Below are 396,343 nucleotides of genomic sequence, written 5' to 3'. Positions count from 1 at the left end.
GCTCCTCCAGGTAAATATGAAGCCCATTGGGCGATTGAGTGGTTTTGATCAGGTCAAAATATTCGAGTATGCCGGCTGGCAAAAGAAGTTCGATGAGTTGTTTATAGTTCTGGTCCACGGAGATCATAGATATAGCATGCAAAACAAAGCATTTTTTACTCTTTCCCCCAACTTTTCAACTTGATCCTTGATCCCTTGATCCGTGATAACGCTAATCCTTTTCCAAAACAAAAAAGACAAATCAGCCTAAACCGATTTGTCTTTTTCTGGTGCCCAGAACTGGATTCGAACCAGCACACCCTTGCGAGCGCTGCGACCTGAACACAGTGCGTCTACCAATTTCGCCATCTGGGCATCCCTGGTTTTGTGTTCGGGATGGCAAAGGTAAATGATTCCCGGAACTTTCCAAATCCTTCTTCAAAAAAAAATTATCAAACCCGAAAACAGCCATACGCATTCTCGAAAGGAGAAAGGTCGCACTCCAGCGCGTGCCGGTCCCAATGTGCGGTATTGGCGGCGGCTTCGTAGGTGGATTGCAGAAAATCAAGCAGTGTTTTTTCCGGGTCGGAAGATTGTTGCACCACACTGTATGGTAAAATAAATTCGCCGAGATCATTGTCGAAATATGCACCGGCCGGTTGAACGGGTTGGGATGCAAAACCCTCCGGCGATGGATACGCATAACTATAAAAAGCCGCCTGCGGAAAGGAATCGTTGCCCGGCCAAAAACCGCAAGAGCTCACCTCCTTCGAATACGCCTCCTGCATCACCCGCGCCGGCATGTTCGGCGCGGAACCCGTGTGCTCCGGCGCATCGCGGCCGGAAAAACGCGTCACCGCCAGGTCGAACGCGCCCCAGAAAAAATGGACCGGGCTCACCTTCCCCGTGAACCCCGACCGGAACCGCATGAACACGGTATGGACCTGCACCATCGCCCGCCAGCATTCTTCCATCTTCTTTGCGTCGTACGAACGGTTGATGTAGTCCTCTTCAAATGGGATCGGGCTTTGCAGTTCGGCCGGCATGGTAAAGATCTCCACGTCCACCGATAACTGTTTCAACTTTTCGAACAAGGCATGATAAAAATCGGCGACCGCCATGGGCCGCAACTCCAGTTGTTCCTGCCGCCCCTCGCTCGTGCAGATGCGCAGCCGGTGATGCACGAAATCGAAATCGATCTGGAACAGCCCATTGCCGTATGGCACGCTTCCGGTCGTCAAACCCGTGGGGCTCACAAAGAGTGTCACATGCCAGGAATGGTTCAGCCAGGGCATCTTCCGCAGCCGGACCTTGCCCACCACCTGCGTCCAGCGGTGAACGGTGGCCAGGGTGTCTTTCCAGGAATCGTATTGCAATACGGGCCATTTCGTTTTCATATCGTCAAAGTTTGCCTATCTACAACAAACGGCGCGCCCTTTGGTTGCAGACCCATTAAAACGGCAACGCCCCGGAGGATTCCGGGGGCTGCCGCTGTCGTCTATGCTGAAGAGATATTCCCTAGATGGTAAATTTGAAATAGCACCAGCAGCTCCATGCGCAATACCGGTCGCCGATCTTGGCCCTTACGCGCCATCTGCCGGGCTGAGCGCCCACGAAATTGTAGTTGAAGCTCGTGCCCGTGATGCCATGGAACACCGCGAAGCTCCGGAAGCTCTGCGCCGCCCATTGCCCCGCGTTCACCGCACCGAAAGCGTCGATCTCGATGCTGTACGTTGCGCCGGGAATGTTCACGGGCAGCCATTTGAACGTCATCGTCCGCGGATAATGATTGAACACGCTGCCGTCTGCCGGCTCGATGGCGCGGGGAACGGCCCCCTTCCACCAGGTGAGCGTAGGATCGCCGAGGATGCTCATCCCGTAAAACCACTGGCGCTCGCCCAGGTCATGGTCGGTTCCGCGCGCTTTCCACCAGTCCACCATCGCATCGCCGATGCATTTGCCCTTGCCGATGGGGTCGTAGAAATCGGCGAAAAAGAGCATCGACCCGGTTTTGGTACTGCCTACGGCCGTGAGCCCGTAATTCGTTTCACCGCCGGCCTTGTCGAAAATATACCAGCCGCCCAGGTAGTCGTCTTGCGTGTAACGCGCCGTGCTGCAGCAGAACAGGTTGTAGAAGTGCGCATTCGGGGCGCGACTGTCCCGGAAATACGAACGGTCGATCCATTCGGTAGTGCCGGTCGCCGGAATGTGGAAGGAATGTACGTGCGGGGAAGAATGCGAGCACAGCTGCACGAACGAGCGCATTTTGTTCACCTCGTCCTTGTACAGGTCTGCGTCGGTAATGTTGGGATTGGTGAATTTGGTGATGAAAGGCGCCGGCGTCATAAGGTCCATTTCGCAATCGTCGAAACTCGTCCAGTCGTCTTCCACGTATGCAAGCGCGGAGCGACTATGCCCGAGGTTCCCGGTGCGGAAGAGGTGGTTCCTGTCGAAATAATTGTTAATGAGCGCGGCATCGTTCCCGCCGAGGGTGGGCGTCCACACACGGCCGATCCAGATTTCAGGGGTTACGTCGCCGGAAACGGCGTTGTACTTGCCGTCGGCATCGGTGTCTGTCCACGTCCCGTTGGTGTCCATGTAAAAAAGATCGCAAGGGAATTCGGAGCTGGAGCCGTTGAAATCGTCGCTCATCTCGAACCAGGCCACGGGAATGGCGCCTACCATCACCGCGCCAACCGGACTTTTACTGCGGATGTAATTACGGATGTAAGCCGGTTTGCCGCCGCTCACCACATGTACGGTAGCCCAGTAGCCATCACGGGCGAGGTCGAGCACGTAACGGTCGGTCCGTACTTTCGTGGCCGCATACACGTCTTTATGGACGAGGATGAGCACCTTGCCTTTGGGGAACCGTAACCAGGTGTAGGTGTTGAGGTAGCTTTCGGCGGCGGGTGCGGCCGGGCGCGGTTTTTCCTCGATCAGCGGTGTGAAATGGAGGATGCTTTTGTTCAGTTCGGCGTATTCGGCGAAAGAACTGAGGCGGATTTTGTTGGGGTCGGTGAGCCGGAGATTGCGTACGCTCTGGTAGGCCTGCGCCAGCTTGTAATTGCGGCCAACGGCCTGCATGTTGAACACGGTACGGTCTTGCAGGACCTGCGTGCGAACGGTGCTCAGATTCGACAGGCTTTGTTTTTCCCCGGCCACCGGGCCGCCTTTTTGGGGTTGATTTTCATTAGACATTTTGGATGTTTTTTTGAGGTTTAACAACGACCCAAAATTACATCCGGAGCCTGCCGGTGAACAGGTAGCAAATACGGGAGTTTTTAAGTATAACTACGCCTGCGGCTTTTGCGGGAACTACGGCTACGGCTGTTTTACGCTTTCCCACCAACGGGAAGCTGGCAGCGGCTGATGAAGGACGACCGCCTCTCCGATCATGGGCGTAGCCACGGGCATCCCGGTTTTCTGCGCTTCGGCGAGCACGCGGCGCACGGGCTCGTCCCAGGGATGGAAAGCGAGGGAGAATTTCGCCCAGTGGACGGGCAGGATGGCCTTCGCACGGAGGTCTGTACCAGCCTGTATGGCTTCTTCCGGCATCATGTGGATATTGGCCCAGTCGGTGTTGTATTGACCGGTTTCGAGGATGGCGAGGTCGAAGGGGCCGTTGGCGTCGCCGATGGTTTTGAAATGCGGGCCGTACCCGGAATCTCCACCGATATAGATTTTTTCCTGGCCGGACGCGAGGATATACGACGACCACAGCGACTGGTTCCTTTTCACCCCGCGGCCGGAAAAATGCCGGGCCGGTGCCGCGGTGAGCTGCAATCCGGCGGGGAGTTGCGCACATTGTCCCCAGTCCAGCTCAGTGATGATATCCGCGGGCAGGCCGTGGCGGATGAGGTCCGGCTTTACGCCAAGGCCCGTGCATACCGCGCCGACGCGGTGGCGCAAAGCGCGGATGGTACGGCTGTCGAGATGATCGTAGTGGTTATGGGTGATGATGAGGATGTCGATATCGGGCATGTCCGCCGGGCCATACACATTCGATCCGGCGAAGGCTTTTGCGAAAATCGGCACGGGCGAAGCGTGGCTGCTGAACACGGGGTCCACGAGGATGTTGAGCCCGTTCATCTGGACGAGGTAGGAGGAATGGCCGAACCAGGTGAGCCGGGTCTGCGGGCCGGGAGGGGTTTTGAGGTCGCGGCAGACGGAGGGGAGCGGGCCGGGCGGGTTGACCGACTTCGGTTTGCGCATGAATTTGATGAAGACTTTCAGCAGGGTGTTGTCGGCCGACATCAATTCAGTGGGCAGCTGGTTGTGAAAAGTGCCGTTCCTGAAGTTGGGAGAATTCCATTCCATGAAAACGAATGTACGAAGCCTGGGGGAATGTCGGATTTTTCCAATTCCGGTGTGCCCGGGGCACTTACATTTGTAATATGAACACGATCGCCACATTCAGGGAGCTTTGCCTGTCGATGCCGGAAACCACGGAAGTGAAGCATTTCGACCGGCAGGCGTTCCGCACGAAGCGCAAAATTTTTGCAACCTTGCTGGAAGCGGCCCACACGGCTAATTTCCCGTTTACGCCGGAAGAGCAGGCGGCCTGGTGCAAGCTGGCGCCCGGCGTGTTTTACCCGGTGCCCGGTGGCTGGGGGCTCCAGGGGTGGACGACCGTCGATTTGCGGAAAGTGAAGAAAAGCCAGTTGGTGGATGCTGTGCAAAGCGCCTGGTACGGTGCGGCGCCGGCGAAGCTGCAGGAGCAATACAGGATGCAGAATGGATTATAGCAAATGCTGTTTGACGAGCGAGTCGGAACGTCTGCGAAATTTGCAGCAATAGCGTCGTCCGCAAAAAAGACGATGCCCGCTGCTCAATCGCGGAAGCGGTATGGGGACAGCTTATAAAATCGTGAGATTCTTGGCGCGATAGGGCTGGATTTCCGGGCTGTCGGCCGGGATTTCGGTGATGAGGTAATGTACTTCCTGGAGATCGGCGATCTTCATTTTCATGGAAGTATTGAGTTTTTCGGCGATGGCGAGGATGGCGATCTTGTCCGCCGCTTTGATCATGGCCTTTTTTACCTGGATGGTTTCCCAATCGGAATCCGTGAGCCCGTTGGCGGGATCGATGGCGTTGGTGCCGATGATGCAAAGGTCTGCCTTGATGTTGGACAGGTATTCGAATACTTCGCCGCTCACCGTCATCTGGCTGTAGGCGGAAATCTGACCGCCGATGACGATCGTTTTGATCATGGGCTTATCGAGCAGTTCCACTGCGGAAAGCACGTTCACCGTGATGAAAGTGGCGCGGAGGGTGGGGGGGATTTTCTTGATGAACTCCCGGATGGTGGTGCCCCCGCCGATGAGCACGATCATATCGTCCCGCAATAATTGCAGCGTTTTTTCCGCAATAACGGCCTTGCTGTTCTGCGCATAGGTCTCCGATTCGTGGCCGTAATGATAGGCGATAGACATGGCGCCGCCCTTTATCTTGACAACTTCCCCATCGTCCGCCAGCTCGTTCACATCGCGGCGGATGGTATCCTCGGAAACATTGATAAGGCTCACGAGATCGCTGTAGGTGATCCGTGTATGAATGTTAACCTGCTTGATGATCAGTTCCTTCCTGGCTTTTTTGGTCAGGGAAACAGGGGGTAACTGGTCTTGCGATTGAATGTCCATAGTCATCTCTATTCTGCTTGCGATTTGAATGTTACTGAAAATTCCGGGTTTAAGCAAGGAATTCCGGGCAAATCAACCGTAAATATAATATTCCGCATCAAAATTTCGCATTTTTTGAATGTTGGGGGCTGATTTTGCGTTAATTTTTTTGAATCATTTCAGTGGATGGAAGTACTTATAATTGATAATCAATTTATTGATGAAAAATTAGTGCCGGGTTTGCGAATCGACAAGATAAGAATTTGCAATTATTGCTAGAATTTCCTGCAAATAATTTGCAAATGTTGCAGAAGTGCGTATTTTTAGTCGAGATTTTTGCATTATCCGAACTTATTTATCAACCAAACCACCGAGATGAAAAAATTCCAACTGGCCGCTATTCCACGACTGCTCGTTTTACTGTGCAGTTTGCTCCTGTGCCTGGATAGCTTCGCCCAATCCCTCAAAATTTCCGGTACGGTAACGGGTGCCGATGGACAAAAAATCCCCGGCGCCAGCGTCTCCCTCGCCAGCGCTCGCGGCACCGGCACCGTCACCGACGCCAACGGCCATTTCTCCCTGTCCGTTCCCGCATCCCATACACCCGTTACCCTCGTGGTATCCTTCATCGGCTACGACCCCGTCACCCTCACCCTTCAACCCGGCCAAACCTCCGCCAACATCACCCTCGCCGAAAGCACCCGCGCCCTCAACGAAGTAGTGGTAACCGCCCTCGGTATCAAAAAAGCCCGTAAAGCCGTTACTTACTCCGTTTCCGAAGTCAAAGGCGCAGACCTTACCCAGGCCCGCGAGATCAATGTGGTGGAAGGGCTCACTGGCAAAGTAGCCGGGGTTTCCGTTTCCGGCCTCGCCGCCGGCCCCGGCAGCTCCAGCCGCGTCATCATCCGCGGCAACGGCTCCTTCGGCAACAACCAGCCGCTTTATGTGATCAACGGCATGCCCATGGATAACTCCACGTCCAACGTACCCTCGTCAGACAATGCCTCCATCGGCCTCAACGCCGACCGTGGCGATGGCATCGGCGGCATCAATCCCGACGATATCGAGACCATCTCCATCCTCAAAGGCGCCACGGCCTCCGCGCTGTACGGCAGCCGCGCCGCAAACGGGGTAGTCATCATCACCACCAAAAGAGGCATCAAACAAAAAGGCATCGGCCTGGAATACAATTCCACCCTCACACTGGAAACGCCGGCCATCGTGCCCGACTGGCAATACGAATACGGCCAGGGCATCCGCACCGTTAAGCCCACCACCAAAAACGAAGCCATCAACTCCGGCCGCCTTTCCTGGGGCCCGAAACTCGATGGCTCCGATGTGATGCAGTTCGATGGGGTTGCCCGTCCGTATATGGCGCAAAAAGACAATATCAAAAACTTCTACCGTACCGGTTCCACTTTCACCAACACCGTGGCCGTGAACGGCGGCAGCGAGCTGGGCACCTACCGCCTCTCGATGTCAGACATGAACAACAAAGGCCTGCTGCGGAATGCAGAACTGAATAAGAAGATCTTCAGTCTGGCCGTGGTGGCCAATCTCCACAAACGCCTCACCGTGGAAGGCTACGCGCAATACAACAAGGAGAAAGCGAAAGGCCGCTCCAACGTGGCCGACGCCACGGGCAACCCGAACTGGGGCGTGTACATGCTCGCCAACTCGGTGGACGTGCGCAACCTCGCGCCAGGGTACGACCTCACCACGGGCGACGAAACCCAGTGGAACCCTTCCGGCTTCGCCACCAACCCTTATTTCGCGATCAACAAATTCATCAATAACGACGACCGCGACCGCTTCCTCGGCAACCTCAACGTCAAGTTCAACATCCTCGACAATCTGTTCGTCCGCGGCCGCGTAACGCACGACTTCACCAACATCAACTGGCTGGGCGTGGTGCCTTCCGGAACGGCTTACGAACCGCGCGGGTACTACCAGGAGCAAACGAACGGCATCACCGAAACCAACGCCGAACTGACGCTGAACTACCAGGGCCGCTTCGGGCGCGATTTCACGGTGGATGTACTGGCCGGCGGCAACCGCCAGCGTTACCGCTCGCAGAACAAAGTGCTGCTGGGCAACTATTTCGCGGAGCCCGGGTTTTATGACCCCTCCAACGTGAAAAGCCTCACCACCACCAACGTCCTGACCCGATCTGCGGTGAATTCCCTGTTCGCTTCGGCGGATTTCGGGTACCGCGATATGTTGTTCCTTACCGTAACCGGCCGCAACGACTGGTTCTCGACCCTCGATCCGGCGAACAACAATATTTTCTATCCCTCCATCGGCGGCAGCTTCATCCTCAGCGAAGCGGCCAACCTGCCGAAATCCATCACGTTCGCCAAGCTGCGCGCTTCCTGGGCGCAGGTAGGCGGCGGCGCGCCGCAGCCTTACGCGTTGAACCAGACGTATCACCTTGTGCCCGGTGGCGGCCATTTCGAACAGCCTTTGCAGACGCCCTCGCAGGTGAACGGCGCCGGTGGCGGAACGCTCATTGCGCCTAACAAATCGCTTCGCCCGTACACCAACACTACGCTGGAAGCGGGTTTCGAGGCGCGATTCCTCAATAACCGTTTATCGGCCGACTTTGCCGTGTACGATCGGCGCACGAAAGACGATATCGTGAACATCACCATCTCCCAATCGTCTGGCTACAATTTCACCAATATCAACATCGGCGAAATGAGTAATAAGGGCGTGGAATTGCTGCTGAGCGGCGTTCCGGTTCAGAAACCCCATTTCAGCTGGGAAGTGTCGCTGAACGCGGCGTACAACAAGAATGAAGTGGTGCGCCTGGCAGATGGTATTAATTCCATCGAGATAGGCCGCGCGGTGAACGGATATGCGACGATCTCCGCCGTTGTGGGCAAGCCTTTCAGCATGGTGAACGCAACGAAGGTCCTGCGGAACGCACAGGGGCAAGCGAAGTATACGGCTAACGGCTGGGAAATGGCCACCGTAGCGCCGGAGCAGATCGGCACCGGCGTTGCACCCTGGAACGGGGGGATCAATAATAACTTCAAATATAGGAACTGGAACCTCGGGTTTTTGGTGGACGGGCGTTTCGGCGGATATGTGTACTCGGGCACCAACCTCTACGGCACCCGCTTCGGCCTCACCAAAGTTACGCTGCCCGGCCGCGACGGCGGATTGACGGTAACCGGCGTGAACGACAAGGGCGAGCCTTTCAGCAAAACGCTGCAGCCCAGCGAAATGCAGGGCTATTACGATAACTGGAAAGCACAGTCGGAGCGGTTCGTGTACAAATCGGACTTTATCAAACTGCGGCAGGTAATTTTGGGGTACAAACTGCCGGTAGACAGGATCGGCGGGGTGAAATTCCAGTCGGCTTCCCTGTCGTTCGTAGCGCGGAACCTCCTCATCCTCCACAAGAAAACCCCGAACGTGGACCCCGAGTCTACTTTCAACAACTCCAACGCACAGGGTTTCGAGATGTTCGGCGTGCCCCGCACCCGGAGCTTCGGCCTCAACCTGATGGTTAAACTGTAACAACGCTAAAAAGAACGATCATGCAACGCATTACCAAATATACTTACGCGCTTTTGCTCGGCGCTTCCCTCGGCCTCGCTTCGTGCGACAAAGGTTTCGAGGAAATGAACACCAATCCCAACGCCTCTACGAAACCGAACGTCGATTACCTGTTCTCACAAAGCATTTTGCAGGGGAATTACGTGTACGACCGGGTGTACTTCTACACTTCCTACCTCACCTGCGGCGCGTTCGTACAGCATTTCGCCTTCGGGAAGGAAGTGACGCTGGCGGGCAGCGGTGATAAATACGGGCAGGTAGACAGCTACCAGGGCCAGTATTTCCGCTTCGCCTATACGAACGTGCTGACTACGCTGGGAGAACTGATCCGCACGGCAGACGCCAATCCCGACCTCGTCAATAAATCCGCTTCCGCCCGCATCTGGCGCGTACTGATCCAGCAAAGGATCACAGACCTGTACGGCGATATTCCGTATTCCGATGCTGGAAAAGCCGCGACAGACCGCGTGTACCAACCGAAATACGATGCGCAGTCGGCCGTGTACGACGGTATGCTCCGCGACCTGGAATCCGCTATCGGCGCGTTCAACGACGGAAAAATGAAATTCGGTGCGGCGGATTTCGTGTACAGGGGCGATATCGCCAAATGGAAGAAACTCGGTTATTCGCTCATGCTGCGCATTGCCATGCGGATGACGAAAGTTGCGCCGGACAAGGCACGCGAGTGGGCGCAGAAAGCCATTGCGGGAGGGGTCATCATGCAGGAAGCGGAACAGGCGGTGGTACTGTACGGCAGCGGTTCGCAGAATTATAACGTGAACCCGGTAGTGTTCGAGATCGTTGGGCAGGATATCAAGCCCGGTTCCAAAGGTGCGGACAATACCGAGAACGGCAAATTCAGCAAAACTTTTATCGATTTCCTCAAGGCTAAAAACGATCCGCGCCTGCCGGTGATCTCGGTGGTGTGGAAAGACGGGAAGCCCGATACGTCGGCAGCCATCCAGCGCGGGATGCCGAACGGAACAGACGGCCGGCCGGATGATTTCGTGACCTATTCAGAGCCCAATCCCGCCACCGTGCTGCAAAACTCCGCACCGCTGATCGTAGTGTCTGCCGCGGAAATGCGGTTCCTGCTCACGGAAGCCATCCTCCGCGCATGGACTACCGGGAATGCGGCGCAGACGTATAAGGAAGGGATCGAGATCGCGATGCGCAACTGGGCATTGTTCGGTGAAGGCGGAAGGATCGCTCCCGACAAGATCAACGCCTATACTACAGCGAACGCCCTGAATATGGCCGGTTCCTTCAACGACCAGATGAACCAGGTCCACAGCCAGTTCTGGATCGCATCGCTGTTCGACGAGCAGGAAGCGTACGCCAACTGGCGGAGGACGGGCTTCCCCGTACTGGTGCCGGTGAACGCGAAAGATAATATGACGAACGGTACCATCCCGCGCAGGTTGCCTTACAGCAGGACAGAGCAGGGCAGCAACCGTTCCAATTACGATGCCGCCCTGGCGCGCCAGGGAGCCGATTTACTGACAACCCGCATCTGGTGGGATAAATAATGCCGATGCGGACATTTATCCTGACTATTGTTTTACTGGCGGCCATGCCAACAACGAGGGCCCAACGGGCCGGTGCTTCCCCACACGGAGTGCCGGCCCCGCGGGCTTCCGCGGCCGCGAATCCCCTGATCCCCGCACCGGTAAGCATAAAGGCGTCATCCCGCCGGGCGAATACGGCGCTGGCGGCATCAGCATGCTGCTGGCCGACGAATTGATTATCGAATAAAACAGGATGATGGCTTTTGTGATCGTTGCAATCTGCATTGTTATACTGGTGATGTTGCTGACCTGGGGAAAGATGAACGCTTTCCTTGCATTCCTTCTTGTATCATTGATCGGCGGCGCGTGGCTGGGCCTCCCGCCGCCCAGGATCCCCGCTGCTTTGCAGAAAGGCATCGGCGATACGGTGGGCGGCCTGCTGTCTATCCTCGCGCTCGGCGCCATGCTGGGCAAACTGGTGGCCGAAAGCGGCGCCGCCCGGCAGATCGCGCAGGTACTGGTAGGGTTCTTCGGTCCGAAATATGTGCAATGGGCCTTGATGGTAGCGGGTTTCATTATCGGGATACCGCTGTACTACGGCGTGGGGTTCGTGCTTATGGTACCGCTCATCTTCTCCGTCATTTACCGGTATAAACTGCCCGCCGTGGCCACGGGGCTCCCGGCGCTGGCGGCGCTTTCCGTCACCCACGGCTTCCTGCCGCCGCATCCTTCGCCGGTGGCGCTGGTAAGTGCTTTTGGCGCGGATATGGGGAAAACGTTGGTGTACGGCCTCGCAGTCGCCATCCCGGCCATCGTCATCGCCGGACCGCTCTTTTCCATTTTCCTCCGCCGGATTCCCGCCGGTGGGTCCGCTCTCTTCCGCACAACGGAATCCGGACCCGCAGATGTGCCCATGCCCGGCAAAGCCGCCAGTTTCTTCACCGCGCTATTGCCGGTTTTACTGCTGATGGCCGGCGCGGCAGCACAGCACTTCTTTCCGGGAACGCCCGGGCTGCAATTCGCCGCAGACCCGGCAGTTGTGATGCTGTTTTGTATCTTCACCGCCACGGTAACGCTGGGGATCATGCAGGGCCGCGATATGACATCGGTCATGCGCACCTGCGGCGAAGCCGTGAAAGACATCGCCCCGGTATTGCTTGTGATCGCCGGGTCGGGGGCTTTGAAACAGGTGTTGACGGAAACGGGCGTCAGTGAAAGGATCGCGGGCGCCATGCAGTTGTGGCCCGTGCCGCCCTTAGTGCTCGGCTGGGTGATGGCGGCCATCATCCGCGCTTGCGTAGGTTCCGCCACCATCGCCGGGCTCACGGCCGCCGGCATGCTGGCGCCCATCGTGAATGCCGGTTTGGCAGACCCGAACCTCATGGTATTGTCTGTTGGCGCGGGAAGCCTCATGTTCTCGCACGTCAACGATGCGGGTTTCTGGATGTTCCGGGAATATTTTTCCCTCAGTATCAAAAGCACGCTGCTGTCGTGGTCCGTCATGGAAACGCTGGTTGGTGTGGCCGGACTGGCGGGCGTGTTGCTATTAAATTCGATCTTATAAAAACAGGATATCTTATGACTTACAATGCAGAAGAGCAGTTTGAGAAAACCGGGCTGGTATTGCCGCCGGCTCCCGCGCCGCTGGGCGTTTACAAGCCTTGTCTGGTAGACGGGAAGTACCTATATCTTTCCGGCCACGGGCCTGTGCAGAACGACAAATCCCTCATCATCGGCCGCATCGGGAAAGATATGGACATGGAAGCCGGCAAGCTCGCCGCGCGACAGGTGGGCCTTACCATGTTGTCGACCATCGTGACGCATCTCGGCAGCCTCAACCGTGTGAAAAGAGTGATCAAAGTACTGGGAATGGTGAACTGTACGCCGGAATTCGAACGGCATCCGTATGTGATCAATGGCTGCAGCGAGCTGTTCGCCGCGGTATGGGGCACGGAAAACGGGATCGGGGTGCGCAGCGCCGTAGGTTTCGGTTCGCTGCCCGACAATATCCCCGTGGAAATAGAAGCACTGTTCGAATTGCACGATGATTGAAAGCATTGATTACCGGGAAAAAAATTACATTGCCGGAAAATCACCGGGTATGCATCCTGCACTTGCCACTTTCGGGGAATTATTGCTGAGGCTGCACAGTGGCGGCGACAGCCGTTTCCTGCAATCCTCCGGGTATATTCCGTATTACGCCGGCGCGGAAGCGAACCTGTGCGTATTGCTGGCAAGACTGGGCATTCCCGCGCAGTATGTAACGCGGGTGCCGGAAAACGATCTCGCGTTGGCCGGCATCGCGCAATTGCGCGGGCATGGGGTAGGTGTGGAAAAAGTATTGTACGGCGGAAGGAAGCTCGGATTGTATTTCACCGAAACGGGCAATCACATCCGGCCTGTCCAGGTGATTTATGACCGCGCCGGCAGCGCGTTTTCCGAATTGCAACCGGGAATGGTGAACTGGGACGGCGTTTTAAAAGATCAATCCCATTTCCACTGGACGGGCATTTCGCCCGCACTTTCCGCTACGGTGGCGGATGTATGCGCAGAAGCGATCGATGCCGCGCGCAGCCGGAATCTCATCATCTCCGCCGATCTCAACTACCGCTCGCGCCTCTGGCAATATGGCAAACATCCGAAAGAAGTGATGCCCGCATTGTTGAAGCATTGCCACATCGCCATCGCCGATCTCGATGCCTGTCTTGTATATTTCGGCATGACGACCGACCCCTCGCTGCCCTGGACCCGCCGTTTCGAGATCGCGGCGCAGGAACTGCAAGCGCGCTTCATGCCCGAAACGCATACGCTGGCCATGAGTTTCCGCGTGCCCGAAAACGATCGCCTGCATTACACCGCCGCGCTCATGAGCGGCGGCAAAGCATATTTCAGCCGGTTGAAGATCACGCTTCCACAGGTGAAGGAAAGCATCGGGACGGGAGACGCCTTCGCGGGAGGGCTTCTCTATGGCACTATGACCGGCCTGCCGCCCCAGGAAACCATCGATTTCGCGACGGCCTGCGGCGTGCTGAAACAAAGCATTCCGGGAGATTGGCCCCTGTTCTCCAAATCCGAAGTGGAAGCCATGATGGCGCAGGGGATCAATACGCGGATTTCGCGGTAGCGAATTCGAAGCAGATAATTAATTTCAGGCAACTATGAAGTAATTGAATATTTTAAATACCCCTTCCCGCATTATTTAAAATGCAATCCCAACTCCCGTAACCGCTTCCTGTCCGTAATCGGCTGCACCGGCGACCCCGGCGTATACAATTTTGCCCAGATCGATGCAGGGTCGAAGACGTTCAGGCGCGATGTGTCGTTATGGAAGATCGTCAGGTAGCGGTCGCGGGCGTAGAAGAAAGTTTGTCCGCCGTTAGACATCCCGAACAGATCGTTCGATGTGAGCATCAGGCCTTTTTTCAGCGTAAGATTGCTATCCAGCACCAAAAGCCGGCTGTTTTGCGTGTATACCATTACATCTCCCGATGCCGCGTTGTAAAGTTGGTCTTTCACGCCTTCCGCTACTACAAACGACCGTGGTGGAGTTTTCTTTCGGAAATCGTACCTGAAAATGGTATCGGCCGCGTCGCTGGTGGCGCCCGGTTCGGAATGGGTGTTCCGCAACATGATGGCGTATCCTTTCCCCATATGGATCCCGATCGGGAAGCCGGGCAGCGATTCCGTGGCGCCGTTGTTGAAATTTGAAATATTCACCCCATTTACCTTACTGAACGCGAACACATTGATCGGGCTCGTTCCCAGCACCACGGCAAACATTTCCGTAGCCAGGTTGGCGTAGGCATAGTGAATGTCCCGGTTGAAAGGGGCGTCGTAAATGAGCGTATCGGCACCGTTCAGGATATTACAGATGCCGGGCGTGCCCCAAAGCGGGGAACCGTCGTCCGTGAAATCGGTGAAAGTGATCTCGCCGGAAATGCGGTGCAGTTCCACACCGGTTTCGCTGACAACATGCATTTCCGGGTAATATCCGAGATTGTATTCCAGGTACATGAATTTGCGGCGGTCGCGGGAAACGGTGACGGTAGACGAGGCCGCGAACCGCGCGAACACCTTTCCGTATTTGTTCAGCAGCATGATCCTGTCCCTGCCGTTTTCCACATATGGCACGATGAGGTTGCCGGAAGCCGTTGCCTGGATGTGATAGGATTCATGCGCGTCGTTCGCGTATTTCAGGATTTCGGAGACATCATGCAACTGCTGCCCCGTTTCCAGGGGGATACGGATGGTTTCATCTTTCGCGGGATCATAGAGGAACCCTTCATTCCGGAGCCAGTACATCGCCCGCATCCGGTTGCTGCGCGAATTGCCTTTGGTCGATATTCCGGTTGGTACCATTTCCTCGCGGATGGTGCGTTTGCTCACGGCCACCAGGTTCGATCCGTTTACGAAATAGGCATACGGGACGGAATCGAATTTCATGAGGTTGGCGCCCTGGATGGTGCTGATTTGATAGGATTTCAGGGAGTCCTGGGTTTCCTTGGGCAGCATGTTGTAGAGCACGAGCTTCCCGTCGTCAGACAAATCGATGTCCAGCGCGTCTACTTTCACGAACGGCATGGAGTAGGTGGATACGGCGAACAAAGCCTGCGATTTCTGAAGCTGCATGATTTCCTGCAGTTTCTCGTCCACCATTTTCGCATCTTCCCCATAGACTTTATCCCTGAATACCTTGAATAGCCCCAGCGCTTCCCTGGCGTCTTTGCCGGCGAGGTCGAACCCCATGTACACGAGGCTTTCGTTGCGGTTGAATTCCCGCTGCAGTTTGCGGACGTACCATATCGTGAACGTGATCCCCACGAGCAGCAGCACACCGATCACCCAGCTGTACCGCCACAGCCGCTGCCGGAACTTCTGGCGCTTTTCCTTCAGCAGGTCTGCATGCCTTTTATTTACGCTGGTCCTGTAAAACTCGATCACTTCTGCCGGAAGGCTCAGGCGTTTCATGTATGGCTCGTAGGAGGCGATCTCGCGGAGGCTCAGCAGCTCGCTGGTGTTATTCTTGTAACCTTCGTACCGGCTGATGATCTGCTTTTCGGTGAACCCCGTTTTTCGCTGTTCCTCCGTCCTCCGGTTGTCTATCAACCCCGCCAGGATATCGTGCGCCAGTTCATACGTCTGCCCGTCGCTCCGTAAAATTTTATTCTTCTCCAACTCCGTCAAACAACTCGTCATCAAGGCCGACGAACGCCCTTGCAAATATGGCGGAACCAGCCCGGTAAACCAGATGCCATCGTTCACACGGGCATACGGCAGCGGCCGCTTCGTGCCTTCGCTCGTCACAAAAGCGTCGAGCACATTGGCCACGAAATCGCCTTCGATATCCGGGAAATCCTTTTCCAGCTGCTCCTGGATCACATGGATCCGCTCGTGCATGAAACGGTCCAAAACACGCTGTAAACTCCCGAACTGCCGGATGATGGTGCTGTTCACCGTCAGCGGCGGCCAGGCGGAACCGGAAGGCTCGGGCTTGTCGGGCGTGTTCATGTAAACCGTCCGCCAGAGCTGGTCTAGGTAGATCTGCAAATAGGGGAGCGACACGGTTTGCCTTTCAGACAATACGGAGATGATCTCCTTGGCGTTATCCGCGCCCTGTTCCAGCCGGATGTTGAACCGTTCGCAACTTTTTACGATCACCTCTTCCACGTTCCGGTTGCTCATGGGCTCGATGCGCAGCCGCCGGTCGCAAAAATCAGGGATAGCGCGCTCGAACGGACTGAGTCCCGCGAAAAATTCTTCCCGCATGATGAGGAGGAAATTGCAGAACTGCAAATCCGGATCGCATAAAATATGATCGATGATCTCGATGATCGTTTTCTTTTCCTCTTCCGTTCCCATGATCAGCAATTCCTCGAACTGGTCGAAAATGAGGTAAACCGACCGGAGGTAGCGGAGATTGATGCCCTTGAGCGCCTCGTAAATCTTCTGCGCCGCGTCTCCTCCGCTGCGGCTGCGCAAAACGGACGACGCCTGTTTATACGCTTTTCCGCCAGACAGCGAATTGGACGGCATCTCCCCGGAGAAAGGATCGGCGGCGGATTGCGTGGCCGACAGCAAAGATTCCACCAGTTGATCGCCGCGGCGGATGAACAGGGGGAACCAGTCGGTATCGTCCATCCGGTTTTGCAGCCCGCACTGCACAATGCTCGTTTTGCCCGTGCCGCTGGTGCCGTACACGAGCACGAGGCGGTTTTTGTGGATGTGCTGGTACAGGGCATTCACTTCTTCGTCGCGGCCGAAAAAGATGTTGTAGTCTTCCCTGCCGTAAGGATCGAGGAATTTGAAGGGGCTATTGAGGATGCTGTTCATTACGGTGCCGGGGTTAATGCCTGCTGGGCGAATTGCCGGAAGGCGGTGAGTTGTTGGCAGATGGCTTCATACCGCCCCTGTTCCTGCTGTTCGTTCCGCGCAAAACGGCGGTTGATGTTGATGCGTACATGGTCGAGCGGCTCATCGGGTTTGGGGACCGTCCGGAAAACGTAGGTATCGTCTGCCGGTTGGTACTGCCCGAATATGACGAGGTTGGAGCGGTCAGACCGGCTTTCGAAGGTATTCACGTCTACCACGAGGGGTGAAAGATTGAGGAATTCCAGCGAATCGCCTTTGTACTGGCGCCTTTCCACGTTGAAGACGGGGAGCATCTGCTTGGTGAGCACCACGCCGCTGTTGTCCAGGTGATGGGCGAGCAGGTAATAATTGATTTCGTGGCTGGCATTGGAGTTCATGAGTTTGACGACCTGGTGGTCGAACACAGTGAAGGTATCGTGCCGGTATTTGTTGATACGGATATTCTGGATGCTGGTGAGCGTGTAACGATGAAGGAACCCCAGCCGCTCGAACACCGTGCTGAGCATGTCTTCCGCCCGGATGCAAAGTGCGGGCACTTCCGCCTCGGGGATCTGCTGGCCGCCCGCAGCCCCGAAACCCGAGTACGTGGCCGACCGGATGTATTGCAGGAACACGCAGGCCTCGCTAAAGGACTTGTTCAGCGGATCGTCGTCGCGCAGGGTGGACAGCTCGCTCACGAAATACTGCACATCGGCCAGCGAATCGATGTATTTGCGGATAGACCGGATCATTGCGGAATAATCGTACACGGAGCGGTCGGCGATGGAAAGACTGAAATATTTATCGAGCAGCTCCATCATTTCATCCGGCAGGTTTTCCACTTTCCGGGTGATTTTCAGTTCCCATAACTGCGAGATCATGATGATCCCCATGAACTCCGACGCGATGTGGAACGCCCGCCCGATCTGTTCGAGCCTTTTGATGCCGGGCTGCTTCAGCCCCTCGGCGCCATATTCGGCCGCGAACAGCGTTTTGAGCTGAATGGCGATGGGGTGGGGTAGCACGTCGAGGATCGTTTTCTGCAACATATTGTCTTCGATGATTTCCGTACGCCGCCGGTCGTCGATCTGTTTGGCAGGCAGATTACCGTCTTTCACGAGCGCGTTGAACAGTGCCTGGGTCAATTGCGCATTGGGTTCATACGGCGGCAGCGGCTTGTTCGGCTCGCTGGGCAGCGGGTTTACGTCTACCGCCGCGGCATTGTTGAAAAACAGCCCCCAAAACGGTTCGCGGGGTGTTTTGCCGGGCAGGTTGAGATCGCGGGCGGGCGGTGCGTCCACGCCCAACGGCACCTGCGACGCGAGTTGCGCCGATTTCAGCGCCGCGTCGAACGCCTGGCGGATGCTCATCCTTTTGGTACAGACGTTTTTGAAGAATTCCACGCCGAAAATCCGGGCCGACAAATCATTTACCGCAGCTGACGTGGCGATCACCGCCGGAACGCCCAATGCCAATAATTGGTCTACCTGCGCGCCCGTGGAGCAGCCGTTGAGGATCACCAGCCGGAGGGCGCCCGCATCCGCACTGGGTTTCAACAGGTAAGCGAGGCCTTGTCCGTTGGCGGCCTGGTCGGTAAACAGGAGGGATTGTTCGCCGGCATGACCGGCATAGTGGAAAATGGCGATCTCCGCGCCGTAAGTGGAAAATGCGTTGTTGATGTTGGAAACGGTGGCGAAAGACTCCCGGTGAACGCTGTAATCTCCCCGGTTGGCGGCGATCAGGGTATTATGGATGCCCTCGTCTTCCTCCGTCACCGATTGCAACGGGGCCTGCGGAAGATTTGCAAAGGCAATGATGATCTTTTTCATGACTGATATGGAATTGGGGTAAATAAAATCCTTGCTGCACGATGGAAATCTCGACTTTTGGAGTTAATTTGGAGTCACAATCTATTATCTAAGATACGATTTTTCAACGAATTAGTCAGGACGCGATAACCCCAGGAACAAACGAAGCGGTGTATTCGGTATAACCCCGGAATTCCTATTTAAATTGAAGCAGTATATATGCAAGATCGTCGATTTTATGCGGCTTTCGCCGGCATAAACGGGTACCCCGACAGTCCGCTCAGCGGCTGCATACAGGACGTGCTGAAAATGGACCGCCTCTTCCGCGATCAATGCGCGGCGCAGGAAGGCCTCAGCTATCATCCTGCCTATTATCTCCAGCCCAACGCCGCCGACCTCCGGCTGCTCGATAAATACGCCGCCACCCTTGATGCCCCCCTCACTTGGCTGCCGCCTACTTTCGATAACTTCACGCAAAAAATATTCACGCATTTCGCCGGCGCCAAAGCCGGTGATATCTGTGTTTTCTTTTACAGCGGACATGGTTCCCAAACGCCCGCGCCGCCCGAATTCCATCGGAACAATCCCAGCCGGAAGCTGCAGACGTTCGTTTGTGCAGACAGTCGCACCACGGCGCGCGACCTCACCAACAAGGAATTCGCTTACCTGCTCTGGAAAGCGTTCGGGAAAACGGAGGCGCATTGCCTCGTGATCACGGATTGCTGTCATGCCGGCGGCAATACCCGCGCCCTCGCGCCCGCGGACGCTGCGGGCGAATTCCGTCCCCGTTTTCAGTCGGATGGCGATACGGAACTGGCCTTTACCGATTTGCTGGGGCACGATGTGCCGGGGTTTTTCAAACTGGAAGACGGAGAGATGAAACCCGAAATCGCCGGGTATATTCATTTCGCGGCCTGCCGGGCCGATGAGCTGGCGCAGGAATCCTGGCGCGGAGGGCTCTTTACGGCGCGGCTGACCGATACGCTCCGGGCCAACGGCGGGGCCACCTCGTACCGCGATCTCATGTGGCGGCTGCAAACCGTCGTGAATACGGCTGCGGCCGATCAGCATCCGGTCGCTTTCGCGGCAAAAAATGCCGACCTCGACGGGAGGTTCCTGTCGGGCGCCATGTTGACCGTTGTGCCGCGGTACGAAGTCTTGTTCGATGTGAGCCTCCAGCGCTGGAAACTCTTCGCCGGCGCGCTGGAGGGCCTTTCGCCGGGTGCAGTGGTGGAGGTGCGGGACGGGGATTTCCGGAAGGAAGTGGAACTGCAGGAAGTGGAAGCCCTTTTTTCCCTCATGGATATCGCGGAGCTGGACACGGCTACCCAAACGGCCAGGGCATCCCTGGTGCGGGCGGCGGCTCCGCGGCTGACGATCGTTTCGGCGCCCGATCCGGCATTGGAAACGGCGTTGGGAAAAGAGCGGTACCCGTTGGTGGATGTGAAGTTCGGGAAGGATGAAAGCGCGGGCTATGAAGTGTTCCGGCCGGAAGACGGTTCCTATATATTATTGGAGAACGGCGACACGCTGCCGCTTTTCCGCAGAACGGCCAGCCCGGAAATGTTCCTGCGATACGCACAGCGCATTGGCGCCTGGATGGCCTCGCTCGACTGGAAGCGCCTCGATCCCCGGCTGGCCCGTGAACATTTCGAGCTGACGTGGAAAGTGGTGGAAGGGCGCAACCGCCAGGCGGTAACAACGCCGGCAACGGACGATCTCCTCGAACTGCATTACCGCGACGGGAATCCGCCCGCGTTTCGCCTCAGCATTGCATTGAAGGCCGACGCCCCGGTAGAAAAATGCTTCGTTCGCGTGCTGTATCTCGGCAGTAAATTCGATATCTACCCGAAACTCATTCACGACGGGGAAGGCCCGCTGACACGGGGCGGCGGGCCGATCGAGCTGGCTTATGTCGATAACGGCAGAACGGTGTACGATATCCCCGTTTCCATCGACGAACAATACAGGGCATACAACAAATACCGCATACACGATTACCTGAAGATCGTTGTTTCCACCGCCCATTTCGACGTAACGAAATTCGAGCAGGACGCGCTGGAGCTGGATGCCCCGGGCAGCCGGGGGCTGGGTAATTCGCGCGGGTCGGAGGAAGATGCGCGGGAAGGCGTGGCGTGGTCGGTGTTTACGGCCCGCATCGCCACGGCGTTCGATGGATTGGAAAAAACAATGGGCGCGGGAGAAAAAGCGAAGCTTGGTCCGCTGGAGATACATACGCCGGCGGGTTTATCAGGGAAATTTTCCCTCATTGCGGAAGGGGAAGTTGCGCCCGTGGAATCCTCCGCCTGGGGGACCGGTCCATCCGGCAACGCGCTGGACGGCGGTATGGCGGTGTTGCGGGTGGAAATGTCTGGAGACCTCCGGCCGGAGGAGCCTTTGAACGTTTTACTGCCGCGGCCCCTGGCAGAAGTCCGGCAATTGCCGCCGCATGCCATCGTTCCGTTCGTGGCGGATGCGGATGCTTACCGGCCCGCGGGGTTCCAGGGAAGTTCCGGCTTCGTGACGATCACCGACGTTCCGGCAACCGATCTCCGTTTCAGGCGCATCTTCCTCCCCGAAAAGAATTCCGGCCTGCGGATCTACTCCCGCGAAAACGGTCTCTGGCAACAACGCACCGGTTTCGACCCCGCAATACCCGCCGCACTGCTGCTCGACGGTGTTACCGGGGATTCGGAATGCATGTGGCAGGCGTTTTCCCTACGGCCCGATGCGCCGGCGCAGCTGCTCCGCTTCGATTTTTCGCCGGCAGTCGACCTGTCCGTCGTCGCGGAAAGCTTGCACGCCGCCATCGCGGGCCTCGGCGCGGGGAACGTGGCGGTCATCACCAACGGCATCGGCGGGCAACTGGCGCAAATGGCGGAAATCCTGCAAACGGGCACGCTCGTTTTTTCGGGGGATGAGCGCGAAGGCCGGACGTCGGGCGATTTGCTGCGCATGATGGCTTTCGCGGTGCGGGAAAACGGTGTCGTGAAAACAGCCATCCCGGCATTGGCAGCCACGCTTCAACAACACGCGAAACATACACCGGCCACGGTAGGCAACGGATTATATCCCGGTTATCTCCAGGACGAACAAATCATCTCATCGATCTTACATCAAATCATTCCACATTAAACTGATACGACATGTCTAAAGGCTATTCCCTGCACATCGGGGTGAACAAACTGGACAAGGCGCATTATTTCGACGTGCCCGAATTGAAAGCGGCCGTTGCCGATGCGAAATTCTGGAAAGCGTTCGCGGAGCAGAACGGCTATAAATCCAAAAAACTCCACAACGATGAAGCTACCGCTTCCGCCGTGCTGACCGCCCTGTCGGATTATGCACAGCAATTGCAGGCGGGAGATATTCTCCTGCTCACCTACGCCGGCCACGGCAGCCAGATCGGTAATGATAAAGTGACGGGGCTGGACAACGAGCGCAACGACCAGACCTGGTGCCTGTATGACCGGGAACTGCTGGACGACGAGCTGTTCGAAGCCTTCCGGAAATTCGGGGAGGGTACGCGCATTCTCATCGTGTCGGATAGTTGTCATTCGGGAACTATCGCCCGGGTGGCGAAATCCCCCCAAACCCTCAGCGAGCACCTCGCCGCCGGCCTGGAAAACGCGACGGAAATGCGGGGTCTCCGTTCCCGGAAACTGCCGCTGAAGCAGGAACAGGATATTATGGAGACCTATGGCCCCACGGTGTACGGTCCGCTGCAGGACAAGTTCCGCGCAACGGCCCAGGCGGCGAACGTGAAAGCGGCGGTGAAGCTGCTGGCCGCCTGCCAGGACGATCAGACTACTTTCGACGGTGAATCCAACGGCGTGTTCACCGAATCGTTCATCGAGCTGTTCCGTAAAGCGGCTACCCGCAGGAAAAACGCGCCGGAACTGATAGACGCCATCCGCGAAAGATATTATTATCCCCGCCCCAACTTCTTCGAATACGGCGCCATCATCCCGACTTTCGACGCCGCATTCCCCTTCCAGATCGAAATTCCCGATGCGGCGGTCGTAAAAGGTTCCCGCAAGCCGGACCTCAAACCTGCGCCCGCAGGCCGCAACCTGACAAAAGAAGAAGAGTGGGACGAAGTGAAGGTGAAAAGGAACGCGCAATTGCTCGTTACCTGGAAAGTGCCGCCGGCCAAAGACATCGATCCCGGGAAAGACATCGATATCCTTGAAAAAGGGGCGGATTACCTCGTGCTGGAAATGAAAACCACCCCGCACGAGCACAGCTGGAGCGCGGCGCATGCCCTTCGCCAGAGCCTCCTCGCCGCAGGGCTGGAAGCCGTCGTGGAACCGATCATGAGCGTGTCGCCCGCGCAGGACAAGCGCGCTACCCGCGAGGGAGACGCCAATAACCCGGACTATATCCGCGAATGGCCGCCCGCCATGGGGGAGGCCGCCATCGGCTGGCACCTCGGGGATGCGCATTCCCAGCTGGCCAAAGCCACGGCCGAAGTGCAGGCCATGCCCGGCGCCCACGTCCGCATCGCGCACCTGGATACCGGCTACATCGCCGGCCATCCCGCGCTTCCCGAAAACCTGGACCTCCAGCGCCAGCGCAGCTTCGTGAGCAAGGAGAATCCAAATTTGGCGCAGGATAAACCCGAATCCGGGCAAGACGGCCACGGGTTGGGCACGGTTGTTTTGCTGGCGGGCGGAAAAGTGACGAAGGCACAGACGTTCGGGGAATACGAAGGCTATATTGGCGGCGCCCCGGTAGCCACGGTGGTGCCCTGCAGGATTTCCGAATCGGTGGTCATCATGAACGACCGCACTTTCGCCGAAGCGATCGAATACGCGATCGGGGAGGGCTGCGAAGTGGTGTCGATGTCCATGGCCGGGAAACCCAGCCAGCGGATGGCGCGGGCCGTGAACCGGGCATACGAGGCCGGGATCGTGGTGGTGTCTGCCGCCAGTAACTGCTGGTACAAGGGCACCGGCGCCCTGTTGCCGAAATGCGTCCTTTTCCCGGCGGCTTTCGAGCGGGTGATCGCGGCCACCGGCGCCATGTACGATCATAAGCCCTACGATGTGGATTTCCTGCGCGAAGGCTCCGAGCGGGCCATCAGCACGCAATATATGCAGGGTTCCTGGGGCCCGGCGTCGCGGATGACGCGCGCCCTGGCCGGCTATACGCCGAATACGCCCTGGGCTTCTTCCGTCCACCCGTTCGTCAGGAGCGGCGGCGGCACCTCGTCGGCCACCCCGCAGGTGGCGGCCACGGCGGCGCTGTACATCGCCCGGCATCGCAACGAAATGGAGAAAAAAGGATATTATGACGAAGGAAAGAAATGGATGAAAGTGGAAGCCGTTCGCCATGCGCTTTTCACCAGCGCCGCGAAAGGGAATGTTTTCGCCGACTGGAAGAAATATTACGGGAACGGGATCATCCGCGCCTGGGACGCCCTGCAGGTGCCGGTAGCGGAACCATCCAGACTGGTGCAGTCGCCCTCGGCCGAAAGCAGCTGGTGGGGGATCGTGGAGATCGTGGGCTCGTTCTTCAAGCGCCGGAAACTCTTCCGCAGCGCAACGCCCGTGCCGCCGGAAGATGCCCTGGCGGCGGAGCTGCTGCACCTGTTGCAGACCGATCCCCAGTTCTACGAGCTGTTTTCCCGCATCGACCTGTCCAACCCCGTGGAGATCGAAGCGACCATCGGCCAGCCCGGTTTCCGGGACAAAGTGCAGGCTTCCCCCTATGCATCTTCCTGGCTGAAAGAGGCGATGATGATGTAACCGCTACGGCTGTTTCCCCGGGAGCGCTTACCAAAATCAGCCGGCATACTGACCGGCGTCAGTGGTGTTGTAAGCGTGCCGGCCGATATTTGCATTAAGATTTAAGCAATTTTAGTGTTTTTCATAGGATATGGTTTATAGCGCCACAGATTCTTCTGCGGCGCTTTTCTTATTTTTGCATTATATTTATTGTCCGTGATAATCAGAAGGAGTCCTGATTTGAAACTATGAACAAACCGCCCGTACCACAAAACGAAGCTGCACGCCTGCGTGCGCTGAGAAGCTACAACATCCTGGACACGTTCCGGGAAGAAGAGTATGAAAAGCTGACGGACCTTGCGTCCCGAATCTGCGGCATGCCGATTTCGCTCGTTACCCTCATCGATGAAAACCGGCAATGGATCAAAGCGAAAACCGGGCTCGATGTGGGGGAAACGCCACGAAGCGAATCCATCTGCCAATACACGATTTCCCATTCCGACCTGTTCGAAGTCAATGACGCTTCGAAAGACACGCGTTTTAAGGAATTGCCCGGTGTTTCCGGTGATGAGCATATCCGGTATTATGCCGGGTACCCGCTGATCGACCGCGAGGGTTTTGCGCTGGGGGCGCTGTGTGTGCTCGACCGCAAGCCCGGCGTCCTCAACCGGGAACAGAAGGAATCGCTTAAACTGCTGGCGGAAATGGTGGTGTCGCTCATCGTGGAACGGCGGAAAAATATTGAAAGGAGCTATTTCGAACAGCTGTTCGAACTGTCGCAAGACCTGATGTGCATCGTACAGGCAAATGGTTTTTACCGGAATGTGAACCCGGCTTTCACGAAAACCCTCGGTTGGGAGGAACGGGAACTCATGATGAACCCGATCCTGTATTTCGCCCATCCCGACGATGTGGAAATCGCGGAGAAAAACCTGACCAACATCCGCGGCGGAAAAGACAAAGTCAACTTCACCCGCCGTTTCCGCACCAAAACCGGTGCCTACCGGCTCATACAGTGGGCGGCCAATTCCGATCCCGATACCGGAGACATTTTCGCCATCGGGCGGGATATCACCGATGAACGGATAAGGGAAGAATTACTGGAACAAAGCCAGAAGAAACTGAGCGCCTTTTTCGAACACAGCCAGGGCCTCATGTGCACGCACGATTTGCGGGGAAAGATCATTTCCGTCAATTATGCCGGGGCTAACCTGCTCGGATATACGGTGGCGGAAATGTCGAAAATGAACCTGGCCGATCTGCTGCCCGAAACCCACCGCTTCGAATTCACCGCCTATTTACAGGAAATCCGCGATAAGGGAATGGCCGCCGGGCAAATGACGACGGTTCACCGCAACGGCACCCGGCGCATCTGGATGTTCAGCAATGTGCTGGAAACCGGACAGAACGAAGAACCTTACGTGATCGGCAACGCCATCGACATCACCGAACGATACCTGCTCGAAAAAGACCTCGCCCGCACCAAGGAAATGCTGGAACAGACCAATGCCGTTGCGCGGGTAGGGGCCTGGGTGGCGGAAGTACCGAAAAACAAACTGTACTGGGCAGACATGACGCGCGAGCTGCACGGCGTTCCGCACGACTTTGAGCCCGACCTGCAGGCCGCGATCGGCTTTTTCAAGAAAGGCGAGCATCAGAACAAAGTGATCCGCGCCGTGAACCGCGCCATCCGCACCGGCCGCTCGTTCGACCTCGAAGTGCTGATCGTCACCTGGCAGGGCGAAGAACGCTGGGTGCGCACGCAAGGGCATGCCGATTTCGAAAACGGTGTCTGCAAAAGGCTGTACGGCGCCTTCCAGGACATCAACGATAAAAAGAAAGCAGAGCTCGAAATATCCAGCTCCCGGAAACTGTTGCAGGAAGTGCTGCAATCGGCCTCCGAAGTGAGCATCATCGCTACAGACAAAACAGGGGTGGTCACCCTCTTCAACCGGGGCGCGGAAAGGCTGCTCGGCTATACTTCCGAGGAAATGATCGGGAAAGTGATGGCGCATGTCATCCACGATAAGGAAGAAGTGGAAGCCCGGGCGAGGGAATTGTCGGAAGAAACCGGCGAAAACGTAACACCCATGCGCGCCTTCATCTATAAAACGGAGCGCGAAGGGTCGGAACAACGGGAATGGATATATGTAAAGAAAGACGGTTCCCGCTGTATCGTATCGCTCGTGATGACGCCCATCCGCGATATCCGTAACCAGGTGACCGGCTACCTCGGCATCGCCACCGACATCACCAAGCGCAAGCGCATGGAACAGGCCCTCATCGCCTCCAAACAGCAGGCGGAACAGATGAGCAGCGCCAAATCGGAATTCCTCGCCAATATGAGCCACGAGATCCGAACGCCGCTCAACGGCATCATCGGGTTTACGGACCTGATCATGAAAACGAAGCTCAACGGCCAGCAGCAACAATATCTCAACATCGTGCACCAAAGCGCCAACGTATTGCTAAGCATTATCAACGATATCCTCGACCTGTCGAAGATCGAAGCCGGGAAACTGGAACTGCACAACGAGAAGGTAAAACTGTACGGCCTCGGACAGGAAGCCATCGACATCATAACCTACCAGGGCCGCGAAAAAGGGCTCGACATCCGGTTGTGCATCTCGCCGCAATTACCTGCCTACATCCATACAGACGCGCTGCGCCTCAAACAGGTGCTCGTCAACCTCCTCGGCAACGCCGTCAAGTTCACGGAAAAAGGGATGGTGGAACTGCGGATCAGCTCCATCGCCGTGGCGCGAAATGGCGACACCACGTTCAAATTCGAAGTGCGCGATACCGGCATCGGCATCAAACCCGACAAGCAGGAACGGATTTTCGAAGCCTTCGCGCAGGAAGACGCATCCACCACCAAAAAATACGGCGGCACCGGCATCGGTCTTGCCATCTCCAATAAAATCCTGGCCCTCATGGGCAGCAAACTGCAACTCATCAGCTACCCCGGATCCGGCAGTATTTTCTATTTCTACGTGACGTTGCCCGTGGAGCAGGGCGATGCGGCAGACGATGCAACGGCGGGCCGCGACGAAGGACAGCCCGAGGTTTCGCTGGAACACCGGCAGGTTACCGTGCTGGTGGTGGAAGACAATACCGTGAACATGCTGCTCACCAAAACGATCATCCACAAACTCATGCCATCCGCCGCCATCATCGAAGCAGGCAACGGGCTGGATGCGGTCAGGATTTTCCGGGATACGCAGCCGGACCTTATCCTGATGGACATACAAATCCCCGAACTGAACGGCTACGAAGCCACCTACAAAATCCGCGCGATGGAATCCGATGGCCGCGTGCCCATCATTGCCCTGACAGCCGGCAATATCAGCGGGGAACGGGAGAAAAGCTTTTCCGCAGGGATGGACGACTTCCTTCCGAAGCCCATCGTGGAGGAGACCCTTGCCGCCATTCTCCGGAAATGGTTGCCGGATGAACAGTCTGCCGATGCGGAGGCGCGGAATGACGCGGCAGCGGACATTTCCGCCAACCAGCATTTCGATATCAGCGTACTGAAAAGCTACCTGGGCGACGATGACGATGTGTCGAAAGACATTCTCCTGCTCACGGCCTCGGAATTGGATAAATCGCTCGAAGCGTTGGAACAGTTCGTAGAGGAAGGGAATCTGAAAGGCGTTAAATCTATCGGGCATAAGCTGTATGGAACGTCGGCCAGTGTGGGCATGCGGGAACTGGCGCGCCTGGCGCGCGTGCTCGACATGCTGACAGAATTCGAACCTGGCCAGGTAAAGGCGCTGTGGCAGGAAACCCGTGACGAAATCGCCCTGGTGAAGGAGTTGCTGAAGAAAGAAATTGAAAGATAATTATGATTGTAAAATTGCCGAAGTTGCATGAGTGGATACCTGCATTTAACAGGTTTCTCCTATTGTCTTTATTACTATTCCTATTGATTTTGGTGCTCCGCGCCATCGATCTTTTTATGATCGGGACGTTCCCGGTGCCGTTGCAGACGATCATTGGCCGGGCGCTCTGGGCGGATGTGCTCACGTTCCTGTCCGTCATCCGCTGGATCGTGCTGCCGTTCCTGCTGCTCTACATGCTGGTGAGCCCCCGGGCCGGCAACGCTTTTTACATTTCGCTGATCGTCCTGTATGTGATAGTCAGCTTTTCCCTGAACCTGTATTTCCACCAAACGAGCGTGCCTTTGGGCGCCGACCTGTTCGGATATAATATGCACGACATCAAGCAAACCGTGGGGGCTGCCGCAGGCTCCGTGCCAACGGCCACGCTGACGGGCCTCGGGGTAGCCGTGGCCGTGTCTGCCGTGGCGATCGTGCTGTTCGTGAGAGGCCGCATCCGGGGCGACCGGCGCGGGTTCTGGTTCGTACTGGCCTGTATTTTGCTTTTCTGGATACCTGTTTCGCGGTCGCTCACCCGTAGCGGGTTGCGGTCCGAATATGCAGGGAATATCGTCCTCAATAAAACCGGTTTCTTCCTCGCCAAATCGGCCGATTACTTTTTCCCCGGCGATGCCGCCTATGGCGTAGCGGGGGAGGATTTGAAGGGTGACCCGCTGTTTACGAATAAATATTTGAAGCCGGACGCGTTCCCTTTCCTGCACGCGCAACCGGCGGGGAACAACCTCCAGCCGTACTTCCGTGCCGATTCCGTGAAGCCCAATGTAGTGATCATTTTAGTGGAAGGGCTGGGGCGTGCCTTTTCGGGCAACAACGCTTACCTGGGGAGTTTCACGCCTTTCCTGGATTCCCTCGGGCGAAGGAGCCTCTACTTCGAAAACATGCTTTCCGGCGGTGGACGGACGTTCGCCGTGCTGCCCACCATGCTGGGATCGCTGCCTTTCGGCAAAAACGGTTTCGCGGAAATGGCACCCGGTTTGCCCAATTCCCTCACGCTCATGAACCTCGCCCGGCATAACGGCTATGGTGCCAGGTTCCTCTATGCGGGAGACGCCAGCTTCGATAAAATGGACCTTTTCGTCCGTAACCAGGGCGTGGATTCCATTATCGATAAATCGTCGTTCGGCGATGGTTACCACCTGCTGCCGGCCAACAGCGGCGGGTTTACCTGGGGGTATGGCGACGACGAGCTGTTCCGTAAATACTTCGATGCCACGCCCGATTCCGGTGCGCCGCGGCTGGATGTCATGCTGACCGTTTCCACGCACTCGCCGTTCAAGATCCCCGACCAGGCACATTACAACGCCCTGGCGGAGCAACGGATCAAATCATTGAAATTAACGGCGGAGGAAACTGCGGCGCATATGCAGTACCTGAACGTGTATGCGTCGGTGATGTATATGGATGCGTCCATACGGGGCTTCTTTCGCCAGCTGCAATCCAGAAAAGACTATGCGAACACGATCGTGCTCATCACGGGCGACCACCGGCTGCCCGAGATCCCCATGCGCTCGAAGATCGACCGGTACCATACGCTGCTGCTCGTACATTCGCCGCTGCTGAACCAGCATACCCGGTTCTCGTCCGTTTCTTCGCATTTCGACGTGGCGCCTTCCTTTACGCGGCTGCTCGCCGGCCAATACGGCTGGGATATCCCGCAGGAGGCCACCTGGGTGGGCACGGGCCTCGATACCACCCGCGCTTTCCGCAATGTGCATCATTATCCGCTCATGCAAACAAAAAACGACCTGGCAGATTACGTGGCCGGACCGTACTTCATGAATTCCGGATCGTTGTACCGCATCCTCCCGAATTTGGACCTCGAGCCGGAAGACGACGAGGATACCGCCGGGAAACTGGAAGCCGGGTTTGCTGCATACCGCAAACGGAACGACCGTATGGTACAAACCCGCCAATTGCTGCCGGATTCGCTCTATAGCCGGTATGTGCGGAAGTGAGTTGAAAACTGATTAATCTTTCGACATTAAAACAAGAAGGTGCCTCGTCCGAGGCACCTTCTTGTTTTAATATGTTCGGACTCCCGGTGATTCGTCGTCCAGTCCGGGGCAAGCTTTCACCGCGGTATATTTTTGATGCGGTTAGAAGCGGCGCATGAGGCTCACGCCCAGGTTGATCTGGTTGCCATAGGTGCTGGGCCGGAATTCTTCGTAATACCAGGTGCCGTAAAGGCCGATGATGTTCTGGCGGAGGAAGGTTTTTTGCCATCCGAGGTTCAATTTGTACGACATCAGGCTGTTATTGATCTCGTAGTTGATATTGTTTCGCTGGTCGTCTGGCGAAATCCCCGTTCCGATGCCGAAGAGCCAGAAATCGTCGGCCCCTGCGGTATAATAGCGTGCGTTAAGGTTGAAGGATTTGGAAAGGTTGTCTTCTCCCGGCGTGAGGTAAGTCCGGAAGTTGAACCACCAGCTGCGCCAGTATTTACCTAGCGAGGCGGTGTATACCCAGGTGGAACTGCTGAAATACAGGTACCGGAAGCCCAGTTCCGCTTCGAAGCTCTTGGGCAGGTTGGCGTAAAGGGAGAAGCCGGCACGGTATTTCGGGAAGATGGAACTGTTGGAATAACCGGCGCCAACGTAAGAATAAAAGGTGTTGGAGAAGCGGGGATAAGCCTCCACTTCGCCCTGCACGCCGTCGTCTCCAAACTTCTTTGCGTAATTGACCCGTGCAAAAACCGACCCGATCGGGGTTTGCCGGCCGTAGGCGAGGCTCAGCATATGCCAGGGGTCATCGAACCTTTTGTCGAAATACGTATAATCGTAGCTGAGGTCGAGCTTGTTTTTGCGCACCTGGTCGCGGATACCGCTGAGGAGCGATCGGGCGGCGGCGTTATTGGGATTGATGGCCAATACTTTATTGGCGTAAAGGGCGGCTTCCTGCAGGTTTTTCTGGAACCCCAGCACACGGGCTTTGCGAAGCAACAGCTCCTCGGACCGGGGATGGTACTCCAGTCCTTTATTGATGTGCTGCATGGCTTCTGCGGGACGGTCGTTCCAGTATTCCAGATCGGCGATGGCCACGTAGGCGTCTTCGTACGCTGGTTTACGCTGGAGGATATACTGGAACTCGGCGCGGGCGCTGTCGGTTTTGTCGCTCCAGGTGTAGATACGTCCGAGGAAAACACGGATATCGGCGTAGTCGGGGCTTTGGGTGAGGGCCTGGCGGCAAAGACGGATCGCTTCTGGATAATCTTTCCGGTCGAAAGCGGCTTTCCGGGCCAGCTGGAAGAGCTCATCGGAATCCTGCGCCAACGCAACAATCGATATCATGGCGGCGATAACGGTCAGAAGGATATGCCTCATATTTGTCGGTGTTCGGTTTTTATTGCCTGATAAAGATATAACTTCTTCCAGACCAGCGAAATATTATCTATTTTTGTACTCGTGTTAACACGTATATTCCATGAAGATTCTAATTGCGGAAGATGATAACCTCATCCGAAAAACCATCGAGATAAAACTGGCAAAAGACGGCTATGAAATCATATCCTGTTCCGAGGGCAACCAGGCGCTGGAAAGCATCCGCTCCGAAAAGCCCGACATCGTGCTTACGGATATTATGCTGCCGTCCGTTTCCGGTCTCGAGATCGTAAGTGCCATCAAGCAGGAAGGGAGCCCCATCAAAGTGATCGTATTGTCGACCATGGGGCAGGAAAATATCGTGGAAGAAGCCTTCCGCCTCGGCGCCGACGATTACATGACCAAGCCTTTCAGCCTGACGGAATTATCGATCCGCGTGAAAAAACTGATTCAGTCCCGTTAAACCTTAAACCGAACATCTTGCTGGAACCGAGCACCATACCCGAGGCAACCCTGTATGCATATACGGTCCTGTTTACGGCGATCATGATCATAGTCCTGTTCATGACCGCCGCCGTGCTCCGCCGCCGCCGCAAACGGTACCAGACGGAGAAGCGCGTGCAGGAATATTTCGATCAGTGGCTGGGAGACCTCCTGCTGGGAGAGATCAACGAAAACAGCGATATCGAAATTCCGGAAGAGCTGCTCGACCGCCCGCATAACCGCCTCGCGCGCGAGTTCGCCATCAATCAACTCATCAATACCAAAAAGAACCTCATCGGCCAGGCCTCCCGTAATGTGATACAGCTGTACAGACTGCTGGAGCTGCGGAAAACATCGTGGGACAAATTCTCCAGCCGCTTCTGGTACCGCAAGGCCCGCGGTATTTACGAACTGTATATGATGGAGCAGCGGGATGCCGGCGGCGCCATCGGCAAACATACCGACCACCGCAACGCATACGTGCGCGCCGAAGCCCAAACCGCCCTGCTGGCGTTCGAAGGGTTCGACGGGCTCCGGTTCCTCGGCGGCCTCACCCAGCCCATGAACAACTGGCAACAGCTCAAACTGCTCGAACAGTTGCACGCACTCGACCCCGGGAACTTCGAAGGCCTGCCGCAGTGGCTCGGTTCGGCGAACGACAGCGTGGTGATATTTGCCCTGAAGCTCGCCGATATCTACCAGCAGCTGCAAGTCAGGGAAGAGACCATCCGCTGCCTCCGGCATCCCAATTCCCATGTGCGCGAACAGGCCGTGAAAACGCTGGTACATTTCGGGGACGAAGAAGCGGGCAACCTGCTCGCCGAGCAATACCCGACGGAAACGGAGCACAACCGCAAAGCGATCCTCGAAGGCCTCGAACAGGTGGCAACCGACGCGCAGCGCGGGTTTCTCGAAACCACGCTCGCCAGCGACGATCCCGCCGTTCAACTGCAATCGGCCCGCATCATTTCCCGCTGCCTGAAAGGCGGGGAAGCCATCATCGCCGCCAAAGCCCTGGCCCAGCCGGAACCCTACCGGCAAATATTGCTTCACATTCAAAGCGAATCCGTACGATGAAAATACTGGCCGATATCCTCGTTTACCTGCTGGTGACCGGCATCTTCGTATATTCCGTCACCCTCATCATCTCGTACATCGTTATCGGCATCAATTCCGTGAACGAAACACGGGAATACCTGCATAAGAACGAAGCCACCGACTACCGCCTGCTGGCCGCGTCGCCGCATGCGCCCACCGTCAGCATCCTGGCGCCGGCGTACAACGAAGGCGCTACCATCGTGGATAACGTGCGGTCGCTGCTGTCGCTATACTACAACAAACTCGAACTGGTCGTCATCAACGACGGGTCGAAAGACGATAGCCTCCAGAAGCTCATCGACGCGTACCAGTTGGAAAAAGTGGATTTCTTCGTCAACTACCGCATCCCGACGAAAGAAGTGAAGGCCGTTTACAAAACGAAACACCCTGCCTACAACAAGCTCGTGGTGGTGGATAAAGTGAACGGCGGAAAGGCGGATGCGCTGAACGTGGGTATCAATATCGCTACGAACGATTATATCGTTTGCATCGACGCGGATTGTATCCTGGAGCACGACGCCATTCTCAAAATGGTAAAACCGTTCCTGGAAGAAGGGGAGAAGAAAGTGATCGCGTCGGGCGGGGTGATCCGCATCGCGAATTCCTGCGAGGTCACCAATGGCCGGCTCACGCGGGTGCATCTTCCTGACAACTATTGGGCCCGCATGCAGGCGCTGGAATACATCCGCGCATTTTTGCTGGGGCGCATGGCCTGGGCGCGGCTCGACGGGCTGCTGCTCATCTCCGGGGCATTCGGCGCGTTCGACAAGGAGATCGCTATCCGCTGCGGCGGTTACAATACCAATACGGTAGGGGAAGATATGGAGCTGGTGGTGAGGATGCGGCGATATATGCATGAGCAGGACGTGCCGTATAAAGTGACCTACATTCCCGATCCGCTTTGCTGGACGGAAGCTCCCGAAACCGGGACCATCCTCACCCGCCAGCGTAACCGGTGGACGCGCGGCACGATCGAAACGCTGCGCTTTCACAAGAAAATATTCCTGAACCCGCGGTACGATCTGCTGGGGGCATTGAGCTATCCCTACTGGCTGCTGTTCGAAATGCTGGCACCGCTGATCGAGTTCGCGGGGTTCGTGGTGTTTTTGTTCCTGGCTTTCTTCGGGCTCATCAACTGGCACATGTTCTTCGCGTTTTTGATATTCATCGTATCTTTCGGGTACCTCAACAGCGTTTTCGCCATTTACATGGAAGTATATACCTTTAACCAGTACCGCCGCCGCAAGGAGATCCTCAAGCTGGTGCTGGCGGCATTGACGGAGCCGTTCATATTCCATCCGTTCGTGGTGTGGGCGGGCGTTCGCGGGTATTTCGATTTCTTCCGGAAGTCGAAAAGCTGGGGAGAAATGACGCGCCGGGGATTCGGGAAACCCCAGCCCAAAAACGGCTGATTTCAATATTCATGCATCCTTTATTCCGCCCCGCCGGATTAATATCGTAAATTCGTTCCGCAATATTCGGTCACAATGCGCAAAGTTATGAATAACGCAGATTTCGGATTCGACGTATTATTCAAATATGCGACACTAGGCATACTGGTGGCCGATACGGCCGGCAATATCGTGATGTCCAACCCGTTCCTGCTCCGGCAGTTCGGATATACGGCCGAGGAACTGGAAGGCCAGAAGGTGGAAAAACTCATTCCAGACCGGTACGCCGGCCGTCACGAAAGCCATCGCGACCGTTTCAGCCATCATCCCCATAACCGGCCCATGGGCATGGGAATGGATCTTTTCGCGCGGCGGAAAGACGGGACGGAATTCCCGGTGGAGATCAGTCTCGGTGTTTATGAAGCGCCCACCGGCCGCATGGTGGTGGCCTTCGTGAGCGATATTTCCCTGCGCAAGCAGTCGGAAGACGCACTTCGCGAACTGAACGCGGAACTGGAGCAGAAGGTGGCAGACCGTACGGAATCGTTGTCGAAGCTCGTGAAGCAGATGGAAATGCAGATGAAGGAGATCGAGCGGAAAGACAATGAGTTACGGATGGCCCTGCAGAAGGAAAAGGATTTGAACGAACTGAAAAGCCGCTTCGTTTCCATGGCTTCCCACGAATTCCGGACGCCCCTCAGCACCGTGCTCTCCTCCTCCTACCTCATTTCCCGCTATACGGCGGGAGAGGAACAGCCGCAGCGCGAAAAGCACATCCAGCGGATCGTTTCCTCCGTCAACCTCCTGACCGATATTCTCAATGATTTCCTCAGCGTAGGCAAGATCGAGGAAGGAAGGATCCATGTGCGGCCGGCCACGGTTAACGTGGAATCGATCATCGGCGCCACCGTGCAGGAGCTCTTCGAGCTCAACAAAAAGAACCAGCGCATTTCGTACGTGCATACCGGTGATCCGGAAGCGCTACTCGATCCCGCGCTGCTCAAACATATCATCCTCAACCTGTTGTCCAACGCCATCAAATTCTCGCCGGAAGGCAGCGCCATCGCCGTTGCTTCCGGAAGGGAAGCGGCGCAACTGGTGATCCGCGTGGCCGACCAGGGCCGCGGCATCAGCGAAGACGACCAGGCCCACCTTTTCGAACGCTTCTTCCGCGGCAACAATGTGTCGGACATCCAGGGCACCGGCCTCGGACTGCATATCGTAGCCAAGTATACCGAACTGATGGACGGCAACATCCAATGCCGCAGCGAGGTAGGAAACGGCACCGAATTTATCTTGACTTTTCAAATCCCGCCCAACATATGAGCACGATTCTCCTGATCGAAGACAATGCCGACATCCGCGAAAATACCGCGGAAATCCTCACCATGGCCAATTACAAGGTGCTGACCGCAGCCGATGGCATGCAAGGCGTGCAGATGACTTTCGAGCATCACCCGGATCTGATCATTTGCGATATTTCCATGCCCGTGCTCGACGGCTACGGCGTGCTGCACATGCTGCACAAACGCAACGCCCTCCAGCATACGCCTTTCATCTTCCTCACCGCCCGCACCGAAAGAACGGATATGCGCAAAGGCATGGAAATGGGGGCAGACGATTTCATTACCAAACCTTTCGACGCCATGGAACTGCTCCAGGCCATCGAAATCCGGCTGCAGAAAGCCAGCAGACTGAAGGAAGACATCGCCCAGGGCCCCGGCGCCATTTCGGCGCTGCTGTCTGTATCCGGAGGGGGAGACCAGCTGGAGGCGCTGAAGAACGAGCGTAATACGCAGCTGTTCAAAAAGAAACAGGCCGTGTATTCCGAAGGCAAACACGCCACCAACCTGTTTTACATTATCAAAGGGAAGGTCAAGTCCAGCAAGCGGCACGATAACGGGAAAGAGCTCATCACCGGGCTTTACAACGAAGGCGATTACTTCGGATATACACCGCTGCTGAGCGGCGGATTGTACCAGGACAGCGCCGAAGCGATGGAAGACGCAGAGATCGCCATGATCCCGAAAGCGGATTTCGAATCGCTTATGAACAGCAACCCCGCCGTGCAGCGCCGTCTCATCCAGATGCTGGCCAACAACATGGCCGAAAAGGAAGAGCAGCTGCTGGGCATCGCTTACAACTCCCTGCGCCGAAAAGTGGCCGACGCGCTGCTGGCGCTGGATAAAAAATATAACGCGGCCGGAAGTATGCAATTCAGCATCGACATCAGCCGCGATAACCTGGCCGCCGTTGCCGGTGTAGCCAAGGAATCCCTCATCCGGACGCTGGGAGATTTTCGCGACGAAAAGCTCATCAGCATCCGGGAGGGTGAGATTATCCTGGAAGACCGTAAGAAGCTGGCGCGCCTCCTGAATTAGGGAGGTCTGCGCACTGCATCCGCAGGTGCCCGATTTCTTCTTTCATTTTGCCCAGGTCGGATTCCAGCCCTTCCCGTTGCAACAAATACGATTTGCCATCCGAATGTTTCTGGTACAACATCACCAGGTCGTGGTGCATCAGCGCGAGCGCCTGGTCGTTCTGCAGGAATTGCTGCTGCAGGGATTCCGCCCGTTCCAGGAACTGGCGCGACGAGTCCAGTTGCAAAGCCTCCATCAGCCGTTGTTTCAGCAGGATGTTCTCCTGTTTGAGGAACTCCAGCATCCGCAATAATTCAAATTTCTTCTCCCGGCTCATTTTTACTTGTTATGTGCGATGAATAAGGCGCAGGGCACTGCTTTCATGAGCAGATCGGCCATGCTGGCCTTGAACCAGCGGCTCACGGTGCTGCGCTGGTAGGCGCCGAGCACCACGAGGGTTTTGCTGTCTGCCTTCAGCAGGTGGTCGAGGATAGCGTTTTCCGCATCGCCCTGCAATACTTCGTACGCGGCGTTAGGATTGTGCCTTTTCATGAACTCCTTCATCAGGTGGTTTTCCGGAACGTGATGGTTATCGTCTCCGCGAACGGTGATCACGGTGGCCGGCAGTTTGTTCGTTTCCGGCAGGATGGCGGAGAACATTTTGATGGCGAACACGGACGAAGGCGCACCATCGTACAACATCACCGTTTTCTCCACGGGTTGCCATTTCAGTGGCGCTATCAGCACGGGGCATTGCACTTCCGACAGCAAATCGCGGACAAATCGCGTGGGCGCCGCTTCGGAGAAACGGGTGAAAGTTTCGTCGGCGCCGACGATCAGCAGATCGGCGTATATGCTTTCCCGTAACAGATCGGGGAGGGCGAACGATTTATCGCGGCGAACGGTGAAATTGATGCCGCCGGCCTGGCAGGCGGTTTCGAATTCCTTGACGGCATTGTCCCGGATCTGTTTATCCTTTGCTATCCGGGCTTCGAGGTCGTCGGTTTCCATGGCGCTAGCGATGGAAAAGCTGTTGTGGGTGAAATCGTCGAGGAAAACGCCGACGAGGTGGGCTTTTTCCCGGGCGGTGACAGCTATGGCCGTTTGCATGCTGGATTCCGAAAGTTTGAGGCCATCAAGGGCAACAATGATCTTTTTCATGATATAAAATTCAGTTAATATGAGTGAAGCAGGAATGATATCGGTCAACGGAGCCGTTGATCGTGGTCGGGGCGGATCAGCCGGGCGTAAAATAGCCGCGCCCCCGCCTTTTTTTACAACAAAAAGCGGGGGCGCGGGTTCTTGTGCGGTATTTTATTTATCGTAGTGGACAGGCGGTAATTTCGTAGCGGGTACGCCTTCGCGGGTGATGATCACGGGCTTGATAAGGCCGTTTTCGTCGAATTCCAGTTTTTCGATGCAGGTTTCCCGGGAATTGGCGTCTTTTTCACCAATGGGGCGGCGGTGATAGACGATGAAGTATTTTTCCGTTCCGGGAATATGAATGACGGAATGATGACCCGCGCCGCTAGCGATGGCAGGGTCCTGGTCCAGGATTTTACCGATCCGCCGGAACGGGCCGGCAGGGGAATCGGCGATGGCATAGGCCACGCTGTAGTCGGGGCCCGTCCAGCCGCCTTCCGACCACATGAAATAATATTTCCCGTTTTTGATGAACATGAACGGCCCTTCCACATACTTTTCCGGCGTGATCTCGCGGAAAACCGCCCCGTCTTCAAACGGTTCGAATCCCGTAAAATCATCTTTCAGCCGCGCGATGTTGCAATGGCGCCAGCCGCCGTAAATAAGATAATGCTTCCCGTCCTTGTCACGGAAAACGAACTGGTCGATGGGTTGGGCGCCGTTGTGGAACTTGTCTATGAGCGGTTTGCCGAGATGATCGCGGTAGGGGCCTTCCGGCTTATCGGCCACAGCCACCCCGATGCCGCCGTATTCCTGGTCGTTCTGAATATCGTTGGCCCCGAAAAACAGCCAGTATTTTCCATGGTGCTGGATGACGGAAGGCGCCCACATGGCGCGTTTCGCCCATTTGACGGCCGCCGTGTCGAGAATTCGGGCGTGTTTCTTCCATTTCACGAGGTCGGCCGAGGAAAAGGCATCGAAGAACACCTGTTTTTCGTACGGGGCGGAGAAAGTGGGGAATATCCAGTAATTCCGGCCGTAGATGATGGCTTCCGGGTCGGCATACCAGCCCGGGAAAACGGGGTTGCCGGACATTTTGCGTTTGGACTTTTGCTGTGCGGAGGCTGGGAAGAACGCCGCAGCGGCGCAGCAGAGGAGGATCAGGCGCTTCATATCCGAAATATAGAAAAAACAATCGGGGCTTCCGCCAACAGGCGCGTTCTTATTCATTGCGCCAGACTATTCGCCGTACTGCAATGGCACCATCCTGCCGGTAGGGTGCGGTGTGCCGGCGGGCTGATCATTTTTCCGCGAAATAATTGTGAATAAAGGAGAACCCCGATATCTCGAATTCCCCGGCGCCCTTGGCTACCAGGAAAAGGTCGTGGATGCCAAAGGCGTGCCGTAACTGGCCGGTAAGTTTCACGTTGAAAGTGGTATCCGCCGTGTCGGGGATGCGGATGGAACCGAGTTTTTTGCTCCGCTTGCCGTTGGGCCTGTCTATCCGGAATTCCAGCCTGGGGGCGGATTTCCCTTTCAGGTTGCTGCTGATCACCACTTCGAACCCGATTTCCCCCATGCTCAGGTTCACCTGTCTGAACCCGAGGTACGAGCCCTGCTTCATCATGTACTTCGTTGTGTCCGACGCCGGCGTGCGCAATGCACCCTGACCGCTTGCCCGCATTGACAAGCAGCACAGCAAGGCCGCTGTTACGAGGATCGCAAGTGGTTTCATAGGTACGGTTCGATCTCGGGTTTTTTCTTCCCGGCAAATTACATAAAATATTAGAATAAAATATTATGAATCAATTTTTACCGGCTGCGGTTTACCGGCGGGGAGCACGAGCGAGAACTGCGTTCCCTGGCCGGGAATGCTCTGTACATTCAGCTGGCCTTTGTTCTGGGCGGTGAATTCCTGGCAAAGCAGCAAACCCAGCCCGCTGCCCCGTTCGCCTTTGGTGCCGTAGCCGGGCGCGGATTTGAAAGTGAAGAGTTGCGGAATTTTTTCGGAGGCGATGCCGGTGCCCTGGTCGTGCACGCGAAAAGTAACCTGGCCTTCGACATTCATGGCCGATAGGCGGATTTCCCCGCCGGGGTAGCTGAATTTCACGGCATTGGAAATGAGGTTGCGGAGGATGACGGACACCTGGTCCCGGTCGGCATACACCCAGCAATCGGCCGGTACATCCACCTGGAGATGGATTTCCTTTTCCCGGATGGCGTTTTCGAACAGCGCCACGATCTCTTCGGTGAGGTTGGCCAGGGACGCGTGGACCGGTTTCACCCGGATGCCTTTCATCTGGCCCATGCTCCAGCGCAGCATATTATCCATCGTGCCGGCCAGGCGGTTCACTTTTTTATACAGTTCGTCGGCCGCGTCTTTCATGTCTTCTTCGGGGTATTCGCCCTTGCGGAACATGTCCAGCAACATTTCCAGCGTGGCGAGCGGCCCGCGGATGTCGTGCGCGATGATGCTGAACAGTTTTTCCTTGTCGCGGTTCAGCGCCACCAGCGCCTGGCGCTGCACTTCCTTCTCTTCTTCGTAATCGTCGTGCACCCGCTTGAAATAGGAGAGGGCCATGATGATGAAAGATAGTCCCCACGCCACGTTGAAGATGATCCGGTCGTGCGGGACGGGCCTTTCGGGGATGAAGTTGACCCAGGAAAAGCGTATCGCGAGAAAGGAGGCGATCATCACGAAGGAGAGCGACATGATGAGCCACTTATTGTCGTATACCAGTACGGTCACGATCAAAATGTTCAGGAGGAAATATTCCACCCCGTTCCGGTAGATAAGGGCGGTAACGGTGTAAATGATGATGCTGGAAATAATGATGAAGAGCCTGGCGCTGAGGTACCGCTGTTTCCAGGTGAGGATAACGGTGCCAACGCTGCATGCCACGTTGAGGCAATTGAAGAACGACAGGAGGTACCGCTCCTGGATACAGTTGGTGATCGCGAAAAATACCAGTCCGGGGATCCAGGGTACGGTCAACAGGTTGAGGAGCCGCGTGCGGCGGGCCTCAATGAAGGGCATATCCGGTGTGATGCCTATGTTGAGCAGTCGGAATAGGAATGATCTGGCCGATAATTCGGAAAATGGCATGGTGCAAAGATAGAAAACCTTCGGCATCGTGGTAGCCCCCTGAACACCATCGCTTTACGGTTGAAAAACGTATTTTTGCCGTTCAAAATCCTAATATATGGCTGCCAGGTTCTATTCCCGCGATCATTTTTTTCAGCGAATGCCCCAGGAAATCGTACTGGCGGCAGACGTTTACCGGCGTATGCTCGAAAATGGCTGGAAGGAATTTGCCCTGGCGGAATTTGAGATTTATTTCGTGTCGGACGACCGCCAGAAGCTGGAAAAGCTGGGATATTTCCTGCAAGACGTTTATAAAATGAAAGTGGCGGGCACGCGGCAGTCGGGCGGCGGGATCATCGAAATGGGGTGCCTCACCGTTCCCATCCCCGTGAGCGAGGAAAATCTCCTGTATTTCGTGATGGATATGTGCCTCAAGGGGTTTGAGCACGATTGCCGGATGGATGGCTACTCCACGGCCCCCGCGCCCGCGGAGCTGCAATATCCCGACGAAGCGCCCGAAAAACTGGCGGAAATCTTCGACCGGGGGCTGGCTTCCTACGCCAACCGCAACTTCAGCGACTGCGCCATCCAGTTCACTTCCGCCATCCGCATCTTCCCGGAAAACCCCAACGCCTGGTATTCCCGCGCCATCGCCAAAGACGAACTGCTCCTCAACGCCAAAGCCCGGGAAGATTATGATGAAGCCCTGCGGCTCTCTCCCGGATTCAAGGAAGCCTGGATCAACCGGGCCGTCAACAAAGACGAAGCGGGCGATTATGCCGGCGCGCTGGCGGATTACGACCAGGCCATCCTCCTGGATGCCCTCAATCCTGCCGTGTACTTCAACCGTGGCAACACCAAACAACGCCTGGGCGACCAGGCCGGCGCCTGCCGCGATTGGACCAAGGCCCGCGACCTCGGTGGCGATTATGCCGACGAAAGCCTCCGGGCGTATTGCGGCCAGCAAAAATGAGTTTCCTAAATCCTGATCCTGTTCCGCCAGGGCTGCACCCTGCTGCGGGGCTCCCTGCCGAGGAACGCATATAACTGCCGGAGCCAGTACCTGAAACTGTGCATGGGATTGATTTTGCCGAAAGATAGAACCGCCCGGCGCAGCTTCCCGCGCAAGTCGACGAACTGCGCGGCAGGGCGACGAACAGCGTAATCTCCCGACGAACCTTTCCCTAGTAAATCAGCTTTTTCAGGTTATCCACGTAATTGCGGCCGATGCTAAGCTCCGTCCCGTTTTCCATGACGAGGAACATCTTGCTGATATCGCGGTACACTTCGCGGATGTGGAGGATGTTGACGATATGGGAGCGGTGGATGCGGATGAACTTTTCGGGATCGAGGCGCTTTTCGATGATGCCGATGCCCTGTGAACTGAGGTAAGATTGGTCGTGGGTGTGGATTTGCGTGTAGTCTTTTTCCGCTTTGAGATAGATGATCTCGTCGACGGCGATGCTTTTGAGCCGGTTGCCTTTTTCGACGAGGATGCGCCTGGGGAAATTGACCGTTTGCGCTTCTGCGAGGAAGTGCAGGTTCTGGGCATGACCGCCCCGGTGGATGCGTTCCATCGCTTTGCTGAAACGCTCACGGGTGTAGGGTTTGAGGAGATAGTCGAGCGCATTCATCTCGAAGGCCTGCAACGCGAACTGGTCGTAGGCCGTGGTGAAAATGATGAGCGGGATATGGGTGATTTCTTCCAGCACCCGGAAGCCGTTCATAGCCGGCATCTGGATGTCGAGGAAAATGAGGTCGGGCTGAAGGGCGTTGATGTCGCGCACGGCCTCCAGCCCATTGCGGCATTCACCTGCCACGGTGATGTCCGGGAAATCCGCGAGGTACTGGCGGATGAGGAAACGGGATGCTTCTTCGTCGTCTATGATCAGGGCGGTTTTTCGGCTCATGAAGGTCGATTGGTATGTGTGTAAAATATGAAACGAAGGCCAGACGGCTGGTTGCGATGGATGAGCAGGCTTTCCGAAAACAGGAGCTCCAGTCTTTGCCGGATGTTGCGCAGGCCCACGCCCGTGCTTCTCCCGATTTCCGCCAGTTCTCCGCTGTACCCTACGCCGGTGTCGCTGATCTCGATCCGCAATTTGTCGGATTCCCGGGCGATGTCGATATGGATCTTCCCGCCATGGATGCTCGGCGCGATCCCGTGCCGGATGGCGTTTTCCACGACCGGTTGCAGCAGCATGGAAGGGATCATGATGTTTTCGGCGCCGTTCAGCGGACTGATACTGAATTCCAGTCTTTCCCGGAAACGGCTGTGCTCCAGTTCCAGCATGGTGCGGATGTAGCGGATCTCCTCCTGCAACGGTACCCATTCATGTTCCGTACAATATAGCGAATAGCGGAATGTATCCGCCAGCCGGGCGATCAGTTCGCGGGTCGGTTCCTGCTCGATGGGCACGCTGGCGCTGATGGAATTAAGCGTGTTGAAAAGGAAATGCGGCTGGATCTGCGCCTTGAGTGCGTTGATTTCGCTGCGGAACGCCGCGTCCGCCAATTCCTTTTCCTTTTTCAGCTGCGCTTCCCGCTCCAGGAAAAAATGATATACATGCAGCAGGCTGAAACACTGCAGATAATATACGATTACGGGGAAAACCGACCGCAGGATGTTGATCCCCTGCATGGTCGGCTGGCCCACAATAATATTATAGAGCTGCGTCCCTCCCAGCCAGGCGCCCCAGAAAAGAGGGATGAGCATCAAATGCAGGCGGAACCGGAAGCGGAGCGGACGGTCGCGGAACTTCCGGAAAACCAGGAACCAGCAAGGCACGCTCACCGTCAGCAAGATCACCGAATCCCAGCAGATCATCCGCAGGTAAGCCGCGTCTACCCGGCCCAGCAATACTTCCGGAATATAGAGGACGAAATCCTGCACCACGAACAACAGGCAATAACCCGCCACTTCGCCCCAGGTGATATTGCTGTATGCGCTCTTTTTCAGTGCAGCTGCTATTTTTCCCATAAATGACTTGCTCATAACCGTCCAAGTTGGCGGGAAGTTACGGCAATTTCAGGAGAGATCCCCGGCCGGGAGACCATCCGGTCTTATTGTTAAAACCTAATGCTGTATTGCGTTTGGCGGATTTTTGCCGGTTGAAGTGTTGCATCTTTTCCCTGAAATGCCGGATCGTACCGCTGAAATAACGGCTTAAACGAAACCGGCCTAACGTTTGTTGATCTTTCATAAAACTATTCTATATGACTACCGCCCAAATCGCCTCCCGCCTCGAAACGCTCTGTCGCGCGGGAGATTTCCACACGGCCGTGGACGAACTTTATGCCGACGCCGCCGTGAGCATCGAGCCCTACGAAACGCCTGATTTCCAGAAGGAAACGCGTGGCAAAACCAATATCCTCCGGAAAGGGGAGAAATTCGGATCCATGGTAGACAACATGCATGCGCTCACCGTCCGCGATACCGTTACCACCGGCAACGTTATTGCCATGGTCATGGGGATGGACGTGACCATGAAAGGCAGGCCCCGCGCAAATTTCGAAGAGCTGTGCGTGTACCATGTGAAAGACGGGAAGATCGTTTCCGAACAGTTCTTCATGTAGCCTGCACGGGCTTTTAATGCATCACCTGCACGAGGACTTTCCATCCCGCCGGCGAATGCCCCCAGATTCGGAGGTAATGCGCCTTCCGGCCCACGTACAACACGTCGCCATAGACATAAGCGAGGTCTTTGGCGGCGGAAAGAAACGATCCCACAGGACGGAACTCGGGGGCTACCGGCATCCGCCCGATAAGTTCAAGGAACCTGTCCGCTTTTGATACAGGTACGTGGCGTTCCAGGTTCAACCAGGAATGTTCGTCCAGCACTCCCTCGTAGGCTGCCTTGCCTGCCGTGCGGTAATTTTGGAGAAACGTCTCTTCTGCCTTGTTTGGCGTAGCCTGGGGATCGGGCGTGAGGGAAACGGTAATGGGGTTGGGGGGCGGATCGGCATATAACCGCTTGGGAAACCGGATACCGAAATCGATGAGGTATTTCCAGTCGCCGGAAAGGCCGCGCACCCAGAAGGTAGTGTATTGCCCGGCGAGAAGGAGCGTGTCCGTCCCGGGGTGTTTCATGTAATACGGCCCGGTCGTGAAACCGGAAGCGCCGTCGCCCGAGGCGCCGGCATATTGCGGGCCCCAAATCAGCTGGATGTCGCTTTCCGGCCGCTGGCGCCATTGCGCCAGGGCGTTCTCGTACTGGCCGTTGTCCATGGCAACGGCGGTACTGTCGGTATACGCCAGGAAGGCCGACCGCACACCATGTTGCACGGCGTGCGCGGCAAAGCTCCGTTCTGCCCGGATAACGGAAGATACGTCCTGCGCAGCGGCTCTTATCGACAGAAAAGCAAATACAAAAGCAGTCAGATAGGAATGTTGCATGTAAGGTGGTTGATCAAATTACAGTAATCTACGAAATCCCGCATACCTGGAAATGACGTAAATTCCGGGATGACTTCTCAACAGGATAACGATAAGAAACTCGCCGCTGAAACGGCGGTTTCGATGCTCCGAAGCGGTATGACGGTCGGTTTGGGGACAGGGTCCACCGCCGCATATGCCCTGCATGCCATTGCGGAGCAGCGATTGGACATCAAAGGGGTTCCCACATCCCGGCAAACCGCCGAACTGGCGCGGTCGCTCGGTATTCCGCTGGTGGATATCAATGATGTGCCGTATATCGATATCACGCTCGACGGGGCCGACGAGTTCACGCCGTCCCTCGATCTCATCAAGGGCGGCGGTGCGGCGTTGCTGCACGAGAAAATCGTGGCGGTGCGGTCGCGGCAGTTGGTGATCATGACGGATGCTTCGAAACGGGTGGGGCAACTGGGCAAATTCCGCGTGCCGGTAGAAACGGTCCCATTCGCCGTGCGCTATGTGCAGGACCGGCTGGCTGCGATGGGCGCCAGCAGCAGCGTCCGCCACGGGGTGTTGACGGATGAGGGGAATGTCGTGATAGATGCGGATTTTGGTCTGATAGCCGACCCTGCTGCATTGGGCGCGCGGTTGAAATCCGTTACGGGCGTGGTGGAACATGGGATTTTCGCGGGGATGGCCGCGCTGGTGCTCATGGGCGATAATGGTGCGGTGGAGCGATTTCCGCAAGTTTCGGGTGGCTGAACCAACTGGCTGCGTTAACTTTGCGGCCATGTCTGCCCGAACTTTCATCATTCCCGCATCCGACCCTTTCAGTTTCGACGAATGCCTTTGGTTTTTGGACCGGGGGTTCGACGAATGTATGCATACCATCCTGCCCGCCCGCGTCAGAAAGCTCGTGCCTTTGCCGGGAAACCCTGTGCTGGTGGACCTTCGCGCACATTCCGAAGGTATTGCGGCCGAGTTGCTGGAGGGCGACGTTCACCCGGGCACGGAAGCGGCCTTGCGGGCGTACATCCAGGAATGGCTCGCGCCGCAGCAGGACATCCTTCCCTTTTACGAAAAGCTCGCCCGTATACCAGCGATGGCATATATGCCCGAAGCGTTCAAAGGCCTTCGCCTGATCGGTATTCCCGATCTTTTCGAGGCGTTGGCCTGGAGCATCATCGGCCAGCAGATCAACCTGCCCTTTGCCTACCGGCTGAAACGAAGGATGGTGGAGCGTTGGGGAGAAAGTTACGATTTCGGGGGAACGGCGTATCACCTGTTCCCGGCGCCTTCCGTGATGGCGGCGGCCGATCCTGCGGAACTGCGTGCCATGCAATTCACCGGCCGGAAAGCGGAATACATTACCGGCGTGGCCAAACAATTCGCGGAAGGCCATGTGAGCAAAGCGGCGCTGCTGGCGCTCCCGGGGCTGGAGGCGCGCCGCAAGGCGCTGACAGACCTGCGCGGCATCGGCATCTGGTCTGCCAACTACGCGCTCATGAAAAGCCTGCGCGATGCTACCTGCATTCCGCATGGCGATGCTGGATTGCTCAACGCACTGTTATCCCATCAACTCATTTCCGATAAATCCGATCTGGCCGCCATGGAAAAACTCTACCGCAAGTTCAAAGGCTGGGAAAGCTATATGGTGGCCTATTTGTGGAGGAGCCTCGCGGTAAAAAGCTGATATGAGGATATGCATATCTGTTATGGCTTCATTACAAACCCATAACCGGTTATCGGCAGCGGCATTTCCCATAACCAGAAACGGGACTGTCTCGAAAGTAATTTTTACCCGTTTTTATTCGGGTACCATGATGGAGAGATTTTTCGTTTACGCGATTCTCAAGCCCGTCAAATTACTGTTGAGACAGCCCCGTTAATATTCCATCACGTCGATGCATCGTGGAAGATAATCCCCAACGTATGCCGGTGCCCCGAGCGGAGCGCACTCACGCCGTGTTTCATATGCGCCCGGTAGAACCCGCGACTGCCTTTCAGCGGCCGGAACTGCGTGGTGAATAAAAGGATATCGCCTTTGCCGGGCTGCAGCACGATGGCTTTCGATTGCGCGCGGGGCACCTGTTCCGTGAGCACGAATTCCCCGCCGGTGTAGTCTTTCCCGGCTTCGTCCAGGAAAAGGACGGCCTGGATGGGGAAGTACACATCGCCATACAAATCCTGGTGCAGGGTATTAAAGCCTCCTGTTCCGTATTGAAGGATCAGCACGGCCGGCAGCTCCTGGCCGTTGGCGCGGCAGCGCTCAAGGAAAGCAGCATGATCGGCGGGGTACGAAATCCCCGTTTCCAGCTGTTCCATCCACTTATTCGCCACCGGCGCGATCTGCGCGTACAGCGTTTCCCGCAGCGATTGCAGCAGCGGCGGAAGCGGGTACCGGAAGTACTTGTATTCGCCCAGCCCGAAGCGGTAACGGGCCATCACGATGGTTTTCCGGTAAAAAGAAGATTCGTGGTAGGCGGAGGAGAGGGTTTGGCTATCGGTGTTGGTGAGCGCTTTCGGGATGATAACGTACCCGTTTTCCTGGAGCTGCCGGGCAATGAGCGGCCAGTCCCTCTGCAGGAGGGCGTTTGCGGTTGGATGCATGTTGCTGGTTTAATGTAAGAAAGGAATTCAGGAGACTTTCGCCGCTTCCCAGCCGATCATGGCGGATTTGCGGTTGCTGCCCCAATGGTACTGGCCCACGTCTCCGGAAGCGCGGATCACGCGGTGGCAGGGGATGAGGAAAGCTACGGGATTGGCCGCCACGGCGGTGCCTACGGCTCTCGACGCACCGGTGTGGCCCGCTTGTTCCGCCAGTCCCGAATAGGTGACCAGTCCGCCCATCGGCACGTTCAGCAAGGTTTCCCAAACGCGGATCTGGAAAGGCGAACCTTTCAGGTGCAGCTTGATCTCGGGTAGCTTTTTCCAGTCCTGCCCGAAAATAAACAGCGCGTTTTGCTGGTTCACGTCCACGAACTGGCGGTACGCGGCCTGGGGGAATTTTTCCTGCAAGTCGCGCAGGGCTTCGGCCTCGCCGGCGTCGGCAAACGCCATGTGGCAAACGCCCTTTTCGGTGGAAGCTACGATCAGCGAGCCGAACGGACTTTCCGCGAAACTATAATTGATTTGCAATCCGGCGCCGCCGTTCCGGAATTCACCGGGCGTCATGCCTTCTATTTTGACGAAGAGATCGTGCAGGCGGCTGGTGCCCGACAGGCCGGTTTCGAAAGCTGCGTCCGACAGCGTGTCTCCTTGAACGAGGCGGCCTTTGGCGTGGCCGAGACTAAGGTATTGCAGGAACTGTTTCGGGCTTACCCCGGCCCAATCCTGGAACATCCGCTGGAAGTGGAAAGGGGAGAGGTGCACATGTCCTGCGGCGGCTTCCAGGTCCGGCTGGTCCTTGAAGTGCTGCCGGAGGAAGGCGATGGCGGATGCGATCCTGTTAAAATCGATTTGTTGTTGCGTTTCCATGTTTCTCCATTTTATACCACAAAATTATCGCGGCTTCACTTCTCCCGAAACCCGCTTCTTGCGCAATCCAATTTAAACGATGATACGAAAGGTAATGTTGATGCGGGGTTCCGTAACCCGCGCCGTTTTCGGGACGCCATGGTACCAGTTTTCCTGGGTATGGCCGCGCATGAGCAGGAAGCTCCCGTGCGTCAGCACCACTTGCTGGCGCAGGGCTTTTTCTTTCGCGTGTTTGAGTTGAAAATACCTCGCCGCCCCGAAGCTTACGGAACCGATGACGGGCTGCGGGCCGAGGGAACGTTCGTTGTCGCGGTGCCAGCCCATACTGTCGTTGCCGTTGCGGTAAAAATTCAGCAGCGCACTGTTGAAAGTCACGCTCGCCACGGGCTCTATTTTCGATTTGATGTACAGCAGCTCATCCGTCCACGGTAGCGGCTGCATGGTGACGCCGGAGTAGGTGTACGCCTTTCCTTCGTTGCCATACCAGGCCGTGAGGCGTGGCTGCAAGACGGGGCGGCCCATGATGACGATGGGTTCCTGCTTCCAGGGAATGTTTTCCGTTAACGCATGCAGGAGCCGGTCGCTATCTTCGGGAGGGAAGAATTGCGGGAACAGGCGCACGTCGCCGTCTTTGGGCAGGAGGTTCATATGTTGTTCGTGGCTTTCCATTGTTTGTATTTGTTGGGGAGGCAATGGCCGCAGGGGCGGAACCCCTGCGCCAGGGCTTCTTCTTCACTGGCGAAAAACACGCGGTTCCGGTCCAGCATCCGTTTCCCGCTGGCGCAACGCAAGGTGCCGTAAATCCGGCCCTTGCGGTATCCGCCGAAGGCGATCTTCCCTTTCCGGAACAATTCCCGGAACCGGGCGCTTCTTTCGGCGGCGGTGCTTCCCATATGCAGGTGCTCGATCATGGGGCAATTTACGGTTTCCGCAGCAGCCATCCAGCCCGATTCTTGCGGTCTGCACCAAAAGAAAAGGACCGCCATGCGGCGGTCCCTTCGGGGTATTGCTGTTCTGTTCGGAATGACTAGAAGCTGTAGCGGGCGCCGAACTGTACCTGCCAGGGCGTGCCACCGGGGCTTACCACACCGGTGTTGGCGCCTACGCGGTATACCATTTCGTTCTTCGCTTTGTCGAAGCCTGTTGTGGTATAGATGTTCTGTTTGCCGAGGGATTTGTTGGTGCCCCAATCCTTGTTCAGCATGTTGGCGATATTGAAGCCGTCTACCGACAATTCGATCCCATGTTTTTTCGCGAAGCTGAATTTCTTGGCGATCCGGAGGTCCCAGATGCCGAAGAAGCCGTTTTCGCCGCCATTGCGCTCTGCTACCTTGCCCATGCTTTTGCGGATGTAGGATTTCAGGCTGTTGCTGGCATTGGGATTGTTCAGGATGCCGTTGATGCCATCTCTGTACACCTGCGAAACGTTCGGATCGTTCACGTTGAAGATATAAGCCAGGTCGTTGGACGTAACGAAGTCGCCGTTCACGTTGCCGTTCACCGCCAGCGAATAGCGGGTGCCGCCAAGGCCGGAGTAGCGGACGCCTACGCTGAAGCCTTTCCAGGAAGGCAAGGTGCCGTAGAACACTACTTTGTGGCGGAACTGGTTGTCGGAATACGTCATGCGGCTCAGGTTGCGCGGGTTGTCTTTCACCATGAGGCCGAGCGTAGCGGTATTGGCCACGTCTCCGTTGTAGGAGGTATTGTCTTTGGAATCGTTCCAGGTGTAGCTGCCGGTTATTTCACCGTCTTTCCAGTAACGCCAGGTAGCGTCGAGCACCATGGCGAACTGGTCCACTTTACCGCCGCTGTTCAGCTCGAGCACACGGCCCACGTTGGTGGTCTTGCGGCCCTGCTGCCAGTCCATGATCCCCTTGTCAGAAATGGTGGATGCGGGCACGTAAACGCCGCGGCCGCCTTCGTTGGCGAGGGTGAAGTAGGGATTGTCCACCATGTTGCGGTCTACGTACATATAGTTGTGGCGGGCGATGGTGGTAAAAAAGGTAATGCCGGCTTTGAGGCGGTCGGTGAAGAAGTGGTTATAGGAAATGTTCGCCTTGTACACTACGGGGATGCGGGCGTCTTTCCCGTTCATGTTGATGGTGCCGGTCCGGGGCAGGTTTTTCTCTGCGATGTACGCTTCGCCCGGCGCGGTATTGGGGTTCTTGCGGTAACCGATGAAGTCGGGAACGGGCAGCAGCGCCGGATCGTTCACGTCGATGGAAATTACTTTCGTACCGTCGAACAGCTGGTTGTTGATCATCGCATAGTTATTGATGTCTGACCCGAAGACACCGGCGCCGAAACGCAGGTAATCGGTATGCTTTTCGCCGATGTCCCAGTTGAACTGGATACGCGGCTGGAGGATGAAGGAGTTCAGCCCGATCTGCGTGTTCAGGCCCAGTTCTGTGGAAACGGTCTGGTTGAAGTTGGGCTTGTTCATGTAGGTGGTATAATCCGCACGGAGACCGGCGATCATTTCCAGGCCTTTCGCCAGTTTGGTCTGCATCTGCGCGTACAGGCCGGCGTTGAGCACGTTCTGGTTCAGCGCAGGGTTGCCGCCGATGGCTACCTCGCGGGCATAACGGTAGGGCGTGTTGTTATTGAACGCGTCCATCCCGCGATAGTAAAAACGGCCATTCATTTCACTGCCGTAAAGGGAGTTGAGATGGCTGTACATGATGTCGGTACCGAAAGTGAAATTCGCCTTGTCGGTGCTGAAATATACGTTATCCACGAGCTGGACGATGTTGTTGTAGAAATGCTCGGGAGAATAACGTTGTCCGCCCAGCTGGATATTCGTATTCACGGTTTTGCCGTTTACGGTGGAAGTAATGTTTTCCACGATGGCGCGCGGGATGTTTTCGCGGGGCAGCTGTTTATTGGGTACGCTTTCCTCGAAGGTATAGAGGTGCTGGAGCTTCAGCTCGTTGGTCACTTTCGGGTTGAGCACCGTACGGAGGGTAGCGAGGAAGCTGTTGTTGTATACGTTGGCGTCGCCGTAAGACTCGAACATGTTGATGGACGTGTTGTCGCCGCGCCCCTGGTAGTTGCGGTCGTTGATGTAGTTGTTGCGAATGGTGAGGAGGTTCTTCTCGTTCAGTTGCCAGTCTACCCGGGCGAAGATGGCGTCTGTTCCGCGTTTTTTATCGAAGTTGCCGAACTGCGGGGAATTGGCGACGCCGTATTTGGTCCGCGCGATGTGCTGGAACTGGTCGAGGGTGTTTTGGGTGATATTGAGGCGGACTTCATCTTCCGGGCTTTTGATTTCGGCGATGAGGAGCGGACGGGCATCTGCCTGGTGGTCCCAGGTCACGAAGAAGTGCGCTTTATCCTTTACGATGGGGCCGCCCATGGCGAAGCCGTACTGGTAAGTGGAGAATTCGCTGTTACGTTTGGCGCCGCGGATGTCGTACCGGCTGGAAGCCCAGTCTGTACGGCCGAACATGAATGCGCTGCCGGTGAATTCGTTGGTGCCGGATTTGGTTACGGTGCTGATGGTACCGCCGCCGCTGCGGCCGTAGGTGACGTCGTACTGGTTCGTTACCACCTTGAACTCGCGGATCGCTTCCATCGAAATGATGTAGGGCGCGCCGGTGCGGCTGTTCGAGCCACCGCCGGAGGTGGGGTTACGGGCCGAGGTTCCGTCGATGGTGAAGTTCACCGAGGAGGCCAGCTGGCCGGAGAGGTTGCTGCCGCGGCTGAGGGGCGACAGGTCTACCAGCGACGTGAAGTTCCTGCCGTTCACGGGTAGTTTGGCGATATCGCGGGCGGTAACCGTGGTGGCGGCGCCGAAGTTCTCGCGCTTGTTGCGCAGGGCGTTGCCGACCACTTTTACCTCACCGATGTTCACGCTGGAGGATTTGAGAACGATGTTCTGGCGGGATACGTCGCCCTGGTTAAGGTTGCCGCCGTTTTGCTCGGTAGTGGCATAGCCGACGTAAGTTACCGTAATGATGTACGGGCCGCCCAGCGGCAGCTCACGGAAGTTGTATTCTCCGTGATTGTTGGTGACCGTTCGGGTGGTAAAGCCGGTGGAACTGTTCTTTACCATCACCGAAGCACCGGGGATGAGTTGTTTGTTTTCGTCCGATACGACCCCGAAAATCGAGGCCTGCGTGGTTTGGGCGCGGAGCCCTGGCACGGCCAGACAGCTCAGGCAAAGCAAAAGAGAGAGGATGTGTTTCATGCAGCAAGCATTTTTATTCGAGGTGTAAAAATATATAAGGTATATAGTAATCCGATGTATTAACGCAAGGGTAACAGAAAGTTCATATTCAAGGAGATAAGCAACGGAATGCTGCTTATATTTGGATAATGAACCCGCAACTTGGCAAACAACTCATCATGATCGGCCTGCTGATCGTTGCCCTTGGAATAATGCTGTATTTCTTCTCCGACAAACTGCGATGGTTCGGCAGGTTGCCCGGCGATATCCGGATAGAGAAGGAGAATGTGCGGTTTTACTTTCCTGTCACCAGCATGCTCATTGTCAGCCTGGTGATTTCATTGTTACTATATGGTTTTAGAAAATTGTTTTGAATGTTAGGCGTATGTTCATGTTCAATAAAACGTGGTCGTACAGTTTTTCAGTTCATGGAATTAAATCGATTGTAAAGATAGAAGAAACCTTCATTCCGCAAAATGGATTTTTCGGATACTATATATTATATGATATATTTATAATTATTGACAAAATGATGGCTGTGAACGCGCTCCATCGAAGAAGGTTACGCGCCCGGTAAAGCCGCGGAAATGCAGAAAGGCTTCACCGCAGGGATTCCCCTCGGCCGGTATGCAGGGCCTATCGAAATCGCGAAACTGGTGCTGTTCCCCGGGTCAGACGACAGCCAGTTCATCACCGGCGCGTAATATGTGATAGACGGTGGTTCCAGCGCCAAATAGCAAATGCCCGCACTTATTCAGAAAGCGGCTCCGGTTGTTTCCACGGCTGCTTTTTTATCTTGATGGCGTATCGATAAATACAATTTGACTGTGTGGTGTAAAAAGGTACATTTGATGGAAATTTTTCGACATGACACAAGTATCCCCCGAAAAGGAAATCTGGTCGGCCTGGGCGCAACTGCTCGACCGCGATCTGAAGAAACTCCGCGAAGAGATCGCAGCATTCAAAAGTGAAGAAAACGTTTGGAAAACGATCGGTACCATTATTAACCCGGCCGGAACGCTTTGCCTGCACCTCACCGGTTCGCTGAACCATTTCGTGGGCAACACCATGGGAAATACGGGTTTCGTGCGCGACCGCGAAGGCGAATTCGCCAACAGGAACATTCCTCGCCAGGATATGCTCCGCAACCTCGACGCCTGCCGGGAAATGGTGGTGAAAACGCTCAATGCGCAACCGGAAGGGACGCTCACGGCCACATTTCCCCGCAAATTCATGGAGCAGGACGTTACGTATGCCTGGTTCCTGAGCCACATCCTTACGCACGTGAGCTATCACCTCGGCCAGGTCAATTACCTCCGCCGGGCGTTGGAGTAGCAGGATACGGGAAATATACAGTTTGAGTAACCCGGTGACATTGTTATCGCTAAGTTTTATATCTATGAAATCCATCTCTTTCAACCGGCCTGTATTTCAGCGCACCATGCGTATGTATATAGTCGCCACATTGGTGATGCTGGTGCTGAGCGTGCTTTTGCGGCTTATTTCCGTTTTTAGTGAAATGTTCGTATCGGTGGTGTTGTTCCTCGTTTTACCGGTAAGCCTGGTATGGGGGATGGGGAAGTTCCGGCCGGTGACGTTGCTATTGATCCCGGTGGCGGTGGCCTTGTTCCTGTTTAATTCTTTCGGACTGCCGGGGATCGTTATGAGCCTCACCCATGTGCGCTGGGTATATCCGCTGGCGGCATCGCTGTTGACGGCTACGGTATTTACCTTATTGGTGAACCGCTGGCACCGGGTGGAATTCCGGTGGCAGACGATCCTGGGTACGACGGTGGGGATGGCCTTGGCGTATGCATTGCAGGATTCCGGAGTACTCCTGCGGGCTGATTTGGGAATGTTTGACAATTTCTCGGTATTCCTGATTTTTCATACGCTCATCATCCTTCCGCTGGCGCTGGGAATGGCGGCGGGGAAGAAGGAAATAAAGGCTGGATGAGTGCGTCTCGCTGCCGGGCGGCCGGTTTATAAACGATGCAACGAGATGGGTTTTCTCCTGGGCGGCTTGAGCCGGGATGGCGCTGGGACCATCGCAACCGGTCCGGCGGAGGCGCTGGCATAAAAAGGGCCCACCGTTCCGGTGAGCCCCGTTTTCAATATCGTATCCTTGTTAGTGTAACGGCATTTCCGTAGCCGCCTGTGTGCGGTCGAGAACTTCCCGGGTGCCGGGATGTTGCTTTTCCCGGACAAATATCCGATTGATAAGTACAATGCTAAGTCCCATGAAAACAGCGCCCAGTATAAAATGAATGCCCGGGAAATGGAAGGGGGCTTTAGCGGAGGTGAAATAAGCAAAAGACTCCGTCATGATGAACGGCCCGAAAACCGTAGTGAGGCTCATGAGGCTGGTTAACGCCCCCTGTAACTCACCCTGTTGATTTGAGGCAACATGCCCGGAAATTACAGCCTGCAACGACGGTCCGCAAATACCGCCCAGGCAATAAGGGACCAAAAAGGCGAACATCATCCAGCTTTGGGACGCAAAAGCGAAAAGGATCAGCCCCAGCGTATAAAGTCCCAATCCAGCGTAAATGCTCCGTTCGTTACCGATTTTTGGTACGATGACACGGGTAAGGCCCGCCTGTACGCCTCCTACCAATACACCAACTACCGCCAAAGACCAACCTACCATGCTGTCGCTCCAGTTGAACCGGTATTGGGTAAAGAAGTTCCAGTTGCTTTGAACCGACTGGGCGCCGAGGTATACCAGGAAAAAAGCGACGCTCAGCCCTGCGATTTCAGGATGACGATTGAAAAACATCAGCGAACCGATCGGGTTGGCGCGTTTCCAATCAAATGGCCGCCTGTTTTCTTTCGCGAGCGATTCCGGCAGGAGGAAGAATCCGTACAGGCAGTTGAGCAGGCATAATGCGGCGGCGGCATAAAACGGCGCCCGAAGCCCAAATGTAGCCAATGCTCCTCCCAATGCGGGGCCCAGCACAAATCCCAGACCGAAGGCAGCTCCGATCATCCCGAAATTCTTGGCACGGGAGGTCTCGTCTGTGCTGATATCTGCGATATAGGCAGACGCAGTGGTAAAACTGGCCCCGGTAATGCCGGCAATGATCCTGCCCACAAACAGCCAGCCGTAGGATGGCGCCAACGCCAATACGATGTAATCGATCCCGAAGCCAAGCAACGCCAGCAACAGGATAGGCCGGCGCCCGAACCGGTCGCTGAGGTTGCCGACCAGCGGCGCGCAAAGGAATTGCATCGCGGCAAAGACGATCAACAGGTAGCCGCCATAGGGGCTTGCCTCGTTGATGGGAATTCCTTTCAGCTCGGAAATCAGGCGGGCCATTACCGGGATAATAAGCCCCCATCCCATGATGTCGATCAGTAGTGTTACGAAAATAAAGGCCAACGCCCCTTTCTTGTTTGATTGCATATAGTGGTTTTACAGATTCCAAAAATAATCCCGGCAAATCAGATTGAAGGGGCGCAAACGCGACAATTTTAGGGTATTTTAAAACTTCCCTGAAAAGTACAACCGCGGCTTCCCTTCGTCTGTTCAAGACAAAGTTAAACCGCGGTTTTGACAGCCTTATGTCAGTAGTATTTTTCTACGCAGCCGAATTTTCCATCACGGGTTCCTGCGTACTTTTTCCGATGGTAGCCATGAACCGGTCGTATTCGATCGATTCCCTGTTCATCTTGTCGTACCAGTTCTTTTTCAGGATCAGGGTGGTAATGCCCAGTACGAGGATGGTGCTCAGGAGCGGCAGTTTGTATTGCAGCACGATGTACATCGGCAGGAGGGTCAGGGAGCATTGCCAAACGATCCCTACGCCGATATTCACCATGTCCCGCCGGAAGTTCCTGTTCGGTTGCAGGCCGGGGTAGCGCGCCATGGCCTTGGCCGCCACCGGCCCCCAGAAGCCCCAGGGCCTTACGCGCACATAAAACTCCACGAGCGTTTCCTCGTCCACCGGCGGCGAACTGTACGTGCCGATCAGGCAACCTGCCAGCGATACTACGAGCATCAGGGGGAAATAATATAACGGCAAGGTATTCGGGAACAGCAGGGGGACGAACATCGCCGCAATGATCCCTGCCGCCATGCCCCAGAAGAACCCGAACCCGTTAAATCGCCACCAATGCCACTTGAGGACGTTCGCCGCAATATAGCCGCCATACAGCGCCGAAACGATCCATTGCAGGATGGTATTGATGTTTTGCAGGTAAAAACCGATACAGGTGCTGAATATCACCACCGCCGCGGAAATGATATAACTGGCCCGGATCTGCGTCTTCACCGGCGCTTTGGGATTGATGTACCTCAGGTAAATATCGTTGATCAGGTATGCCGGCGCAGCATTGACGGTAGAGGCGAAGGTGGAGATGAAGGCCGCCAGCAAACTGGCCAGCAGCAATCCCGTCAGGCCCGCATACGAAAACTGGCTGATCGCCCGGGGAAGGATGGTCTCGAAGTCGATGGCGCTGCCCATCGCCCGGAAGTCGTCACTGAAAAATACGACCGCCAGCACGGTGAAACCCATGATCATCAGGTATCTCGGGAACAGGAGGAACACCGAGACCGACGCGCTCATGAGCGAAGCCTCGCGCGGGTTGCGGCAAGCCAGGACCTTCTGCATGTCATAACTGGGCGCAGGCCCGGCCATACTGAAGAATATCCCCTTGAAGAGCATCATCATCACGAATATGGCAAACAATCCGTACTGGTCGCCGCTGATCTTGTCCATGATCGCCGGGATGTGGCGACTCCAGTCCAGCCCGAGTTCCCAGCCGAAGAAAGGCGTATCCCATCCGGCCGGCACTTTCGCTGCCAGCACTTCCGGGCTTACGGCGCTGATGGCCGTTACGGCGATGGTAATGCCGGAAATCGTCATGATGGTGAATTGCACGGCATCTGCCCATACGATCCCTTCCATCCCGCCCATGATCACATATAAAGTGGCGATGCTGGTAAAGAAAATCCCGTACAGATGGGGCACGTACTCCGGGGCTACATAAAAAGGAACATAGTTGGAAACGATGTCCCACGGCAGAAAAACCTCGATGAACTTACCTACGCCGATAAACCCGTAGCAGAGGAACCCCACCACGCCGATCACGGCGTAACAGACCACCACGCCGTGCGCCAGCCCCGCGCCGTTGCCGAACCCGAAGCGCGTCCGGATCCATCCGGCGCCGGTCCGCGCATTGCTGCGCCGCAGCCACATGGAGAGGTACACCATCATGAAGATCTGGTTGAAAACCGGCCACAGCCAGGGTACCCACAGGCTTTTCAGGCCGTACACGAAAGCCAGGTATACCATCCACATCGTTCCCGAAATGTCGAACATCCCGGAGGCGTCAGACAGGCCCAGCATATACCAGGGCAGTTTTTTGCCGCCGAGGAAATAGCCGTCGAGATTCCTGGCGGCCCGTTTTTTCACGATGAGGCCGATCACCACCATGGCGGCGAGATATACGGCGATTATGATCAAGTCGATTAATGCGATCTTCATTGTATGGTGTTCCTTGTAACGTGGTAAAAGGCGGTAAAATTAGATGAATTTCGGACTGGCGGAAGACTTTTCCGTTTGCTGCTCGAAAGCGAGGTTCCGGTCGATCAGCTCGTTGATCCGCTGAACGGACGAAGCCGACCGCAAGCCGTCTTCCGGCGTGTGAAGGCAGTAATCCAGCAGTTTGTCGACGGTAGAGGTGGCCACATGCATCCGCGTGTCGCTGGAAGCGTAATAGATATACACCGTCCCGTCGTCGTCGCAAATCCAGCCGTTGGAGAAGAGCACGTTGGATACGTCTCCCACGCGCTCGGTGTCTTCGGGGGCCATGAGGTACCCCGCCGGCTCCGCGATCTGGCGCGAAGGCGCGTCGAGCGCCGTGAGGTAGAGGTACAGCACGTACCGGAGCCCCGCCGCGCAGGCGCGCACGCCATGGGCGAGGTGCAGCCATCCTTTGGAAGTCTTGATGGGATGGGGGCCTTCGCCGTTCTTCAGTTCCTTGATGGTATGGTAATATCTGCGGTTGATGATCGATTCCTGCTCCACAACGGGGTGGAGGATGTCTTTGACCAGCGCCCAGCCGATGCCGCCGCCGCGCCCGGCCATAATGAAATCGTCTTGCGGACGGGTATAAAACGCATAACAGCCGTCCACCAGCTCGGGATGCAGCACCACGTTGCGCTGCTGGCTGGCGGAGCGGAGGTTGGGCAGGCGCTCCCAGGCCCGGAAGTCTTTCGTCCGCACGATGCCCGCGCTGGCCATGGCGGTAGACAGGTCGCCGGGCGCCGCGTCCGGGTGATGGCGCTCGCTGCAGAATACGCCGTAGACCCAGCCGTCTTCATGCGCGGTGAGGCGGATGTCGTACACGTTGGTTTCGTGGGGATCGGTGTCGGGCAATTCCACGGGCCGCGGCCAGAAACGGAACTGGTCGATACCGTTCGGACTTTCCGCGATGGCGAAAAAGGATTTCCTGTCTACCCCTTCCACGCGCACCATCATGAGGTATTTTCCGTTCCATTTGATGGCGCCGGCGTTCATGGTGGTGTTGACGCCGATGCGTTCGATACAGTGCGGGTTCGACTGCGGGTTCTGGTCGTACCGCCAGTTAAGCGGGATGTGTTCGCGGGTGACAACCGGGTTGCGGTATCGCTGCACGACGCCGTTGTGGTACGAAGCGGGAGAGTTAGGCTGGGCCAGCAGGGCCTCCTGTCGCTGAACGAGGGTTTCCCAGCGTTGCTGAAACTGGTCTTTCATGTGTTTTCCTTTCTTCTGCAATTGTTAAAAGTCCAAAAAATCTGTTGTCTAATAGGTGTCGGGGTAAAGGGATAAACGGGTAACTCTGTGGAAGGCGGTGCCGCTGGGCGCGGTGATCTCCATCTCGAAAATCACTTCCTTCGTGGCCGGGTCCACTTCCACCACACGGCCGCCGAATCCTTTGGCAGTGGGTACGCCCATCCCGGGGAAGAACATGACATGCCCGGTCTGTTTCAAATACTGAACGCCCGAAAGCGCCTGTGAAAACGCGGCGGCACCGCGGTTTTTGCCGTAAGACCATACCTGCTGCACGGTGCCTTTCGCTTCATCAATCTTATATTCTACGGCGCGACTGTAATTCTGCGTCTGCGAATTGGGCGTAAACTGGCGGTCGTATCCGTTGTCGAACACGAGGATATTGCCGTTGGGCAGGCTCACGGGCGTGTGCGGGCCCCAGGCCCAGTCGAACCCCGGCGCCGCAGCCGCTCCATTCACAACGGCAACGTCCGTCACCGCGTTGCCGGCTTCATCCACCGGTTTGAGCAGGAACCGCCGGAATTTATCGCCCCAGTTTTTATGCGGCGAAATGATCCATTTCAGCGAACCGCCGGCCGTATAGGAAAAAACACCCTGGTAGCGGCAGGTGATGAGCAGGTTGCCGAGGTGCTCGGCTACGGAATTGTTATGCGCCCAGTTGCCGGGCGATTGTGCGAAGGGGCCGGGCGTGGAGCCGTCGGTCAACTTCGGATAGCGCGAAGTGTCGAGCATCGTAGCCAGGTCCCACTCATGGGCGATGGTGCCGTTGACAGGGTCTAGCTCGATGATGAAGTCGTTGATGCGGGGCTTGCCGTTGGCGAGCCGGGCGGAAGATTTGCTCACGGTCACGAGGAAGTTCCCGTTTTGGGCTTCCGCCACTTCGTGGTGGAAGGTATAGCCAAGTGCGGCGAGGTCCCATTTGCGAAGGAGCTTCCCGAACATATCCATCTCCACGATCCGGTGCTGTTGCCCGTCTCCGGAGATGAAAGTCCCTTTCTTGGTGCGTTTCAGGCCGATGGAGGCGCCGAACCGCTGGAAGTCCGGGGCGTTTTTCAGGAGCAGTATCCACCTGATCTCGCCTTCCGCATCCACCATGTAAGGCGCGGAAACGTCGATCTCGCTTTCACCGGGATAGTTCACCAGGTTGAGGCCCGGTTCCATTTTGGCCGTTTGGGCCACGATGGTTTGGGGAATGGCGAAGCCCTGCACGGGCAGGGGGGCCGTCTGGATGCGGAGCTGCGTGGTGCCGCGTTCCTTCCCGTCTTTATCGGTATAGGTGAGGGTGATGGTGTTGTTATAGTTGGCGTACAGGCCGAGGATGGGCACATCCTGCCTGACGAGCGTGGATTGCAGCAGGTGGGTGATGGTGCCGGAAGTGCCTTCCTTCCCTGCAACCGTTACGCGGATGCGGCCCGCCGCGGGCAACCGGAGCTCGGCCAGGGCGGCGAGGGGATTGCAGCCCGAGGGGTTCAGCGTCACGCCTTCCACCATAAAATCGAGGTTGCCGCCTTTCGTAGGCACGGTTACCACCTTGCCGCCGCGAAGCGTTACGAGTGTTTTCCATTTGTCTTGCTGGTCCTGCACCTGCGTGATCTCTTCCGCGGGAATGCGGATTTCTTCCGTTTCGAAGCGGAAAGTATAAACGCCGCCGGAAAGGGAGTAGCTATTGAGCAGGCTGCCGATGTCGGCGAGGCGTTCGAATGTCTTTTGAATAGCGGGGTCTGGCGTATCGTTGCCCCGATTTTTGCGGCAGGAGATCAGCGACGCGATGAGGAGGATGGGAAAAATGGTCCGGGTAAGCCCGTGCATCAGGTTGTTCACTTTCATAAACGCGAGAGGATAAATGGCCGGGAACGATGTCCGTTCCCGGCCGGTGATTCACATTTTACATATTACCAAAGCGGGTGCTGCCTGATAGCCGTGTTCGTGTTCAGCTCATTCTGCGGAATGGGCAGGTAGTAATGTTTCTGCTGGAAGTTTTCGGCGCCCTGTTTCTTGTTGTTTACCAGGATCTGCTTCATGTCTGCATAGTTGTACCAGCGTTTCAGGTCGAAGAAGCGGTGCCCTTCGAAGAAGAACTCCAGTTCGTTCTGGTGAACGATCTCCTGCATGAGCGCGTCTGCGGAGCCCCATGTTTTCGCGGCAAGCCCGGCGCGGTTACGGATGCGGGTGAGGTCTGCGGCGGCATCGCCGAGTTTGTTAGTTTTGGCGCAGGCTTCCGCATGCAGCAGGAGCACTTCCGCGAAGCGCATCACGCGCAGGTTGTTGTTCTGGTTCGCCTGGTTGTAATGGCTGTTGGCGTCTTTGACGTTCTTGTAGTAGTTGGTGAACTTCTTGATGAGGAAGCGCCCTTTCTTGCCGTCGATCGTCGGGTAATCGGGCTGGCCGCGGAGGCGTTTGGATGCGGAGGCTTCCCAGATTTCGTCGAAGGTCATATTCCCGAACCACGCGCCATCGGGTACATTGTCAGTGAAGTCGGAATGTTTCCAGAAGAAGCTGGTGTACATGCGTTTGTCGAAACGCGTGTCGGAGCCTGCGGGCCTTTGTTCCCTGATGAAATCGGAAACGATGGAAGCGGTGGGCATCCATTTGAACCAGCCGCCGGTGCCCTGGGGCCCTGCGAAGTTCGGGATCACGAAGCCCTGCGTGTCGTTGGGGCCTTCCGAGCCCCAAGCGCCCTGTCCGAAGCTGCCGTCGTACTGGATCTCGAAAATGGATTCTTTGTTGTTTTCCGTGTATTCGGTGAAGTTATCCCCGAATTCGGCCGTGAGGTCGTACGTGTAAGGCGCGCTCAGCAGCAGGCGTAGTTCCGTTTCGGCTTCCGCGTATTGTTTGGTATAGCATAAAGCTTTACCAAGGTGGGCGATGGCGGCGCCTTTGGTCACGCGGCCGGATTCTTTTGCGGGGCGGGTCACGGGGAGGAATTCCTTCGCCGTTTTGAAGTCGGCGATCACCTGTTTCCAGATATCGGCCTCGGGCGAGGACGCTTTCATCACTTCAGCCTGATCGTCCAGCGCCGGGATGAGGCGCAGGGGCACATCGCCGAAGTTGGATACAAGGAGGAAGTAAGTAAATCCGCGGAGGAAGGCGGCTTCGCCGTACAGTTCGTTTTTCTTCGCATCGCTCATCGGCACGTTCCGCACGTTCTTCATCACCACGTTGGCGCGGTTGATGGCCTGGTACAGCCGGGCAAAATCGCTTTCGGCGGTGTTGGGCGTATTGGTATAAGTAGCGGGCTCCCAGTTGTGCATTTCCTCGTTGAGGATGAACCACACATCGTCTGCGCGGTTCATGGTATGCCAGCCTGTATAGCCGCCCCAGTAACCGTACATCTGCCCGCGAAGGGGAGAGTAGACGGTGGCCATGGCCGATTGGGCGTTGGCTTCCGACGTCCAGAAGGTTTTATCTACGGCCTGGTTGGGATTCGTCAGGTTGAGGAATTCCGATTCGTTGCAGGCTGCGAACGTGCACGCCAGGAAGGCGGCGAATGAAGTTCTTTTTATAGTGGAAAAGTTCATTTTTTTCATTTTTCGGTCGATGTTGTGGATAACAGTCTTAGAAGTTCACCTGGAGGCCTACCATGATCGTTCTCGCGAGGGGGAAACGGCCGTGGTCGGTGCCTCTTGTCATGGTGCCGCCGCCGCCACCGTTCTGCTCGTTGTTCTGGCCGAGGTCGGGCGAGTAGCCTTTATACCTGGTGATGGTGAATGCGTTATCCATGGCGGCATACACCCTGGCGTCGCGGAAACGGGCTTTCTGCACGAGCGTGTTGGGCAGGGAATAGCCGAGCTCCAGCGTTTTGAGGCGGAGGAAACTGCCGCTTTCCAGCCAGCGGTCGCTTACGCGGCGGGCGTTCTTGTTTTTGTCTTCCTGCGTGAAGCGGGGCATGTCGGTGTCGCGGTTCTGCTCCGTCCAGGCGTCCAGGGCGCGGATGCCGAAGTTGGTATATTCGTTCATGGATTCCATCCGGGCGCGGGTGTAGTTGTAGATTTTGTTGCCGGTCATACCGTCGAAGAAGAACCCGAAATCGATCCCCTTATATTCCAGCGACCCGCGGATGCCGTACATGAAGCTGGGGAAGGGGCTGCCTGCGAACTGGCGGTCGTCGTCGCCGATCTTGCCGTCGCCGTTGAAGTCGATATAACGGACATCGCCGGGCTTCGCATCGGGCTGGATGAGTTTACCGTCTTTCCCTGCGTGTGCATTCACTTCATCCTGGCTCTGGAACAGGCCGTCGGTTTTGGTTACGAAGAACGAACCGATAGGGTAGCCCACTTTCGCCCAGGTTACCGTGCCTTCTCCCTGCGGGTTGTAGCCGCCGAATTCCTGGATGGTGCTGCTTACGGTGATGGCTTTCACTTTGTTTTTCGCGGCGGAGCCGTTCACGCCGATGCTGTAGTTCACCTGGCCGATATGGTTCCGGTAATTCACGAGCACTTCATACCCGGTGTTGCGGATGATGCCTGCGTTCATCGGAGGACTGCCTTTGATGCCGGTGGAGCCGGGCTGGCCGATGTTCAGTAGTACGCCGTCGGTTTCCTTGACGAAGTAATCAGCGTTCAGCGTCAGCTTGCCTTTCAGGAAGCTCGCGTCCAGGCCGATGTTGCTGGTTTTGGTTTCTTCCCAGGTCAGCTGCGGAAGGGCTACCCATTCCACACCGGTGTTGGCTCCCATCCACCAGGTGCCGCCCTGGATGTAGTTGATGCCGCTGGTACTGATGCTCTGCGTGGTATAGTTGCCGATTTCCTGGTTGCCGAGTACGCCATAACTGGCGCGCAGTTTCAGCTCGTCAATGGAGTTTTTCAGCGGGGCGAAGAAGTTTTCGTTCATCACGTTCCAGCCTACGGAAACGGACGGGAATACGCCGAACTGGTGGCCCGGGGCGAACCTGGACGATCCGTCGCGGCGAACGGACGCGGAAAACAGGTACTTCGAATCGTAGCTGTACATCACCCGGCCGAACATGGACACCAGGGCGTTTTCCTGCAGCGAACCGTTGGTGGATTGTTGTGTGGTAGGCCCTGCGTTGATGGCATCTGTACCGAACGGGATATCGAGACGGGATGCGCCGAAGCCGCGGTTGGCGTTTTTCTGTGCAGCATAACCCACCACTGCATTGATGTTATGGGCGCCGATTTCGTTGTCGTAATGCAGCGTGTTTTCTGCCAGCCACTGGTTGTTGAAGAAGGCTCCTTCGGCGAGGCGCGACTGGTACGAACCGGACCCGAAATCATACGGTACGTTCGCGTTGTAGTTGCGGCCGTTGTTGCGATTGATACCCAGGTTGAATTTGTATTTCAACCCTTTCACGAACAGGTCAACTTCCGCATAACCGTTCACGAGCAGTTCGTTCACATGTTGCTGTTCGTTGAACAGCATGGAACGGCCAACGGGGTTATCCATGTTCTTCATCCAGGGCGAGATGCCGGTGTAGCCGCCAAGCTGGTTGGGGTTGTACACGGTCATCAGCGGGTTCTGGCGGAGCGCATCGGTAATGGTCATCGAGTTGATCTGCTTGTTGGAATTGCGCAGCAAAATGGTGCTTCCCAGGCGCACATGGTCGTTCAGGAAGTTGAAGGTGTTTTTTGCGCGGATGTTGTAGGATTTGAACCCGGAATTGAGGATAACACCTTTCTGGTGGATGTAACCTGCGGAGAGGTTGTAGGTGGAACGTGCGGTGCCGCCGGCCACGCTGAGGTTCAGCTTGGAGATGGGGGCGGAGCGGTATACTTCGTCCTGCCAGTTGGTGCCTTCGCCCTGGAAGTCTACGGCTTCCTGGGGCAGGTAGCCGGATTGTTTCATGACGGTTTTCCACTGCTGGGCGTCGAGCACGCCCAGTTTGCGGGTCACGTTCTGTACGCCGGTGAGGGCGTTGATGTTCACGGTCGGCGCCATGTCTTTCCGGCCGCCTTTCGTGGTAACGAGCACCACGCCGTTGGCGGCGCGGGCACCGTAGATCGCCGCTGCAGATGCGTCTTTCAGTACTTCGATGCTGGCGATGTCTGCGGGGTCTACCATGTTCATGTCGCCATACACCCCGTCTATCACGTACAGCGGCGTGTTGGAGCCGAGGGAGCTGAGGCCGCGGATGTTGATGCTCATGCCGGCGCCGGGCTGGCCGCCGCTGTTGGAGACGGTTACGCCGGCGATGCGGCCCTGGAGGGCGGATGCGGCGCTCCTGGCGATGTCTGCCTGGAGGTCTTTACCGGTCACGGATGCCACCGCGCCCGTGAGGTCTTTTCTTTTCACACGGCCGTAACCGACAACGATCACCTCTTCGAGCCTGCTGTCAGACTCCAGTGTGATGGCCACGCTGGCCGATTCGCCGACTTTGATTTCGATCTTTTGCATGCCCACGGAAGAGAATTCCAGGGTCTGGCCCTTTTCGACGTCCAGCGAGAAATTGCCGTTGGCGTCTGTTGTAGTGCCTTTGTTAGTGCCCTTGATGCGGACAGTGGCGCCGGGGATCCGGTTGTTTTCCCTGTCGGTCACCGTGCCCTTGAGCGGGTGCGCCTGCTGCGCCCATGCGTTGAGGCTGAATACTCCAAATAGCAGTATGAATGCGATTTTTTTCATACGTAGAAGCGGATTTTTAAAGTGTATTGAAGAAAGGTGTTATGTCTGATGGGCCCGCTGCGGGGCGCGATTGCTTATCATTTTGGTTGCTGTCCCTTTTTTTGTCCGATGGTAAAGCTAGAAGATTGGATTGGGGGAGGATTGACCGTATTGCTCAATTTGATTGAACAATCGGTTCAATTTTGCAGGCCGCTGGAAAGGAAAAGGGGATAACGGATGCTGAATGTCCGGCTGCGGGCGCAAATGCCCGTAGTGGCCGTTCAGGGAAGATTAAATGTCGGATTGACGCGCTGATGGATCGGGATCGGGGAGGTGGGGGAAGTTAACTTGTGGGAAGGTTTTTTTGTACGATTTGTTCAATCGGGTTGAACTTCTGCGTCAGCCGGTTTCACGGCAATCAGATGATGGTTTGATGTTTCCGGGACATGTCGCGGTACTCCGCCGGCGTGATGCCTTTTGCCTTTTTGAAGACGCGGTAGAAGTAGGAAACGCTGTTGAACCCGCACCTGGCCACCACGTCGGGAATGGGCTCGCCGGCCTTCAGCTCCTGGATGGCCAGGTTGATGCGCACGTCCAGCAAATAATCCGTGAAATTCATACCGGTATGCAGTTTGAGGAACCGTGCGAAGGTAGACCGGCTCATATTCAGCACCGCCGCGGCGCCGGTCATCCCGATGTCTCCCGACACCTGGCGGTTGATGAACGTCCGCAGCTGCTGCAACTGCCGCTCGGCGCTGTTGATCTCCGGTGTGGCGGTGCTCGACAGCTCGCGGTAATCGTCTCCTTTCGACAGTTCATGCAGCAGCATCAAAAACCGCATCACGGAATAAAAACCGTCGGTTTCCATGGTGAGGATGCGCAGGAGCGGCTGCACCCTGTCTATGGTAGCCGTCCCGAAACTCACGCCCCTGGCCGCCCGCGAAAAAAGCTGGCGAATGCTGCGGAACTGGTTCTTGTCGAGATATTGCTCGATGAGCGAAGAATGGAACTGGATCGTGATCTCATGGATATTGCTGGAAGTACAGGCCCCGTCTTTCCAGGCATGCTTCAGCTCCGGGTTGGCGATCAGCACGAGGTCCCGCTCGCCGATGGTCTCCACCGAATCGCCGATGACCCTTTCCGCCCCGGGCGCCCCTTCCACGAAATTCAACTCGAATTCAGGATGCACGTGCACGGGAAAAGTGAACGACGACTTCCTTCTGTCGAACACTACAAAGCAATCTTTCTCCGATAAGGGTGATTTCTCGCGGTAAATCTCGGGCGTAGTCATAATCTCGGCGGTCTAAAAACGTGTTATGCGCCTTAAATGTAACGATTTAGCGGAAATTTGGCAGGAAACGGAAAAAGGGGCCGCCGCTGCCGGCAAGCCCCTTCGGACAAACAAATGAAAGTTCGGTCAGAATTTATAGGCCACGCCGAACGTGAAGTTGACGGGCTTTTGCGGATTTACCGACCAGTATCCGGTATACCATTTTTCGTTGGTCAGGTTGTTGACGTTGAGGTTCACGCGCACGCGGGGGCCGTTGTAAAACACGCCCGCATTCACCGTCAGGTACGAAGGCAGGTAGAAAACGCCGGTCAGGCTGTTGTCGATCACCTTGTACTCGCTCCCGTAATTGCCGCCTGTACCGGCGCCGAAATTGCGGAGCGCCCCTTCCTGCACCGTGTACGATACCCAAAGGTTGGCGAGATTGCCGGGCCCCTGGCCGCCGTAAGCCCTGCCGGGTTCCTGGTAAAAATCGCCGTCGAGCCCCTCGATCGTTTTGCCGTAATTATAGGAATACCCGGCAATGAGGGTGAGACCGGCCACTGGGCGCGCGTTCAGGTCGAACTCGAATCCCTGGCTTTTCACTTTCCCGCCCTGGAAATAATTCCCGTTGCCTTTGTCTACTACCCGGTCGCTCACACGGATATCGTACACAGACGCGGTAGCCGTGAGCCGGTTATTCAGCAGGTCCACTTTCACGCCGCCTTCCACCTGGTTGGCTTTTTCGGGTTTGAAAGAGATGGAGCCGCCGTTGTTGGGGAGCGACCGCGGATCCACGTTGATAAAGGCATTCATGTAATTGGCGAAGATCGACACTTTGTCAAGCAAAGGCTGGTAAACGATCCCGAGTTTGGGAGACACGGCAAACTGGTCGTAGCCGTCGGTTTTATCCTTTTTATCGCCCCAGGATTTGAAGTAATCGGCGCGGATGCTCGCCATCACCATGATCCCCGGAGTAATATTGAAAAGGTCGGAAGCATAGGCGCTGTAGGTGCTGTTGCGGATATCGCCGTTATTGTTGGCGCCGGAAGTGGCAAGCAGGTTTTCGATAGCCTGGCGGTTGAATTGCAGCGGCTGCCCGTCTGTCCCGTTAACCGGGTACGAGAATTCGCCCTGCGGCGTTACGCGTCGGGCGATGGCCCAGGGGCCGCCGTTATCGATGAGATTGCGGTTGAAGTAATCGAGGCCTACCAGCAGGCGGTTACGGAGATTCCCGATCTTGAAATCGCCATTGAAATTCTGCTGGATGTCTGTGGTGGAAATGGTCTGGTTCTCGTTGTGGAACCACTGGTCGAACGTATTGTCGTGCTGGCCGGCGTCTTCATCCCAGATATAGGTGTAAATACCATTGGCTTTCACGTTCCCGCGAGACACCACGGTCTGGGAGGTCCATTGCGGCGAGAGTTTATAGGTCATCTGCGCCTGGAACAGGGATCGCGGGTTGCGGATGGTCATTTCGTTGCTGGTGAACGAAAGTTCGTTGTCGAGGTTGAGTTCGCCTACGTTCCTGTATTCCAGCGGCGCCGCGCGGTTGTTGTGGAAAAATACGGGCGGCACGGCTCTTTCTTCCTGCAGGACTTCCGCCAGGAACGTGAAGGAAAGCCGGTCGCTGGCCTGGTAAGACAGCGTGGGCTGGATGTAGAATGCCTTGCGGAACCCTGCGTCCTGGAAGGAGTTTTCGGTGGTATAAGCTGTATTGAGGCGGAACAGGACATTGTTTTCCTTGTTGAGCACGGCATTCACATCGGCCGTGATGCGGTTGAGGCCGAAGCTGCCCATCTGGTAGCTCAGTTCGCCGCCGAAGCCTTCGTACGGTTTTTTGGTGATGGTATTGATGAAACCGCCGTATGCGTAAAAGGCGCCACCGAACAGGGTGCCCGACGGGCCCTTGATCACCTGTATCTCCTGTACGCCCGCGGGGTCGAGGGTGCCGGTGGTGATGCCCGGAAGACCGTTGATCAGCAAAGGCTGCGCATCAAAACCACGCAGTGCGTAGTAAGCCGCCCCGTCGCCAGCGCGCCCGGTAGATTCCCAGGTACGGGTAATGCCGGGCACATTGCGGAGGGCATCGTCATAATTGGTAAGGCCCTGCTGCTTCATGATCTCGGCCGAAACGCTGTTGTAGACCTGCGGGTTCTCCAGGTTTTTGATCGGCATCTTGGCCACGGTTTGCCCGGATTTGCCTACTTCCCGGCCGGAAATGGTCACCTCGTGCAGTTGCGCCGCGTTCTCGCGAAGGGTAAAATCCGCGCGCACGGTTTCGCCGGCGGAAAGGGTGACGGTTTTATCCTGCCCGGCTGCAGACACCGCCGTTACCACGATGCGCCAGGTGCCCGGCCGCACGTTGCGGATAGTATATTCACCGTTTTCATTGCTGATGGCGCCGCGGTTGGTCTGGTCGATGCGGATGGTGATGTTGGCCGCCGGTTGTCCGTCGGCCGTAGTAAGGGTCCCCCTGATGGTACCGTTATGTTCGCGGGCCTGCTGTGCAAAGCCGGTTAAGACCTGGATCAGGGCCACGCAAAGGAGGGTAAAGTGTTTTTTCATGGGTGTGTTATAGGTTTGGTTGCACCTTTCGGCCGTGCAAAGTTCCTTCGCCAGCGTGGCCGCCGTTTACGCGATGCGGAAATTGATTTGCGCGATGCGGAATTCCTGCGGAAGCATAGTCAAATCCTATAATTGCCGTGCCTGTTTTCCTGCCGGTGATTTTGAACGTCGACTGAACAGGCTGGGAATCTATTAAAGGGCTGGAGGTAAAGCGGGATCAGTAGTTACCGGGCTTTTTTCCGCGGCCGCTTCCCCGATATCCGGCAATACCCCGCCAGGCTGATCGCCAACAGAATTAACGCAGCTTTATGAATTGGTTTGCATCCACTGTTTCGGATTTTCCCTACCTTTTCGTTCCATGAATAGAATCGTTTATTGCCTCCTGCTCCTGATCACCGGGAACACATTCGCCCAAAGCCCCCTCACGCGCGCACAGGCCGTTTCCGACATCGATTATTATGTGCGAACGATGAAAGCTTCCCATTATTCGCCTTTCGCGGAGATGTCGGAAAAGGAATTCGACCGGCGGATCGGGGAGATCAAAAACGCAATCGGCGACTCCATCGGCATCCCGGAATTTTTGTGGAAGATGTACGAAGTAACCGCCCTCATCGGTGATGCCCACGCTACCCCGCAACTCGGCCAGCCGGCTTTCCGTGAAGATTTCCAACGACCGCTGTTCTTCCCGTACCGGTTGTTGCAAGACAAGAATGGTGTGTACGTTCCCCGCATGATGGCTATCGTCCACGGCCTGGAGCCGGGCGAACCCATCGTCAGCATCAACGGCGTAAAACTGGATGCGCTGCGCAAGGAGCTGGACACGCACCTGGCCGGTCTTCCCGCCTTCCGCCGGGAAGCAGGCATACGGCTTTTTTCGTACTTCCTGTACCTGAAAGGCGTACGTCCGCCGTTTACCGTAACGTTCCGGGAGAAGGGATCGCCACACACCGTCGTTCAACAGTGCGTTCCGTTGAAAGCGGCGCTGGCGGTTAGTATGCCCCATATCACGGAGCCGTTCGTTTTTGACGTGCGCGACGGGAAAGTGGGGTACCTGGATGTGAGGACGCTCAGCGCCAGTCCTGCCCAATTCTCCGCCTTCCTCGATTCCGCTTTCGCCGCTTTCCGTAACGCGAACGTACATACGCTGGCGGTAGACCTGCGGAACAACAGCGGTGGCAACACCGATCTGGCCGACATTCTTCTCAGTTATATTTCCCGCAAACCCTACACCTGGGGCCTCAAAAGCTGGAAAATCAGCCAGCCGTACAAGGATGCGCTCATCGCCAACGGCGACACGGCCGCTTCCTACCTGCGCCGGGAAAACGGTACGATTTGGAATACCAACGATCCCCTCGCGCAGAAAGTACCCTCCCGGCACACAGACTCCCTGTTCAACGGAAAAGTATTTTTCATCACCGGCCCCTTCACTTTCTCCAGCGCCATGGCGCTCGCCGATGTCGTGAAAACGGCGAAACTGGGTACGATCGTGGGCGAGCCCACCGGCGAAAGGACCAGGGACTACGGCGAAGCCTTCACCATTGAGTTGCCTTCCAGCAAAATCCGCATCCAGTCTACGTCTTCGCTCAGCCATGGGGCAAACGGCACCCGTGCTGGGAATATGCCCGTAATGCCCGACGTGCCCATTCAACCGAAAGTTTCCGACGACCGGCGAGGCATCGATCGCGCCATGGCTTACATCCTCCGGCAAGCGAAATAAAATATTGTTGACAGGCTACTGACATAAGGTTGTCAATCCCGCGGAATAAATTTGAATTACAAACCCATTCAAATGTTGAAACAGGACGCACCCACCTTTACGCCCGACAGCCGCGCCGCGTGGCGCCAGTGGCTCAAACAGCACCATCGGTCCGAAAAATCGGTCTGGCTGGTCATGTACAAACAGCAATCCGGCAAACCCGTCATCAACTGGAGCGACGCGGTAGACGAAGCGCTGTGCTTCGGGTGGATAGACAGTACCCGCAAAACGCTCGACGAGCATACCTTCATGCAGTTTTTCAGCCGCCGGAAACCCAGGAGCAACTGGTCGAAGATCAATAAAGAGAAAGTCGAAAGACTGATCGCCGCCAGGAAGATGGCCAAGGCCGGGCTGCAATGTATCGAGATCGCGAAGCAGAACGGTTCCTGGGGGATCCTGGATGAAGTGGAAGCGTACGTCATTCCCAAAGACCTGCAAAAGGCGTTCAAATCTTTCCCCGGGGCCCAAACGTGGTTTACGGCACAAGCCAAATCCATTCAAAAACTCATGCTGACCTGGATCGCCACGGCGCGCCGGCCGGAAACCCGGGAAAAGCGGATCGCTGCCGTCGCCGAAGCGGCAGGTCGGAAAGAGCGGGCGTTGTAGCGCCGCTTCAGTTCGAATATAATCTTACCATTTCCGCCAGTTCGATGACGTTGGAGATGTTAAGTTTCTCGAAAATCCGGCTTTTGTAGGTGCTCACCGTGGTTACCTGCAGGTTCAGCGCGCGGGAGATGTTCATGACGCTTATTCCCTTCGCCAGCAGCAGCAGCACCTCTTTTTCGCGGCCCGAAAGCCCGAGCAACGGGTTGACGGGCTGGCGGGAACCGTGGCCATGATGCGCGGCATGGTCCATGAGCCGGGTACGGATGCCGGGTGTGAGGTATTTGCCGTTTTCGGCCATGGTAACGATCGCGCGGCGGATCTCCTCCTCCGGAGCGTGTTTTTCCAGGTAGCCGTCTGCTCCCGCCTGAATATAATTAATGCCGAACATCTGCTCGTCGTACCCCGAAAAAATCAGGATCCGGATATTGGGCTGGCGCAGGCGTACGGCGCTGATCATCTGGAGATTGTTGCCGCCGGGGATATTGATATCGAGAATGAGCAAATCGAAGGGCTGTTCCGTTAAATGCCGGACGGTTTCATCGAAATCGGCGGCTTCCACCACCTTCACCGGTTCTAGCAGGTCCTTGATGATGGTCGTGATACCGAACCGTACGATGGCATGGTCTTCCGATACGAGTACAGATTTCATGGAATGGTGATATGCCCGCAAATCTAGGGATTTTGGCCTGTTCCGTGGGGAATGTTTCTGGAATGTCGAACTATTACTACAAACCGTGGCGGAGAGACGGTTTATCTTTGTGCCGCGTTTGGAAACCTACCGGTAGACGCGGCCAGCAGGCCGTCCCGGTTTTGCTTTTGTTGTGGAAATAACCCGTCCACGCCTGTTTCCCTTCCGCTGCTATCCAATTTTTTCAATACGATCACTATCCGTCCGCCTGTTCGTGACCAACAGGATGGAAGGCCGGCATATGGGAAATACTTTGGTTTTTCAAAGGATATGGTTATAAAAGAAAGGGTTGTTATTCCTGGCGACCCTTTTTCCTTTTCACGATAACGCATAAACGAAGTTGTCATGTAGTGGTACTTTTCATGGTAAAATGCGGGAAGTTTTGATTTCGGGATATGGAGTGCTAAATTTGTGTGCTAAAACGGATACGACAAGACCTGAGACCCAATTATTACATATTTGCACTGTTATTCCTGTACCTGGGTGCGAAAGCGCAAGCAGGGAAGGATACTTCCCGTTATCTACTGCGGCACTTCGACAACAGCAGCGGGCTTCCGCAAAACAGCGTGAACGCCATCGCGCCTGACCCCGAAGGGTATATCTGGCTGGCCACCGAAAACGGGCTGGTGCGGTACGACGGGTTTCATTTCAGGCTGATGACCAGTGAAAACCCGCCGCTCAGGAACAATCGCTATTACAATATATTCTACGATGAACGGGGCCGCCTCTGCGCCATGAACTACCACGATGAGGCTGTTACGATCGAGCATGGGCGGTTGGTCCGCGATTCCTTGACGCCGCTGTCCACGCGCGATTTCGTGCGCTGGCAGCTCCCTCCCGATACCCTCGACAGCGGCATTTCCTACCACATCCGCCTACCGCTCCGCCCTATGGGCTGGGGCGCTGCGCTCGACGGCCTGAAATGGCGGACGGGCAAAGACCGCTATGTGCATTATGTGAATGGCATGATGACCAGCTACCGCAATGGGAAGCCCGAATACCGGCATCCGTTCCGCCACCATGGCAGCTGGAATTTTTTCCTGCTCGACGGGATTTTGTATTTCCTGGAAAAGGACGGGCGCTCCGTCCGCTTCGGGCCGCAGCTCCAGTCCGCCAGGCTCCGTGGCGACATTGCCCGTGATCCCGGATTTTTACGGCAACCCTCGGCGCTGAAGATTTTCTGGAGCCGGTTGTACCCCGGGCATGTATTGCTGTACATCAACCAGGCGTTTTACCTCGCACATAGCGACGGGGAGGGGCTCCAAACCCGGAAACTGTTCTCCGGTTTCGACGTGAAGGCTAACAATATCACGACGGCTTACTACGATACCGCCGCCGCCAGCCTTTACCTGGGAAGCAGCACGCACGGCCTTTTCATCCTTTCCCCGCAATCTTTTTCCAGCAACGGCGTACCGGACGGCAATAACAGCCACTACGGAATTTTGCCGTATGGCCGCGACCGTGTGCTTTCGCTCGGGTTCATCCTGGGCCAGCCCGGGACCAGGTCCGTTCATTCCGGTTGGGATAAACCGGGCAACGAACACTACAGCCTGGCCCCTGACGGCCTGGGCAACGTATGGACGAAAGGGCATAATCAATTGTTGCGCTACGGTTTGAAGGTGCCTTTCAGGAACCTGGGCATCTGGGAACTGCCCGCCAAGATCACCATGATTTACATGGACTCCCGCCATCAAATCTGGATCGGGCTGAACAACCATAAGGGAGTCTGGACCATCGACGGCCGGAATCCCGGCCCCGCCGCAAGGAAAGTCTTCGACATTTCGTTGGACCCTACCTGTTTTGCGGAAGACGGGAACACGATCTACATTGGCGCGAACCGTGGCTTTTTTGCCTATGACAGGGTCACCCGGCGCATCGATACCGTGCATGGGCTTACCGGGAAATTCGTACGCAGCGCGAAAGTGATGCAACCGGGCGAGGTGTGGATCACCACCTACGAACATGGTGTTTTCCTCTATAAGAACGGCCGGCTGACGGCGTTCCCGGCAGATAACGATCGGTACCTGCTGAATGCGCACTGCATTTACGCAGACCAAAACGGGTACCTGTGGGTCCCGACCAATAAAGGGCTATTCCAGGCAAGGCGGACGGACCTGCTGGCTTACGCGGCCGATTCTGCCATTTCGCCGTACTATCATTATTATGACAGGAACGACGGCTTCGCGACAAACGAGTTTAACGGCGGCTGCCAGCCCTGTGTGGCGGAAATGGGGAACGGATACGTAGCGCTGCCTTCGTTGAACGGCGTGGTATTTTTCCATCCCGATTCTGTAAAGCCCCTGCTGCCTTCGGCGCCGGTTTCGCTGGACAGGACGTTGCTGGACAAGGAGCCGCTGGCGGCCGACAGTTTGATCGATCTGCCGGAACAATTCAATTCCCTCCAGCTGGAATTCAGCAGCCCATACCTGGGCAACCGCAAGAACCTGCAATTGAATTATGCATTGGTGCGGCCTGGTGAAACGGATACGGTCTGGATACCCTTGCCCGCCGATGGCCGTGTCACGCTTTCCGCACTTCCCTCCGGCGAATATGCGATGGTGGTCAGGAAACTGAACGGTTTCGGCGCCAGGAACGCGTCCGACAAGATTTTGCGCCTGCATGTGAAGACACCCTGGTACGAAACGCGCCTGTTCTACTTCGCGCTGCTGGTAATGGGGGTGGGTATCACGTTGCTGGTTACACGCTTGCGAACGGTATATATCAACCGGAAGAACGCATTGCTGGAGGAGCTGGTGGCGGCGAAAACGCGGGAACTGCAGGTGAAGTCGGCTTTGCAGGAAAAGATCATTCAGTCCGTATCCCACAACATTCTCACACCGCTGAAATACCAGCAGCTGTTGTCGCAGAAGATATTCGAAACGGTGGAAAAGGAAACCGCCCCGCTGAGCGATATGTCGCGCATCCTGAACGATCATACCCATTACCTCTATCATATGGTGGCCAACCTCCTGCGGTACCTGAAAAGCCAGATCGCGGAGCGGGAAGTGACGGAAAGTATGTTTTTTCCTGCGGGAACGGCAGACGAAGTGTTGAAGATATTTGCCGACATCGCCCGGGAAAAGGGGACGCAGCTCGTCAATGAAATTCCGGCGGGGCTGGCGTTGTATGGCGATGAAGTATTATTGTCCGTGATCCTGCACAACCTGGCAGACAATGCCGTGAAAGTAACGCGCAGCGGGCGTATCGTGATGTCGGCGAACATCGTGGGCGGCGGTACGGCGCTGGTGATATCGGATACGGGACCGGGGGTGCGGGCCGATCTTATACAATGGTTCAACCACGGTGGTTCCCGCGATTATCCGCTGGCGGGTGGCGGGATCGGGCTCCTGATCGTGAAGGAGCTGGCGCAGACGATGGGGCTCCATATGGCGGTAACGGCCACTAACGGTAAAGGGACCGAATTTACGATCTGGTTTCCGGGCGAGCCGGGAATGCACTGACTTTATCCGCCAGTTCGATCACATTGTTAACGCCCATCTTCCGGAAAATTTTCATTTTAAACGTGCTGAGGGTAGACGACTGGATGTTGAGGGCAGCCTTGATTTCCGGGTTTCCTGCGCCTTTGACCATCATCTGCATCACTTCGAACTCCCGCGGCGAAAGCTGGGAAGAATCCGGCATATTGTTTTTCGGGAAATGGCCCAGCAGGCGCGTCTGCATGGGCGCACTGATCCAGGGCGAGCCGCCGAGCACGGTGCTGATGGCTTCCTGTACGGTTGCTGGCGGGGCAGTTTTCTGTAGGTATCCGATGGCGCCGGCTTTCAGGTAGCTCATGGCATGGGTTTCCTCATCGAAATTGGAAAATACCAGGATGGGCGTGGCCGGCCGTATGCCCTGTACTTCCGCGATCATCCGCGGATGGCCGCCGCCAGGCAACTGAATGTCCAGCAACAACAAATCGCAGGGCGCTTCCCGTAATAAATCCAAAACCTGGTAAAAGGAGTCCGCTTCGCGGATTAAGGCTGCAGGATATCGCTCGCCGATGATGATTTTAACTCCCATTCTAAGTACGCTGTGGTCTTCGGCAATGATGATCGATGGCATAAGGTTTCCGTATTCGTAGAATTATTTCTATGGTTAGAATAGCTCGTACTATAAAAATAGAAAACGAATGACACACCAACAAATTTGTGACCGGTAATTTTGCATATCGTGGGAGCTTATTGATTTGAAGTGATAATGATAACCATTCCTAAACCAATAAAAGTTAGCATACCTATGGATTGACCTTTACGTAGCCCTGTTCATACTGCACCTCATTTGACTGTCGCGTCCGGACATCCGGAGGCGCCTTACCGATAACCATTTGCATACACCGATCCTCATGAAGAAGATTCTTTCCCTTTTCGTATTGCTATTCCTGACCCTGCCGATGATGGCCGCCGATTATTACTGGGTGGTTGGATCGGGTACCTGGAGTAACCTGAACAACTGGCGGCTGGGCAGCCCCACAGGAGCGATCCCGACGTTTGTGCCCGGCTCTGCCGATAACGTGATCTTCGGGCCGCCAGCAGGAGCTGCGGGCCTCTGGATCGTGACGGTAGATGCGAATGTGTATTGTAACAACTTCACCTGGATGCCGGGGCTGCCGGGAACGCCGAGGATGGACAGGTCCAACAACAACTTCGTTATTTCCGTTTCGGGCAATGTGTCTATCCAGCCAAACGTCGCTTATTCCGCACTGGCGATAGACATGGTGGGCAGTACGAATACGACGGTAATGGCCAACGGCCCGGCGAACGTGAATATGACTTATAATATCCGGAAAACGGGTGGTGCGGTTGTGACGTTCGCAGATGATTATGTGGCTAACAACAACACCTTTAACCGTAACGTGATTACGCTTTTTACGGGCGGATTGAATGTGGCCGGCCGCAAGATCAGCATGTATGCTTTCGGGACAGACCAGCCGGGGGCGCGTACGATGGATATTACCAATGCTACCCTCGACCTTTCCTATAATTATAGCGGGGTAGGAGCAGGATTGGTGCTTTCCGCGGCAGGAAGCAGGATCAGTACCAACCGGTTTTATTCGGATGGCGGAACTTATAATGAAGTGGAGATCCGGAACAGGTACGCCACCGAACATACGGTGTCGGGCAGCACGTTCAGGAAACTGGAGTTTACAACGGTTTTGCTGAATTCGGAAGCCCGGATCGCTGACAATAATACGATCGATACGCTGATTTTTCATGGCTGGGGATCGATACGTACTTCCTCGAACGATGTGAAGTATGTGTTGTTTAAACTTGGCGGATTTATGGGCGGGTTGAATAACAAGGTGCAATATGCCCAGGTGAACGGGCCTTTCGGTACCGTTGACGGCGCTACCGCCACTTTTGACACCCTGATCACGATGCCCAATAAGAATATTACGGTATCGGGCGCTGTTACCGTCAATAAATTGTTCAGGGCGGGCGGGGCACCATGCAACGGGTTTACAGAAATTTCAGGCAGCGGAGGTGTGGGTACGCTTCAGTTTACTGCCGGCGCAGCTGTGGAAATCGACAACGTACTGCTTACGAATATGACCGCACAGGGGCCGATGACGCCCATCACCGTAAATGGTATCGATAATGAAGGAAATACCGGGTGGAATATCGTACAACCTGCCACTCCCGGCACCACCCTTTACTGGGTGGGCGGAGCTGGCGACTGGAACGATAATGCGCACTGGAGCACCAGCAGCGGCGGCCCGGGAGGTGCATGTATCCCCTTTATCAATGATAACGTAATCTTCAATGCCGCAAGCGGATTCGCTGCGGGCAATAATGTGGTAACCACCACGGGAAATACTTACTGCAAGGATATGACCTGGACCGGGGTGGCCGCGAGCCCTGTTTTCAGCGAGAGCCCTACCTATAACTTGCAGGTTTACGGCTCTGTTGTGCTCGACCCGACGGTTACCATGAACGCGATCCTTTTCATGCCGGGTGAAGCGGATGCTACGATCACTACAAATGGTGCAACGAGCGGCGCCCTCGGGTTCATCATCCGGAAATACAGGGCGGGATTCGGGGCGAAGGTTACGCTTGCAGACAACTGGACCAATCCCCTGAGCGCGATCTCCCTGCAAAGAGGCGGTGTCGACATGACCGGGCGTACGGTCAACATCAACGGATTCGCATCTGGCGGAAACCTCGGCCGGAATGTGTATATCGACAACGCCATTATCCTCGTCAATAATTGGGAGTTTGGCGGTTCCGGGCATACGATGTCGGCCGCGAATTCCTATCTCCGTGTCGGCAGTTCCATCTATACGCGCGGCCTGGTATATAATGACGTGGAGGTGCTTTCTGCCGGTGAAATCGTCTATGATATCGCCAACACCACGTTTGGATGGCTGACGATGAGCAATACATCGCTGACGAGCGGAGCGCGGATCCTTGGCGGCAACGTGATCCGCCGGCTCGAGTTCAAAGGCCGGGGCCAGATAAGGGCTAACGGGAACAACATCGACTCCCTGATTTTGGCGCCGAACAGGAACTTTACTTTCTTCCTGGCTTCCAATACCAATATCAACAAATATTTCAGCGCGGTACATCCTTCGTGCAGCGGCCTGGGAGAGATCCGGAGCGGTTCGGCGGCCATCAGCACGCTTAATTTCGGGGCGAATGCCACCGTGCAGATCGATAACGTGTATATGGAAAATATCGCCGCCGCAGGTGGCGGCGGTTCGTTGACGCTGCCGATCCCATTCAGTGGTGCCGATGCCGGCGGCAACAGCGGCTGGACCATTAATTCTACAGCAGGCGGCGCCCGTTACTGGGTTGGCGGTGCCGGCGACTGGAACGATGCCGCCCATTGGAGCAATTCGAGCGGCGGCCCTGGTGGCGCCTGTATCCCCACGGCGGGCAACGACGTATTTTTCGACGCTAACTCCGGGTTTACGGCAGCTTCCAAAACTGTGACCATTGCTACCGGCAACGCCTATTTCCATAACATGGACTGGACCGGCGCTGCCAACAATCCTTTACTGGATAAAAACAGCGCCTGGGTCGCGGAATGCTGGGGGAACCTGGTGCTGAACCCGACAGGTTTTATCAACGGACAGATCAGGATGATGGGTACTGAAATTGTGACGATCTCCGGAAGTACGCTGGGTAATTTTGACCTGGACATCAGCAAGATAAGCGGTGGTGGCGTAACCATGCTCAGCGACTACTCGAACCTGAATACCGATATCAAGCTGACAACAGGGAAATTCAGCATCGCGGGAAGGAATATTACCCTCGCCAATCTCAGTAACGTAGGTATCGACAATAATATTCAGTTGGATATCTCGGATGCCAATCTTACCGGCTTTTTACAATATAACGGCACTTTCGTCAACAGAACGGTCAATGCCGCCAATTCCCGTATAACCGGTATCGTGGCCCTTAACGGAGGTGCATACAATGTTATCAACATTTCCGGAACGCAGAGCAATCACGCGGTCATATCCAATATCACGGCGGATTCGCTGGTCTTCACCAATCCGCACCAGGCATCCGTGGCGGGTATCAACGGCAATAACAATACAATTAACTATGTAGAATATAAAGGGAGCGGCGGGCTTTATGGAACGAACAATACCTTGGGAAAACTGGTGTTTTTCCCCGGTAGCATTTACCGGATCAACGGCGGTTCGACCAACACCATTACCGGCGAATGGTTCGGTAGCGGCACGCCTTGCCGGTTAACGGAGATCCGCAGTTCCAATACCACGCCCGCAACGATCGTGAAAACGGGCGGACAGGTGATTTTCGACTACGTGCGCCTCGAGCGGCAGACCGCTACCGGTGGCGCTACTTTCCAGACGAAGGAACATAGCGATAACCTCGGTGGTAACACCGGATGGGTAATTGCGCCGAAAGACGACGCCGCCCCGATCCTGGGCCTGGGACCCGACCAGGAACTATGCGCAAGCGCATTCCCCGTTACCCTGAATACCTCCGGCTTCTTCGGTGCGCCAGGATCCGTGTATACCTGGAGCGACGGCAGCTCGGGCGAAACATTAAACGTGACGGCGCCCGGCACCTACCGCGTGAGCGTTACTTTCCCCGATGGCTGTAATGTAAAGGATACGATCAAGATCACCCAGGCCGTGGTGCCCGTTGACCCCATCGCGGGCGACGCAGTCATTTGCGCCGGTGAAACCAAAACATTGACCAATGCCACGCCCGGCGGCGTCTGGACCACCAGCGACCCGGCACTGGCTACAATAGACGCATCCGGTGTTGTGACCGGCGTTGCGGCAGGGAATGTCACTTTAACTTATACTGTTACCTCCGGCGCGGGTTGCGTAAACGCGGTAACCCACGCCATGACGGTGAACGCATTGCCGGTGGTAGCCGCCATCACGGGCACGCCCGGCGTGTGCGTGACGGAAACCACACCATTGGCGAACGCTACTCCCGGCGGTACCTGGAAAAGCGGGAACACGGCCGTAGCCACCATCAGTGCTGCCGGCGTTGTGACCGGTGTATCCGCAGGTACGGCCGTTATTACTTATGAAGTAACCAACCCGGCAGGATGCAAATCCAGCCAGACGATCAATATTACCGTCAACGACCTCCCGGTGATGACGGCCATCACAGGCTCCACTTCCGTTTGCGTAGGCGGTAGCACCATGCTGTCGAACCCCACGGCGGGCGGTGTCTGGTCATCTTCCAACATCGGCATTGCTGCCGTAGACCCCCTAACCGGTGAAGTAACGGGCATGGGTGTGGGTACCGCAGACATTACTTATGTGGTGATGAACCCCGCAGGATGCTCGGCCAGCAAAATTGCCACCGTTACCGTGAGCCTGCCGCCGGCTATTGCACCGGTTACCGGTACCATGACCGTTTGTATCGGAGGCTCCACCGCTTTAACCAGCACAACGCCGGGAGGCACCTGGTCTTCTTCCGGCACCACCATTGCGACGGTTGACGGAAGTGGCGTTGTGACAGGCGTAGCAGCCGGTACGGCCACCATTACCTATACGGTAACCTATCCCGGCGGCTGTGTTTCGACGCAGTCGGCTATCGTTACGGTCAGCGCACCGCCGACCGTGGGTGTTATTACAGGGACTACTACCGTTTGCCTGGGAGAGGTAACCGCTTTGTCCAGCGCAACTCCGGGCGGCGTTTGGTCTTCCCTCAACACATCCATAGCCACTGTAGACCTCAATGGCAATGTAACGGGCGTTGCGGCCGGTACGGCCACCATTCATTATACGATCACCAACGGAACGGGTTGCGCCGCAACGCAGCCGGCCGTTGTGACGGTGAGCGCGAAAACGGCGGTGGCGGCTATTTCCGGCACCAACTCCATCTGCGACGGAGACTTTACCTATTTGACCAATGCCACGCCTGGCGGGACCTGGTCTTCCAGCAACACCGGCGTTGCCGCGATTGATCCGTTGGGGCTGGTGACAGCGATTTCCCCCGGAACGGCCATTATTTCCTACACCGTAACCAACGCGAACGGCTGCGCAACGGTGCGTACGACGCCGTTTACCGTGAACACCCCGCTCATCGTAGCCCCGATCTCGGGCAGCAATACGGTTTGCACGGGCGGCACCATCACACTGTCCAGCCAGACAACGGGCGGCACCTGGTCTTCCGGAAACACGGGAGTGGCAACAATTAATGCTGTAACCGGGGAACTGACGGGATTTACCCCTGGCACTACCCAGATCACCTATCTCGTATCCAACAGCGCCAGCTGCAATGCATCGGTGACATTTAACGTAACGGTGCAATCGCCGATCGCGATGGCTCCCATCACCGGTATCACCAATGCCTGCATTGGTACGCACGCCCTTTTGGCGAATGCTACGCCCGGAGGTGTTTGGTCTTCTTCCAATACCGCCGTGGCTACGATTGATCTGTCGGGCGATGTGACGGGCGTATCAGCAGGAACAACAACTATTTCCTATACGGTAACGGAGGCGTCTGGCTGTATCTCTGTACAGTCGGTTTCGTTTACCGTGCACCCTTCGCCCGTGGTGGACCCGATTGCGGGCATCGCGGATATATGCGTCGGAAAGAATATTACCCTGACCGGTACTCCGTCAGGAGGCGGCTGGTCGGTGTTGGACCCCGGCATCGCCACTGTCGATGCGTTTGGTGTGGTGACGGGCATCGCTGCCGGCACAACGTCCATCACTTATACATACGTGGGCGCTACCGGATGTGTTTCCTCACAAACGGAGAGCATTACGGTGAATGCTTTGCCTGCAGTGGCGCCGGTTACCGGCACTACCGACGTGTGTGTGAACGGCACCACTTCCCTGCAGAGCGCTACGCCGGGCGGTACCTGGTCATCTTCCAATACCGCTGTGGCAACGATAGACCTTAACGGGGAAGTAACGGCCATATCTGCCGGTACCACTTCCATTACTTATACGGTTGCCAACGGATCGGGTTGTGAATTCGCCCAATCTACTACGGTAACGGTGAACGCATTGCCGGTGGTGGACCCGATTGCGGGCCTTTCCGCTATTTGCGCGGGATCCGGTACTACATTGACCAATACTACGGCCAATGGCATCTGGTCGTCTTCCAATACTGCCGTAGCAACGATCGACGCGGCAGGAGAAGTGACGGGCGTAGCTGCTGGTACAACAACGATTACTTATACATTTACCGATCCTGCAGGTTGCGTGGGGACGCGGTCGACTACCTTCACCGTGAATGCCGAGACGGCAGTGAGTCCGATCCTGGGTGTGACCAGCGTCTGCATCGGTGGCACGACTACTTTGTCGAATACAACGGCAGCGGGCGTATGGTCTTCTTCCGATCCTGCCATTGCGACGATTGATGGATCAGGGGAGGTGACAGGCGTATCTGCAGGGACGGCGATAATTTCCTATACGGTGACCAACGCGGCAGGATGTGTTTCTGTGAGAACGGCAACCGTTACGGTGAATGCGCTGCCGGCTGTAAACCCGATTTCGGGGATTACGGTGATGTGTGCGGGATCCGGGACGACATTGGTGAACACTACACCGAACGGAACGTGGTCGTCTTCCAGTACGGTAGTGGCTACGATCAATGCGATGGGTGAAGTGCAGGGCGTTGCTGCCGGTACGGCTATAATTACCTATACTGTTACGAACGGGGTAGGATGCGAGGCTTCGGAGTCGGTTACGGTTACCGTGCATGCATTGCCGGTGGTAGCGCCGATCAGCGGTATTACCGATGTATGTGTGACGGGTACCACCGATTTGTCGAGCGCTACGCCGGCCGGTGTATGGTCTTCGTCTGACGTTGCCGTGGCTGCGATCGATGGGTCAGGAAAGGTGACGGGCGTATCTCCGGGAACGGCTATTATTACTTATACGGTCACGAATGGTTTGGGTTGTGAAGATTTCCAGACTACGACGGTGACGGTGAAGGCATTGCCGTTGGTGGATCCGATCACGGGTGCGAATGCTGTGTGTGAGGGATCGACGATCACGATGGCCAACACCACTTCCGGTGGAGTATGGTCGTCTTCCGATCCGGCTGTGGCAACGATTGATGCATTTGGTGTAGTGACCGGGGTGGCCGCAGGAACGGCGATAATTTCTTATTCATTGACGGATGGAACTGGCTGCGTAGCTACCGAATCGGTTACGGTTACAGTGAATGCACTGCCGGTTGTGCCGTCGATATCGGGAACGGCCGATGTCTGTGTGGGACTGACGACTGATTTGGATAACGCGACGCCGGGTGGCGTTTGGACATCGTTCAATCCTGCTGTCGCGACGATTGACGCAAATGGTATTGTGACAGGCGTTACAGCGGGAACGACTACCGTAACTTATACGGTGACCAGCGCGGCGGGTTGTGAAACCACCGAATCCGTTACGATAACGGTGAATGCACTGCCCAATGCCGGTACAATCACCGGTACAACCGATGTTTGCGTGGGGCTGACGACTGATTTGGATAACGCGGTTGCTGGTGGGGTTTGGACTTCGTCCAATCCTGCTGTGGCTACTATTGACGCGAATGGTGTCGTGACGGGCCTTACTGCAGGGGTGACGACGATTTCTTACACGGTGACCAGTGTAGTTGGATGTGTGGCTACTGAAACGGCTACTGTAACTGTGAATGCGCTGCCGAATGCAGGTACGATCACTGGTACTGTCGATGTATGTGTCGGTCTGACGACTGATCTGGATAACGCGATTGCTGGTGGGGTTTGGACTTCGTCCAATTCCGCTGTGGCTACGATAGATGCAGGTGGTGTTGTAACAGGGCTCACCGCCGGTACAATCACCATCACCTACACTGTAACTAGTGCATCCGGTTGTATTTCTACAGCAACTACGACTATAACTGTGAACGCACTGCCGAATGCCGGTACGATCACGGGTACGACCGATGTATGTATAGGTCTGACGACTGATTTGGATAACGCGGTTGCTGGTGGGGTTTGGACTTCGTCCAATTCCGCTGTGGCTACTATTGATGCAGGTGGTGTTGTAACCGGTCTCACTTCCGGTACGACCACCATCACCTACACTGTAACTGGCGCATCCGGTTGTATTTCTACAGCAACTACGATTATAACAGTGAATGCCCTGCCGAATGCCGGTACGATCACGGGTACTTTCGATGTATGTGTAGGTCTGACGACTGATTTGGATAACGCGATTGCTGGTGGGGTTTGGACTTCGTCGAATCCGGCTGTGGCTACTATTGATGCAGGTGGTATCGTAACAGGCCTCACCGCCGGTACAACCACCATCACTTACACCGTAACCAGCACATCCGGTTGCGTTGCAACGGCTACTACTATTGTAACTGTAAATGCACTGCCGAATGCCGGCACAATTACCGGCTCAACCAATGTTTGTGTGGGTCTGATGAATAATTTGGATAACGCGATTGCTGGTGGGGTTTGGACTTCGTCCAATCCCGCTGTGGCTACGATAGATGCAGGTGGTGTTGTTACTGGCCTCACTGCCGGTACAACCACCATCACTTACACCGTAACCAGCGCATCCGGTTGTATTTCTACAGCAACTACGATTATAACAGTGAATGCCCTGCCGAATGCCGGTACGATCACGGGTGCTTTCGATGTATGTGTGGGTCTGACGACTGATTTGGATAACGCGATTGCTGGTGGGGTTTGGACTTCGTCCAATTCCGCTGTGGCTACTATTGATGCAGGGGGTATTGTAACTGGCCTCGCCGCCGGTACAACCACCATCACCTACACCGTAACCAGCGCATCCGGTTGTATTGCAACTACAACAACTACTATAACTGTAAACGCACTGCCCAGTGCAGGTACAATCACTGGTACTGCTGATGTATGTGTGGGTCTGACGACTGATTTGGATAACGCGGTTGCTGGTGGGGTTTGGACTTCGTCCAATCCCGCTGTGGCTACTATTGATGCAGGTGGTGTTGTAACCGGTCTCACCGCCGGTACAACCACCATCACCTACACCGTAACCAGCACATCCGGTTGCGTTGCAACGGCAACTACCAATGTAACGGTGAATGCGCTGCCGAATGCAGGTACGATCACTGGTACTAATGATGTATGTGTGGGTCTGATGACTGATTTGGATAACGCGATTGCTGGTGGGGTTTGGACTTCGTCCAATCCGGCTGTGGCTACTATTGATGCAGGTGGTGTTGTGACCGGTCTTGCCGCCGGCACAACCACCATTACCTACACCGTAACCAGCACTTCTGGTTGCGTTGCAACTGCAACAACTACTTTGACTGTAAACGCACTGCCCAATGCCGGCACAATAACCGGCATCTCGGATGTTTGTGTGGGTCAGACGAATGATCTGGACAACGCGATTGCTGGTGGGGTTTGGACTTCGTCCAATTCCGCTGTGGCTACGATAGATGCAGGTGGTGTTGTAACAGGGCTCACCGCCGGTACAACCACCATTACCTACACCGTGACCAGTACATCCGGTTGCGTTGCAACGGCTACAACGACTATATCGGTAAATGCACTGCCGAATGCCGGTGTGATCACGGGTACGACCGATGTATGTGTGGGTCTGACGACTGATTTGGATAACGCGATTGCTGGTGGGGTTTGGACTTCGTCCAATCCGGCTGTGGCTACTATTGATGCAGGTGGTGTTGTAACCGGTCTCACTTCCGGTACAACCACCATCACTTACACCGTAACCAGCGCATCCGGTTGTATTTCTACAGCAACTACGATTATAACAGTGAATGCCCTGCCGAATGCCGGAACAATCACTGGTACTGTCGATGTATGTGTGGGTCTGACGACTGATTTGGACAACGCGATTGCTGGTGGGGTTTGGACTTCGTCGAATCCGGCTGTGGCTACTATTGATGCAGGTGGTGTTGTAACTGGTCTCACTGCCGGTACAACTACCATCACTTACACCATAACCAGCACTTCCGGTTGTATCGCAACGGCAACTACGACTGTAACTGTGAACGCACTGCCCAGTGCAGGTACGATTACGGGTACTACTGATGTATGTGTGGGTCTGACGACTGATCTGGAAAACGCAGTGGCCAACGGCACTTGGGCATCCTCCAACACCACCGTGGCTACGATAGATGCAGATGGTATCGTAACCGGTCTCACCGCCGGTACAACCACCATTACCTACACCGTAACCAACCCATCCGGTTGCGTTGCAACTACAACAACTACTATAACGGTAAACGCACTGCCCATAGCCGGCATAATTACCGGCACGACCAATGTTTGCGTGGGTCTGACGACTGATCTGGATAACGCAGTGGCCAACGGCACTTGGGCATCCTCCAACACCACCGTGGCTACGATAGATGCAGATGGTATCGTAACCGGTCTCACCGCCGGTACAACCACCATCACCTACACCGTAACCAACACATCCGGTTGTATTTCAACTACAACAACTACTATAACGGTAAACGCACTGCCCAATGCCGGCACAATAACCGGCATCACGGATGTTTGTGTGGGTCAGTCGAATGATCTGGACAACGCGATTGCTGGTGGGGTTTGGACATCCTCCAACACTACTGTGGCTACAATAGATGCAGGTGGTATCGTAACAGGCCTCACCGCCGGTACAACCACCATTACTTACACCGTAACCAGCGCATCCGGTTGTATTTCTACAGCAACTACGACTGTAACTGTGAATGCGCTGCCGAATGCCGGCACTATCACTGGCACGACCAATGTTTGCGTGGGTCTGACGACTGATCTGGATAACGCAGCGGCCAACGGCACCTGGGCATCCTCCAACACCACCGTGGCTACTATTGATGCAGGTGGTATCGTAACAGGCCTCACCGACGGTACAACTACCATCACCTACACCGTAACCAGCACATCCGGTTGTATTTCTACGGCAACTACGATTATAACGGTGAATGCGCTGCCGAATGCCGGTACGATCACTGGTACGGTCGATGTATGTATGGGTCTGACGACTGATTTGGACAATGCGATTGCTGGTGGGGTTTGGACTTCGTCCGATCCTGCTGTGGCTACGATAGATGCAGATGGTATCGCAACAGGCCTCACCGCCGGTACAACCACCATCACTTACACCGTAACCAGCACATCCGGTTGCGTTGCAACGGCAACTACCAATGTAACGGTGAATGCGCTGCCGAATGCCGGCACTATCACTGGTACGGTCGATGTATGTGTGGGTTTGACGACTGATTTGGATAACGCGATTGCTGGTGGGGATTGGACGAAGTCCAATCCGGCTGTGGCTACTATTGATGCAGGTGGTGTTGTGACCGGTCTTGCCGCCGGCACAACCACCATCACCTACACCGTAACCAGCACTTCCGGTTGCGTTGCAACAGCTACAACTACTGTAACTGTGAATGCGCTGCCCAATGCCGGTACGATTACGGGTACGACCGATGTATGTGTGGGTCTGACGACTGATCTGGATAACGCGATTGCTGGTGGGGTTTGGACTTCGTCCAATCCGGCTGTGGCTACTATTGATGCAGGTGGTGTTGTATCCGGTCTTACTGCCGGTACAACTACCATCACTTACACCATAACCAGCACTTCCGGTTGTATTGCAACGGCAACTACGACTGTAACTGTGAACGCACTGCCCAGTGCAGGTACGATTACGGGTACGACCGATGTATGTGTGGGTCTGACGACTGATTTGGATAACGCGATTGCTGGTGGGGTTTGGACTTCGTCCAATCCGGCTGTGGCTACTATTGATGCAGGTGGTGTTGTAACCGGTCTCACTTCCGGTACAACCACCATCACTTACACCGTAACCAGCACTTCCGGTTGTATTTCTACGGCAACTACGATTATAACGGTGAATGCGCTGCCGAATGCCGGTACGATCACTGGTACGGTCGATGTATGTGTGGGTCTGATGACTGATTTGGACAATGCGATTGCTGGTGGGGTTTGGACTTCGTCCGATCCTGCTGTGGCTACTATTGATGCAGGTGGTATCGTAATAGGCCTCACCGCCGGTACAACCACCATCACCTACACCGTAACCAACACATCTGGTTGTACTGCAACTACAACAACTACTATAACGGTAAACGCACTGCCCAATGCGGGTACAATCACCGGCACGACCAATGTTTGCGTGGGTCTGACGACTGATCTGGATAACGCAGCGGCCAACGGCACCTGGACATCCTCCAACACCACCGTGGCTACAATTGATGCGAATGGTATCATTACAGGCCTCACCGCCGGTACAACCACCATCACCTACACCGTAACCAACACATCCGGTTGTATTGCAACTACAACAACTACTATAACGGTAAACGCACTGCCAAGTGCGGGTACAATCACCGGCACGACCGATGTTTGCGTGGGTCAGACGACTGATCTGGACAACGCGATGGCCAATGGCACCTGGACATCCTCCAACACCACCGTGGCTACTATCGATGCAGATGGTATCGTAACAGGCCTCACCGCCGGTACAACCACCATCACCTACACCGTTACCAACACAACAGGTTGCACAACATCGCAATCCACCACCGTAACCGTGAACGCAGCGCCGAACGTTGGCCCGATCTCCGGAAACACCAACCTCTGCGTAAACACATCTGCAACTCTCACAAACGCCACCCCCAACGGCACCTGGACATCCTCCAACTCCACCGTGGCCACCATCGATGTTAATGGTGTGGTTACCGCCCTCACCACCGGTACAACCACCATCACCTACACCGTGAACACCACCGCCGGTTGCACCGCCAGCCAGTCCATCACCATCAACGTGAAAACCTGCACACCGCAAGTTCCTCCCGTTGCCATAGACGACCAGGCCCGCACCTACCAGGCGCAACCGGTCAATATCAATGTAGTGGCAAACGATACGCAGGATAATGGCGCCATCGACCTTGCAACCGTCGCCATTCAGGCGCAACCCGCCAACGGCACCGTATCCGTTGCATCCAACGGAACCGTTCGGTACTCACCGGCCCCCGGCTTTGCAGGTACGGACCGGTTCACCTACATCGTCCACAACACCGGTAACCTCCCGTCCAATACCGCCACCGTTACCATCAGCGTAGACGTCCTGCCCCTGGCCGTGAATGATACGCTCAACATCCGGCCCGACCAGCGCGTACAGATCCCTGTGCTCACAAACGACAAAGGCGCCATCGATCCGGCTTCACTCGTCATCTCGCGCCAGCCGGCAAGAGGCTCCGTCACCATCAACCCCGACGGCACCGTCACCTTCTCTCCGCTGCCAGGTTTCAAAGGCGCGGAAGAATTCAGGTACCGGATGCGCGATGTACACGGAACATTGTCGAACGAAGCCGTGGTAAGGATATATGTGGGCGAAGAGGAATTCTTCATCCCCAACGCCATCACGCCGAACGGCGACGGGCTTAACGACCGCTTCGTGATCCCCGATCTGCACAAATTCCAGCGGGTTTCGCTCACCGTCTTCAACAGATGGGGGAACGAAGTATACCACAAAGCCCTGTACGACAATAAATGGGATGGCGACGGCCTCTCTGGCGGTACTTACTATTATATCCTGAAAGTCGACATGCCGCAAGGTCCGAAAGTCATCAAAGGCTGGATCCAGCTGCTTAAATAACCGAATCCTGAACGACCAAAAAAACGATGCTCATGCGCAACAAAATAATAGGGATGATCTTCCTCGCAACGGCGGCCGCCTTTCCGGCCGCCGCCCAGCAGGAAGTGCAATTCAGCCAGTATGTGTTCAACGGACTGGCCGTTAACCCCGCCTACGCCGGTTACCGGGGCGATGGTTACCTCAACGCCACCTTCCGGAAGCAATGGGCCGATTTTCCCGGCGCCCCCACCACGGGGATCATCTCTTTCGACGGACTGCCCGCCTGGGCCGATAATGAAAAGGTCGGCCTCGGCATCCAGGCGCTCTGGGATAAATCGGGCCCGCAGGAATACATGTCCGTTTCCGGTTCCTACGCCTACCGCATTCCGCTCAACGAATCGGGCTCCCGCCGCCTGAACCTCGGGCTGGCCGTCAGCGTTGCACAGTACAGCGTTACCGGGAATTCCCTCCAACTGACCGATCCCAACGATCCCTATGCGCCCACGGGAAAAATCAGCGCCTTCAAGCCGGACGCCAGTTTCGGGATGTACTATTACACACCGGATTTCTACGCGGGCGCCTCCGTGCTGCAGCTCTTTTCCCAAACACTCGACAACTCCGTGCATATCGGCGGCTCGCAAACGGAATACCTCGTCATCAAACGGACCCGCCACGTCTACTTCACCACCGGTTGCATGATCGATCTCGATGCAGATGTCAAACTGAAACCTTCCATCATGATCAAGGAAGATTTTCACGGCCCCACCAGCTTCGATCTCAACCTGTTCGCACTCGTGTCGGAAAAACTCTGGATCGGCGGATCGTACCGCTCGTCCGTTCCGCTGCTCAATAAAAAAACGTTGCAGGACGGGCTCCGCAGGGCCAACGCAGCCAGCGCCATGGTGGAATATTTCGCGGGAGACAGGATCAGGATCGGCTATTCGTACGACTTCGCACTGAGCGGCATCGCCAGTTACCAGACGGGATCGCATGAGATTTCGATCGGTATCCTCTTTCCCCGGAAACAAAATGGAGAACGGATCATCAGTCCACGGTATTTCTAATCTAACAGCTTGAAATCTATGAACATACGTGCGATACGGCAACTGTCAGTCCTCCTGTGCATCGGGGCAGGCATCGCGGCCCATCCTGCATCAGCGCAGGAACAGCGGACTGCCAGAGACAGGGCGGAGGTACATTATCTCCGGTACGAATACCGGAAAGCCGCCGTTTTCTTCGAAGAAGCGGCAAATAGGAAATTTTTCAAAACCCAACAGCTGCGGATGCTCGCCGATTGTTACCGCCAGCTCGATGAATACGATAAAGCAGCCGAATGCTACCGCAAAATCACGGAAAGCAAAGACGCCCTTCCTGCCGACTTTCTCCATTACGGCGATGCCCTGAAAAGCACCGGCGATTATACAGCGGCGAAGGAAATGTATGCCCGTTACCGGGAAAAGGGAGGGATGGAAGCGGACGCGCGCATCGCCGGCTGCGATTCCGCCATCGCATGGATGGCCGACACGCCGCCGGTTATCTCGAACCTCCGGGACCTTAATACCGCCGCGGCCGATTGGGGCGCAACCTGGAACGGGGACGGGCAGCTCGTTTTTACCTCCGACAGCCTCCGCGCCACCATGCTCGATCCCCGGCAGAAGGCCTCCCTGCAGCAATACCGCCGCACCGGCAACGCCTTCCAGAAATTGTACACGGTAGACACCATCCACCGCAACCCCGACGCCACCGCGGTCCGCGGGTTCGACAACGTGCTGAACGATTTCCGGTATCACGTTGGCCCGGTAGCGTTTTCGCCGGGAGGCGATACGGCGTTCATCACCGTCACGAGCCCGGGGAAACCCGTAGCCCAAAAGGAAGGCCGGCATGAAAAATACCGCACCCGCAGACTGGAATTGTTCGTGAGCGTCAGGGGCCGGAACGGCTGGCAAGCGCCCGCGCCCTTCGCTTACAACAATCCGCAATATTCCATCGGCCATGCCGCCGTTTCGGCCGACGGGAAAACTTTGTATTTCACGGCAGACATGCCCGGTGGACAAGGCCAGACCGACATCTGGTTTTGCGAACAGCAGGCAGACGGCGCCTGGAGCGCGCCAAAGAACTGCGGCGGCGCCATCAACACGCCGGAGGAAGAAGCCTTCCCGACAGTGAACGAAGAAGGCTGGCTGTACTTCTCCAGCAAAGGGCATCCGGGCATGGGCGGGTTCGACCTGTTCGTAGCCGAAGGCGCAGGTCAGAATTGGGGCCATCCCATCAACCTGAAATCCGGCTACAACTCACCGGGCGACGATTTCCACCTGAAGAGCGGCCCAACCGGGATCGAGCTCTTCGCATCCAACCGGAAAGGGGGAATGGGCGGGGATGATCTGTATGGATTGATTCCCGAAACGCTCTCGAAACCGGCGATAACAACCGGCAGAAAAATATTCATACTGGAAACCAGTGTCTTCGAACAGGGATCAGAACAACCAGCCGCCGGGGCCACAGTGATGTTGACGGACGAGAACCGCAACGACAGCTGGACGTTGCATACGCAGGATGATGGAAAAGCATACATGGTGCTCACGGACGGTCACCGGTATGTTGTATCGGCGTCGGGCCCCGGCAATGGCTGGTCTGCATCCAAAAGTTTCACCGCCGGAAGGGAAGACACCGTGAAGATCGGTTTGCATTTGCAGGCCGGCGTTCCCCGGCCGGGAGACGTCATGCACCTGGTGCGCATTTACTTCGACCGGGATGGTTACCGCCTCCGCCCCGAAAGCCTCACCGCACTGGATTCCCTGGCGGAAATCATGGACCGCTTCCCGGGGCTGTTGGTGGAACTGGGCGCGCATACCGACAGCCGGCATACGCATGCCTACAACATCACGCTGTCTGAACGCCGCGCCGCAGCCGCCGCAGATTACCTGGTAAACAAAGGTATAGGCCGGGAAAGGCTCAAAACCGTGGGCTACGGCGAAAGCCGCCTCACGAACAACTGTGCGGACGGCGTGGAATGTACCGAAGCGGCTCATCAGCAAAACCGCCGCCTGGAAGCGCGGATACTCAAACGATAATCCATGGGGGATTTCAACAGGACGAATACACCACAAAAAAGCGCCGGGCCCTGTGCCCGGCGCTTACATTTTTATCGGAACGGCCGTTTATCGTTTGTTTGGTAACGGGATGGCATACACGGTACCGTCGGTAGACGCAACAAACACCGTGTTCCCGGCGATCAGCGGCGCTGCGGTGATGGGGCCGAGGGCATAGAGTTTGTCTATCACAAGGAGGGTAGTGCTATATTTTTCCGGGATCGCGCCTTTGGCGAGGAACAGGAAGTCGATCTGGTCGCGGTCGAGCAGGGATGTGCCGTGGGCCTTGCGGCCCGGGGTGTCGAAGGTGCGGAAAACGTCCAGGGAATCTTTGTTGAGCAGGTACATCCTGCCGGTGAAATCGCCATAAGCGACAAGGTCTTTGCTCACTGCCGGCGCGCCGAAAATATAACCGCCGCCTTTGTTGCGAAAGATCTCTTTCCCGGTTTCTGCATCGAGTTTCAGCAGGAGGTAGGAGTCCGAAGTGCCCACGTACACATGATCCCCGTCTATTTCCGCTGTTCCCGATATCCAGGCGTTGCCGCCGTCGTACGTCCAGATGAGCTTACCGGTAGCCAGGTCGATCGCACGGAACTTCGCATCCCGCGCGCCTACGAACACCCGGCCGCCTGCGATGGCCGGCCGCGCCTGGATGCCTTCGAGCACGCCGCCGTACAGGGTGTCTGTCCCGGTTTTGAATTTCCATTTGAGTTGGCCGGTTTTGGCGTCGAGCGCGTAAACATAAGTGTCCCAGCTGCCGATCACGACTGTGTTGTTACTATACGCCGCGCCGCCGTGAACGGGTGCGCTGGTACGGAATTTCCAGCGGAGGTTGCCCGTGGCGGCGTCGAGCGCGTAGATGGAACTGTCGCTGCTGCCGAAGAACACGCTTTTGCCATCGGTAGCGGGAGCGGAGAGGAAGAAGTCGTACGGGTCTTCCATGTAATCGGTGGCGGGTTGCATGGACCAGAGCCCTTTGCCGCCGTTCTTCCGTTCCCCGCCGGTTTTGAATGTCCAGACGGCCAGTCCGTTCTTGATGTTCACGCCATAATAATTCCCGTCGTAACTCCCGACCACGGCCGTGTTGCCGGCGATGCAGGGTTGGGTGGCGATTTCCTTTCCTGCGGAGAATTTCCATCGCTGTTGACCGGATTGTACATCGATCGCGTACAGATGGCCTGCGGAACTGCCCGCCAAAATCGAGTTGCCTGCAAGTGTGGGCGCACTGAAGAACCGGCCTTCGCCTTTGAACTGCCAGGATTGTGCGTGCGTGGAAAGAGGGATGGCAACCAGGGAAGCCAGAAGGGAAATGTTTTTGAGTCGTTGGATGAAGGGAGGGGGCATAAGGCTAAATGGTTTTGTGGATCAGTAAGCTAATCAATTCCATGCAATTAATATATGCTTAATACCATGGCGTCTTTTACAACGCGGTGTAGCGTCGCGGCCGGCATCATACTATTACCCCATCCGTTTCGACGTTTCCTTCAATAATCTGTAAAACTCCGTCACCGCTTTCTTTTCATACGATTCCCGCAATGAAATGATCATCGCTTTTCGGCGCATGTTTTTCCCGGTGATGGGGACTGCCGTTACGCCATCTTCCTGCCGGATGGAGGTGCGGATGAGGATGGAGTACCATTCGCCCGAGCGCACCACTTCCAGGAGCATGTGGATATCGTTGATCTCGAGGGAGATGTTGGGGGAGAGGTTTTTCAGGGACAGTACTTCGGAGATGAAGGCCCTCGTGCTGTAGCCCTGTGCGGGCAGGGCGAGCGGCAGGCGGGCGGCTTCTTCCAGGCTCACGCTTTTCTTTTTCGCCAGCGGCATGCCGGGCGCCATGACGAGCGTCATGGGCGATTCGAAAAGCAGCTGGTAGCGGAGGTCTTTTTCTTTTTCGGCTTCATGGAACGTAAGCACGAAGTCGAATTCGAAATGCTGGAGTTTTTCGATCATTTCTGCAGACGTGCCCAACACCACCTGCACCCGGATGTTGGGGTGTGTTTCCATGAACCGGATGAGGGCAGGGGCGAGCACGGGGCGGAGGCCGTACGTGAGGCCGATCCGGATTTCGCCGGTTTCGAGATTGTTGAGGTCGCGCAGCACCTGGAGCCCGCTTTCCGCCTTGTGGACGCTTTGCAGGGCGTAATCGGAAAACAGTTGCCCGGCTTCGGTGATCACCACGCGTTTGCCCACCCGGTTAAACAATGGAACGCCCAGCTCTTCTTCCAACTGCTTGATCTGCTGCGAAAGTGTGCTCTGGCTGATATGCAGCAATCTCGCCGCTTCCGTGAAATTCCCCATTTCCTTCGCCTTCAGAAAATACCGCAATTGCCGCAGTTCCATTATTAATCGGTTTTATCGATGGATGTGATAGAAAAATACCGTTTTTCAAATTTAGGCATTGTTGGGAACTTCGCCATGAAATAAACCGTCTTACCCGATGGATGCCGTTCAACAGACCCTTTCGCCTTCCCGGAGCCTTGGCCTCGTTTTGGGACTGACGCAAATACTTTTATGGGGTGGTTCCTTCTTCCTTATGGCCATCGTAGGCGAGCCCATCGTGCAGGACACAGGCTGGCCGCACGAGCTGGTATACGGCGCTTTATCGCTGGCCTTGCTGATATCCGGGATCATGGCGCCCTTCATCGGCCGGGTGATCGGGAAGCCGCACGGCGAGCGGATCATGCGGTTCAGCGGGTTCGTTATCGCCGGTGGACTGGCCATTGCCGCCATTGCCCCGCATGTTGCCGTGTTTTTCCTGGGATGGGCCGTTGTCGGCGTGGGCATGGCCCTTGGCTTGTATGATGCGCTGTTCGCCGCGCTGGGCAAGCGTTATGGCGCCACAGCCGGGAAGGCGTTTACCTACATCACACTTATCTCCGGTTTTTGCACTACCATTATCTGGCCGCTGCTTACGCTGTTGCTGGGGCAATTCGGCTGGCGGGGCATGTTGCTCATTTACGCAGCGGCTTTGCTGGTGATCATTTTTCCCGTATACACATACATCTTCCCTAAAAATGCAGGTACGGCCGCGCCGCCAGCTCCACGGCCCCACCGCGACGTTGCGCCCATAGTTGCCGGCGAGCCGAAAGTCTACTACCTGGTAATGGTGCACCTCACCATCGGCGCCGTGCTGATGACGGGCATGTCTGTCCACATGATCGATATTTTGCGGAACAACAGGCTGTCGCTCCCCGCGGCCGTGGGTGTCGGCACGCTGCTGGGCCCGAGCCAGGTGGGCGTGCGGTTCCTGGACCTTTTCTGGCCGAAGAAGTCGCAATTGACGGCTACGGCGATTTCGTCCGCAGGCGTCCTGACCGGGATGGGTTTGCTGCTGGGGAGCCCTGCGCTGGCTGCGATGGGCATCGTTTCGTATGGCGTGGGGAACGGGATGCGGACGATCCTGAGAGGTACGCTGCCGCTGCATCTGTTCGGGGCAGACGGTTATGCGGCGCTCATGGGCAAACTGGCGCGCCCGCAGCTCATCGCGCAGGCGGCTACGCCGTTCGTGGGCGGATGGGTGATCCAGTCGATGGGCGTGGCGGCATTTGTGTGGGTACTGGCGGTGTTAGCCGCGGTCAACCTCCTCGTTTCGCTGCTCATCCGCAAAACCGCCGTGGTACATACGCTGGCGGGACCCGTGGCCATTCGCAAAGCTTCTTAAAAAGAAAAACCCGCTCGGTGGAGCGGGCTTTCCATATGGACGAGGAATCTTATTTCGAAGGTTGCACGATCACTTCATCGATCTTTTTTCCCGCCAGATCGAACACTTCGATCTGCAATTGTTTCGCATCCGCTTTGGCTTTCACGATGGAGGTGTTGGAATTCACCAGCACCGGGAAATTCCAGGCGCCGGCTTCGGGCATCCTTTTCACGTTGCGGTGTAAATGGCCGGACAGCATCACCTGCGCGCCGGCCTGGTTCAGCAGCGGCACGAATTTTTCCGCTACTTCCTTTTCCCCATGCCAGCCGCCAAACGGCGGAATGTGGGCGATCACCACTTTATACGGCGCTTCGGTGTACTCCGGCCGTTTCAATGCTGCTTTCAGCCAGGCGGCCTGCTGCGTGCGGTAGGTGTCGTAATCCGCGATGCCGGTGTATTCGATGTCGGAATCGGGTTTGTCTTCGCCGGTATCCAGCACCACGAAGCACACGGGGCCCGTGCGGAAAATATAGTACAGCTGGCCGTTGGCCGTAGGGAAATACCGGGGGAACGCACTGGCGAACTCGCCCCGCGTTTCGTGGTTACCGCGGGCGTAGTACATGGGCACGCGGTCGGCGAAAAGACTGATCGCCGTATCCATGAACGAACTGAATATCTGTGCTTCGTTGCGGGAATTGTTCTGCATGTCGCCGTTGAAGAACACCAACTGGTGTTGTTTCCAGTCTACCTGTGAGAGCAGTTTCTTCAACACGTCGCTTTGCTGGTGGATGTCGTTCACCATGGCGAAGCCGGTTTCCGTTGCACGGGGATCGAGCGTGGTGAAAGTAGGCAGCTCGGCCCGGTAAGCGGCGCTGGCGGCGATGTTGCCGTATTTGACGATGTAGCTTTCGTGGCTGAGGATTTCCTGCGAATAGATGCGGTAACGGTATTTGGTGGCGGGTTGCAATCCTTCGATGCGCACGTTGTGCACGGTGCCTTCCGTTTTCTGTCCGTGTGCGGCGGCGAAGTACTTCGGCCGTTCTTTCGCGTAGAAGTGGGAATCGTCTGCCGGCGCCAGTTCCACCCAGGCGATGGAATTTTTGCTGGTCGTCCACACGATGTTGACGCCGGTTTCCCCGAGCGCCTGCAAATACGGGCCATGCGTGATCTTGAAAGCTTCCTGGCTGAATACGAACAGCGGGGCCACGACAAAGGCGCCCAGTAGCAATAGGTAATTTTTCATCAATTAAGGATTAAGATAGCCGGTTTCCTGCGGCGCAAACAAGATAGGGGGATTTCAGCAGGAATTTCTATCCTGAAATCGATTTCAGCGGAATTCGGTCCGTACTTACGGATTCCGGACCGCTTCCTTCCATCCGCCGCCACCACCTTTCGTCCAGAATTTAGCCGGTTGGGCCGGAAGGGGTGGAAATGGCTGAAATGCCCGTTGGTAAGGGGTTTTGGCGGTCCGGAGCCGTTCACTAAGCGTACGAAGTACACAATCCATGGAAAAAATTTCCTTCCGGAAAATTTATTGATTACTTTGAGCGGCTCATTTGATAAGCATTTTAACCGTACGCTCTTAAACAGCACATAACACGATGATCAAAACTTCGCTTGCCCTGCTCTGCACCGCATCGGTACTGGCTGGCGCAAACTTCTACATGGGAGACAAGAAATTCAAATTGTCCGATCCCCCGGAATTGACCATTTCCCGTTTTGCCGGCCCGGATATTACCCCCAGCCCGGCCTGCCTTGCGGTAGCGCCCAATGGCGACGTATTCGTAGGGGTAGACATGATCGGCTCGCTCGGGAAAGACCCCGGAAAAGGCCGTATCCTGCGGCTGACAGACAGCGATAACGACGGCAAAATGGACGCGCACACCGAATTCGCCGTGGTAGACAACCCCCGCGGCATCCTCGTGATCGGCAAAAAAGTGTACGTCCTCCACACCACCTTCTCCGCAGAAACCGGGAAAGCCACGGGCATGTCGCTCGTGCTGTTCGAAGACAATGACGGAGACGGCAAGGCGGACGGGGCTCCCCAGCCGCTGGTGACCGACCTCAGCAACACCAAATACATCCAGGAGCGCGGCACCGACCACGCTACCAACGGTATCCGCATGGGTATCGACGGATGGATCTATATTTCCGTGGGCGACTTCGGGTTCCACAACGCCACCGACCGTTCCGGCAAGAAAATGACCATGCTCGGCGGCGGCATCGTACGTGTACGGCCCGACGGTACGGAGATGGAAGTCTTCACCCACGGTACCCGTAACGTGTACGACGTGGCCATCGACCCGTTCATGAACGTGTTCACCCGTGAAAACACCAACGACGGCGGTGGCTGGAACGTGCGTTTCTCGCACCACATCCAGTCGGGCGAATATGGCTACCCCGTATTGTTCCAGCACTTCACCGACGAGATCCTGCCCGCGCTGGTAGACGTTGGCGGCGGTTCTGGAACGGGCGCGCTGTACATGTCCGAACCCAACTGGCCGGAGAAATTCACCAACGTGCCCATGATGGCGGATTGGGGCAGGAGCATGCTCTACATTCACCGCGTAACGGCCGATGGTGCCACCTTCACGCAGAAAGAAGAAGAGTTCCTCGGTATTCCGCAGATCACCGACCTCGATGTGGACGGTTCCGGCCGGCTGTACCTTTCCGCATGGGACGGCGCCGGCTATTCCGGCAGCCCCGATAAAGGATACATCATCCGGGCAGTTCCCAAAGACTGGACATATACCGCATTCCCCGATATCACGAAATCTTCCGTTGCAGAACTGGCGGCGATGCTGAAATCCCCCAGTTCGGTAGCGCGCCTGGCCGCTTCCCAGGAGCTCGTTTCCCGGCAGGATAAACAGGCGGCTTCCGCGGCGGCGCTCGCCGTGGCGGTAGATATGGAAGCGCCTTTGTACGCCCGGGTTGCAGGTATTTATACCTACGCCCAGGTGGCTGGCCATGATGGTATCGCCGGACTGACCGGTCTTACCAAAGACGCCACTGTCCGCGAGCACGCACTGCGTGCCCTGGCAGACCGCAAGGGCCTGGTAGCCGACGTTTCCATCGATCCGTTCCTGGAAGGCATTAAAGACCCCTCGCCCCGCGTAGCCGCAGCGGCCATCGTAGGCCTCGGCCGCTTGGGCCGTCCGGAAGCAGCGGCAGCCCTGTTGCAGACGAAGGTGCCTGCAACGTTCGTGGCGCCGGCGAAAGGCACCGAAGGTCCGCACGCAACCCCCAACGCCGCGATCGTATTGCCGCACCTGGCGGTGCAGTCGCTGGTGAAACTGCATGCGGTAGACGCTGCCGTGGCGGCCATCAATGGCCCCAACGGTGCGCTGGCGCTGTGGTCGCTCCGTTACATGCACGACACCAAAGCGGTGAACGGACTGCTGGCGGCGTATCCGCTGGCCAAAACCCTGAAACAAAAGGACCAGATCATTACCACGCTGGCCCGTCTTTACAAGAAGGAAGCCGATTACGACGCCTCCTGGTGGTGGGGCACCCGTCCGGATTCTCACGGCCCGTACTATAAAGCGGTGACCTGGGAAGGTTCGGCGGCCATCGAGAAGTTCCTGAAGCGTGAAGCGTTGAAAGCGCCCGCCCGCAAGCAGTTCTTCACCGACCTCGACGAGCGCAACCGTATGGAGATCGCCGCATTCGCACCGGCGAAGAAAGCAGTCGCGGTAGCCAAAAACGAACCGAAAGTAGACCTCGAAAAGATCAAGAATAAAAAAGGACAGGTAGGCAAATCGTCTATCGAAGACGTGCTGATCGCCGTGAACAACATCAAGGGAGACCCTGCGAAAGGGAAACTGCTCTTCACCGCCCAGGGTTGCGTGGCCTGCCATAGCATCAACAAGGGCGAGAAGATGAAAGGTCCGTTCATGGGCCAGATCGGCTCGATCATGAACCGCGAACAGATCGCCGAGTCCATCCTCAAACCGAATGCTTCCATTTCCCAGGGTTTTGCGACCGTGATGATCACCACGAAAGACAAAAAATCCTACATGGGCTTCGTGACCGAAGAAACCGCTTCCAAAGTGGTGCTGCGCGACATCGGCGGCAACGTGACCACGCTGAAGGCTTCCGACATCGCATCCCGCAAGGAAATGAAGAATTCCATGATGCCGGCCGGCCTGGCGAACGCCCTTTCTTACCAGGAACTGGCTTCGCTGGTGACTTTCCTGTCGCAACAGAAGAAATAACGACTTTGCAAATATTTGATAAAGCGCCGCAGCCACGGGTTGCGGCGCTTTTTTTATGCAAACGGTAATGATATGGTACAGCTTTAGTATAGATACCGTACAGGAACCGTACTACAACAGTACTGCCTTAACAATTTCGCGCATCCCGGCGGCTTGCCATCCTCTGTTCTGTAACAGGAAAAGTCGGATTTGGACAAGGAATTCCCGTCAGGATTAGCCATTTTTGACCCAAAACCGCGCTACGAATGAAGATTTTGACCTGCACCACGCCCCGAGAGCTGATTTACGGCGAAGCATCGCAACCCGAACTGAAGAAAGACCACGCGATCATCCGCATCCGCCGGATCGGCATTTGCGGTACGGATCTGCATGCTTTCGAAGGCACGCAGCCTTTTTTCAGTTACCCGCGGGTGTTGGGGCACGAGCTTTCCGGCGAACTGGTAGCTGCGGATGGTGCGCCGGGGTTCGAAGTGGGGGAGGCGGTCACATTCATTCCCTATTTCAATTGCGGGAAATGCATCGCCTGCCGGACAGGGAAACCCAATTGTTGTGTGAACATCGCCGTGTGCGGGGTGCATGTGGACGGCGGGATGGTGGAATACCTGCAGGTGCCGTCGGCCTCATTGCTGCATGGCGAAGGGCTTTCTTTCGACGCGCTGGCGCTCGTGGAGCCCCTGGCCATCGGTGCCCACGGCGTGCGCCGGGCGGGCGTGATGCCGGGAGAATTCGTGGCAGTGATCGGTGCGGGCCCCATCGGACTGGGGATCATGGAATTTGCCCGGATCGCCGGGGCGGAGGTGATCGCGGTAGACATCAATTCCCGGCGCCTCCAGTTCTGTAAAGACAAGCTCAGCATCAGGCATACCATCAACGCGGCCGCCGAAAACCCCGAAGCCGCACTCCAAACCATCACCCATGGCGATTTTCCGACAGTGGTGATAGACGCTACCGGTAGCCAGCGCGCCATCAACGACGGCTTCCGGTACCTCGCACACGGCGGGCGTTACGTGCTTGTGGGGCTCCAGCGCGGGGAGATTACCGTCGCACATCCCGAATTCCACAAACGCGAAGCTACCCTCATGAGCAGCCGCAACGCCACGAAGGAGGATTTCCGGCATGTCATGGACGCCATGCGCAAAGGGCTCGTGGATCCTACACATTACATCACCCATACCGTCAAATTCGATGCAGTGGCCCGGGAGTTCGCGTCCTGGCTCGATCCGGCCAATGGCGTGGTAAAGGCCATGGTGCAGTTGTGACGGTTGCCGCCGCCTTTCCTTATGGATGACGACGATCATTTGCCCGAAAACGCGTGGTTTCGTATTTTCAGGACCATGAAAATGTTATTCTTCTCCGCTAAACCATACGACAGGCAGTTTTTCCATCAGGCGAACGAAAAACACGGCTTCGAGCTGGAATTCCTTGAAACCCATCTCGGCCCGCATATCGTGAATGCCGTGGCCGACGGAACGCCGGTTGTTTGCACCTTCGTGAACGACAAGCTGACCGGGGAAGTGATTGGCGTATTGGCCACCAAAGGCGTGAAAGTGCTGGCACTGCGCTGCGCCGGATTCAACAACGTGCAGCTGGATGCGGCCCGCAAACACGGCATCCGCGTGTGCCGCGTTCCGGCATATTCCCCCGAAGCCGTGGCGGAACATGCCGTGGCCATGTTGCTGACGCTCGTCCGTAAAACCCACAAGGCGTACAACCGCGTGCGGGAGCAGAACTTCGCGCTGAACGGACTGCTGGGCTTCAATATACACGGCAAAGCGGTGGGCGTTGTCGGCACCGGCAAGATCGGCAAGGCTTTTTGCAAGATCATGGCGGGTTTCGGCTGCCGGGTGATCGCTACAGACCCGTTCCCCGACGCGGAATTGCAGGCGGCCGGTGTGGAATATTTACCATTGGAGGAGCTGATGGCCGCGTCCGACGTTATTTCCCTGCATTGCCCGCTCGTCCCCGAAAACAAATACCTTATCAACCGCGAAACCCTCCGGAAGATGAAACGCGGTATTACCATCATCAACACCAGCCGCGGCGGACTGCTCCACACCACGGATGTGATCGACAGCCTTAAATCGGGCCACATCGCCTATCTCGGCATCGATGTATACGAACAGGAGGAAAAACTGTTTTTCAAAGACCTGTCTGGCAGCATCATCGAAGACGATACCATCCAGCGGCTCATGAGTTTCCCGAACGTACTGGTGACCGGCCACCAGGCCTTTTTCACGGAAGAAGCCCTGCGGCAGATCGCGGAGGTCACGTTGCGGAGTGTGGGGCAGTTGATGAATGGGGAGGCGGTGGATGAGAAAGTAATTCTCGTATAAAATATTCCCCCGGTATACGAAAGCCCGCCAGGAAGGCGGGTTTTCTCGCAATGCCTTGCAGCGTGGTGCCTGCGATGGCGATCCACGGGCCGTTTGCCTTCTGCGTACACGATGATCCGCAAGGTGTCGGGCAAAGCGTTCAGGCGCCCGCATTGCCGCAGGTGTAATTCGGAGATATAAAGAAAATAATGCCTACCTTTATGTCTTGTGAAAAAATTGCTCGCACTGATATTGTTCGTGGTCTACACGATCTCCAGCACCGAACTCCGGGAGATCGCGAAGCTGCCCGTGCTGATCCAGCACTTCAACGAGCACCGGCAATTGAACAAAGACATCACTTTTTCACAGTTCCTCACCGATCATTACAATAACGTTCCCCATACTGACCACGATGAAGAGCGCGACAACCAGTTGCCGTTCAAACGGGTAGATACCAACCTGATGTTCAGTCCCGTCATCCCCGCACCCAGTCCGCTGGCGCTCAAAAAGCCGGTGATGCCCCTTGCGGCCGATGCATTGTTTCCCCGCTACGCCGACTTCATCCCTTCCGAAGGCGTCAGCAAAATCTGGCAACCGCCCAGGTCCGGAGCGTCCTTTTTTGTATAAGGCCTGGCCATAGCCGGGTCTGTCCAATTTTTGTTTCCGGATAGATCAAATCAGAATTTCATGTTGAATCGAATTATCGGGTTTTCCGTGAGGAATAAACTCGTTGTTGCGCTGTTTACCATCGCGCTCATCATCTATGGTATTTTCGAACTGTTCAAACTCCCCGTGGATGCGGTTCCGGATATTACCAACAACCAGGTCCAGATCATCACCGTTGCGCCTTCGTACGGCGCTACCGACATCGAGCGGCTCGTCACTTTCCCCGTGGAGCAGGCCAGCAGCAATATTGCGGGCATCAGCGAGATCAGGAGCTTCAGCCGCTTCGGGCTTTCGCTTGTGACATTGGTGTTCGACGACGGGGTGGATATCTACTGGGCCCGCCAGCAGGTATCCGAACGCCTGGCGGCGATCCAGGCCTCCATCCCCGACGGGATCGGCAAACCCGAAATGGGGCCTATCTCCACCGGACTGGGAGAAATTTACCAATACGTCGTCCGCCCGAAAAAAGGGTTCGCGTCCCGGTACGATATTACCGAACTGCGCACCATCCAGGACTGGATCGTTCGCCGGCAATTGCTGGGTGTGAAGGGCGTGGCGGAAGTGAGCAGTTTCGGCGGAAAGCTGAAGCAATACCACGTGGCCGTGAACCCCGCCAGGTTGCAGGCGTACGGCGTCACTATTGCCGACGTGTTCAACGCTCTTGAAAACAATAACGAAAATACCGGCGGCGCCTACATCGAAAAACAGGCGACCGTGCTGTACATCCGGAGCGAAGGGCTCATCGGCAGCCGGGAAGACATCGGGAACATCGTGGTGCGGAATGGTACCGCCGGTGCGCCGCTGCTTATCCGCGATGTGGCGGATGTGCGGATCGGGTCGGCTACGCGGTACGGGGCGTTGACATACAATAACGAAGGCGAAGTGTCCGGCGCCGTCGTCATGATGCTGAAAGGCGCCAACAGCAATGTGGTGATCGAAAATATCAAAGCTAAAATCGCGGAAATACAAAAAACATTGCCGGAAGGCGTGGTGATAGAGCCTTTCCTCGACCGTACCAACATGGTGTCTAACGCTATCAAAACGGTGGAGGTCAATTTGATGGAAGGTGCGCTGATCGTCGTGTTCGTGCTCGTGATCTTTTTGGGGAACCTGCGCGCGGGGCTGCTCGTGGCGTCGGTCATCCCGCTGTCGATGCTTTTTGCCGTGATCATGATGAATTTTTTCGGCGTGAGCGGCAACCTCATGAGCCTCGGTGCGCTGGATTTCGGGCTGATCATAGATGGCGCCGTTATCATCGTGGAGGCGGTCATGCACCAGTTGAGCCACAGCAAAAAAATTGCGGGCGTGTTGCAGTTGTCGAAAGGGGAGATGGACGGCGAAGTGAAGAGCGCCTCTTCCAAAATGATGAACAGCGCCGTTTTCGGGCAGATCATCATTCTCATTGTGTATTTGCCCATTTTTACGTTGCAGGGGATCGAGGGCAAGATGTTCAAGCCCATGGCGCAAACGGTGGCTTTCGCGCTGCTGGGGGCGTTTCTTTTATCGCTGACGTACATCCCGATGATGAGCGCCGTGGTGCTCAGCCGGAAAGTCAAAACGAAGCCCAACCTGTCAGACAGGGCCATGGAGCGGATCGAAAATGGATATAAAGGATGGCTGATGAAGGCGCTGGCCATTCCCAAAACCATCGTGGGCATCGTGGTGGTAATGTTCATAGCGGCCATTTTCATCCTGACGCGGCTTGGCGGGGAATTCATCCCGTCGATCGAGGAAGGGGATTTTGCGGTGGAAACGCGCGTCCTGTCGGGCAGTAACCTCCAAACTACCATCGCTCATGTGCAGAAAGTGGCGGGGATCCTGAAGAGCCGGTTCCCGGAAGTGCGCAACATCGTCACCAAGATCGGCAGCAGCGAAGTGCCCACAGACCCCATGCCAATGGATATAGGCGATATGATCATCAACCTCAAACCCAAATCGGAATGGACATCTGCCCGCACGTTCGACGAGCTGTCCGAAAAAATGGGGGCCGCGGCATCGGAAGTGCCGGGCGTCACCACCAGCTTCCAGTTCCCCGTGCAGATGCGCTTCAACGAACTGATGACGGGCGCACGGCAGGACGTGGTCTGCAAGATATTCGGTGAAGACCTCGACACGCTGGGCGTCTACGCCAAACGGCTCGCCGGTATCGTGCGCACGGTCAAAGGCGCTACGGAACTGTATGTAGAGCAGATCACGGGCACGCAGCAAATCGTCATTACATACGATCGCGCGGCCATCGCGCAATACGGCCTGAACATCGCCGATATCAACCGGAACGTGAACGCCGCGTTCGCCGGCCAGAGCGCAGGGCTCGTGTTCGAAGGGGAAAAGCGCTTCGGGCTGGTAGTGCGTTTGCAGAACGACCAGCGGGCAGACATCCGCCACGTGCAGAACCTCCTCATCCCAACCCCTGCCGGCACGCAGGTCCCGCTGTACCAGGTGGCGTCGGTGAAGCTGATCGACAGTCCCAGCCAGATCCAGCGGGAAAACACCCGCCGCCGGATCCTCGTAGGTTTCAACGTGAGCGGCCGCGATGTGGAAAGCATCGTGGAGGAATTACAGGGGAAGGTAGCCAGGGCCGTCAAACTGCCTGCCGGATATTCGATCGGTTACGGCGGTTCTTTCGAGAACCTTAACGAAGCAAAGGCGCGCCTGTCTGTAGCCGTGCCGGTTTCGCTGGTCCTCATCTTCCTGTTGCTGTATTTCGCTTTCCATTCCATCAAATACGGCCTGCTGATCTACACGGCCATTCCCTTATCCGCCATCGGCGGCATTTTCCTCCTCGCCCTGCGCGGTATGCCTTTCAGTATCAGTGCGGGCGTGGGTTTTATCGCGCTGTTCGGGATTGCGGTGCTGAACGGGATCGTGCTGGTGGCGGAATTTAACCGCATCAAGGAATCAGGAGAAACCGATATGCGGAAAATTGTGACCCGCGGCACCGTTACGCGGTTGCGCCCCGTGCTGATGACGGCTTTCGTGGCATCGCTGGGTTTTTTGCCCATGGCGCTCAGTAACGGTGCGGGTGCCTCTGTTCAGCGGCCGCTGGCTACGGTGGTGATCGGCGGCCTGATGATCGCCACGCTGCTGACGCTGTTCGTACTGCCGGTCCTGTATGTGGCTTTCGAAAAAGGGGGGAACTTGAATATAGAAAAGAAGAAGCTCGCGGCCGGTGTGGTACTGCTTTTGGCAGCTATGCCCTCGTTCGCGCAGCAACCTATCCGCCTCGATGCCGCGCTGGAATCCGCCGTTCGCAATAACCTCCTGGTGCAGAACCGGCGCTTGCGGGCGGAACAGGCGAAGGAATTGATGAAGACGGCGGTAGATCTGCCGAAAATGGCCGTGGGAGCCGAGTATGGGAAGTTTAACAGTCCGTTGGCGGACAACAGGATCTCCGTGACCCAAAGCTTCAGTCTTCCCTCGCTGTACAACCGGCAAAAGCGGCAGTTGGCCGAAGAATGGAAATCCGCGCTCCTGGAAACGGAATTGCAGGAAGTGGAAATCCGCAGGCTGACGACCGGTATTTTCTACGAATTGCTGCTCATGACCGAGCGCGAAAAGCTCCTCCTGCAAATGGATTCCACCTACAGCGCGTTTCTCCGCGTAGCCGCGCTGCGGCTGAAGGCGGGTGAAACGAACATCCTCGAGAAAGCCAGTGCCGAGAACCAACTCCTCCAGCTGCGGATGCTCCGGAAAACCGTAGGGCAGGAGCGGGCGCTGTTGCAGAACCAGTTCATGCTGCTCCTCCATTCCAGGGAGCCCCGCATGCCCGAATCGGCCGCCTTCAAGCTTGAAATGCCGTTGCCGGATACCGCCGGCCTGGCAGATCATCCGTTGCTGAAATGGCGCCGCCAGCAGGAAGCCGCGGCCGGTGCGGCCGTGCAGGTACAAAAAGCGAAGCTGCTGCCCGATCTCAGCGCGGGGGTCAATAACCACAGCATCCGCGACGGTGTGCGATACGGGTGGGGCGACCGGTTCAATTCGTTCCAGTTGGGTGTGGCCGTTCCCGTGTTCACAGGTTCGCAGCGCGCAAGGATCAAATCCGCCAAAACCGGTCTTCGCATCGCGCAAAACGAAACCGAATACCAGGCGGCCGCGCTGGAAGCGGAGCTTGCCGGGGCAATGGTGCGGGTGAAGCAGTTCCGCGACATCGTGAACGATTTCGAAACGGGCGCTTTGAAAAACGCGCGGGAAATCACCGCCACGCTGAACCGGCAACTGCAGGAAGGGGAAATCAATTATCTCGAGTGGACCGTCCTCAACCAGCAATCCCTCGGCACGCAGCTCGACTACTTCGATGCCGTTAACAATCTCAACAACAGCATTATCCAATTGCAATACCTGTTAGCTGATTAATTATGAAACACAATATCATTTTCAATAATGCCTTCGCAGCGGCGCTTTGCCTGCTGCTCGCCGCCTGCGGAAATGCCCCGGAAGCGCCTGGAGACGCGCCGGTGGCAGCGGATACCGATGTGGTGACCCTCACGGCGGAACAACGCAAACACGTAGACCTTCAGACCGGCCGCCTGTCCGAACAAAGCGTGAGCGGCATCCTGCGGCTCAGCGGACATGTAGACGTTCCTCCGCAAAACATGATCTCCGTGAGCACGCCGCTCGGCGGCTACCTGAAATCTACCGGCATGATGCCCGGTACGCTCGTCAGAAAAGGGCAATTGCTCGGCGTGATGGAAGACCCCCAGTTCATCCAGCTGCAACAGGATTACCTCATGTCGAAAAACCGGCTGGAGTTTGCCCGGAAGGAATTCGAACGGCAGAAAGAGCTCAACAGCAGCAAAGCCAGCAGCGATAAAGTCATGCAACAGGCCGAAAGCGAATACCGCAACATGCGCATCTCCACCCGCGCGCTCGCCGCCAAACTGGCGCTGATCGGCATCGATGCAGACCGGCTCACGGAAAATAATATCTCGCGGACGGTCAATATCCTGTCGCCCATTAACGGCTACGTCAACAAAGTGAATGTCAACATCGGGAAATACGTGACCCCGTCCGACGTGATTTTCGATCTTGTAAATCCGGAAGATATTCACCTGAACCTGACCGTTTACGAAAAAGACCTCGCCAAACTGTCTATCGGCCAACCTGCGTTAGCGTACACCAACGCCAGGCCCGATCAGAAGTACGAAGCGGAAATTATCCTGATCAGTCATTCCCTGAACGAGAACCGCAGCGCCGAGGTGCATTGCCATTTCCGGAAGTACGACAAAAGCCTTGTGCCGGGGATGTACATGAATGCCGAGGTGCGGTTGAATGGCATGGTAGAGAAAGTGTTGCCCACGGCGGCTTTCGTGAATTTCGAGAACCAGGATTATGTGTTCGTGCAGGAAGGCGAGCGCTCTTTCCGGCTAACGCCCGTCACCAAAGGGCAGGAGGGCGAAGGGGTTACCGTGGTGGCATCGCCCGGACTGGAAGGGAAAACCATTGTGACGGCCGGCGCGTATTCCCTGCTGATGCAGTTGAAGAACACGGCAGAGTGAGGGTGGGAACGAAATCAGAAACCCCGGGGGCCCAGGCCCCCGGGGTTTCTGATTGGTAGAAGCAGCCCCAGGAAGGGGCCGCGGCTGTATGAACCAGATATGTCGCATCAATACGACAATCGAACGATCCTGTTGTTTTGTTGCAGGTCAACCTTGAAAAAGTTGCCCACTGGCATACTGGTGAACGGATCGATGTTAAGGATATCGGAGACCGGCCTGGAGTTGAATAATACTAAGCAAGAGTTTAGTGTTGAATTGACGGAAACTGGTGCGATTATATCAACCCACCCGTTTCCCCAGTATCTTCAATCCCACTTCTTTCCCATCGAGCTCCGCGATGTCGGGCAGCGTGCCCCAATCTTCGAAACCCAATGAATGGAATAGCCGCAAACTGGGAATGTTGTGCGCGAAAATAAATCCCAGCAAGGTTTTTACACCGAAGGAGGATGCGTGTTGGATGGCGTATTTCAGCATTTCCCTGCCGAAACCTTTCCCGCGGAAATTTTCGTCGAGGTAAATACTGATTTCGACGGTGGCGTCATAGGCGGGCCGGCCGTAGAACGACTGGAAGCTGATCCATCCCACCATGTCTTTTTCTTCGTTTTCCACCACCCACAACGGCCGCCGCTCCGGCGTATGGATATCGAACCAGTGTTGCCGGCTTTCGGTGGGCACGGGATCCGTATCCGCCGTCACCATCCGCGATGCGATGGTGGAATTGTAGATGGCGACGATGCGCGGGAGGTCTGCCTGCAAGGCGTTTCTATAGGTCAATATGTGCATGCTGCCGTTTTTTCAGGTGGATTTGCGAACGATGAGCTCGGTTTTCAAAACTTTGGGGATGGATTTCCAGCCGGCCACCGCCTCGCACCACTTCATCCGCGAACACGATGCGGATGCCTTTGCGCCGGAAGATCTTCAAATGGTCGTAGTTCCGTGTTTCGCGGGTGATGGAGACGAGCATCCCGGCTACCTGGTTAGCCGGCATCACGCGGGTGTTCGCCACTTCGGTTTCATCGCTTTCGTCGGACTGGCAGATGACCGTGGCGTATCCCGCATTGCCCGCCATGTTCCGCTGATCATCCAGCTTCTCCGCCAGTTCCGGCACAGCCTGCCGCGTGTATGGTTTCACGCTCCTGTGGCCCGTCAAAGCCCGCGAAACCGTGGATTTGGACAGGTTCAGCTCCCCGGCGATATCAATGAAGGTTACCTGGTGCCTTGTCATGACGCTAAGAAACGAATTATTTCAATTGGTGGGAAAAGTCATTTAACTAAACAAGCCCGTCAACACGGAAAAACTCCTGATAGCATTGGCGCACCGTTCAACAAATGTGCCCGCCGCCATATGCGCGGTACGGTGTTACGCATAGCTGCGCAACCCTGTTAAAACGCATAAATCCCGCTACATGAGCGGGATTCGTGCGTAATTACCCTACAGTTTTTTAACATGCCGGAAGGGCGCTCGTGCAACCGGATCGTTTTGGTGCATGATGGCGTTATTGTCCTTGCGAATTCGGGATAAAGGATCCCCTGAGCCGGTGAATCCCCAAAAGAAAATAAATGGTTGGTTTTTGAATTACGGTTGTTTTTCGGTTGATCTGCTGCCCTGTCTGCCGGCGTATTATTTCCATACTAAATTGAAAAATCTTTTCTAATTTTTGCATGATGGCCGAATAAACCGTAAATTTTCCGGTGAAAAGCCTGGTTTTGGCATTTTTGCCGGATGGGCCGGGCCGGCGGTGGCCGGAAAGCCGAACTTCTTCCGGTTCCATATTTTCAACTTTTTGCCATGCAAGACATAGATCAGACGGATCTGGAGATTTTGCGCCTCCTCCAGCGCAACGCAGAGCTGACGAACAGGGAGATTTCCGGCAAGCTGCACAAGTCGGTAGCCGCCGTCCACGAACGGATCAGGCGCCTCAAGCAGCAGGGCTTCATCCGCAGGATCGTGGCCATCCTCGACCGCAAAAAGGTCAACCGCGGCCTCATCGCCTTCAGCCATGTATTATTGAAAGACCATTCCGCCCACACCCTCAGCTCTTTCGAGAACGAAGTGGTAAAATTCCCGGAAGTGATGGAATGCTTCCAGATGACGGGCACTTTCGATTTCATCCTGCGCATCGCCACCGAAGACATGGACGCTTACCACGTTTTCTACCGCAAACTCGCCACCCTGCCCAATATCACGACGGTGCAGAGCTTTTTCGTGCTGTCCGAAACCAAAAGCGATACGGCCTACCCGCTGTAATCGCCGGTACAACCATTGCATTTCCGGGGGATTTTGGCGAGGTTTGCGGCACTTTATTTCATCACCAATTGCGTTTCCTTGAACGACGACGGTCAACTTACTGACGCTCCTGCGCTTTTCAGCCGGATCGCCTCCGGCGACGAAGCCGCGTTCCGCGAACTGTTCGGGCTGTACGTACCCCGGCTGCAGGCCATGGCTTTGCGCATCACGGGGTCGGCGGCGGTGGCGGACGACCTCGTGCAGGAAACCTTCCTCAAAGTATGGGTCGCGCGGGACCAGCTTACCGGGCTGGAGCAGCCGGGCGCCTGGGTGCGGAAGATCTGCTTTTTCCTGGCCGTGAACCACGTGCGCCGGCAAGCCCTCCGCGATAAAGTCATGGACCACATCGCCCACGAAAAGGACGCCTCCGGCAAATCGTTACCCGTGGCGGAAATGGTGGAATTCAGGCAGTTGCTTTCCCTGGTGGGCGACGCTGTTGACCGCCTGCCGGAGAAACAACGCCGCATTTACCGCCTCAGCCGGGAAGAGGCGCTCACGATTGCCGAAATCGCCGATCGCATGGGCCTCGCATCCAGCACCGTGAAAAACCTCATGGTGATGGCGCTCAAAAATATCCGCGTTTCCCTTCAAAATGCCGGGTATCCATTGTCTGTCCTCGTTTTGATCGATATTCTCCTCTGATTGTATCCCCGGACGAAAAAAACTTTGATTTTTTTCGGTACTACCTGTCTGCCCGATTGTCTGGTATAGATAAGGGGAACTAAAACATCATCGTTTACCTGATCCCGAAATGCATGGAAAAGCACAACCGCTTACAATATTTGCTGGAACGCATGGCCAGTGGCGCCGCTTCGGATGCCGAGCTCGGGGAACTGCAAGCCCTCGTCGACCACGGCGATTCCGCTATCGGCGAAGCCGAAAGCTGGCTGGAAGCTGCCCGGCCCGAAACGGCCCCGCCTTTCGACCGCCAGCACTGGATGCAGGTGGCCGACCGGATCCTGGCGGCAGACAAACGCCCGGCCGATGAAGCCGCCCCGCCGAAACTGCGCGTGCATTTCCTGCACCGGTGGTGGTCGGCCGCGGCGGCGGTATTGTTCGTGGCCGCAGGGGTTTGGTATTTCAACCGCCATCAGCCCGTACCCCAACCGATGGTGTCGGTGAACGCCCCGCCAGACGTGGCGCCTGGCAAAAACGGCGCCATCCTCACGCTTTCCGACGGCTCGCAGCTGGAGCTGGACAGCGCCGGCAACGGCCTCATTTCCCGCCAGAGCGGGACGGCCGTGGTGTTGGGCAGCGACGGATTGCAGTATACACCGGAAGACCCCGGGGCAGGGGAGCTGAAATATAATACCATCGCCACTTCCAAGGGGCGGCAGTTTACGGTGACCTTGCCGGACGGGTCGAAAGTGTGGCTGAACGCGGCCAGTTCGTTGCGGTTCCCGGTGGCGTTCAACGGGGGCGAGCGTGCCGTGGAACTTTCAGGGGAAGGATATTTCGAAGTGGCGAAAGATGCCGCGAAGCCTTTCCGGGTGAAGGTGCCGGGGAAGTTGGACCTCGAAGTGCTGGGCACTTCCTTTAACGTGAACGCCTATGCCAACGAACGGAACAGCTATACAACATTGGTGACGGGCGCCGTGAGGATCGCGCAGGCAGGGAATGCCGCGGGCGCTATGGTGCTGAGGCCTGGAGAGCAATTGCAGGCCGGCGGGAACGGAATGGAGGTGATCCCCGGCGCAAACCTGGATAAAGCCGTCGCCTGGAAAAACGGGCTGTTTAACTTCGACGGGGCCGGGCTGCGCGACATGATGCGCCAGCTGGAACGATGGTACGACCTGGAAGTAGTGTATGAAGGAAATGTGCCCGATGTGGTGTTTTTCGGGGAAATGAGCCGGAAACTGAAGCTGTCTGACGTGTTGAGCGGCCTGGAGCGGTCGGATGTGCATTTCAGGCTGGAGGAAGGACGGCGGCTGGTCGTGATGCCTTAGTAACTATTTATCCCTATATCATAAATCAGAAAAATCATACATGGACTAGTAAATATCAACTAAGATCGGTCAGCCGGAAATAAAAAACGGAAGTGCTGCGAACACTCCCGTAAAAGTTTGCCGGGTGATAAAAAACGGGTTACGAGACCTCCATTTCTAACAACCAAACGTTGCAAATCTATGCAAAAAACTGCTTACTGGAGCCGTTGGGAATTGCCATGCCGGTTCCCAGCCAAAATCCTCCGGATCATGAAAATTACCAGTGTTCTCCTTCTCGCCATTTGTTTACATGTATCAGCCAGCACGTATTCCCAGTCTGTTACTTTCTCCGGAAGGGAAGTACCGATGAAAAAGGTTTTTGCGGCCATCAAGCGGCAAACCGGGTACGTGGTTTGGGGTAAGTCCGACCTGCTGCGCCAGGCAGGCACCATTTCCGCATCCGTGCAGAACATGCCTTTGCTGAGTTTCCTGGACCTCATCGTCAAAGACCAGCCGTTCCAATACAGGATCGCCGACAACACGATTTTCCTGTACGGGAAGTTCGATCCCGTTCCCGCAGAAGAGGAGCAGGCCGTAAAGGAAACCCCCATCACCGGGCGCATCATCGACAGCACCGGTGTTCCGCTCATCGGCGCCACGATCGTGGCAACCGGCGGCGGCCGCTCCGCCATCACGGATGCAGACGGCAAATTCACCATTCCGGTGAATGAAGGGAGCGTGGTGCGCATCAGCTTCATCGGTTTCAAAACCAGGGACGTGACCATTTCGGCACGTATGCTGGAAAGCGGCACCATGGGCAATTTGGTCCTTTCCATGATTTCGTCCAACCTCACCGAACTGAACGTTACCGCCAATACCGGTTACCAGTCGATCCCCAAAGAGCGCGCCACCGGTGCATTCAGCGTGATCACCGAAGAAACGCTGGGCGCCCGTATGCAAACGAGCCTCATCAGCCGGCTGGAAGGCGCGGTGCCGGGACTTTTCCTGCAGAACGGAGCGGTGAACCTGCGGGGGATTTCTACGCTGTACGGTACCCAAAGCCCGCTGTTCGTTGTGGATGGTTTCCCCTATGAAGGAGACCTCAACTACCTCAACCCCAACGATATCGTGAACGTCACCGTCTTGAAGGATGCCGCCGCCACCTCCATCTACGGCACCCGCGCCGCCAACGGCGTCATCTCCATCACCACCCGCCACGGCAGCGCCCGGAAACTGACGGTCAATTTCAGCAGCACCGCCTTCCTCACGCCCAAATCCGACGCGGGTTACCTGAACTTTATGAATTCGAAGGAAATGGTAGACATGGAAGTAGAACTCTTCCACAAATGGCATCCTTCCTTCAACGACAGGCTCCAGCGCTCCGGCAAAAGCAAAGTGAAAGAGGCGCTCTACGATCACGAACAGGGCAATATCACGAAATCCCAGCTCGACGATATCCTCGATAAGCTCCGCAGTTACGACGGTCAAAGCCAGGTGGAAGACCTCTACATGCGCAACCAATTCAAACACCGCGAGAGCTTTTCCGTCAACGGTGGTACCGACGCCCATCAATACAATATTTTCATGAATTACACCGGCAGTTCCGGCTATGGATTGCGCGATCGCGACGAAGCCGTGAACGTGGGATTGAACGATCGCGTGAAAGTCTTCAAATGGCTGGATGCGGAAATCGGTATGATGACCAATATCAGTAATGGAAAATTCACCCGCGAAGGCCCTACGCAATACTATACCAACCTGCCGTATGAGATCATGCGGTACCCAGACGGCAGTCCGGCGCCCTTCACCAAACTGAAATCGCCGTTCGAAAACAAACGCCTGGTGGAAGTTGGTTTATATGATGAAACGTATTATCCGCTGGAAGAAATGGATAGGGCCAGGATATCGAGCTGGTCGAACCACGTGCGGATCCAGGGCGGTTTTACGGCAAGAATCATCCGTGGGCTGACGCTCGATCTGAAATACCAGACGGAAAGAGGCTCCAGCTACGGCAAATCCTACTACACCCCCACGTCTTATTACACCAGGCGCATGATCAACGATGCGGCGCAGATAGACAACAACGGGGACCTCATCAAAAATATTCCCGACGGCGGGCAGATTTTCGAAACCAGGGCCTCGGCCAAATCCTATACCGCCCGCGGCCAGCTGAACTTCGACCGGGAAGTGGCGCCCCGTCACCGTTTGACCGCTATCGCCGGTACGGAATGGCGCGCCATCTCGAACAGCGCCACGAAGCTGTCTAAAATGGGGTATAATGATAATAACCTCCAGTTCCAGCCCATCAACGAGGTGCAGCTCGGCAGCCTTAAAAATACGCAGTCGCTCGATGGCACCTTCTTCTGGGGCTTCAACGACGATACTTACTATCGCTACGGAGAAAACCGCTACGTATCGTTTTACGGTAACTTCGGGTATACGTTCGACGGCAAGTATAACCTGACGGGCAGTGCACGTGTCGATGATTCCAACCTTTTCGGCGTGGCCACCCGCGACCGCCGTTTGCCGGTATGGCACCTGGGCGCCAGCTGGCGTTTGACGGAAGAGGACTTCATGAAAAACATCAACTGGTTGAACAACCTGGCCCTCCGCACCACTTACGGCCTGGGCGGTAACGTGGCGCAGACGGCCGGGCCGTACCTGCAGGCTTCGTCGAGCTTCTTCAACGATGCCCGCGCCAACGCCACAGACATCCTTTATCCGCCGAACGGCAACCTCCGTTGGGAAAAAACGGCGAGCACCAATATCGGGATCGATTTTGCCGTGTTGAACAACCGGATCTACGGTTCGGTGGATTATTACATCCGCAAAACGACCGACCTGCTGGGCGAAAAACTGACGGACCCCACGAACGCGTTCCCTTTCGCCCTCATCAACTACGGCAGCATGAACAACAAAGGGCTGGAAATCGCGCTCAACACCCGCAATTTCGAAAGCCGGGATTTCAACTGGAACACGATGCTGAACCTGACTTTCAACAAAAGCCGGATGACGGATATCAACCTGCGCAACCCCGACTACCGGACGCTTACGCAGGGCTGGGGCGTTAACCGCATCGGTTACCCCATGGATGCGGTGTTCAGCTTCCGCTATGCCGGCCTCGACCCCACCAACGGTACCGTGATGGTATACGATGCAGACGGGAAAGTGGTGAAGAACTACGACCAGTCGGGCACCGTGGTGGCGAACATGCAAGACGTCAACGGCCTGGTGTACAGTGGTACGCTCCGGCCCAAATGGACCTCCGGTTTTACCAATACCTTCAATTACAAACAACTTACCCTCCGCGTGATGATGATCGCCAACGGGGGGCATGTGCTTCGCGACGTAGCGAGCCCCATCCAGAACAATTTCGGCAGCCGGAACGAAGACAAAAGGCTGATGAATTTCTGGCGCAAGCCCGGCGACGAGCGGAACCCCAATACCATGCCCGCTCCCGATCTGAACGCAGATGGCCGCGAATATTACACGCTGATCTGGTTTGCGGCAGACCGGAATGTGCTGAAGGGAGACTATCTCAAAGTGAGAGACATCTCATTGTCGTACGATTTCGCGAAAATGCTGCAATCCGTCACCAAACTCTCCTCCGCCAAATTTACCCTGCAGGTGCAGAACCCCTTCTCCTTGTTCCGTAACGATCAGGGGATAGACCCGGAGGCATACCAGTTGGCGAGCCAATATGCCAACAGGACGCTTTGGGTTTCACGCGTTTATATGGCCGGAATCGACATCACTTTCTAAAACCTGGGACCATGAAGAAATTACATCTGTATATCATCAGCATAATGGCACTGTCTGGGTGCGACAAATTCCTGGACATCAAGCCGAAAGATAAATTCATCCCCACCACGGTCACCGATTACGAGAATATGCTCAATTCCGGTACCATGGTGAATTACGGGGACATGTACTGGGACCTCCTGTCTGACGACGCTTTCCTGCCGGAAGGGGAACCCGGCAACCTGTATTCGGCCCGGCAGGTTTTTGCCCGGCTTATTTACAAGTTCAACCCTTCGCCGTACGACCAGGGAAATAACGATTATACCTGGAGCGAAGGGTACAAGCGTATCTTTTATTGCAACAGTGTCATCAACAATATCATGGACGCTACGGAAGGTACCGATGCGAGCCGGCGCAGTATCCGCGCCGAGGCGTACCTGGGCCGCGCCATGGAGCACCTGTTGCTGGTGAACACCTATGCGCAGCATTACGACGGCGCTACCGCGGCCACTACGCCCGGCATCCCCATCGCGCTGATCGCCGACATCAGTGCCAAATTCAGCCGGAACTCCGTGCAGGAAGTGTACCAGCAGATCCTCAGCGATCTGAATACCGCAGTGGCCGACCTTCCCCTGAAGAACAGACCTACGAAGTTCAGGGCCACCAAAGCAGGAGGGTACGCCGCGCTGGCCCGTACCTACCTTTTCATGGGCGATTATGCCAACGCCAGGAAGAACGCCGACCTGGCGCTGGGCCTGCAAAGCGAACTGAAGGACATGAATACCTATCAGATCATTGCGCCGGGGCCTTTCCCCAACGTGCCCGGTGCTCCCGTGGGCTGGACGAACATCCCCGATGCGCAACTGAACACGGAAACCATCGTGGCCAGGCACTTCCTGCGGCCGATGGGCCTCGGGCAATATGTGTGCGCTTCTCCTGATCTGACGGCCCTGTTCACCAACGACGATAAGCGCTGGACGCTGTACTATGCAGACGGCTGGCCGCCGGCGCCGCCGTTCAATTACATGGACCGCTATGGCGTGAAGATTTTTCTCCGTGGTGATTATTACAACAATTTCCTCGGGGTTCCGGAAATGTACCTCGTGCGCGCGGAATGCCTGGCGCGCGAAGGGAAGCAGGCCGATGCGCTGGCAGACATCAACAAGCTGCGCCTGCACCGCATTACGCCGGCGGCGTACAAAGCCTTTACCCCGGCCGATTTCGGGAGCGATGCGGAACGCGTGCTGCGCTTTGTGCTGGAAGAAAGACGCCGGGAGCTCGCCTTCACGGGCATCCGCGTGATCGATCTGAAACGCCTGAACAAAGAGCCCCGATTCGCCAAAACCATCAAACATACCGCGGAAGGCATGGTCTACGAACTGCTGCCCAACAGCAAGGAATACCTGCGCCAGCTGTGGCCCAACGCCACCGTGTTCAACCCGGACTGGCCGCTCAACCCGTAATCTCCAAACCAGCCACATACCTTGATCGGCGCCGGTGAATGCCGGCGCCATCATCCTCCCTTTGCGAAAAATAACGAACATGCAAGACAACATCGTTAAGATAGAAGGGCTATCCCACCGCTACAGCAAAGACTGGGCGGTGCAGGATATCAGCTTCGACATCAACCGGAACGGCATCGTGGGGCTGCTCGGCTCCAACGGCGCCGGAAAATCCACCACCATGAACATCCTCTGCGGTGTGCTCAGTCAAACCCGCGGCCGCGTGCTCATCGATGGCATCGACATGCGGGAACATCCGGAAGACGCTAAAAAGCGGATCGGGTTCCTACCGCAGAACGCGCCGCTATATCTTGAGCAGACCGTAGACGAATACCTGACCTATTGCGCCCATCTCCGCCTCATCGACAAGCGGAAGATCAAGGCGGCGGTGGATGTGGTGAAGGAACGCTGCGGTGTGGCGCACTTCAGCAACCGGCTCATCGGCAACCTCTCCGGCGGCTACCGCCAAAGGGTCGGCATCGCCCAGGCCATCATCCACCGGCCGCTGCTGGTGGTGCTCGACGAGCCTACCAACGGCCTAGATCCCAACCAGATCCTGGAAGTAAGGCAACTCATCAGGGAAATCGCGGCAGACAGGGCGGTGATCTTCTCCTCCCACATCCTCTCCGAAATCCAGGCCACCTGCCAGGATATCATCATGATCGAAGGCGGGAAGATCGTGTTCAAAGACACGATGGATACGTTCAACAACTACATCGAGCCGGACAGCCTGGTGGCTACGATGGAAAACCCGCCCTCCGCCGGGGAACTGCGGTCTATTGCAGGCATTAAGGAAGTACAGTTCCTGTCTGACAAGACCGTCAGGCTGCGGTTTGAGCCGACGGCAGACATTGCGGAGCATATCGTGGAAACGAGCGTGCTGCGGAAGTGGCGCCTCCGGGAGATCGCGCTGGAGAAAAGCTCGCTCGACGCCATTTTCGCCCAGTTATCCAACAAAACATTTAAATCCGCCGTACCATCATGAAAGTCATAACCAGAATAGCCCGCCAGGAGCTGAGCCTCCTGTTCCATTCGCCGGTGGCCTGGCTCATCCTGATCGTTTTTCCCATCCAGATCGGGGTCAATTTCATTTATTACCTGCAAATGATCGGAAGGGCGCAACGGATGGGCAACCATTTCAACGACGTCACCTCCATGGTATTCTCCGGCCTTCAGGAAGGGTTTTATCCCGGCGTGAAAGGCACGCTGTACTTCTACATCCCGCTGCTCACGATGGGGCTCATCAGCCGGGAGATGCACAGCGGTTCCATCAAGCTGCTGCTGTCGTCGCCCATTAAAGTGAAAGACATCGTGCTCGGGAAATATATGGCGATGATGGGATACGGCGCCCTGTTGCTGCTTATCATCTGCGCTTACGCCGTGGCCGGATCGTTTTTCATCACGAATATCGACTGGTCTTTGCTCGTGTCCGGCGCCATCGGCCTGTACCTGCTGATCTGCGCCTATTCCGCCATCGGGCTGTTCATGTCGTCGCTCACAACCTACCAGGTGGTGGCGGCCATCAGTACCCTGGCGGTGCTGGCTGGGCTTAACTTCGTCGGCGGGCTTTTCCAGGGCAACGATACCGTAAGGCATATCACGTATTTTATGTCGATCGCGGGGAGAACGGAAAAATTCATTTTCGGGTTGATCAGCACGCAGGACATCGTGTATTTCTGCATCGTCATCGGGTTCTTCCTGGCCATCACGGGCATGCGGCTGCAAGACCAGCGGGAGGCAAGGCCTGCCATGGCCCGCGCCGCGAGGTACCTCGGGCTGGTGTGCATTTGCTTTGTAACCGGCTATCTCAGCAGCCTGCCGGCGTTGACGGGGTATCTGGACATGACGGCCACCAAAAACCACACCCTCGGGCCGCAAAGCCGTGAACTGATCGCGCAGATGGAACATCCGCTGAAGATCACCACCTACGTCAACATCCTCGATCAGAATTATTACCTCGGCGCACCGGAAAAGAAAAGCGAAGACGAACGTATCCTCACGCCTTACCGCCGGTTCATGCCCGATATGCAAATGGAGTACGTGTATTATTACGATTTCTCCAACAACGAAGGACTGTATAAAAACTACCCCGGCGAAAGCGATGCCGCCATCGCCAAAAAAGTGGCCGATATCCAGGACCTGGATTATAAAAAAGTGATGAAGCCGGAAGATGTGAAGAAGGTGGTGGATTTGAAATCCGAAGAAAACCGCCTTGTGCGGTCGCTGCAATACGGCGACAAACAAACCTTCCTCCGCTTCTACAACGATCTCCGCATTTACCCCGGCGAGCAGGAATTCACCGCTGCGCTGAAGCGCCTGGTGACGCCGGAAGAGATCCCCGTGGTCACGTTCCTTCGCGGCAATGGCGAGCGCAGCATCACCAAAGCCGGCGACGGGGCGTTCCGCACCTTCGTGAATGAGCTTACGTTCCGTGGCGCGCTCGTGAACCAGGGCTTCAACGTGGATACGGTAGACCTCACGAAGCAGGATATCGCCGCTACCACGGATGTGCTGGTGGTCGCCGATCCCCAAAGCGCGTTTGCACCCGAAGTGCAGCGGAAGCTGGACGCCTACCTGGCCAGCGGCCGGAACCTCCTCGTGATCGCGGAGCCCGGTTCCCGGGAAGTGCTCAGGCCCCTGTTGCGGCAGCTCGATGTGCACCCCGGCGATTCCGCCGTACTGGAAGAAAGCCGCGACTATGCCCCTGATTTCTTGCTGGCGCGGTTTGCAGACAGCGCAGGCGCCATAGCGCCGCAGTTGGGAGGTTTTCAGGCGAGCGGTGGCATCGTATCCATGGCGGGCACCTTGCCGCTGCGGTTCGGTTCCGCAACGGGTTTCCGTACCATTCCACTGCTGAAAGCGAAAAACAACGAAGCGCTGGCCGTAGCCGCCCAAAGAACGGTGAACGGAAAAGCCCAGCGCATCATCGTAACGGGCGACGCGGATTTCATGAGCTCCGGCGAACTGGGGCGCCGCAAACCCATGGTGTGGAACCAGCCGCTCGTAACCGAAATGTTCCGCTGGTTCACCTACGGCGATTTCCCCGTCAACACCGGCGCCATCCGGTCGAAAGACGCGATCGATACCACAGATAAAGGTATCATCACCATGAGAATAGTTTTCTTTGGCCTCATCCCCGGATCGCTCCTGGTATTCGCGGCGTTCTTGCTGCTGTACAGGAAGCGGAGGTAGTATTGCAGTGGATATAAAACACGCAGCTGCAGGCCGTATGCTTGCAGCTGTTTATCGAAAAGGAAGCAAAGCCCGCTCAGTTCGAGCGGGCTTTTTGTATGGGGCAGTTGTGTTAAAAAATGGAACGCCTACTCGTCTTTCAGGCAATGCAAAGGGTTGGCCCTGGCCGCTTTCGCCGTCTGAACGCCGATCGTGGACCATGCCGCCAGCAGCGCAATGATGGCCGCGCCCAGAAAGTAAAGCGGCGTAAGCGCAATGCGGTATGCGAACCCGTTGAGCCAGTTTTTCGTGAGGAAATAACTGATGGGGATGGATACTGCGATGGAAATGAGGACCACCTTCGTAAAACCGGCCGACAACACATAGAAAATATTCCCGTTGCTGGCGCCCAGCACTTTGCGGATACCGATCTCCTTCACCCGCCGCTCCACGCTGAACGCCGCCAGCCCCAGGAGCCCCAGGCAGGAAATGACGATCGCCAGTACGGTAAAGTACCTCGACAGCGTGGCCACCAGCTTTTCCAGGGTGTACTGTTGCTGGTAAGCCGTATCCAGGTAATTAAGATTGAGCGTATAGCCGGGATTGAAACGACCATAAAATTCGCTCATCCTGCTGATGGTGGCAGGCTGATCATGTTCCTTCACCCGTACCATCACCAGCGCCGTAGCCTGCGGTTGCAGCGAGAACAGGAACGGCTGGATCTTTTCGTGCATCGAGTTGTAATGGAAGTCTTTTGTGACGCCGATGATCGTTCTCGGGTTATTGTCGAGGTAGATCGTTTTGCCGACGGGGTCCGCGATGCCCATCATTTTGATGGCGGCCTGGTTGAGGATCACACCGGCGGAATCCGTTCCGAAGTTTTTGCTGAACGTTCTGCCCTGGGCCATCTGGATGCCGAGGGTTTCCAGCGCGTCGTAATTGACGGGCATTTTGTGGAAACGGATACGGTCGTCGGCGTTCTTACCGTTCCACCGCACTCCCGGCCCCGGCAGGAACGCGGGCATGATGATATTCTGCTGCACTGTGCTGGCGTTCACCACGCCGGGAATGGTTTTCAGCTCGCTGAGGAACGCGCCTGTCCGCTCGGCCACCCGTCCTTCCATCTCGAAATACATGATATTGTCCTTATCGAAACCAGGCTGTTTGTTTTGCACGAACTGCAGTTGCTGATACAGGACCATGGCCCCAACGATGAAAATGATGGAGACGGTGAACTGGAACGCGACCAATCCTTTCCGCACCCACGATTCCCCTGATCCACCGCCGGATCTGGCGCGGAGGGTCGACGCCACGCTGAACCGCGAGAGGTAAAATGCCGGATAGCTGCCCGCTACAACCCCCACTGCCATGGTGATCCCGAAAACCGCCAGCACCAGTTGCCAGCTGAATTGAATGGCTACGGCCCGGCCCGCGATGCGGTCGAACTGCGGGAGGAACAGCGCCACGAGCAATAATGCGATGAAAAGCGCCGCGAAGCTCATGACGAGCGATTCGCCGATGAACTGGAAGATGAGTTTATGCCGGCCGGCGCCCATGGCCTTTTTGATGCCGATCTCCTTCATCCGCCGCGAGGCTTTTGCGGTGGAAAGGTTCATGAAATTGATGCAGGCGATCAGGAGGATGAATGCCGCGATGATGGAAAACAGCCGGACATATTCGATCCTTCCGCCCGATTGTACCCCGTTTTCATAATTCCCGTAGAGATAGCCGTCCGAATACTTGCTGAGGAACAGCCGGGAAGGGAAGGGGGTGTTTTTATCTTTTTGCGCGATGAAATTTTCGATCTTTTGCTGGAACTCCGGGAGGTGGGTTCCCGGCTTCAGGACAACGAACGTCTGGAACGGTCCCGACCGGAAATCTGCCGTGGCCGGCACGAAATCCTTCCAGGCATCCAGCGGGAGCACGAAGTCGAATTGCTGGGTAGACGATTCGGGCTGATCGGCATACACGCCCGATACGGTGCAGGTCTTCATGAAAGTCAGCCATTTCCATTCCAGCGTTTTCCCCATGGCGTTATCGGCGGATTGGAAGAGTTGTTCCGCCAGGCGTTTCGACAGCGCTACCGAATTCTTATCCGCCAGCACGCTGGCCGCGTTTCCGTGGATGAGGGGGAAGCTGAATATCCGGAAGTAATCCTTTCCCGCGAAATTCCCGCTCGCGCCCATCACTACATTGTTCCGGCCGATATTGAATTTTTTGAACCATTCCGGCGGCGTCATGGTCACGGCATATTCGACTTCCGGCATGTCGGACCGCAGCGCATCGCCCAATCCGCCGCCGGTTCCGGTAACAGTGTTGATGCGGCCGTCCTGTTCGCGGTTGACCCTTACCTGGTACAGCCGGCTGCCGTTTTCGTGGAAACCGTCTACCCGCAACTCCCCGGAAATCCAGAGGTAGATCAGCAGCGCCACGGCCAGTCCGGTGGAAAGCCCCACCAGGTTGATGATGAACGTGGTTTTGAAGCGCCTGAAATTGCGGAGGGTGATCTGGAGGTAGTGTCTGAACATGGATAGAACGTTTATGGATATCTGAACGATGGAATTTCCCGGTTCAGGGAAGATGCAGGAGCGGGGATTTTCCATAAACTTTTTTTCCGGGAGGTGAGCGGCAGGAAAAGCAAAGCCCCTTCGGGAGGAAACCCCTTCGGTTTGTTATTTACTGAACAAATATAATCGCCCGTCACTGCATTTTCTACCCGGCCCGCTGAACAAACCCCATGAACTTTTGAACAAAGCAAATTCGGCCCGCAGAACAAAGTGACCCGGCGGCGGCTGTTCTACTTTTGTTTCAACAAACAAAAACGAAATGATCATGAAACAGTACAACAACCAGGGCGCCCTGCAGCACCCGCTCCGCTCGGGCTTCAACGCACAATCCACCGCGGCAGACGTGATCGCCGGTATGGACCTTTCCGGGAAAATCGCGATCGTAACGGGCGGAAATGCCGGTATCGGCGTAGAAACCACCAGAACGCTGGCGGCAGCCGGGGCTACGGTCATTGTTCCGGCGCGCGACGTGCAGAAAGCCCGTAAAAACCTCGAAGGCATCCCGCAGGTGGAAATCGAAGCCATGGATTTTATGGACCCCGCTTCCATAGACGCTTTCACTGAAAAATTCCTGGCTTCGGAAAGGCCGCTGCACCTGCTGATCAACAACGCCGGCATCATGTGGGTGCCGTTGCGCAGGGATGCACGCGGGATCGAATCGCAACTGGCCACCAATTACGTCGGGCAGTTCCACCTCACGGCAAGGCTTTGGCCCGCGCTGAAGGCGGCGAACGGGGCGAGGGTGGTGAATGTTTCGTCGCTGGGGCACCAGATGGGCGGCATCGATTTCGACGATCCTAATTTCGGGCACCGGCCGTATGAAACCCTCCAGGCTTACGGACAATCGAAAACCGCCAGCAACCTTTTTACGCTGGAGCTCGACAACCGGGCGGCCCGCTTCCGGGTTCGGGCGTATGCCGTGCATCCGGGCTCGATCGGCGGTACGGAACTGGGCCGTGAAGCGCCGCTGGAGCTTTTCCAGCAGATGGGTTTCGTAGATGAGCAGGGGAATATGCGCCCGGAAGTACTGGCTTCCCTCAAAACCATCCCGCAGGGCGCGGCTACCACCGTGTGGGCCGCTACGAGCCCGCTGCTCTGCGAAATCGGCGGGGTTTACTGCGAAGACGGTGATGTGGCCGAGCTCCTGGACCCCAATTCCGACAATCTCCATCAAAACGGTGTATTGCCCGCCTCGCTGGATGCGGACAGCGCCCGGCGCCTCTGGTCGCTCACCGAATCCATGACCGGTATCGAATTCGATATCCGCTGATCCACCCGGTTTTTCATCCCCTAAAATCAATTCCCATGCGCCCCTTCATCCTTCCGAAAGGAAATCCCGTACATCGCATTCATGGAACGCAAGCCCGCAAAGGCCTCGTGTTCATCCCCGATATGAGCGGGTTTACAACGCTCGTTCGCAGTACGGACCTCATGGCCGGACAAATCATCACCTGCGAACTGCTGGCCGTTATCCTGCAACATAACATGCTCGGGATGGAGGTCGCAGAAATTGAAGGGGATGCCGTTTTTTTCTACAAGTGGGAAGAGATCCCCGACATGGAAGCGCTGTACGCACAGTTTGAAGCGATGAAAACGGCGTTCGACGGCAAGCTCCGCGAGCTGGAAGCGCAGTTCGGGCTGCAGCTCGACCTGCACCTCAAAGCCATCGCGCATTACGGGGATATGGCGGAATTCTCGGTAGGGGCGTATAATAAACTGTACGGAGAAGTGGTGGTGGAAGCGCACCGCCTGCTGAAGAACAATGTGCCGGCTCGGTCGTACCTGCTGGTGACGGATGCGCTGCAACCCGCGCTGACCGGGAACCTCCCCATAGCCGGGCGCTCCAGCCAGCTGTGCGAGCTATACGGCGGACTGCGGAACCTTTGCTTCACGTACATCCTTTTTGAATGCCTGCAGCCGGCAGCGCAGCATTTCTGTTAACAACGAAAAACGAATCCAAATGCAAACTTTAATCGACAAAACAGCCCTGGTAACGGGCGGCAACAGCGGGATCGGGTATGCCGCGGCAAAAGCGCTGGCCGGAAGCGGCGCGCGGGTGATCATCACGGGTAGAAGGAAGCCGGCGGTAGACAAGGCGGCGTCCGAACTGGGGGCCGTGGGCATGATCGCCGACCAGGCCAATGTAACGGACATAACGGCGCTCGCGCAAGGCATTGCCATGCAATATGGACAGATAGACGTGCTGGTGGTGAATGCGGGCGTATCCAGGTTAACTGCCATCGCAGACGCTTCGGAAGAACTGTTCGATGAAGTGATGGACGTGAATTTGAAAGGCGCGTACTTTACCCTGAGCCGGTTCATTCCCTTGCTGCGCGACGGCGCCTCGGTGATCCTGGTTTCATCTTCCTCCGCCGTCACCGCCAAACCGCAGACTTCGATCTACACGGCCAGCAAAGCTGCCATCAATGCACTGGTGAAAGTAGCGGCGGTGGAGCTGGCGCCCCGGGGCATCCGCGTAAATACGGTGAGCCCCGGGCCTTTCAGCACGGCCATCATGGAGAAAGCGGGATTGGACCATCCGGATACGCAGCATTTCATCTTAGCCGGCGTGCCGCTCGCAAGGCTCGGCGTTCCGGAAGAAGCCGGAAACCTCATCCGGTTCCTCGCCGGCAACGATGCGGCATACATCACCGGCGCGGATTTCCTCATAGACGGCGGGCAATCCCTGAACAAGTAAATCATAATTCCCGAAGTTCCGGTTGCGGCCGATTATGCGTATTTTTATGCAATAGGCCGCCGCGGAACCTAAAAATCAGCACATGGAATACCAGGCAAAATATATTACGGAAGATATCAAGCTGTCTTGCTACCAGGACAAATTCTTCAAATCAGACATCCTGTTCGAACATCACATGCTCATCTGGTTCATTTCCGGTGAAACGAAGATCGTGCAGTCGGAAGGGACGTACACATTCCAGCAGGGTGATATTTTCCTTATCCCGCGCAACCAGCTGGCTACGATCATCAATTATCCGAAAGACGGGCAGCCCCATCAAACGGTAGTCATGCATCTCACCACGCCCTGGCTGCGGGATTTTTATGAAAGGCTTGGCGTGAACCCGAAACCCGCGGCAGAGCAGAAGATCCGCCATTTCAGGGACCATCCGCTGCTGCAAAGCTGCCTGTCGTCTTTGGTGCCGTACTTCGATATGAAGGAATTGCCGAAGGACATCGCGCATCTGAAAATCACGGAGGCTGTCACCATCCTGCGTTCCCTCGATCCGGAGATAGACGGTATGCTCGCCAGCTTTGAGGAGCCGGGGAAAATCGACCTGGCGGATTACATGGAGAAAAACTTCATGTTCAACATGCCCATGGAAAAGTTCGGTTATCTTACGGGCCGGAGCCTCACTACGTTCAAGCGCGACTTCAAAAAAACATTCGACACCACGCCGCAGAAGTGGCTCACCCAAAAGCGGCTGGAACTGGCGCATTACCAGTTCGTGGAGAAAAAGAAAAAACCCATCGATGTTTGCTATGAAGTGGGGTTTGAGAACCTGTCGCATTTTTCTTTCGCTTTCAAGAAGCATTTCGGCTATGCGCCCACTTCGCTGCTGGCCGCCCGGGAGTAAGGGTGTCACTTGTTTTTGTGCCGCATGCCGTTGCAAAGGAGAAAAGCAGCACCAATAACAGCCTTGGAAGGTTACCGGATAAGCGTCACCGTTCCCGTAAACGATTCGATGCGGTCGTCGTCCAGCAGTACCTGGACGAAATAAACATAGGTGGCCGCACTGGCCGGGCCTTTGATCCCGGTTCCGTCCCAGCCGAATTGCCGGTCGTTGGCCGGGATGTTATGTCTTTCGAAGAACGATCTGCCCCATCGGTCATAAATGATAAAATCCTTGACGGTTTTGATGTTCAGGCTGCCGATCACGTAGAACACATCATTCACGCCGTCTTTGTTGGGTGAGAATGCGGTGGGCATTTCGACGGTTTTGCGGATGAAGGTTTTGAGGTCGAAAACAGCGGTGGAAGTACAGAAAAATTCGTTGGTGGCGGTAACGCGGTATTGCATGGATGAGCCTGTCCGGTGGACGATGGGTTGTTCGCATGTTGTGCAAGACAGTCCCGGCGCGGGTTCCCACTGCCAATTACGTGCGGGGCCGCCGGTGAGAATGGGTTGCAGGCGAAGCGGGCCAGCCGGCCTGGGCGATACCAACGAGCCGGGTTCCGGGAATTTGACGGTAAATGGCAAGGGTTTCGCGGCATGTACATTATTGGTAAAATCCGATTCGATGAGCGGAGATGCCGTGGTTTGCCCCGGATCGTTTATCCGCGCCACCACTTCGCCGGAAGCCGGTGTCGGAATGATGAATTGTGCAATGACGCAATTGGCGGTTTGAGACGCAGGAACGAACGTAGTGGCCAATGCACGGGCGGCCGGTCCATCATAAAACGTAACCGGGATGCCGCCATACACCACGTCGTAGCCGTTTTGCATGCACACCTGGAACTTGACGTAAGTGCGGTTGTTGTCGTAACATTTTACGTCGCGGATGCTGATGGTGAGATCGGCCGGGAATTGCTGCGATTTGGCGGTAGCAGTTGTGGTGCAGCCGAACGGGTTCGTGAGCACCAGCTTCACGACAGACGTGTCCAGTACCCTGATATCCGGCGCCGGACAGGTTTGGCAGCTCAATTCGGAACTACCGTTGTCGACACTCCAGCGGTAGCTGACAGGAGAGAAATGTTCCGTGGTGAAACGTAAGGGATAGCTGTGCTTGCGGATAACGGTCGTGTCTTCGGGATGGATGGTAGCGACCGGTGCCTGGTACTGCGCTGAATGCAGGTTGTTGTTGGGCCCCGTTTCCGCCACGGGACCGCCGGGGTTCACGATCGCGAAGAGCTTGCCTGTTGCCGTTCCGGGGATCACCCGGTCGAAAGTTTCACAGGCGCCGCCGCTGAACTGCCCGGTCTTGAAAGCGGTCCCCAGTTGATTCGCCCCCGGCTGCGCCGGGTCCCCGTCATAAAATACGACTTCCAGGCCCGGGGGAACGTTGCCCTTCGCGTACTGGTTGCAGATCGTGAAATCCACGTGTACCTGGCCGCCGGCCGCGCATTCCGAACCATCGATCTTCACCGTGTAATCGTCCACGATAGGGAGGTTCAGGGTAACGGTGGCCGTATCATAACATTTGTATTTGCTCTCCGCAACGAATGTTTTGATGAGTTGCGTTCCTTTCCGGTAGGGCGCGGTGAAAACGGGTCCGATGCAATCGCTGCAACTGAGATCATCCGGCAGGCTCCATTTGCCGGCGGCGATGTTGCCGCCGCGGTCGGGTTCCGGGGCAAAGGTCACCTGCTCGCCGGGCTGCAATGTGAATTCGTCCGTAACGATCTTCACCCTGAACCGGAAGTTTTTGGTAAAATTGAAGTTGTTGCCGTAGTTGGATTCATCGATCCCGGTATTGGGGAACGTCAGCGGCACGATGCTGCCCGTATCGTTGAGCACCGCTACCACCGTGTCGAAATCCGAACGGCCTGCGGCGATGATCGTGGTTTCGAGGTAGGAGGGGCATTTGCCTTTCAGGGCGTAGGGGATGAGGTAGGGGCTCCCCAGCAGCCGGGCTCCCGGCAGCCGCGGGTCGCGGTCGTAGAAGGAAACGGGCGTTTTGGCCGGGATTTCCTTGTAGCCGAAGTTGTAGAAATACAGGGATACGCGGATTTTGTCCTTTTCGTAACAATCCACCGAGCGGACGTAAATGGCGCCATCGGCCGTGGGATCATCTACCGTAAAAGTGAACGCATTCGTGGTGTCGGTACAGCTGCCGTCGGTTGCTTCCAGCCGTAGGGTATAGGTGCCGGGCACTTTGAAAATATACTTGAGGTCTTTGTCTGTGCTCACCGATTGTTCCATCATCCCCTTGTCATTCTGCATCAACCACCGGAAAGCCGTCGCGTTTTCGGAACGGTTGGTAAAAAGGATGCTATCCAGTTCCACCTGTTCCTTCGAGGCGATTTTCCTTTTATCCGGGTAAAAACGCGCCACCACCCCGCAGCTTACCTGCACCGTTTGATGAAAAGTAGCGAAACATCCCGTGGTAGCGGTATAGGCCCGCAGCGCTACATGGTAGTTTTGTTTTTTATCTGTAAGCAGGCTGAAATCCGTTGTGGTGGCTTGGAGCTGACCATTCACCCACCATTCGTACCGCGTTGCGCCGGCGGAAGTATTGGTGAATTGAACGGTGTTCCCCGTTACCGGGAAATCGATATCGCGCGTAAATGCAGCCGCCACCGCGTCTGCACAGGGCTCGCTGCACAAGGTGCTGCCGATCATCCCGGGAAGCGAGGTGGCAATGAAGTTGCGCATCCGCTCGGCCTGTCCTTCGGTGAAAGAAGACACGCAACCGCTGCCGCCGCCGTAATCCATAAAGTTGTCGGGAAGGTCGGGTACGTCTGTCGTGAAACCGGACAGAGTATCGGTATGACAACTGTTCTCCGGATCGCTGCAGGCGAAACCGCCGTTGATGGACTTATCCGGGGGCGTATCGCACACCATATCGCCATCCGTTGCACAATCGTTATTCTTGCAGTCCATCGCTGCGAAAGTGTGCAGCAAACTGAGGTAATGCCCCATTTCGTGGGCCAGCACGCCCACACCGAGCCCCGCCACTACGATATCTCCGCCTGCGCTGGCATATCCGCCCATTTTCAGCCGCCGCCATTTCCCGCATTCGAAGTTTTGCATGAATTCGGACTTGATGTCTTCTACCACCCAGATATTGACGTACCGGCTGCCGTCCCAGCGGCCCATGGCGGTAACGTCTCCGCCTTCCATATCGGCGTCGAAATCGCCCAGGTAGGTTTTGGCGCGGAGGATGCCGGTGGTTTTACCGCCGTCGGGATCGGTTTTGGCGAGGCAGAACTGAATGCGGGTGTTGGTCCTGGCCCCGGCGAAAGCGCCCGTTTGGCCGTAGGCGTCGTTCAGTTGCTGGAGTGCCGCCGCCACATCGGCGTCCGTAATAGCGGCAGGGTCGGCGTTGAGGATATGAAAAACGACTGGCAACACATAATCCGTGGCGGCTTTGCTTTGCGGGCCGGCCGCGAATTGGCGGATGCGTTGGTTCATACCTGTTTCGCGGATCCGGAAAGAAGGGTTGTCGCGCAGTTTGGCCAGGAGGATGTCTGAACCGCAGGTGAAGACCGGTTGCGTCGATTGTGCGTGTAAAGAGGCGATGCCGAATATATGCAGGAAACCGGTGAACAGGGTCTTCCGGATCGAAAATTTGCTCATAGGACGTTGTGCTTCAAATAGTACGGTTAAATTGCTTACAACAAAGAGACTCGTTAATGTGTGCTCATGCCTTGTTCACTGATCTGTGTTTCGCCGGGCAAGTTAGGGATTCTTTACGGTTTTCGGACAGGTTTTCCGGAGGACAGCAGTCTGCCTGCGCAACATTCGATTGCATATTCAGTGGGCGGCTCCGTCAAAAAAACATGTAAATTGGTCAAAATGCATCTGGCGGATTTGGCAGGTGCGTAGGTACATTTGGAGAGACTGATAAACGTATGATGTTGAAAAATTCCCGGGATGATATTTGAGCGGTTAATACTTGGCACTGCCGGCATCGGCGGGATCTGGGGACCGGTGGAGCCCGCGGCGTCCGTTGAAACGGTGCTGCAGGCGATGGAACTGGGCATCGGGGCGATAGATACCGCACCCGCCTACGGGCAGGCCGAGCGGTTCGTCGGTGAAGCGCTCCGGCAATGGCGGCGCCCGTTGCCGGCCATCAGCTCCAAGGCAGGCCGGTTGCCTGGGACCACGGCGTACGACGGCCATTACGATTACAGCCGAGACGCCATGTTCCGCAGCGTGGCGGCTTCGCTGGAAAAACTGGGTATCCCGGAGCTGGACGTTCTCTTCCTCCACGATCCCGCACAAATCCCGCAACACGAATTCGAAAGGGTGGTGGAAGTGATGGTGGAACTGAAAGACCGCGGATACGCCCGACAGATCGGGATCGGCGGCAATCCGCCCCTGTACGCCTGGCCGTGGTTGGTAGACGATACCTTCAGCGTGCTGATGGAATACAACCGCCTCAACGCCTGCCACACCCCGGCGCTGGAAACCTCCCTGCCCGCGGCCCTCGCTGCCGGCATGCGCTACTTTGCCGCCAGTCCGCTGAACATGGGCGCCCTCGGCCGCCCGTTCGCCGAATTCTCCCGCAATCCGCCCGTATGGCTGCCCGAAAGTGACATCGCCGCCGCCCGGAGCCTCCACCAGCTGGCCGAAAGCGAAGGGCTCGAACTGCGCGCCATGGCACATCGCTTCCTGCTGTCCTTTCCACCGGAATTCAACATCGTCATCGGCCCGTCTAACCCGGAAGAACTGCGGGCAACCCTCGGCGACTTCGCCGCCGGGCCTTTGCCAGCTATCCTTTCCCAAAAAATTCTACAATCGAGCAAGGAGAAATCACTGACATGAACAAGATCAACGACCAGATTTTCAATATTACCCGCGTAAAAGTTACCGTGTTGGAGCCCGTGCCGGCCGTTACGCCTTTCCAGGACGCTACCATGGGCCCTTTCCTCACGTTTGGCCTGGCGGTGATCTCGCTGGAAGACGAACATGGCATCGTCGGCGAAGCGCCGGTTTTCAGCAGCTATACCAATATCCTGGAATCCTGCTTCCTGCCGATCCTGCTGCATGGGGCAGGTATTCCCTACGAAGAATTATACCATAAGCTATATTGGTCGATCCGCAACGAAGGGTTCCGCGGCGCCGCGGCCGCGATGCTGGGGCAAATCGATTTTGCCCTGCACGATCTCGCCGCAAGGCGCGCCGGCCAGCCATTGCACCGCTATCTCGGTGCGGATAAAGACGATGTAAAGATCTACGGCAGTGGCGGCGGCACCAATTATACTTACGCCCAACTGGAAACGGAAGTCAATTTCTTCCTCGGGAAAGGCGTAGATTGCTATAAAATGAAGATCGGCAAGGATTTCGGCGGGCGGCCGCAGGAAGATGCGGAGCGCGTCCGGTTCGTACGCAGCTTGCTGGGCCCCGATGTGCAATTGGCCGTAGACGTAAACCAGGTCTGGCATGCAGACCAGGCGCTCCGTTTCCTCGACGAAACCGCCGCCTGCAACATCGCCTGGATCGAGGAACCTGTGCATTCCGCCGGCATGGAACACATCCATCGCGTATGCGCTGGCTCGCCGGTGAAAGTGGCATTCGGTGAATCGGAACGTACTTCGCGGATGTTCCCCACGCTGCTGAAAGCCGGCGTCAAACACCTCCAGCCCGTGCCCACCCAGATCGGCGGCGTGCGCGAATGGGCGGAAGTGCGCGACATGGCCATTCGCAACGGGGCCGACTTTTCCTCCGGCGGATATTCCCTGTACACGGCAGGCCTCATGGCCACGGCGCCCGATTCCTGCCGCGTGGAATACCTGTACCCGATCATGTCCGGACTGGAGAAATATTTCAGCGTCCGGCCGGAATGGCGCGCCGGCGGCTGGTCGCTCCCGGATATCGAAGGGTCGCCGGTGCGCATCGACTGGGATCACTGGTCACACGCCGGGAAAATCACCCGTTCCGTAACATGGGACGCGGCGGATATGGCCGCCTATCGACCGAATGTCATTTTGTAAATCATAAATGGATAATATTTGAAAATCTCCCTGGCATCTTCCGATTATGCAGTGCTGCTGCTCTACGTAGTTGCATTGCTGGCCACCGGATTTTATCTGAACAGCCGGAACAAGGCAGCCGGCAAGGATATTTTCCTCGGAGGCCGGTCGCTGTCGTGGTGGCAGATCGGATTTTCGCTGTTCAGCGCCAACGCCGGCCCGTCGATGCTGGTGGGCTTCGCGAGCATCGGTTTCACGCAGGGGATGGTGGGCAGCAACTTCGAATGGCTGGCATGGTTCTTCATCTTCCTCATGTCGATGTTCTTCCTGCCGCATTACATTTCCACGAAAGTCTACACCATGCCGCAATTCCTGCTGGCAAGGTTCGGGAAGCCTTCGTACAATTTCCTCGTGGGGTACAGTCTCATTTCCATTTTGATCGTCTGGCTGGGATGCGCGCTGTATGCCGGCGGACTGATCATCTCGCAGATATTCGATATACCGCTCATGCAGGCCGTGGCCGTAGTGGCGCTTATTGCGGCGAGTTTTACGGCGGTGGGTGGATTGAAGGCGGTGGTGCGGACGGGTATTTTCCAGTCGGTGATCATCATCCTGTCTTCCATTATCCTCGTTTACCTCGCGCTGCGCAAGGCCGGGGGCGTGCAGGCGCTCGTGGAAGCCGCGCCGGGAAGTTACTGGCAGCTTTTCCGCCCCGCGTCCGACCCGGAATATTCCTGGGTGGCGATGGTGCTGGGGTACCCGGTCGTCGGGATATATTACTGGTGTACCGACCAAACGATCGTGCAGAAGGTGCTGGCAGGCAGGAGTATGAAGGAAGGCCAGTACGGTGCCATTTTCATTTCCGCGCTGAAAATCCTCATGCCGTTCATTTTCATACTTCCGGGGATTATTTGTTACGTGTTGTATAAAGACATCGCGCAGCCAGATAATGCCTATATCACGCTCGTGAGCCAGGTGATGCCGCACGGGTTCCTGGGCCTGTGCATCGCCGCGCTCATCGCGGCTTTGATCGATACGGTATCTTCGGGCCTCAACTCGTTCAGCACCGTGCTTACGCTCGATGTGCTGGCCCGTTTCCGGGAAATGGATGAAACGGCGAAACGCACTACCGGTCGGTGGGCGACCCTGCTGGCCGCGGTGCTGGCGGTTGGTGTGGCCTGGGTTTTTTCCCGGTCGGGGAAAGGCTTTTTTGAATTGAGCCAGGGCATGGTATCGATCCTGGCGCCACCGTTGTCGGTCGTTTTCGTGGGCGGCATCGCCTGGAAAAGGGTGAACCGCCAGGCCGCGGAAACGGTGTTGTACGGCGGCGGACTGGTTTGCCTGCTGGTGGGCGTTTGCCATGTGCTGAGCTTCCCTTCGAAGGAATTCTGGCCGCATTTCATGCTGCTTTCATTTTATCTTTTCGTGGCCATGTCGGTGGTGTTGGTGGCGGTTACGCTGATGACCAAGCCTCCGGCCGTGCAGGCCCTGCCGTCGATTTCGGAATCATGGCGCCGGGGAGGCCGTACCAGTATGGGTGTGTGGGTGATGTGGGGATTGCTGGCCCTTGTGATGTTCCTTATTTACCTTTATTTCGCCTGATCAAAAACTATTTCTATGCGTTGGATGATTGTATTGCTGTCCGTTTTCGTGTTCGCCGCCTGCGGAACGAAGGAGCGCCTGGCCGAGAAAGTCTTCGTGGTCAACATCACGCCCGGTGCCGATTCGCTGCGGCAATACCTCCAATACCACGAATCCGTGTGGCCGGAAGTGGAGCAGGGGTTTAAGAAAGCGGGCTATCGCCAGATCCGCATGTTCCGCAGCCAGCACACGCTGGTCATGGTGATCACCGTGCCCGAGGGCGCCGATCTCAATGAAATGGGAAAGAAAGCCGAAGCATCCGACCCGCGCTGCGCGGAATGGAACCGGCTGATGGCGGGGTACCAGAGAGGGGTGGAAGGAACATTGCCCGGACAGACGTGGACGGAAGCATTGCCTTTCTATGATTTTGAAAATAAATGATCAACGGCCGCCGGAGTTGTCGTATTGCCGCATGAAATCCCTCGGCGAGAGGCCCTTTACTTCCTTGAAATGCTTGTTGAAATTGGATAGATTGTTGTACCCGCTCATGTAACAGGCCTCCGTTACATTGTGCTTCTTTTCCAGCAACAGCTTGGCCGCATGGCCAATGCGCACTTCCTTCACGAAATCGATCAGCGTACGGTTGGTCCGCGCTTTGAAATACCGGCAGAACGCGGCGGGCGACAAGGGCAAAATATCCGCCACTGCCTTCAGTGAAATCTCTTCCCTGAAATGCTGGAAAATATAATCGAACACTTTATTGATCTTTTGCGCCTCGCCCGATGAAGCCACGGAATTATAGAACGGGGAAGAAAGTACCCGCGCCTGTTCCGCATTGGCCAGTGTGTCCAGCAAACTGAGCATGAGCGCCACGCGCGCCATCCCGCTAGAAAACAGCATCTGTTGCATGATGAGCTTGGCCGTCTGGATGGTATATCCCGAGAACGAAACCCCTTTCGCCGCGCGCGCAAACAACTCGTTGATCTGCTTGGATTCGGGCTTTTCCAGGAATTGCTGCCCGAGGAAGTCGGGGAAGAAATGGATCACCGTTGCCTGTGGCGGGATCATGGGGTCGAGCGTGGTGTAATACTGCCAGCAATGCGGCAGGTAACTCCCGAGCAACACGAGCTCCGTTCCCTCGAAATCTTCGATATGATCACCGATGAAACGCTTGCCACTGCAGTTCTCCAGCAACGCGATCTCGAAGTTGACATGCGATTTCAGCGCAGTGTATTTCTTTATTTCCAGTATCTCCGACCGTACGGTAAACGATTGGTCGGGCGGAAAAGTGAAATTCTCATAAATGTATTGCATAAATACCGGTCCTGGAATGTTTCTCTGTTGGTTTGTGGAATGTATCTTATTCAAATATACTGATTTGTGCTGGTTTTTCAGCATATTAAATGTCTGACCGACAATTTATCACCATCCTGCAAAAAAAGCATAGCTAATGGTCAAATTTAGGGTGGCGGAACGGGCGGCAGAGTTGGAATTTTATGCCATCGCCTGGATATAGGATCGCCTTGCCATGAAACAGGGCTGTCGGTAATTTTTCTACCTATACAATTCACTTTATGAATCAATCAAAATTTAAGCGCTGGATGCTGGGTTTGTTGTGCCTGGTTTTCTATTCCACGAGTATGTATGCGCAAAACAACATGCAAGTTAAAGGCGTAGTCACCGACTCCACGGGTGCGCCGTTGCCGGGGGCTACCATCAGCCAGACCGGCGGAGAAAAGAAAAGCATGGCGGCCGACGAAGAGGGCCGGTTCTCCTTAAGCGTTCCCCTGAACGCCAAACTCCGGATTTCCATGACGGGCTTCGAAAGCAAGGTCGTGACGGTTTCCGGGCCAACGCTTCGCGTAATACTGAAAAGCACCGCCACTACCATGAAAGATTTTGTGGTGACGGGGTACGGCACGCAGCGCAAAGACCTCGTGACCGGCTCGGTGGCCACCATGAAGATGGATGAAGACCGTCGGAATTTCCCGACCACGTCTGTCGGCAACCTGCTGGCCGGACAGTTCCCCGGCGTTTTCGTATCCACGCCATCGGGCATTCCCGGATCGGCGCCATCGATCCGCGTGCGCGTAGGTACTTCGTTCAACAACCAGGCCGCGCTATTCGTAATCGACGGTATTATTTCCACAGCAGACGATTTTAACAACCTATCGGCTATCGATATCGATAACATTTCGGTGCTGAAAGATGCGGCGGCGGCTGCCGTGTACGGTGCCCGCGCGGCCGGCGGTGTTATCGTCATAACGACCCGCCGCGGCGCTTTGGGGCTGGCGAGCATCAATTATTCCTACAACACCGGTTTCTCCAAAAGAGGGAAAAACGCCGAGCGCACCAGCGCCATCGAGACCGGTGAAATTTACAACCGCCTTAATCCCGGTTCCAGCTCCATGTGGTCGCAGTCCGATTTCGACTATTTCAAAAAGATCAATAACGGATGGGGCTATGATCAGTTGAACGAAGTGTACAACGATCCCAACATTTCGTCGCACAACCTCAGCGTGAGCGGCGGCAGCGAGAAGATCAAATACTTCATTTCCGGCGCCTACGTGAAGGAAGATGCCATGATGAAGAACCTGACGTACGACCGTTACAATTTTCGCGCAAACATTACGGCCGATATTACACCGAGGCTGCAGGCATTTACCAGCGTACAAATGTACAACGGTCTTACTTACGGTCCGCCGAATACCGCCGTGGCGGCCAATCCTAACGATCTCTACCGTAAACAGCTCCTGTGGCAGCCCGAGCAGCCGATCTGGACAGACGGCGGTAACCCGATCGATTATGGCTGGATCGCCAACGTAGGCGCGGAAACCCGTGGCGACGGCGGCTATATCAAACGTAACTGGCTTTCACCCACGATCAACGTGCGCTTGCAATACAAGGTGCCGGGCATCCCCGGATTGTCGGCCAGCGGCCAGTTTTTCAAGTCGTATTTCAACACCCGCGGAAAGGCTTTCGAAACACTGTACGACATGTGGGTGATGAAAACCACCGGCGTAAGGCAGATCAGTACCAACGATGCGGACCGCATTGCACTCAAGAAGTCTTCGCAGATCGGGAAATCCTACCTGCAGGAAAACTATTCCTGGATGACGTCTCACACGTTGAACTTCGCCCTGAATTACGACAGCACTTTCGGGCTTCACCACGTGAAGGCGATGTTGCTGTATGAAAAATCGGATTGGTCGGCCGGTGGCATCACGTCCTCGCGCGACAATTTCCCGGTGATCGTGAAAGACCAGTGGTGGGCTACCAGCGGTGACCGGCTGGATTCCTACAACGGTGGCAGTACCGAGCAGAACAACGGCCGCCGTTCCTGGGTGGGGCAGTTGAGCTATGATTTCGACGGCAAATACATCGCGGCGTTCAGCTACCGGTACGACGGTTCGATGCAGTTCGCTCCGGAACGGCGCTGGGGCTTCTTTCCCTCCGTTTCCGCCGGCTGGATCATTTCTAAGGAGAAGTTCTTCTCGGGCGTGAACGGCATCCAGTTCCTGAAACTGCGCGCGTCCACAGGCCTGACGGGGAACGACCTCGTGGGCGGATGGCAGTGGCAGCAGTCTTACGCAAACGGCAGCTCCGCCTTTTTCGGGACGAATCCCAAGACCAATGTGGGCGTAACTTACGGGCCGATCGTGAACAAAGACCTGACCTGGGAAAAATCGCGAAGCTACAACGCCGCCCTGGAAGCCAACTTCCTCGACCACTACAACGCCTCGCTCGAATTCTATAAAGTAAAAACCTACGATATCCTCGGGAAACGCCTGGCTTCGGTGCCGCCTACATTCAGCCGTAACCTGCCCGATGCCAACTATGGCGAAATGGAATCGAAAGGGGTGGAGCTGACCCTCGGTATGAACCGCAACATCGGTAATTTCAAATATTATGTGAACGCCAACGCGGGATATGGTGTGGCCAAATACAATATCCGCGACGAGAACATTTCTTACCCCTGGCAGAAAACCGTTGGCAACAACGTAAGCCGGGTGGTAACGCGTGTGGTGACGGGCATGCTGCGCACACAGGCCGACGTGGACGCGTTCGTGTCCAAGAACCCGGGCTATAAATACTACGGTATCGCGCCGCAACCGGGGCAATTGACTTACAAAGACATCAGCGGGCCCAACAATACACCCGACGGCAAGATCGACGACTGGGATTTTGAAGTGGTGAAAGCCAACAGCAACCCCGTTACCGTAGGCCTGAACCTGGGTGCGGAATGGAAAGGGTTCGGGCTGCAGGCTTCGTTCGGCGGCAACTTCAGACAGTACCGGATGGTCAACAATCTGGTAGACGGCAACGTGGAATGGAACCGTATGTGGCGCGATTGGTACACCGACGGCTGGACACCCGAGAACCCCAATGCCGGACTGCCCCGCCGCTATTCCGCCAACGACGGCACCCGCAGGGTTACCAACGATGCGAGCACCTTCTGGAGCAAGGAAGCCAGCTTCCTGCGGCTCCGTTTCCTGGCGGCTTCCTACAGTTTGCCTTCGTCACTCACCAGTAAGGCAGGCATCCGCGGACTGAGGTTCTTCTTTAACGGCAGCAACCTGTTCGTCATCAGCAAATTCGGGAAGCAATACTACGATCCCGAAATGGCGGACGGTTTCACCTATCCCATCATGAAAGCGTTCAACTTCGGCGCGGTTCTTTCCCTGTAATCACCAAATTCCGCAATTATGAAATTCAGCAATAAACTATTTACGATCATGCTCGCAGGCGCGGCGGCGCTCGGCGGCCAGGCCTGCAAGAAAGGGCTCGATTACGAAAATAATAACAACCTGAACCCCGAAACCGTCTGGAAGGATTCGGCGATGATCAAGGCCTTCCTCAGCGACATCTACGGGCGCATGATGCCTTCATGGCCCTTCAACGGCAACAGTTCGGACGAGGGGATGAGCAACGTACGCAGCATGCCCGATTACAACCGCGGCATCATCTCCGTATCGTCTACCACTTCCGGGCTCAACTACGAGCAGATCGACCGGATCAATTTCTTCCTCGACCACCTGGCGGAAGCTCCGGCATCTGTTATTTCCCCCGTCACCAATCAGCGATTGCAGGGTGAAGCGAAGTTCTGGCGCGCCTGGGCGTATTACGGTATGGTAAACAACGTGGGCGGTGTACCCCTCATTCTCAAAACGCAGGACGAAACGAATGTGGAAGGGCTGTTCGTAGCCCGCAACAAAACGTCGGAATGCATCGCACAGATCGTAAAAGACCTGGATGACGCAATTGCAGCGCTCCCGGGTGTATATCCCAACGCAGCGCAAGACTATGGCCGCATCACGAAGGTGGCGGCGATGGCGTTCAAGGGGAAGGTATTGATGCAATGGGCCAGCCCGCTTTTCAATCCCACCAACGACCAGGCGCGCTGGCAGGCCGCATATACGGCCACCAAAGCAGCGATGGACGAAGCCGTAGCACAGGGGCACGCACTGCACCCGAATTTCAGAACGATCTGGTCGGAGGAAAGGAACAAGGAAGTGATCATGGTCAACCAGTTCCTCTATCCCAACCATCCCAACAATTTTAACGGCATCCGGCCCGAACCGCTGACCAAAGACGCGTCTAACAACAACCAGCCCATCCTGTCGCTGTTGCTCGCTTTCCCGAAGCGCGACGGCTCGCCCATGCTGCTGGATAAGGCACAGCTGGACAATGATGCCTACAACGCCCAGTTCCTCACCGATTTCTATACCAACCGCGACGACCGGTTCTACACTACGGTGTTCTGCGGTGGAACGCCGTATCCCACACCCGATGAAGTGGCGCCGATCTACGTGAAAGGTAATAGCTTCTGGAACGTCTGGAAATATGATGCCGGCCAGGCCAAATTCGTGAATATGCTCAACGTGATCCACCCCTCCATGCCCGGGAACCCCAGCATCACAGGGTTCTTCCAGCGGAAAGGGCTGGATACTACGGTAACGGCGGGCCTCGGCGGACAGGCGCAGACCGACTGGGTGGAGATCCGGTTCGCGGAAGTAATGATGAACTATGCCGAATGCGCCAACGAAACCGGCCGTATGGCAGAAGCCATCCAGGTGATGAAAGACATCCGCAAGCGCGCCGGCATCGCGGCAGGAGCGGGCGATACATATGGTATCACGGCCACTACGCAGGGGCAGGTCCGCGAAGCACTCATCCAGGAACGATTCGCGGAATTCGCCTACGAAAACAAACGCTTCAACGATCTCCGCCGCTGGAAACGGTATGATATCCTCAATAACCAGGGCTTCCGCCATGGGTTGTACATCACCATCAAAGACGGCCAGATGGTGACACCGGCCGATAATATCATGACGGCATCCGTCCGCGCGAAATTCTCCGCCAAATACATCGACAATCTCGATAACGACGATAATTACAAGTTCAACCTCGACCTGAACCACTGGTTCTACGCACTGCCGGAAAGCCAGTTGTCGCAGTCGAAGGGTGTGCTGAAGCAGAACAAGGAATGGGGCGGACCCTTCGATCCCTTGCAATAACGGTAATTCATGTAGACTGATAAAGCCGGCAAAAGCAGGAAGAAGCATATCACAAATGAAATAGGAATCACTTGCCGGCCGGGCACGGCGCTGACGGATTTTTCCGTCGGCGCCGGCGCTTTCGGTAAACACCTGGAATAAAAAGATAATGCCACGTTTACAGTAAATGTAAAGACTCTCTGGTTGAATTAAACTGGTTAAGTCCACCGGGCGGATCAGTTGGTAGCTGACACTGAACGCCCGAAGAAAAATGGTACTGCCGTTCCCGGCAGTATATTATTCACAGATTAACAAGAAACGATGATACGCAAAGTGAAATGGACAAGTGTGTGGTTGATGGCGGGCTGGACGGGAATCGCCTGTGGGCAGCAGGCAGTACCTCCGGCCGCCATCGGCCCATTGAACAGCGGGCTGAAGGTCAGCCTGCAACAATACGAAGGCACTGTGGTGCAGCGTTCGCTGCCGTTCAAAAACGGGAATGTGCTGATAGACGGCACCAATGTCTGGCAGCTCGACTGGAAAATGAAACCCGCGGCAAACGGTGGGGCCGAAGTGGCGCTCGGTTGCAGGCTGCTGAAGGGAAAAGCGACAACTACCGCGCTGGTGGTGGATTTCGTTTTCGGGGACTGGCGGGATGATAATTACGTTTTGGTGCCAGGCATCGTTTACAACGGCAACCGTTACCGCGCCATCGGCAACGGGTATAATCCGCAGTACCCGAAAGATATGTACTTCAATCCCGGTGTGCCTTTGACGATCTCCAACAACCCGCGCCTTGCATTACCCGGGGCGGATACTTCGTTCCTCGAGCTGCAGTCTGCCAACACCGCAGCTCCCGGCATGAGTTTTTACGCGCCCGGCAAGGGCCAGAGCTGGTTCGTGCTCACCGGGCAGCAGACCCGGTTCGGCAATAACGGGTTATCGATTTTCGAAAATCAGCGGCGCGACACCTGTACTTTCCGGATCACAGCCCCTGCCATGCGCACGCGCGCCGCGGGGTTCGGGGATTTTCACGCCAGCGGCGACAAAGCGCCGGATTGGTCGGCCGGCGATGAAGTAGTGTTGCGTTTTAAAATATTTGGAAAGAAATCGGAAGGGATTTCCGGTCATTTCCGGCATTTCATGGAGATCCGGAAATCGGTGACGGGGCCGAATACGCCGAGAAATCTCGTGCCCATGAGTAAGGTGGCGCAATTGGGGACAGCTATCTGCCGCGGTAATTTCATGGAAACGAAAGCCGGGAAATATTACCTGCCGGAAAACAGCCGGCATTTCCAGTTGGGATGGGTGAGCGGCATGATCAATACCTTCCCCATGCTGGCGCTGAATGATTCACTGGAAAGATACAGGGTGGCGGAAGAGCTGGATTTCATCGTATCGAAGATGCAGGGCGGAAGTGGATATTTTTATGGGTTTATTTCGGAAGAAGGGGAACTGGGGACGGAGAAAGCCCATCCTGATTTCCCGGCGCTCCAGGCGATGGTGCGCAAAAACGGCGATGTGCTGTTCTGGCTCATGAAACACCTCCTGCTGCTGAAAGCCCAGGGGCATGGGAACATCATCAACCCGAAATGGGAAACGGCCGCGCAACGATTGGCCGCCGCTTTCGTGACAACCTGGAAAGCCCATGGCGAATTCGGCCAGTACATTGTTCCGGAAACGGGCGCCGTGGCGGTTTTTAATTCGTCGGCCGGGGCCATCGTGCCGGCGGGCCTCGCACTGGCCGCCGATTATTTCCGCCGGCCGGAGTGGCTGACAGTGGCCGGCGATGCCGCGGAGTTTTATTACCGGCGAGATATGGAGCAGCGCGGTTTTACCGGCGGCGCCTGCGGCGATATTTCGCAGGACGCGGATTCCGAAACAGCCTTCGGGTTCATGGAATCGCTCATGGCGATGTACCGGTACACCGGCAAAACGATCTGGCTGGAGCGCGCCAAAGCGCAAGCCGCCCTCTGCGCGTCGTGGACATTGGCCTACGACCCTGTCTTCCCGCCTGGAAGCACCATCGCGAAGCTGGGCGGACGGATGGCTGGCGCCGTTTGGGCCAGCAGCCAGAATAAACACGCGGCTCCGGGCGTTTGTACTACATCCTCCGATCATCTTTTCAAACTATTCCGCGCCACCGGCAACCGCCACTACGCCGATCTCCTCCGCGACATCCAGCACGCCCATACAGAAGCCGTGAACATGCCGGGGCACATCACAACCAATTATCTCATCGGCAGCAGCATGGAACGCATCCAGCCCAGCGATGCGGAAGGCGCCGGCGCCATCGGCAACTTCATCCATACCCGCAACTCGTGGACCGAAACCAACGGCATTCTCATGGCCATGGAAATTCCCGGGATATATGTGCGCCCCGGCGAAGGCTTGATGTACGTATTCGACCATGTGAATGCGGAAAAGCTGACAGAAGACAAATCCTCCGTCACCCTGCGCCTCACCAACTCAACGCCCTACGACGCGGCCGTTTCGGTTTTCGCTGAAAACGCCCGTCAGTCCCGCAAGCCAATGGGGTACACGCAATTTGTACAGTGGCCGAAAGTGGCGGTACCCTCCGGCGGGGCAACGAACGTGAAGATCCATAACAACGGCGAAATCGAAATTCAGGTTGCCGGACGATAAATAATAATTGTTGACATGAACGATAGCAAAGGAAATATGATGAAATACCTCTCGCTGGCCGCATCCACCATGTTGGTCTGTATGACGGCCGCCGCCCAGCAGGCCCCTGCCTTCCAGTACAATATGGGACGGGCGGGTGCCGTTACCTATGCCACCGCGCCCGATTCGCTCTGGCCGATGGGCGGTACGGGAAATGCGTTGAAGCGCAAAGGGCAGCCCTTGTTTTTTGCCGATGCTCCTGCTGATAAAAAGCTGGCAGGAGAGGGCGCTGTACTCTTTCGTGAAGGTGCAGGATATGCCGCAACAGGCGCTGCCGGTATGGCGAAAGGTGATTTCGTGCTGGAAATCTGGTTGCAAGCCAACGCCCGGCAGGGCGCTGCCGACCGCCTGCCTGCCAAAACCTCCGTACTCGCGCTTGGCAGCAAGAAATCCGGTTACGCCGTGTACCGCGAAAACAACCAATGGACGCTGTATGCCAACGGTGTGGCGGCCCGCGGGCCCATCGGCGACGTTGCCCCCGGCGAGTGGGCGCACATCGCTATCATTGTGACGAAACAGAAAGCCACCGTATTCCTGAACGGGAAGAAATCCGCCGCGGAAACTGCGGCTTTGCCGTTGCAGGCAGATACGCTTTTTCTCGGAAGCGTTGCACGGATGGAGGCTTTCAGTGGACTGATCTATGACGTCAGGATGACACCGCTTGTAAGTGGGAAGTTCAATCCCGCCAAAGACCTGCATTTTAACCAGCAAGCCGTTGCACGTAACCGCCAGCAGGCCGAAACCCGACAGCGCGCCATCATTTCCGCCATATCCGCCAACCGGCAGATCGGCCGGGCAAACGCGGCGGGCGAAACAGCGGCGCCGAAGGACTGGCTGGTCCACCGCATCCTGCAGGCTTCGGCACTGACTTTCGCGCCTGCGGCCGATGGATTGAGCGGAAGACTGCAATTGTCGAACGGGTTGATCAGCCGCGAGTTTTATATCGGCGATAACCTGGCGGGCGTGAGCTTCAAGAACCTTTCCAGCGGTGCGCAATACCTCCGGGCCGTGAAACCCGAGGCGCGCATCAAATTCGACAGCACCTGGTACGATATCGGCGGGCTTTCGGGCCAGCCGGAAAAATCCTATCTGCTCGATGCCTGGTTGAAAGATATGGTGACCGACCCGTCGGCTTTCCAGTTCGCCGGCCTGGAGGTGCGCCAGCCGCAACCCCGCTATCCCTGGCAGCAGAAATACAATGCACAGCATGCCGACTGGCCCCCGAAGGGCCTTCATGTGGTTATGCATTACGAAGCACCCGCATCGAAACCGGAATGGAAAGGCGCGATGAAAGTGTCTGTTCATTACGAGATGTACGACGGCATCCCGGTAGTTTCCAAATGGATCACGGTCAGGAACGGCACCGGCCGGCCGGTGCTGGTGAACGAAACGGAATGCGAAGTGCTGGCCGTAACGCAGGACCAGGAAAAGCGGCTGCACGTGGAAAGCGATTATTCGTTTGCGCTGGCAAATGCCGACCCCGAAGGCAGCGCACTGATGCACTACGCCGGCATCCCACCGGCATACCAGGCGGGCGGGTCTACCACGAAGTGGCTGGTAGATAAAGACTATAATACCTGGGCCTCGCATAACCAGGCTGAAGACAAGTTCCTCGGCTTCCCGCACCATTCGCTGCTCGTAAGCCGGTTGCCAATGGGCCCCGCGGAGATCCTGGCGCCGGGAAAGGATTTCACGTCCTTCACTACTTTCGAATTGTTGCATGACAGCGATGACCGTGAGCGGCAAAGCCTCGCCCATCGCCGGTTTTATCGGACACTGGCGCCACAGGTCACGGAGTCGCTCATCACCGGTGGCATCACTTCCCATGACAGGAAAGAATTGAAAAACTTCATCACGCAAATGGGCGAACTGGGCTTTGAAAGGCTCGATATCATGGCCTGGCCCGGCATTTCGCACGATAAACTGGATACGGGGTATGTGGCGCTGTGGAAGGAAATTGCCGCATTCGCGAAAGACAGGAACATTGTGATGGGCGGATACGAATTGCAGGTGGCATCGCGCGGGAGAGGGAAGGATGTGGACTGCATCGACCCGAAAACCGGCAAGCCCGGAAGCCTTTTCGGCCAGAGCGTTTGCATCGCCAGCAAATGGAAAGACACCTATTACCCGGCCATGTGGCAGTTTTTCGACAAAACCGGCCTTATGACCTACAATATGGACGGCCCTTATCACGGCGACGTTTGCGCCGCCACCGATCACCCCCATCACAACGGGCTGCACGATTCGCAATGGAAACAGTGGCAGTCGCAAGTGGAAGTGCTGCATGAACTGCAGCGGCGGAACATGTACGTTCCCATTCCCGACTGGTATTTCCTGAACGGGCAATCGGCCACGGGGATGGGCTATCGCGAAGCCAGCGCCAACCTTACACCTCAGCAGCAACTGTTGCTCGGCCGGCAGTACATATACGACGGCACCTGGCATAAAACCCCGACGATGGGCTGGATGAGCCTGCAGCTGGTAGGCTTTTACACCAACGATCCCCGGGTAGGCCTGGAACCCCTGGCCGATAATCTCGCCCGATATGAAACCGGCCTCTTCCAGCACCTGGCCAGCGGCTGCCAGTTCACCCTTCGCGGGAAACGCCTGTACGACACTCCCGAAACCAAAGCCATGGTCGCCAAATGGGTGGACTGGTTCCGGAAATACCGCGAGATCCTCACTTCAGATATCATCCACCTCGGCCGGCCCGATGGCCGCGACATCGACCTCATGCTGCATGCCAATCCGTTCCTGGAAGACAAAGGTATGCTCATCGCTTTCAATCCTACGGACCATGATATCGTGAAAACCGTCAGCGTTCCGTTGTATTATACAGGTGTCAAATCTAAAGCCGGTATTACCGGCAGCGATGGCAGGCAGTGGAATGTAGCTTTGCGGGACGGCGCCGTTGCGGATATAAAACTGAGCATTCCGGCGGGAGGGTTTGGCTGGTATCTGATCCGCGAAAGCAAGTAGCAGGATGTTACCTATAACTGATATGAAAGACCGCAACGGAGTTTGCGGTCTTTCACGTATTTTGTAATGCGCATGTTTGCCGACGGGCGAAGGCCATTATACCATCATCACCATGAAGAAAAAATTGCTGTCCATCACCTGCGCGATGCTTTGCATCTGCCAGGCCATCGCCCAAACGAAGCCGACCGCTGCGCATGTCACGGATGTCTGGATCGTCGTGAAAAGTCATTTCGACCTGGGCTTTACCGACCTGGCGGAAAACGTATTTCATCGATACCGGACGGAAATGATGGACAATGCGCTGAAAGTGATCGATCAAAACCGTGATCTGCCGGCATCCCACCGGTTCGTATGGACCGTTCCGGGATGGCCTTTGCAGGCGCAGATGCTCGGTCAGCAACAGGATCCTGCGCGGAGGGAGAAGATCGAAAAGGCGGTGAAGGAAGGTTATATCGCCGTGCATGCGCTGCCTTTCACGACGCATACGGAATCGCAGGACCTGGCCGACCTCGTGCATGGCCTTTCGATCGCGGCCAACGTCAGCCGGCAATTCAACCGGCCGTTGCCCATCGCCGCAAAAATGACGGACGTGCCTTCGCATAGCTGGGTGATGCCTGTTTTGCTGCATCATGCCGGTGTTAAATTCCTGCATATCGGCGTCAACCCCGCCAGCCAGTACCCACGCGTGCCGCAGCTGTTCTGGTGGGAAGGGCCCGATGGCTCGCGCGTGCTTTGCGGATACACCGTAGATTATGGCAGCAGTTTCCTGCCGCCGCAAGACTGGCCCTGCCGGAATTACCTTTCCATGATCATGGCGGGCGACAATCATGGCCCGCCATCACCGGAAGAAGTCGGCAAATGGCGAAAGGAATATGAAGAAAAGATGCCCGGCGTGCGGGTACATTTCGGTACGCTCGACGATTTCGCAAAAGCGGTATTGTCGGAAAATCCGCAGGTGCCGGTGGTGAAAGGAGATATGCCCGACACCTGGATTCACGGGCTTATGTCCATGCCGCAGGCCACCAAAACCGCACGCAACCTGCGCCCGCTGGAGCCCGCACTGGAAAGCCTCGATACGCACCTCCGCGCCTGGGGGCTGACTACCGGCCCATTGCAGGATGCATTGAACAAGGCTTACGAAAACAGCCTCCTGTACAGCGAGCACACCTGGGGCATGAACGCGGAATATGGCCCGCGCCGGCTGTACGGTAACGCGTGGAAACAATGGCTGGCCGACCTGGAAAAGGAACCCCTTCCTGAAAACGGCGACTACGCGAAACTGCCGCGCGGCAGCAAGAGGAAATGGATGCAATCGTATGAAGACCATCGTAACTATGCCCGCAGCGCTGCACAGACCGTTACCGCCGAACTGGATAAACGGATGGCGCAGCTGGCCGGAGCCGTACCTTCCAAAGGGAAAAGCATCGTCGTCTACAATGCCCTTCCCTGGCGGCGATCGGGGATGGTGACGGTAGACGGTAATCCGGTTTGGGTGGATGACGTGCCCGCCAACGGCTATAAAACGGTCCCGAATGCGCAGGCGCTTGCGCAGAAGCAAAAAGGCAATACCCGCCTGGAAACCCGGTATTTCGTCGCTACGTTCGATTTGGAAAGGGGCGGCATCCGTTCCCTCGTCGATAAAGCCTCTGGTAAGGAAATGATAGACACCGCGTCGGGGTACGTTGCGGGGCAGTTCCTTCATGAAAGGTTCAGCAGCCACGAAGTGTACGACCGGTTCTTTAATCAATATTCCCGCATTCAGACGGGTTGGGGGCTCAACGATATCGGCAAGCCCGGAATGCCCGATGCTGCTGATGTGCCATACAAGGCCACCACTATCATCGGCTGGGAGCTGGCGCAGGAGCGGTCGCCGGCGGAAGACCGTATCGTGCTGACGGCTGCCGGGGGCAAAGGTCTCGCGAAGGGCTATGCCATCACTTTCACATTTCCCCGGAGCCGTCCGTACATCGATATCGAATGGCAGGTAAAGGATAAAACGCCCGACAAGCATCCCGAAGGCGGCTGGCTGTGTTTTCCGTTCAACATCCGGCAGCCGGAATTCGTGGTGGGGAGATTGGGTGCGCCCATCCATCCGGCTACAGACATCATACCCGGTACCAACCGTCATCTGCTGGCAGTGACGACGGGTGTGGAGATCCGCGGAGCGGGCGTGGGAGCGGGCGTTTGTCCCATCGATGCGCCGCTGGTTTCGCTCGGCGAGCCGGGGCTTTGGCGGTGGACGATGGATGGAGTGCCGGCAAAACCCTACGTTTTCGTGAATCTCTACAACAACATGTGGAATACGAATTTCCCGTTATGGCAGGATGGGAGCTGGAGCGAGCGGGTGCGCATCTGGCCGGTATCCGGCAATGGACAGCCGGCGGCAAACCTGGCCGTTCAATCCTGGGAAGCCCGTTTACCGCTTCTGGCCGCTGTTGCCGGCAATCAGCAAGGGACGCTGCCGGCCACGAAAGAAGGATTGCATCTTTCCCGCAAAGGCACGCTTGTTACTGCGTTCGGGCCAGGCGCCAATGGCCGGGAAGGCACGCTGCTCACCGTTTGGGAACAGGCGGGATTGTCGGGGATGATAACGGTCCGTTTGCCGGAAGGGAAAACGTGGAGGAAAGCCGTTCCCGTAGATCTGAGGGGAGAAAAATTATCGCGGGAAGCGATACCGGTAAAGGCCCGGCAGTTTTCTTTCAGCCTGAACAAATATGCGCCGGCCAGTTTTATCCTGGAATGATCCGGCGTACCTGATTACAACGTATAGGCGAGCTCGTCTTTCACTTCCGCCATCACGAAACTGCTTTGCACCGTGAGCACATTCGGCAATTTGGCGAGTTTTTCGGTGATGAATTTGTGATACGCGTTCATATCGGCCACCACGATCTTCAGGTGGTAATCGTAGGTGCCGGTCATATGGTGGCAGGACATAACCTCTTCGAACCGGGAAACGGATTGCTGGAACGCATGCAGCAGATCTTCGGCATGCTCCTTCAATTGTACGCTGGTGAATGCCATAAGGGAACGGTTGATGAGATGCCGGTCTACGATAGCCATATATTTTTTGATGTATCCGCTTTCTTCCAGTTTCTTCCTGCGCAGCAGCACGGGCGTTACGGATTTGCCGAGCTTGTCGGCCAGCTCTTTGTTGCTGAGGCGGGCGTCGTGTTGCAGGAGCGTGAGTAACCGCAGGTCGGTTTTGTCTAATTGCATGATGGAGGTAGTTGATAATTGCTTTGGATGGACCAAAAATAGTCAAAAAGACTATTTCACCGTCCGCAGCGCCGCTATTTAGCTATTTTATACTGCCGGGCCCGCTGCATCTTGTTTTCCCATCCGCCAGTCGCCAGCTTTGCAGGAAAACGACCCAATGATAAAATCTCCCGAAACCGCGATGATGGGGCATGGCTACAAACCCGAGCTCAGTGAAGGCGCCGTAAAACCGCCGGTATTCCTCACCTCCACGTTCGTATTCCACACGGCCGAAGAAGGCAAGGATTTCTTTACCATGGCGCATGGCCATACGCCCGCGCAGGAACGGGAAATGGGCCTCATCTACAGCCGGATCAACAATCCCAACATCGAAATCCTGGAGGAGCGCATCCGGTTGTGGGACGGCGGGGCAGACGCGGCCGCCTTTTCCAGCGGCATGAGCGCCATTTCCACCACCATGATGGCTTTCCTTAAACCGGGCGATTTCATCCTCTTCAGCAATCCCCTCTACGGCGGCACCCATAAATTCATCCAGCATTTTCTCAAAGAACTGGGGATCGGTACGATCGGTTTCAGCGCGGGAGACAGCTTTGAAAGCATCATCCGCCAGGTGGAAGCGGCCGGCGCCGCCGGGAAACTGAAGATGATATTCGTGGAAACGCCCGCCAATCCTACGGGAGAAGTGATAGACGTCAGGATGTGCAGCCAGTTGGCCAAACATTTTTCGACGGAAGAGAAGACCGTGCTGCTGGCGGTCGATAATACCTACATGGGGCCGTTATGGTCGCGCCCGTTGCAGTTCGGGGCAGACATCGTGCTGTATTCCGCCACCAAGTACATCGGCGGCCACAGCGACGTGATCGCGGGGGCTGCGGTAGGCAGCAAATCCATTATCCAGTCCATCAAAGCGGCCAGAACGTTTTTCGGCACCATCATCGATCCCCATCCGGCCTGGATGCTCCTGCGCAGCCTGGAAACCCTCAAGCTCCGGATGGACGCGGCCGCGCAAAACGCCGCGCACATCGCCGCGTTCCTGCAAAATTACCCGGGCGTGGAAAAAGTGTACTATCCCGGATTACGGACGGGGATGTCTGAAAGGCAGCAGCAGATTTATGCGGAACAATACACCAGCTACGGTGCCATGGTCAGCTTCGATGTGGCGGGCGGGGAGCCGGCGGCATTCCGCTTCCTCAACGCGCTGCGGCATATCAAACTGGCCGTGAGCCTCGGCGGCACGGAAAGCCTCGCGCAGCACCCCTGGTCCATGACGCATTCGGGCGTGCCGGAATCGGAAAAACTGCAATACGGAATTACGGAGGGGATGGTACGGCTGAGCGTCGGGATCGAGCACCCTGCAGATTTGATCCGCGACATGGAACAGGCGCTGCAGGCTGCGGGAAGGTAAACTTACTTCCTGAGGATCTTTTCCATGGCTTTGCCCTTCGCCAGTTCGTCGATCAGTTTGTCGAGATACCGGGCCAGTTGCATCGTTCTGTCTTCGATGTCTTCCACCCGGTATCCGCAAATCATACCTTTGATCTGGGACGCGTTCGGATGGATGCGGGCCTGACCGTAGAAATCCTCGAAACTGGTTTTATTGTCGAGATGTTGCTGAAACGTTTTTTCATCATATCCCGTCAGCCAGAAAATTATTTCGTCCACCTCGGCCTTCGACCGCCCTTTCCTCTCCGCTTTCGTGATGTAATGCGGATAGACGCTGGCGAACGACATTTTTTTGACCCTTTCGGTGTTGTCTTTCATTTTGATACGCTTTTAAACGGTGAAGCCGCCGTCAATTTACAAAATATATCAAAACCCGATCGCCCTTCCCGTTCCACCGGAAGGGCGTTTTCATGCCCAGGCCGTCCGGCATTTACATTTTAGCCTTTCTGGCGGAACGGGACCGCTTTTTCCGGCCCCTAATATCTAACTTGCAGATATTATCGTATATATATCGATGGCAATTTATTGGGAGCGGATAAAAGAATTTTCCCGGCTTGCGAAAATGGAGTAATTTATAAGTAAATCTCCTGCAATCCTGCGTTCCCCGCAAAGTTGCAGCTAGCCCCAGGCAGAACTTCCCTTCATCCGTTTCAACCTAGAAAGATCGACCATCTTCTAAACCATGAATGCATGTTAGCAAAACTGTATCGCTTCAACGACGGCCAGGTTTTCCCGTCGGACGGCGGCCCCGACATGGACCCGGCGTCCTGTAACCTCGTACTGTGCTTCGCCGATAAGCAATACCTGGAAACCGATTCTTTGCACAATGCGCTGCGTGGTTATTTTCCTGCGGCGGAAATCGTGCTCTGTTCCACTTCCGGGGAAATCAGCGGTCCGGCGGTGACAGAGGGTGACGTATCCATCGCTGCGCTCCGGTTCGATCATACTGCCCTGCTGGCGCAATGCGTTAACATTTCTGCGTATACAGACAGTTTCGACGCCGGCCGCGGCCTGGCAGATTCCTGCCTGCGCGATGGCGTTCCGCCGAAATACCTGCTCGTGGTGAGCGATGGCAGCTTCGTAAACGGGACAGACCTGCTCAACGGCATTCATGCCGCGCCGGGATGGGAACAGGTGCTGGTGACAGGGGGGCTCGCGGGCGACGGCCTCCGCTTTTCCGCTACGCTCGTTGGCCTCAACTCCCCGGCGCAGCAGGGCAACATCGTCGGCATCGGGTTTTTCGGCGATAAATTGCTGGTCGGCCATGGCTCCAAGGGCGGATGGGACACTTTCGGGCTGGAAAAGGTGGTGACACGGTCGGACCATAACATTTTGTACGAGCTCGACGGCGTCAATGCGCTGTCAGTCTACAAACGCTACCTCGGCCCCGATGCTTCCGGGCTGCCGGGTGCGGCGCTGCTCTTCCCGCTGGCGGTAGTACTGCCCGATACGGGGGAGGCCGTGGTGCGGACGATTTTGTCGGTAGATGAGGAAGCCGGTACCATGACCTTCGCGGGCGATATTCCCATGGATTCCCGCGCCCGCTTCATGCGCGCCAATTTCGACCGGCTCATCAACGCCTCGCATGGCGCCGCCCTGAACGCCACCTTGCCCAACGGCGCCGGCGGGCCGCAATACGCCCTCCTTATCTCCTGCGTGGGCCGGAAAGTGATCCTGAGAGACCGTATCGAAGAGGAAGTAGACGCGGTGATCGATCAGTTCGGCGGGCAATGCGTCATGTCGGGCTTCTATTCCTATGGCGAGCTGTCGCCCAACGTGCCGGGAGGCAAATGCCAGTTGCACAATCAAACGATGACCATAACCACCTTCTATGAAATGGAGTAAACTGCTGGAAAGGCAATTGTCCAAATACGCACCGCCGCATGTCATGGACGAGCCTGGCTGCGAACGTTTCCTGCATGCGGTCAACGATTCCTACCTGGCATACGAGCGGGATCTGGAACTCTCCGAAAGGGCCTTCCGCATCAGCGAAGAAGAATATCAAACCCTCAACGGCCGGCTCTCCCGCGAGCTCGACAATAAGCAACTGTCGATCGTACAGCTCAAAGACGCCGTTGTTCAGCTCACCGGTTCGGAACTGGCCGCAGGGAAAGACGAGCTGCTCGATATCCTGGACGTGCTGAAAACGGAAATGATCAAACGCCGCAAAGTGGAAGCGGAACTGGCGGATACCGCTAACCGGCTCGCCCTGCTGATCGCCAACCTGCAGGCGGGCGTGCTGGTGGAAGACGAGCATCGTGCCGCCGTGCTGGCCAATGCCAGCTTCTGCAAGATGTTCAATATTCCCGAAACACCGCTTGAGTTGGCCGGCAGGGATTGCGAAAAAGCCACGGAGGAGAGCAGTTCGCTGTTTAAAGACCCCGCGGCAATGGTGGCCCGGATCCACCAGCTCATCCGGCAACAGGTGCCGGTCGTGAACGATGAACTGGAACTGGCAGACGGCCGGGTGTACGAGCGCGATTACATTCCCCTGTTCATGGACGGCGTGTACCGCGGGCACCTGTGGCAGTACCGCGACGTGACGATGCGCGTTGAAGCGGCGAATGCCGTGAAGAAGAATGAGGAAAAATACCGCAATATCATCGATAACATGAACCTGGGCCTGGTGGAAGTTGACACGCTCGGTATCATCCAATTTACCAACCAGTGCTTTTGCGATATGTCGGGCTACCAGGCAGACGAGCTGATAGGCCAGGACCCGTCCCGGCTTTTTTACGACGAAGCACAGGCGCGGCTGCTGGCCGAAAAGGGCCGGTTACGCGAAAACGGCGTGTCGGACGTATATGAGCTCGAAGTGAGGAATAAACGCGGGGAGCCGAAATGGTGGCTCATCAGCGGGGCGCCGAACTACGACGACGGCGGCAGGTTCACCGGTTCCGTCGGTATTCATCTCGACATCACGGAGCACAAGCGACTGGAATACGAATTGAGCCAGGCGCGCATCGCGGCGGAAGAGTCTTCGCGGGTTAAGGAAGCCTTCCTGGCCAATATGAGCCACGAAATGCGGACACCCATGAACGCCATCATCAACATGTGCCGGCAGCTGGCCCGCACGCAGCTCGATAACCGCCAGCGTATCCTGCTCGATACCATCGACACCGCCTCGGAACACCTGCTGGTCGTCATCAACGACATCCTCGATATCTCGAAGATAGAAGCCGGGAAACTGGAGCTCGAAACCATTCCCTTCCGGATTTACGATATGCTGAAAAACGTGCTGCTTGTTGTGCAGCCGAAGGCCGACGAAAAAGGCCTGCTGCTGAAACTCGAAGTTTCTTCCCGGATACATCCCGTACTGACCGGTGATCCGCACCGCATCAGCCAGGTGTTGCTCAACCTCCTTAGCAACAGTATCAAATTCACCGACCGCGGCACCGTCACCTTGCAGGTAACACCCAGCGAAATGAAAGACGGCCGGCAGACCATCGTATTTTCCGTGAGGGACACCGGCGCGGGAATGGACGCAGCATTCCTGAAAAAGATCTTCGACAAATTTTCCCAGCAATACCGCGATACCGCGCGCAAATCCGGCGGCACGGGTCTGGGAATGGCCATCTGCAAACAGCTGGTAGAGCTGATGGAAGGCCAGATCAGTATTCATAGCGAACTGGGAACCGGCACGGAAGTAACCTTCTGGCTGTCCCTCGAAACCTCGACCGATGAGGCCGTGTATACGATCGATACCGAAGTGCCCGACAAAGATGCGCTCAAAGGCAGCCGCATTCTCATGGCCGAAGACAATGTCATGAACCGGTTGGTGGTGCGCACCATCCTGGAAGCATACCAGGTGGAGCTGACGGAGGTGGAGAACGGTTACGAAGCCGTTCGGCAGTTGAAGGTTGCGGAATATGACGTGGTGTTGATGGACGTGCAGATGCCCGTCATGAACGGTTATGAAGCTACGGCACTCATTCGCAGGGAGTTGAAGCTGGATGTGCCCATCATCGCCCTCACCGCCAATGCCATCAAAGGGGAGAGCGATCGCTGCATCGAAGCGGGTATGACGGGATTTGTGTCCAAACCTTTCGAAGAAAACGCCCTGATCCGGGAAATTGCTATCAGCCTGCAAAAATACCCGCCACGCCGTCCTGCTATCCACATCAGCGGTTCTCCCGCCGCCGCTGCCGGTACGCTGTACGATCTCGGGAAGCTGCGGAAAATCAACGATAACACAGGTTTTATCACGCAAATGGTCCGGATGTTCCGCCAGCAGGCCGCAGCGTCGGTACCACTTATCCGGCAGGCCGCCGACGCCGGTGACTGGCCCGGGGTTCGCGCCGCCATCCACAAAATCCGGCCCTCGGTAGACGCCATGGGGATCGCGGTGCTGGAAGCGGACCTGCTCGATCTGGAGCTTCATGCGGCAGATAACGACGCCTCGCGGCGGAAGTTGTACCAGGTGCTGGATGTGCTGCAGCTGGCCGCGGAGCAATTGCGCAGCCAGGAAGGATCGCTGGCGGGTTGAAAAAGACAGCTTGGTAAAACAGCAACGTCCGCCCCGGAAATACGAATGCCCTTCCATATTGCAGGAAGGGCATTCGCGTCAAATTCAGGCATGGGAAGGGGATGCTACATCTTCCCAAAAACTTCCGCGAGTTTTTTATCCATCGCATCGTCGTCTTCACCGCCACCGCCGTACCGGCCAATGATCATGCCGTCGGGACCGATGAGGATTTTGGTGGGCAGGGAATGAATGCCGTAATAATCGCTGATATCTTCGGGATTCGGTTGGTGCTTTTCCCGCTTTTTCATGTCCAGGCCGCGGAGCACATGTTTCCACATACCGATCCCGTCCTGTTCCACGGCCTTTTTCCAGGCTTCGGGCTTACTGTCGTCGTCAGAAATGCCGATGATCTCGAAACCTTTGTCTTTGTATTGCGCGTACAGTTGCTTCAGGTGCGGGTTGCCTTTGCGGCAGGGGCCGCACCAGCTGGCCCAGAAGTCGATGAGCACGTATTTCCCTCTGTAGTCGCCAAGGCTGAGGGTGTTCCCGTTGATGTCGCTCTTGGTGAAAACGTGGGCCATGCTGCCGGGGGAGCCGCCGCGCAGCCCGTCCAGTTCTTTCCTGATCTCTTTTCCGAAGGAAGTCTGTTGTAATGCTGCGGGGATGCGGTTGTAGATGTTTTCTCCTTCCTGCAGGCTCATCTGGCTGATGCGGAACCGTAGCATGAAAAGACTGGCGAAGGAAACGGGGTTCTTTTCGATGAACGCTTTGTCTATCACTTCCATTTGAGCATAGTAGGGCTCCATCTTTTCTTTCAATTCCTCCAACTTTTCAAGCATACCAGCGAGGGAAGCGCTATCTTTCTTCGCCCTGCGCGCGGCGATGTATTCGTTGTTGAGTTTGCCGTATTCGTCAGACAGCGGGTTGAGGTGCTTCAGTACCGGTTTGTGCGCCTCGTCGAGCTTGTACATATCGTCCTGCGCACGGGAACCATTCAACTTGGTGTCGCGGAGGGCTGCTTTTTTCACGATTACCGTCATATCGGTCGGTTCGATGAACAAACTCACGTATTTGGCGTCGTAAGACGTGGGAGACGGTCTTTCCAGCGAGAGGTTGCTCAAGGTAGGGCCGTTTATCCGGCCTTTGATCGTGAATCGTCCGTTTTCCAGCTTTGCGCTGTCGGTTTTATAGTTCGCTTCGCCGGCCGGGTAACCGAGATAGATATACCCGGTTTTTTGTCCATCAACGGTTCCGCTGAGGGTGAACGATTGGGCATGCAGGTTCGAAATTGCCAGGCTCGCTGCGATCAGCATCGGTATTTGTTTCATGATGCGGGAAGTTAATTGGATTTTTTGAGATCAATTCAACAGTTCAGCCAGTTTTTTATGCAAAGCCGCACCACGGAGGTCTTTGGCCACAATGATCCCTTCGGGGCTCACCAGGAAGGTGGACGGGATCGCCTGTATGCCGTATTCCTGCGCCACGGAGTTCTTGAAGCCTTTAAGGTCCGACAGCTGGATCCAGGGCATGCCGTCGTCGGCGATGGCCTTTTTCCATTTCTCGCCGTCATCGTCCAGCGAAACGCCGACCACGGTGAAGTTTTTATCTTTATAAGCGTTGAAAGCCTTCAGCACGTTGGGATTTTCCGCCCGGCAGGGCCCGCACCAGCTGGCCCAGAAATCGAGCAACACGTACTTGCCTTTGAAATCGGAAAGTTTCACGGGTTTGCCGCTCACGTCGGGCTGCGTGAAATCGATCATCGGTTCGCCGATGGCACTTTTCTTCAGGATGGCGATGCGTTCGGCGAGGCGGGTGCCGGTCCCGGTTTTCTGCGCGGCGGGGTCGAGCAGCTGGTAAAGGCTGTCGAGCGTTTTGTATTCGCCCATCACGGCCATATCCTGCAGGAGTGATACGCTCACGGGGCTTTTGGGATGCTCCGCGATGTAGCGTTTCATGATGGCGCGGCGCTGCGTCCGCAGATCGGTGGCTTTTACCTCGAGCACGGCCATGGCCGAATCGTTATCCTTGATTTCGTTATAGTTGGCGTACAATGCCTCTTCCTGGTCGGTGACCGGTTTCAGGGATTTGCGGTAGGCCATGTACTCATCATGACTGGCGGAGCCGGTAACACGGACGTCGGCCAGGGAATCGGCATGCCCGGAGAGCCTGATGTCGGCCCGTTCCAGGAACAGTTCCACATACCGTGTCGGAAACATGAGGTATACTTTTTCCGGTTCGGATACGTCGCCAGACCAGCTGAATTTGCCGTCTACCACGCGCATGGTGTCTGTCCGCGCCGAATCGGCCACGGGTACGGAAAGGTAGACCACGGAATCCTTGAGGCCGGTGATCTCGGCGGTGATGGTTGCCTTGGGTTTGTCTGCGGTACCGCAAGCGTAAGCCGCGGCGGCCAGTAAACAGGGGAGGATGCGTTTCATATGTGTTCGATTGGTTTAGCTTGACTTAATTTTTAGGCAGTTCCAGCACAACTTTCGGGTCGGTGGGCTGAATGGTGAGGGCGGTCCCGTTGAAATCCGCGGCGATCCGTGTCATGGGGAGGCCGTTGCGGAAATAATCGAAGCTGTTATGCCCTTCGAAAGCCAGTTCGATCCTTCTTTCCTTCAGCACGGCGGCCATGAGGTTTTGTGCGGTCAGGTTGTCGATATCGGCAGCGGGCAGTCCTGCGCGGGTATGGATGGTTTTCAGGTCTGCTTTCGCCTGGGCGGTATTGCCGAGCTTGGCGTTGGCTTCCGCGCGGTTCAGGTACAGTTCGGCCAGCCGGAAATAGGCATATGGTGCGCGGGTGAGCCAGGCTTCGGGCAAAACCAGATACTTCGTTGTTTCTACAAAGCCGGAATTGGGATTGAGGAGGATGAAATTGCTCCGCAGGTCACCCGGCAGCAGGAGGCTTTTAAATTCCGAAGAGGGCAGGAAAGTGGCGCCCACGCCGTAGATCGGGTCGAAGTGGTACATATCGCCCATCGAGCTGCCGCGGGTGGAATTGTCGTAGGCGAAGATGAATTCCTTGTTGGTGGCACCTTTCACGCGATCGTTCTCGCCGAATTCGTCGCCGGCGAACATCTTCACGTAAGCGTCTCCCTGTAGCAGGGCGTATTTGGTGCCGGTATGGCTGATCACGCTGTCGGCGTACTTGATGGCCAGTTCGTTGGCGGCCGCGTCCGGACTGGCGATGCTGCCGCCTTTGTAGAGGTACACGCGGGACAGGAGGGCCCATGCGGCGGCGGTGCTGGCAAATCCGTTGTTTTTCGTTACCGGTGCTTTCATGAGCTGGGCGGCCATGGCGAGGTCGGCCACGATGAGGTCGTACGTCTGCTGCACGGTGCTCCGGGCCGGAATATCCTTGATGTCGCTGCTGGTTTTGAGGATGAGGCCGGGGCTTTGCGCGGCTTGCTGGTAGTAGGGTTTGCCGTAGACGCGCACCAGGTTGAAGTAAATGAGGGCGCGGATGAAATGGTTTTCACCTTTCGCATAGAGGAACCGGTTTTTCTCCGCTTCGGTGAGCGATGCGAACGAGGATTGCTCCAAGTCGGCGATCCCTTCCAGCGTGGTGTTGACGCTCACGATGATCTGGTAGGCGTTGCGGTAGAAATCGGCGCTGTTGCCCTGGGTGGGGCTGGCGCTGTTGCGGTAGAAGAAGGCGTCGGTTTGTTTGGAAGGGAGGCCCCAGGTCTGAAGTGTCACGTTATTGCCGCGGCTTTCCGCGAAATCGTGCATGGGCACATCGTAATCGTTGAACCCGCTGCCCTGCATGAGCACGTAGTTGCCGATGGTCGTTTCTTCGATCCCAACCAGCGAAGCCAGTTCGCCTTCCTTGTCGATCTTCGTCAATGGCCGAACGCTGTCGATCTGCTTGTTGCAGGCCGTGGCCAGCAATCCGGTAATTATAAGGGTGGTAATGTGTTTCATGTTCAATAGTTGATGCCCGAAAAATTAAAATCCAAGTTGCAATCCGAAAACGTATCTGCGCGGAACGCCGATCGATGAACCGATGGAGCCGCCGAAATCCTGCGCCATACCTACCGAAGGCCCCTCCGGATCGGAAGAGATGAGTTGCTTCGAATAGAGCGTGTACAGGTTATCGCCGCTCACATAGAAATTGGCCTGTGCCAGGCGCAGCTTTCTCAGCAGTGATTGCGGCAGTTCGTACCCGAGGCGAACGCTGCGCAGGCGCGCGTGGCTGCCGTCGTGCATGTATTTGCTGGAACCGAAGTAGCTGGTGTTGGCGTGGGTGTACAGTTCAGGCTCGGTGGCGTCCGTTTGTCCGGGGTGCGTCCACTGCCGCTGGGAGCTGCGGAGCGCGATCTGGTTGTAGCTGGTGAGATTGGCGCCCTGCATTTGCTCGGCCAGGTCGTCGTTGATGACGTACCCATAAGCGAAAGTGATGAGCACGTCCAGCGAAAACTGCTGGTACGAGAAGCTGTTGGTGAGGCCGCCGAAAGCTTTGGGCTGGAAGTTGCCGATATGCTGGAATTGGCGCGGGTCGGCGGAAGCGCCCACTTCGTCCATGGAATTTACGTAGGTGATGCCCGTCACGTTCCCTTTGTCGTCGAAAACCCGTTTTTCGAACCGGGGTTTGCCGGTTTCGGGGTCTACGCCGGCATAGGGAACGGCTTTGAGCGAGTTGATATCGTCGCCGGGGAAGAGGTAGAACGCGTTGGCGTTATAGAAACCCTGGCGCAGCGAATCGTTGGCGACGCTGATGATCCTGTTCTTGTTGAAGCTGATGTTGAAGGAAGTATTCCAGCGGAACTTCCCGCCGGTGATGTTATCGGAATTGACGAGGATTTCCAGGCCGCGGTTCTGCACGGTGGCCACGTTTTTCCATTGGGTGGGGAATCCGGCTACGGATTCAAGGGTCACTTTCTGGAGGAGGTCTTCCGATCTGCGGCTGTAGAAATCCACACTGGCGGTTAACCGGTTGAACAGGCCCAGGTCAACGCCGGCGCTGAAGGTTTTGGTGATCTCCCATTTCAGGTCGGGATTGGCGAGCACGGCCACGATGGCGCCGCCCTGGCCTTGGTAGGTATAGGTAGGGTCGTAGAGGGTCCGGGTAAGGAAGTTGTCGCCCAGCTGGGAACCGCTGGTGCCGTAGTTGGTGCGCAGTTTGAGATTGCTGAGCCAGGGCATCCCGGCCGCAAACTGCTCCTTGCTTACCACCCATGCGCCGCCTACGGAATAGAACGTTCCGTAGCGTTTGTCGGTACCAAAGCTGCTGGAAGCGTCTGTACGCAGGGAGGCGCTCAGGCTGAAGCGTTCGTCGTACGTATACCCCGCTTCGCCGAAGGCGGAAAACACGGCGCGGTCTTCCTTTCCACCTTCGATGTTGCCGTTTTTGGTAGTGGGGATGCCGTAGATGGAATAGTCATATCGTCCGCCCACCAGCCGGCCCAGCGAGATCACGGGGTAACCGGCGCGAACGTTGTTCACGTTCACGAGCATGTTCTCCATTTTGGTGCGGCCGTACTCCGTAGCGGCGAGGGCGCGCAGGCTGTGCAGCCCGAACGATTTCCGGAAATTCAGCTGGTTCGATGTGAGGAAGGAAAAAAGCTGGTTGGTGGTAGTGCCCAGGAACCCTTTCGAAGAGGTGCTGGTGCCGGAGCCCGCATAGCTGCGCGCATCGATGTAACGCTCGTCTTTGGTATAGTTGAGGTTGGCGGAATTGGTGCTGGAAATGCTCAGCCAGTCGGTGATCCTGTAATCCGCCCGGATAGACCCCACGAGCCTTTGGGCTTTGGGATGTATGAAATTATATTGGTTCTCGAAGATAGGATTTTCCGCCGTGCGCATCCTGCCGTTCATTTTGTATTGCAGGCTGGGTTTCAGCGTTCCGTTGGCGTTGTAAGGGTTTACCCAGGGCACCATGCTGTAAAGGAAGGTGCCGGAGTTCATGTTTTCCCGTTCGCCGCTGTCGAAAATACCGTTGACGGAAATATTGGTGGTAAGGCGGGAGGAGAGGCGGTTTTCGAGGTTGATGCGGAAGTTGCCGCGTTTCAGGCCGTTGTTCACACCGGTCGACTGTTCGTCGTAATACGATCCGCCGATGTAATACCTTGCGGCTTCGGTACCGCCGCGGGCCGAGAGGTTCACTTCCTTGGTATTGCTGTTGAGGAAGGCGTAACGCTCCCAGTTGTACCCGTTCTGCACGTCGGAAAGGGCGGGGAGGCGATTGTCGAGATAAGCCTGCAGGGTAGGGTACTGCGGCGCGAGGGTGCCGTTGTTCACCCGGTAATCTTCGGTATAGTAGCGTGTCTGAAGGTCGTACAGTTCCTGGCTGGACAGGAACCGGATATCGCCGCGGTTGGGTTTGTTGATCCCGTATTTCACTTCGGCGCGGAGCTGCGGTTTGCCGGTCTGGCCTTTTTTCGTGTTGACAACGAGCACGCCCGCCGCTGCGCGGGAGCCGTAGATGGCGGTGGCGGCCGCGTCTTTCAGAATGGTAATGTTATCGATGTCTTGTGCGTTCACGAGCTCCTTGAGGTTCTGGTTCGGCATGATCACACCGTCCAGCACCAATAGTGGGCCGTAATTCTGGGTGGGCATCACGAATTCGTTGACACGGTCTACACCCACACCCACGATGCTGCTCTGGCCGCGCACGAAGATTTGTCCGCCGGCACTGGTGGGGTCCCCCGCGCCCTGTTCGGAGATGTACAACCCGGTGGCGCGCCCTTTCAACAGGGAAACGGGGTCGGAGGTGGTAATGCCTTTGCGCAGCTGGTCGCCGCTGATCTTTTGCACCGCGCCGGTGAGCTCGCCGGTTTTTTTGGCAGAGTAACCGGTGATGATGAGCTCGTCCAGTTTGGAGGAGGCGGCAGACAGTAAAATGGTGACCGCGCGGCCCGCGGTGGCTTTCACTTTGCGGGGCTCGTACCCTACGAACGTAATTTCAAGCGTCACGTCCGCATTGTCGGTTTCCAGTTCGAATTCGCCTTCACCGTTGGTAACGGTGGCTTTGGACGAACCGCTGATCTGCACGGTAGCGCCGGGCATGGGCGTGTTGGTGGCCGCATCGCGGACGGTGCCGCGGACTTTCTGCGGCGGTTGCGGTTGCGCGGTGGCGGGGGCGGACTTGCGCAGCACGATCGTTTTGCTGACGATAGTCCAGGCCAGTTGCCGCCCTTTCAGGCAGGCGTCGAGCGCTTCTTCCAGGGAAGCGTTCTTCACGGCGATAGACACGATGGCGCCGGTGGGCAAGGTACCTTCTTCGTACCAAACCTGGTACCCGCTTTGTCTTTCGATCTCATCGAGCACGCGCTCGATCGGTGCATTTTCCCGCAGGATGGAGATCTTTTGCGCGGTGGCGGCGGCACTGACGTGCATGGCGCCTAACAGGACGAAAATGATGGAGAGCTTCACGGTGAATAAACTTTTTGTGAACGGGCTTCGCCCGGATTTGGTTGATAGCGGGCATAGTCTGCCCAGCTCCTTTCGGCTAAAGGACGTCGCGAACATAATAATGGTTGATTAAAGTTTTAAAAATGTTCCTTGTAATTGGTGTACGACTTTGGCTTTCCTGGCTGCGTCTTTGTTTTTTAAGTTTACAATGAATGGTTTGGCGTGAATGATTGGTGGAATGCTTCATGCCGGGAAGCCGCCTGCTCGTTGTTTATACCTGTTTTACGTTTATGGCAATACGATGATCTTTTTCCCTTCCTGCCTGAAATGCAGGTTGCTGGCCAGCAGTACGGACAGGGTTTCGGAGAGGCTGTATTCCCGCGACACCTTCCCGGTAAACCGCCGGTGGGAAACAGGCCCTTCGTACACGATATCTACATCGTACCATCGCCCGATCTCCCGGAGGATGGCCGACAGGTCGGCGTTCCGGAAAACGAAAAGGCCGTCTTTCCAGGCCACGTTCTGCGCGGCGTCTGCGTCCTGCAGTACGGAGATGTCTGTTCCTTCGCCGACCGTTGCCACTTCACCGGGGCGCATGACCCTGCTTTTCCCGCTACCAGCCACGATCCGCACGCTGCCTTCCAGCAGGGCGGCCTGGATGCCGGGCTCGCCGGGATACGCTTTCACGTTGAAGTGCGTCCCCAATACCTCGATCCTCGGCCCTGCGGTTTGTACCACAAAAGGTTGCGCGGCGTTGGCGGCCACTTCGAAGTATCCTTCCCCATGCAGCTCCACGAGCCGCTGTTCTCCCGCAAAAGCCGAAGGGAATTGCAGTTCGCTGGCGGCGTTCAGCCAAACCCTGGTGCCGTCGGGCAATATTAACCGGTACTGTTCCCCTTTCGGTACGTTCAGTTTGTTGATCACCGGCGCTTCGCCCGACTTTTCGGCGCCATATACGAGCAGCGATTCCTCTTTGCTGACGGTGGAGCCGCCCTGGTGGGCGAGGTACCCGTCTGCGCTGGAATCCAGCTCCACCACCTGGCCATTGCCCAGCGTGAGCGTCACGCCCTTGCTATTGTTCGCCGGTGCGGCGGGCGTGAGCTTCGCAGCCTGCTCGCCGGCAGGTTTTCCCTGCGGGCGCAGGAGGTAAGTCCCTGCGGCCACGAGCAGCAGTGCGGCGGCCGCGGCGGCGGGTAGCCATTTCCGGCGCAGGGGCCGGATGGTGGCGGGCGGGTGCATTTGTTCCTGCATGCGCCGGAGCATGCGCGCCCGCGTGTCTTCCAACGAAGTTTCCTGTTCCGTGGTCACGATTTCCGTATCGCCCGCGTTTACCTGGTCGTACCAGTCGTGCAACGCCTCCGCCTCTTCGGGGGTGGCGGTGCCGTCCAGGTATTTTGCGGCCAGGATCTTAACCTGTGCTGTATCCATTTCGTGTAGTTAATCCAGAGCGAGGGCCCCTTGTAGATATAGAGCATCGCCAAATACTTTTGTACGCAAAAAAGGGGAAAATAATTTTCCGGGGTTATTTCAGGAGGAAAATGAGCAGCGCCATGGCGAGGGATTCCCTTCGCTTCCGCATGAGCTGCATCACATGGGTAACATAACCTTCGGCTGTCCGCAGAGACACGCCCAGTTCGCTGGCCACCTCGTCCAGCGGCCGGTCCAGCAACTTATGCTGCAAAAACACGATGCGGTGTTTGGCCGGCAGCCCGTCGGCGAATTTGTTCAGGATGTCTATCAATTGCCGGTTGTCGATATCGAATGCCGGCGCCATTTCGGGCACTACGGCCTGCAGCATCCGCCCGCTGGCGCGCTGTTCATTGGCGAAATGCCGGTAAACGGCGTAGCGTACCATGGCGGAGAGATAAAAAGGCAGGGACTGAATGGAGAGCGAAGCGCGCTTGTGCCAGAGGGTGAGGAACACCTGTTGCACGATCTCTTCCGCGTCTTGCGCGGATTGCAGCCTTTTGTGCGCCATGAAATACAGCCGCTCCCAATACTGGTTATAGATTTCCGTAAACGCAGTTTCATCCCCGTCTTTCAGTAAGTCCAATAAAGCTATATCGTTGATTTCGCTCATATCTAAGGCAGCAGCTCGTATAAATTTACAAAAAGGGCGCAAAAGATCTCGAATGATCGGCTTTTTTTTCAACGGGCCGGAATTTGCACGGCCATATAACCCATGTTGTGCCGGATGACATATCGGGTACAATAATAAGAGCAGGAGCCGCTGCGCGGGGGGCTTTTGTCATTCCAGTGAAAGAGTGTTGTGATGACAATCGTTTCCTTTCCGGATTTCCGAAAAAAAATAAAAAAATCAAAAAAATCTAATAACTTGATCCACCATCGTACTGATATTGTCGTCCCTCAATTAAATCGCTGTCATTGGAAAATACACAGTTGTCTGAAATATCCAAACGGATCGAAAACGACGATGAAATTGCATTCCGGGAGATCTACGATCTGTTCTATTTTGACCTGGTAGCATTTTCACGGCAGATCGTTCTGGACGATCCTGCTGCGGAAGACGCCGTGGAAAACGTGTTCATCCGGCTTTGGCAGAACCGGAAAACGCTGGGCAATATCAATAACCTTTCCGCTTACCTTTACACCGCTACCAAATACGCTTCCATCAATTACCTCAAAGCGAGGAAAAATGTGAGCGACGTTTCTATCGAGGATCTCGACGATCAAAGCCTGTATTCCTTCTCCACGCCTGAAACTTCCATGATCGGGAAGGAAGAAGTCCTCACCATCGAAAAGGCCATCAACCAGCTGCCGCCCAAGTCGAAGCTCGTTTTTTACCTGGTGAAGGAAAAAGGGCTCAATTGCCGGGAAGTCGCCAAAATCCTCAATTCCTCCGTTCGTACGGTAGAAACCCAGCTCTACCATTCCCTCAAGAAAATCGCCGCCATCCTGGAAGAAAGCCAGGTGATCCTCCCCAGGCGAAGCAGCCGGTAGGCCGGTCCGAAAAATTTTTTTTGCGAACGAATACGTAATTCCACCGTTTCCGTTGTCTTATAGTAGAAGAATTTATCGTCAATTCCATGCATAGAAGCCGTTTAATTGAATTGCTCGCAAAAAAGAAAGCAGGGGGCATTTCGCTCAAAGAACAGTTCGAGCTGTCTAAATGGCTGCAGGAGAATGAAGACGACCGGAACCTGGCCAGCCAGGTAGACGAGTTGTTCGGCATGGAATACGGACCGCGGCGGACGGACGACGACCGGAAAAACAGCGGCAAGAGCTGGGACCGGATCATGAAATCCATCCATTCGGAAGCGGACGAAGCGCCCGCCCAGCCGAAGCAGCTGCGGATATTCACGTGGCGCCGCATCATCCCGCTGTCTGTAGCGTCGGTGGTCTTGCTCTGCGTGGCCGGCACGGGTACCTGGTACTGGCTGTCTGCCAGGATGGAAGCCGAAGCGCAGCAGAACATCGTTGGCACCGAAAAGGGATCGCGCTCCAAGCTGACGCTGCCCGACGGGTCAAGAGTGTGGCTGAACGGCGACAGCCGGATCACTTACGGCGCGAGCTTCGGGAAAAACGACCGCGAACTGACGCTGATCGGGGAAGCGTATTTCGACGTGGAGAAAGATCCCGGTCACCCGATGATCATCAAGACGGCCACCGTTACCATCAAGGTGCTGGGGACCGCCTTCAACGTCCGTGCCTACCCGGATGAGAGCACGACAGCCACCACGCTGGTGCAGGGGAAAGTCCAGGTATCGGTCAACCACAAAAAAGAACTGAACTATTTGCTGTCGCCGGATGAAAAACTCATCGTGAAAAACGACACCGGCCTGCCAGAAGAAATAAAACAAATACACACTGAAGCGGGAAAACTCCCGGAAGTAATAACCAAGATCAGGATAGTAAAAACAGATTCTATTCCTCCGGAAGCGCAATGGACCAGGAACAAGCTGGTATTCACCAATCAACCGCTTAACGAAGTGGCAGATATTCTATCGCGGTGGTATGGGGTGAATGTGGTCCTGCGTGGAGATGAAGACATGAAAGCCCGGCAGTATACGGGGATATTTGAAAACCAAAGTCTCCAAAGCGTTATGGAATCATTACAGGTAGCCGGCGGTTTTAGTTACAAAATGAAGAACGATACAATTTTTATAGCGCCTTAAACCAAATTCGAATCGCATATGATAAGTTAACGTCCCTGGTTTTTCCACGAAAACCGGCCGGGCCTCCACGTGCCCTGCTGTAAACAACGGTCAAAATCCAGTCGCAAAGGAGCGGCTGATTTACAATTGAATTATTTAAGCTATGATTAACACGTACTGCTATAGCCGCGGCTATATGTATAAGCATCTCATTGCCATGAAAATTATCATGTTTCTTGCGCTCTTCACCGGGTCGTCTTTGCTGGCCAACGACCTGGCAGGGCAAGACAAGATCACGCTGAACTTCAGTCGCGCCCCCATCGAAAGCGTTTTGCGGACGATCCAGGCGCAAAGCAAGTATTCCTTCGTGTACCAGTCTGAAGTGATCCCGCAGGGCATCCAGATCAACATCAGCACCAAAAACGCCACCATCGATACGGTAATGAACAAGTTGCTGCGGAACACGCCGCTGTCTTACAAAAAGATGGAAAACAACGTGATCGTCATCCTGAACAAAACCACTCCGGAAGTGCGCGCCGCCTCTTCGCAGCCGCCGGTCACGGTACGGGGTTCGGTGAAAGACAAGGCGGGCGGGATGATGCCGCATGTATCCGTTTATGTCAAAGGCACCCAGCATGGTACCATGACCAACGAAAAGGGCGAGTTCACGCTCGAGGCTAATTTGTACGATAGCCTCGTTTTTTCTTTCGTGGGTTATAAGCAGCAGACGGTTTTTATCGCAGACAGCCGGCCCATCATCATCGTTCTGGAAGCGCAGGAGGGGAGCCTCAACGAAGTAGCCGTGGTGGGCTACTCGCGGCAGAAAAAGTCCAGCATGGTAGCGTCTGTGACCACCATCAAGCCGGGCGAGCTGCGCATTCCCAGCAGTAACCTCACCAATGCCCTCGCGGGCCGCCTGGCGGGCGTTGTGGCCTACCAGCGAAGCGGGGAGCCCGGGCAAGACAATACCTCCTTCTTCATCCGCGGGATCACCTCGTTCGGCGCCTCCGCCAAAAAGGACCCGCTCATCCTTATCGACGGGATCGAGCTGAACACGAGCGACCTTGCGCGGCTGAACCCCGACGATATCGCCAGCTTCAGCATCATGAAAGACGCCCTCGCAACGGCGCTCTACGGCGCCCGCGGTGCCAACGGCGTTATCCTCGTCACCACCAAGGAAGGGAAGGAAGGGAAGATGAATGTGGACGTGCGCGTCGAAAATTCGTTTTCCATGCCCACCGAAACGATCAAGACGGCCGACCCGGTCAAATACATGAGAATGCAGAACGAGGCGATCAAAACCCGCAACCCCGAAGCAAATACGTATTACTACGACGAGCAGATCACCTTCACCGAACGAGGCGAACATAAAGATATCTTCCCTGCTACCAACTGGCGGGAAGCGATGTTCAAGGATATGACCATCAACAACCGCCTGAACCTCAGTTTTACCGGCGGGGGGACCGTGGCCAGGTATTATGTGGCAGGCGCCGTGACAAGAGACCGCGGGAACTTGCGCGTCGACCGCCGGAACAATTTCAACTCGAACATCGATCTCTACAAATATTCCGTCCGTTCCAACGTCAATATCAACCTGACCAAAACCACGGAATTATCGACCCGCTTCGTGGCGAACTTCGACGATTACACCGGCCCGATAGACGGAGGTTCCTCCATGTACCGTAAGGTGATGCAGGCCAATCCCGTCCGCTTCAAGCCCTACTACGAGCCGGATTCCGTTTTCAACTATGCCAAGCACATCCTGTTCGGGAACTTCGAAACGGGCGATTACCTGAACCCTTACGCCGAGGTGCTCCGTGGTTACAAGGATTACAGCTCCAGCAATATGCTGACTACCATAGAACTGAAACAGAACCTCGATAAATTCGTGAAAGGCCTTATGCTGCGGGGACTTGTGAATTTCGACCGCCGGTCGTATTACCAGATCACCCGCGCTTACAATCCCTTTTACTACAAGATCACCGGGTACGATCTGAAAAACGACGCTTACAAGCTGGCGCGCCTGAATCCCACTACGGGCACAGAAACGCTTAGCTACGGCGAAGGCAGCGGCCGTGATGTTTCTAACAGCGTTTACTTTGAAGGTGCAGCCCAGTACAACAGCAACTTCGGCAAGCACAGTATTAGTGGCCTGGGCGTATTTACCGCACGGCAATTCAAGGAAGGGGCAGCCCCCAGCCTCCAGCTTTCGCTGCCTACCCGCAACGTAAGCTTGTCTGGCAGGTTTTCCTATAACTACGATTCCCGTTATCTCGCAGAATTTGCTTTCGGTTACAACGCATCGGAACGTTTCGCGAGGAATAACCGCTGGGGCTTTTTCCCCTCGTTCGGTGCGGGATGGGTTATATCCAACGAAGCGTTTTTCCAGCCGCTTACTTCCATCTTCCGCCAGCTGAAGCTCCGCGGTTCGTACGGTATCGCCGGTAACGAGGCGATCGGGAGCAGGGACGAGCGCTTCTTCTATCTCTCGGATGTGGACCTGAATGCGAATTACAATGTGAACTGGGGTTTGAATATGGACAAGAACCCGGGCGGCATCAACGTTCGCCGGTACGCGAACGACCAGATAGGATGGGAACGTTCCTATAAATCCAACCTGGTGCTCGAATTCAACATGGTCAACGGCCTTTCATCCATTATCGAGGTTTATAAGGAAAGAAGGAAAGATATCCTTCAGCAGCGTATCATCCCGGCTACTACCGGTATCATCCCGTCTGTAAAAGCCAACCTCGGGGAAGCGGAAGGAAAGGGTATCGATATCGAACTGAATTACGACAAGAGCTTCGGGAAAAACTGGCAGGTTACCGGCAGGGGCACCTTCACTTACAGCACCAGCAAAGTCATCAAATGGGAAGAGCCCGACTACAGCAGAAGCCCCTGGCTCTCGCGCGTGGGCAGGAGCCTCGGTCAGAACTACGGTTTCATCGCTGAAAGGCTTTTCGTAGACGCCGCCGAAGTGAAAAACTCTCCCGTGCAGGAGTATGGGGATTATTCGGGCGGAGATATCAAGTTCCGCGATGTTAACGGCGACGGAAAGGTAAATGACCTCGACAAGGTGCCCATCGGCCATCCCCTTACACCGGAAATCGTGTACGGCTTCGGGTTGTCTGTTTCCTATAAAAGGTTCGATGTCAACTTCTTCTTCCAGGGCCTGGGCCGCGAATCATTCTGGCTCAACATGCAGAACGTGACACCGTTCGTGGATGGCGACGGAAATGATGGCCGGATTGGACAGAATGCCGTGCTGCAGGCCATTGCAGACGACTACTGGTCAGAGTCCAACCGTAACGCATACGCTTTCTGGCCCCGCCTGGCCAACTATGTGTCTACCAACAACGCACAGTCCAGCACCTGGTTCATGCAGAACGGCTCGTTCCTGCGGTTGAAATCCGCCGACATCGGGTATACCTTCCCCCGGGAATGGCTGAAAAGATATAAAGTGGAAAACCTGCGGATCTATGCCAGCGGCACCAACCTGGCCGTATGGAGCGCGTTCAAGCTCTGGGACCCCGAAATGGCGGGCTCCGGGTTCGATTACCCCCTTCAGAAAGTGTATAACGTAGGTATTAACATTGGCCTGTAAATGATTTTATATGAAGAAAGTGATTATTAAAATAGCTGCCTTTTGCAGCGTTTTGACAGGAACGGTTTCCTGCAACAAGTATCTCGACGTGGTACCCGACAATATCGCTACGATCGAACACGCATTTTCTGACCGGTACCAGGCCGCCAAATTCCTGGCCACCTGTTACTGGGGCATTCCCAAATCTGCCGGATGGAACGAAAATCCGGCGATGCTCGGTGCCATGGAGCTCATCTTTAACCGCGAAAAACGTACGCAGGACGGTATGCGCTTCGCGCTCGGGGAAAACAGCTCGTCGCTTGCCATCACCAATTACTGGAGCAGCACCGGCAACATGGTGCGCTCGCTGTACGCCGGCCAGCGCGATTGCAATACCTTCCTGGAAAATATCGACGGCGTCCGCGATATCAACAAGTACGAGAAGGAAAGGATGAAAGCCGAAGTGAAACTCATCAAGGCGTACCTCAATTTTTACCTGATCCAGTACTACGGGCCCATTACGCCGCTGCGGAAAAATACTTCGCTCACGGAGTCGACCGAAGGGATCCGCGTGTACCGCGAAAAGATCGACGATTGTTTCGCATACGTACTGCAGCTGATCAATGAAGTGATCGCATCGGAAGCGTTGCCGCTCACGATTGAAAGCAAGGGCGCCGAACTGGGCCGTTTTACCCAGCCGGTGGCTTATTTCCTCAAAGCCAAGGTGCTGACGTACTGGGCCAGCCCCCTCTTCAACGGGAATTCCGATTACAGCGGGTTTGTGAACCACGAGGGCGTTTCGTTCTTCAACCAGAAGTATGAAGCGTCGCGGTGGGACAGTGCCGCCAATGCCTGCAAAAAAGCGATCGAAATCTGCGCTGCTGCCGGCCACCGCTTGTACAAGGTTGCCGACTATGAGGCCGTGAACGCCAAATCGCTTTCAGACACTACCATGCTCATCAATACGCTCCGCAGCTCGGTAACGCAGCGCTGGAATCCCGAAATCATCTGGGCCAACTCTTCCTATCCGGCCAACTGGAACTATCAGATCACCGCCCTTGCGCGGGTGGAAGGCGGCACTTCCACGCCTTCCGGCAATACGGGGATACTGAGCGTGCCTTTATCTACCGTGGAACAGTTCTACTCCGACAAGGGCGTTCCCATCAACGAAGACGTTTCGTTCCCTTACGCCACCCGGTATAACATCCGCACGGGCGACGCGGCGCACAACCTGTTCATCGCCCAGAACGAGAAATCGGCATCGCTGAACTTCGACCGGGAAATGCGTTACTATTCCACGCTCGGTTTCGACCGTGGCCGCTGGTACGGCAACACCCATCTCGTTACCACGGAAGCAAATACCCCGTTCCCCAAAAACCGTTTCGGTGAATTTTCGTCGGTGTTCAATCCCGGAGAATACAACGCCACCGGGTACTGGCCTAAAAAACTCGTGTCGATGAATACCACCTGGCGCGATGAAAACAGCGTGACGGAAGAAAGCTATCCTTACCCTGAAATGCGTTTTGCTGACCTGTTGCTGCTGTGCGCAGAGGCGCTGAACGAAGCGAAATCCGCGCCCGACGCAGAAGTATACCGCTACATCGATTCCGTTCGTGCGCGCGCCGGCCTAAAAGGAGTGGTGGAAAGCTGGTCGCAATATTCCAACCAGCCCAACAAACCATTGTCCAAAGCAGGGATGCGCCAGATCATCCAGCAGGAAAGGAAGATCGAACTGGCGGGCGAAGGCGTTTATTTCTGGGACAGCAACCGCTGGAAAACCGCTGTTCGCGACCGGAACCGCCCCATCCAGGGATGGAACGTCAACGGCCGCGAGGCGGAAGAATACTATTCCGTGACCACCATTTATTTCCAGCGATTCACCTACAGGGATTATTTTTCTCCCATCCCGCAGTCTGAACTCATTAACAATCCCCTGCTCGTCCAGAATCCCGGATGGTAAGGTTAAAATATTATCGTTATGAAGAAACTGATTTTACTGAATATCGTTTTCCTGGGCGCTTTGCAGGCCTGCACCAAAAAGGAGAATAAACCGATTTCGCCGGCAACCGGTAAACCCGGCGTGGTGTCGGAAGTAGCCGTCACCAACCTGCCCGGCGGCGCCAAAATCACCTACCGTATTCCCAACGATGCGGAAGTGCTCACCGTGAAAGCCGTCTATACGCTCTCTAACGGCAAGCAGTCGGAAGCTGCGGCTTCCATGTACGGGAATGAGCTGGAGGTAATTGGCTTTAACGATGAAAAGGAACATGAAGTAACGCTGTACACCATCAACCGTGCGCAGGAAATTTCCGACCCGGTCAAATGTACCATCAAACCGCTTAAATCGCCCATCAGGCTTACGAGCGAAACGGTGGCCATTCAGAGCGACTTCGGCGGCGCGCGCTTTTCCTGGATGAACGATTTGAAGAAGCCGCTGGCTTTCGAGCTCTATACACCCGACTCCCTCGGCCGTATGGCGCTGGCCCGTGTTATCACCTCTTCGCTGGCCAAAGACGTGCAGGCGATGCGGGGATATGCGCCGGTGCCGCGGGAATTCGCCATGGTGGTGAAAGACAACTATGGCAACCGCTCCGATACGATCTTTCCCCCCGGCCGCAAACTCGTGCCCCTGTTCGAGGAACGCCTGCCCAAAGGGAAAATGAAGATCATGAAGCTGGCCAACGACCAGAACTTCACCAACTGGGAAGGCTCCGACCAGAAGATCATCGACGACGACGTGACCTCTTTCGGCCACTCCCCCTCATCGTCGCTGCCCGCACCGTTTACGCTCGATCTGGGCGTATTGGCCAAAGTGAGCCGTATCGTACTGTTCCAGCGGAATTTCGGCAACAGCTACTATAACTGGGGAAATCCCAAAGATTTCGATGTCTACGTAAAAGTGACCACGCCTTCGCAAAGCGGCGACTGGAGCGAGTGGAAGAAGATCATGGAAACAGCGATCGTAAAACCCTCCGGCAACGGCAGCAACGTTACAGACGAAGATATCAATGCCGCTGTTAACGGGCACGAGTTCACCTTCGACCTCGGCCAGGAACCCGTAAGGTACATCCGCATCGTGGTGAAATCCACCTGGGGCAGCACCACCTTCACCCACCCTGCGGAAATAGACGTTTACGGAGAGCAGAAATAATCATCAACTTTAACCGACAAGCACATGAAATATATACTCCACGTTTTCTCGTTTTTATGTATCCTGACTTCGCTCGCTTCCTGCGACAAGTTCACGGACATTCACGAGGAATTCATAAAGGGCGGCGAGATCATTTATGCCGTAAAGCCCGATTCCGTGGCCTTCATCGCCGGAAAGGAAAGGCTGATGATGCGGCTGTGGATGATAAACGGCCAGAATATCAAAAACATCATCGTATCGTGGAACGGCCGGCAGGATTCCATGGTACTGGCCGCGAAACTGAAACCGGGCCGCGACAGCATCGAAGTGCTGATCAACGGACTGGCGGAAAAGAACTACTCTTTCGACATATATGCCATAGATAATTTCGGCCACCGTTCACTTACCTACACCACCTTCGGCGCTACTTACGGCGCTGAGTACGCAACGCTTCTCCAGAACCGCCGTATCAAGAATATGGCGCTTTCCGAGGCCGCAGCTTCCATCGACTGGTTTGCACCGGCGGAAAACATGATCATCAACGAAGTGAAATTCAAAAACCGCCGTGGAACAGACACGGTGGTGCGCTTCCCTTCCGCTGATTTTTCAGTCAACATCGACGCGGCCGGCAGCACCCCGTTCCAGTACCGCTCGCTGTATATTCCGGAAGACGAAGCGATCGATACTTTCGCTACCGCCTGGACATCGGATGTATTGCCGGAATTCTTCACATTCGACCGCGCTGCCTGGGAAGTGCTCGCCGTGTCTGATGAAACAGCGTCAGACGGCGGTGGAAAGGCGACGCTGATAGACGGGAACCTCGGTACTTACTGGCATTCCCAATGGGGGCCTGACATCCCGTTGCCCCACTGGGCCATTATCGACATGAAATCAGTGAAGAACATTTCCTATTTCACCATCTATCGCCGCAACAACAATACCAACACGAAGTCCGTGCAACTGTACGTCGGCAACAGCAGCGATCCCGATGGAACGTGGGCGCTGGCGGCCTCGGGCACCTTCGCGTCCGGTAACCAGATGACGATCAACAACACCACTGGTGCCACGGGGCGCTACGTGAAAATGTTGCTACCCGACAGTAACAACCCGCCGTTCACCAGCGTGGCGGAAATCTACATGTATGGAAAGTAATTGAAACGGACAACCGGCTTCAGAAAAGGCAGCGCTTCGGTGCTGCCTTTTTTCGTTTCCGGCAACCCGCCATGTAATTTGCTGACGCTAAAGCATTTCCAGGAGATCGGATTTGGACATTTGCTGCAGCATCGTACCGTCTGTTTTCACCAAATCCAGCGCCAGTTGGCTTTTACGCTGTTGCAATATCCTGATCTTTTCCTCGATCGTCCCGGAACAGATGAGCCGCACCGCCACTACGTTCCGGTGTTGCCCGATGCGGTGGCTTCGGTCGATGGCCTGGTTTTCCGCGGCCGGGTTCCACCAGGGGTCTACCAGGTATACGTAATCGGCTTCGGTGAGATTGAGGCCCACGCCGCCGGCTTTCAAACTGATGAGGAACACGCGGACCGCATCGTTGGTCTGGAAGTTGGTCACTTTGGCGCCGCGGTCTTTCGTTTGCCCCGTTAAATACTCGAAGGGGATTTTCCGGGTTTCGAGTTCAGTTCTGATGAGGTCCAGCATACTGGTGAACTGGGAAAAGACGAGGATTTTATGCTCGCGGGATTTGTTTTCGATCTGCTCGGTGAGCACTTCTATTTTGACGGAGTTTTCGCCGGAATGGCCTTCTTTCAGCAACACAGGTGAATTACAAATTTGCCGCAGCCTGGTGAGGCCGGTCAGCACATGCATGCTGTTGCGGTGGATTTCGTCGTCGGTTTTGCTGGCGATGTAATCGCGCAGTTCCTGTTCGTACGCATCGTATATTTTCCGCTGTTCGGCGTTCATTTCGCAATAGATGGTCATCTCCGTTTTCTCCGGCAGTTCCCGCGCCACCTGCTTCTTCGTTCTGCGCAGGATGAAGGGTTTGACTTTCTCCTGTAATTCCATCGCCCGCTTCGAGAAACCGAAACGGTCGATGGGGATGGAATAGATTTCCCGGAAATATTGCTTGCTGCCCAGCAGGCCCGGGCATGCGAACGACAGCTGGCCGTACAGGTCCACCGTATTATTTTCTACCGGCGTGCCCGTCAACACGATCCTGTTGCGGGATTGGAGAAGCCGTGCGGCTTTGTACCTTTCCGAATTCGGGTTCTTGATGGCCTGCGATTCGTCGAGGAAAACATAACCGAACCGGAACGTTTTGAGGAAACCGATATCGGAAATGAGCGTCCCGTAGCTGGTGAGCACCACATCGAATTCACTCGCATTCTCTGCGGATTTCAGGCGATTGGCACCATATTGCAATTGTACGGAAAGGGAAGGCGCGAATCGCCGCAACTCCTCCTGCCAGTTGAACAGGAGGGAAGTAGGCGCCACCACGAGATGGGTGGCATGCCCGTGTTTTTCTTTCTGGGACAGGATGAACGCGATGATCTGCACGGTTTTTCCCAGTCCCATATCGTCTGCCAGGCATCCGCCGAAATTAAATCCATCGAGATAATTCAGCCAGTTCAACCCCTCGCGCTGATATGCCCGCAACTCCGCCTGCAAGCCGGCGGGAACGGGCGTTTCGGGGATTTCTTTCACTGGCGTGAAAGCCTGTCCCAGTTGCGCGATCTCGACCTGCGTTTCCTGGCTCAGTACTTCCTTGTCGAACATCGCCGAAATCTCGGAAAAATTGATCTTCGGGAATTTCAGCATCCCGGCGTCGATCTCGCCGGCCTGGAAGTATTTTTCAAGACTGCGTATCCATTCATCCGGCAGGAGCCCGCAGGTGCCGTCGCCCAGCTCCACGAACCTGCTTTTGTTGCGGATGGCCTTGTGCAGCTGCTTCAGCGAAACCGGCTTATTCCCGAAACTGACTTTCAAATGGGCGTTGAACCAATCGATCCCGCTGTTCACCTCGATCTGTATGCGGGCTTTATGCGGGTTCCTTCTGTTGCCCGGCAGTTCGTTGAACCCCAGGATGGTAATGCCTTCTTTCCGCCAGGTCTCGAACGCATCGAGGAACCAGTCTTCGTCGAGGAATTTATTTTTATGGAGATAGAAGTATTCGTACTCGCGGATCTGGTCGTTGAAATCCGGGTGCTGGTGCATGACGATGGTGGTGAGCGCCACTTCGGCCTCATTATTACGCCGGATCTTGAATTCGTTGCCGTTACGGTCGGTATCCGTAAGCTGCTTGCGCGAATACACCGGCACTTCCACACCGCCGTATTTCATGACGGGCGTGATGTAGATGTAGTTGTCGCGCTGCTGGAGGTAAATCAGCCGTTCCGTCGTGTATTTCCTTTCCGCCAGTTGTGCGGGAGACGCTTGCTGGATGTAGCTGTAGTCGATCTGGATGAGATCTTCCAGCGATCGCAGCACGGTTTGCAGGAAAGCTTCGTATTTCGAAGCGTGGACGAGCAGGATTTCGTTGTGCTTTTTGAAGAAACGGATCACGCGGAGCATGTCCGGGTTATTGACGAGGTAATAGGTTTGGCGGTAGAATATGAAGCATTGATGGCGCAGCACGAGCTTGTCGAACGGGATGGCCGAATCGTTCATGAGCAACTTTCCCGTGATCTCGAAGAACGGGAATTTTTTGAAGACGGACAGGGAAATTTCGGCCTGGAGGATTTGCAGGTGAACGGGCTTGAGCGACCGCGCAGACACGGATTCAGACACGGAGCGGTCGTGATGGTATACGCTCAGCTGCATGGGATTTTCGAAAATGAGCCGCAAAGCGTTATTGTCCGCGGGTTGTTCGAATTCGATTTCCTTTTGGGAAAAGGCCGAAATGGCGGTGAGGAATTTGATGACCGCGGGGTCCTGGCTTTCCCATATGCGTTGCAGGGGATCGATTTTGTCGATCGGGTTTTTGAGTTTCCCCGTCAGCGTGGTATCGGCCTGCATGAGTTGAAAGGCGGGCTGGTTGTATAAGCGGTGCTTGTCGATCACGAGGATGGTGCGTTTCTCCGTGTCTGCCGTTTCCGGCGGTTTGGGCGTGGTGGCGCGCAGGGGGAGGAGCTCGTCGCGGAAGCGCTTGTCGTTGATCTGAAGGAGCTCTTTGACGAGGGGTTCGGGATGGATATCGTCGCCCTTGATGCTGATCCGGAAATATTCGTCCAGGTCGGGTTCTTCTTCCAGTCCGTATTCCTTCGCAGTGTTGAGGAGTGTTTTGTGGCGGAGGGGCTTGTCGAAGAAGACGCGGAGCTGCTTTCTTTCCATGATGGCGTACAGCACTTCCGCCTGGTGCTCGCAAAGCCCTGCTTCGCTGCCGCCGCAGGCGCAGGAGGTAACGATGGAATTCCCGGTCTGGCAGACGGATACGGTCGGGAAATGGACGGCCGCTTTTCGTTTGGTGAACACGCCTTCGTTCAGTTCCAGCGAAACGGGGAAGATGTCTCCCAGTTCCCGGGACTCCAGGAAGCTCCCGTTCCGGGTATATTGCAACAGGCCGTACCCGGAAAGCGTCGCGATCCCCGAAGCCGGTATCCTGCATTCTTTCGAAAAATCCATATCCGCAAATATAGGCAAGCAGCCCGGGATGCTGATCAAAACAACGCCGCCGCCCCCCAACGGAAAATATTTGAATATTTTGTATTATTACGGGAATGAAGGACGAATCGAACATCTCCGCCTCCCTGGCCAACGACGCGCTGCGTAACCGGGATGTAACGGTCTTCCAGGAATTATATACGACCTACAGCGAACCCCTTTACCTGCTGGCATTCCGGTGGGTGAAAGACAGCAGCCTGGCCAAGGATATCGTCCATAATCTTTTCGCCCATTTGTGGGACCGGGGAGGGGATATCGTTATTACCGGGCAGGTCCGCAGTTACCTGTACCGCGCCGTCACCAACCTGTGCATCAACGAGCTGAAGCGGCGCAAGCGCCACATCGGGGAGGAGATACTCCGGTTCCAGGCGGATGACCATTCTTTCTTCGAGATATCCGATTATATCCTGTTCCAGCAGGAGCTGACGCAGCACCTCGGCACCCTGGCGCCCCGCTGCCGCGAAATCCTCCTCCTCAGCCGCGTCCATGGCCTGGAGCCAGCCGAGATCGCGGGAAAACTGGGGATTTCCGTCAATACCGTTTACTTTCAGCTCTCCGTAGCCCTCAAATCCCTCCGTGGCCGGCTCGGCCCGAAAAAAAATTCCTGAAGGCATCAAAGTATCCCCTTTCTGAATTGTCTTAATACTATAAGCATATGGAAAACGACCTGTCCCAATTCATAATCGACTTCCTGGCCGACAGCGGCAACCCGGAAAAACAGCGGCGGATGAACGACTGGCTGAATGCCGGGGAGGAGAACCGCCGCCGGTTCGACGAGGTCCGCCAGGCCTGGGAGGCTTCCGGGCAACTGCCCGAGCCATTCGATATGCAGGCCGGTTGGCGTAAATTGCGCGACCATATGGCGAACGCGCCCCAAACCGCAACGGTGCGGCCGATGCCCGCGCGGCGTAACTGGTGGCGTGCCGCCGCCGTGCTGCTGCCGGTGGTGGTATTGGCCGGTTACTGGTGGATGAAGGGGACGGGTGGCGGATGGACTTCCTATACCGCGCAACATGCCGTGAAAGACAGTCTCCGCCTGCCCGACGGTTCCGATGTTTTCCTGCGCCCCGGTGCCACGGTACAATATAAGATAGACAACGGCGAAAGATCGGTGCGGCTCAGGGCCGGGGAAGCCTTCTTCCGCATCAGCCCCGATGCGCACCGGCAATTCAGCGTACAGGTGGAGAAAGGGCTCGTAAGGGTGTTGGGGACTTCATTCAACATCAATGCCACCAAAGGTTTCAGCGATGTAGCCGTGTGGGATGGCAAAGTGAGCGTGGAAGGCAACGGGAAGAAAGTGATCCTCACCGCCGGTAATATGGCGGTAGTAGATGCGAAAACAGGGGATGTGGAACAGCCGGAAGGCAATTACGCGTACCGCTGCGGATGGGGCAACAGCGACCTGTCGTTCAGCAACCAGTCGCTCCAGGTAGTGCTGGAAACGCTGGGCTCCTATTACGGTGTTTCGCTGGACGTGAAAGACGCGCAGCTGCTTGGCAGCAGGATCACCGTCCGCTTTAACAACATGCCATTGGACGAGTCGCTGACCGTGCTCTCCGAAATGCTCGACCTCCGTGTTAACCGCCGTTCAGAGAAAGACTATGAATTGATACGCAAATAAATCCGTAACAGCGAAACTTAAAACCAGAATCAAAACAAAGTAAAGCTTACCGTAGTTCCCATTTTATCACCGGTGCCTGCCGGTTGGGAGATGTATTGCCCGCCTTTGGGGGATTAGCCGGCTGATCCTGAAGGGAGCGTTATGTCTGCCAACATCGCCGGCGGCAGATCACATCTTAAAACAAAAAGATGAAAAAAATTCCCTGTATTACACTGATCATAGCAATGGTCTGCGCGTCGTTCACCGCCATCGCGCAGCGCCAGCCCGATGCCCTGTCGAAAAAACTGACGGTGGCCATCGAAGACAAGCCGGCCGAAGCAATCCTTTCGCTGCTCGAAAAGCAGGCCGGCGTATCTTTCGCTTACCCTACCGGCGTGCTGGCCAATCGCCCTACATATTCCATCAGCCGGAAAGACGCTACGCTGCAGCATTTGCTGGAATTGATCTTTCCCCGGGCCCAATATTCCATCAAAGCCATCGGCAACCAGATCATCATCAAACAGGCGGCCGCCAGCCCGGCCGCTCCTGCCGATACCAATGCACCGCAACGGGTGATCGATATGAATACCGTGGTGGTTACGGCGCTGGGGATCGGGCGGCAGCAACGCTCGCTCGGCTATGCGTTCACCGACGTGAAAGGAAGCGACCTCACCCGCGCCCGCGAAACCAATCCCATCCAGGCGCTCACCGGCCGCGTGGCCGGGCTCGACGTCAACGCCACCAACAGCGGCGTAGGCGGCTCCGTGAAAGTGACCCTCCGCGGCGTGAAAGTGATCGGCGGCAACAACCAGCCCCTGTATGTGATAGACGGCATCCCGGCGGATAATTCCTCGCCCGGGCAGGCAGACCGGTACGGCGGATACGACCTCGGCGACGGTTCCTCCATCATCAACCCCGACGAGGTGGCCAGCATTTCCGTACTGAAAGGCGGCGCCGCCACGGCGCTCTATGGCAGCCGCGCCGCCAACGGCGTGATCCTCATCACCACCAAGAAAGGCAGCCGGCAGGGGCTGGAAGTGGAAGTGACCTCCAACTCCGTGCTCGAGAAACTCAACGCCAGCTACGAATTTCAGGATATCTACGGCAACGGCCGCGATGGCTTGCTTCCGCGCGATGTGGCCACCGCCCGCGGCTACTCCCAGGCAAGCTGGGGCCCGAAAATGACGGCCGATAGCCTCACCTGGCTCTGGAACGGTAAACAGGTGCCCTACAGCAAAGCCCGCAATCCCATCCCGAACTTCTTCCGCACCGGCCTCACGCTGACCAACTCGGTATCCGTGTCTACCGGCAGCGATAAAGCCCAGCTCCGGTTCACCTACACCAACGTCAACAACAAAGATATCGTTCCCGAAAGCGGCCTGAACCGGCATAACTTTTCCCTGCGCGGTACTTCGCAGCTGACGTCCAAACTTACCATGGACGCCAAGATCACCTATCTCAACGAAAAAGTGAACAACCGTCCGGCCCTGTCAGACAATCCGAACAACATCGGTTACGTGCTGAGCGGGATCGCACCCAACATCGACATCAACTGGCTCAAGGAATATAAAGACCCCGTCACCGGGAACTACATCAACTGGAACAACCAGCAATACCAGGTAAACCCTTACTGGGCCATTTATGAACAGCCGAACGACAGCCGGCAGGACCGCCTCAACGGTTTCGTGCAATTCAAATACCAGCTGCTCCCCGAACTGTCTGTCCAGGCCAGGACCGGTACGGATAACTCCCGCTTCGGGTTCCGGGAGTTCATGGAAGTGTCGACGCCGTTCAACCAGAGCGGGATGATCAACCTGAAAGACCGCGTTTTCCGCGAAACCAATACCGAATTGATGCTGAACTATGGCAAACAGGTGAAACGTTTCTGGATCGGCGGCAACTTCGGCGCCAACCGCATGGATTACCGCGAAAACCTCCTCAATACGACCGGCCGGGACATGAGCGTGCGCGGCGTGCGGAGCATCAATAACTTCAAAACGAAACTGAGCAATGAACAGATACTACGCAAACGCATCAACTCCGTGTATGGCGCCGTGAATTTGGCGTATGAGAATTTCCTTTATCTCGATCTGACGGGCAGGAACGACTGGTCGTCGACGCTTGCCATGGGCCGGAATTCCTTCTTCTATCCTTCGGCGTCGTTCAGTTTCGTGTTTACGGAGCTGCTACCGAAAAGCGGGGCGCTGACCTTCGGGAAACTGCGCTTCTCCGCGGCGCAAACGGGAACGGACGCGGTTGAACCGTATCAGTTGAAACTGACATACGGCAGCAATCCCGATGTGCCGATCGTGGGTGGATATGCGATCGGCGGGGTGGCGGTGGACAAGGTGCCTTTCAGCGACCTGAAGCCCAGCATCAGCAAATCGTACGAAGCCGGCGCCAATCTCGTTTTCTTCAACAACCGCCTGAACCTGGATGTAACCTGGTACCAGTCCAACACCCGGAACCAGATCCTCAACGCGCCGATCTCCTCGTCCAGCGGGTATACCAGCGCCGTGATCAACTCCGGGAATGTGCGCAACCGCGGCATCGAGGTGACCTTGCTCGGCAAACCCGTCACCACCAAGCATTTCAGCTGGGATGTGAATATGAACTTCGCGCGGAACCGGAATAAGATCCTCGAACTGAGCCCGCTCGTGTCCGGATTTTATACCCTGGCGCAGGCGCGCTGGGCCAATGCCTCGATCGTGGCGGAAGAAGGGGAGGAATTCGGGATCATCGTGGGAAGGAAGTTCCTGCGCAGCCCGCAAGGCAAGATCGTGCTGGATGCCAACGACCTGCCCCTGTACGACCCAACGGATACGCAGATCGGCAGCGGGCAGTACGAATGGATCGGCGGTGTCAACAACCGGTTCACCTATAAAAACATTTCGCTCGGCGTTTTGCTGGACATCAAGCAGGGCGGCCACATCTATTCCATGACCAATCTCCTCGCGCATGCCAACGGCCGGCATAAAGCTACGCTGGAAGGCCGTGAAGGCTGGGCGGAATCTGAAAGGGCACGCCTGGCGGCAGGGCAAACGCCCGGCAACTGGAAACCGACCGGCGGCCGTTCCGTGAGTGGCGTTCGCCAGACGGGGACCGATGCCGACGGGAAGCCCATTTACGAAGACGTTTCCGCATTCGTGAGCCCCCAGGCTTGGTGGCAACGCGTGACCGACAATATTCCCGAGCAGTTCATCTACGACGCCTCGTTCGTGAAAATCCGGCAGTTGAATATCGATTACACCTTCCCGAAATCGATCCTGGGGAACGGGATTTTCAGGGAACTGGCGATATCGCTCATCGGGCGGAACCTGTTCACCATCAGCAAGCACGTACCGAACGTAGACCCCGAATCCAGCTACAACAACAGCAACGGCCAGGGTTTTGAATACGGATCGTTGCCCACGCGCAGAACCTATGGCATCAACCTTTATGCAAAATTCTAAAACGGTCAACATGAAAATCGTTCCATATATACTGATCAGTTGCCTCGCTCTCGTGGGTGCGGGCAGTTGCACGAAAGATTTCGATTCCATCAATACAGACCCGACGCGCGGTGCCGGGATCGCCCCGGGGCAGCAGTTGACCGCCGCGGCCTATTACCTGAGCGGCGGCAGGGAAACGGGATATCCCATCATGTATTACTTCCTGCCGCGGTCGCAGTACGTGAGCGGCGCGTGGGGCATGCGCTTTGGCGGGAAATACATCCGCAACGATTTTTACGGCGAGCGCATGTGGGAGATCTTCTTCGGAAGAAGCCTCAAACAGCTCATCGATATGATCGAACGCTCGAAGAACGACCCGGACCTGGTGAACTACATCGCCGCCGGCCGCATCCTGAAAGCGTACATTTTTTCGCTGCTGACAGACGCCTACGGCGATGTACCCTATTCCCAGGCCGGCATCGCCTATTACGGCAAGATCTATACGCCGAAGTACGACCTTCAGCAGGATATCTACAAAGACCTGTTCAGGGAACTGACCGAGGCAACGGCCCAGTTCGACGCCGGTAAGCAGGCGCTGATGAACGATATCGTTTTCAACGGGAATGTAGACCGCTGGAAGAAACTGGCGGGTTCCCTCCGGTTGCGGCTGGGCATGCGCCTGTCCAAAATAGACGCCAACATGGCCGCGCGGGAAGTGAAAGCGGCGGTGGATGCGGGCGTGATGGCGAGCGCCGACGATAATTTCAAGATCATCCACGAAAATTTCGGTTTCCCCGACCTCCGCGGCAACGGCCTCTCACAGGCCTTCCAGGAAGAATCCTCCTTCCTGTATACGATCGGGACCAACACCTTCGTACAATATCTCAAGTATCACAGCGACCCCCGGCTGCCGCGCTTTTTCATCAACCGCGACCCTGCCGGAGAAGATATCACCGCATTAACGGGTTATATCTCCGTTCAGTCCGGCCTTTACTGGTGGGATAACTGGGGCGATTTTACCGCGCCCGGCGGCCGCGTGATCCCTCATGCCAACAAATTCTGTGTCATCAACCGGCCTTTCGTCCAATTACAAGCCTCCTTCCTGCACATGGGGTATGCCGAAGTACAGTTCCTGCTGGCGGAAGCGGCCGCGCGGGGCTGGGCCGGCGCCAACCCGCAACAGTTCTACCACAACGGTATCCGCGCCGCCATGAAGCAACTGGAAATGTACCCCGGCATGGACCCCGTTCCGCAACCGGAGGTAGACGATTTCGTGACGGCGCATCCGCTCACCGGGCTGCCGGCAGACACGGTGCTCAAGCATATCCATATGCAAAAATGGGTAGCGCTCTTCCCCAACGGCTACGAATCGTTCGCCAACCAGCGCCGCACCGGATATCCCGTGCTGGAAGAGATCGAAGATGTGGGTACCGAATCGGAAACGAGTAAAGTTCCCTTCCTGCGGTTGTTCTATCCCGGAACGGAAGCGTTCAACAACACGGCCAACTACCAGGAAGCGCTGAAGCGGATCGGCGGGAAAAACGACTGGCTCAAGCCGGTTTGGTGGGACAAGCGATGATTCCCTGTCAATATCGCAGCGATGCACCCGCAGGAAGCCGGTAACCAGCTATGGGCGGGGTTTTTCGAGAGCAAAGCAACCGTTCCCGCATCCTGTAGGAACAAAAAAATGCCCCCCGGTCCCGGGAGGCATTTTTTGTTCTGTGTAATGTATTTACCTGTTGACCGGAACCGATATTACCATGTATCCGCCGGGGCGGCAGAGCACTATCCGCCTGTTTTCGCCATCCCGGTTTTTCAGGGTGAATTTGTATTGTTTTCCCGGTTCCATAACGGGCAGCAGGAGCTTTTCTCCCGCGCCGGATGCGCTGGAAACATGCGCCGTATATCCATGTAAGGTGTACGACGGCATACCGCCCGGAATCGTGATGGTGACGGTGATATTTGCATGGTCGGCGGAAGTTTGCATGCTGGTCACGATGATCGGGCTGAAGAGGTTTTTCAGCATGTGATAGGAGGGTTTCAACTCACCGTCGAGCGAGATCATGCCATGTACCCTTTGCCGGCGTTTGCCTGTTCCTTCCTCGCCGATGAACGTGCGGTAATCGTTCAGGGAAAAGTAGATGGCGCCGGCTACGAAGGGCCGTGTTTCATACAGGGCCGTATGGCTGATCATGTGCGCGATCCGGCGGGGATCGCCGCCGCTGAACGCCGGCTCGCAAAGCCCGTATTCCGAAACGACGATGGGTTTTTCCGGATGATATTTGTGGATGCTGTCCAGCATAGCCGGGGCGTCCGTCATTTTACCGCCGAACCAGGTCTCGTAGTACTCGTTCCACATAATGACGTCCCCGAAAACGGTAGCGTCCAGTTTCGGGTTGAACTGGATGGTGTTGCTGACGTAGTTGACGAGGCGGCTGCTATCCATCGCCTTGATGTAACTGTACATATGTTTCACGTAGTCGTGCGTAGGCTTATGTTGCCCGGAATGCTCGTTGCCCACGCCCCAGGCAATGACAGACGGGTGGTTGAAATGCCGGAGCACCATTTCATCGGCCTGCATCATGGCAACGGATTTGATGGAATCGAGCACGGTAGCGCCGCCCCAGAGCGGTATTTCTTCCTGGACGAGCAGTCCGTTGCGGTCGCACCAGTCCAGCAGCGCCTCGTCCTGCTGCCAATGGAACCGGGTGAAAACGGCGTTCAGTTTTTTCAGGTGTTCCAGGTTACCGTATAGGATAGCCGCGGGTTCGGCCATGCCATAACCCGGGTGGGAGCCGGGCATCCATTCCAGGGCGGAAAGTCTTACCGGCTCGCCGTTCAGGAAGATCTTCCCGTTGCTGGCTTCGATGCTGCGGAAGCCGACGGTGACGGTTTTAGTGGCGATAACGGTGTTTTTGTCCATCACATCCACCTGTACCTGGTAGCGGTTCGGGTGATCGAAATGCCAAAGCTGTACTTCGGGGATTTGTACCGTAGTTTTCAGTTTGCCGTCTTGCGGCGTGCCGTTTTGCGTTTGTGTGAATATGGTTTTTTGCGCCGAATCGATCACGGATACGCGGGTGCGCAGCGGTTTTTGGGATTTCCTGTCGAGCAGTACGGTCTGCACATGCAACTGGCCCGCTCTTGATCCGGGAACGGGTCTTGCATCGGCCAATATATAATCGATGCCAGACGGGTGGGAAATGTGGAGAGATACGCTTCGCGTGATACCGCCGTCGTTAGCCCAGTCGAACGATTGGCCGTAGGGGAGTGCGGTGTTGGAGAATTGATTGTTCACGGAAACGGTCAGCAGGTTTTTCCCTTTCCGGGCTGCTTTCGATGCGTCTATATAAAAAGCGGTGTAGCCGGAGCCGTGGTGTTGGCCGATCTGCCGGCCGTTGAGGTAGATGACGGCGTCGCGGTACACGGCGTTGAATTTCAGGCGAACGATCCGGCCTTTGGTTTCCTGCGGGATATTTATTTCCCGCTGGTACCAGGCGGTGCCGTAGTATTCTTCGGTGCCGGGGTCTACATTCCAGGTGTGCGGCACTTTCACCGTTCTGGAGAGGTGGGTGGGGAGTGAAGCGGCGAACCAGCGCCCAGGGGCCCCTATGCCCAGCGAGTCTGTACAAAACAGCCAATTCCCGTTCAGTGAAACCGTTTCCTGCTGCGGCGATGCCGTGTGTTGGGCGAAGGCCCGGCAATGAAACAGCAGTATCGCGGCGGTGAGGAATGTGAATGTCCATCTCATGATGTGGAAAGTTTACAATCGATTGGGTGAAAAGTGGAATCCGTACATGCGTTATGCATGCCGGAACAAGATACGTCCGATTCGTAAAGACTGCTTACGGATCATAAGATTGTCCATTCTATCAGTTAGTTAGTCCATTGGCCGGGCTATGGATTACGCCTAGTTTTGTAGCGTTACAACCAATTTTTGACAAATGTGTCGGCATTGCGTTGCACATAAGTGAGCGATACTCGATTTTGTATGATTTAACAGTGAATTATTATCCGGGAAAGGGCAGTAGGTATTGATCCGCGTGAAAAAATGAAGCGCCCCGTTCCTTCCGGACATTGTTGTACCCGGTATGATAAGCAAAACAGGCAGATTTAAATAAGACCTGAATATACCGCGGAACCATTAGCCTGGCCAATGAATGCTGAAAGATGAACACGGATCCGGCAAGGATGCGGACGGTAACCGTATGTTTGCGGCCGGTGCGTGACGAACGAGCGGTAAATTATGATGAATCCGGTGCCGGATGAAATTGGATAGGCGCCACATTCCATCGTCTTAATAGTTATGAAAAGCGACCGTTAGCATTAAACCATTTAAATTTTTGAAGGAACAGTAATTCCGTCCCGCAGCCTGAAGCATGCAATATGTATAGGCATTTAACAGATGAGCCCAATATCATCGATCTGCTTCCTGTTGGGGAATATGTTCAGGTATACTAAACTAAAACTAGCATCTAATGAAATTTGGTAAACACCACCACGTTATTCCTTTGATCAGTGGACTATTGATCCTGCTATCCGTATTCGTGTATCTGCCTGGTTTTTCGCAAACTGCGCGGAAGGTCATGGGAACGGTCGTCAATGAGCAGGGGCAACCTTTACCGGGAGCCACGATCTCCATCAAGGGGCGTCCGGCGAATGCGATTACGGACGATAATGGTAAATTCTCCATCAGTATTTCGGGAGAAAATGTGGTGCTCGTGGCCACGCACATGGCTTCGTCGCCCATGGAGATCGCGGTCGGTGATCAGACCGATATCCGGTTCGTGCTCAAGGCGATCGACAAAAAGCTGGATGAAGTGATCGTGGTGGGGTATGGCACGCAGAAGCGTACCTCGCTCACGGCGGCTGTATCCAGTATCAAGGGTGCCGAAGTGGCGAGCCTGCCGGTGGCCAACCTCAGCAATGCGCTGGGCGGGCGTGTGCCGGGCGTGATTTTCAAGCAGGGAAGCGGAGAGCCCGGCTATGATGGGTCTTCCATCCTCATCCGGGGTTTCAGCACCACGGGCAATACCGCCCCGCTGGTGATCGTGGACGGCGTTCCGCGCAGCTTCCAGCAGTTAGACCCCAATAGCGTGGCCAGTTTTACCATCCTGAAAGACGCCGCGGCCGTAGCGCCATACGGTGTAGCAGGCGCCAACGGCGTTATCCTCGTGACCACGAAAAAAGGTTCCGCCGGCAAACCGCAACTTTCTTACAACGGCTATTACGGCTGGCAAAACCCCACCGTATTGCCTAAAATGGTGACCTCTTACGAATATGCCACCATGCGCAATGCGGCCGCTGCCAACGCGGGCACGGCGCCGGTGTACGACGATAACGCGCTCCAGAAATATAAAGACGGTTCCGATCCCGACCTGTTCCCCGTGAACGATCCGCTGCGGACGCTCATCAACCGGAACGCGCCCATGATGGGGCATAACCTGTCCGTATCGGGCGGCTCGGAGAAAGTGAAATACTTCGGCGCGCTGGGGTTCCTGTCGCAAGACGGGATGTGGGGCCCCACCAATTTCAAACGCTATAATCTCACATCGAACGTAGAAGCCCAGGTAACGAACACCACCAGGTTCAGCATTTCGCTGAGTGGCAGGGTGGAAGACAGGCGCTATCCCGCCCGTTCCGCCGGCAGCATATTCGACCAGCTGTACCGCACGCCCCCAGTGGCGCCGGTGCTTTTCAGCAACGGTTTATGGGGTTCCTACATCGGCCGCTCGGCTTACGGGAACATTCATAAAAGCGGTTATTCCAACGACCTGCGGCAGATATTGCTGAGCCAGGTCAGCCTGGAGCAAAAGTTACCCATCAAGGGGCTGACCGCCAAAGCCGTATTCAGCTACGACTTCAACGACCCCAACGGCGGCACCGTGAAAACCTGGGCCACCCCCATTCCGTATTATGCGGTAACGGATGCCACCACTTCGCCTTACACCATCACACAGATCGGGTCGGACGGGCCGGCGAAACCGACTTACAATGTTTCCTACGGTCAAAGCCAGGCCTTCACTTACCAGGGTTTTCTGACCTATGCCAACAGTTTCGGTAAAAGCGACGTAGGCGCCACGCTGGTACTGGAGTCCCGCAACACCAAATCCACCAGCTTCGGGGCCGGACGGGTAAACTATAACGTGGGGATTCCCGAGTTGAACAACGGCAGCTCCAATGCCAACGATTTGTCGAACAGCGGCTCCTCCAGCGAGCTGAAACAAAGGGGCATGATCTTCCGCCTTACCTATGCGTACGACGGGAAGTATCTGTTCGAAGCTTCCGGCAGGTACGACGGACATTATGTGTTCGCTCCTGGCCAGCGGTACCAGCTCTTCCCGGCATTTTCTGTGGGATGGCGCATTTCGGAGGAAAAGTTCATGGAAAACATTTCCTGGCTGGATAACCTGAAGGTCCGTGGGTCTTACGGCGAGAGCGGCGCCCTGCCTTACATCGGCGGCGTGCTCGCACCGTTCCAGTACCTGAGCGCATTTTCGCTGCTGAGCAACAATGCCGTGTTCGGCGGCGCCAGCTCGCAGGGGCTTCGTGAAACCGCACCCGGCAACCTGGCCATCACCTGGGAAAAAGCGAAGAAAACGAACGTCGGATTCGAATTATCGGTGAAGAATGGCCTGTTCACCATGGAAGCGGATTATTTCATCGAAAAAAGGAACGACATTCTGATCGCCAACCAGAATAAAGTACCGGCGGAATACGGCATCGGGCTGCCCCAGTCGAACTCCGCAGCGGTCAGCAACCGCGGCTTCGATTTCAGCATCGGTTCTTCCTATAACGTGACCAGGGACCTGCGCGTGAGCTTTACCGCCAACGCCACCTACGCGAAGAATAAATACGTACAGATCTTCGAGCTGCCGGCAACGTTCAATAATCCTAACAGGAAACAGACCGGCCGCCCCATCGGTACGCAGTTCGGCTACCACGCCATCCGCCTGTTCCAGCAAAGCGACGACAAGAACGGTAACGGCATCATCGAAACCGGCGAATACGACGTTGCGCAATTCGGTACCCTCCGCCCGGGAGATATCATGTATGAAGACGTGAACGGCGACAAGAAGATCGACGCCAACGACCAGAAAGTCATCGGCAACCCTTCCACGCCCCAGCTGATCTATGGTTTTTCGCCCACCGTTACCTACAAAGGGATCGATCTGAACCTGCTGTTCCAGGGCGCCGGTGCCGGCAGTTTCCTGCTGAACGGTCAGGCCGCCTATCCTTTCTTCAACAGCGGTTCCGCATTAGCCACCACGCTCGATTACTGGACGCCCACCAATACCGGGGCACTGTATCCGCGCGTATTGCCGCAACCCAGCCAGAATTCCACGCAGGTGTCTGACTGGTGGATGCGGAAAGTAAACTACCTCCGCATGAAATCCGCCGAACTGGGATATACGCTGCCGGCCGCCATCGCCGCCAAAGCACATCTGCAAACCGTTCGCGCTTACGTTTCCGGGCAGAACCTGTTCACCTGGGCCAAAGACATGAAGGATTTCGACCCGGAAGCGAGCGCCAGCAACGGAAACTATTATCCGCAACAAAAAGTGATCACCGTGGGCTTAAACGTTAATTTCTAAAATTTTGACCGAGATGATGAAAAAGAATATTTCGATAATCGGATGCTGTTTGTTGATGGGTGCGGCTTCGCTGACATCCTGTTCAGATAAACAACTGGATGTGGAACCGCGCGACAGGCTGACAGATGCCAACGTATGGACAGATCCGGGAGCTTCCGACCTATTCCTGAACGACATCTACCGCAGTCTTCCCGATGGCAACAACTGGTACGACCCGGTAGAGAACTGGTCAGACAATGCCATTTGCGGATTTGCCTGGCCCACTTCCCGGACGCTCATCCAGCAGGCGATTTATTCTCCTGCCAACGCCGGCCTGTCGGGCGAAGTGAGCAGCATGTACGACTGGGCCACCAATTATACCAATATCCGGAAATGCAACGTGTTCATCAAGAATGTCACTGCATCCGCTTCTCTTTCCGCCGACTATAAAAAACTGAAACTGGCCGAAGCCCGGTTCCTGCGTGCCTATTTCTATCACAACCTCTGGATGGCCTTCGGGGGCGTACCTTTGATCACCGATGTGCTCGATGTGGAAACCCAGGGCGACGACGTGTTCCGGGCACGCAATACGGCCGATGAAACGTTCAAATTCATCACCGACGAATGTGCCGCGATATATGCAGACCTGCCGCCCAAGCCAAATTCCGGTAAAATCGGGAAAGGTGCCGCCATGGCGCTGAAAGGCTGGTGCGAGCTGTTTGCCGGGAAATGGGCCGCTGCCGCAGCGAGCAACAAAAAAATCATGGACGAGCTGGATTATGACCTCGATCCTGATTATGCAGCGCTGTTCCTGAGCAAAGGCAACAGCAGCAAGGAGTCTATCCTCTACCGGGAATATGCGCCCCCGGGCTCCGGAAAAGGCGGCGCCCTCGACGGCTACATCGGCCCCACATTCACCAAAGGCGGTGCTGAAACTTCCTGGGGTGGCATGAATCCCACGCAGGAACTGGTAGACGATTACGCGATGGACAATGGCAAGGTCATCACCGACCCCACCTCCGGATATAATCCGCAAAAACCTTACGAAAACCGCGAAAAACGATTCTATCAGTCTATCGTCCACGACGGGTCCTGGTTCTATAACGACACCATCTTTACCCGCCAGGGGATCGGCAGCAAAAACGAGATCGATCTCACCGATCGCGACGATGCCGGGCAAACCGGTTACTATCCCCGCAAGCGTATGGCCACCGATATCACGCTCGGCGCCGCCAACTGGGATGGTGCCACCAGCTATCAGAATTACATCATTTTCCGCTACGCGGAAATATTGCTCAACTACGCCGAAGCCCAGAACGAAGCTGCCGGTCCGGATGGTACCGTGTATGCGGCGGTAGACCTGGTAAGAGACCGGTCTGACCTGGCCGGGCTGCCGGCAGGCCTCAGCAAAGACCAGATGCGGACGGCCATCCGGCGGGAAAGAAGGGTTGAATTGGCGTTCGAAGACAAGCGTTACTGGGACCTCATCCGTTGGAAGGTAGCCGAAGTAAACCTGAACAGGCCGCTGCATGGGATCTCCATCAAGGCCGGCCCGGGCGGTGTGCTGCAATACGCTCCCGTGGAAGCCAGGGGTGGCGATCGCAAGTTCTTTGCCAATAAGAACTACTTATTCCCCATACCGCAAAGCGTGATAGAAAAGAATCCGAAATTACAAGGGAAGCAGAATCCCGGATATTAATTGGTTATACCAATCTTGATTTGATAAGTAAAACTCTCTGATTTTCTAGTCAGGGAGTTTTTACATACACGTTTTACAGGATGAATTAAACATAAACCGTATGCGCAGATTCAGGATTAATAATATTTGCTGGCTGGCAGGTTATATCGCCATCGGCTGCGCTGCCTGCGGCGGTCCGGAAAAAGACCGCCCTGCGGCCCCGGTACTCTTCGATCTCCTCCCGGCTTCAGAAACCGGCGTCGCGTTCAATGATTCGCTTACGGAAGGGCTGAATACCAATGTACTGATGTATGAATACTTCTACAATGGAGGCGGCGTTGCCGTGGGAGATGTGGATAACGACGGGTTGCAGGATATCTATTTCACGGGGAATATGGTTGATAACCGCCTTTACCGCAACAACGGGCACATGCGGTTCGAAGATATTACGGGATCTGCGGGCGTAGCGGGGAGGCCCGGCCCCTGGAAAACCGGCGCCGTCATGGCCGACGTTAACGGCGATAACCGGCTCGATATTTATGTCTGCTACTCCGGGAAAGTCAACGGCATGAAAAGGATCCCCCAACTGTTCATCAACAAAGGCCCCGATCAAAGCGGCAAACCGGTATTCCGGGACGAAGCGGCGCTTTTCGGGCTGGCAGACTCCGTGTTCGGTACCCAGGCTTATTTTTTCGATTATGATAAAGACGGAGACCTGGATCTCCTGCAGGCCAATCACAACCCGCGGCGCCTCGATAACCTCGACGATGCCAGCATTGCCGCGATCCTCCGGCAACAGGATCCCGCATCCGGCACCCGCCTCCTCCGCAACGATAACGGCCGGTTCACCGATGCAACGGCCCGGTCCGGCATCGCCAGTTCGCCTCTCAGCTACAACCTGGGCGCCGGCATCGCAGACGTGAACGGCGACGGATGGCCGGATATATACCTTTCCAACGACTATCTCGTACCGGATTACCTGTACCTCAACAATGGTGACGGCACTTTCACGGACCAACTCGCATCCCGCATCGGACATACTTCGCAATTCTCCATGGGCAACGATATCGCCGACGTCAACAACGACGGCTGGCCGGATATCATCACCCTCGATATGCTGCCCGAAGACAACCTCCGCCAGAAACTCCTCTTCGCACCGGATAACTACGAAGAGTTCGACATGCTCGTACGCGCGGGATTCCATCGCCAGTATATGCGGAATATGCTCCAGCTCAATAACGGGAACGGCTCCTTCAGTGAAACGGGCCAACTGGCCGGGATTTCCAATACCGACTGGAGCTGGGCCCCGCTGCTGGCCGATTATGACAACGATGGCTGGAAAGACCTGTTCGTGACCAACGGCTACGTCCGCGACTACACCAACATGGATTTTCTCAAGTACATGACCGACTTTCTTCAACAAAAACGCAAACAGGTATATCGGGAAGATCTGTTCAAACTCGTGAAAGAAATCCCCGCGTCCAACGTGGTTAACTACATTTTCCGGAACAATGGCGATGCTACTTTTACCAATATGCAGCAGCAATGGGGCTGCAACGTTCCATCCAATAGCAACGGCGCGGCTTATGCCGACCTGGATAACGATGGCGATCTCGACCTGGTGGTCAACAACATCAACCAGCCTGCCTTTATTTACCGTAATAATGCTGAAAAACAGGCCAATGGCTGGTTGCAGGTAAAGCTGGAAGGGGCGGCCGGCAATACGCAAGGCGTCGGCACCAAGGTAGCGGTCTGCACCGGGGACCAATGGCAATACCTCGAACAGATGCCCGCAAGAGGATTTCAGTCTTCCGTTTCTCCCGTCCTTCATTTCGGACTGGGAAAGGCGACAGGCGCGGATAGCCTTTGGGTGCGCTGGCCGGATGGCAGGATGCAGTTTTTCGGCGCGGTGAAATCCGGGCAGATACTGGTACTAAAACAGTCGGCCGCCCGGGAAACCCCCGCCACGGCTGTTGCGGAGCCCCGGACGATCTTCCGGGAAGACGTTTCTCCGATCGCCTATGAAGCGGCACTAAACAACATCAATGATTTTAAACGGCAGCCCCTGCTCATCAATCCGCTGTCGTTCTTCGGCCCGTGCATGACGAAGGGCGACGTGAACGGCGATGGGCGCGAAGATATTTTCATCGGCGGCGGCGGCGGGAAAGCGGGGGCCCTGTTCCTGCAAAATCCGGATGGCAGTTTCCTGCGGCGACCGCAACCCGCCCTGGAGGCAGATAACCGCTACGAAGACGCCGGCGCCGTTTGCTTCGATGCAGATGGCAACGGCACGGCAGACCTGTACATTGCCAGCGGCGGGTACCATAATTTCCTGCCGGAAGACACATTGTTGCAGGATCGGTTGTACCTGAACGACGGCAAAGGGAATTTCAGGAAGGCGGCCGGCGCCCTGCCGGAAATGCTTGCCGCAACAGGTTGCGTGCAAACGGCAGATGTCAATGGCGATGGCTTTCCCGATATCTTCGCGGGCGGCCGGAACGTTCCCGGGCGATACCCGGAAATTCCCGAAAGCTTCCTGCTCGTTAACGACGGGAAAGGACATTTCTCCAACCAGACAGCCACGCTCGCCGCACCGTTGCAACGCGCCGGCATGGTAACCGATGCCGCGTTCACCGACCTCAATAACGACCATCGGCCCGATCTCGTGATCGTGGGGGAATGGATGCCGGTTTCCGTATACATTAACCAGAACGGCCGGTTGGAAGTCCGTACGGAACAATACTTCGGAAAGAAGTTCACCGGCTGGTGGAATCGCCTGTCGGTCGCGGATTACAATGGAGACGGCCGTCAGGACATCATCGTGGGTAATATGGGATTGAACTCCCAATGCCGCGCGGATGAAACCCATCCCGCGGAACTGTACAGCAAAGATTATGACGACAACGGTTCGGTAGACCCCGTATTCTGTTTTTACCTCCAGGGGAAATCCTGGCCGTTTATTACCCGGGACGAGCTGTTCGACCAATTGAGCATCATGCGTACGCGGTTCGGAACGTACAGGGCTTATGCGGAAGCAGGCTATAACGATATCTTCCGGCCGGAGGAAAGGACCGGCGCGGCAAAACTCACGGCTAACTACCTGGAAACGGTGTATTTCGAAAGCACCGCCAACGGCACTTTCGCGCAGAAGCGGCTGCCGTTGCAGGCCCAGTATTCGCCCGTGTTCACGATCACGGACCTCGATTTCGACCAGGACGGCGATCCCGATATTCTGCTCTGCGGAAATATTAACCAGGCCCGGTTGCGCCTGGGGAGCAGCGATGCCAGTTATGGAATGTTGTTGGAGAACGACGGGAAAGGCAATTTCACCTATGTGCCGCAGGCCAAATCCGGATTGCGGGTCCGTGGCGATGTCAGGAGCGTGCTCCGGCTGAACGACCGGCTGTTCTTCGGTATCAACCAGCAACCGGTAATATCCTGTAAAATAAATGGAAAATGATGAATTGGCGATATATATTAATGGCATGCTGCCTGCTGGCCGCCGGCTGTAAAGCCCGTCAGGAGCGGGTTGTGTTCGGTAGCGGCGAAATCGGGAGCGTGTTGTCGAAAATGACGGAGGTAATGGTGCATGATGTGACGAACCCGCCGCTGGCCGCCCGTTTTTTTGCTTATGCGAGCCTGGCCGGGTATGAGATAGTTTCCCGGCACGATTCGGCGGCAGGGACGATGAAAGGCGTACTGAACGGGTATCCGGACATAGCTTTCGCGCCTCCGGCAGGATACGATTACCAGCTGGCGGCCCTGCTGGCGATGACCCGTACGGCGGCGCGGATGCAACCCTCGGGCGGCGAGATCAGGGCGTTTGAAAAACAGCTGCTGGACTCGTTGCGGAATGCAGGTGTATCCCCGGAAATGATCGGTGCGTCGGGCGAATATGCAGACAGTGTTGTAGCCGCCATCCTCCGGTATGCGAAGGCAGACGGCTATAACAGGATCAGCAATTACCCGCGGTACGAACCCCGGCAGGCGGAAGGGCAGTGGTATCCTACGCCACCGGCTTACATGGCCGCGGTGGAGCCTTATTTTAACCGAGTGAGGCCCTTTACGCTAGACTCGGCGCAGCAATTCAAGTCTGAAGCTCCCATCCCGTTTTCGGCGGACCCGCATTCCGCTTTCTTTCAACTGATGGAATTGAATTATAAAGATTCGCTCACCGCGGAAACCGGGGCCATCGCCGAGTTCTGGGATTGCAACCCCTTCGCCGTGGAAAACCGCGGGCACCTGATGTCTGCCGTGAAAAAGATCTCTCCGGGTGCGCATTGGCTGGGCATTACCGCCATCGCCTGCAAGCAGGCCGGGAAAGGTTTCGACGAATCGATGAAAATATTTACCGGCGTTTCCGTTACGATGACCGACGCCTTCATCAGCTGCTGGGACGAAAAGTTCCGTAGCAACCGCATCAGGCCGGAAACCGCCATCCGCAAGTACATCGATCCCGGATGGCAACCCCTGTTGCAAACACCCCCGTTCCCGGAATATACCAGCGGCCATTCCGTAGTTTCCGCTGCCGTGGCAACGGTACTGACCGGTTATTTCGGCGAAGGCTTCGCTTACACGGATGATGTGGAAGTGCCCTACGGACTGCCGGCACGGAAGTATGCATCTTTCGCCCATGCCATGGACGAAGCGGCCATTTCCCGTTTCTATGGCGGTATCCACTTCATGGACGCCATCGAAAACGGCAAGCGGCAGGGAAGCCGTATCGGCATTTGGGCGATGGGGAAACTTAAGTAACCAGTGGCAAATCGTTCATTGATTGTAACCCATATTTTTGATTATCAAACAGAAACAGCTTATGACACGAAGCGCCAATGAATGGATTTTAGGGTCGCTGCTGACCGCAGGCATCGCCATGGCTTTGCCATCGAAGGCACAGGAGCGGATGTCGCTCGCAGGGAAATGGGCGGTGCAGTTGGATGCAGACAGCGCATTCTTCAACCGGAATATGCCTCCGCAGACTTTTCAACATTCCCTGCAATTGCCCGGGACCACCGACCAGGCGAAGCTGGGCCAGAAAACGACGGGCTCCGATTACGGCATTCTCACCCGGGCCTACAAGCATGTTGGCCCCGCCTGGTATCGCCGGGAGATTACCGTGCCTGCAGGTTGGGCCGGGAAGGAGGTGAGCCTGTTCCTGGAGCGGGTACTGTGGGAAAGCAGGGTGTTCATCGACGGAAAGGAAATCTCCCGCCAGTCGCCCCTCTACGTTCCCCACCGCCATTCCCTCGGGAAGCTGGCGCCAGGCACCCATACACTCGATATCTGCGTGAACAACGATCTCATCCATAACATCGGTGATAAAGGGCACGGATATACGGAATACACGCAAAGTATCTGGAACGGCATCGTAGGCCGGCTGGAGCTGCAGGCCACACCGGCTTTTTCCATTGAAAGGGCGAAATTTTACCCGGATGCGGATAAAATGGAAATGCGGGTGGAAGTATGGGTGAAAAGCGATGTTGCCACGAATGTGGAAGCATCGGTTGTGGTGAACGATCCGAAAACGGGGAAAGTGGTGAAGAATACATCCAGCAAAATCCACATTCCTGCCGGCGATACCCTGTTGGCGTTTTCGCCCTTGGGGTGGGACCATGTCCGGCTATGGGACGAGTTCGATCCTAACCTGTACGACGTGAAAGTTGAACTGAGACAAGGAAAAAATACCTGTACGTGGAATGATAAAATCGGCTTCCGGAAGGTGTCTACCTCCCGGAATAAAATTCTCGTGAACGGCAGGGCGACGTTCGTCCGCGGGAACCTCGACTGCGTGCATTTCCCGCTCACCGGCTATCCTTCCTGCGACGTGAAGGAATGGGAGCGGATATTCAAAAAGTACCAGGAATTCGGGCTGAACACCGTCCGCTTCCATTCCTGGACGCCGCCGCGCGCGGCTTTCGAAGCGGCAGACAAACTGGGGATTTACATCCAGACCGAAATCATCTGGCTGGATTGGTGGATGGCCGGCGAACAGAAAGACCGGCCGGAGATGAACACGAAAAACTACCCGCAGGGGTTAGGGAAGAACCCCGGCGCCGACGCTTTCGTACAGGCGGAAATGAAGCGCGTGATCGACGAATACGGCAATCATCCTTCGTTTCTCTTTTTCTGCATCGGCAACGAACTGGGCAATTCCGATTTCGACGTGATGCAAAAATGGATAGAGAAAGCCAAAGCCGGCGATCCGCGTCGGCTTTATTCCGTGTCTACGGCGCGGAAGATCATGCCGGTGGATGATTATATGGTGACGCACAACATCCCCAACGTAGGCGGTACCTACGGATACAGTATGAACAAAACCGACGCGGGGCTGGAAGCGAACTACAGCCGGGCGAACATTCCCATTATCGCGCATGAGGTAGGTCAGGCGCCCGTACATCCGCTGTGGAGCGAGACCGGTAAATACACCGGTGTGCTGAAAGCCCGCAACCTAGAGGGTTTCCGGGATATGGCGCAGAAAAACGGCGTGGCTTCGCAGGATAAGGATTTTCACAGCTCCACAGGCCAATTGCAGCAATTGCTCTATAAAAACCTCATCGAAAACATACAGCTGGCGCCCTCCAGCGCCGGGTTCCAGCTCCTGAGCCTGCAGGATTACCAGGGCCAGGGCGAGGCGCTCGTAGGGTGGCTGGATTGTTTCTGGGACGATAAAGGCACTACTTCCGCCAGGGATTTCCGCGGATACAGCAATGCCGTAGTGCCGCTGGTCCGCACGCCCACGTTCACCTACACCCACGCCGATACGCTGCGCATGGGGATGGAAGTGGCGAACTATTTCAAAACTGATGTGAATGGGCCGCTGCTTTGGGAAATCACCGATGCCGCCGGGAAAAAGCTGCATGGCGGAAAAGCCCGCCAGGCGGTATTTCCACAAGGAGCGCTCACGAAAGCCGACAGCCTCAACCTGCCATTGACGGACTTCCCCGACCTGGCAGGCCGGTACACTTTCAGGTTGTATTTCGCGGACAACCGTTACAGCAACAGCTGGCAGTTCTTCGTGTTCCCGCCGGCGGGAAAACTTGCTGTCAATACCGGCGGGATTTATATAAGCGAGGTCTGGAACGGTTCGGTAGACAGTGTGCTGGCGAAGGGAGGGAAGGTGTTGTTGCTGGCAGACAAGCTCGGCAGCAAGCGCACTTCGGCGCCGGTGAGCTTTGCACCGCTTTTCTGGAGCGCCAGTTTCTTCCCGGGGCAGAGCAACGAAACGCTGGGCTCGCGCATCGATACCAGCAGCGAAGCGTTCCGCCATTTCCCGACCAGCGATTTTACCAACTGGCAATGGTTCAGGATCACGCCCGGTGCGAGGTATTTCAAGCTGAGTGATATGCCGGCGGCATATACACCCATCGCGCAGCCCGTTTCCGATTTCCATTTCAACGAAAAACTGGGCAGTATTTTCGAAACGCGCATCGGCGCCGGGAAGTTGCTGGTATGCGGATACAACCTCCGTCAACCTGCGAACGCTTACGCCAACCAGTTGTACTACAGCCTCGTGCAATACATGAACAGCGCGGCTTTCCGCCCAAAAATGGCATTACCGGAATCGCGGTTGAAAGAAATCCTGGCCCAAACCGAAGTAGCGGCACCCACTTCGCCGCTGCCCAACGCGTTCAACGGCGCGGCATTGTTCATCAGCGCGGGGCGGAATGCTTCCGCTTCCAAAGACTGGGCTGTGGAAGATGATGCCGTGATGGCCAACAAAGGCTACAAATACAGCGCCAGCGGTCTGCGGACCATCCGCCGCGACAGCGTCAGCGCCTGGGCTGGGAGGGATTTTTCCATCCAGCTCCAACCGCCCGCCGGTGTAAAAGGGTATGTATACCTGCATTTCCTGAGCACCCGCAATGGCAAAGCCTCCGGCCTCGTCACCATCGAAGGCAGGGAGCTGAAAACCGGCGACATCCCGGCAACCGGAAAATGGATCAAGGTTTTCATGATGCGGGAAGACACCAACGATGGTAAGGTAACCATTCAGTTCGCCGCAGACAATAACGGCGGGCTGGTCGTGGATCAGCTCGTGGTGATGGAAGAAGAATAGGCATGCTACTCTCTATTGTTTAAAAAGGGTTTGGTGAATGCAATTTCATCAAACCTTTTTTTAGCCATCTTTTGTACGAGTTATCTTTTTTTGTTTAGTAATATTAAAATGCAGGTTGTGCCTGGCTGGCTGGTGCGATACATTCGCGGTGAAGGTGCTGAAAATGTTAGGGCCGCTGCAAATTGAACGCTTGTTTGGTTGATGGATTTCGTTGCAGTAAAGTCCGTAAGATAGTCCATCTCACTGCACGATTGTCTATTGTTTAGGCTTGCTAAATAGGTAATTTCACACTACAGTTTTTTCAACCAAATACAAATACGTTATGACGATCCGCTACTCGCCGTTCAGGGGTGGGAGGGCCTCCCTATTCCCGCAACCGACGGTCCGTTGGCAGCATCTACTGTTATGCTGCTTTTTAGTATGTATGTCCTGGATACCTGGTTATGCACAACAATCCAACGCTAAAAAAATCACCGTCACGGGTACGGTCAAAGACAGTACGGGCATGCTCCTTCCCGGTATCAGCATCGGGGTGATGGGCAGCCAGGGCGTGGGTACATCTACAGACATGAACGGTAAATTCGTGCTCGATGTAGCCGCCGGTGGCGCGCTGCAGGTGTCTGCCATCGGGTATGTTCCCCAAACCATCCAGGTGAATGGCCGCGCGGTGATAGACATTGTGCTGGAGATCGCCACCAGCAAGTTGCAGGATGTGGTGGTAACGGCTTTCGGGCGAAAGCAGCGCCGCGAGGCAACCGTGGGTTCGGTCACCTCCATCAACCCCCAGCAACTGAAAATCCCTTCCAGCAACCTCACCACCGCGCTGGCCGGTCAGCTGGCGGGCATCGTGGCGTACCAGCGCAGCGGGCAGCCGGGAGCGGACAACGCCAATTTCTTCATCCGCGGGGTTACGACTTTCGGATATAAAAACGATCCGCTCATCCTGGTAGACAACGTGGAGCTGACGGCCACCGACCTCGCGCGTTTGCAGGTAGACGATATCGCCAGTTTTTCCATCCTCAAGGATGCAAGCGCCACGGCGTTGTATGGCGCACGCGGCGCCAACGGCGTCATCCTCGTTACCACCAAGGAAGGAAAGGAAGGAAAGGCCATGATCAATTTCAGGCTGGAGAACAAAATCTCGCAACCCACGAAGGAAATCAGCCTCGCCGATCCCTTCACCTACATGCGCCTCTACAACGAAGCCAACTACAATTCCGGTATCCTGGAACCGCGCTACAACGAAAAGGAAATCCGCATGCGGCAGGATCCCAACCGCAATCCGTATGTGTACCCGGTGGTGGACTGGATGAAGGAAATCACCCGCCGCAGCACCTTCAACCAATCCGGGAACTTCAGCGTGAGCGGAGGCGGAAAGGTGGCACGGTACTACATCTCCGGCGCCGCGAACCGCGACAACGGGACGCTGAAAGTGGACAAGATGAACAGCTTTAACAGTAATGCAAAGTTGAACAACTACCAGCTCCGCTCCAATGTGAACGTGAATATCACGAAAACCACGGAAGCGGTGGTGCGCCTGTCCGGTAACTTCGACGAATACACGGGGCCCATCGCACCGGCGGGCTCCATCGCAACGGATATGTATTACCAGGTGCTGCATACGAGCCCGGTGGATTTTCCGGCCTACTACGCCCCGGATTCCGCCAACCAGACCACCCGCCACATCCTCTTTGGCGGTACGCCGGAATACGGGTTCACGAATCCTTACGCCAGCATCATGAAAGGCTATCAGAATTTTTCGCAGTCGCGCATGTCTGCCCAGTTCGAACTGACGCAGAAACTGCCGTTCGTGACGGAGGGGCTTACGTTCCGGGGGCTCATTTCCACCAACCGGTTTTCCTTCTTCGACGTGGTGCGGCAGTACAAGCCATTCTACTACTATGTGGACCCGGTGACGGGGTACGACAAGCTGACCGATAAATACAACCTTACCTGGCTGAACCCCGATCCCGGTGCGGCAACGGAATATATCGACTACGTGGCTACGCCCGGCAACCGGAAGATCTCCTCTTTCCTGTACATGCAGGGCGTGCTGGATTACGACCGCCAGTTCGGGGCGAGCAACGTGAGCGGATCGCTGGTAGCTACGCGGCAGCAGACGCTCAATGCGCAGGCTACCGATCTGCAGTCGTCGTTGCCATTCCGCAACATCGGGCTGGCAGGGCGCGCCACATATGCCTACAAGAGCCGGTATTTCGCGGAGTTCAACTTCGGGTACAATGGCTCGGAGCGTTTTGCGGAGAAGAACCGGTTCGGGTTCTTCCCGACGTTCGGTGTGTCGTGGGTACCGTCTAACGAGGAATTCTGGCGGAACGGCGGGATCGCCGATTTCGTGCAGCGGATGAAGATCCGTGCCAGTTACGGGCTGGTGGGGAACGATGCGATCGCCGGCACAAGGTTCTACTATCTGTCCAACCTGAACCTCAACGGCGGCAATAGGTCGGTTTTCGGGATCAACAATAACTATATCCGTAATGGCGTGCGCATCCTCAGTTACGAAAACAACGACGTAACCTGGGAAGTGGCCCGCACTACCAATATCGCCGTGGAGCTGGAAATGTTCCGCGGGTTCAACATCACGGCGGAAATCTACCGGCAGCAACGGGATAAAATCCTCCAGGCCCGCAGCGCCATCCCTACCAGCATGGGCCTCGAAGCCACGGTGAGCGCCAACCTGGGCAAGGCCGAAGCACGCGGGCTCGACCTGCAGGCGGATTACAAACGGAATTTCGCGGGGGAAAAAGGATGGGTGCAGGCCCGGGGGAATTTCACCTTCGCGCAGAATGAATACGTAGCATATGAAGAGCCCCTGTGGGACGAGCCCTGGCGCCGCGCCGTGGGCAAAAAGCTCAACCAGGCAAAAGGGTTCATCGCGGAAAGATTGTTCGTGGACGATAAGGAAGTGGCCGCTTCGCCGGTGCAGAACTTCAACGGCGTGCCCACCCGTGGCGGCGATATCAAGTACCGCGACCTCAATGGCGACGGCGTCATCACCGAGCGCGACGAAACCTATATCGGTTACCCCACCACGCCCGAGATCGTATATGGCTTCGGCTTGTCGGCCGGGTACAAGGCCTTCGATATTTCCGTGTTCTTCCAGGGGGTAGACAGGGTGTCTTTCTTCATCGACCCCAACGCCACCGCGCCTTTCGTGGGCAATACGCAACTGCTCAAAGCGTATGCGGACGATCACTGGTCGGAAGAAAATCAGGACCTCATGGCCACCTGGCCCCGCCTCACGGCGAATGCCAATCCCAACAACACTTTCCGGCCCAGCACCTGGTTCATGCGGAACGGCGCGTTTTTACGGTTGAAGTCGGTGGAAGTGGGGTACACTTTACCCAAGCGCATCGCAAAAAGAGCGTTCATGGAGAATTGCCGGATTTACGCCAGCGGGCTGAACCTCCTGACCTGGAGCGCTTTCAAAATGTGGGACCCCGAGCTGGCGGGTTCGGGCATGAACTATCCCGTGCAGCGGGTTTTCAACCTGGCCCTCAACGTTAATTTTTAACTAACAACACCGCAATGCATGAAAAGATTCGTGATACTGACCTTGCTGGCCGCAACGGCGGCGGGTTTCAATGCCTGTAAAGAATACCTGAACGTGGTGCCCGACAACGCCGCCACGATCGATTACGCCTTCCGCAACCGGCTGGAAGCGGAAAATTATCTCTTCACCTGTTACAATACCCTGCAGCAACTGGGCAATGTGGTCCAGCATCCGGCATTCACCACATCGGGGGAAATTGCCCTGCCGCTGAACACCCCGCGCCGGGAATTCCTCAACGATATCGGGTTCACCATCATCACCGGCGGACAAAACATTACCGAACCGATCCTGAACTATTGGGACGGCGCCAACAGCGGCCGGTCGATGTTCATCGCCATTCGCCAGTGCAACATCATGCTGGATAATATCCACAAACCGATCGATCTTTCCGAAACCGAGCGCAACCGGTGGACGGGCGAAGTGAAGTTCCTGAAAGCCTACTATCATTACTGGCTCCTCCGGATGTACGGGCCTATTCCCCTCATCCGCAAAAACGCGGAGATCGACGCTACCACCGAAGAAGTACGCGTGCGCCGCGAACATGTGGATACCGCGTTCAATTACATCGTGTCGCTGCTGGACGAAGCCATTCCCAACCTGCCGGAAAAGATCGCGGTGGAAGGGAGCGAGATGGGCCGCATCACCAAAAACATCGCGCGGGCGGTGAAGGCGGAAGTGCGGGTCACGCAGGCGAGCCCGCTGTACAACGGCAACCCGGATTATGCCCGGGTGAAGAATAAAGACGGCCAGCCCCTGTTTTCCACCGCTGCCGATCCGAAGAAATGGGAAATCGCCGCCACGGCCTGCCGCGAAGCCATCACGGCCGCGGAAGCCGCCAATTACCGGCTGTACAGCTTCGTGCCGCCGGGGAACCTCGGCACCGTGAGCGAACAGACGAAGCGCGTGCTCGCCATACAGGGCGCCGTTACGTTCAAATGGAACGAAGAAATGATCTGGGCGCTGAACATTCCGTTCTCCTACCAGCAATATGCCGCGGCCCGGCTGCCGGCTACCGCGCAGGACAACTACCAGCTCATCTCCCGGCTCCCCTCCAACATCAACACCGCCGAACTTTTCTATACCGATAACGGCGTGCCAATCGATGAAGACCGGAACTGGGACTATGCCCGCCGCTTCAATCCCACCAGCGGGAATGCAGACAATAAATTCTACATCCGCGAAGGGTATACCACCGCCGGTTTGAACCTGTACCGCGAGCCCCGCTACTATGCCAACCTCGGCTTCGACGGCGGCATCTGGTTCGGGAACGGCGTACTGACGGATGCGAGCGCTTTGCACGTGGAAGCAAAACTCGGGCAGACCGCCGGTGTGATGGACGGGTTCCGGTATAACGCCACGGGTTACTGGCCCAAGAAGCTCGTGCATTACAAATCCGTGTACGACAAGGGGGTAAGCATCACCGAAGATTATCCCTGGCCCATGTTCCGCCTGGCGGCATTGTACCTGCTGTACGCCGAGGCGCTGAACGAAGCTGCAGGCCCGTCGGAAGAAGCGTACGATTACATCAACCGCGTGCGGGTACGCGCCGGACTGAAAACCGTACAGGAATCCTGGTCGCAATATTCCCGTTTCCCCAACAAATTCACCACGCAGGCGGGGCTTCGCGCCATCATCCAGCAGGAACGGCGGATCGAATTGTGTTTCGAAGGCCAGGCGGGATGGGACCTCCGCCGCTGGAAAACCCTCGCCAACGTCATGTCCAAGCCCATCCGCGGTTGGGATATCAACAAGGAAACGGCATCGGGGTACTACCGGCCGCAATCCATCATCACGCCCGTATTCCAGACGAAGGATTACTTCTGGCCCCTGCGCGACAGGAGCCTGTCCGTCAACCCCAACCTCGTTCAAAACGCTTACTGGTGATCTTCAATAAAACAGCCACATCATGAAACAATTCAGATACATTTCCGGCATGCTGCTGCTGGCAGGAACGATCCTGGCCGGGTGCAACAAATCGGACAACTACAAGGGTTTCCCTTCCGAAGACAATACAAAACCCGGCGCGGTGAGCAATGTGCGCGTGGTGCCGTTCAACGGCGGCGCGGAGATCAGTTACGATCTGCCCAAAAGCCCCAACCTGCTGTACGTGCTCGCGGAATACCGGATCAACGACCAGCAGACCCGCCAGGCCAAAGCTTCCTATTATGACAACAAGCTCATCGTGGAAGGTTTTAAAGACGCCAAACCGTACGATGTAACGCTCACGGTGGTGACGCGCAGCGAAGCCAAATCCGATCCCGTGAAAGTGACCGTTACGCCGAAAACGCCCATCTATAAGCTCGTTCGCCAGGAAGTGAAAGTGCAGCCCGATTTCGGGGGGATTTACGTGTCGGCGCTGAACCCGGAAAAGAAAAACCTCGGTGTCATCATCCTTGCCAAAGACCAGTACAATGAATGGGAGGTGATCGAACAGCTGTTCACTTCGCTGGACAGTATCCGCATCAAAGTGCGCGGATACCCGTCGGTGGAGCGTGAATTCAGGGTGTTCGTAACGGACAAATGGAACAATCTCTCCGACACGCTGTCGGTCACGCTGACGCCGATATTCGAAAAGGCGCTGGATAAAACCAAATTCAAGCAATACCAGCTCCCGACCGATCAGCGCGACGATTACGGATGGATCATGCCTTACCTCTGGGATGACCGGGTGGCCGAGCCATATGGGTTCCACACGCCCGACGGGTCCAACATGCCGCAGCATTTCACGTTCGACATGGGCGTGGAAGCGAAGTTGAGCCGGTTCAAGATCTGGCCGCGCACGGGCCCTTACGTATGGAGCCACGGCAACCCGAAACGCTTCAGGGTGTGGGGTTCCAGGGCGCCCAATCCCGACGGCAGTATGGACGGCACCTGGGAGCTGCTGGGCGAATACGACTGCAAAAAACCTTCCGGCTCGCCGCTTGGCACCAATACCCAGGACGATATCAACGCCGCCGTGGCCGGGTTCGATTACGACTTCCCCAGCGCCGCCGGGAAAGTGCGGTACATCCGCTTCGAAACGCTGGAAACGATGTCGGAAGACTTCATGCACCTCATGGAAATGACCATCTGGGGCGCGGAATAATCACTTCAAAATCATCAAGATGAAATTATTTCAAACGAACATAACCGCTGCACTGATGCTCGCCGCCGTGCTCGCCTGCGGATGCAAAAAGGAAGCGGACGAATTCAAATCCATGCTGGACGGGAAGGAGGTGATCTATCCCGGCCGTATGCAACAGGCGGCCATCGAAACCGGCAATAAACGCGTGGAACTCTCGTGGTTGCCCAGCACAGACCCGTCTATCCGCAAGCACCGGGTTTTCTGGAATAACGGGCAGGATTCGCTGGACACGGAATCCAAGGTCACCGACCCCTCGCAACGCCAGCGGATCGTCATCAACGGGGTGAACGAAGGCACGCAGACCTTCGCCGTCTATTCGTTCGACGAGCTCGGCAACCGCTCTACCCGGATGGAACTGGCCAACATCCGCGTGTATGGCGATGTTTACCGGTCAGAACTGTCCAATCGCGCCAGCAACGGCACTTCGCTCAACGGCGGGAAACTCGTTACCCACTGGTTTACGCCAGACACGGTCAACGTAAAGACCGACGTGATGTACACCAGCGCCACCGGCGCAGCGCGCACGCTGGAACTTGGGCCGGATGAAGAAACGCTCGAATTGCCCGACTGGAAACCAGGCACCATGGTATATTACCGATCGTTCTACCGGCCGTATTCGGCATCCATCGATACTTTCGGCGTAACCTACCTCGATTCGCTGGAATACATATATCCGTATGAAGGCAATTACACGGCCGTCGGCACCCGCTACAATTATAGTGCAGACGGAACGCTGGCGGGCTCGGTGGCGATCAACCTTTCCAAACAGCTTGGAAAAACGAATACGCGCATGGCATATGAATCGGACGATATCGCCAACCTCGCCAATTACGCCAACAGCAAGATGACGCTGACCATCCACCCGGAAAACAATACCATCGATGTGTCTGGTTATATCAGCGGAACGAACCCGCTCGCAGACCATCCCACGGCCGGGAAGAGCTATTTCGACCCGGCAACGGGACAACTCGTTTTGCGGTATAAGTACACCAATGCCGATGGGACTTTCCGCCTTATAGAAGAAGTTTGGACGAAGTAAACAGCCTTAACAGTGAACGATAGATGAACGAAAGCCTGAAGTTCGCATGCCATGCGGGCTTCAGGCTTTATGGAAACCAACGATTAACCCATTCAGTTACAACAACGTGTCCGATTCACCCACGCCATACCGACCAGATATGAAGAAGCACGACGGATTTCAGGGACAAAAAGCAGTGATCATTCCAAGGCACATCTATCAGCGTGCCTGCCGGGACCAGCCCGCCATTTCCGGGCTTTTCATCACCGATATCGGGTATTATCCCAATGCCCATTACCATTTCCGCGAACGGGCCGCCGGTGCGGAGCAGCACATCCTCATTTATTGCAAGGAAGGCCGCGGGAAAGTGCAGTTGGCCGATGCCGCGTACACCGTGGAACCGGGGGAATGTTTCCTCATCCCCAGGGGCGTTCCGCATGCCTACGCCGCCAACGAAGTGCAACCCTGGACGATTTACTGGCTCCATTTTGCCGGCAGCGCCGCAGATGCCCTCGTGGAAGGATTGCGGCAGGGTAGCGCGCTCATCAAGAAGTTCATCCATTTTTCCAACGAGCGCGAAGCGTTTTTCAACCAACTGTACGGCCGCCTCGAGCGGGGCTTCAGCACCGATAACCTCCTGTTCGCCAACCTGCACCTGCCGGGCTTCCTGGCAGATTGCCTTTTCGAGGAAGTGCCGGCCGCCTACAGCGAGGAATTTTCCGCGAACATGATCAACACCGCCATCGATCATATGCAGAAACGCCTCGCCGGAAAGTGCCGCCTGGCCGACCTGGCGACGGTCCTCAACGTGTCTGTGTCCCATCTCTGCTATCTTTTCAAGCAGAAAACGGGTTTTTCGCCCATCGAATATTTCAATCACCTGAAAATCCAGCAGGCTTGTCAATACCTGCTGTTCACGGATCTGCGGGTAAATGAAGTAGGCGTGCGGCTGGGGATGGAAGATGCGTATTACTTTTCGCGGTTCTTCAAACGGCAGATCGGGATGTCGCCGCAGGCGTACCGGAGCCGGCGGAAGAAGGAAGCGGGGTAGGGGGGATGCGGCAGGCAGGGTGATTTGAATCAGCTTCGCTGCGACAGCGGTCATTTTCCATACGCGGGAATTCCGTGAACTTGTTGTCGTTGATTATATCATGGTTCACTTTAAACCACCACATGCAACCAGTCCGCAATACAGATAATCTGGCCAGAAGCCTGGTGCCCGTACTGGCGGGCGGGGCATTGCTTTATTTCGGGAAGCCGCTTTTCGTACCGCTGTTTATGGGTTTGTTGGTAGCGATGATCATGTACCCGGTTTGTACGGCCCTCGAGCGGCGGGGCGCTTCCAGAACGGTTGGGGTGACGGTTTGCCTTGTCATCGTCATTGCCCTGTTTGCAGCGCTGGTGGCGCTGCTTGTCTGGCAACTCCGGTCGTTCCTGGGCGATTGGCCTATGCTGGCGAGTAAGCTGGAAAGATCGCTGATGGATATGAAACAATGGTTGGCATTGAACTTCCGGGTCACGCTCGAAGTGCAGGAGAACTGGCTGCACGACCAGGCGGGCCAGGTCATGGGGTTCGTAGGCCCTGTGCTGAGAGGTACGGTCAATGTCACGGCGAATACATTATTTATGTTGTTCATGACGCCCGTTTTTGCGGCGTTGTTTTTATTCCACCGGCGGGTTTTCGTATCGTTCCTGGAAAAGATGGCGGGCGAACGTTACGCGCATAAACTGGAATCGATCCTGCGGCAGGTGATCCGGACCTATTTCCAATATGTAAAAGGAATGATACTCGTTTACCTGATCGTAGGTATCCTCAATGCCATCGGTCTGTACCTCCTCGGTGTGCCCCATGCCTTCCTTTTCGGTATGCTTACGGCCATTATGACCATCATTCCCTATTTCGGGATCATTCTGAGCGCATTGTTGCCGATCTCTGCAGCCTGGACCGTCCATGAATCCATCTGGTACCCGATCGGGGTGATCGGGGTTTTCAGTTTCGTGCAATACCTGGAAGCCAACATCATCTTCCCGAAAGTAGTGGCCGCGCAATTGAATGTGAGCACCTGGGCAACGCTGGTAGCAATTCTTGCCGGAGGGATCGTTTGGGGAGTTGGCGGCATGGTCCTGTTCATTCCGTTCGTGGCCATGGCCAAAATAGCGGCAGACCACCTGGAGGAATGGGCGCATTGGCGGTTGTTGCTGGCCCGCGGGGAATCCGGGAAAGACCGCTAAACCGCTTTCCCTTGCCGGTCTGGGGAAATTCCCATCCGCCGTTTAGTAATTGAATGGTCTGCATCCTCCTGCGGGCTGCGGGTACCAGCGGGCGCCCGATAAGGCAAGCCGCCCGTATCATAAACATGCGGCCGGCCGGGATATGCCGTTTTTGCCCCCTATGACGGAACGCAGGCACGGAAAGCGGAACGGATGATATAGATCAGGCTGCCGCCGTATTTGCGTCATTCTTTGGCGGGATATTCCGGGTTATTTTCAATCATGAAAATTTCATCTCATCACTTATAAATCTGAAGTATCATGAAAACGCTTTCTTTAAAGCCCGACACGATGTTCCCGGCCCTGTGGGACGACTTCTTTTCCGGATGGCTCGATATGAACGGGAAGAAAAACAAGCCGTTTCTGACCGTCCCGGCGGTGAACATCAGTGAAGAAAAAAACGCATTCAAAATCGCCATGGCGGTGCCTGGTATGAAAAAGGAAGATTTCAGGATCGATGTGTCGGAAGGGTTGCTGACCGTTAGTTCCCAACAGGAATCGAAGCAAGAGGAGGAAAAGGACAACTACTGGAAACAGGAGTACAATTACAGCAGCTTCACGCGCTCTTTCGAGATCCCGGATTCGGTGATCGCCAGTAAAATCGAAGCGAAATATACCGATGGCGTCCTCGAGATCGCATTGCCGAAAAAAGAAGAAACAAAATCATCTCCCACCGTCAACGTAGCGGTAAAGTAAGGCGCTTGCCGCACCTGCTGCCCCGCCGGTCAGGCGGGGCTTTTTTTGTCTTTATGTGTGCGATGGTGCTGACGATTGTTGCAGAGTACGCCGGCTTCTTCCAGCACCCTGCCTGCCTTTCCGGACGGAACGGCCACTTCGTTCAGGGCATCGGGCCGCCCGAGAAGATCACTGCAAAGCACGACGCCCAGGTGCAGCAACCTGGATTTTTCGTAATGACTCAGGGTGGTAAGGCAAGTCACCGGGTACAATTGCTCCTGGTCGATGATGTCGCGAAGGCCCTTGCCGGAAGGGTAGTCCCATGACAATAACTGTAATCCCACACAGTTGCTGTACTGGAGCGCGTCTGACGAAAAACGGGAATTGGTGATGAGCCAGCCCGACAGGTTGCCGGGACCGGATTTTTCGAAAAAGCGGGCAATGTCCTGGAACCGGGCATGAACGTAGAGCGCCACTTTCACATCGCATTTGATGCCAGCCTGGTGGTACTTGCATTCGATGAAGTTTTTCTCGCCGGCTGTTGTGGCCAGTACGTCAACTTCGTGCCTGACGCAGTGGCCGGTGATGAACTGGTTGGTTTGTACGGAATAGCCCCTGCGGCGGAACAGTTCCCCGATAAACTGTTCGAACGGGAATCCCGACGGTCCCAGTTCCAGGATGGCCCTTTTCAGATGGTAGCGCGCTGCGGCGGGGCGCATCATATCTTTCAGCATGCCGAAGGCCTGGTCGTATATCTCCCGCGTGGAAATACCCGGGTAGAGCCTGGGCCGCAGGGAAGCGATGATCCCGTCTGCCGTTTCGTCCGTAGCACCGGAGCGGGTCAGCGACCGGCGCAGTTTCTTTTCCGAGAATGTCGCCAGTCCGCCGTCCGATTTCCGGACGTACTGTATCGCCTGTTTTTCTTCCATATGCAGCGTTTTTACCAAAGTACGAAGTTGCCGGGTCAAAGGTATTGACGGGCGACCGCCTGTATATTGATCCTTATCAGCGGGAGGGGCGGAATTACGCACAAAGGTCATCCGGACCCTGTATTTACATCATTTACCTGGCGCAGGCGCTGTGTTAGCTTTGAGTAATAAACCACGTACCATGGCGCTCCTTGCAACGATACGATGCCTCGTCCTCGCGGGAATACTGGTTTCCTGTACGGAACGTGCGGAAATGATACGGCAATTTGGCCGGGAACATATGGATACGGTCCCTGGCGGCATCCGGATCGCGCCTGATTCATTGCCGCCGGATACCGCCGCCTGGCGCCAGGCCCTCCGGCATCTGGCGCACGGAGCCCCCCTGACCTGGTGGGCCGCCGCCGAAGACGGGCCGCCGCTGCCGGGGGCTTTGTTGCCGTATAAAAGGATCGTGGCCTATTACGGCAATCTTTATTCTCCCGCCATGGGCATTCTGGGGGCCCTTCCGGAAGACGCCCTCATGGAAAAGCTCTCGGGCGAAATGCGGCTATGGGAAGCTGCCGATTCGTTGATCCCCACGGTATCTGCCCTGCATTACGTTGCCGTGACCGCCCAGCGCGCACCGGGAAGAGACGGGATGTACCGCCTCCGGATGCCGCACACGGAAATCGACAGGATCGTCGGTATGGCGCGCCGCCACCAGGCGATCGTTTTCCTCGATATTCAGACCGGGCACAGCGATGCGCTCACGGAAACCAAAGCGCTCGCCGGATACCTGGCCATGCCCGACGTGCACCTGGGCCTCGACCCGGAATACAACATGACCGGCGGACAAATCCCGTGTTCCGCCATCGGCACTATGGACGCGGCTACGATCAATGCCGTTTCCGGCTACCTGGCGGAGCTGGTCCGGGAAAACGGTTTGCCGCCCAAAATACTCGTCGTTCACCGCTTTACCCAGGCGATGGTCACCGATGCCCAGTCGATCACCCGGCGGCCGGAAGTGCAGTTCGTGATGAATATGGACGGCTTCGGCTCGCCCGCGAAGAAAAAGGATACCTACCGGGCTTACATCGGGAAAAAGCCGCCGCAGTTTACGGGGTTCAAGTTGTTTTACAAGGTGGACCCCGCTACCGGCGGCCGCCTCATGTTGCCGGCCGAAGTGCTGCTCCTGCAGCCTTCCCCGGTTTATATCCAATATCAATAAACTAAACATTAGCCATATGAAAAAGGTCGTACTTGCCTTTGACGGCACCAATTATTCCGAAGGTTCGCTGGCTTTCGCTGCGGGCCTTAACAAACAGGCGCCGATCCTGCTGGCAGGCTCTTTTTTGCCGCAGATCGACCTGTCGTCTACCTGGAGTTATGCCCTGGGCAGCCCCGGACTGTTCAACCCCATGCTGGAAGAATTCAACGGGGAAGTGATAGAGGAGCATATCCGCCGGTTCGAGAAAACCTGCCATTCGGAAGGGATCGAATGGCGGGTGCACAAATACCCTTTTGATATGGCCATGCCCGAAATCCGCAAGGAATCCCGGTTCGCCGACCTGCTGGTGCTGGGCGGGGAAACATTTTATGACCATTTCGGCACCGAACGGCCAAACGAATACCTGAAAATGGCTTTGCAGGAAGCGGAATGCCCCGTGGTGGTGGTCCCCGAATCCTTCGATTTTCCTTCCCGCATCGTGCTGGCGTACGACGGGAGTGAAGATTCCGTTTACGCCATCCGCCAATTCGCGCTCCTGTTCCCGGAAATGGCCAAATGGCCGGCCACGCTCGTGCACACCACTGCTAAGGAACATGGCGGCCTGCCGGAAAAGGACTACATCCTGGAGCTCTGTACGCGACATTACCCGGACCTGACGGTGAAAATGCTGGAATCCACTACCCGGAAGCATTTCCACGAATGGCTGAACGAACATCCGGCATCCATGCTGGTCTGCGGGGCTTATGGCCGGTCAGACCTGTCCATGATGTTCAGGCGGAGCTTCGCTGCGGGCGCTATCAATGACCATACCTACCCCGTATTCATCGCGCACCGCTCCTGAAACGATGACCACGATCATCGCCTCCGCGTCCGCCATCATTCTTCCGCCAGGCCGGAAGGCCTAACTTTCATTAAAATACTCACCATGAAAAAGATCCTTGCAACCGTAGACGCACTGCATTTCTCGGAACATGAGCTGAGAAGTTACAAGTACATCGCCGACAAAGCCCGCGGCGCACTAACCATCCTCTTCCTCGAAAATATCGCCGGCGAAACCGTGCAATATGCGTCGCTGGATTCCGGTACGCTCGATTACCAGGCGATTATCTCGGAAAGCATGAAGGAAAGGCGGGAAAAATCTTTGGAAAACAAAAAACGACTGCAGGAATATTACCGGGATAACGGGATGGACGTGACCGTCCGCGAAATCCCCGGCGTGCCCATGGTGGAAGCGGTCGCGGAAAGCCGCTTCGCCGACCTCCTGCTCGTGCGCAACGATACTTCCTTTTCCGTGGTCACCGATTCCAACCCCACGCAATTCGTGAAAGATATGCTCGTGCATGCGCAATGCCCGGTGATGGTGATGCCGGAAACGGTCCATTATTTCCGGGAGCTCATTTTCTCCTATAACGGTACGTTCTCCTCAACGTTCGCCATCCGCCAGTTCACTCAACTGTTCGACACCTTGAGCGAAGTGCCGGTCAAAGTCATTTACATCGCTGAAAACGACGAACGGAAAATCCCTTCCGGCAAACTCATCAAAGAATACCTCAATCATCATTACGAAGACGTCACTTACCAGTCGCTCGAAGGCAAACCCGCCGCAGAACTGCTTGCCGCCACGCTGCACAGCACCCATGGCCTCATTACCCTGGGCGCATACGGCCGGAGCGCCACTTCCCGGTTCTTCCGCCACAGCGATGCCGATGTGATCCTGCGGACGGCCAATATTCCCGTATTCATTACTCATCCCTAAAATCCAAATTGTATGAAAGGTTTAGTCGTTTATAAGGGAAAGTATGGAGCAACGATGCAATACGGCATCTGGCTCGGTGCGGCATTGAATTGGCCTGTCGTTAAATCGGATTTCGTACGGCCGGAACAGATCACCCAGGCGGAATGCATCCTGATCGGCACCAGCGTTTACATCGGCCGGTTGCAGGTGAAACAGTGGCTTCAGGCGAATTTGCCCTTGCTGGAAGGTAAAAGGCTCATCTTTTTCGTTGTTGCCGGCGGCGTACCCGATAACCTCGACGAAGTCAAAACCTACGTCGAAAAAGGCGTGCCGGATGCATTACAGCCGGGCGCGGAATGCTTTTATCTGCCGGGCCGGTTGCATTTCGGCCTGCTGTCGCTGAAAGACAAAATATTGCTGCGGATAGGCGCCTGGTTCGCGGCCAGGAAAGGAAAGAAGATAAAGGTTACGGATTACGATCACGTGTCCAGGGAGCATATCGCCCCGGTGATCGAAGCCACCTTGCTAATGGGCACCGCCGCCATGGCCCCGCAAAATAACGCCTTATGAAAATGTTCATCACGGAAGAATTTCTCGTCCGCTCGATCCAGGACGAATTCCACATCCGCTACCCGCACCTGAAGCTGGAATTCTTCCGCCAGCCACATGGCCTCCACGAAGGCAGCCGGCGGGAAGATAAAGTACATCCAGACACGCATATCGATGAAATCCGCGACATCCACTCCGCCGCGTGGATCGATTTCGGCGGATATATCACGGTGGCTGAACTGGAGGATCAATTCATGCATCAGCTGGGCCTGAGCGCCCAGGTTTTCCGGAAATCGGGGAGCGTATGGCTGGAAACCACCGAAACCGATGACCTGACACTGGGCGAACTGGAGGAAAAAGCGGGGTTCGAAGCGCCCGCGGCCGAAATCCCGGACAATGACCTAAACGAACAAACATGAAGCGCATCCTGATCTATATCGCCGCTATGGCCATGCTTTCCGCCTGTTATTCCACACAGCTTACCCGGATTCGGCAGCCGGCTACTGCATCGCCGGTGGCCTGCAAAAAGATACTCGTGCTGGGCATGATGCCTGACAGCGCATTGCGGCAGCGGATGGAATCGCATGTTGCGGGAGACCTGACAGACGCAGGCTTTACTGCGGTAACATCGTTCCAGGGGTTCGATGCGTTCGAGTTCCTGCAGTCGGAAGACAAAGTGCCGACACAGCAATTCGCCGACCGGGGGATCGATGCCGTGCTGACCATTTCATTGATCAATAAAACGACGGAAGGCGTCTTCCTTCCTGTTAGCCTCTATCACCTGCTGACCGACCAATACGCATCGGAGTACTATTGGTTGCTGGCGCCCGAGCTGCGAAGGGAAGAAACCCGGTACGCCTGGGAAAGCGGCCTGTACGACGTGGCAGACGGCCTGCGGAAGTTTGCCGTACAATCCGTTTCGTTCGCGCCTTCCTCGCAGGAGCGAATGGCGCACGAATATGGCAAGGTGCTGACGCGGGAACTGATCCGCCGAAAAGCGATCTCCCGGCCCAAATGAGCCGGGAGTTTTTATTTAGTGATGGCTGATGAACAAGGCCTTCGATACGAATTTCGCGAGCGGTTCGGCATGGCTGGAAGACACGAACGTAGACCAGCCGCTTCTGCCATAGGCGCCCATCACGATCAGCAGTCTATCCTTCTCCAGTACGTATTCCAGCAACGCGATCTTACTGTCGTCTCCCGCATTCACGAATGTCACTTCTCGGAAATTTCCCCGCAGCCAATCGCCCATCAATTGCAATTCGTTTTTGCTGATCCAGGTTTCGCCGCGGGCAGTGAGCACCGTCAGCTTCCTGTCCGTCAATCGGGGGAAAAGGGCGCAGAACTGTTTGATGGCGAATACGGAAGAAGGGCTGCCATCGTAGGCGAACACGATTTCTTCGAGCCCGTCGAACCTTTCGGGAACGAGGATGACCGGGCATTCCGACTGTGAAAGGATATTGCGCGTCATTGAAGGCGAATGGCCGGGATTAGATACCGACAATCCCAGGGCGGGATCTATCAGCAACAGGTCCGCATACCGGCATTCCGTCACCACTGTATCGGCGATGTGATCGCTGATCAGCAGCGCCTTCGCGTTGAAGCCGACTTCGTCGCAGGTATTTCTGAACAACGAGAGGTTCCTTTGTACACATGCGTCCTTGAGTATCTCCATGGGCGTATCCCGGTTGCCTTCCCCGCCACTGCAGATCATCTCTTCCCGCAGCGCCTTTTCCGAAGCGGGATCGTGCGCGGCCAGTTCCACGAACAGTCCGGTCAGCGGTGCATGCAGCAACTGGCAAACGAAACCAGCGAAATCCAGCGGGTGGCGGTCGATCTTGTAAGCATCCGCCAGGTAGAGTACCTTTTTCATGGTGGAAAGTTTACTGAAAGTTACCGGCATCCGCATCGCCAGACAATGATGCCCGTCACGGGAAATGATGACGGAAAGCCGCTCCGGGCCGCACGATATCACTGGTGTGGTCACTCGCCCAAAACGATGAATTTCCTGAATATTTTTTTCCGTTTTGCCTGGTATTTGAGGAGGGCTGTTTGCTGGAGGTGGACGATCGCTTCGGTGATGTCGTCCGTCATCAGGAACAGCTCCAGGTCGGCGGGTGCGATCATTTGTTCTTCCAGCATCCGGTCGAGCATGGTTTTGACCGGCTCCCAATAACGGCTGCCGAAGAGCACCACCGGGAAATTGAGGATCTTTTTGGTCTGGATCAGGGTCAATGCTTCGAAAAGCTCGTCCAGCGTACCGATCCCGCCGGGCATGATGACGTATCCGTAGGAATATTTGAACATGAGCACTTTCCGTACGAAAAAGTACCTGGAGGTGAAATATTTGTTCAGGAAGGGGTTCGGTCGTTGTTCTTTTGGCAACCGGATATTGCAACCCAGGGCAACGCCGCCGCTTTCGCGTGCGCCGCGGCTGGCGGCTTCCATGATGCCTGGGCCGCCGCCTGTCATGACGGCGAATCCGAGCCCCGCGATACCGCTGCCCATTTTTACGGCGGTGTCGTAATGCGGGGTGCCGGGTGCTACGCGGGCGGAGCCGAAAACGGCGATACAGGGCGGGGAGAAGTGGAAGATACGGAACCCGCGGATGAATTCCCACAGGATGTCCAGCAGGAAGAACAGCTCGCGGATGCGCGACCGTGGCCCTTCCAGCCAGTACCGCTCTGTTTTGATATCCGCCTCCCGTTTCGCCGGATCGGGCTGGCCGTTGAGTTGTGCGTTCATGATTACATTTTCCGGAAAATTAGCAGATCTGCCTTCTTTGGCCAATATCGGCCATCATGGAGGTGATTGACGGATATCAACGGTTCAGTTCACCATTCTTTCCAGTTTGCGGATATCCTTGATATAGAGCGCGCCATTTTGGATGTCGATACTGCCTTCGTCCCGGAAATCGCCCAGGGTGCGGATCAGCGATTCCTTGGCCACTCCGGCGATGGCGGCGATATTGTCGCGCCCGATGTCGAGCCCGGGATTGGTGACGCCCTGGCCGCTGCACCGGCGGAAAAGGTACAGGAGCGCATCGGCCACGCGCTTGCGCAGCGAATTGTAGGCCATTCCCAGCAAATGCTGCTGGTTTTCGGACAGGTTGGTGGTGAGCAGCTGGATGAACTTGCGGACAACGTCCATATTGCTATAGGCCAGCGATTCGAAATCGCAGCGCGGGATCAGCGCCAGTTCAGTGGGCTCGATGGCTTCTGCCTCGTCGTCGTACACCTTGTTTTCCAGGAGGGATTTGTAGCCGAGGAATTCTCCCGGCCCGTAGACCCGCGTAATGATCTCCTTTCCTTCTTCGTTATGGAGGCTCGTCTTGACGCGGCCCTGGTTGATATAGTACAGATAGGCCGGATGGTTGCCGGCGGAATAGATCAGTTGCTTCTTTTTGTAAGTGTTGCAATTCCTGCCTTCCCGCAGTTCATCGAGCAGGGAAGCGCCGTTGACTACGTTCAGCAATGATTGCAGGCCGGTCATGTCCGGCGTGAACGAAGAGCGCAGTTTTTTACTTTTGCTTAGCCGGACCTCCACCGCGTGCAGCAGCTCCAGCGAATCGAACGGCTTCACGAGGTAATCGTCTGCGCCAAGTTCCATGCCCTTGCGTATCTCCGATTTGCCGGACAGGGCGCTGAGGAAAATGAATGGCGTGCTCCAGACCTCTTCGCGTTTTTGCAGCATATGCAAAACGCCGTAGCCATCCAGCAACGGCATGCAAATGTCGCAGATAATGAGATCGGGTTTTTTTTCGGTGGCAACCCTGACGCCCTCCAGACCGTCTTTTGCATTCAGCACATCGTAGTTGTCCATCTCGAGTATCTCCGTAATGTTGGCCAATACGTCGGGGCTGTCTTCGATGACAAGAATTGTAGGCATGGGGCAAAACATTTGTCAGAATAACATACGATCAACACTATGAATTTACTGAATAAACAATTATGCTGACAAAGTGTTCTGCTTATAATATGTTGAAATTATCCATGCGATTTTACCGCATGCTGTTTCCTGTTGATTTTGAACAGGATGACCAGACAGGCGGCGGATAGAATGACCGGGGCGGGGAAAACGGCCCCTGCGCCGAAGGGGGAGATGGCCCAGAAAAAGATCAGCGCGCAAAAAAGCGCCGCCATCCGGAGGTTCCCCGATCCGAACAATCCCAGTCCGATCAATAGCTGCGCCAGTGAAATGGAAATGACCACCGCCTGCATATGTACCTGGAACGATTCATGGATCGTTCGCACATACCATTCGTACACCGCCACCGCCTCCAGGTCCAGGTACGTTTCCGGCCATGCCACGAGCACGACGATGTTGATGAAGGCCGTAAGGAAAAATATGAGCCCGACCGCTTTGGCGGCCTGGGCCGGCCGCCGGAACGCGAATATGAGGATCAGCAGGCATATCCCGTTTATCACGAAAAACGCGGGTGAAAAAATATTTGCCATAACGAAAGATTTAGTGAAAAGCTACTCCAAATCCCGGTCCCGGCCGATGATCCGGCAACGGTGAAGCCTATGATTTCGGTCAGCCGTAACGCGGCCTCCCGTCATTGAAATGGCAACCGGAAATTCCTAGTTTTAATTATAAAACTTACTTTTATGGCACACGCAATTTCTCACGCACCCGCTTATCCGAGACCATTGGGAAGAACGGGCGTACTTACTTCGCAGGAGCTTTCCTGGGGTATTATTTTGCTGCTGGCGTGGCTGGGATGGCCCATTGCACGGGATTTCCTCACCTGGGTACTGCTGAAGGCATATGACCTGTATGTTACCTATGTTCATTGATGCGCTGTAATATATCGTCTTATGAAAACGGAAAATTATACCATCAATATCCAGTTCGGCGGCAAACAGTGGGAAGTGCCCGTTCAGGTCGTTTCCAGTGGCCTCGGGAGGAAAATAACGGTATTGCTGGAAGGTGCCGAGATATGCTATGAGCGCGACGAACATGACGGCCTGCGGGCCATTAACCATTTGGAGGATTTCAGCCCCGATCTGCTGTACCAGATCGGTAAAGGTATTCAGGAACAGTGTATCTGACCAATATTGAACTTATGTACCCGATCATTACCGTTACGCTCAATCCGGCTGTAGACGTCAGTACCTCCGTACCGTCGTTGCAACCGGAAAAGAAACTCCGCTGCGCCGTGCCCGGTATAGAACCCGGTGGCGGCGGCATAAATGTGGCCCGTGTGCTGCACAGGTTCGGAGAAAAAGTACTGCCGGTATACTTTGCCGGAGGTTGCAACGGAGGCCTGCTGACGGCGCAGCTCACGTCTGCAGGAATGGCCGTGGCGCCGGTCGGGATGCTGGCTGAAACGCGCGAGAACCTGCATGTGACCGACATTTCCAATGGCCGGCAGTACCGTTTCGTCATGCCTGGGCCTTCCGTTTCGCATGCGGAGAACATCGCCCTGTTGAACAAACTGGCGGAGGTGATGCCCGGTGCGCAATACGTTGTGGTCAGCGGCAGCCTGCCCAGGGGAACGGGGCCCGACTTTATGGAAAAACTCGTTGCCCTGGCGGATATTCACGATTGCCTCGTGATCGCGGACCTCAGCGGCGACGGGCTCCGGCAGGCTACGTTGGCCGGCGTTTACCTCGTAAAGCCCAATCTCGGGGAACTGGCGGCGCTGGCCGACCGCAAAGAGCTGAACGAGCGCGGGGCGATCGAAGCGGCCAAAAGGATCATTGCTGCGGGCGGGGCTGCCGTGGTCGTTATTTCGATGGGAGCGGCGGGAGCGATATTGGTGACTGGCGACCTCGAAGAACGCATCCCGGCCCCGGTCGTTAAACCGGAAAGCACGGTGGGAGCAGGAGATAGCATGGTGGCGGGGATCGTTCACGGATTGATGAACGGGTCGGATATTTTGGCCGCCACCCGGTACGGCGTCGCCTGCGGAACGGCGGCAACGTTGGCGAAGGGGACGGGGCTCTGCCAGAAAACCGATGCCGACAGGCTGTTCCGGCAGATCGTTCCGGGGAACGGACAGCCGTAAATCCTTAGCGAAAGCATCGCCGAAAAATGCCGTCAGCATATCTCGGGCCGGAATTGCGGCAGACCCGTCAGTAAGACGGTAAAGTCCGGGCTGCAAATTTTCCATCGAAGTTGGATAATATTGACGAAAACCCACTGGCGGATTTGGGAGAGTTTTGGGACACGGAGCAGCATTATCTCCGGTAACGATCAGTTAAACCAAACATCCCGGCTCTCCTCATGACGAAAGAAAAAAACGGATACCTCGCCGCTACGGCGCTTTTTGTACTGGCATTCTGCCTGCCGGCATCAGGGCAGGACATCCGGCTGAATACCGCCCATGCCAGCCTGCGGATCAGCGCCAATGGCTGCATCACCAGCATCCAGGATAAAAAAACGAAAAAGGAATACCATCCCAAAGGGACCATTTCACCCATCCTCGCACTCCAGAAAGATAAAAAAGCCATCCTGCCCGATGGCGCAAAATGGCTGAAAGCCGCCGGGGAATTGCAGTTGCATTATCCCAACGGCTCGGTAGCCCGGCTGAAAGCGGAACAAAAGGGCGATTACTTCCGGTTCCAGCTGCTGTCGCTCGCGCCGCGCAATGGCGTAGACAATGTGGTTTGGGGGCCTTATAATACCACCATTTCCAAATATATCGGTGAGATCATTTCCGTTGTCCGCAACGACGATTTCGCCATCGGCATGCTGGGGCTCGATGATAATACGACGAGCGGTCCTGCAGTCGACGGCGGCATGTCGCAGGGTTTTTACATCATCCATTCGCCCGATCCTGTTAAATACCCGCTGCCCGACAGTCTTTACGAAGGCCAGCGGTTCCGCATCGGGGGAGACGGGATCAACGATGTGGCGTTCTATTCCCACCCGGAAGAATATTTCCGGTATATGAATGGCAACGGCGTGAAGCTGGAACCTGCGTTCGGCGCGGCCATCACCATGCATTCCCGCGACCGCCGCAAGCCGGCCACCATTTTCTACCCGCTCTTCAACGATTTTCCCGGCATCAAATCGCCGCGGCACATGGAATTGACGCCCGTGGACGTGGATTTCATCGGTTCGTCCATTGCCCTGTACGCCTGCCCGGATACGCTGGGATTGAAAGTGATAGAAAAGATCGTGAAAAACGAAGGATTGCCTTACATCACCCGGAACGGTAAATGGGTGAAAGATCCGGAGAATTTCGAAATAGATATGGCCTGGTCTGGCCGGCACGACAGTCTCGTGAGCTACGCGAACCAGCTTGGGCTGAAAGCCGTGCAGGACGAAGGGATGGGCGAATATTACACCAACCCGGCAGACCGCTGGGCCGGCAAGCGCGTGAGCCTCAATGGCGAAAAACAGCCCATCACCGCGCTCACCGCCGAAACCAACAAACACGGCATCGCATACGGTTTGCATACACTTTGTACTTTCATCCAACCCCATAGCAGCGACGTGCATCCCGTTCCCAACAGCGGGTTATGCACCGTGCTGAAAACGAATATCGCCGGCGCGGTATCGGCCACGGATACCCTGATCACGGTGGCCGACACTTCATACCTGAACGAGAGCGGCGGTTGGGACGATAACCGTACCAATGTGCTCCGCATCGGCAGCGAGCTGATCAAATACCGCGGCGTAACCACGCAGCAGCCATATACGCTCACCGGCGTGGTGCGCGGGGCCTACAAGACGGTAGCGGCGGCGCACCGTGCCGGGGATACCTTGTCCAAATTGCAGGTCAACTGTTATTCGGGCTTTATCCCGGATGTCCGGCTCGGCGACGAATACGCCCTTTTCTATGCCCGGCTCCTCCACGAAGGCGGTATGAACTTTATCGATTTCGACGGGTTCGAGAGCTTTACTTACCAGGGCCATGGCCAGTATCCGTTCAAACGCTTCCTGCGCGTCATGTTCGGGGAATTGCAGCGGCTGGGCGTTCCGTACCTGCGGGTGATGGGCTCCTGCGTGTTCGAAGGGAACTGGCATTACATGAGCGTCTGCAACGTGGGCGGCGGCAACCATATGTTCGACCCCGTCCGCAATAAATGGGGGATCGAAGGGAAAGACATCCGCTATTCCTTTAACAGCAACTATTTCCCCTGTACTTTCGGTATTCAGAACATCCAGAAAAACTGGACCGTGCAAACGATCGAGAACCTGCAGGCGAAATCCATCGCCTGGGACGCTACCTATATGCTGGGGCTCAGCGAAAAAAGCGTGGAACAGCGGCAGGATAAGCAGCAACTGTTCAGTGCGTTCCGGATTTGGCAGGATGCGCGCAGTGCCGGGGTTTTCGACAGGCAGCTGAAGGAAGAGATGAAGGAGGAAAACCGGCAGTATCACCTGGAACGGTCCGGTCCCGACACCTGGACATTACATCTGGTTCAGGCTGACGGAAGACCCGGCCAGCCCCGTATCCTTCATCGCCGTAAATCATCCTGATCCTAACAATGCACATGCGAAAAAATATACTGATTACACTGATGGTGGCCGGTGTGGCCATGACGCTCTACCGCTGCGGCGCACCCCGCAAATCCGCCGATCCGGGAAAAGAATCCATTCAAAAGCAATTGCCGCGGGATTCGGCCGGCCGGATCATTGTCCGCACGAACCCGGACGGCGCATATTTGTCGCCCGAAGAAAGCCTCGCTTCCATTTACCTCCCCAAAGGTTACCGGCTGCAACTCGTGGCCAGCGAGCCGATGATCAAGGAACCTGTAGCGATCGCGTGGGACGGTAACGGCCGGATGTTCGTCACCGAAATGCGCACCTATATGCAGGATGTGGACGGGACGGATGAAAATGCCCCTGTTTCCCGGGTGTCGCTCCTGGAAGATACGGATGGCGACGGTACGATGGACAAAAGCACCGTGTATATCGATAGCCTTTTGCTGCCCAGGATGATCCTTTGCGTAGGCCGTAAACTCCTCGTCAGTGAAACCTATACCAACAACATCTGGGCTTATGAAGACCGGAACAACGACGGCGTAGCCGATCACAAAACGCAGGTGTTCGGTAACAGCACCCCGCATACCGGGAACCTCGAGCACCAGCGCAGCGGCTTCATCTGGAACATCGACAACCGCATCTACACGACTTACGAGAACCTCCGCTACCGATACGTCAACGGAAAACTGGCGGCAGATACCATGTTCACCGGCAGCGGACAGTGGGGCCTGGGGAACGACGACTACGGCAGGCTGTATTTTTCCTCCGCCGGCGGCGAAACGCCTGCATACGGATTCCAGATCAACCCGTTTTACGGGAAATATGACGTGAAAGAGCAGCTGGACGGCGATTTCAATGCCGTATGGCCCGTGATCGCCACGCCAGACGTACAGGGCGGACCGGGCAGGTTGCGGCCAGACAGTACCCTGAACCATTTTACGGGTTGCTGCGGACAGTCAGTTTACCGTGGGAATGCCTTGCCGGAAGACCTGAAGGGCGACCTGGTAATTTGCGAACCGGTGGGCCGCCTCATCCGCCGGGCAAAAGTCGCGGAAAGGAACGGCATCCGCGTGTTGCGGAATGCTTACGACCGCGAAGAATTCATCGTTTCCACCGATATGAATTTCCGCCCCGTCAACACCGCCAACGGTCCCGACGGCTGCCTGTATATCGTAGACATGCACCGCGGCATCATCCAGGAAGGCAACTGGACGCGGAAAGGAAGTTACCTGCGCCCGGAAATCCTGAAACGCGCACTGGATAAAAATATAGGGCATGGAAGGATTTACCGGCTGGTATATGACGGCTTCAAACCCGGCGCCCGGCCGGATCTGCTGGACCGCAGCAGCAACGAACTGACGCAGTTGCTGACGCACAACGACGGATGGTGGAGAGATAATGCGCAGAAAGAACTGATCGTTCGCGGAGACAAATCCGTTATCCCAGCCCTTCAAACCCTCCTGCGCACGCACCCCAGGGAACTGGCGCGCCTCCACGCCCTCTGGACGCTCGATGGGCTGGATGCAGCAGACACCTCCATCGTTGGCGCTGCATTGCGCGATGCCAGCCCGCAGCTCCGAAAAGCCGCGGTAATTATCAGTGAACGTTATCTCCGTAACGGCGACGGGCTACTGTTCCAACGACTGGCGAACCTCGCCGATCCGGATGCCGACGTGCAAATGCAGCTCGCGGCTACGCTTTCGCTGTATGGCACTTCAGGTGCCAAAGCTTACCTGGCGAAACTGTCCCCGGCGGAAAATTCCCGCCATCTCAAAGAAGTCGCCGCGCTCGTGGAAAGGAATAAAAACCAGAAGACATATGGTATGGACGTATCCAATCTGCCCGTTGCAGACCGGGCGGTGGTACTCCGTGGCCGGCAAACCTTCCAGCAGGTATGCGCTACCTGTCATGGCGACAATGGAAAAGGCGTGTCGATAGGCGGCGCTCCCATGGCCGCACCGCCGCTCGCCAATTCGAAAAGGGCCGCTAACCGGGACGCGCTCGTAGCCGTGTTGCTGCATGGCCTGACTGGCCCCATCGACGGTAAAACCTACCCCGATGTCATGGCGCCGCTGGGCGTTGCCAACAGTGATGCCTGGGTGGCGGATGTACTGAGCTATGTACATTACCGCTTCCGTCCGTCGGGTAGCGGGTTTGCGATGATCAGTCCGGACGATGTGAAAAAGATCCGCGCCGCTACGGAAGGCCGCTCGTCGATGTTCACCCTTCCGGAACTGGATACGTTCAATGTACCGGCAACGATAGCAGGCAAAAAAGCGGTAGCTGCTGCGAAGCCGGCCGTAAAACCCGCTGCACCGGTGAAAGCGAAGGAAGACAAGCAACGCCTTTTCGCCGCGGAAAGAAAACTGCTGGCGGGGCTCGACTGTCATGCCTGCCATCAGCCTGCCACCAAACTCGTAGGGCCATCGTACAAAGACATCGCGCTGAAATACAAGCGTACGGAATCCAACATCGGCAAGCTGGCGGCCAAAGTGATTTCGGGCGGGTCAGGAGTGTGGGGCGCAACGCCCATGACGCCGCATCCTGCATTGGCGGCGGCCGATGCGAAGAAGATCGTCAATTATATCCTTTCATTGTAAAATAGCATTGCATTCCCCTCGTGTTCAAATGTAAATGATGACACTTTGTTTAGTTTGTTAAGTAGTAAACCCGCCTCTCCAGGCGGGTTTTACGTTTATCTTATGCTTTGTTTTACTTCCGGGTTTGAAACGGATGTTTTTGCAAAAATCGGCTTACGATCTGCCAAATAGGGTAAACTTGAAAATACCATGTATTACTGCGGTGATTGAAACTGGGGCCGAAGGCTTTAGCCGATTCGTTCACAGCGGCAGATCAGTTGTCGGAATAAAAAAAGGACAAACCAGGAAATATTCCCGGTTTGTCCATGTATCGGGTAGGTAGCATCAATTATAACCCTGCTTCTGTTTCAATTGGGGGTTCTTGTCGATCTCTCCCTGTGGGAAAGGCAGTACATTGTTCTTCTCCCCATAGCTCAATTGCGCGCCGGCGGGGTTTTTCACGAGGGCCAGGCGCTCCGCCATCTGGTTCCATCTTTTCAGATCGAAATACCGAAGGCCTTCACAAGCCAGCTCGATGCGGCGCTCGTGGCGGATGTATTGCCGGAGGGCCTCTTTGCTGGCGTATTTCACGCGGTCTACGGGCGGCATGCCCACCTCGGTGCGGCCGCGGACCTGGTCGATCGCGTTATAAACGGACGCATCGGGGCCGGTGGCTTCATTTTTCGCTTCTGCATACATCAGCAGGATGTCTGCGAACCGGATATGGATAATATTTTGATCGGTGGAAATGGATGCGCCGCCCCGTGTGAAGGGCAAATGGCTCAGGTCGAGGTACTTTTGCATGAGGTAGGGCGTCAGCACGGGGTCGGAATGCTGGAATTCCGTACCATCGGGATTGATGTACTTTTCTCCCGGCAGTTTGAGCGTAATATCCATCCGCGGGTCCCTGTTCGCATACGGCGTTGCAGGATTGTAGAGGGGCGACTCGGTGATGGATTTGCCGTCGGTACATTCATAGTCGTCCCCGAGATTCGCGTACACCCCGATCGAGCCGTACCAGCCCACTTCGGTTTCCAATCCTTCACCACCCGCATGTACATTGTTGGGCGCGAGGTAACGGGTCGAAAACAATATCTCGGGATTGTTCTGCTGGCTCGAAGTAATGAACAGTCCGCTGTAACTGGGGGACAGGCTGAATGTGCCGCCGCTGATGATCTGCTGCGCCAGGCCCGCCGCCTCGCTCCATTTTTCCTGCAACATGAATGCTTTTACTTTCAGGCCCATGGCGCTTCCCTTCACGGCATGGCCGTCGTACTTCGTGTCCGGCAATGTGGCGATGGCGTTGTCGAGGTCTTCATGAATAAAAGCCAGCACTTCACTCCTGGGCGCCGCGGGGATCTTGGCCGCGTCTACCGTGGCGGGCGCTTTTTTGTACAGTACCACGTCCCCGAAAGCCTGTACCAGCTCCATGTAGAAATGCGCGCGGAGGAATTGCACTTCCGCTTTGTAGATTTTCTTCGTGGCATCGCCGATCGGTGCTTTATCTACATTCTCCAGGAAAAAGTTGCAAGCCGCAATGCCCTGGTACGGCGGATTGTAGAAGGTGCCGGGTACGTTGGTGGGGTTCACGACGCCGGTGGTCATATTGTTGAAACCGAAATAACCGAACCGGTCGTAGGCGTTGTCGGAATACCCATCCAGGTACACTTTGTTGTAGCTGGAAAAACCGGTCTGCAGGCGGGAATACACGCCGGCGAGCGCCAGTTTCACGTCGTTCTCGTTTTTCCAGAACGTTTCCCCGGAGATGGCGTTCAGCGGGTTTTTTGTGAGGAAATCCTTTTTGCAGGAAGTGGCCATTGTGCCCGAAAGGCCCAGCAGCAGCGCGGTGTATATGGAAAGTCGAATGCTCATGATGTTAAGTTTTTCAGGTGCTAAAATTTCACGTTCAGGCCAAGTGTCCAGGTTTTCAGTTGCGGGAACTGCGAGAAATTGCCGCCGCCGGCGCGTTCGGGATCTGCGCCTTCATATTTGGTGGCGGTGAGGAGGTTGTCGCCGGAAACATAGACCGTCAGGCCCTTCGAGCTGATCCTGTCCAGCAGGTGCTGCGGCAGGCTGTAGGAGAGGTACACGTTTTTCAACCGGAAATAAGACGCGTCCTGCATGAAGAAAGTGGAATTGTATCCCGTAACGCCGGGGTAATTGGCGCGGTCGAGGTAAATGGCGGGAAGGGTTTGGCTGGGGTTCTCCGGCGTCCAGGCGTTGAGCCATTTTTTAGGTGGCGGCGCGCCCTGGCCGAAGGGTTCGATGCCCCAGCCGCGTACCAGCAGTTTGCGGCCCTGCACGCCTTGTAAGAACACCGTGAGGTTGAACCCTTTCCAGTTGGCGAACATGTTGAGGGAATAGGTGTATCCGGGATAAGGGCTCACACGGATGCGGTCTTCAGGCCCCACCGTGCCGTTCCCGTTCTGGTCTTTGATCTTCAGGTCGCCCGGACGGAGCACGCCGGAATTGGGTTGCTTCGCCCATTTGTCGATCTCTTCCTGGCTTTGGAAAACGCCCGCCCAGTCGTACAGGTAATAGGAATTATACGGCACGCCAACTTCCAGGGTCCCCGGTGTTTGCACGACCACTTTCTTCACCTGGTTCTTGTATGCGGAATACAGGGCGCTCACGCCGTAGGAAACTTCCCCGATCCGGTTGTTGTGCCGCAATTCGAGCTCCCAGCCTTTATTTTCCATGGCGCCGGCGTTGAAAGTAGGTGCGGTTAGGCCTACGCTGCCGGGCACGTCTGTCCGCTGCGCGAGAATGCCGCTGGTGTATTTGTTGTACCAGCCTGCAGAACCGCCGATCAGCCCGTTCAGGAAATCGAATTCGAGACCGATGTCGGTAATACGGGTAGATTCCCATTTCAGGGATTTATCGACCAGCCGCGTGAGCACCGCGCCCTGGTTGAGCGTGGGGCCGAACGGATATTGGGTGGCCGTCAGGATGTCCTGGTACGGATAATTGGCGATCTCCTGGTTCCCGAGGTTGCCGATGCCGCCCCTGATTTTCAGGTTGCTGATCCAGGGCATTTTTTCCTTGATGAAGTTCTCTTCGGAAATGCGCCACCCGGCGGAAACGCCGCCGAACAGGCCCCAGCGCGTGTCGGGCGCCACACGGGAAGTGCCGTCGTAGCGGATGTTGCCCGTGAAGAAATATTTGCTTTTATAGTCGTAGTTGATCCTTCCGAAGAGCGATTGCAGCGCCCATTCGGTCGTATTGCCGGTAGCGGTCTGACCGGTGGCGGAACCGGCGCCCAGCTCGTTGAGGTCGTTGCTGGGGAAACCGCGGCGGGTGCCGGAAAGCGATGGGCTCTGGTTGCTCTGTTGTTCATAACCGCCCAGCGCCTGGATGTTGTGCCCGTTAGCGATGGTAGTGGTATAGGACAGCGTATTGTAGAAGGTCTGCGTAATGCTTTGGGAGAACGTCTGGTTCAATCCTTCGAACGTAGGCGAGCCGTTGTCGGACAGCTGGTAAACGCCGTTCGCGTCTGGCTGGTAGTAATAGGAAGGCGTGGGGAATTGCCGGTTGCGGTAATCCTCGTTGAAGTAAGAAAACGCCCCCTTGGCCTCATACACCCATCCTTTCGCGATGTCTACCGTGGCAAAGGCCTGCGCATTCACGTTGTAGCGTTTTGTGAATTGTCCGCCGCTGGCCAGCACCGCGGGATAGCTCCGCTGCCCCTGCGATTCGCCGGGATAGGCGTTCGATGCGATCCTGCCGCTGCCGTCGGGGAGGTAGGGGCCGAAAGTAGGGGCGGAGTGATAAAGGATGAGCACCAGCCCGTCGTTCGTTTGCCAGGGCTCGGTGATCAGCTGGTGGGAGAAGTTCACGTTGGCGCCTACTTTCACACGCTTATGCACCTGGGTCGTGAAATCCAGCAGGGCGTTGTAGCGTTTGTAGTCGTTCTTCTCCAGCACGCCGTCCTGCTTCAGGTAGTTGAGGGAGAAGTTGTACGTCGATTTTTCGGTGCCGCCCGAGAATCCCAGCCGGTGGTTCTGTGTAGTGGCGGGATTGAAGGCATAATCCATCCAGTTGAAATCGGGATATTTCGTTTTGTCGGTCGCGTTTTTATAAGCGTCGATTTTGTCTTGCGAATAGAAGGCCGGTTGCCCTACGCGGATGCTTGCCTTGTTGCGCAGCTCCATGTATTGCGCGGAATTATACACCAGATCGGGCAGCCGGGTGGCGGTGCTGCGCCCGACGTTGAAGCTGTATTCCAGTACCGACTGGCCTTTCCTGCCTTTTTTGGTGGTGACGAGGATCACGCCGTTGGCGGCCCGGGCGCCGTAGATCGCGGCGGAAGAGGCGTCTTTCAACACGGTAACGTCGGCAATGTCTTCCGGTGCGAGGTTGGAGATGCTGCCGATCACCCCGTCTACCAGCACCAGCGGGGCAGACGAGGAACCGAACGATCCCACGCCGCGGATGAGGATGCTGGCATTGTCGCGGCCGGGCTGGCCGGTGCCCTGCACGATGTCGAGCCCCGCTACGCGCCCCTGCAGCAGGTTCTGCACGTTGGGTGCCGGGCGCTTGTTCAGTTCCTGGCCGGAAACGGTGGCCAATGATCCGGTCTGGCTCACCTTTTTCTGCATGCCATATCCCACCACCACGAGGTCGTCGAGCTTATTGGGCGATTTTTCCAGGACGATGGTCAATGTCCTCGCTTCGCCGACTTTGATCGTCTGCGTCACGAACCCAACATAGGAAACGATAAGCGTTTGCCCGGGTTCCGCGTCCAGCGAAAATTCCCCGGTTTCGCCGGTGGCTACGCCCTTGCGGGTTTCTTTCACCGACACGGAAGCCCCCACGAGCGGGTTCCCTTCCGCATCCTTGATGATGCCCGTAATTTTGACGAACTGTTGCAGTACGGCGGGCAGCCAGGCGGTTTTGTCGGACTGGGGTTTCACGACGATCCGGCCCTGCTGGATGGTATACACGAAGGGTTTGTCTTTCAGACAAATGTCGAGCACATGCTCCACGGGCAGATCGCTCACATCGATACTGATCCTTCCGGCTTTTTCGAGGAACGATTCATCGAGAAATACATCGAGCCCGGTTTGTTGCTGGATCTTTCGGAAAACTTCTTTCAAAGTGGCATTTTTCACGCGCAGCGTCACGTTTTGCCCCGCAACGCTGGCTGCCGTGGCTTGCAGGCAGACGGTGAGGATGAGGATGGCTGATAATTTCATTACCCTGCAGATTTTGGTAATACGGTACCATCCGGCCGGGCGGCCGGTAGGGACTGATAAAGTTAATTTCATAACTTTGGAATGTTTGGTGAACTAATAAATGGTGCTTTCAGGTGCGTTTATGGCCAACTAAACATCGCCGCTTCGTCTAGACCACGAAGCGGTTCCTTTTTGGTTGAGCGTTGGTGTTACTTGTTTTATTTAGCTGTTACAGTCAGGTGTTTTCCTTCTATCTTGAAACTGATATCATTGTCTTTCAATATTTCCAGTACTTGTTGCAGGGTGTTGTTACGGCGAACGATACCGAAAAACTTCCGCTCTTCCGAGGGTTTTCCATCATACGTCACTTCAATATCGTACCACCGTGCAAACTGCCGCAGCACCGTTTCCAGGCTGGCGTTCTCGAAATGGAACAGCCCGTCTTTCCACGCGGCAATTTCATCGATGTTCACCGTTTCCGCTTCCGCGAGCTGGCCGTTTTCCAGGAGCTTCGTTTGCTGGCCGGGTGAAAGGAAGACAGGACCGGCCTGTTTATCGGCCGTGGTCACTTTCACCCGTCCGGTTACCAGCGTGGCGGTAGGTTGGGGCTCGTCGGGGTAGCTGTTCAGGTTGAAAGCGGTGCCCAGCGCCCGTACTTCCACGCCGTTCATCTCCGCGATAAAAGGCTGCTGCGGATTTTGCGCCACGTCTACAAAAACTTCGCCCGTTACTACGATGCGGCGCTCCTTCCCGCGGAAAGCGGCGGGGGCCTGCACCGTTGATGCGGAATTCAGCCACACCGTAGAGCCGTCGGGCAGTTTGAACGAGAATGTTTCGCCCTTGTTCGTGGAAATGGTGTTCAGCCCTTCTGTGCCGGGGTCGTACACGAGGCTGCCGTCTGCCGCTATCTGAACGGCGCCGGAATTGGAGTGGGTGGATGAAAGGCTGTCCAGTACAATGACCTGTCCGTTTGCGAGGGTGAGCTTGGCTTTGTAGGTGCCGGGCTGGGCGTCTTGCAAGGTGGTTTGCGAGACGGGCGCTTTGGTATTGTTTTTCCGGAAGGATGCGGCCCACCAGGCGGCCGTTCCCATGGCCAGAATGATGGACGCCGCGGCGGCGGTCCGGTAGATGGTGCGGATGCGTGCCTTAGGTTTTTGAGCCGGCTGGATTTTTTCCTGGAGCCAGGCGTGCAGGGCGCTTCGCGCGGCGGCATTATCGTCTCCGAGGAAACGGTCGTTCATAAAATCCTCCTGCATGCGCATTTCCAGCTCGCCGGCATGCGCTTTTTGTGCGAGCATGGCTGCCAGTTGCGCTTTTCCTTCCGGGGAAATCGTGCCAGTCAGGTATTGGTCCAGTAAATCACTGAGTGTAGGTTGCTCCATTTTCGGCTGATTACAATTAAAGACGCGGTAAAAAGAAAGGGAGGGTGGTTCCTGTCAGAAAAAAATGGAAAAAAGGATCATGAGGGCTACAAAATGCCCTTCGGTCTGGAGATGCTGCCGTAAATAGTTGAGTGATTTAACGATGTGTTCCTTCACCGTGTTCCGCGAAATATCCAATTGCGCGGCGATCTCTTCATAACTCAACCCATCCAGCCGGCTCAGCTTGAAAACCTTTCTCCGCACGGGCGGTAGCTGTTCGATGACTTCCAGTACCTGTTGATAGGCTTCCTTGTACCGCAGCTGATGGTCGGGCTGGATGACCTCTTCGTAAAAATCAGACCCGTCTGGCACGATGCTCGCCTGCAGATTCCTGCGCATGGCGGATATGATCTGGTTTTTCCCGACGATGAAAAGAAAGTTTTTGAAATTGGCGACTTCGGCGAGATGATCGCGCTTGTTCCAGATATGGAGGAAAATATCCTGTGTGATTTCCTGCGCCTGTGCGGGGCGTTTGGTGTAGGCCAGGGCATGACTGTACACCTTGTTCCAGTACATGTCCACCAGCCCGGCAAATGCCTGCTGATCGCCCTTCGCTGTTTTGCCGAGCAAATCCTGTTCTGACTGTAAAACGTGAATGGTCAAGTACTGCTGTGGATATGTAGCTAAAATAGGGAAATAAAGTTGGCTACGGCAAGCACAGGCGCAAATACTATCAGGAATTGCGATTTCAGGCCAATTGTGCGAATCCGCTATCGGTTCCGGCGAATATTTCGTCAGTCGGAACTTAATGGCAGCGGCATAGCTTTACGCTACCATTTTTTCGTTCATTCCCGCTACGCCTTATTTTTTGCATGAAAGCAAGGCCCGCCTGTAAAAAGGCGGGCTTTTGCTTGATATGGCCGCCCGATTCAGGACCAAACGCGCGGAATTCAGGAAACGGCCGTGCGTAACCATCCCGAATCCACACCTTTGCCGCATGAAATCAAATCCCTCCATCATGCGGCGAATCATTTCCCTGTTATCCCTCGCTATTATAACAAACCTGCAAGCCTCCGCGCAGCAATTTACGCTGAATGGCCAGGCAGACACGTCTTTCAACGGCCAATACATCCATTTTTACGGGATCGACTGGTCGGACATGAACCCGAAATTCAATGACTCCGTACTGGTAACCAACGGGCGCTTCACCTTCAAAAGTAAACTCGTAACGGAAGGACTCCTTTTTTCGGTGTTTGCCATGAGCGACAGGCGGTCTTTCACCCAACTCTATTTCCAGAATACCGACATGAAGTTGGTCCTCAAGGGCAAGCAATGGTATCTCCCGGGAAATGCACAATTGACCGGCTCTCCGGCCAACGATCATTGGCAGGAGCTGCGGGCGCTCACCGGCAAAATGGATTCGGAACGTTACCATTTGCTGCGCCGGGCAGACAGTATAGCCAGGGTTGATCCCTCCCGCGACCTGGCTTCCATGAAAGATTCCGCCGCAGCGTTGAAGCGGAAGTCGGTAAAATTGACGCAGGATTGGGTGCAGCGGCATCCCGATGCTTATATTTCACTCGCGACGATGGCCTATTCCATTTTTCACGACCTGGACACGAAAACGCTGAGCGCGGATTTCGATCGACTGTCCCGCCAATTAAAGCAAACCGCCGAAGGCAAGGCCCTCCGCTTCCGGATAGACCGTCGGGGAGCCATCCAGCCGGGGAAGCCAGCTCCGGAACTGGCAGCACGCGATACTTCCGGGAACGCCGTGCGGTTAAAGGATTTCAAAGGGCAATATGTGCTGCTGGATTTCTGGGCATCGTGGTGCGGCCCCTGCATCGCACAGGTACCTGGGCTGAAGAAATTCTATACTGCGCATCAGGACAAGGCGTTAACGGTTATCGGCATTTCGCTGGATGATAATGCTGAGAAATGGAAGGAGGCGATCCGAAAGCACGGGCTGGACTGGGTACATGCGTCCGATCTGCAAGGCTGGAAAGGGGAAACCGGCAAAAACTATAATATCCACGGCATTCCGCAAAACGTGCTGGTAGGGCCGGATGGCCGGATCGTAGCCATAGACATCGATTTCGAAAAGTATACTTTGCCACCTCAATAGGAATTTCCTTAATTTTCAAGCTGATGCAGATATTTCGCCGCTTATACATTGTCATGCTGCTGGTTTCGGTAACGGTCGTTGCTGCGTTCGGGCAAAAGACACCGCGGAGCCATCGATTCGTTTATAACGATTCCACCGTCATCCAGATCGCCAACAACTATTCCCGTAATCTCGACGTCGATTATCAACCATACGATATCCGGCTTCCCTTCAAAGACCAACATTACCTTGTGTATGGAAAGCGGCTGGCCATTTCGGTGTTCCGTATGAAGGAGTTGCTGGACAATGGCGGATATTCCGTCGGCGGTTCCTTCCGCGACACATTGCCGGAAGACGCCCATGTCTTCGAAACGGCCACCATGTACTACCAGGCTGTCCGCAACGGAAAGGAAGAGACGGGCTGGCTGCCGGTTTCGGAGGGGCGGCCGTATACAGATTCTTTCTACGCCAACCTGAACAGGCCTTATAAACACTGGCCGCAACGGGGCCTGATGCTATACGATGCGCTGCTGGAAAACGGGGATAGCCTGGTGTTTCGCTTCCGCCAGCGGCAGGATGCGCCTTTCCTGACCATGCATTTCAGGAAGGCAGATGCGATGCAATCGCCGCCGTTTTTGATGTACGGGATGGATAATCACAATCCATCCATGGCCCTGCCCGATTTTGTCCGCGATGTGTTCGAAAAGCAACATGCGATAACCGGTAATGCTGGCGAAGCGGAACTTTTTTATGAAGATTGGCCGGGCCGCCGCGAACCGGAATCGACACCGCCCGCCAAGCTATTCCCCGATACGAAATCGGCGCTGATTTTCCGGCCGCGGCACGATGTGCCGAACGACTCCGCATTCGAATATCGCCTTTTGATAAACGGTGATACCCGTGCCGCCTGGCGGAAATCCAACAACATCATCATCGTGGCAGACTTGCAGTCGGGCAGCAAATACCGCCTGGAGGTCCGTTATGCCGATAAGCCCAACTATGTTTTCGTGAAACGGTTCTACGTGCCGGGCCGCTGGTACCAGGAGCCCTGGTTCTTGATCGTGTCGGTTTTAGGCCTGTTGCTGCTGGCCGGCCTGTTGTTCTACCGGTTCCGCAACCGCTGGCGGAAGCGCCAGCAGGAAGCGCAGCGCATGCGGATCAGGGCGCTGTATACCCAGCTCAATCCGCATTTCCTGTTCAACGCGCTGGGCTCCATCCAGGGCTTGCTCAACGAAGGCGAAGTGGAAAAAGCGAACCATTACTTGTCGGGTTTCGGGGGATTGTTGCGCAACACCCTGCAAAACGGGGACCGGGATAGCATTTCGTTGGACCAGGAATTGAAGCACCTGCAAAGCTACATCCGCCTGGAGCAGCTTCGCCAGCCCTTCGATTTTACGCTGGATGTGGCGCCGGGCGTGAATCTGGCGGCCATAGACATGTTGCCCCTGCTCTTCCAGCCCATCGTGGAAAATGCCGTGAAGCATGGGTTCCGGGGCAAAGGGGAAATGCTGGCCCTGCGGATATCCGTCCGTCAACAAGGCGCCGATCTGCTGGTGGAAATCGCAGACAACGGAAAGGGGTTCGACACCAGTCGCCCGGCGGCAGGCAAAGGCCTGCAGCTCACGGCCGACCGGATCGCGCTGTTCAACCAGGCGGAGCGGGGCAAGAAGGTCCGTTTGCAGCTGGAAAGCGCCCAATCCGGCACAACGGCGTATTTTACATTCAAAAACTGGCTGGATGATTAAAGCGTTGATCATAGAAGATGAACCGCATAACCGCAACAACCTCCGCGCACTGCTGGAGAAATATTGCACGCAGGTGGAAGTGGCGGGCCTGGCGGCGGATGCGTTCGAAGCGCGGGAAATGATCGGCCGGCTGCAACCGAAACTCGTTTTCCTGGATGTGCAATTGCCGGGGAAAGACGGGTTCGAAATGTTGCAGGAGCTCGGAACCTACGATTTCGAAGTGATCTTCGTGACCGCTTTCAGCGAATACGGCATCCGCGCGATCCGGTTTTCCGCCATCGATTACCTCATGAAACCGCTCGACATCCCCGAGCTCGTGGCCGCTGTGGCCCGCGCGGCAGACAGGATCGCGCAGAAACAGGAAAACCACAATCTCCGCAATCTCCTCTTCAACCTGCAGCATACCCAAAACCGGAACGATCACCGCATCGCCATCTCATCCCTCAAAGAAATGCGGATGGTAGCCGTGCAGGATATCGTGCGCTGCCAGAGTGAGAATTCTTATACTTTTTTCTATTTATCCAACGGGGAAAAAGTCCTTTCCACCACGCCCATCGCCGATTATGAAGAACTGCTGGCAGGGTATGGATTCATCCGGTGCCACCAGTCGCACCTCGTCAACCGCAAATTCGTCCGCAGTTTGCAGCGCAGCGACGGCCTCGCGCTGCAAATGGAAGATAACAGCACGGTGCCCGTTTCCCGGCAGAAGAAAGACTGGGTGAAAACGGAACTGCTGCGGAATTGAATACCTGTCACCGTATAAAGTAATGCCTGCCCCATTTCGGGCAGGCTTTGTTTTGTTGATAATTTGAGCGTAGGGGTTTCCATCCGGATGAAAACGGCCGTGTCATTGTAAATCAGCACGCCGGGACCGTAAACGGAAGCGGTGGGAGGTGTTTGGGACCAGCCGCCTGCGGGTTGCAGGGTAGCCGGCGTTTCCAGTATTGGGTCCAGCTGGAAGTAAGGCTGGTTTTCCGGAACATACGCATAGATATGCCTACCCCGCAATATCTCGGATTTCACGATAACGGCGAGACTGTCTGCCATCACCACCACCGCCGCGTTCACGGTAACGGGCTTCGATCCGTCTGGCGGCGGGAGCGGACATTTTTCAGTATCTTATGGTATATTGCATTTACATATGACCGGGGCTCCCGGGCTTATGTAACACGCAGCCATTCCAAAACACTGAATTTAACAGATATGATACTTATTGCAGTTCTCCTCCCGGCTTTATCCTTTCTACTCAGGGGCATGATCTTTCATGCGATCCTTTGCCTGGTGCTGCAGATCACCCTCATCGGGTGGCTTCCTGCCGCTATTTGGGCCGTTGTGTCGCTGAACAACGCTCGGGCGGAAAGGCGGACAGACCGTATCGTAAGAGCGATGCGGAATTCCAGGTAATCCGATCCAGCCTGGTCGATGCCAGGTGCAGGGTCCATTGCATTGAAAACATTACAGCAAGAAAAAGGCCTCCCGAAGGAGGCCTTTTTCGTATGGCAAATGATCGAATACTGTATCCGGATCACGGCGCTTGTTCCATCAGTTTCTTCAGACCCGCCTCGTAATTGGCGATTTCCGCGACGAGGGTGTCGGTCAGGGCCTTTTTGGCGGATTTGTTGCCTTCCATGATGATAGACCAGCGAACGACCGAAGTGCCGATACTATCCGGAATCGATTCTACCAGCGCGGTAACGATCGCTTTGGAAACGCCGGACGGCAGCGGAGCAGCGACACGGAACACGAAGAATTTGTAAGTATCGTGGACCTGTTCTATTTCATCGGTGCGCTTGCGGCCGTCTGCGAACACGAGGTCACGGAACTGCGTTCCGCCAACGGTACGGATGTTTACTTCCGTGATCGCGCCATTGGAGTAATCCTTTACTTTCGGCAGGTCGCGGATGGTTTGCCAGATCGTGGGAGGGTCGCTTTTGATCCGGGTTTCGTGGAGATATTCCGGGTTTATTTTTCGGGCTGCTTCCATCTGTGCCATCACCGTTCCGCTCCAGCAAACCAGGATTAATAACAAGTATTTTTTCATCATTCCAGTTGGTTTTCGGAAAAAATAGGAGTTCCGGCCGGAATGGTCGTTGTTTTCTATACAAACCGGTCAAATGCAGGTACGAACAGGGGGGATGGCGGTGCCTAGCCCTTGAAGAACGTCCCGAAAACGCGGTCCCACAATGAAGTGCTGACCCCGAACCCTCTTTCCTCGCTCTTATAGTGATGTAGGTGGTGATTCCGCCACAGGGGTTTGGCCCAGGGGAAGGGCGGTCGCCAGGCGTGGATCGCGTAGTGGATGGTGCCGTACAACAGGTAGCCGAGCATAAACCCGGGAAAGAACGGGAACGCCGCCACGCCCAATGCCAGCCGCATCGCGCCGAAGATGGCCGAGGCGATGATCAGGCTGGGAACGGGCGGCATGAAGAGGCGCTGCTTGTCGCGCGGGTATTCATGATGATTGCCGTGAAGGGTATAATTGATGCGCCGCAGCCGGGGGCGCTCCGTCACGAAGTGAAAAACGAAACGGTGCATGATGTACTCGAAAAGCGTCCACCCCGAAATCCCCAGGCAAAAGACGCCCGCCGCCTGCGGCATTCCCCACCCCGCCTGCGCTACGCTGTAATACAGCAAATACCCGATCACGGGCAGGTACATCCCCCAGATCACCAGCGGATGCGTTTTGGTCAGCATTTCAAGATACTGGTTCTCGAAAAGCCGCGCCTGTCCCTTGTTCTTGATTTTATCCGGTTGCATGCAGGCAAATTGCCCCCGCGCGCCCGCGATCCCCGCGATTTTTCCATCAACCGCGGAATCAGGACCACGAACCGCCGTATAAATCCCTCGAACCGGGATGTGATCGATCTCCCGGACCGGAAAATCGCGTTGCGGCGCAGTGTGAAAATTGGCAGCAGCAAATCGTACCGGAACGCGCTGGTTGCGATGGACATGCCGGGAAGCCGCCGGAAGCGGCAGGGATTTGCCTTTGCCTGCCTGATGGTGAGCGCCGGCGCCATCGCGGCCGGATCCAACACCACCCTGCCCGTTGAAAAGAAAGCGAACGTAAACGTGATCACCAACAATGCCGGCATCAAGGTGGGGGCATTCAAACAGGAGGAAAACAAGTACCGTATCCAGAAATCGTTCCAGATGTGGGATGCCTGCGGCCAGATGATCACGGTTTGGGTATCTGCCCCGAACGGTACGGCGTGGGATACGATGTATAGCGTAGCGATCCACCATGTGATGGATTGTCTGAATTCGAACGGATGCTACCAGCAGTAAGCGGGTGTTGATGGAATGACATCAATTCGGAAGTTTTGTTACTTATTTGGGCAATCTACGGGATTGCCCTTTTTTATGGAACGGCCCCTGCACCCGGGGTATCCGGCTGCCGGGAGGCAGTACCGGGCCCAGGTGTTTCGCCTGTTGAATAGCGTCTGTTTCATTATCGGATCGCGCCGGTAATCTTGTACACTTGCGGAAGTATAGCTGCTTGTACCGGTTGTACGTCTAAAGTCAGTCCGGCGGATGCCTGCCTGAACCGTACCTGACGCTTGCTGCCCAGCAACTGAACGGAAGTAATGTTGCCGGCACCGTATTTCCCGCCCGAACCAAGCGAGGGGATCATGAGTTCGCCGGCTGCGGGGTTCAGTACGAAAACGTAGAGCGATTTACCTTTCGCTGTAAATCTCACTTCGTTGTGCGGAAAGAGGGGTGCGGCGATGGTGCGCTCGTTGAAGTCGTGGCTTTTGGTTTGTTTTTTTGCCGCATCCAGGTCGGCTTCGCTCATGTTTTTGACGATGGCGGTTCCGCCGAGGTTGTCGCCGTAAATTTTCCAGGGTTTGCTGCCATAGATGGCGTCTGCATTCCGGTTGATCCATGAGCCGACCGTATCCAGGATCAGCTTGTGGGCCTGGGGGATGCGCCCGTCCGGCAATAATTCCACGTTTAGCAGCAGGTTCCCGTTTTTACTGTTCATATCGATCAGGCTTTCGATGACGGTGCGGGCGTTGTGGCGGATGGGCCGATCCGATTTGTAAAACCAGCTGTCGAAAGTAAGCGTGCCCTGCCAGGGGTGCGGCTGGATTTCTTCCGCGCCGCCGCGCTCCACGTCTTCGGCGATAGCAGGTTCTTTCCCGTGGAATTTCCCCGAGATCACGGCGTTGATCTTGCCATGCCTTTTAAGCTTGTCGTTGAAAAACGCGGTACAGGCTTCCTTGCCGAATTCTCCGTACGGAAATCCGTATCCGTCGAACCAGAGCATGTCCACGTCGTACTTGGTTACCAGTTCCACATGCCGCTGCACCCAGTTTTTCTTCACGCCGGCAATCCATTCCGCAGTGCGTTTTTCTGGGGGCAGACCGTACAGGTCGGCGGGGTCGAGGCCAGCCCACCATGTATTTTTGCCGTCGGCTTTCGTCATGCGGCCATCGTAAGGAACGCCTTTTTTGGGGCCGGCCGAATCTGCACCGAACGCAGGCAGCCACCAGGAAAGATAGCGGTCGTCATGAGAGCTCACGCCGAAAGGGATGCCGTATTTGGCGGCCGATTTCCGGAACAGGCCGATGAGATCTTTTCCGGGCCCCACGTTCACCGAGTTCCAGGGGTGATAGGTGGATGCGAAGTTGTCGAAATGATCATGGTGGTTGGCCAGCGCCACGAAATACTTTGCGCCGATACTTTTAAAATACCGCAACAGGCCGTCGGTATCGAGTTTGTCCGCTTTCCACGTATGGATCACGTCTTTGAAACCCTTTTCAGAAGGATGGCCATAGGTGCGCACATGGTAAGGATAGGCATTGGCGCCCCAGGTTTCGCGGCCTACGTTCTGCATGTACATATGACGGGCGTACCAACCGCCGCCGCTATCGGGCTGGGATTGCGCGCCCCAATGTACCCAGATGCCGAACCGCGCGCTGGTATACCACTCCGGGAACTTGTATTCCCTTGTCAGTTCTTCCCAGTTCAAAGTGGGGGCTTGTGCCCGGGCGAATAACGATGACATCAAGATCGCAGCAAGAAGGAAAATACGCATAGCCTGAAAGAGATTTGGTTTATCGGTTAGGTAAAATAAGCATTCCCGGGACATGTGGTCAGAAAACCGCCGCGTTCTCCGCGACGGCTTTGAACGGCTGGTTTTGGGCCAGGTCCCACCAGGGCTACTGCGCGGAAAGAGCGCCAACGCTGGTGGATGCGCCGCCCGGGTAGAGCGCTTTGCCGCTGTACCCTGCACGGCTGCTGCACCGTTGATTTCCGGCAGAAACACGTTGGTCGTAACACATGTGCCGCCGCGGAGATGGAGTTGGCCTGACAACGTGCCATGGCCGCACTACCCAACCATGCGGAGACTGCCCGCAAGGCGTTGAGCGGAAACCAACGGACCGGGTGAACGGCCTTTCAATGCGGGAATTTCTAAATTTAGTTAAATTAAAAATAAATTTAGTGTAACTATACTAAAATCACTATTTTTAATCAGGGATCGGTTGTTAAGGAAGTGTTCAATTAACTATTGCTATTATCAACCAAGCATGAATACCGCATTAGACATCATTGAAGCTTTACAATGTGGTGATACTTTCGTTTTCAGAGAGGTTTTTGAAACCTATCACCGGAAGTTATATCAGAACATTTTTAGTAAAACCCGGTCTGCCTACCTGGCCGAAGAAGTCGTGCAGCTTACGTTCATCAAATTTTGGGAATACCGTAGCCGGATTTCGCAGGAATATGCGCTGTCGACACAGTTGTACCGCATCGCCGCCACTACGTTGGTCGACATGCTGCGAAAGCAATATGCGGACGATAAAAAACTCAAGGCCCGCATCGCTGCGGGGGTGCCGATATCGGAGGCGGCGGGGAAAATGGTGGACGAAAAAGATTTCCAGGCCACGCTGCGGCGGGCGATGGAGGTGTTGCCGGGCGTGCGCCGCCGGGCGTTCGAGATGAATAAACTGGAGGGGATGACTTACCGGGAGATCGCGGCGGCATTGTCAATTTCCGAAAAAGCCGTCGAGAACCATATTTATAAGGCGACCCGCCAGGTGCGGGCGCTCCTTGCTAACGATTATTTCCCCTTTTTCGTCGTGTTTTCCATTTTATGTTGCGGAAGGGGAGGGTAACCGGCGGCCGGAAACGTATAATACGATACGGGAACATATATCGAGGCTATTCAACCAGCCATTTTTTTAAAAGATGACGCAGGAACAACTTAATAAATATTTCAGGGGGGAATGTACGGAGGAGGAAGCCGAAGCGGCCGATATCTTTCTTACGGCAGAGCCCGGGCGGGCCGTCGCCTTTCTCGAGGAAGATGATGGCACCACGCCTGTAGCCGTTTCTGCCGCGCAATCTGCCCGGATGTGGGAGGGGATAAGCCGGCACGTGCATCGGCCGGCAATACTGCGCAGGATAGTGCGTAATGTTTGTGTGGCCGCTTCCATTGCGGTGCTGCTGGGCTTGGGCATGTATTACTGGCATGGTACGGGGCGCCTGCCCGCCGGAAAGGACGAAACGGCCCCTGCGCTGGCGTACACCATTATCGGGAATACGGATAAGGAGATGAAGGCCTTCCAGTTGCCGGACGGGTCTACAGGGAAACTGGCGCCCGGAAGCTCGCTGCGCTATGCAGAAGATTTCGGAAGCGCCGGCCGTATTCTCGAGCTGACTGGTACGGCCCGGTTCCAGGTTGCCAAAGATACCGCACGACCGTTCACGGTTATGGCCGGCGAACTGGCGGTTACGGCACTGGGCACCATATTCGATGTAAATGCCCCCCAGGGCGCAAATAAAATCTACGTACGTTTACTGGAAGGCAAAATATCCGTTCGCCGGCATGCAGACAGGCACGCGGCTCCGCAGTTGCTGCTGCCGGGCGACCGGCTGGTGTATGACAAGGCGGCGCGTAGCATGACGTTGACGCACATGGAAAAGAAAACCGGATCGAAAGGCAAACCGGCGGCAGACGACGTGTTCAGCGCCTTCGGTGAGGAAAACTGGTACATGTTCAACAACCAGGCGTTGCCCGAAGTGCTGGACCAGCTGGAAAGCTTGTATCATGTGCGGATAGATTTTGACCGGGCGGCTTTGCGGAACATGTCGTTCATCGGCCGGCTCGACGGGACGGATTCGCTGCAGAACGTGCTACGGGCCATCGCGGTACTCAACGATTTGAAACTTTCGAAAACCACCCGCGGCTACTTGCTGAAACAATGAATGTAGCAGTTGCAAATTGATTTGTGGCGCTGTGGGGTGTTGAAAAAAATATTCGTCGGGAAGGGAGGGTTTATGCTTCCGGGATTCGTATAAAACTGTACACGTCAACTAAACAAGTTTTATGGAATTCCAGCAGATTATGAAGACATCCCTCCAGCTGTTACTCGTGGCATGGCTCACGTGTTTTACAGGCAGCGCATCACTTGCGCAATCAACCAATGTCCTGAAAGGGCTTGTGAACGATGAAGCCGGCGCGCCCGTCATAGGCGCTTCCGTAACGGTCATCAATGCCGGCACGAATTTTACGGCCGGTACAAAAACAGACTCCCTTGGCGTGTTCCGGTTCGCGAACCTCCCGCCCGGCGGCCCGTATTCCGTCATTATTACCTCTATCGGTTTCCAGGGGCAAACGCTTGCCGGGTACATGATAAAACCCGACGCCAACATTTCGCTCCTTGCCAAATTGAAGATCAGCGCCGCAGACATCGATGAAGTGGTGGTGGTGGGATACGGTTCCCAGAAAAAGGTAAACCTGAGCGGCGCGGTACAATCCGTTTCCGGCGACGCATTGCAAAACCGTTCCATCAGCAACGTCAACAGCGGCATGCAGGGGCTGATCCCCAACCTGGAAATCAACCCCGGCAGCGGCCGTGCTACAGACGCCGCTACCTTCAACGTTCGCGGGGTGGCGAGCATCAGCGGCGCGAGCGCTCCGCTGATCCTGGTAGACAATGTGCCGATCACTTCCGAAGAACTGTCGCTGATCAGCCCGGCCGACATCGAGAACATGACCGTGCTCAAAGACGCCGGTGCTGCCGCGATCTATGGCGCCAGGGCGGCTTTCGGCGTAGTGCTGATCACCACCAAATCGGCAAAGAACAGCAAGCTGCAAATGGCCGCCAACTTCAATTATGGCATTAAGCAGAATACCGATGCGCCGAAAATTGTCACAGAGCCGCTCACGGTCATGCAATACAAGCGGGCCGCTGGCACTCCCCTCTACAGCCTTTTCCCGGATGCCGAACAGGCCTATGCGAAAGAGCTGCGCAACAACCCCGATCTGCCGCGCGTTTTCCAGGTGCCCGGCAGCCGCTTCTGGACGTATTACGGCAGCACCGACTGGCTGGCGGAGATCTACAACAAATACGCGCCCGCTTATACGGGAGACGTCAGCGTCTCCAAAAAGGACAACAAAATGGCGTATTACTTGTCTGCAGGATATTACCGGCAGGAAGGCTCCCTGAAATACGGGAACGATATCATGGACCGGTACAATCTCCGTGCGAAGGCGACATTTACGCCTACCAAATGGCTCTCCTTCGGCTCCAATACGTCTTACATCTATCGTACCTACGATTCGCCTACGTTCCTGGACGGATACCTGTTCTGGAGCGCCGCACGCACCAGTTCACTGTCAGTCCCGAAGAATCCCGACGGCAGCTGGACGCGCGACGGTGCCGCATTGCTCGGCTCGCTCCAGGGAGGCGGCCGTACGTCTAACGACATCAACGATTTCCAGACCACCTTCAACACGAAAATCAATCTCCTGTCTTCGAAGTGGACGTTCTATGCGGACGCAACATTCCGCCGCAGCAACGACAACTCCCGCATTTTCAACCGGCAGGTTTATTACCGCACGGGCCCGGACGAACCGCTGCTGGCCCTGTTGCCGCAATCGCCCCTTGCCATTTCCACCAGCAGTTACGCTTCCAACAGCGCCAACCGGATGCGGATGAACGTGTATAACGTGTATACCGATTTTCAGCAAACCTTCGCTAAAAAACACTACGTGAAAGCATTGGTGGGCTTCAACCAGGAATACCGTTATTTCAACGACTTCAGTTCCACCCGCCTGGGCCTGATCACACCCGACCTTCCTTCCCCGCAGCTGGCGACGGGAGTGATCCAGCCGCCGACAGACCTCGTCACCGAATATGCCCTGCGCGGCTTTTTCTACCGGCTCAATTACATCTACAACAATAAGTACATCGTTGAATTGAACGCGCGCAACGATGGTACCTCTCGCTTCCGGGAAGACGATCGCTGGGGCTTCTTTCCTTCCGCCTCCGCATCCTGGGTAGCTTCGAGAGAACGCTTCCTGGATCCGCTATTCAGCGCGGCGAAGATCAGCCTGTTCAAACTCCGGGCTTCTTACGGCACACTCGGCAACCAGGTGCTCAGTAGCAATCCCCGTGTGAACAATTATCCGTACTACACCACCATGCCTGCCGGCCCCGTTTCATATATTCTCGACGGTGGCAGGCCGCCGGGCGTATCTGCACCGAGGTACATTCTCCCCGAGCAAACCTGGGAAGAAGCTACGTCCCTGAACCTGGGGGCAGACGTTTCCTTCTTCAAAGACAAGCTGCAGGTAAATTTCGATGCGTATACACGGCGGACGACGGGCATGCTCGTAAAAAGCAAAACACTGCCTGCCATTTTCGGCACCGCCGAGCCCCGCACCAATGCGGCCGACCTGAAGACGAAAGGATGGGAGCTGTCCGTAGCATGGCGCGACGGGTTCGACGTAGCAGGAAAGAGAATGAATGTCAGCGCCCGCCTCTCACTTTCCAACAGCAAGGCTTTTATTACCCGGTACGACAATCCTGCCGGCATCCTGACCGATTATTATGTCGGCCAGCAGATAGGGGAAATGTGGGGAATGATATCGGACGGGTTCTTTCAAACGCAGGAAGAACTGGCGGCACTTGACCAGTCGGCCGTAGGCGCCGCCAATCAGCAGTCCAAATTCTATGTCGGGGACCTGCGGTTCAAAGACCTGAATGGTGACAAGCGGATCGATATGGGGAACAATACCCTGTATTCCAAAGGCGACCTGGTGATAATCGGCAACAACCGCCCGCAGTTTCCCTATAGCCTCGACCTTAATTCCAACTGGAACGGGATCGATCTCCGGTTGTATATCCAGGGGGTCGGCAAAAGAGACTGGTATCCGCCCGGCAACCACATTTATTACTGGGGCATATACGCGCAGCCCTGGACGAATGTGCTGGAAAGCTCGCTCGACCACTGGACCCCCGAAAACCGGGACGCGTATTATCCCAGGGTAAAGGGATATATCGCGGAGCGCAACAACCAGGAACTGGCCATGCCGCAGACGAAATATCTTGAAGACGCTTCCTATTGCAGGCTGAAGAACGTAACGATCGGGTATTCGCTCCCCAGGAGCCTCATGACGAAGTGGGGTTTGTCGGCAGTGAGGGTGTACGTCAGCGGCGAAAACCTCTATACATACAAGAAAATGCGGTCTAACCTCGATCCCGAAGCCATCAACTATGGCGGAGGCGCGGGTTATCCCTTGCAGAAAACGTATTCCTGCGGCATCAACCTGAATTTCTGATCACGTATTCAATCTCAACCATATGACAATTAAATCCTGGTCAACCATATACATCAGCGTGGCGGCACTGGCGCTCGGCGCCTGTAATAAAGACTTCCTGCAAAGGGCGCCACAAACCGAGGTCACGCCCGAATATTTCTTTAAGACGGCGGGAGATCTCGAAACATACAGTAATACCTTCTATCCGCAGTTCAACGATTATTACGGGTACGACGGGTTCGGGTACGAAGACGTGAATTCCGACAACGTCGCCACCTTCAGTAACAGCAGTGAGTTGCAAAGCATGCTGAACGGCACGCTGTCGCCTGCCACGGTGGCGGCCAACACCTGGGACGCCAATAACTGGGGCACGCTCCGGAACATCAATTACATGCTGGAAAACTATAGCGGTGCGGTGGGAGATCCGGTTGCGATCCGGCACTACGTGGGTATCGCGCGGTTTTTCAGGGCAAGGTATTATTTCGCGAAACTGCGGCGTTTTTCGGATGTGCCCTGGGTGTCTCACACACTTGCACATGAAGCGGAGGAACTTTATAAGCCTGCGGACCCGCGTGCGCTGGTGGCCGATTCCATCCTTAACGACCTTCAGTTCGCAGTAGATAATATGAAATCCATTTCCGGCGATGGTACGCGCGTGTCGAAAGAAGCGGCGCTGGTGCTGATGAGCCGGTACTGCCTGTACGAGGGCACCTTCCGGAAATACCACCCGGAACTGGGCCTGCAGGGCGATCATACCCGTTTCCTGGAAAAGGCGGAATGGGCCGCGGCACAATTGATGAGCGGGAACAAATTCACACTCACCCAGGGCGGCGCGGAAGGTTTCCGGGCGATGTTTGGCAGCGGGTCGCTCACCGGCAACAAGGAAATGATCCTGTGGCGGGCGGCGAACAAGGAACAGGGCATTGCCAACAATAGCGGCAATACCGTATATAATTACCTGTGGGCATTAAGCAGGAGCTTGCAGGAAACCTTCCTGATGAAAGACGGCAGCCGATTCACCGACCAGCCCGGCTATGCGCAGAAAACATTACTGGAGGTATTCGTCGACCGCGATCCGCGCATGGCTGAAACTATCGCCCCGCCAGGGTTTGCCGAACTCCCGAACCCGGCCCTCGGAGGATATAACCAGGTTAAGTTCTATCCGCGGGAAGCAGCGTTGCGGGGAGGTTGGTTACTTACTTATACTGCGCTTCCTATTTATCGCTATGCCGAAGTATTGCTCAATTACATCGAAGCCAGGGCAGAATTGGGAACGGCGACGCAGGCGGACGTCGATAATACCATCAATAAAATCCGCGCCCGCGTCGGCATGCCGGGGATAGACCTGGCGGCTGCGAACGCCAATGTCGATCCGGTACTGGCGGCTTATTATCCGAACGTGACCGGCACCAACCAAGGCCTCATCCTGGAAGTACGGCGGGAAAGAAGGGTGGAACTGGCATGTGAGGGTTTCCGTTATGACGACCTGCAGCGCTGGTACGCCGGCAAACGGCTGGCAGACGCGCAACAGGGCATTTACGTACCGGCGATTGGAGCCATGGATATGACGGGAGACGGTACGCTGGACCTGGCCATCCTTCCTTCACCGAAAGACACGCTTTCCATCAAAGACCTCCCTGCCGACGTCCGCAAAAAGCTGGCCCGCTTCTACCTCAAGAATTCTGATGGAACGCTGTCCAAATTTTACCTGACGGAAGGTACGTCTGGCTATATCGCGTTCTGGGGCGACAAGACCAAGGGCCCCTTCCTGGAGCCGAAATTTTATTACCGGCCCATCCCGCAGCAGCAGACCGTACTGAACCCGAAACTGAAGCAACCGTTTGGCTGGTAAGCCAGGCGCCCACGATAAAGACGGATACAAAAATCATTTGAGTTAGCTATTTCCGTATCATTTTTACATTCGAATTGGTTGAAATAAAAAGGAAAGGAGTGTAAAAACCCAGATGTGATGATAAAAAAGCACCGGCAACATTCCTGTTGCCGGTTCCTTCCCTCACATGCAGGCGCAGGCAAATTGGCTGCGGCAACAGGCAGGAACGATAAAAGTCAGCCCGGTGAACAACGACCGGTCGGGACTATTGAAAGATGTAGCAAACCGGCGATGCACATTCCGCCGGACCGATGCGCGTATGATGATCCGGAATGGGATGCGGTGTATGATAAGCGACCCGATTTTCCGCTATCCCCTGAACGAGAAAACCTTTAATTCTATAAAATCTTCACCATGAAAAAAATCTACACCGCGTTATGCGTTGCGGGGCCCCTGTTTCTATTTGGGATGCTTTCCTGCATACATGCCTTTTCCCAAACGATGTCCCGGTACGACAAACTGATCATCCAGAAAGGGATAAACATACAGTCCTGGTCGCGCAACGACCATCCGCATGAGGGCGCTTTTGTCAAACCTGTCGAAAGTATTCAGGTTGGGCGTACCGGCCGGTACGTCAGGGTGCAGATGTCCAACACGGAACCTTTATACCTGGCGGAAGTACAGGTGTTCAGTAACGGAACGAACATCGCTTTGGGAAATCCCGTAACGCAGTCTACCACTGCGGCTGCCGGTTCAAAAGCGGTAGACGGCAATACCGATGGGAATTATGCCAATGGCTCGGTTGCCAGCACGGCGCAGGGCAGGGTGGAAATGGAGGCCTGGTGGTCGCTCGATCTTGGCAGTGTTTCCCAGATCGATTCTATTTTGATATTCAGTAGAACAGACATCATCCCTAACCACATCAAAGGCTTCTACCTGTTCGTGTCCGATAATCCATATAGTGGCAATACACTGCAGCTCACCTTATCCCAGGCAGGCGTTTCCAGCTATCGCCAAACGTATCCCTGGCCTTTATTGCCGCCTCCCGCGAGTGAGTATTTTTACGCCGGCCTTTCCCCGCAATACCATGATATGCCCGGGTTTCATTACGACAGGCATGCAGGCGCGCCGACCCTAAAATGGGGGATCGCCAAAGTAGGGCGCCCGGCGGCAAATTCCATCGACCATATCGTAAGGTATCCGTCGGCTTTCGAAAAGAGCAATGGCTTCCTCAACTCCATGCAATTGGCTCACCTCGACAAACTGCAATCCATCTGCGTGGGCGACGAGGAAGATTATCCCGTATCGCAACTGCCCATCTATAAAGAATGGTTCCAGATCATCCGCGAAAAGTACCCCGATGTATTGTTCCATACCAACCAGCGTCGCAACGAAATGTCAGAAACTCAGGAAAGGTTTTTTCTGCAGGATGGCAAACCCGACATGCTGACCTTCGACTATTATTATTTTGATTCCCAGAACACTACTTATAAGACGGATGATATTTACATATTCATGGCGCATAACCGCAGGATGGCCCTGGGCGGGCACGATGGAACGGGCACCACACCCATCATCTTTGGTGGTTACCTGCAGTCTTACAGAGGTAGGGACCCCCTCGGGTCCGAGCTTTACATGCCGGCAGAGTCGGAAATCAACCTGAACATTTTCGCTTTTCTGGGCATGGGCGTAAAATGGATGAGCTATTTTCATCAGCGTTCCAGTATGATTTTTAAGAGTGGAGCGCTCACGCCGCAATATTATCAGATTGCCCGGGCGGTACAACAGGCCAACAACCTCACACCGCACCTTTCCCGGTTGCGGACCAGCGACCTGCGTTTCATCCCCGGGAAAAAACTCGTAAACGGTGTTGTTACCAATAACGCATCGGTCCCGGACGCTCCCGCCTGGAGCGCCACCGCTGATCCCTATGTAAAAAGTATCACGGCCACCAACCTGGTTCCCGCAACAAACAATGGTTTGCCCGGTAGCTTGCTTATCGGCTATTTCAAACCGGTTCCGGGGCTTAACAATACGCCGGGCATTACCATGGCCCCGGTCCTCGATACGTTTACCCGCTACTTTATGATCGTGAACGGCCTTTATACCAAAAATGGCTGCTGCTACAACGATGTTGCCGATACGCTGCTGGGCAAAGCGAACCTGTCTAAGCAGAAAATCACGTTAAGCATCGATTTCGGTACCAGCGCGGTAGATACCCTGTACAGGGTGAGCAGGGCAACCGGCGCGTCGGAAATAGTACCACTGACCCACGTAAGCGGTTCCCAGTTTACCGTGAGCGATACGCTCGACGGTGGCCTGGGAGACCTGTTTTTCTGGAAGAACGCGGGCTCTCCCAATCCGCCCTCGCCACATAACGCAGTGTCCCTGGCAGGTGGCAGCATTTCGGCGGGTAATGTGACGCAGTTGAACGGCGCATCGAAATTCACGATTGAAACCTGGGCGAAGTTCAATAGCACCAGCGGATGGAACCACGTATTCTATAAAGGCGTCAGCACCACCCAGCGCATGGCACTGCAATCCGACCCCACGGGGAGATTATACGCCAATGTGAGCAATGGTGCCAATTCCTATGGGGCAACGGCGCCAGGTACCGTTGTGGCAGGCCAGTGGTATCATTTTGCGATGGTATACGATGGCACGCAATCCACCAGCAGCAACCGGCTGAAACTGTATATCAACGGGGCGCCGGCAACACTTGTCTATGGCGTGATCCCTGCTTCCTCCAGCAACAACGCCGCCTCCCTGGATTTCGGATTTGGTGGATTTGACGGCACGATAGACGAGGTGCGGGTTTGGAACACCGATCTTGCTGCAACGACCGTCTCGGGCTGGAAAGACAAGGTACTGGGCAGTTGTCACCCCAATGCGGGCAGCCTGGTGGCCTACTGGCGGCTGAACAATAATGCCGGCAACACGGTAGCGACAGCTTCGCTGGGAACGGCTTATGCGGGTGCCATCACCAACGGTACCTATATTACCAGCACCCAGGCGACCGGCGTAAGCGGCTGCCCCGGCGGGCCGGAATCCATTGCCGCTGTTGCAGCCGGACCGTCGTCTTACAAGTTGCAACCCGGCAACACGGGAATGATCTATCCCAACCCCTTAACAGGTGATGTTTTATATATCGGCAAGCTGCCGGGGGGGAAAGCGGAAGTGGAAATTACCGTGGTGAACATGGATGGTAAAGTGTGTAAATCGCAACGCATGGCTGCAGGTTCGGCGGGCCCGGTAGCATTCAATACCGGTAAACTGCCTCCGGGGATGTATTTGCTGCGGATCACCAGCCGGCAAGGGAAAGTATTGAAAACCGATAAGTTCATCAAATTGTAATGTTTGTAACTACCGGGTGCTATTGGGCGCCCGGTAGTTTTTTACGCTACCGGAAGAAATCATTGGATTGGCAGGCCAGGCGGTCAGGAAACACAGCCCCCACGTTGCATAAGCTTTATTTTTCTTAACCATAAGAACGCTTACGCTTTATGAAAAAAACAGTTTCCGCGGAATTTACAGGTCTGCACGGTGCTGCCGCAAGTTCTTTACAGATTAACCCGGATTTTCCTGTAATTCCCACTAAAGGTTAGTTATTCCCCTATTTAATACTATCCATCCTAAAATCAATGATCATGAAACCAATGTTTTTGATTTCAATCCCGGCGTTGCTGGGAGTTTGTGCCCTTTTTACGGCTTGCCAGAAACCTGCCAGTCCCATGGAAAAAGCCTCCGGCCATAAACCGGGCGCTACATTAAGCAATGTGGCCGCCCGGTCAGTAGCTGCCAACCCGAATTACCAGTTGATCTGGGCCGATGAGTTCAATGCAACCGGTGCATTCGATCCCAATAATTGGGAGCATTCTCCCAGGGGTGGTTCTGCATGGAATACTTACCTGACCTCGACGGCAGACTACGCCTATCTTGATGGGCAGAACCTGGTCGTAAAAATGGATAATGCAGTGATCCCCGGCGACAATGTGCCTTATCATGCAGGAGCGGTGAGATCCATGAACAAAGTAAATTTTCGGTATGGCAAGTTGGAAGTGCGTGCAAAGATGAAGGAAGGACAGGGTTCCTGGCCTGCCATATGGCTGATGCCTGAGCCGGCCTTTCAGTATGCCAGCTGGCCGGGTTGCGGCGAAATCGACTTGATGGAACATGTAAACTTCGCCAACTCGGTAAAACACCGTACACACCGGCAGAACGGCAATTTACCCAATGTCAGCTCTCCGTATGTCAAAAACGATTATAACTTATATACGTTGGAATGGACGCCGGATGATGTGAAGATGTTTGTTAACGGGGCACATCGTTTTACCTATTCCAGGGTTGCCGGCGGCGGTTGGCAGCAGTGGCCGTTTGATGTGCCGTTTTATATTATCCTCAATCAATCCGGGGGCGTGGGCTGGCCCGGGCCTGTTACCAATTCGCATCTTCCTTTTTATATGCATGTTGATTATGTGCGGCTGTACAAATTATCAGTAGCTACCAATGGCGGATTTGAAAGCGGGAGCCTGTCGCAATGGGACGCCTGGCCATCTTCGGGCAGTAGTGCCGGCGTAGTGAGCAATAACGCACATTCAGGAATGTATGCAGTGCAGTTACAAGGGGGCGTTGCCTCTGTAGAGCAAACGATTACCGGCCTCATTCCCAACACGACCTATATTTTGGGCGCTTATGCAAAACTGGCGAATGCCGGTGGCGGCGCTAGCGTAGGTGTGAAGAATTATGGCGGCAGTGCTATTGGCAGTCTGGTGACGGATGTCACTTATAAAATGAAGCAGGTAACTTTTACCACGGGTGCTACCAATACATCGGCAACGATTTATTTTTATAAGAACGGAGTCACTAATACTGCTTATGCAGATGATTTTTATCTGGAAAAACAGTAATGTGTAAACCTGCTGGAGCGGGTATGCAGGTTGCCGGTGATCCGGAATTGGCTGGTACCGCTTTCGGCGCAGGCATTGCCGGCTCCGGTGCTGCTGGTACATGCGGTTGACCCGGAGGTCGCAATCCATGGCATGGACAAGAGCCGGATTGTCTGCTAAAATACAACCCGACAACATGGAAATAATCTATCCTAACCCGTTAACTGGCGATATTTTATACATCGGCAAATTGCCGGAAGGTGTAACGAAGGTAAATGTATCTATAGTAACCCCCGATGGCCAGATTTGCAGAATGGAAAGCATGACGAACTATTCATCGGGGCCGGTAACGTTCCATACCGGTAAACTGGCGCCGGGCATGTATTGGCTGCGGATCGCCGGCAAGGGGGGCAAACTGTTGAAAACCTACAAGTTCATCAAATTATAATGGCTGCAACTACCAGGAGAACGCCCGATCGCCCGGTAATTCGATGTTTATTTTTCCGCCGCAAATGCAGCAGGTGAAATCGCTATCTGTTTGTCTTAATGGCCGCGGGTTTGGTGGTATCCTGCGCGATGGCAGGGCCACATGTGGGGCACGGTGGTTATTGTTATTGTTCACACTTCAGGCTTGTTGCTGCTTTGCGCGGCCTTGATTCCTTATTGCTCATTTAAGAAAAATTAACACCCATGAAAAAAATCCTTCTTTTTACCCTGTTTAGTTTTATCATATTTTCTCCCGGCATTAATATGTCTCCATCCAATGCCGCCGAGGCGAAAGCATTTAGCTATATCTACGGTTTCAAATCCTGGGACGATTACCCGCATTCTCCCGCACCGGCAAGCTATACCGTTGAACTGAATAACGGCGGTACTGCCACGATGGCGGTGTACGGAGATCCACTGGATCCCGACTATATTATGGTAAACGGCTATTACATGGACGTTACCAGCTCCAGTCATTTCTACGATGGCTTGGAAACGATCGAAGAAAGGCATGGTACAGTGCTCGGCACGCCCATACACTATGAGGCCAGGAAGATTTATAACTTCCTTTTAATCCAGGGCTGGTACGGTAGTTTGTAATCAGCGCCCGGCCGGCAAAGCAGCGCCCATATACAGGCAAAACGGGCACCGTTCGCAACGGTGCCCGTTTTCTGTTATGTACGGTTTTTGATTTTGTGACCATGTGTTTTTCAAAAAGAACGCGGTTTTGCTGGATTACGGAGAGGTTTGCGATCGCGTATATTTTTGCGTCAAAGGCCTGGTCACTTCATTGGAAAATGAATCCGGCAGGGAGCTGAATTGCAGGTGCATGTCGGAAGGCGACGTGATGATCGCGATCGAGGGCTGTTCCTGAATGCGCAGGATGCCGTCCCGGAACCGGTACCCTTTAATAAACAAATATAAACTGAAAACAAAAACGGAAATCCCGGGTTTAAAGCGGTAGCGGAATATTTCGATGCTATTGAAACATATATCATTAATTTGTGGCCGGCAGTGTAACTCCCGGCAGCGCTGCTTTACGGAACTATGCACAAAATTATCTCCATCCCTGAATGAAGAATATTTTCGCTTTCCTCATGTTGATGCTGCTGTCTTCCGGCGGTTTTAGCATCGTCCGCACGATCGATGCAGACACTTCGATCCTTACATCCGACGGGGTGAGACTGTACATGAAATCCGGTGGAACAGAGATCCCTAGCATCTTTATCCATGGCGGGCCCGGCGCATGGAGCAAGTCTTATGAAGTGCGCGGCGGAAATTCCCTGGAAGGCACGCTGTAAATGTACTACTTCGACCAACGCGGATCGGGACCGTTCGACCATTCCGGAAAATGGCCACTTCAGTCTCGCCCGGATGGTGGAAGACATCGAAAACGTCCGGCAGGCCACCGGATCTGAGCAGGTATACCTGATAGCACATTCCTTTGGAGGAATATTGGCCTTTAATTTCGCCCTCCGTTATCAAGGAGATCTGTTACCAAATGTTGTCGGACAACGAAGCGAACGTACCGGCTCGATAGGTGTAGACAACTGGGCGGGGCGGAACTATGCTTTCGGAGCAGAAGGGGAGTGTACCGCTGATAGGCGACGATCTGCCCGGGCAGGAACAGTTCCACAAATCCAGCAATCATAAAAGTTTTTACCGGGGGGACAGTATGGAGTCGCAAAATTTCAGAAAGGGAGAGCAGCGTATATAAAAAAGAAAACCCGCTCTTAGAGCGGGTTTTCTTTTTTTGGTGCCCAGAACTGGATTCGAACCAGCACACCGTTGCCGGCGCTGCGACCTGAACACAGTGCGTCTACCAATTTCGCCATCTGGGCATTCCTTTTTGTGTCAGGGAGTGCAAATGTACGCACTTTCTCATTATTTCCAAATTCTGGCAAGAAAAAATTTGACAAAAAATGAAAAAGCCGCGACCAGCGCGGCTTTTCAATAGATATCTTACTGCCGTTACACGGCAACGTTGAATTCGCGCAGGGTATCGTTCAGGCTCGTTTTGAGGTCGGTGCTCGCTTTACGCTGACCGATGATGAGCGCACAGGGCACCTGGAACTCCCCGGCAGGGAATTTCTTGGTGTAAGAACCCGGGATCACTACGCTGCGGGCCGGAACGCGGCCTTTGTATTCAACAGGCTCCGCACCGGTTACGTCGATGATCTTGGTAGACTGGGTCAGCACCACGTTGGCGCCCAGTACCGCTTCCTTCTCCACGCGAACGCCTTCTACCACGATGCAGCGGCTGCCTACGAACACGCCGTCTTCAATGATCACGGGACTGGCCTGCAAAGGCTCCAGCACTCCGCCGATGCCCACACCGCCGCTCAAATGCACATGCTTGCCGATCTGTGCGCACGAACCCACCGTAGCCCAGGTATCCACCATCGTTCCCTCGTCCACATATGCGCCGATATTAACATACGAAGGCATCAGGATGGCACCCTTGGCGATGAACGCTCCGTAACGCGCCACGGCATGCGGCACCACGCGAACGCCCAGCTCCTTATAGTTCGTTTTCAGCTTCATTTTGTCGTAGAACTCGAACGGAGGCAGCGTCATCGTTTCCATCGGCTGGATCGAGAAATACATCAGGATCGCCTGTTTTACCCACTCATTCACCTTCCAGCCATCTTCCGCCGGCTCCGCCACGCGAAGCTTTCCCTTGTCAACGGCTTCGATCACCGAACGCACCGCGTCTGAATATTGCGTTTGCTGCAAAAGACTGCGGTCGTTCCATGCAGCCTGGATTTGTTGCTGTATATCCATTGGATTATGCTTGTTTTCCGCAAAAATAATATAATCAGGCACAGTTGGGTGATAAAACGTATTTTTATCCGACTGGCTAACATTATTCATGGGGGATACGGGCGCATATAAGGACCAGGGCGACGCGGAACTGCTGCGATCGCTGAAAAACGGCAGCATAGAAGCTTTTAATGCGCTCTATCAACGCTACTGGCAACCCGTTTACAATGCCGCCTTCAAACGCTTGAACGACGGCGCCGCCGCGCAAGACATCACCCAGGATTTCTTCCTCCAGCTCTGGAACCGCCGGGCAGACCTCCACATCCTCCACCTCCCCGCATATATCCATACGGCCGTCCGCAACCGCGTGCTGAACCTGCTGGAAATACAGCAACGCTTCCTGCCCATGGCCGACCTCCTGGCCGAACAAACCGCCAACGGTGAAAGTGCCGACGCCCTGGCCCGGCGCAACGAATGGCTGAAATTATACCACGACCTTGTCAACGCCCTGCCCCCAGGCCGGCAGGAAATTTTCCGGATGCGCTACAACGAAGGCGCCAGCCCCGACGAGATCGCCCGGCAGCTCAACATCTCCCGCAAAACCGTCCAGAACCAGCTGGGCAAAGCCCTGGCAAGGCTCCGTGCCACGCTGGGTTCCCTGTTCTGCTGGTAACGCCTGCTTACGGTCTTTCCGGAACAGGCCTCCGCGCAGGGCGTTCCCTTCCATCCCCCAAAATTATTTTTCCGGCGGATGGGGCAAATGCTTTTCCGGCTGTCTTATCGATATGGACCACTCGTATTTCATCGAAATACTGCAAAAATACCGGGAAGGCAAGGCCTCTCCCGATGAAGAGCGTTTCCTCCTCGCCAGCTACGACGCCTTCGCGTCGCAACCCGACGTTACGGACCTGCTCACGCCCGAAGAACGGGAACGCCTCGGCAGCCGGATGCACGGTAACATCCTCCGCCAAATCGCCGGACAGGCGTTGCCCGACCGCCGTAAACCCGTATTCGCCATGTGGAAAGCGGCAGCGGCCGTACTGGTACTTGCCGGAGCGGCCACAATAGCGTTCCTGGTAATGCAACCCGGCCCCAAAACGCCTGCTGTGGCGGCCGCCGATCAATCCGTTCAACCCGTCCAGGAAAACAACCTCATCGCCCTGCCAGACGGGAGCACCGTGCTGGTAAGCGCCGGCAGCCGCTTACGATATCCTTCCGATTTCGGTCAGCGGAACAAAAGGGAAGTATTCCTCGAAGGAAAAGCGCTTTTCACCGTAGAACAGCAGGCCCGACAGCCCTTCGTGGTCCATGCCGGGGGATTACAGACCACCGTACTGGGCACCACTTTCGAAGTAGCGGCGCCGCAGGATGGAGACGTAACGGTAACGGTTTTCAAAGGGAAAGTGCGGGTGGATAAGGAAGCGACGCCACTCGGGGAATTGACCGCCAACCAGCAGATCGTCTATAATGCAGACGACGGCCAATCGCGCCAGCAGGCCGCATCGCAGCCCGCCGAATGGCAGCAGGGAGACCTGCTCTTCGACGATGTTACCCTCCAGCAGGCCGCCACCTTGCTCGAAGACCGTTTCGGCTACAGGATCTCCATCCCCGACGAAACCCTGCGCAGCCAGCGTTTCTCCACAACATTCGGCAGCAACGAGCCGCTGGAACAGGCGCTGAAAAGCATTTGCGCGTTCCTGCAGGCGGCATACACCATAGACAAAGAGAAAAAGAGCATTATTATTTACATGCCGTAATTGCCCGGCACAACCAGAATCATGCGTATGAACGTCAACATCCAACCGCCGTAAACAGAAAAAACCTCTGCCGAAGCAGAGGCTCGCGGCCTTGCACAACGGGAATTGTGCAGCGGCCCCAGATTTTAAAAGCCCGCGTCAACGGGCATTTTATTCACCTGCAATCACTAAAGTATGAATTTTTCCGCACTCGCAGCGGGAAGCGTCCGCGCTTTCCCAAAACTGCCCAGCGCGATTTTCCTGTATCGATGTATGCGAATTTCGTTATTGTCTTTTATGCTGATCGCCATAACCGCACAGGTTATCGTAGCCGCCTCCGCCAAAGCGCAGCGGCTCAACGGGCAGATCGTGCGCATGGCGTTGAAAGACGCCTCAATCCTGGAGGCTTTCAAACAAATCGAAAGCCAGACGGATTTCCGTTTCATGTACCGTAAGTCGGACGTGGGGCATATCCGCCATCTGAGCCTTCCCGAAGGCCGGCGCAACCTTGCCGCCCTGCTCGATCAGCTCCTGCAACCGCATTCCCTTTCCTTCCGCCAGATGGACAACAAGATCCTCATCCAGCCCCGCCTTGCGGAAACGCCGTTGGCAGACACCGCCTACATCGTTTCCGGCAGGGTAACGGGGGATGACGGGAACCCGGTGATCGGTGCCACCGTCATCGTAAAAGGCACCGGAAAGGGCGCTATCTCCAATGAAGACGGGCAGTTCAGCGTTTCCGTGACCGGGGGTGCCGTACTGGTCGTAACCTCGTTGGGCTACCGGCAGATGGAATTTCCCGTGAAAGACCGCGGCCCGCTGGCACTCCAGCTGCCACTGCAAACCGGCGGCTCGCGGTTGAACGAAGTGATCGTGGTGGGATACGGCACCCGGCAGAAACGTGTGCTGTCCGGCTCCATCGGGAAAGTCGGGGCGCTGAAACCGGAAGAGAACATGGTCAACAACCCCATATCCGCCCTGCAGGGGCGCGTGGCCGGACTGTCTGTCTCGAACACCGGCGCCACACCGGGTTCCATGCCCAACTTCACCATCCGTGGAGTGCAAACCATTCAAAATAATGTGACCGGATCCGGCTCCAACCCGCTGATCGTGGTAGACGGACTGGTGATCGACGCGGCGCCCTCGGGCGCCAACGCCAACTTCAGCATGTTCAACCTCAATCCGCAGGATATCGCGTCTATCGAAGTACTGAAAGACGCCGCGTCTTCGGCGATGTACGGTGCAAGAGGCGCGCAGGGCGTGATCCTCATTACGACGAAGAAAGGTTCCTTCGGCGCCAGGCCCGTCGTTAACATCAACGCCTACACGGGCTTCAACATGTCGTCTTTCTCTTACCGCCCGCTCAACAGCGGCGAATACGCCATGATGTTCAGGGAAGCGCGCCAGAACCGGATCGGGGATATCGACAGGCGCCTCGCTGGCGGCGTTACGCCCGGGGAGGAAGCCAATCTCCGCGAGGAAAAGGACATCCTCAACCTCCAGATGAACGAACTGAAAATGGGGCCGGACGATTTCAACTGGCTCGATAAAGTGAAGCCCTCCAGCGCACCGCTCTCCAACATCCAGCTGAGCATCGCCGGCGGCAGCAACCAGACCAGTTATTATTTTTCTTTCGGGAAATACGGTGAAGCCAATGCCGTGGGAGATGGCCGCCTCGACCGCTATTCCGGCAAACTGGCCCTCACCCAGAAAGTGAACCGCTGGCTGAAAGCAGGCATGGACGTGAGCATTTCGAAAGTCCGCTACGACGGCCTGGCCGAAGCCATCAACTCCGCCATCGCCGCACGGCCGGATACGCCCGATTCCATCAAAACCAATCCCGACGGCACCTGGGACTACTGGAACGGTTTCCAGGAGCACCCCTACGGCATCCTCCGCTATTTCTATGACAACAGGAAAGACAACTGGAACTACACCGGTAATTTCTTTGCGGAAGCCACGCTGAACAAGAACTTCAGCTTCCGTTCCATGATCGCCGGATCGCGGAGCGAAAGCAACCTGGTGGAGTTTATGTCGCCCCACAGCTACGGCGGCCTCGGCACCAAAGGAGATTACCAGGAAACGGAGAACAAAGGGATGCGATATACGCTCAACAACGTATTGACTTACCGTTTCAGCTACAGCAAACTCAAAGGCGATGCTTTGCTGGGCCAGGAGTTCACAGGGAACCAGTACCGGATCAACAGGAAGAACCTGCAAGGTTTTCCCATGATCGAGGGCCTTTGGAAACCGGCCAACGCTTCCATTTCCACGAACTACTATAATAGCGAAAACCGCCTCTACGAAGAATATTCGGAATCGTATTTCGTGCGCTCCAACATGAGCTGGAACGGCAAATATCTCCTCAGTATGAGCCTGCGCCGCGATGGCACGAGCAAGCTGAAGAAATACCGCCAGGCCTGGTTCCCGGCCATTTCGGGCGGCTGGATCGTGTCCGACGAAAACTTCCTCCGCGGCAACAATACCCTTAGCTACCTGAAGGTGAGAAGCAGCTTCGGGATCACGGGGAACATCCGGCCGGTGGGGCATTACGATACGCAAGACCTCGTCAACAGCCTGCTCTATCTCAACGAGCCCGCCCTTCGCCTCAATACCCTGCTCGGCAATCCCAACCTTAAATGGGAACGCACGCGCCAGCACGACATCGGCCTGGAAACGCGCTTTTTCAACGACCGCCTTTCCATCACCGCAGAATATTACGTGAAAAAAACCGACGGATTGCTCACCAGCCGGCAGATTCCCTGGTCGAGCGGCGGGTTTACCTCGCAGCGCGTGAACCTCGGTGCCATGACCAACCGCGGGCTCGACCTCGCCGTATCCGTTACCGGCAAACCCGGCGCGTTCCATTGGGAAGTGAGCGCCGTGGCCAATATCAACCGCAACCGCGTTACCGAACTGAGAGACAGCACCATGGCCTTCGGCGTGTATTTCCCGGGAAGCCCCATGGGATCCGTGCGCATCGGCCAGCCGCTGGGATTGTTGCAGTTGTACCAGTCGGAAGGCGTGGACCCGCAAACGGGCGACCTCGTCTATACCGATATGAACAAAGACGGGAAGATCAACCAGCAGGATATGGTGTATATACCCGTGGCCCTGCCGAAAGTGAACGGCGGCTTAACGGTGGACCTGGGCTGGAAGGGTTTCAGCCTCAACACCCAGCTGGCATTCAATTTCGGGAACAGCATCTACAACTTCAGTGAACAGTTCTACCGCAACTATGACTTCGATATCTGGACCGGCGTAGTGAACAACAAACCGACCTGGGTGCTGGACCGATGGCAGAAGCCCGGCGACGCCGCCCGCTATCCCCGCGCGATCGTGGGTGAGCATGGCGCCGGAAGGACCAACGACTGGAACCTCATGCCCTCCACCCATTACATCTACAGCGGCTCGTTCGTGCGCTGCCGCAACGTGACGCTGGCATACAACCTGCCCAATAGCCTCATACAGCGAGCGGGATTCCAGCAGGTGCGGGTGTACGCGGCCACGCAGAACCTGTTCACGATAAAGGACCAACGATTGAATGCGGACGATCCCGAACAGGGCCTGGAATCCGGGTTGCAGCGAGACGTAGCGCCGCTGCCACGCGCCGTTTCCTTCGGTATCGATCTTCGTTTCTGACATCATTAAAACAAACACATCATGTTTCTTAACTATAAAAAATACTTAATCGTGGCAGGTGTGGCGACACTCGTCTCCTGCGGCAAATACCTCGACAGGCCTGCGCCAGACCAGGCGATCGGGAAAGATCAGCTCACCGACAACGACATCGCGCTCCTGCTGAAAGGCACTTACATGAGCATGGCGGGCAGCTGGCCGCCGCAGTCGTACCCCATGACGGACATTTACAGCGACGATATCATTTCCCTGCAGGGCGGCAATCCTGCGCTCTTTAACCCGCAAGCCTACGAAGCCTGCAACCCCAGTTCCGCCGATGGTTTCGGGATCGGGCGGTTGTACATCGCCGCATATACCGCCATCGGGAACGCGAATTTCGTGATCGGCAAAATCGGGAATCCGGCAACGCCGGCGATGCGGCAACTGCTGGGCGAAGCCCTCGTCATCCGCGCGCATTCCTACAACCAGCTGGCCGAAGTGTTTGGCGGCGTGGTGCTCATCGCTTCCGTGGAAACGGATATCGACCAGATCCGCAAACCGAAAAGCACCGAAACCGAAGTGCTCGACCAGGTGGAGAATGACCTCGAAGCCGCCATTCCCTTACTGGGCGATTTCAAATCCCCCAAAGCCGCGTCGAAGCAAGCCGCACAGCTGCTCCTGGCGCGGGTGAGCCTGCAGCGTGGCAAACACGCCCGGGCGAAGGAACTGGCGGAAGCCGTGATCGGCTCGGGGAAGAGAAGCCTGTCGGCCGGCTCGTTCTCGCCGATTTTCCGGTACAACAGCCCCGCCGGCGAGATGGTCTGGCAGATGTCTGACGGCCCGATGCCCAGCGCCTACGAACGCTATGGCCTGTTCAGCTTCTACAGTCCCGCGCCGCCGTTCCTCGGCAATGGCACGGGCCTCACGTCGATGGACGATGTGCTGGCGGATTCATACGAACCGGGAGATACCCGCCGCGAAATCATCCGCAAAGCGAAACAGAACGCTACCGGAAGGGATGTGAATTATTTGCTGAAATACTCGACCGATACGCTGCAATCCGCCGCCGCCGTGTATGTCATGTATCCGCTCGTGCGTATCAGCGAAGCGTATCTGATTTCGGCGGAAGCGGCCGCGCGGCAAAACGTGGTCGATGTAACCCGCTACAACCAATTGCGCACGGCGCGGAACGCCAGCCCGAAAAACGCCGGGGATTTCGCGAACGCCACCGCTTTCCTCGCCGAACTGGAAAAGGAACGCCGCCGCGAGCTGGTGGGCGAAGGCCGGCGCTGGATGGATATGAAGCGTTTCGGAAAAGCGGAAGCTTTCCTTACTTCGAAAGGCCGGAACGCCACGCGCCTCTGGTTCCCGTTCACCGACGCGGAACTGTTGCGCAACCCGAAGCTGAAACAGAACGAAGGTTACTAGTGCAAATTGATGGATATATCGAAAGCAGCCCTGCATTTGCGGGGCTGTTCCTTTTTGGGGCGAGCCGTTTTTTTTGAAAGGGATTCAGGGGATGAGGGACTTTCTCCTTTCCGCCGTTCCGGCCAGCACCGCCGCCAGTTGCCGGGAAATGGCGGCGTCGCAAAGTTTGTCCAGCCAGAAAAACTCGCCGGCCGCATTGAGCTCCAGGAAGTAGTATTTCCCTGCTGGCGTGAGGATAAGATCGATGGCGCCGTAGTTAAGGCCGTATCGGTCCATCAACCGCGACAATCCCGCTGCTACGGAAGCCGGGAGTTCATAAGGCCGCCATTGCACGGCGAGCGCGGCGCCTTCCTTCCGCCAGTCCGTTTCCGCCCCGGGCTGTTGCGCGGAATCGATGCTGAACGCGAACATTTCCTTTCCTACCATATTCACCCGCAATTCCAGCGCCTTCGGCAGTTTTTCCTGGAAAGTCATGGGGCAGAAGCGAAGTTGCGGCAATTGTTCGAGATGGTCTGCCCTGATCTCGCTCGTAAACACGACCTGTTCCTGCCCGTCTTGCTGGATGGCGAATGCGCTTTGCATCTTCGCCACGATGGGGCCGTTCACTTCTTTCATGAATTGCCCCAGCCGCTCAGGGCTGTTCGTGATGCAGGTGGCCGGCGTCAGCAGTCCGCATTCGGTGGCGAGGCGCAGCTGTTCTTCCTTGCTGTCCAGCCGCCGGTACACGCTGTACCGTTCCATTTGGAAACAGGGAAGGGATTCGAGCATCCCGAAAAGTGTACGCCTGATCTCACCGGCAGCGGGGGAGAGATAGGGTTTTTCCAGCACCTGGTCGAGCCCGTCGGCGATATGGTAACTGCGGCGGTACCAGACGGCATCCAGATCCTCGAGCTGCTGGGAGCGCTGCCCGTCGTCCAGCCAAAGCCGGCGGCCATGGCCATTGTATTCGGAAGTAAGTCGGGTAACGAGGGGATAGCGGTCTACATTGAACCTGACCGGTGTGGCGCCGGCGGCTTCGAGGTGTCCCATAACGGATGTAACGGCTTCATTGTCTGCTGAATGTGTGATAATCAGAATTTTACCCATACTGTTCGATTCGGTTGACTAATTTTTCGGCGATGGTGGCGGCAATGGGGAAACCGAGGTATTTCTCCAGCATGCCCCATTCGCCCTGGGGGTTCACTTCGAGGAAAACATGTTCGCCGTCTGGCCGCACGATCATGTCTATGGCGCCGAAAGGCAAGCCCAGTAAAGTCATCATGTCGTGTATCTTCTCTTCTACGTCTGCCGGCAGCTCCCAGGTTTCCCAGGAAACGAGGGTGGTATTGGCCGTCCGCCAGTCGGTCAGCTCCGGGGCGCGAAGGCTCCCGGTATAAAAATCCCCGTCGATATAAATTACGCGTAATTCCCGGTCTTTCGGGATGTATTCCTGTAAGATCATGGGGCAGGCAGACAGGGATTCCAGCATGGGAACGTCCTCCTTCCGCAGGCGGGTGGTGGGGAAGAAGTTGCTTTTCCCGTCCATGGATTTGGACAGCGCCCCGTGCAGTTTAACGACCACATTGCCGCCATGATCGTCGTAAAAGCGGATGGCGTCTTCTGCATGGTTGCTGAAAAGGGTCTGCGGCACCTGGAGCCCTACAGACCGGGCGGCGGTGAGCTGCATGAGCTTGTTGGCGCCCACGGCATGGTCGAGGTCCATCCGGTTGATCCAGGGCACGTCCAGCGATTCGAGGAAGATATTGAGCGAGGTGCGGTATTCTTTGAGGAACGCCGGTACGTAGGCGGGGTCGAGGGAAGGAGGGACCTGGAGGTCCCACATCTTCCGGTACCATACGCCGCGGATCTCCCGGGCGTCGATCACCCGGTTGCCGCACCGGAGCTCGTATTGCGGGCCGTTGGTATGTAAACGGTAACGAAGGCGGTATCTGGTGCCGAACTCGTCGGTATTGAACCGGAAACCCTCATATCCGAGTGATTCCAGCCGTTGCTGAACACGTTCTATCGTAAATGTATCCTGGGAATGCGTAAGGCAGAGTATCATGGAGAAGTTGGCGAATAACAAAAGGGCAACAGCCGCCGGGCCGTTGCCTAAGAAAATCGTCGTTGAAAATCAGGGATTACAGCAACCACCATTCCTCATCACCGTCTGACGGGTATTTCTGGGTCTGGTCAGGCACATCGGCCAGTTTGCTGGTCCAGTGAGAATTTTCTGCAGTTTGAGGGCTCGTGTTTAGCTGTTGCTGCGACTCCAGCAGCTGCGCGAAAAACGGCTTCATGAGTTTTTCATTGGGTTTCATGTCAGGAAAAAAATTGGGTGGTGAACAATGACTTTTGCTTTCCTTTCCTTTTTATATGGTTCTGCGGAACTTGTCCGTTCCGATCATTAAATGAGACATTTAAGTTAAAATTTTTGCGGGAAAGAAAAAAATCAAATTCAGTATTTTGCCGTCTGATCAAATTAAAAGCATTGAGAATCGGTTTCGACGCCAAAAGGGCCTTTCAGAACCGCACGGGATTGGGGAATTACAGCCGTACGCTGGTTTCCTCCCTGGCGGAATATCACCCCGAACACGAATATGTGCTCTTCGCCCCCAAGGTGAAGCCGCTGTACCGCCCCCCCGGTGCCGTAACAACCGTTGTTCCCCGGCAATTCCTCCACCGCCTCCTCAAACCCGTCTGGAGAAGCCGCTGGGTGTCCGACGAGCTGAAAAGCCACGGGATCGACGTTTTCCATGGCCTCAGCGCCGAACTGCCTTTCGGGATCCACCGCACCGGGGTGCCCAGCACCGTCACCATGCACGATCTCATTTTTGAACGGTACCCCCGGCAATACAATCCCATCGACGTCAACACGTACCGCAAAAAAGCCAAATACGCCTGCCAGGCGGCCGCCCAGGTAATCGCCATCAGCCTGCAGACGAAAGCCGACCTTATCGAATTCTACGGCGTTCCGGAAGAAAAAATCCCCGTCTGCTACCAGGCCTGCGACCCCTCGTTCCAGGTCCCGCCCGACCCGCAAAAGGTCCGCCAGATGCTGGTCCGGTACAACCTCCCCTCGGAATATTTCCTCTACGTAGGCTCCGTCATCGAACGGAAAAACCTCGCCCGCATCGCCGAAGCCATGTTCCGGCTCAAAGACCGCCTCAATGTGCCGCTGGTGGTATTGGGGGACGGCGGTTCCTACAAAAAGAAAGTCGAAGCCTACCTGGCCGGAAAAGGCCTCACCAGCCGGGTGATCTTCCTGAACGACGTCACAAAATTCGCCTTCCCCGACCTGCCCGCGCTCTACCAGGGCGCCCTGGCGCTGCTATACCCTTCCACTTTCGAAGGATTCGGCATCCCCATCCTCGAAGCCCTCTGGAGCCATACCCCCGTGGTAACGGCTTCCGGCTCCTGCTTCGCGGAAACCGGCGGCAACGCCGCCCTGTACGTAGACCCTTTCAGCGTGGACAGCATCGCCGACGGCATGCTCCGCGTAGCCGGCGAGCCCGCACTGCGACAGGAAATGGTGGAAAAAGGCATCATCCACGCCCAAAACTTCACGCCGGAAAAATGCGCCGGCGCCGTGATGAACGTGTATCAAAACATCCTGAAATGACCGATTTCGAAAACGATATCCTCCGCTCGCTCGAAGTCCTCCGCAACGGAGGCACCATTCTCTATCCCACAGACACCATCTGGGGATTGGGCTGCGACGCCACCGACGAAGCCGCCGTACGCAAAATCTACGCCCTGAAACGACGCGATGAAGCCAAAAGCCTCGTAGTGCTCATGGCCGACGTCAAAGACCTCCTGAAGTACCTCGCCTCGCCACCGCACGATATAGCCGGGGTGCTGGCCGGGTTCGACCGCCCCACGACCGTAATCTACGAAGGCGCCCTCCATCTCGCCCCCAACGTCATCAATCACGACGGTTCCATCGCCATCCGGCTTGTGCAGGACCCTTTCTGCCGCCATTTGGTGAAAAGACTGCGCAAACCCCTGGTTTCCACGTCTGCCAACATCTCCGGAGCACCGTCGCCCGCGAATTTCAAGGACGTTTCCCCCGAAATCCGGAACGGAGTGGATTATGTGGTAGAGCACCGGCAGCAGGACGAAACGCCGGCCCGCCCCTCCAGGATCGTGCGCATCGGGAAAGACGGAAGGCTGGAAATCATCCGGGATTAAATTACTTTTGCGCCTTAAAACGGTAGATACATGATGGAAATTCCCTGTACGAAACGGGAAATGGATTTGTTTGAACGCGTCGCGGAATCGGCCCGGCAGATCGGCGTACCCGCTTATCTGATCGGCGGGTTCGTGCGCGACAAACTGCTGGACAGGCCTACGAAAGACATGGATATCGTTTGCGTGGGAGATGGCATCGCGCTGGCGCACCAGGTGGCCCGGTTGCTCGATCCGTCCCTGAAAGTCAATTTCTTCAAAACATACGGTACCGCCCAGATCAAATTCGACGATACGGAGATCGAATTCGTGGGCGCCCGCCGCGAAAGCTACCGGGATCATTCCCGGAACCCCGAAGTAGAGCCCGGAACGCTGGAAGACGATCAGCTGCGCCGCGATTTTACCATCAACGCATTGGCGATCAGCCTCAACGAAGCCGATTATGGTAAACTGATCGATCCTTTCAACGGGCTGAAAGACCTGGAAGACAAACTCATCCGCACACCGCTGGAACCGGGGCAGACCTTCAGCGACGATCCGCTGCGCATGATGCGCGCCATCCGGTTCGCGTCGCAACTCAACTTCACCATCCTTCCCGAAACGTTCCAGGCCATCGTCGACAACGCCAGCCGGATAAAAATCATTTCCCAGGAAAGGATCACCGACGAGCTGAACAAGATCATGCTCAGTGCCAAACCTTCCGTAGGCCTCGATCTGCTGTATAAATCAGGCATCCTGAAAATCATTTTCCCGCAGATGGTAGACCTCGTGGGCGTGGAAATGCTGGAAGGGAAGGGGCATAAAGATAATTTTTACCACACCCTCCAGGTGATCGATAATATTTCCCGCCATACCCGCGACCTCTGGCTGCGCTGGGCGGCATTGCTGCACGATATCGGGAAGCCCGCTACGAAACGATTCGAAGCCGGCCATGGGTGGACGTTCCACGGCCATGATGCCGTGGGCGGGAAAATGGTGCCGAGAATTTTTACAAGGCTGAAACTGCCGTTGAACGAAAAGATGCGGCTCGTGAAAAAGCTCGTGGAACTGCATTTGCGGCCCATCAGCCTCACAAAGGAGAATATCACCGATTCGGCTATACGCAGACTGCTGTTCGACGCCGGCGAAGACCTGGAAGCACTCATGATGCTGTGCGAAGCCGATATCACCTCCAAGAACCGCGCGAAAGTGCGCCGCTACCTGGAGAATTTCGAGCTGGTGCGCGAGCGGTTGAAGGAAGTGGAGGAAAGTGACCGCATCCGCAACTGGCAGCCGCCGGTAACGGGCGAGCTCATCATGGAAACGTTCGGACTGAAGCCCGGAAAGCTCGTGGGCGACCTGAAAAGTGCCATCCGCGAAGCCATTCTCGACGGTGAGATCACCAATAATTATGACGCTGCGTATGCGTTCATGCTGAAAAAGGCAGCTGAACTAAACTTGACCCCTGTTAAATAATTTGGTATTTTTGTTCATACAACATTGTAAATCATATGCCGGTATTAAAATTCAGAGTTTATTGGGAAGAAGACGAAAGTGTCTACAGGGATATCGTTGTAAAGCCCAGTCAGAATTTTGTGCAATTTCATCAGGCCATCTTGACAGCATATGAGTTTGATTCCAAGCACAAGGCAACCTTTTACCGCAGTAACGACAACTGGCAGCGTGGCCGGGAGATTTTGCTGGAAAAAGATGGCGTGGCCCGGAAAGCGGAACCGCTGCTGATGGTAGATACGCCGATCGGCGCAATGGTCAGGGACCCGAACCAGAAATTCATTTACCTCTACGATTTCGCTAAAAACTGGACGTTTTTGGTGGAACTGATCGGTGTTGCCAAAGATGAGAACGCCAAACTGAGCTATCCCGCCATCGTCCGCAAGGAAGGGCTGGCCCCCAGCCAGTATGGCACCAAAGGGCTCATCGGCGATAAACTGGTAGAAATGGAAGAGAAGTACGACCTCAACCGCGAAGGCATGTCTGAAGACGGTTTCGGGGAAGAAGGAGAGGAGACGGAAGGTGAGGATGATGGCATGGAAGAAAGCGGTTCCGAAGACGAAAACATGTTTTAGCAAGCCCCGTCCGGCGCGTTCTGCGCCGGGCATTCATTATATGAACAAGACGGTTATCCTGGTTGCCGGCCCTACAGCGGTAGGTAAAACGGCCACCGCCATTCGCATCGCGCAGATGCTGGGCACCGAGATCATTTCGGCGGATTCACGGCAATGTTACCGGGAAATTTCCATTGGAACGGCCAAGCCCTCCGCGGAAGAACTGGCGACTGTACGGCATTATTTCATTGATTCCCATTCGATTACAGAAGAAGTCAATGCCGCTGCGTACGAGTCCCTGGCGATGGGGTACGCACAGGATATCTTTTCCCGGCACGATACGCTCGTTGTAACCGGCGGTACCGGGCTGTATATCAAGGCTTTTCTGGAAGGGATGGACGATATGCCCCCCGTTCCCGCGGCCGTCCGCGATGCGGTGCGCGCGGGGTACGTGGCGAAAGGGATTTCCTGGCTCCAGGAACAATTACAGGCGAAAGACCCGGAATTCTTCGCAACGGCCGAGACCCGGAACCCGCATCGCCTCATCCGTGCGCTGGAAATATTCGAAGCCACTGGCCAATCCATCAATGCATTCCGCACGCAAACCGCCCGCCGGCGCGACTTCGATGTCATCAAGACAGGGCTCGGACTGCCGAAGGAGCTTCTTCACGCCAATATCCATAAACGGGTAGACCAAATGATGGCCCGGGGCCTCGTGGAAGAAGTGCGCAGTGTGCTTCCCTACCGCCTCCACAACGCGCTCCAGACCGTTGGCTACACCGAAATCTTCGAATATCTCGATGGCAATTCGTCCCTCGAATCTGCCGTAGAAGGTATTAAAACCCATACGCGCCAATACGCCAAGCGTCAGATGACCTGGTTCCGCCGAGATCCCGACCTGACCTGGTTCGACGCGCGATCTCCGGAAGCCGTGGAAATCTTCGTTCGCGGACGTTTGGGGATTTCCTGAAATTGCCCTGGCAGCGGCTTTCGTTCAACGAAGCATCGTCGCCACAGCATTGTGCAATTCCTGCATTCCTGAATTGAAACCTATGTTTGGGTAATGGCATAAAAAAAAGGAAGCGTTCGCACGCTTCCTTTTTTTTGTATCCGGAATTTATATTGTCTAGAACTTGAGGCCCACCGTCAAAACTATGTTTCCACCCGTCAGGCTGTGCTCGGCGGTAGGAGCTGCGGGCAGGCCGGGTGAGTCGTTCAGGACGTAAGGGTTGTACGCTGATTTGGAATTCAGTGTATGCACGTACGTAAGGTCGGTGAAGAAGCCCCTGTTACGGTAACCGAGGCCGCCGCTCACGCGTTTTACACTCGCGTCGATGTCCGAGAAATCGCTGTTGTAGGGGCTTCCATAATAGGAGAACCCTGCGCGAACGGCCAGCACATTGAATTTCAGCTCACCACCCACCCGTACGTTCACGGCGCCGGCGTAAGAATCCTCGATCGTGCGGTTAAGGGCTTTGGCCCTTTCACGGTCTTGCGGAGCGCCTTTGTTGAACTTGTATTTGGTAGCGGCGTAATCGACATATTCCACGTCTGCAGTAATGAAGCCGTGCTGCTGTTTGATATCTGCATTGGTACCGAAGATGTAGGAAACGCTGCCACCGGCGCGCCAGGGCGTGCGCAGCGTGTAGTCGTATTCGATGGGGAAGCCGTCGTAGAGGTCTTCCGTGCTCGAGAAATGGTTGCCAAGTTCTTCCATCCAGGAATCGACCCTTGCCGAATAGGTGTCGTGCATGCTGAACCAGGTAGGGGTGTGGAAATTGGCGCCGATGCGGAGTGCCGGCATGGGCGCGTAAATGATGCCCAGCTTGGTATTAAAACCGGTGGCGTCGGTATTTAATACTTCGTTGAACTGGTATTGATCAAAGTCGTTGGTGACGTTATTCTCGTTGGGATCGGTTTCCGTGAAAGTGCGGTTGCGTTCGTAATCGATCCGCGGGAAGTTCAGGGAAAGGCCGAAATACAGCTGTTCGCTGTAATTGGCGCCGAAGCCCACGGAGAATTCGTTGATGCCGCCGCGTTCCCTGATATCGTCGCTCTGAAGGATGCCGCCTGCCGCGGTGGGATTGATCACCGAGAAATATTTTTCAACGCCGCCGTTGTTGTCGGGATCGTAACCGATGACATACGTCCGGAAACCAAGGCTGGGACCTTCAGCGTATACGTCGTTAGCGTCGTTGAACGGTACCGGATTGCCGTTGGGCATAAGTTTTTCCACCCAGGTATCGGAGAAGCTGGTGAGGGTGTTCTTGCCGCCGAGGAAGCTGCGGTTGTTGAAATCGGCCGTTCGGGCGTAGTCGATAGACACGGCGAAGTTGCGGAATTTGCCGCCGGCGTTTCGGTTGGGGATGCCGAACACTACGCCTACGTTGCCCAGCATCATATTGCTTTTGCTGTCGGACGTGGTAGGGTTCGCATTACTGCCGGTACCGCTGGTGAACCGCATATCGTTATTCTTGAAATAGAACCCGGGCGTGATGTTGACTTCACTGGTTTTGAAGAAGCCGAGACCGGCCGGGTTGATATGGGTGGCGGAAATATCGCCGCCGAGGGAGCCGGCTGCACCGCCGATGGCTTGTGTGCGGGCTGTTCCGCCGAACATCAGGCGGCTGTATCGTAATGCGTCGTGCTCGTCTTGTGCCAGGGCCGTGGAGGATACACCAAGGGCTATCAAAAGAAATGCTGTTCTTTTATTCATCGTGTAAGTGCTGGTGAACAAATCTGTTGTGGGATAAAAACACGAATTACCAGCCGGACGCCCTTTGTGAGCTTCTCCTTACTGGTAATTCGCATTTATTAAGTTAGCGGCCGCGGGGACGGTAAGATCTCGTCGGCGCGGGTGAGCTGTTGCCCGGGTTGCTGTTGCTGGGCGGAGTGTAGCTCCGCTGCGGTGCGCTGCTGCGTTCGGGCGTATACGAAGGCTGAGACTGCTGACGGGGAGGAGCCGAGTTGCTCCGGTCATAGTTCCGTTCGTACGTTCTGCTGGAACGTTCGCGCTGCGGTGCCGGCTGGTTGGCCGGACGTTCGCCGGGCGCCCTTTCAAACGTTCTGCGGTTGCTGGGTTGTGTCACCGGGCGGCCGTTATTGCTGTCATATACCCGGCGCGTTGCGGAACCATTCGGGTTTACCGGACGGTAGTTGTTATTGCGGTTGCCGTCATATACACGGCTGTTGCTGGACCCGCGGGGCCTGTAGGATTCCGAAGGCCTGGGTTTTACGTAGTAGCCACCATGGCCGCCGTACCAGGGGTATCCCCCGCCACCGTACCATCCGTGACCGCCGCCGTACCAACCGCCGCCGCCATACCAGCCATGGCCCCAGCCACCGCCGTACCAGTTATTATACCAGGGGTTGTACCAGTTGTTGTAATATCCACCCCAGGGGCGGCCAAAACCGAAACCGATACTCAACGAAGGGCCGTACCAGGAATTCCACCCGAAACGGTTCCAGCTGTTGAAGCCATAGTAATTGTTAATGTACATGTTGCTGCCGAAGTCGTCGAAATAATAACCATCCCAGTAGCTGCCGGAATAAGGGCGGCTGAACCGGTCGATCCGGCGGGCATAGTCATAACGGTCTTCATCTTCGTCCGCATAAGTAACGTAGTTGCCTTCGTCCTCATCGAAAGTTTCTTCAACTTCCTGGGCGCTGGCCTGACTGGCACGCTGATTGCCGGAAGCATACCCTCGCTGGTCACGGACGGGTGAGTGGTACACATCATCCGGCGTCTGGGCGGTCTGATAAGTGGTAGAACAGCTGCCGAAAACAAGCAGGGCCGCTACCGCACTATATATCATAGGTCTCATTCTGCTGTGATTTTATGAACAATGTAAATTTACTCAATTTAAACGAATTTTATCGTTGATGGGTTACACGCACCGGCCGTTTTATTATCTTCGCACACCCGGGAACCGGTTTGACATTTCCTGCGAGGTCTGTGGCGTTTCCGTATTATCATTAGAACAAATATTACGCCAGTTTATTGTGTGGGGAGGCCCTTTTCAAACCCTTTTGGGGCGAATGGCACCCCGGCAGGACGAACGGCGGTGAGCTTGAGGCAAACGACTGACTATCAATGGTTTTTATCAATATCTTTCCGGGGGAAACGGAAAAAGAAAAAATATAATATGAGTAAAGAGATTACTGCCCGATCACAGGATTACGCGCAATGGTACAACGACCTGGTGCTGAAAGGCGGACTGGCGGATTACTCCGCCGTTCGTGGCTGCATGGTCATCAAGCCCTACGGCTTCGCGCTTTGGGAAAACATGCGGGACGTTTTGGACCGTATGTTCAAGGAAACCGGCCATCAGAACGCGTATTTCCCGCTTTTTATCCCCAAATCCTTCCTCAGTAAAGAAGCCGCCCACGTGGAAGGCTTCGCCAAGGAATGCGCCGTGGTCACCCATTACCGCCTGAAGAACGACCCCGTGAACGGCGGCGTGATCGTTGACCCGGAAGCCAAACTGGAAGAAGAACTGATCGTGCGCCCCACTTCCGAAACCATCATCTGGAACACATATAAAGACTGGATCCAGTCGTACCGCGACCTCCCCATCCTCGTCAACCAATGGGCCAACGTGGTTCGCTGGGAAATGCGCACCCGCCTGTTCCTGCGTACCGCCGAATTCCTCTGGCAGGAAGGGCACACCGCCCACGCCACCGCCGAAGAAGCCGTGGCAGAAACCCGCCAGATGCTCGACGTTTATGCCGATTTCGTGGAGAATTACATGGCCGTTCCCGTTATCAAAGGCGTGAAATCCCCCTCGGAACGCTTCGCCGGCGCAGTAGACACCTATTGCATCGAAGCCCTCATGCAGGACGGTAAAGCCCTCCAGGCCGGTACGTCCCACTTCCTCGGGCAAAACTTCGCCAAAGCGTTCGACGTGCAGTTCTCCAACAAGGAAAACAAACTTGAATACGTTTGGGCAACGTCCTGGGGCGTGTCTACCCGCCTCGTAGGCGCGCTCGTCATGGCGCACAGCGACGACGACGGCCTCATCCTCCCCCCCCGCATCGCCCCCCTCCAGGTCGTGATCGTGCCTATTTATAAAGGCGCCGACCAGAAAGCCGGGATCGACGCGAAAGTGGAAGGCATCGTAAAAGAGCTCAAAGCCCTCGGCATCCGCGTGAAATACGACGATTCCGATAACAATCGCCCCGGATGGAAATTCGCCGAGTACGAAATGAAAGGCGTACCCGTGCGCATCGCCATCGGCGCCCGCGATATCGAGAACAACGTTGCCGAAGTGGCCCGCCGCGATACGAAGACCAAATCCTCCGAATCCCTCGACGGCCTCGCCCGGCACATCTCCGCTCTTCTCACCGAGATCCAGGACGGCATGTTCAAAAAGGCGCTGGATTACCGCGAATCCCATATCACCAAAGCGGATACCTGGGAAGAATTCGAGCAACTGCTCGATGAAAAAACCGGGTTCATCTCTGCACATTGGGATGGTACCGCCGAAACGGAAGCCGCCATCAAGGAGCGCACCAAAGCCACGATCCGTTGTATTCCGCTGAACAATCCCCAGGAAGCAGGTACCTGCATCCTCACCGGAAAACCCTCCAAAGAAAGGGTATTGTTCGCAAGAGCGTATTAATCAAGGAAAAAGCCGATAATTGCCGTTGATGCAAGCCATCCGTTACATAATATTGCTGTTGGCCTGCCTGGCCGGCCCCCTCGTGGGGTCCGCGCAGGGCCTGGTCATCCGTAATTATAATGTGAAGGATGGGCTTGCCAACGCTACGGTATACAGCGCCGTACAGGACCTCGAAGGTTTTATCTGGTTCGCCACGCCTACCGGCGTCAGTAAATTCGACGGCAAACGCTTCCGCAACTATACCAAAAAGGACGGTCTCACCGATAACGACGTCGGGAAGCTCGCAGCAGACAGCCGCGGCCGCATCTGGTTCTTCACCAGCAACGGGAAACTCTCGTTCTTCCAGAACCACGTTGTCCACAACGAAGACACCGATTCCACCCTCCGCTACAACAGCCGCAGCCATTTCGTGCAATACGCGTTCGAAGACCGCGCCCGCACCATCTGGTTCCTCAATTCCGCCGGCCGCATTATCCAGTACAACGGCCGCAAAACGGTGTACGACAAGCTCGGCGCCAGCTCCATGGACGTTATGAGCATCCTCGGCAAGGACAGCGTCTTCTACCCCCTGCAACGGTATTTCAACCTTGCGGGCGTGAAAGACAGCAACAACGTCCAGCAGAAAATATTTATCGCTCCGCCATATTCACTTGGTAACCAAAGGTTTGTGGAGCGCATCCGGAGCAATCCCGTCATCATCACCGGAAATATCCTCTATTCCTACACCCCGCAAGACATTATGCCCTTCTTTTCCGGTTCGGAATGGGGCATCCGCGAAGAGATCAGCAGCATGAGCATCAACGGAGACAACCTCTGGATCGGCACTCCGCGCGCATTGTACCTCATCCGCGACTTTTTCAGAGGCGAACGCAAGATCAGCAAACTGCTGAACAATCACTTCATTACATCTATCCTCCACGACCGCGACGGCAATACCTGGATCACCACTTTCGGCGACGGCGTGTACCATATCCCGTTCAAGCATTTTTATTTCGCTTACCTCGACAATACCAACGGCTTATATTCCCATTCCGTGTACAGTGTGTTCAAAGACAAGCGGAACGGTCTGCTCTATATCGGCGAAAACGCGGGTATGCTGAACGTGATGACGCCAGACGGGAGCATCCGCAGGTACGAGCTGGATTCTACCGGCGGCCGCAATTCCGTGCTGGGCATCTTGGCGCAACCGGGTTCGAGCGAACTGGTGATCGCGACGGATAATATCGTCTTTAATTACGCGCCCGGCGGTTCTGCTCCGAAACCGGCGCTGCGGATGCGCGATATCAAAGACATGGATTTTGCGCCGGATGGGAAACTCCGCGTGGTGAGCCGCAACCGGCTCGCTTTCGGGACAGACGGGCGGGGCCTCGACCTTTCGCCGCTGGAAACCCAGGTCAATTCCATCGCTTCCGTGAGCGATAGCAGCTATTACCTGGGAACGAGCTCCGGGCTGTTTTTTGGCAGGAACATGGCATTTCCCGTGCCGGTGCAGGACGATCCGCGGCTCAGCCAAAGCATTAAGGACCTCCAATGGATCAATGGTTATTTGTGGGTGGGGACGAGCGACCAGGGCATATTTGTGCTGAAGGATAATGAAGTGGTGCGCCATTTCCGGACTTCCGATCATTTGGTGAGCGACATCTGCCAGCAGCTGTATTATGACGGGAACGGAAGGCTGTATGTGGCTACCAATAAGGGCTTGTCGATCATCGATACCCGCACCCGCACGCTGCTGCGCAATCTGACGTCGAACGACGGGCTCATGAGCGACGACATCCGCGGGATCAGTCATGCCGGCGATACGCTGTACGTGGCCACGTCTAACGGGCTTTGTTATTTCTCGCGGGACCATATCCCGGTGGATACCGTTCCGCCGACGGTGTACCTCAATTCGATCCGATATGGGGACAGCGTGTGGATCCCGGGACCGTATTTCCAGCATTTGTACGAATGGAGCAGCACTTTTGAAGTGGAATTCGGCGCGATCGCGTATGATTTGCCCGATCTGGTGGAATATCAATACAATTTTTCGAACGATACGACTTCCGGTTGGGTGACGACGATGAGCAACATCGTGCCCTATCCCAAGTTGCAACCGGGTGATTACACGCTGTTGATCCGGGCGCGGAAATACAAGAGCGGGTGGAGCAGGCCCGTGGTGCTGCGCATATCCATTTTGCCGCGCTGGTACCAGGAATGGTGGGCGAGGGGTGTGCTGGTGTTATTGGGCATTATGGCTATATTACTCGTGCTGCGGTACATTGTGGCGCGGATCAAGGGGGGCGAGCGGCGGAAAACGGAGTACAACCGGCGTATAGCCGAGCTCGAGGCCAAGGCCCTTACCAACCAGATGAACCCGCATTTCATCTTCAATTCGCTCAATTCCGTGCAGCACCTCATTTTGGAGAAGGAAGAGAAGCAGGCGCTGAACTTCCTGGCCGATTTCGCGACGCTCATGCGGCAAATGCTCAATAATTCCCGCAAATCCTATATTTCGCTGGAAGACGAGATCGCTTTCCTGACGCGGTACATCGAGCTGGAGAAAATCCGTTTCGCCAATTCTTTCGAATATAAATTCGACATGAGCCAGGAGCTGAAGGAATACACGATCTATATCCCGCCCATGCTCATACAGCCTATCCTGGAGAACGCCATCAAGCACGGGCTGGCGCCGAAGAACGGGAGCGGGCACCTGCTGGTGCGGCTGGAACTGCAGGGAGATCTGCTGTATTGCGCGGTGGATGATGATGGGATCGGGTGGGAACGTGCCAACAGCATTAAGACCGGAAAGCTCGCTAAACACGAATCCACGGCGTTGAGCGTGATCCGTGAAAGGCTGCAGATTATCAAATCTTTTAATGGAAGCGTTGGAAAGTTGGAAATAATTGATAAATTTAACTCTGGATTCGGCAACAAGGCAGGTACCTTGGTCGAAATCCTCATTCCCATTGTAAAGATGTTATGAGTATAATTAAAGCTGCCATTGTAGACGACGAGGTCCGCAACATTCATATCCTGCGTAATATTTTGGAAAACTATTGCAAGGATGTAAAAGTTATTGGCGAAGCACAAAATATCCATGAAGCCGCGGAGATGATCAAGAACAACCCCATCGACGTTCTCTTCCTGGATATTGAAATGCCCCCTCATAACGGTTTTCAGCTGCTGGAAATGTTCCCTGTACTCAATTTTGAAGTGATATTTATCACGGCATTCCAGGAGTACGCACTGCAAGCCATCAAGTTCGCCGCCCTCGACTATCTCCTCAAACCTATCAAGGTGAGTGAGGTGGAAGACGCATTGGAAAAAGTGAAGCGCAGCAAAAAGGGACGGCTCAACGAACTGGCGTCCATCCTCAAAGATTACGTCAAGAATAACGATAACGCCTTCTCGAAGATCGTGATCCCTGTGAACGACGGGTACAACGTCATCGATCTGAAAGACATTATTTACTGCGAAGCGTTCGACAGCTATACGAAGATCCAGCTGATCAACAACGTCAGCCATCTCATTTCCAAATCCCTCAAGGAGTACGAAGAGATGTTGTCTGACAAGGGGTTCTATCGTGTCCATAAATCCTTCCTGATCAACATTCACCACATCGTGAAGATCATCAAGGGCCTGGGCACGGCCGTTATCATGAGCGACCAGAAGAACATCCCGATCTCTTCCCGCAAAAAAGACGAGTTTTTCACCCAGCTCAAAGGAGTGATCAACCTCTGAAACGCCGCCCCTGCAAAGGGGCTTCTTTTTTTCACCGATGCTTTACGGCCGTTGCCGAACCCGTTTCCAGCGTTTACCAAACGTAACGGTGCCTGTATGATTTATAGTCCTACATTCGGTGTAGGGTTTTCATAGGATATATGGTCATGTTTGTAAGCTCTTTACCAGCACGGCCATCAAAAAGCTCTCCGTTTCCGGAGGGCTTTTTCTATTTAATTTATTGCCAACCAGTTGGTAAGACATATTAAAATGTAATACATTAAAAGCTTACTATTCGTAACAAATTAGTAAACAAAATGTATGAAAAAGGCCTCCCGAAAACGGGAAGCCTTTAATCCTAACCTATAAAACCTATATGAAAACACGTAAAATATTCTCCTAAAACGATGTACCTCCGGAAAGGTCCAGGTCGTAATAATATATATTGGCGTAGCGGTCGCGAAAATAGAAACCTTCCAGTCTCACAGCCTTCTTTCCATCCAGGGCGCGTTTCAGATCGTCCGTAGACCTGATGGCTGTGTTGCCTGCCTTCAGGATAACGAATTCAGGTTTCATATTCGTCTGTTTCTTGATAAGCCCGCTGCCGATATTTGTTACCACCAGCCCGCCGTCGATACCCAATTTGCTGGCCGCTTCCCTGGTCAAAGGAGCCACATCCGCCCCCAGGTGGTCGATCACACTGAGTTTCACGATGTCGGTATTGCCTTCCAGGTTTTTGAGGATGGCATTGGCAGTCAATTCTTTATCGTTCCGTTGATAACTGACCGTCACCTTATCGCCGGGTTTGTAGCGGCTCAGTTGCTCCATCAGTTCGGGGATGGAAGCCGTGGACACGCCGTTGATCTTCGTGATCACGTCTCCCGTCCTGATCCCTGCCGCCGCTGCGGCACCGCCCTGCGGAACGCCCAGCACCTTGATGCCGGCCATATCGCGCGTCATGCCGCGGTCTTTCAGTTGTTCGTCGGTCAACCGGTTCGGATCGTCGTATTCGATGCCCAGGTAGGCGCGTTGCACGTTCCCGAACTTCATGATATCGTTCACTACTTTTTTCACCAGGTTCACCGGGATGGCGTAGGAGTACCCTGCGTAAGCCCCGGTGGGCGACGCGATGGCCGAGTTGATACCGATCAGTTCGCCGGCGGTATTGATCAGCGCGCCGCCGGAGTTGCCCTGGTTCACGGGCGCATCCGTCTGGATGAACGACTCGATGGCGTTGCGGCTGTTCCGCCGGTTGATCCCGATGCTGCGGCTTTTCGCGCTCACGATACCGGCCGTAACGGTGGTTTCGAGGTTGAGCGGATAGCCCACGGCCAGCACCCAGTGGCCCACCTGCACGTCGTCGGAATTGCCGTACAGCAGGTAGGGAAGGCCTGTCGCGCTTATTTTTATCACGGCCAGGTCGGTACTGGGGTCCGTCCCCACCACTTTGGCGGTAAATGTCTTGTTGTTGCTCAGTGTCACGGAGATTTCGTCTGCATCGTCTACCACGTGATTGTTGGTCACGATGTACCCATCGTCCGAGATGAGCACGCCGGAACCGGACGCCATTTGCGGCGGTGAATAGTACTGACGGCTATTGTCTTCGAACTGTTCGCCGAAGAATTCTTCCAGCAGGCTGCGCCTTTTTTGCAGGTTGTTACCCAGCTGCCGGGGATTGATCTTCGTTTTGATATGTACTACGCCGGGTGTTCCGATACGCGCCGCCTGCGTAAAATCCGTCGGCGGCGTGATGGCACTGCTGCCCGCGGAGCCCGGTCTGTAATCCACGTAATTGGCCGGCACGGTGTCCGACCCGTTTTGGTACAGCCCCATGCTTTTCGGCTGGAAGTATTTGCTGTACACATATATACTGGCAATTGCAGTCGCCGCGCTGATAAGAACGGTCCCTGCGACATGCGAAAATTTCATACAGGTACTGGTTTTAAGGGTTAAAATGTGGGTATTTCCTATGGCTGTACCCCATCAATTTACATGCCTCGTTGTACAAATGTAACGGCAGATGGCCGTTGAATGTTATAACACGGAAGTATTTAACAGTTTTTTAGGTCAAACGTTAAAACCTGCCGGCGGGAATGGAAACAGGCACTGCCATAGGTGGAACAGTGCCTGTCAAATTAACAATAAGATGTGACAATTTGTTAACCGCTCATGTAAGTGCAGGGCTTACAATGCGGCGAAGAAAGCGGCGGTATCCACGCCATCTGCATAATCCGTGAGCCGGGGCGCCTGGGCCTGTCCGAAAGCGATGCGGTCTGCAGCTACAATGCACTGCAGGTCAGGGTTTTCGGCCAGCTGGGCTTCCAGTTCTCCGCGGTTTCGGTACATGCCGTAATGGAGCACGCTGAGCGGCGAGAAAACGGATTCGTTCTCGTGCAGCAACAGGTTGTCGTTCGTTTTGAACGGCGCGTTGTTGAGGAGCAGCAGCGCCAGGTTATAATCGTAATTGTTCTTGTATTTGTGATTGTCCATGAGCCAGTCGTATTTTTTGAACGCGGTCATGAGCGGCTCGAAATCGTACCCTTCCGGCACGAGCACTTTGGTGACGTTGCGGCATCCCAGCCCGAAATACAGGAGGGCGTCGTCTGCCAGGGCTTCCAGCTCCGCGGGCGTTTCGGCGCCGGTGAGCACGGCTACCGACGTGCGGTTGCGGCGGATGATGTGGGGGAATCTTGAGAAATAGTACTCGAAATAGCGGGCAGAATTGTTGCTGCCGGTGGCGATGTAGGCGTCGCAGTCTTTGAGGACGTCCTGGACGGAGGTGAGCTCGCCGGCTTCGGGAGACCATTCCGCGATCTTCCCGATGAGGTGGGGGAGCAGCACGGCGTCTTTGGAAGACAGTTTTAGTTTGATGCGATGGCCGGAGAGGAAGCCGGTGAGCCAGTCGTGGAACCCTACGAGCGGGATATTCCCTGCGGCCACGATGCCCACGGTTTTGGGGGCTTCCGGTTCGCCGAAGCCCGGGTATTGCGCCACCCAGGCTTCCAGCAGGGGGCGCCGGAGGAAATTGTCCGCGATCTGGCCAACAGCCAGGTCCACGAATTCCGGGATGAACCACCCGTTTTGCCGAAACGCTTTTTCCTTGACCAAACGGAGTTCCTCGCGCTCTTCGTCCGTCCCCTGTCCGTTCAGATAAGCACCGAGGCGCTCCAATAGGGTGATTTTATTTGTTACATTCATCTCCGGGAAAATAAATTGAGTATTTGATTTGAAGATATTTTATTTTTGGAGCAAAATTAATGGCTTACATCCTAAACAAAAAGTTTACAATATGGCAATTAAGATAACGGATGAATGTATCAACTGCGGAGCTTGTGAACCCGAATGCCCGAATAACGCTATTTACGAAGGCGGCGTGGAATGGGCGCTTGCTGACGGTACCACGGTAAAAGGAAGCTATACTTTGATGGACGGCACCGAAATGGACGCCGACCAGCGGAATGCACCGATTTCGGTAGACACGTATTTTATCGTTCCCAATAAATGCACCGAGTGCCAGGGCTTCCACGAAGAGCCCCAGTGCGCTGCAGTTTGCCCGGTAGATTGCTGCGTGCCCGACGAAATGTACCAGGAAACGGTGGACGAGCTCATGGCCAAGAAAGCCAAGCTGCACCTGTAGTTTCCCCGTCAAACCGATATATTTCATTGAAATAATCTTGAGAAAGGAAGGATCAGCGTATGTTGGGCCTTCCTTTTTTGTTATTTTGCCGAACTATGAAGAAAAACATCGCCCTCGTTGCGGGCGGCTATTCCGGAGAATATGTGATCTCCGTCCAAAGCGCCGCCGTGATCGAACGCAACATCGATCCCGCCCTTTACAACGTTTATAAAATCATCATCACCCGCGACGGGTGGACATATACCGCTCCCGACGGCACCATCGTGGAAGTCGACAAAAACGATTTTTCGCTCCGCACTGCCGGAGGCCATATCAAGTTCGACGCCGTGTTTATCGGCATCCACGGAACGCCTGGTGAAGACGGCCGCCTCCAGGGCTACTTCGAAATGCTCGGCATCCCCTTCACCAGCTGCGGCATGGTCACGTCTGCGCTCACCTTCAATAAAAGCTATTGCAACAAAGTGGTGGCCGCGCTCGGCGTGGTGAAAGTGAGCAAGTCGTACCATATTTTCCGCGATCAGCCCTATTTTCCCGCCGCCATCCTCAGCTACCTGCGCCTGCCCGTGTTCGTGAAACCGGCGGAAGGGGGCAGCAGCATCGGGATGAGCAAGGTGAACCATGCGGAAGACCTGGACGAAGCCATCCGGAAAGCATTCCGGGAAGATAGCCAGGTGCTCATCGAAGAATTCATCAAAGGCACGGAAGTGACGTGCGGCGTATTCCGGAAAAACGGCGAGCTGCAGGTGCTCCCGCTCACGGAAATCCGCTCCGGCAAAGAGTTTTTCGATTACGAAGCCAAATATACGCCCGGGGTGACGAATGAAGTGACGCCGGCCGAAATCCCCGAAGAAGCCGCCGCCCACATCCGCCAGGTGGCGCAGGAACTGTACAACCGCCTCAACTGCAAAGGCATCGCCCGTGCAGACTTCATCCTCGAAGAAGGGACGAACGACGTGTACTTCCTGGAAGTGAATACCATGCCCGGCCAGAGCGAAAACAGCCTCGTGCCCCAGCAGGTGCGCGCCGCAGGCATGACTTTGCGCGAGTTTTACGGCATACTTATTGAAGAGTGCCTTGCTGCTGTTAATAAATAAGCATACTTTGCTAATATGAAAATGTTCGATAATATAACGAGACGTTCGTTCTGGTTCAATCTGCTGGTTATCGGCGGCTTGATCATCCTACTGGGCGTGATTTTCTTCCTATCCCTCGGTTTCCTCACCCGCCACGGCGAAGAAGTGACCGTTCCCGACGTTCGGGGCAAAAGCATCGAAGACGCCACCAAGGCGTTGGAAGCCCTCGGCTTCGGCGTGGAAGTGCGCGACTCCATATATATCGATACCATGCGGGCGTTGCTCGTGTATGAGCAGACCCCCGAGCGGGGAGACGTCGTGAAAAGCCACCGCACCATTTACCTCACGGTGAATAAAGTGGTGCCGCCCATGGTGCCGATGCCGGATCTCGAAGGTTTGACTTACCGCAGCGCCGAAATGACGCTCCGCGCCCGCAGGCTCAACATCGGCGATACCATCTATCGCCCCGACTTCGCTACCAACACCGTACTGGAACAGCTCCTGCACGGCAAGCCCATCAAACCGGGCACCGAGATCCCCGAGGGCAGCAATATCACCCTCGTGCTTTCCAGCGGTACCGGCAGCATGGAGAACCCCGTGCCTGAAACCGTGGGCTTGACGTATATGGAAGCCCGCGAAGTGCTCGCCGCCAGCAACCTGATCATCGGTACCGTGCTCATCGACGGTGCCGTGACGGATACCCTCGGTGCATTCGTGTACCGCCAGTCGCCAGCGCGGCGCAATGGCCTGGGAGAGATGAACCTCATCCGTGCGGGCGAAAGCGTGGACCTGTGGCTGTCTGTCACCAAACCCGTGACGGATTCAACGGCCGTACTGGCGCCGGCACAGCCTGCATCCGAAGATTAATTAACTTTGTAAAAAACCAACAATGGAAAATATTACTGCAGAAGACCTGAAAAAACGTATCGACAGCGGCGAAAAGCTGAACCTGGTAGACGTGCGCGAACCGCATGAGAACGCCGAGTTCAACATTGGCGGCACCCTCGTTCCCCTCGGCGATATCCGCGCGATGCAGGTAGACGAGATCGAACCGCTGAAAAACGAAGAAGTGATCGTGTATTGCCGCAGCGGCAACCGTAGCGGGCAGGCAGCCATGATCCTCGAAACCATGGGCTTCTCCAACGTGAAAAACCTGGTAGGCGGAATGCTGAAATGGCAGGAAACTTTCGGGGCCTAAGAGATTCCGGGCACACATGCCCACGGCCGGATGCGTTGCGCATCCGGTTTTTTTATGCCCGGATGCGGTCATTTCACGGGAACGATGGCCGTAGCCTCGATTTCGACGAGGAGGTCGGGGTGGATGAGGGCTTTCACTTCCACCATGGTCGTAACCGGCCGGATGCCGCCGAAAAATTCCCCGTGCGCGCGGCCGATCTCTTCCCATTTCGATATATCGGTCACGAACATGCGCGTACGCACTACATCGTGCAGTGAAGCACCTGCTTTCACGAGCGCGGCTTCTATCTTGGCCAGCGCATGCTTGGCCTGTTCGTAAGGATCGCCGAGGCCAATGACTTTATCCCCGTCCTGCGAAACCGTCCCTGAAACCTCCACCACATTACCGATCCGGACTGCGCGGGAATAGCCGACTTTGGCCTCCCAGGGAGCGCCGGAACTGATGTTGAGTCGTTGCATATCGTTGTTTTTAGTATTCGAAGAAAGCACTGCTTCCACCTACCCAATCCTGCGAATCGTTGAAGCTCACACCGATCATCTTGCCTTTGCTCAGCCTGGCCAGGTTATGGGCGAGGATGGGAGCGGGCGCGTCTTCCGGCCAGCAATACATGAGCCTGATCTCGCATTTGGCCGGACCTGTGGGCGTTTCCACCGCCGGAGCGTACGCCACTTTTTCCTGCAGAATCCAGTTGCCGGGATCGGCGATCTTTTCCACGTCCTCAGGTGTGGGGTCGATGATGACGCCCTGGCCGGCGAAGGAAAACAGGGGTTTGAGCACAAACTGGTCCAACTGCTGCGGCAACACGGGGATTTCGTCCAGAAACCAGGCCCGCGGGGCAAATGGGCCGCTGATGTGCGGCAACAGGTATTTACTGATGCGGTAATACCAGTTGGGATGGGGCGCCCATTCCACGTCGAAATCCTGCCGCAGGTCAACGGGGTTGCCCAGCTGCGGCCGCATCTTTTCGAGGTCTTCGAAAATGACGCGGTTGTAGATCCGGCTGATGGGGCGTTTCTGTCCCCCGCGCTCGAAATACAGCTCGCGGCCCGACTGCTTCAGTTCCGAAACGCAGACCACGGGAATGCCGAGCATCGCTTCGGTTATCGCGAAATCGATGAGGGTTTTCTGTTGCAGGGGCAGCACTTCCAGCAGAATCGTTTCCCCGGCCGGCCGGTTTCCGACGATGGTGCGCCGGAGCAGGTCGTGGTAGGAGGCAGGATTGAGCCCATTGCCCAGGTTCTCCAGTCCTGAAGGTACGTTCAGATGGCGCCGGTACGCGGCAGCGAGTTGTTCCTGGAATCCGAACAGGCTCGGGAACCCCTGCAGCTCGATGAGTTTCGGCGTGAGGGAGCCGTCGTCTGCCCGTGTTACGGCGAAATCGATGATGATGAATTGCGGCCGCGCATTTTCGCCGGGCACGTTATATGCTTTCGGGATAGCCCCGGCCGTGAGGGTTTTGATATCCGGCCGCGTGATCACTTTCAACACGGCGTCTCCTGCGTCGAGGAGGCGTTCGGTCAGCTGGCGCGGCACAAAAACCGGGGTTTCCGCGATGCGGAACGCTGGTTTCACGCCCGAGGAAGCCGCGAGGTCCGACAGCAGCGCCTGGTATCGGGCCGGTGAAAACGATTGGTTATAGGCGAGGCGGATATCGGGGATCATGATGATTCGTTTTAGGTATGCTGGTATTGCAGCGCCGCTTCGAGGAAGTTGGGCAGCAGGGTATCGTGCGTGCGCAGGATCTTGTCTGGCTGTTGCAACAGTTCCAGCATGTTTTCGTATTTCTCTTCACCATGGTCGCCCACAACGCGTTTGCGGCAGGCGGGCTGGCGGAGGTATTTGTGCATCCCTTCGGCATCGGCCTCGGGGTGGAATTGCGTCCCGATCATATACGGATTGAAGCGAATAGCCATGGTGGCCCTTTCCAGGGGAACATGCGGCCTTTCCTTTTCGATGGCGAGCACTTCGGCGCCCATGGCCGCAAGGTTGGCTTCGTTCGGCTGGATCACTTGCCAGTGGCGGCTGTCAACGATGTGAAAAGGATCTTCCAATCCGCTAAAGGTAGGTTCTTTTTCGCCTGCATGGGTGAGATGGACGGGGAACACGCCAAAAGCCGGGCTCTTCCGCCGGCAAACCTCTCCCAACTGAAAATGGCGGCATACGATCTGGAACGAATGGCAAATGAGGAAAACGTGCTTCCTGGGGCGCCCTTCCTTCCGGTTCCAGTCCAGCACGGCGTTCAGCCAACCGAAATAACTGGCTTCCCAAGCGCTGCCGGCACTGTCTACCGGACTTCCCGGCCCGCCGGAACTGATGTAAACGTCGTACCCCAGGTCGGGAACCATGCCCTGTCCGCGAACGTCGAACTCATTGATTTGCAAAGGTATCTGGCGCGCTTCGGCAAATTGCAGGAGCATTTCCCGGATACAGCGCATCCCCTCGTTGGGAACGCCTTCATACAGGTCTAAGACAGCTACTTTCATTACTGCAAAATTACGCCAGAAAGCGGGATTGTATGTAATCGACTACAGCATTGAAGTCGTTACCGGATTCTTCGAATACTTTCAGTTGTTTATCCGCCCCGGTTCCGCCGGAAAGAATCTCCTCCGTTCCCTTCGTGATCACATCGCGGGTACCGAGGTCGTTCACTACATCGTCCACGAAATCAAGGAGTTCGTAAATGAGGGCACGGGTATTCACTTCCATTTCCTTCCCGAAATCGATCAGGTTGCCATCCAGCCCGTACCGCGATGCGCGCCATTTGTTTTCGTTGATAAGGGCGCGATTGTAGAGGATAAAGTTGAGATTCTGTGCGCGGAGCTTGAATATCTTGACGCAAACCGCCTGGAAAAGCGCGGCCAGCGTGATGGTTTCGCGGACGGTGAGCGGCACGTCGCAAATGCGGAATTCGACGGTGTTGAAGAAAGGATGCACGCGGAGGTCCCACCAGACTTTCTTCGCATTGTCGATGCAATTGGTTTTGACGAGCAGCTTGATGTAGTTGTCGTATTCTTCGATACTGGCGAAATAGTCCGGGATGCCGGTGCGGGGGAATTTGTCGAACACCTTCGTCCTGAACGACTTAAACCCGGTATTCCGTCCTTCCCAGAACGGCGAGTTCGTACTCAGCGCAAACACGTGGGGGAGGAAGTAGCGGACGCTGTTGGCGATGTGGATAGCCATTTCGCGGTTCTCCATGCCTACGTGTACATGCAAACCGTAGATGAGGTTAGACCGGGCGGCGTCCTGCATTTCATTGACCAGTTCGAAATAGCGGGGGTGATCGGTGATGAGCTGTTTTTCCCATTTGGAGAACGGGTGGGTGCCGGAAGCGCCGATGCTGAAGCCGAGGTTCCCGGCGATTTCGTGGATCGTTTTGCGCAGGAGGTAAACATCGCTCCAGGCTTCGTCGATATTGGCGCAGATCTGTGTGCCCACTTCCACGACGGCCTGGTGCATTTCAGCCTTTACTTTGTCTTTGATGACCTTCTGCGCCTGTTCCACGATTTTCTGTTCATGGGAGCGCAGTTCCCGGGTTTCGGGGTCCATGACCATGTATTCTTCTTCTATTCCGAGCGTAAAAGCGGCAAAGTTCATGTGTAACGATTGGTTAACCGGAGGTGAAGTTCGTAAATTATTCGGGATTGCGCGCCGCGGCGCCGGTAACGAAAATGCCCCATCGGAGGTTCATTTCGTCTTCACGAGCCGCCATGGCCCTTTCCAGCGCGTATATGGCCGAGTGTTCCAGGAACCATTCGAAGTTTTTCGGGCCTACCGATTGGGGCGCCGCGTCCGGTGCGGGATTGCAGAAATCGATGGCGTAAGGGACACCGTCCTGCACGGCAAATTCCACGGTATTGAAATCATATCCCAGCATCCTGTTGAGCGAGATGGTGAATTCCCTGATAAGCGCCGCCAGCGCGGGAGATGGACGGAAATTCGCATTGTACCGCTCCGCTTGGGGCAACCCCGGATGGTACGGCATGATGTGAACATGTTTGGCGCCGATGCAAAAGCAGCGGTAATATTCCTCCCATTTCACTTCCGCCTGCAACATCATGGTTTCCTGGCCGGTTTGCTGATGGATGTCAAAAAATTCCTCGCGGGATTTAATGTAGTGCACATCGCGCCAGCCGCCGCCAGCGTAGGGTTTCATATAAGCGGGGAACCCCACGTACTTGAAAATCCCTTCCCAGTCCATAGGGAACGCCAGGTTGCGGAACGACCGTGCGCTGGTATTGTCCGGCTGCACGAAAGCAGGGAGCAAGGCCGTGTTGGGCACGGGGATGTCTAAACTGAGCGCGAGGGCGTTGTTGAAGTATTTTTCATCGGCCGACCACCAGAACGGGTTGTTCAGCACCGCCGTACCCCGGAGCGCGGCGTCTTTGAGCCAGGCGCGGTAAAAGGGAACGTCGTGCGAGATGCGGTCTACGATGACGGTGTATTCCGCAACGCCGCCCTGGACGGCCTTGTCGATCATGACAGATTCGGCCAGCACGTCTGGTCCGCAGATGCGGTTCACCCGGTCGATGAACGCCTGCGGGAAAGTGTTTTCCTGGCCGTAAAGGATCCCGATTTTCTTCATCCGTCAATGTTTTAACAGCGAGAGATAATGCGGCAGCATTTCTTTCCAGGCGGGCCAGTCGTGGTGCGAATTCGGCCTTACGTCGAGCCAATGCTGGATATTCTTTTGCTGCAGGATACCGGAGAACTGTTCGTTCTGCGCCCTGGAGATATCGTGTTCCGCCGCGCCCAGCACGATCCCCATTCGCCAGAGGTCCGGGTGGCTGTTGTCGGGCACGAAGTCCATGGGGTTATGATAGTAGATATTATCGTCGTAATGCCCTTCCGCCCGCGCGCGGATGTCGAACAAACCGCTGAGCGAAAACAGGTACGCTACCGATTCCGGGTGCCGGAAGGCGAAATTGGCCGCATGATATCCCCCGAAACTGCAACCGCCTACCGCAACGCGGTCGTGGCCGGTTTCCTGGCGGATGCGGGGGAGGAGCTCGTCCATGAGCAACCCGTCGTACATCGCGTGGTTGCGCGCCCGCTCGGAGGGGTGGATCTGGCGGTTGAACCAGCTCAAGGCGTCGATACTGTCCGGGCAATAAATCCGTACCCGGCCATTTTGTACGAACCAGGTTACGGACGCTATCAGCCCGCGGTCCTTGTTTTCGTAATACCGCCCCATGGATGTGGGGAAGAGGATCAGCGGGTAGCCTGCATGGCCGAAAACGAGCATTTCAAATTCGCGGCCCAACGAGGGGGATTGCCATTTGTAATAGTTTTCTGTCAATGCTTCGGGTTTTACGGATAAACGTTTTTCAGGTAAAGGAATGGTAAATGTTGGCATGCGCCGTTCGGTTTTTCACAGGTTAAAGGATACAGGTCCAGCTTACTTTCCGGCGGTTTCCAGCAGCGAGAGATACGCTTTCCATCCGGGATCGGGCCGGATGCTCACCAAGTGCGGATAGGCGCCGTAGTTGTCTTTATAGAAAATATTCATGACCGAACGCAGGTCCAGCGTATCGGAAACGTAATAGTAATCGGTGCGTTTGCAGCCTTCGGATTTGAAACCTGCTTCCACGTTGGTGGTGAGCAGTTGCATCTGGCGCGATGCGGATTCGGCGATGGATGCATGGGTTTCTTCCTGTTCGGCGGTTTGCCCGGCGCCCTTGCAGCCCGGGAGCGTCAGTTCCGTCACCACCAGAAAAGGGTACGCGCCATCGGGCGCCTGGCCTTTGATGAGGATGTTGGGAACGGATTTATCGGTACCCGGTAAGGCCTGTTGCGCCCAGACAGCCTGCGAGATCAGCATCACGAGTGGCAGCAGGAAGGGTTTGAATGGCATTTTTCCTCTTTTCACAACTGTAAAATAACATTTCTGCGGCGCATTTCTGGCGCCAATTTGTTAAATTACAGAAGAACCCAACCCGCCCGCTATGCTTCCCAGAAAAGAATCCTTCGGCCAGTATTCGATCTTCCTCCAGCGGGAAGTGACATTCGATTGCTTTTTACCTGCGTCCCCGCGCGAAACGCCGCACCTGCTGCTGTTGAACGACGGCCAGGAGCTGGACGCGATGGGGTTCCCCGCCATGCTGGAACATTTGCAAAACCACAGTCATCCTTCGTTGTGGGTGGCGGCTATCCATGCCGGCCCGCAGCGTAACCAGGAATATGGAACGGAAAAACACGTAGGGGCGAAGGGGGAAGGATGCAAAGCCTCGCTATATGCGCGCTTCGTGCTGCGGGAGCTGCTCCCGTTCCTCCGGAACCGCTACCACCAGGCCTTTCCGGACATCACTTTCGCGGGATTCTCACTGGGCGGGCTTTCCGCGCTCGATATCGTCTGGAACCATCCCGACCAGTTCCGGAAAGCCGGTGTGTTCTCGGGATCGCTCTGGTGGCGCTCATCGGCCGACGGAGGCCCGCGCATCATGCACCGCCAGGTGGAAGAAGGGATTTTCAAGCCTGAACTGAAATTCTTTTTCGAAGCCGGAACGGAAGATGAACTGGCAGACCGCGATGCCAACGGTGTTATCGACGCGGTAGACGATACGGAAGACCTCGTGCGTATCCTCGAAACGAAAGGCTATGAAAAAGGCCGGCATATTCAATACGAGCTGGTGCCCGGCGGCCGCCACAATACCGAAACCTGGGCCGGGGTGATGCCCGATTTCCTCGAATGGGTCGTTAAAACCGGTTGAGTCCCATCCACCGAAAATAAAAAGGAAAGCTGCCCGATTTCCCCGATCGGGTCGTAATGAGGGTTATATCCCTTTCCACCGAAAACAAAAAAAGAAAGCCGCCCACCCTACGCGGAACGGCTATCTCGTCAGCCATTGTCCTCTGTAATTCGATAGAAAAGTCGTCCCGGAGCGCATGTCTTTTTACCTGGGAGCGTTCATTCTGCTTCGTACGCCCGGCACCGGGAGGCCTGTTCTCCTTATACTAACGCAGCAGGATATCTGCCGGATGTAATTTTTGTGTTAATGGATGAGTTTTACCGTCAATAAAGAAGCCGCACCGGATGCACCGGGCGGCTTTTATCGTTTTACAGGTGAGGATTAATTGTTGAAAATATACCGTACGCCCACTTGCATCTGCCAGCGCGAGGCAATGCCGGTATTTGTACGGAAAGGGCCGCTCAGCTTGTCGAACGAGAAGCGCGGTTGCCCGCCGGCCCCGTTGTAATCGCGGAAAGCGAGGAAGCTGCTCGTGTTGGACGTTTGCGTTACGCCCCATTTGCTGTTCAGCAGGTTGCCCACGTTGATGATGTCCCAGGTCAGTTGCAACTTGCTTTTCGATTTCGGTGCGATCTTGCTGAAATCGATATCCTGAACGAGGCGGAAGTCGAAACGGTTGTACCAGGGGAATTCCAGTCCGTTCCTTTCCGCGTATTGTCCGCGGCGCTTGTCGAGATAGGGATTGCTACGGATATAATTGTCGAGATCGTCCCAGATCTGTGCAGGCGTGCGGGTATCGGGCGGCTGGTTGAAGCCGGCGCGGCTGGGGATGAGGATGATTTCGCCGGAATTGCGCGGAATATAAACCAGGTCGTTGCTCGTACCGTTGTCGTTGTTCGCGTTGCCGCCGTATACGTAGCTTACGCGGGAATTGTCGAACCCGTCGTTATACGGTTGTCCTTCGTAAATGAGGGACAGCGTGGTACCGAGGAGTTTGGCGTATTTGATGTTGTAGGAAAGCGTACCGATCACACGGTTGCGGACCAGGAAGTTGGTGCGCGCCAGCACGGGGATGTTCGGGTCGCCGACGATCTGGTTGCCGTTAAAGGCGCTGGCCGCCTGGGAACCAGGGCTGGAAGTCACGTCTTTCGCATCGGTATACGTGTAAGCGACCATGCCGCTGAGACCGAAGTCGAAGGTTTTTTGCAACTGCGCGGTGAGCGCGTAGGAATAACCTTTCGATGAATTATCCAGCACGATGGCGTTGGTGAGGCTGCTGTTGATGCGGTTGGCGCTGCCGCCGGGGAAAAGCGGTCGCTTGTCCGGGCCGGGAAGCGTGCCTGTCGGGTATTTCAGGTTCGCGTCGCGATGGAAGACCGCATTGATGTCTTTGGTATAAATACCTTCCAGGGTCAGGATCACGTCTGCCGGCAGGCGGATGTCCGCCGCGAGGTTCGAGCGCCATACCTGCGGGTACTTGAAGTCGGGGTCCATGACGTTGATGGCAAATGTGGGCGATGCGGCCGGATTGGCGGGGATGTAGGCGCTGGGGTCGTCTGTGAACGGGCGGTTGGTCGGGTTCATGGTGAACTCGTTACCGAAAAGCAGACCGTTCTGACCGGCCTGGTTCACGGCCCACACGAAGGGAATGCGGCCGGTGAAGATGCCGGTCCCGCCACGGATCTGGTAAGTGTTATTGTCTGCCACGTCCCAGTTGAAGCCCAGTCTGGGCGACCAGAGGATCTGCGCTTTGGGGAGTTTGGCCACGTCCAGTTTCTCGCCGTCGCGGAAGGTCATGTCATTGACTTTCGGATTGGTAGCGAGATCGTTGGGGTACCAGGGCACGTCGATGCGGACGCCGTACGTCAACCGGAAATTATTCGCGACCTGGAATTCGTCCTGCACATACGCTGCGATCGCCGCCGTGTTCAGCTTGGCGATGGGGGAGGGATTGCCGGGTTGGGCGGAGAAAGTGCGCTGGTATAAAGTCGGCATCACGGTATTGTCGTCGGTAGCGTCGAAGAAATCGTTCACGCTGGCGTAACGGAATTGACCGTAAACAAACTGGGCGAACCCGTTGCTGAATTTGTAGTATTCGCCGCTCACGCCGAACAGCAGCGTGTGTTTGCCCATGTACCAGTTGAAGTTGTTGGTGATCTGCCAAAGGTCTTGCCCGGAGTTGTTGAGGCCGGAGAAGGGCTCGGAGCCGAAGGAAATATAGTTCCTGCCGCCGGCTTCGAGGTCAACTACGGGGAATGGCCGCCCGAAGATCTCGCGGTGGTCGCGGAAGCGGGAGTAAGTGGCGGTGAAGTTATTGGCGAAGCGGTTGCTGATGTTGTTGTTCCATTCCAGTACGAACGAGTTGAGCTTATTGTACTGGCGGTATTTCATGTTCTCGAAATACAGCGAAGTGCTGCTCTGGCCGCGGCCGCTGTTGGAGTTGGACGCGCTGGGGCCGATGTCGCGGTAAGCGTTGAGCCAGCTGTAGCGGAAGGTCAGTTTGTTTTTGTCGTTAATGTTCCAGTCGAAGCGGGCCGTTACCTTATCGTTGTGCGTCGGCAGCGAGAAATTTTCATATCGGCCCGGATCGTAACCATATTTACTGATGAGCAGGTTGCGGACGGAATCGAGGGCGGATGCGTTCACGAAAGCCACGCCGGCGGGAACGTCGTTCACGGATTTGGCGTTGGGATCGCGGTTGGCGCGGAAGTTACTGGCGGGCGATTCCTGGCGTTCCAGTTCGCCGCTGATGAAGAAGAAGAGTTTATTCTTGACGATGGGCCCGCCCACGCGGAAGCCATACTGGTTCTGCTTGAAATCGTCTTTTTGCACGGACTTTCCGTCTATCTTGCTGCCGGTGAGGCCTTTGGAACGGATAAAGGTATAGACCGAGCCGGTGAATTCGTTGGTGCCGCCGCGGGTTACGGCGTTAATGCCGGCACCGGTGAAGCCGCTGAGTTTCACGTCGTAGGGAGCGAGGTTCACCTGTAATTGCTCGATGGCGTCGAGGCTGATGGGCTGGGCGTTGGTTTGTCCGCCCGGGAGCTCGGTGATGCCGAAGGCATTATTAAAGGTGGAGCCGTCGATGGTAAAGCTGTTATATAAGCCGTTCCGGCCGGCGAAGTTGAGTTTTTTACCGGATTGGGGGGTGAGTTTCGTGAAATCGGCAACGCCGCGGCTGAGGGAAGGCAGGTTGGCCAGCTGTTCGCGGCCGATGGCGGTGGAGGCGCCGGTGCGGCCTGCGTTGAAGGTTTTATCCTGCCGGCCGGTGATCACCACTTCCTGTAGGCCGGTGGAGGCCGGCTGGAGGGCGAAGTCGAGCCGGAAGATCTGACCGAGTGGAATGGCCACGTTTTCGATCTTTTCTTCTTTGTAGCTCACGTAGGTGACGGTGATGGTGTACGGACCGCCAACGCGCATGTTCGGAATGTTGTAGCGGCCGTTTTCCATGGTGGTGGTGCCGTAAATGGTGCCGGTGGGCACGTGAACGGCCTTCACGGTGGCGCCGATAAGCATTTCATTGGAGCTGGCATCTTTAATGTTTCCCGTGATGCCGCCGGTGGTAACCTGTGCATATGCGCAGGTCAATCCCAGCACAAACACAATACATGTGATGAGTAACTTTTTTAATCCCATAACAACCGATTTGATGATGATGGTGCAAAGATGACGAAATATGCCGGGTAAAATTTAACTTGACTTTAACAAATTGTTACATGTTGAATATTCGCCAACAATTGAGCCCTTAGATTTTGATTTCTACCTTTTATAACTGAAAACGGGTGCGATTTGTTTAAATGCCTTCCGGACAGATTTTTATTTTTTCAAATTAATTATAGTTTAATATGTGAAGGGCGGATGAGCAGGGAAGGATGGGGCCGGGGGCGCGTCAAACGTCGATTTTATATCCTAACTTTGCACATTCATTTCACAATAGAAGAATCATTATGCTGGATACTATCGAATCCGCCATTGAGGATATAAAGCAGGGGAAACTGGTCATTGTAGTGGATGACGAAGACCGTGAGAACGAAGGGGATTTCATTACGGCTGCGCGTAACGTGACGCCGGAAGTGATCAATTTTATGAGTATGTACGGCCGTGGACTGATCTGCGCGCCGCTTGTGGAGGAGCGCTGTGAGGAGCTGGGGCTCGATCTGATGGTGCGGGACAATACCGCATTGCACCAGACGCCCTTTACCGTGTCTGTCGACCTCCTTGGCCACGGCTGCACCACCGGCATTTCCGCCTCCGACCGCGCCAAAACCGTTCAGGCGCTCATCGATCCCGGTACCCGGCCCGAAGAGCTGGGCAAACCCGGGCACATTTTCCCCCTGCGGGCTAAAAAAGGCGGGGTGCTTCGCAGAACGGGGCATACCGAAGCTACGATCGACCTGGCGCGCCTGGCCGGCTTCGAGCCAGCGGGCGTACTGGTGGAGATCATGAACGAAGACGGAACCATGGCCCGCCTTCCAGAGCTCCGCGAGATCGCCAAAAAATTCGACCTCAAGCTCATTTCCATCAAGGACCTGATCGAATACCGCCTCCGTACCGAATCGCTCATCGAGGAAGAAGTACGGGTGCAGATGCCCACCAAATACGGCAATTTCGAACTGGTAGCTTTCAAACAGCTCAATTCCGGCGACATGCACATGGCGCTCAAAAAGGGCGACTGGAACCAGGGAGACCCCGTGATGGTGCGCGTGCATTCCAGCTGCTTTACGGGCGACATCCTGCATTCTCTCCGCTGCGATTGCGGCGAACAGCTGCAGGCGGCCATGCAAATGGTGGAGAAAGAAGGCAGAGGCCTTATCCTGTACATGAACCAGGAAGGCCGCGGCATCGGGCTCATGAACAAACTCAAAGCCTACAAGCTCCAGGAAGAAGGTAAAGATACCGTAGAAGCGAACCTGGAACTGGGCTTCGGGATGGACGAGCGCGATTACGGCGTAGGCGCACAAATCCTCCGCCACATGAACGTAACGAAAATGCGCCTCATCACGAACAATCCCCGCAAGCGCGCGGGCCTCAAAGGCTACGGCCTCGAGATCGTAGAGAACGTGGCTATCGAAATTCATCCCAATCCCCACAACGAGTTCTATCTCAAAACGAAACGCGATAAGCTCGGTCACGAGATTTTGAAAGGGTAAGCCGCCGGCAGGGTAATCGGGCCATTGCGATCAGGCAAGCGGACCCTGCGCCAGGGCGCAGGGTCCGCTGTTTTGGACAGTTTGGAATCTTTCGCCAGTTGAGAGGCTCCGTGGTTCAAGATCGGGTTGACGAACTTTAGCGTATCATGGCAGACATCTCGGCCCACCTTCCCGTTCGTGTTACTTGAATTGCCATTTGCATTTTCTCCAATTTTGAAGAAAACGCAGCCATCCATCGAATACGAAAATTTTTTAGCAGCCTTTCATTCCGTTCATTTTGTGAACGTGGTAGGTATACCATTTCAGGGTCTGTCCACCGAGTCTTTTTCATGCTCGTTGTCATCGAGGCGCAAACTGTCTTCCTGCATCCTGCGCAGCATCGCCGCCCTTGCGATGCTATCCTGGATCCGCCGCATCCGCCGGTCGCTGAAGAGCTCCCCGAACCGGTTGAAATCCCGTACGTAAGACATCCCCACGCCACTCCGGATCCTGTTATCCAGCAACCATGCATCATAATCCATCTTGCTGAACGCATTCAAACGGACGCGCCCGTCAGGCGTCAGCAAATACTCGATGCGGAAGTCGCCCGCGAAGTTTTGTGTGGACGAGCTCGCTGAAACCCTTCCCCAGTCATAATTCCCGCCAACGTATAAACGTATCCGGTTGTTCAGGAACGATTTGGTAATACCCGTGCTCACCAGGTTCCTGTCATACGAACTGCTGGCGCTGTTATTGAAGTTATAGGCGGTATAGTTTACATTGAAACCGATCCCTGCATTCTTGAGGAAAGTATTGGAGAAGTTGTTCAGGATCGCCGATGCCTGTGCGCTCAAAGCCTGCCCCACACTGTTCTTGCCCGTAATTGCCACGTTGGCGCTGCCGTCTGGCGGCTGGAACTGGCCCGTTGCCAGCAGGTACGAAATCTGGTACAACGCCTGGTTCTGGTTGGAGTTGATCTCCTTCAACCGCGACGCCACCCCGCTCTCATACGCCATGGAACCCACGTCCGGCAAAGTAATCTCGTAAGTGATGGTCGGCTGCGTGAGCGACTGCCGCAGGTACAGCAAGATATCCACCCGCTCCGAACGGTTCATCAGCTTGTCGTCTGTAGCCGATGCGCCCGCCGCGCCCGAGGCGGCGGCGGTACTCAGATTGTACAAACTCACCTTGGGAATGCTGTATTTCGCCGTAATGTTCACCAAAGCCTCGCCGGGATCGCCGTTCCAGGAAATCGTACTGTTCTTGTCGATATCGAACTTCCAGCTGGCGAGCCGCTGGAAACTGAAATTATAAGTACCGGTATTGATCGTATAATTGCCGTACATCGTGAAATCCCCTTCCAGGTTCACGTTGATGGCCAGGTTGCCCGTTCCGTTGGCGGAAATCACATCGTTCGTGGAGGCATTCAGGATCACGTCGATCTGCGCGTCCGGGTTGGCGGCAATGTCCATCTTCACGTTCAGCTTGATGTCGCTTTTCTTCTTTTGCTCTTCCACCACCTTTCCGTATTGCTTGAACCGGATGTATTCGTGCTTGCCGATATCCTTGCTGTCGCTCAATGGCAGGTAGAAATGCGTCCCTTTCAGCGGGCGCGCCAGCACGCGAAGCTCAAGGTTTTCGAGCGGACCGTTAAAATATACCCTTCCCTGCGAGAGCACCGTTCCATAATACAGATCATTATCCGCCGGCCCCGTATCCAGGAACAGGAATTTGTCTGACTGCACGTCAAACTCGAACACCATATCGTAAAAGTTCTGATGCTGGATAAACCCGTTCACCACCGCCTTGTTGTTGAACTTGTCGATCAGCGTGAACGGCTTCATTTCGATGAGGTTATCGTCCATATGATGCACATGGAGCAGGGGGATTTTGTACCGTGTTCCGAGATAATTCACTTTCATCCCGATATCCTGCACTTTTACAGATCCCCGGAACGACGGTTTGTCGGTGGTGCCGGTCACGTCGAGGTGGCCGGTGGCCGAACCGGTCAGTTCGCTCACGTAATCTCCCAAATATTTATCGAGCAGGCTGATGGAAGTGTTGTTGAGGTCGGTGGACGCGTTTACCACGCGGTTGCTGTCGCTGAGGCCCACGGTGCCTTTGGCCGTAAAGCTGGCCAGGGAATTGTCGGCCGACACGTCGAAGGAAAGCTGCCCGATCGAATGGTCGTAATTTCCTTTCCAGTTGACGAGCCCGATGGAGTCGTTGTCCACCCGCAGCTGGCTCGTCCGCACGTCAGCGTCCACGCTCAGCCGCCCGAAAGGATCGTGAACATCGATATCGCCATTGGCCATGCCTTCGATGAGGTTGTTGGTAAGGCCCTGGGGGATGATATCGGCGAGGTTCAGGTCTTTCAGGTTGATCATGAACCGCGACTCGTCCGGGTTGAATTCGTTGGTGCTGATGGTAATGGCCTGGTCGTTGCGCGTGATTTTCAGGTTATGGACGGTCAGAAAGTCGGTGCTCCAGTACACTTCGTTCCCGGACATCATGTTCCAGGGCTTGCCGTTGACGGTGAAGGAGCTGTTGAGGAAGTGGATCTTCACGCCATCGCCCACCGTTACCAGCCGCGCGTAGAATCCATTGAGGGAGGTCGTGTCTTCAACCTGCAGATCAAGCTTGATGAGCGAGGTGTCTTTCCCTGAGCTGGCCAGGATGAGCGGATTGCGGAAGATGACGCTGTCCCGGAACAATACCTCGCCGAGGCTCGTACTGACGTTGATACGGCTGAAATCGCCGTTGGATTTGAGTAGGAGGTTCCTCACCCCGAAATCCCGGAAAGCCGCTTCCGGTACCACCGCATTGAGCGACACGTTCCCCGTCAGGGTATTGAGCGCCCCCTCGATCCGTGTGCCGTCGAAACCGCTCACGTCGTTGGTAAATGCGGCGATGAGCTTGTCGACCTGCCCGAATTCCAGGGCAAAGGTGAAGTCCTGCCCGGCATTGATCATGGGCGGTGATTTGAAGAAACTGGGGTAATATTTATTGAGGAACAGTTTGAACGCATTGGGCAATTCCATGAAACTGTAGCTTCCCTGCACGAACCCGTTTATCTCGTTCCCCCGTACCCGTAAGGTCTTTAGCCCGTTTTCGGTGCCGGTGTAGACGGAAAGACTGTCGAATTCCACGCGGTTCCGGTTTTTGAACAGGGAAAGGTCGTACAGCCGGGCGGTGCCGTCGAAGTTATCGATGTTGCTGCCGGCGAAATTGAGGTCGGCTTTCGCCTGGAGGGTGATGGAATCTTCCGTGAGGTGGAGCGCCTTGAGGTCGCTGTTGCGTATTTCCGAATAGAAATTGAATATGGGCAGCCGGCTGTTGAAATCGATCGTTCCCGTGAAATCCATGTCCAGGTTGGGATCGTTCACGGTCAGTGCGCCGTTGAAGAATTTCCGGTTCATTTCGCCTTCGGTCTTCAGGTTCCGATATTGATAGCCATACAGGCCGATCTGTTGGATATCCGCGTCTACTGCGGCTTTCAGGTTTTTGAAATTAAAACCTTCGCCTTTCACCTCGGCTTTCATCGTCAACCGGTCCACGATGGTGTTGCCGAGGAGCTCGCCGAGTTGGAAGTCGTATGTGGTAAGGCTTCCCGAGTAAACGGGCACATCTTTGCTTGTCTTGAAGTTGATGTCGGAATCGAGGTTGCCGAGGTTGGTCTGGAATTTCCCGTAGGCCACGAAGTCGTTCACGAACCCGGTAAAGCTCCCCTGGAAGGCGAGCCGCTGGATGAGCTCGGTGCGGACGGCCGTGATGTCTTTGAGCATGGGGAAGAGCTGGCGGACGTCGGCGCCGCTGGTCGTCAGTTCCCGCGCGTTGAAATCGATGAAGGTTTCGTTGATGTAGGGAAGTCCCCTCATGCTGAAGTTCCCCCGGAGCCGCGTCGCCTTTCCGCCCTGCAGCTGCATGCTGTCTGCGGAAAGGTTGCTCACCGGTCCTTCCACCGATCCATTCACCCGGATTTCCGTATCCCAGGCCGAAAGCGGCGGCGCGAAAAACGCGATATCGTCGGATGACAGGCGGGTTTCGCGAAAATTGGCTTTCATGGTCACGAGGTCTACATAGTCGCCCAGGTCGGCCATGTCCTCGTATTGCATCGTATAATAATCCTTGATGTGGCTGTTGTTGGTCACCAGGTCGAGGTCGTTAAATTCCATTTCGACGGGCGACATTTTGAATTTCGCCTTCAGCGATTTCACTTCGAACCCGCTGCGCTCGCGGGTGCTGAGCGCCAGGTCCGCGAAAATGCTGTCTTTCACGAGCCGGCTGTTGGAGATAGATAGGTTGATTTGGGCGAACCGGATGCGTGAGGGGTCGAATTGCCCGGCAGTGGAAGGCACCGAATCGCTGAGGTTGTTGACGCCGAAGGCGCCGTCTTTGATCGTGAGGGATTTGACGATCAGTTTCCAGTTGTCGGCATTCCATCGCAAAGGTACGATGGCGGCGGAGTCCGGCACGGGCTTGGGTGCGGCGGGCGACGGGGCGCGGCGCTTTCGCAGGGGGCTGGCCGGGTAGCTGGAAACTATGAAAGAGGGCTGATCGAGCAGGAGCTCGTTGATTTTGATGTTGCGGTTCAGGAGATCGAGCTGTTCGGCGTCGAGGTAAATTCGGCCGGCGGAAGCGTTCATGTCTTCGCCCACCCATTTGTCGACCAGGTTGAACCGTACGCGGCGGAAATCCACTTTTTTCAGGTCGAGCGAAATGCCCGTTTTCTGTTTTTTGGCCGGTTGAACGGGGGCGCCGCCGAATTCGTCTATAATAAATTGATAGTTCCAGAGGGAGTCGTTCCGGGGGCGGATGAGGTTGACCTGCGCATCTTCGAGCCCTACGAACTTGAGCACCGGTTTTTCCTGGATGAAAAACCAGTCGGTGATGCGGACGTGGAGGGCTTCTGCGTAAAGGAGGGTATCTTTGTTCCGGTCTTCCACCAGCGTGCCTTCCAGGCGCATGCTGTTGAACAGGCGGAAGTTGACGTGGCGGATTTCGACACGGGTGTTCAGCTGTTTGGACAGGCGCGCCGTAACTTCCTGGACCAGGAGGTTCTGAACGTAGGGAATATTGACGAGGATACTGACGAGGAGTAACAGGCCCAGCAGGCTCAGCAGGGCGATGGTCAATATTTTGCGAACTTTTTTCAGGGAACTCCGATTTATTCCGGCAAAAATAGTCATTACCAAAATGTTTGCCAATTGAATCTGCTACATATAAATTTGAATAAAACCCATCCCATGCGCTTTATACTCATTTTTTGCCTCCTGGTGCAAACCGGTTGGGCGGCGGCCCAGGAAAAATACGTGCTCGTCATCCACGGCGGGGCCGGCACGATTTTGAAGACGCAATTAACGCCGGAAAAGGAAACGGCCTATCGCGATGCACTGAAAGCTGCGCTGACGGCGGGTTATGATGTGCTGAGCAAGGGCGGTTCGAGCCTGGACGCGGTGGAGGCGGCGGTGCGGTCGATGGAGGATTGCCCGCTTTTCAATGCTGGCAAGGGCGCGGTGTTCACTGCCGAGGGGAAGAATGAGCTGGATGCGGCGATCATGAACGGTAAAACGCTGGAAGCCGGCGCGGTGGCGGGCGTTACCGTGTTGAGGAACCCGGTATCCGCCGCCAGGGCGGTGATGGAGAAAAGTAAGCATGTGATGATGACCGGGAAAGGGGCGGAGACGTTCGCGAAGGAAGCGGGCCTGGAGATCGTGGACCCTGCATACTTCCGGACGGAGGAACGATGGCAGGGGCTGCTGCGTGCCCGGCAGCTGGATAGTACCCGCCAGCAGCCGGACCATGCGGACACGGCGGCTTCCGCGCGGCTGGGGGCGGAGATGCGCGACTATAAATTCGGGACGGTGGGGGCGGTGGCGCTCGACCGGCAGGGGAACCTGGCGGCGGCCACGTCTACCGGGGGCATGACCAACAAGCGGTACGGCCGGGTGGGGGATGCGCCGGTGATCGGAGCGGGGACGTACGCCGATAACGCGACCTGCGCCGTTTCGTGTACGGGTTGGGGTGAGTATTTCATCCGGCTGGTGGTGGCGAAGACGGTTTGTGATCTTATCGAATATAAAGGAATGAGCGTCCTGGATGCGGCGAACGAATTGATAATGAGGAAAGTACCTGCGCTGGGGGGCGACGGTGGCCTTATCGCGATCGATACCCGCGGCCGGATCGCGATGTCATTTAACACGGCGGGCATGTATCGGGCGGCAATTACTGAAAATGGGAAGATGGAGGTGAGGATCTTTAAATAGTGTTTGTCATCATACTGTCACGCAATCGTGTATGTTTTGATGGTATTTTATACAATACTGATAGTAAATTGATTTACGAAAAAGTCGTAATGATATCTATGAATTTATCAAGTGCGTATAGCATTGATAATCAAATATATAAATCAACTAATTTTTACGTTTTAAGTCAGACATATTTTTTGATCGATGAAATGTAATGGCATTATCATGATTTGATGGTGGGATATTTAACAAAATTTTAAACATTCTATTTTTCGGTTGAACGATTTGCAAAGGAAGTTCTACTTCATTGCAATACGTTTAGCATCATTACCAGTTTTATCAATCAAGATTTGTATGACCAAGAAGCTACTCTTTTTGTTGGTCCTGCTAGGGGCAGCATATGCTGTTGCCCTGGCTCAGGACCGAAAGGTGTCCGGTACAGTGACGGATGCCAAAGGTGAGGCCCTGCCCGGGGTATCTATCCGGGAAGTGGGGACCTCCAACGGTACGGCATCCCTGGCCGACGGAAAATTTACCCTGACTTTAAAATCTGCCAGTCCGGCGCTGGAATTCTCCTTCATGGGGTACACCCGCATTACCATTAACGTCGACAAACGGACGGAGTACAAGGTGGTGATGCAGTCAGACGCCCAGCAGCTGAAAGACGTGGTGATCACCGGGTACGAGCAGAAGAAGCGCAAAACGCTCACTACTTCCGTGACCCGGCTGGAAGGCGATGAAATCCAGAACATCCCTGCCGCATCCGTGGTGAACCTGTTGCAGGGCCGTGTGGCCGGTCTGGCCGTGATCAACAGCTCGGGCGCCCCGGGCATCGGCGCCCCGGTATTCATCCGCGGTAACGCCAGCGTGGCATCCAGCTTCAACGACGATCGCATCTATTCCGACCCGCTGTATGTGGTAGACGGGATCCAGGTTCCGGCAGACCGCGCGGGCTCGAAAAGTTTTTCCGCCAACGATTTCGCCACCGGCAACAGCCCCATTTCCTGGCTGAACCCTAACGACATCGAATCTATCGACGTACTGAAAGACGCTGCCGCGGCTGCTGTGTACGGTTCACGAGGTGCTAACGGCGTTATCATCATCAAAACCAAAACCGCTAAATCCGGCAAGCCCAAGATCGATGTTCGCGCTTACAACGGCGTTAACTTCGCACCCCAACTTTTCCCCGTTCTCGGCGGTAAATCTGAGCGCGAGGCGAAAGTCGACATCTGGCAGCGATTTGCTCCCTACAACTCCCTGATGTCGGGCATGCCCATCCAGATGACGGACAGCCTCAACCCGTATTTCAACAACTCTACCGACTGGCAGAGCATGTACTTCCGCACAGGGCACATCCAGAACTACGATGCGAGCGTGTCTTCCGGTAACGAAATGGGCAACTTCCGCCTGGGTGGAGGGTATTTCAACGAACAGGGGATCGTCCTCAACACCGGTTTCAAGCGGTATACCGTGAATTTCACCGGCCGCCTGTTGCCGAACAAGAAGACTACCATCCAGATGCAATCTTATCTGGGCCGGACCGATCGTTCACGCGGCAACAGCCGTAATGGACAGGGTATCAGCTCCCGCGGGATCTGGAGCATTCCGTCTTCCGTTTACATGGTGCCCGACAAGAGCCCCTATGGTGGCGGGATGCTGGACGCATACACGCGCAACCGCGATCTGAACTTCACCAATACGGCCAACACCAGCCTGCAGATCATGTACCAGTTCACGCCCGACCTGCTGTTCACCTCCACCGGGTCTGTCAGCTACGCGTCTGACAAACGTGACTATTTCTTTGCCGGCGTAGCCAACAATGGCATCTCTGACGCAGGCCAGTATAGCGGCATCAGTAACGCCTATACGATCACTAACCAGTTATCGTACAACCATACTACCAGAAACAACGATCATAACTACGGTGCGTTTCTTGTGCAGGAGTTCAACAAGAACACGATGGAAACCACAACCATCATCGCTACCGGCGGTGCGTCCGATTACGTACAGGTGGTAAACGGCTTCTCCCGGAAAAACACGAATACCATTACCGGGTACGGCGCCAATGCCACATCTTCCGTGCTGGGTAAAGTGAACTACGGTTTCCGCGAAAAATACCTGTTTGACGCATCGTTGCGCGCGGATGGTTCCTCCAAACTTTCACCTGACCGCCGCTGGGGTTACTTCCCCACCTTCTCGGCCGGTTGGCGCATCGCGGAAGAGCCTTTCGTGAAAAACAACCTTCCCTGGATCGACGAAGCCAAAGTGCGTTATAGCTGGGGTAAAACCGCCAACCAGTTCGTGCAGAACTTCGCGAGCATCAGCAGCCTGCTGCCTGTTGCCGGCGGATTCGGCGAGCCCGGAGAATCTTACGTTTCTACCTACGGCGGTACACAGGCAGCCGTGCAGAACTTCTCGCAGATGCGGAACCCGGACCTGGACTGGGAATATTCCGACCAATCGAACCTCGGGATCGAGCTCTCCGTACTGAAAAACAGGATCAGCCTCATCGCCGATATCTATCAACGCTATACCGAAGGTGGTACCTACGCCGAAACGTTGCCCACCAGCTCCGGGTATTCGATGATCAACCGTAACGGTGTAGACCTGCTGAACAAAGGTTTCGAACTGACGCTCTCCGGTAAAGTGTTCCAATCCAAAAAAGCCGGCGGTTTCAACTGGACCACGCGTCTGGCCCTGGCCCGCAATACCACGAAAGTGGCGAAACTGCCCAATAACAACCAGCCCTGGTACCTCGATCAGCTGACGATGGTGAAAGTAGGTTCCGCACCCTATGGCTACATGTTCATGGTGAGCGATGGTGTTTGGCAAAGCAACGAGGAGGTTCCCGTTGACCCCTTCACCGGTAGAAAACTTTATTTCGACTACGGCTACCTGCCATACCGTGTTGGATCGCCCCGCTTCCTCGATCTGAACGGTGACTACAAAATCAACGACCTGAACGGCGATGGTGGACGTGAAGTGAACGACCGTATGTGGGTAGGCGATCCCAGCATCAAAGTTGAAGGTGGCTGGACGAATAATTTCACCTATAAGAATTTCACGGTAGACATGCTGTTCAACTTCCGTTTGGGGGTCAAAGTGGTGAACTCCGCGCTGCAACGCTACTGGAACTCAACCAAAGTGGTGGGCGGTTATAATCCGAACTACAAGACTTTCGATTATTTCAACGGTAACTCCCTCGACTGGGGTGGCATTCCCCCGCTGGGAGAATACGATATCTACGGTTTTGCCCCCGGCAGCCGCGGTGGTGAAGACGCTCGTTTCCCCACGCTCGACTACTGGACCGGTTCGGTACAGACTTTCTGGAACATTTACGACTACAAGAGCGCATTCGTGGAAGACGCTTCGTTCATGCGCCTGAAAAACCTCATGATCAGCTACAATGTGCCCTCCAAAACGGTGAAGCGCATCGGGCTCGACAGGGTACTGGTGTACGGCAATACCGAAAACGTATTCATCCTGACCAAATATTCCGGCAGAGATCCGGAAGGCATCGAGTTCCCCTCCGGGTACGACCGCGGCCGTAACTATCCGCTGTCCCGCAAAATTACCCTGGGCTTAAACTTGACTTTCTAATCCAAACAACTAGCATCGTATGAAAAGAGGAATATATTTTGTGTTGATGGGGATGGTGGGATTGACGGCCCTGTCCTGCAATAAACAACTGGACATAGACACGATCCAGGCCATTCCGGACGGCAAGTTCTGGGCCAACGAACGCGACCTCGACGCCGCGGTGGCCGGTGCTTACGCGCTGCTGCGCTCCACATTCGTGGAAAGCCCGATGAACAACAACGATCCTAACGCCTACCAGCCGCGTTTTTATATGTATGGAGACAGAAGGGGGCTGAGCCTTTCTTCCTATACGACCAAAGATCCAATCCGTGATAATACGGATGCGGCGCTGCGCAAGAACAGGTTGCGGAGCGAATGGGGGACCACAAATGGTTGGGACGGAATTCTGTTCAACTGGGCTCCGTTTTACCAGGTGATTGAGCAGTGCAACATCGTGTTGGAAAATGCCGGTCGCGTACCGGAGAACCAGTTCATCACTTACACCCGCGGGCATTATATCGCGGAAGCACGCTTCGTGCGCGCCTTCACGTACTTCTACATGGTACGCGTTTGGGGGAATGTACCTCTGGTGACGGCGCCTCGTACTACCGAGAAACTCGGCCGTACCGATTATAACAAGGTGCTCGATTTCGTGGAGTCGGAACTGAAGGCGGTCGAGGAACTGCTGCCGCTGCAATATTCCATTGCTTCGAAGAACGCCATCCGCGCTACGAAAGGCATGGCGCAGGCTACCCTGGCTCATGCGCTGGCCTGGCGCCATAAAGACGCGGAAGCCGTGCAATACGCTACCAAAGTTATCACCAGCGGCGTTTATAGCCTGATCGAGGATCGCAAACCTACTTCCACTTCGCCGGTATACTACCAGTACCCGACAATTTTCCGTGGCAACACTTCAGAAGGGATCATGGAAATTGACTTCAATCCCTCTACCGGCGAAGTTGGCCGCAACTCCTCGCTCGCCAACCTCATGTTGTTCGGACCGAACCTGGCCAACCGCAATGAACCGTTGTGGGGGATCAACTATCTCAAGATCAACGATTCAACCAACGCTGCCGGCTCCCGCGTATTCTCGCGCATCACCGACCCGAAGATCGTTTATCCCGATTCAACGGACGATCAGCGTTTTGTGGCATTCTTCCCGAAATCGGGCAGCTCCACCAAACCCGGAGAATTCGTGTACACCAAATACGCTTGGGTAGTAGACCCCTTACGTTTCATTTACCATGCCAACATCGTCGTGTTCCGCCTCGCAGACATCATGCTGCTCCGCGCCGAATGCAACGCACGCCTGGGCAATTTCACAGACGCACGTGCTGATCTCAACACCATCCGCAAAAGAGTTTGGCTGGGTGACTGGACCGGTGCCGACGCCGACCTTTCCCTCGAAATCTTCAACGAGCGCCGCCGCGAACTGCTGGGAGAAGGCCATTACTACTACGACCTCGTACGCACCGGCTACATCACTTCCCCCGATTATATCAAAGTGCCCACCCGCCCGGATATGACAACGGAAGAATTCAACGATGGCGCCTGGACATGGCCCGTTTCCAACCGCGCATTCACCGAAAACCCGAACATGGAACAAATGCGTTACTGGCAACGCTACTAACCAACAAAACTGAAATCATGAAAAAATATCTCTTGCAATATTGGGTCCTGCTGGTGGCTTTGGTGATGACCGCCTCCTGCCAAAAGGAACACTTTTTCGACGGCGGCGTGCACACCGGCAAGCTCGACATGAATATCTACGACTTCCTGAAAAGCCGTCCGCTGGAATTCGACACCATCGTTTGGATCCTCGATAAAACCGGCCTGGCGGAAGAAGTGAAGAAAAACAACATCACGTTCATCGCTCCCAAAGATCTTTGCGTGGTTAACTACCTCAAACAGATGGGCGGCGCAAAGCTCGACACGGTGAACGTGGTAACGCTGCGCAACGCCATGCAGAAATACATCCTCCCCAATGTGCGGGTTTGGCGGGAAGAAGTTCCCTTCGAATACGATGCCGCCAGGGGCGGTGGCCAATTCATCAAAACACTTGCCGGAGACTCCGTGTTCCTGGACTCCCCCCGCCGCGACGACTACAACGGTGTGAAGGAAGCAGGCCCGAAGTTCTTCCGTGTATGGTACCACAACGGCTATGGACAGTTCGCCAACCGCCGTTTCACGGCCGCCAATACCTGGCCCGAAACCGAAGTGGGCGGCAAACGCTGGAACCCCTGGGTCAGCAGCGGTATCGTTATCACCACCGACCTGCAGGCTACCAACGGGAACATCCAGGTGCTCAACGGCTCGCATACCTTCAATTTCCCCTTTAAATAAGGGATATTAAAAAACTTGCAATCATGAAGACGAAGACTATAAATAAAATATTGTTCGGGGCGGCCATCATCGGAGGCTTCGCATACGGTTGCCGGAAAGTGGACCTGCAAGACGGGTATTTCGGTAATAATATCCGTTATAAAGACAAGATCATGACCCTCGAAACCGGGCGCGACATCATGAAAGGCGATCTGCTGCTCGACCGCACCACCGGCCCCATTACTGTGGAACTGGCCGCCATCCGCAAATGGAACGGTCAGCCCGCCCCTGAAATGCTGCAACAGGTAGACGCCGTGGAATGGATCGACGAATTCACCGGCCAGGAAAAAACCCTGGAAGAGCTGGAGAAAAAGAAGAAGAAAGTGAAACGCCCCGTGTTCGAGATCAACAAGAACGATGGCCGCATCATCTTCCGCAAGGAAAGCTACGAAATGGATTCCTGCACCTATTTCATCGACGTGAAAGTCACCAACGGCGCCGGCTCCCGGGTCATCACCAACGCACTCGAAGTGAAAGTGGTGAAAGGGGCAGACTTTGAGTACCGTAACGACTATGCCTGGATCGTTTGCGCAGACTACGATTGGGACAACTGTGCGCCTTACTTCGACTCTATCAATATCCAGTTCCAGAAGGTGGAATACCTGGGCGAAGGCAGCACTATCACCTTCAAGTTCATTTCTCCGGAAGGGCAGGTGCTCAATCCGAAACTGTTCCCCGAAGGCAGCAAACAGAAAGGCAAGCGCATGGAGGATTTTACGTTCGCTTACCGCAAATTCGACGACCGCCTGGAATACGATGTATCGTATCCCTTCAACACCCAGGACCGTGAGTTCGAATGGTGGGTGCCCGGCGCTACATTCGGCAAAGACGATCACTACGATATGTTCGCCGCCGTGCGTTTCAAAATATTCCGGCCCGGCAACTGGAGGATTACCTGGAAAGCATTCTATCCCTGATCTAAACCCTGACCTTCAACCATAGACGAAACGGGCGGTAGCGATACCGCCCGTTCTTTTTTTGAAAGGGCCCAGTCCGCAATGCGTTCATAAAAAATTACCTTTGCCCCCATGCTCGAATACTTCCTCGTTATCCTCGCCCTGGGCGCCGGCGCCGCGGCTGCTTTCCGCCTCGGGAAACTGACCCCGCCTGCCACGGTCGCAGCCTGGTTCACGGGGATCATCGTATTCACCGGCGCCGGTTACCTGGGCCTGGCCATGCTGATCGCTTTCTTCGCCATGGGCACCCTCGCCACCGCGCACGGCAAATCCCGCAAAGCACTCACCGGCGATGCGCAGCAACAGCGGAACGCCGGGCAGGTATTCGCCAACGGCGGCGCAGCGGCACTTATATGTTTGCTGATCGTGGCCGCACCGTCCGCCGGCATTCCTTATCCGCTGATGCTGGCCGCCACCATGGCTTCCGCGGCGGCAGACACAGTGTCTTCCGAACTGGGAACGCTGTATGGACGGCGGTTCTATAACATCCTGACTTTCGGGAAAGATGAAAATGGGCGAGATGGCGTGGTCAGCCGCGAAGGAACGCTTTTGGGCATCGCCGCGTCGGCTGTGATCGGATGTATTTTCGTGTTGTTCACCGGCTCGTGGACCGGCTGCTGGATCGTGGTCCTCGCCGGAACGATCGGGAACCTCGCGGATTCTGTGCTGGGAGCAACGCTGGAAAGGAATGGCGTGATCAAAAACGACGCCGTCAATTTTCTCAACACGGCCGTTGCCGCATTGGCGGCCTGGGGATTGTGGGCATGCGCGGTTTAATGCGTACGCCAGGTCCGGCAGACGATCGCCGGCGCCGGGATTATGTTTTCCCTGGCCCGGAATGCGTTATTTCTTGTTGGTCATGATTTTATCTTTCATGAGGTTCATAAAGGTTTCGCGGTAGGTATCGCCAACGGGCACTTTTTCCTCGGTGTTGTCGAGGTGGACGGTGTTCCCTTCGATCATGCGGATGAAGCCGGTAGCCAGGAGGAACGATTTGTGGGTGCGCACGAAATCGGCGGCGGGGAGCCGCTCTTCCAGGTCTTTCATGTTCAGCAGCGCGATGATCTTTTCACCGTTGCGGATGTGGATCTTCACGTAGTTTTTCAATCCTTCGATGAAAATAATATCACGGATATTGATCTTGATAAGTTTTCCTTTCTGTTCCGTTTTCACGAAAATGAAGTCGCTGTCTTCCTTCGCCGGCGGTGAAGCGGGTTGGATGAGGGTCAGGGCGCGCTGGGCGCCTTTGATGAACCGTGCGAAGGAGATGGGTTTGAGGAGGTAATCCACCACTTCGTTCTCGAACCCTTCCATTGCATATTCACTGTAGGCGGTGGTGAGGATCACCTTGCATTTGCCGTTGATGGCCTTGATGAAATCGATCCCCGTCATGGAGGGCATCTGAACGTCCAGGAAAATAAGGTCTACTTTGTGCTGATGCAATACCTGCAAGCCTTCCAGCGGGTCGGTGGTGGAATAGAGGAGGTTGAGGAAAGGCGTTTGCCGGATGTGATGCGTCAGCAGGTCGATGGCGTGCTGCTCGTCGTCGATAATAATGCAGTTAATCATTTTTTATGCAGTTGAATGATCAGTTCGGCGGTATAGAAATGTTCCGTTTCGTTGATGGTGAAGCTGTATTTCCCTTCGTACGTCAATTGCAGCCGCTGGCGCACGTTGTTGAGGCCGATGCCGGTCGATAGCTCTTTGGGCCCTTTCTTCTTCTTGTTGCCGATGTAAAACCGGATGCGCTCGTCGTCGGCCTCGGTGCGGATGACGAGCGGGTTGGCCGGGTCGAGGAGGTCGCCGTGCTTGAACGCGTTTTCCACGAGGGTGATGAGGATGAGGGGGGCGATGCGCGCACCGGGATTGTGAAGCTCTTCGCTGTACTGGATGCTGAGCTTGTTGTTGAAACGCATCTGGTTGATTTCGATCACGTTCTTCATATGCGTGATCTCCTTGGTGAGGGCCACCTTTCCCTCGGCGTCTTCTTCCTTCCCCAAAGCATACCGCATGATGTCTGACAGGAGCAGAACGGCGTTCGACACCTCCTCGCTGAGGGGCACCGTCTTGCTGTAAATGAAACTCAGCGAATTGAAAAGGAAATGGGGGTTGATCTGGTACTTGATGGCGCTGAGCTCCGCGTCCATCTTCTGCTTTTCCAGTTCCTTCTGCAATTTCTCGCGACGGCTGAAATGCATGAAAACTGCCACCACAAAGGTAATGGCGAGGTTGAACAGGTAGGTGAATATCTGTGTGAGGGAAAAAACGAACATTTTGTTGGCGGTCATGAACTTGGTTACCTTGTCCGACCGGCCATTCACTTCATACACCGTTTTGGCGTATTCGTACAACATGGAATACCCGAATTTAACTGCAAAGAGGATAGTGACCACCGCCACGAAGCGCCCCCACCGGTTTTCCTGCAACCCTGGCAGCCAGGCCAGGAAAATAAGCACATAGTAAGTGATGGTGAATTCTACGACAGACCGGAATATGGTGATCCACGTACCCCCGAAGCGTTCGTAAGCGTTCGCCGTGAGGTCGGGGTCGAGGGTGTAGATGAAAAGGAAGGTGATGATGTTCCAGACGAGCGCGATGGAGAAAAGCGTCAGGATCCTTTTCCATTCTGTTTTGAAAAATCGGCCGGTTTTGTCCATTAACATGTGCAGGGTGGTAAGCGTTCGTTCAAAAATACTGAAAATAAGATGAGAAAGCCCCCATGCGGGGGCTTCCTCGTTAAATGGTTAAAAACCCTGTTGCGAGGATGTTCGTCCGGATTCGGTCTCGATGCTGTTCTTCCGCGCTTTCGCGGCTTTCACGTTCGAGTTGCCGAATTTGTAGCTGAACGTCAGGTTCACGGCGCGCGTGTCCATGTTCATCTTGCCCAGGTTATTGATGGATGAATATTGCACTTTGTACCGCATCTGGTTCGTGTTGAAGATGTCTACCGCTGCCAGTTTCAGGGAACCGTTGCCTTTCATGATGGTTTTGCTGAGCCCCAGGTCTACGTTCCCCTGTGTTTTCAGCACTGCATAACCGGCCATGATAGGCCCGCGCAGGTTGCCGTTCACCTCGGCCGTGAAGCCCTTGGGCAGCGTGAAGGAGTTCTGGATATTGGCGAAAGCGGTCACGCTGTTCTTTTTGTAATCGATCCCGTCCAGTTTGGTATTAATACCCAGGTACAGGCCGGTCACGGTAAACGTAGAGCGGATCTTGGGGGTGAAAGGCTTTACCCACACCACGTTCGCATAGGCCAGGTTGAAGTTGGTCTGGTTGTCGAAGCTCATGATCTGCACTTTGGTGACGGGGTCCTGGCGGAAGGTCATGCTCAGGTTGTCGGTCATCCGGGTAAACGCCACGGTGGTGAACAGCTGGTATTTGTGGCTCCAGGTGGCCTGTACGGCCTGCGAAAGCATGGGCTGGATGTTCGGGTTGCCCTGGCGGAGCGAGTAAGCGTTCACGTAGGTGGTGAAGGGGTTCACGATGTCGAACCCGAAACGGTTGATGCTCCTGCGGTAGCTGAAGCTGAACTGGTTCATGGGGCTCATGGCGTAGGAGGCAGATGCGCTGGGGAACAGTTGCACGTAGTCGCGGGAGAACTTTTGGTCCATGGTCAGGCTATTCCCCTTCGCATTGGTATGCTCCATCCGCAGCATGGCGCTGAACGTCCATTTCTTGATGGTTTTGGTGGCGCCGGCGTAAGCCGCGTTCACGTTTTCCTTATATATGAAGTGGTTCGTTTTGCTGGGATCGTTTTCCCATTTGCCGTTCTGCATCGTTTCCCAATGCATGTTGTTGTCGGTTTCGGTGAAGGTGGATTTGAGGCCGGCCTCCAGCTTGAACGCTTTGAACTGCTGGGTATAATCCGCGCTGAGGGAATACAGGTCGATGGCGGATTCGGTAAAGTTGCGGATGTGGGTGGAGTTGCCGATTGGCGCTTCCGTCACATAGGCGTGGTATTGACCGGAAAACTGGTCGTCCCAGTCTTTGCGGTGATTGAAGTAATCGGCGTTGATGGTCAGCTCGTTCTTGTTTTTGGCGCTGGCGGTACGGAAGTACGCGTTCACGCTGGGGTTGACGAGCCGTTGCGTACCGGTGGCGCCCTGGCGGAAAATGGAGTCCGGAAGGGTGGTGTAGTTGTCGCCCAGCCGGGTGCGTTTGTTGAACATGCTTTTTACGAGCACCCCGGCTGAGGAGGTTTTGGACAGATCGAAGTCCACACCGGCGCGCACATTATGGGTGTTCTTGTTCTCCCTGTTATAATCGCTTTCGGTGAGCACGTAACCGTCGGTATACAGGCGGTCGTTGGTATTATGGGTGAACGTTTTGGCGTAGTTATGATCGTAACCGCCATACAGGTTCACGCCCTTGCTGCGGTGGTTGAGGGTGATGCCCTCGGTGGTGCGCAGGTAGCGCCCGAAACCGCCGGTCAGCGTTACGTTGCCGTTGGTGCCGAGGTCTTTGGGCTTGAACATTTTAATGTTGATGATGGCCCCGTCCTGCGCGTCATATTTGCCGCTGGGCATGCTCATCAGCTCTATTTTGTCGATGTTGCTGCCTGCGGTGGAGGCGAGGAGGGTTTTGAGGTCTTCCCCGCTGAGGCGCGCCGGCCGCCCGTCGAGGTAAACGGTCACGGGCTTGCCGTTGAGCTGGAGGTTGTTATTGTTGTCTGTGATGACGCCGGGAGATTTGGTGACTACGTCCCAGGCATTGGAGCCGGCGGCGGTTACCGATTTCCCGACGTTCACGATCATGGTGCCGCCCTGCATGGTAACAGGGGGCGTGGTACTGGTGACCTCATGGGTCTTGAGCTGCTTGACGGAAGGAGCGGGGACGGTGTCTTTCTTTTGCTGCGCATAGGCGGAAGGAGCTGCGGAAAGAATAGTTGCTGAAATGATAGCGGTTAAAAAGGTTTGCATACACTGAATTTGATGATGCAAACTTATATCGGCCGCTGCCGGACTAAAAATTCGATACACCAACAGCCTGTTTTACATGATGAAACCGGTTTGCGGTTGACGAATTGCGCTCCCTCCGCAGTACAAAGTAAAAAGCCGTCCCCTTACGAAAACGGCTTTTCATTCATTTGATAATCAATTGTTTATTTGATGGGGTCCACTTTAAAACCCTTCTTTTTCAGCAGGTTGATCACGCCCTGATCGCCACCCAGGTGCATGGCCCCCACGGCAAAAAGCGCCCCGTTTTGCCGCATCGCTTTGTCCATCACAGGGATCCAGTTGCGGTTACGGTCGTACACGAGCACGTCTTCATATCCCTTGAACTCGGGCGATTCCCCCAGCATCTGGTGCAACGCGGACACGTCGCCCTTCTTGTAATTGGCGATCAGCCGGTTGAAAATCGCCTTCTGTTTGGGGATGTCATTGATATAGTCCATGATCATCCGCGCCTCCAGCGAATCCGGAAGGTTGTCGAAGATGGCAATCTGGTCGGCGATACCTTCCAGGCCTTCCACCGGTTTGCCGGAGCCTCTGGCCAGTTCCATCAATTTCTGTTCGTAGGAAACGGACGTTTTGCATTCCAGCATTTTGGGAAGGATGACGCTGAGCAACACCATGGGCTTCATCTTTTTAAAGTTGACGAGGTCCATGCCCAGGCTGTCGCTCATGAAACTGGTGAGCTTTCGGTAATCCGCAGGGGTAAACGCCTTTTCGAGGGCGTAATCCGGTTCGTTGCTTTGCAGCAGCGGCGCCATGGCCATCATGAGCATAGGATCGTCCATATCTACTTCAAGGAAGAGCGATTGGGTGGTTTTGACCGCTTTCTCCAGTCCGGCGGGCATTTTGAAATCCTGCTCGCAGATGAGATGGACGGTCCCGTAAAGGTACGACGGCTGGGTGAGGCCGTTGCCTGAAATCCTGTACAGCAGCGATTGTTGGGCAAATGCAGGGATCGTGAGGCAGAGGGATGCGATGGCGGCGAACGTTTTTTTGAACATGAAGCGGAGTATTTATGTGTGGGAATAATATTGAACGAGCTGTGCAGCGATCATTTCGAGATCGTCCGGTGTATGAAGGGCCGACAGGATGATCCGGTTGATCCGGTCGCCCTGGGGATCGGGATAGGCAAAGGAAGAAATAAGCGAATCGTGGGAAAGCAGCCAGTTGTAAACGGCTTCCGACGGGTCTTCCAGCACGAACATGGGCAGTTCGTGCGGATGCGGCAGTTCGTCGATGGCGCCGGTCAGCCGCTCCAGTGCGGTAATATTGCCGCGGAGCAGCTTGCGCGCGTCCGAAAAAGCAAGCGCCGCCTTCAGCCAGGCGTACGCGTTGGCAGGAATGATCGGCGTGCTGGCCGTGAAAAGCGGTAACCGGCGGATGGCGGCGATATCCGCCGCATGTCCCGCCACCAGGCCCCCTTCCAGGCTGTACGCCTTCGCCAGCGATGCGGTGATCAGGTAATGCGCGTTCTCCGAAATGGGCAACATCCCCGAAATCCCTTCACCCTGCGCTCCCAACACCCCGATGCCGTGCGAATCGTCGATCAGGACGAGGGCTTTGCGCTGCAGGCGCGCCAATGCACTGAAATCATGCACCTTACCGCGCAGCGGGTCCACCGCGTCGCTGATGAGGACGTAAGCGTTGTCCGGCTCGCGGTTGAGCATGTCTACCGTCGCATCCAGCCAATGTTCCCAATTCCCGGAAGTCACCACAGCGCCGGGGTAGCGCAACGCCGGGTGCGCGCCGGGCGCATATAACGGCGTTCCCCGGGTAACGGCATAGGTAACGGCCGCCTGGGCGGAAAGGTAGCCCGACGAGAAGCAGGCCGCCGCCTGTTGGCCGGTATGTACCGCCAGTGCGTGTTCCAACTCCTCGTACAGCCGCAATTGCAGGTTGCCGATGCGGCTGCTGGGGTACACACTGCCGAAGCGTTCCTGCCCTTCCGCCAGCAATTGCCGGAAAACAGGAGACGTGTGCATCCCCAGGTAGGAAAACCCGGAGAAGAACAGCAATTCACGGCCGTCGCAAACGACCGTCCTGCCGGGCATACTGTCTGTTATCTTGATCATGTTACTGTTTCCGGGTGCGGAGTACGAAATAATATTCGCCGGTCGTCACTTTCATATCGAATTCGGTATCGGTCAGCTTCACCACTTCCACCAGATGCTCCGATCCGCGCGATCCGCTCGCGCCCGTCACCGAAATGATCTTGCCGTTGCTGAGCAGGGAATACTTCCCGCTGTCGGGCACGCCGCCGATAGTGGCGATGAACAGGCCGTTGTCGAGAAACTGGTAATAGGCGTCGCTGTAATATCCGGTTTTCAGGTCTTTGGCCTGGGTTGCCTGCACGTGGTTATACGAAGTCCCCGCGGGAACGGTCACGTCATATACTTTCCATTTCTTGTGTTGCAGCAACGCGTTCGTTTTACCGGAATTGCAGGCTGCGAGCAACATCGCCGCCAAAAGGGATAAGATGGATATTTTCATTTGCCGGCGGCTTTTTCGTCGTTGAACTGTTGCGATTGCCCCACGGGAATGGATAAACTGTCCCATCCGTCTGCCCGCATGATCTTGCCGAGAAATACGATCTGGCCCACGTGGTACGGATAATGGGAAAGCTGGCGGTTGAGGGCGTCCATCACGCTATGCGGTTCGGTGCGGATGTAGACCGTTTTACCGAGGTCTTCTTCCGACAGGCTGTCGATAGCGGCGATGAGGCAATCCCACCCCTTGTTCCACATATCCAGCAAATCGGACATGGTAGCGTCTGGCGCATCGTCGATGAACTCGGCGTCGCGCTGGCGCCAGGGTTTTTCACCATCGCTGGTAAGGAAATCCGTGAAGCGCGACAGCATATTCCCGCTCATATGTTTTACGATGATGTAAATATTGTTGGGCTGGCCCGCAGGCTGCCAGTGGATCTGCTGATCGTTGAGCTGCCGGAAGGTTTTCTCGGCGAGGTCCTTGTAGGAGAGCAGTCGTTTCTTCGCACTGTCCAGGTAAAGTCTCATACGGTTTGATCTTTTTGTTGGAAGATTAAATGTACGAATTTATTCACCGGCCACGCTGTCGTCTCCCCGCCAATCGCCCACCGCTTCGATCTTCCCGTTTTCGATGCGGATAAGTTCGGTCCGGCTCCAGGGGGCGCCTGTTTTGAGTGTGTATCCCATTTTTTCCAGCGCGATGCGCGTGGCTTCGGGGAATTCCTTTTCGACGCGCACTTCGTCCGGCCACCATTGGTGATGGAATTTGGGCGCGTTGACGTTGGTTTGCGCGTCGAGTCCGAACACGATGTCGTTCATGAGCGTCTGGAACATGGAAGTGATGATGGTGGAGCCGCCCGGCGTGCCTGTCACCAGGTAAGGCTTCCCGTTTTTCAGCACGATGGTGGGTGTCATGGAGCTGAGCATGCGCTTTCCCGGCGCGATGGCGTTGGCTTCCGTGCCGAGGAGGCCGTACATGTTGGGGGTGCCGGGCTTCACGGAGAAGTCGTCCATCTCGTTATTGAGCAGGAACCCCGCGCCGCCGACCACCACTTTGCTGCCGTAGCCGCCATTGAGCGTGGTGGTAACGGCCACCGCATTGCCTTCGGCGTCTACCACGCTGAGGTGAGTGGTTTCCGTGCTTTCGAATGGCCCGCCGGCTTTGACGCCCGTACTGGGCGTGGGTTTGCCGGGTGTGAAATCAGCTATGCGCTGCCGGAGATATGCGTTGCCGGTCAGTTGTGCCACCGGTACTTTCACGAAATCGGGATCGCCGAGGAATTCGGCGCGGTCGGCATACGCCCTTCTTTCCGCTTCGATCATGCGCTGAACGGCTTCGGGGCTATGGAATGCGAACTGCTCCGGATGCGTCGCATCCACCATGCCGAGCATTTGCTGCAGCCCGATGCCGCCGCTGCTGGGGAGAGGCATGCTGATGACGGTATGCCCGCGGAAATCGAATTCCACGGGTTTGCGTGAAGCCGCTTTATAGGCGGCCATGTCTTTCTCCGTGATGATCCCGCCGCCGCGTTTCATTTCTTCGGCAACGAGTTTGGCGGTTTCCCCGGCATAAAATCCTTTCATGCCTTTCCGCGCGATCCGGCGCAAAGTGCCGGCCAGGTCTTTCTGCACGAGGGTGTCTCCCGGTTTCCAGGGCGCATCTTTCACAAACGCCACCGGGCGCGTGTTCAACCGGATGAATGCTTCCCGTAAACGGTTGAGCCCGTCTGCCTCGTGTTCCGTGATCACGAACCCTTTCTCCGCCAGTTCGATGGCCGGGGCCACCAGTCGGGAGAGGGGAAGCCTGCCAAATTCCTGCGACGCCACAAGCCCTGCTACCGTTCCGGGAACACCCGCGGCCAGGTGCCCGTCCAGCGACCGGCGGGCCACCGGGTTGCCGGCCGGATCCAGGTACATGTCGCGGTGCGCCTTTGCCGGGGCTTTCTCGCGGTAGTCGATCGAAACGGTCCGCCCGTCGGCCAGCCGTGCTACCAGAAAGCCCCCTCCGCCCAGGTTCCCCGCCGCCGGATATACGACCGCCAGCGCCAGCTGCACCGCGATGGCCGCATCCACGGCATTGCCCCCTTCCCGCATGATCTGCGCACCCGCCTCGCTGGCCAGCGGATGGGCGCTCGAAACGGCGAACCGCTTCGCTTCCATGTATTTGCGAATGGAATAATGGTACGGACCGGGCTGCTGCGCCACGGAAACAAGACAGGCCAACAACAGCAGGGGGAACAAAAAGATGCGCATAGGTCTCGAGCGTTTCGCCCTAAAATACGGATATTTTCCGGCTTGGGAGGCGCTTCCGCGATGCGCTTTTTCCCTATCTTAGCCGGATACTTCGACCATATGAAATCCTTTTTCTGCACCATTCTCCTGACTGTTTCCCTGCTGGCCGCCCGGGCACAGCAATCCCCGTCGGAATTCCTCGGATATCCGCTGGGGACGAGGTTTACGCCACATCATAAAGTGGTGGATTATTTCCGTAAACTGGCCGACGGTAACCGCATGGTACGGCTCGAAACGTACGGACAAACCTATGAAGGCAGGCCCCTCATCCTGGCGGTGCTGTCTGCGCCGGAAAACATCGCGCGGATAGAGGATATCAGGAAAGGGAACCTCGCACTGCTGGAGGGTGGCGCAACCAAAGACCAGCCCGTTATCATCTGGCTGAGTTATAATGTGCACGGCAACGAAGCCGTGTCTACCGAAGCGGCCATGCGTACCGCGCATTCGCTGTTGACCGACCGGCAGCAATTGCTGAAAAATGCCGTGATCATCATCGATCCCTGCCTGAACCCTGACGGGCGCGACCGCTACGTGAACTTCTACAATTCCGTGCACGCCCGCATTCCCGATGCTACCCCTTTTTCGCGGGAGCACGTGGAGCCCTGGCCCGGCGGGCGCCCCAATCACTATTATTTCGATCTGAACCGCGACTGGGCCTGGCAATCGCAGGTGGAATCGCGGCAGCGCGTGGCGCAATATAATCGCTGGATGCCGCAGGTACATGTCGATTTTCATGAACAGGGCGTAGACGCGCCGTATTATTTCGCACCGGCGGCGGAACCGCTGCATGATGCTGTAACGCAATGGCAGCGCGCGTTCCAGACGCAGATCGGGAAACACAACGCCACTTATTTCGATGCCAACGGCTGGCTGTATTTTACCAAGGAACAGTTCGACCTGTTCTATCCCAGCTACGGCGATACCTATCCCACTTATAATGGCGCTATCGGTATGACGTACGAGCAGGGGGGAAGCGGCCGCGCCGGCCTGGCGATCCTCAATCGCGAAGGCGATACGCTGCGGCTGAAAGACCGGCTGGACCATCACTTTACGACCGGAATCGCCACCGTGGAAGTTTCCGTTGCGCAAGCTGGAAAACTGGTGGACGAATTCGGGAAATTCTTCCGGGAGGCACGCCAACAGCCGGTGAGCGAATACAAGACCTTCGTGGTGAAGAGCGGAGGAAATACAGAAAAGCTCATGTTGCTGGTGGAAACGCTGCGCAATAACGATATTAAATACGGCTTCGCGACAGGTAACTCGTCTGGCAACGGTTTTAATTATTTTACCGGTAAAACGGAGAATTTTTCCCTCGAAAAGGGCGACCTGGTAGTAAGCGCCTATCAGCCGCGCTCCACGATGGTGCGCGTGCTTTTTGAGCCGGTGGCGCGGTTGACGGACAGCGTCACTTACGATATTACCGCCTGGGCGATGCCTTATGCCTATGGACTGCCCGCCTATGCCGTGAAGGCCCGTTTGCAGCCTGCGGTTTCGGATGCGCCGGAGAAAGCGGTAATACCTCCGGCAGAGGGCGCCACGTATGCCTATCTCGCTGGCTGGAACAGCATGAAGGATGTAAAATTCCTCGCTGCCCTGCTCAACCGTAATATGCGGGTCCGATATGCGGAGGCGCCGTTCACCATCGGCGGAAGGGTCCACCCCGCGGGTACGCTGATCATCACCAAATCGGGCAATAGCTCGCTGGATGCGATTCCCGTCATTGCTGCGCGTATGGGCGTGAAAGTTACCCGCGTGCCAACGGGGTTCGTGGACAAAGGGGCCGATTTCGGTTCGGATAAAATCCGTTTCATCCGCAAGCCCAAAGTAGGCGTGCTCGCCGGAGACGGCGTGTCTTCCCTGGGAATGGGTGAAGTCTGGCACTATTTCGAAGAACAGATAGAATATCCCTTGACGGTGCTGCCCGTGGCCGCATTGCCCGGTTCCAGCTGGAAAGACCTCGATGTGCTGATCATCCCCGACGGCAGATACGAAGCGTTGAAAGATAAGAATACGGCTTCCCGCCTGAAAAACTGGGTATCTGCCGGCGGCCGCCTGATCGTGATGGAAGATGCGGTGGCGCAACTGGCGGAAGGCGAGTGGGGGATTGCCATGAAAAAGGAAAAACAAGATGAGAAGGAAGAAGCAGGCGAAAAAACGCCCCAGGACCCATACATTCATTTAAAATCTTACGCCAACCGGGAGCGCGAAAGCGTTTCGGGATTCATTCCCGGCGCGATCTTTAAAGTGCATATGGACAAAACCCATCCGCTGGCGTTCGGTTACCCTGAATATTACTACACGCTGAAACAGAATGATCAGCTGTTGGCGTATTTCAAGGACGATGGCTGGAACGTAGGTGCGCTGAAGGGCGACGATTACCTGACCGGTTTCGTGGGCGCCACGGCCCGGGAGCGACTCCGCGATGGCCTCGTGTTCGGCGTCAAGGAAATCGGCAACGGCGAAGTGGTGCTGATGACGGATAACCCGCTCTTCCGCTCCTTCTGGGAAAACGGTAAGCTGCTCTTCGGCAATGCCGTGTTCTTCGTAGGACAGTAGTGCAAATACACAGAACTTGAAAGATCCGATCGTTCGCGCGATCGGATTTTTTTATTGTAGCCGTACAACGGAATGCAATTTGTTATTGAAAACGATCTTCCGCAGCAATGCCCTCCGCCGGCTTTCAGGGATCCACATCTCTTTCAAATCATCTGTCGATATGAAAATTTGCGGCAATATCCGCATGCTTCCAACGCGCACAACATCATTCAAACATCCAAAGACCAAGGCGGAATATTTATCCGGGTCTCGGCGCAAGTACTTCCCATTGAAACACCAAAGCCGCCCGGCAGATCGGGCGGCTTTGGATATGTCGAACAATTGCATTTACATTTTCCGTTTGATGCCGCAACCGACGGATGCGGTAGAAGGGTTGGCGATGGGTTTTCCTGCGACCATGGACTGGATGGCGGTTTGCAGGTATTTCTCTTTTACTTCTGTCGCGCTGCCGGGATTGTCGTCGATCGCGCCTTTGTAGACGAGCGTACTGCTCTTGTCGAACAAATAGCATTCGGGCGTACGGTCTGCGTTGAACGCATTCGCCACCTGGTTGTCTTTATCCACGACATAAGGCCATTGATACGATTGATGGCGCGCATACGCCTGCATGGCCTCGAAAGAATCGCCGCCGGTTCGGGCCGCTTCGTTGGAATTGACGAGGATCACACCGATATTGTTCTTCTGCGCGAATTGGCAGATGGCACGGGTACGGTCCTGGTTGCGGACAACATACGGACAAGTATTGCAGGAAAACATGACCAGCAAACCATTGGCTTTTTTCGCATCGTTGAGCGACAATTCCCTGCCGGAAACATCCTTCATCTTCACATCGGCTTTTGGCATCTTCGCCCCAATGTCAAGGAAAGCGGGCGAACGGAACGAAACCGCCGCTGCCGCGATCAACAGGAGGAAAAAGAACTGCTTTTTCATAGGCCTCCATAATTTGGTTGATATGAAATTAAGGTATTTCGGGTGCAAACAAAAGCCATCCATCCTATTTTCCGGATGGTACTATGAAAGTCCCTGTAATTCAGGCGATTCTTCCTTCTCCCTTTCCGCCGCTATCTCCCGCAACGTACTGATACTCGTGTTCAGTTCGAAGCCGATCAGCAGGATAAATGAATTGAAATACACCACCAGCATGAGCACCAGTACGGTGCCGATAGAGCCGTAGATCTGGTTGTACCGCGCGAAGTTGTTCACCCAGAAAGAAAACCCGAGCGTCACCACGATCATCGCGATGGTGGCGAAAGTTGAACCCGCGGAAATGAATTTCCACTTCTTCTGCACCGCCGGCCCAAACCGGTAAATGAACGAAATAATGGAAAAGAACAGCAGCACGATGAGCGTCCACCGCACCACCTGCAACAAAAACTGCGAATATTCGTTGTCGATACCAATGTATGCCAGCACGCTCTTCAACAGCGTGCCCTGCATGATGATGAGCACCACCGTGGCAAGTAAAAGGAAAACGAGGAAGATGGTCAGCTTCAGCGCCGTGAGCCGCGTTTGCCACCAGGTGCGCTGCCGGAACCCGGGGAGTAATTTATCGAACGAGCGCAGCATGCCCATCACCCCGTTCGACGAATAATAAAAGCTGAGTACGAAAGCGACGGAAAGCAGTGTGTTGCGCTGGGTATAGAGGAAATCATGGATCATGTCGCGCACGATGATGTAACTGTTGTAATTCGGCGTGATCGTTTGCGCGAGGTCGTACAGCGTCGGTTCCACGTTTTGCAGCGGAATGAACGGAACGAGCGTGAAAAGGAAAATGAAGAACGGCGGGATGGCCAGCAGGAAGTTGAACGAAATGGCCGCCGCCCTTTCCACCAGGCTTTCCTTCGCCGTTTCCTTAAGGAAAAACACGATGACGTCGTAAAGGGGCGCGCCGTCGAACCCCGGTAATACCAGTGATTTGCTCTTATGCGTCAGCCACAGTACGGGCCGGGATTCGAGGATAAGTTTTTCTACGTCGATCATCTATTGGGAGTTGGACCGCCGTAAAAATACGAATTATTTGATGCCCCTCGCGTTCAGGCCTTTCTGGTAGGCCCGCGCATTGTCGAGATGTTCCTTGAACGTCACCGCGAAAGAGTGGTATCCGCTGCCATCGGGCCTTGCGGCAAAATAGAGGTAATCCGTTTCCGCAGGCGTCAGCACCGCGTCGATGGATTTGGCGGAAGGCGTGCAGATCGGGCCGGGAGGGAGGCCGTAATAACGGTAGGTGTTATACGGAGAATCGAATTCGGTATGCACATTGTAAATCCGGCGCAGCGCGAAATTTTTTAACGCAAATTTGACGGTAGGGTCGGCGCCGAGCTTCATGCCGGTCCGCAGGCGATTGAGGTATACGCTGGCGATCACGGGCTTCTCGTCGTGCCGGTTGGTTTCTTCTTCCACGATAGATGCGAGCACGGTCACCTGAACGGGCGTGAGGTTGAGTGCGGCGGCTTTGCTGCGGCGTGTTTCGTTCCAGAAATCCGTATAGGCTCCTTCGATCTTTTCGAAAACTTTGGCGGCGGAGGTATTCCAGTAAAACTCGTAAGTGTTGGGGACGACGGCGCACATCACCGTGGTGGAATCGAGCCCGAACTGGCGGAGGTACACGGCGTCTTCCATAATGGCGCGCATGGCGGTGGAATCTGCTTCCAGGTTGTTGGAAACGAGCCGGATGAAATCGTCTTTCAGCCGGAGTTTATTGATGACGAGGCGTACGGGCGATTGGCGGCCGCTGCGGAGGATGCGGACGATCTCCAGGTTGCCCATTCCTTTTTTAATTTCGTACCGGCCGGCTTTCACGCGGGAGGGATATCCGAGCTGGCGGGCAACGATGTTGAAGGTGGCGCGGGAGGTGATGATCTCCTGTTCCTGCAAGCCTTTCAACACATCTTCGTACCGGCTGCCGGTGGGAATGTAGAAGTACTTTTTATCGCCGAAGGAGCGGGTATTGGGCCCCATGAGCAGGTATGCGGCTGCCACGAGGGCGCCTGCGATCAGGCAGGAGCCGATGATGGCGATGCGGCGCACCCATGGAGAGGTGTTCTTTTTGGTTTTGTTACGCATATTGTAGAAGGCGGAGTATAGTCAACAAAAAACCCCGCTTTTAACGGCGAGGTCTTTGTAAATATTATTCGGAAGGAATATTTAGTGTTTGGCGGAGTCGTTGGCGGGCTGAACCGGAGGAGCGGCCTGCTGTTGTGCGCCGGGAAGCGGAGTGCTGTTGGTAACCGGAGCTGCGCCTTGTGCACGTTCACTGGCGCTCTGGGGCATGTTGTTGCCGCCGGTACCTGCGGAACCGATGAACATGGTTGAAGTAAGACACAGTACGGCAATAACGGCCGCCAGTACCCAGGTGCCTTTTTCCAGCACGTCGGTCGTTTGGCGAACGCCCATCACCTGGTTGCCAAAACCGCCGAGGTTACCGGCGAGACCGCCGCCTTTGGGGTTCTGTACCAGTACGAAAAAGCCAAGCAGAATACAGGCAATCACAATCAATATTCCAAAGAAAATCAACATATTAGCTACTAGTTATGAGTTGTCAATTGTTTTGTAAGTCTTTAATCTTCTGCGCAAAGTACGCTTTTTTGCCCGGATTAAGCAAACTTAATTTTTGATAAACGGCGATGGCTTTTTCAGGCTGGTTTTGCCGTACCCAGATCTCTGCCAGCGTTTCGGAAACGATGTCGTCGTTCAGGGTGATAGACTGTATGGCCATGGCTTCCACGCGTTCGGTCACTTCCGGGTCGTCGTCTTCGTAAAGTTTGTGCAATTGCTGATGGTACCAGTCTTTGGTGGCTTTTCCGGCGAAGTTGTCCTTGATCTGGCGGAGCCAGTCGGTAAAGCTTCTCATTTCAGCGGCGGCTTTTGCGGTCATGCTTTCTGCGTTAGTCGGCTCTTTCAGTTTTTTATATGCGAAATAGTCTTCCGTGAACAGGGGCTGGAAGGTAAGCTCGGTTTCCTGGGCCGGTGCATCCATCGGGTGGATGCGGATGGGCGTTTCGCCTTCGGCGGGTTCCACTTCCGGCGCGGGCGGAATGGCGATGCCCTGGCCTTCGGGGGCATGGCCCGTGGGGATTTCCACTTCCTCCTCCTCGATCTCCGGTTCGTAAGCGGCGGGTTCGTGGGGATGGGCGGCTTCCGGCGCGGGCGGAATGGCGATGCCGTGCCCTTCGGGAGTGTGGCCCGTGGCAATTTCCACTTCCTCCTCCTCGATCTCCGGCTCGTAAGTGGCGGGCTCGTGGGGATGGGGGGCTTCCGGCGCGGGCGGTATGGCGATGCCATGGCCTTCGGGAGCGTGGCCCGTCGGGACTTCTATTTCCTCTTCTTCAATTTCGGGTTCATATCCGGCGGGTGCTTCGGTGCGGAGGGCTTCATAATCCAACGCGATCACATCGTCAGGCACTTCGAGGTTGCGGGCGGCGTCGAATGCGGCTTTCTCTTCTTCCGCTTCATAATCCACAGACACCACGTCGTCAGGCACTTCGAGGTTGCGGGCGGCGTCGAATGCAGCTTTCTCTTCTTCCGCTTCATAATCCACAGACACCACGTCGTCGGGCACTTCGAGGTTGCGTGCGGCTTCAAATACAGCTTTGTCGGCTTCGGCTTCGTAATCCACCGCCACCACTTCGTCTACTTCCGTAGGCGGGGCGGCGATTGGGGATGTATCGGCGAGAGCGGCCGCGGCGGCGCGGTCTTCGGCTTCCAGTTCGTCGAGAATGGCCTGGTCTTCCGCGCTGATCCCGTTTTCCTCGGTCTGCAACACTATTTTCTCTTCCGGTAAGAGCGCCGGTAGTTCATGAACAGCGTTGCTTTGCCAGGCCTGTTGGGCATCCGTAGCAGGGGAGGGCGGCTCCAGTTCGTCGAGCAGGGCGGTTTCTTCCTCGTCCACTTCCGCTTCCAGCGATTGGCTGTGAAGGGCGGGCTGCTGGTCGGCCGCGGCTTCCAGGTTATCGATAATGGCCTGGTCCTGGCCGTTTACCGCGTCTTGCACGGCTATTTCGCCGGATTGCCAGGCGTCTGCCGGTTCGGCTGCTGGGGCTGCCGCTTCGGCGGGCGCATTTTCGGATGCCAGCTGGTAAAGGTATTGCGGCGTGCTGGTATACAGCTGTGCCGCCTTGAAAACCGGGCTCTGGAAATCCGGTGTGTAAGCGAATTGTTTTTGCGCCAGCAGGACCCGGGCGGCCGCGAAATACGGGTACTGCTCCACCAAACGCTCCAGCGCCTGCTGGTCTACGTTCCGCAGCTCATCTTCGTGAAAAATATGATCTATGATCCTGTTTGGCGTCATGTGCGCTAAAATATGAAAATAATGTCTAAATCAAAGAAAGGCTACCAGTTCGCGAAGGCCCGGTTAAAGATATCGTCTACCAGGTTCGGGACGATCTCGGCGATCAGCGCGGATTCAGATTCGGTGATCGTACGCTGGGCGTTGAAGTCGGCCGAACGGGAGAACGACTGGTTGGTAAATCCGCCTTTTTTGTCGCCCACCCGGGTAATGAAGGTCACGTTCACGGTGATCGTCAAACGGGCGGAAGCCGGTTTATCGATATTGGTCACCGCGGAATTGGAAACGGAATAGCCCGTGATGGTGCCGCGGAACTCATAATCGGCCGTCTGGTCGTTGGTTTGGGCAAGGCGTGTTTGCGCGAGGATCTTCTGGCGAAGTTTTTCGGTGATGTTCTGGCTCAGCTGCGGGTTATTCTGCGGTGCACGGTTATCGAAATAGCGTACCAATACGGTTTTGGCCGCGGGATCGATGCGGGCGCCGCTGGCGGAATACTTGATGGTACAGCCACCGATGCCTGCCCAAAGGGCCAGGCCCGCCAGCAGGGCGATGTATCTGGACATAGGTCGTTTATTCATGAATGTTATACTCCTTCAGTTTACGGTACAGGGTGCGTTCCGAAATACCGAGATCGAGCGCAGCATCTTTTCTTTTCCCTTTATGCTTGCGCAGCGCCTTTTCGATCAGTTCTTTTTCCTTGTCGGCGATGGAAAGCGTTTCTTCCACCTCTTCATGATGATCGATGGCGTTGTCTTTCAGGATGATCGGTTGGGCGGTGGCCGGTGCGGCGATGATATTGGGCGTTGTCACCACCGGTGCTTCGGCCGGCTGATACGATCCCGCCAGTACGCCGGAATCCGCGTAGGCAGCGTGTTGCGCCATATTCGGATTTTGCAGCACTTCGAAAAACATCTTTTTCAGTTCCGTCACATCCTTCTTCATGTCGAAGAAAAGTTTGTACAGGATATCGCGCTCGGAAGCGAAGTCGCCATTGCCCTGGCCGCCCGGCGCCAGCATGGGCAGGCGGTTGACGGTGGGCTGCTCCGGCAGGAAGTGCTGCAGGTCGGTGGCCGTCACCAGCTTCTCGGGCGCCAGTACGGAAATCTGCTCGGCGATGTTCTTCAGTTCGCGCACGTTCCCCGGCCAGGGGTAATTCACGAGCACGTCCCGCGCTTCTTCGTTCAGCTGGATGGAAGTCGTTTTGTACTTCTCCGCGAAATCCACGCAGAACTTGCGGAAGAGCATGGGGATATCTTCTTTCCTGTCGCGCAGCGAAGGCACGCGGATGGGAACGGTATTGAGGCGGTAATAGAGGTCTTCGCGGAATTTGCCCTGCTGCGTACGCTCGAGCAGGTCGCGGTTGGTGGCGGCGATCACGCGCACGTCGGTTTTCTGCACTTTCGAAGATCCCACGCGGATGTATTCGCCGGTTTCCAGCACGCGCAGCAGGCGCGCCTGGGTGCCGAGCGGCATTTCACCGATCTCGTCGAGGAAGATGGTGCCGCCGTTCACGGTCTCGAAATATCCTTTACGGTTGTCTACCGCTCCGGTGAACGATCCCTTTTCATGCCCGAACAGCTCCGAATCGATCGTGCCTTCCGGGATGGCGCCGCAGTTCACGGCGATGAAAGGATTGTGCTTGCGGGCGCTCAATGCATGGATGATCTGGGAGAATACTTCCTTGCCCACACCGCTTTCGCCGGAAATCAACACCGTCAGGTCTGTATTGGCGACCTGTGCGGCTACCTGCAGCGCGTAGTTGAGCGACTGCGAATTGCCGATGATGCCGAAGCGGTTTTTTATGCTTTGAATATTGTCCATTCTAAATTATGTTTTATCAGCAGCGGCCCACAACGGTGCCGATGAGGGTGCCTGCCGTACAGTCATCAATTTTGACCATCACGTATTCGCCTTTACGGAGGTCGGATTTGTCGAACACGGCTACTTTGTTATGGTCTGTGCGACCGAACAGTTGCGCGTCCGATTTCTTGGAAGTGCCTTCCACGAGCACTTTGAAGGTTTTGCCTACGTCTTTGCGCATGCTGTCGAGGGAATGGCCGCGGTGAAGGGCGACGATTTCGGCGAGGCGGCGTTTCTTCACGTCTTCCGGCACATCGTCCTGGTACCGGCGGGCGGCGAGGGTGCCGGGGCGTTCGGAATAGGCGAACATGTAGGCGAGATCGTATTTGGCGTATTCCATGACGGACAGCGTATCCTGGTGATCTTCTTCCGTTTCCGTGCAGAAGCCGGTGATAACGTCTGTGGAAATGGCGCAGCCGGGGAGGATTTCGCGGATGCGGTCGATCTTTTTCAGGTACCATTCCCGGGTGTAGGTGCGGTTCATCAATTGGAGAATGCGGGTGGAGCCGCTTTGCACGGGAAGGTGGATATAATTGCAGATGTTTTCGTGCCGGGCCATGGTGTGCAGCACTTCATCGGTGATGTCTTTCGGATGGGAGGTGCTGAAGCGCACACGCAGGAGGGGGCTGATCTCCGCCACTTTTTCCATGAGGCGGGCGAAGGTGACGGTTTCGTTGCCGGATTCGTCCACGAAATAATAGGAGTCCACGTTTTGCCCGAGGAGCGTCACTTCGCGGTAGCCGCGTTCGAAAAGGTCGGTGGCTTCTGCCAGGATGGAATGCGGGTCGCGGCTGCGTTCGCGGCCGCGGGTAAAAGGCACGACACAGAATGTGCACATATTGTTGCAGCCGCGCATGATGGACACGAAGGCGGTAACGCCGTTACTGTCCAGGCGGACGGGGCTGATGTCCCCATAGGTTTCTTCGCGGCTGAGGAGCACGTTGATGGCTTTCTGGCCGGTGCCGGCTTCTTCGATGAGGCTGGGGAGGGTGCGGTAGGCATCGGGGCCTACAACGAGGTCTACCAGTTTCTCCTCTTCGAGGAATTTCGATTTGAGGCGTTCGGCCATGCAACCGAGGACGCCCACGAGGAAGTGGGGTTTCTGTTGCTTGGTTTTTTTGAACTCGGTGAGGCGCTGGCGAACGGTTTGTTCCGCTTTTTCGCGGATGGAGCAGGTGTTGAGGAGGACGAGGTCCGCCTCTTCGACGTTGCGGGTGGCGCCGAAACCCTGTGTATTAAGGATGGAAGCGACGATTTCACTGTCGTTGAAATTCATCTGGCAACCATAGCTTTCGATATAGAATTTTTTTGCATAGGTTTGGCTATCCCCGGAATTCGGGGCGATAGCTTCGCCCTGGCGGCTCTCATCATGTACTTTCTGAACTGTTTCCAGCATGCCTGTCAAAATTTTGAACTGCAAAAATAGTAAAAAAATGACAGAATGACAGGGTCGTGATCCGTGGGAAATATCATTTAACTTTTTACCTTTGCCGACAACTTGCTGTTCCAGGCTGCGGCGGGTTACATATCTTTAAAATTGCGTATTTCGTTCCTGTTCAAATTTGCCGCTCTTATTATTAAAAAGGGAACACATTTATAGCGTGCCGCAAGAACTTCCAAATAACGAAGGCTCAGCCCTCCTGTTGCGTATTGCTGACGGCGACGAACAGGCGTTTTCTTCCTTTTTCTTTGCATGGGCACCCCAGCTTTCCGCTATCGCCATGAAAATACTGAAGAACGAGTATGCCCGGCAGGAAGTCGTGCAGGAAGTGTTCATCAAGGTCTGGCTTCACCGCGATAAGCTGGGGGCGGTTGAAAACATGGGCGCCTGGCTCCGCAAGATCACTGTCAATCAAAGTCTTTTAGCGCTGCAACGTCATGTGGCCGAAGATAAACGGCTGGAAGTCATCCAGCTATGGCGCGATTCCCAGGAAAATGCCAGCCATCTTGAGCTGAAGGAGATCCAGCGGCTGGTGAACCAGGCCATAAACTCCCTCTCTCCGCAGCGGAAAACCATTTACCGGATGAACCGGGTGGAAGGAAAAACGACCCTCCAGATCGCAGGGGAGCTCCAACTGTCTCACGGATATGTCCGCAACGCGCTCAGCGCCGCCCTGGCCGTTATCAGGGAACGGTTGACGGAATCCGGGTGGCTGTTGCTGATATTTTCGCTTTCCCTGTAAAAAAATATTTTAAATCCGATGATGACATTCCCACGTTTAGCTTGATCATATTATATGAACAGCATGAAAAATACGCGATTACACAACCTGGTGCAGGATTTCCTCGACAACAAGCTGGATGCGGCAGGCCAGCGGGAATTCTACACATTGCTCGGGGATGCCGGCCAGCGGGAAGCGCTTGCGGAGGTATTCCTCGAACGGATGGGCCCGGTTGAAGCCGGAACTGAAACCGACCCTGCATTGCAGGGGATACTGGGATCGGTACTGGCGGCAGACTCGCCCATGAAAACACCGGTCCGGCGCATGCGCTACCTGGGATGGGCGGCAGCCATCGGGCTGCTCGTGCTGGCAGGCAGCGTGTACCGGCTCACGGAACAGCACAGAAACGTATCGGTGCCGGTGGCACAGGCGCCTGCAAAGGTACATCCGCCTGGCAGGCAGGGAGCAGTGCTGACTTTGGCCGACGGTTCCACGATTTTGCTGGACAGCCTTCAGAACGGCATCGTGGCCAGCCAGTCGGGTGCAGAAGTGGTCCTCGACAACGGGCAATTGACGTACGACGCCGACGAAACCAACGCCGCAAGCCCGGCGTTCAACACGATCGCTACGCCGAAAGGCCGGCAATTCCGCGTTGTATTGCCCGACGGAACGAAAGTCTGGCTCAACGCTGCCTCGTCGCTGCAATATCCGGTGGTGTTCACCGAAAACGCGCGCGAGGTAAAAATTACCGGTGAAGCCTATTTTGAAGTGACGGCCGACCCGTTGAAGCCCTTTTCGGTGCGCTTCGGGGAGAAAGGCCTGGTGGAAGTGCTGGGAACGGAATTTAACATCAATACATATACGGACGAGCCCGCGGTTAAAGCATCGTTGCTGCGCGGAAGCATCAGGGTGAACAAACAACAGGTATTAAGGCCGGGAGAGCAGGCCATCATAGACGCAGACGGCGGAATGACCGTTACGAGCGGCAGCGAGACCGCAAACGCCATCGATTGGAAAAACGGACTGTTTACGATGAGCAGCACGGAATTGCCGGCACTGTTCCGGCAGATATCCAGGTGGTACGACATCGAAGTGGAAATACATGGGGAACTGCCCCGGCGCTCCTTCGGGGGAACATTGGACAGGAGCGTAAATCTGACAGACCTGATTGAAGCGCTGAACATCTATGGCGTGAATTGCAGCCTGGAGAAGAACAAATTGATCGTAAGACCATAAAAGACATTATCCCGGCAAAAAAGAAACCGCCCCGTCTGACTCACGGAGCGGCAATACGGTCGGGCTAATAAACCAAAATCAGGGTTCCATTATTTATCAACCAAAACCAGCCAAATGTATGCATTTAATTGCGTTTTTGGTCCGGCATTGTCATGAACTTTCCGGATTGTTATCTAGATCGACAGGGTTATTAAAAAAATCGCTAGCCTTTGCCCTAGTCGTATTGCTTCAAACCAGCGCAGTGTCTGCGCAAAAAGTCAATCTCCGCCTGAAAAACGCTTCCCTGAAAGAGATCTTCGGGAAGCTCGAGCCGCAAACAGGCATGTCTTTTATGTGGGATGAGCAGCTACTCAGAAAAGCATCGCCACAGGATGTGCAGCTTATCAACGTTTCCGTGGTGGAAGCGATGGAGACGGTATTGCGCAACCAGCCGCTTACGTACCGGATCGTCAACAAAATGGTGGTGATCAATGAAAAGCCGGCTTACGATTTGAGGCAGGCGGTGCAGGTGATCAGCGGTGCCGTGCGCGACGAATCGGGGAAAGCCATCCCCTTCGCGACGGTCCGCGTGAAAGGCACCACCATTGGCGCGGTAACGTCGCCAGACGGTACTTTCCAGTTGCGGGTGAATACGCTGCCGGTGATACTTGTGATCAGCTGCCAGGGCTATTCCCCGAAAGAAGTAAAGGCAACAACCGCCGGCGCATTGAATGTGATGCTGGAGCGCACCCCGCAGCAGATCAACGAAGTGGTAGTGACCACGGGGATCTTCAACCGGAAGAAGGAGAGCTTTACCGGCGCCGTGACTACCGTAACCGCCGAGCAGCTCGCATCGTTCGGCAACCGTAACCTCATCACTTCGCTGCGCAACATCGACCCGTCTTTCAACATCGTGGAAAGCAACACCTTCGGCTCCAATCCCAACCGGCTGCCCGAAATCCAGATCCGCGGCAATTCCAGCCTGCCGAATGTGAACGAACTGCAAGACGAGACCAGGGTGGGCATGAACACGCCGCTGGTGATCCTCGACGGGTTCGAATCTTCGCTGCAAAAACTGCTGGACATCAACCAGAACGAAGTGGAGTCGATCACCATGCTGAAGGATGCGTCCGCAACGGCCATCTACGGTTCCCGCGGCGCCAACGGCGTGATCGTGATCAATACCAGGGCGCCCAAGCCGGGGAAACTGCGTTTGACGTACCGCGGCGACCTGAACGTCGAAATGCCCGACCTCACGGCTTACAGCGTGCTGAACGCCCGCGAAAAGCTGGACCTCGAATACAAGGTGGGCCTGTATAACAACGCCCGCGCCGAATCGGACGTTCCCCTCAAACAATATTACAACTACCTGATGAGCGAGGTGAACCGCGGCGTGGAGACGGACTGGCTGTCCAAACCCGTGCGCACCGGGATCGGCCAGCGCCACAACGTGCGGCTGGAAGGGGGCGACAATGCCTTCCGCTATTCCATTTCCGCGCAGGTCAACGATATCCAGGGCGTCATGAAGGAATCGGCGCGCAGGGTTTTCAATGGTACCATCAACCTCAGCTACATCTACAAAAAAATCCGCTTCACCAACAACCTCCTGATCGGATTGGGTAATAGTTCGGAATCGCCCTACGGCTCGTTTTCCACGTACGTGCGGATGAACCCTTACTGGTCGCCGTACGACGAAAAAGGCCGCGTGCGGAAGCAACTGGGCAACCCGGGCTCCAGCATTTACAGCGGGCGCTGGAACACATTGCCCACCAACCCCCTGTACGACGCTACGTTGAATACTTTCCAGACCAACAATACCAACGATATCACCAATAACTTTTCCGTGGAGTGGCGTATTACGCCCGACCTCCTTTTCCGCGGAAGGCTGGGGCTTACGAAGATCATGTCGGACTCCGACTATTTCCGGCCGGCAGACCATACGGCTTTCGCCAATCAGGCAGATATCCTGCGCCGGGGCAACTACCGTTACGGCGTATCCAAAAGTTTCCGTTACGATGCGAGCGCCAACCTCAGTTATACGCGCCAGCTGGGTAAACACGCGTTTTTCGGAGGGGTAGACTATAACATCCGCGAGGCGCAGCTTTCCGGCTATAGTTTTACGGCGGAAGGGTTTACCAATCCCAACTTCGATTTCATTTCGATGGCGCTCCAGTACGAAAAAGACGGGAAACCCGGCGGGCGGGAAAGCCTTACCCGGGCGGTAGGCATCACGGGCAGCGTCAACTATACTTATGACGAACGCTATTTCCTCGACCTTTCGCTCCGCTCCGACGGTGCCTCCCAATTCGGCCGGCTGAACCGCTTCGCCCCGTTCTGGTCTGCAGGCGCAGGCTGGAACCTCCACAAGGAATCCATGTTCCGCCACCTGAAATACATCAACCGCCTGAAACTCCGCGGTTCACTGGGCGTAACCGGCTCGCAGAACTTCAACGCCTACCAGGCACTGTCTACTTACGGGTATTATTCCAACGACCGCTATTTCGGCTGGACGGGCGCTTACCTCATGGGCCTCGGCAACGAAAACCTGAGATGGCAGCAGAAGATGAATTACAACATCGGGCTGGATGCAGACCTGTTCGGCAGAAGGCTGAACCTCGTGGCCGACTATTATATCGAAACTACCAACGGGCTCATCTCTTCCGTAGACCTGCCTGCGTCCAGCGGCTTTTCGAGCTATATCGAGAATATCGGCAAAGTGGAGAACCGGGGGATCGAGCTGAAAGCGACCGCGTTCATCGTACGGAATATTTCCAAAGGATTTACCTGGAGCGTGAGCGGAGCGCTGGTACACAACGTCAATAAGATCCTCATGATCTCCGACGCGCTGAAAGCCGCGCAGAAGTCCCGTGAAGAAGCGCGGAACTCGGTGCCATCCGTCATTTACAAGGAAGGCCATTCCTCCAATACCATATGGGTAGTACCCTCGCTCGGGATCGATCCCAGCACGGGTAAAGAACTGTACATGGACAAAAACGGCGAGCCCACCTATACCTGGAACGCGCAGGACCTCCGCGCCAACGGCATCAGCGAACCGGCGTACTTCGGCAACTTCAGCACATTGGTGAGGTATAAAAACCTTTCCATGAACCTGTCTTTCGGATACAGGTTCGGCGGCCAGGTGTACAACCATACGCTTATCAACAAGGTCGAAAACGCCGATTACAGCTACAATGTGGACTCGCGCGTGTACGACAACCGCTGGCAGAAACCGGGAGACAACGCGGCTTTCAAAGGCCTGCTCGTAACGGCCGCCACGCTCCGGACCTCGCGGTTCGTGCAGGATGAAAAAACGCTGCTGCTGCAAAACGCCAATCTGCAATACGATGTGAAAAGCAGGTTCGCGAAAAAGCTGAAAATGGAAGCGTTGTCGTTGTCCGCCAACATGGCCGACCTGCTTTACCTGTCCACGGTCCGCCGCGAAAGGGGGACAGACTATCCTTTCTCCAGGCAGTTGTCGCTTACCGTAAATGCAATGTTCTAACCAGAAAATTTCGTGTTTCATGACACCGATGAGATATATCATAACGGGGCTGATAGGGATCGCCCTATGTACGGCTTCGTGCAAAAAATGGCTGACCGTTCAGCCGAAAACACAGATGCCCGCCGATATGCTTTTTACGACGGAAAGCGGGTTCCAGGATGCGCTGACGGGAGTATACATCCAGATGCGGGCCGGGAACGCATACGGCGGCGATATGACGTACGGGACGATGGAAAGACTGGTTTCGTCGTGGGACGTAACGGCCAATTCCACCGAGCAGCGCCTGGGCCGGTTCGAATACACGGACAACGGCGTTCAGCAGGCGCTGGCTTCCATTTACGGCCAGGAATACAGGATCATCGCGAGCATCAATGCCATTTTGGGCGAAGTGGATGCGCGTAAGGACGTGTTCGCGTCGGAAGACGGCTACCGCCTGATGAAGGGGGAGTGCCTGGCGCTGCGCGCGTTTTGCCACTTCGACCTGCTGCGCCTCTTTGGGCCTGTGCCTTCAGCAGTGACCGGCGGCAACGTTTTGCCCTACGTGAAGAAAGTTTCCCGCGATCCCAACCCGCATGTTCCCTACGAACAGTATAAGTCAGCGTTGTTGGACGACCTGTCGGAAGCGGCTTCGCTGCTCAAGGACATCGATCCCGTCATCCACTTTTCCCGGTTGCAGCTTACGCGGCCGGGCAGCTCGGGCAATCCTTTCCAGCCGGAAAACAGCTATCATGCCTACCGGTTCCTGCGTATGAACTACTACGCCGTAAAGGCGTTGCAGGCGCGGGCCAGCCTCTGGTTCCAGGACCCTGCCGCTGCGTTTGCCGCTGCGAAGGAAGTGATCGGGGCCAGGAATCCGGACGGGGGCGCAAAGTTCGTCCTCGGCATGCTGAGCGACATGTCTGGCGGCAATCTGAACCTTTCCATGGAGCATATTTTCGCGCTCTACGATTTCCAGCTGAGCACCAAATACGAGAGTTTGTTCCTTTCCGGCACGTACAAGAAGGGCAGCTCCGCCACCACGGTCACCAACCAGCTGTACGGCAATACGGGAACGGACATACGGGAATCGAACTTATGGACGGTGGTTACCCTGCCTAACGGGAGCCGCTGCAACATTCTCAGGAAGTATATGCCCAATGCGAACGACGAGATCGCCACGTTCCAGGTGCCGCTCTTCCGCATAAGCGAAATGTACCTCATCGCCGCGGAATCCGCACCGGAAAGCGAAAGGCAACAGTACTGGGAGGCTTTCCGCACGTCGAGGAACATCACGGCGTCTACCTTGCCGGCCGATCCTGTGCAATTACAGCTCGAACTGGTGAAGGAATTCCGGAAGGAACTGTTTGGCGAAGGCCAGGCGTTTTTCGCCTACAAAAGGATCAACGCCCCCAAGCCCAACTTCCTCTGGGTGCCGTCTGCGGCCACCGTCAATTACCTGGTACCCCTGCCCTTAACCGAATTCGTTCAATAACCAATGCACATGCGCATGAAACAGATTTTCACCATGGCCATGTTCGCCACGCTGCTGGCAGCATGTAAAAAAGACCAGTATTATCTCTACAACGATATCGCGCGGATCCAGTTCGGCCCTGCGCCCAACCGTATTTATCAGACCAGCTTCGATCTCGCGGATACCGTGAAGCCGTATACTTTTTATTACGAGCCCGCCGGCACCAGCCAGGACACCGTGTTCTTCGACATCTACGCCATCGGCGGCGTGAGCGATAAAGACCGGCCGTTCGCGCTCGAACAGATCATGCTCGAAGAGGCAACGAACGCCGAGCCGGGTGTGCATTACAAACCCTTTTCCGACCCGTCGCTGAAAGATGCCTACGTGATCAGGGCGGGGGAGGTACATACTTCCGTGCCCATCGTGCTACTGCGCGACGCCTCTCTCAAAGACGAATCCGTGAAACTGCAGATCACCGTCAAACCCAACGAATCGTTCCAGCCGGGGGAAAAGACGAAGCTCTGGAGAAGGGTCGATTTTTCGGACAGGCTCAGCCAGCCCGGCTTGTGGAACGCCACCGCCACGCAATACTACTGGGGCAAATACAGCATGACCAAACATGCGTTTATGATCGAAAAAACAGGGGAGAAATGGAACGATGAATTCCTCGCCCTCGTCAACACCGACTATGCGATGATCTCCTTCTGGAGGCTGAAGCTGAAAACGCTGCTCACGGATTACAATAACGCGCATCCCGGGGAGCCGCTGACAGACGAATCGGGTGAACCCGTCATTTTCCCTTAATCTTTAAACCAGCTATCATGAATTGGAAATACCACAGCCTCGCCGCCTGCTGCATCGTGTTGCTTAGCGCATGCTACAAGGATAAGGGCAATTATATTTACGAAAAACGGGAGGAGATCACCGTATCGGGGATCGCCAGTACCTACGATAAAGTATCGCTCCAGGATAAAATTACGATCAACCCGGAAGTGACGTCCACCGACCCTGGCGCCCGGTTTTCTTACTGGTGGGGCATTTATGAAACCAATGTGCAGGGCTCGGCGCCGAAGGTAGACACCATCGGCCGCGAAAAAGCGCTGGATTACCTGGTGACGCAGTCTGCCAAAGGCTGGGTGCTGGTATTCGGCGCAAAGAACGAGCACACCGGGGTAAGCAGGATCGTCACCTCCAGCATCAACGTCACCACCCGGTTCACGCGCGGATGGTACGTCCTGAAAGACGACGGGACCGGCAGCGACGTAGACCTGTTCCTCACCCCGGAGAACATAGAACCGGCTTCGAAACTCGACAATGTGTTCTCCCTCGTTAACCAAAGAAAAATAGACGGCAAGTCCATGCTCTTCGCTTTCTATTCCAATTACAAATCCAACGTAACGGGCGTCATGTCCAACACCAGGGCGTTGTTCATGCTGACAGACAAAGACGCCAGCGTGGTGAACATCAATACGTTCCGGGAGATCCATGGCCTGGGCGGACTTTTTTACGAAACGGTTCCGGTGAAGAAGCCCGGCAGTATCTGTGAAGCCAATTCGTCGAACTTCTTCGTGAACGACGGCCAGTTGCACAGCCTGTACGGGATGTCTGCCAACGTGGGGCTTTTCGGCGGTAGGCAGCTCAGGGACGATGTCAACACGCCTTATTACCTTTCAAAGTACTTCCTGGCGTATGTTTTCGGTAACCCGTTCTTCTTCGACGAGCGCAGTTCTTCTTTCGTATCCGCCACGGGAACGGGTTCGGTGATGTCGAACGTGACAGACGCGGAGGGGACGGAAATGCCCGCCAACCGCAACAACAAGGAACTGTTGTACATGGGGCTGAAATCCACCAATCCGTTTTCGGGAGTTGCCCTGTTCAGGGACAAAACCGATCCTTCCCTGAAAATCCTGTCCACCATCAAGCCCGAAAATTATTCGCTGAAACTGGTGAACGATACGCTGGATGCGGCGGAGCAGATATACCGGGCCGAGCGTTTCGGCAGTGTGATCGCGGACGAGAACATCCTTTATTTCTCCGTGGGCGATAAAATCTGGTCGAGAAACCTCAGTAACGGCGTTGAACAGTTGCAATCCACGCTGGACGGTGAGCAGATCACTTTTATCCGCCACCTGAAATATTCGGGAAGCGGGGCGGAACAGCCTTTTTCTTTCAATTATGTGCTGGTGGGCACTACCGCCGGCGGCAGTTATAAAGTGCGTGCTTTCCGGAAGTCGTCCGGCAACCTGGCCACTGCTCCCGATTTCGTGATGGAAGGAGCGGGCAGTGCGGGAGATGTCATCTACATGGCGCCGCCGGTGAGTAATTACACATATTCAAACACTTATTAATTCCATACAAACAGACAAGCATGAAAAAACTGATTTTAGGCCTGGTTGCCCTGGCGGCTACGCCTGCGTTTCTGCAGGCGCAGGTGACCGTTTCGGGTGAATGGATGCGCCGCAACGACGGATACGTTCGCCTGTTCCGCGTTGAGCACGGCAGGATGGAAGAGATCGCGACGGCCAAACCGGGTGCGGATTCGTCTTTCGGGTTTTATTTCCGCCCGGAACAGGAAGGGTTCTACGCGATAGGGACCGGCAGCCAGCAGACGCCGACCGACAAATACACGTTCTACTTCAAGCGGAACGACCAGTTGAACGTAAAGATCACGGATACTTCGTATGTGCTGACCGGCAAGAATTCTCCCGAGAACGTGGCGATGGAGAAATGGCATAATATGATCGTGCCGCTGGAAAGGAAAGGGGTTTATTTCATGATGGGCCAAAGCACTTACGTTGATTTTTTCCCCATGCTGGAAGCAATCGCTAAACAGGCGAAGCAGGCACGGTTCGCTCCGTCGGGCAACAAGCGGTTCGATGGTGAATTCGCCAAGTTCCGGGAGATCGACCTGCTGGGATATGCTTTCGAGTTGCTGAGCACGCCGCGCACCGCGCACCCCAAGCCGGGCGATTACCCTGCCATCCTTACCAACCTGGACGTTGCGCATTTTACGCAGGATACCCGTTTGCTGCGATATCCCAACGGCATCCGTATGATGCGTACGTTGCAGGGATTGCCGGCCCGCGTGTCTTCCGAAGGCCCGGGCGATTACAGCATCGGCGCCCGGCTGAAAGGTATCGAAAACGATACGTTGAAAGGGGAAGTCGTGATCCAGCAGGCGAGCGGCCTCAAGACGTTCATCGGCTACAACGACCTGGTCAACGAATACGGCAAATATATCCTTACGGCCGACCAGCAGCGGCGCGCCGGCGGCATCAAGACGGCACTGGCGAAGAAAGCGGCTGTTGCGGGCGCCAAGGCGGTGGATTTCACGTATCCAGACCTGAACGGTAAAAAGACCTCGTTGAGCGATTTCAAGGGGAAAGTGGTGCTGGTAGATGTGTGGGCCACCTGGTGCGGTCCCTGCAAGGGGGAAATTCCCCACCTCAAGGCGCTGGAGAAAGAAATGCACGGGAAAGACGTGCTGTTCCTCAGCGTGTCTGTAGACGAGCAGAAAGATCACCAGAAATGGAAGGATTTCGTTGCCAGCCAGCAGCTGGGCGGCGTGCAACTGTTCGCCAGCGGATGGAGCGATATCGCCAAATTCTACGACATCAAGGGTATTCCGCGGTTCATGGTGTTCGACAAGCAGGGGAATATCGTTACCACAGATGCGCCCCGGCCATCCAACAAGGAGCTGAAATTGCTGCTGGAAAGCGAATTGAAGAAATAACAGCTGATCAATCACCAACCATTATGCAAAGGCCTCCCGCGAAGGGGGGCCTTTCGCAATTCTACGATGCGCAAGATGATACCGGATTATGTTAAAATAGTATTCGATTATATGCAAACGATTGCATAAATTTAGCTAGAAAGTTGATCCTGTTGTAAAGGGGACGATCAAGTTTTTGCGAACCTGACTATATGCTGAATTGAAACAACCCTTGCCCGGAATTACCGTTTCCCGTTATGAGCCGTTAGCCGTAAATCCCCTGCAAAAGAGCATTGCATCCACTATCCGCTATTTGTTAACAATTATAAACCCGATCCCTTATGACGAAAACTGTCCTCAACGGATGCCGGCGATCCGGCATCGCCCTCATCGCGCTGTTCCTTTCATTTCTAATGCAATCGTATGCACAAACCTTACCTGCTAACTTTTCGCGGGTAAGCGTAACGGGCGGATTAACAGGCCCCACCTCCTTCGCCTTCCTGCCCGATGGCCGCATCCTCATTTGCCAGCAAAACGGGCAATTGCGGGTGTTCAAGAACGGCAGCCTCCTGTCCACCCCCGCCGTTTCCCTATCGGTGAACACCAGCGGGGAAAGGGGATTGATCGGCATCGCGGTGGACCCCGCCTTTTCCACCAATAACTACATTTACCTGTATTACACTTCGTCTTCAGGCCCCCACAACCGCGTGAGCCGCTTCACCATGAACGGCGAACTGGCGCAGTCGGAACTGGCTTTGCTCGACATGCCCACCCTCAGCGCCATATACCACAACGGCGGCGGCCTGGCGTTCGACAACACCGGCAAGCTCCTCATCGCCACGGGCGATAACAAGGTAGGCGCCAATTCTTCGAACCTGGACAGTTACCACGGCAAGGTGCTCCGCATCAACACCGACGGCTCGGTGCCGTCCGGCAACCCCTTCACCGGCGGCGCCCAGCGCAGCAGGGTATGGGCCTACGGCCTCAGGAACCCCTTCACCATCGCCACAGACCCCGTCAGCGGTAAAATCTACGTGAACGACGTGGGCGAAGCCACCTGGGAAGAAATCAACGACGCCACCACCGGCGGCCGCAATTTCGGGTGGCCTTCCAAGGAAGGTATGTGTACTTCCGGCTGTACGGGCCTCACCAACCCCATCTACGTGTACGCCACCAACCGCAGCGGCAATCCGCCCAACGGCCAGGGATGCGCCATCAACGGCGGCACGTTCCTCGCGGCCACCAACACCAACTGGCCGGCTACGTACCACGGCAAATACTTCTTCCTCGATTACTGCGGCTCCTGGATCGATTACATCAACCCCGCATCGCCGGGAACCCGCAACGGCTTTGCTTCCGCGCTCAGCGACGAGCTCACCACCATGAAGCAGGGCACGGACGGCAACCTGTATTTCCTCCGCAGGGCCAACAACACGCTTTACAAGATCATATACACCGGCAGCGCGGCGCCCGTCATCACCACGCAACCGCAAAGCATTTCGGTGCCCCAGGGCGGCAGCGCCACCTTCACGGTTTCAGCGAACGGCACGCCGGCGCCCACGTTCCAATGGAGGAAAGGAACCACCAATATTGCCGGGGCCACGTCTGCTGCTTACACGATCAACAACGTACAACCCGCCAATGCCGGTTCGTATAATGTGGTGGTGACCAACAGCGCAGGGTCCGTGACCAGTGCCAATGCCACGCTCACCGTAACCGCGCCCAACACGGCCCCTGTGGCTACGATCGCCGGTCCGGCCAATGGCTCCGTGTTCAGGGGAGGGGATGTGATCAATTACAGCGGCACTGGTTCCGATGCGGAAGATGGCACGTTGCCGGCTTCGGCGTTCGTTTGGTGGGTGGATTTCCATCACGCCAATCACCATCACCCCGGTCCGGCATTGACGCCCGGCGCTGCTTCGGGCAGTTTCCCCATTTCCACGCAAGGCCATACCGAAACCGATATTTGGTACCGGCTTTATCTCGAAGTGACGGATTCGCAGGGCGGTAAAGACACGACGTTTGTCGAAATTTTCCCGGTGACGTCGGATGTAAGTTTGCAATCGGTACCGGCGGGGCTTACCATCACGCTGAACGATATTCCCTACACCACGCCCCACGTGCAGAATTCCCTTTCGGGCATGTTGCGCCCCATGGCGGCGGTGAGCCCGCAGGTGCTGAACGGCACCACGTATGTCTTCGATTATTGGGAACATGGCGGATCGCGCGTGCAAAACATTATGGTCGGCGATAATCCCGTTACCTACACAGCGGTGTTCAAAACGGCGCCCGCGCCCGTCAACCTCCTGCCTGTGCACGACGCCTATGTGCGCGACGGAACGAATGCCGGTACCACGTATGGAACCACCGATTCAACGCTGCTCATCACGAAAGTGGCGCCCGCAGGGCAATTGAATAACGCCCGCGAAAGCTACCTGCAGTTCGACCTCAGCAGCATCACCGACCCGCTGGCTTCAGTGGTATTGAAAGTCTACGGAAAACTCGATCTGACGACGGTGCCCTCGGTAGGCGTAGGCGCTTATTCCGTGGCAAACACCACTTGGACGGAAAATACGCTCACCTGGAACAACAAACCCGCCACGGGCGCCAATCCCCTCGCTTCGGTGACCGTTACCAACACGGCGTTCGCGTATTACGATTTCGACGTTACGGCCTATGTGCAGGCCGAGAAAGCCGCCGGCCGCAACAAGGTGTCGTTTGCGCTGAAGAGCCAGACGGCCCACGATCCGCGGTTATTCTGGAACGCCAGCGAATTCGGGTCGAATCCGCCGGTATTGTCGGTGATCGCAGGAGACGGCGGAACCGAACCGCCCTGTGAACCGGTAACAGCGAGCGGCGACGACGGGAATGTGCCCGCCAATGTGCTCGATAACGACCTGGCTACCCGCTGGTCGGCCTCGGGCGACGGCCAATGGATCGCATTCTGCCTGGGCGATACGCTCAACGTGACGGCGGTGCAGATCGCTTTCTACAACGGCAATGTGCGCTCATCCCACTTCGACATCCAGGCCAGCAACAACGGCAGCAGCTGGAACACGGTGGCGGCGGGCCTCAGCAGCAGCGGCGCTTCGCTGGCGCTGGAAACGTTCAGCATCCCGGCTACGCAGGCCAAATACATCCGCATCGTCGGCCATGGCAACAGCGTGAACTTATGGAACAGCTACACCGAAGTGAAATTCACGACAGGCGGTGGGGGAGGAACGGTGGAAACGGCGCTTACGGCCATTCACGATGCTTATGTGCGCAATGGAACCAACGCTGCGGTAACGCATGGCACCACCGATCCCAACGCGCTCATCGTGAAGCTCAACAGTTCCCCCACGGCGGGTAACGACCGTATCACCTATCTCACCTTCAATACTGCCGGCATTACCGGAACGGTGAGCGATGTGAAGATCAGGCTGTTCGGCGGGTTGACGGACAATCGCAGCGCCAACATTCCGCTTACCGCCAACAGCGTGGCTACTACTGCTTGGACGGAAAGCACCATCACCTGGAACAACAAACCGGCCGCAGGAACTGCTGCTTTGGCAACCGTTACGGTGACGGACGCTGTGCCGAGGTTCTACAACTGGGACGTGACCAGCTACGTGAACGCCGAAAGGGCGGCGGGCAGGAACACGGTATCGTTCGCTATCAAGGCCACGTCGGTTTCCACGCCGATCCTGACCTTCCGTTCAGACGAAGCTGGCGGGAACGTTCCGCAGCTGATTCTCACCCATACGCAAAGCCTCGCGCCGCAGGCGATCGCCATGGCGAAACTGCCCGAACCGGCGAAGGAAGGTGAACTATTGGCGAGCTTCCCGAACCCCTTCGGCAATGCGCTGACAGTGACCTACATGCTCAAACACGAAGGCAGGGTGCAGCTCGCGCTGTTCGACGTGCAGGGCCGGCAGGTGGCGCTCCTGGCGGATGCGGTGCAGCCTGCGGGCCAGCACAGGGCTACGTTTGGAGTGGCGAAACATCCTTCCGGCATGTACATCCTGCAGCTCCGGCATGGTAATAAAGCGGTCCATCAAAAACTGGTGAAGAAATAAAAACCTTAGCGGCGGCGTGTGTTTTTGCCGCCGCTAAAATTTTCGCGCCGGGATATTTGTTTTTGTGTCCCAAACAATAGTATATTTGTCATCTTCCCCGCAAAAAACGGGGAAGATCAGCGGGAATAGCTCATTTGGTAGAGCATCAGCTTCCCAAGCTGAGGGTGGCCGGTTCGAGCCCGGTTTCCCGCTCGGAAAAGTCGCTTTATGGCGGCTTTTTTTATTGCCATGGGAATGATGGGATTGCCGGTAATAACAGGGTGTCTTTGCACTGGGCGTCTCATACGGAATCGACGGTTTCGTTAACCCGGAATTCGCATTCATTAATCGTAGCTGAAGGGAAGTTTCCTATTCCTTTACTTTGCCGATCGGATAATAACCCCGAACATTCCATGCAAACCGAGATCGATAATTTCCGAATCATCGAAACAGCCGAAACCGCGGAGCTTTGGTTTCGCAGATCGTTCAAAGACCGGTTCGACCTTTTCTTTTCCCTGCTTTTTACATTTTCAGCCTGCTGGCTGACGGCTTTCGTTTTTCGCAATGGCGTAACGGAAATGCGATGGGGGAGCCTGGCACTGGGCGTTTTCCTCGTTATCATTACGGTTCTCCTGTCGGCGGATGCCTGGTCGCGGGTGGTGAGTTCGACAGGCAGGATTTTATGGGTCGACAAACAGGCGAAAACCCTCACCATCCGGCCCAATATTTTCACACTCCGTACTTTTCCCCTGAAGGCAGTCGCAGGCCTCACTTCCGGCAATCGGGGCAGCCGGCCGAGCAGATTACATTACATCCGCCGTTCCCTTCCGCGTGTCCTGCGGCTCCGTCTGAAAAACGGGCACCTGGTGGCGTTGGCATATCTTCCAACGACAAATATCTTCAACTTCGGCAACCGCTATCCGCGAACCGAAGCGATCATTCGTGCGAAAAAAGTGGCGGAGGAGATGAACCGGTTGCTGGATGCGGAATTGAGGCGGGAAGGAGTCGCCCGCCAAAGGAAATGAAACTGGTAACTTTCTTCGTCAGAACAAACGAACAACACCTGTTTCTGCGAGCCCGGCTGTTGCAGGGATTCGCGTACCAACGGTTCATTTTTGTGAAGGGAAGGGGATTTCGTGATGGGGTCATATGTTTTTTGCATGATGACGGCGCATTATTGACGAAACAAAACCAGGGTCGGGGGAAGGGGGATTGCTTTCGTAGAAGCACCTTGCTTTCCGATTGAGTAGTTGTACGGTGGCAGGATGAAATGTGTTGCGGTACCAGGCAGAACGGTTGGGCCCGGCATAAACGAAAGAAGCCCCCAACCGGGGGCTTCCTCCAAAAAATTCTATGCAACGAATATCAGGCGGTCTGCCCGATGCGCTGCATGATCCAGCTGTCTTTCAACGGCATGAGCCATTTGGCTTTCATTTCGCCGAGCGTCAGCACGGTATTGTTGAGATACAGCGTGTCTTTCGTGATATATTCCTTTTCCAGCGCGTAGGCCACCTGTTGCAGGGGCAGCAGCTGGAATTTGTCTTTCACGATGAAGCCCAGCAGCAGGCGGTCGAACAGGTTCACTTCGTATTGCCGCTCGATGCTTTTAATGATGCGGACGGAGCTATCGGTACTGCAACCGCTCACATGCGTTTCGGTTTCATCGGCGATGAGCACGATCACCTGGTTAAAGAGGAGCTTGCCCCAGCCTTTTACCGGTACGCCATGGGCGTTCCATTGGGAAGTGAACTGGTGGAGCTGTTCTTCGATCTCCACGGCTTCCTTTTCGTGGAAAGGGCGGTTGCTCTGGTATATCCAAACCCGGGATTCGGGGGCGAACCCTCCGGGCAGTTGTTGTATAATGTTAGTCTGGTCCATAATGGCAAATTTACGAAATCACGGGCAAATGGGGCTATTCCTGCATGTCGCGGGCGATGAGCTCGGCCAGGTCCAGCACTTTCACGCTGTCTTCCTTCCCGGTTTCCTTGACGCCGTCCGTGAGCATGGTCATGCAGAACGGACAATTGGACGCGATGATCTCCGCGCCGGTGTCTACCGCTTCGCGCCCCCGTTCGAAATTGACGCGGGTCGTCCCTTTTTCCTCTTCCTTGAACATCTGGGCGCCGCCGGCTCCGCAGCACATCCCGCGCGAGCCGCAGCGTTTCATTTCCACGAGCTCGGCGTCGAGGGCTTCGAGCACTGCGCGGGGAGCTTCGTAGATGCCGTTGGCACGGCCCAGGTAGCAGGAGTCGTGGTAAGTGATCTTTTTCCCTTTGAAACTGCCGCCTTCCTTCATTTTGATGCGGCCTTCGTTGATCAGGCCCTGCAGGAAAGTAGTGTGGTGCATCACTTCGTAATGCCCGCCCAGTTCGGGATATTCGTTTTTGAGGGTGTTGAAGCAATGCGGGCAGGCCGTCACGATCTTCTTCACGCCATAATTATTCAGCACCTGGATGTTGTTGTACGCCATCATCTGGAACAGGAACTCGTTGCCGGCGCGGCGGGCGGGGTCGCCGGTACAGGCTTCTTCCTTGCCCAGAACGGCGAATTTGGTGCCGGTGCGGGTGAGGATTTCGGCGAAGGCGCGCGTGATCTTTTGCGAACGTTGGTCGATGCTGCCGGCGCATCCCACCCAGAAAAGCACTTCGGGCGTTTCGCCTTCGGCAAAGTATTCGGCCATGGTCTTGATCTGCATACTCATATTTTTAAGCGTGTATCCAGGCGTCCCTTTCATCTGGCGACGATTTCCAGGGTGCCATGTTGTTTTCGATATTGGAGAACATGAGGGTCCATTCCTGCGGGGCGCTGGATTCCTCCATCACAAGGTGCCTCCGCATCTGGAAAATGATATCCAGCGGGTTGATGCTCACGGGGCATTCCTGAACGCAGGCGCCACAGCTGGTGCAGGCGCGGAGCTCTTCTTCGGAGATATAATCGCGCAGGAGCGTTTTGCCGGTTTCGCCGCGGCCAGCCGCTTCGGCCCGGTCGCGCGTTTTCATCATGATGAGGCGCGGGGAAAGGGCTTTACCGGTCTGCGTAGCAGGACAGGCAGCCGAACAGCGGCCGCATTCCGTGCAGGAAAACGCGTCGAGCAGGTTTTTCCAGGTGAGGTCGTGCACGTCTTTGGCGCCGAATTTCGGCACTTCCGCCGCCGATGCGTCGGTAGGGGCCAGTTCGGGCTGCATGGCGTACAATACTTCCTGCTGGATGGCGGGCATGTTTTCCATCTTCCCGTTCGGCTCCAGCCGCGCAAAATACGCGTTGGGGAAAGCGAGGATGATGTGCAGGTGCTTGGACCAGGGCAGGTAGTTGAGGAAGGCAAATATCCCGAGAATGTGCAGCCACCAGGCCCCCCGCTCGATTCCCGCCAGCGTGGAATCGGAGAAACCTTCGAACAGGGGCTGGAACATCCCCGTCACCCAAAAACTGCCGGTTTCCGTGTAATGCGCCGCACCGCGCGATTGCAATACGCCGTCGGCCGTGTTCATGGTGAGGAACAGCAGCATGAGCACGATCTCGGTGATGAGGATGTAATTGGCGTCCGACCGCGGCCATCCGTCGAGGTCGTGGCTGATGAACCGTTTCAGTTTCAGGATGTTGCGGCGGACGAGGAAGATGGCGCAGGAAACCGCCACGAGCACCGCCAGAATTTCGAAGCAGCCGATCAGCACGGGGTATACAGGCCCGAGCACCGGCGCGAAAATGCGGTGCGTGCCCGCCAGCCCGTCGATAATGATCTCCAGGATCTCGAGGTTGATGATCACGAAGCCCGCATACACGAAAAAGTGCAATACGGCCACCAACGGGTTGCGGAACATCTTTTTCTGACCGAACGCCAGCAGCAGCAGGTTGTTCCAGCGGCGGCCCGGCTGGTCGCTCAGGTCAATATCCCTCCCCTGCAGGATGTTGCGGCGGATGCCCGCAGCCCTGCGGCTGAAGAAAAAAACGGCAGCGGCCAGGGCTGCGAAAAAGAGCAGTTGCGAAACAATTTGCATATCCTTGATTTGACCGGTTGTTGTCGCAATTTATGTATTTTTACGGCTGAACAATTTTTTAGTATGGAAAATCGGAACGTCATCCTCACCGGGGAAGTAATTGAAAAGAAGATCGAACGGATCGCGTATGAAATCTACGAGCACAATTACGACGAGCCCTCCATCATCCTCGCGGGCATCTGGGACCGGGGTTCACTCATCACCCGGAAGATCGCCGATCACCTCCGCCGCATCGCCCCGTTCGATGTGGAAGTCATGGAAATCCGGCTCGACAAGGCATCGCCCGGCGAAGTGACGCTGTCCGAAACGGCCGATTTCAGCGGAAAGGTCATCGTCGTGATCGACGACGTGGCTAATTCCGGCCGCACGATGCTATACGCCATCAAGCCTTTCCTCGCTTATCTCCCGAAAAAAATACAGACCGCCGTGCTGGTAGACCGCCGGCATAAATCCTTCCCGCTGTCGGTCGATTTCGTCGGCTACAGCCTGGCCACTACGCCGCAAAATATGGTGATGGTAGATGTGGAAGGGGAGGAGATCGCCTCCGCCTACCTGGTGTAAATCCCTCAGAATTGCAGGGCGTGCGCCCTGAACCTGCCTGCACTGGTAAGCTCCAGCGCGGGTGCGGGTATTTTGATCATGTTGAGCGCCTGCAACAGCACTTTGATGCCCTTGCGCCGTGTAGGGATGCGCGTGAGGTCGATGTCGGCCGAAAGATAAAACTGGCGCACCCGCCGGATGTGGGAATAGTCTGCCTGATGGCCTTCCGCAACGTCCCACACATTCTCGTATGCGTCGTACAGCCCGTCCGCGCCGTACCCGAACGAAATATTGAGCCATTTCGGCAAACCTGAGTCCGGGAAAAAGCGCGACAGGTTCACCGACGCCCAATACGTTTGTCCGTTATAATCCTTCAATATCCTTTCCAGCACGTTCACCCCGTAAATATCGTTGGCGCGCCGCTGCAGAACGGGATCCGGGTATTTAACCGGCGACCAGGAAAATTTGAATTGGATGCGCTGCTCGTTCCACAGCAGCTCCTGGCCGATCATGGCAGCGGAGCCGGCGGTGTTGGCGGCCATGTCTGCCCACGAAAACCCCCAGTTCCGGGAACTTCCGTCCAGCACCTCGATGACCGATTGATACGCAAACCCGCTGAGCCCGCCGATCCAGATCTGCTGCTTGCGCGGCAGGCCCGTCCAGCGCCACAGTTCGCGGCTGTTCTTGGCAAAGAAATATGCGGTGAAAACATGCCCGGCCTTGTCCATCTGGAGCCATTCGCCGGCATCGTTGTAGAAATGGAACGGCGCCCGGGGATAACCTTTATACCAATACTCCCTGAGTACGAGCATAGACCCGGTATAAACAGCGGCGGTACCCGCTCCGAGGCCCCAAACCCGCGCCGGTACCGTCGAATCTGGGATGTCGAAGAAACCGGTGCGTTCGGGCTGTTGGGCGGATGCCGCGCTGTAGGAAAATATGAATGTCAGGTGCAGTAAAACGACCTGGAGGCGCATCAGAGTTGCATGTCGTGAATGATGCTGGTCACCTTCGCGTCGAGCGCCTGTTCCACTCTTTCCAGGTCGGCAACACTGTCCAGCGACTCATGCACGCTGAAATAGAATTTGATTTTAGGCTCCGTGCCGGACGGGCGTGCAGAAATGCGGCTACCGTCTTCCAGGAGGAATTGCAGTACGTTGGATTTCGGCAGATCGAGCGGTGTTTTTTCGCCGGAAGCCAGTGTGGTCACGTGTTGCAGCTCGTAATCGAAAATCTTCACCACTTTGGAGCCATTGATCTCGGCCGGCGGATTTTCGCGGTAGCGCGTCATCATGGCGGCAATTTCTTCGGCGCCTTTCATTCCTTTTTTGGTGATGCTGATGAGCGATTCCTTGTAGAATCCGTAACGGAGGTAAATATCGATAAGCTGCTCGTACAGCGAGCGGCCTTCGTTCTTCGCGTACGCTGCCATTTCGCAGATCATGGCTACGGAAGCGATGGCGTCTTTGTCGCGCACGTTGTCTCCGATCATATAACCATACGATTCCTCGCCGCCGCACACGAAATTTTCCGAACCTTCCTTTCTGCGGATAAGGTCGGCGATCCATTTGAAGCCGGTGAGGGTATTATAGCAGTTGATCTGGTTGCTGGCGGCGAATACGTCGATCAGGTCAGAAGTAACGATGGTTTTGCAGATGTAGTCGTTAGGTTTGGACAGGCCTTTGCGTTTGCGCGCTTCCACGATGTAATTGAAGAGCAGCACGGCGGTCTGGTTGCCGTTGAGCAGGATCCATTTGCCGGTGTGGTCTTTCACGGCGATGCCGACGCGGTCGGAATCGGGGTCGGTCCCCAGCAGGATGTCTGCATCGATGGCGGCGGCTTTTTTCAGGCCGATGCTCATGGCTTCCGCTTCTTCCGGATTGGGATATACGACCGTGGGGAAATTGCCGTCGGGTTGGGCCTGTTCTTCCACGATATGCACGTTGGTGAACCCGAAACGCTGGAGGATCTCGGGCACGAGGGTGATGCCGGTGCCGTGGATGGGGGTGTAGACGATCCTGAGATCGTGCTGTTTGGCTACGATTTCAGGATATACGCTGAGGCTTTTCAGCATGTCGAGATAAGCTTCGTCTATTTCTTTGCCGATAAGCGTGATATTCTGTTCCCAGCCTGTCCATTTCACCTCGCCGATGCCGGAGATTTTTTCCACTTCGGCGATGACGTTTTTATCGTGGGGCGGCACCAGTTGGGCGCCGTCGTTCCAGTAAGCCTTATATCCATTGTATTCCCGCGGGTTGTGGGAAGCGGTGAGCACGATGCCGCCCTGGCAGCCCAGGTGGCGGATGGCGAACGAAAGCTCGGGAGTGGGCCGGAGGCTTTCGAAAAGATATACCTTGATCCCGTTGGCGGCCATGACGTTGGCCGCTACTTCCGCGAAAAAGCGGCTATTGTTGCGGCTGTCGTGCGCGATGGCTATTTTCACGCCGTCGGGGAAAGACTGGTTCAGGTAATTGGCGAAGCCCTGGGTGGCCATGCCCACGGTGTACTTGTTCATGCGGTTGGTGCCTACGCCCATGATGCCGCGGAGGCCGCCGGTGCCGAATTCCAGGTTACGGTAAAATGCGTCGGTGATCTCGTCCGGGTTTTCCTTGATGAGTTTTTCAACAGTCGATACGGTGTCAGCATCATAGCCTCCGTGAAGCCACTGTTCTGCCTTGCTGAGAATGTTTGCGTCCATGTGTGAATTAACTTTTGAGGGCTTATTGACTAAAAACGGACTGTAAAATAAGGAGAAAAAGGGAATTACGGGGGTAATGGTTATTTTTGCGGTAATATGAGGCGGTACGAAGACAACTACAAACAAAAAGGACTACGCAGACAATTGGTTGACAACATCAGAAAGAAAGGTATTACGGACGAGAACGTACTGGCGGCCATCAACAACATCCCCCGGCATTATTTCCTGGACACCGCGTTCGAAGGGATCGCGTATGAAGACAGGGCATTCCCGATCGGGGAAGGGCAAACGATCTCGCAGCCCTACACGGTGGCTTACCAGTCGCAACTCCTGGAAGTAAAACCCTTTGAAAAGATACTGGAGATCGGCACCGGAAGCGCCTACCAGGCCTGTGTGCTGGGAGAACTGAAAGCGAACGTCTACACCATCGAACGGCAGAAAAAACTGTTCGACCTGGTGAAATCATTTCCCTTCAAATCAAAATATCCCACCCTCCGGTTTTTTTATGGGGACGGATATGAAGGGTTGCCCACCTATGCCCCGTTCGACAAAGTGCTCGTAACGGCGGCGGCTCCGCAAATCCCGGAAAAACTGCTCAAACAGCTCAAGATCGGCGGCAAAATGGTGATCCCCGTCGGCGGCGGCGATGTGCAGCGCATGTTGCGCATCACCAAAGTGGCGGAAGGCAAGTTCGAAGAAGAGATTTTCGACAATTTCTCCTTCGTGCCCATGCTGGCCGGCAAAAACAGTTGAGCCGTAAAGGAATTCATGAAAAAAGGCTGACCGTCTCCCTGGAGCGTCAGCCTTTTTTCATGTCCGAAAAGAAAGCCGTCCCCGTAAATGGGACGGCTTCTTCATGTGTATCAGATCGTTATAGCAACCGGGATCAGAACCCTCCCTGTCCGCCTTCCATCTGCATACCTTCCGCGCTGGAGCGGTTGTTGCGGCGTTTGAACAGGTTGGTGTCCATTTTGCCGAAACGGTAGGAGAAGTTGAGGCGCAGGATGCGGGATTCGCGTTTGCGCAGCATGTATTGGGAGAAGAACATCGACGCCTGGTCGAGCTCGAACCGGCGGGTGTTGAACACGTCGCTGAGCGCCAGCGTAACGGACGCCGCACGGTTCTTCAGGAAATCCTTTTTTATCGCCAGGTCTACCGCGCTGAGGCCTTTGATGGTACCCTGTGCGGAAGTGGGGATCATCCCCATGGGGCCTCGTCCGCCGCCGCCGCTTCCCTGCGGGATCGTGATCGCGGGGGCCTGGTAGTTGGCAGTTACCTGGAACGTAAAATTATATGGCAGCCTGGTCTCGGAATTGACCTTCGCCAGCCAGCTGAACCCGCGGTTGGTATAGGATTCCTTGTCGTTGTGGACCTGCAGTTCCGTTTGGTACAGGTTCACGTTGGTGGTAATATCCCATCCTTTCACGATCTGGTTCTTTACCGTTATTTCCGCACCGTAGCTGAAGTTCTTGTTCGCGTTCACGAAAGTGGTCAGCAGCGTATCGTTACCGGCCGAGATGGGGGTATTGAGCGTGCTGATGAGGTTGTTGGTGTTGCGGTAGTACAGCGAACCGAGGATGTTGTGGTTCTTCCATTGCTTCATGTAGCTGAATTCCAGCGAATTGGTGTATTCGGGCTTCAGGTTGGGGTTGCCTTCGCGGTGGTTCAGCGGGTCGCTGAAGTCGCGGTAAGGCACCAGCTGGAAGAAGTTCGGGCGGTTCACGCGGCGGGAATAATTCAACTGCAATTCCTGCTCCTTCGGCAGCTTGTACGACAGGTACGCGCTGGGAAACAGGCCCGGTACGGCTTTCGTGGGCTCGAATTTCCTGTTTTCGCTCGGGATCTCGCCGGAATAGACATACTGTTCTGCACGCAGGCCCACCTGGTAGCCGAAGTTCTTGATCGTGTTGGAATAGTTCACGTACGCGCCGTAAATCTGTTCTTTGTATTTATAGTCGTTGGAAAGGGCGTCTGCATACTGCCCGTTCTCGAATACGTCGTAAATGCTTTTATAGTTGCGGAAAGTCCCTTTCACGCCGGTTTCGAACTTACCGGTTTTGCCCATCGGATCAACGTAATCGGCCTGGAAGGAGTAGAAGTCGGTATTGCCCTTTCCGCTGTTCGACTGTATGTACGGATCGCCCGAAGGTTCTCCCGAAAGGTTTTGCGGATAGGTAGCGAAGCCGCCGCTGCGGTTGTTCTTGCTTTTGTTCATAGACACGTCGGCCGTCAGTTCCTTGTTGGGTTCTGCGAACAGGTGCTTGAACCCGAGCGTGGTAGTGTAGTTGTTGAAACCGAACTTGCTGTCGGTGATGCGGTTGTTGCGGCTGGTCAATCCCTTGTTTTCGTTGAGATACCGGCTGCCGAGCTCGTCATGGTTTTTGAACGTTCCACCAACGATGTTCTGGGAGAGCGACAGCGTATTGCGGTTATCGAGGAAATAGTCAACGCCGATGCGGCCGAACTGGAATTTACCGCCACCGTAGCTGTCAGACGTCTGGTTAATAAAGCTTTGCGGCGTGGTAGCGGTGGCTAAATTTTCCCGTTCCGTAATGCCTTCTCCCCAGTTGCGGTTCATGTTCAGGTTATAATTGGCAGACACGTTCCATTTGCCCTGGCGCGCGGCGATGTTGCCGCCGAGGTTGTATTTGTCGTTCGTGCCGATGCCGCCCTGGATCTGGCCGTTGAAGCCGGCTTTCTTGTTCTTTTTCAGGACGATGTTGATGATGCCGCTCATGCCTTCCGCGTCGTAACGGGCGGAGGGGTTGGTGATCAGTTCCACGCTTTCGATCGCATCTGCGGGGATCTGGTCGAGGGTGAGGGTGCTGGGTTTCCCGTCCACGAAAATATTGGGCGAAGAGTTACGGACCTGCACGTTCCCGTCGATATCCACGTTCACGGAGGGCACGCTTTTCAGCACGTCGGTGGCCGTTCCGCCCACGGAAGTGAGGTTACGGTCTACGTTGAACACTTTTTTATCGATCGCCATCTGGAAGGCCGAACGTTGGCCGGTCACCTCTACTTCGCTGAGGGCTTTAATATTGGGCTCGAGGCGGATGTTCCCCAGGTCTTGCGCCATGGTTTGCGGGGTAACGGCCACCTTTTTGAAGAGGGTGGTGTATCCCATGAAATTGATGCGGATGATGTAGGGGCCGAATGCGAGGTTGTCCAGGCTGAAATCGCCGTTGCCCTTGCTGAGCATGCCGGTTACAACGGAGGAGTCGCGCTGGCGGAGGAGCGCCACGGATGCATATTCGACGGGTTGTTTCGTTTTGGCGTCTATCAGTTTGCCGTATACCTGGCCGATGGCGGGTGCCTGGCCGCCGGGGCGTTGCTGGCCGCCTGCGCCTGCGGGGCGACCGCCGGCGGGAGGGGCCTGGGCAATGGATTGAAGCTGGAAAAGGAACAGACCTGCGAGGAGGACGTATACTTTTTTCATGGAAAGCATGGATATCTTGATTAGCTGGGAATTAGACGCTTTTTTTGAAACGGACTTGCACGGGTGTGTAAAGATTACACGAATAAGGGAACAACGGTCATTAAGCCGGATAAAACGGTTGGCCGAAGGATGGGTTTTCGGGGACGATGATGGTTTCCCTGGTAGTAGTCGTACAGCAGGGATATAGGAAAGGCGCTTACGCGGCCATAGCGATCCAGAGCTGGAGGAGGCCGATAACGAGCCCGATCCCTGCGCCCAGGAGCCCCATGGCGGTGAAGGCGCCGCCCATTCTCTCGCGGAGGCCGGCTTCCACTTTTTCGCTGGCGATGCCGGCGATCTTGTTGGAAACGATGGCGGAAAGGTCGAGGTCTGCCTGCGCTTTATCGAGGAACTGGCCGATGAGCTTGGGGAAGAGGAGGTCGAGCTCGGCGGCGAGGGTGGTTTTGATCTGGTTGATGGTGCTGTCGCCGATGAACATGGAGATCATGGGCATGGTTTGCGGCAGCTTGGTGCGGAGGAAGTGGTCGAGATGTTCTTCGACTACGGGTTTGAGTGCGCTGATTTTTTCCGGGTCGGTGAGTTTGGTGCGGATATCGTCGAAGGAAACGAACTGGGATACGGCGTTGCCGACGGCCTGGGCGATCTGTTGCTGGCGTTTCGGGAATGCGCCCTGGAGGGTGAAGAGGCCCAGGTTCAGGGGGTTCGCGGGGCGGAAAAGGAGCCAGAGGGCGGCGCGGTTCACGAACCAGCCGGTAAACGCAGTCAGTAACGGAATAAGATACAGCATAACCATTTCCTTTTTAATGCGGGATTTTTCCAAATAAAAAAAGGCCTCCGTTTCGGGAGACCTTTTTTTCGGGTGGATGAGGGGTCTCGAACCCCCGACCCTCAGAACCACAATCTGATGCTCTAACCAACTGAGCTACAACCACCGTGTTGTTTGTTTTGCGGAGTGCAAAGGTAATAATTTTCCCTTCTAACTTCCAAACATTTTCACGGAAATCTTTAACAAATTTTGTTTTCAATCATACAATTCTAATCCCTTGATCCCGAATGGCCTAACATATAAGACAAATCAGGAACCCGATCAGATGGGTTTATCCCCACGATTTCCACAAAAAATGGCGTATATTTGCTGCTCGCAATTCACCCGAAAACTTACTAGCCCAGCATGCGAAGTGCTGGGCTTTTTGTTTTTATGAATGAAGGAATGATTATATATCTGTCTGAAACACAACACAATATGCATATGGATCAGCTAAAATTGAAATTGCAGGAGTATTACCAGAACTACCGGAAGCTAGACAAACAGCCGAAGGAACAGGCAGTGCCTAAAGGCGCCGGCACCGTTCACGACCTGGAGAGCGACATCCTCACCCAATTCGGCCTGCCCGTTTCCAAAAGATTCGTGCAGATTCTGCATGATTTTGTGAACCACGGCACGGTTAACGACCAGCTGCTGGATTACGTATCCCGGAAACTGCGCACCGCCGCAAGGAAATATCTGCTGTCACCCGTTATGAGCGATCTCGATCAGCTCAACCAGGCGATGGAACAAAAACGCAGTCCGTTCGACGTACTGCCCGAACTCGGCTACCCCGCGCACGATTACGCCGTGTTCCTCATCGGCGAACTGCTGTACCGCCGCAACATGCCTGCCCAGGATATCCTCGACGAGCTCCAGCAGGTACAGGTGCACAATAGCTGGGAAGACCTCATCGTACTGTCCAAAATCAGCAATTACAGCAGCCATGAACTGTACGCCAAATTGAAAAAATACCAGCTCCGGTTCGTGGACGACTTCATCCAGCACATCCACCGCCAGGAAACCACCCGCCCCGCAGCCCGCAAAAGACTGTCGCCCGCGGAAGAAGGCTACAAGCCCAATTATAAAACGATCTCCAAAGTGCTCGTGGAAGACATCGTGTTCGACGATAAAACCACCCCGAGCCTCTTCGGAAAACAGAAATCCGGCAGCCGCTACACCCGCATCACCATCGGACTGGAGTTCTCCGAGCTCAACCAGCTCCTCATGGCCAGCGGTGAGCTCGGCACGCAGATCAGCAATGCCATCAAAAAACGCCTGACCAATCCCGCCAGCGCAAAACCCCTCGTTATCGACATCAAAGCAGAATTCGGGGAACCGCTGAAACTGGACAACGTTTACCTGGAGGTATATAAACCGCAACACCAGGAAAACGGCAAGTGGGCGGAAGACAAGGACCCGTTCTATTTCGTAGACAAGATCCTGTCCAAAAAAGAATTCGAAAAGAAAGCCAAGGAAGCCGAAGTGAAAACCAAGATCCAGGAATGCCTGGAACTGATCGGCGGTTCCTATGTATATTATCAGCGCCTCCGCCGCCTCGGCATCACCGAAGACGAAGCCAAGCTTCGCGCCGGGCTGCAAGACGAACTGCTGTACAAGTTGAGCTATTACCTCAACAAACTGAAAGATTAACCTGATTTTTCATATTGCGATCCTTTCTGCGTGAACAGAGAAGAGCCTCCCGTCCCGGGAGGCTTTTTTTTGGCAATCGTCCAAACCATATGTAATTCGTCCCGGCCCGCATAAAAAAGCCCCGGCATTTCGCCGGGGCCATGTATTGCTTTCCCGAGTGTTCCCGGCCTGACTGCCGGAAACGGAGGTAATTGTTAGAAGTTTTTCTCCACCCTGCCTACGCGGCCGAACTGGTCCATAGACTCAACCACCACGCGGAAATTCTTCGTCTGGTCGTTGTTATAGAAGATCATCCGGGCCGTATGGCTGATGGTATCTACCACCAGGTTCGGGTTCCAGTAGAGGGTAAGGCGCTTGTCGGGCAGCTCGTGCTGGGCTTTCTTCACGGAGTAATCCGGGCTGTAGAATTCCTTGATGATGCGATAACCGCCTTTCTTCAGGAGCTCCAGTTTTTTGGCGTTCGGATCGGGACGGGAATCGCCGCCCTTGCGGGTCCAGATGGCGATGGCCCCGTTGGCGCCGCCGAACCCGCCCATGAACGGGGGCCGGAACACCTTGATAAGGGCAACATCGGCCATGGGAATGTTCGCGACCGTGCCCACATCCACCGGCATCTGGTCGAGGAACACGCCGGGAGCGCCGCCGCGCCAGCTAAGGCTCGGGTTGCTCATGTCTCCCTGGATCTGCAAACCGGGCACACGGGCCTGGAGGTATTGGAACACGTTGAAATTTGTGGGCGTTTCGTTGGTCAGGTCGAAGGTATAACCGTTGTCGCTGCTGAACATCCCGCTCGCGTAGCGCGACGATGTGGTTTGTTCGGCCGTGGGCTTTTTGGCATTCACGTCCACCGTTTTCAGCTGGATCGTCCGGTTGGTGATCATGCGGTTTACACTGTTGCCTTCCATCACGGTAGCAAGGTAATTCTTCAGGATCCGGTTGTCCATCGGCGGCGGCGGCAACAACGGAATGGGCGTTTTCACCGGTGCGTACACATCAAAGAAATGGCGGTCGAATTCCACGACCACTTCTCGGTTTTGCTTGGTGTCGCGCTGGCCCTGGAAGTAGAAGAGGGCCGTATCGCCGAAAACGAGGTTATTGAGCGCGAACGTGCCGTTCGGCTGGATCGGCGCCATGAGGAAGCTCTGCGTACTGTCTCTCGGAATGCGGATGAGGAAATTGACGTTCCCGCCCTGCAAAGGCTGCCTTGCCGGCGTCATGGCTTTACCCGTGATGGTAACGCCCTGTTCGTACGGGTATTTGATGGTGGGGAATTTATCCCGGAGGATTTCCTGCCAGCTGAACCGGCGCCACCCGTTCGTCATCATCACCAGGTCGAGCGCCTGGGAAGCTTTCGCGCTGGTATCCCGGAAGTAATAGTAAGGATTGTGCACATAACCTTTGAGGTCGGACGTGAGGAAGGTATGGCTCATGATGTTGTTGGCGTAAGGATCGTAGGCCACCTGGTCGGCATCGGTGATCGACGCGGATATGCGGCCGCGCATGGAATCGGGGACCTGCAGCACCAGCTCCGTACGTTGACGGGGCCCTTTATTCAGCTCCTGGGGATCGAGGAAGAACTCCAGCGAATCGGTTTTCCCTTTTACATATACGATACGCTCGCTGAGCGGGGTGCCTTTGTTGTCGAACACGGTCAGTTGCATGATGCCGGAAGGGAGGTTCATTGCCGGGATGAGCCCGCTTACTTTGCCTTCCGTAACATCCAGGTCGGCCTTGTAAATCACCTGGTTATGCATTTGCGCGATGAGGAGCATGTCGTTCTGCGAGGCGTCGAGGTTGTTGAAGCCGGTCAGGTAGAAGATGCGCGCACCGCGGTTATAGACTTTCAGGGCAATGCCGGAAGGTTTGGCGGCGGGAATGTCGAACGATTTTTGCTGCCCGCCTGCATTGGTGACCACCGCTTTATAACTTTCGCCCGGAGCGGGTTTCAGTTCAAAGCTCCCCATACCGTCGTGCAACGTTTCAATGACCGCTACCTGGGCGCCTTTGGAGTCTTTCACGACCCCGGCTACCTTTGCGGGATACCCGTTTTCATCGATGGCCTTGAAGGCTACGGCACTGCTAACGTCGGTGATGAGGTCGCCGCCTTCGGGGAAGAACTGAACGGAATATTCCTTGGGGGCGGCCGCTTCTCCGGCTTTGCCGGTTTTGGGATCGAACACCTGGATATTTTTAAAGAACATGAAGGTGGTATCGAAGTTAAGCATCCAGGCGGTATAGGCGCGGAGCTGGTAAAGGCCGGGCTTGGTGTTCTCCGGCAGCGAGAATTCTCCCGCCGCGCCGCCGTCGTAAACAAGCAGCAGTTCCTTCTGCACGATGGTCCCTTTCGCGTCGCGAAGCTCGGCATAGAGGTTACGGGCACCGTAGGCGGGAAGATCGTTCAGCGTCACGTACCCCGAGAACCAGATCGTTTCCCCGGCGGCATAATAATCCTTGTCCAGGTGCAGATACACCTTTTCCTGCGGGTAATTATTGATGAATTTTTCTAAAGCCTGAATGATGCGTTCTGTCCAGTCGTCGGGTTTGGCGAAGCCCGAAGCGCCCCAGAAGCAAAGGCCGAGAAGACCGGCTACCATTAGCTTGCGGAGCTTTTTCAGGGAAGTTTGTTGCATGGATTGCGGATCGTTTAATGTACCAAGATAATCAATTACGAATAATTAGTAGGGCGGGCACCTGTTTTTTTAACATTTCGTTTTTGATGGTTTATTGCGAAATTCGCCGCCGGTAGACCGGCAAATTATGAATATGGAATATGCTCAATCGGAAAAGGCGGACCTGGTGGTGACCGGCGGCGGCGCGGCAGGATTTTTCTGCGCGGTGAATGCCGCGAGGTTGCATCCCGGTAAAAAGATCGTGCTATTGGAGAAAACGGGCAAGGTGCTGTCGAAGGTGAAAGTGTCGGGCGGTGGCCGCTGCAATGTGACGCATGCACTGGATAGTGTGTCCGAACTGGTGAAAAGGTATCCGCGCGGCGGCAATTTCCTGAAGAAATCGTTTTCCCGGTTCTTTGTCCCCGACACGATCGCCTGGTATGCCGAAAGGGGCGTGACGCTGAAAACGGAGGCCGATGGAAGGATGTTCCCCGATTCCGACGATTCCCAGACCATTATCGACTGCCTGCTCCGCGAGGCCGACCGCCACCGCGTGCAGGTCCGCCGGCATGCAGAGGCGCAATCACTGGAACGGGTAAACGGAGAATGGAAGATCACCATCGCGGGCGGCGCTACCATCACGGCGCCGAACGTCTGCATCGCCGCGGGCGGGTACGCGTCGGCCGATAAATTCGCTTATCTCACGGCTTTGGGCCACACCATCGAGCCCCCCGCACCGTCGCTTTTCACGTTCAACATGCCGGGCAACCCGGTCACGGGCCTCATGGGCGTTTCCGTCCCCGAAGCCGCCGTTCGCATCGCCGGCAGTAAACTTGCGGAGAAAGGCCCGTTGCTGATCACCCATTGGGGGATGAGCGGCCCGGCCGTGCTGCGGCTCTCCGCCTGGGGCGCGCGTTACCTGCAGGAGCAGCAATATAAATTCACGCTGATCGTCAACTGGCTGCCGGAAATGAACGAAAACGCCCTGCGCGACGCGTGGCCGCAATGGCGGCAGGAGTTGGGCAAACAGCAGACCGGAACCCGCAATCCGTTCGGGCTGCCGTCCCGGCTATGGCTCTTTTTGCTCGCCGAAGCCGGCATTTCCGAATCCACCCGTTGGGCGGAAATCCCCGCCAAAGAGCAAAACCGGCTGATCAGGCTGCTCACGGCCATGGAATTCCCGGTGTCGGGGAAAACGACGTTCAAGGAAGAATTCGTGACCTGCGGAGGCATCCGCCTGTCGGAAATTGACCCGCTCACCATGCAAAGCCGCGTGGTGCCGGGGTTGTATTTTGCAGGAGAAGTGATGGACGTGGACGGGATCACCGGCGGCTTTAATTTCCAGCATGCCTGGACGAGCGGCTGGATCGCCGCGCAGCTCGAAGGGGCGCAAACTTAAAAAAAGCTCAGTCCCGCCTGCCAACCCAGCCATCCCGCGCGGCCTTCGGCCGACGAAAAGCCGGGATATCCCTTCCATGGCCGGTCTGCGATCAGATTGTTATCGTCCATGAACGTAAAGGCGGGTCCGCCGTAAACCGTCACCCAATTGCCCAGCCGCACCCGCAGGGAAGGGGAGGCGCGCCAGGCCTGGGCGAGCGATTTCCAGCCGTTATCGAAAAAGTTCAGTTGCGACACGTCCGTATTCATCGATAATCTTCCTTTCAATTTCCATTCGCCGCCGAAACCAAGCCCCAGGTAATGCATGCCGTTGCGCGTGCCGCCGGAAAGGATGGAGTAAAAGCCCCTCCGGCCGCTTTTGAACTGCAGGTTGGCGGGCATCAGGTCGCTGGAGAACGCCTCCAGCCGGTAATACCCTTTTTTCTTCACGATGGTGACCAGTCCGAAAGCCACGCCGTCGGAGCTATCGGCGATATTGACCAGCCCGAACTGCACGCCGCGGTTATACCCTGCGCTGTTGCCGATGGACGACAGTTGCAGGCCGCGCATGGTATCGCGGGCATGGTTCCAGCCGCCGGTGATTTGCACGCCATGGCCGCTCCCGTGATGTTGGTTGTAAAGCCCCGAAATCTGGATGCCGGGGGCGATGCTGCCGGGGTTCCTGGCTGCCGTATCTTTTATGGGATGGTGAAGATCGATTTTGCCTGCGGCGTGATTGATAAGCCCGGCGATCTGCAAACCATTCATTTCCTTGGTGTAATTGATGAGCCCCGTGATCTGCGCACCCTGGGAATTGCCGCGCACGCGGTTGATGAGGCCGCTGATCTGGATCCCGTTGAGGTGCCCGCCGCTATGGTTCATAAGCCCGCTGATCTGTGCGCCGGTCACGTCGCCGCGGATGGTGTTGTACAGCCCGGATACCTGGATGCCTTTCACGGAATCCAGGGCGCGGTTGAAGATCCCCGAAATCTGTGCGCCCATGAGCCAGCCATCTGCGATATTACTGATGCCGCCTACCTGCGCGCCTTCCACGAATTCCATATTCCGGTTAAAGATACCGGCCACCTGCACGCCGCGCACCGAGCCGCCCACAAGGTTGAAAATGCCCGCTACCTGCGCGTATTGCGCATTGCCTTTGTTGATATTGAAGCCCCCGGCGATTTCCAGGCCGTCGAGCCCTGCAGAATAGCCGCCTACAAGGTTGAGGGAAAATTTATTGACCACCTGCCCGGCCATCTTTCCATGGGAGCCAAGCGATGGTACGAGCGAGGATTGTACCGGCTTTTCCGCGAAGAATTTTCCGATGTTGCGGGTTTGCCGGCGGAGATTTTCGCTCAGCAGGCGGCTGCCCAGCCACGTTCTGTCTACTTTATCGGACACGGTGAATTCCCGCAGTTTTACCGGCATGGCCGGCGAAATGGCGACGGAGATTTCCCGGTCGAAGCCGGGCATCACGTACAGCATCGTATCGATGTAAAACTCTTTGCTGACCGTTATCTGGATGGAAGGCTGTTTCCCCTTGTCTTTCAGCCGCAGGTGGAAATATCCGTCTGTATTGGTGAAGGCGCTCATGAGGTCGGAGCGCTCGTAAATACTGGCGTTCACGATCATTTCGCCGTTGTATTTGTCGCGCACGTAGCCGCTGATGGTGTAAAACCGTTCCCTGGCGCCTTCGGTTGCGTTGAGGATAATATGCCCGTCTACCACCGAATACCGGATGCGGCCCTGGAAGAGCTGGTCGAGCACCTGGCGGATGGGTTTCCGCTGCACGGTGAGGTTCACGAGGCTATCGCCCCGGAAAGGCCTGCCGGCGTAGGAGAAACTGAGGCCCGACTGGGCGGTGATTTTAGACAGAACGGAATCTACCGGCCAGTTAATGGCCCGGAAGGAAACGGTTTGCTGGAGTTGTTGCTGCGCCATCAGGCAGCTTGGCCAGAGGAGCAGGGCGATGAGACAGTTGCGGAACAAGTTGGAGCAGGGTTTGAACATGGCGGACGCCGACCTCCTTGTGGAGACCGGCGGGCCAAAATTAGCGTAAAACGTTCAATGGATGGGGGAGAAAAAAGGACAGCCGGTTAGAAAATGCCCGCTTTCACGCCCAGGGAGAATCCGGGGGCGCTGAGTTTCTCGTCGGTCGTGTGCAGGCCGCCCACGCCGAACACCCTCCGGTACGAACCACCCGCTACTACGCGGAGGTAATGGGTGATGTTCATTTCCAGCTGAACGAAGGGCTCGGCCACTACTACCGAGCTGGACCCATAGACGTGATCGCGGCCTTTATCGAATTTTTCGCGTTCGGAAACCCCGCCGCCGCCGATGAGGGTGCCGGCCGACCAATGGAAAAGTTTGTCGGAGTTATGCACGTATTCGACTACGGCGCCGGTGTACCAGAAATTGAGTACGGGGCGGTCGGGCGCTTCTACGCGGATGTTGTTGGCAAGACTTTTGGCGCCGGCGCCGAGGAGCCATTTTTTGTTGAGGAAAACGCCTCCGTAGGCGCCGGTGAGGACGGCAAAATCGCCATTCAGGGCGGAGATCGTGCCAAAACCGTGGCCATAGGCGCCGAAAGATTTGGCTTTGGAGGTTTTGCCGGCCAGGGTTTCGATTTCCTGGGCATTGGCGGCGGTGATGATTAACATCGATACGAAGAGTGTAAGCAGCTTTTTCATATTGTAAAGTTTTTTGTTTGCTGCTATTATGACGGACAAATCGCCCCTCCCCCCATAAACCGGTAAAAAAATATTTCCTGAATGAAAATGAACAGCCGTTCTATAGAATGAACGAAATGAACAGAAGTATTAGTTATAAATTGATTAACAAACCTTATTATCTAAATCCCAAAATTATGGAAAACACCTACTTCGGCTGCGAGCCGCTCGAGGCACAAGACATGCAGAACATTCAGGGCGGTGCTTATGTGGCCAATCTTTTGACCCTCGTAAAAGGCGCATATTTCCTTACAAAAGGATTTACCATGAATGTGCCCCTTGCCGGCCCCCTGGCATTCGGACTCCTGACCTCTTTCGTAGATCCCCTGGTAACAGCTGCGTAATCACCACTGTAGTTACAAAAAATGACAGGCAATCTGCAGGCGCAGGTTGCCTGTTTTGTTTATGATAATACTAACTATGGATTAGTTCCCGTCTGCCCGATCGGGCAGGGGCATGAGCAGGTAACAAGGGAAAAGGAAGGTATGTTGGCGGCATCGCCTACAGGTAATGGATACCCGGCGGATAGCTGTTGCCCAGCGCACCGGTCAGCGCCCGGAAATCTTCTGGGCTCCGGAGGAAGTCCATCTGCGTGGTGTCTATCATAAGCGTGCGCATGGGATACTGGCGGAGGAACTGCATATACATATCCTGCACCCGTTCCAGGTAGCTGTTTTTGATCTGCTGTTCGTACGGCCGCCCGCGCTTGCGGATGTTGCGCTGCAACTGGTCTACCGGCGTGTTGAGGAAAATGAGGATGTCGGGCTGGGGGAGTTGGGGATTGATGATGTCGAACAGCTTTTGATAGAGCGAAAACTCGTCGGCCTCCAGGTTCATCTTGGCGAACAGCAGGCTTTTGATGAAGAGGTAATCGCTGATGGTCTGGGGCGAAAAAAGATCCGGCCCGATCATGTCTTTCAGTTGTTTATACCGTTCGGCCATGAAGAACAGCTCCAGCGGAAAGGCATACTGGGCGGGGTCTGCGTAAAACTTGGGCAGGAAGGGATTGTCTGCGAACTCCTCCAGCACCAGGCGCGCCCGGTAATGCTCGGCGAGCTGGTACGCGAGGGTCGTTTTCCCCGAGCCGATGTTCCCTTCTATGGTAATGAACGGGTATTGCATGGGTTAATGTGGAGCAGTAGCGAGTTTCACCGCAGGCAGCGGGTCCGGACAGGCCGCCAGCAGCTCGGCAACGGTCAGTTGCAGGATGGGATGCACCCTTTCCCCCGCGATCTCCGCCAGGGGCGCCAGCACGAAACGGCGGTTCTGGAGCTGGGGATGCGGTACTTTCAGTTGCGGAAGGGTAATGACATCGTTGTTGAAAAACAGCATGTCGATATCGATCACCCGCGCCCCCCACTTCAATCGCCGCACACGGCCGATCCTGCGCTCGATGTCTAGCATGAGGCGCAGCAGCGAGGGCGCGTCGAGCGCCGTTTCCAGTTCCAGGGCCTGGTTCAGGTAGTCGGGCTGGGCAACGCCTCCCCAGGCAGCGGTTTCGTACAGCGCCGATTCGCGTACCACGGCCCCGGCCTCCGCCTGCAGGAGTTTCACCGCTTCCAGGAGGTTCGCGGAGCGGTCTCCCATGTTGCCACCTATCAGTAATATTGCAGTATTCATGAATTTGACGGCTCAAAAGTACCCATATTCCGTATTTTTGAGAAAATTAATATAGATTTCCGTCCAATAACCAGATACTCATGCGCAGTTTCCTCAAATTTTTCCTGGCATCCTTTGTAGCCCTCATCGTTTTCTCCGTTATTTCCTTCTTTTTCATGCTGATGCTGCTCGCCCGCCTGGGCGCCGGCGCCCGCGAAAAAGTAGTGGTAGGGCCCAACGCCGTTGTAGTGGTAGACCTCAGCCAGCAATTCCATGAACTGCGGAAAGACGATCCCTTCCTGAACCTGATCGCCGGCGGCGCAGGCAATGCTCCCGGGCTTTTCGATGCCGTGCGCATCATCCGCGAAGCGGCCACAGACGGTAATGTAAAAGGTATTTACATCAAGGCCGATGGCAACGGTAACGGGTATGCCGCCAGTGAAGAGTTGCGCCGCGCCCTGGTGGCGTTCCGCAAAAGCGGCAAATTCGTGTATGCGTATGCGGATGGCCTCAGCCAGAACGCTTTTTACGTAGCTTCCGCCGCAGGTAAAATATATGTGCACCCGAAAGGCGCCGTCGATTTCACCGGTTTTTCCCTCACCACCGCCTACATCAAAGGCCTCCTCGAAAAACTCGAGATCGAACCGCAGATTTTCTATAACGGCAAATTCAAATCCGCTACAGAACCGCTCCGCGAATACAAAATGTCTGACGCCAACCGCGTTCAGACCACTTCCTTCCTCAACGAACTCTACGGCGATTTCCTCGTACACATTTCCGAAGCGAGGAATATCGACACCGCCACGCTGCACCGGTACGCTAACGAAGCGCAGATTCTGGAACCCTCCGACGCCGAGCGCCTCAAACTGATCGACGGGTTGCGGTACGACGACCAGGTGATGGACGAGATCAAACGCAGCCTGTCTATCGGCGGGGATGAATCCGTGAATTTCATCTCCCTTAATAAATATGCCGTCGCCAATCGTTTGTACGAAAGCTACAGCGGCAACATCGCTCTCATTTACGCCCAGGGCGACATCCGCTCCGGTTCCGATATCGACGACGCCATTGCCGGCGACGATTACGTGAAAATGATCCGCGATGCACGGCAGGATAAAAGCATCCGCGCCATCGTGTTCCGCGTAAACTCTCCCGGCGGCAGCGCACTGGCTTCCGAAAGCATCTGGCGCGAACTGACGCTGGCGCGCAAATCCAAACCCGTCATCGTTTCCATGGGCGATTACGCAGCCAGCGGCGGATATTACATTTCCTGCATGGCAGACAGCATTTTCGCAGAACACAATACCCTCACCGGTTCCATCGGCGTGTTTGCGATACTGCCCAATATGAAAGGGTTCTTCAACAGCAAGCTCGGCATTACGTTCGACGGCGTAAAGACCGGGGAATATGCAGATGCAGGTTCCACCATCCGTCCGCTCACCGAGAAGGAAAAAATGTTCATCCAGCGCGGAGTGGATTCCATCTACGCCACATTCAAACAACGGGTGGTAGACGGCCGTAAACTGAGTGCAGCGGTGGTCGACAGCATTTCGCAGGGCCGCGTGTGGACCGGCAGCCAGGCGAAGCAACTGGGCCTGGTAGACCGTTTGGGCGGTGTGCAGGACGCGATCGACTGTGCGGCGCGCATGGCCAATATTCCGGAAGTGGAGCTGGTCACGTATCCCCGTCCGAAAGGCACCATGGAAAAACTCGTAAAGCTTTTCGGGCAGGAAATGAGAGCCAGCTTCATGAAGGAAGAACTGGGCGAAGATTACCGCTTCTTCGAAACGATCAAAAAAGTACGCGCCATGCAAGGCGAAGCCCAAGCCAGGCTGCCGTACGAAATGGTGATCGATTGACCTGGTCCCGGAAAAAAACTGATATTGCGATGCCGTTTCTGAAAAGGAACGGCATTTCGCTTAAAAACGACCCTTATGTTCCGTTTGACATTCATATTGCCCGCCATGATCGTTTGCGGGCTCGCGGCTTGCCAGTCGAACGCCGCGAAAAACGCGCAGGACGCCACGCAGACCGCTTCCCCGGCCGACAGTTCGCTGCCAGCCGTTCCGGAGCTTTTCCGTGACACGGCGATGGCGTCTGCATTCGGTTTGCCGGATACGGTGACGATCGGGAGCCAGTTATACCGCGTTGTACCGTCGACCGAAGCGTTATTCGAAAGTGCGGCGGAATTCAAGCCCGATACGAGCGAAGCGAAAAACATCGCGCCGCAGCAAGACCTCGTTCGCCGCGAAGGGAACGTGCTGCATATCAAACTGAAAAACGGATCAGAAAAGGAATTCCGCGACAATGCGGAGAGCGACGGCGAAGATCATGAGGTGCATATCTATAACGGGTACCTGCCGGCGATCGGGAGTTTTGTGATAGGCAGGTTTGGATATGAAACGTACGATGTGTTGCTGGTGGATGAGAAAACCGGTGCGGAAACGCCCATTATCGGCCTGCCGCAATTATCGCCGGACGGGAAGAAGATGATCGTTTCCAACCTCGACCTGATGGCTGCGTTCACTTTTAATGGTCTGGAATATTATATAAAGACGGACAAGGGATTGGAAAAGCTGTACGATTTCAGTCCCGAAAAATGGGGCCCGGAATCCATCAAGTGGCTCGATGCCAATGTATTGGTGGGTAAATTCGGGGTGTTGACGAAAGAAAATGACCTGCTTTATCATTACGTCCGCCTGGAGCCGGTAAGGAAATAGGGGATGCCGAAGGCCGGTCCCCGGGGCGGGGAAGCCACACACATGGGCGGCATGCGCCCGGTATGGAGACCCCGTCCCCGGTGCGAAAAGCATTGCTTTCATGGCCGGACCGGAAACTGCCGGCTTTTTAGATTGCAGCCATATATCGCCGGCATCAGTTGGCGGTTATTACCTGTCGGGGATGCCCGGTCAGCCCTCTTCGGTGTACACGGGGTCGCGTTCTTCGGGGGTGAGGCGGATCACGTTGTTGTGATTTTCATCAACGATTTTCTGGGCTTGCATGCGGAGGCGGCGGAGCCCGTCGGCCAGGGCTTCCATGGATTTTTCGGCGGCTTCCGCGATCTCGTTGTGGTGGCGGATGACGTTGCTCAGTCTTTTGATGTGCTCATTGATCACGTTGCAAATGATCTGGGATCCGCTAAAGGGGTCGAATTCCTGGAGACGTTGCAGGATGTCGTCGTAACAGCGGCACATCTGTTCTACGGCTGGTGTAGGGGCGGCAGCAGCGGCTGCCTGCACTTTTTTCTCTGCCATACAGGTTGGATTTTAGGGCGCCTATTCGGCATGATTGGTTGTTCGAAACGCGGTTTATGACTCTCGTCCAGGCCTGCAACTTAAGAAAAGACCGCCGCCCGGCGCTTTCAAAAATTGTTAACCGGGCGTTATTGGTAGGTTAAAGCCCAGCAAACGGCCCCTGGAGCGGCCCCGCAGATTTCAGGGGATAATTGATCGTTGTTTGCTAGTTTTGCCCCTTGTTAAAGATTCATAGCATGGCGTCAGCATACAATCAGCGTAAGGCAATGTGGGCAATTACGAAGGCAAGCATCCGGGCGATGTTCCGGAGCCCCTCGGCAGTGGTTTTCAGCCTGGCATTCCCGCTGGTCTTCATTTTGGTGTTCGGTTTCATCGGCGGAAGGTCGGGTTCGGTAAAAGTCGGGATCGATAAACGGTCAGACACCGCCAGCCAGATGTACCAACGCCTCGCCGCCGCGCCCAACATTAAGCTCGTAACAGGCGAGCCGCAGGCGGAAATGGAAGACGACCTCCGCAAAGGCCGCCTCACAGCCATTCTCCGAATCGAAAACAGGGCAGGGGCGGATAGTGCCGCGCCCAACCTGAAACTGCACGTCAAAACTTCTACCGCCACCAGTCCGGACAACAAAGCGCAACTCATCAATGTGCTCCAGATGGGCATCAACGCGGCCAACGACGTGGTGTACCCGCGCCCATCCGTGGCGGAGATCATTCCCGAAACGGTGCCCGGCCGCCAATACAAGCCTATCGACTTCATCCTGCCCGGCCAGCTGGGCTTTTCGCTGCTGAGCGCCGCTGTTTTCGGTACGGCGTTCCTCTTTTTCAGTTTGCGGCAGACGCTGGTGCTGAAACGTTTCTTCGCCACGCCCATCCACCGGATGTACATCATTCTCGGCGAAGCCATCAGCCGGCTGCTGTTCCAGTCGTTCGGCTCCATCGTGATCATCGGGCTGGGGTATTTCGCGTTCGGGTTTACGCTGGTAAACGGGTTCGTGACTTTCCTGGAAATGCTTATCCTTTGCCTGTTCGGGCTCATCGTGTTCATGGGCTTCGGTTTCGTGGTGAGCGGTATCGCCAGGTCGGAAAGCACCATCCCGCCGATGGCCAACATCGTGACATTGCCGCAGTTCCTGCTTGCCGGCACGTTTTTTTCGGTGGATGTGTTCCCCGCCTGGCTGCAACCCATTTGCAAGATCATGCCGCTGACTTACCTGAACGATGCCTTGCGGAAGATCGCTTTTGAAGGGATGCACCTGTGGGACCTGGGCCCGCAATTGCTGGTGCTCACCATCTGGGGCGTGGTGGTGTACGGCGTGGCCGTGAAAGTGTTCCGCTGGGAATAGCACTTGACAACCGTAATAAAACCTGATATGAGATTATTTAAATTCTTCCTGATCTCGGTAGCCATTCTCGGCGCGCTGATCTTCCTGCTGTCGCTGGCGTTCCCGTCTACCGCGCTGCTGGAACGCTCCGGCGCCATAGAAGCGCCGGCAGACAAGGTGTATACTTACCTGACCGACCTGAAAACCTGGAAAAACTGGAACCCCTGGCACCCGGAATTCAGCCTGAAGCCCGGCGTGTCGGTGAATTACGGTCCGGTTACCACGGGAGAAGGCGCATCTTACACCTGGGCGGTGCCCGGGAGCAGCGAGCCCGGCCGCGTCCGGATCACGGAGGTAGTGCCCGGCAAAAGCGTGACTTACATCCTGATACATCCGGATATGAAGCATATTACCGCGCATTTCGACCTCAAACCTACGGCCGACGGGCAGGGAACGGCCATCCTATGGCGGTTCGAAGCCCATGTGGGCATGGCGCCCTGGTGGAAGCTCCGCGGGTTCATGATGGACCGGATGTTCGGCGCTACGATGGAAGACGGGCTGAACCACCTGAAAAGCCTGGCCGAAGCACCATAATTTTTTTATGTTGAACGGTTTGGAAATCTTCCGTTTTCCGGCGTAATTTCCGTGTTCATTCAAATCCTATTTTTATGAAAAGCATGTTATTGGGCCTCGCCCTTCTTTTCTCCGCAACAGCAGTAGTAGCGCAAGATCCGCCGAAAAGCCCGCTGGTATCGGCGTCCGGCGACAATGTCGAAATTTCCTACAGCCAGCCCTCCAAAAGAGGCCGCGTGATCTTCGGTGAGCTGGTTCCGTACGATAAAGTATGGCGCGCAGGGGCCAATATGTCAACCGATATTACTTTCAAGAAAGACGTATCGTTCGGCGGCCAGAAAGTGAAAGCAGGTTCTTACGCCCTGTTCATCATCCCCACCGCAAAGGAATTCACGGTGATCCTGAACTCGCAGACCAAGCAGATGGGCGCTTCCCAGTACGAAGCCAACAAAAGCAAGAACGTAGCCGAAGTGAAAGTTCCCCGTCAGAAAACGGCTTCCACCGTTGAAAAACTGACGTATTCCTTCCCGAAAGGCAATCTGCAGATGGAGTGGGACGATACCAAAATTTCCGTTCCGGTAAAATAATTACCGCACCAGCAACACAGCTAACGCATTTTTTACACCCTCCCGCAAAACGGGAGGGTTTTTTATGGCTGGCGGGAGGATGACCGTTTGCCGTATTCCTCCAGCATTTCTAAAATACAGTCGTATACGGTGGTCAGTTGCTCGTCGGTAATGACGTACGGGGGAAGAATGTACAGCGTATTGCCGAGCGGGCGGAGCATGACGCGTTTTTCCCGGAAGAAGCGATGCAGGAAATCCGCCAGGTTGTTGACGTAGCTGTCTGCCTCGCCGGTATTCACTTCAAACGCGAGAATGGTGCCGGTTTGCCGCACGTTTTTCACGCGGGGATGCTGGCGGAGGGTTTCCCCAAACGCCTGGTGCCGCGCTGCGATCCGGCGGCGGTTTTGCGCACAGGCGGGGTCGAGGAACAATTCCAGGCTGGCCAGCGCCGCCGCGCAGGTGAACGGGTTGGCGGTGTAGGAATGGCCGTGGAAGAGGGTTTTAAGCTTGTCGTTGCTGAGGAATGCTTCGTAGATCGCTTCGGTACAGGTGGTAACGCCCATAGCCATCGTGCCGCCGGTCAACCCCTTCGACAACGTGATCATATCCGGCGGTGTACTGAGCTGTTCCATGGCGAAGTTGGTGCCCGTCCGGCCGAAGCCCGTCATCACTTCGTCGGCGATGAGCAGGATGCCTTGGCTACGGCAATGCGCCAGCAGCGTATCGAATGCTTTGATGTTGTACATGATCATGCCGCCGGAACCGAGGACCAGCGGTTCGAAAATGAATGCGCCGGTGTCTCCGGCGATGGCGTCGATCTGCCGGAGCAATGCCGGCAGGTTTTCGGCGGTGGGCAAGTCGAGGAAGGTGACTTCGAAGAGATAATCGTCGAACGCCCGGGTGAACACGCTGCGGGCCGACACGCTCATCGCGCCGAACGTATCGCCATGATAGGCGTCATGGAAGGCGAGGAGTTTGCGGCGGGGGGTGCCGTTGTTCTGCCAGTACTGGATCGTCATTTTCAGCGCCACTTCCACGGCGGTGGAGCCGTTGTCGGAATAAAACACCCGCGCCTGGGCGCCCGGCAATACCGGCAGGAGCTGCTCTGCCAGTGAAACGGCCGGCTCGTGGGTATATCCCGCGAAAATGGCGTGGTGCAATACAGCGGCCTGTTGTGCCAGCCGCTTCGTGATATGCGGATGGGCGTGGCCATGAATGTTGACCCACCAGCTGGAGGTGGCGTCTATATAGGTTTGGCCGTGCTCGTCGGTCAACACGGCGCCTTCGCCCTTTACAATGCCTATCGGTGCGGGGGCCGTCTGCATCTGGGTGTAGGGATGCCAGATCACGGCCTGGTCGCGCTCGCTTAAACTCTTTTGCATCCCACAAATGTACTCCATCATCCGTACAACGGAAATAACGATATCACATATTCATGTTTCCCCTAATTCAATTGCAGAGCCAACCAATTGCCTACCTTTGTGTTGTATGTAGATGGCATGGTTTTGGCCATTCTCCGTTGTTTTATCACCATATCCGGACAATTTACCGTAAGAACCCAAAAGCTACATTATGGAAGGAAAGCTCCTCGAGATCAGGGACAATGAAAACGCGAAACAATTCGAGACGCGGGTAAACGGGCACCTCGCAAAGATCGAGTACATGGAAGGCGGCAACCGCATCTTCCTGACCCACACCGAAGTAGCGCCGCAGCTCGAAGGCCAGGGAGTGGCCGCACTGCTGGTTGAGCGCGTTTTATCCATCATCGACGAGCGGGGCCAGAAAATAGTGCCCCTTTGCCCATATGTAGCCACCTATATCCGTAAACACCCGGAATGGAAAAAGCTCCTGGCACACGGGATCAACGTCTGAACACTCAATTAATCTTTGAAATATGCCCTTGACCAATTTTGACAAACTCCATCACCAACACCAGGAATGGAAAAAAGACCTGCTGCTGAACGAAAAGGAAATCAAATCCCTGCGCGACGAACTCGTTGAACTGGCCAACGGCCGCTTCGACCACGACGCCGCCGCCAAAGTGGAACATTTCCAGAACGCCCTTATCCGCCAGAAAGAAGTCGTGAACGAGCTGCTCCAGCAAGTGATCAGGGGAGATAAAATGATGTCTGAAGCCCAGGGCGACGATGCGCAGCTGCACATGCTGCACAACAAGCTGCAAGACGATGTGGAAACTTTCAACCGCCTGTTCATCGAACTGCGCGAAGAATTCAAACATTTCAAGCAGCAATTGCGCGAATCCTAAATTTTCCCAACATGGAAATGAAAAATGAATATACCAATGGCGAAGTAACGGTTGTATGGCAACCACGCATTTGCCGCCACACGGGCATCTGCGCACGCGGACTGCCCGCGGTATTCCAGCCGAAGGAAAGGCCCTGGATCAAAATAGACGGCGCCACGACAGATGCCATCATCTCCCAGGTGAAGCTTTGTCCTTCCGGCGCACTTAGTTTTTACTTGAACGCAGATAAACCGAAAGTTTAGCCAGACGAAACGTATGCAGCAATACCGCAGCGTGCAGCATGTGTTGTACGCAGACCTGAAAGACATGGGCGATATGCCCGTACGGCAGCCGTTCCCTTCCGTTCATGCAGACCGGATCGATCCCTTCCTGCTTCTTCATCATATCGACGTCAGGGTGCCCGACTACCTGCCGCCGCGCCAGGCTGGCGTGGGGCCGCACCCGCACCGGGGATTTTCGCCGGTGACGTTTATTTTCAAGGGCGGCGTCCATCATCGCGACAGCCGGGGCAACAACTCGATCGTTCGCGCAGGCGGCACCCAATGGATGCACGCAGGCATGGGGATCGTGCACTCCGAGCGCCCGCCCAACGATATTCACGATACCGGGGGCGAACAGGAGATGGTCCAGATCTGGGTGAACTCGCCATCCGGCCATAAAATGGACCAGCCTTCGTATTTCCCCTTGCATAATGTGGATACGCCAACCGTCAGGAGCGAAGACGGGCTCGTTACCATTTCCGTGGTGGCGGGGGAACTGATGGGCGTGAAAGGCCCGGTGCCCACACTTACGCCCGTCAATACCTTTACCGCGCATTTCCGCAAGGGCGGCCATTTCTACATTCCATTGCCGGAAACGCATAACGCGTTCGTGTATTTGCTGGACGGCGAAGTGAAGATCACCGGCGCCAGCGTGTACACCGGCTTCCATTGCCTCGTTTTCCGGCAAGACGGGAAGGGGATCGGCATCACGGCAGAGGAAGACACGCGCCTGTTCATCGCTTCCGGCGAACCGATCGGGGAGAAGATCGCGGCCAACGGGCCGTTTGTCATGAACACCGAAACGGAAGTGCTCGAAGCGATGCGCGACTACCAGATGGGAAAAATGGGTATATTGATCGAAGAATAAACCCTGCTCCATGACGCTTGCAGAAACCATGGCGGCCATCGCCGCCGCAGGAACGGCCCAGACGAAGAAAACGCTGATGAACCACGGCGGCCGGGAACCCATTTCCGGCGTGAAAGTCTCCGACCTGAAGATCATCCTCAAGCAGATCCGCAAAGACCAGGCCCTTGCCCTGGCGCTTTACGATACCGGGCATTACGATGCGCAATACCTGGCCGGCCTCGCCGCCAACGGCGCCCTGATGACACCCGCACAGCTACGCCACTGGGCCGAAACGCCCAACGCACCCGCCATCAGCGAGTATTCCGTGCCCTGGGTAACGGCCGAACATCCGGATGCCTGGAACATCGCGCTGTCGTGGATAGACAACCCTTCGCCGGCAATCGCCGTGAGCGGATGGGCGACGCTCGGCGGACTGGTATCCCTGCTCCCCGACGACCAGATCGACGTCCCCAAAGTGCTGGCATTGCTCAAACGTGTCGAAAAAGAAATCCACGGCGCGCCCAACCGCGTGCGCTACGTGATGAACGGGTTCGTCATCGGCGCGGGAACATACGTGGATGCCGCGCATGCCACCGCAGTGGCCGCGGCCCGTAAAATCGGAACGGTAATGGTGGACATGGGGAACACGGCCTGCAAAGTGCCCGAAGCCGAAGGGTACATCGCTGCATCGCGCGGGAGGCCGGGCGGGGCGAAGAAAAAGAAAACGCTCAAATGTTAAATAGCAAAGCCGCGCAAAAAAGCGCGGCTTTCTTTCGAAAAACCAACCCTCCGGATCAGTTTTTCTGCAACCATACCTCGTAAATCGTGCTACTGGCGCTGGTCGGGTTGAAACCGTTGCTTTGCGGCGCGGTGGCTTCGATCCCGCCATACATCCATCCGATCAGATTATTGCCGGTTTGTAATTTCCCGTAATCGATCACTTCTCCCGATTTGTCGATCAGCGAAATTGCCGGATTGAGGATGAAAGCCGCATTGGCCCCGATGTAGCCGGGGAGGGTAACATTCTTCTGGGGATATTCCTGCGTGCCATTGGAAGAACGTACGAGCGTAGAAACGCGGTTGAACCAGGGCATGAAATTCGATGCGTTGCCCGGCACTTCATTCCCGCTCTCGTCGATGTACCAGTCCGTAATACCGCCGATGAACGACACGTACGCTTCGCCGGTATTCGAATTGTAAGCGGAAATCGCCGCGCAATCGTACATGCAGAACCGTTGTTTGTAATTGGTGTCGATCTGCGCAAGGGTATTAAATCCCATATCCTGGAAATACACGGGGTTGATGAACGGCCCGCCCTGGTTGTTGAACACGCCGCCGAACACCGCCACGCCCACATTCCTGTTGGCGGGCATCACCATCTTTACCGATGGATAATCGCGCCGGTGGAACTGGTTGGTGCCATTGTACTGCTCGCTGGTCGTGATCACGCTGTAATTGGTGATCGCCGGGGCCGGACCGCTGTTGTCGATCTTGAACCGGGCGATCTGCTCGGTATATTTTCCCGTCACCCCGCCGGAATATTTCCCGGTATAATTCTGCCCCATGACGAGGTGGAACCAGTCGTTCAGCTTCACGAGATATCCACCGGTAACGGCCATACGCGGATCACTGACCGTTTTGATGTAATTGTTCGAACCGTAACCGTTCTGTACGGCAGCGATGACGCGTTGCACATCCACTGCCGTCACTTGTGAAAAAGTCTGGTAGCAGCCGTCGTTGGCACATCCGGCACCATACCCGCCGATGATATACAGCGTGTTACCGTCCTGGAAATATGCCATGTTGGTAGCACTGAGCTGGTATTGCAGGTTGGATGGGATATCTCCTTTCCAGGATTTGTTGCTGTTCATGTCGACTACCCAGATCGATGTGTTGGAGGCAGACGATGGAAAAGTGGAACCGGGACCTGCAGTGCCGTGGAACCCGTTGGTACGCCCGCCGATCAACAGCCATAAGTTGCCCATGGTGGCGATGCAGAAAGATTGCAATGCGGGCGCCGGCTGGTTCGCGGCTTTCTTCAATGTGATGGTGTAAGGCGCCTGTGCAGTGGCTTGCAGACAGCCGCAAAGCAACAGGCCGAATATCAATTGTTTCATGGAGTTAAGTTTTAGGGGTTAATGACTTTGAGGCACCATGCCGTAAGCAGTTTGCGGCGGGATTCGGACAGGTCGCGGGTCCTGGGCATCGCTACCGAATTCGCCCATTGCGGAAGACTGATCCTGTCCATCAGCGCACGCGCCATCACAGGGTCTTTCCAGATATTGGGGTCGTTGAGCTTCACCACCTTGCTCATGGCCGGGTAGAGCAGGTAATAATTCCGCAGCACTTTGGTGTACACCACGTCCCAGGTCAGCTTGTCGTTACCGGTAGGCTGCGGCGATCCGGGATCTTTGTAGTACTGCGAATAATCTTCATCGTTCGGCAACACCCGCACGTTGATGATGGACCCAGTCAGCGGGTTGAACTCCGCGTAACACGAAGGCGGCGGGTTGTCGCTCGTGGTGCAGGTGACGAGGACATTCCCTTTTTTGCTAACCGGCAGTGAGATGGGATCGCCGAGGTTGTAATTGTCCTGCAGTTTGACGGCGTTGCCCGGTGCCTGGTTGGGCGTGGTGTCGTAATACCAGAGCTGGTAATTGTACCCGCCGTTGTTGTTGAGCTTTTCACCGTTCTTGTAGCCGATGAAGGAAATGGGCACCGTGCCGGGGCCATAGTCTCGGAACTGGGTGGTGGTGGCGTTGGGGTTCACCGTATTCTGTTCGGCATATACACCGGATGTTTCAGAAAACAGGAACAGGGGTTTCTCGACGTGGATAACCTGGTTCACGCCCTGCGAGCCGGTGCAGTACAGGAAAAAAGGCTGGCCGGCATCTACCCTGGCATTGATGAACGCGTTCCAGGTAAAGTCGAAAATCCAGCCGTTGCCGTCGTTCTGCCGCACGTCCATATAATTGATCTGGCCGAGAACCTGGTTGTTGGAGGAAGTTGGGTCGGCGGGGTCGCCGATGATGAGGGAAATGGTGCCCAGGTTGAATTTGGGGTTGTTCCCGGTGATCAAGGGATCGTAGTTTCCCTGGTACAGGTCCGGCAATACGGGCGACAGATCGAGCGAGATTTGCGGGGCCACTTTGAAGGTGTTGTCGCTGTTCCGGTAATAAAGGATCGCCGGTGGCGTCTGCATCATGGGAAGGCCCATCCGGTTGCCGGCCCATCCTGTGGGCCAGGGGAATTTCTGCGGTTCGAGGTAGCGGCCGGTGGTTTGCGAAGTGGCGTCGCCTTCGAACCAGGGGGCCACGGTGCCCTGGATTTCCAGGAAATCCGGGTTCGTACCCTGCACGGCGTACAGGGCGTTCATTTGGTCAATGTACGCCTGGCCTTTGTATTTGAAGACGTTGATTTTCTGTAATGGCCGGAAAATGGTGAACCGGCAAACGATGCCTGCCAGTGGTTTGCGGTCTTTCGTGGGAGAAGTGGCCGGCATTCCCTGCAGAATCGGCTGCCCTGTCAGTTCGCTGAGCGGGATCACGCACTGGAACATGGCCGAGGCGCCGTTGGGGCCGGTAAGTGCGGCGTTTTTAAAGAAGTTGATCCAGCGGGTCATGCCTTTCGAGGGTTTGCCGGTGAAAACGGCCGTGTCGCCCGCGATGAGACTGATAAAATCGGTGTAGAGTTGGGTGTTGGTCGGGTCTTCCGGGTTGATGTCGATCACCATGCCCGTGCTTCTCCCGTTGGGGCCGGTGCGGTTGAGGAACGATAGCTGGGCCACGGAGATCTGGCTTTTCAGGGAAGGGGGCATAACGTTGTTCGGGTCGTTGATGCCGGTGACGTTCACGCCGATCATATCCAGTCCCATATCGCCGTAATAGTTCCATTCCCCGGGGAAAATAGTGTCGTTGGCCGCGAAATCCGCGGAGGGGGCGGGCCTTTCGCCTTCGAACCGCTTGGCGGTGGTGGCGCAAGGGTTGGAGGGCGGTGGATTGTAGACGCCGAGCGGGGTGATGGCCCAGTTCACCCAGGCATCGTCGGTCATGCCGTAGATCATGGGTTGTACGCTGGCAGAATCGGCAAGGCGGACGGGTTGCCCGGCGTAAGGGCCGGAGGCGAACTGCTCGCCGGAATAATCGTCATTGTTCGCAGTGCCTACGTTAATAGAAATCAGGCCCTTGAAATTGATCCTTGGGTAATCGAAAATAGACATGGGGGGTAGGTGTATTAGATTAACAATGCATTAACGAACGCAATTAAGGGAATTCGGGCTGGTTAAAATGTTAATACATGTTACGACACCTTCTCACAAACGAATTGGTTAGCAGGCAAATAGGGGAGTTTCCGACTGGCGGCAGCCGGAAAAACGCTTAAAATTTTAACAACGGGGAGTTAGAAAAAAACAGCCGACCATTCCCGTTGGAAGATCGCTTCGGGAGCCAGTTCGATGATTCCTTCCTTCCGGGTGATGTCTCCGCTGGCGCTCACATGGTCTGCGATCCCGTACCACGGCTCGATGCACACGAAATCGGCATTGGGAGCGGCCCAGATCCCCATATACGGGAACCCCGGGAACCGCAGCTCGAGCCCGTGCGGCGTTTTGTCGCTGCGGAGGGAAATGGCGTTGGACGCGAGGTGTTTGAAAACGAGCGCATCCTTCAAAAACAGTTCTTTTGTAAGCGGAAGTTCCTGCGAATTGTCGAAGTACGCCACCGGTTCGTCGAGGATTTGCCCTTCGGGCGAAAGCGGCCACAGGGCTGCGTTTTCTGGCGCATTGAAGTGAAGCGCATAGTCATGGTAATGCGTCCCCTCCGCCAGTGGCACCCTGAAAGCAGGATGCGCCCCGATCGAGAAATACATGGGCTGGTCGCCGGTATTTTGCACGGTGTAGCGGACGGTCAGCGTGGCGTCGTTCACCGCATACCGGATGCTCAATGTGAAAGGGAAGGGGTAGCGGGCCAGGGTGTCTCCATCGTCCGTCAATACGAACGTCGCCGAATGCGGCGTCTGCTCCGTCAATTCAAAGATTTTATCTCTTGCGAAGCCATGGCGGCCCAGTTCGTACGTTTTCCCGTTGAAACGGTACTGGTTGTTTTTCAATCCCCCCACGATGGGGAACAGTACCGGGCTTTTCTTTCCCCAGAAAGCGGCATCGCCGCTCCAGAGGTATTCCAGATGATTGTCTTTCCGTTGGATAGCTTGCAGTTCCGCACCTTTCGGGCTGATCTGGACGCTCAGGATCTCATTGTCGATAGTAGTCATGCTACAAATTTACAGTTTCAGCCGGATTCCCCGTTTGCTGATCCATCCGGTCAGTTGAACGATTATCAGCGCGAAGGCGAGCGATTTCAACAGCCCGGGCGCCCCGCCCCAGGGGAACATCATCGGGACCGACAGTGCGCCCATCAAGGCATAGGCATAATAAGGCATCAGGTAACACAGCAACGTGTCTGTCCCCGCAGGTTTAATGGTCCTGAAAACTCCCCCTTTCCCTTTCAGGTCCGCGATCCAGTATACCAGCGTAAACACGAGCAATGTAATCGCGCTGCAGATATATACCCAGCTTGGCGTCACCATCACTTTTGAAATGCCCCACACCGGCCGCGTCGCGATCCCCACCGCCAGGAGCCCCAATGCTATGCCGGTTAACCATCCGATAACGGGAATGCGTCGCCCTTTCTCCACGAAGTCCCGGAAAAGAATGGAAGCCACCGTTCCCCCAAGCACCAGCGCCGCCAGTCCGCCGTCGCCCACCGGGGCCAGGAAACGCCGGAGCGGATGATCTTCCGCGATGAATCCGGCGTGCGCTGCCATGTTGAAAGCCATACACACGAGCCAAACGCCCAGTACGGCGCCGATTTTACCTTTGCCGATGATGAAAGCAAGCGCCCCCACGAGGTAAGCCCATCCGATCAACCCCAAAATCCCCCACCAATACGTCGAAAATCCCTGCGCCTGCTCACCGCCGCGGCAAACGCTGACCAGCAACAGCAACCCGGCGATGCCGATCGCTTTGAGCACGTATTTGCGGACATTCGGCCAGCTGGCCGGATATTGATTCCAGATGAGGATGAAGGAAGTGCAGGCGATGGCGTTCCACACCCCGCGCGAAAGACCGGTTGCCCCCTCGTTCAGGTATTCCCCGTTCACCAGTACCAGCCCCATCACGAGCAAGCCGATCCCGCGTTCCAGCGCATGGCGGACGAGCGCCCAGGTACCATCGCCCTTTTTGACACGGTTGGCCACGGCATAAGGAATGCTCATGCCTACGATGAACAGGAATGCCGGGAACACGGTGTCTGCCAGGCCCATGCCGTCTTCCCGCGGCTGGGTGTGTTCGAGCCACAGGGGAATGTCGTGCAGGGTCCAGAGGTCGTTGACGAAGATCATGAGCGTCATGGTCAGGGCACGGGTAATGTCTATCGACGCGATTCTTTGGGAAAGGGTCATAAAATGGGTGGAATTTGTATCAAGATAAACAACGGGGCCGGTAATATCAACCGCACCCCGTTGACTTTCGTTGTAACCTTCAGTTTTTATCGCGCTACCACCAGGCGCACCTGCCTGTCCATGCGCCCGGATTGCAGCCGCAGGATGTACACGCCCGAAGGTTGCGGCGTCTGCGGCCAGCGTAGCGTATGCTCGCCGGCTTCCTGGCGTGCGTTAAGCAATGTTTGCGTTTGTCCGTTAATGTTATAGACCGAAATCAGCACGTTCCCGGCTTTCGGAAGGGAGTATCTTATCGTGGAAGCCGTGCCGGATATGGGATTGGGATATACTTCCAGCTTCACTTCCTTCGACGGTCCCCCCGTCCCGTCATCCATTTTTGCCTGCATCAATGCCCCGCCGCCACCGGTTTCCCCGAACACGCGCAGCTCCGAAATACTCGCCCAGGTGCCGGTATAATCCGCCGCACCGGTCACGTTGATGCGTACGTACCGCGCCGCCACAGGACTGAAATTATCCGTGATCGGTGAAGCCACCGTTCCGGGCGTGGTATTGGCGGAACGGTTCACGATTTGTGTGAAACTGCCGCCAGCCGTGGTTTTGGCTTGGATGGTGAATTGATAGGCGCGGTCGTTGAAGCAAACCACTTCCGTTTTCGAAATATCGTACACCGCGCCCAGGTCCACTTCCAGCCATTGCGGGTATCCGCTGGCCGACCAGCGGGTGTTCACATCGCCGTCTACCGCCGAGCTGGCAGGGTTTTCCGGCTGGGGCTGACTGCTGGCCGTTACGGATTTGTTGAGGGCGAGGTTGGCCAATGCGGGAGGAGCGTCCGGGTCGGGAGGACCGCCCATCCAGGCCGGCCCAACGTCCATCGAGTCGAGCGGATGATTGGTGACCGTTCCGGACACGCGCTCATCGGCCCCAGCGTCTTTGGAAGAAGTGCGCGCCTGCCCGTCGATATCGAACGATACATTGACGTCTACCGGCAATCCGGAAATATCGAGCACGCCGCCCCATCCGCCAACGCCGGCGTCTATGGCCGGGCTGGACGCGCCGATGCGCCAGCTGCCCGCCGATTCCAGTTGCGGGTTGGCGATGGTGATACCGCCGGGGTTCGTAATGCCGAGGGTGCCGGAGAAAATGTTCCCCTGCCAGGTTTCTGACCCGGTGAGGTTGTTGGCTACAAGCGATTGATTGGCGTCTACGACCACGTTGTTGGCGACTTTCACGCCGGTGGGCGAAAGCGGCCGGGAGCCGTTGTTCAGATCGATGGCGCGGCCGCTGGTGAATTCACCGATGGTGTTGTAAGCGATCACGCAGCCGTTGATCCTCGGGTTGTAGCGGACTTCCCCGGCCGGGTAATCCTGTCCTTTTTGAAGGATGATCACCGCATCGCCGGTTGAATTGGCCGCATCCAGGCCGTAGAAGAAGTTATTGATGATATAGTTCTGCGAACCGATGACGCGCACGCCGCCGGTTTTGGCCTTTCCTTCACCGAGGAACCAGTTGGCGTAGAGCACGTTGCGGTCGCCATGGCGGAAGCAGAACTGGCCCTCCGAGCGGCGGAAAGTATTGAAGCGATAGAGGTTTTCCGCGCTTTTGTTGGAAATGATCTCGTTTTCGCCGTCGCATTCGCGGAAGAGGTTGTATTGGAAGAGCGTCCGCGAGATATTGTCCATCTGCCCGGAATAGCCCACCCTAACGGTTTCTCCGCCATTTGCGCCCAGCGGCGGACGGCGGGAAAAGTGGTTGTATTCCACCACATGGTAGTCGGCGGTTTGATCGCGCACTTCGATCTGCAGGGTGGGGTCTGCGGTGTTTTTGCCTTCGAAATGGCAATGGTCGAGGCGGGCGCGAAGCCCGTCGAGCACCATCCATTTCGATCCGGAATTGAAGTGGATGATGGCGCACTGTGTGATGCGGTTGTAGCTGCCGCGGATGGTGACTACATTGCCGGTGACGGTGCCGTTGGTCCATTTGAATCCCCGGACCACCAGGTAGGTGCCGGTGACGTTGAGGGTGGAGTTCCCCGTGAACGTGACGCCTCCGGGCGTTTGGGCGCGCATTTCGATAGCGGCGGTTGAAGTGCCGGAGGAACTGAAGGTGATGGCGGCATTGTTCCAGGTGCCGTTCTGTAAAATGATACGGTCGCCGGGTTGCGCAGCCGAAATGGCGGCGTTGAGCGCGGTCATGTTAGACACGTTGCGATCGATGGCCGAGGCGCCGGTACAGCTTAATAGCAGGCCAATAAGCCAGTGGTAACGTTTTCGCATAAGTGGAATTTGGGTGATGAATAAAATACGGTCCGGCAGACGGGAAGATGATCGTGTTTTCTTTGCGGAAACGAGTTAATTATCCATGCTTGCCAGGCATGAAAGTGCATTGGCGGAGAACGTTTTTCAATGTGTGGACAAGCGTTTTCATAACTATCGGGAATGGCTGGATTCGAATATATGCAAACGATTGCATATTTGCGAATATTTTTTGGGATAAATAAAAAACGACAGTCTCCGGGAGGGGACTGTCGTCGTGTATTATTTGGAAAGAAATTAACTCCAGATGTCGTTGCCTTCGGTGAGGAGGACGGGTGCGCCGTCGGTGACCATGATGGTATGTTCATGTTGCGCCACGAAGCTGCCGTCTTTGGTCTGGAGCGTCCAGCCATCGCCGTTTTCGTAGGCCCAGGTGGCCCGGGTGGAAATGAAGGTTTCGATGGCTACCACGCCGTTTTTGCGGAAGCGGACGCGGTTGTATTTGTCGTAGTAATTGGCGATGGAGTGGGGCTCTTCGTGGAGGCTGCGGCCGATGCCGTGGCCGGTGAGGTTTTCTATCACCCGGAAACCTCTTTTCTTCGCTTCCGCTTCGATCAATCCCCCGATTTCGGCGATTTTCACGCCGTCGCGGATATTGGCGATCGCTTTGCGGAGAATATCGCGCGAGGCATCCACGAGTTTCTGATGGCCGTGAATATCTTCCCCAAGCACGAATGAACCGCCGTTATCCGCCCAAAATCCGTTCAGCTCGGCGGATACGTCCACATTCACGAGGTCGCCCTCCTGGAGGATGCGCTTCACCGAGGGGATGCCGTGCGCGATCTCGTTGTTGACCGAGATGCAGGTCCAGCCGGGGAAACCGTACGTAAGTTTGGGCGCGCTTTTGGCCCCGAAGGCAGCCAGCACGGCATTGCCAAATTCGTCGAGTTCGCCGGTAGACATTCCCGGGCGGGCGTGTTCCCGCATCGCTTTCAGGGTGAGGGCCACCGCTTCTCCGGCCGCCCGCATGCCCTGTAATTCCGCTTCGTTCGTGATAGACATGGGTTTCGTAATCTGTTTGCCGCAAGTTAATCAATATTAGGCATTGACGCGTGGGTATTAGTGCCCAGGCGGCTTGCCGGGGCGGGTGAGGCGTTTGGGCGCCTATGCCGCGAGGCCATTTATCGGTGGCTCCGCAGATTTTTATTTCCCTCTTCCCAAAAATCCAGGCTTCCCGCCTTACCGTTTGCCGAGGGTTCCGTAATTTAGGACATGCGAAAGATTGTTTTAGCCAGTACATCGACTTTATTCGGCCAGGATTACCTCACTTACCTGGAACCCGCTATCCGCGAACTGTTCGCCGGCATCCCGGAAATCGTTTTCATCCCATATGCGCGCCCCGGCGGCATTTCCCATGACGATTACACCGCCCGCGCCGCAGCGGCTTTCGCTGCCTGGGGTATAAAGGTGCGGGGCCTGCATACTTTTCCCGATCCGGAAGTGGCCATCCGCCATGCTGCGGGTTACTTCACCGGCGGCGGCAACACCTTCCTCCTGGTAAAACAAATGCACGAAAATAAACTGATGGATTTGCTGGCCGCCGAAGTGGAAGGAGGGAAGCCGTATCTGGGCACGAGCGCCGGCAGCAACATCGGCGGGGTGAACATGCAAACCACCAACGACATGCCCATCGTGTACCCGCCCAGTTTCCAGACCATGAACCTGGTCCCCTTCAACCTCAACCCCCATTACCTCGATCCGCAACCCGATTCCGGGCATATGGGCGAAACCCGTGAAACCCGCATCCGCGAATTCCACACCCAGCAAAACGTGCCGGTAGTAGGCCTCCGCGAAGGCAGCTGGATCGAAGTGAAGGGAACGGAGATCGCACTGCGGGGCAATCTCAGCGCCAGGATCTTCAAAGCCGGTCATGAACCGTATGAAATGTCGGCCGGTGGTAACCTGTCCCTCATCTGATCCCCCTTTCCCAGCTAAATATTTAGCGGGCGGCCTACCGGTTGCCCGCTTCTTCTGCCATTCCATCCAGTTATTTGATAATTTCTTCAACAATTTTCACCGTTAGTGGAGGTTTTCTGAAAAAAGTGGAAATGTTTATTAATTTAACCGGCTCTTTATTGTCTACAAGCTCAACCAATTCACTATGAGTTCAAATCGGAGAAATTTCCTTCGCCACCTGGCGATCGGTTCCGGCGCACTGATGACCGGTATCCCGTCTTTCGCATCTTCCGTTCCCAGCGATGAGGAACTGAAAATCGCGTTGGATCAATCCAAGAAATCGCAACGCTTCAACATGAGCGGTTACGCTGCTCCCAAGATCGACAGGGTGCGGATCGGTTTCATCGGACAGGGTATGCGCGGGCCGGGTGCGGTTCAGCGTATGTCGTATATCGACGGTGTTGAGATCGTAGCCATCTGCGACCTGTTGCCCGAGCGCGCCACCAAATCGAACGCCATCGTTACGAAAATGGGCCGCCCTGCCGCCAGGGAATATTCCGGCGCCAATGGCTGGAAGGAAATGATCGATAAGGAGAAACTGGACCTGGTGTATATCACCACGCCCTGGGCTCTCCACACCCCCATGGCCCTATACGCCATGGAACACGGTTGCCACGCAGCGTCCGAAGTGCCCATTGCGCTGACGCTCGAAGATTGCTGGAAACTCGTGGAAACTTCCGAGCGCACCAAAAAGCATTGCATGATGCTGGAGAACTGCTGCTACGACTTCTTCGAGCTGCTGACGCTCAACATGGCGCGCCAGGGCCTCTTCGGCGAGATCGTACACGCAGAAGGCGCGTATATCCACGATCTGCGCGATCTCAACTTCTCCAAAAAAGGGTACCAGAACATGTGGCGCCTCCGCGAGAACATCGCGCACAACGGCAGCCTCTACCCGACCCACGGCCTCGGCCCCATCGCACAGTGCATGAACATCAACCGCGGCGATAAAATGGATTATCTCGTGTCTATGTCCAGCAACGATTTCATGATGGGCGAAATGGCGAAAGCGAAAGCAGCCGAAGATCCGTTCTTCAACGAATTCGTAGGCAAAAACTACCGCGGCCAGATGAACACCACCACCATCAAAACCGCTAAGGGCAAGACGTTGATGGTACAGCACGACGTAACTTCCCCCCGCCCGTATTCCCGCATCCACCTCGTGAGCGGCACCAAAGGCGTAGCCAGCAAATGGCCCGATCCCGAACGTATCGCTTTTGGTCACGACTGGATCTCCGAAGCCGAACTGAAGAAACTTTACGACCAGTACACACCGGAAATCATCCGCAAAATCGGTGAAATGGCGAAGAAAGTCGGCGGTCACGGCGGTATGGACTTCATGATGGACTGGCGCCTCATCGACTGTCTGCGCAACGGCCTCCCGCTGGACCAGGACGTGTACGACGGCGTGGCATGGAGCTGCATCTTCCCGCTGAGCGGAAAATCCATCGCGAAACGTTCTTCCAGCGTAGATATTCCCGACTTTACCCGCGGCGCCTGGAAAACCAATGCACCCGTTGAACTGACGCTGAAAGGCGGCGGCACCACCGGCGTGATCAATGTGGAAAAGAAAGGTGAGTCCAAGCAACTGAACGTGCACTAATCCCGCACGCAATCGATACCTGGCGCTCTCCTTTACCGGGAGAGCGCTTTTTTTTTACAACACTATCGCTACCTGCCATGAAACATTTCCTTTCCTGCTGCCTGCTGCTGCTTTCGGCCACCGCTATGGCGCAGCGCCCCGATACCGACCTCTACGCGCAAACCAGCGAAGTCAACAATATTATGGTGCAATTCGAAGCCGACCGCGGCATCCTGCAACGGTTTTACGCCATCCGCAACTCGCCCGAACGGCGGGAAAGGCTGGAAAAACTGTATGCGGATTACCTGCAAAGGCTGGCGGCGCTGGATTGGGACCAACTGCCGGTGGGCTCCCGCGCGGATTACGTACTGTTCCGCCGTAACCTGCAACAGGAGCGCAATTTGCTGACCGTCGAAAAGGCGGAAACGGCGCAGTTGAGGCAATATTTCCCTTTCGCTGATTCGCTCTATGCCGCTGAAGCCCGCAGGCGCAGGGGCCTCACGCCCAACGCCCGCGCCCTCGCCGCCGCGTGGAACCAGGCGGGCAAGGCCGTCCGCGTGCAGCTGACTTTGCTGGCGAAAGACAGTTCGCTAACGCCCTTCCTGGCCCAACGCGGCGCCGGCATCGCACGGGGCTTGCAGCAGGCCATCAAAAGCACATACGATTTCTACACCGGCTTCGATCCCCGTTTTTCGTGGTGGATGCCGGCGCCGTACCGGGAGCTGGATAGCCTCCTGGGCCAATACGCGAACACCTTCCAACAGATCGCCAAACGCGCGCCGTCGCAGAAAGACGATGGTTCCGGCATCATCGGCAACCCTATCGGCCAGGCCGGTGTGCAAGTGTTGCTGCAACACGAAATGATCCCGTACTCGCCCGACGAGCTGATCGCCATCGCCAACCGCGAATTCGCCTGGTGCGAAAAGGAAATGCTCAAAGCCTCCCGCGACATGGGGTTCGGCGACAACTGGAAAGCCGCCATGGAAAAGGTAAAAGGTACTTCCGTGGAACCCGGCTCGCAGCCGGAAGCGATGTTGGGGCTGTACAACGAGTCCGTCGCGTTTCTGAAGGAACATCAATTGATCTCGTTGCCACCACTGGCCGAGGAAACCTGGCGGATGAACATGCTGTCGCCCGAAAGGCAGCTGGTGGCGCCGTTTTTCCTGGGCGGGGAAGAGCTGCTGATCGCCTTTCCGACCAACACGATGAGCCACGACGATAAAATGATGTCGATCCGCGGCAACAACCCCCATTTCTCCCGTGCCGTGGTGCATCACGAATTGCTGGCGGGCCACGGTTTGCAGCAGTTCATGAACGACCGCTACAAAGCCTATCGCCACTTCGATACCCCTTTCTGGACGGAAGGCTGGGCGTTGTACTGGGAGCGGCTGTTGTGGGACAAGGGCTTTCCCCGATCTGCGGAAGACCGCGTGGGCATGCTGTTCTGGCGGATGCACCGTTGCGCGCGCATCATCTTTTCCCTCAGCTATCATACCCACAAATGGACGCCGCAGCAATGCATCGATTTCCTCGTGGAACGCGTCAACCACGAACGCGCCAACGCCGAAGGCGAAGTGCGCCGCTCGTTCACCGGCGGGTACGGTCCGCTGTACCAGATCGCTTACATGATCGGCGGGTTGCAGTTCGAAGCATTGAAGAAGGAACTGGTAGACAGCGGGAAAATGAATATCCGCGATTTCCACGACGCCATCATCCGTGAAAACGCGATGCCGGTGGAAATGGTGCGCGCCATTCTGCTGGACAAGCTGCCCGGTAAGGATTTCAAGTCCAGCTGGCGGTTTTACCCGCTCTAGCGGATGGAATCCGGGTTGGGAATGAAATTTAGGAAAGCGTTGAATTTGGTCTGGTACTTCCGCTTGTCGAGCTTATAGTAAAAGGCGCCTCTTTTGGAGGTGGCCTTTTCTTTGTCTTTCTGCTTTACGAGCAGCCCGGTCGACAATACTTTCCGGGAAAAATTACGTTTATCCATCAGCGTGTCGAAAATACCTTCGTAGAGGTGCTGGAGCTGGGGGAGGGTGAATTTTTCCGGGAGCATTTCGAATACGATGGGGTGGAAGGCGGCTTTGTAGCGGAGTTTCTGCTGCGCCAGGGCCACCATGTCGCGATGGTCGAAAATGAGGGACGGCAGCTTTTTGAGGGGGAACCACTCGGCATGGTAGTCCTGGTTGATCTGCTGCGTGTACCGGTTAATGTCGATCAGGCTGGAATATACGACGGACAGGGTGCGGTCAACCGGATCGCGCTCCACTTCCCCGAAAATGTACAACTGTTCCATGTACACGTTCTCCAGGCCGGTCAGCTCTTTCAACACACGGCTCGCCGCAAGATCGATGTTCTCGTCTCGCTTCATAAGTCCGCCGGCTAGGCTCCAGCGGCCCTTCTCGGGCTCGAAGCCCCGTTTGATGAGGAGCAGCTTCAGCTCCGTTCCGTCAAATCCAAATATGATACAGTCTACGGCCACCAGCATCCTGTTTTTGCTGGAGTATTGGGCGATTCTCAAGGCGGATCAGTTTTTTGCGTGGTCACGATATAAATGTCGCACAGACAATTTATCAAACATTCCTGAAAAATTGGCTGGAAATTTCGGGATTTAATCCAGATATTTAAAGGATTAAACCCGAATTCTGTTTTAAAATTTCACGTTCTACATGAAAAAGTTATCGACCCTCATGGCCCTGTCTACCGGTGGCATCATGGCTTTTACCGCCTGTGGCGACGGTGGCGGCAAAGCGCCCCTGGTATCGCTGACCAGCGCCAGGTACGGCGAAACGGGCGGCGCGGAAGTCACCCAATACACCCTCACCAACGCCAACGGCATGATCGTCAAGGTCCTGAACTACGGCGGCATCATTACGGATATCATCACGCCAGATAAAAGCGGAGCGCCCGGCAACGTGGTGCTTTCGTACGACAGCCTGAGCGGCTACCTCCAGGCCGGCAACCCCTATTTCGGGACGCTCGTGGGCCGGTACGCCAACCGCATCGCCAATGCGCAGTTCTCGCTGGACAGTGTCACCTACAAGCTGGCGCCCAACAATAACGGCAATTCCCTGCACGGCGGGCTGAAAGGCTTCGATAAAGTGATCTGGAAAGCCACGCCCCAGCCCGGCGATTCCAGCCTCCTGCTCGAATACCGCTCCGCAGACGGGGAAGAAGGCTATCCCGGCAACCTCGACGTGAAAGTGGTTTATACACTCACGGCCGACAATGCCCTGCAGATCGACTATACGGTCACTACAGACAAGGCAACGCCCATCAACCTCACCAATCACAGCTATTTCAACCTGTCTGCCGGCCGGAGCCACGACATTCTGGGCCACGAGCTGCAGTTGCGCGCGTCGCGTTACACGCCGGTGAACGAAAACCTCATCCCGCTGGGACGCCTCGATTCCGTGGCCGGTACTGCCATGGATTTCACGGCGCCGCATAAGATCGGCGAGCGCATTAGCCAGGTCCAGGGCGGCTATGACCACAACTGGGTGCTGGAAGAAGCTGAGGGGCTGCAGGAATTCGGGATGCTGTACGATTCCGTTTCCGGCCGTGTGATGACGGTAGCCACCACCGAACCAGGCGTTCAGTTCTATAGCGGCAACTTCCTCGACGGTTCGCTGAATAATACGCGTAATAACGCAGTGTACGGAAAACACGCCGGCATGTGCCTGGAAACCCAGCATTTCCCGGATGCTCCGAACCAGCCGTCGTTCCCCAGCGCCATACTCCGGCCGGGGGAAACCTACAGGCAGACAACGGTATACCGTTTCGCGGTACGCAAATAATCGCATTTCGTGAAAAAGGAAAGCCGTCCCGATCATTGTAGTGCTCCCAAAAGGTTGGACTTTTTAGATTAAGCGGCTTGAGTTCGATATTGTATTGGACTCAAGCCGTTTAGTTTTAATTTGATTCTGTGGTTATTGTAATAGTTTATGTACTCAATGATTT

At 55.7% G+C, this 396,343-nt stretch carries 277 protein-coding genes and 4 tRNA genes; 161 read left to right on the top strand and 120 right to left on the bottom strand.

The annotated features are described in order from the left end of the window. Window positions 1-267 precede the first annotated feature (267 nt). The 4 genes from EJ361_RS16540 to EJ361_RS16525 form a co-directional block, all read right to left on the bottom strand. Window positions 268-354, bottom strand: a tRNA-Leu gene (locus EJ361_RS16540). 77 nt (window positions 355-431) lie between these two features. Next, window positions 432-1,376 carry a DUF5996 family protein gene (locus tag EJ361_RS16535; RefSeq protein ID WP_126246751.1) on the bottom strand — a complete coding sequence of 315 codons (945 nt, stop codon included), beginning with the start codon at window positions 1,374-1,376 and terminating at the stop codon, window positions 432-434. 121 nt (window positions 1,377-1,497) lie between these two features. After that, the gene (locus EJ361_RS16530) at window positions 1,498-3,180 is read right to left on the bottom strand and encodes a C25 family cysteine peptidase (RefSeq protein ID WP_126246750.1); all 1,683 of its coding nucleotides are present in this window, start codon (window positions 3,178-3,180) and stop codon (window positions 1,498-1,500) included. Between the two features lie 123 nt (window positions 3,181-3,303). Then, on the bottom strand, window positions 3,304-4,299 hold the full coding sequence (locus EJ361_RS16525; RefSeq protein WP_126246749.1) for an MBL fold metallo-hydrolase: 996 nt from the start codon (window positions 4,297-4,299) through the stop codon (window positions 3,304-3,306). A gap of 77 nt (window positions 4,300-4,376) precedes the next feature. Here EJ361_RS16525 and EJ361_RS16520 point away from each other — a divergent pair, with 77 nt between their 5' ends. Beyond that, window positions 4,377-4,727 (top strand): MmcQ/YjbR family DNA-binding protein, encoded by a 351-nt coding sequence (locus tag EJ361_RS16520; protein WP_126246748.1) that lies wholly within the window; start codon window positions 4,377-4,379, stop codon window positions 4,725-4,727. A 111-nt stretch (window positions 4,728-4,838) separates the two neighbouring features. Here the strand turns inward: EJ361_RS16520 and EJ361_RS16515 are convergent, their stop codons facing one another. Then, window positions 4,839-5,621 (bottom strand): DeoR/GlpR family DNA-binding transcription regulator, encoded by a 783-nt coding sequence (locus EJ361_RS16515; RefSeq protein WP_126246747.1) that lies wholly within the window; start codon window positions 5,619-5,621, stop codon window positions 4,839-4,841. A gap of 354 nt (window positions 5,622-5,975) precedes the next feature. Between EJ361_RS16515 and EJ361_RS16510 the strand changes: the two genes are divergently transcribed. From EJ361_RS16510 to EJ361_RS16490, 5 genes are all read left to right on the top strand, one after another. Beyond that, the gene (locus tag EJ361_RS16510) at window positions 5,976-9,125 is read left to right on the top strand and encodes a SusC/RagA family TonB-linked outer membrane protein (RefSeq protein WP_126246746.1); all 3,150 of its coding nucleotides are present in this window, start codon (window positions 5,976-5,978) and stop codon (window positions 9,123-9,125) included. Window positions 9,126-9,145: 20 nt separating this feature from the next. Beyond that, the gene (locus EJ361_RS16505) at window positions 9,146-10,693 is read left to right on the top strand and encodes a SusD/RagB family nutrient-binding outer membrane lipoprotein (RefSeq protein WP_126246745.1); all 1,548 of its coding nucleotides are present in this window, start codon (window positions 9,146-9,148) and stop codon (window positions 10,691-10,693) included. Between the two features lie 235 nt (window positions 10,694-10,928). Then, window positions 10,929-12,236 carry a gluconate:H+ symporter gene (locus EJ361_RS16500; protein WP_126246744.1) on the top strand — a complete coding sequence of 436 codons (1,308 nt, stop codon included), beginning with the start codon at window positions 10,929-10,931 and terminating at the stop codon, window positions 12,234-12,236. Between the two features lie 14 nt (window positions 12,237-12,250). Then, window positions 12,251-12,724 (top strand): RidA family protein, encoded by a 474-nt coding sequence (locus tag EJ361_RS16495; protein ID WP_126246743.1) that lies wholly within the window; start codon window positions 12,251-12,253, stop codon window positions 12,722-12,724. A 49-nt stretch (window positions 12,725-12,773) separates the two neighbouring features. After that, window positions 12,774-13,796, top strand: coding sequence for a sugar kinase (locus tag EJ361_RS16490; protein ID WP_126246742.1), 1,023 nt, complete (start codon window positions 12,774-12,776; stop codon window positions 13,794-13,796). 71 nt (window positions 13,797-13,867) lie between these two features. On the opposite strand, the gene EJ361_RS16485 is transcribed toward EJ361_RS16490, so the two are convergent. Both EJ361_RS16485 and EJ361_RS16480 read right to left on the bottom strand, forming a co-directional pair. Next, window positions 13,868-17,002: an ATP-binding protein gene (locus EJ361_RS16485; RefSeq protein ID WP_126246741.1), complete on the bottom strand. Its 3,135-nt coding sequence runs from the start codon at window positions 17,000-17,002 to the stop codon at window positions 13,868-13,870. After that, entirely contained in the window at window positions 17,002-18,849 is a 1,848-nt protein-coding gene (locus EJ361_RS16480) for a CHAT domain-containing protein (protein WP_126246740.1), read from the bottom strand. The genes EJ361_RS16485 and EJ361_RS16480 overlap by 1 nt, the downstream gene beginning before the upstream one ends. Before the next feature lie 198 nt (window positions 18,850-19,047). Here EJ361_RS16480 and EJ361_RS16475 point away from each other — a divergent pair, with 198 nt between their 5' ends. From EJ361_RS16475 to EJ361_RS16460, 4 genes are all read left to right on the top strand, one after another. Next, window positions 19,048-21,963, top strand: a complete 2,916-nt coding sequence (locus tag EJ361_RS16475) for a caspase family protein (RefSeq protein ID WP_126246739.1) — start codon at window positions 19,048-19,050, stop codon at window positions 21,961-21,963. Between the two features lie 11 nt (window positions 21,964-21,974). Beyond that, the gene (locus tag EJ361_RS16470) at window positions 21,975-24,578 is read left to right on the top strand and encodes a S8 family serine peptidase (RefSeq protein WP_126246738.1); all 2,604 of its coding nucleotides are present in this window, start codon (window positions 21,975-21,977) and stop codon (window positions 24,576-24,578) included. Window positions 24,579-24,805: 227 nt separating this feature from the next. Continuing rightward, window positions 24,806-28,399, top strand: a complete 3,594-nt coding sequence (locus EJ361_RS16465) for a PAS domain S-box protein (protein WP_126246737.1) — start codon at window positions 24,806-24,808, stop codon at window positions 28,397-28,399. 62 nt (window positions 28,400-28,461) lie between these two features. Further along, entirely contained in the window at window positions 28,462-30,411 is a 1,950-nt protein-coding gene (locus EJ361_RS16460) for an LTA synthase family protein (RefSeq protein ID WP_164714294.1), read from the top strand. A gap of 141 nt (window positions 30,412-30,552) precedes the next feature. Here the strand turns inward: EJ361_RS16460 and EJ361_RS16455 are convergent, their stop codons facing one another. Beyond that, on the bottom strand, window positions 30,553-31,776 hold the full coding sequence (locus tag EJ361_RS16455; protein WP_126246735.1) for a YaiO family outer membrane beta-barrel protein: 1,224 nt from the start codon (window positions 31,774-31,776) through the stop codon (window positions 30,553-30,555). 100 nt (window positions 31,777-31,876) lie between these two features. Between EJ361_RS16455 and EJ361_RS16450 the strand changes: the two genes are divergently transcribed. From EJ361_RS16450 to EJ361_RS16430, 5 genes are all read left to right on the top strand, one after another. Further along, window positions 31,877-32,236, top strand: coding sequence for a response regulator transcription factor (locus tag EJ361_RS16450; RefSeq protein WP_126246734.1), 360 nt, complete (start codon window positions 31,877-31,879; stop codon window positions 32,234-32,236). Between the two features lie 17 nt (window positions 32,237-32,253). Beyond that, entirely contained in the window at window positions 32,254-33,333 is a 1,080-nt protein-coding gene (locus EJ361_RS16445) for a HEAT repeat domain-containing protein (RefSeq protein ID WP_126246733.1), read from the top strand. Further along, the gene (locus EJ361_RS16440; RefSeq protein ID WP_126246732.1) at window positions 33,330-34,766 is read left to right on the top strand and encodes a glycosyltransferase family 2 protein; all 1,437 of its coding nucleotides are present in this window, start codon (window positions 33,330-33,332) and stop codon (window positions 34,764-34,766) included. Before EJ361_RS16445 ends, EJ361_RS16440 begins: the two co-directional genes overlap by 4 nt. Window positions 34,767-34,853: 87 nt before the next feature. After that, entirely contained in the window at window positions 34,854-36,071 is a 1,218-nt protein-coding gene (locus EJ361_RS16435; RefSeq protein WP_240646648.1) for a PAS domain-containing sensor histidine kinase, read from the top strand. Next, window positions 36,068-37,126, top strand: a complete 1,059-nt coding sequence (locus EJ361_RS16430; protein WP_126246730.1) for a response regulator — start codon at window positions 36,068-36,070, stop codon at window positions 37,124-37,126. The genes EJ361_RS16435 and EJ361_RS16430 overlap by 4 nt, the downstream gene beginning before the upstream one ends. On the opposite strand, the gene EJ361_RS16425 is transcribed toward EJ361_RS16430, so the two are convergent. The 5 genes from EJ361_RS16425 to EJ361_RS16405 all read right to left on the bottom strand — a co-directional run bounded on the left by EJ361_RS16425 (window position 37,083) and on the right by EJ361_RS16405 (window position 41,285). Continuing rightward, the gene (locus EJ361_RS16425) at window positions 37,083-37,442 is read right to left on the bottom strand and encodes a hypothetical protein (protein ID WP_126246729.1); all 360 of its coding nucleotides are present in this window, start codon (window positions 37,440-37,442) and stop codon (window positions 37,083-37,085) included. The two genes, EJ361_RS16430 and EJ361_RS16425, sit on opposite strands and share 44 nt — an antisense overlap. 2 nt (window positions 37,443-37,444) lie before the next feature. Further along, on the bottom strand, window positions 37,445-38,266 hold the full coding sequence (locus EJ361_RS16420; protein WP_126246728.1) for a universal stress protein: 822 nt from the start codon (window positions 38,264-38,266) through the stop codon (window positions 37,445-37,447). 153 nt (window positions 38,267-38,419) lie between these two features. Further along, entirely contained in the window at window positions 38,420-39,421 is a 1,002-nt protein-coding gene (locus EJ361_RS16415; RefSeq protein WP_126246727.1) for a glycoside hydrolase family 43 protein, read from the bottom strand. 127 nt (window positions 39,422-39,548) lie between these two features. Then, window positions 39,549-39,875, bottom strand: coding sequence for a carbohydrate-binding protein (locus EJ361_RS16410; protein WP_164714293.1), 327 nt, complete (start codon window positions 39,873-39,875; stop codon window positions 39,549-39,551). 171 nt (window positions 39,876-40,046) lie between these two features. After that, window positions 40,047-41,285 (bottom strand): sensor histidine kinase, encoded by a 1,239-nt coding sequence (locus EJ361_RS16405; protein ID WP_164714292.1) that lies wholly within the window; start codon window positions 41,283-41,285, stop codon window positions 40,047-40,049. Between the two features lie 166 nt (window positions 41,286-41,451). Between EJ361_RS16405 and EJ361_RS16400 the strand changes: the two genes are divergently transcribed. After that, window positions 41,452-42,306: a tetratricopeptide repeat protein gene (locus EJ361_RS16400; protein ID WP_126246724.1), complete on the top strand. Its 855-nt coding sequence runs from the start codon at window positions 41,452-41,454 to the stop codon at window positions 42,304-42,306. 211 nt (window positions 42,307-42,517) lie between these two features. Here the strand turns inward: EJ361_RS16400 and EJ361_RS16395 are convergent, their stop codons facing one another. Beyond that, window positions 42,518-43,243, bottom strand: coding sequence for a LytR/AlgR family response regulator transcription factor (locus EJ361_RS16395; protein ID WP_126246723.1), 726 nt, complete (start codon window positions 43,241-43,243; stop codon window positions 42,518-42,520). After that, window positions 43,240-44,328 (bottom strand): sensor histidine kinase, encoded by a 1,089-nt coding sequence (locus EJ361_RS16390; protein ID WP_126246722.1) that lies wholly within the window; start codon window positions 44,326-44,328, stop codon window positions 43,240-43,242. The genes EJ361_RS16395 and EJ361_RS16390 overlap by 4 nt, the downstream gene beginning before the upstream one ends. Window positions 44,329-44,549: 221 nt before the next feature. Here EJ361_RS16390 and EJ361_RS16385 point away from each other — a divergent pair, with 221 nt between their 5' ends. Then, window positions 44,550-44,909: a nuclear transport factor 2 family protein gene (locus EJ361_RS16385; protein WP_126246721.1), complete on the top strand. Its 360-nt coding sequence runs from the start codon at window positions 44,550-44,552 to the stop codon at window positions 44,907-44,909. A gap of 13 nt (window positions 44,910-44,922) precedes the next feature. Here EJ361_RS16385 and EJ361_RS16380 read toward each other — a convergent pair whose 3' ends face one another. Then, window positions 44,923-45,729, bottom strand: coding sequence for a hypothetical protein (locus tag EJ361_RS16380; RefSeq protein WP_126246720.1), 807 nt, complete (start codon window positions 45,727-45,729; stop codon window positions 44,923-44,925). Window positions 45,730-45,798: 69 nt separating this feature from the next. Between EJ361_RS16380 and rpiA the strand changes: the two genes are divergently transcribed. Beyond that, window positions 45,799-46,470, top strand: a complete 672-nt coding sequence (gene rpiA, locus EJ361_RS16375) for a ribose-5-phosphate isomerase RpiA (RefSeq protein WP_126246719.1) — start codon at window positions 45,799-45,801, stop codon at window positions 46,468-46,470. 28 nt (window positions 46,471-46,498) lie between these two features. Continuing rightward, on the top strand, window positions 46,499-47,401 hold the full coding sequence (locus EJ361_RS16370; protein ID WP_126246718.1) for a DNA-3-methyladenine glycosylase family protein: 903 nt from the start codon (window positions 46,499-46,501) through the stop codon (window positions 47,399-47,401). A 203-nt stretch (window positions 47,402-47,604) separates the two neighbouring features. Here the strand turns inward: EJ361_RS16370 and EJ361_RS16365 are convergent, their stop codons facing one another. The 5 genes from EJ361_RS16365 to EJ361_RS16345 all read right to left on the bottom strand — a co-directional run bounded on the left by EJ361_RS16365 (window position 47,605) and on the right by EJ361_RS16345 (window position 53,374). Beyond that, a complete protein-coding gene (locus EJ361_RS16365; protein WP_126246717.1) occupies window positions 47,605-48,318 on the bottom strand; it encodes a 2OG-Fe(II) oxygenase in 714 nt (237 codons plus the stop codon). A gap of 27 nt (window positions 48,319-48,345) precedes the next feature. After that, window positions 48,346-49,185 (bottom strand): bifunctional transcriptional activator/DNA repair enzyme AdaA, encoded by an 840-nt coding sequence (locus tag EJ361_RS16360; protein ID WP_126246716.1) that lies wholly within the window; start codon window positions 49,183-49,185, stop codon window positions 48,346-48,348. A gap of 72 nt (window positions 49,186-49,257) precedes the next feature. Beyond that, window positions 49,258-49,854: an alpha-ketoglutarate-dependent dioxygenase AlkB family protein gene (locus tag EJ361_RS16355; RefSeq protein ID WP_126246715.1), complete on the bottom strand. Its 597-nt coding sequence runs from the start codon at window positions 49,852-49,854 to the stop codon at window positions 49,258-49,260. Then, complete coding sequence (locus EJ361_RS16350; protein ID WP_126246714.1) at window positions 49,830-50,096, bottom strand: Ada metal-binding domain-containing protein; 267 nt, start codon at window positions 50,094-50,096, stop codon at window positions 49,830-49,832. Before EJ361_RS16350 ends, EJ361_RS16355 begins: the two co-directional genes overlap by 25 nt. A 116-nt stretch (window positions 50,097-50,212) precedes the next feature. Then, on the bottom strand, window positions 50,213-53,374 hold the full coding sequence (locus EJ361_RS16345; RefSeq protein WP_126246713.1) for a TonB-dependent receptor: 3,162 nt from the start codon (window positions 53,372-53,374) through the stop codon (window positions 50,213-50,215). Between the two features lie 128 nt (window positions 53,375-53,502). On the opposite strand from EJ361_RS16345, the gene EJ361_RS16340 reads away from it, so the two are divergent. From EJ361_RS16340 to EJ361_RS16330, 3 genes are all read left to right on the top strand, one after another. Continuing rightward, complete coding sequence (locus EJ361_RS16340; RefSeq protein WP_126246712.1) at window positions 53,503-53,727, top strand: DUF2905 domain-containing protein; 225 nt, start codon at window positions 53,503-53,505, stop codon at window positions 53,725-53,727. A gap of 493 nt (window positions 53,728-54,220) precedes the next feature. Then, window positions 54,221-54,688 (top strand): DinB family protein, encoded by a 468-nt coding sequence (locus tag EJ361_RS16335; RefSeq protein ID WP_126246711.1) that lies wholly within the window; start codon window positions 54,221-54,223, stop codon window positions 54,686-54,688. A 64-nt stretch (window positions 54,689-54,752) separates the two neighbouring features. Continuing rightward, window positions 54,753-55,310: a hypothetical protein gene (locus tag EJ361_RS16330; RefSeq protein ID WP_126246710.1), complete on the top strand. Its 558-nt coding sequence runs from the start codon at window positions 54,753-54,755 to the stop codon at window positions 55,308-55,310. Between the two features lie 171 nt (window positions 55,311-55,481). Here the strand turns inward: EJ361_RS16330 and EJ361_RS16325 are convergent, their stop codons facing one another. The 8 genes from EJ361_RS16325 to EJ361_RS16290 form a co-directional block, all read right to left on the bottom strand. Beyond that, complete coding sequence (locus tag EJ361_RS16325; RefSeq protein WP_126246709.1) at window positions 55,482-56,759, bottom strand: TCR/Tet family MFS transporter; 1,278 nt, start codon at window positions 56,757-56,759, stop codon at window positions 55,482-55,484. Between the two features lie 175 nt (window positions 56,760-56,934). After that, a complete protein-coding gene (locus EJ361_RS16320; protein ID WP_126246708.1) occupies window positions 56,935-58,842 on the bottom strand; it encodes a sodium:solute symporter family protein in 1,908 nt (635 codons plus the stop codon). A gap of 39 nt (window positions 58,843-58,881) precedes the next feature. Continuing rightward, window positions 58,882-60,093, bottom strand: coding sequence for a glycoside hydrolase family 130 protein (locus EJ361_RS16315; protein WP_126246707.1), 1,212 nt, complete (start codon window positions 60,091-60,093; stop codon window positions 58,882-58,884). A 48-nt stretch (window positions 60,094-60,141) separates the two neighbouring features. Further along, the gene (locus EJ361_RS16310) at window positions 60,142-61,956 is read right to left on the bottom strand and encodes an aryl-sulfate sulfotransferase (RefSeq protein WP_126246706.1); all 1,815 of its coding nucleotides are present in this window, start codon (window positions 61,954-61,956) and stop codon (window positions 60,142-60,144) included. A 65-nt stretch (window positions 61,957-62,021) separates the two neighbouring features. Beyond that, window positions 62,022-63,647 (bottom strand): RagB/SusD family nutrient uptake outer membrane protein, encoded by a 1,626-nt coding sequence (locus EJ361_RS16305; protein ID WP_126246705.1) that lies wholly within the window; start codon window positions 63,645-63,647, stop codon window positions 62,022-62,024. Between the two features lie 37 nt (window positions 63,648-63,684). Then, window positions 63,685-66,705 carry a SusC/RagA family TonB-linked outer membrane protein gene (locus tag EJ361_RS16300; RefSeq protein ID WP_126246704.1) on the bottom strand — a complete coding sequence of 1,007 codons (3,021 nt, stop codon included), beginning with the start codon at window positions 66,703-66,705 and terminating at the stop codon, window positions 63,685-63,687. A gap of 397 nt (window positions 66,706-67,102) precedes the next feature. Further along, window positions 67,103-67,975 (bottom strand): AraC family transcriptional regulator, encoded by an 873-nt coding sequence (locus tag EJ361_RS16295; protein ID WP_126246703.1) that lies wholly within the window; start codon window positions 67,973-67,975, stop codon window positions 67,103-67,105. Between the two features lie 126 nt (window positions 67,976-68,101). Beyond that, window positions 68,102-70,519, bottom strand: coding sequence for a TonB-dependent receptor (locus tag EJ361_RS16290; protein WP_126246702.1), 2,418 nt, complete (start codon window positions 70,517-70,519; stop codon window positions 68,102-68,104). Between the two features lie 358 nt (window positions 70,520-70,877). On the opposite strand from EJ361_RS16290, the gene EJ361_RS16285 reads away from it, so the two are divergent. Then, window positions 70,878-72,236 (top strand): S41 family peptidase, encoded by a 1,359-nt coding sequence (locus tag EJ361_RS16285; protein ID WP_126246701.1) that lies wholly within the window; start codon window positions 70,878-70,880, stop codon window positions 72,234-72,236. A 72-nt stretch (window positions 72,237-72,308) separates the two neighbouring features. Then, the gene (locus EJ361_RS16280; RefSeq protein WP_126246700.1) at window positions 72,309-72,881 is read left to right on the top strand and encodes a YdeI/OmpD-associated family protein; all 573 of its coding nucleotides are present in this window, start codon (window positions 72,309-72,311) and stop codon (window positions 72,879-72,881) included. 7 nt (window positions 72,882-72,888) lie between these two features. Here the strand turns inward: EJ361_RS16280 and EJ361_RS16275 are convergent, their stop codons facing one another. Both EJ361_RS16275 and EJ361_RS16270 read right to left on the bottom strand, forming a co-directional pair. Next, entirely contained in the window at window positions 72,889-73,530 is a 642-nt protein-coding gene (locus EJ361_RS16275; protein WP_126246699.1) for a response regulator, read from the bottom strand. A 101-nt stretch (window positions 73,531-73,631) separates the two neighbouring features. After that, entirely contained in the window at window positions 73,632-73,916 is a 285-nt protein-coding gene (locus EJ361_RS16270) for a hypothetical protein (protein WP_126246698.1), read from the bottom strand. Window positions 73,917-73,982: 66 nt separating this feature from the next. Here EJ361_RS16270 and EJ361_RS16265 point away from each other — a divergent pair, with 66 nt between their 5' ends. Further along, the gene (locus tag EJ361_RS16265) at window positions 73,983-77,030 is read left to right on the top strand and encodes a sensor histidine kinase (RefSeq protein ID WP_126246697.1); all 3,048 of its coding nucleotides are present in this window, start codon (window positions 73,983-73,985) and stop codon (window positions 77,028-77,030) included. Here the strand turns inward: EJ361_RS16265 and EJ361_RS16260 are convergent. Continuing rightward, a complete protein-coding gene (locus tag EJ361_RS16260; protein ID WP_126246696.1) occupies window positions 76,993-77,634 on the bottom strand; it encodes a response regulator transcription factor in 642 nt (213 codons plus the stop codon). The two genes, EJ361_RS16265 and EJ361_RS16260, sit on opposite strands and share 38 nt — an antisense overlap. 280 nt (window positions 77,635-77,914) lie before the next feature. On the opposite strand from EJ361_RS16260, the gene EJ361_RS16255 reads away from it, so the two are divergent. Genes EJ361_RS16255 through EJ361_RS16245 form a run of 3 tightly spaced genes read left to right on the top strand, consistent with a single transcriptional unit; the run spans window position 77,915 to window position 94,683 of the window. Next, the gene (locus tag EJ361_RS16255; RefSeq protein ID WP_126246695.1) at window positions 77,915-91,633 is read left to right on the top strand and encodes an Ig-like domain-containing protein; all 13,719 of its coding nucleotides are present in this window, start codon (window positions 77,915-77,917) and stop codon (window positions 91,631-91,633) included. A gap of 32 nt (window positions 91,634-91,665) precedes the next feature. Beyond that, on the top strand, window positions 91,666-92,676 hold the full coding sequence (locus EJ361_RS16250) for a PorP/SprF family type IX secretion system membrane protein (RefSeq protein WP_164714291.1): 1,011 nt from the start codon (window positions 91,666-91,668) through the stop codon (window positions 92,674-92,676). A gap of 18 nt (window positions 92,677-92,694) precedes the next feature. Continuing rightward, on the top strand, window positions 92,695-94,683 hold the full coding sequence (locus tag EJ361_RS16245; protein ID WP_126246693.1) for an OmpA family protein: 1,989 nt from the start codon (window positions 92,695-92,697) through the stop codon (window positions 94,681-94,683). An 87-nt stretch (window positions 94,684-94,770) separates the two neighbouring features. On the opposite strand, the gene EJ361_RS16240 is transcribed toward EJ361_RS16245, so the two are convergent. Together EJ361_RS16240 and EJ361_RS16235 are read right to left on the bottom strand one after the other, a co-directional pair. Further along, on the bottom strand, window positions 94,771-96,045 hold the full coding sequence (locus EJ361_RS16240) for an outer membrane protein assembly factor BamB family protein (protein WP_126246692.1): 1,275 nt from the start codon (window positions 96,043-96,045) through the stop codon (window positions 94,771-94,773). A 114-nt stretch (window positions 96,046-96,159) separates the two neighbouring features. Continuing rightward, window positions 96,160-97,044 carry a LysR family transcriptional regulator gene (locus EJ361_RS16235; RefSeq protein ID WP_126246691.1) on the bottom strand — a complete coding sequence of 295 codons (885 nt, stop codon included), beginning with the start codon at window positions 97,042-97,044 and terminating at the stop codon, window positions 96,160-96,162. 97 nt (window positions 97,045-97,141) lie between these two features. Between EJ361_RS16235 and EJ361_RS16230 the strand changes: the two genes are divergently transcribed. After that, the gene (locus EJ361_RS16230) at window positions 97,142-98,365 is read left to right on the top strand and encodes an MFS transporter (RefSeq protein ID WP_126246690.1); all 1,224 of its coding nucleotides are present in this window, start codon (window positions 97,142-97,144) and stop codon (window positions 98,363-98,365) included. Window positions 98,366-98,414: 49 nt separating this feature from the next. On the opposite strand, the gene EJ361_RS16225 is transcribed toward EJ361_RS16230, so the two are convergent. Continuing rightward, window positions 98,415-99,587: a purple acid phosphatase family protein gene (locus EJ361_RS16225; RefSeq protein ID WP_126246689.1), complete on the bottom strand. Its 1,173-nt coding sequence runs from the start codon at window positions 99,585-99,587 to the stop codon at window positions 98,415-98,417. A 358-nt stretch (window positions 99,588-99,945) separates the two neighbouring features. On the opposite strand from EJ361_RS16225, the gene EJ361_RS16220 reads away from it, so the two are divergent. The 6 genes from EJ361_RS16220 to EJ361_RS16195 all read left to right on the top strand — a co-directional run bounded on the left by EJ361_RS16220 (window position 99,946) and on the right by EJ361_RS16195 (window position 111,031). Continuing rightward, the gene (locus tag EJ361_RS16220; protein WP_126246688.1) at window positions 99,946-102,558 is read left to right on the top strand and encodes a DUF7133 domain-containing protein; all 2,613 of its coding nucleotides are present in this window, start codon (window positions 99,946-99,948) and stop codon (window positions 102,556-102,558) included. A 245-nt stretch (window positions 102,559-102,803) separates the two neighbouring features. Continuing rightward, a complete protein-coding gene (locus EJ361_RS16215) occupies window positions 102,804-103,817 on the top strand; it encodes a zinc-binding alcohol dehydrogenase family protein (protein WP_126246687.1) in 1,014 nt (337 codons plus the stop codon). A 75-nt stretch (window positions 103,818-103,892) separates the two neighbouring features. Next, window positions 103,893-104,891, top strand: coding sequence for a 2-hydroxyacid dehydrogenase (locus tag EJ361_RS16210; protein ID WP_126246686.1), 999 nt, complete (start codon window positions 103,893-103,895; stop codon window positions 104,889-104,891). 207 nt (window positions 104,892-105,098) lie between these two features. Then, the gene (locus EJ361_RS16205; RefSeq protein ID WP_126246685.1) at window positions 105,099-105,497 is read left to right on the top strand and encodes a hypothetical protein; all 399 of its coding nucleotides are present in this window, start codon (window positions 105,099-105,101) and stop codon (window positions 105,495-105,497) included. Window positions 105,498-105,557: 60 nt separating this feature from the next. Then, entirely contained in the window at window positions 105,558-109,889 is a 4,332-nt protein-coding gene (locus EJ361_RS16200; protein ID WP_126246684.1) for a CusA/CzcA family heavy metal efflux RND transporter, read from the top strand. A 2-nt stretch (window positions 109,890-109,891) separates the two neighbouring features. After that, window positions 109,892-111,031, top strand: a complete 1,140-nt coding sequence (locus tag EJ361_RS16195; RefSeq protein ID WP_126246683.1) for an efflux RND transporter periplasmic adaptor subunit — start codon at window positions 109,892-109,894, stop codon at window positions 111,029-111,031. Between the two features lie 279 nt (window positions 111,032-111,310). Here the strand turns inward: EJ361_RS16195 and EJ361_RS16190 are convergent, their stop codons facing one another. From EJ361_RS16190 to EJ361_RS16180, 3 genes are all read right to left on the bottom strand, one after another. Continuing rightward, window positions 111,311-111,814: a GNAT family N-acetyltransferase gene (locus tag EJ361_RS16190; RefSeq protein ID WP_240646647.1), complete on the bottom strand. Its 504-nt coding sequence runs from the start codon at window positions 111,812-111,814 to the stop codon at window positions 111,311-111,313. Further along, on the bottom strand, window positions 111,795-112,256 hold the full coding sequence (locus EJ361_RS16185) for a LacI family DNA-binding transcriptional regulator (RefSeq protein WP_126246682.1): 462 nt from the start codon (window positions 112,254-112,256) through the stop codon (window positions 111,795-111,797). Before EJ361_RS16185 ends, EJ361_RS16190 begins: the two co-directional genes overlap by 20 nt. A 271-nt stretch (window positions 112,257-112,527) precedes the next feature. Then, entirely contained in the window at window positions 112,528-112,803 is a 276-nt protein-coding gene (locus EJ361_RS16180) for a hypothetical protein (protein ID WP_126246681.1), read from the bottom strand. 17 nt (window positions 112,804-112,820) lie between these two features. Here EJ361_RS16180 and EJ361_RS16175 point away from each other — a divergent pair, with 17 nt between their 5' ends. The 7 genes from EJ361_RS16175 to EJ361_RS16145 all read left to right on the top strand — a co-directional run bounded on the left by EJ361_RS16175 (window position 112,821) and on the right by EJ361_RS16145 (window position 123,678). Next, a complete protein-coding gene (locus tag EJ361_RS16175) occupies window positions 112,821-113,279 on the top strand; it encodes an Lrp/AsnC family transcriptional regulator (protein ID WP_126246680.1) in 459 nt (152 codons plus the stop codon). 78 nt (window positions 113,280-113,357) lie between these two features. Continuing rightward, a complete protein-coding gene (locus EJ361_RS16170; protein ID WP_164714290.1) occupies window positions 113,358-113,960 on the top strand; it encodes an RNA polymerase sigma factor in 603 nt (200 codons plus the stop codon). A 113-nt stretch (window positions 113,961-114,073) separates the two neighbouring features. Then, entirely contained in the window at window positions 114,074-115,264 is a 1,191-nt protein-coding gene (locus EJ361_RS16165) for a FecR family protein (protein WP_126246678.1), read from the top strand. 249 nt (window positions 115,265-115,513) lie between these two features. Continuing rightward, window positions 115,514-119,005, top strand: coding sequence for a SusC/RagA family TonB-linked outer membrane protein (locus tag EJ361_RS16160; RefSeq protein ID WP_164714289.1), 3,492 nt, complete (start codon window positions 115,514-115,516; stop codon window positions 119,003-119,005). Between the two features lie 11 nt (window positions 119,006-119,016). Further along, window positions 119,017-120,447 carry a RagB/SusD family nutrient uptake outer membrane protein gene (locus EJ361_RS16155; RefSeq protein WP_126246676.1) on the top strand — a complete coding sequence of 477 codons (1,431 nt, stop codon included), beginning with the start codon at window positions 119,017-119,019 and terminating at the stop codon, window positions 120,445-120,447. A 79-nt stretch (window positions 120,448-120,526) separates the two neighbouring features. After that, the gene (locus tag EJ361_RS16150; protein ID WP_126246675.1) at window positions 120,527-121,471 is read left to right on the top strand and encodes an ABC transporter ATP-binding protein; all 945 of its coding nucleotides are present in this window, start codon (window positions 120,527-120,529) and stop codon (window positions 121,469-121,471) included. Further along, entirely contained in the window at window positions 121,468-123,678 is a 2,211-nt protein-coding gene (locus EJ361_RS16145) for a Gldg family protein (RefSeq protein ID WP_126246674.1), read from the top strand. Before EJ361_RS16150 ends, EJ361_RS16145 begins: the two co-directional genes overlap by 4 nt. Window positions 123,679-123,806: 128 nt before the next feature. On the opposite strand, the gene EJ361_RS16140 is transcribed toward EJ361_RS16145, so the two are convergent. After that, on the bottom strand, window positions 123,807-126,185 hold the full coding sequence (locus tag EJ361_RS16140; RefSeq protein ID WP_164714288.1) for an ABC transporter permease: 2,379 nt from the start codon (window positions 126,183-126,185) through the stop codon (window positions 123,807-123,809). A 304-nt stretch (window positions 126,186-126,489) separates the two neighbouring features. Here EJ361_RS16140 and EJ361_RS16135 point away from each other — a divergent pair, with 304 nt between their 5' ends. The 4 genes from EJ361_RS16135 to EJ361_RS16120 all read left to right on the top strand — a co-directional run bounded on the left by EJ361_RS16135 (window position 126,490) and on the right by EJ361_RS16120 (window position 129,817). Continuing rightward, complete coding sequence (locus EJ361_RS16135) at window positions 126,490-127,494, top strand: SDR family NAD(P)-dependent oxidoreductase (protein WP_126246672.1); 1,005 nt, start codon at window positions 126,490-126,492, stop codon at window positions 127,492-127,494. Window positions 127,495-127,529: 35 nt separating this feature from the next. Further along, window positions 127,530-128,165 carry a DUF2652 domain-containing protein gene (locus EJ361_RS16130; protein WP_126246671.1) on the top strand — a complete coding sequence of 212 codons (636 nt, stop codon included), beginning with the start codon at window positions 127,530-127,532 and terminating at the stop codon, window positions 128,163-128,165. A gap of 19 nt (window positions 128,166-128,184) precedes the next feature. Further along, window positions 128,185-128,922: an SDR family NAD(P)-dependent oxidoreductase gene (locus EJ361_RS16125; RefSeq protein WP_126246670.1), complete on the top strand. Its 738-nt coding sequence runs from the start codon at window positions 128,185-128,187 to the stop codon at window positions 128,920-128,922. Between the two features lie 82 nt (window positions 128,923-129,004). Continuing rightward, window positions 129,005-129,817: a helix-turn-helix domain-containing protein gene (locus EJ361_RS16120; RefSeq protein ID WP_126246669.1), complete on the top strand. Its 813-nt coding sequence runs from the start codon at window positions 129,005-129,007 to the stop codon at window positions 129,815-129,817. Window positions 129,818-129,888: 71 nt separating this feature from the next. Here the strand turns inward: EJ361_RS16120 and EJ361_RS16115 are convergent, their stop codons facing one another. Then, entirely contained in the window at window positions 129,889-133,479 is a 3,591-nt protein-coding gene (locus EJ361_RS16115) for a M43 family zinc metalloprotease (protein ID WP_126246668.1), read from the bottom strand. A gap of 297 nt (window positions 133,480-133,776) precedes the next feature. Here EJ361_RS16115 and EJ361_RS16110 point away from each other — a divergent pair, with 297 nt between their 5' ends. The 4 genes from EJ361_RS16110 to EJ361_RS16095 are packed head-to-tail and all read left to right on the top strand — an operon-like array spanning window position 133,777 to window position 137,840. Continuing rightward, window positions 133,777-134,670 carry an aldo/keto reductase gene (locus tag EJ361_RS16110; protein WP_126246667.1) on the top strand — a complete coding sequence of 298 codons (894 nt, stop codon included), beginning with the start codon at window positions 133,777-133,779 and terminating at the stop codon, window positions 134,668-134,670. Continuing rightward, window positions 134,667-135,839 carry a mandelate racemase/muconate lactonizing enzyme family protein gene (locus EJ361_RS16105; RefSeq protein ID WP_126246666.1) on the top strand — a complete coding sequence of 391 codons (1,173 nt, stop codon included), beginning with the start codon at window positions 134,667-134,669 and terminating at the stop codon, window positions 135,837-135,839. The genes EJ361_RS16110 and EJ361_RS16105 overlap by 4 nt, the downstream gene beginning before the upstream one ends. Window positions 135,840-135,857: 18 nt before the next feature. After that, window positions 135,858-137,420, top strand: coding sequence for a sodium:solute symporter family transporter (locus EJ361_RS16100; RefSeq protein WP_126246665.1), 1,563 nt, complete (start codon window positions 135,858-135,860; stop codon window positions 137,418-137,420). Window positions 137,421-137,435: 15 nt separating this feature from the next. Further along, the gene (locus EJ361_RS16095) at window positions 137,436-137,840 is read left to right on the top strand and encodes an L-rhamnose mutarotase (protein ID WP_126246664.1); all 405 of its coding nucleotides are present in this window, start codon (window positions 137,436-137,438) and stop codon (window positions 137,838-137,840) included. Here EJ361_RS16095 and EJ361_RS16090 read toward each other — a convergent pair whose 3' ends face one another. Then, a complete protein-coding gene (locus EJ361_RS16090; protein WP_164714287.1) occupies window positions 137,841-138,713 on the bottom strand; it encodes an AraC family transcriptional regulator in 873 nt (290 codons plus the stop codon). Between the two features lie 344 nt (window positions 138,714-139,057). Here EJ361_RS16090 and EJ361_RS16085 point away from each other — a divergent pair, with 344 nt between their 5' ends. The 5 genes from EJ361_RS16085 (at window position 139,058) to EJ361_RS16065 (ending at window position 152,303) form a co-directional block, all read left to right on the top strand. Then, entirely contained in the window at window positions 139,058-142,087 is a 3,030-nt protein-coding gene (locus EJ361_RS16085) for a SusC/RagA family TonB-linked outer membrane protein (RefSeq protein WP_164714286.1), read from the top strand. 18 nt (window positions 142,088-142,105) lie between these two features. Next, on the top strand, window positions 142,106-143,917 hold the full coding sequence (locus EJ361_RS16080) for a RagB/SusD family nutrient uptake outer membrane protein (protein ID WP_205687030.1): 1,812 nt from the start codon (window positions 142,106-142,108) through the stop codon (window positions 143,915-143,917). Between the two features lie 300 nt (window positions 143,918-144,217). Then, window positions 144,218-146,542 carry a hypothetical protein gene (locus tag EJ361_RS16075; protein ID WP_126246661.1) on the top strand — a complete coding sequence of 775 codons (2,325 nt, stop codon included), beginning with the start codon at window positions 144,218-144,220 and terminating at the stop codon, window positions 146,540-146,542. 15 nt (window positions 146,543-146,557) lie between these two features. Then, complete coding sequence (locus tag EJ361_RS16070) at window positions 146,558-149,560, top strand: LamG-like jellyroll fold domain-containing protein (RefSeq protein WP_205687029.1); 3,003 nt, start codon at window positions 146,558-146,560, stop codon at window positions 149,558-149,560. A gap of 112 nt (window positions 149,561-149,672) precedes the next feature. After that, window positions 149,673-152,303, top strand: a complete 2,631-nt coding sequence (locus tag EJ361_RS16065; protein WP_126246660.1) for a glycoside hydrolase family 38 N-terminal domain-containing protein — start codon at window positions 149,673-149,675, stop codon at window positions 152,301-152,303. A 14-nt stretch (window positions 152,304-152,317) separates the two neighbouring features. Here EJ361_RS16065 and EJ361_RS16060 read toward each other — a convergent pair whose 3' ends face one another. Next, entirely contained in the window at window positions 152,318-152,776 is a 459-nt protein-coding gene (locus tag EJ361_RS16060; protein ID WP_205687028.1) for an Lrp/AsnC family transcriptional regulator, read from the bottom strand. Between the two features lie 157 nt (window positions 152,777-152,933). Between EJ361_RS16060 and EJ361_RS16055 the strand changes: the two genes are divergently transcribed. After that, on the top strand, window positions 152,934-154,181 hold the full coding sequence (locus tag EJ361_RS16055) for a cystathionine gamma-synthase family protein (RefSeq protein WP_126246659.1): 1,248 nt from the start codon (window positions 152,934-152,936) through the stop codon (window positions 154,179-154,181). Between the two features lie 2 nt (window positions 154,182-154,183). Here the strand turns inward: EJ361_RS16055 and EJ361_RS16050 are convergent, their stop codons facing one another. Next, the gene (locus EJ361_RS16050) at window positions 154,184-154,537 is read right to left on the bottom strand and encodes a DUF2200 domain-containing protein (RefSeq protein WP_126246658.1); all 354 of its coding nucleotides are present in this window, start codon (window positions 154,535-154,537) and stop codon (window positions 154,184-154,186) included. Window positions 154,538-154,909: 372 nt separating this feature from the next. On the opposite strand from EJ361_RS16050, the gene EJ361_RS16045 reads away from it, so the two are divergent. Further along, window positions 154,910-156,064, top strand: coding sequence for an FIST signal transduction protein (locus EJ361_RS16045; RefSeq protein ID WP_126246657.1), 1,155 nt, complete (start codon window positions 154,910-154,912; stop codon window positions 156,062-156,064). Continuing rightward, window positions 156,051-158,705: an ATP-binding protein gene (locus EJ361_RS16040; protein ID WP_126246656.1), complete on the top strand. Its 2,655-nt coding sequence runs from the start codon at window positions 156,051-156,053 to the stop codon at window positions 158,703-158,705. Before EJ361_RS16045 ends, EJ361_RS16040 begins: the two co-directional genes overlap by 14 nt. 104 nt (window positions 158,706-158,809) lie before the next feature. Here the strand turns inward: EJ361_RS16040 and EJ361_RS16035 are convergent, their stop codons facing one another. The 6 genes from EJ361_RS16035 to EJ361_RS16010 all read right to left on the bottom strand — a co-directional run bounded on the left by EJ361_RS16035 (window position 158,810) and on the right by EJ361_RS16010 (window position 168,120). Continuing rightward, window positions 158,810-160,012, bottom strand: a complete 1,203-nt coding sequence (locus EJ361_RS16035) for a TlpA disulfide reductase family protein (protein WP_126246655.1) — start codon at window positions 160,010-160,012, stop codon at window positions 158,810-158,812. Between the two features lie 30 nt (window positions 160,013-160,042). Further along, on the bottom strand, window positions 160,043-161,122 hold the full coding sequence (locus EJ361_RS16030; RefSeq protein ID WP_126246654.1) for a TlpA disulfide reductase family protein: 1,080 nt from the start codon (window positions 161,120-161,122) through the stop codon (window positions 160,043-160,045). 25 nt (window positions 161,123-161,147) lie between these two features. Continuing rightward, window positions 161,148-162,611 carry a RagB/SusD family nutrient uptake outer membrane protein gene (locus EJ361_RS16025; protein ID WP_126246653.1) on the bottom strand — a complete coding sequence of 488 codons (1,464 nt, stop codon included), beginning with the start codon at window positions 162,609-162,611 and terminating at the stop codon, window positions 161,148-161,150. A 24-nt stretch (window positions 162,612-162,635) separates the two neighbouring features. Continuing rightward, window positions 162,636-166,061 carry a SusC/RagA family TonB-linked outer membrane protein gene (locus EJ361_RS16020; protein WP_164714285.1) on the bottom strand — a complete coding sequence of 1,142 codons (3,426 nt, stop codon included), beginning with the start codon at window positions 166,059-166,061 and terminating at the stop codon, window positions 162,636-162,638. A gap of 267 nt (window positions 166,062-166,328) precedes the next feature. Beyond that, entirely contained in the window at window positions 166,329-167,468 is a 1,140-nt protein-coding gene (locus EJ361_RS16015; RefSeq protein ID WP_126246651.1) for a FecR family protein, read from the bottom strand. Window positions 167,469-167,562: 94 nt separating this feature from the next. Beyond that, window positions 167,563-168,120, bottom strand: coding sequence for an RNA polymerase sigma factor (locus EJ361_RS16010; protein WP_126246650.1), 558 nt, complete (start codon window positions 168,118-168,120; stop codon window positions 167,563-167,565). Window positions 168,121-168,425: 305 nt separating this feature from the next. Between EJ361_RS16010 and EJ361_RS16005 the strand changes: the two genes are divergently transcribed. From EJ361_RS16005 to EJ361_RS15980, 6 genes are all read left to right on the top strand, one after another. Further along, window positions 168,426-169,001, top strand: a complete 576-nt coding sequence (locus tag EJ361_RS16005; RefSeq protein WP_164714284.1) for an RNA polymerase sigma factor — start codon at window positions 168,426-168,428, stop codon at window positions 168,999-169,001. An 86-nt stretch (window positions 169,002-169,087) separates the two neighbouring features. Continuing rightward, the gene (locus tag EJ361_RS16000; protein WP_126246648.1) at window positions 169,088-170,176 is read left to right on the top strand and encodes a FecR family protein; all 1,089 of its coding nucleotides are present in this window, start codon (window positions 169,088-169,090) and stop codon (window positions 170,174-170,176) included. A gap of 196 nt (window positions 170,177-170,372) precedes the next feature. Continuing rightward, window positions 170,373-173,759 carry a SusC/RagA family TonB-linked outer membrane protein gene (locus tag EJ361_RS15995; RefSeq protein ID WP_240646646.1) on the top strand — a complete coding sequence of 1,129 codons (3,387 nt, stop codon included), beginning with the start codon at window positions 170,373-170,375 and terminating at the stop codon, window positions 173,757-173,759. A gap of 10 nt (window positions 173,760-173,769) precedes the next feature. Continuing rightward, window positions 173,770-175,698, top strand: a complete 1,929-nt coding sequence (locus tag EJ361_RS15990; RefSeq protein ID WP_126246647.1) for a RagB/SusD family nutrient uptake outer membrane protein — start codon at window positions 173,770-173,772, stop codon at window positions 175,696-175,698. 18 nt (window positions 175,699-175,716) lie between these two features. Next, the gene (locus tag EJ361_RS15985) at window positions 175,717-176,889 is read left to right on the top strand and encodes a DUF4959 domain-containing protein (protein ID WP_126246646.1); all 1,173 of its coding nucleotides are present in this window, start codon (window positions 175,717-175,719) and stop codon (window positions 176,887-176,889) included. Between the two features lie 24 nt (window positions 176,890-176,913). After that, on the top strand, window positions 176,914-178,020 hold the full coding sequence (locus EJ361_RS15980; protein ID WP_126246645.1) for a DUF4998 domain-containing protein: 1,107 nt from the start codon (window positions 176,914-176,916) through the stop codon (window positions 178,018-178,020). Between the two features lie 87 nt (window positions 178,021-178,107). Here the strand turns inward: EJ361_RS15980 and EJ361_RS15975 are convergent, their stop codons facing one another. Next, entirely contained in the window at window positions 178,108-181,446 is a 3,339-nt protein-coding gene (locus tag EJ361_RS15975; RefSeq protein ID WP_126246644.1) for a DEAD/DEAH box helicase, read from the bottom strand. A gap of 95 nt (window positions 181,447-181,541) precedes the next feature. Between EJ361_RS15975 and EJ361_RS15970 the strand changes: the two genes are divergently transcribed. The 4 genes from EJ361_RS15970 to EJ361_RS15955 all read left to right on the top strand — a co-directional run bounded on the left by EJ361_RS15970 (window position 181,542) and on the right by EJ361_RS15955 (window position 188,095). After that, window positions 181,542-182,093 carry an RNA polymerase sigma factor gene (locus tag EJ361_RS15970; protein WP_126246643.1) on the top strand — a complete coding sequence of 184 codons (552 nt, stop codon included), beginning with the start codon at window positions 181,542-181,544 and terminating at the stop codon, window positions 182,091-182,093. Window positions 182,094-182,140: 47 nt separating this feature from the next. Beyond that, window positions 182,141-183,106 carry a FecR family protein gene (locus tag EJ361_RS15965; RefSeq protein ID WP_126246642.1) on the top strand — a complete coding sequence of 322 codons (966 nt, stop codon included), beginning with the start codon at window positions 182,141-182,143 and terminating at the stop codon, window positions 183,104-183,106. A gap of 188 nt (window positions 183,107-183,294) precedes the next feature. After that, entirely contained in the window at window positions 183,295-186,537 is a 3,243-nt protein-coding gene (locus tag EJ361_RS15960; RefSeq protein WP_126246641.1) for a SusC/RagA family TonB-linked outer membrane protein, read from the top strand. A 10-nt stretch (window positions 186,538-186,547) separates the two neighbouring features. Then, window positions 186,548-188,095 carry a SusD/RagB family nutrient-binding outer membrane lipoprotein gene (locus EJ361_RS15955; protein WP_164714283.1) on the top strand — a complete coding sequence of 516 codons (1,548 nt, stop codon included), beginning with the start codon at window positions 186,548-186,550 and terminating at the stop codon, window positions 188,093-188,095. A 153-nt stretch (window positions 188,096-188,248) separates the two neighbouring features. Here EJ361_RS15955 and EJ361_RS15950 read toward each other — a convergent pair whose 3' ends face one another. Then, the gene (locus tag EJ361_RS15950) at window positions 188,249-190,267 is read right to left on the bottom strand and encodes a glycoside hydrolase family 2 protein (protein ID WP_126246639.1); all 2,019 of its coding nucleotides are present in this window, start codon (window positions 190,265-190,267) and stop codon (window positions 188,249-188,251) included. A 727-nt stretch (window positions 190,268-190,994) separates the two neighbouring features. Between EJ361_RS15950 and EJ361_RS15945 the strand changes: the two genes are divergently transcribed. From EJ361_RS15945 to EJ361_RS15890, 12 genes are all read left to right on the top strand, one after another. Next, entirely contained in the window at window positions 190,995-194,111 is a 3,117-nt protein-coding gene (locus EJ361_RS15945; protein WP_126246638.1) for a SusC/RagA family TonB-linked outer membrane protein, read from the top strand. A gap of 13 nt (window positions 194,112-194,124) precedes the next feature. After that, window positions 194,125-195,789, top strand: coding sequence for a RagB/SusD family nutrient uptake outer membrane protein (locus EJ361_RS15940; protein WP_126246637.1), 1,665 nt, complete (start codon window positions 194,125-194,127; stop codon window positions 195,787-195,789). A 100-nt stretch (window positions 195,790-195,889) separates the two neighbouring features. After that, entirely contained in the window at window positions 195,890-199,228 is a 3,339-nt protein-coding gene (locus EJ361_RS15935; RefSeq protein ID WP_126246636.1) for a VCBS repeat-containing protein, read from the top strand. Next, window positions 199,225-200,523, top strand: a complete 1,299-nt coding sequence (locus EJ361_RS15930; RefSeq protein WP_240646645.1) for a vanadium-dependent haloperoxidase — start codon at window positions 199,225-199,227, stop codon at window positions 200,521-200,523. The genes EJ361_RS15935 and EJ361_RS15930 overlap by 4 nt, the downstream gene beginning before the upstream one ends. Window positions 200,524-200,584: 61 nt before the next feature. After that, window positions 200,585-203,824, top strand: a complete 3,240-nt coding sequence (locus EJ361_RS15925) for a glycoside hydrolase family 2 TIM barrel-domain containing protein (protein WP_126246635.1) — start codon at window positions 200,585-200,587, stop codon at window positions 203,822-203,824. A gap of 424 nt (window positions 203,825-204,248) precedes the next feature. Further along, window positions 204,249-207,356, top strand: a complete 3,108-nt coding sequence (locus EJ361_RS15920) for a SusC/RagA family TonB-linked outer membrane protein (protein ID WP_126246634.1) — start codon at window positions 204,249-204,251, stop codon at window positions 207,354-207,356. 18 nt (window positions 207,357-207,374) lie between these two features. Beyond that, window positions 207,375-209,279 (top strand): RagB/SusD family nutrient uptake outer membrane protein, encoded by a 1,905-nt coding sequence (locus tag EJ361_RS15915; RefSeq protein ID WP_126246633.1) that lies wholly within the window; start codon window positions 207,375-207,377, stop codon window positions 209,277-209,279. A 22-nt stretch (window positions 209,280-209,301) separates the two neighbouring features. Beyond that, on the top strand, window positions 209,302-210,480 hold the full coding sequence (locus EJ361_RS15910; RefSeq protein WP_126246632.1) for a DUF5000 domain-containing lipoprotein: 1,179 nt from the start codon (window positions 209,302-209,304) through the stop codon (window positions 210,478-210,480). A gap of 19 nt (window positions 210,481-210,499) precedes the next feature. After that, a complete protein-coding gene (locus tag EJ361_RS15905; protein WP_126246631.1) occupies window positions 210,500-211,558 on the top strand; it encodes a DUF4998 domain-containing protein in 1,059 nt (352 codons plus the stop codon). A gap of 139 nt (window positions 211,559-211,697) precedes the next feature. Beyond that, on the top strand, window positions 211,698-212,588 hold the full coding sequence (locus EJ361_RS15900) for an AraC family transcriptional regulator (RefSeq protein ID WP_164714282.1): 891 nt from the start codon (window positions 211,698-211,700) through the stop codon (window positions 212,586-212,588). 122 nt (window positions 212,589-212,710) lie between these two features. Next, entirely contained in the window at window positions 212,711-213,769 is a 1,059-nt protein-coding gene (locus EJ361_RS15895; RefSeq protein ID WP_126246629.1) for an AI-2E family transporter, read from the top strand. A gap of 300 nt (window positions 213,770-214,069) precedes the next feature. Beyond that, on the top strand, window positions 214,070-214,504 hold the full coding sequence (locus EJ361_RS15890; RefSeq protein WP_126246628.1) for an Hsp20/alpha crystallin family protein: 435 nt from the start codon (window positions 214,070-214,072) through the stop codon (window positions 214,502-214,504). A gap of 29 nt (window positions 214,505-214,533) precedes the next feature. Here EJ361_RS15890 and EJ361_RS15885 read toward each other — a convergent pair whose 3' ends face one another. After that, the gene (locus tag EJ361_RS15885) at window positions 214,534-215,412 is read right to left on the bottom strand and encodes a restriction endonuclease (RefSeq protein ID WP_164714281.1); all 879 of its coding nucleotides are present in this window, start codon (window positions 215,410-215,412) and stop codon (window positions 214,534-214,536) included. 280 nt (window positions 215,413-215,692) lie between these two features. Here EJ361_RS15885 and EJ361_RS15880 point away from each other — a divergent pair, with 280 nt between their 5' ends. The 6 genes from EJ361_RS15880 (at window position 215,693) to EJ361_RS15855 (ending at window position 219,921) form a co-directional block, all read left to right on the top strand. Next, on the top strand, window positions 215,693-216,619 hold the full coding sequence (locus EJ361_RS15880) for a hypothetical protein (RefSeq protein WP_126246626.1): 927 nt from the start codon (window positions 215,693-215,695) through the stop codon (window positions 216,617-216,619). Window positions 216,620-216,635: 16 nt separating this feature from the next. After that, on the top strand, window positions 216,636-217,460 hold the full coding sequence (locus EJ361_RS15875) for a universal stress protein (protein WP_126246625.1): 825 nt from the start codon (window positions 216,636-216,638) through the stop codon (window positions 217,458-217,460). An 84-nt stretch (window positions 217,461-217,544) separates the two neighbouring features. Continuing rightward, window positions 217,545-218,375 (top strand): universal stress protein, encoded by an 831-nt coding sequence (locus EJ361_RS15870; protein WP_126246624.1) that lies wholly within the window; start codon window positions 217,545-217,547, stop codon window positions 218,373-218,375. Window positions 218,376-218,387: 12 nt separating this feature from the next. Beyond that, window positions 218,388-218,924 carry a flavodoxin domain-containing protein gene (locus EJ361_RS15865; RefSeq protein ID WP_126246623.1) on the top strand — a complete coding sequence of 179 codons (537 nt, stop codon included), beginning with the start codon at window positions 218,388-218,390 and terminating at the stop codon, window positions 218,922-218,924. Continuing rightward, window positions 218,921-219,322 (top strand): hypothetical protein, encoded by a 402-nt coding sequence (locus tag EJ361_RS15860; RefSeq protein ID WP_126246622.1) that lies wholly within the window; start codon window positions 218,921-218,923, stop codon window positions 219,320-219,322. Before EJ361_RS15865 ends, EJ361_RS15860 begins: the two co-directional genes overlap by 4 nt. Beyond that, on the top strand, window positions 219,319-219,921 hold the full coding sequence (locus tag EJ361_RS15855; RefSeq protein ID WP_126246621.1) for a hypothetical protein: 603 nt from the start codon (window positions 219,319-219,321) through the stop codon (window positions 219,919-219,921). Before EJ361_RS15860 ends, EJ361_RS15855 begins: the two co-directional genes overlap by 4 nt. A 15-nt stretch (window positions 219,922-219,936) precedes the next feature. Here the strand turns inward: EJ361_RS15855 and EJ361_RS15850 are convergent, their stop codons facing one another. The 4 genes from EJ361_RS15850 to EJ361_RS15835 all read right to left on the bottom strand — a co-directional run bounded on the left by EJ361_RS15850 (window position 219,937) and on the right by EJ361_RS15835 (window position 223,360). After that, a complete protein-coding gene (locus EJ361_RS15850) occupies window positions 219,937-220,776 on the bottom strand; it encodes a universal stress protein (protein WP_126246620.1) in 840 nt (279 codons plus the stop codon). A 110-nt stretch (window positions 220,777-220,886) separates the two neighbouring features. Continuing rightward, the gene (locus EJ361_RS15845) at window positions 220,887-221,648 is read right to left on the bottom strand and encodes an LOG family protein (protein ID WP_126246619.1); all 762 of its coding nucleotides are present in this window, start codon (window positions 221,646-221,648) and stop codon (window positions 220,887-220,889) included. Window positions 221,649-221,732: 84 nt separating this feature from the next. After that, window positions 221,733-222,791, bottom strand: coding sequence for a response regulator (locus EJ361_RS15840; RefSeq protein WP_126246618.1), 1,059 nt, complete (start codon window positions 222,789-222,791; stop codon window positions 221,733-221,735). A gap of 98 nt (window positions 222,792-222,889) precedes the next feature. Further along, complete coding sequence (locus tag EJ361_RS15835; protein WP_126246617.1) at window positions 222,890-223,360, bottom strand: hypothetical protein; 471 nt, start codon at window positions 223,358-223,360, stop codon at window positions 222,890-222,892. 153 nt (window positions 223,361-223,513) lie between these two features. Between EJ361_RS15835 and EJ361_RS15830 the strand changes: the two genes are divergently transcribed. The 5 genes from EJ361_RS15830 to EJ361_RS15810 all read left to right on the top strand — a co-directional run bounded on the left by EJ361_RS15830 (window position 223,514) and on the right by EJ361_RS15810 (window position 229,945). Next, window positions 223,514-223,702, top strand: coding sequence for a hypothetical protein (locus tag EJ361_RS15830; protein WP_126246616.1), 189 nt, complete (start codon window positions 223,514-223,516; stop codon window positions 223,700-223,702). Between the two features lie 21 nt (window positions 223,703-223,723). After that, window positions 223,724-223,957, top strand: coding sequence for a hypothetical protein (locus EJ361_RS15825; RefSeq protein ID WP_126246615.1), 234 nt, complete (start codon window positions 223,724-223,726; stop codon window positions 223,955-223,957). Between the two features lie 14 nt (window positions 223,958-223,971). Further along, window positions 223,972-224,916, top strand: coding sequence for a 1-phosphofructokinase family hexose kinase (locus EJ361_RS15820; protein ID WP_126246614.1), 945 nt, complete (start codon window positions 223,972-223,974; stop codon window positions 224,914-224,916). 218 nt (window positions 224,917-225,134) lie between these two features. Then, a complete protein-coding gene (locus tag EJ361_RS15815; RefSeq protein ID WP_126246613.1) occupies window positions 225,135-227,339 on the top strand; it encodes a hypothetical protein in 2,205 nt (734 codons plus the stop codon). Window positions 227,340-227,353: 14 nt separating this feature from the next. After that, the gene (locus tag EJ361_RS15810; protein ID WP_164714280.1) at window positions 227,354-229,945 is read left to right on the top strand and encodes a DUF7133 domain-containing protein; all 2,592 of its coding nucleotides are present in this window, start codon (window positions 227,354-227,356) and stop codon (window positions 229,943-229,945) included. Between the two features lie 324 nt (window positions 229,946-230,269). Here the strand turns inward: EJ361_RS15810 and EJ361_RS15805 are convergent, their stop codons facing one another. From EJ361_RS15805 to EJ361_RS15790, 4 genes are all read right to left on the bottom strand, one after another. Further along, window positions 230,270-231,796 (bottom strand): RagB/SusD family nutrient uptake outer membrane protein, encoded by a 1,527-nt coding sequence (locus EJ361_RS15805; protein WP_126246611.1) that lies wholly within the window; start codon window positions 231,794-231,796, stop codon window positions 230,270-230,272. Between the two features lie 20 nt (window positions 231,797-231,816). After that, a complete protein-coding gene (locus tag EJ361_RS15800) occupies window positions 231,817-235,119 on the bottom strand; it encodes a TonB-dependent receptor (protein WP_164714279.1) in 3,303 nt (1,100 codons plus the stop codon). A 197-nt stretch (window positions 235,120-235,316) separates the two neighbouring features. After that, window positions 235,317-236,480, bottom strand: a complete 1,164-nt coding sequence (locus EJ361_RS15795; protein ID WP_126246609.1) for a FecR family protein — start codon at window positions 236,478-236,480, stop codon at window positions 235,317-235,319. A 54-nt stretch (window positions 236,481-236,534) separates the two neighbouring features. After that, the gene (locus tag EJ361_RS15790; protein WP_126246608.1) at window positions 236,535-237,122 is read right to left on the bottom strand and encodes an RNA polymerase sigma factor; all 588 of its coding nucleotides are present in this window, start codon (window positions 237,120-237,122) and stop codon (window positions 236,535-236,537) included. A gap of 355 nt (window positions 237,123-237,477) precedes the next feature. Between EJ361_RS15790 and EJ361_RS15785 the strand changes: the two genes are divergently transcribed. The 4 genes from EJ361_RS15785 (at window position 237,478) to EJ361_RS15770 (ending at window position 241,712) form a co-directional block, all read left to right on the top strand. Further along, the gene (locus tag EJ361_RS15785; RefSeq protein WP_164714278.1) at window positions 237,478-238,584 is read left to right on the top strand and encodes a TlpA disulfide reductase family protein; all 1,107 of its coding nucleotides are present in this window, start codon (window positions 237,478-237,480) and stop codon (window positions 238,582-238,584) included. Between the two features lie 53 nt (window positions 238,585-238,637). Beyond that, entirely contained in the window at window positions 238,638-240,308 is a 1,671-nt protein-coding gene (locus EJ361_RS15780; RefSeq protein WP_164714277.1) for a sensor histidine kinase, read from the top strand. After that, window positions 240,301-241,053 (top strand): LytR/AlgR family response regulator transcription factor, encoded by a 753-nt coding sequence (locus tag EJ361_RS15775; RefSeq protein ID WP_126246605.1) that lies wholly within the window; start codon window positions 240,301-240,303, stop codon window positions 241,051-241,053. The genes EJ361_RS15780 and EJ361_RS15775 overlap by 8 nt, the downstream gene beginning before the upstream one ends. Window positions 241,054-241,511: 458 nt before the next feature. Then, complete coding sequence (locus tag EJ361_RS15770) at window positions 241,512-241,712, top strand: YqaE/Pmp3 family membrane protein (RefSeq protein WP_126246604.1); 201 nt, start codon at window positions 241,512-241,514, stop codon at window positions 241,710-241,712. Window positions 241,713-241,833: 121 nt separating this feature from the next. Here EJ361_RS15770 and EJ361_RS15765 read toward each other — a convergent pair whose 3' ends face one another. Together EJ361_RS15765 and EJ361_RS15760 are read right to left on the bottom strand one after the other, a co-directional pair. Next, on the bottom strand, window positions 241,834-242,352 hold the full coding sequence (locus tag EJ361_RS15765; RefSeq protein ID WP_126246603.1) for a hypothetical protein: 519 nt from the start codon (window positions 242,350-242,352) through the stop codon (window positions 241,834-241,836). Window positions 242,353-242,453: 101 nt separating this feature from the next. Next, window positions 242,454-243,065 (bottom strand): sterol desaturase family protein, encoded by a 612-nt coding sequence (locus EJ361_RS15760; RefSeq protein WP_126246602.1) that lies wholly within the window; start codon window positions 243,063-243,065, stop codon window positions 242,454-242,456. Between the two features lie 99 nt (window positions 243,066-243,164). Here EJ361_RS15760 and EJ361_RS15755 point away from each other — a divergent pair, with 99 nt between their 5' ends. After that, window positions 243,165-243,593 (top strand): hypothetical protein, encoded by a 429-nt coding sequence (locus EJ361_RS15755; RefSeq protein ID WP_126246601.1) that lies wholly within the window; start codon window positions 243,165-243,167, stop codon window positions 243,591-243,593. A gap of 163 nt (window positions 243,594-243,756) precedes the next feature. Here EJ361_RS15755 and EJ361_RS15750 read toward each other — a convergent pair whose 3' ends face one another. Continuing rightward, entirely contained in the window at window positions 243,757-245,316 is a 1,560-nt protein-coding gene (locus tag EJ361_RS15750; protein ID WP_164714276.1) for an alpha-L-fucosidase, read from the bottom strand. Window positions 245,317-245,794: 478 nt separating this feature from the next. On the opposite strand from EJ361_RS15750, the gene EJ361_RS15745 reads away from it, so the two are divergent. From EJ361_RS15745 to EJ361_RS26170, 10 genes are all read left to right on the top strand, one after another. Then, a complete protein-coding gene (locus EJ361_RS15745; RefSeq protein WP_126246599.1) occupies window positions 245,795-246,427 on the top strand; it encodes an RNA polymerase sigma factor in 633 nt (210 codons plus the stop codon). Window positions 246,428-246,500: 73 nt separating this feature from the next. Further along, window positions 246,501-247,520 (top strand): FecR family protein, encoded by a 1,020-nt coding sequence (locus tag EJ361_RS15740; protein ID WP_126246598.1) that lies wholly within the window; start codon window positions 246,501-246,503, stop codon window positions 247,518-247,520. A gap of 139 nt (window positions 247,521-247,659) precedes the next feature. Beyond that, entirely contained in the window at window positions 247,660-250,881 is a 3,222-nt protein-coding gene (locus EJ361_RS15735) for a SusC/RagA family TonB-linked outer membrane protein (RefSeq protein ID WP_126246597.1), read from the top strand. A 22-nt stretch (window positions 250,882-250,903) separates the two neighbouring features. Then, the gene (locus EJ361_RS15730) at window positions 250,904-252,712 is read left to right on the top strand and encodes a RagB/SusD family nutrient uptake outer membrane protein (RefSeq protein WP_126246596.1); all 1,809 of its coding nucleotides are present in this window, start codon (window positions 250,904-250,906) and stop codon (window positions 252,710-252,712) included. Window positions 252,713-253,105: 393 nt separating this feature from the next. Next, a complete protein-coding gene (locus EJ361_RS15725; protein WP_126246595.1) occupies window positions 253,106-256,045 on the top strand; it encodes a LamG-like jellyroll fold domain-containing protein in 2,940 nt (979 codons plus the stop codon). Between the two features lie 293 nt (window positions 256,046-256,338). After that, the gene (locus tag EJ361_RS15720; protein ID WP_164714275.1) at window positions 256,339-257,598 is read left to right on the top strand and encodes a family 16 glycosylhydrolase; all 1,260 of its coding nucleotides are present in this window, start codon (window positions 256,339-256,341) and stop codon (window positions 257,596-257,598) included. A 100-nt stretch (window positions 257,599-257,698) separates the two neighbouring features. Then, on the top strand, window positions 257,699-258,025 hold the full coding sequence (locus tag EJ361_RS15715) for a T9SS type A sorting domain-containing protein (protein WP_126246593.1): 327 nt from the start codon (window positions 257,699-257,701) through the stop codon (window positions 258,023-258,025). Between the two features lie 242 nt (window positions 258,026-258,267). Continuing rightward, on the top strand, window positions 258,268-258,663 hold the full coding sequence (locus EJ361_RS15710; RefSeq protein ID WP_126246592.1) for a hypothetical protein: 396 nt from the start codon (window positions 258,268-258,270) through the stop codon (window positions 258,661-258,663). A 473-nt stretch (window positions 258,664-259,136) separates the two neighbouring features. Next, a complete protein-coding gene (locus tag EJ361_RS25650; RefSeq protein ID WP_164714273.1) occupies window positions 259,137-259,364 on the top strand; it encodes a hypothetical protein in 228 nt (75 codons plus the stop codon). After that, window positions 259,294-259,716, top strand: a complete 423-nt coding sequence (locus tag EJ361_RS26170) for an alpha/beta fold hydrolase (RefSeq protein ID WP_394344730.1) — start codon at window positions 259,294-259,296, stop codon at window positions 259,714-259,716. Before EJ361_RS25650 ends, EJ361_RS26170 begins: the two co-directional genes overlap by 71 nt. 101 nt (window positions 259,717-259,817) lie before the next feature. Here EJ361_RS26170 and EJ361_RS15700 read toward each other — a convergent pair. Together EJ361_RS15700 and EJ361_RS15695 are read right to left on the bottom strand one after the other, a co-directional pair. Further along, window positions 259,818-259,904: transfer RNA gene (locus tag EJ361_RS15700), tRNA-Leu, on the bottom strand. A 130-nt stretch (window positions 259,905-260,034) separates the two neighbouring features. After that, window positions 260,035-260,847 (bottom strand): 2,3,4,5-tetrahydropyridine-2,6-dicarboxylate N-succinyltransferase, encoded by an 813-nt coding sequence (locus EJ361_RS15695; RefSeq protein WP_126246590.1) that lies wholly within the window; start codon window positions 260,845-260,847, stop codon window positions 260,035-260,037. 88 nt (window positions 260,848-260,935) lie between these two features. Between EJ361_RS15695 and EJ361_RS15690 the strand changes: the two genes are divergently transcribed. The 4 genes from EJ361_RS15690 to EJ361_RS15675 all read left to right on the top strand — a co-directional run bounded on the left by EJ361_RS15690 (window position 260,936) and on the right by EJ361_RS15675 (window position 267,608). After that, window positions 260,936-261,499, top strand: coding sequence for an RNA polymerase sigma-70 factor (locus tag EJ361_RS15690; RefSeq protein ID WP_126246589.1), 564 nt, complete (start codon window positions 260,936-260,938; stop codon window positions 261,497-261,499). A 112-nt stretch (window positions 261,500-261,611) separates the two neighbouring features. Then, on the top strand, window positions 261,612-262,583 hold the full coding sequence (locus EJ361_RS15685; protein WP_126246588.1) for a FecR family protein: 972 nt from the start codon (window positions 261,612-261,614) through the stop codon (window positions 262,581-262,583). 276 nt (window positions 262,584-262,859) lie between these two features. Continuing rightward, window positions 262,860-266,204, top strand: coding sequence for a SusC/RagA family TonB-linked outer membrane protein (locus EJ361_RS15680; protein WP_164714271.1), 3,345 nt, complete (start codon window positions 262,860-262,862; stop codon window positions 266,202-266,204). A gap of 21 nt (window positions 266,205-266,225) precedes the next feature. Beyond that, window positions 266,226-267,608, top strand: coding sequence for a RagB/SusD family nutrient uptake outer membrane protein (locus EJ361_RS15675; protein WP_126246586.1), 1,383 nt, complete (start codon window positions 266,226-266,228; stop codon window positions 267,606-267,608). A gap of 84 nt (window positions 267,609-267,692) precedes the next feature. On the opposite strand, the gene EJ361_RS15670 is transcribed toward EJ361_RS15675, so the two are convergent. The 3 genes from EJ361_RS15670 to EJ361_RS15660 all read right to left on the bottom strand — a co-directional run bounded on the left by EJ361_RS15670 (window position 267,693) and on the right by EJ361_RS15660 (window position 269,908). Continuing rightward, window positions 267,693-268,694, bottom strand: coding sequence for an MvdC/MvdD family ATP grasp protein (locus EJ361_RS15670; RefSeq protein ID WP_126246585.1), 1,002 nt, complete (start codon window positions 268,692-268,694; stop codon window positions 267,693-267,695). Next, window positions 268,687-269,652, bottom strand: a complete 966-nt coding sequence (locus tag EJ361_RS15665) for an MvdC/MvdD family ATP grasp protein (protein ID WP_126246584.1) — start codon at window positions 269,650-269,652, stop codon at window positions 268,687-268,689. Before EJ361_RS15665 ends, EJ361_RS15670 begins: the two co-directional genes overlap by 8 nt. Before the next feature lie 76 nt (window positions 269,653-269,728). Next, a complete protein-coding gene (locus tag EJ361_RS15660) occupies window positions 269,729-269,908 on the bottom strand; it encodes a microviridin/marinostatin family tricyclic proteinase inhibitor (protein WP_126246583.1) in 180 nt (59 codons plus the stop codon). 170 nt (window positions 269,909-270,078) lie between these two features. On the opposite strand from EJ361_RS15660, the gene EJ361_RS15655 reads away from it, so the two are divergent. From EJ361_RS15655 to miaA, 5 genes are read left to right on the top strand one after another with little or no spacing between them, the layout of a single operon-like run. After that, window positions 270,079-271,209, top strand: a complete 1,131-nt coding sequence (locus EJ361_RS15655; protein ID WP_126246582.1) for a glycosyltransferase family 4 protein — start codon at window positions 270,079-270,081, stop codon at window positions 271,207-271,209. Next, on the top strand, window positions 271,206-271,778 hold the full coding sequence (locus EJ361_RS15650; RefSeq protein WP_126246581.1) for an L-threonylcarbamoyladenylate synthase: 573 nt from the start codon (window positions 271,206-271,208) through the stop codon (window positions 271,776-271,778). The genes EJ361_RS15655 and EJ361_RS15650 overlap by 4 nt, the downstream gene beginning before the upstream one ends. Window positions 271,779-271,808: 30 nt before the next feature. Continuing rightward, entirely contained in the window at window positions 271,809-273,230 is a 1,422-nt protein-coding gene (locus EJ361_RS15645) for a CCA tRNA nucleotidyltransferase (RefSeq protein ID WP_240646644.1), read from the top strand. 35 nt (window positions 273,231-273,265) lie between these two features. After that, window positions 273,266-273,841: an IS1096 element passenger TnpR family protein gene (locus tag EJ361_RS15640; protein ID WP_126246580.1), complete on the top strand. Its 576-nt coding sequence runs from the start codon at window positions 273,266-273,268 to the stop codon at window positions 273,839-273,841. Window positions 273,842-273,881: 40 nt separating this feature from the next. After that, a complete protein-coding gene (miaA, locus tag EJ361_RS15635; RefSeq protein ID WP_126246579.1) occupies window positions 273,882-274,790 on the top strand; it encodes a tRNA (adenosine(37)-N6)-dimethylallyltransferase MiaA in 909 nt (302 codons plus the stop codon). A 156-nt stretch (window positions 274,791-274,946) separates the two neighbouring features. On the opposite strand, the gene EJ361_RS15630 is transcribed toward miaA, so the two are convergent. Next, window positions 274,947-276,536 (bottom strand): OmpP1/FadL family transporter, encoded by a 1,590-nt coding sequence (locus EJ361_RS15630; RefSeq protein WP_126246578.1) that lies wholly within the window; start codon window positions 276,534-276,536, stop codon window positions 274,947-274,949. 103 nt (window positions 276,537-276,639) lie between these two features. After that, window positions 276,640-277,644 (bottom strand): hypothetical protein, encoded by a 1,005-nt coding sequence (locus EJ361_RS15625; protein ID WP_126246577.1) that lies wholly within the window; start codon window positions 277,642-277,644, stop codon window positions 276,640-276,642. 321 nt (window positions 277,645-277,965) lie between these two features. On the opposite strand from EJ361_RS15625, the gene proS reads away from it, so the two are divergent. The 3 genes from proS to EJ361_RS15610 are packed head-to-tail and all read left to right on the top strand — an operon-like array spanning window position 277,966 to window position 283,164. Then, entirely contained in the window at window positions 277,966-279,441 is a 1,476-nt protein-coding gene (gene proS / locus EJ361_RS15620; protein WP_126246576.1) for a proline--tRNA ligase, read from the top strand. A 28-nt stretch (window positions 279,442-279,469) separates the two neighbouring features. Further along, window positions 279,470-282,406, top strand: coding sequence for a sensor histidine kinase (locus EJ361_RS15615; RefSeq protein WP_126246575.1), 2,937 nt, complete (start codon window positions 279,470-279,472; stop codon window positions 282,404-282,406). Continuing rightward, window positions 282,403-283,164: a LytR/AlgR family response regulator transcription factor gene (locus EJ361_RS15610; RefSeq protein ID WP_074237512.1), complete on the top strand. Its 762-nt coding sequence runs from the start codon at window positions 282,403-282,405 to the stop codon at window positions 283,162-283,164. Before EJ361_RS15615 ends, EJ361_RS15610 begins: the two co-directional genes overlap by 4 nt. A gap of 378 nt (window positions 283,165-283,542) precedes the next feature. Here EJ361_RS15610 and EJ361_RS15605 read toward each other — a convergent pair whose 3' ends face one another. Both EJ361_RS15605 and EJ361_RS15600 read right to left on the bottom strand, forming a co-directional pair. After that, window positions 283,543-285,072 carry a trypsin-like peptidase domain-containing protein gene (locus EJ361_RS15605; RefSeq protein ID WP_126246574.1) on the bottom strand — a complete coding sequence of 510 codons (1,530 nt, stop codon included), beginning with the start codon at window positions 285,070-285,072 and terminating at the stop codon, window positions 283,543-283,545. A gap of 255 nt (window positions 285,073-285,327) precedes the next feature. Beyond that, window positions 285,328-286,341, bottom strand: a complete 1,014-nt coding sequence (locus EJ361_RS15600; protein WP_126246573.1) for an acyl-CoA reductase — start codon at window positions 286,339-286,341, stop codon at window positions 285,328-285,330. Window positions 286,342-286,432: 91 nt separating this feature from the next. Here EJ361_RS15600 and EJ361_RS15595 point away from each other — a divergent pair, with 91 nt between their 5' ends. The 4 genes from EJ361_RS15595 to EJ361_RS15580 all read left to right on the top strand — a co-directional run bounded on the left by EJ361_RS15595 (window position 286,433) and on the right by EJ361_RS15580 (window position 289,051). After that, window positions 286,433-286,780, top strand: coding sequence for a 4Fe-4S dicluster domain-containing protein (locus tag EJ361_RS15595; RefSeq protein ID WP_126246572.1), 348 nt, complete (start codon window positions 286,433-286,435; stop codon window positions 286,778-286,780). A gap of 95 nt (window positions 286,781-286,875) precedes the next feature. Continuing rightward, window positions 286,876-287,874 (top strand): D-alanine--D-alanine ligase, encoded by a 999-nt coding sequence (locus EJ361_RS15590; RefSeq protein ID WP_126246571.1) that lies wholly within the window; start codon window positions 286,876-286,878, stop codon window positions 287,872-287,874. Window positions 287,875-287,889: 15 nt separating this feature from the next. Next, entirely contained in the window at window positions 287,890-288,720 is an 831-nt protein-coding gene (locus EJ361_RS15585; protein ID WP_240646643.1) for a PASTA domain-containing protein, read from the top strand. A gap of 22 nt (window positions 288,721-288,742) precedes the next feature. Next, the gene (locus tag EJ361_RS15580) at window positions 288,743-289,051 is read left to right on the top strand and encodes a rhodanese-like domain-containing protein (RefSeq protein WP_126246570.1); all 309 of its coding nucleotides are present in this window, start codon (window positions 288,743-288,745) and stop codon (window positions 289,049-289,051) included. Between the two features lie 68 nt (window positions 289,052-289,119). Here the strand turns inward: EJ361_RS15580 and EJ361_RS15575 are convergent, their stop codons facing one another. From EJ361_RS15575 to EJ361_RS15545, 7 genes are read right to left on the bottom strand one after another with little or no spacing between them, the layout of a single operon-like run. Continuing rightward, window positions 289,120-289,509: a RidA family protein gene (locus EJ361_RS15575; RefSeq protein WP_126246569.1), complete on the bottom strand. Its 390-nt coding sequence runs from the start codon at window positions 289,507-289,509 to the stop codon at window positions 289,120-289,122. A 10-nt stretch (window positions 289,510-289,519) separates the two neighbouring features. Then, the gene (locus EJ361_RS15570; protein ID WP_126246568.1) at window positions 289,520-290,713 is read right to left on the bottom strand and encodes a hypothetical protein; all 1,194 of its coding nucleotides are present in this window, start codon (window positions 290,711-290,713) and stop codon (window positions 289,520-289,522) included. Between the two features lie 11 nt (window positions 290,714-290,724). Then, complete coding sequence (locus EJ361_RS15565) at window positions 290,725-291,534, bottom strand: type 1 glutamine amidotransferase (protein WP_126246567.1); 810 nt, start codon at window positions 291,532-291,534, stop codon at window positions 290,725-290,727. A 10-nt stretch (window positions 291,535-291,544) separates the two neighbouring features. Continuing rightward, window positions 291,545-292,648 (bottom strand): carboxylate-amine ligase, encoded by a 1,104-nt coding sequence (locus tag EJ361_RS15560; protein ID WP_126246566.1) that lies wholly within the window; start codon window positions 292,646-292,648, stop codon window positions 291,545-291,547. A gap of 37 nt (window positions 292,649-292,685) precedes the next feature. Further along, a complete protein-coding gene (locus EJ361_RS15555; RefSeq protein WP_126246565.1) occupies window positions 292,686-293,636 on the bottom strand; it encodes an ATP-grasp domain-containing protein in 951 nt (316 codons plus the stop codon). Window positions 293,637-293,639: 3 nt separating this feature from the next. Beyond that, on the bottom strand, window positions 293,640-294,407 hold the full coding sequence (locus EJ361_RS15550; protein ID WP_240646642.1) for an esterase family protein: 768 nt from the start codon (window positions 294,405-294,407) through the stop codon (window positions 293,640-293,642). Between the two features lie 42 nt (window positions 294,408-294,449). Then, window positions 294,450-294,905: a hypothetical protein gene (locus tag EJ361_RS15545; RefSeq protein ID WP_126246564.1), complete on the bottom strand. Its 456-nt coding sequence runs from the start codon at window positions 294,903-294,905 to the stop codon at window positions 294,450-294,452. Between the two features lie 91 nt (window positions 294,906-294,996). On the opposite strand from EJ361_RS15545, the gene EJ361_RS15540 reads away from it, so the two are divergent. Further along, entirely contained in the window at window positions 294,997-295,761 is a 765-nt protein-coding gene (locus tag EJ361_RS15540) for an alpha/beta hydrolase (protein WP_126246563.1), read from the top strand. Between the two features lie 360 nt (window positions 295,762-296,121). Here the strand turns inward: EJ361_RS15540 and EJ361_RS15535 are convergent, their stop codons facing one another. Continuing rightward, window positions 296,122-299,376 (bottom strand): TonB-dependent receptor, encoded by a 3,255-nt coding sequence (locus tag EJ361_RS15535; RefSeq protein WP_126246562.1) that lies wholly within the window; start codon window positions 299,374-299,376, stop codon window positions 296,122-296,124. A gap of 311 nt (window positions 299,377-299,687) precedes the next feature. Here EJ361_RS15535 and EJ361_RS15530 point away from each other — a divergent pair, with 311 nt between their 5' ends. Continuing rightward, window positions 299,688-300,890 carry a bifunctional 3,4-dihydroxy-2-butanone-4-phosphate synthase/GTP cyclohydrolase II gene (locus tag EJ361_RS15530; RefSeq protein WP_126246561.1) on the top strand — a complete coding sequence of 401 codons (1,203 nt, stop codon included), beginning with the start codon at window positions 299,688-299,690 and terminating at the stop codon, window positions 300,888-300,890. Window positions 300,891-301,192: 302 nt separating this feature from the next. On the opposite strand, the gene EJ361_RS15525 is transcribed toward EJ361_RS15530, so the two are convergent. Continuing rightward, the gene (locus EJ361_RS15525) at window positions 301,193-306,004 is read right to left on the bottom strand and encodes a translocation/assembly module TamB domain-containing protein (RefSeq protein WP_164714269.1); all 4,812 of its coding nucleotides are present in this window, start codon (window positions 306,002-306,004) and stop codon (window positions 301,193-301,195) included. A 111-nt stretch (window positions 306,005-306,115) separates the two neighbouring features. On the opposite strand from EJ361_RS15525, the gene EJ361_RS15520 reads away from it, so the two are divergent. The 6 genes from EJ361_RS15520 to EJ361_RS15495 all read left to right on the top strand — a co-directional run bounded on the left by EJ361_RS15520 (window position 306,116) and on the right by EJ361_RS15495 (window position 314,811). After that, the gene (locus tag EJ361_RS15520) at window positions 306,116-307,135 is read left to right on the top strand and encodes an isoaspartyl peptidase/L-asparaginase family protein (RefSeq protein WP_126246559.1); all 1,020 of its coding nucleotides are present in this window, start codon (window positions 306,116-306,118) and stop codon (window positions 307,133-307,135) included. Window positions 307,136-307,471: 336 nt separating this feature from the next. Further along, window positions 307,472-310,717, top strand: coding sequence for a SusC/RagA family TonB-linked outer membrane protein (locus EJ361_RS15515; RefSeq protein WP_126246558.1), 3,246 nt, complete (start codon window positions 307,472-307,474; stop codon window positions 310,715-310,717). Between the two features lie 19 nt (window positions 310,718-310,736). Beyond that, window positions 310,737-312,326: a RagB/SusD family nutrient uptake outer membrane protein gene (locus tag EJ361_RS15510; RefSeq protein WP_126246557.1), complete on the top strand. Its 1,590-nt coding sequence runs from the start codon at window positions 310,737-310,739 to the stop codon at window positions 312,324-312,326. 17 nt (window positions 312,327-312,343) lie between these two features. Beyond that, on the top strand, window positions 312,344-313,039 hold the full coding sequence (locus EJ361_RS15505) for a hypothetical protein (protein ID WP_126246556.1): 696 nt from the start codon (window positions 312,344-312,346) through the stop codon (window positions 313,037-313,039). 23 nt (window positions 313,040-313,062) lie between these two features. Further along, window positions 313,063-313,995 carry a DUF5007 domain-containing protein gene (locus EJ361_RS15500; protein WP_126246555.1) on the top strand — a complete coding sequence of 311 codons (933 nt, stop codon included), beginning with the start codon at window positions 313,063-313,065 and terminating at the stop codon, window positions 313,993-313,995. Between the two features lie 111 nt (window positions 313,996-314,106). Beyond that, entirely contained in the window at window positions 314,107-314,811 is a 705-nt protein-coding gene (locus EJ361_RS15495) for a DUF92 domain-containing protein (protein WP_126246554.1), read from the top strand. A gap of 66 nt (window positions 314,812-314,877) precedes the next feature. On the opposite strand, the gene EJ361_RS15490 is transcribed toward EJ361_RS15495, so the two are convergent. The 8 genes from EJ361_RS15490 to ggt form a co-directional block, all read right to left on the bottom strand. Then, window positions 314,878-315,603, bottom strand: a complete 726-nt coding sequence (locus tag EJ361_RS15490; RefSeq protein ID WP_126246553.1) for a LytR/AlgR family response regulator transcription factor — start codon at window positions 315,601-315,603, stop codon at window positions 314,878-314,880. After that, complete coding sequence (locus EJ361_RS15485) at window positions 315,600-316,697, bottom strand: sensor histidine kinase (protein ID WP_126246552.1); 1,098 nt, start codon at window positions 316,695-316,697, stop codon at window positions 315,600-315,602. The genes EJ361_RS15490 and EJ361_RS15485 overlap by 4 nt, the downstream gene beginning before the upstream one ends. An 81-nt stretch (window positions 316,698-316,778) precedes the next feature. Continuing rightward, window positions 316,779-318,953 carry an outer membrane beta-barrel family protein gene (locus EJ361_RS15480; protein ID WP_126246551.1) on the bottom strand — a complete coding sequence of 725 codons (2,175 nt, stop codon included), beginning with the start codon at window positions 318,951-318,953 and terminating at the stop codon, window positions 316,779-316,781. A 182-nt stretch (window positions 318,954-319,135) separates the two neighbouring features. Beyond that, window positions 319,136-319,990 (bottom strand): TraB/GumN family protein, encoded by an 855-nt coding sequence (locus EJ361_RS15475; protein WP_126246550.1) that lies wholly within the window; start codon window positions 319,988-319,990, stop codon window positions 319,136-319,138. Between the two features lie 12 nt (window positions 319,991-320,002). Next, a complete protein-coding gene (locus EJ361_RS15470) occupies window positions 320,003-321,061 on the bottom strand; it encodes an aminotransferase class I/II-fold pyridoxal phosphate-dependent enzyme (RefSeq protein ID WP_126246549.1) in 1,059 nt (352 codons plus the stop codon). A gap of 1 nt (window position 321,062) precedes the next feature. Next, a complete protein-coding gene (locus tag EJ361_RS15465; RefSeq protein ID WP_126246548.1) occupies window positions 321,063-321,479 on the bottom strand; it encodes a hypothetical protein in 417 nt (138 codons plus the stop codon). Next, window positions 321,476-322,003, bottom strand: a complete 528-nt coding sequence (locus EJ361_RS15460; protein ID WP_126246547.1) for a DUF1572 family protein — start codon at window positions 322,001-322,003, stop codon at window positions 321,476-321,478. Before EJ361_RS15460 ends, EJ361_RS15465 begins: the two co-directional genes overlap by 4 nt. Before the next feature lie 39 nt (window positions 322,004-322,042). Next, window positions 322,043-323,728: a gamma-glutamyltransferase gene (gene ggt, locus EJ361_RS15455; RefSeq protein ID WP_126246546.1), complete on the bottom strand. Its 1,686-nt coding sequence runs from the start codon at window positions 323,726-323,728 to the stop codon at window positions 322,043-322,045. Window positions 323,729-323,827: 99 nt separating this feature from the next. On the opposite strand from ggt, the gene EJ361_RS15450 reads away from it, so the two are divergent. Further along, on the top strand, window positions 323,828-326,323 hold the full coding sequence (locus EJ361_RS15450; protein ID WP_126246545.1) for a M14 family metallopeptidase: 2,496 nt from the start codon (window positions 323,828-323,830) through the stop codon (window positions 326,321-326,323). Window positions 326,324-326,650: 327 nt separating this feature from the next. Here EJ361_RS15450 and EJ361_RS15445 read toward each other — a convergent pair whose 3' ends face one another. From EJ361_RS15445 to miaB, 8 genes are all read right to left on the bottom strand, one after another. Next, window positions 326,651-327,253, bottom strand: coding sequence for a thioredoxin family protein (locus EJ361_RS15445; RefSeq protein ID WP_126246544.1), 603 nt, complete (start codon window positions 327,251-327,253; stop codon window positions 326,651-326,653). 81 nt (window positions 327,254-327,334) lie between these two features. Further along, window positions 327,335-328,303, bottom strand: a complete 969-nt coding sequence (locus EJ361_RS15440; RefSeq protein ID WP_126246543.1) for a YihY/virulence factor BrkB family protein — start codon at window positions 328,301-328,303, stop codon at window positions 327,335-327,337. A 33-nt stretch (window positions 328,304-328,336) separates the two neighbouring features. After that, window positions 328,337-329,386, bottom strand: coding sequence for an endolytic transglycosylase MltG (mltG, locus tag EJ361_RS15435; protein WP_126246542.1), 1,050 nt, complete (start codon window positions 329,384-329,386; stop codon window positions 328,337-328,339). An 81-nt stretch (window positions 329,387-329,467) separates the two neighbouring features. Further along, window positions 329,468-329,812: a preprotein translocase subunit SecG gene (secG, locus tag EJ361_RS15430; protein ID WP_240646641.1), complete on the bottom strand. Its 345-nt coding sequence runs from the start codon at window positions 329,810-329,812 to the stop codon at window positions 329,468-329,470. A 49-nt stretch (window positions 329,813-329,861) separates the two neighbouring features. Continuing rightward, window positions 329,862-331,610 carry a hypothetical protein gene (locus EJ361_RS15425; protein ID WP_126246540.1) on the bottom strand — a complete coding sequence of 583 codons (1,749 nt, stop codon included), beginning with the start codon at window positions 331,608-331,610 and terminating at the stop codon, window positions 329,862-329,864. A gap of 41 nt (window positions 331,611-331,651) precedes the next feature. Then, window positions 331,652-332,170, bottom strand: coding sequence for an LptE family protein (locus tag EJ361_RS15420; protein WP_164714268.1), 519 nt, complete (start codon window positions 332,168-332,170; stop codon window positions 331,652-331,654). Window positions 332,171-332,177: 7 nt separating this feature from the next. After that, window positions 332,178-333,428, bottom strand: a complete 1,251-nt coding sequence (locus EJ361_RS15415; protein WP_126246538.1) for a sigma-54 interaction domain-containing protein — start codon at window positions 333,426-333,428, stop codon at window positions 332,178-332,180. A gap of 16 nt (window positions 333,429-333,444) precedes the next feature. Next, window positions 333,445-334,863 carry a tRNA (N6-isopentenyl adenosine(37)-C2)-methylthiotransferase MiaB gene (gene miaB / locus EJ361_RS15410; RefSeq protein ID WP_126246537.1) on the bottom strand — a complete coding sequence of 473 codons (1,419 nt, stop codon included), beginning with the start codon at window positions 334,861-334,863 and terminating at the stop codon, window positions 333,445-333,447. Window positions 334,864-335,068: 205 nt separating this feature from the next. Here miaB and EJ361_RS15405 point away from each other — a divergent pair, with 205 nt between their 5' ends. The 10 genes from EJ361_RS15405 to EJ361_RS15360 all read left to right on the top strand — a co-directional run bounded on the left by EJ361_RS15405 (window position 335,069) and on the right by EJ361_RS15360 (window position 350,570). Next, window positions 335,069-335,650 carry a sigma-70 family RNA polymerase sigma factor gene (locus tag EJ361_RS15405; protein ID WP_164714267.1) on the top strand — a complete coding sequence of 194 codons (582 nt, stop codon included), beginning with the start codon at window positions 335,069-335,071 and terminating at the stop codon, window positions 335,648-335,650. 63 nt (window positions 335,651-335,713) lie between these two features. Then, window positions 335,714-336,865, top strand: coding sequence for a FecR family protein (locus EJ361_RS15400; RefSeq protein WP_164714266.1), 1,152 nt, complete (start codon window positions 335,714-335,716; stop codon window positions 336,863-336,865). 241 nt (window positions 336,866-337,106) lie between these two features. Next, window positions 337,107-340,346 carry a SusC/RagA family TonB-linked outer membrane protein gene (locus tag EJ361_RS15395; protein WP_205687026.1) on the top strand — a complete coding sequence of 1,080 codons (3,240 nt, stop codon included), beginning with the start codon at window positions 337,107-337,109 and terminating at the stop codon, window positions 340,344-340,346. Between the two features lie 19 nt (window positions 340,347-340,365). Then, window positions 340,366-341,817: a RagB/SusD family nutrient uptake outer membrane protein gene (locus tag EJ361_RS15390; protein ID WP_164714265.1), complete on the top strand. Its 1,452-nt coding sequence runs from the start codon at window positions 340,366-340,368 to the stop codon at window positions 341,815-341,817. A gap of 15 nt (window positions 341,818-341,832) precedes the next feature. Continuing rightward, window positions 341,833-342,600 carry a DUF4843 domain-containing protein gene (locus tag EJ361_RS15385; protein WP_164714264.1) on the top strand — a complete coding sequence of 256 codons (768 nt, stop codon included), beginning with the start codon at window positions 341,833-341,835 and terminating at the stop codon, window positions 342,598-342,600. Between the two features lie 17 nt (window positions 342,601-342,617). Beyond that, on the top strand, window positions 342,618-344,144 hold the full coding sequence (locus tag EJ361_RS15380) for a PKD-like family lipoprotein (protein WP_126246531.1): 1,527 nt from the start codon (window positions 342,618-342,620) through the stop codon (window positions 344,142-344,144). 20 nt (window positions 344,145-344,164) lie between these two features. Next, window positions 344,165-345,529 (top strand): TlpA family protein disulfide reductase, encoded by a 1,365-nt coding sequence (locus EJ361_RS15375; protein WP_126246530.1) that lies wholly within the window; start codon window positions 344,165-344,167, stop codon window positions 345,527-345,529. A gap of 320 nt (window positions 345,530-345,849) precedes the next feature. After that, the gene (locus EJ361_RS15370; RefSeq protein WP_126246529.1) at window positions 345,850-349,566 is read left to right on the top strand and encodes a CBM96 family carbohydrate-binding protein; all 3,717 of its coding nucleotides are present in this window, start codon (window positions 345,850-345,852) and stop codon (window positions 349,564-349,566) included. A 119-nt stretch (window positions 349,567-349,685) separates the two neighbouring features. Beyond that, a tRNA-Gly gene (locus EJ361_RS15365) sits at window positions 349,686-349,758 on the top strand. 200 nt (window positions 349,759-349,958) lie between these two features. Further along, window positions 349,959-350,570: a hypothetical protein gene (locus EJ361_RS15360; RefSeq protein WP_126246528.1), complete on the top strand. Its 612-nt coding sequence runs from the start codon at window positions 349,959-349,961 to the stop codon at window positions 350,568-350,570. A gap of 340 nt (window positions 350,571-350,910) precedes the next feature. Here EJ361_RS15360 and EJ361_RS15355 read toward each other — a convergent pair whose 3' ends face one another. Genes EJ361_RS15355 through EJ361_RS15345 form a run of 3 tightly spaced genes read right to left on the bottom strand, consistent with a single transcriptional unit; the run spans window position 350,911 to window position 353,540 of the window. After that, window positions 350,911-351,423 carry a hypothetical protein gene (locus EJ361_RS15355; protein WP_126246527.1) on the bottom strand — a complete coding sequence of 171 codons (513 nt, stop codon included), beginning with the start codon at window positions 351,421-351,423 and terminating at the stop codon, window positions 350,911-350,913. 34 nt (window positions 351,424-351,457) lie between these two features. Beyond that, window positions 351,458-352,240 (bottom strand): (Fe-S)-binding protein, encoded by a 783-nt coding sequence (locus EJ361_RS15350; protein ID WP_126246526.1) that lies wholly within the window; start codon window positions 352,238-352,240, stop codon window positions 351,458-351,460. 10 nt (window positions 352,241-352,250) lie between these two features. Continuing rightward, window positions 352,251-353,540, bottom strand: coding sequence for a (Fe-S)-binding protein (locus EJ361_RS15345; RefSeq protein ID WP_126246525.1), 1,290 nt, complete (start codon window positions 353,538-353,540; stop codon window positions 352,251-352,253). 63 nt (window positions 353,541-353,603) lie between these two features. Between EJ361_RS15345 and EJ361_RS15340 the strand changes: the two genes are divergently transcribed. Further along, entirely contained in the window at window positions 353,604-354,101 is a 498-nt protein-coding gene (locus tag EJ361_RS15340) for a phosphoribosyltransferase family protein (RefSeq protein WP_126246524.1), read from the top strand. Window positions 354,102-354,106: 5 nt separating this feature from the next. On the opposite strand, the gene EJ361_RS15335 is transcribed toward EJ361_RS15340, so the two are convergent. Then, window positions 354,107-355,057 carry a DUF2279 domain-containing protein gene (locus EJ361_RS15335; RefSeq protein ID WP_126246523.1) on the bottom strand — a complete coding sequence of 317 codons (951 nt, stop codon included), beginning with the start codon at window positions 355,055-355,057 and terminating at the stop codon, window positions 354,107-354,109. Further along, window positions 355,057-356,778: a phospho-sugar mutase gene (locus EJ361_RS15330; RefSeq protein WP_126246522.1), complete on the bottom strand. Its 1,722-nt coding sequence runs from the start codon at window positions 356,776-356,778 to the stop codon at window positions 355,057-355,059. Before EJ361_RS15330 ends, EJ361_RS15335 begins: the two co-directional genes overlap by 1 nt. A gap of 96 nt (window positions 356,779-356,874) precedes the next feature. On the opposite strand from EJ361_RS15330, the gene EJ361_RS15325 reads away from it, so the two are divergent. After that, complete coding sequence (locus EJ361_RS15325) at window positions 356,875-357,531, top strand: protein-L-isoaspartate(D-aspartate) O-methyltransferase (protein ID WP_126246521.1); 657 nt, start codon at window positions 356,875-356,877, stop codon at window positions 357,529-357,531. A 133-nt stretch (window positions 357,532-357,664) separates the two neighbouring features. On the opposite strand, the gene EJ361_RS15320 is transcribed toward EJ361_RS15325, so the two are convergent. The 3 genes from EJ361_RS15320 to EJ361_RS15310 all read right to left on the bottom strand — a co-directional run bounded on the left by EJ361_RS15320 (window position 357,665) and on the right by EJ361_RS15310 (window position 361,149). Continuing rightward, window positions 357,665-360,217: an outer membrane beta-barrel family protein gene (locus EJ361_RS15320; protein ID WP_164714263.1), complete on the bottom strand. Its 2,553-nt coding sequence runs from the start codon at window positions 360,215-360,217 to the stop codon at window positions 357,665-357,667. A 196-nt stretch (window positions 360,218-360,413) separates the two neighbouring features. Beyond that, the gene (locus tag EJ361_RS15315) at window positions 360,414-361,004 is read right to left on the bottom strand and encodes a DUF445 domain-containing protein (RefSeq protein WP_126246519.1); all 591 of its coding nucleotides are present in this window, start codon (window positions 361,002-361,004) and stop codon (window positions 360,414-360,416) included. Between the two features lie 71 nt (window positions 361,005-361,075). Further along, window positions 361,076-361,149: transfer RNA gene (locus EJ361_RS15310), tRNA-His, on the bottom strand. Between the two features lie 317 nt (window positions 361,150-361,466). Between EJ361_RS15310 and EJ361_RS15305 the strand changes: the two genes are divergently transcribed. After that, complete coding sequence (locus EJ361_RS15305) at window positions 361,467-362,675, top strand: hypothetical protein (RefSeq protein WP_126246518.1); 1,209 nt, start codon at window positions 361,467-361,469, stop codon at window positions 362,673-362,675. 194 nt (window positions 362,676-362,869) lie between these two features. Here EJ361_RS15305 and EJ361_RS15300 read toward each other — a convergent pair whose 3' ends face one another. After that, complete coding sequence (locus EJ361_RS15300) at window positions 362,870-365,305, bottom strand: MG2 domain-containing protein (RefSeq protein ID WP_126246517.1); 2,436 nt, start codon at window positions 365,303-365,305, stop codon at window positions 362,870-362,872. Between the two features lie 133 nt (window positions 365,306-365,438). Between EJ361_RS15300 and EJ361_RS15295 the strand changes: the two genes are divergently transcribed. Continuing rightward, on the top strand, window positions 365,439-366,683 hold the full coding sequence (locus EJ361_RS15295; RefSeq protein ID WP_126246516.1) for a BaiN/RdsA family NAD(P)/FAD-dependent oxidoreductase: 1,245 nt from the start codon (window positions 365,439-365,441) through the stop codon (window positions 366,681-366,683). Here EJ361_RS15295 and EJ361_RS15290 read toward each other — a convergent pair. Further along, complete coding sequence (locus EJ361_RS15290; RefSeq protein ID WP_126246515.1) at window positions 366,680-368,650, bottom strand: STN and carboxypeptidase regulatory-like domain-containing protein; 1,971 nt, start codon at window positions 368,648-368,650, stop codon at window positions 366,680-366,682. The genes EJ361_RS15295 and EJ361_RS15290 overlap by 4 nt on opposite strands. Before the next feature lie 107 nt (window positions 368,651-368,757). Further along, complete coding sequence (locus tag EJ361_RS15285) at window positions 368,758-369,351, bottom strand: hypothetical protein (protein ID WP_126246514.1); 594 nt, start codon at window positions 369,349-369,351, stop codon at window positions 368,758-368,760. A gap of 176 nt (window positions 369,352-369,527) precedes the next feature. On the opposite strand from EJ361_RS15285, the gene EJ361_RS15280 reads away from it, so the two are divergent. After that, window positions 369,528-369,734 carry a hypothetical protein gene (locus EJ361_RS15280; RefSeq protein ID WP_126246513.1) on the top strand — a complete coding sequence of 69 codons (207 nt, stop codon included), beginning with the start codon at window positions 369,528-369,530 and terminating at the stop codon, window positions 369,732-369,734. Window positions 369,735-369,891: 157 nt separating this feature from the next. Here the strand turns inward: EJ361_RS15280 and EJ361_RS15275 are convergent, their stop codons facing one another. Next, on the bottom strand, window positions 369,892-370,512 hold the full coding sequence (locus tag EJ361_RS15275; protein ID WP_126246512.1) for a deoxynucleoside kinase: 621 nt from the start codon (window positions 370,510-370,512) through the stop codon (window positions 369,892-369,894). 3 nt (window positions 370,513-370,515) lie between these two features. Continuing rightward, window positions 370,516-371,010, bottom strand: coding sequence for a 2-amino-4-hydroxy-6-hydroxymethyldihydropteridine diphosphokinase (gene folK / locus EJ361_RS15270; RefSeq protein WP_126246511.1), 495 nt, complete (start codon window positions 371,008-371,010; stop codon window positions 370,516-370,518). 80 nt (window positions 371,011-371,090) lie between these two features. On the opposite strand from folK, the gene sppA reads away from it, so the two are divergent. Together sppA and EJ361_RS15260 are read left to right on the top strand one after the other, a co-directional pair. After that, a complete protein-coding gene (sppA, locus tag EJ361_RS15265) occupies window positions 371,091-372,848 on the top strand; it encodes a signal peptide peptidase SppA (RefSeq protein WP_126246510.1) in 1,758 nt (585 codons plus the stop codon). Window positions 372,849-372,923: 75 nt separating this feature from the next. Continuing rightward, a complete protein-coding gene (locus EJ361_RS15260; RefSeq protein WP_126246509.1) occupies window positions 372,924-373,709 on the top strand; it encodes a hypothetical protein in 786 nt (261 codons plus the stop codon). A 189-nt stretch (window positions 373,710-373,898) separates the two neighbouring features. On the opposite strand, the gene EJ361_RS15255 is transcribed toward EJ361_RS15260, so the two are convergent. Next, entirely contained in the window at window positions 373,899-374,243 is a 345-nt protein-coding gene (locus tag EJ361_RS15255; protein WP_126246508.1) for a hypothetical protein, read from the bottom strand. 266 nt (window positions 374,244-374,509) lie between these two features. Here EJ361_RS15255 and EJ361_RS15250 point away from each other — a divergent pair, with 266 nt between their 5' ends. The 4 genes from EJ361_RS15250 to EJ361_RS26165 all read left to right on the top strand — a co-directional run bounded on the left by EJ361_RS15250 (window position 374,510) and on the right by EJ361_RS26165 (window position 376,808). Further along, window positions 374,510-375,586: an ABC transporter permease gene (locus EJ361_RS15250; protein WP_240646640.1), complete on the top strand. Its 1,077-nt coding sequence runs from the start codon at window positions 374,510-374,512 to the stop codon at window positions 375,584-375,586. Window positions 375,587-375,613: 27 nt separating this feature from the next. Then, window positions 375,614-376,159: an SRPBCC family protein gene (locus EJ361_RS15245; protein WP_126246506.1), complete on the top strand. Its 546-nt coding sequence runs from the start codon at window positions 375,614-375,616 to the stop codon at window positions 376,157-376,159. Window positions 376,160-376,233: 74 nt separating this feature from the next. Continuing rightward, on the top strand, window positions 376,234-376,725 hold the full coding sequence (locus tag EJ361_RS15240; protein ID WP_126246505.1) for a DUF2911 domain-containing protein: 492 nt from the start codon (window positions 376,234-376,236) through the stop codon (window positions 376,723-376,725). Next, window positions 376,689-376,808 (top strand): hypothetical protein, encoded by a 120-nt coding sequence (locus EJ361_RS26165; RefSeq protein WP_126246504.1) that lies wholly within the window; start codon window positions 376,689-376,691, stop codon window positions 376,806-376,808. Before EJ361_RS15240 ends, EJ361_RS26165 begins: the two co-directional genes overlap by 37 nt. Here the strand turns inward: EJ361_RS26165 and bioA are convergent. After that, window positions 376,788-378,086: an adenosylmethionine--8-amino-7-oxononanoate transaminase gene (gene bioA / locus EJ361_RS15230; protein WP_126246503.1), complete on the bottom strand. Its 1,299-nt coding sequence runs from the start codon at window positions 378,084-378,086 to the stop codon at window positions 376,788-376,790. The genes EJ361_RS26165 and bioA overlap by 21 nt on opposite strands. 190 nt (window positions 378,087-378,276) lie before the next feature. Here bioA and EJ361_RS15225 point away from each other — a divergent pair, with 190 nt between their 5' ends. From EJ361_RS15225 to EJ361_RS15205, 5 genes are read left to right on the top strand one after another with little or no spacing between them, the layout of a single operon-like run. After that, window positions 378,277-378,576 carry a GNAT family N-acetyltransferase gene (locus EJ361_RS15225; RefSeq protein WP_126246502.1) on the top strand — a complete coding sequence of 100 codons (300 nt, stop codon included), beginning with the start codon at window positions 378,277-378,279 and terminating at the stop codon, window positions 378,574-378,576. A gap of 22 nt (window positions 378,577-378,598) precedes the next feature. Next, a complete protein-coding gene (locus EJ361_RS15220; RefSeq protein WP_126246501.1) occupies window positions 378,599-378,970 on the top strand; it encodes a hypothetical protein in 372 nt (123 codons plus the stop codon). Between the two features lie 11 nt (window positions 378,971-378,981). After that, complete coding sequence (locus tag EJ361_RS15215) at window positions 378,982-379,212, top strand: (4Fe-4S)-binding protein (RefSeq protein ID WP_126246500.1); 231 nt, start codon at window positions 378,982-378,984, stop codon at window positions 379,210-379,212. A 13-nt stretch (window positions 379,213-379,225) separates the two neighbouring features. After that, the gene (locus tag EJ361_RS15210; protein WP_126246499.1) at window positions 379,226-380,098 is read left to right on the top strand and encodes a pirin family protein; all 873 of its coding nucleotides are present in this window, start codon (window positions 379,226-379,228) and stop codon (window positions 380,096-380,098) included. A 10-nt stretch (window positions 380,099-380,108) separates the two neighbouring features. Beyond that, window positions 380,109-380,816, top strand: coding sequence for a DNA alkylation repair protein (locus EJ361_RS15205; protein WP_126246498.1), 708 nt, complete (start codon window positions 380,109-380,111; stop codon window positions 380,814-380,816). 55 nt (window positions 380,817-380,871) lie between these two features. On the opposite strand, the gene EJ361_RS15200 is transcribed toward EJ361_RS15205, so the two are convergent. The 6 genes from EJ361_RS15200 to map all read right to left on the bottom strand — a co-directional run bounded on the left by EJ361_RS15200 (window position 380,872) and on the right by map (window position 389,847). Beyond that, a complete protein-coding gene (locus EJ361_RS15200; RefSeq protein WP_126246497.1) occupies window positions 380,872-382,194 on the bottom strand; it encodes a hypothetical protein in 1,323 nt (440 codons plus the stop codon). A gap of 11 nt (window positions 382,195-382,205) precedes the next feature. Further along, a complete protein-coding gene (locus EJ361_RS15195) occupies window positions 382,206-384,296 on the bottom strand; it encodes a hypothetical protein (protein WP_126246496.1) in 2,091 nt (696 codons plus the stop codon). Between the two features lie 179 nt (window positions 384,297-384,475). Then, complete coding sequence (locus EJ361_RS15190) at window positions 384,476-385,345, bottom strand: aldose 1-epimerase family protein (RefSeq protein WP_126246495.1); 870 nt, start codon at window positions 385,343-385,345, stop codon at window positions 384,476-384,478. 9 nt (window positions 385,346-385,354) lie between these two features. Then, entirely contained in the window at window positions 385,355-386,533 is a 1,179-nt protein-coding gene (locus tag EJ361_RS15185; RefSeq protein ID WP_126246494.1) for a heparan-alpha-glucosaminide N-acetyltransferase domain-containing protein, read from the bottom strand. Window positions 386,534-386,619: 86 nt separating this feature from the next. Continuing rightward, window positions 386,620-388,806, bottom strand: coding sequence for a chondroitinase-B domain-containing protein (locus tag EJ361_RS15180; protein ID WP_126246493.1), 2,187 nt, complete (start codon window positions 388,804-388,806; stop codon window positions 386,620-386,622). 276 nt (window positions 388,807-389,082) lie between these two features. After that, on the bottom strand, window positions 389,083-389,847 hold the full coding sequence (gene map / locus EJ361_RS15175; protein WP_126246492.1) for a type I methionyl aminopeptidase: 765 nt from the start codon (window positions 389,845-389,847) through the stop codon (window positions 389,083-389,085). Window positions 389,848-390,057: 210 nt separating this feature from the next. Here map and pepE point away from each other — a divergent pair, with 210 nt between their 5' ends. The 3 genes from pepE to EJ361_RS15160 all read left to right on the top strand — a co-directional run bounded on the left by pepE (window position 390,058) and on the right by EJ361_RS15160 (window position 394,197). After that, window positions 390,058-390,762: a dipeptidase PepE gene (gene pepE / locus EJ361_RS15170; protein ID WP_126246491.1), complete on the top strand. Its 705-nt coding sequence runs from the start codon at window positions 390,058-390,060 to the stop codon at window positions 390,760-390,762. Between the two features lie 184 nt (window positions 390,763-390,946). Further along, complete coding sequence (locus tag EJ361_RS15165; protein ID WP_126246490.1) at window positions 390,947-392,404, top strand: Gfo/Idh/MocA family protein; 1,458 nt, start codon at window positions 390,947-390,949, stop codon at window positions 392,402-392,404. A 77-nt stretch (window positions 392,405-392,481) separates the two neighbouring features. Beyond that, window positions 392,482-394,197, top strand: a complete 1,716-nt coding sequence (locus EJ361_RS15160) for a DUF885 family protein (protein WP_205687025.1) — start codon at window positions 392,482-392,484, stop codon at window positions 394,195-394,197. On the opposite strand, the gene EJ361_RS15155 is transcribed toward EJ361_RS15160, so the two are convergent. Beyond that, entirely contained in the window at window positions 394,194-394,904 is a 711-nt protein-coding gene (locus tag EJ361_RS15155) for an NUDIX hydrolase (RefSeq protein ID WP_240646639.1), read from the bottom strand. The two genes, EJ361_RS15160 and EJ361_RS15155, sit on opposite strands and share 4 nt — an antisense overlap. Before the next feature lie 148 nt (window positions 394,905-395,052). Between EJ361_RS15155 and EJ361_RS15150 the strand changes: the two genes are divergently transcribed. Continuing rightward, window positions 395,053-396,180: an aldose epimerase family protein gene (locus tag EJ361_RS15150; RefSeq protein WP_126246489.1), complete on the top strand. Its 1,128-nt coding sequence runs from the start codon at window positions 395,053-395,055 to the stop codon at window positions 396,178-396,180. A 68-nt stretch (window positions 396,181-396,248) separates the two neighbouring features. On the opposite strand, the gene EJ361_RS15145 is transcribed toward EJ361_RS15150, so the two are convergent. Further along, a partial coding sequence (locus EJ361_RS15145; RefSeq protein ID WP_164714262.1) for an IS3 family transposase occupies window positions 396,249-396,343 on the bottom strand: 95 nt, incomplete at its 5' end.

Source organism: Chitinophaga rhizosphaerae (genome assembly GCF_003958645.1).
GTDB classification, from domain to species: domain Bacteria; phylum Bacteroidota; class Bacteroidia; order Chitinophagales; family Chitinophagaceae; genus Chitinophaga; species Chitinophaga rhizosphaerae.
The sequence above is the reverse complement of the archived record's forward strand: the minus strand, read 5'-3'. Positions and strand labels throughout refer to the sequence as shown.

What these genes read in the sequence shown, in the direction of transcription:
- EJ361_RS16305 (WP_126246705.1), bottom strand. Translation starts at nt 63,647, where the DNA reads ATGAACTTTTCCACTATAAAAAGAACTTCATTCGCCGCCTTCCTGGCG.
- EJ361_RS15315 (WP_126246519.1), bottom strand. Translation starts at nt 361,004, where the DNA reads ATGCTGTATCTTATTCCGTTACTGACTGCGTTTACCGGCTGGTTCGTG.
- EJ361_RS15160 (WP_205687025.1), top strand. Translation starts at nt 392,482, where the DNA reads ATGAAACATTTCCTTTCCTGCTGCCTGCTGCTGCTTTCGGCCACCGCT.
- mltG (WP_126246542.1), bottom strand. Translation starts at nt 329,386, where the DNA reads ATGCGTAACAAAACCAAAAAGAACACCTCTCCATGGGTGCGCCGCATC.
- EJ361_RS15295 (WP_126246516.1), top strand. Translation starts at nt 365,439, where the DNA reads ATGGAATATGCTCAATCGGAAAAGGCGGACCTGGTGGTGACCGGCGGC.
- EJ361_RS15500 (WP_126246555.1), top strand. Translation starts at nt 313,063, where the DNA reads ATGAAGACGAAGACTATAAATAAAATATTGTTCGGGGCGGCCATCATC.
- map (WP_126246492.1), bottom strand. Translation starts at nt 389,847, where the DNA reads ATGTCTATCACGAACGAAGCGGAATTACAGGGCATGCGGGCGGCCGGA.
- EJ361_RS15450 (WP_126246545.1), top strand. Translation starts at nt 323,828, where the DNA reads ATGAAATCCTTTTTCTGCACCATTCTCCTGACTGTTTCCCTGCTGGCC.
- EJ361_RS15950 (WP_126246639.1), bottom strand. Translation starts at nt 190,267, where the DNA reads ATGAGATGGACATTCACATTCCTCACCGCCGCGATACTGCTGTTTCAT.
- EJ361_RS16500 (WP_126246744.1), top strand. Translation starts at nt 10,929, where the DNA reads ATGGCTTTTGTGATCGTTGCAATCTGCATTGTTATACTGGTGATGTTG.
- EJ361_RS15875 (WP_126246625.1), top strand. Translation starts at nt 216,636, where the DNA reads ATGAAAAAGGTCGTACTTGCCTTTGACGGCACCAATTATTCCGAAGGT.
- EJ361_RS16320 (WP_126246708.1), bottom strand. Translation starts at nt 58,842, where the DNA reads ATGAAGATCGCATTAATCGACTTGATCATAATCGCCGTATATCTCGCC.
- EJ361_RS15280 (WP_126246513.1), top strand. Translation starts at nt 369,528, where the DNA reads ATGGAAAACACCTACTTCGGCTGCGAGCCGCTCGAGGCACAAGACATG.
- EJ361_RS15590 (WP_126246571.1), top strand. Translation starts at nt 286,876, where the DNA reads ATGAAGAAAAACATCGCCCTCGTTGCGGGCGGCTATTCCGGAGAATAT.
- EJ361_RS16165 (WP_126246678.1), top strand. Translation starts at nt 114,074, where the DNA reads ATGGAAAAGCACAACCGCTTACAATATTTGCTGGAACGCATGGCCAGT.
- EJ361_RS16275 (WP_126246699.1), bottom strand. Translation starts at nt 73,530, where the DNA reads ATGAAATCTGTACTCGTATCGGAAGACCATGCCATCGTACGGTTCGGT.
- EJ361_RS15260 (WP_126246509.1), top strand. Translation starts at nt 372,924, where the DNA reads ATGTTCCGTTTGACATTCATATTGCCCGCCATGATCGTTTGCGGGCTC.
- EJ361_RS16000 (WP_126246648.1), top strand. Translation starts at nt 169,088, where the DNA reads ATGCATAGAAGCCGTTTAATTGAATTGCTCGCAAAAAAGAAAGCAGGG.
- EJ361_RS15970 (WP_126246643.1), top strand. Translation starts at nt 181,542, where the DNA reads ATGAAGGACGAATCGAACATCTCCGCCTCCCTGGCCAACGACGCGCTG.
- EJ361_RS16060 (WP_205687028.1), bottom strand. Translation starts at nt 152,776, where the DNA reads ATGCAATTAGACAAAACCGACCTGCGGTTACTCACGCTCCTGCAACAC.
- EJ361_RS15850 (WP_126246620.1), bottom strand. Translation starts at nt 220,776, where the DNA reads ATGAAAAAGGTACTCTACCTGGCGGATGCTTACAAGATCGACCGCCAC.
- EJ361_RS15420 (WP_164714268.1), bottom strand. Translation starts at nt 332,170, where the DNA reads ATGTCCAGATACATCGCCCTGCTGGCGGGCCTGGCCCTTTGGGCAGGC.
- EJ361_RS16315 (WP_126246707.1), bottom strand. Translation starts at nt 60,093, where the DNA reads ATGAAAGACCAGTTTCAGCAACGCTGGGAAACCCTCGTTCAGCGACAG.
- EJ361_RS16330 (WP_126246710.1), top strand. Translation starts at nt 54,753, where the DNA reads ATGAAATCCATCTCTTTCAACCGGCCTGTATTTCAGCGCACCATGCGT.
- EJ361_RS15900 (WP_164714282.1), top strand. Translation starts at nt 211,698, where the DNA reads ATGAAGAAGCACGACGGATTTCAGGGACAAAAAGCAGTGATCATTCCA.
- EJ361_RS15240 (WP_126246505.1), top strand. Translation starts at nt 376,234, where the DNA reads ATGAAAAGCATGTTATTGGGCCTCGCCCTTCTTTTCTCCGCAACAGCA.
- EJ361_RS16355 (WP_126246715.1), bottom strand. Translation starts at nt 49,854, where the DNA reads ATGGAAAGCCACGAACAACATATGAACCTCCTGCCCAAAGACGGCGAC.
- EJ361_RS15505 (WP_126246556.1), top strand. Translation starts at nt 312,344, where the DNA reads ATGAAAAAATATCTCTTGCAATATTGGGTCCTGCTGGTGGCTTTGGTG.
- EJ361_RS16150 (WP_126246675.1), top strand. Translation starts at nt 120,527, where the DNA reads ATGCAAGACAACATCGTTAAGATAGAAGGGCTATCCCACCGCTACAGC.
- EJ361_RS15400 (WP_164714266.1), top strand. Translation starts at nt 335,714, where the DNA reads ATGAAAAATACGCGATTACACAACCTGGTGCAGGATTTCCTCGACAAC.
- EJ361_RS15800 (WP_164714279.1), bottom strand. Translation starts at nt 235,119, where the DNA reads ATGAAATTATCAGCCATCCTCATCCTCACCGTCTGCCTGCAAGCCACG.
- EJ361_RS15460 (WP_126246547.1), bottom strand. Translation starts at nt 322,003, where the DNA reads ATGAGACTTTACCTGGACAGTGCGAAGAAACGACTGCTCTCCTACAAG.
- EJ361_RS26170 (WP_394344730.1), top strand. Translation starts at nt 259,294, where the DNA reads ATGGCGGGCCCGGCGCATGGAGCAAGTCTTATGAAGTGCGCGGCGGAA.
- EJ361_RS15695 (WP_126246590.1), bottom strand. Translation starts at nt 260,847, where the DNA reads ATGGATATACAGCAACAAATCCAGGCTGCATGGAACGACCGCAGTCTT.
- EJ361_RS16285 (WP_126246701.1), top strand. Translation starts at nt 70,878, where the DNA reads ATGAATAGAATCGTTTATTGCCTCCTGCTCCTGATCACCGGGAACACA.
- EJ361_RS15375 (WP_126246530.1), top strand. Translation starts at nt 344,165, where the DNA reads ATGAAAAAACTGATTTTAGGCCTGGTTGCCCTGGCGGCTACGCCTGCG.
- EJ361_RS15940 (WP_126246637.1), top strand. Translation starts at nt 194,125, where the DNA reads ATGATGAAAAAGAATATTTCGATAATCGGATGCTGTTTGTTGATGGGT.
- EJ361_RS16155 (WP_126246676.1), top strand. Translation starts at nt 119,017, where the DNA reads ATGAAGAAATTACATCTGTATATCATCAGCATAATGGCACTGTCTGGG.
- EJ361_RS15945 (WP_126246638.1), top strand. Translation starts at nt 190,995, where the DNA reads ATGAAATTTGGTAAACACCACCACGTTATTCCTTTGATCAGTGGACTA.
- EJ361_RS15995 (WP_240646646.1), top strand. Translation starts at nt 170,373, where the DNA reads ATGAAAATTATCATGTTTCTTGCGCTCTTCACCGGGTCGTCTTTGCTG.
- EJ361_RS15610 (WP_074237512.1), top strand. Translation starts at nt 282,403, where the DNA reads ATGAGTATAATTAAAGCTGCCATTGTAGACGACGAGGTCCGCAACATT.
- EJ361_RS16035 (WP_126246655.1), bottom strand. Translation starts at nt 160,012, where the DNA reads ATGAAACAAATACCGATGCTGATCGCAGCGAGCCTGGCAATTTCGAAC.
- proS (WP_126246576.1), top strand. Translation starts at nt 277,966, where the DNA reads ATGAGTAAAGAGATTACTGCCCGATCACAGGATTACGCGCAATGGTAC.
- EJ361_RS16260 (WP_126246696.1), bottom strand. Translation starts at nt 77,634, where the DNA reads ATGCCATCGATCATCATTGCCGAAGACCACAGCGTACTTAGAATGGGA.
- EJ361_RS15735 (WP_126246597.1), top strand. Translation starts at nt 247,660, where the DNA reads ATGAAGACATCCCTCCAGCTGTTACTCGTGGCATGGCTCACGTGTTTT.
- EJ361_RS16030 (WP_126246654.1), bottom strand. Translation starts at nt 161,122, where the DNA reads ATGAAACGCATCCTCCCCTGTTTACTGGCCGCCGCGGCTTACGCTTGC.
- EJ361_RS16115 (WP_126246668.1), bottom strand. Translation starts at nt 133,479, where the DNA reads ATGAGCAAATTTTCGATCCGGAAGACCCTGTTCACCGGTTTCCTGCAT.
- EJ361_RS16525 (WP_126246749.1), bottom strand. Translation starts at nt 4,299, where the DNA reads ATGGAATGGAATTCTCCCAACTTCAGGAACGGCACTTTTCACAACCAG.
- EJ361_RS15495 (WP_126246554.1), top strand. Translation starts at nt 314,107, where the DNA reads ATGCTCGAATACTTCCTCGTTATCCTCGCCCTGGGCGCCGGCGCCGCG.
- EJ361_RS15545 (WP_126246564.1), bottom strand. Translation starts at nt 294,905, where the DNA reads ATGCCATTCAAACCCTTCCTGCTGCCACTCGTGATGCTGATCTCGCAG.
- EJ361_RS15585 (WP_240646643.1), top strand. Translation starts at nt 287,890, where the DNA reads ATGAAAATGTTCGATAATATAACGAGACGTTCGTTCTGGTTCAATCTG.
- EJ361_RS16185 (WP_126246682.1), bottom strand. Translation starts at nt 112,256, where the DNA reads ATGACAAGGCACCAGGTAACCTTCATTGATATCGCCGGGGAGCTGAAC.
- EJ361_RS15355 (WP_126246527.1), bottom strand. Translation starts at nt 351,423, where the DNA reads ATGGACCAGACTAACATTATACAACAACTGCCCGGAGGGTTCGCCCCC.
- EJ361_RS16050 (WP_126246658.1), bottom strand. Translation starts at nt 154,537, where the DNA reads ATGAAAGACAACACCGAAAGGGTCAAAAAAATGTCGTTCGCCAGCGTC.
- EJ361_RS15360 (WP_126246528.1), top strand. Translation starts at nt 349,959, where the DNA reads ATGCAAACCGAGATCGATAATTTCCGAATCATCGAAACAGCCGAAACC.
- EJ361_RS15955 (WP_164714283.1), top strand. Translation starts at nt 186,548, where the DNA reads ATGAAAATCGTTCCATATATACTGATCAGTTGCCTCGCTCTCGTGGGT.
- EJ361_RS16110 (WP_126246667.1), top strand. Translation starts at nt 133,777, where the DNA reads ATGATATTTGAGCGGTTAATACTTGGCACTGCCGGCATCGGCGGGATC.
- EJ361_RS15390 (WP_164714265.1), top strand. Translation starts at nt 340,366, where the DNA reads ATGACACCGATGAGATATATCATAACGGGGCTGATAGGGATCGCCCTA.
- rpiA (WP_126246719.1), top strand. Translation starts at nt 45,799, where the DNA reads ATGACTTCTCAACAGGATAACGATAAGAAACTCGCCGCTGAAACGGCG.
- EJ361_RS15180 (WP_126246493.1), bottom strand. Translation starts at nt 388,806, where the DNA reads ATGCGAAAACGTTACCACTGGCTTATTGGCCTGCTATTAAGCTGTACC.
- EJ361_RS16360 (WP_126246716.1), bottom strand. Translation starts at nt 49,185, where the DNA reads ATGGAAACGCAACAACAAATCGATTTTAACAGGATCGCATCCGCCATC.
- EJ361_RS16145 (WP_126246674.1), top strand. Translation starts at nt 121,468, where the DNA reads ATGAAAGTCATAACCAGAATAGCCCGCCAGGAGCTGAGCCTCCTGTTC.
- EJ361_RS16125 (WP_126246670.1), top strand. Translation starts at nt 128,185, where the DNA reads ATGCAAACTTTAATCGACAAAACAGCCCTGGTAACGGGCGGCAACAGC.
- EJ361_RS16065 (WP_126246660.1), top strand. Translation starts at nt 149,673, where the DNA reads ATGAAGAAAAAATTGCTGTCCATCACCTGCGCGATGCTTTGCATCTGC.
- EJ361_RS15605 (WP_126246574.1), bottom strand. Translation starts at nt 285,072, where the DNA reads ATGAAATTTTCGCATGTCGCAGGGACCGTTCTTATCAGCGCGGCGACT.
- EJ361_RS16325 (WP_126246709.1), bottom strand. Translation starts at nt 56,759, where the DNA reads ATGCAATCAAACAAGAAAGGGGCGTTGGCCTTTATTTTCGTAACACTA.
- EJ361_RS15425 (WP_126246540.1), bottom strand. Translation starts at nt 331,610, where the DNA reads ATGACGCCAAACAGGATCATAGATCATATTTTTCACGAAGATGAGCTG.
- EJ361_RS15870 (WP_126246624.1), top strand. Translation starts at nt 217,545, where the DNA reads ATGAAAAAGATCCTTGCAACCGTAGACGCACTGCATTTCTCGGAACAT.
- EJ361_RS15535 (WP_126246562.1), bottom strand. Translation starts at nt 299,376, where the DNA reads ATGGGATTAAAAAAGTTACTCATCACATGTATTGTGTTTGTGCTGGGA.
- pepE (WP_126246491.1), top strand. Translation starts at nt 390,058, where the DNA reads ATGCGAAAGATTGTTTTAGCCAGTACATCGACTTTATTCGGCCAGGAT.
- EJ361_RS16455 (WP_126246735.1), bottom strand. Translation starts at nt 31,776, where the DNA reads ATGAGGCATATCCTTCTGACCGTTATCGCCGCCATGATATCGATTGTT.
- EJ361_RS15510 (WP_126246557.1), top strand. Translation starts at nt 310,737, where the DNA reads ATGAAAAGAGGAATATATTTTGTGTTGATGGGGATGGTGGGATTGACG.
- EJ361_RS16485 (WP_126246741.1), bottom strand. Translation starts at nt 17,002, where the DNA reads ATGAACAGCATCCTCAATAGCCCCTTCAAATTCCTCGATCCTTACGGC.
- EJ361_RS15380 (WP_126246531.1), top strand. Translation starts at nt 342,618, where the DNA reads ATGAATTGGAAATACCACAGCCTCGCCGCCTGCTGCATCGTGTTGCTT.
- EJ361_RS16180 (WP_126246681.1), bottom strand. Translation starts at nt 112,803, where the DNA reads ATGGAACCGGAAGAAGTTCGGCTTTCCGGCCACCGCCGGCCCGGCCCA.
- EJ361_RS15320 (WP_164714263.1), bottom strand. Translation starts at nt 360,217, where the DNA reads ATGAAAAAAGTATACGTCCTCCTCGCAGGTCTGTTCCTTTTCCAGCTT.
- EJ361_RS16370 (WP_126246718.1), top strand. Translation starts at nt 46,499, where the DNA reads ATGTCTGCCCGAACTTTCATCATTCCCGCATCCGACCCTTTCAGTTTC.
- EJ361_RS15670 (WP_126246585.1), bottom strand. Translation starts at nt 268,694, where the DNA reads ATGGGTAAAATTCTGATTATCACACATTCAGCAGACAATGAAGCCGTT.
- EJ361_RS15205 (WP_126246498.1), top strand. Translation starts at nt 380,109, where the DNA reads ATGACGCTTGCAGAAACCATGGCGGCCATCGCCGCCGCAGGAACGGCC.
- EJ361_RS15820 (WP_126246614.1), top strand. Translation starts at nt 223,972, where the DNA reads ATGTACCCGATCATTACCGTTACGCTCAATCCGGCTGTAGACGTCAGT.
- EJ361_RS15540 (WP_126246563.1), top strand. Translation starts at nt 294,997, where the DNA reads ATGCTTCCCAGAAAAGAATCCTTCGGCCAGTATTCGATCTTCCTCCAG.
- EJ361_RS15980 (WP_126246645.1), top strand. Translation starts at nt 176,914, where the DNA reads ATGAAATATATACTCCACGTTTTCTCGTTTTTATGTATCCTGACTTCG.
- EJ361_RS16470 (WP_126246738.1), top strand. Translation starts at nt 21,975, where the DNA reads ATGTCTAAAGGCTATTCCCTGCACATCGGGGTGAACAAACTGGACAAG.
- EJ361_RS16220 (WP_126246688.1), top strand. Translation starts at nt 99,946, where the DNA reads ATGATCAAAACTTCGCTTGCCCTGCTCTGCACCGCATCGGTACTGGCT.
- EJ361_RS15350 (WP_126246526.1), bottom strand. Translation starts at nt 352,240, where the DNA reads ATGCAGATCAAGACCATGGCCGAATACTTTGCCGAAGGCGAAACGCCC.
- EJ361_RS16480 (WP_126246740.1), bottom strand. Translation starts at nt 18,849, where the DNA reads ATGAAAAAGATCATCATTGCCTTTGCAAATCTTCCGCAGGCCCCGTTG.
- EJ361_RS15190 (WP_126246495.1), bottom strand. Translation starts at nt 385,345, where the DNA reads ATGACTACTATCGACAATGAGATCCTGAGCGTCCAGATCAGCCCGAAA.
- EJ361_RS15595 (WP_126246572.1), top strand. Translation starts at nt 286,433, where the DNA reads ATGGCAATTAAGATAACGGATGAATGTATCAACTGCGGAGCTTGTGAA.
- EJ361_RS16025 (WP_126246653.1), bottom strand. Translation starts at nt 162,611, where the DNA reads ATGAAACACATTACCACCCTTATAATTACCGGATTGCTGGCCACGGCC.
- folK (WP_126246511.1), bottom strand. Translation starts at nt 371,010, where the DNA reads ATGAATACTGCAATATTACTGATAGGTGGCAACATGGGAGACCGCTCC.
- EJ361_RS16520 (WP_126246748.1), top strand. Translation starts at nt 4,377, where the DNA reads ATGAACACGATCGCCACATTCAGGGAGCTTTGCCTGTCGATGCCGGAA.
- EJ361_RS16240 (WP_126246692.1), bottom strand. Translation starts at nt 96,045, where the DNA reads ATGCCCCCTCCCTTCATCCAACGACTCAAAAACATTTCCCTTCTGGCT.
- EJ361_RS15340 (WP_126246524.1), top strand. Translation starts at nt 353,604, where the DNA reads ATGGAAAATCGGAACGTCATCCTCACCGGGGAAGTAATTGAAAAGAAG.
- EJ361_RS15385 (WP_164714264.1), top strand. Translation starts at nt 341,833, where the DNA reads ATGAAACAGATTTTCACCATGGCCATGTTCGCCACGCTGCTGGCAGCA.
- EJ361_RS15625 (WP_126246577.1), bottom strand. Translation starts at nt 277,644, where the DNA reads ATGAGACCTATGATATATAGTGCGGTAGCGGCCCTGCTTGTTTTCGGC.
- EJ361_RS16510 (WP_126246746.1), top strand. Translation starts at nt 5,976, where the DNA reads ATGAAAAAATTCCAACTGGCCGCTATTCCACGACTGCTCGTTTTACTG.
- EJ361_RS16140 (WP_164714288.1), bottom strand. Translation starts at nt 126,185, where the DNA reads ATGTTCAGACACTACCTCCAGATCACCCTCCGCAATTTCAGGCGCTTC.
- EJ361_RS16090 (WP_164714287.1), bottom strand. Translation starts at nt 138,713, where the DNA reads ATGCAATACATTTATGAGAATTTCACTTTTCCGCCCGACCAATCGTTT.
- EJ361_RS15725 (WP_126246595.1), top strand. Translation starts at nt 253,106, where the DNA reads ATGAAAAAAATCTACACCGCGTTATGCGTTGCGGGGCCCCTGTTTCTA.
- EJ361_RS15775 (WP_126246605.1), top strand. Translation starts at nt 240,301, where the DNA reads ATGATTAAAGCGTTGATCATAGAAGATGAACCGCATAACCGCAACAAC.
- EJ361_RS16230 (WP_126246690.1), top strand. Translation starts at nt 97,142, where the DNA reads ATGGATGCCGTTCAACAGACCCTTTCGCCTTCCCGGAGCCTTGGCCTC.
- EJ361_RS16045 (WP_126246657.1), top strand. Translation starts at nt 154,910, where the DNA reads ATGTTAGCAAAACTGTATCGCTTCAACGACGGCCAGGTTTTCCCGTCG.
- EJ361_RS15890 (WP_126246628.1), top strand. Translation starts at nt 214,070, where the DNA reads ATGAAAACGCTTTCTTTAAAGCCCGACACGATGTTCCCGGCCCTGTGG.
- EJ361_RS16210 (WP_126246686.1), top strand. Translation starts at nt 103,893, where the DNA reads ATGAAAATGTTATTCTTCTCCGCTAAACCATACGACAGGCAGTTTTTC.
- EJ361_RS15960 (WP_126246641.1), top strand. Translation starts at nt 183,295, where the DNA reads ATGAAAAAAATTCCCTGTATTACACTGATCATAGCAATGGTCTGCGCG.
- EJ361_RS15650 (WP_126246581.1), top strand. Translation starts at nt 271,206, where the DNA reads ATGACCGATTTCGAAAACGATATCCTCCGCTCGCTCGAAGTCCTCCGC.
- EJ361_RS15370 (WP_126246529.1), top strand. Translation starts at nt 345,850, where the DNA reads ATGACGAAAACTGTCCTCAACGGATGCCGGCGATCCGGCATCGCCCTC.
- EJ361_RS15220 (WP_126246501.1), top strand. Translation starts at nt 378,599, where the DNA reads ATGCCCTTGACCAATTTTGACAAACTCCATCACCAACACCAGGAATGG.
- EJ361_RS16190 (WP_240646647.1), bottom strand. Translation starts at nt 111,814, where the DNA reads ATGCACATATTGACCTATAGAAACGCCTTGCAGGCAGACCTCCCGCGC.
- EJ361_RS15565 (WP_126246567.1), bottom strand. Translation starts at nt 291,534, where the DNA reads ATGAAAGTAGCTGTCTTAGACCTGTATGAAGGCGTTCCCAACGAGGGG.
- EJ361_RS16290 (WP_126246702.1), bottom strand. Translation starts at nt 70,519, where the DNA reads ATGAAAAAACACTTTACCCTCCTTTGCGTGGCCCTGATCCAGGTCTTA.
- EJ361_RS16535 (WP_126246751.1), bottom strand. Translation starts at nt 1,376, where the DNA reads ATGAAAACGAAATGGCCCGTATTGCAATACGATTCCTGGAAAGACACC.
- EJ361_RS16175 (WP_126246680.1), top strand. Translation starts at nt 112,821, where the DNA reads ATGCAAGACATAGATCAGACGGATCTGGAGATTTTGCGCCTCCTCCAG.
- EJ361_RS16415 (WP_126246727.1), bottom strand. Translation starts at nt 39,421, where the DNA reads ATGAAGCGCCTGATCCTCCTCTGCTGCGCCGCTGCGGCGTTCTTCCCA.
- EJ361_RS15915 (WP_126246633.1), top strand. Translation starts at nt 207,375, where the DNA reads ATGAAAAGATTCGTGATACTGACCTTGCTGGCCGCAACGGCGGCGGGT.
- EJ361_RS15465 (WP_126246548.1), bottom strand. Translation starts at nt 321,479, where the DNA reads ATGAAAATATCCATCTTATCCCTTTTGGCGGCGATGTTGCTCGCAGCC.
- EJ361_RS15660 (WP_126246583.1), bottom strand. Translation starts at nt 269,908, where the DNA reads ATGAAACCCAATGAAAAACTCATGAAGCCGTTTTTCGCGCAGCTGCTG.
- EJ361_RS15710 (WP_126246592.1), top strand. Translation starts at nt 258,268, where the DNA reads ATGAAAAAAATCCTTCTTTTTACCCTGTTTAGTTTTATCATATTTTCT.
- EJ361_RS15555 (WP_126246565.1), bottom strand. Translation starts at nt 293,636, where the DNA reads ATGAAGAAAATCGGGATCCTTTACGGCCAGGAAAACACTTTCCCGCAG.
- EJ361_RS16120 (WP_126246669.1), top strand. Translation starts at nt 129,005, where the DNA reads ATGGAATACCAGGCAAAATATATTACGGAAGATATCAAGCTGTCTTGC.
- EJ361_RS16010 (WP_126246650.1), bottom strand. Translation starts at nt 168,120, where the DNA reads ATGAGCGAAATCAACGATATAGCTTTATTGGACTTACTGAAAGACGGG.
- EJ361_RS16505 (WP_126246745.1), top strand. Translation starts at nt 9,146, where the DNA reads ATGCAACGCATTACCAAATATACTTACGCGCTTTTGCTCGGCGCTTCC.
- EJ361_RS15330 (WP_126246522.1), bottom strand. Translation starts at nt 356,778, where the DNA reads ATGGACGCAAACATTCTCAGCAAGGCAGAACAGTGGCTTCACGGAGGC.
- EJ361_RS16130 (WP_126246671.1), top strand. Translation starts at nt 127,530, where the DNA reads ATGCGCCCCTTCATCCTTCCGAAAGGAAATCCCGTACATCGCATTCAT.
- EJ361_RS15905 (WP_126246631.1), top strand. Translation starts at nt 210,500, where the DNA reads ATGAAATTATTTCAAACGAACATAACCGCTGCACTGATGCTCGCCGCC.
- miaB (WP_126246537.1), bottom strand. Translation starts at nt 334,863, where the DNA reads ATGCTGGAAACAGTTCAGAAAGTACATGATGAGAGCCGCCAGGGCGAA.
- EJ361_RS16350 (WP_126246714.1), bottom strand. Translation starts at nt 50,096, where the DNA reads ATGATCGAGCACCTGCATATGGGAAGCACCGCCGCCGAAAGAAGCGCC.
- EJ361_RS15440 (WP_126246543.1), bottom strand. Translation starts at nt 328,303, where the DNA reads ATGATCGACGTAGAAAAACTTATCCTCGAATCCCGGCCCGTACTGTGG.
- EJ361_RS15760 (WP_126246602.1), bottom strand. Translation starts at nt 243,065, where the DNA reads ATGCAACCGGATAAAATCAAGAACAAGGGACAGGCGCGGCTTTTCGAG.
- EJ361_RS15490 (WP_126246553.1), bottom strand. Translation starts at nt 315,603, where the DNA reads ATGATTAACTGCATTATTATCGACGACGAGCAGCACGCCATCGACCTG.
- EJ361_RS15845 (WP_126246619.1), bottom strand. Translation starts at nt 221,648, where the DNA reads ATGAACGCACAACTCAACGGCCAGCCCGATCCGGCGAAACGGGAGGCG.
- EJ361_RS16495 (WP_126246743.1), top strand. Translation starts at nt 12,251, where the DNA reads ATGACTTACAATGCAGAAGAGCAGTTTGAGAAAACCGGGCTGGTATTG.
- EJ361_RS16040 (WP_126246656.1), top strand. Translation starts at nt 156,051, where the DNA reads ATGAAATGGAGTAAACTGCTGGAAAGGCAATTGTCCAAATACGCACCG.
- EJ361_RS16395 (WP_126246723.1), bottom strand. Translation starts at nt 43,243, where the DNA reads ATGAGCCGAAAAACCGCCCTGATCATAGACGACGAAGAAGCATCCCGT.
- EJ361_RS15575 (WP_126246569.1), bottom strand. Translation starts at nt 289,509, where the DNA reads ATGCAACGACTCAACATCAGTTCCGGCGCTCCCTGGGAGGCCAAAGTC.
- EJ361_RS15740 (WP_126246598.1), top strand. Translation starts at nt 246,501, where the DNA reads ATGACGCAGGAACAACTTAATAAATATTTCAGGGGGGAATGTACGGAG.
- EJ361_RS15865 (WP_126246623.1), top strand. Translation starts at nt 218,388, where the DNA reads ATGAAAGGTTTAGTCGTTTATAAGGGAAAGTATGGAGCAACGATGCAA.
- EJ361_RS16465 (WP_126246737.1), top strand. Translation starts at nt 24,806, where the DNA reads ATGAACAAACCGCCCGTACCACAAAACGAAGCTGCACGCCTGCGTGCG.
- EJ361_RS16280 (WP_126246700.1), top strand. Translation starts at nt 72,309, where the DNA reads ATGTTGAAACAGGACGCACCCACCTTTACGCCCGACAGCCGCGCCGCG.
- EJ361_RS15750 (WP_164714276.1), bottom strand. Translation starts at nt 245,316, where the DNA reads ATGTCATCGTTATTCGCCCGGGCACAAGCCCCCACTTTGAACTGGGAA.
- EJ361_RS15250 (WP_240646640.1), top strand. Translation starts at nt 374,510, where the DNA reads ATGTGGGCAATTACGAAGGCAAGCATCCGGGCGATGTTCCGGAGCCCC.
- EJ361_RS16295 (WP_126246703.1), bottom strand. Translation starts at nt 67,975, where the DNA reads ATGACTACGCCCGAGATTTACCGCGAGAAATCACCCTTATCGGAGAAA.
- EJ361_RS15840 (WP_126246618.1), bottom strand. Translation starts at nt 222,791, where the DNA reads ATGCCTACAATTCTTGTCATCGAAGACAGCCCCGACGTATTGGCCAAC.
- EJ361_RS15965 (WP_126246642.1), top strand. Translation starts at nt 182,141, where the DNA reads ATGGAAAACGACCTGTCCCAATTCATAATCGACTTCCTGGCCGACAGC.
- EJ361_RS16055 (WP_126246659.1), top strand. Translation starts at nt 152,934, where the DNA reads ATGATAAAATCTCCCGAAACCGCGATGATGGGGCATGGCTACAAACCC.
- miaA (WP_126246579.1), top strand. Translation starts at nt 273,882, where the DNA reads ATGAACAAGACGGTTATCCTGGTTGCCGGCCCTACAGCGGTAGGTAAA.
- EJ361_RS16405 (WP_164714292.1), bottom strand. Translation starts at nt 41,285, where the DNA reads ATGCCCTTCATTGAGGCCCGCCGCACGCGGCTCCTCAACCTGTTGACC.
- bioA (WP_126246503.1), bottom strand. Translation starts at nt 378,086, where the DNA reads ATGCAAAAGAGTTTAAGCGAGCGCGACCAGGCCGTGATCTGGCATCCC.
- ggt (WP_126246546.1), bottom strand. Translation starts at nt 323,728, where the DNA reads ATGCGCATCTTTTTGTTCCCCCTGCTGTTGTTGGCCTGTCTTGTTTCC.
- sppA (WP_126246510.1), top strand. Translation starts at nt 371,091, where the DNA reads ATGCGCAGTTTCCTCAAATTTTTCCTGGCATCCTTTGTAGCCCTCATC.
- EJ361_RS16365 (WP_126246717.1), bottom strand. Translation starts at nt 48,318, where the DNA reads ATGCATCCAACCGCAAACGCCCTCCTGCAGAGGGACTGGCCGCTCATT.
- EJ361_RS16085 (WP_164714286.1), top strand. Translation starts at nt 139,058, where the DNA reads ATGCAAGTTAAAGGCGTAGTCACCGACTCCACGGGTGCGCCGTTGCCG.
- EJ361_RS15770 (WP_126246604.1), top strand. Translation starts at nt 241,512, where the DNA reads ATGATACTTATTGCAGTTCTCCTCCCGGCTTTATCCTTTCTACTCAGG.
- EJ361_RS16255 (WP_126246695.1), top strand. Translation starts at nt 77,915, where the DNA reads ATGAAGAAGATTCTTTCCCTTTTCGTATTGCTATTCCTGACCCTGCCG.
- EJ361_RS16490 (WP_126246742.1), top strand. Translation starts at nt 12,774, where the DNA reads ATGCATCCTGCACTTGCCACTTTCGGGGAATTATTGCTGAGGCTGCAC.
- EJ361_RS15810 (WP_164714280.1), top strand. Translation starts at nt 227,354, where the DNA reads ATGCGAAAAAATATACTGATTACACTGATGGTGGCCGGTGTGGCCATG.
- EJ361_RS15520 (WP_126246559.1), top strand. Translation starts at nt 306,116, where the DNA reads ATGCGCTTTATACTCATTTTTTGCCTCCTGGTGCAAACCGGTTGGGCG.
- EJ361_RS15300 (WP_126246517.1), bottom strand. Translation starts at nt 365,305, where the DNA reads ATGCAACAAACTTCCCTGAAAAAGCTCCGCAAGCTAATGGTAGCCGGT.
- EJ361_RS15530 (WP_126246561.1), top strand. Translation starts at nt 299,688, where the DNA reads ATGCTGGATACTATCGAATCCGCCATTGAGGATATAAAGCAGGGGAAA.
- EJ361_RS15680 (WP_164714271.1), top strand. Translation starts at nt 262,860, where the DNA reads ATGCTGATCGCCATAACCGCACAGGTTATCGTAGCCGCCTCCGCCAAA.
- EJ361_RS15305 (WP_126246518.1), top strand. Translation starts at nt 361,467, where the DNA reads ATGGATCAGCTAAAATTGAAATTGCAGGAGTATTACCAGAACTACCGG.
- EJ361_RS16245 (WP_126246693.1), top strand. Translation starts at nt 92,695, where the DNA reads ATGAACATACGTGCGATACGGCAACTGTCAGTCCTCCTGTGCATCGGG.
- EJ361_RS15920 (WP_126246634.1), top strand. Translation starts at nt 204,249, where the DNA reads ATGTCCTGGATACCTGGTTATGCACAACAATCCAACGCTAAAAAAATC.
- EJ361_RS15580 (WP_126246570.1), top strand. Translation starts at nt 288,743, where the DNA reads ATGGAAAATATTACTGCAGAAGACCTGAAAAAACGTATCGACAGCGGC.
- EJ361_RS15880 (WP_126246626.1), top strand. Translation starts at nt 215,693, where the DNA reads ATGGATACGGTCCCTGGCGGCATCCGGATCGCGCCTGATTCATTGCCG.
- EJ361_RS16420 (WP_126246728.1), bottom strand. Translation starts at nt 38,266, where the DNA reads ATGAAAAAGATCATTGTTGCCCTTGATGGCCTCAAACTTTCGGAATCC.
- EJ361_RS15785 (WP_164714278.1), top strand. Translation starts at nt 237,478, where the DNA reads ATGCGGCGAATCATTTCCCTGTTATCCCTCGCTATTATAACAAACCTG.
- EJ361_RS16345 (WP_126246713.1), bottom strand. Translation starts at nt 53,374, where the DNA reads ATGAAACACATCCTCTCTCTTTTGCTTTGCCTGAGCTGTCTGGCCGTG.
- EJ361_RS16390 (WP_126246722.1), bottom strand. Translation starts at nt 44,328, where the DNA reads ATGAGCAAGTCATTTATGGGAAAAATAGCAGCTGCACTGAAAAAGAGC.
- EJ361_RS16135 (WP_126246672.1), top strand. Translation starts at nt 126,490, where the DNA reads ATGAAACAGTACAACAACCAGGGCGCCCTGCAGCACCCGCTCCGCTCG.
- EJ361_RS15675 (WP_126246586.1), top strand. Translation starts at nt 266,226, where the DNA reads ATGTTTCTTAACTATAAAAAATACTTAATCGTGGCAGGTGTGGCGACA.
- EJ361_RS16270 (WP_126246698.1), bottom strand. Translation starts at nt 73,916, where the DNA reads ATGACAACTTCGTTTATGCGTTATCGTGAAAAGGAAAAAGGGTCGCCA.
- EJ361_RS15925 (WP_126246635.1), top strand. Translation starts at nt 200,585, where the DNA reads ATGACACGAAGCGCCAATGAATGGATTTTAGGGTCGCTGCTGACCGCA.
- EJ361_RS16070 (WP_205687029.1), top strand. Translation starts at nt 146,558, where the DNA reads ATGAACGATAGCAAAGGAAATATGATGAAATACCTCTCGCTGGCCGCA.
- EJ361_RS15245 (WP_126246506.1), top strand. Translation starts at nt 375,614, where the DNA reads ATGAGATTATTTAAATTCTTCCTGATCTCGGTAGCCATTCTCGGCGCG.
- EJ361_RS16340 (WP_126246712.1), top strand. Translation starts at nt 53,503, where the DNA reads ATGAACCCGCAACTTGGCAAACAACTCATCATGATCGGCCTGCTGATC.
- EJ361_RS16250 (WP_164714291.1), top strand. Translation starts at nt 91,666, where the DNA reads ATGCGCAACAAAATAATAGGGATGATCTTCCTCGCAACGGCGGCCGCC.
- EJ361_RS16300 (WP_126246704.1), bottom strand. Translation starts at nt 66,705, where the DNA reads ATGAAAAAAATCGCATTCATACTGCTATTTGGAGTATTCAGCCTCAAC.
- EJ361_RS15715 (WP_126246593.1), top strand. Translation starts at nt 257,699, where the DNA reads ATGCGGTTGACCCGGAGGTCGCAATCCATGGCATGGACAAGAGCCGGA.
- EJ361_RS15885 (WP_164714281.1), bottom strand. Translation starts at nt 215,412, where the DNA reads ATGGAAGAAAAACAGGCGATACAGTACGTCCGGAAATCGGACGGCGGA.
- EJ361_RS15285 (WP_126246514.1), bottom strand. Translation starts at nt 369,351, where the DNA reads ATGAAAAAGCTGCTTACACTCTTCGTATCGATGTTAATCATCACCGCC.
- EJ361_RS16335 (WP_126246711.1), top strand. Translation starts at nt 54,221, where the DNA reads ATGACACAAGTATCCCCCGAAAAGGAAATCTGGTCGGCCTGGGCGCAA.
- EJ361_RS15570 (WP_126246568.1), bottom strand. Translation starts at nt 290,713, where the DNA reads ATGATCCCCGATATCCGCCTCGCCTATAACCAATCGTTTTCACCGGCC.
- EJ361_RS15895 (WP_126246629.1), top strand. Translation starts at nt 212,711, where the DNA reads ATGCAACCAGTCCGCAATACAGATAATCTGGCCAGAAGCCTGGTGCCC.
- EJ361_RS15805 (WP_126246611.1), bottom strand. Translation starts at nt 231,796, where the DNA reads ATGAGCATTCGACTTTCCATATACACCGCGCTGCTGCTGGGCCTTTCG.
- EJ361_RS16015 (WP_126246651.1), bottom strand. Translation starts at nt 167,468, where the DNA reads ATGGATACAGCACAGGTTAAGATCCTGGCCGCAAAATACCTGGACGGC.
- EJ361_RS16440 (WP_126246732.1), top strand. Translation starts at nt 33,330, where the DNA reads ATGAAAATACTGGCCGATATCCTCGTTTACCTGCTGGTGACCGGCATC.
- EJ361_RS15795 (WP_126246609.1), bottom strand. Translation starts at nt 236,480, where the DNA reads ATGGAGCAACCTACACTCAGTGATTTACTGGACCAATACCTGACTGGC.
- EJ361_RS15185 (WP_126246494.1), bottom strand. Translation starts at nt 386,533, where the DNA reads ATGACCCTTTCCCAAAGAATCGCGTCGATAGACATTACCCGTGCCCTG.
- EJ361_RS16475 (WP_126246739.1), top strand. Translation starts at nt 19,048, where the DNA reads ATGCAAGATCGTCGATTTTATGCGGCTTTCGCCGGCATAAACGGGTAC.
- EJ361_RS15560 (WP_126246566.1), bottom strand. Translation starts at nt 292,648, where the DNA reads ATGAACTTTGCCGCTTTTACGCTCGGAATAGAAGAAGAATACATGGTC.
- EJ361_RS15720 (WP_164714275.1), top strand. Translation starts at nt 256,339, where the DNA reads ATGAAACCAATGTTTTTGATTTCAATCCCGGCGTTGCTGGGAGTTTGT.
- EJ361_RS25650 (WP_164714273.1), top strand. Translation starts at nt 259,137, where the DNA reads ATGAAGAATATTTTCGCTTTCCTCATGTTGATGCTGCTGTCTTCCGGC.
- EJ361_RS15645 (WP_240646644.1), top strand. Translation starts at nt 271,809, where the DNA reads ATGATGGAAATTCCCTGTACGAAACGGGAAATGGATTTGTTTGAACGC.
- EJ361_RS16105 (WP_126246666.1), top strand. Translation starts at nt 134,667, where the DNA reads ATGAACAAGATCAACGACCAGATTTTCAATATTACCCGCGTAAAAGTT.
- EJ361_RS16160 (WP_164714289.1), top strand. Translation starts at nt 115,514, where the DNA reads ATGAAAATTACCAGTGTTCTCCTTCTCGCCATTTGTTTACATGTATCA.
- EJ361_RS16200 (WP_126246684.1), top strand. Translation starts at nt 105,558, where the DNA reads ATGTTGAATCGAATTATCGGGTTTTCCGTGAGGAATAAACTCGTTGTT.
- EJ361_RS15765 (WP_126246603.1), bottom strand. Translation starts at nt 242,352, where the DNA reads ATGATGAAAAAATACTTGTTATTAATCCTGGTTTGCTGGAGCGGAACG.
- EJ361_RS15835 (WP_126246617.1), bottom strand. Translation starts at nt 223,360, where the DNA reads ATGGCAAATATTTTTTCACCCGCGTTTTTCGTGATAAACGGGATATGC.
- EJ361_RS16380 (WP_126246720.1), bottom strand. Translation starts at nt 45,729, where the DNA reads ATGCAACATTCCTATCTGACTGCTTTTGTATTTGCTTTTCTGTCGATA.
- EJ361_RS15150 (WP_126246489.1), top strand. Translation starts at nt 395,053, where the DNA reads ATGAAAAAGTTATCGACCCTCATGGCCCTGTCTACCGGTGGCATCATG.
- EJ361_RS15335 (WP_126246523.1), bottom strand. Translation starts at nt 355,057, where the DNA reads ATGCGCCTCCAGGTCGTTTTACTGCACCTGACATTCATATTTTCCTAC.
- EJ361_RS16215 (WP_126246687.1), top strand. Translation starts at nt 102,804, where the DNA reads ATGAAGATTTTGACCTGCACCACGCCCCGAGAGCTGATTTACGGCGAA.
- EJ361_RS15640 (WP_126246580.1), top strand. Translation starts at nt 273,266, where the DNA reads ATGCCGGTATTAAAATTCAGAGTTTATTGGGAAGAAGACGAAAGTGTC.
- EJ361_RS16225 (WP_126246689.1), bottom strand. Translation starts at nt 99,587, where the DNA reads ATGAAAAATTACCTATTGCTACTGGGCGCCTTTGTCGTGGCCCCGCTG.
- EJ361_RS16515 (WP_126246747.1), bottom strand. Translation starts at nt 5,621, where the DNA reads ATGGACATTCAATCGCAAGACCAGTTACCCCCTGTTTCCCTGACCAAA.
- EJ361_RS15975 (WP_126246644.1), bottom strand. Translation starts at nt 181,446, where the DNA reads ATGGATTTTTCGAAAGAATGCAGGATACCGGCTTCGGGGATCGCGACG.
- EJ361_RS16430 (WP_126246730.1), top strand. Translation starts at nt 36,068, where the DNA reads ATGAGCACGATTCTCCTGATCGAAGACAATGCCGACATCCGCGAAAAT.
- EJ361_RS15345 (WP_126246525.1), bottom strand. Translation starts at nt 353,540, where the DNA reads ATGCAAATTGTTTCGCAACTGCTCTTTTTCGCAGCCCTGGCCGCTGCC.
- EJ361_RS15930 (WP_240646645.1), top strand. Translation starts at nt 199,225, where the DNA reads ATGATGAATTGGCGATATATATTAATGGCATGCTGCCTGCTGGCCGCC.
- EJ361_RS15255 (WP_126246508.1), bottom strand. Translation starts at nt 374,243, where the DNA reads ATGGCAGAGAAAAAAGTGCAGGCAGCCGCTGCTGCCGCCCCTACACCA.
- EJ361_RS16385 (WP_126246721.1), top strand. Translation starts at nt 44,550, where the DNA reads ATGACTACCGCCCAAATCGCCTCCCGCCTCGAAACGCTCTGTCGCGCG.
- EJ361_RS15825 (WP_126246615.1), top strand. Translation starts at nt 223,724, where the DNA reads ATGAAAACGGAAAATTATACCATCAATATCCAGTTCGGCGGCAAACAG.
- EJ361_RS16425 (WP_126246729.1), bottom strand. Translation starts at nt 37,442, where the DNA reads ATGAGCCGGGAGAAGAAATTTGAATTATTGCGGATGCTGGAGTTCCTC.
- EJ361_RS15690 (WP_126246589.1), top strand. Translation starts at nt 260,936, where the DNA reads ATGGGGGATACGGGCGCATATAAGGACCAGGGCGACGCGGAACTGCTG.
- EJ361_RS16195 (WP_126246683.1), top strand. Translation starts at nt 109,892, where the DNA reads ATGAAACACAATATCATTTTCAATAATGCCTTCGCAGCGGCGCTTTGC.
- EJ361_RS15550 (WP_240646642.1), bottom strand. Translation starts at nt 294,407, where the DNA reads ATGCCAACATTTACCATTCCTTTACCTGAAAAACGTTTATCCGTAAAA.
- EJ361_RS15445 (WP_126246544.1), bottom strand. Translation starts at nt 327,253, where the DNA reads ATGAAAAAGCAGTTCTTTTTCCTCCTGTTGATCGCGGCAGCGGCGGTT.
- EJ361_RS15665 (WP_126246584.1), bottom strand. Translation starts at nt 269,652, where the DNA reads ATGATACTCTGCCTTACGCATTCCCAGGATACATTTACGATAGAACGT.
- EJ361_RS15685 (WP_126246588.1), top strand. Translation starts at nt 261,612, where the DNA reads ATGGACCACTCGTATTTCATCGAAATACTGCAAAAATACCGGGAAGGC.
- EJ361_RS15415 (WP_126246538.1), bottom strand. Translation starts at nt 333,428, where the DNA reads ATGGACAATATTCAAAGCATAAAAAACCGCTTCGGCATCATCGGCAAT.
- EJ361_RS15780 (WP_164714277.1), top strand. Translation starts at nt 238,638, where the DNA reads ATGCTGCTGGTTTCGGTAACGGTCGTTGCTGCGTTCGGGCAAAAGACA.
- EJ361_RS16530 (WP_126246750.1), bottom strand. Translation starts at nt 3,180, where the DNA reads ATGTCTAATGAAAATCAACCCCAAAAAGGCGGCCCGGTGGCCGGGGAA.
- EJ361_RS16310 (WP_126246706.1), bottom strand. Translation starts at nt 61,956, where the DNA reads ATGAAAGTGAACAACCTGATGCACGGGCTTACCCGGACCATTTTTCCC.
- EJ361_RS16410 (WP_164714293.1), bottom strand. Translation starts at nt 39,875, where the DNA reads ATGATGAAGCAGGGCTCGTACCTCGGGTTCAGACAGGTGAACCTGAGC.
- EJ361_RS15475 (WP_126246550.1), bottom strand. Translation starts at nt 319,990, where the DNA reads ATGTTCAAAAAAACGTTCGCCGCCATCGCATCCCTCTGCCTCACGATC.
- EJ361_RS16450 (WP_126246734.1), top strand. Translation starts at nt 31,877, where the DNA reads ATGAAGATTCTAATTGCGGAAGATGATAACCTCATCCGAAAAACCATC.
- EJ361_RS15615 (WP_126246575.1), top strand. Translation starts at nt 279,470, where the DNA reads ATGCAAGCCATCCGTTACATAATATTGCTGTTGGCCTGCCTGGCCGGC.
- EJ361_RS15470 (WP_126246549.1), bottom strand. Translation starts at nt 321,061, where the DNA reads ATGATCAAGATAACAGACAGTATGCCCGGCAGGACGGTCGTTTGCGAC.
- EJ361_RS16080 (WP_205687030.1), top strand. Translation starts at nt 142,106, where the DNA reads ATGAAATTCAGCAATAAACTATTTACGATCATGCTCGCAGGCGCGGCG.
- EJ361_RS15815 (WP_126246613.1), top strand. Translation starts at nt 225,135, where the DNA reads ATGACGAAAGAAAAAAACGGATACCTCGCCGCTACGGCGCTTTTTGTA.
- EJ361_RS16075 (WP_126246661.1), top strand. Translation starts at nt 144,218, where the DNA reads ATGATACGCAAAGTGAAATGGACAAGTGTGTGGTTGATGGCGGGCTGG.
- EJ361_RS16400 (WP_126246724.1), top strand. Translation starts at nt 41,452, where the DNA reads ATGGCTGCCAGGTTCTATTCCCGCGATCATTTTTTTCAGCGAATGCCC.
- EJ361_RS15990 (WP_126246647.1), top strand. Translation starts at nt 173,770, where the DNA reads ATGAAGAAAGTGATTATTAAAATAGCTGCCTTTTGCAGCGTTTTGACA.
- EJ361_RS15600 (WP_126246573.1), bottom strand. Translation starts at nt 286,341, where the DNA reads ATGAATGTAACAAATAAAATCACCCTATTGGAGCGCCTCGGTGCTTAT.
- EJ361_RS15860 (WP_126246622.1), top strand. Translation starts at nt 218,921, where the DNA reads ATGAAAATGTTCATCACGGAAGAATTTCTCGTCCGCTCGATCCAGGAC.
- EJ361_RS15910 (WP_126246632.1), top strand. Translation starts at nt 209,302, where the DNA reads ATGAAACAATTCAGATACATTTCCGGCATGCTGCTGCTGGCAGGAACG.
- EJ361_RS16095 (WP_126246664.1), top strand. Translation starts at nt 137,436, where the DNA reads ATGCGTTGGATGATTGTATTGCTGTCCGTTTTCGTGTTCGCCGCCTGC.
- EJ361_RS15210 (WP_126246499.1), top strand. Translation starts at nt 379,226, where the DNA reads ATGCAGCAATACCGCAGCGTGCAGCATGTGTTGTACGCAGACCTGAAA.
- EJ361_RS15855 (WP_126246621.1), top strand. Translation starts at nt 219,319, where the DNA reads ATGAAGCGCATCCTGATCTATATCGCCGCTATGGCCATGCTTTCCGCC.
- EJ361_RS15830 (WP_126246616.1), top strand. Translation starts at nt 223,514, where the DNA reads ATGGCACACGCAATTTCTCACGCACCCGCTTATCCGAGACCATTGGGA.
- EJ361_RS15985 (WP_126246646.1), top strand. Translation starts at nt 175,717, where the DNA reads ATGAAGAAACTGATTTTACTGAATATCGTTTTCCTGGGCGCTTTGCAG.
- EJ361_RS15480 (WP_126246551.1), bottom strand. Translation starts at nt 318,953, where the DNA reads ATGCAAACCTTTTTAACCGCTATCATTTCAGCAACTATTCTTTCCGCA.
- EJ361_RS15195 (WP_126246496.1), bottom strand. Translation starts at nt 384,296, where the DNA reads ATGTCTATTTTCGATTACCCAAGGATCAATTTCAAGGGCCTGATTTCT.
- EJ361_RS15515 (WP_126246558.1), top strand. Translation starts at nt 307,472, where the DNA reads ATGACCAAGAAGCTACTCTTTTTGTTGGTCCTGCTAGGGGCAGCATAT.
- EJ361_RS15935 (WP_126246636.1), top strand. Translation starts at nt 195,890, where the DNA reads ATGCGCAGATTCAGGATTAATAATATTTGCTGGCTGGCAGGTTATATC.
- EJ361_RS16235 (WP_126246691.1), bottom strand. Translation starts at nt 97,044, where the DNA reads ATGGAACTGCGGCAATTGCGGTATTTTCTGAAGGCGAAGGAAATGGGG.
- EJ361_RS15485 (WP_126246552.1), bottom strand. Translation starts at nt 316,697, where the DNA reads ATGTTAATGGACAAAACCGGCCGATTTTTCAAAACAGAATGGAAAAGG.
- EJ361_RS15225 (WP_126246502.1), top strand. Translation starts at nt 378,277, where the DNA reads ATGGAAGGAAAGCTCCTCGAGATCAGGGACAATGAAAACGCGAAACAA.
- EJ361_RS15325 (WP_126246521.1), top strand. Translation starts at nt 356,875, where the DNA reads ATGAGGCGGTACGAAGACAACTACAAACAAAAAGGACTACGCAGACAA.
- EJ361_RS15200 (WP_126246497.1), bottom strand. Translation starts at nt 382,194, where the DNA reads ATGAAACAATTGATATTCGGCCTGTTGCTTTGCGGCTGTCTGCAAGCC.
- EJ361_RS15275 (WP_126246512.1), bottom strand. Translation starts at nt 370,512, where the DNA reads ATGCAATACCCGTTCATTACCATAGAAGGGAACATCGGCTCGGGGAAA.
- EJ361_RS15730 (WP_126246596.1), top strand. Translation starts at nt 250,904, where the DNA reads ATGACAATTAAATCCTGGTCAACCATATACATCAGCGTGGCGGCACTG.
- EJ361_RS15215 (WP_126246500.1), top strand. Translation starts at nt 378,982, where the DNA reads ATGGAAATGAAAAATGAATATACCAATGGCGAAGTAACGGTTGTATGG.
- EJ361_RS15165 (WP_126246490.1), top strand. Translation starts at nt 390,947, where the DNA reads ATGAGTTCAAATCGGAGAAATTTCCTTCGCCACCTGGCGATCGGTTCC.
- EJ361_RS15630 (WP_126246578.1), bottom strand. Translation starts at nt 276,536, where the DNA reads ATGAATAAAAGAACAGCATTTCTTTTGATAGCCCTTGGTGTATCCTCC.
- EJ361_RS16435 (WP_240646648.1), top strand. Translation starts at nt 34,854, where the DNA reads ATGAATAACGCAGATTTCGGATTCGACGTATTATTCAAATATGCGACA.